Origin of the sequence: Microbacterium wangyouchuni, from assembly GCF_051546305.1 — a bacterium.
Taxonomy (GTDB): Bacteria; Actinomycetota; Actinomycetes; order Actinomycetales; family Microbacteriaceae; genus Microbacterium.
This window is the reverse complement of record NZ_JBPTMA010000002.1, coordinates 285,592-698,446: the sequence shown is the minus strand read 5'-3', so window position 1 is coordinate 698,446 and position 412,855 is coordinate 285,592. Positions and strand designations below refer to the sequence as shown.

General features: G+C 64.6%; 392 protein-coding genes, 4 tRNA genes and 2 riboswitches (1 of these 398 cut by a window edge). Of the genes, 159 read left to right on the top strand and 237 right to left on the bottom strand.

Features of this window, described 5'->3' with window-relative positions; all coding sequences use genetic code 11:
- Positions 1-227 precede the first annotated feature (227 nt).
- Positions 228-497 carry a 30S ribosomal protein S15 gene (gene rpsO / locus ACSS7Z_RS06625; RefSeq protein WP_438253684.1) on the bottom strand — a complete coding sequence of 90 codons (270 nt, stop codon included), beginning with the start codon at positions 495-497 and terminating at the stop codon, positions 228-230.
- Between the two features lie 210 nt (positions 498-707).
- On the opposite strand from rpsO, the gene ACSS7Z_RS06620 reads away from it, so the two are divergent.
- Positions 708-1,934, top strand: a complete 1,227-nt coding sequence (locus ACSS7Z_RS06620; RefSeq protein ID WP_438253716.1) for an MFS transporter — start codon at positions 708-710, stop codon at positions 1,932-1,934.
- 26 nt (positions 1,935-1,960) lie between these two features.
- Here ACSS7Z_RS06620 and ACSS7Z_RS06615 read toward each other — a convergent pair whose 3' ends face one another.
- From ACSS7Z_RS06615 to ACSS7Z_RS06605, 3 genes are all read right to left on the bottom strand, one after another.
- Positions 1,961-2,515, bottom strand: coding sequence for a YceI family protein (locus ACSS7Z_RS06615; RefSeq protein WP_438253683.1), 555 nt, complete (start codon positions 2,513-2,515; stop codon positions 1,961-1,963).
- Positions 2,516-2,655: 140 nt separating this feature from the next.
- Positions 2,656-3,024 (bottom strand): FKBP-type peptidyl-prolyl cis-trans isomerase, encoded by a 369-nt coding sequence (locus ACSS7Z_RS06610; protein ID WP_438253682.1) that lies wholly within the window; start codon positions 3,022-3,024, stop codon positions 2,656-2,658.
- A 230-nt stretch (positions 3,025-3,254) separates the two neighbouring features.
- Positions 3,255-4,466 (bottom strand): PrsW family intramembrane metalloprotease, encoded by a 1,212-nt coding sequence (locus ACSS7Z_RS06605; RefSeq protein ID WP_438253681.1) that lies wholly within the window; start codon positions 4,464-4,466, stop codon positions 3,255-3,257.
- 61 nt (positions 4,467-4,527) lie between these two features.
- Here ACSS7Z_RS06605 and ACSS7Z_RS06600 point away from each other — a divergent pair, with 61 nt between their 5' ends.
- Positions 4,528-5,397, top strand: coding sequence for a fumarylacetoacetate hydrolase family protein (locus ACSS7Z_RS06600; protein WP_438253680.1), 870 nt, complete (start codon positions 4,528-4,530; stop codon positions 5,395-5,397).
- A 42-nt stretch (positions 5,398-5,439) separates the two neighbouring features.
- Here the strand turns inward: ACSS7Z_RS06600 and ACSS7Z_RS06595 are convergent, their stop codons facing one another.
- The 3 genes from ACSS7Z_RS06595 to ACSS7Z_RS06585 form a co-directional block, all read right to left on the bottom strand.
- Positions 5,440-6,900, bottom strand: a complete 1,461-nt coding sequence (locus ACSS7Z_RS06595; RefSeq protein ID WP_438253679.1) for an aspartate ammonia-lyase — start codon at positions 6,898-6,900, stop codon at positions 5,440-5,442.
- Between the two features lie 81 nt (positions 6,901-6,981).
- Positions 6,982-7,317, bottom strand: a complete 336-nt coding sequence (locus tag ACSS7Z_RS06590; RefSeq protein WP_438253678.1) for a peptidase — start codon at positions 7,315-7,317, stop codon at positions 6,982-6,984.
- Positions 7,314-8,657: an inorganic phosphate transporter gene (locus ACSS7Z_RS06585; protein ID WP_438253677.1), complete on the bottom strand. Its 1,344-nt coding sequence runs from the start codon at positions 8,655-8,657 to the stop codon at positions 7,314-7,316. The genes ACSS7Z_RS06590 and ACSS7Z_RS06585 overlap by 4 nt, the downstream gene beginning before the upstream one ends.
- 152 nt (positions 8,658-8,809) lie before the next feature.
- On the opposite strand from ACSS7Z_RS06585, the gene ACSS7Z_RS06580 reads away from it, so the two are divergent.
- Together ACSS7Z_RS06580 and ACSS7Z_RS06575 are read left to right on the top strand one after the other, a co-directional pair.
- Positions 8,810-10,906, top strand: a complete 2,097-nt coding sequence (locus tag ACSS7Z_RS06580) for a S9 family peptidase (RefSeq protein WP_438253676.1) — start codon at positions 8,810-8,812, stop codon at positions 10,904-10,906.
- A 242-nt stretch (positions 10,907-11,148) separates the two neighbouring features.
- Positions 11,149-12,117: a putative endonuclease domain-containing protein gene (locus ACSS7Z_RS06575; protein ID WP_438253675.1), complete on the top strand. Its 969-nt coding sequence runs from the start codon at positions 11,149-11,151 to the stop codon at positions 12,115-12,117.
- A gap of 121 nt (positions 12,118-12,238) precedes the next feature.
- On the opposite strand, the gene ACSS7Z_RS06570 is transcribed toward ACSS7Z_RS06575, so the two are convergent.
- The 7 genes from ACSS7Z_RS06570 to ACSS7Z_RS06540 all read right to left on the bottom strand — a co-directional run bounded on the left by ACSS7Z_RS06570 (position 12,239) and on the right by ACSS7Z_RS06540 (position 18,976).
- Entirely contained in the window at positions 12,239-13,267 is a 1,029-nt protein-coding gene (locus tag ACSS7Z_RS06570; protein WP_438253674.1) for a 6-phosphofructokinase, read from the bottom strand.
- 208 nt (positions 13,268-13,475) lie between these two features.
- The gene (locus ACSS7Z_RS06565; RefSeq protein ID WP_438253673.1) at positions 13,476-15,617 is read right to left on the bottom strand and encodes a DEAD/DEAH box helicase; all 2,142 of its coding nucleotides are present in this window, start codon (positions 15,615-15,617) and stop codon (positions 13,476-13,478) included.
- A 184-nt stretch (positions 15,618-15,801) separates the two neighbouring features.
- Positions 15,802-16,758: a bifunctional riboflavin kinase/FAD synthetase gene (locus tag ACSS7Z_RS06560; RefSeq protein ID WP_438253672.1), complete on the bottom strand. Its 957-nt coding sequence runs from the start codon at positions 16,756-16,758 to the stop codon at positions 15,802-15,804.
- Positions 16,755-17,147, bottom strand: coding sequence for a hypothetical protein (locus tag ACSS7Z_RS06555; protein ID WP_438253715.1), 393 nt, complete (start codon positions 17,145-17,147; stop codon positions 16,755-16,757). Before ACSS7Z_RS06555 ends, ACSS7Z_RS06560 begins: the two co-directional genes overlap by 4 nt.
- Before the next feature lie 73 nt (positions 17,148-17,220).
- Positions 17,221-17,589 carry a hypothetical protein gene (locus ACSS7Z_RS06550; RefSeq protein ID WP_438253671.1) on the bottom strand — a complete coding sequence of 123 codons (369 nt, stop codon included), beginning with the start codon at positions 17,587-17,589 and terminating at the stop codon, positions 17,221-17,223.
- The gene (truB, locus tag ACSS7Z_RS06545) at positions 17,586-18,479 is read right to left on the bottom strand and encodes a tRNA pseudouridine(55) synthase TruB (RefSeq protein WP_438253670.1); all 894 of its coding nucleotides are present in this window, start codon (positions 18,477-18,479) and stop codon (positions 17,586-17,588) included. The genes ACSS7Z_RS06550 and truB overlap by 4 nt, the downstream gene beginning before the upstream one ends.
- A gap of 44 nt (positions 18,480-18,523) precedes the next feature.
- Positions 18,524-18,976 carry a hypothetical protein gene (locus tag ACSS7Z_RS06540; RefSeq protein ID WP_438253669.1) on the bottom strand — a complete coding sequence of 151 codons (453 nt, stop codon included), beginning with the start codon at positions 18,974-18,976 and terminating at the stop codon, positions 18,524-18,526.
- Here ACSS7Z_RS06540 and ACSS7Z_RS06535 point away from each other — a divergent pair.
- Positions 18,957-19,190 carry a hypothetical protein gene (locus ACSS7Z_RS06535; protein ID WP_438253668.1) on the top strand — a complete coding sequence of 78 codons (234 nt, stop codon included), beginning with the start codon at positions 18,957-18,959 and terminating at the stop codon, positions 19,188-19,190. The genes ACSS7Z_RS06540 and ACSS7Z_RS06535 overlap by 20 nt on opposite strands.
- Before the next feature lie 57 nt (positions 19,191-19,247).
- Positions 19,248-20,147, top strand: a complete 900-nt coding sequence (locus tag ACSS7Z_RS06530) for an HhH-GPD family protein (RefSeq protein WP_438253667.1) — start codon at positions 19,248-19,250, stop codon at positions 20,145-20,147.
- A gap of 7 nt (positions 20,148-20,154) precedes the next feature.
- Here ACSS7Z_RS06530 and ACSS7Z_RS06525 read toward each other — a convergent pair whose 3' ends face one another.
- The 11 genes from ACSS7Z_RS06525 to ACSS7Z_RS06475 all read right to left on the bottom strand — a co-directional run bounded on the left by ACSS7Z_RS06525 (position 20,155) and on the right by ACSS7Z_RS06475 (position 35,198).
- Positions 20,155-22,365: a helix-turn-helix transcriptional regulator gene (locus ACSS7Z_RS06525; RefSeq protein WP_438253666.1), complete on the bottom strand. Its 2,211-nt coding sequence runs from the start codon at positions 22,363-22,365 to the stop codon at positions 20,155-20,157.
- 84 nt (positions 22,366-22,449) lie between these two features.
- Positions 22,450-22,878: a 30S ribosome-binding factor RbfA gene (rbfA, locus tag ACSS7Z_RS06520; protein ID WP_438253665.1), complete on the bottom strand. Its 429-nt coding sequence runs from the start codon at positions 22,876-22,878 to the stop codon at positions 22,450-22,452.
- Positions 22,879-22,938: 60 nt separating this feature from the next.
- Positions 22,939-25,698 carry a translation initiation factor IF-2 gene (gene infB, locus ACSS7Z_RS06515; RefSeq protein ID WP_438253664.1) on the bottom strand — a complete coding sequence of 920 codons (2,760 nt, stop codon included), beginning with the start codon at positions 25,696-25,698 and terminating at the stop codon, positions 22,939-22,941.
- A 59-nt stretch (positions 25,699-25,757) separates the two neighbouring features.
- Positions 25,758-26,030, bottom strand: coding sequence for a YlxR family protein (locus ACSS7Z_RS06510; protein WP_438253663.1), 273 nt, complete (start codon positions 26,028-26,030; stop codon positions 25,758-25,760).
- Positions 26,031-26,068: 38 nt separating this feature from the next.
- A complete protein-coding gene (gene nusA, locus ACSS7Z_RS06505) occupies positions 26,069-27,055 on the bottom strand; it encodes a transcription termination factor NusA (RefSeq protein WP_438253662.1) in 987 nt (328 codons plus the stop codon).
- Between the two features lie 84 nt (positions 27,056-27,139).
- Positions 27,140-28,177 carry an LOG family protein gene (locus tag ACSS7Z_RS06500; protein ID WP_438253661.1) on the bottom strand — a complete coding sequence of 346 codons (1,038 nt, stop codon included), beginning with the start codon at positions 28,175-28,177 and terminating at the stop codon, positions 27,140-27,142.
- Between the two features lie 2 nt (positions 28,178-28,179).
- Positions 28,180-29,934, bottom strand: coding sequence for a proline--tRNA ligase (locus tag ACSS7Z_RS06495; RefSeq protein ID WP_438253660.1), 1,755 nt, complete (start codon positions 29,932-29,934; stop codon positions 28,180-28,182).
- A 28-nt stretch (positions 29,935-29,962) separates the two neighbouring features.
- Entirely contained in the window at positions 29,963-30,733 is a 771-nt protein-coding gene (locus ACSS7Z_RS06490) for an isocitrate lyase/PEP mutase family protein (protein ID WP_438253659.1), read from the bottom strand.
- Positions 30,734-30,775: 42 nt separating this feature from the next.
- Positions 30,776-33,439, bottom strand: a complete 2,664-nt coding sequence (locus tag ACSS7Z_RS06485; protein WP_438253658.1) for a multicopper oxidase domain-containing protein — start codon at positions 33,437-33,439, stop codon at positions 30,776-30,778.
- Positions 33,436-34,539, bottom strand: coding sequence for a DUF8744 domain-containing protein (locus tag ACSS7Z_RS06480; RefSeq protein ID WP_438253657.1), 1,104 nt, complete (start codon positions 34,537-34,539; stop codon positions 33,436-33,438). The genes ACSS7Z_RS06485 and ACSS7Z_RS06480 overlap by 4 nt, the downstream gene beginning before the upstream one ends.
- Positions 34,536-35,198 (bottom strand): helix-turn-helix transcriptional regulator, encoded by a 663-nt coding sequence (locus ACSS7Z_RS06475; protein ID WP_438253714.1) that lies wholly within the window; start codon positions 35,196-35,198, stop codon positions 34,536-34,538. Before ACSS7Z_RS06475 ends, ACSS7Z_RS06480 begins: the two co-directional genes overlap by 4 nt.
- A gap of 64 nt (positions 35,199-35,262) precedes the next feature.
- Here ACSS7Z_RS06475 and ACSS7Z_RS06470 point away from each other — a divergent pair, with 64 nt between their 5' ends.
- The gene (locus ACSS7Z_RS06470; protein WP_438253656.1) at positions 35,263-35,577 is read left to right on the top strand and encodes a DUF2249 domain-containing protein; all 315 of its coding nucleotides are present in this window, start codon (positions 35,263-35,265) and stop codon (positions 35,575-35,577) included.
- 20 nt (positions 35,578-35,597) lie between these two features.
- Here the strand turns inward: ACSS7Z_RS06470 and ACSS7Z_RS06465 are convergent, their stop codons facing one another.
- Positions 35,598-35,975 (bottom strand): cupredoxin domain-containing protein, encoded by a 378-nt coding sequence (locus tag ACSS7Z_RS06465; protein ID WP_438253655.1) that lies wholly within the window; start codon positions 35,973-35,975, stop codon positions 35,598-35,600.
- A gap of 74 nt (positions 35,976-36,049) precedes the next feature.
- Here ACSS7Z_RS06465 and ACSS7Z_RS06460 point away from each other — a divergent pair, with 74 nt between their 5' ends.
- Entirely contained in the window at positions 36,050-37,477 is a 1,428-nt protein-coding gene (locus ACSS7Z_RS06460; protein ID WP_438253654.1) for an RNB domain-containing ribonuclease, read from the top strand.
- A gap of 5 nt (positions 37,478-37,482) precedes the next feature.
- On the opposite strand, the gene ACSS7Z_RS06455 is transcribed toward ACSS7Z_RS06460, so the two are convergent.
- From ACSS7Z_RS06455 to folE, 4 genes are read right to left on the bottom strand one after another with little or no spacing between them, the layout of a single operon-like run.
- Positions 37,483-38,235 carry a dihydrofolate reductase family protein gene (locus tag ACSS7Z_RS06455; RefSeq protein WP_438253653.1) on the bottom strand — a complete coding sequence of 251 codons (753 nt, stop codon included), beginning with the start codon at positions 38,233-38,235 and terminating at the stop codon, positions 37,483-37,485.
- Positions 38,232-39,143 carry a dihydropteroate synthase gene (gene folP, locus ACSS7Z_RS06450; protein ID WP_438253652.1) on the bottom strand — a complete coding sequence of 304 codons (912 nt, stop codon included), beginning with the start codon at positions 39,141-39,143 and terminating at the stop codon, positions 38,232-38,234. Before folP ends, ACSS7Z_RS06455 begins: the two co-directional genes overlap by 4 nt.
- Positions 39,130-40,359 carry an NAD(P)/FAD-dependent oxidoreductase gene (locus ACSS7Z_RS06445; RefSeq protein ID WP_438253651.1) on the bottom strand — a complete coding sequence of 410 codons (1,230 nt, stop codon included), beginning with the start codon at positions 40,357-40,359 and terminating at the stop codon, positions 39,130-39,132. Before ACSS7Z_RS06445 ends, folP begins: the two co-directional genes overlap by 14 nt.
- A gap of 29 nt (positions 40,360-40,388) precedes the next feature.
- A complete protein-coding gene (gene folE, locus ACSS7Z_RS06440) occupies positions 40,389-40,952 on the bottom strand; it encodes a GTP cyclohydrolase I (protein WP_438253650.1) in 564 nt (187 codons plus the stop codon).
- A 151-nt stretch (positions 40,953-41,103) separates the two neighbouring features.
- Between folE and ACSS7Z_RS06435 the strand changes: the two genes are divergently transcribed.
- A complete protein-coding gene (locus ACSS7Z_RS06435) occupies positions 41,104-41,769 on the top strand; it encodes a helix-turn-helix transcriptional regulator (RefSeq protein WP_438253649.1) in 666 nt (221 codons plus the stop codon).
- 24 nt (positions 41,770-41,793) lie between these two features.
- On the opposite strand, the gene ACSS7Z_RS06430 is transcribed toward ACSS7Z_RS06435, so the two are convergent.
- Together ACSS7Z_RS06430 and ispG are read right to left on the bottom strand one after the other, a co-directional pair.
- Positions 41,794-42,666 carry an alanyl-tRNA editing protein gene (locus ACSS7Z_RS06430; RefSeq protein ID WP_438253648.1) on the bottom strand — a complete coding sequence of 291 codons (873 nt, stop codon included), beginning with the start codon at positions 42,664-42,666 and terminating at the stop codon, positions 41,794-41,796.
- Positions 42,667-42,685: 19 nt separating this feature from the next.
- Positions 42,686-43,816, bottom strand: coding sequence for a flavodoxin-dependent (E)-4-hydroxy-3-methylbut-2-enyl-diphosphate synthase (gene ispG / locus ACSS7Z_RS06425; RefSeq protein ID WP_438253713.1), 1,131 nt, complete (start codon positions 43,814-43,816; stop codon positions 42,686-42,688).
- Between the two features lie 214 nt (positions 43,817-44,030).
- On the opposite strand from ispG, the gene ACSS7Z_RS06420 reads away from it, so the two are divergent.
- The gene (locus ACSS7Z_RS06420) at positions 44,031-45,920 is read left to right on the top strand and encodes an anthranilate synthase family protein (RefSeq protein ID WP_438253647.1); all 1,890 of its coding nucleotides are present in this window, start codon (positions 44,031-44,033) and stop codon (positions 45,918-45,920) included.
- 25 nt (positions 45,921-45,945) lie between these two features.
- Here the strand turns inward: ACSS7Z_RS06420 and ACSS7Z_RS06415 are convergent, their stop codons facing one another.
- A complete protein-coding gene (locus ACSS7Z_RS06415; RefSeq protein ID WP_438253646.1) occupies positions 45,946-47,514 on the bottom strand; it encodes an HNH endonuclease signature motif containing protein in 1,569 nt (522 codons plus the stop codon).
- Positions 47,515-47,656: 142 nt separating this feature from the next.
- A complete protein-coding gene (locus tag ACSS7Z_RS06410) occupies positions 47,657-48,967 on the bottom strand; it encodes a M50 family metallopeptidase (RefSeq protein ID WP_438253645.1) in 1,311 nt (436 codons plus the stop codon).
- 52 nt (positions 48,968-49,019) lie between these two features.
- On the opposite strand from ACSS7Z_RS06410, the gene ACSS7Z_RS06405 reads away from it, so the two are divergent.
- The 3 genes from ACSS7Z_RS06405 to ACSS7Z_RS06395 all read left to right on the top strand — a co-directional run bounded on the left by ACSS7Z_RS06405 (position 49,020) and on the right by ACSS7Z_RS06395 (position 52,070).
- Positions 49,020-49,640: a hypothetical protein gene (locus tag ACSS7Z_RS06405; protein WP_438253644.1), complete on the top strand. Its 621-nt coding sequence runs from the start codon at positions 49,020-49,022 to the stop codon at positions 49,638-49,640.
- Between the two features lie 74 nt (positions 49,641-49,714).
- Positions 49,715-50,356, top strand: a complete 642-nt coding sequence (locus tag ACSS7Z_RS06400) for a YcnI family copper-binding membrane protein (RefSeq protein ID WP_438253643.1) — start codon at positions 49,715-49,717, stop codon at positions 50,354-50,356.
- Between the two features lie 97 nt (positions 50,357-50,453).
- Entirely contained in the window at positions 50,454-52,070 is a 1,617-nt protein-coding gene (locus ACSS7Z_RS06395) for a Mur ligase family protein (protein ID WP_438253642.1), read from the top strand.
- Between the two features lie 2 nt (positions 52,071-52,072).
- Here the strand turns inward: ACSS7Z_RS06395 and dxr are convergent, their stop codons facing one another.
- On the bottom strand, positions 52,073-53,155 hold the full coding sequence (gene dxr / locus ACSS7Z_RS06390) for a 1-deoxy-D-xylulose-5-phosphate reductoisomerase (protein ID WP_438253641.1): 1,083 nt from the start codon (positions 53,153-53,155) through the stop codon (positions 52,073-52,075).
- Between the two features lie 48 nt (positions 53,156-53,203).
- Positions 53,204-54,157, bottom strand: a complete 954-nt coding sequence (locus ACSS7Z_RS06385) for an FKBP-type peptidyl-prolyl cis-trans isomerase (RefSeq protein ID WP_438253640.1) — start codon at positions 54,155-54,157, stop codon at positions 53,204-53,206.
- Positions 54,158-54,304: 147 nt separating this feature from the next.
- On the opposite strand from ACSS7Z_RS06385, the gene ACSS7Z_RS06380 reads away from it, so the two are divergent.
- On the top strand, positions 54,305-55,096 hold the full coding sequence (locus tag ACSS7Z_RS06380; protein WP_438253639.1) for a lysophospholipid acyltransferase family protein: 792 nt from the start codon (positions 54,305-54,307) through the stop codon (positions 55,094-55,096).
- On the opposite strand, the gene ACSS7Z_RS06375 is transcribed toward ACSS7Z_RS06380, so the two are convergent.
- Entirely contained in the window at positions 55,065-55,571 is a 507-nt protein-coding gene (locus tag ACSS7Z_RS06375) for an OsmC family protein (protein ID WP_438253638.1), read from the bottom strand. The two genes, ACSS7Z_RS06380 and ACSS7Z_RS06375, sit on opposite strands and share 32 nt — an antisense overlap.
- Before the next feature lie 61 nt (positions 55,572-55,632).
- Here ACSS7Z_RS06375 and ACSS7Z_RS06370 point away from each other — a divergent pair, with 61 nt between their 5' ends.
- Both ACSS7Z_RS06370 and ald read left to right on the top strand, forming a co-directional pair.
- The gene (locus ACSS7Z_RS06370; protein ID WP_438253637.1) at positions 55,633-56,628 is read left to right on the top strand and encodes an asparaginase; all 996 of its coding nucleotides are present in this window, start codon (positions 55,633-55,635) and stop codon (positions 56,626-56,628) included.
- A 54-nt stretch (positions 56,629-56,682) separates the two neighbouring features.
- Positions 56,683-57,795, top strand: coding sequence for an alanine dehydrogenase (gene ald, locus ACSS7Z_RS06365; protein ID WP_438253636.1), 1,113 nt, complete (start codon positions 56,683-56,685; stop codon positions 57,793-57,795).
- 3 nt (positions 57,796-57,798) lie between these two features.
- Here ald and ACSS7Z_RS06360 read toward each other — a convergent pair whose 3' ends face one another.
- The 16 genes from ACSS7Z_RS06360 to prmC form a co-directional block, all read right to left on the bottom strand.
- Entirely contained in the window at positions 57,799-60,603 is a 2,805-nt protein-coding gene (locus tag ACSS7Z_RS06360; protein WP_438253635.1) for an FtsK/SpoIIIE domain-containing protein, read from the bottom strand.
- A gap of 69 nt (positions 60,604-60,672) precedes the next feature.
- The gene (locus tag ACSS7Z_RS06355; protein ID WP_438253634.1) at positions 60,673-61,518 is read right to left on the bottom strand and encodes a PP2C family protein-serine/threonine phosphatase; all 846 of its coding nucleotides are present in this window, start codon (positions 61,516-61,518) and stop codon (positions 60,673-60,675) included.
- A gap of 195 nt (positions 61,519-61,713) precedes the next feature.
- Positions 61,714-62,529 carry a DUF5684 domain-containing protein gene (locus ACSS7Z_RS06350; RefSeq protein ID WP_438253633.1) on the bottom strand — a complete coding sequence of 272 codons (816 nt, stop codon included), beginning with the start codon at positions 62,527-62,529 and terminating at the stop codon, positions 61,714-61,716.
- Positions 62,530-62,624: 95 nt separating this feature from the next.
- Entirely contained in the window at positions 62,625-63,371 is a 747-nt protein-coding gene (locus tag ACSS7Z_RS06345; RefSeq protein ID WP_438253632.1) for a YaaA family protein, read from the bottom strand.
- Between the two features lie 93 nt (positions 63,372-63,464).
- Positions 63,465-63,740 (bottom strand): F0F1 ATP synthase subunit epsilon, encoded by a 276-nt coding sequence (locus tag ACSS7Z_RS06340; protein ID WP_438253631.1) that lies wholly within the window; start codon positions 63,738-63,740, stop codon positions 63,465-63,467.
- Positions 63,741-63,742: 2 nt separating this feature from the next.
- Complete coding sequence (gene atpD, locus ACSS7Z_RS06335) at positions 63,743-65,197, bottom strand: F0F1 ATP synthase subunit beta (protein ID WP_438253630.1); 1,455 nt, start codon at positions 65,195-65,197, stop codon at positions 63,743-63,745.
- A 21-nt stretch (positions 65,198-65,218) separates the two neighbouring features.
- Positions 65,219-66,121 carry a F0F1 ATP synthase subunit gamma gene (locus ACSS7Z_RS06330; protein WP_438253629.1) on the bottom strand — a complete coding sequence of 301 codons (903 nt, stop codon included), beginning with the start codon at positions 66,119-66,121 and terminating at the stop codon, positions 65,219-65,221.
- A 20-nt stretch (positions 66,122-66,141) separates the two neighbouring features.
- Positions 66,142-67,782 (bottom strand): F0F1 ATP synthase subunit alpha, encoded by a 1,641-nt coding sequence (gene atpA / locus ACSS7Z_RS06325; protein WP_438253628.1) that lies wholly within the window; start codon positions 67,780-67,782, stop codon positions 66,142-66,144.
- Between the two features lie 52 nt (positions 67,783-67,834).
- Complete coding sequence (locus tag ACSS7Z_RS06320; protein WP_438253627.1) at positions 67,835-68,623, bottom strand: F0F1 ATP synthase subunit delta; 789 nt, start codon at positions 68,621-68,623, stop codon at positions 67,835-67,837.
- Positions 68,623-69,174 (bottom strand): F0F1 ATP synthase subunit B, encoded by a 552-nt coding sequence (locus ACSS7Z_RS06315; RefSeq protein WP_438253626.1) that lies wholly within the window; start codon positions 69,172-69,174, stop codon positions 68,623-68,625. The genes ACSS7Z_RS06320 and ACSS7Z_RS06315 overlap by 1 nt, the downstream gene beginning before the upstream one ends.
- 35 nt (positions 69,175-69,209) lie before the next feature.
- Entirely contained in the window at positions 69,210-69,449 is a 240-nt protein-coding gene (atpE, locus tag ACSS7Z_RS06310; RefSeq protein ID WP_438253625.1) for an ATP synthase F0 subunit C, read from the bottom strand.
- Between the two features lie 43 nt (positions 69,450-69,492).
- Positions 69,493-70,338: a F0F1 ATP synthase subunit A gene (gene atpB / locus ACSS7Z_RS06305; RefSeq protein WP_438253624.1), complete on the bottom strand. Its 846-nt coding sequence runs from the start codon at positions 70,336-70,338 to the stop codon at positions 69,493-69,495.
- 114 nt (positions 70,339-70,452) lie between these two features.
- Positions 70,453-70,911, bottom strand: coding sequence for a Cg1360 family ATP-synthase-associated protein (locus ACSS7Z_RS06300; RefSeq protein WP_438253623.1), 459 nt, complete (start codon positions 70,909-70,911; stop codon positions 70,453-70,455).
- Positions 70,911-72,062: an MraY family glycosyltransferase gene (locus tag ACSS7Z_RS06295; RefSeq protein ID WP_438253622.1), complete on the bottom strand. Its 1,152-nt coding sequence runs from the start codon at positions 72,060-72,062 to the stop codon at positions 70,911-70,913. Before ACSS7Z_RS06295 ends, ACSS7Z_RS06300 begins: the two co-directional genes overlap by 1 nt.
- Complete coding sequence (locus ACSS7Z_RS06290; RefSeq protein WP_438253621.1) at positions 72,059-72,760, bottom strand: L-threonylcarbamoyladenylate synthase; 702 nt, start codon at positions 72,758-72,760, stop codon at positions 72,059-72,061. The genes ACSS7Z_RS06295 and ACSS7Z_RS06290 overlap by 4 nt, the downstream gene beginning before the upstream one ends.
- A 46-nt stretch (positions 72,761-72,806) precedes the next feature.
- The gene (gene prmC / locus ACSS7Z_RS06285; protein WP_438253620.1) at positions 72,807-73,667 is read right to left on the bottom strand and encodes a peptide chain release factor N(5)-glutamine methyltransferase; all 861 of its coding nucleotides are present in this window, start codon (positions 73,665-73,667) and stop codon (positions 72,807-72,809) included.
- Positions 73,668-73,774: 107 nt separating this feature from the next.
- Here prmC and cysK point away from each other — a divergent pair, with 107 nt between their 5' ends.
- Both cysK and epsC read left to right on the top strand, forming a co-directional pair.
- Positions 73,775-74,713, top strand: a complete 939-nt coding sequence (cysK, locus tag ACSS7Z_RS06280) for a cysteine synthase A (RefSeq protein ID WP_438253619.1) — start codon at positions 73,775-73,777, stop codon at positions 74,711-74,713.
- Positions 74,714-74,729: 16 nt separating this feature from the next.
- The gene (gene epsC / locus ACSS7Z_RS06275) at positions 74,730-75,284 is read left to right on the top strand and encodes a serine O-acetyltransferase EpsC (protein WP_438253712.1); all 555 of its coding nucleotides are present in this window, start codon (positions 74,730-74,732) and stop codon (positions 75,282-75,284) included.
- Positions 75,285-75,288: 4 nt separating this feature from the next.
- Here the strand turns inward: epsC and ACSS7Z_RS06270 are convergent, their stop codons facing one another.
- The 6 genes from ACSS7Z_RS06270 to lysA form a co-directional block, all read right to left on the bottom strand.
- On the bottom strand, positions 75,289-75,690 hold the full coding sequence (locus ACSS7Z_RS06270) for a hypothetical protein (protein ID WP_438253618.1): 402 nt from the start codon (positions 75,688-75,690) through the stop codon (positions 75,289-75,291).
- 33 nt (positions 75,691-75,723) lie between these two features.
- The gene (gene prfA, locus ACSS7Z_RS06265; RefSeq protein WP_438253617.1) at positions 75,724-76,803 is read right to left on the bottom strand and encodes a peptide chain release factor 1; all 1,080 of its coding nucleotides are present in this window, start codon (positions 76,801-76,803) and stop codon (positions 75,724-75,726) included.
- A 24-nt stretch (positions 76,804-76,827) separates the two neighbouring features.
- Entirely contained in the window at positions 76,828-79,014 is a 2,187-nt protein-coding gene (gene rho / locus ACSS7Z_RS06260; RefSeq protein WP_438253616.1) for a transcription termination factor Rho, read from the bottom strand.
- A gap of 166 nt (positions 79,015-79,180) precedes the next feature.
- Positions 79,181-80,131 carry a homoserine kinase gene (thrB, locus tag ACSS7Z_RS06255; RefSeq protein WP_438253615.1) on the bottom strand — a complete coding sequence of 317 codons (951 nt, stop codon included), beginning with the start codon at positions 80,129-80,131 and terminating at the stop codon, positions 79,181-79,183.
- On the bottom strand, positions 80,131-81,477 hold the full coding sequence (locus ACSS7Z_RS06250; protein ID WP_438253614.1) for a homoserine dehydrogenase: 1,347 nt from the start codon (positions 81,475-81,477) through the stop codon (positions 80,131-80,133). Before ACSS7Z_RS06250 ends, thrB begins: the two co-directional genes overlap by 1 nt.
- A complete protein-coding gene (lysA, locus tag ACSS7Z_RS06245) occupies positions 81,474-82,880 on the bottom strand; it encodes a diaminopimelate decarboxylase (protein ID WP_438253613.1) in 1,407 nt (468 codons plus the stop codon). The genes ACSS7Z_RS06250 and lysA overlap by 4 nt, the downstream gene beginning before the upstream one ends.
- Positions 82,881-83,017: 137 nt before the next feature.
- Between lysA and ACSS7Z_RS06240 the strand changes: the two genes are divergently transcribed.
- Positions 83,018-84,073, top strand: coding sequence for a YhjD/YihY/BrkB family envelope integrity protein (locus ACSS7Z_RS06240; RefSeq protein WP_438253612.1), 1,056 nt, complete (start codon positions 83,018-83,020; stop codon positions 84,071-84,073).
- Here ACSS7Z_RS06240 and ACSS7Z_RS06235 read toward each other — a convergent pair.
- Both ACSS7Z_RS06235 and argS read right to left on the bottom strand, forming a co-directional pair.
- Complete coding sequence (locus ACSS7Z_RS06235) at positions 84,070-84,825, bottom strand: DUF2993 domain-containing protein (RefSeq protein ID WP_438253611.1); 756 nt, start codon at positions 84,823-84,825, stop codon at positions 84,070-84,072. The two genes, ACSS7Z_RS06240 and ACSS7Z_RS06235, sit on opposite strands and share 4 nt — an antisense overlap.
- Complete coding sequence (gene argS, locus ACSS7Z_RS06230) at positions 84,825-86,489, bottom strand: arginine--tRNA ligase (RefSeq protein ID WP_438253610.1); 1,665 nt, start codon at positions 86,487-86,489, stop codon at positions 84,825-84,827. The genes ACSS7Z_RS06235 and argS overlap by 1 nt, the downstream gene beginning before the upstream one ends.
- Positions 86,490-86,571: 82 nt before the next feature.
- Between argS and ACSS7Z_RS06225 the strand changes: the two genes are divergently transcribed.
- From ACSS7Z_RS06225 to ACSS7Z_RS06195, 7 genes are all read left to right on the top strand, one after another.
- The gene (locus ACSS7Z_RS06225; RefSeq protein WP_438253609.1) at positions 86,572-87,372 is read left to right on the top strand and encodes an SGNH/GDSL hydrolase family protein; all 801 of its coding nucleotides are present in this window, start codon (positions 86,572-86,574) and stop codon (positions 87,370-87,372) included.
- Between the two features lie 16 nt (positions 87,373-87,388).
- Positions 87,389-87,461, top strand: a tRNA-Arg gene (locus tag ACSS7Z_RS06220).
- Between the two features lie 464 nt (positions 87,462-87,925).
- On the top strand, positions 87,926-88,777 hold the full coding sequence (locus tag ACSS7Z_RS06215) for a transporter substrate-binding domain-containing protein (RefSeq protein WP_438253608.1): 852 nt from the start codon (positions 87,926-87,928) through the stop codon (positions 88,775-88,777).
- Positions 88,778-88,846: 69 nt separating this feature from the next.
- Positions 88,847-89,512: an amino acid ABC transporter permease gene (locus ACSS7Z_RS06210; protein WP_438253607.1), complete on the top strand. Its 666-nt coding sequence runs from the start codon at positions 88,847-88,849 to the stop codon at positions 89,510-89,512.
- A gap of 2 nt (positions 89,513-89,514) precedes the next feature.
- Positions 89,515-90,240 carry an amino acid ABC transporter ATP-binding protein gene (locus ACSS7Z_RS06205; RefSeq protein ID WP_438253606.1) on the top strand — a complete coding sequence of 242 codons (726 nt, stop codon included), beginning with the start codon at positions 89,515-89,517 and terminating at the stop codon, positions 90,238-90,240.
- A gap of 91 nt (positions 90,241-90,331) precedes the next feature.
- A complete protein-coding gene (gene thrC, locus ACSS7Z_RS06200; protein WP_438253605.1) occupies positions 90,332-91,756 on the top strand; it encodes a threonine synthase in 1,425 nt (474 codons plus the stop codon).
- A gap of 10 nt (positions 91,757-91,766) precedes the next feature.
- Positions 91,767-92,393, top strand: coding sequence for a GyrI-like domain-containing protein (locus ACSS7Z_RS06195; RefSeq protein ID WP_438253604.1), 627 nt, complete (start codon positions 91,767-91,769; stop codon positions 92,391-92,393).
- On the opposite strand, the gene ACSS7Z_RS06190 is transcribed toward ACSS7Z_RS06195, so the two are convergent.
- Together ACSS7Z_RS06190 and ACSS7Z_RS06185 are read right to left on the bottom strand one after the other, a co-directional pair.
- Positions 92,383-94,248 (bottom strand): glycerophosphodiester phosphodiesterase, encoded by a 1,866-nt coding sequence (locus ACSS7Z_RS06190; RefSeq protein WP_438253603.1) that lies wholly within the window; start codon positions 94,246-94,248, stop codon positions 92,383-92,385. The two genes, ACSS7Z_RS06195 and ACSS7Z_RS06190, sit on opposite strands and share 11 nt — an antisense overlap.
- A complete protein-coding gene (locus tag ACSS7Z_RS06185) occupies positions 94,245-95,117 on the bottom strand; it encodes an oxygenase MpaB family protein (RefSeq protein WP_438253602.1) in 873 nt (290 codons plus the stop codon). The genes ACSS7Z_RS06190 and ACSS7Z_RS06185 overlap by 4 nt, the downstream gene beginning before the upstream one ends.
- 43 nt (positions 95,118-95,160) lie before the next feature.
- Here ACSS7Z_RS06185 and ACSS7Z_RS06180 point away from each other — a divergent pair, with 43 nt between their 5' ends.
- Positions 95,161-95,787 carry a TetR/AcrR family transcriptional regulator gene (locus ACSS7Z_RS06180; RefSeq protein WP_438253601.1) on the top strand — a complete coding sequence of 209 codons (627 nt, stop codon included), beginning with the start codon at positions 95,161-95,163 and terminating at the stop codon, positions 95,785-95,787.
- A 64-nt stretch (positions 95,788-95,851) separates the two neighbouring features.
- Here the strand turns inward: ACSS7Z_RS06180 and ACSS7Z_RS06175 are convergent, their stop codons facing one another.
- The 3 genes from ACSS7Z_RS06175 to ACSS7Z_RS06165 are packed head-to-tail and all read right to left on the bottom strand — an operon-like array spanning position 95,852 to position 98,251.
- Positions 95,852-96,679, bottom strand: a complete 828-nt coding sequence (locus ACSS7Z_RS06175; RefSeq protein WP_438253600.1) for a CPBP family intramembrane glutamic endopeptidase — start codon at positions 96,677-96,679, stop codon at positions 95,852-95,854.
- The gene (trmB, locus tag ACSS7Z_RS06170) at positions 96,676-97,401 is read right to left on the bottom strand and encodes a tRNA (guanosine(46)-N7)-methyltransferase TrmB (protein WP_438253599.1); all 726 of its coding nucleotides are present in this window, start codon (positions 97,399-97,401) and stop codon (positions 96,676-96,678) included. Before trmB ends, ACSS7Z_RS06175 begins: the two co-directional genes overlap by 4 nt.
- 16 nt (positions 97,402-97,417) lie before the next feature.
- Positions 97,418-98,251, bottom strand: a complete 834-nt coding sequence (locus ACSS7Z_RS06165; protein WP_438253598.1) for a DUF3097 domain-containing protein — start codon at positions 98,249-98,251, stop codon at positions 97,418-97,420.
- Positions 98,252-98,373: 122 nt separating this feature from the next.
- Here ACSS7Z_RS06165 and ACSS7Z_RS06160 point away from each other — a divergent pair, with 122 nt between their 5' ends.
- The 4 genes from ACSS7Z_RS06160 to ACSS7Z_RS06145 are packed head-to-tail and all read left to right on the top strand — an operon-like array spanning position 98,374 to position 102,552.
- Positions 98,374-100,431: a TPM domain-containing protein gene (locus tag ACSS7Z_RS06160; RefSeq protein WP_438253597.1), complete on the top strand. Its 2,058-nt coding sequence runs from the start codon at positions 98,374-98,376 to the stop codon at positions 100,429-100,431.
- A 58-nt stretch (positions 100,432-100,489) separates the two neighbouring features.
- Complete coding sequence (locus tag ACSS7Z_RS06155) at positions 100,490-101,224, top strand: PspA/IM30 family protein (RefSeq protein ID WP_438253596.1); 735 nt, start codon at positions 100,490-100,492, stop codon at positions 101,222-101,224.
- Positions 101,225-101,284: 60 nt separating this feature from the next.
- On the top strand, positions 101,285-102,082 hold the full coding sequence (locus ACSS7Z_RS06150; RefSeq protein WP_438253595.1) for an arginase family protein: 798 nt from the start codon (positions 101,285-101,287) through the stop codon (positions 102,080-102,082).
- Positions 102,079-102,552, top strand: coding sequence for a Fe-S oxidoreductase (locus tag ACSS7Z_RS06145; protein WP_438253594.1), 474 nt, complete (start codon positions 102,079-102,081; stop codon positions 102,550-102,552). Before ACSS7Z_RS06150 ends, ACSS7Z_RS06145 begins: the two co-directional genes overlap by 4 nt.
- Here ACSS7Z_RS06145 and ACSS7Z_RS06140 read toward each other — a convergent pair.
- From ACSS7Z_RS06140 to ACSS7Z_RS06130, 3 genes are read right to left on the bottom strand one after another with little or no spacing between them, the layout of a single operon-like run.
- Positions 102,510-102,980: an SIP domain-containing protein gene (locus ACSS7Z_RS06140; protein WP_438253593.1), complete on the bottom strand. Its 471-nt coding sequence runs from the start codon at positions 102,978-102,980 to the stop codon at positions 102,510-102,512. The two genes, ACSS7Z_RS06145 and ACSS7Z_RS06140, sit on opposite strands and share 43 nt — an antisense overlap.
- A gap of 34 nt (positions 102,981-103,014) precedes the next feature.
- Positions 103,015-103,737 (bottom strand): tyrosine-protein phosphatase, encoded by a 723-nt coding sequence (locus ACSS7Z_RS06135; protein WP_438253592.1) that lies wholly within the window; start codon positions 103,735-103,737, stop codon positions 103,015-103,017.
- Positions 103,734-104,210, bottom strand: a complete 477-nt coding sequence (locus ACSS7Z_RS06130; protein ID WP_438253591.1) for a carboxymuconolactone decarboxylase family protein — start codon at positions 104,208-104,210, stop codon at positions 103,734-103,736. Before ACSS7Z_RS06130 ends, ACSS7Z_RS06135 begins: the two co-directional genes overlap by 4 nt.
- A 159-nt stretch (positions 104,211-104,369) precedes the next feature.
- On the opposite strand from ACSS7Z_RS06130, the gene ACSS7Z_RS06125 reads away from it, so the two are divergent.
- Genes ACSS7Z_RS06125 through ACSS7Z_RS06100 form a run of 6 tightly spaced genes read left to right on the top strand, consistent with a single transcriptional unit; the run spans position 104,370 to position 110,283 of the window.
- On the top strand, positions 104,370-105,293 hold the full coding sequence (locus ACSS7Z_RS06125) for an alpha/beta fold hydrolase (protein ID WP_438253590.1): 924 nt from the start codon (positions 104,370-104,372) through the stop codon (positions 105,291-105,293).
- Between the two features lie 54 nt (positions 105,294-105,347).
- Positions 105,348-106,865: an ABC transporter substrate-binding protein gene (locus ACSS7Z_RS06120; RefSeq protein WP_438253589.1), complete on the top strand. Its 1,518-nt coding sequence runs from the start codon at positions 105,348-105,350 to the stop codon at positions 106,863-106,865.
- 4 nt (positions 106,866-106,869) lie between these two features.
- Positions 106,870-107,820, top strand: a complete 951-nt coding sequence (locus tag ACSS7Z_RS06115) for an ABC transporter permease (RefSeq protein WP_438253588.1) — start codon at positions 106,870-106,872, stop codon at positions 107,818-107,820.
- Complete coding sequence (locus ACSS7Z_RS06110) at positions 107,817-108,686, top strand: ABC transporter permease (RefSeq protein ID WP_438253587.1); 870 nt, start codon at positions 107,817-107,819, stop codon at positions 108,684-108,686. Before ACSS7Z_RS06115 ends, ACSS7Z_RS06110 begins: the two co-directional genes overlap by 4 nt.
- Positions 108,683-109,474, top strand: a complete 792-nt coding sequence (locus ACSS7Z_RS06105; protein WP_438253586.1) for an ABC transporter ATP-binding protein — start codon at positions 108,683-108,685, stop codon at positions 109,472-109,474. Before ACSS7Z_RS06110 ends, ACSS7Z_RS06105 begins: the two co-directional genes overlap by 4 nt.
- Before the next feature lie 53 nt (positions 109,475-109,527).
- Entirely contained in the window at positions 109,528-110,283 is a 756-nt protein-coding gene (locus tag ACSS7Z_RS06100) for an ABC transporter ATP-binding protein (protein WP_438253711.1), read from the top strand.
- Here ACSS7Z_RS06100 and ACSS7Z_RS06095 read toward each other — a convergent pair.
- Genes ACSS7Z_RS06095 through ACSS7Z_RS06085 form a run of 3 tightly spaced genes read right to left on the bottom strand, consistent with a single transcriptional unit; the run spans position 110,243 to position 112,346 of the window.
- Positions 110,243-110,854 (bottom strand): GNAT family N-acetyltransferase, encoded by a 612-nt coding sequence (locus ACSS7Z_RS06095; protein WP_438253585.1) that lies wholly within the window; start codon positions 110,852-110,854, stop codon positions 110,243-110,245. The two genes, ACSS7Z_RS06100 and ACSS7Z_RS06095, sit on opposite strands and share 41 nt — an antisense overlap.
- Before the next feature lie 4 nt (positions 110,855-110,858).
- Positions 110,859-111,551, bottom strand: a complete 693-nt coding sequence (locus ACSS7Z_RS06090; RefSeq protein ID WP_438253584.1) for a uracil-DNA glycosylase — start codon at positions 111,549-111,551, stop codon at positions 110,859-110,861.
- 6 nt (positions 111,552-111,557) lie between these two features.
- Positions 111,558-112,346: an SDR family oxidoreductase gene (locus ACSS7Z_RS06085; protein ID WP_438253583.1), complete on the bottom strand. Its 789-nt coding sequence runs from the start codon at positions 112,344-112,346 to the stop codon at positions 111,558-111,560.
- A gap of 137 nt (positions 112,347-112,483) precedes the next feature.
- Between ACSS7Z_RS06085 and ACSS7Z_RS06080 the strand changes: the two genes are divergently transcribed.
- Entirely contained in the window at positions 112,484-113,806 is a 1,323-nt protein-coding gene (locus ACSS7Z_RS06080) for a bifunctional o-acetylhomoserine/o-acetylserine sulfhydrylase (protein WP_438253582.1), read from the top strand.
- Between the two features lie 160 nt (positions 113,807-113,966).
- Positions 113,967-115,175, top strand: coding sequence for a homoserine O-acetyltransferase MetX (metX, locus tag ACSS7Z_RS06075; RefSeq protein ID WP_438253581.1), 1,209 nt, complete (start codon positions 113,967-113,969; stop codon positions 115,173-115,175).
- Between the two features lies 1 nt (position 115,176).
- Here the strand turns inward: metX and ACSS7Z_RS06070 are convergent, their stop codons facing one another.
- Genes ACSS7Z_RS06070 through ACSS7Z_RS06050 form a run of 5 tightly spaced genes read right to left on the bottom strand, consistent with a single transcriptional unit; the run spans position 115,177 to position 118,856 of the window.
- On the bottom strand, positions 115,177-115,800 hold the full coding sequence (locus ACSS7Z_RS06070) for an NUDIX hydrolase (protein WP_438253580.1): 624 nt from the start codon (positions 115,798-115,800) through the stop codon (positions 115,177-115,179).
- Between the two features lie 37 nt (positions 115,801-115,837).
- Complete coding sequence (locus tag ACSS7Z_RS06065) at positions 115,838-116,452, bottom strand: class I SAM-dependent methyltransferase (protein ID WP_438253579.1); 615 nt, start codon at positions 116,450-116,452, stop codon at positions 115,838-115,840.
- A 5-nt stretch (positions 116,453-116,457) separates the two neighbouring features.
- Positions 116,458-116,790 (bottom strand): thiamine-binding protein, encoded by a 333-nt coding sequence (locus tag ACSS7Z_RS06060; protein WP_438253710.1) that lies wholly within the window; start codon positions 116,788-116,790, stop codon positions 116,458-116,460.
- Positions 116,791-116,805: 15 nt separating this feature from the next.
- Positions 116,806-118,029 carry a hypothetical protein gene (locus tag ACSS7Z_RS06055; RefSeq protein ID WP_438253578.1) on the bottom strand — a complete coding sequence of 408 codons (1,224 nt, stop codon included), beginning with the start codon at positions 118,027-118,029 and terminating at the stop codon, positions 116,806-116,808.
- Complete coding sequence (locus ACSS7Z_RS06050) at positions 118,026-118,856, bottom strand: ADP-dependent NAD(P)H-hydrate dehydratase (RefSeq protein ID WP_438253577.1); 831 nt, start codon at positions 118,854-118,856, stop codon at positions 118,026-118,028. Before ACSS7Z_RS06050 ends, ACSS7Z_RS06055 begins: the two co-directional genes overlap by 4 nt.
- A gap of 51 nt (positions 118,857-118,907) precedes the next feature.
- Here ACSS7Z_RS06050 and ACSS7Z_RS06045 point away from each other — a divergent pair, with 51 nt between their 5' ends.
- Positions 118,908-119,975 (top strand): NADH:flavin oxidoreductase/NADH oxidase, encoded by a 1,068-nt coding sequence (locus ACSS7Z_RS06045; RefSeq protein ID WP_438253576.1) that lies wholly within the window; start codon positions 118,908-118,910, stop codon positions 119,973-119,975.
- Between the two features lie 36 nt (positions 119,976-120,011).
- Here the strand turns inward: ACSS7Z_RS06045 and ACSS7Z_RS06040 are convergent, their stop codons facing one another.
- The 3 genes from ACSS7Z_RS06040 to guaB1 all read right to left on the bottom strand — a co-directional run bounded on the left by ACSS7Z_RS06040 (position 120,012) and on the right by guaB1 (position 123,938).
- On the bottom strand, positions 120,012-121,073 hold the full coding sequence (locus ACSS7Z_RS06040; protein WP_438253575.1) for a hemolysin family protein: 1,062 nt from the start codon (positions 121,071-121,073) through the stop codon (positions 120,012-120,014).
- Positions 121,070-122,389, bottom strand: coding sequence for a hemolysin family protein (locus ACSS7Z_RS06035; protein ID WP_438253574.1), 1,320 nt, complete (start codon positions 122,387-122,389; stop codon positions 121,070-121,072). The genes ACSS7Z_RS06040 and ACSS7Z_RS06035 overlap by 4 nt, the downstream gene beginning before the upstream one ends.
- Before the next feature lie 94 nt (positions 122,390-122,483).
- Positions 122,484-123,938, bottom strand: a complete 1,455-nt coding sequence (gene guaB1, locus ACSS7Z_RS06030) for a GMP reductase (RefSeq protein WP_438253573.1) — start codon at positions 123,936-123,938, stop codon at positions 122,484-122,486.
- 155 nt (positions 123,939-124,093) lie between these two features.
- Here guaB1 and ACSS7Z_RS06025 point away from each other — a divergent pair, with 155 nt between their 5' ends.
- The gene (locus ACSS7Z_RS06025; protein WP_438253572.1) at positions 124,094-127,786 is read left to right on the top strand and encodes a multifunctional oxoglutarate decarboxylase/oxoglutarate dehydrogenase thiamine pyrophosphate-binding subunit/dihydrolipoyllysine-residue succinyltransferase subunit; all 3,693 of its coding nucleotides are present in this window, start codon (positions 124,094-124,096) and stop codon (positions 127,784-127,786) included.
- Between the two features lie 76 nt (positions 127,787-127,862).
- On the opposite strand, the gene ACSS7Z_RS06020 is transcribed toward ACSS7Z_RS06025, so the two are convergent.
- From ACSS7Z_RS06020 to ACSS7Z_RS06010, 3 genes are read right to left on the bottom strand one after another with little or no spacing between them, the layout of a single operon-like run.
- Positions 127,863-129,155 (bottom strand): GNAT family N-acetyltransferase, encoded by a 1,293-nt coding sequence (locus ACSS7Z_RS06020; RefSeq protein ID WP_438253571.1) that lies wholly within the window; start codon positions 129,153-129,155, stop codon positions 127,863-127,865.
- A gap of 36 nt (positions 129,156-129,191) precedes the next feature.
- The gene (locus tag ACSS7Z_RS06015; RefSeq protein ID WP_438253570.1) at positions 129,192-129,437 is read right to left on the bottom strand and encodes a zf-HC2 domain-containing protein; all 246 of its coding nucleotides are present in this window, start codon (positions 129,435-129,437) and stop codon (positions 129,192-129,194) included.
- Positions 129,434-130,096, bottom strand: a complete 663-nt coding sequence (locus ACSS7Z_RS06010; RefSeq protein WP_438253569.1) for a sigma-70 family RNA polymerase sigma factor — start codon at positions 130,094-130,096, stop codon at positions 129,434-129,436. The genes ACSS7Z_RS06015 and ACSS7Z_RS06010 overlap by 4 nt, the downstream gene beginning before the upstream one ends.
- A 48-nt stretch (positions 130,097-130,144) precedes the next feature.
- Between ACSS7Z_RS06010 and aroA the strand changes: the two genes are divergently transcribed.
- Genes aroA through bcp form a run of 3 tightly spaced genes read left to right on the top strand, consistent with a single transcriptional unit; the run spans position 130,145 to position 133,036 of the window.
- Positions 130,145-131,470: a 3-phosphoshikimate 1-carboxyvinyltransferase gene (gene aroA, locus ACSS7Z_RS06005; RefSeq protein WP_438253568.1), complete on the top strand. Its 1,326-nt coding sequence runs from the start codon at positions 130,145-130,147 to the stop codon at positions 131,468-131,470.
- On the top strand, positions 131,467-132,549 hold the full coding sequence (gene rsgA, locus ACSS7Z_RS06000) for a ribosome small subunit-dependent GTPase A (RefSeq protein WP_438253567.1): 1,083 nt from the start codon (positions 131,467-131,469) through the stop codon (positions 132,547-132,549). The genes aroA and rsgA overlap by 4 nt, the downstream gene beginning before the upstream one ends.
- Before the next feature lie 10 nt (positions 132,550-132,559).
- Entirely contained in the window at positions 132,560-133,036 is a 477-nt protein-coding gene (gene bcp, locus ACSS7Z_RS05995; protein ID WP_438253566.1) for a thioredoxin-dependent thiol peroxidase, read from the top strand.
- A 6-nt stretch (positions 133,037-133,042) separates the two neighbouring features.
- Here bcp and ACSS7Z_RS05990 read toward each other — a convergent pair whose 3' ends face one another.
- Positions 133,043-133,450: a hypothetical protein gene (locus ACSS7Z_RS05990; RefSeq protein WP_438253565.1), complete on the bottom strand. Its 408-nt coding sequence runs from the start codon at positions 133,448-133,450 to the stop codon at positions 133,043-133,045.
- A gap of 208 nt (positions 133,451-133,658) precedes the next feature.
- Between ACSS7Z_RS05990 and ACSS7Z_RS05985 the strand changes: the two genes are divergently transcribed.
- Positions 133,659-133,907, top strand: coding sequence for a WhiB family transcriptional regulator (locus tag ACSS7Z_RS05985; protein ID WP_438253564.1), 249 nt, complete (start codon positions 133,659-133,661; stop codon positions 133,905-133,907).
- Positions 133,908-133,955: 48 nt separating this feature from the next.
- On the opposite strand, the gene ACSS7Z_RS05980 is transcribed toward ACSS7Z_RS05985, so the two are convergent.
- Both ACSS7Z_RS05980 and ACSS7Z_RS05975 read right to left on the bottom strand, forming a co-directional pair.
- Positions 133,956-135,440 carry a sensor histidine kinase gene (locus ACSS7Z_RS05980; protein ID WP_438253563.1) on the bottom strand — a complete coding sequence of 495 codons (1,485 nt, stop codon included), beginning with the start codon at positions 135,438-135,440 and terminating at the stop codon, positions 133,956-133,958.
- A 37-nt stretch (positions 135,441-135,477) separates the two neighbouring features.
- Positions 135,478-135,864, bottom strand: coding sequence for an Rv3235 family protein (locus tag ACSS7Z_RS05975; protein ID WP_438253562.1), 387 nt, complete (start codon positions 135,862-135,864; stop codon positions 135,478-135,480).
- Positions 135,865-135,985: 121 nt separating this feature from the next.
- On the opposite strand from ACSS7Z_RS05975, the gene ACSS7Z_RS05970 reads away from it, so the two are divergent.
- On the top strand, positions 135,986-136,576 hold the full coding sequence (locus tag ACSS7Z_RS05970; RefSeq protein ID WP_438253561.1) for a hypothetical protein: 591 nt from the start codon (positions 135,986-135,988) through the stop codon (positions 136,574-136,576).
- 1 nt (position 136,577) lies between these two features.
- On the opposite strand, the gene ACSS7Z_RS05965 is transcribed toward ACSS7Z_RS05970, so the two are convergent.
- Positions 136,578-136,847 carry a helix-turn-helix domain-containing protein gene (locus tag ACSS7Z_RS05965; RefSeq protein ID WP_438253560.1) on the bottom strand — a complete coding sequence of 90 codons (270 nt, stop codon included), beginning with the start codon at positions 136,845-136,847 and terminating at the stop codon, positions 136,578-136,580.
- Between the two features lie 98 nt (positions 136,848-136,945).
- Between ACSS7Z_RS05965 and ACSS7Z_RS05960 the strand changes: the two genes are divergently transcribed.
- On the top strand, positions 136,946-137,566 hold the full coding sequence (locus tag ACSS7Z_RS05960; RefSeq protein ID WP_438253559.1) for an SAF domain-containing protein: 621 nt from the start codon (positions 136,946-136,948) through the stop codon (positions 137,564-137,566).
- Positions 137,563-138,852: a CpaE/TadZ family protein gene (locus ACSS7Z_RS05955; RefSeq protein ID WP_438253558.1), complete on the top strand. Its 1,290-nt coding sequence runs from the start codon at positions 137,563-137,565 to the stop codon at positions 138,850-138,852. The genes ACSS7Z_RS05960 and ACSS7Z_RS05955 overlap by 4 nt, the downstream gene beginning before the upstream one ends.
- Here the strand turns inward: ACSS7Z_RS05955 and ACSS7Z_RS05950 are convergent.
- Both ACSS7Z_RS05950 and secA read right to left on the bottom strand, forming a co-directional pair.
- Positions 138,743-139,969: a pyridoxal phosphate-dependent aminotransferase gene (locus ACSS7Z_RS05950; RefSeq protein ID WP_438253557.1), complete on the bottom strand. Its 1,227-nt coding sequence runs from the start codon at positions 139,967-139,969 to the stop codon at positions 138,743-138,745. The genes ACSS7Z_RS05955 and ACSS7Z_RS05950 overlap by 110 nt on opposite strands.
- A 52-nt stretch (positions 139,970-140,021) precedes the next feature.
- Entirely contained in the window at positions 140,022-142,820 is a 2,799-nt protein-coding gene (secA, locus tag ACSS7Z_RS05945; RefSeq protein ID WP_438253556.1) for a preprotein translocase subunit SecA, read from the bottom strand.
- 167 nt (positions 142,821-142,987) lie between these two features.
- Here secA and ACSS7Z_RS05940 point away from each other — a divergent pair, with 167 nt between their 5' ends.
- From ACSS7Z_RS05940 to ACSS7Z_RS05925, 4 genes are read left to right on the top strand one after another with little or no spacing between them, the layout of a single operon-like run.
- Entirely contained in the window at positions 142,988-143,602 is a 615-nt protein-coding gene (locus ACSS7Z_RS05940) for a PadR family transcriptional regulator (protein WP_438253555.1), read from the top strand.
- Positions 143,599-144,321, top strand: a complete 723-nt coding sequence (locus ACSS7Z_RS05935; RefSeq protein WP_438253554.1) for an ABC transporter ATP-binding protein — start codon at positions 143,599-143,601, stop codon at positions 144,319-144,321. Before ACSS7Z_RS05940 ends, ACSS7Z_RS05935 begins: the two co-directional genes overlap by 4 nt.
- Positions 144,318-147,113 carry an ABC transporter permease gene (locus tag ACSS7Z_RS05930; RefSeq protein WP_438253553.1) on the top strand — a complete coding sequence of 932 codons (2,796 nt, stop codon included), beginning with the start codon at positions 144,318-144,320 and terminating at the stop codon, positions 147,111-147,113. Before ACSS7Z_RS05935 ends, ACSS7Z_RS05930 begins: the two co-directional genes overlap by 4 nt.
- Before the next feature lie 40 nt (positions 147,114-147,153).
- Complete coding sequence (locus tag ACSS7Z_RS05925) at positions 147,154-148,470, top strand: hypothetical protein (RefSeq protein ID WP_438253552.1); 1,317 nt, start codon at positions 147,154-147,156, stop codon at positions 148,468-148,470.
- 49 nt (positions 148,471-148,519) lie between these two features.
- Here the strand turns inward: ACSS7Z_RS05925 and hpf are convergent, their stop codons facing one another.
- The 5 genes from hpf to mtrA all read right to left on the bottom strand — a co-directional run bounded on the left by hpf (position 148,520) and on the right by mtrA (position 154,119).
- Positions 148,520-149,176 carry a ribosome hibernation-promoting factor, HPF/YfiA family gene (gene hpf / locus ACSS7Z_RS05920; RefSeq protein ID WP_438253551.1) on the bottom strand — a complete coding sequence of 219 codons (657 nt, stop codon included), beginning with the start codon at positions 149,174-149,176 and terminating at the stop codon, positions 148,520-148,522.
- A 79-nt stretch (positions 149,177-149,255) separates the two neighbouring features.
- Positions 149,256-149,933 carry a ComF family protein gene (locus ACSS7Z_RS05915; protein WP_438253550.1) on the bottom strand — a complete coding sequence of 226 codons (678 nt, stop codon included), beginning with the start codon at positions 149,931-149,933 and terminating at the stop codon, positions 149,256-149,258.
- 89 nt (positions 149,934-150,022) lie between these two features.
- Entirely contained in the window at positions 150,023-151,735 is a 1,713-nt protein-coding gene (locus ACSS7Z_RS05910) for an LpqB family beta-propeller domain-containing protein (RefSeq protein WP_438253549.1), read from the bottom strand.
- Positions 151,732-153,429, bottom strand: coding sequence for an MtrAB system histidine kinase MtrB (mtrB, locus tag ACSS7Z_RS05905; protein ID WP_438253548.1), 1,698 nt, complete (start codon positions 153,427-153,429; stop codon positions 151,732-151,734). The genes ACSS7Z_RS05910 and mtrB overlap by 4 nt, the downstream gene beginning before the upstream one ends.
- 9 nt (positions 153,430-153,438) lie before the next feature.
- Positions 153,439-154,119: an MtrAB system response regulator MtrA gene (mtrA, locus tag ACSS7Z_RS05900; protein WP_438253547.1), complete on the bottom strand. Its 681-nt coding sequence runs from the start codon at positions 154,117-154,119 to the stop codon at positions 153,439-153,441.
- Between the two features lie 170 nt (positions 154,120-154,289).
- Here mtrA and ACSS7Z_RS05895 point away from each other — a divergent pair, with 170 nt between their 5' ends.
- The 8 genes from ACSS7Z_RS05895 (at position 154,290) to aqpZ (ending at position 162,556) form a co-directional block, all read left to right on the top strand.
- Positions 154,290-155,546 (top strand): DUF7847 domain-containing protein, encoded by a 1,257-nt coding sequence (locus ACSS7Z_RS05895; RefSeq protein ID WP_438253546.1) that lies wholly within the window; start codon positions 154,290-154,292, stop codon positions 155,544-155,546.
- Positions 155,543-156,184: a DUF4129 domain-containing protein gene (locus tag ACSS7Z_RS05890; protein WP_438253545.1), complete on the top strand. Its 642-nt coding sequence runs from the start codon at positions 155,543-155,545 to the stop codon at positions 156,182-156,184. The genes ACSS7Z_RS05895 and ACSS7Z_RS05890 overlap by 4 nt, the downstream gene beginning before the upstream one ends.
- Positions 156,181-157,350 carry a DUF4350 domain-containing protein gene (locus ACSS7Z_RS05885; RefSeq protein WP_438253544.1) on the top strand — a complete coding sequence of 390 codons (1,170 nt, stop codon included), beginning with the start codon at positions 156,181-156,183 and terminating at the stop codon, positions 157,348-157,350. Before ACSS7Z_RS05890 ends, ACSS7Z_RS05885 begins: the two co-directional genes overlap by 4 nt.
- Before the next feature lie 50 nt (positions 157,351-157,400).
- Positions 157,401-158,324, top strand: coding sequence for an AAA family ATPase (locus ACSS7Z_RS05880; protein WP_438253709.1), 924 nt, complete (start codon positions 157,401-157,403; stop codon positions 158,322-158,324).
- Between the two features lies 1 nt (position 158,325).
- Positions 158,326-159,633 carry a DUF58 domain-containing protein gene (locus ACSS7Z_RS05875; protein ID WP_438253543.1) on the top strand — a complete coding sequence of 436 codons (1,308 nt, stop codon included), beginning with the start codon at positions 158,326-158,328 and terminating at the stop codon, positions 159,631-159,633.
- A 75-nt stretch (positions 159,634-159,708) separates the two neighbouring features.
- Positions 159,709-160,146 carry a Fur family transcriptional regulator gene (locus ACSS7Z_RS05870; RefSeq protein WP_438253542.1) on the top strand — a complete coding sequence of 146 codons (438 nt, stop codon included), beginning with the start codon at positions 159,709-159,711 and terminating at the stop codon, positions 160,144-160,146.
- A complete protein-coding gene (locus ACSS7Z_RS05865) occupies positions 160,147-161,646 on the top strand; it encodes a catalase (protein WP_438253541.1) in 1,500 nt (499 codons plus the stop codon).
- A 145-nt stretch (positions 161,647-161,791) separates the two neighbouring features.
- Entirely contained in the window at positions 161,792-162,556 is a 765-nt protein-coding gene (gene aqpZ, locus ACSS7Z_RS05860) for an aquaporin Z (protein WP_438253540.1), read from the top strand.
- A gap of 35 nt (positions 162,557-162,591) precedes the next feature.
- Here the strand turns inward: aqpZ and ACSS7Z_RS05855 are convergent, their stop codons facing one another.
- Positions 162,592-163,584 (bottom strand): stage II sporulation protein M, encoded by a 993-nt coding sequence (locus tag ACSS7Z_RS05855; protein WP_438253708.1) that lies wholly within the window; start codon positions 163,582-163,584, stop codon positions 162,592-162,594.
- 16 nt (positions 163,585-163,600) lie between these two features.
- Between ACSS7Z_RS05855 and ACSS7Z_RS05850 the strand changes: the two genes are divergently transcribed.
- Positions 163,601-164,410, top strand: coding sequence for an RDD family protein (locus ACSS7Z_RS05850; RefSeq protein ID WP_438253539.1), 810 nt, complete (start codon positions 163,601-163,603; stop codon positions 164,408-164,410).
- 12 nt (positions 164,411-164,422) lie between these two features.
- Here the strand turns inward: ACSS7Z_RS05850 and ACSS7Z_RS05845 are convergent, their stop codons facing one another.
- The 4 genes from ACSS7Z_RS05845 to ACSS7Z_RS05830 all read right to left on the bottom strand — a co-directional run bounded on the left by ACSS7Z_RS05845 (position 164,423) and on the right by ACSS7Z_RS05830 (position 167,603).
- Positions 164,423-165,637, bottom strand: a complete 1,215-nt coding sequence (locus tag ACSS7Z_RS05845; RefSeq protein WP_438253538.1) for an ABC transporter permease — start codon at positions 165,635-165,637, stop codon at positions 164,423-164,425.
- A complete protein-coding gene (locus ACSS7Z_RS05840) occupies positions 165,634-166,377 on the bottom strand; it encodes an ABC transporter ATP-binding protein (RefSeq protein ID WP_438253537.1) in 744 nt (247 codons plus the stop codon). Before ACSS7Z_RS05840 ends, ACSS7Z_RS05845 begins: the two co-directional genes overlap by 4 nt.
- A complete protein-coding gene (locus ACSS7Z_RS05835) occupies positions 166,374-167,297 on the bottom strand; it encodes a permuted SH3 domain-containing protein (protein WP_438253536.1) in 924 nt (307 codons plus the stop codon). The genes ACSS7Z_RS05840 and ACSS7Z_RS05835 overlap by 4 nt, the downstream gene beginning before the upstream one ends.
- 99 nt (positions 167,298-167,396) lie before the next feature.
- Entirely contained in the window at positions 167,397-167,603 is a 207-nt protein-coding gene (locus ACSS7Z_RS05830) for a DUF3499 family protein (RefSeq protein ID WP_438253535.1), read from the bottom strand.
- Between the two features lie 67 nt (positions 167,604-167,670).
- Here ACSS7Z_RS05830 and ACSS7Z_RS05825 point away from each other — a divergent pair, with 67 nt between their 5' ends.
- A complete protein-coding gene (locus tag ACSS7Z_RS05825) occupies positions 167,671-168,099 on the top strand; it encodes a hypothetical protein (RefSeq protein WP_438253534.1) in 429 nt (142 codons plus the stop codon).
- Here ACSS7Z_RS05825 and ACSS7Z_RS05820 read toward each other — a convergent pair.
- The 5 genes from ACSS7Z_RS05820 to manA form a co-directional block, all read right to left on the bottom strand.
- On the bottom strand, positions 168,090-169,466 hold the full coding sequence (locus ACSS7Z_RS05820; RefSeq protein WP_438253533.1) for a DUF5719 family protein: 1,377 nt from the start codon (positions 169,464-169,466) through the stop codon (positions 168,090-168,092). The genes ACSS7Z_RS05825 and ACSS7Z_RS05820 overlap by 10 nt on opposite strands.
- The gene (locus ACSS7Z_RS05815; RefSeq protein WP_438253532.1) at positions 169,463-172,342 is read right to left on the bottom strand and encodes a glycosyltransferase; all 2,880 of its coding nucleotides are present in this window, start codon (positions 172,340-172,342) and stop codon (positions 169,463-169,465) included. Before ACSS7Z_RS05815 ends, ACSS7Z_RS05820 begins: the two co-directional genes overlap by 4 nt.
- A gap of 74 nt (positions 172,343-172,416) precedes the next feature.
- Positions 172,417-172,734 (bottom strand): WhiB family transcriptional regulator, encoded by a 318-nt coding sequence (locus ACSS7Z_RS05810; protein ID WP_438253531.1) that lies wholly within the window; start codon positions 172,732-172,734, stop codon positions 172,417-172,419.
- A 166-nt stretch (positions 172,735-172,900) separates the two neighbouring features.
- Positions 172,901-174,262, bottom strand: a complete 1,362-nt coding sequence (locus ACSS7Z_RS05805) for an HNH endonuclease signature motif containing protein (RefSeq protein WP_438253530.1) — start codon at positions 174,260-174,262, stop codon at positions 172,901-172,903.
- A gap of 49 nt (positions 174,263-174,311) precedes the next feature.
- Entirely contained in the window at positions 174,312-175,436 is a 1,125-nt protein-coding gene (gene manA, locus ACSS7Z_RS05800) for a mannose-6-phosphate isomerase, class I (protein WP_438253707.1), read from the bottom strand.
- A 66-nt stretch (positions 175,437-175,502) separates the two neighbouring features.
- Between manA and ACSS7Z_RS05795 the strand changes: the two genes are divergently transcribed.
- A complete protein-coding gene (locus ACSS7Z_RS05795; protein WP_438253529.1) occupies positions 175,503-176,924 on the top strand; it encodes an O-antigen ligase family protein in 1,422 nt (473 codons plus the stop codon).
- On the top strand, positions 176,921-178,222 hold the full coding sequence (locus ACSS7Z_RS05790) for an O-antigen ligase family protein (protein ID WP_438253528.1): 1,302 nt from the start codon (positions 176,921-176,923) through the stop codon (positions 178,220-178,222). Before ACSS7Z_RS05795 ends, ACSS7Z_RS05790 begins: the two co-directional genes overlap by 4 nt.
- Before the next feature lie 9 nt (positions 178,223-178,231).
- Here the strand turns inward: ACSS7Z_RS05790 and galE are convergent, their stop codons facing one another.
- Positions 178,232-179,227, bottom strand: a complete 996-nt coding sequence (galE, locus tag ACSS7Z_RS05785; protein ID WP_438253527.1) for a UDP-glucose 4-epimerase GalE — start codon at positions 179,225-179,227, stop codon at positions 178,232-178,234.
- A gap of 147 nt (positions 179,228-179,374) precedes the next feature.
- On the opposite strand from galE, the gene ACSS7Z_RS05780 reads away from it, so the two are divergent.
- The 4 genes from ACSS7Z_RS05780 (at position 179,375) to ACSS7Z_RS05765 (ending at position 184,066) form a co-directional block, all read left to right on the top strand.
- Positions 179,375-181,285, top strand: coding sequence for a glycosyltransferase (locus ACSS7Z_RS05780; RefSeq protein WP_438253526.1), 1,911 nt, complete (start codon positions 179,375-179,377; stop codon positions 181,283-181,285).
- A complete protein-coding gene (locus tag ACSS7Z_RS05775; protein WP_438253525.1) occupies positions 181,282-182,244 on the top strand; it encodes a glycosyltransferase in 963 nt (320 codons plus the stop codon). Before ACSS7Z_RS05780 ends, ACSS7Z_RS05775 begins: the two co-directional genes overlap by 4 nt.
- On the top strand, positions 182,244-182,885 hold the full coding sequence (locus tag ACSS7Z_RS05770; RefSeq protein WP_438253524.1) for a hypothetical protein: 642 nt from the start codon (positions 182,244-182,246) through the stop codon (positions 182,883-182,885). Before ACSS7Z_RS05775 ends, ACSS7Z_RS05770 begins: the two co-directional genes overlap by 1 nt.
- A gap of 230 nt (positions 182,886-183,115) precedes the next feature.
- Entirely contained in the window at positions 183,116-184,066 is a 951-nt protein-coding gene (locus ACSS7Z_RS05765) for an endonuclease domain-containing protein (RefSeq protein ID WP_438253523.1), read from the top strand.
- Between the two features lie 78 nt (positions 184,067-184,144).
- Here ACSS7Z_RS05765 and ACSS7Z_RS05760 read toward each other — a convergent pair whose 3' ends face one another.
- The 3 genes from ACSS7Z_RS05760 to glf are packed head-to-tail and all read right to left on the bottom strand — an operon-like array spanning position 184,145 to position 186,847.
- Complete coding sequence (locus ACSS7Z_RS05760) at positions 184,145-184,882, bottom strand: ABC transporter ATP-binding protein (RefSeq protein ID WP_438253522.1); 738 nt, start codon at positions 184,880-184,882, stop codon at positions 184,145-184,147.
- Entirely contained in the window at positions 184,882-185,700 is an 819-nt protein-coding gene (locus tag ACSS7Z_RS05755; RefSeq protein WP_438253521.1) for an ABC transporter permease, read from the bottom strand. Before ACSS7Z_RS05755 ends, ACSS7Z_RS05760 begins: the two co-directional genes overlap by 1 nt.
- A 10-nt stretch (positions 185,701-185,710) precedes the next feature.
- Positions 185,711-186,847 (bottom strand): UDP-galactopyranose mutase, encoded by a 1,137-nt coding sequence (glf, locus tag ACSS7Z_RS05750; protein WP_438253520.1) that lies wholly within the window; start codon positions 186,845-186,847, stop codon positions 185,711-185,713.
- 100 nt (positions 186,848-186,947) lie between these two features.
- On the opposite strand from glf, the gene ACSS7Z_RS05745 reads away from it, so the two are divergent.
- The 4 genes from ACSS7Z_RS05745 (at position 186,948) to ACSS7Z_RS05730 (ending at position 191,402) form a co-directional block, all read left to right on the top strand.
- Positions 186,948-188,192 carry a cell wall-binding repeat-containing protein gene (locus tag ACSS7Z_RS05745; RefSeq protein ID WP_438253519.1) on the top strand — a complete coding sequence of 415 codons (1,245 nt, stop codon included), beginning with the start codon at positions 186,948-186,950 and terminating at the stop codon, positions 188,190-188,192.
- Between the two features lie 66 nt (positions 188,193-188,258).
- Complete coding sequence (locus ACSS7Z_RS05740; RefSeq protein WP_438253518.1) at positions 188,259-189,143, top strand: glycosyltransferase family 2 protein; 885 nt, start codon at positions 188,259-188,261, stop codon at positions 189,141-189,143.
- A gap of 49 nt (positions 189,144-189,192) precedes the next feature.
- Entirely contained in the window at positions 189,193-190,329 is a 1,137-nt protein-coding gene (locus ACSS7Z_RS05735) for an NAD-dependent epimerase/dehydratase family protein (RefSeq protein WP_438253517.1), read from the top strand.
- Positions 190,326-191,402 (top strand): acyltransferase family protein, encoded by a 1,077-nt coding sequence (locus ACSS7Z_RS05730; protein ID WP_438253516.1) that lies wholly within the window; start codon positions 190,326-190,328, stop codon positions 191,400-191,402. The genes ACSS7Z_RS05735 and ACSS7Z_RS05730 overlap by 4 nt, the downstream gene beginning before the upstream one ends.
- On the opposite strand, the gene ACSS7Z_RS05725 is transcribed toward ACSS7Z_RS05730, so the two are convergent.
- Genes ACSS7Z_RS05725 through ACSS7Z_RS05715 form a run of 3 tightly spaced genes read right to left on the bottom strand, consistent with a single transcriptional unit; the run spans position 191,399 to position 194,372 of the window.
- Positions 191,399-192,148 carry a glycosyltransferase gene (locus ACSS7Z_RS05725; RefSeq protein WP_438253515.1) on the bottom strand — a complete coding sequence of 250 codons (750 nt, stop codon included), beginning with the start codon at positions 192,146-192,148 and terminating at the stop codon, positions 191,399-191,401. The genes ACSS7Z_RS05730 and ACSS7Z_RS05725 overlap by 4 nt on opposite strands.
- Entirely contained in the window at positions 192,145-193,398 is a 1,254-nt protein-coding gene (locus tag ACSS7Z_RS05720) for a lipopolysaccharide biosynthesis protein (protein WP_438253514.1), read from the bottom strand. The genes ACSS7Z_RS05725 and ACSS7Z_RS05720 overlap by 4 nt, the downstream gene beginning before the upstream one ends.
- Positions 193,395-194,372, bottom strand: coding sequence for a glycosyltransferase (locus tag ACSS7Z_RS05715; RefSeq protein WP_438253513.1), 978 nt, complete (start codon positions 194,370-194,372; stop codon positions 193,395-193,397). Before ACSS7Z_RS05715 ends, ACSS7Z_RS05720 begins: the two co-directional genes overlap by 4 nt.
- Before the next feature lie 57 nt (positions 194,373-194,429).
- Here ACSS7Z_RS05715 and ACSS7Z_RS05710 point away from each other — a divergent pair, with 57 nt between their 5' ends.
- Positions 194,430-195,443 (top strand): glycosyltransferase, encoded by a 1,014-nt coding sequence (locus tag ACSS7Z_RS05710; RefSeq protein WP_438253512.1) that lies wholly within the window; start codon positions 194,430-194,432, stop codon positions 195,441-195,443.
- Here the strand turns inward: ACSS7Z_RS05710 and ACSS7Z_RS05705 are convergent.
- The 3 genes from ACSS7Z_RS05705 to ACSS7Z_RS05695 are packed head-to-tail and all read right to left on the bottom strand — an operon-like array spanning position 195,428 to position 198,505.
- Positions 195,428-195,814 carry a DUF2304 domain-containing protein gene (locus tag ACSS7Z_RS05705; RefSeq protein WP_438253511.1) on the bottom strand — a complete coding sequence of 129 codons (387 nt, stop codon included), beginning with the start codon at positions 195,812-195,814 and terminating at the stop codon, positions 195,428-195,430. The two genes, ACSS7Z_RS05710 and ACSS7Z_RS05705, sit on opposite strands and share 16 nt — an antisense overlap.
- Positions 195,811-196,551, bottom strand: coding sequence for a glycosyltransferase family 2 protein (locus tag ACSS7Z_RS05700; protein ID WP_438253510.1), 741 nt, complete (start codon positions 196,549-196,551; stop codon positions 195,811-195,813). The genes ACSS7Z_RS05705 and ACSS7Z_RS05700 overlap by 4 nt, the downstream gene beginning before the upstream one ends.
- A 19-nt stretch (positions 196,552-196,570) precedes the next feature.
- Positions 196,571-198,505 (bottom strand): DUF6541 family protein, encoded by a 1,935-nt coding sequence (locus tag ACSS7Z_RS05695; protein ID WP_438253706.1) that lies wholly within the window; start codon positions 198,503-198,505, stop codon positions 196,571-196,573.
- Between the two features lie 103 nt (positions 198,506-198,608).
- Between ACSS7Z_RS05695 and rfbA the strand changes: the two genes are divergently transcribed.
- The 3 genes from rfbA to ACSS7Z_RS05680 are packed head-to-tail and all read left to right on the top strand — an operon-like array spanning position 198,609 to position 201,885.
- Positions 198,609-199,481, top strand: coding sequence for a glucose-1-phosphate thymidylyltransferase RfbA (gene rfbA, locus ACSS7Z_RS05690; RefSeq protein ID WP_438253509.1), 873 nt, complete (start codon positions 198,609-198,611; stop codon positions 199,479-199,481).
- Entirely contained in the window at positions 199,478-200,476 is a 999-nt protein-coding gene (rfbB, locus tag ACSS7Z_RS05685; RefSeq protein WP_438253508.1) for a dTDP-glucose 4,6-dehydratase, read from the top strand. The genes rfbA and rfbB overlap by 4 nt, the downstream gene beginning before the upstream one ends.
- Positions 200,473-201,885: a sugar nucleotide-binding protein gene (locus ACSS7Z_RS05680; RefSeq protein WP_438253507.1), complete on the top strand. Its 1,413-nt coding sequence runs from the start codon at positions 200,473-200,475 to the stop codon at positions 201,883-201,885. Before rfbB ends, ACSS7Z_RS05680 begins: the two co-directional genes overlap by 4 nt.
- Before the next feature lie 27 nt (positions 201,886-201,912).
- Here the strand turns inward: ACSS7Z_RS05680 and ACSS7Z_RS05675 are convergent, their stop codons facing one another.
- The 4 genes from ACSS7Z_RS05675 to ACSS7Z_RS05660 form a co-directional block, all read right to left on the bottom strand.
- Complete coding sequence (locus tag ACSS7Z_RS05675; RefSeq protein WP_438253506.1) at positions 201,913-203,271, bottom strand: HNH endonuclease signature motif containing protein; 1,359 nt, start codon at positions 203,269-203,271, stop codon at positions 201,913-201,915.
- Positions 203,272-203,495: 224 nt separating this feature from the next.
- Positions 203,496-204,791, bottom strand: coding sequence for a nucleotide sugar dehydrogenase (locus ACSS7Z_RS05670; RefSeq protein ID WP_438253505.1), 1,296 nt, complete (start codon positions 204,789-204,791; stop codon positions 203,496-203,498).
- Between the two features lie 70 nt (positions 204,792-204,861).
- The gene (locus ACSS7Z_RS05665) at positions 204,862-206,442 is read right to left on the bottom strand and encodes a cell wall-binding repeat-containing protein (RefSeq protein WP_438253504.1); all 1,581 of its coding nucleotides are present in this window, start codon (positions 206,440-206,442) and stop codon (positions 204,862-204,864) included.
- Between the two features lie 99 nt (positions 206,443-206,541).
- Entirely contained in the window at positions 206,542-207,612 is a 1,071-nt protein-coding gene (locus ACSS7Z_RS05660) for a glycosyltransferase (RefSeq protein WP_438253503.1), read from the bottom strand.
- Between the two features lie 52 nt (positions 207,613-207,664).
- Here ACSS7Z_RS05660 and wecB point away from each other — a divergent pair, with 52 nt between their 5' ends.
- Positions 207,665-208,732, top strand: coding sequence for a non-hydrolyzing UDP-N-acetylglucosamine 2-epimerase (gene wecB / locus ACSS7Z_RS05655; protein WP_438253502.1), 1,068 nt, complete (start codon positions 207,665-207,667; stop codon positions 208,730-208,732).
- Between the two features lie 4 nt (positions 208,733-208,736).
- On the opposite strand, the gene ACSS7Z_RS05650 is transcribed toward wecB, so the two are convergent.
- From ACSS7Z_RS05650 to ACSS7Z_RS05600, 11 genes are all read right to left on the bottom strand, one after another.
- Positions 208,737-209,864, bottom strand: a complete 1,128-nt coding sequence (locus ACSS7Z_RS05650; protein ID WP_438253501.1) for a glycosyltransferase family protein — start codon at positions 209,862-209,864, stop codon at positions 208,737-208,739.
- Positions 209,861-211,012: a glycosyltransferase gene (locus ACSS7Z_RS05645; protein WP_438253500.1), complete on the bottom strand. Its 1,152-nt coding sequence runs from the start codon at positions 211,010-211,012 to the stop codon at positions 209,861-209,863. The genes ACSS7Z_RS05650 and ACSS7Z_RS05645 overlap by 4 nt, the downstream gene beginning before the upstream one ends.
- A 48-nt stretch (positions 211,013-211,060) precedes the next feature.
- A complete protein-coding gene (locus tag ACSS7Z_RS05640) occupies positions 211,061-212,137 on the bottom strand; it encodes a glycosyltransferase (RefSeq protein ID WP_438253499.1) in 1,077 nt (358 codons plus the stop codon).
- Between the two features lie 84 nt (positions 212,138-212,221).
- Complete coding sequence (locus tag ACSS7Z_RS05635; RefSeq protein ID WP_438253498.1) at positions 212,222-213,403, bottom strand: glycosyltransferase family protein; 1,182 nt, start codon at positions 213,401-213,403, stop codon at positions 212,222-212,224.
- Positions 213,404-213,412: 9 nt separating this feature from the next.
- Complete coding sequence (locus ACSS7Z_RS05630) at positions 213,413-215,200, bottom strand: ABC transporter ATP-binding protein (RefSeq protein ID WP_438253497.1); 1,788 nt, start codon at positions 215,198-215,200, stop codon at positions 213,413-213,415.
- Positions 215,201-215,344: 144 nt separating this feature from the next.
- Entirely contained in the window at positions 215,345-216,532 is a 1,188-nt protein-coding gene (locus ACSS7Z_RS05625) for a glycosyltransferase (protein ID WP_438253496.1), read from the bottom strand.
- Positions 216,529-217,986: a glycosyltransferase gene (locus ACSS7Z_RS05620; protein ID WP_438253495.1), complete on the bottom strand. Its 1,458-nt coding sequence runs from the start codon at positions 217,984-217,986 to the stop codon at positions 216,529-216,531. The genes ACSS7Z_RS05625 and ACSS7Z_RS05620 overlap by 4 nt, the downstream gene beginning before the upstream one ends.
- On the bottom strand, positions 217,970-218,956 hold the full coding sequence (locus tag ACSS7Z_RS05615) for a Gfo/Idh/MocA family oxidoreductase (protein ID WP_438253705.1): 987 nt from the start codon (positions 218,954-218,956) through the stop codon (positions 217,970-217,972). Before ACSS7Z_RS05615 ends, ACSS7Z_RS05620 begins: the two co-directional genes overlap by 17 nt.
- On the bottom strand, positions 218,953-220,050 hold the full coding sequence (locus tag ACSS7Z_RS05610; protein WP_438253494.1) for a DegT/DnrJ/EryC1/StrS family aminotransferase: 1,098 nt from the start codon (positions 220,048-220,050) through the stop codon (positions 218,953-218,955). Before ACSS7Z_RS05610 ends, ACSS7Z_RS05615 begins: the two co-directional genes overlap by 4 nt.
- Positions 220,047-220,658 carry an acyltransferase gene (locus ACSS7Z_RS05605; protein ID WP_438253493.1) on the bottom strand — a complete coding sequence of 204 codons (612 nt, stop codon included), beginning with the start codon at positions 220,656-220,658 and terminating at the stop codon, positions 220,047-220,049. The genes ACSS7Z_RS05610 and ACSS7Z_RS05605 overlap by 4 nt, the downstream gene beginning before the upstream one ends.
- Positions 220,659-220,738: 80 nt before the next feature.
- Positions 220,739-221,923: a glycosyltransferase family 4 protein gene (locus ACSS7Z_RS05600; protein ID WP_438253492.1), complete on the bottom strand. Its 1,185-nt coding sequence runs from the start codon at positions 221,921-221,923 to the stop codon at positions 220,739-220,741.
- A gap of 67 nt (positions 221,924-221,990) precedes the next feature.
- Here ACSS7Z_RS05600 and ACSS7Z_RS05595 point away from each other — a divergent pair, with 67 nt between their 5' ends.
- Both ACSS7Z_RS05595 and ACSS7Z_RS05590 read left to right on the top strand, forming a co-directional pair.
- Positions 221,991-222,689, top strand: a complete 699-nt coding sequence (locus tag ACSS7Z_RS05595; protein ID WP_438253491.1) for a glycosyltransferase family 2 protein — start codon at positions 221,991-221,993, stop codon at positions 222,687-222,689.
- Between the two features lie 2 nt (positions 222,690-222,691).
- A complete protein-coding gene (locus ACSS7Z_RS05590; protein WP_438253490.1) occupies positions 222,692-223,045 on the top strand; it encodes a DUF2304 domain-containing protein in 354 nt (117 codons plus the stop codon).
- Here the strand turns inward: ACSS7Z_RS05590 and ACSS7Z_RS05585 are convergent.
- The 5 genes from ACSS7Z_RS05585 to ACSS7Z_RS05565 all read right to left on the bottom strand — a co-directional run bounded on the left by ACSS7Z_RS05585 (position 223,039) and on the right by ACSS7Z_RS05565 (position 230,382).
- The gene (locus ACSS7Z_RS05585; RefSeq protein ID WP_438253489.1) at positions 223,039-224,970 is read right to left on the bottom strand and encodes a DUF6541 family protein; all 1,932 of its coding nucleotides are present in this window, start codon (positions 224,968-224,970) and stop codon (positions 223,039-223,041) included. The two genes, ACSS7Z_RS05590 and ACSS7Z_RS05585, sit on opposite strands and share 7 nt — an antisense overlap.
- Positions 224,967-225,704, bottom strand: coding sequence for an ABC transporter ATP-binding protein (locus tag ACSS7Z_RS05580; protein WP_438253488.1), 738 nt, complete (start codon positions 225,702-225,704; stop codon positions 224,967-224,969). The genes ACSS7Z_RS05585 and ACSS7Z_RS05580 overlap by 4 nt, the downstream gene beginning before the upstream one ends.
- A complete protein-coding gene (locus ACSS7Z_RS05575) occupies positions 225,701-226,639 on the bottom strand; it encodes an ABC transporter permease (protein WP_438253487.1) in 939 nt (312 codons plus the stop codon). Before ACSS7Z_RS05575 ends, ACSS7Z_RS05580 begins: the two co-directional genes overlap by 4 nt.
- A gap of 96 nt (positions 226,640-226,735) precedes the next feature.
- Positions 226,736-229,222: an FG-GAP repeat domain-containing protein gene (locus ACSS7Z_RS05570; protein ID WP_438253486.1), complete on the bottom strand. Its 2,487-nt coding sequence runs from the start codon at positions 229,220-229,222 to the stop codon at positions 226,736-226,738.
- 86 nt (positions 229,223-229,308) lie between these two features.
- Positions 229,309-230,382, bottom strand: coding sequence for a glycosyltransferase (locus tag ACSS7Z_RS05565; RefSeq protein ID WP_438253485.1), 1,074 nt, complete (start codon positions 230,380-230,382; stop codon positions 229,309-229,311).
- A gap of 102 nt (positions 230,383-230,484) precedes the next feature.
- On the opposite strand from ACSS7Z_RS05565, the gene ACSS7Z_RS05560 reads away from it, so the two are divergent.
- The gene (locus ACSS7Z_RS05560) at positions 230,485-232,209 is read left to right on the top strand and encodes a DUF4012 domain-containing protein (RefSeq protein WP_438253484.1); all 1,725 of its coding nucleotides are present in this window, start codon (positions 230,485-230,487) and stop codon (positions 232,207-232,209) included.
- A 149-nt stretch (positions 232,210-232,358) separates the two neighbouring features.
- A complete protein-coding gene (locus ACSS7Z_RS05555) occupies positions 232,359-232,973 on the top strand; it encodes a hypothetical protein (RefSeq protein ID WP_438253483.1) in 615 nt (204 codons plus the stop codon).
- 153 nt (positions 232,974-233,126) lie between these two features.
- Here the strand turns inward: ACSS7Z_RS05555 and ACSS7Z_RS05550 are convergent, their stop codons facing one another.
- From ACSS7Z_RS05550 to ACSS7Z_RS05520, 7 genes are all read right to left on the bottom strand, one after another.
- Positions 233,127-234,578, bottom strand: a complete 1,452-nt coding sequence (locus tag ACSS7Z_RS05550; protein ID WP_438253482.1) for an LCP family protein — start codon at positions 234,576-234,578, stop codon at positions 233,127-233,129.
- Entirely contained in the window at positions 234,575-235,042 is a 468-nt protein-coding gene (gene purE / locus ACSS7Z_RS05545) for a 5-(carboxyamino)imidazole ribonucleotide mutase (RefSeq protein ID WP_438253704.1), read from the bottom strand. The genes ACSS7Z_RS05550 and purE overlap by 4 nt, the downstream gene beginning before the upstream one ends.
- A 216-nt stretch (positions 235,043-235,258) precedes the next feature.
- Positions 235,259-236,377 (bottom strand): 5-(carboxyamino)imidazole ribonucleotide synthase, encoded by a 1,119-nt coding sequence (locus ACSS7Z_RS05540; RefSeq protein WP_438253481.1) that lies wholly within the window; start codon positions 236,375-236,377, stop codon positions 235,259-235,261.
- A gap of 72 nt (positions 236,378-236,449) precedes the next feature.
- Positions 236,450-237,004 (bottom strand): PH domain-containing protein, encoded by a 555-nt coding sequence (locus ACSS7Z_RS05535; protein ID WP_438253480.1) that lies wholly within the window; start codon positions 237,002-237,004, stop codon positions 236,450-236,452.
- Positions 237,005-237,081: 77 nt separating this feature from the next.
- The gene (locus ACSS7Z_RS05530; RefSeq protein WP_438253479.1) at positions 237,082-237,846 is read right to left on the bottom strand and encodes a biotin--[acetyl-CoA-carboxylase] ligase; all 765 of its coding nucleotides are present in this window, start codon (positions 237,844-237,846) and stop codon (positions 237,082-237,084) included.
- Between the two features lie 17 nt (positions 237,847-237,863).
- Entirely contained in the window at positions 237,864-239,144 is a 1,281-nt protein-coding gene (locus tag ACSS7Z_RS05525; protein WP_438253478.1) for a CDP-glycerol glycerophosphotransferase family protein, read from the bottom strand.
- A gap of 59 nt (positions 239,145-239,203) precedes the next feature.
- Positions 239,204-240,493, bottom strand: a complete 1,290-nt coding sequence (locus tag ACSS7Z_RS05520) for a CDP-glycerol glycerophosphotransferase family protein (protein WP_438253477.1) — start codon at positions 240,491-240,493, stop codon at positions 239,204-239,206.
- 49 nt (positions 240,494-240,542) lie between these two features.
- Between ACSS7Z_RS05520 and ACSS7Z_RS05515 the strand changes: the two genes are divergently transcribed.
- Positions 240,543-241,616, top strand: a complete 1,074-nt coding sequence (locus tag ACSS7Z_RS05515) for a glycosyltransferase family 2 protein (RefSeq protein WP_511261848.1) — start codon at positions 240,543-240,545, stop codon at positions 241,614-241,616.
- A 37-nt stretch (positions 241,617-241,653) separates the two neighbouring features.
- Here ACSS7Z_RS05515 and ACSS7Z_RS05510 read toward each other — a convergent pair whose 3' ends face one another.
- From ACSS7Z_RS05510 to ACSS7Z_RS05500, 3 genes are all read right to left on the bottom strand, one after another.
- A complete protein-coding gene (locus ACSS7Z_RS05510; RefSeq protein ID WP_438253476.1) occupies positions 241,654-243,090 on the bottom strand; it encodes a CDP-glycerol glycerophosphotransferase family protein in 1,437 nt (478 codons plus the stop codon).
- Positions 243,087-244,340 (bottom strand): CDP-glycerol glycerophosphotransferase family protein, encoded by a 1,254-nt coding sequence (locus tag ACSS7Z_RS05505; protein ID WP_438253475.1) that lies wholly within the window; start codon positions 244,338-244,340, stop codon positions 243,087-243,089. Before ACSS7Z_RS05505 ends, ACSS7Z_RS05510 begins: the two co-directional genes overlap by 4 nt.
- Before the next feature lie 70 nt (positions 244,341-244,410).
- On the bottom strand, positions 244,411-245,868 hold the full coding sequence (locus tag ACSS7Z_RS05500) for a S1C family serine protease (protein WP_438253474.1): 1,458 nt from the start codon (positions 245,866-245,868) through the stop codon (positions 244,411-244,413).
- A 98-nt stretch (positions 245,869-245,966) separates the two neighbouring features.
- On the opposite strand from ACSS7Z_RS05500, the gene ACSS7Z_RS05495 reads away from it, so the two are divergent.
- Positions 245,967-247,169, top strand: coding sequence for an aminotransferase class I/II-fold pyridoxal phosphate-dependent enzyme (locus ACSS7Z_RS05495; RefSeq protein WP_438253473.1), 1,203 nt, complete (start codon positions 245,967-245,969; stop codon positions 247,167-247,169).
- 31 nt (positions 247,170-247,200) lie between these two features.
- Here the strand turns inward: ACSS7Z_RS05495 and ACSS7Z_RS05490 are convergent, their stop codons facing one another.
- Positions 247,201-248,004, bottom strand: a complete 804-nt coding sequence (locus ACSS7Z_RS05490) for a carbon-nitrogen hydrolase family protein (protein ID WP_438253472.1) — start codon at positions 248,002-248,004, stop codon at positions 247,201-247,203.
- A gap of 68 nt (positions 248,005-248,072) precedes the next feature.
- Between ACSS7Z_RS05490 and ACSS7Z_RS05485 the strand changes: the two genes are divergently transcribed.
- Together ACSS7Z_RS05485 and ACSS7Z_RS05480 are read left to right on the top strand one after the other, a co-directional pair.
- Positions 248,073-248,146: transfer RNA gene (locus tag ACSS7Z_RS05485), tRNA-Met, on the top strand.
- Between the two features lie 155 nt (positions 248,147-248,301).
- Positions 248,302-248,378 (top strand) — tRNA-Met (locus tag ACSS7Z_RS05480).
- A 163-nt stretch (positions 248,379-248,541) separates the two neighbouring features.
- On the opposite strand, the gene ACSS7Z_RS05475 is transcribed toward ACSS7Z_RS05480, so the two are convergent.
- Entirely contained in the window at positions 248,542-251,493 is a 2,952-nt protein-coding gene (locus tag ACSS7Z_RS05475) for a UPF0182 family membrane protein (RefSeq protein ID WP_438253471.1), read from the bottom strand.
- A gap of 57 nt (positions 251,494-251,550) precedes the next feature.
- Positions 251,551-252,636 (bottom strand): YlbL family protein, encoded by a 1,086-nt coding sequence (locus ACSS7Z_RS05470; RefSeq protein WP_438253470.1) that lies wholly within the window; start codon positions 252,634-252,636, stop codon positions 251,551-251,553.
- Positions 252,637-252,753: 117 nt separating this feature from the next.
- On the opposite strand from ACSS7Z_RS05470, the gene ACSS7Z_RS05465 reads away from it, so the two are divergent.
- Positions 252,754-254,121, top strand: a complete 1,368-nt coding sequence (locus tag ACSS7Z_RS05465) for a zinc-dependent metalloprotease (RefSeq protein ID WP_438253469.1) — start codon at positions 252,754-252,756, stop codon at positions 254,119-254,121.
- A gap of 823 nt (positions 254,122-254,944) precedes the next feature.
- On the opposite strand, the gene ACSS7Z_RS05460 is transcribed toward ACSS7Z_RS05465, so the two are convergent.
- Both ACSS7Z_RS05460 and nudC read right to left on the bottom strand, forming a co-directional pair.
- Complete coding sequence (locus tag ACSS7Z_RS05460; RefSeq protein WP_438253468.1) at positions 254,945-256,666, bottom strand: ATP-dependent helicase; 1,722 nt, start codon at positions 256,664-256,666, stop codon at positions 254,945-254,947.
- Positions 256,663-257,538: an NAD(+) diphosphatase gene (nudC, locus tag ACSS7Z_RS05455; protein ID WP_438253467.1), complete on the bottom strand. Its 876-nt coding sequence runs from the start codon at positions 257,536-257,538 to the stop codon at positions 256,663-256,665. The genes ACSS7Z_RS05460 and nudC overlap by 4 nt, the downstream gene beginning before the upstream one ends.
- Positions 257,539-257,602: 64 nt before the next feature.
- Between nudC and ACSS7Z_RS05450 the strand changes: the two genes are divergently transcribed.
- Positions 257,603-258,877, top strand: coding sequence for a phosphotransferase (locus ACSS7Z_RS05450; RefSeq protein ID WP_438253466.1), 1,275 nt, complete (start codon positions 257,603-257,605; stop codon positions 258,875-258,877).
- Here the strand turns inward: ACSS7Z_RS05450 and ACSS7Z_RS05445 are convergent.
- Both ACSS7Z_RS05445 and ACSS7Z_RS05440 read right to left on the bottom strand, forming a co-directional pair.
- The gene (locus ACSS7Z_RS05445) at positions 258,823-262,290 is read right to left on the bottom strand and encodes an ATP-dependent helicase (RefSeq protein WP_438253465.1); all 3,468 of its coding nucleotides are present in this window, start codon (positions 262,288-262,290) and stop codon (positions 258,823-258,825) included. The two genes, ACSS7Z_RS05450 and ACSS7Z_RS05445, sit on opposite strands and share 55 nt — an antisense overlap.
- Entirely contained in the window at positions 262,287-265,550 is a 3,264-nt protein-coding gene (locus ACSS7Z_RS05440; protein WP_438253464.1) for an ATP-dependent helicase, read from the bottom strand. The genes ACSS7Z_RS05445 and ACSS7Z_RS05440 overlap by 4 nt, the downstream gene beginning before the upstream one ends.
- An 83-nt stretch (positions 265,551-265,633) precedes the next feature.
- Here ACSS7Z_RS05440 and ACSS7Z_RS05435 point away from each other — a divergent pair, with 83 nt between their 5' ends.
- Together ACSS7Z_RS05435 and ACSS7Z_RS05430 are read left to right on the top strand one after the other, a co-directional pair.
- A complete protein-coding gene (locus ACSS7Z_RS05435; RefSeq protein WP_438253463.1) occupies positions 265,634-265,858 on the top strand; it encodes a DUF3107 domain-containing protein in 225 nt (74 codons plus the stop codon).
- A gap of 4 nt (positions 265,859-265,862) precedes the next feature.
- Positions 265,863-266,150 (top strand): hypothetical protein, encoded by a 288-nt coding sequence (locus tag ACSS7Z_RS05430; RefSeq protein ID WP_438253462.1) that lies wholly within the window; start codon positions 265,863-265,865, stop codon positions 266,148-266,150.
- Between the two features lie 43 nt (positions 266,151-266,193).
- On the opposite strand, the gene ACSS7Z_RS05425 is transcribed toward ACSS7Z_RS05430, so the two are convergent.
- A complete protein-coding gene (locus ACSS7Z_RS05425) occupies positions 266,194-266,904 on the bottom strand; it encodes a ferritin-like fold-containing protein (RefSeq protein ID WP_438253461.1) in 711 nt (236 codons plus the stop codon).
- Between the two features lie 172 nt (positions 266,905-267,076).
- Here ACSS7Z_RS05425 and ACSS7Z_RS05420 point away from each other — a divergent pair, with 172 nt between their 5' ends.
- Positions 267,077-268,582: a DEAD/DEAH box helicase gene (locus tag ACSS7Z_RS05420; protein WP_438253460.1), complete on the top strand. Its 1,506-nt coding sequence runs from the start codon at positions 267,077-267,079 to the stop codon at positions 268,580-268,582.
- Between the two features lie 116 nt (positions 268,583-268,698).
- On the opposite strand, the gene ACSS7Z_RS05415 is transcribed toward ACSS7Z_RS05420, so the two are convergent.
- A complete protein-coding gene (locus tag ACSS7Z_RS05415; RefSeq protein WP_438253459.1) occupies positions 268,699-269,568 on the bottom strand; it encodes a PHP domain-containing protein in 870 nt (289 codons plus the stop codon).
- 74 nt (positions 269,569-269,642) lie between these two features.
- On the opposite strand from ACSS7Z_RS05415, the gene ACSS7Z_RS05410 reads away from it, so the two are divergent.
- On the top strand, positions 269,643-270,659 hold the full coding sequence (locus tag ACSS7Z_RS05410; RefSeq protein ID WP_438253458.1) for an endonuclease/exonuclease/phosphatase family protein: 1,017 nt from the start codon (positions 269,643-269,645) through the stop codon (positions 270,657-270,659).
- Positions 270,660-270,771: 112 nt separating this feature from the next.
- On the opposite strand, the gene ACSS7Z_RS05405 is transcribed toward ACSS7Z_RS05410, so the two are convergent.
- Positions 270,772-271,161 (bottom strand): DUF3054 domain-containing protein, encoded by a 390-nt coding sequence (locus ACSS7Z_RS05405; protein ID WP_438253457.1) that lies wholly within the window; start codon positions 271,159-271,161, stop codon positions 270,772-270,774.
- Between the two features lie 36 nt (positions 271,162-271,197).
- On the opposite strand from ACSS7Z_RS05405, the gene ACSS7Z_RS05400 reads away from it, so the two are divergent.
- Together ACSS7Z_RS05400 and ACSS7Z_RS05395 are read left to right on the top strand one after the other, a co-directional pair.
- Positions 271,198-272,595, top strand: a complete 1,398-nt coding sequence (locus ACSS7Z_RS05400; RefSeq protein WP_438253456.1) for an aminopeptidase P family protein — start codon at positions 271,198-271,200, stop codon at positions 272,593-272,595.
- Positions 272,595-273,227 (top strand): YdcF family protein, encoded by a 633-nt coding sequence (locus ACSS7Z_RS05395; protein WP_438253455.1) that lies wholly within the window; start codon positions 272,595-272,597, stop codon positions 273,225-273,227. Before ACSS7Z_RS05400 ends, ACSS7Z_RS05395 begins: the two co-directional genes overlap by 1 nt.
- Here ACSS7Z_RS05395 and ACSS7Z_RS05390 read toward each other — a convergent pair.
- Both ACSS7Z_RS05390 and ACSS7Z_RS05385 read right to left on the bottom strand, forming a co-directional pair.
- Positions 273,130-273,825, bottom strand: coding sequence for an alpha/beta hydrolase family protein (locus tag ACSS7Z_RS05390; RefSeq protein WP_438253454.1), 696 nt, complete (start codon positions 273,823-273,825; stop codon positions 273,130-273,132). The genes ACSS7Z_RS05395 and ACSS7Z_RS05390 overlap by 98 nt on opposite strands.
- A gap of 8 nt (positions 273,826-273,833) precedes the next feature.
- Entirely contained in the window at positions 273,834-274,589 is a 756-nt protein-coding gene (locus ACSS7Z_RS05385; RefSeq protein ID WP_438253453.1) for a YflT domain-containing protein, read from the bottom strand.
- 68 nt (positions 274,590-274,657) lie between these two features.
- Here ACSS7Z_RS05385 and ACSS7Z_RS05380 point away from each other — a divergent pair, with 68 nt between their 5' ends.
- Genes ACSS7Z_RS05380 through ACSS7Z_RS05365 form a run of 4 tightly spaced genes read left to right on the top strand, consistent with a single transcriptional unit; the run spans position 274,658 to position 278,144 of the window.
- Positions 274,658-275,923 (top strand): magnesium transporter MgtE N-terminal domain-containing protein, encoded by a 1,266-nt coding sequence (locus ACSS7Z_RS05380; protein ID WP_438253452.1) that lies wholly within the window; start codon positions 274,658-274,660, stop codon positions 275,921-275,923.
- A complete protein-coding gene (locus tag ACSS7Z_RS05375) occupies positions 275,923-276,465 on the top strand; it encodes a DUF1003 domain-containing protein (RefSeq protein WP_438253702.1) in 543 nt (180 codons plus the stop codon). The genes ACSS7Z_RS05380 and ACSS7Z_RS05375 overlap by 1 nt, the downstream gene beginning before the upstream one ends.
- Positions 276,462-277,628, top strand: coding sequence for an Mrp/NBP35 family ATP-binding protein (locus ACSS7Z_RS05370; RefSeq protein WP_438253451.1), 1,167 nt, complete (start codon positions 276,462-276,464; stop codon positions 277,626-277,628). The genes ACSS7Z_RS05375 and ACSS7Z_RS05370 overlap by 4 nt, the downstream gene beginning before the upstream one ends.
- Before the next feature lie 12 nt (positions 277,629-277,640).
- On the top strand, positions 277,641-278,144 hold the full coding sequence (locus ACSS7Z_RS05365) for a YcxB family protein (RefSeq protein ID WP_438253450.1): 504 nt from the start codon (positions 277,641-277,643) through the stop codon (positions 278,142-278,144).
- Here the strand turns inward: ACSS7Z_RS05365 and ACSS7Z_RS05360 are convergent, their stop codons facing one another.
- Positions 278,145-278,537, bottom strand: coding sequence for a twin-arginine translocase TatA/TatE family subunit (locus ACSS7Z_RS05360; protein WP_438253449.1), 393 nt, complete (start codon positions 278,535-278,537; stop codon positions 278,145-278,147). It lies immediately after the preceding gene.
- A 94-nt stretch (positions 278,538-278,631) separates the two neighbouring features.
- Here ACSS7Z_RS05360 and ACSS7Z_RS05355 point away from each other — a divergent pair, with 94 nt between their 5' ends.
- On the top strand, positions 278,632-279,267 hold the full coding sequence (locus ACSS7Z_RS05355) for an O-methyltransferase (protein ID WP_438253448.1): 636 nt from the start codon (positions 278,632-278,634) through the stop codon (positions 279,265-279,267).
- A gap of 59 nt (positions 279,268-279,326) precedes the next feature.
- Here ACSS7Z_RS05355 and ACSS7Z_RS05350 read toward each other — a convergent pair whose 3' ends face one another.
- From ACSS7Z_RS05350 to dapE, 3 genes are all read right to left on the bottom strand, one after another.
- Positions 279,327-279,494, bottom strand: coding sequence for a DUF3117 domain-containing protein (locus ACSS7Z_RS05350; RefSeq protein ID WP_084595462.1), 168 nt, complete (start codon positions 279,492-279,494; stop codon positions 279,327-279,329).
- Positions 279,495-279,587: 93 nt separating this feature from the next.
- Positions 279,588-280,805, bottom strand: a complete 1,218-nt coding sequence (locus ACSS7Z_RS05345; RefSeq protein ID WP_438253447.1) for a putative hexosyltransferase — start codon at positions 280,803-280,805, stop codon at positions 279,588-279,590.
- Positions 280,787-281,860, bottom strand: a complete 1,074-nt coding sequence (gene dapE, locus ACSS7Z_RS05340; protein ID WP_438253446.1) for a succinyl-diaminopimelate desuccinylase — start codon at positions 281,858-281,860, stop codon at positions 280,787-280,789. Before dapE ends, ACSS7Z_RS05345 begins: the two co-directional genes overlap by 19 nt.
- Before the next feature lie 56 nt (positions 281,861-281,916).
- On the opposite strand from dapE, the gene dapD reads away from it, so the two are divergent.
- Positions 281,917-282,858, top strand: a complete 942-nt coding sequence (gene dapD, locus ACSS7Z_RS05335; protein WP_438253445.1) for a 2,3,4,5-tetrahydropyridine-2,6-dicarboxylate N-succinyltransferase — start codon at positions 281,917-281,919, stop codon at positions 282,856-282,858.
- A 230-nt stretch (positions 282,859-283,088) separates the two neighbouring features.
- A complete protein-coding gene (locus ACSS7Z_RS05330) occupies positions 283,089-284,546 on the top strand; it encodes a DEAD/DEAH box helicase (RefSeq protein WP_438253444.1) in 1,458 nt (485 codons plus the stop codon).
- Between the two features lie 61 nt (positions 284,547-284,607).
- Here ACSS7Z_RS05330 and ACSS7Z_RS05325 read toward each other — a convergent pair whose 3' ends face one another.
- The 6 genes from ACSS7Z_RS05325 to ACSS7Z_RS05300 all read right to left on the bottom strand — a co-directional run bounded on the left by ACSS7Z_RS05325 (position 284,608) and on the right by ACSS7Z_RS05300 (position 289,028).
- Positions 284,608-285,903, bottom strand: a complete 1,296-nt coding sequence (locus ACSS7Z_RS05325) for a citrate synthase (protein WP_438253443.1) — start codon at positions 285,901-285,903, stop codon at positions 284,608-284,610.
- 168 nt (positions 285,904-286,071) lie between these two features.
- A complete protein-coding gene (dapC, locus tag ACSS7Z_RS05320; RefSeq protein ID WP_438253442.1) occupies positions 286,072-287,184 on the bottom strand; it encodes a succinyldiaminopimelate transaminase in 1,113 nt (370 codons plus the stop codon).
- A 5-nt stretch (positions 287,185-287,189) separates the two neighbouring features.
- The gene (gene fdxA / locus ACSS7Z_RS05315) at positions 287,190-287,510 is read right to left on the bottom strand and encodes a ferredoxin (protein WP_438253441.1); all 321 of its coding nucleotides are present in this window, start codon (positions 287,508-287,510) and stop codon (positions 287,190-287,192) included.
- 9 nt (positions 287,511-287,519) lie between these two features.
- Positions 287,520-287,918, bottom strand: a complete 399-nt coding sequence (locus ACSS7Z_RS05310; protein WP_438253440.1) for a histidinol dehydrogenase — start codon at positions 287,916-287,918, stop codon at positions 287,520-287,522.
- A gap of 37 nt (positions 287,919-287,955) precedes the next feature.
- Entirely contained in the window at positions 287,956-288,270 is a 315-nt protein-coding gene (locus ACSS7Z_RS05305) for an AzlD domain-containing protein (protein ID WP_438253439.1), read from the bottom strand.
- The gene (locus ACSS7Z_RS05300) at positions 288,267-289,028 is read right to left on the bottom strand and encodes an AzlC family ABC transporter permease (protein WP_438253438.1); all 762 of its coding nucleotides are present in this window, start codon (positions 289,026-289,028) and stop codon (positions 288,267-288,269) included. Before ACSS7Z_RS05300 ends, ACSS7Z_RS05305 begins: the two co-directional genes overlap by 4 nt.
- Before the next feature lie 64 nt (positions 289,029-289,092).
- On the opposite strand from ACSS7Z_RS05300, the gene ACSS7Z_RS05295 reads away from it, so the two are divergent.
- The gene (locus ACSS7Z_RS05295) at positions 289,093-289,641 is read left to right on the top strand and encodes a helix-turn-helix domain-containing protein (RefSeq protein ID WP_438253437.1); all 549 of its coding nucleotides are present in this window, start codon (positions 289,093-289,095) and stop codon (positions 289,639-289,641) included.
- 81 nt (positions 289,642-289,722) lie between these two features.
- Here the strand turns inward: ACSS7Z_RS05295 and typA are convergent, their stop codons facing one another.
- Positions 289,723-291,633, bottom strand: a complete 1,911-nt coding sequence (gene typA, locus ACSS7Z_RS05290) for a translational GTPase TypA (RefSeq protein ID WP_438253436.1) — start codon at positions 291,631-291,633, stop codon at positions 289,723-289,725.
- A 112-nt stretch (positions 291,634-291,745) separates the two neighbouring features.
- On the opposite strand from typA, the gene ACSS7Z_RS05285 reads away from it, so the two are divergent.
- The gene (locus tag ACSS7Z_RS05285; protein ID WP_438253435.1) at positions 291,746-292,540 is read left to right on the top strand and encodes a CPBP family intramembrane glutamic endopeptidase; all 795 of its coding nucleotides are present in this window, start codon (positions 291,746-291,748) and stop codon (positions 292,538-292,540) included.
- A 22-nt stretch (positions 292,541-292,562) separates the two neighbouring features.
- Here the strand turns inward: ACSS7Z_RS05285 and ACSS7Z_RS05280 are convergent, their stop codons facing one another.
- The 8 genes from ACSS7Z_RS05280 to gcvT all read right to left on the bottom strand — a co-directional run bounded on the left by ACSS7Z_RS05280 (position 292,563) and on the right by gcvT (position 302,880).
- Positions 292,563-293,120: a PH domain-containing protein gene (locus ACSS7Z_RS05280; protein ID WP_438253434.1), complete on the bottom strand. Its 558-nt coding sequence runs from the start codon at positions 293,118-293,120 to the stop codon at positions 292,563-292,565.
- Complete coding sequence (locus ACSS7Z_RS05275; RefSeq protein ID WP_438253433.1) at positions 293,117-294,763, bottom strand: dipeptide ABC transporter ATP-binding protein; 1,647 nt, start codon at positions 294,761-294,763, stop codon at positions 293,117-293,119. The genes ACSS7Z_RS05280 and ACSS7Z_RS05275 overlap by 4 nt, the downstream gene beginning before the upstream one ends.
- Positions 294,760-295,704 (bottom strand): ABC transporter permease, encoded by a 945-nt coding sequence (locus ACSS7Z_RS05270; protein WP_438253432.1) that lies wholly within the window; start codon positions 295,702-295,704, stop codon positions 294,760-294,762. The genes ACSS7Z_RS05275 and ACSS7Z_RS05270 overlap by 4 nt, the downstream gene beginning before the upstream one ends.
- Complete coding sequence (locus ACSS7Z_RS05265; RefSeq protein ID WP_438253431.1) at positions 295,691-296,623, bottom strand: ABC transporter permease; 933 nt, start codon at positions 296,621-296,623, stop codon at positions 295,691-295,693. The genes ACSS7Z_RS05270 and ACSS7Z_RS05265 overlap by 14 nt, the downstream gene beginning before the upstream one ends.
- A 76-nt stretch (positions 296,624-296,699) precedes the next feature.
- A complete protein-coding gene (locus tag ACSS7Z_RS05260; RefSeq protein ID WP_438253430.1) occupies positions 296,700-298,334 on the bottom strand; it encodes a peptide ABC transporter substrate-binding protein in 1,635 nt (544 codons plus the stop codon).
- Positions 298,335-298,518: 184 nt separating this feature from the next.
- Complete coding sequence (gcvP, locus tag ACSS7Z_RS05255; protein WP_438253701.1) at positions 298,519-301,338, bottom strand: aminomethyl-transferring glycine dehydrogenase; 2,820 nt, start codon at positions 301,336-301,338, stop codon at positions 298,519-298,521.
- A 61-nt stretch (positions 301,339-301,399) separates the two neighbouring features.
- Entirely contained in the window at positions 301,400-301,777 is a 378-nt protein-coding gene (gene gcvH, locus ACSS7Z_RS05250; protein WP_438253429.1) for a glycine cleavage system protein GcvH, read from the bottom strand.
- Positions 301,774-302,880 (bottom strand): glycine cleavage system aminomethyltransferase GcvT, encoded by a 1,107-nt coding sequence (gene gcvT / locus ACSS7Z_RS05245; RefSeq protein WP_438253428.1) that lies wholly within the window; start codon positions 302,878-302,880, stop codon positions 301,774-301,776. Before gcvT ends, gcvH begins: the two co-directional genes overlap by 4 nt.
- A gap of 54 nt (positions 302,881-302,934) precedes the next feature.
- Positions 302,935-303,042: riboswitch (glycine riboswitch) on the bottom strand.
- Positions 303,043-303,138: riboswitch (glycine riboswitch) on the bottom strand. It lies immediately after the preceding riboswitch.
- Between the two features lie 94 nt (positions 303,139-303,232).
- Between gcvT and ACSS7Z_RS05240 the strand changes: the two genes are divergently transcribed.
- From ACSS7Z_RS05240 to ACSS7Z_RS05210, 7 genes are all read left to right on the top strand, one after another.
- The gene (locus ACSS7Z_RS05240) at positions 303,233-303,898 is read left to right on the top strand and encodes an NUDIX hydrolase (RefSeq protein ID WP_438253427.1); all 666 of its coding nucleotides are present in this window, start codon (positions 303,233-303,235) and stop codon (positions 303,896-303,898) included.
- 107 nt (positions 303,899-304,005) lie between these two features.
- Complete coding sequence (gene nadA, locus ACSS7Z_RS05235; protein ID WP_438253426.1) at positions 304,006-305,313, top strand: quinolinate synthase NadA; 1,308 nt, start codon at positions 304,006-304,008, stop codon at positions 305,311-305,313.
- The gene (gene nadB / locus ACSS7Z_RS05230; RefSeq protein WP_438253425.1) at positions 305,310-306,860 is read left to right on the top strand and encodes an L-aspartate oxidase; all 1,551 of its coding nucleotides are present in this window, start codon (positions 305,310-305,312) and stop codon (positions 306,858-306,860) included. The genes nadA and nadB overlap by 4 nt, the downstream gene beginning before the upstream one ends.
- A complete protein-coding gene (nadC, locus tag ACSS7Z_RS05225; protein WP_438253424.1) occupies positions 306,860-307,711 on the top strand; it encodes a carboxylating nicotinate-nucleotide diphosphorylase in 852 nt (283 codons plus the stop codon). Before nadB ends, nadC begins: the two co-directional genes overlap by 1 nt.
- 16 nt (positions 307,712-307,727) lie before the next feature.
- A complete protein-coding gene (locus ACSS7Z_RS05220) occupies positions 307,728-308,870 on the top strand; it encodes a cysteine desulfurase family protein (RefSeq protein ID WP_438253423.1) in 1,143 nt (380 codons plus the stop codon).
- A 114-nt stretch (positions 308,871-308,984) separates the two neighbouring features.
- Complete coding sequence (locus ACSS7Z_RS05215) at positions 308,985-309,935, top strand: glycosyltransferase family 2 protein (protein ID WP_438253422.1); 951 nt, start codon at positions 308,985-308,987, stop codon at positions 309,933-309,935.
- On the top strand, positions 309,932-310,741 hold the full coding sequence (locus ACSS7Z_RS05210) for an SDR family NAD(P)-dependent oxidoreductase (RefSeq protein WP_438253421.1): 810 nt from the start codon (positions 309,932-309,934) through the stop codon (positions 310,739-310,741). Before ACSS7Z_RS05215 ends, ACSS7Z_RS05210 begins: the two co-directional genes overlap by 4 nt.
- 11 nt (positions 310,742-310,752) lie before the next feature.
- On the opposite strand, the gene ACSS7Z_RS05205 is transcribed toward ACSS7Z_RS05210, so the two are convergent.
- The 6 genes from ACSS7Z_RS05205 to ACSS7Z_RS05180 form a co-directional block, all read right to left on the bottom strand.
- Positions 310,753-312,189: a sulfatase family protein gene (locus tag ACSS7Z_RS05205; protein WP_438253420.1), complete on the bottom strand. Its 1,437-nt coding sequence runs from the start codon at positions 312,187-312,189 to the stop codon at positions 310,753-310,755.
- A gap of 83 nt (positions 312,190-312,272) precedes the next feature.
- Positions 312,273-313,298, bottom strand: a complete 1,026-nt coding sequence (locus ACSS7Z_RS05200) for an aliphatic sulfonate ABC transporter substrate-binding protein (protein WP_438253419.1) — start codon at positions 313,296-313,298, stop codon at positions 312,273-312,275.
- 24 nt (positions 313,299-313,322) lie between these two features.
- Entirely contained in the window at positions 313,323-314,129 is an 807-nt protein-coding gene (locus ACSS7Z_RS05195) for an ABC transporter ATP-binding protein (protein WP_438253418.1), read from the bottom strand.
- Positions 314,126-314,968, bottom strand: a complete 843-nt coding sequence (locus tag ACSS7Z_RS05190; protein ID WP_438253417.1) for an ABC transporter permease — start codon at positions 314,966-314,968, stop codon at positions 314,126-314,128. The genes ACSS7Z_RS05195 and ACSS7Z_RS05190 overlap by 4 nt, the downstream gene beginning before the upstream one ends.
- A 47-nt stretch (positions 314,969-315,015) precedes the next feature.
- Entirely contained in the window at positions 315,016-316,230 is a 1,215-nt protein-coding gene (locus ACSS7Z_RS05185) for an ROK family transcriptional regulator (protein WP_438253416.1), read from the bottom strand.
- A 112-nt stretch (positions 316,231-316,342) separates the two neighbouring features.
- Positions 316,343-318,391 (bottom strand): ABC transporter ATP-binding protein, encoded by a 2,049-nt coding sequence (locus tag ACSS7Z_RS05180; protein ID WP_438253415.1) that lies wholly within the window; start codon positions 318,389-318,391, stop codon positions 316,343-316,345.
- Between the two features lie 215 nt (positions 318,392-318,606).
- On the opposite strand from ACSS7Z_RS05180, the gene ACSS7Z_RS05175 reads away from it, so the two are divergent.
- Positions 318,607-320,016 (top strand): DHA2 family efflux MFS transporter permease subunit, encoded by a 1,410-nt coding sequence (locus ACSS7Z_RS05175; RefSeq protein ID WP_438253700.1) that lies wholly within the window; start codon positions 318,607-318,609, stop codon positions 320,014-320,016.
- Positions 320,017-320,049: 33 nt separating this feature from the next.
- Here ACSS7Z_RS05175 and ACSS7Z_RS05170 read toward each other — a convergent pair whose 3' ends face one another.
- The gene (locus ACSS7Z_RS05170) at positions 320,050-320,181 is read right to left on the bottom strand and encodes a hypothetical protein (RefSeq protein WP_438253414.1); all 132 of its coding nucleotides are present in this window, start codon (positions 320,179-320,181) and stop codon (positions 320,050-320,052) included.
- Between the two features lie 71 nt (positions 320,182-320,252).
- Between ACSS7Z_RS05170 and ACSS7Z_RS05165 the strand changes: the two genes are divergently transcribed.
- The 3 genes from ACSS7Z_RS05165 (at position 320,253) to ACSS7Z_RS05155 (ending at position 321,806) form a co-directional block, all read left to right on the top strand.
- A complete protein-coding gene (locus ACSS7Z_RS05165) occupies positions 320,253-320,777 on the top strand; it encodes a DUF6328 family protein (protein WP_438253413.1) in 525 nt (174 codons plus the stop codon).
- Positions 320,778-320,803: 26 nt separating this feature from the next.
- Entirely contained in the window at positions 320,804-321,376 is a 573-nt protein-coding gene (locus tag ACSS7Z_RS05160) for a 1-acyl-sn-glycerol-3-phosphate acyltransferase (RefSeq protein WP_438253412.1), read from the top strand.
- Positions 321,377-321,506: 130 nt separating this feature from the next.
- Entirely contained in the window at positions 321,507-321,806 is a 300-nt protein-coding gene (locus ACSS7Z_RS05155; protein WP_438253411.1) for a Fe-S cluster assembly protein HesB, read from the top strand.
- Between the two features lie 64 nt (positions 321,807-321,870).
- Here ACSS7Z_RS05155 and ACSS7Z_RS05150 read toward each other — a convergent pair whose 3' ends face one another.
- Positions 321,871-323,217, bottom strand: a complete 1,347-nt coding sequence (locus ACSS7Z_RS05150; protein ID WP_438253410.1) for a mannitol dehydrogenase family protein — start codon at positions 323,215-323,217, stop codon at positions 321,871-321,873.
- Between the two features lie 29 nt (positions 323,218-323,246).
- A complete protein-coding gene (locus ACSS7Z_RS05145; protein WP_438253409.1) occupies positions 323,247-324,254 on the bottom strand; it encodes a LacI family DNA-binding transcriptional regulator in 1,008 nt (335 codons plus the stop codon).
- Positions 324,255-324,439: 185 nt separating this feature from the next.
- On the opposite strand from ACSS7Z_RS05145, the gene uxaC reads away from it, so the two are divergent.
- Genes uxaC through ACSS7Z_RS05130 form a run of 3 tightly spaced genes read left to right on the top strand, consistent with a single transcriptional unit; the run spans position 324,440 to position 329,206 of the window.
- A complete protein-coding gene (gene uxaC, locus ACSS7Z_RS05140) occupies positions 324,440-325,978 on the top strand; it encodes a glucuronate isomerase (protein ID WP_438253408.1) in 1,539 nt (512 codons plus the stop codon).
- The gene (manD, locus tag ACSS7Z_RS05135) at positions 325,975-327,210 is read left to right on the top strand and encodes a D-mannonate dehydratase ManD (protein WP_438253407.1); all 1,236 of its coding nucleotides are present in this window, start codon (positions 325,975-325,977) and stop codon (positions 327,208-327,210) included. Before uxaC ends, manD begins: the two co-directional genes overlap by 4 nt.
- A 37-nt stretch (positions 327,211-327,247) precedes the next feature.
- Positions 327,248-329,206 (top strand): alpha-glucuronidase, encoded by a 1,959-nt coding sequence (locus tag ACSS7Z_RS05130; protein WP_438253406.1) that lies wholly within the window; start codon positions 327,248-327,250, stop codon positions 329,204-329,206.
- Positions 329,207-329,237: 31 nt separating this feature from the next.
- Here ACSS7Z_RS05130 and ACSS7Z_RS05125 read toward each other — a convergent pair whose 3' ends face one another.
- The 5 genes from ACSS7Z_RS05125 to ACSS7Z_RS05105 form a co-directional block, all read right to left on the bottom strand.
- Positions 329,238-331,256, bottom strand: a complete 2,019-nt coding sequence (locus ACSS7Z_RS05125; protein ID WP_438253405.1) for a beta-galactosidase — start codon at positions 331,254-331,256, stop codon at positions 329,238-329,240.
- The gene (locus tag ACSS7Z_RS05120) at positions 331,253-332,008 is read right to left on the bottom strand and encodes a DUF624 domain-containing protein (protein WP_438253404.1); all 756 of its coding nucleotides are present in this window, start codon (positions 332,006-332,008) and stop codon (positions 331,253-331,255) included. The genes ACSS7Z_RS05125 and ACSS7Z_RS05120 overlap by 4 nt, the downstream gene beginning before the upstream one ends.
- A gap of 75 nt (positions 332,009-332,083) precedes the next feature.
- Positions 332,084-333,745 (bottom strand): ABC transporter substrate-binding protein, encoded by a 1,662-nt coding sequence (locus ACSS7Z_RS05115; RefSeq protein WP_438253403.1) that lies wholly within the window; start codon positions 333,743-333,745, stop codon positions 332,084-332,086.
- 43 nt (positions 333,746-333,788) lie between these two features.
- Positions 333,789-334,721 carry a carbohydrate ABC transporter permease gene (locus tag ACSS7Z_RS05110; protein WP_438253402.1) on the bottom strand — a complete coding sequence of 311 codons (933 nt, stop codon included), beginning with the start codon at positions 334,719-334,721 and terminating at the stop codon, positions 333,789-333,791.
- Complete coding sequence (locus ACSS7Z_RS05105; RefSeq protein ID WP_438253401.1) at positions 334,715-335,707, bottom strand: ABC transporter permease; 993 nt, start codon at positions 335,705-335,707, stop codon at positions 334,715-334,717. The genes ACSS7Z_RS05110 and ACSS7Z_RS05105 overlap by 7 nt, the downstream gene beginning before the upstream one ends.
- Positions 335,708-336,007: 300 nt before the next feature.
- On the opposite strand from ACSS7Z_RS05105, the gene ACSS7Z_RS05100 reads away from it, so the two are divergent.
- Positions 336,008-337,051 carry a LacI family DNA-binding transcriptional regulator gene (locus ACSS7Z_RS05100; RefSeq protein ID WP_438253400.1) on the top strand — a complete coding sequence of 348 codons (1,044 nt, stop codon included), beginning with the start codon at positions 336,008-336,010 and terminating at the stop codon, positions 337,049-337,051.
- The gene (locus tag ACSS7Z_RS05095; protein ID WP_438253399.1) at positions 337,051-338,076 is read left to right on the top strand and encodes an acetylxylan esterase; all 1,026 of its coding nucleotides are present in this window, start codon (positions 337,051-337,053) and stop codon (positions 338,074-338,076) included. Before ACSS7Z_RS05100 ends, ACSS7Z_RS05095 begins: the two co-directional genes overlap by 1 nt.
- On the opposite strand, the gene ACSS7Z_RS05090 is transcribed toward ACSS7Z_RS05095, so the two are convergent.
- On the bottom strand, positions 338,063-339,730 hold the full coding sequence (locus ACSS7Z_RS05090; RefSeq protein WP_438253398.1) for an ABC-F family ATP-binding cassette domain-containing protein: 1,668 nt from the start codon (positions 339,728-339,730) through the stop codon (positions 338,063-338,065). The genes ACSS7Z_RS05095 and ACSS7Z_RS05090 overlap by 14 nt on opposite strands.
- Before the next feature lie 48 nt (positions 339,731-339,778).
- On the opposite strand from ACSS7Z_RS05090, the gene ACSS7Z_RS05085 reads away from it, so the two are divergent.
- Positions 339,779-340,213: a DUF6630 family protein gene (locus tag ACSS7Z_RS05085; protein WP_438253397.1), complete on the top strand. Its 435-nt coding sequence runs from the start codon at positions 339,779-339,781 to the stop codon at positions 340,211-340,213.
- A gap of 25 nt (positions 340,214-340,238) precedes the next feature.
- On the top strand, positions 340,239-340,682 hold the full coding sequence (gene arfB / locus ACSS7Z_RS05080) for an alternative ribosome rescue aminoacyl-tRNA hydrolase ArfB (RefSeq protein ID WP_438253396.1): 444 nt from the start codon (positions 340,239-340,241) through the stop codon (positions 340,680-340,682).
- A gap of 11 nt (positions 340,683-340,693) precedes the next feature.
- Here arfB and ACSS7Z_RS05075 read toward each other — a convergent pair whose 3' ends face one another.
- Together ACSS7Z_RS05075 and ACSS7Z_RS05070 are read right to left on the bottom strand one after the other, a co-directional pair.
- On the bottom strand, positions 340,694-341,245 hold the full coding sequence (locus ACSS7Z_RS05075; RefSeq protein WP_438253395.1) for a HEAT repeat domain-containing protein: 552 nt from the start codon (positions 341,243-341,245) through the stop codon (positions 340,694-340,696).
- Positions 341,246-341,291: 46 nt separating this feature from the next.
- A complete protein-coding gene (locus ACSS7Z_RS05070; protein ID WP_438253394.1) occupies positions 341,292-341,867 on the bottom strand; it encodes an alpha/beta fold hydrolase in 576 nt (191 codons plus the stop codon).
- 158 nt (positions 341,868-342,025) lie between these two features.
- Here ACSS7Z_RS05070 and ACSS7Z_RS05065 point away from each other — a divergent pair, with 158 nt between their 5' ends.
- A complete protein-coding gene (locus tag ACSS7Z_RS05065) occupies positions 342,026-343,216 on the top strand; it encodes a N(5)-(carboxyethyl)ornithine synthase (protein WP_438253393.1) in 1,191 nt (396 codons plus the stop codon).
- Positions 343,217-343,336: 120 nt separating this feature from the next.
- Complete coding sequence (locus tag ACSS7Z_RS05060) at positions 343,337-344,149, top strand: arginase family protein (RefSeq protein ID WP_438253392.1); 813 nt, start codon at positions 343,337-343,339, stop codon at positions 344,147-344,149.
- A gap of 42 nt (positions 344,150-344,191) precedes the next feature.
- Here the strand turns inward: ACSS7Z_RS05060 and ACSS7Z_RS05055 are convergent, their stop codons facing one another.
- The 4 genes from ACSS7Z_RS05055 to ACSS7Z_RS05040 form a co-directional block, all read right to left on the bottom strand.
- Positions 344,192-345,160 carry a zinc-binding dehydrogenase gene (locus ACSS7Z_RS05055; protein ID WP_438253391.1) on the bottom strand — a complete coding sequence of 323 codons (969 nt, stop codon included), beginning with the start codon at positions 345,158-345,160 and terminating at the stop codon, positions 344,192-344,194.
- Positions 345,161-345,375: 215 nt separating this feature from the next.
- The gene (locus ACSS7Z_RS05050; RefSeq protein ID WP_438253390.1) at positions 345,376-345,678 is read right to left on the bottom strand and encodes a transcriptional regulator; all 303 of its coding nucleotides are present in this window, start codon (positions 345,676-345,678) and stop codon (positions 345,376-345,378) included.
- Entirely contained in the window at positions 345,668-346,126 is a 459-nt protein-coding gene (locus ACSS7Z_RS05045; RefSeq protein WP_438253389.1) for a hypothetical protein, read from the bottom strand. The genes ACSS7Z_RS05050 and ACSS7Z_RS05045 overlap by 11 nt, the downstream gene beginning before the upstream one ends.
- A 170-nt stretch (positions 346,127-346,296) precedes the next feature.
- Positions 346,297-346,728, bottom strand: coding sequence for a MepB family protein (locus tag ACSS7Z_RS05040; RefSeq protein WP_438253388.1), 432 nt, complete (start codon positions 346,726-346,728; stop codon positions 346,297-346,299).
- 246 nt (positions 346,729-346,974) lie between these two features.
- On the opposite strand from ACSS7Z_RS05040, the gene ACSS7Z_RS05035 reads away from it, so the two are divergent.
- Entirely contained in the window at positions 346,975-348,045 is a 1,071-nt protein-coding gene (locus ACSS7Z_RS05035; protein WP_438253387.1) for an alpha/beta fold hydrolase, read from the top strand.
- A 135-nt stretch (positions 348,046-348,180) separates the two neighbouring features.
- Positions 348,181-348,408, top strand: coding sequence for a tautomerase family protein (locus tag ACSS7Z_RS05030; RefSeq protein ID WP_438253386.1), 228 nt, complete (start codon positions 348,181-348,183; stop codon positions 348,406-348,408).
- 175 nt (positions 348,409-348,583) lie between these two features.
- On the opposite strand, the gene ACSS7Z_RS05025 is transcribed toward ACSS7Z_RS05030, so the two are convergent.
- From ACSS7Z_RS05025 to ACSS7Z_RS05005, 5 genes are all read right to left on the bottom strand, one after another.
- On the bottom strand, positions 348,584-349,072 hold the full coding sequence (locus ACSS7Z_RS05025) for an RES family NAD+ phosphorylase (protein ID WP_438253699.1): 489 nt from the start codon (positions 349,070-349,072) through the stop codon (positions 348,584-348,586).
- 20 nt (positions 349,073-349,092) lie between these two features.
- Positions 349,093-349,413: a HigA family addiction module antitoxin gene (locus ACSS7Z_RS05020; RefSeq protein WP_438253385.1), complete on the bottom strand. Its 321-nt coding sequence runs from the start codon at positions 349,411-349,413 to the stop codon at positions 349,093-349,095.
- Complete coding sequence (locus ACSS7Z_RS05015; RefSeq protein WP_438253384.1) at positions 349,388-349,669, bottom strand: type II toxin-antitoxin system RelE/ParE family toxin; 282 nt, start codon at positions 349,667-349,669, stop codon at positions 349,388-349,390. The genes ACSS7Z_RS05020 and ACSS7Z_RS05015 overlap by 26 nt, the downstream gene beginning before the upstream one ends.
- A gap of 79 nt (positions 349,670-349,748) precedes the next feature.
- A complete protein-coding gene (locus ACSS7Z_RS05010) occupies positions 349,749-350,195 on the bottom strand; it encodes an NUDIX hydrolase (protein ID WP_438253383.1) in 447 nt (148 codons plus the stop codon).
- A gap of 11 nt (positions 350,196-350,206) precedes the next feature.
- On the bottom strand, positions 350,207-350,728 hold the full coding sequence (locus tag ACSS7Z_RS05005; protein ID WP_438253382.1) for a P-loop NTPase family protein: 522 nt from the start codon (positions 350,726-350,728) through the stop codon (positions 350,207-350,209).
- A 317-nt stretch (positions 350,729-351,045) separates the two neighbouring features.
- Between ACSS7Z_RS05005 and ACSS7Z_RS05000 the strand changes: the two genes are divergently transcribed.
- The gene (locus ACSS7Z_RS05000) at positions 351,046-351,651 is read left to right on the top strand and encodes a TetR/AcrR family transcriptional regulator (RefSeq protein WP_438253381.1); all 606 of its coding nucleotides are present in this window, start codon (positions 351,046-351,048) and stop codon (positions 351,649-351,651) included.
- Positions 351,648-352,250 (top strand): GNAT family N-acetyltransferase, encoded by a 603-nt coding sequence (locus ACSS7Z_RS04995; RefSeq protein ID WP_438253380.1) that lies wholly within the window; start codon positions 351,648-351,650, stop codon positions 352,248-352,250. The genes ACSS7Z_RS05000 and ACSS7Z_RS04995 overlap by 4 nt, the downstream gene beginning before the upstream one ends.
- A gap of 202 nt (positions 352,251-352,452) precedes the next feature.
- On the opposite strand, the gene ACSS7Z_RS04990 is transcribed toward ACSS7Z_RS04995, so the two are convergent.
- Positions 352,453-352,821: a DUF4440 domain-containing protein gene (locus tag ACSS7Z_RS04990; protein ID WP_438253379.1), complete on the bottom strand. Its 369-nt coding sequence runs from the start codon at positions 352,819-352,821 to the stop codon at positions 352,453-352,455.
- Positions 352,822-353,013: 192 nt separating this feature from the next.
- Between ACSS7Z_RS04990 and ACSS7Z_RS04985 the strand changes: the two genes are divergently transcribed.
- A complete protein-coding gene (locus ACSS7Z_RS04985) occupies positions 353,014-353,487 on the top strand; it encodes a hypothetical protein (protein ID WP_438253378.1) in 474 nt (157 codons plus the stop codon).
- A 2-nt stretch (positions 353,488-353,489) separates the two neighbouring features.
- Positions 353,490-353,702 (top strand): helix-turn-helix transcriptional regulator, encoded by a 213-nt coding sequence (locus tag ACSS7Z_RS04980; protein WP_438253377.1) that lies wholly within the window; start codon positions 353,490-353,492, stop codon positions 353,700-353,702.
- A gap of 188 nt (positions 353,703-353,890) precedes the next feature.
- Here the strand turns inward: ACSS7Z_RS04980 and ACSS7Z_RS04975 are convergent, their stop codons facing one another.
- Positions 353,891-354,379, bottom strand: coding sequence for an HPP family protein (locus tag ACSS7Z_RS04975; protein WP_438253698.1), 489 nt, complete (start codon positions 354,377-354,379; stop codon positions 353,891-353,893).
- 113 nt (positions 354,380-354,492) lie between these two features.
- Here ACSS7Z_RS04975 and ACSS7Z_RS04970 point away from each other — a divergent pair, with 113 nt between their 5' ends.
- From ACSS7Z_RS04970 to ACSS7Z_RS04960, 3 genes are all read left to right on the top strand, one after another.
- A complete protein-coding gene (locus ACSS7Z_RS04970; RefSeq protein ID WP_438253376.1) occupies positions 354,493-355,044 on the top strand; it encodes a TetR/AcrR family transcriptional regulator in 552 nt (183 codons plus the stop codon).
- 181 nt (positions 355,045-355,225) lie between these two features.
- Positions 355,226-355,834 carry a TetR/AcrR family transcriptional regulator gene (locus ACSS7Z_RS04965; RefSeq protein WP_438253375.1) on the top strand — a complete coding sequence of 203 codons (609 nt, stop codon included), beginning with the start codon at positions 355,226-355,228 and terminating at the stop codon, positions 355,832-355,834.
- 71 nt (positions 355,835-355,905) lie between these two features.
- Positions 355,906-357,078, top strand: a complete 1,173-nt coding sequence (locus ACSS7Z_RS04960; RefSeq protein WP_438253374.1) for an alpha/beta fold hydrolase — start codon at positions 355,906-355,908, stop codon at positions 357,076-357,078.
- Between the two features lie 169 nt (positions 357,079-357,247).
- Here ACSS7Z_RS04960 and ychF read toward each other — a convergent pair whose 3' ends face one another.
- Entirely contained in the window at positions 357,248-358,321 is a 1,074-nt protein-coding gene (gene ychF, locus ACSS7Z_RS04955; RefSeq protein WP_438253373.1) for a redox-regulated ATPase YchF, read from the bottom strand.
- A 343-nt stretch (positions 358,322-358,664) separates the two neighbouring features.
- Here ychF and ACSS7Z_RS04950 point away from each other — a divergent pair, with 343 nt between their 5' ends.
- Genes ACSS7Z_RS04950 through ACSS7Z_RS04940 form a run of 3 tightly spaced genes read left to right on the top strand, consistent with a single transcriptional unit; the run spans position 358,665 to position 361,024 of the window.
- The gene (locus ACSS7Z_RS04950) at positions 358,665-359,258 is read left to right on the top strand and encodes a 3'-5' exonuclease (protein WP_438253372.1); all 594 of its coding nucleotides are present in this window, start codon (positions 358,665-358,667) and stop codon (positions 359,256-359,258) included.
- A gap of 34 nt (positions 359,259-359,292) precedes the next feature.
- The gene (locus ACSS7Z_RS04945; protein ID WP_438253371.1) at positions 359,293-359,700 is read left to right on the top strand and encodes an ankyrin repeat domain-containing protein; all 408 of its coding nucleotides are present in this window, start codon (positions 359,293-359,295) and stop codon (positions 359,698-359,700) included.
- Between the two features lie 46 nt (positions 359,701-359,746).
- Positions 359,747-361,024 (top strand): DNA recombination protein RmuC, encoded by a 1,278-nt coding sequence (locus tag ACSS7Z_RS04940; RefSeq protein ID WP_438253370.1) that lies wholly within the window; start codon positions 359,747-359,749, stop codon positions 361,022-361,024.
- Here ACSS7Z_RS04940 and ACSS7Z_RS04935 read toward each other — a convergent pair.
- Together ACSS7Z_RS04935 and glpX are read right to left on the bottom strand one after the other, a co-directional pair.
- On the bottom strand, positions 361,021-361,314 hold the full coding sequence (locus tag ACSS7Z_RS04935) for a hypothetical protein (protein ID WP_438253369.1): 294 nt from the start codon (positions 361,312-361,314) through the stop codon (positions 361,021-361,023). The genes ACSS7Z_RS04940 and ACSS7Z_RS04935 overlap by 4 nt on opposite strands.
- Positions 361,315-361,445: 131 nt before the next feature.
- Positions 361,446-362,432, bottom strand: a complete 987-nt coding sequence (gene glpX / locus ACSS7Z_RS04930; RefSeq protein ID WP_438253368.1) for a class II fructose-bisphosphatase — start codon at positions 362,430-362,432, stop codon at positions 361,446-361,448.
- 185 nt (positions 362,433-362,617) lie between these two features.
- Here glpX and fbaA point away from each other — a divergent pair, with 185 nt between their 5' ends.
- Entirely contained in the window at positions 362,618-363,646 is a 1,029-nt protein-coding gene (gene fbaA, locus ACSS7Z_RS04925; RefSeq protein ID WP_438253367.1) for a class II fructose-bisphosphate aldolase, read from the top strand.
- A gap of 78 nt (positions 363,647-363,724) precedes the next feature.
- Here the strand turns inward: fbaA and ACSS7Z_RS04920 are convergent, their stop codons facing one another.
- The 4 genes from ACSS7Z_RS04920 to ACSS7Z_RS04905 all read right to left on the bottom strand — a co-directional run bounded on the left by ACSS7Z_RS04920 (position 363,725) and on the right by ACSS7Z_RS04905 (position 367,588).
- Positions 363,725-364,984, bottom strand: coding sequence for a hypothetical protein (locus ACSS7Z_RS04920; protein ID WP_438253366.1), 1,260 nt, complete (start codon positions 364,982-364,984; stop codon positions 363,725-363,727).
- A gap of 50 nt (positions 364,985-365,034) precedes the next feature.
- Positions 365,035-365,565, bottom strand: coding sequence for a DUF6264 family protein (locus ACSS7Z_RS04915; RefSeq protein WP_438253365.1), 531 nt, complete (start codon positions 365,563-365,565; stop codon positions 365,035-365,037).
- Positions 365,566-365,793: 228 nt separating this feature from the next.
- Positions 365,794-366,651 (bottom strand): IclR family transcriptional regulator, encoded by an 858-nt coding sequence (locus ACSS7Z_RS04910; protein WP_438253364.1) that lies wholly within the window; start codon positions 366,649-366,651, stop codon positions 365,794-365,796.
- Complete coding sequence (locus tag ACSS7Z_RS04905; RefSeq protein ID WP_438253697.1) at positions 366,593-367,588, bottom strand: 4-hydroxy-3-methylbut-2-enyl diphosphate reductase; 996 nt, start codon at positions 367,586-367,588, stop codon at positions 366,593-366,595. The genes ACSS7Z_RS04910 and ACSS7Z_RS04905 overlap by 59 nt, the downstream gene beginning before the upstream one ends.
- Before the next feature lie 149 nt (positions 367,589-367,737).
- Between ACSS7Z_RS04905 and xseA the strand changes: the two genes are divergently transcribed.
- The 5 genes from xseA to ACSS7Z_RS04880 are packed head-to-tail and all read left to right on the top strand — an operon-like array spanning position 367,738 to position 371,992.
- On the top strand, positions 367,738-369,024 hold the full coding sequence (gene xseA / locus ACSS7Z_RS04900; protein ID WP_438253363.1) for an exodeoxyribonuclease VII large subunit: 1,287 nt from the start codon (positions 367,738-367,740) through the stop codon (positions 369,022-369,024).
- Between the two features lies 1 nt (position 369,025).
- Positions 369,026-369,265 (top strand): exodeoxyribonuclease VII small subunit, encoded by a 240-nt coding sequence (locus tag ACSS7Z_RS04895; protein WP_438253362.1) that lies wholly within the window; start codon positions 369,026-369,028, stop codon positions 369,263-369,265.
- Positions 369,262-369,903 carry a DUF4245 family protein gene (locus ACSS7Z_RS04890; RefSeq protein ID WP_438253361.1) on the top strand — a complete coding sequence of 214 codons (642 nt, stop codon included), beginning with the start codon at positions 369,262-369,264 and terminating at the stop codon, positions 369,901-369,903. The genes ACSS7Z_RS04895 and ACSS7Z_RS04890 overlap by 4 nt, the downstream gene beginning before the upstream one ends.
- On the top strand, positions 369,900-370,574 hold the full coding sequence (locus ACSS7Z_RS04885; RefSeq protein WP_438253360.1) for a carbonic anhydrase: 675 nt from the start codon (positions 369,900-369,902) through the stop codon (positions 370,572-370,574). Before ACSS7Z_RS04890 ends, ACSS7Z_RS04885 begins: the two co-directional genes overlap by 4 nt.
- Positions 370,571-371,992 carry a class II fumarate hydratase gene (locus ACSS7Z_RS04880; RefSeq protein WP_438253359.1) on the top strand — a complete coding sequence of 474 codons (1,422 nt, stop codon included), beginning with the start codon at positions 370,571-370,573 and terminating at the stop codon, positions 371,990-371,992. Before ACSS7Z_RS04885 ends, ACSS7Z_RS04880 begins: the two co-directional genes overlap by 4 nt.
- Positions 371,993-372,105: 113 nt before the next feature.
- Here the strand turns inward: ACSS7Z_RS04880 and ACSS7Z_RS04875 are convergent, their stop codons facing one another.
- Complete coding sequence (locus tag ACSS7Z_RS04875) at positions 372,106-372,531, bottom strand: ASCH domain-containing protein (protein WP_438253358.1); 426 nt, start codon at positions 372,529-372,531, stop codon at positions 372,106-372,108.
- Between the two features lie 234 nt (positions 372,532-372,765).
- Here ACSS7Z_RS04875 and ACSS7Z_RS04870 point away from each other — a divergent pair, with 234 nt between their 5' ends.
- Complete coding sequence (locus ACSS7Z_RS04870) at positions 372,766-373,599, top strand: DUF559 domain-containing protein (protein ID WP_438253357.1); 834 nt, start codon at positions 372,766-372,768, stop codon at positions 373,597-373,599.
- A 98-nt stretch (positions 373,600-373,697) separates the two neighbouring features.
- On the opposite strand, the gene phoH2 is transcribed toward ACSS7Z_RS04870, so the two are convergent.
- The 3 genes from phoH2 to ACSS7Z_RS04855 all read right to left on the bottom strand — a co-directional run bounded on the left by phoH2 (position 373,698) and on the right by ACSS7Z_RS04855 (position 377,181).
- Positions 373,698-375,053: an RNA 5'-3' helicase PhoH2 gene (gene phoH2, locus ACSS7Z_RS04865; protein ID WP_438253356.1), complete on the bottom strand. Its 1,356-nt coding sequence runs from the start codon at positions 375,051-375,053 to the stop codon at positions 373,698-373,700.
- A gap of 190 nt (positions 375,054-375,243) precedes the next feature.
- The gene (locus ACSS7Z_RS04860; RefSeq protein ID WP_438253355.1) at positions 375,244-376,362 is read right to left on the bottom strand and encodes an aminotransferase class V-fold PLP-dependent enzyme; all 1,119 of its coding nucleotides are present in this window, start codon (positions 376,360-376,362) and stop codon (positions 375,244-375,246) included.
- 36 nt (positions 376,363-376,398) lie between these two features.
- A complete protein-coding gene (locus ACSS7Z_RS04855) occupies positions 376,399-377,181 on the bottom strand; it encodes an isoprenyl transferase (RefSeq protein ID WP_438253354.1) in 783 nt (260 codons plus the stop codon).
- 120 nt (positions 377,182-377,301) lie between these two features.
- Between ACSS7Z_RS04855 and trhA the strand changes: the two genes are divergently transcribed.
- From trhA to ACSS7Z_RS04840, 3 genes are all read left to right on the top strand, one after another.
- Complete coding sequence (gene trhA / locus ACSS7Z_RS04850; protein WP_438253696.1) at positions 377,302-378,006, top strand: PAQR family membrane homeostasis protein TrhA; 705 nt, start codon at positions 377,302-377,304, stop codon at positions 378,004-378,006.
- A gap of 142 nt (positions 378,007-378,148) precedes the next feature.
- Entirely contained in the window at positions 378,149-378,622 is a 474-nt protein-coding gene (locus ACSS7Z_RS04845) for an S-ribosylhomocysteine lyase (RefSeq protein ID WP_438253353.1), read from the top strand.
- On the top strand, positions 378,622-379,389 hold the full coding sequence (locus ACSS7Z_RS04840; protein ID WP_438253352.1) for an SDR family NAD(P)-dependent oxidoreductase: 768 nt from the start codon (positions 378,622-378,624) through the stop codon (positions 379,387-379,389). The genes ACSS7Z_RS04845 and ACSS7Z_RS04840 overlap by 1 nt, the downstream gene beginning before the upstream one ends.
- Positions 379,390-379,396: 7 nt before the next feature.
- Here ACSS7Z_RS04840 and ACSS7Z_RS04835 read toward each other — a convergent pair whose 3' ends face one another.
- A complete protein-coding gene (locus ACSS7Z_RS04835) occupies positions 379,397-379,684 on the bottom strand; it encodes a hypothetical protein (RefSeq protein ID WP_438253351.1) in 288 nt (95 codons plus the stop codon).
- Between the two features lie 68 nt (positions 379,685-379,752).
- Between ACSS7Z_RS04835 and ACSS7Z_RS04830 the strand changes: the two genes are divergently transcribed.
- Complete coding sequence (locus ACSS7Z_RS04830) at positions 379,753-380,139, top strand: DUF4307 domain-containing protein (RefSeq protein ID WP_438253350.1); 387 nt, start codon at positions 379,753-379,755, stop codon at positions 380,137-380,139.
- A 93-nt stretch (positions 380,140-380,232) separates the two neighbouring features.
- Positions 380,233-380,721, top strand: coding sequence for a transcription elongation factor GreA (gene greA, locus ACSS7Z_RS04825; RefSeq protein WP_438253349.1), 489 nt, complete (start codon positions 380,233-380,235; stop codon positions 380,719-380,721).
- Here the strand turns inward: greA and ilvA are convergent.
- Both ilvA and ACSS7Z_RS04815 read right to left on the bottom strand, forming a co-directional pair.
- Complete coding sequence (gene ilvA, locus ACSS7Z_RS04820; RefSeq protein WP_438253348.1) at positions 380,718-381,947, bottom strand: threonine ammonia-lyase; 1,230 nt, start codon at positions 381,945-381,947, stop codon at positions 380,718-380,720. The genes greA and ilvA overlap by 4 nt on opposite strands.
- Entirely contained in the window at positions 381,944-383,137 is a 1,194-nt protein-coding gene (locus ACSS7Z_RS04815; RefSeq protein ID WP_438253347.1) for an AI-2E family transporter, read from the bottom strand. Before ACSS7Z_RS04815 ends, ilvA begins: the two co-directional genes overlap by 4 nt.
- A 69-nt stretch (positions 383,138-383,206) precedes the next feature.
- Between ACSS7Z_RS04815 and ACSS7Z_RS04810 the strand changes: the two genes are divergently transcribed.
- Both ACSS7Z_RS04810 and ACSS7Z_RS04805 read left to right on the top strand, forming a co-directional pair.
- Positions 383,207-384,466: a winged helix-turn-helix domain-containing protein gene (locus ACSS7Z_RS04810; RefSeq protein ID WP_438253346.1), complete on the top strand. Its 1,260-nt coding sequence runs from the start codon at positions 383,207-383,209 to the stop codon at positions 384,464-384,466.
- Complete coding sequence (locus ACSS7Z_RS04805; RefSeq protein WP_438253345.1) at positions 384,463-385,347, top strand: hypothetical protein; 885 nt, start codon at positions 384,463-384,465, stop codon at positions 385,345-385,347. The genes ACSS7Z_RS04810 and ACSS7Z_RS04805 overlap by 4 nt, the downstream gene beginning before the upstream one ends.
- 12 nt (positions 385,348-385,359) lie before the next feature.
- Here the strand turns inward: ACSS7Z_RS04805 and ACSS7Z_RS04800 are convergent, their stop codons facing one another.
- From ACSS7Z_RS04800 to ACSS7Z_RS04790, 3 genes are all read right to left on the bottom strand, one after another.
- Positions 385,360-385,926: a LemA family protein gene (locus ACSS7Z_RS04800; protein ID WP_438253344.1), complete on the bottom strand. Its 567-nt coding sequence runs from the start codon at positions 385,924-385,926 to the stop codon at positions 385,360-385,362.
- 72 nt (positions 385,927-385,998) lie between these two features.
- Positions 385,999-387,312, bottom strand: coding sequence for a D-arabinono-1,4-lactone oxidase (locus ACSS7Z_RS04795; RefSeq protein WP_438253343.1), 1,314 nt, complete (start codon positions 387,310-387,312; stop codon positions 385,999-386,001).
- Positions 387,309-388,514 carry an alanine racemase gene (locus ACSS7Z_RS04790; RefSeq protein ID WP_438253695.1) on the bottom strand — a complete coding sequence of 402 codons (1,206 nt, stop codon included), beginning with the start codon at positions 388,512-388,514 and terminating at the stop codon, positions 387,309-387,311. The genes ACSS7Z_RS04795 and ACSS7Z_RS04790 overlap by 4 nt, the downstream gene beginning before the upstream one ends.
- Before the next feature lie 78 nt (positions 388,515-388,592).
- On the opposite strand from ACSS7Z_RS04790, the gene ACSS7Z_RS04785 reads away from it, so the two are divergent.
- Positions 388,593-388,665, top strand: a tRNA-Leu gene (locus ACSS7Z_RS04785).
- A 77-nt stretch (positions 388,666-388,742) separates the two neighbouring features.
- Here ACSS7Z_RS04785 and ACSS7Z_RS04780 read toward each other — a convergent pair.
- From ACSS7Z_RS04780 to ACSS7Z_RS04755, 6 genes are all read right to left on the bottom strand, one after another.
- Positions 388,743-390,263: an NAD(P)/FAD-dependent oxidoreductase gene (locus ACSS7Z_RS04780; RefSeq protein ID WP_438253694.1), complete on the bottom strand. Its 1,521-nt coding sequence runs from the start codon at positions 390,261-390,263 to the stop codon at positions 388,743-388,745.
- A gap of 35 nt (positions 390,264-390,298) precedes the next feature.
- The gene (locus ACSS7Z_RS04775) at positions 390,299-391,627 is read right to left on the bottom strand and encodes a S8 family serine peptidase (protein WP_438253342.1); all 1,329 of its coding nucleotides are present in this window, start codon (positions 391,625-391,627) and stop codon (positions 390,299-390,301) included.
- Between the two features lie 11 nt (positions 391,628-391,638).
- Positions 391,639-392,157 (bottom strand): DUF501 domain-containing protein, encoded by a 519-nt coding sequence (locus ACSS7Z_RS04770; RefSeq protein ID WP_438253341.1) that lies wholly within the window; start codon positions 392,155-392,157, stop codon positions 391,639-391,641.
- Positions 392,158-392,193: 36 nt separating this feature from the next.
- Entirely contained in the window at positions 392,194-392,688 is a 495-nt protein-coding gene (locus tag ACSS7Z_RS04765; RefSeq protein ID WP_438253340.1) for an FtsB family cell division protein, read from the bottom strand.
- A 46-nt stretch (positions 392,689-392,734) separates the two neighbouring features.
- Entirely contained in the window at positions 392,735-394,015 is a 1,281-nt protein-coding gene (eno, locus tag ACSS7Z_RS04760; protein WP_438253339.1) for a phosphopyruvate hydratase, read from the bottom strand.
- A gap of 80 nt (positions 394,016-394,095) precedes the next feature.
- The gene (locus tag ACSS7Z_RS04755) at positions 394,096-395,037 is read right to left on the bottom strand and encodes a sugar-binding transcriptional regulator (protein ID WP_438253338.1); all 942 of its coding nucleotides are present in this window, start codon (positions 395,035-395,037) and stop codon (positions 394,096-394,098) included.
- Between the two features lie 89 nt (positions 395,038-395,126).
- On the opposite strand from ACSS7Z_RS04755, the gene ACSS7Z_RS04750 reads away from it, so the two are divergent.
- The 8 genes from ACSS7Z_RS04750 (at position 395,127) to ACSS7Z_RS04715 (ending at position 402,357) form a co-directional block, all read left to right on the top strand.
- Positions 395,127-395,819, top strand: coding sequence for an HAD family hydrolase (locus tag ACSS7Z_RS04750; protein WP_438253337.1), 693 nt, complete (start codon positions 395,127-395,129; stop codon positions 395,817-395,819).
- 73 nt (positions 395,820-395,892) lie between these two features.
- A complete protein-coding gene (locus ACSS7Z_RS04745) occupies positions 395,893-396,027 on the top strand; it encodes an MgtC/SapB family protein (protein WP_438253336.1) in 135 nt (44 codons plus the stop codon).
- A 238-nt stretch (positions 396,028-396,265) separates the two neighbouring features.
- Positions 396,266-397,216 carry a nucleoside hydrolase gene (locus ACSS7Z_RS04740; protein WP_438253335.1) on the top strand — a complete coding sequence of 317 codons (951 nt, stop codon included), beginning with the start codon at positions 396,266-396,268 and terminating at the stop codon, positions 397,214-397,216.
- A 27-nt stretch (positions 397,217-397,243) separates the two neighbouring features.
- Positions 397,244-398,557 carry an ABC transporter substrate-binding protein gene (locus ACSS7Z_RS04735; protein WP_438253334.1) on the top strand — a complete coding sequence of 438 codons (1,314 nt, stop codon included), beginning with the start codon at positions 397,244-397,246 and terminating at the stop codon, positions 398,555-398,557.
- A complete protein-coding gene (locus ACSS7Z_RS04730) occupies positions 398,557-399,504 on the top strand; it encodes a carbohydrate ABC transporter permease (RefSeq protein WP_438253333.1) in 948 nt (315 codons plus the stop codon). The genes ACSS7Z_RS04735 and ACSS7Z_RS04730 overlap by 1 nt, the downstream gene beginning before the upstream one ends.
- Entirely contained in the window at positions 399,497-400,357 is an 861-nt protein-coding gene (locus tag ACSS7Z_RS04725) for a carbohydrate ABC transporter permease (protein WP_438253332.1), read from the top strand. The genes ACSS7Z_RS04730 and ACSS7Z_RS04725 overlap by 8 nt, the downstream gene beginning before the upstream one ends.
- The gene (locus tag ACSS7Z_RS04720; RefSeq protein WP_438253331.1) at positions 400,354-401,298 is read left to right on the top strand and encodes a ribokinase; all 945 of its coding nucleotides are present in this window, start codon (positions 400,354-400,356) and stop codon (positions 401,296-401,298) included. Before ACSS7Z_RS04725 ends, ACSS7Z_RS04720 begins: the two co-directional genes overlap by 4 nt.
- Positions 401,299-401,322: 24 nt before the next feature.
- Positions 401,323-402,357, top strand: a complete 1,035-nt coding sequence (locus tag ACSS7Z_RS04715; RefSeq protein ID WP_438253330.1) for a LacI family DNA-binding transcriptional regulator — start codon at positions 401,323-401,325, stop codon at positions 402,355-402,357.
- Positions 402,358-402,407: 50 nt separating this feature from the next.
- Here the strand turns inward: ACSS7Z_RS04715 and ACSS7Z_RS04710 are convergent, their stop codons facing one another.
- The 7 genes from ACSS7Z_RS04710 to ACSS7Z_RS04680 all read right to left on the bottom strand — a co-directional run bounded on the left by ACSS7Z_RS04710 (position 402,408) and on the right by ACSS7Z_RS04680 (position 407,918).
- Positions 402,408-403,154 (bottom strand): glycerophosphodiester phosphodiesterase, encoded by a 747-nt coding sequence (locus ACSS7Z_RS04710; protein WP_438253329.1) that lies wholly within the window; start codon positions 403,152-403,154, stop codon positions 402,408-402,410.
- Positions 403,151-403,474: a hypothetical protein gene (locus tag ACSS7Z_RS04705; protein WP_438253328.1), complete on the bottom strand. Its 324-nt coding sequence runs from the start codon at positions 403,472-403,474 to the stop codon at positions 403,151-403,153. The genes ACSS7Z_RS04710 and ACSS7Z_RS04705 overlap by 4 nt, the downstream gene beginning before the upstream one ends.
- Before the next feature lie 218 nt (positions 403,475-403,692).
- Complete coding sequence (locus tag ACSS7Z_RS04700; protein WP_438253327.1) at positions 403,693-404,721, bottom strand: NAD(P)-dependent alcohol dehydrogenase; 1,029 nt, start codon at positions 404,719-404,721, stop codon at positions 403,693-403,695.
- Between the two features lie 157 nt (positions 404,722-404,878).
- Positions 404,879-405,547 carry an O-methyltransferase gene (locus ACSS7Z_RS04695; protein ID WP_438253326.1) on the bottom strand — a complete coding sequence of 223 codons (669 nt, stop codon included), beginning with the start codon at positions 405,545-405,547 and terminating at the stop codon, positions 404,879-404,881.
- 47 nt (positions 405,548-405,594) lie between these two features.
- A complete protein-coding gene (locus tag ACSS7Z_RS04690) occupies positions 405,595-406,536 on the bottom strand; it encodes a CPBP family intramembrane glutamic endopeptidase (protein ID WP_438253325.1) in 942 nt (313 codons plus the stop codon).
- A gap of 15 nt (positions 406,537-406,551) precedes the next feature.
- Positions 406,552-407,571: a DUF1648 domain-containing protein gene (locus ACSS7Z_RS04685; protein WP_438253324.1), complete on the bottom strand. Its 1,020-nt coding sequence runs from the start codon at positions 407,569-407,571 to the stop codon at positions 406,552-406,554.
- A complete protein-coding gene (locus ACSS7Z_RS04680) occupies positions 407,568-407,918 on the bottom strand; it encodes a GntR family transcriptional regulator (protein ID WP_438253323.1) in 351 nt (116 codons plus the stop codon). The genes ACSS7Z_RS04685 and ACSS7Z_RS04680 overlap by 4 nt, the downstream gene beginning before the upstream one ends.
- 107 nt (positions 407,919-408,025) lie before the next feature.
- On the opposite strand from ACSS7Z_RS04680, the gene ACSS7Z_RS04675 reads away from it, so the two are divergent.
- Together ACSS7Z_RS04675 and ACSS7Z_RS04670 are read left to right on the top strand one after the other, a co-directional pair.
- The gene (locus ACSS7Z_RS04675) at positions 408,026-408,499 is read left to right on the top strand and encodes a DUF4442 domain-containing protein (protein ID WP_438253322.1); all 474 of its coding nucleotides are present in this window, start codon (positions 408,026-408,028) and stop codon (positions 408,497-408,499) included.
- Positions 408,500-408,536: 37 nt separating this feature from the next.
- Entirely contained in the window at positions 408,537-409,763 is a 1,227-nt protein-coding gene (locus tag ACSS7Z_RS04670; protein ID WP_438253321.1) for an APC family permease, read from the top strand.
- Here ACSS7Z_RS04670 and ACSS7Z_RS04665 read toward each other — a convergent pair.
- From ACSS7Z_RS04665 to nhaA, 4 genes are all read right to left on the bottom strand, one after another.
- The gene (locus ACSS7Z_RS04665) at positions 409,717-410,541 is read right to left on the bottom strand and encodes an SGNH/GDSL hydrolase family protein (protein ID WP_438253320.1); all 825 of its coding nucleotides are present in this window, start codon (positions 410,539-410,541) and stop codon (positions 409,717-409,719) included. The genes ACSS7Z_RS04670 and ACSS7Z_RS04665 overlap by 47 nt on opposite strands.
- A gap of 76 nt (positions 410,542-410,617) precedes the next feature.
- Positions 410,618-411,877 carry a histidine--tRNA ligase gene (gene hisS, locus ACSS7Z_RS04660; RefSeq protein WP_438253693.1) on the bottom strand — a complete coding sequence of 420 codons (1,260 nt, stop codon included), beginning with the start codon at positions 411,875-411,877 and terminating at the stop codon, positions 410,618-410,620.
- 155 nt (positions 411,878-412,032) lie between these two features.
- On the bottom strand, positions 412,033-412,683 hold the full coding sequence (locus tag ACSS7Z_RS04655; RefSeq protein WP_438253319.1) for a MazG nucleotide pyrophosphohydrolase domain-containing protein: 651 nt from the start codon (positions 412,681-412,683) through the stop codon (positions 412,033-412,035).
- Positions 412,684-412,703: 20 nt separating this feature from the next.
- Positions 412,704-412,855, bottom strand: partial view of a Na+/H+ antiporter NhaA gene (nhaA, locus tag ACSS7Z_RS04650; RefSeq protein ID WP_438253318.1) — the final stretch only. Its footprint extends 1,015 nt past the window's final position; the window shows 152 of its 1,167 coding nt (coding positions 1,016-1,167); the start codon falls outside the window, past its right edge; its stop codon occupies positions 412,704-412,706.

Here is a 412,855-nt window from a genome sequence, read left to right as displayed (position 1 = left end):
GATCGGCTCATTCGGCGGCATCACCCGATCACGCCATACCGAAGTGTCACCACCAAATCAGCAAGAAGCGTTACCGATGTCCTGAGACACAACCGTCACCAATGTCCTGAGACTTCACAACCCAAGTTTCATGCGGCAAGACGTTTCTCGTGGCCCGAGGATGAACGACGAAGGCCGCCCCACACCTGGGGCGGCCTTCGGAAGAAGTGCGATTGAACGCTGGTGCGTTATCGGCGCAGTCCAAGCTTCTCGATCAGCGCACGGTAACGTGCGATGTCGGTGTCCTGGAGATAGCCGAGCAGACGACGGCGCTGACCCACCATAAGGAACAGGCCACGACGCGAGTGGTGGTCGTGCTTGTGGTCCTTGAGGTGTTCGGTGAGGTCCTTGATGCGCTGCGTCAGCATTGCAACCTGCACCTCGGGGGATCCGGTGTCACCGGGGTGCGTCGCGTACTCTTCCATGATCGCCTTCTTAGCGTCAGATTCGAGTGCCATAGATGGGATCCCCTTTCAGTTCACTGCGCGGCGCCCGACGCCTGATGCGTGGGCTCTCTTTATCCGCGGCCGATCAAACGGCAACCTGTACAGCTTACCAGCCCGAAGAACACTCCCCCGACACCGGCGATCATTCCCGGATAGCCTCATCTGGTGCACAACGCCTTGATCGATCTGCGACCGTTTCGCGCAAGCGGCGCCTTTACCAGGATGTGGGCCGGGTCCACCCTTGCCGGGCTCGGCGGCCAGCTCACCCTCGTCACGATCATGCTGCACGTATTCGAGCTCACCGGAAGCACTTTCGCCGTCTCCATGGTCGCGGTGACCGGCCTTGTGCCGATGATCTTTGCGGGGCTGTACGGCGGAATGCTCGCCGACGCATTCGATCGCCGCCGCGTCGCACTGGTCGCAGCCACCATCACGTTCGCCTCCACGGTCCTGCTCGCAGCGTTGACCTGGACGGAACTGGAGACCATCTGGTGGCTGTACGCGCTCAGCGCCATCAATGCGGCAGCAAACTCCGTCGGTATGGCCACTCGGATGGCAATCATCCCGCGCCTGATCCCCCGCGAACTGCTGGCTTCAGCATCCGCACTGAACGGCATCACCATCGGTGTCATGGTGATGGCTGGTCCCGCGCTCGCTGGGGTTCTTGTCGCTACAACCGGCTACGGGTGGACGTACACAATCGACGTGGTTCTCATGCTCGCCATGTTCATGGGCCTGTGGACTCTGCCAGCATTGCGGCCGGAGGGAACGATCGTTCGACCGGGCATTGCCTCTCTCGTCGACGGATGGCGATTCCTCCAGCGCGCCAAGAACATCCGGATGCAGTACATCCTCGACATCGTTGCGATGACGTTCGGCCAGCCCCTCGCACTGTTCCCCGCCCTCGGAACCTTTCTCCTGGGAGGCGGCCCCGTGACAACCGGCACGTTAACCGCTGCTGTTGCGGCCGGAACGTTCCTGTCGAGTCTGTTCTCCGGCCGCATCGTGCGGTACCGCTGGCACGGCCGCGGCATCCAGCGCGCGATTCAGGCCTACGGAGCTTCCATCCTCGCCTTCGGCGCGGTCCTGCTCATCGGAGTGTGGATGCCCGCGGCCAGTGCGACCACGGTCAACGTCGGGCTGCTCATCGCCGCGTGCATCGCGCTGGCAGCATCCGGCGCCTGCGATAACGTCAGTTCGATCTATCGCAGCACGATGATGCAATCGTCGGTTCCGGACAGCATCCGGGGCCGTCTTCAGGGCATCTTCATCATCGTCGTGGCTGGTGGTCCGCGCGTCGGTGCCCTGTACGCCGGCACGCTCGCAACGCTCACGAGCCTGTGGTTTCCGCCGCTGCTGGGCGGATTCATCGTGATCGTACTGGTGGCGATGCTCGTTCGCCTGGCGCCACGATTCCGCGACTACGACGCAGAGAACCCCGAGCCGTAAATCAGGCCCGGGGTTCTGAATCGTGATCAGTCCTGCTGCAGTGCGCCCTGAAGGTCGAGAGTGATGGTGACGTCCTTGCCGACGAGCACGCCACCCGTTTCAAGAGCGGCGTTCCAGGTCAGGCCGAACTCTTCGCGGTTGATCGTGGTCGTGGCGGATGCGCCGGCCTTGTAGTTGCCGTACGGGTCCTGACCGAAGCCGCCGAAGTCAAACGCGAAGCTGACCGGCCTGGTGACGTTGCGGATCGTCAGGTCACCGTCGATGAAGAAGTCGCCGTTATCGGCCCGGGCACCGGTGGAAACGAACTCCATCGTCGGGTAGGCATCGGTGTCGAAGAAGTCGGCTGAGCGGAGGTGACCATCACGCCCCTCGTCGTTGGTGTCAATCGAGGTGACATCCACGCTCGCGGTGACCTGAGCCTCAAGCGGGTTCTCCGGCGCAACCAGCGTTGCACTCTTCATGCCGAAGCTGCCGCGCACCTTCGAGATCATCATGTGCCGAACGCTGAAGGTGACCTCACTGTGCGAGGGGTCAAGGATCCAGGTGCCTGCGCGGTAGCCGGGGATGTCGATGCTGCTCATGTGGTTCTCCTCAAGAATCGGGTCCGTCTCGTGACGTTCACAAAGCGACAACTCCTATGCAGTCGCATATATTCCGAATCTCTCAAAAAAGTAATGCCCCCGTCCGGCGAACCAGACGGGGGCATATCTCAGCGGGTGCGTCAGCCGACGGCAACCAGGTCGATGATGAAGATCAGTGTCTTGCCGGCGAGGAAGTGACCGGATCCGGCCGGGCCGTAGGCCAGGTGCGACGGAATGACCAGCTCGCGCCGTCCGCCGACCTTCATACCCGGGATGCCGTCCTGCCAGCCCTGGATAAGACCGCGCAGAGGGAACTGGATCGTTTCGCCACGACCCCAGGACGAGTCGAATTCTTCACCGGAGTCGAACTCGACTCCGGCGTAATGGACGGTCACGGTATCGCCGGGCTTCGCCTCGGCACCATCCCCCTCGATCAGGTCACGGATTGCGAGCTCTGCCGGGGCGGGGCCGCTCGGTGCGTCAAACTCGGGCTTTGTGCGATCAGTCATGGTTCCATCCAACCGGAGCGCCCTTGCTCGGTCAACGCGAAGACACCAGCTGAGAGCGAACATCTGGCGACGCCACAGTGTCGAATCGGCACCCCAGAGTCTCTTGACTTTCTTCAGGGCTCGGCGCATGCTGGTTTCAGATCACCTCAGCGCCCGGGAGACTCGCAGGCATCGCCGCAGCACCGGGCGTTGAGTGTTGCTCGGGGTCAGATTCTCACCCCGTCGATCTCTCAGTACTCCAGTAACGCGGCACGCGTCGCACGCATGCGCATCAGTAGCGCACGCTCATCGTCCGCGGCCAAGGCATCTCGCCCGGTCAGCGCACGCTGACGAACAGCCGCCAGCGCCGTGGAGTCTTTGATGAACCGCTTCATCAACGGACGTCGATCACCATTCAGCGAAGCCGCCCAGTGGAGTCCGACCTTGCGTCCGGCAGGTGTTGCCAGCATCGTCACCTCTTCGGGGGTGAACCAGCCCGCTGCGGCGTATTCGCCGAGTCGTTCCCGTGTCAGACGAGCCTCTTCCTTGCGCAGCGCGACGACAACCAGGATGAAGCCGATGAAAAGCGGCACCTGCAGCAGGATGTACAGCAGGAAGAAGTCTGCGTACATCGCCGAACCGTTCCAGAACGCGTGCAGAACCATGGCCCCGACGATCCCCAGAAGCCCCGCGCTCAGCACCGCCCCCGTCGACGCGTGCCGGCGCGCAGCAAGCCCCATCGCGAAACCGGTCAGAGCGGTGAACATCGCATGCGCGAACGGCGACATCAGCCCCCGCATCACGAACGACACTGTGAGATCCGCTCCACCGCCCTCGATCAGACTGATCGCGAAGTACTGAATGTTCTCGGTGAAGGCGAATCCACCGCCGACCAGCGCCCCGTACACGACACCGTCCACCGGACCGTCGAAAGCCCGCCTGCCGATCACGAACACGAGGAAGACGCCGAGGCCCTTGGCGAGCTCCTCAACAATCGGCGCCTGCACCACCGCAGAGAATCCTGCGGAGTTCAGCCCGAGCAACAGGGTGATACCGATATCGACGAGCAGTGTGATGCCGACGGCCGCGATCGCACCCCAGGCGATGGAAAAGGCGATGAGCGACTTCGGCTCCGGTTCCCACCGATCGATGATGCGAACGCCGAGAAATACGATGGTGAGCGGAATGACAGCGAGGATGAGGCCGACTCCGGATGCCGCCGCCCCCAGCGCCCACACGAAGTAGCCGACCAGCACCACCAGCACGAAGCCGAGCACGCCGAACAACCAGATCGAAACGCTGCGCCCGTGCTTGGTCGGCACAGGCAGCTCTGGCAGCGCCGGTGCTGCCGGTGCCACCGGGGCCGGCGGCGCGTATGCTGTGGGCTGCGCAAGTGCGGAGGCATACGGCGATTGCTGAGCCGGCGGTGTGTACTGCGGCTGTGCCGGTCCTCCGAATGTCATAGCAAAAGCCTAAGGGAACTGTTCAGCCCTGCCCGCATCGCTGACCGGTAGCGTAGTGACCATGCGCTTCGCCCATCTGCGTCGTTCCGACAGCACCGACGTCCAACTCGCAGTCGTTGAGGACTCCGAGGCCATTCTGGTCGCCGATCTTCTCTCCTCCGCCCCTCGCACACTGCAGGAGCTCATCGAGGGCGGAGATGACCTGCTGAGCGAACTTCGCGTAGCGCTCGGCCGCGGTAGCGCCCCCCGTCATCCACTCGCCGAGCATTCTTTCGCATCCGCGGTGCTGAATCCGCCCGTGGTGATTGCAATCGGACTGAACTATGCCGCGCACTCCAGCGAACTCGGCTTGAAGACAGACACCGCGCCGACGGTGTTCACGCTGTGGCCGAACTCGCTCACCGGGCACGACGCCATCACCCAGTGGCCACGCAGCCTCAGCGAATCCATCGACTACGAGGCCGAACTCGGCGTGCTGATCGGTCGGCCTGCCAAGAACGTCGACCAGGCAGCCGCGCTCGACCATGTCTGGGGATACACAGTCGTAAACGACATCACCGCCCGTGACATCCAATTTGCCGAGGCCCAGTGGTCGCGATGCAAGTCGTTCGACGGCTTCACCCCGACCGGCCCGTACGCCGTGACCGCGGATGAGGTCCCTGACCCGCAGAATCTGCACATCTGGACAGTTGTGGACGGACACACCGTGCAGGACGCGTCGACCGGGCAGATGGTGCGCTCCGTCGCTGCGCTCATCGCGCACCTGTCACAGTCGATCACGCTGCTGCCGGGGGCACTCATCTCAACCGGCAGCCCCGGGGGCGCCGGATACTCGCGCAATCCGCAGATCTTCCTGCGTGATCGTTCCACTGTCACCGTCGGCATCGACGGCATCGGCGAGCTGACGACGCACTGCCGCATCACCGACTGAGCGGTCCGGTTCCGGACGGAATCGCCCGGAACCGAGCCGGCTTCAGATCTGGATCATGTCCTCGGGCAGGACGATCGGGATCGCCGAGGTCACAGCCTCAAGACCAGAAAGACGTGCCGGCGACAGCTGCTTGGTAACCTCTTCGCGCGACATCAGCTCAGCCTCGACCACGAGGTCGGCAACGTTGCGGTTCGTCAGCAGGGCGGTCTTGGCCAAAGCGGCCGCTGCCGCGTAACCGATGAACGGGGTCAGCGCGGTGATGACTCCGACCGATGCTCCGACCATGGCTCCCAGACGGTCTTCGTTCGCCGTGATTCCATCGACGCAATTGACGCGGAGCGTCCACATGGCTTGGCGCATCCAGGTGATCGATTGGAAGATCGAGTGCGCGATGACGGGCTCGAAGGCATTGAGCTGCAGCTGACCGGCCTCCACCGCCATCGTGACGGTCATATCGGCACCGACCACGGCGAAAGCAACCTGGTTGACCGCTTCCGGGATCACCGGGTTCACCTTCGCTGGCATGATGCTGGATCCGGCCTGCTTGGCGGGGAGATTGATCTCTCCCAGGCCGGCCTGCGGGCCGGAAGACAGAAGTCGCAGGTCGTTGCAGATTTTGGAGAGCTTGATCGCATTGCGCTTGAGCGACGATGAGAACGACATGAATGCGCCTGTGTCGCTCGTGGACTCCACGAGATCCGTGGCAGTGGACAGGTCCAATCCGGAGATCGCACGGAGGTGCTTGAGCACGGCCGGCGCGTAGCCCGCATGCGTGGTGATCCCGGTACCGATCGCCGTCGCACCCATGTTGATCTCGAACATGAGCTTTGCGTTCTCGGCGAGGCGTTCCTGGTCCTCCCCCAGTGTGGTGGCGAAGCCGTGGAACTCCTGACCCAGCGTCATCGGCACAGCATCTTGCATCTGCGTGCGACCGACCTTGAGCACATTGTGGAACTCGCCCGCTTTGCCGAGGAAAGAACGCCGAAGAAGGTCGAGCTCTTCCAGGAGCGAGCGAAGGTTCAGCGATAGGCCGATCTTGATCGCCGTCGGATAGACATCGTTCGTGGACTGGCTGCGGTTGGTGTGATCGATCGGTCCAAGGAACGCGTAGTCGCCCTTCTCACGCCCCGCCATCTCGAGCGCGATGTTGGTGATGACCTCATTGGCGTTCATGTTCGTCGAGGTGCCGGCCCCGCCCTGAATCACACCGACCGTGAACTGATCGTGGAACTCTCCGTCGATCACCCGTTGCGCTGCGGCGTCGATGAGACCGGCCCGCTCGGCGTCGAGAACACCGATCTCCTTATTCGCTCTGGCACTGGCCTGCTTGACCATCGCGAGGCCTCGCACCAGATCCGGATACACCGAGATCGGTCGCTTGGCGATCGGAAAGTTCGCGTCAGCCCGGGCGGTATGGATGCCCCAGTAAACCTCGGCGGGAATCTCCATGCTTCCGAGAGAGTCAGTCTCGGTGCGGGTTGCGGTCGGCGCGGCAGAAGCCATGTCACATCCTTGTGGGTCGTGGCGGATAGATCGGGATGTTCCCAGTCTATGCATCCCGGAGCGATCCGACCCAGGTGCGACTCAGTGTCCGATGACGATGATGAGGATGCCAGCGATCACAGCGGCCGCGCAGATGGCGAAGCACGCGTAAGCCCCGTACAGGGAAAGCCGTTTCTGCGCTTCGGTCAACGGATTCTTCTTCGCCGCTTTCGCAGCCTGCTTGGCAGCCCGCCTGGCTTCTTTCTCAGAGATCACGGTGATGGCATCGGTGAACTCGGCAGGTGTCACCACCGGGGCACGTCCTGATCGAACCAGCAGCCGGAGCCCGAAGGCGTAAGAGGTGACGACGGCCGCCGCACCGACCAGAGCAGCCGCGAAGACCTGCAGGAATGCGAGCCAGTTGATCATGACGGTCATTCGGCTGCCTCGGCCTTCGTGCTCGTTTCAGGCGTTGTCGCCGGCTTCGCAGCTTTGGACTTCTTCTTGCGCTTGGCCTTGGCCTCAGCCCGGGCCTTGTCCTTAGCCTCAGCTCGAGCCTTCGCCTCAGCCTTGGCCTGCGCCACCCGCTGCTGTCGACGCGTGGGGGGCGGCGAATCCGGAAGCTCGATCGCGTGACCGGACTCGGCCACATCGCTCATGGCGTTCTCAGACGTCACTGCGTTGCGACGCGAGCGCAGGTAGAGCCCGATGATGATCACCAGCGCGAGCACGGCGTCAATGGCCACGCCCCAGTTGCCGAGCCAAACGACCAGCAGCGCGGCAAGTCCGCCAACCGCCGCTGCGGCGGGAAGCGTCAGTAGCCAACCGATCGCAATGCGTCCCGCGGTCCGCCAGCGAACCGTCGAGCCACGCCTGCCCAGGCCAGAGCCGATAACAGAGCCCGAAGCGACCTGAGTGGTGGAAAGCGCGAAGCCCAGAGCGCTGGAGGCGAGAATCGTCGCTGCGGTCGAGCTCTCTGCCGCGAAACCCTGAGCAGGCTTCACATCGGTGAGCCCCTTGCCAAGCGTGCGAATGATGCGCCAACCGCCCAGGTAGGTACCGAGGGCGATCGTGACAGCACAGGCGATAATCACCCAGAGGTACGGATCGGCGTGGTCGGAACTCTGCCAGCCGACGGTGATGAGTGCGAGGGTGATAACACCCATCGTCTTCTGCGCATCGTTGGTGCCGTGCGCAAGCGCGACCAGGGATGATGTGAAGATCTGTCCCCAGCGGAATCCGTCGCGACCGTCAGGCTTGCCGTCGTAGCGGCGTGTGATCGAATAGGCGAGTTTCGTCGCGAGAAGCGCGATGATTCCCGCAGTCAGCGGTGCGATCAGTGCCGGAAGCACGATCTTCGACAGCACCATCCCGAAATCGATCCCGCCGAAGCCGACGCCCACAAGGGTGGCACCGATCAGACCGCCGAACAGGGCGTGCGAGGAGCTGGAGGGCAGGCCCAGCAACCAGGTGAGCATGTTCCACGTGATCGCACCGATCAGGCCGGCGAAGATCACCGAGAGGAACAGCTCGGCACCAGAATCCAGGATGGCGCTCTCGTTAATGATGCCGTGCGAGACGGTCTTTGAGACCTCTGTGGAGAGGAAAGCGCCGATCAGGTTGAGGACCGCTGCCAGGAGCACTGCGGTCTTGGGCTTGAGAGCACCGGTCGCGATGGGGGTCGCCATCGCATTCGCGGTGTCATGAAAGCCGTTAGTGAAGTCGAAGAAGAGCGCCAGTACGATGACCAGCACGACAATGAGGACTGCGGTTTCCACCGTTTACTTTCGGGTTTGACGAGGAAGGGAACTGCCGACGAGATCGACGTGGTGAACGAAGAGTTCACCGTGGGTTTGTGTTCCGTTAACCGGCCCCGCTAAATCCTCGCACCCTCGTTGGTATCGGTCAACTCGACACCGACTAGCGTGGGATGGTGACCAACGCTCCAATCGCCGCCCGCCGCGCCCATATCCGCACCCATCACGGGGATCAGTTCGAGGATCCGTACGAGTGGCTGCGGGAGAAGGACTCCCCCGAAGTCATCGCGCATATCGAGGCCGAGAACGCCCACACGGACGAACAGACCGCGCATCTCGCTCCCCTGCGCGAGACGCTGTTCCAAGAGATCAAGGCCCGGGTCTTGGAGACAGACCTGTCTGTTCCAACCCGCCGCGGCGACTGGTGGTATTACGGTCGCACGGAAGAGGGTTCGCAGTACGGCATCCAGTGCCGCGCTGCGGCGACCGCCGACGATTGGACTCCCCCGAACCTCGCCCCTGGCCTGGCGGTCCCGGGCGAGCAGATCCTGTTGGACAGCAATGTCGAGGCATCCGGTCACGACTTCTTCTCGCTGGGATCGTTCGCGGTTTCGGATGACGCCACAAAATTGCTCTGGTCGACCGACTTCACCGGTGATGAGCGCTACACGGTGCACGTGCGCGATCTCAGCACCGGCACGGTGCTTTCCGATGAGATCCCGAACACCGGTGGCGCGTTCTTCACCCCGGATGGCACCGGAATTCTGTACACCACGCTGGATGATTCCTGGCGTCCGGACACGCTGTGGCTGCACCGGCTCGGAACGGCGACCGATTCGGATGTGCAGCTGTTCCATGAGCCCGACGAGCGGTTCTGGTTGGGCGCGGGAATCACTCGCAGCCGCCGGTACCTGGTGATCGGCGTCGGCTCCAGCATCACCAGCGAGGAGTATCTGGTCGATCTCGAGGGTGAGATCACCGCCCAGCCGCGGCTCGTCTGGGCACGCAACGAGGGCGTCGAGTATTCGATCGATCACGCGATCATCGACGGTGAAGACCGGCTGTTCATCCTCCACAATCAGGATGCCCTCGATTTCGAGCTCGTCTCGGTGGCGGCATCCGATCCGCAAGGAGAGCGACGCGTCGTCATCGCGCATCAGCCGGGCCGGCGCTTGCTGGGGATGGATGCTTTCCGTGACTTCGCGACCGTCGAATACCGCCGTGATGGCCTCGAGCAGGTCGGTCTGCTCGACTATGCCACGGATGCTGTCGAGGAGCTGGCTTTCGAAGAACCGCTGTACTCGGCCGGCGTCGGCGGCAACCCGGAGTGGCACGCACCATTCCTGCGCCTGGGATACACCTCGTTCGTCACGCCGGGCACGGTGTACGACCTGGATCTGACAACGCGCGACCTGCTGCTGCGCAAGCGTCAGCCCGTTCTGGGGGGCTATGACCCTGCGCACTACGACCAGGCTCGCGCGTGGGCTACGGCTTCGGACGGCACCCGAGTGCCGATCTCGATGGTGTGGAAGCGCTCATTCGGAGAGCCGGGCGACGAGCCTCGGGCCGTGCACCTGTACGGATACGGCTCATACGAGCATTCCATCGACCCCGGTTTCTCGGTGGCACGTCTTTCTGAACTCGACCGCGGGATCATCTTCGCTGTTGCGCATGTGCGCGGTGGCGGCGAGATGGGGCGCGGCTGGTACGAAGACGGCAAGATGCTGAACAAGCGCAACACCTTCACCGACTTCGTGGCATGCGCCGAGCATCTGATCGAGGCCGGAGTGACCACCGCAAACAAGATGGTGGCTGAGGGCGGGAGCGCCGGTGGCCTCCTGATGGGCGCAGTGGCGAATCTTGCACCGTCGAGCTTCGCCGGGATTCTGGCATCCGTTCCCTTCGTCGACCCGCTGACATCGATCCTCGATCCGGAGCTGCCACTCACCGTGATCGAGTGGGACGAATGGGGCAATCCGCTCCACAACGCCGACGTCTACGAGTACATGAAGTCGTACTCACCGTACGAGAACGTCCGCGACGGTGCCCCCTACCCGCGCATCCTCGCGATGACCTCGTTGAACGACACCCGCGTGCTGTACGTGGAGCCGGCCAAATGGGTGCAGCGGCTGCGGGAGGCCGGGGCATCCGACGTGCTGATGAAGTGCGAGATGGTCGCGGGCCACGGCGGAGTCAGCGGTCGCTACAACTCGTGGAAGGAACGCGCCTTCGAACTTGCTTGGCTGCTCGACACCCTCGGCGTCAGCTGAGTCGCCGCGGCGCGGCGCATGTTACACAAGTTGTCGGTGCGCGCTACGGAAGCCCGCACCTTCTGAGACGTGCGTCTTGGCCGCGTCACAGAAGGTGCGGGCACGTGCCGCAACACTCACCTCTTCTGTGACATCCACCCGCGGGAACGACATCTTCTGCACCGTCACTCAATCGCTCGAACAGTCCACAGAACGTGGAATTCTTGTGATGGAGCGTGCAGTGATTGCGGTGTGCTGATGCGATGAACAGGCGTGCTCCGCTCCCAGACCGACTTCAGAATCGGGCGTTCTCCACCGCGGATGCTCGATCCGAGGGAGTGTCCGCCTCACGACTGCGTGCGCAGGATCTCAGCACGCCTACTCGCGGTGTCCGCACGGCCCTGATCATAAAGCCGCCGGTTGCGGATGCCGAGACCACCGCGCAGCGATTGCAACGGCTCGACACGGAGATGCTCGAACGTGCAGGAAAGTTCGCTCTCGCGCTGACTCCCGATCAGTTCTTCAGCCATGAGACCGGGCTCGGTCTTATCAGCGTGCCGCTCCCCTATACAAGAGCCGAGGAACGCTCGCTCCATGTGTCAGCGCGGCGACCGGCCGGGCAACCGCGGCGACATGGCGTGATCGGGCACCGACTGCAACAGCGCGCGCCGAATCGGTGGATGGTCGATGACGTGCCCATCGAGCATCCGGCCCGGATGTGGCGCCAAGCGGCAATGAACTGGTCCGTCGACGACGTCATCGTCGCCGCAGACAACTTAATTCTGCCGCGCCGACGTCTTCTGAGCATCCACGATCTGCGCCAGGAGATCGCTGAAGCCGGCGATCTGCCTGGCGGCAGGCTTGCGCGGGCGCTCGATGCCGCCCGTGCAGGCGCAGAAACCGCGGAGGAGACCCGCCTACGGCTTCTTCTCATGCGGGCTGGATTGCCCGAACCGGAGTTGAATCTGGACATTTTCGACGCCGGGAGGTTCGTCGCTCGCCTGGATCTCGCATTTCCTCGCTACCGCGTGGCAGTGGAGCATGATGGCCGCGTTCATGCAGAGAACAACGCGCAATTCGCGAAGGATGCAGACCGCTGGGACGCGATCCGTGCATCAGGATGGGATCATGTACGCGTGCTGAGTCACCATATGCGCCCGGATCCTCAGATCGCGATAGACAAGGCCGCACGCGCCCTGTTCAACGCCGGCTGGCGCCCCGGCCGGGCATAGCCCCGTCACAGAAGTTGCGTGTGCAACGCCTCAACACCCGCAGCTTGTATCACGCACACAGCTGCCGCGTCACAGAAGATGTGCGTGGATGAGCGCTGCTCCCGCAGCAACTGTGACACGATCAACCGAACAGGGCGGCCGCTTCGTCGTAGCGGTACTGAGGCACGGTGTTCAGCTCGCCCAGCGCCTCTTCGAACGGCACCCGCACGATGTCGGTGCCCTTCATGGCGACCATCTGTCCCCAGGCACCGTCGACGATCGCATCCGCCGCATGCAAGCCCAGACGTGTCGCCAGGACGCGGTCGAAACCGGATGGCGACCCGCCGCGCTGGATGTGACCGAGGATCGTCGCGCGGGTTTCGATGCCGGTGATGCGCTCGATCTCGGGGGCAAGCTGGTCTCCGATGCCGCCCAGGCGCGGACGGTTGAAGGCGTCCATTCCCTTGTCGCTGAAAGCCTCGTCCATTCCTTTGAGCGTGAAGCCCTCCGAAACGACAACGAGCGGAGCCCGTCCACGATCATGAGCGCTGCTCACGAGTGCCGCGATCTCGTCGATCGACATCGGCACCTCAGGAATGCAGATGACGTGCGCACCGGCCGCCATTCCGGCGTGCAGCGCGATCCAACCGACGTGGCGACCCATGACCTCTGCGACCATGCAGCGCTGGTGCGAATCCCCGGTCGTGCGCAGGCGATCCATCGCATCGGTGGCGATGTTCACCGCGGTGTCGAAGCCGAAGGAGTAGTCCGTGGCGCGCAGGTCGTTGTCGATGGTCTTGGGAACGCCCAGGACGTTGATACCGTCCTTCGACAGGCGATCGGCTGCGGCCAGGGTTCCCTCGCCGCCGATCGCGATGATGCCGTCGATCTTGTGGCCGTACAGCGTCTTGGCGATGTTCTCTGCCCCGCCGCGGTCACCCTCGTAAGGGTTGGTGCGGCTGGTGCCCAGAATCGTCCCACCAACTTTGGACAAACCTTTTACCTCATGCCGGGTGAGCGGCATGAAATCGCCTTCGACGACGCCGCGCCATCCATCCCGGATACCGACGAACTCGAGGTCGTAACTGGTGGTGCCCTTCAGCACGACGCCGCGGATGACCGCGTTGAGTCCGGGGCAGTCGCCGCCGCTGGTGAGAATACCGATCTTCATGCTGATGCCTTCAGAGGTTTCGGGAGTGGGACGGGCACCATTGCCTACTCTCGACCCTAGTGGGCATCACGGTCCGGCACCATTCCGAGCGTGATGAGAATCGCAGATCTTGAGCGACGATATCCGCTGATTTTCAGTTCTTCCACATCATGTGCAGAAAAATCGCAGAAACCGTTGCAAGAAACATGATTCTTGCGCACCGTCGAGGCTATGCCGCGAGGGCCTCCCTGAGCAGGTGCATGAGCGCTGCCAGCTGTACCGGCTCGCTTGCCGCCACATCGATTGCTTCGCCGTCCAGCGCTCGTGCTGCGAGCCCCTGCTTCTGATCGATCAGCTCGGCGATCTTCGTGTCGATCGTGTGCGCGGCGATGATGCGCCATGCGGTGACCGGCTCGTCCTGGCCGATGCGGTGCACCCGGTCGATTGCCTGTGTCTGCTCGGCCGAGGTCCAACTCAGCTCCGCGAGCACCACGTTCGATGCGGCCTGCAGATTCAGCCCGACGCCAGCCGCGGTGAGCGAACACACCGCAATGCCAACGCTCTCATCGCCGTTGAAGTCGTCGATCGCCTGCTGACGCGTCGACGTCGTCTGATCTCCACGGATCGAGACATAGCGGATGCCGGATGCGGCAAAGTGCGCCTCAGCCCGGTCCATAACATCGATGTGCTTGGCGAAGAACACGACTTTGCCCACCGAACGCTGCAGCTGCGCAGCGTAGTCGGCAGCGAGCATCGCCTTGGCCTGGCCGATCTTGCGAACCATCGTGAAGACGTTGTCTCCACCGGTACCGGCAGCCTGGGAATCCTCGAGCTCGCCCTGTGCGACCAGACGGACGATGTCCTCGTCGATCTCTCCCGGCGACAGGCTCTGGGAACGATCTCCACGCGCCTCGATGATGCGCCGGTACTTGGCAGCCAGTCGCTCCCCCAGCTCACGCTCGGCCTGGCGAATGCTGCGACCGAACTCGTCGTCGAGCTGCACAGGCAGATCGGCGATGAGCTTGTCTGGCAGGTCGGCTGCGACATCCTTCTTCTTCCGCCGCACGATGCCCATCGAAATGACGGCATCCCGGGCTTCAGGATAGAACGCTTTGTCCGCCGGGGTGTGCCCCGTGTCATCCAGCTTGCTCATCAGCTCGGGTCCGGGCTTGTCTCCCGTGGTCCAACCGAGGAAGCGCCAGATAGCGTCGAAGTCTTCGACATCGTTGATCAGCGGCGTACCCGTGAGTGCCATCATCAGCGGGTCGCGCGTGCGCTCGCGCACACGCGTCGCCAGCGACAATACGTTTTGAGAACGCTGCGACGAGAGGTTCTTGATGAAGTGCGCCTCATCGACAACCATGCCCTGAAGCCCGATCGAGCCCAGCCACGCCAAATGTCGATCGAGGATCTCGTAGTTCACGATGAACACATCGGCGAAGGCATCGATGTCAGTGCCGTCGCCCTGGATCACTGTCGCCCGGCGTTGCGGTGTCCACCGCTCCACCTCGCGCGCCCAGTTCATCTTCACAACGTTCGGGACGACCACCAGCAGCGGGTAGGCGTTTGCGATGGATGCCGCGAGCACAGACTGCGCGGTCTTTCCAAGCCCCGGCTCATCGGCGAGCAGGAAGCTGCGGTGGCCGGCGCGGACGGATTCCAGGAATCGCGACTGGTGCACCATCACCTCGAGCCCCTTGGGCGAGATGTGGTCGTACTCCGGTACGGGCGGAAGCTCCATCGTCGCTGCCGATCCACCGGCACCCGTTTCGAATGCCTTGTAGAGCGGTCCCATGAGCTCCCAGCCATCCAGCCGGCGGCGGACGGTCGTGGTGCTGCGGGGGGTCAGATCCGGCGCGAGGAACGGGTTGGCGAGTTGCCGGGACTCGACAGCCTCCGGGATCACCTGCCGCTCGGCCAGAGCTGCCGGAACAACCGGAGCCTGCACGGGGGCGGCATCGGTGATGATCAACTCTTCCGGAGCAAGTTCGGCACCGGATTCCAGCAACCAGTCACGGCGCATCCGCTTGGCGACGGGGCTGGTGGCCTGGTCAGCTTCCAGCAGTTGGATCAACGAGGTGTCCCGAGCGGCGGTCTTCGCCAGAATCGTCGCCACGCCATCAAGTCGCTTGAGCAGCTCTGCACGTGCCGAGTCGCTGAATGCGGCATCGGTCTTCACGCGCGCACGTTCCTCGCGCACCAGGAATGCGATGACCTGGAACTTCACCCGATTGGTGGGTCCGAGCTTGCCTCGCTGAGCCTTGGCTTCGATCTCGCGCACCTTGCGCGCGAGAATCGGGATCAGCGGAGCCTCGTCGAGTTTGCGAGACGTCTTCTTGCGCCGTGTTGCGGCGGTTGCCGTAGTCGGCATGCTCCTCCTGAGCGTGAAAAACCGAATCATCGTTCGAGACGATCCGTGCCTAGTCCGCGTGTGGCGTGAGCCAGGACCGTGCGGATGCTGTCTGGTCCGTATCGGGGCGCTGTGAGCGCTCGACCGAAGAGGACCTGGCTTTAGTTTACGCCATAACTGCAAAAAAGCGCAGAGCCGCGCATCCTCAGGCGCGTACTTCCCCCGTCAGCAGCGCGCGCGCAGCGACAACGTCGGCAGCCATCTGCTCCATAAGCGCCTCAACACCGTCGAATGCGACCATCCCCCGCAGACGCTCGATGAACTCGACTGTCACATCGTGGCCGTACAGATCGAGCGAGTCCTCGTCGAGCACGTGCGCCTCGACCTGGCGGACCAGCACATCGTCGAATGTGGGGTTCGTACCGACCGAAACCGCCGCGGGGTGGCGAAGTCCGGTGTCGTGATCGACGAGCCAGCCAGCGTAGATACCGTCCGCCGGAACGAGGGCTCCCACGATCTCAGAGAGGTTCGCGGTCGGAAAACCGAGCTCTCGTCCGCGCTTGAGCCCGTGCACCACGACGCCGCGAACATCGACCGGACGCTCGAGCACATCGGATGCGGCTCTGACCTCTCCGTGAACGAGCAGCTCTCTGATCCAGCTGGAGGACACTCGACGCTCGGATTCGTCGAGGAAGACGTCTTCGACGACATCGACGGTGAAGTCGAACTTCGGCCCGAGCTCGCGCAGCAGGTCCGGCGTGCCGGCGCCGCGGTGTCCGAAGCGGAAGTCGCTGCCCACCAGCACGGTGGACACGCGCAGAGCGCCGACCAGGATCTCCTCGACGAAGTCTTCGGCCGAACGCGAGGCGAGCGCCTGATCGAAGGTCAGCATGAGTGTGGCATCCAGACCGAGTTCGCCCAGCAGCTCGAGCTTGCGTTGAGTTGTGACGACGTTCTCGGGGCACAGTTCGGGGCGCAGCAGCTCGAGCGGGTTGCGGTCGAAGGTAACAGCGACCGAACGGGCATCCGATTCCGCTGCATCCGCCTTGAGCCGCTCAATGACCGCACGGTGACCGGCGTGGACCCCGTCGAATTTGCCGATAGCTACGGCTGAACGTCCGAAATCGCTGGGAACCTCATGCGGGTCGCGGAAGATGATCATGCGGACACCGTCGCCGGCTTGTGGGTGCGCAGCCACCAGATGCCGAACAGCGGAAGAACAAGCGGGATGAACAGGTATCCGCGCCCGAACACCGACCACACCGAATCGTGCTGGAACAACTCGGGCAGTGCGATGCTGAGGCTGCCCACGACGAGGACGCCGACGAGCTCGAAGACGATAGCAATCCACGCGACTGCATACCATCCGCGCCGGCCCGCAAGAATGAGCGCAAGTGTCGCCAGTATGTACACGACAGCCGCAAGCGCCGAGAGCGAGTACGCCAACGGTGCCTCTGCGAAGCTGCGCACGATCTGGACAAAACTGCGACCGGTGGCGGCAAGCGCCATCACGGCGTAGACGATGACGAGGACTCGACCGATGCCGGTCATCTGTGTGCGAGTTTCGGTGATGCTCATAGCATCGTCCATCTTATCCGCGCGAATCCGTGCCCAGCGCCGCCGCCTACCCGATCTGAATCGTCCAGATCACTTCCATCCGCCAGAGCATGATGGCAACAGCGAATGCTGCGACCCCCAGGATGACCGTGCTCCACCGACTCCGGTCCAGCAGCGCCCACAGCACTCCCCCGATCGGCACCAGTGCCGCGGACACGAGATACACCCAGAACTCGAGCAGATCGCCGGTGGGCGGGTTGCCTGCCAACGGCGCGACTATCCCGACCACAATCTGGGCGATCAGCAGCACCTCGATCAAAGCGAGCGCCCCGACCGTGTAATCGCTCGGTCGGCGCCCTGCCATCCCCGCCACGACACAGAACAGTCCGGCGGCGACGGCGACGATGATCTGAACGATCGTGAACCACAGGATCATCGGATCTCCTCCGGCATGTTCATTGCGCTTTTCAGGTCTTTCCCCCGCTTTTCGACGATGCCGACCAGGTGACCGTCAGGATCGATCGCCGCAGCAAAGGTTCCCGCCAGTCGGGATGCCTCATCCGCCAGACGCTTGCCGTGCTTGAGATCTCGCGCCTGCTCAGCCGAGACATCCAGCGGCTGCAGAATCTGTGCGGCCGCAGCCGCCGGCGTCAGCGGCTCAGCATCTGCAAGGTCATCCAGCAGCGCAGCATCCGTCACGTCGAACGGTCCGATTCGGGTGCGGCGCAGTGCGGTGAGGTGTCCGCCCACTCCGAGCGTCTCCCCCAGATCCCGCGCGAGCGCGCGAATGTAGGTGCCCGATGTGCAGTCCACCACCACATCGAGGTCGATGACACCGTCGCCGGCACGCTGCGCGAGGATCTCGAAGCGCGATACGGTCACCGCCCGCGCTTTGAGCTGGACGTCTTCACCGGCCCGAACCCGATCGTAGGCGCGTCGGCCATCGACTTTGATGGCCGAGACGGTGCTGGGTACCTGCGAGATATCGCCGGAGAGCGCTGCGATGCCGGCGGTGAGCTGCACCTCGGTGATGGCAGCAACGGACGCCGGATCAGCAGTGGCGGTGACCTCGCCCTCTGCATCATCGGTTGTCGTGCTCTGCCCGAGCCGGATCGTCGCGAAATAGGTCTTGTCCGCCCCCACGATGTAGGTGAGCAGACGGGTTGCGCCCTCGATACCGATCACGAGCAACCCCGTGGCCATCGGGTCCAGGGTTCCGGCGTGCCCGACCTTGCGGGTTCCGAAAGCACGACGCGTGCGAGCGACGACGTCATGACTGGTGAGCCCACCGGGCTTATCAACGAGAAGAATGCCCGACGAGACCATCCCTCAAGCCTATCGATGGTTGGTGCACGCGCGCGGACGCTCCCTCAGCCGCACACCTCGTACGGCGGTGTTTCCAGCGTGGTCACCGTAACCGCATTCGCCTGGTCGGTCGCGGTGTAGTACTCGAAGAAGATCGTCGCACCTGCGGTCGGCACGCCCAGCCAGGTCCCCTCACCGATCTGCGCTTGCCCGGCGACGGCATCCGGATGCTGGGACAGCACCTCATCCTTGCTCGAGCCGATCCCCAGCCCCTCTCCGGTGCGCGGCCCCAAACCCGGGGTGATCGGGTCGGCCGCGGATGTCGACACGAGCACGATGGGTTCCTGCTCCGTCTCCGTCCCCCGAACGAAGTCCACGCTGTACGAGCTGTCGGAGGCGTTCCACCACGCAGCCCAGGAGCAGTGGTCATCATTGGTCCAGGTCGCCGGCAGCTCGCTCAGTGTGGCGGCGAAGTCCGCGCCCGTCTCGATGGGGCCGATGCCCAGCTCGCTGATCAACCAGGTGGACGGGTCCTCTGGATCGATCGCCGGTGTCTCCGGCGCCGGCGAAGGATCGGGTGAGGACGAGGTCGGAGGAGCTGACGAGGGTGGAGGTAACGGCGCCGGAGGCGACGAAGCCGGTGCTTCCGGAGGCGCCGAGGCGCATCCGCTGAGAATGAGCGCCGATAGCATGCCGATCGCCATCAGTGCAGTCGATCTGCGCGGCATGTGAACCTCCCGGAAGCCGACGGTTGCGTCCGCGTCGGAACGCTCCGCCTAGGCTAACGAGGTGGCTGCAATCTCGACACCCCCCTTGACCGTGGCGCCGGTACTTGCACACTGGTACCGCGACAATGCTCGAGATCTGCCCTGGCGCCGCCCTCAGTTTCATGAGCAGTTCGGTGCCTGGGGCACGCTGGTCAGCGAGTTCATGCTGCAGCAGACACCGGTTTCTCGGGTGATTCCGCACCTCGAGGCGTGGTTGGAACGCTGGCCGACGCCTGCTCGGATGGCCCAGGCCACACCGGCAGAGGTCGTCCAGCAGTGGTCGAATCTCGGTTATCCTCGACGCGCGCTTTGGCTGCATCGTGCGGCGATCGAGATCACCGAACGCCATGACGGTGTGGTTCCGCGCGATGTGGATGCTCTTCTCGCTCTGTCCGGAATCGGCGACTACACCGCTCGCGCAGTCGCGGTCTTCGCCTATGGCGATCATCATCCGGTTGTCGACACGAATACCCGGCGCGTCATGGCGCGCGCGCTCGAGGGCAAGTCGCAGCCCGGCGCTGCCGCGCGCCGCGACCTCACCGCGATGTCAGAGTTGTTGCCGACAGATCGAGAACATTCGGCGATCTTCAACGCCGCAATGATGGAACTCGGCGCCACCGTGTGCACTTCTCGGACACCGAAATGCGCACAGTGCCCGATTTTGGCCCAGTGCGCTTGGGCGGCGTCCGGGTATCCCGACACCGGTGACGATCGGCCGCGCCAGGCCCGATACGAGGGCTCGGACCGTCAGGCCCGCGGCGCTGTGCTCAAGTCGCTGCGAGCAGCACACGACAATACCCTGCTCCTGGATTCGGTGATCCACGACTGGGGCGAGCCCGCACAGCGCGACCGGGCGATCGACTCCCTGATCGCGGACGGCCTGGTCGAGGCCGTGGACGGGATGCTGCGGCTCCCGCGCTGAACCCCGATCAGAAGTGCCGCGCCGTCCGGTGCGCGAGCAGAGTCAGCTCGACGCGCTTGCGCACGCCGAGCTTGCTGAATACGCGTCCGGCGTGCACCTCGACCGTACGCACCGAAACGTCGAGTTCATCGGCAATCTCTCTGTTGGTCGCTCCCTGAACCACACGCATCGCCACCTCGAGCTCTCGTTCTGTCAGCAGCGGCTCCCATGCCGTCCGGCTCGCATCGAGCGGATCGATGTGGTCGATGATCGCCAGTGGCGCTGTCTCGATATGCCCTGCGACCTCACCGGAGGTATGCGCGCGGCGCAGCCGCTCCCGGGTAGCCGCAAGCCAGGCATCGGCGCCGGCATCATCGAACAGCTGACAGGCTGTGCGGAGAAACCGAGTGCCCGCGCGCGTATCGCCGCGCGTGATGTTTACCGAACCCAGCATCGCTTCGACGCGCGCACGCGCGAACGGCGACTGCAGCTCCCGCGCCGCTGCGGCAATCTCTGCGCATTCACGTCGCCATCCCGATTCCGGCAGCAAGCGGATGCGACGGCGCAACCCACGAGCGGCGGCCAAGTCTGGGGGCTCTACATGCGATCGCTCCGTCACGGGGCCGACCTCATCAAGACCAGGAAGTGCCAATGGATGCTCCGGCGCGCCACGATCGTGCCAGAGGGTGGCCTGCATCGCTGCGACGGCAGTTTCGCCAGCCAGATACGCCTCCAGACCGGCACTGATCAGCCCGTCGATGCGATTTCCGACCGGAAGGATCTGCACGAGCGACAGTGTCAGCGGTTCCGGGGTTCCGAGCACCGCGATATCGAGCCGCTGCGCCAATGCGGGGCCGAGCCCGGCGAAGGCGATTCCCACCGGTGCCTGCACCGCTGCCGCGGCGAACCGCTCCAGCGCGGTGGTGATGTCGCCGCGCCAGAAGAGCAGCAGCACTTCTGTGACGGCCAGGTAGGCATCCACGACCGGACTGTGCTCGAGCCCAGCCAGCAGCGGATCCACCTCATCATCAAGACGCGTTCTCGCTCTCGCGATGAACTGCAATCCGCGATCGATGTCGCCGTCCAATGCCGCACGCAGCGCTTCGACCATGCAACGGGAGAATGCGCCCGCCGGAGCTGAATGCTTGGATTCAGCCTCGCCGCTGAGCATCCAGCACAGCGAAACAGCGCAGTCACGAATCTCCCCGCCCGCGTCGGCTCGGGCATCGGCGTCTCGTAGCTCTGCGAGCCATCCGCGCATCGCTGAGATCTCACGGCGCTCCGCGCAGAAAATGGCTGCCACTCCCGCCGCACGCGCCCATTGCCGCCACTGCTGCGCATCATCGGTGCGCGGCCGGTACTCGGCAGGGTCGAGCACGGGCATCACGCCGTGGGCGCCCAACTCAGCGATCAGCAGCGGCGCCAGCGCTCCGGTTGGGTAGTCAGCAGCTCCTGTGGGGAAAACGCTTCCGAGCCAATCGGCCGCCTCGTGCATGCATCCGGCGCCCAAAGCCGCGCTTCCCGCGACCAGCCGCGCGGCGTCAGCCTGTGCTCCCACGGCATGATCCGCAGCTTCCGCCGCCAGCCGAAACCCACGCTCGACCTGCCCGGAATCGGCTTCCCGTCGCGCAGCACTCAGCAGGATCTCGACGACGGCAGGTGTGCGCTCGATCGCACCACGTGCGATGTGCCAATTGGCCTGCAGCTCCTCGCCGAGCTGTTGATGAACCCGGCCGAGCAGTTCATGCGCGTGAGCACGATCCGCTTGAGAGGCGGTGGCCTCTATCCAGAGCGCAAAGCGATCGTCGGCGAATGTGAATCGACCGGAGGTTATGGTCAGATGCTGCGCCAGCACACCGGTGAGCACCTCGTCGGCATTGCTGTCACCAGCAGCGAGTACGAGGTCGAGTCGATCATCGGTGCACAGTGCCGCGAGCAGCAGCAAACGGAAGTTCGTGGCAGCCAGATCCAGCGAAGCGAACAGCTCCTCCACGAGGGGCACGAGCGGGAGCGGCTGCGGAAGCATCCGTTGACCGGTGCGCTGTTCCGGCGTCAGCTGCTGCGCGACCGCGATCACGGTAGCCGGATCGCCGTTCAGCTGGTTGAGCAGGTGCGCTGTGACGTGCGGTGCTACCGCGAGTCCATGCGAGAGCAACTGTGCAGAAACGCCATTGACCAGCGCACGGAGGTCGTTGCTCGCCGCGGGCGCGCTGATCGCCATCACCGCGAGTTCGGGCATCGGCTCTCCCCACTGAACACCGATCTTCTGTTTGACGCTGGAGCGCCAGTAACCGGGATCAGGGTAGCAGAGAGCCGAAAATGACTACCTGTTGTCGTCTTCGTCGTTCATATACGGGTCAGCTTCACCGGCGTGCTTTGCGCCGGCGGCGAGCTTGGCCACCTCGGCATCGCGTTCCCGCGCCTCGCGCAGCAGAGCGGAGATGTTGTCGGCGTTCTCCGGCAGAGCATCCGCGATGAACTCCAGCGTCGGCACCAGACGAGTGTTGAGATGCTTGCCAACTTCGCTGCGCAGCATGCCTGTGGCAGAAGCCAAGGCTGCACCACTGGAAACGCGCTCTTCCTCTGTTCCGAGCACCGTGTAGAAGACCGATGCGTGTTGCAGGTCACCCGAGACGCGAACATCCGTGATCGTGACGAAACCCAACCGCGGATCACGCAGCCCCTTGTCAAGGCGTTCCGCGAGGATGACGCGGATGCGGTCCGCGAGACGCGCCTGTCGTTCTCCAGCCATTTCCTTCTCCTTGGTGAGCAATGAGGGGCGCCCGCAGGCGCCCCTCATCAATCGATCAGATCAGCCGCGAGGCTTCTCGACCAGTTCTGTGGTCTCGATCTCGTCGCCGATCTGGATGTCGTTGAACTTACCCAGACCGATACCGGCTTCGTAGTCGGTACGAACCTCGGTGACGTCGTCCTTGAAGCGGCGCAGCGACTCGATGGCCAAGCCATCGGCGAGTACGACACCGTCACGGATGACACGAGCCTTGGCGTTACGCGTGATCGTACCGGAGCGGACGATGACACCGGCGATGTTGCCGACCTTCGAGGAGCGGAACACCTCGCGGATCTCGGCGACACCCGACTTGACCTCTTCGAACTCCGGCTTGAGCATGCCCTTGAGGGAGCTCTCGATCTCGTCGATCGCGGAGTAGATGACCGAGTAGAACCGGACATCCACACCTTCACGCGCCGCAGCTTCACGAGCCTTGGGGTCAGGGCGAACGTTGAATCCAACGATGATCGCGTTATCGATCGTCGCCAGGTTCACGTCGGACTCGGTCACTGCACCAACACCACGGTGGATGATGCGCAGCTGGACCGTGTCGTCGACCTCGATCTTGAGCAGCGACTCCTCCAGCGCTTCAACAGCACCAGAAACGTCACCCTTGATGATGAGGTTGAGCGTTTCGACCTTGCCCTCTTCGAGCGCACGGGTGAAGTCCTCAAGCGAGATGCGCTTGCGCGCCTTCGCCAGCAGAGCGTTGCGCTCAACGGCTTCACGCTTCTCAGCGATCTGACGTGCCATGCGGTCTTCCTCAGTGACGATGAAGACGTCGCCGGCACGAGGCACGGAGTTCAGACCCTGCACCTGCACCGGGCGCGACGGTGCAGCCTCTTCGACTGCATCGCCGTTCTCGTCGAGCATGGCGCGGACGCGGCCATAAGCGGTTCCCGCCACGATCGAGTCACCGATGCGCAGGGTTCCCGACTGGATGAGCACTGTTGCGATCGATCCACGGCCCTTGTCGAGCTTCGCCTCAATGGCGACACCACGAGCAGACTTGTTCGGGTTCGCCGTCAGGTCAAGACCTGCGTCAGCGACGAGCAGCACAGCGTCCAGGAGCTCCTGGATACCGGTGCCCTGGCGTGCCGAGACGTCGACGAACATGACGTCTCCACCGAACTCCTCTGCGACCAGACCGTACTCGGTGAGCTGCTGACGCACCTTGGCAGGGTTCGCTGCCGGCTTGTCAACCTTGTTCACCGCGACAACGATCGGGACGCCGGCGGCCTGGGCGTGGTTCAACGCCTCAACCGTCTGCGGCATGATGCCGTCGTCTGCTGCAACCACCAGGATTGCGAGGTCGGTGACCTGCGCACCACGAGCACGCATGGCGGTGAACGCCTCGTGACCCGGGGTGTCAATGAAGGTGATCGCGCGCTCGATGTTCTCGTGCTCGGTCCAGACCTGGTACGCACCGATGTGCTGGGTGATGCCACCGGCCTCACCCTCGATGACGTTCGTCTTGCGAATCGCGTCAAGAAGGCGGGTCTTACCGTGGTCGACGTGACCCATGACCGTGACCACTGGCGGGCGGATCTCGAGGTCGTCCTCGCTCTCCTCCTCCAGCTCCTTGTCCAGGTCGAGACCGAAGCCCTCCAGGAGCTCCTTGTCTTCGTCCTCGGGCGAGACCATCTGGATCTTGTAGCCCAGCTCGACACCGAGAACCTCGAACGTCGCCTCATCCAGCGACTCGGTGGCCGTAGCCATCTCGCCGAGGTTGAAGAGGATCGTCACCAGGGTTCCTGGCTGAACCGTGTAGCCGGTCAGCGTCTCGATCTTGTCAGCGAAGTCTGCGATCGAAGCGCCGCGGCGCATGCGGATGATCTCACCGTTGCCGCGGGTGACGTTGACGCCACCGACGATCGGTGCAGACCGCATTTCAAACTCTTGCCGCTTCGCCCTACGCGACTTGCGCTGCTTGGACTTGCCGCCACCCTTACCGAAGGCACCTGCGGTTCCGCCGCCAGGTCCACGGCCACGGCCACCGCCGCCACCGGGGCGACCTGCGAAGCCGCCGCCTGGACGTGCGCCGGGCCCAGCTGCGGGACCTGCACCACCGGGACGACCGGGACCGCCAGGACGCTGCTGGAACGGTGCACCACCGGGACGACCGCCCTGACCGCCACGAGGGGCGCCGGGACGGGGAGAGCCGGGACGAGGTGCTCCCGGGCGCGGAGCGCCAGGACGCGGAGCCTGCGGGCGAGGAATGTTGCCCGGAGTCGGGCGCTGTCCCATGCCCTGCGCTGAGGCGAAGGGGTTGTTTCCGGGGCGTGGGCCGGCCGGACGCTGTCCCATACCCTGCGACGAGGAGAACGGGTTGTTGCCCGGTCGCGGTGCGCCGGGCTTGGGTGCTGCGTCGCCGTCAGCAGGGTTGTCTGCTGCAGGCGCGGGAGCCGCGGCAGGCTTTTCTGCTTCCGGTGCCGCGGGTGCGGGTGCGGGTGCCGCGGGTGCGGGCTCCGCAGGAGCAGGCTCAGGTGCGGGCTTCGGCTTCGGGCCGGGCTTGGGCCCAGGGGTCGGAGCCTTCGGGCCGGGCTTGGCCGCACCGGACTTGGCGTCAGTCGCCTTTGCCGCAGCGGGCTTTTCTTCAGCCTTGGGCTTCGCTGCCGCGTCTGCCTCAATGGCAGCACGGAGCTTACGAGCCACGGGCGGCTCGATGGTGGAAGAAGGACTCTTGACGAATTCGCCGATTTCCTTCAATTTCGCGAGTGCGAACTTACTGTCGACGCCGAGTTCAGCGGCAATCTCGTGTACGCGTGGTTTGGCAGCCACAATTCTCCTGTCTGGGTTGGTCTACCCAGGCAGGGCAGACCACTAGTTGCGGACGGGTCTCATTTTGAGCCGTTCACTTTTTTTCCATAGCCATTTAGCCGTTTCTCGATGGTCTGCGTATCCAAAGAACTGGACACACGGAGTGCTCGCGCAAATGCGCGACGCCGCAATGCGGCTTCTGCACAATCTTGCGTCGGATGCAGCCACGCGCCTCTCCCGGGCATCACAGCGTCGTCATCAATAATGAGGATTTCGTTGTGAACCACCACTCTCAACAGAGCGGCTCGGGAAGCACGCACGCGACAGCCAACGCATGTTCGTACGGGTTCCATCTTACACCTCTGGGCGGCGAGCGATTTCGACTCGCCCGCTACTCGTCGAGGATGCTGTCAGGTTGGATGTCGATCTTCGCGCCGGTGAGCTTGGCGGCCAGACGAGCGTTTTGACCTTCCTTGCCGATCGCCAACGACAGCTGGTAGTCGGGAACCAGTGCGCGAACGGCCTTCGTGTTGGCATCCAACACGAAGGAGCTTGTCACCTTGGCCGGCGAAAGCGCATGGGCGACGAACGTGGCAAGGTCGACGTCGTGATCAACGATGTCGATCTTCTCCCCCGCGAGTTCTTCGGTGACGGCACGCACACGGCGTCCCATCTCTCCGATGCAGGCGCCCTTGGCGTTGATCGCCGGGTCATTCGCCTTCACCGCGATCTTGGTGCGGTGCCCTGCTTCACGTGCGAGCGACACGATCTCGACGAGACCGGCAGCGATCTCCGGAACCTCCAGCGCGAACAGCTTGCGCACCAGGCCCGGGTGAGTGCGGGACACCGTGATCTGCGGGCCCTTGAGCCCCTTAGCGACAGCGGTGACGTAGACGCGCAGGCGAGACCCATGCGTGTACTCCTCGCCCGGCACCTGCTCCTCGGGCGGAAGAATCGCCTCGACCGAACCCAGATCGACGTGGATCATGCGCGGGTTGGGCCCCTGCTGGACGACACCAGCGACGATGTCGCCTTCCTTGTCCTTGAAATCGCCGAGCACGACGTCGTCGGCGATGTCGCGCAGCCGCTGGCTGATGACCTGCTTCGCGGCGAATGCTCCGATGCGCCCGAAGTCGCTCGGAGTCGCATCCTCCTCGCCGATGATGGCGCCTTCTTCGTCGGTGACCGGCTGAAGCACGGCGACGTGGCCGGTCTTGCGGTCGAGTTCGACGCGAACGCCTGCGGGAACGGCGCCGTCTTCAGAGACATGCTTTCCGTATGCCGTCAGGACGGCCTGCTCGATGATCGCGACGAGTTCGTCGAAGGGGATAGCCTTCTCCTTCTCGATTCCGCGCAGCAGCCCCAGTTCGATCTCCATAACGGCCTCCCTATTCAGCTCTCGCCGCAGCATCCTGCACGCGCGGCACCGTACTACGATACCCGCTCTGGCGCGAGGTGTCAGTCAGCCGTCGGTGTGCGCGGTGCCGAGTGCGTTGATCGCGGCGATGAGCCGGTAGAGCCCGCCGACCTCGCGCTGGCGCAGACGCAGCGCCAATCGCGGCAGGTCGATGCGATCGTTGTCTTCGACTTCTGCCGGTACTGCGGCGGTCACGGTGATGCCGCCATCGACGATGAGATGCCCGAACTCGGCGTTGAGCGCTTCGACTTCGGCATCGGTCGGCGTGTTCTTCAACCGCAGCAGCAGCACGTCATCGACCCAGCGCAGCGAGTCATAGTTGCGCCAGAACCCCGTGATTTCAGCGACAGCAGCTTCAGCAGAATCTGTGACGAGCACGCGGTCGAAGTCGTCTGCTGAGATGACACCAGCAGGGATGAGCGACTCGTTCACGAATCGGTCGAGTCCCTTCCAGAAGGAACCGCCAGCCTGATCCAGAAGAACGATCGGCATTGGCTCTGCTTTGCCGGTCTGCTGCAGCGTGAGCAACTCGAACATCTCGTCCATCGTGCCGAAACCGCCAGGAAGACAGATGAAGCCGGTGGATTCCTTGACGAGCATGAGCTTGCGTGTGAAGAAATACTTCATCTCTACCGAATGCGTGTCTTTGGCGACAACCGCGTTCGGCTTCTCTTCGAACGGCAGCTGGATAGACACTCCGAGCGCCATCTTCTCGCCGGCGCCCTCTGCGGCAGCCTGCATGATGCCAGGCCCTGCCCCGGTGACGACCATCCAGCCTCGTTCGGCGAGCACGGCGGTGACGTCACGAGCCTGTTTGTAGAGCGGGTCGTCCTGCTGCGTGCGCGCCGAACCGAACACAGTCACCTTCGGCACGTCCGCGTAGGGCTGGAACAGGCGGAACGCATCGTGCATCTCGACGATCGCCGCGGAGGCGATCTTCAGATCGAGACGATCGGTGCCTTCTTGCCCGAGCCGGATGCCGGTCGTGACGATCCGGCGGATCAACGCACGGTTGCGCGTGATGCCGGATTCGGTCAGGAGCGCATCGACCGCCACGGTGAGGTCGGACTGCTCAGGGGTCATGATCAGCCCTTCAGCTTCGCGATCGCCTCGTCGACCGAGAGCGCCTCGCGCTCCCCCGTGCTGCGGTTCCACAGCTCGACCTGGCCCTCTGCGGCACCGCGCCCCACGACGAGGACGCGGGGAATTCCCACCAGTTCCGCGTCGCCGAACTTCACACCCGGTGAGACCTTGGGTCGGTCATCGTAGAGCACGTCCAGACGCGCCTGTTCCAGCTGCTTGGCGATGTCTTCGGCGACGTCGTAGGCGATCTGGTCGCGACCGGCGGCGACGAGGTGCACGTCGAAGGGCGAAACGGATGTCGGCCAGATCAGGCCCTTATCGTCGTTGTTCAGCTCAGCGATGATCGCGAGGATGCGGGTCACCCCGATGCCGTAAGAGCCCATGGTGACGGTGACGAGCTTGCCGTTTTCGTTGAGCACCTTGAGCCCGAGAGCTTCGGCGTACTTGCGGCCGAGCTGGAAGACATGGCCGATTTCCATTCCGCGCGCGAGCGAAACGGGTCCCGAGCCGTCGGGTGCCGGGTCGCCATCGCGGACGTTCGCGATCTCAACGATGCCGTCGGCTTCGAAGTCACGACCAGCGATGACCGAGTAGGCATGCTTCTGATCGATGTTCGCCCCGGTGATCCAGCGGGTTCCTTCAGAGACCCGAGGGTCGACGAGGTAGCGAATCCCGGTGGCCGACTCTTCGCCGAGCACCGCTCCTGTGGGCGACCAGGGCCCGATGTACCCCTTGACCAGCAGCGGGTTGTTCTCGAAGTCTTCATCTGTTGCTGTCGACACCTCAGCTGGCGCGAAGGCTACCTCGGCACGCTTCTGGTCGACCTCGCGGTCACCGGGAATGCCGACGATGACGAGCTCACGCGTGCCGTCGAGGTGCGTCAAAGCGAGTACGACGTTCTTGAGTGTGTCTGCTGCGGTGTACTCGCCATCAAGGACGGCGTTGGAGTGCTCGACCAACGTCTCGATCGTCGGGGTATTCGGCGAGTCGAAGATCGTAGCGGCTTCGGCGTCGTCGAACGGCACAGCATCCGGCACCGCGGTTGTGAACGCTTCAACGTTCGCTGCATACCCGCCCGCGCTGCGGACGAAGGTGTCTTCACCGACAGGTGTGGGGTGCAGGAACTCCTCGCTACGAGACCCACCCATCGCGCCGGCATCCGCCTGCACGATCACGTACTCCAGGCCGAGACGCTGAAAAATGCGCTCATAAGCGTCGCGCTGCGCCATATAGGAAACTTCCAGGCCCTCATCGGAAGCATCGAAGGAGTAGGCGTCCTTCATCGTGAACTCGCGTCCGCGCAGCAGCCCGGCGCGCGGCCGTGCCTCATCGCGGTACTTGTCCTGAATCTGGAAGAGTGTCAGCGGCAGATCCTTGTACGAGGAGTACAGATCCTTGACGAGGAGAGTGAAAGCCTCTTCATGCGTCGGTGCGAGCAGGTAGTCGCCACCCTTGCGGTCCTGAAGACGGAACAGGAGATCACCGTACTCATCCCAGCGACCGGTCGCCTCATATGCTTCACGCGGCATCAGCGCCGGGAAGTGGACTTCCTGGGCGCCCGCGTTCGCCATCTCCTCGCGGACGACCGTCTCGATCTTCGCCTTTACCCGAAGGCCGAGCGGAAGCCAGGCGAAGATACCGGCAGCCTGCCGCCGGATGTAGCCGGCACGGAGCAGCAGCCTGTGACTGGTGACCTCCGCTTCGGCGGGGTCTTCACGGAGCGTACGGAGGAAGAATTTCGAGAGACGAGTGACCACGCGTCAAGTCTAGTGACCCGGGGCGGTGTCAGTTGAGTGCGCGCGTGTTCTCCGGGATCACGCCGTCGAGATACAGGCTGGATGCCACGTCCTGAAGTGCGGTGAGCGCGACGCGCTGAGTCGTCGGACCGTAGGAGATCCGTGCGACGCCGAGCGCCTCGTACTCTGCGGCAGTGAGGGCGCCAGGCAGGCCGATGACGCTGACTTTTCGCTGGCCGATTCCCTCCACGAGCTGGCGGGTGACATCGGCATTGAGAATGCCGGGGACGAAGACGCTTGCAGCTCCTGCATCCAGGAACGCGCGTCCGCGTTCGATCGCGTCAGCGATGCTCTCCTCGACCGGACGGCCACCCGCGCGGACGAACGCATCGGTACGTGCGTTGAGAACGAACGGCACTCCCTCGGCTTCACCAGCCTTGACGATCGCCTCGACAACCGCGACGGATTCTGCCAGCGGCTTGAGGCGATCTTCGACGTTCGCGCCGACGATTCCGGCGGCGATCGCCAACCTGGTGGTCTCCCCCGCATCGTCGTAGCCGTCGTCGAGATCTGCGCTGACCGGAAGCTCGGTGGATGCTGCGATCCGCCCGACCATGTCGATCATCAGCTCGCGGGGAATCTGCCCATCCGGGTAGCCGAAGGTTGCGGCGATCGAGTGACCGGCGGTGGCGAGCGCTGTCGTCTCGGGCAGAGCCGTGATGGCTTTGGCAGAGATCACATCCCACACATTCACCACACGGAGGATCTCCGGTGCGTCATACAGAGCGAGGAGGGTCTGGGCTTTGGCTGCGGCGGTCATATCTCCACGCTAGCGTCCCCGCGCTCCGGGTGGGCCGATCTTTCACCGTGTGACTTCGAAGACGCCATGAGCGCCACGCTCGGCATCGATCATGATGTGCGAGACGAAGGGGTAGTGCCCGGCCTCGGGAAAGGCGAGCTCAACGAATCCGCCCTGAGCGGGCAGCAGCGACAGCGCCTGGGATCCGGTGTCAACCGCATGATCGATGAGATAGCGCCCCTCTGACCAGACGGTATCGAACTGACCGCCGACGACGTGGAAGCTCGACGCACGGTTGGGCCCGGCATCCAGAACCCATATCCGCACACGCTCGCCGACCTTCGCCGGCAGCGGCGCGTGGTCGTACTGATTCGCATAACCATTGAAGACGACCAGATCGGGCTTCTCCTCCGCCAGAGCCTCGACGTCGACTTCTCCGCCAGCGTGGTCGCCGAGGTAGAACTCGTTCTGGATCAGCACGTAGCTGCGACCGACAGATGCCAGATCTGCGGGCTCGATCACGACGGCGCCGAACATTCCGTTGGCGATGTGCGCCGTCATCGGCATTGTGGAGCAGTGATACATCCAGATCCCTGAGCGGGTCGCGGTGAAGGTGTAGGTGAGCCTCTCCCCTGGCGCGATCGTGCGCATCGGTTCATCGGGAGCGAGCGCGCCGGCATGGAAATCGATCGAATGCCCCATCGACCCATCGTTCACGAGAGTCACCTCGAACGTGTCGCCCACTCTGCCGTGCAGCGTGGGGCCAGGTGCGGTCCCGTTGTACGTCCACAGCGTCTGCGTGATTCCTGGCGCGACTTCCATGACGGTGTCTTGCACCGTCAGCGTGACCTGGTGCGTGGTCGGGCCGTCGGCTGCGGGTAATGCCGGCAGGAGCGCGTCATACGGCCGGAAGCCTTCTGCCGGTGTGGCATCCATGCCCATACGGCCGGCGTCATCCATCGCCGCGTGATCATGCGCGTTGTCGCCTGCGGGGTCCGATTCGCCTGCGGAGTCCGATTCGCCCGCACCGACAGCGATGATCGAGAGCGTCATGCCCATCTGCCGGTGCCCGATGATCGAGCACCACCCATCGATGTCCTCGGTGATCACACCGACATCGATCTGCTCCGATTCACCGGGTGCGAGACGCGTGCCGCCGGTACCGTTCTCGAGGAGAAGATCATGCACCTGCGCCTCATCGGTGTTGGTCATCTCGATCACCAGTCGCGTACCCACCGCCACCTCGATGACATCCGGCGTGAAGCGCATATCCGCGGCCTCCACCTGCACCACCTGAACCGGCGCATCCGCATCATCGGAAGCCTGAGCGCCCCAGCCGATCGCCAACGGATCGATCACCGCACACACCGCGACGGTGAGCACGACAGCGATCAGCCCGGCGATGGCCTGCCCAGCCCGGTGTCCTGGCTGCTGGGCACCTTCCGGAACGATCGGACCCCGGCGGGCCTTGCCCAATCGCTGATGCGCGGCTTTGGCGCGCCGCTGAGCACGCATCGCGATCAGCATGATCACGAGGAACGATGCCATCGCCACGAGGTACAGGATGGATGCTGCCACCCGCATCAGAGAAGATACCGGCAGCGCGCACACCACCAGCGCAGCATTCGCCGTCGCCACCCGCAGCGCTCCGAACCGGTCGAACGCCGCTGTCCCCACCCGCACCGGGGTCGGGCCGCCCCCGAGGACCACGGGGATCAGATAGCTGAGGGCGCCCGGGAGCACCTGTGCCGCAAACCCGGCAACGAGGAAGGGCACGGTCTGGGAAACGATCGGTGACAGTCCAGCGATGCCACTGCCGCTGCTGCTGACCGCAGCCGTGCCGATGATGAGGACCGCAATACATCCTGCCCACCAGAGCAGGGCCATTCCCACCGACAGTGCGGCGAAGGTTCGCGGCGGCGCCTGCCGTGCTGCGCGCCAGAGCGACACCCCGATGACGACGAGACCGGCGAAGTATGCCAGCAGTCCGAGTGCGAGCATCGGCAACCAGGCGAGCGCCGCTCCAGCCGCGGCGACAAGCACCCCCAGCGCAAGCAGCGGGAGCGCACGGGCCGCGCCGATCGCGGCGTGTTCATCAGCGCGGGTGCGAAGAATCGTCGGCCACAGTGTGACAACGGTGCCTGCGACGACGAGCCCGATCCAGCCGAGCACGTTCAGCAGTGCATGGGCCAGGACGAGGTTCGGGGTGGCCCCTCCCCGAGCGAGCCATCCGCCCAGTGCTGCCCCGGCCACGAGCAGGGCCGCAGCCACGATGTAGAACCGGATGGTGCGCCCGAAGCGTCCCGGCATGCTCCGCTTGGCTCGACGGTACAGACTCACGCCATGCCAGGAGACTGCGGTGATCAGCAGGGCCGCACCGAGCAACGAAAGCGGCCACACTCCCAGCGGAACGCCTAGGAGGATCAGCGCCGCACCGGCATTTGAAAGCGCCAACCGCACGGTCTGTGTGCGGCGCTCGGCGATCGTCGCGGCACTGCGAAGCAGCGCAAAGGAGAAGTACTGGCTCCACACCAGGATCGCGTGCGTGACGGCGCCCAACAGCAGCAGGTGAATCATGAGCCAGTTCGGGATGGGAAGCGAACGGTGCATGAGCACTGCTGCCACCGTGAGCAGCAGCCAGATCACCGTCGGCAGATCGCGGGCCGCCCAGAAGCCGCGGGCCGGGGCCTTTGCCATGTCATCCGACGACGCCGTCGCGATCTTCATCGGACTTCTGCTTTCCGAGCGGTGCCTATGATCGCGCTCACCAACGCGGTGAGCACGAACAGCACGAGTGCGAGCACGCCCAACGCGCCGCCCAGCTGCCAGCCGAGCGGAATGCCCAGTCCGTCTCCGATCCAGATCCGCACGACCAGCGCGGCATGAAGCAGCACCGCTGGCACCCAGAACGCCGACCGATACGGCAGTGAGATTCCGAGGACAGCGGGAAGGATCGTCGTGGCGTGCGCCATGATCATCGAGAAGGTATAGCCGAGGAACACCGCGTGTATGACGGCGTCGTATCGCGGCTGAGAATCGGGCTGTCCGAGCAGCAGCACAGCGCCGGCGAGTGCCAGCCACAGGTACCCGCCCAGGATGCAGGCGGCCATGTACCGTGTCACCCCGGTAGAGCGGATCGTTCGCCTCGCGACATCATGAATCACCAGCCATCCGGTCAACGACAGCAGAGCAAGGCCGAGCAGAATCGCTCCGGCATCCGGCAGCACCACACTCACCGTCAGCGCGGCCGTGACCACCCAACCGTGCACGAGCAGGCGCACTCCGGCATGCGGCCCCATCGTGATGCGCGCGAGCTCGACGCGCTCCGCGGCAATGGTGAGCACGATGAACCCGATCATCCAGACCAGCACACGTGACATGTCTTCCTGGACGAGCCACAGCAGCGTTCCCACCAGCGCGAGAGCTGCGCCCAGCAGTTGCGTCAGCAGCGCGGCATCATATTGGCGGCGCCACAGCGGGATGTAGAGCAGGACGAATGCTGCTGCTCCGGCGACAAGCACTGCCTTGGCTGCCATCAGGGGCACGATCGGCATGAGAAGTGCAATACCGCCGAGCCCGAGCAGCGCCGGGGCGATGAACCCGTACCACCGGCGGAGGGCAGTGGCACGCTCCAGCGCGATCAGCGTTCCGACGAACCCGATCGTCAGCAGCATCCCGTGCACCTGAGGCAGTCGCGATCCACTGATCGGCGCAGGCAGGCCGATCAGCTGCAGCCCGGCATTCAGGCCCGCAAGCAGCGCGACACCGGCGGGCAGCATCCAGATCAGGCGCCACGATGGTGCACGGCGACGGATGCCGGCGCTCATGCCCGAGCACGCAGTCGCAGAACGCAGGCTCCGTCGTCCGCGAACGGGGTCAGACTGCTTTCCAGGTCAGCGCCGTTCGCCCGAGCGATGCCTTCGACCATTCCCTCATGCACCGCGCAGACGACCGCGGTGTTGCCTGCAGCTGCTGCAAGCAGCGGACAGGTGTGCAGACGCACGATTGCACCGTCATCTTCCGGCCCGAAGCCCTGTTCGCGCATGACATCGACGACGAGTGCGCGGGCTGCGGCATCATGCGAGTCGCGGCCCGCAGCGGACGTCGAGCGATCTGCGACGAGCTGTGACCCCCAGGTGATGCCGGCCTTCCTCGCAGCTGCGGAGGGCGTCGACGAGGCCTGCCCGAGCGCACCGGCCAGTGTTGCGGCGAGCCCCGCATAAGCACTCAGACCGGTGGGTTCGACCGCTCGCCAACGCCAGGCCGGACGTCCACGCCCCGCGGCCCTGTCCTGTTCGCGCCGGATGTATCCATCGGCCCGCAGCCGCTCGAGGTGACCGCGCACGGTGTTCTCATGGAGGCCGGTCGCTTCCACGAGCTCTGCGGTCAGCGCATCAGGCAGACGCTCGATCGCTCGCAGGAGTCGCTCGCGCGTCGGCGAGTGCCGTCGACCGGCTGCCGTGCGCCGGCGATCTTCAGCGGCCATGTTTTCCACGGGATTAAGTATAGTTAAATACGGGCATCCGCACGGCATACCAAGGGGAGAGATCATGGGACACATCGAGATTCAGCGTTCGCGCGCAGAAGCCGTCGATCAGAATCCGACCGCGGGATGCACCTGCGGCGAGGTCGATGAAGAACTCCCCGAACTGGATGTGCAGACGATTCCGCATGCTGTCCGCCACGCGGCGATCTTCGGGGCCATCGAATCGCTACGGCCCGGTGCGGGCATGATCGTGTCCGCCACGCATGACCCCGTGCCGCTGCTCGACCAGCTGACCGCTCGCCACGGCGATGCCTACAACACGCGATACCTGGATCGCGGGCCGAAGCGCTGGCGCATTCTGATCCGTAACGCCGGCTGAGGCCCCGCTTCAATAGCCGATCAGTCGGATGCCGGATCCACAGCGATCACTGTGAGCGTCATGCCCATGGCTCGGTGGTTGGATATCGAGCACCATCCATCGATGTCTTCTGTGATGACGCCGACGTCGATCGTCTCAGATTCGCCGGGAGCGAGGTGAGTTCCGGCGACGCCATTGGCGAGGACAAGGTCGTGCATCTGCAGTTCGTCGGTATTCGTCAGCTCGATCACCAGCCGAGTACCCACCGGCACCTCGATGACATCCGAGGTGAAGCGCATGTTGGCTGCGTCGATCTCGACGACCTGAACCGGCGCATCCGCGTCAGCAGCTGACCCCGCGCCCGCACAACCCGTAAGGGTCAGCATGATCGCGAGCAGGGCAACAACAACGATCCTCATCAACGTCCTGCTTTCCTCTGACCTAGTTTGATGCACTCTCCAGTATCCGCGATTGACGCGCATAAGCTGAAGTCATGCCTCAGCGCCGATCGCACATAGCCCCTTCCGCCGTCCAGAGTGAGCTCGCCGCCGCGCTTGCTGCTCTGAGGGAAGAGCTGGATGCGCCCACCGAATTCTCACCCGAAACGCTGACCGAGGCATCCCTAGCCGCGCCTGCGGAGCCGGGTCTCGACCTGCGAGACGTTGAGTTCGCCACGCTCGACCCCGCCGGGGCGATGGATCTCGACCAAGCGTTCCATCTGGCTCGCGCGGGTTCCGGATTCGTGGTTCGGTACGCGATCGCAGATGTGCCGGCTTTTGTGAAGCCCGGCGGAGCGGTTGACGCCGCAGCGCGCGAACGCGGACAGACACTCTACGCGGCAGACGGGCGCATTCCGTTGCATCCGGCGGTGCTCAGCGAGGATCATGCGTCGCTGCTGCCCGATGTCGACCGCCCGGCGCTGGTGTGGACATTCGACCTCGCATCCGACGGAGCAGTCTCGACGTTCCGCCTGGAGCGCGCGCTGATTCGATCACGGGCAAAGCTCGACTACGTCACGACCCAGCAGGCGCTCGATCGCGGCGACGACTCCCCGGCGTCTCTGCTGCAGGAGATCGGTGAGCTTCGCATCGCGATCGAGCAGGCGCGCGGCGGTGCGAGCCTGAACATGCCCGATGAAGAGGTCATCCAGAACGACGATGGAACCTACTCGATCGAGCGTGCGCACGCGCTTCCGATCGAAGAGTGGAATGCGCAGCTCTCGCTGATGACCGGCATGGCGGCCGCCGAGCTGATGGTCACAGCCCAGGTGGGAGTGCTGCGAACGATGCCCGCGCCGGACGAGAAGTCGTTCGACGCGTTCCGACACCAGACGGAGGCGCTTGGGCGTCCGTGGACAACGGGTGAGTACGGCGAGTATCTGCGAAGCCTCGACCGGGAGGATCCGCTGACGCTTCCGGTTCTCGAGGCCGCGGCCTCGCTGTTCCGCGGTGCTGGTTACGTGAGCTTCGACGGATCTGTTCCGGACGACATCGAGCAGGCAGCCATCGCGGCGCCGTACGCGCACGCCACAGCTCCCCTGCGCCGCCTCGTCGACCGCTGGTCGCTCGCGATCTGCCTCGCCATCGCACAGGGGGAAGAACCGCCAGCCTGGGCGCGTGAGTCGTTGCACGAGTTGCCCGAGCTCATGCAGACCTCATCGCAGCGAGCATCGCGACTGAACGCCGAGACCATCAATCGGGTGGAGGCGGCTCTGCTGACTCCCCTGGTCGGCTCCACGATCGAGGCGACTGTGATTGAACTGCGCAACAGCGGCGAGCGCGCCGCGATCCAGATCGCCGCGCCCGCAGTGACCGCAACCGCACCGGTACCCGTCGGCACGAAACCCGGAGAGGTCATCTCGGTGACACTCGTGCGCACCGACATCGCTACGGGCGAGATGGAGTTCGCGCTGAAAGAGTGACGGTCTCAGATGTCTGTGGCGGTGTGCATGCACCGCAGGAACAGCTCATCCTCGCATTTGAGGACAGCAGCGATGCGCATCCCGGTTGGTAGTGCCTGCGCAGAGTTCGCGATCCTGCGTGCGTCGCCGGCTTCCAGGGTGGCGGCGACAGTCAGGCAGATCTCATCCACGGCACCGGCGACGATGAACGACCCAAACAAGCTCGGCCCTCCCTCGGAATGGATGTGAACCAGGCCACGCGCTGCGAGATCTTCGCGGACCAGCCACGGGTCGAGGTGTTCTGTGCCCGCGGGCACGATGTCGGCCACGGCGCTGAGCGCCTCGCGGCGTTCGGCGGGCGCCGTGCTCACGGTATAGATGATCGGACGCACCGGTGCCTCGGTGAAGACGTCGGACTTCGGGTCCAGATCGAGGCTGCCGGAGACCAGTGCGAGGACAGGTTGCTCTTCCATGCCGTGATCACGACGCCAGGCGACCGCGTCGTTGGCGAGCCGCATCGCGCCGTAACCCTCTGTACGCACGGTACCGCCGCCGACGAGAATGACGTCCGCCTGTCTGCGCAGCAGTTCGAACAGCCGCCCATCACCGTCTCCACCGAGACCGCCCGATCGACCGTCGCGTGTGGCCGCCCCATCGATGCTCGAGACGAAGTTCATCCGCAACCAGGGTCCCTCCGGGAACTCGTACGTCGCCAGAAGGCTGTCGTCATCGATCTGTGCCAGGGGCTCTGGCCAGAGACGAATGATGTCAGCGTTCATACGTTTCCCGTCGGGTGCATGTTGTGTGCGAGACGCGCGGGTTGCCGCATCCCGAGGATGCTCTCCACCATACGCACTGCGTCAACCGTGGCTTCGACGTCATGCATCCTGACAATTCGTGCGCCTCTCTCAATGCACGCCACCATGGCTGCAAGGGATCCGGCGAGGCGATGGCCCTGTTCGCGGTCGATCGATTCGCCGATGAAATCCTTGTTCGACACCGCCGCGAGCACGGGCAGGTTCAGGGCGGTGAGCTCATCGAAGCGCCGAGTCAGCTCGAGGGAGTGCAGTGTGTTCTTATCGAGGTCATGGCCCGGATCGATGATGATCCGGCTGCGCGGTACCCCGGCGGCTTCTGCGCGGGCGACACGCTGCTGGAGGAAAGCCCGCACCGCGCCCACGACGTCATCGAACTGCGCGGCAGGCTTCTCGACTCGCGGCGGGCCGACGCTGTGGGTGATGACGATCTGTGCATCAGTGGAGGAGATCACCTCAGCCATCTCGGGGTCCCCGAGTCCGCTGGTGTCATTGATGACGGCGGCTCCCGCTGTGATTGCGGCGCGCGCGACGACGGCACGGTTGGTGTCGACCGAGACGACCACATCGCTCACCCGAGTGATCGCCTCGACCACCGGAACGATGCGGTCGATCTCCTCGGAAATCGACACCGGCGCACCTCGCCCGAACGGCACACCTCCGATATCGACCCAGTCCGCTCCCAGGCGGGCTGCGGTCAATGCCGCATCTACGGCGCGGTCGAGCGCGAATGTGGCTCCGTGGTCGTAGAACGAATCGGGCGTGCGGTTGACAACCGCCATCACTGCGATCTGACGATTGAAATCGAAGCGCCGCCGACCGATTATCCGCTCTGCTGCGGTCGTCTCTTCGCGAAACTCAGAGCCGAGCATAGGGGATCTCCGGATCGATCAGTCTTTCCGGGTCGACCGGAGAATGCGAGACGATGAGCGGTTTGATCTCTTCGAGCACATCCCAGACGTTCACGGCCATCGCCGCGAGGATGCAGCAGTCACTGTCCAACCAGAAGGCGACGAACTCACGATCAGCGAGGCTCCCTCGAACCACCACGTGATGGTCGGCCCCGGGTGCGACGAAGCCGATGTATTCACAACCGAGGTCATACTGATCACTGTAGAAATAGGGCAGCTCCGAGTAAGTGGCGTCGTTGCCGAGAAGAGCTGAGACGGCAGCCGCGGGCTGGTTCAAGGCGCTGGCCCAATGCTCGACCCGCACTCGATGACTGAGAATCGGATGCTGCTGATTCGCGATGTCGCCGACGGCGAAGACATCCGGATCATTGCTTCGAAGTGAGGCGTCCACCAGCACGCCGTTATCGACATCTAACCCAGCGGCGAGGGCGAGACCAACTTCGGGCACAACACCGATACCGACCACGATCGCATCTGCAGACACGATCTCGCCTCCTGCCAGGCGCACCCCGGTGGCACGTCCGTCCGCTGTCGTGATCGCTTCGACTTTGACGTCGACGCGCACATCTACCTGGTGAGCGGTGTGCAGATCAGTGAACACCTGTGCGACCTGCGCACCGAGAACCTTGAGGAGAGGAAGTTTCCCGCCTTCGAGGATCGTCACCGTCGTCGAAGCCGCACGTGCAGCTGCTGCGACCTCGAGGCCGATCCACCCGCCACCGATGATGACGAGTTTCTTACCGGCACCGAATGTCTTTCGAATCGCGTCAGATTCCTCGAGCGTTCGCAGATAGTGGATGCCGTCAGCATCCGCCCCTTCTATGGAGAGATGCCGCGCGGTGGATCCGGTTGCAAGGACGAGCTTGTCGTACGGGAGCGAGGAGTCATCATCGAGCCTGACGACATGTCCAACGGTATCGATCGAGGTGGCTGTGGTCCCTTCCCGCACAACCACGTCATTGTCGCGGTACCAGTCAGCAGAGTGCACAAGGGCGTCGTCGAACGAGGACTTGCCTGCCAGATAGTCCTTCGACAACGAAGGACGCTCGTACGGCAGGTGTCGCTCTGCGGCGATCAGAGTTATTGCCCCCTGGTATCCGTCATCACGCAACGCTTGGGCCGTCTTGCCTGCGGCGAGGCCACCCCCGATGACGATGACGCGGTGAATGGTGTTCATCAGATCTCCCTTCGCAAATACCCACTGCGCTATGCGCGGCTGCGGTCGGCGAGTGACAGGAACTCCTGCCTCGAGACCGGGTTCTCTCGCAACTGCCCGAGCATCGTCGATGTGAGAGTGCTGGACCCGGTCGCATGCGCCCCGCGAAGCGTCATGCACGAATGCTCGGCCTCGATGATGACGCCGACGCCCTGCGGGGCCAGGTGATCTTGCAGCCACTGTGCGACCTGTGTGGTCAGGCGTTCCTGGGTCTGCGGACGGCAGGCAAAGTGCTCCACGACGCGTGCCAGCTTCGACAGACCGACGATGCGCTCGCCGGGGAGGTAGCCGACGCTCGCGCGTCCGATGAACGGCAGCATGTGGTGCTCGCAGATCGAGCGCAGCGGGATGTCACGCACGATCACCATCTCGTCGTAGCCCTCATCATTCGGAAAGGTCGTCAGATCGAACTCCCGTGGTGCGAGCATCTCGGCCCACGCTCGCGCCATCCGCTGTGGTGTCGCTGCGAGGTGCGGCGAGTCCAATGACACACCCAGTGCGCGCAAAAAGTCACCAGCGGCTAGTTCCGCACGGGCAAGATCTGGCTTATCCATCGCGCCACTGACATGCAGAGGCGTGATTTGACGGCTGAGAACTGATTCGGACATCTTTGCCCACCGATCTACAAATAATTTGAATTAGTTTTAGAGTGGCACTCTGATCGGGTTTCGTCAAGGTAGCCTGGTTTTAGAAAGGATCTCTACGATGAACCCGACCGATCACCAGGGCAATCTGGACGAACTCGCCCTGCTCGCGGACGAGATCCGACGACGGCTGTACGAGTTCATCGCTGCACGCGGTGACAGCGTCACACGCGAAGAGGTCGCGACCGCCATCGGTATCAGCCGCAGTCTGGCCGCTTACCACCTCGACCGGCTTGCCCATGCCGGCCTGTTGGAAGTCACCTTCGCGCGCTCGAACGGCAAAACCGGCCCGGGCTCCGGTCGTCCCGCCAAACGCTATTCGCGCAGCCAGCTGGAGCTCACGATCAACGTTCCTCCTCGCAACTACAGCCTGCTGGCAAAGCTCTTGGCCACGGCCGCCGATGCTGCGCCCTCGGGCGAGTTCCGCGCGGCTCTTTCTTCAGCTTCCGCCCAGGAGGGCGCCGCGCTGGGCGCGCAGACCGGAGACATCTCGACCGCCCTCACCACCGCTGGGTTCGAGCCGATCCTCACGGAAAATCAGGATCTCATCCTGCGCAACTGCCCCTTCCACAGCGTGGCGCAGGAACACAGCGATCTTGCCTGCAACCTCAACCACGCGTTCATCCGAGGCGCTCTCGAGGGCGTTCTCGCTGATCCTGACCGCGCCGAACTCTCCCCCGGCTGCGGCCGTTGCTGCGTCGTCATCCACGCGGATGCGCCGGTGTGAGCGCGCTGTCCTGGATGCCCTCCGTCAACCGCCGACCGCAGGCACGACCGTGGTCGTCATGATGAGCAGCTGAGGATCAGCAAGATCCAGCGTGACAACAATGGCGGAGCACTCCTGCAGTGATCGCACGTGCGTACCGCCGCAGAGGATCACGGCATCTCCCTCGGGAAGAGCGCATCGCCAGCGACGCCGATCGATGATCGCCGCGCCGTCCGATTGGATCTCGCTCATCGCTCCAGAGTCCACCCATGCCGCCAGTTGCGCGTTGATGTGCCCCTCGCGCGACGTCAGCGTCGCCGAGAAGGTCTCGGAGTCGAAGCCTGCTTTGCGCAGACTCTTACCGAGCCGGTATTCATCGATGCTGCCGTCTTCATGAATGCGGCTCGATTGATTCGCGCGACCCTCGAAATCCGGATTTCCCAGAGCATCAGAACCCGGATCCTTGCGCCACAGATCAGCAACGGCGAGGTCCAGCGCCATCGAGGCCAAGTGGCATGCTGTGTGCCCGCGACTCAGAGCGGCGCGGCGGGCACGATCCACCTCCAGCACCACTCCCGCTCCCGGCGACAACCAGGCCGGGGCATCCGGTAATTCGATGCGATGTCCGACCAGCCACGTCCACCCCTCGGCACCGCGCTTGACGGGAATATCCTCGCCGACGGCAAGAGTCCCGTCGTCGCTCGCAGCCGCCATCATCGATCCGATGACGGGCACCGACTCCTCACCGACTCGAATCACTCCGATATCGCCCGGCTGATCGGGCCAGGTGTGATCGACGGGATGAAAGGGCGTCTCGTCCACGACAATCACCGCTCCGTGCGGCGAAGGCGCGATTCGCACCACCGTTCCGACCCCACTGGTGGCGCCTATCGGAAAGGTGACGATCGTGGAAGACATGAATGTGGCCGATCGTTGACTACGCGGTGATCACCTGAGCGGTACCGGGCTTGGCGTCCGGTCCCATTTCATCGGCGATGCGTTTGGCCTCTTCGATCAGCGTCTTGACGATGTCCGCCTCCGGGACGGTCTTGATGACCTCACCCTTGACGAAGATCTGGCCCTTGCCGTTGCCCGAAGCCACGCCCAGGTCTGCGTCACGCGCTTCACCCGGCCCGTTCACAACACAGCCCATCACCGCGACGCGCAGCGGCACGGTCATGTCTTTGAGCCCCTCGGTCACGCTGTCAGCGAGAGTGTAAACATCGACCTGCGCCCGTCCGCACGACGGGCAGGAGACGATCTCCAGTTTGCGCTCACGCAAATTGAGCGACTGCAGAATCTGGTGTCCGACCTTCACTTCTTCCGCTGGCGGCGCAGACAGCGAGACACGGATCGTGTCGCCGATACCCTCTGACAGCAGAATGCCAAACGCCGTCGCCGACTTGATCGTGCCTTGGAAAGCAGGTCCGGCCTCGGTCACCCCCAGGTGGAGCGGCCAGTCGCCTTGCTCGGAGAGCTGGCGGTAGGCCTTCACCATCACGATGGGATCGTTGTGCTTCACCGAGATCTTGAAGTCATGGAAGTCATGCTCTTCGAAAAGCGAGGCTTCCCAAACCGCGCTCTCCACGAGCGCTTCAGCCGTCGCGCGTCCGTGCTTCTGCAGAATCCGCTTGTCCAGCGAGCCAGCATTCACACCGATGCGAAGTGACACACCAGCGGCCTTGGCGGCAGCCGCGATCTGACCGACGTTGCCGTCGAACTCCCGAATATTGCCGGGGTTCACTCGCACCGCACCGCAGCCGGCATCGATCGCCGAGTAGATGTAGCGCGGCTGGAAGTGAATATCGGCAATCACCGGAATCTGACTCTTCATCGCGATGATCTTCAGTGCGTCCGCGTCATCCTGGTGCGGCACAGCCACGCGTACGATCTCGCAGCCAGAGGCGGTCAGCTCCGCGATCTGCTGAAGGGTTCCGTTGATGTCAGTCGTCTTCGTCGTCGTCATCGACTGGACGCTGATCGGCGCATCACCGCCGACCAGAACCTTGCCGACCCGAATCTGACGGGTCTTACGACGAGGGCTCAACAGTTCGGGGAGACGCGGCATCCCAAGATTCACGGCAGGCACACCTCCAGATTACGCGCACCTGATCAACACTGGCTGGAAGCGACGCGCGCTGCGCTGTGGTAGTTTCAGCCCATGCGTACAACCACCTGGTGGCCCGCCTTCTAGGCGGTGTGTTCGCGTTCCCTCGAATCCAGACCGCCTCCGGGGCGGTCTTTTTAGTGGCCCGAGCCGGAGCCCTGCACAGGAGACCTCGATGACTGACCCCGCAGCCCTGCTCTCTGCCCTGGCGCGAGACGCCGAGGCATCCTTCGTGCTCATCGCCCGCGACGGAGTACAGAGCGTCGAACTGCTCACCGGCGAGATCGACGATGTCGACCTCCTCGCCGACATCCCCCTTCTCATCGACGGCACACCGCGTGAAGTGTTCGCGATGGTCCCCTACCGCCAAGTGCGTGAACGCGGATTCGAAGCAGAGGATGACGGCACACCACTGCGCTGCCTGCTCGTCGATGAGCACCGGCACCTTCCGCTCGGCGATGTGCTCTCCGCACTTCCCGACGCACCGGTCCCCCTGCGCAACTCCGGGTTCGACATCGCCGACGAAGACTACGCCGAGGTCGTCGAGCGCGTCATCGCCGATGAGATCGGACGCGGAGAAGGCGCAAACTTCGTCATCCGCCGCGACTACACCGCAACGGTCGACGCCGATGAGCGCATCGCCGCCCTCACGTGGTTCCGCGCTCTGCTCGAGCATGAGCGCGGCGCCTACTGGACATTCGCCGTCATCACTCCCGGCCACATCGCGGTCGGAGCGAGCCCAGAAGCTCACGTCGTCGCGCGCGACGGCATCGTCACGATGAATCCGATCTCCGGCACGTTCCGTCACCCCGCTGGCGGTGCTACGAAAGAGACGCTCATTGACTTCCTCTCCTCCACGAAGGAGACCGAGGAGCTGTTCATGGTGGTCGATGAAGAGTTGAAGATGATGAGCGCGGTCTGCTCGGACGGCGGGCGGATCACGGGGCCGCACCTCAAGCAGATGTCGCGTCTGACGCACACCGAATACATGCTGCGGGGGCGCAGCCGCCTCGACCCGCGCGACATCCTCCGCGAGACGATGTTTGCTCCGACCGTTACCGGCTCCCCCATGCAGAACGCGTGCGCTGTGATCCGCCGACATGAGACGAAGCCGCGCGGCTACTACTCCGGCGTCGCTGCCCTCTTCACTCCCAACGACGACGGCGGCCATGACGTCGACGCGCCGATCCTCATCCGCACCGTATACCTGGAGAATGGGCAGCTGCGCGTGCCGGTCGGTGCAACGCTCGTGCGCCACTCTGATCCCTATGGCGAGGTCAGCGAGACCCACGGCAAGGCGGCAGGCGTGCTCGGGGCGATCGGAGCGATACCCCGTGACACGGTCGCGGCAGCGAAGGCTGATCCGGACGAGCCGTCGCCCGAAGCTTCTCTCGCCGACGACCCTGAGGTCGCCGAGCTGCTCGCTTCCCGTAATTCACGCCTTGCGGAGTTCTGGCTGAACCCGCAGGAAGACGGATCAACAGGGCCGTTCGCCGGCCGCAGCGCCCTCGTCGTCGATGCGGAAGACCGCTTCACGACGATGCTCGCCCACCAGCTGCACCACCTCGGGCTGGATGCGAGGATCGTCGCGTGGGACCAGGTCACTGATGCCGACATCGATGGTGCCGATCTCCTCGTCGCAGGCCCCGGCCCCGGTGACCCACGAGACGCGTCAACGCCGCGGATCGCCCGCATGCGCGAGGCCGTGGCACAGCGGCTCGAGCACCACAAGCCGCTGCTTGCCGTTTGCCTGAGCCATCAGATCCTCGCCGACAGCCTCGGCATCGACCTGACCCCGCTGGACGCACCGCACCAGGGCCTGCAGAAGGTCGTACCGGTGTTCGGCGAAGATGCGTCGATCGGGTTTTACAACACCTTCACTGCTCGGGTATCCCCCGGTACGACCACGGCAGGTTCGGCCGAGGTGTCGGCGGATCCGAGTAGCGGCGACGTCTACGCGCTGCGGGGCGAAGGCTTCGCCAGCGTGCAGGGACACCTGGAGTCGATCCTCTCGCGTGACGGCATCCGCACGCTGGAGCGACTCATCACCGCGGCATTCGCCTGAAATCTCCGCGGCACGGCAAGGACGGTCACCAGCTACTCCACGCGACATCGCGTTGTCGTTCGCGTTCGTTGTCAAGAGTTTCGTCGACGGCTTCGTAGTTCAGGTGTGGAGATCGCCATTTGCCGAACGGATCCCACCAGTGCGGTCCGCGAATCTCGGGACGACCGGCGCGCATGCGAACCTCCCAGATGTTCTCATCGAGGGTGCGATGGTGATGCCAACACAGGGGTACCCCGTTGTCGGTGTGCGTCGGCCCGCCTTGGGCATGGTCGATCACATGATGAATTTCACACCATTCCGCGCGGATCGCGCACCCGGGGATCAAACATTTGCGGTCGCGGAGCACGATCGCGCGCCTCTGCCGAACGTTGAAGATCCGGGCGGACGTGCCAATCCCGACGATTGCCCCGTTCTCATCGAACAGCACCCGCTGCACCCCGCCCGCGCACGCGGCATGGTCAGCGGCGCCGAGGGGAACGGTGTAGCCGGCGCCTTCGATCGTGGCGCGCCCGGTGCGGTTCATGAAGTCTTCCGCTCGGACGGACACGACCAGCGTCGGCGCCGCGCCACCGGAAGCCGGCATGCCACCTGAGGCCGCAGTGACCATCAGGATCGTCGCGAATGCGTCATGGTGTCGCTGTGCATGGGTACGAAGATCGGCGGATTCCACCGGTGGACACGTCGCCCGATGCGTAGGTAGCCCGTCAGCCCGCATATCGGCACCATCGTTAGCGGCCGGCGCAGTGTCCGCGCCGGCATCCGGCCCATTATCCGAGGGGCGGAAGTGCACACGACCCCCGGCGTTTGGTTCGCCGTCGATCTTGGGGTTCATCTGGGCATCGAGAAGCTTCTGCAACTGTGCGGCGACCTCTGGCAGCAGCTCCCCCCGCACCGGGACAGATCCACCGCGCAGCTTGCCGATCGTGAAGTGCCGGCGTCGCTTACCCGCCCGATCGTCGTCTGGCTCAGGCCCGTCTGGATCGAGACGGGCAATGATGTGCGCGGTCAGTCCGGCGAGCTCCTCCGTCGTTGGCGCCGGAGCACGCTCCCCCGCAGCATCCGCCGCATCGCCTGCGGCTTCCACGTCGATTCCGCGTGCGCATCGTGCGAGTAAGGCGTCTGCGGCCAGCCGGTCTGCGGTCTCGATCCGCGCTGCATTCTGCAGCGGAACCACACATGCCAGGTACCCGATCAGTGACAGCTCACCGTCGGCCAGTGCTGCCGATAGCTCGGGGAACGCGCCGGGCAGCAACTCCCCCGAAGTGATGCTCAGATCCCGGTGCATCGCGGTTGCCGCCGTCACATAGCGGCGCGCGGCATATCCGTCTACGCGCAACGCCCTCCGCAGCAGCTCGACCGCGTCTCGGCATCCGGCTCGCGTCGACAGCCTCGTCACTCGCTCGCCCTGATCCCGCTGCACCACCCGATCGGTGGCCGAGACGATCGCACCGTCGATCCGGCGTTGAATCCGCCCCAGCGTCTGCAGCGCCGTCACCAGCTCGCCATCAGTGACCAGCCGCACATCCTCGCCCGCAGCGAGAGCATCGGCAAGGTGCCGATCGATCTGCTGGAGCTGTTCTGCAAGGAATGTCATACCCCCATTCAACAGGGGGCCACCGACATTGATGCGACATAAAACCACCTGATCAGGAGCTATTCACGAACTGTGGATAACTCCCCCAAATCAGGAACCTGTGGAGAAAGAGTGCGCCGGCGGTTGCATCGAACCACGGGAATTATTGGAACAGGTTGATCGGATTCACGACGTCGGCGATCATCAGCAGCGCCCCCATGCCGATCAGCACCACCGCGACGACCACAGTCAGCGGCACGAGCTGTGTCGCATCGACCGGCGCCGGTGGTGGACGACGCCACAGCTTCGCCCACGCACGACGGATGCCATCCCACAGAGCGACCGCGATATGTCCGCCATCCAGCGGCAGCAGCGGGATGAGGTTGAAGACAAACAGGGCGATGTTCAATGAGCCGAGCAGACTCAGCAGAACCACGAAGCGGTCCAGCACCGGTGCATCTGTCGCCGCGACCTCGCCGGCAAGACGACCAACGCCAACCACGCTGAGTGGTCCGTTGGGATCACGCTCGGTGCCCGTGACCAGCGACACACCGACATCCCACAGCTTCACCGGCAGTGCGACCACCAGGTTCGCCACGCGCGCCACATTCTCGCCAGCCATTACCGCGCCCGCGCCGATCGGCTGCGGCACCAACCCCATCTGGGCGCCCATGCCGACGTAACCGACCCGCGCCACAATCGGCTGCCCGTCGGCGTCGAGTCGCGGCTGACCCGAAGCGTTCGTCAGCGTGCGCTCAGCGGCGATCGGAGTCAGCGCCAAGGACACATCCGCCCCATCCCGCGAGACGACGAGATCCAGCGTCTCACCCGGAGCCGCCTGCACGATCTGGGTCGCCTCGTCGAACGTGGAGACGGGGGTTCCGTCCAACGACACCAGTACGTCTCCGGGCAGGATGCCAGCATCCGCTGCCGGCGATGCCGGGTCGCCGGGCTGGCATTCCGTCTGAGATGTCCCCGCCGGAAGCACGCATTCCGTAACCGAGGCAATGGTCGTGGTGCCCTGTTGCAGGCCGATTCCGGATGCCAGCACGGTGAAGATCACGACGGCGAGGATCAGGTTCATCAGCGGTCCGCCGAGCATGATGATGATTCGCTTGCACATCGACAGCCGGTAGAAGACGCGCTCCTCCGCGCCTTCGGCGATCGTCTCGTCGTTCGCTGCGCGCGCGTCCTGCACGAGTGCACGGAAGAGGCCGCGCGCCGGCTTTCCCTCGGATGCCGGATACATGCCCGACATCGAGATGAATCCGCCCACCGGCAGAGCTTTGAACCCGTACTCGGTCTCGCCGATCCGCTTCGACCAGAGCCTGGGACCGAAGCCGATCATGTACTGTCCCACGCGCACGCCGAACAGCTTCGCGGGGACGAGGTGACCGACCTCGTGCAGCCCGATCGATAGGCCGAGTCCGACCAGCATGAATAGAATGCCGGCGACATAGAGCAGGATTTCCACATGCCAACGGTACTGTGCGCGAACTAGGAATCCGCCGCATAGGCTAAGAGATGTGACCCCTCGGCAGCTGCGTCTCCTCCGCGGAGCTGCCGCATCGTCGATGTCGACCATCATCGCCGCGGTCTCGCACACGATCGGCGGAGGATCACCCCCTCAGCCGTTGCTCGTCCTCGCCCTCAGCATCCTGCTAACACCTCTCGCGGCGTTCCTCGTGGGGCGAACCCTCAACGTGACGAAGCTGAGCGCGACAGTGGCACTCGCGCAGGCGGCATTCCACGTGCTGTTCGTCGCGCTCGGCGCGGCGCTTCGACCGGGAACGAACACAGCCCAGAACAGCCAGCACGCTCACCATGGCCATCACCTGGTGCTGGGATCGATCACTTCATCCATCGCCCCCGATGATTCGATGCTCGGCGCTCACGTCCTCGCGGCCGCCCTTACCGTCGTCCTGCTGTGGCGGGGCGAGCGAATCCTCAGCTTCATCGCACGCTGGGTGCGCGCCGCGCTTGTCCGATGGTTACCTCGGCTGCACGGCGAGTGGCCAGCCCCGTGCGCGCACGCTGCCGCGGCGCCGCGTCCCAACCACCAACTCTGGGCCAGCGACCTCTCGTTGCGAGGACCACCTGTCTGTCTCCGCGGCCCTTCGCCCGCAGATGTGATCATCGCCGTCTGACGGCACCCTCGCGGCATCGCGCTCATCGGCGCGCCCGCATGCAGAGACGACTCTGCAGATCCATTGGAGAAACCATGCTTGAAACCACTCGACCCCGCACCACCCGCCGCGCCGCCATCGTGACGGCCCTCGCCGCCGGGATCGTTCTACTCGCCCCCACCGCAGCCCACGCACACGTCGGAGTAATGCCCGATGCAATCGACGAGGGTGGCTCAGCGGTACTGACGTTCTCTTTCACGCACGGCTGTGAGAATTCGCCTACGACCGCCCTGCGGATCACGATGCCGGAGGGACTCGCATCCGTTGCTCCCACAGTCGACCCGAGCTGGGACATCGCGGTGGAGCGCGCCGACGACGGCCTGGTCTCTGCCGTCACATACACGGCGCTCTCGCCGATTCCCGGCGAGATGCGCGGAGCAGCCAGCATGGCTGTGCAGCTGATGCAGGAAGCGCCGGAGTCGCTCGCGTTTCCCGTAGAACAGCAGTGTGAGAGCGGAGTCAACGAATGGGTTGAGATCGCGGACGCGGGCATCGACCCGCACGACCTCGATTCACCAGCACCCGTGGTCACTGTCGTATCCGGCGAAGCGGCGGCAGAAGCACCGGCTGAAGCAACGGCCGAGTCACCGCTGCCTATCGCGTTCGGTGTCGGGGGCCTGGTGGCTGCTCTCGCAGCACTGACGGTCGCTGTGCTCGCGTACCGGCGTTCATCCTGACGCCTCTTCTGCGCGTCTGACAGCGCCCCGAAGGGACGTGCCGACGCTTGTGCGTCGCCACGTCCCTGACAGTTGCGCGTGAGATCATAGAAGGGCTATGTCGACCACTCAGCCCAGTCTTCCGCCCGTGCTCCGACCTGCCGCTCCGCCAAAGCGGGCGCTGACGGATCTCGCCGCCCGCTTCGCCACCGCCACCCGCGGTGAACTTGCCGGTGTCACCCTTTCCGGAATCACCCTCGCCACCGCCGATCTCCGCGCCGGCGAGGCTTTCGTCGCAATCCGTGGCGTCAACAAGCACGGTGCGGAGTTCGCCGTAGCAGCAGCCCAGAAGGGCGCCGTCGCCGTCATCACTGACGCGGCCGGTGCTGAGATCGCGGCCGCTTCCGGGCTCCCCATCATCATCGTCGATGACCCGCGCGGCGTCCTGGGCGCCCTCAGCGCCTGGGTGTACGGCACCGGCGCCGATGACACGCTTCCACTGCTGTTCGCCGCCACCGGAACCAACGGCAAGACCAGCGTCTCCCATCTGCTGGAGGGCATCCTCCGCCAGATCGAGGTTGTCACCGGGCTCTCCTCCACCGCAGAGCGCCACATCGCCGGCGACGTCATCGTCTCCCGACTCACAACGCCCGAGGCATCCGAGATGCACGCTCTGCTCGCGCTGATGCGTGAGCGCGACGTCGAGGCCGTCGCGGTAGAAGTCAGCGCCCAGGCGCTGTCACGTCACCGCGTCGACGGCATCGTTTTCGATGTCGCCGGCTTCACAAACCTCAGCCATGATCACCTCGACGATTATGCCGACATGCAGGAGTATTTCGCGGCGAAGCTCGCCCTGTTCCGCCCCGATCGTGCCCGGCGTGCCGTGATCTGCCTGGATTCGCCGTCCGGCGCCGATGTCGTCGCGGCCTCAGAGATACCCGTCGTCACTGTCGGCACCCCCGCAATCGCGGCCGATGCCGAGGCCGCGGCGGCCGCCGACTGGGTTGTCACGATCGACGAGGAACGCCAGCGCGGCACCCGTTTCACGATGACGGGTCCCCAGGGTCGATCCCTCACCACGGTTGTTCCCGTCATCGGCCCGCACATGGCATCCAACGCGGCCCTCGCGATCGCGATGCTGCTGGAAGGCGGGTACGCCTGGGAACGCATCAAGTCGGCGCTTGAGCGCGACGGCCAGATCAACGCCTATCTTCCCGGCCGCACCGAGCTGGTCTCCGGCGACAGCGGCCCCGCGGTATTCGTCGATTTCGGACACACCCCTGACGCCTTTGTGAAGACCCTCGCCGCCGTTCGCCGCGTCACGCCCGGTCGTACCCTGATGCTCTTCGGCGCAGACGGCGACCGCGACGCGACGAAACGGCTCGATATGGGACGAACAGCTGTCGAGGGCAGCGACATCCTCGTCATCACCGACCACCATCCGCGGTTCGAAGATCCGCAGTCGATTCGTGCGACGCTCATCGAGGGCGCACGTAACGCGCAGCCGGATGCCGAGATCCACGAGTATTCCCCGCCAGAAACGGCGATCGTTGCCGCGGTCGCCCTGGTCGGTGACGGTGACGCGATCCTGTGGGCAGGGCCTGGGCATCAGGATTACCGTGACGTCCGCGGTGTGCGCACGCCGTATTCGGCACGCGAACTCGCCCGCCGCGCGCTGCGTGATGCCGGCTGGTCCGTGCCGGAGCCGCACTGGCCGGTGCCGTACGCGGACTGACCTCAGCGCGTGCCGATGAACTGATCTGCCGTTGCGCGAGCCCACGCTTCCGCCTCAGCAAGAGACTCCACGGTCAACTGATCAGGTGAATCGTGCGCATCCACGACGCGGGTGATCGTGTCGACGATGCCGAGGAACGACAGCCGTCCTTCGTGGAAGGCGTCCACGGCCTGCTCGTTGGCAGCATTAAAGACCGCGGGGAAGGTCCGACCCGCACGGCCGACCTGTTTCGCGAGTGCAACAGCGGGGAACGCCTCATCATCGAGCGGCTCGAAGTCCCAGCTGCTCGCCTGCGTCCAATCCAGTGGACGCCCCACCCCACCGATTCGATGTGGCCAGTCCAGCGCGAGCGAGATCGGCAGACGCATGTCGGGCGGCGATGCCTGGGCGATTGTTGACCCGTCGATGAACTCGACCATCGAGTGCACGATCGACTGCGGGTGCACGACAACCTGAATGTCGTCGTAGTCGACGTCGAAGAGCAGGCGCGCCTCGATCACCTCGAGGCCCTTATTGACCAGTGTCGCCGAGTTCGTTGTCACGACGCGGCCCATATTCCAGGTGGGGTGCGCGAGTGCTTCCGCCGGAGTGACATCGTTCATCTGCCGGCGGGTGCGTCCGCGGAATGGCCCCCCGGATGCTGTGACCACGAGCCTGCGGATCTCGGCGTGCGTGCCGGAGCGCAGCGCCTGAGCGAGGGCCGAGTGTTCGGAATCGACCGGAACAATCTGCCCCTCTTTGGCCGCCGCGGTGACCAGCTCGCCGCCGACGATCAGCGACTCCTTGTTCGCGAGCGCGAGCGTGCGGCCAGCCTGGAGCGCCGCCAGCGTCGAGCCGAGCCCGATCGATCCGGTGATCGCGTTCAGCACCACATCTGCGTCGACATCGCGGACGAGCTGTTCGGCCTGCTCCGCACCGAGCGCGGTGTCATCGACGTGGAACTGCTCGGCCTGCTGAGCGAGAAGCTCGGCGTTGCTGCCGGCAGCAAGTCCCACCAGCTCGAACCGCCGCGGATTGGCCCGGATGACGTCAAGGGCCTGTGTGCCGATGGAACCAGTAGAGCCCAGAACGATGATGCGACGCATATCGTCAGCCTATGCCCCGGCGTCGAATCCGGAGCACTCACGGGTACGTTATGCAGCCGCCGGGTGCATCGTGGCGAGGATATCGATCACGAAGACGAGGGTCTGTCCGGCGAGCTCGTGCTCGGTCTCGCCTTCCTCGCCGTACGCCAGCGCCGGAGGAATGACGACGAGCACCTGGGAGCCGACCTTCTGACCCTCGAGTGCCTCGACGAAGCCCTCGACGTAGGTGTTTCCCTGAATCTGGATCGGTGCGCCGTTCTCCCACGACGAATCGAACGTCTCTGCGGTGTTCCAGCTCACGCCGTGGTACTGCAGGAGCGATGTGTCCCCGGCCGTAACCGCAGCACCGTCGCCCTCCTTGAGCACCGCGATCTGCAGCTCGGTGGGTGCCTCGCCCTCAGGGATCTCGACGGAGGGGACACCGTCCTCATCGAGCGTGACGGCGGGCAGGCCTTCGGTAGGCTCCTGCTCCTCACCCCAGGCCGCCGTGGGCACCACGTCGAGCACATCGAGAATGTAGTACTGGGCAGCGGCTTCTTCGGTCGTCGGGAAGACGATCGACAGGCGCGATCCCGCACTCGCGCAGCCGATGAGCTGGCCGAGCGGCGCATCCGCTGTCAATGCCGCGGGAAGCAGTTCACCGTCGGTGTAGCCGGCATCGCCGATACGATCACCGCTGTCACCGTCGAAGGCGCTGAGCGCGTAGCTGACGTAGTCACCCTCGGAAATCTTTGCGCCATCGCCGTCCGAAAGCACAGTGCGCTGTGCTTCTTCAACCTTCTGGCCGAGCTCGAACTTCGCTTCCGAGGCCGTGCCGAAGTCACCCTCAACGGTGACATCATCCGATGCGGCGCCGGACTCGACCGTGGCCGAGCACAGGTCGGTCGCCGTCGTCTCGGAGTCCTTGTCCTGTCCGGTGGCACCCTCGGTACCCGCACAACCGGCGAGAAGCAGGGTGGCTGCAATGGTGGTGGACACGGCGATGAGTGAGCGGTTGCGCACAGTAAGACCTCAAAATCTTCTGGAGGGACATCTCATACTGTCGTATTCGCCTTTGCCCTCGCTGAGAAGCTGCTCCGTCGATCTCCTCTGACACGCGCGGACGGCTGCATTCCCGCGGTGGCATGCGCCCGGGAGTAGCCTGATCTGATGACCTCTGAGCAGTCGCCCTCCCCCGAGTCGGCCGTCGAACCGACCGGGACGCGAGCCGCAGAGGAGTCGGAGACGCCACGCCACGCAGGCGGAATCTATGCTTTCGGCCGTGCGCTCGCGCGAATCATCTACCGCCCGCACGTCTTCGGACGCGAGAAGGTTCCGGCCACCGGCCCCGTGATCTTCGCCAGTAACCACCTCTCGTTCATCGACTCGATCGCGATCCCCGTGGCAGCGCCTCGTCCCGTGCATTTCCTGGCCAAGTCCACGTATTTCGAAGGGACCGGCGTGAAGGGGACGATGATGCGCCGTTTCTTCCAGTCGATCGGCGCGATCCCGGTCCGTCGCGGCGCCGGTCAAGCCGCATTGAACGCCCTGGACCAGCAGCGGCAGCTGCTTGACGAGGGTCTCGCCGTCGCGCTGTATCCGGAGGGGACCCGCTCCCGGGACGGGCGCCTGTACAAGGGCCGCACCGGCGTGGCGTTTCTCGCACTGCAGACTGGCGCGCCGGTTGTCCCCGTCGGGCTCGTCGACACCGACACCGTCATGCCGCAGGACGCGAAGATGCCCTCGCTGAAAAAGCGCGTCACCGTTCGCTTCGGCGATCCGATCGATGTCTCGGTGCATGGCCCAGCCTCCAGCGGCAGGGCCCGGCGACTGGCCACGGATCAGATCATGTCCGCGATTCACGCCCTCAGCGGTCAGGAACTCGCCGGTGTCTACAACGAACCGCCGGCCCAGAGCACGATCGAAAAGATCAAGCAGGCTCTCCCGCACGAACGGCGCTAGCCGAACCAGCCGTAACTGTCGCTTCATGGCGAACCGGGAAATTCACCGAGTTCGCGATGAAGCACATCCGATGAGCGTCCGCGTGCGCGCGCTCGGCGGCGCCGATCATCGAGGCATCGGCCACGATGACCTGCGGCCGCAAAAGCACCTCGGTGAACGCGCCCCCGCTCCTGCCATCCTCGGTCATCACCCCCGTAGCGCTGTCGCGGTACGAAACCACCACGACGCCGGCTGACACGCAGGCGTGCAGATACGACAGCAGATGGCATTCCGACAGCGCCGCAAGCAGCAGGTCCTCCGGATTCCACCGCTCGGGGTCGCCGCGAAAAGGTTTGTCGGCGGAGGCCAGCAGCAGAGGCTTCCCATCGACACGAATGCTGACATCACGCGAGTAGTCCCGATAGCCACTCGTGCCGGTGCCGAGATTTCCATCCCACGTGGCGGTGAGGGCGTAGTGGTGTTCCCCGATCTTCATCGCGCCAGTCTGACACGGTGCGCCACCGGGATGGGAAAACCGGACGCACTAGGCTTGTGGGGTGCTGGAGACTCTTACTGTGGCGGATGCTGTTGAACTTGCCGTTGTCGAAAGAAGCGGATTCGTCGAATCACGCCATGCGGGAGCGGCAATCGTGCTCTCGCCTGACGGCGATGTGGTGCGAACGCTCGGCAATCCGGACGCGCTGATCCTCCCCCGCTCGAGTTTGAAGCCGCTCCAGGCAGTTGCCTGCGTCACCGCGGGTGCAGATCTCACCGGTGTCGAACTGGCCATGTCGACGGCCAGTCACACCGGTACGGACCGTCACGCCGACGTCGTGCGGGAAATTCTCACCGCCGGCGGCCTCACAGAGGATGACCTCGCGTGCCCGCCGGCTTGGCCGAGCGACACGCGCAGCCGCGATGAGCTTGTTCGCGAGCACGGGCAGCCCGCCCGCATCCGCATGAACTGCTCGGGAAAGCACGCTGCCATGCTGCGTGCGTGTGTCGCCACTGGCTGGCCGACTGCGGGTTATCTGGATGCCGCGCACCCGCTGCAGCTGCATATCCGTGAGGTCGTCGAGCGCCTCACCGGCGAGAAGATCGCCCACACGTCGGTCGACGGATGCGGGGCCCCCGTACACGCAATCACTCTTGCGGGTCTGGCTCGCGGCATCCACCGTATCGGCACCGCGTCCGAGCGTTCGCCCTTTGCGCTGCACCGCGTCGCCGGCACCCTGGTTCGCGCCGTCAAGGAGAACCCCTGGACGATCCAGGGCCCAGGGACGGCAGACACCATCGCGATTGAGACGCTCGGCGTCTTCACTAAGGGCGGCGCCGAGGGGATCATGGTGATGGTCGCCCCCAATGGCGCGACTGTCGCTCTGAAAATGCTCGACGGCTCTTCTCGCGCATCGACGATCGTCGCGGCAACGTTGCTGGCTCGGGCAGGCGCACTCAGCGATGCCGATGTCGCCACGTTGATCGCTGCGCTCCCCCTCGCCGTGCATGGCGGGGGCAGCGACGTCGGGACGATCCGTCCTGGCGCCGATATCTGAGGCCCCGACCCGGGGCTCTGAATCCCTCACCCTCGAGGGCGAACAGGAGCAATGATGAGAATCGGCGTCCCCACCGAGGTCAAGAACAACGAGTACCGTGTCGCGCTGACCCCTGCCGGTGTGCATGATCTGGTGCGCTCGGGCCACGAGGTCTTCGTACAGGTCGGCGCCGGTGTCGGATCTTCCATGCCCGATGCCGAGTACGCCGAGGCGGGCGCGACACTCCTGGGCGACGCATCCGACGTCTGGGCGAACGCCGAGCTCGTCCTGAAGGTCAAAGAGCCCATCGAATCCGAGTACGTTCATCTTCGCGAAGACCTGACGCTTTTCGCGTACCTGCATCTTGCCGCCGATCGCGCTCTGACACAGCGTCTCGTGGCCGAACGGGTCACCGCCATCGCGTACGAGACGGTGCAGCTGCCCGGCGGCGGATTGCCGCTTCTCGCTCCGATGAGCGAGGTTGCCGGGCGGCTGGCCCCGCTGGTCGGTGCCAACACGCTGATGCGCTCGAACGGCGGCCTCGGGTTGCTGATGTCCGGAGTTCCCGGAACACGCCCAGCGACCGTGACCATCATCGGCGGCGGTGTCGCCGGTGCGAACGCCGCTGTGATCGCCAGCGGGATGGGCGCCGACGTCACGATCTTCGACACCAACATCGCGCGACTGCGGATGCTGGATGACCACTTCGCCGGACGTGTGAAGACGGCCGCCTCCAACCCGCTGGATCTGCGCAGTGCCGTACTCGCCTCCGACCTGGTGATCGGCTCGGTGCTGATTCCCGGCGCCCGCGCACCCAAGCTCGTCACGAATGAGATGGTGTCGCAGATGCGCCCCGGCAGCGTCCTGGTGGACATCGCTGTCGATCAGGGTGGTTGCTTCGAGGACACCCGTCCCACCACGCACGACGATCCGACCTTCGCCGTGCACGACACCGTCTTTTATTGCGTAGCCAACATGCCCGGCGCCGTTCCCAATACGTCGACCTCAGCGCTCACCAATGCGACTCTCCCCTATATTCGCCAGATCGCGAGCCGGGGCTGGCGAGAGGCCCTTCGATCGGATGCCGCGCTGGCTGCCGGGCTCAACACCACCGGCGGAGCTGTAGTCAACGAGAGCGTCGCTGTTTCGCACGGCTGGGACTCCCAGCCGCTCGCGTCGGCGCTGTGACGCTCAGACGGCGCTGAGCCCGGGAACGACCACCCGACGTGGTGAGGAGCCGTCGTGCAGCGCCCAGGCACGAGCCATATGGGTTTCGGCGTACGGCGGCAGCTCACGGCATCCGGCGAGAGAGCGTAATTCACTCGCGCACTCGGCGAGGATCAGCATCTCCCCCTCGCTGCGGACACGCTGCCACTGGGCGAACTGACGCTGCCAGCTTTCCGCGTCTCCAACCAGCACCGTCGGGGTTGACGGAGACGACATCATTAGTGTGGATGAGTGATCCGTTGCCTGCTCCGCGAGACGGTCAACGACCGGACGCACATCGCAGTCCGGAAAGGCGCTGCGCAGCGCCTCGGTCACACGGCGCACCGCGGGCGCGACGACCCCGACGATTCCTGCCGCCGGCGACCACAGCGAATCAGTGCCCGCCTCGGGGGCTGGTGCGTGACCGTGAGCGGGCTCCGGCTGCACCCAAGCGATCTGCACCTCCCGCTCGTCGATGCGGCCGCGCCCGGCCGGACGGTCACGGTGGTAGCCGTCGTTGTCGCCGCCGGCGGCGAGGTGCTCCATCTTGGTACTCATCCGCAGCAGCAGGCGCTGCGGTAGCGCATCGACGACGCGAGAGATCTGACCGGATCCGCGCCCCGTCGCGATCACAACGGTGCAACCGCGCGCGGCAGATGAGCGCACCAGCTTCTCGAAGCGTTCGATAAACACCTGCGCATACTCAACCGGAAATGATGCGGTCAACTGGTCCAGGTCATCGCACAGGACGAGTCTCGGAGGCGCAGCATCCCCCTCGCTCAGCGCCGTCAGGGCATCCCAGGCCCGTTCGGAGTCTGCGGGAATCAGCATGGCATGTGGGCTCTGGGCTGACAGAAGCCGGAGGATGCTCGACCGGCCGGAGCCGCTTCCTCCGATAACGGCGAGCCCTCGATCGGTTCCGGGCCGCAGCAGCATCGGCGACTGCCGTTGCCGTTCTGGTTCGTCGATGAGCCCCACCAGCAGCGCGTCCGGTGCATCGTGGGAAGGAGTCAGCTCATCCAACGCGAGCATCTTCGGCAGCGGCGGCAGCCAAGGACTCGCCGGCTCGGCAGCCCCCGCCCACCGCGAGGCAGCGGCGCGCAGATCGTCCGCCCCGGTCAGCGCGATGCGCACGGCGAAAGCATCCGAATCTTGCGGACGCCGAATGAAAGCCAGGCCTCGGGATGCTGCGCCACCGGGGAGGTCGGCAGCGTCGTCGGAGCCGATCACCAGCCGGCTGTCCGCGGCTTCCGTCACTCTCAGGCTCACGCGCAGCGGACAGTTCGCCGCCAGCGCGTCTTTGATCACACCGGCCGCGCGCTGCGTGCCAAGGATCAGATGCATCCCCAAAGCCCGTCCGCGCGCCGCGATGTCGGTGAAGACGGCACCGAGATCCGGGTGCTCCTGCAGCAGCGCCGCGAACTCGTCGACCACGATCACCAGGCGAGCCAGTCTGCCACCGGCTTCGGTGACGTTTCGAGCGCCGAGCTCTGCGAGGATGGCCTCGCGGCGCCGGAGTTCCGCGGTCAGGCTCTCCACACCGCGTCTGGCGCCCTCCTCATCAAGATCGGTCATCACCGCGGCCACATGCGGCAGCGCTCGCAGCGGATCAAATGCCGTACCGCCCTTGAAATCCGCCAGAACGAATGCCAGCGTGTCCGGATCGTGCGCGGCAGCCATCGCCGCGATCCAGGTGACCAGCAGTTCGCTCTTTCCCGAGCCGGTCATACCTGTGACGATCGCATGCGGGCCGTCCTCAACGAGATCGAGGAACACGTCAGCGTTCTCGGTGCGGCCGACCGCGGCACGGAGCCCCGGCGCATCGTCGTGCGGCGGCGGTCGCAGTTGTGCCAAGGCCACACTGTCGGGCAGCTGGGCAACATCGCCCTCGCGATCCAGACTCGCGACCGCGAGAGCCTGGGCTTGCGCCATCGAAAGGCATTCCACCACGATCTCTTCGATACCCGCGGTGGTACGCAGCCGCCCACGTTGGGGGCGTGTGCAGTCGATCACCGTCGTGATGCCCTCTGGCACGTCTGCGTCAGAATCGCATACCCACACGTGCGCAGCTGCATCTGGGGAGTCTCCGTCGCCGAGCATCACAGCGATCCGCCAGGCACCACGGCGGGGTGGACCGGCGTGCGGAAACCGCCCGAGTCCCAGCGGCCTGAGTCCGTCGCCGAGCAGCGCGAGCTGTGACGGGGAAAAGCGCAAGCACAGCTGCACCAGAAGAGCCCGCGCCGCGGCGGAGGCGAGAGGCAGCGGTCCGTGAAAGCAGACACCGCGCCGCATCGGGACGACCACCGGAACATCCTCGAGGTTCGCCGCCCGCTCGCGAAAGGCTCGCGCACGCTCGCTGTCGTCGCCGGTGACTCGCAATGCACTGGGGCGCGTGCCGGAGCCGACGACGAGCGCGGTGGTGTCGTCGATCGGTTGCAGATCACGCAGGGGCGGGTCCAGAATGCTCGCAGCCGCATCAGGGTGATTTCGCCGAAGTTCGCGCCGCTCCCGCAACTGCCGACGCCCCAGGTCCTGCTCGACGCGCCGCCAGGCAGCAACTGCGTCTTCGTCCGCGATGCGGCGATCACGACGCTTCGTGCGCAACCCGTCCAGCAGCGATGCCCCAATCATCAGCGGCCCCAGGGCTGCGAAGCACAGCGAGAAGATCGAACCGGTGATCAACCACAGCACGACGCCAGCGGCGATCGGCACGACAGCCGCCAACACCGGAATGGGCTGTTTGCGAGGCTCTGCGGCCGCGGGCGGCAGCATGATGGGTTCGAGGTCCATGCACCCATTGCACGACACCCGAACCGCGCAGAAGCCGTTATCCACAGCCTTCTGAGGTTATTTTCTCAACTACTCCGGTGTGGAGGAAGACTCATCGATCGTGCTGATCTTCGCTGTTTCGGCATCATCCGCAGAAACAGCGCCGCCCGTACGCTCGACCTTGACGATGATCAGCGTGACGTTGTCTCGCCCGCCATTTTCCAAAGCCGCTGCGAGCATCGCGTCGACAGCCTTTGCCGGATCCGATTCCTCGCGCAGGAAATGCTGAATGCCGTAATCGGTGAGCTCTTTCGTCAGTCCGTCCGAGCAGATCACAAAACGATCGCCGTCGAGCACCTCGATGCCCAGGTAATCCGGGGGTGTAAGTTCACTGGCACCGACTGCGCGTGTGATCACGTTGCTGTACGGGTGCCCGTCAGCCTCTTCTGGGCTGAGGCGCCCGGAACTGATCAGCTCCTGAACCACAGAATGATCTGTCGTCACCTGCACAAGTCGCTCATCACGCAGCAGGTAGACCCGCGAGTCGCCGATGTTCAGCGACACCCATCGAGGTTCATCCATTGCCGCATCGAAGAACACTCCGGTCAGAGTGGTGCCCGTGCCCTCGTCAGTGGTGTCCGGATGCGAGGCGATGTCCGCGACGGCGAGCTCAAGCGCCTTCTCGATTGTTGCGGTGGCGACTGTGCCGCCATCGACAATCTCTTGCAGCCGCGCGATCGTGCTCTGGCTGGCGATCTCGCCGCCGGCATGACCGCCCATACCATCAGCGACGACGAACAGCGGGAACTCGGCGAGGTACGCGTCCTGATTATTGTCACGCCGGTGGCCGGTGTCTGTGATTGCAGCCCAGTGCAGAATCACATCGTCATCATCGGTAACGCCAACGCGATACGTCTGCGTGGTCGTCTCAGACAAAGAAAGCCTCCGGGGTGAACGCGGCGAGTCGGGTGGCCGCAGGATACTCACACATCGTACTGGAACTGCGAAGCGTACGTTGTTCGGGACTGCGACGTGACCATGGGTTAACGCTATCGGAGTATCCGCCACGCAAGACGCAGGACTCTCGAACAAAGTCGAGAGTCCTGCGTCTCACGCTCTGAAGCGGTTAGCTCATCGAGCCGGCGGCTGCGTCGGATCCGCCGGCGGTGCCGGAGGCATCGGGGGTGCCGGCGGCGTCGTCGGAGGCTGCGGCGGGTCAGCCGGCGGCGGCGTCACGGGAGGAATGCCGGGAGCAGCAGCGGGAGGAGCCGAGGGCGGCGGCTGATATCCCGGCGCTGCAGGTGGCTGATATCCAGGAGCGGCGGGCTGCTGGTAGCCAGGAGCGGCCGGCGGCTGGTAGCCAGGAGCGGCCGGCGGCTGGTAGCCAGGAGCAGCACCGTATCCAGGAGCAGCACCGTAAGCGGGCGGAACCTGACCTGACGACTGCGCGGGGACGGCAACCCACTGGGTGCGGTCGCCAAAGAAAGCGTTAGCAGCCCAGGGAGCGGGAGGGATCTGCGTGTTCCAACGCGACTTGTCGAAGGCGTTGATTCCGAGCCAGACGATCGACAAGAAGATGTAGAGAACGACCCAGGCGCCCTCCTTCTGCAGCTTCTGGCCAACGCGGTAAGCCGCCAGAACCATCAGAACGGCCGCAGCGAGAATAATGATCTGTCCGATAACCGGAATCCAGCCCAGCACCGCAGATGCACCGATGCCGTACAGGATCAGCCAGGGGCTCATGTCGCCGAGCTTGAGGAAGATCATGCTGTTGTAGACCGGAACCCAGGCGCGCCACTTACCTTCGACGCCAGCCTTCTCGAAGATCTTCATCAGGAACAGCGACGACAACACGTAGCCAGCGACTGCGAACAGCAGACTGAGCAACACCGTGACGACGAGGATGCCCGCGGCCGCCCCTGTGGTGTCGTAGTAGTAAGAGTCCATTAGTCCCTCCAAGGAATGAGCAACGCATTCCACGTCGCGTCAATCACGATAGCGTGCCCGCGGGGCCGCTGCACGCATCATCGGCGTATGTCGGATCAGGAGTCGACGACAAGATCGAGCGCGATGCCATCGTCGCTCGGCCGGAAACGGAAGCCCCGCTCATCCCCCCAGGCGATGAGCGACTGCACGGAGCGTACCGACGGACGGGACTCAGCCAGCGCTCGAACGAGTTCGCCCTTGGCGTTCTTATTGAAGTGGTTGAGAGCGCGGCCGTGTTCGGTGACGACACGGACATAGGCGGATGCCGCACGCTGCGGCAGCGGACCGAGCGCGACGTAGGCCTCGCTGCGCAGGTCGAGGATGAACGCTGACTCCGCCATGGCCAGCGCGGCGGTGGTCGCGTCAGCCCAGAGCCTGCGCAGTGGTGGAACACCCGGCAGGGATGCACCTGCTGCCAGTCGATAGCTGGGAATAGCATCGAGCGCTGCGACCGGTCCGAACGGTGCGGAGTGAATCAGCACATGACGTCCGAGCCATGCGCGGGCATCAGCGTCCAGGCCGGCAGCGTCCACCGCGTCGTACAGCACACCGGTGTAGCGATCGATGGCGGGCAGAGTGGGTGCCGAGCGGAGGGCCGCGTTGTGCCCGATATCGCCGAGCTGGCGCTCGCTGAGCTTGAGCACCCGGCGGGCCTCGAGCGGTTCCGCAGCCAGCGTGACGAGTGCTTCTACACAGGCTTCACGCTGGTCCGTGAGCGCCGAGAGAGCGAGGGAGGGCAGCGATAGCGGTGATCCGTCGCCCCCGGCACGCTTCGTTTCGGAGGGGGGAAGCAGAATTTTCATGATGTCCAGACGCGAAAGCGCCCGCCCTCCGACAGTGTCAGGGACCGGGAACCGGTATGAGTCGAAGAGCGGACGCGTCCGTGATCAGTCAGTTCAGGCGATGAGGGCGGCGTTACCGGCGACGATCGTCACCTGGTTGCGATCCATCGACAGGAAACCATCCTGAGCGTTGGCGAGCACCTTCGTGCCGTTCAGCTCGGTGATGCGAACCTGGCCCTCGGCCAGGATGGCCAGAATCGGTTCGTGTCCTGGCATGATGCCGATCTCACCCTCAACGGTCTTGGCGACGACGAGCGTAGCCTCTCCCGTCCAGACCTCCGCGTCAGCGGAGACGAGGCTGACCTTCAGCGAGCTAGCGCCGAGTGCCATGATCAGCCGTTCTCCTTCTGGATCTGAGCCCACTTCTCTTCGACGTCGCCGATACCACCGACGTTGAAGAATGCCTGCTCAGCGACGTGGTCGAAGTCACCCTTTGCGATGGCATCGAAGGACTCGATGGTCTCCTTGAGCGGAACCGTCGACCCCTCGACACCGGTGAACTTCTTCGCCATGTAGGTGTTCTGCGAGAGGAACTGCTGGATGCGACGTGCACGCGACACGACGATCTTGTCCTCTTCGGAGAGCTCGTCGACACCGAGGATCGCAATGATCTCCTGCAGTTCCTTGTTCTTCTGAAGGATCTGCTTGACCGTGGTCGCAACGCGGTAGTGGTCCTCGCCCAAGTAGCGGGGATCCATGATGCGCGACGTCGAGGTCAGCGGGTCGATGGCCGGGTACAGACCCTTCGACGCGATCTCACGGCTCAGCTCAGTCGTCGCGTCGAGGTGCGCGAAGGTGGTCGCCGGAGCCGGGTCGGTGTAGTCATCGGCCGGAACGTAGATCGCCTGCAGCGAGGTGATCGAGTGACCGCGCGTCGAGGTGATGCGCTCCTGGAGCAGACCCATCTCGTCGGCGAGGTTCGGCTGGTAGCCCACGGCCGAAGGCATGCGGCCCAGCAGCGTGGAGACCTCGGAGCCGGCCTGCGTGAAGCGGAAGATGTTGTCGATGAACAACAGCACGTCCTGCTTCTGCACGTCGCGGAAGTACTCCGCCATCGTCAGAGCCGACAGCGCGACGCGCAGACGGGTTCCCGGCGGCTCGTCCATCTGACCGAAGACAAGGGCGGTCTTGTCGAAGACGCCGGCCTCTTCCATCTCGTGGATGAGGTCGTTGCCCTCACGGGTGCGCTCACCGACACCGGCGAACACCGACACACCACCGTGATCCTGCGCAACACGCTGGATCATCTCCTGGATGAGGACGGTCTTGCCGACACCAGCACCACCGAACAGGCCGATCTTTCCACCCAGCACATACGGGGTGAGAAGGTCGATGGACTTGATGCCGGTCTCGAACATCTGCGTCTTCGACTCGAGCTGGTCGAAGTTCGGCGCCTGGCGGTGAATCGGCCAGCGCTCGGTGATCTCGATCTGCTCGCCGGGCTCTGCGTTGAGAACCTCGCCGATCACGTTGAAGACCTTGCCCTTGGTGACGTCGCCGACGGGAACCGAGATGGCCTCGCCGGTGTCACGCACTTCCTGGCCACGGACGATGCCGTCAGTGGGCTTGAGGGCGATGGCACGGATCAGGTCGTCACCGAGGTGCTGTGCAACCTCGAGCGTGATCTCAGTCGACTGTTCGCCGATCGTGATCGTGGTCTTCAGTGCGTTGTAGATGTTCGGAATCGAGTCGTGCGGGAACTCGATGTCGACAACCGGACCGTTGACGCGTGCGACGCGCCCGGCGACCGCGGTCGCCGGCTGGTCAGCCGTAGCGGTGGGGGTCATTTTCGTCTCTCTCCTGATGGTCTATTTGCTCGATGCGAGGGCGTCGGCGCCGCCGACGATCTCCGCGATCTGCTGCGTGATCTCCGCCTGACGCGCGTTGTTGCGCAGACGGGTGTAGTCGGTGATGAGCTTGTCGGCGTTGTCGCTGGCCGACTTCATTGCCTTCTGCGTCGCGGCCTGCTTGGCGGCCGACGACTGCAGCAGGGCGTTGAAGACCCGACTCTGGACGTACACCGGCAAAATCGCGTCGAGCACAGTCTCTGCATCCGGCTCGAAATCGTAGAGCGGGTACAGCGCGGCGCTGGGCTCGGGAGTTTCAGCGTTCTCCACGATCTCCAGCGGGAGCAGACGGACCGTTTCCGGGCTCTGCGTCATCATGCTGACGAAGCGGTTGAAGACGAGGTGCAACTCGTCGACCCCACCGTCAGCACCGCCGCGCTGGAATGCCTCGAGCAGCGACGCCGAGATCTCCTCAGCAGTCTTGAACTGCGGAGTATCCGTGTCACCGGTCCACTCTGCAGCGGACTTGATGCCGCGGAACTGGAAGTACCCGACGGCCTTACGCCCGACGAGGTAGTAAACCGGTTCACTGCCCTGCGAGCGGATGAGCTCGCCCAGCTCCATCGCCTCACGCAGAATCTGGGAGTTGAAGGCACCGGCAAGGCCGCGGTCTGATGAGAAGACCACGACGGCTGACCGACGAATCGTCTCCGGCTCGCGTGTGAGTGGGTGATCGACGTCGGAGTACGTCGCGACAGCAGACACAGCCTGTGTGACCGCCCGCGCGAAGGGCGACGACGCGCGAACGCGCGCCATCGCCTTCTGAATGCGCGAAGCCGCGATGAGTTCCATCGCCTTCGTAATCTTCTTGGTCGTCTGAGCAGAAGAGATCTTCTGCTTGTAGACCCTGAGTTGAGCGCCCATGTTTTCAGTACCTCACGCGATTACGCGCGACGGCCCTTGACGATTTTCTCCTGGTTGATGTCATCCACATCAGCAGCGGAGTGCTCTTCATGGCCGACGGCGTCGATAGCCTGACCGTTGCCGCCACGGAACTCCAGGATGAACGAATCAACCTGCTTGTTCAGTTCGGCAGCCGTGTCGTCATCGAGAACGTTCGTCTCACGAAGAGTGTCGAGCACCTTCGTGTTGCGACGCAGGTGATCCAACAGTTCACGCTCGAAGCGCAGAACGTCTTCGACCGCGATCGTGTCGAGCTTGCCATTGGTGCCCGCCCAGATCGAGACGACCTGGTCTTCCACCGGGTACGGCGAGTACTGCGGCTGCTTGAGCAGCTCAGTCAGGCGCGCACCGCGGTCGAGCTGACGACGAGAAGTCGCGTCCAGGTCGCTTGCGAACATCGCGAAAGCCTCGAGCGAGCGGTACTGCGCCAGCTCCAGCTTCAACGTTCCAGACACCTTCTTGATGGACTTGACCTGAGCGTCACCACCGACTCGCGAGACCGAGATTCCCACGTCGACCGCCGGACGCTGGTTAGCGTTGAAGAGGTCTGACTGCAGGAAGATCTGGCCGTCAGTGATGGAGATCACGTTGGTCGGAATGTATGCGGAGACGTCGTTGGCCTTGGTCTCGATGATGGGAAGCCCCGTCATGGAACCCGCACCGAGCTCATCGGAGAGCTTCGCGCAACGCTCGAGCAGACGCGAGTGCAGGTAGAAGACGTCACCCGGGTAAGCCTCGCGGCCCGGCGGACGACGCAGCAGCAGGGAAACGGCACGGTAGGCCTCAGCCTGCTTCGACAGGTCATCGAAGATGATGAGGACGTGCTTGCCGCCATACATCCAGTGCTGTCCGATTGCAGATCCCGTGTAGGGCGCAATGTACTTGAAGCCTGCCGGGTCCGACGCGGGAGCTGCGACGATCGTCGTGTACTCCATAGCGCCAGCATCTTCGAGCGCACCCTTGACGGAGGCGATCGTCGAGCCCTTCTGGCCGATGGCGACGTAGATGCAGCGAACCTGCTTGTTGGTGTCGCCAGACGCCCAGTTGTCCTTCTGGTTGATGATCGTGTCGATCGCCAGGGCCGTCTTACCGGTCTGACGGTCACCGATGATGAGCTGGCGCTGTCCGCGGCCGACCGGGATCATGGCGTCGATTGCCTTGATACCTGTCTGCATCGGCTCGTGCACGCTCTTTCGCTGCATGACGCCAGGCGCCTGCAGCTCCAGCTCGCGGCGTCCCTCAGATGCGATCTCTCCGAGACCGTCGATGGGGTTGCCCAGCGGGTCGACGACGCGGCCGAGGTAGCCATCACCGACGGCGACCGAGAGGACTTCGCCGGTGCGGCGAACTTCCTGGCCAGCTTCGATACCGGAGAAGTCGCCCATGACGACCGTTCCGATCTGGTGCTCGTCGAGGTTCAGTGCGAGGCCCTGCGTGCCGTTGGCGAACGTGAGGAGCTCGTTCGCCATGACGCCGGGCAGGCCCTCGATGTGGGCGATGCCGTCAGCGGCGTCCACGACGGTGCCGACTTCGGTTGCTGCCGGGCCGGTGGGCTCGTACGCAGCGGCGAAGTCCTTCAGCGCGTCACGGATGACGTCGGGGCTGATCGATAGTTCTGCCATTGTCTTCCCTTTGTATTGAGAGAGTCTGCGCGGTTCCCCGCGCGAAGTCGTATTAGCCCGCGAGCTTCTGTCGAAGTTCGGCGAGCCGCGCGGAGATGCTGCCGTCGATGACGTCGTCGGCGACCTGCACACGCAGTCCGCCCACAACTGTGGGGTCGATGATCTGGTTGATCGAGATCTGTCCGTCGTAGCGCTGCGACAGCGCCTCGCCGAGACGCGTCCGCTGCGCAGCGGTCATCGCTGTTGCCGTGTGCACCGTGGCGACGATGCGTCCGCCCTGCGCCGAAACGATCTTCATCGCCCGGTTCAGAAGCTGACGCACCCTTCGGCCGCGAGGCTGGAGAACCAGCGACGAGGCGATCAGCGTGGTCGCCGTAGAGGCCTTGCCCGCAATGAGCTTGTCGACCAGAACGCGCTTGGCGCCGTTGTCGCCCATCCGTCCGCCGAGCGCAAGCTCGAGTTCCGGATTGGCGGCGATGACACGAAGGAAGGAGAACAGCTCCCCCTCCACGTCTGCCTGAGGCTCAGCGATGACCGCAGCACGAATCGCGAGTTCCTCGATGCCGGCGATTAGCCCACCCGCATCAGACCAGCGCTGTCCCACGGCAACGGCAAGCACCTGACGGGTCGCCTCTGACGCGGTGCTGAAGACAGATGCCACCATCTGCTCCCGCAAACCTGCTGGAGCAGCCGGATCGGCAAGCGCGCCGCTCAGCTGCCCCGACTCCCCCACCAGACGCGCCACGGTGAACAACTCACCGGCCGTGTCGAGGGTGATGCCCTTCGCCTGAGCGAGGGCCGCAGTCGAAGCTTCGAGTGCCTGAGTGGTCGCGCTGCCCATTACTTGGCCGCCTTGTCTGCTGCCTCGAGGTCTGCGAGGAAACGGTCGACAACAGCGGATGCCCGAGCATCGTCGGAGAGAGTCTCCCCGACCACGCCACCGGCAAGGTCGATCGCGAGGGTTCCGACCTCAGAGCGCAGCTGGACGAGTGTGGTCTCACGCTCGGCCTGGATCTGTGCGTGGGCGAGAGCCGACACACGTGCTGCCTCAGTAGTCGCGGTCTCTTTGGCCTCGGCGACGATCTTCTTGCCGTCCTCACGGGCGGCCTCACGGATCTCGCCGGCTTCGGTACGCGCCTCAGCAAGCTGACGCGTGTACTCCTCGAGAGCCGCCTCCGCCTCCTTCTGAGCTTCGTCTGCCTTCGCGATGTTGCCTTCGATGGCCGCGGAGCGCGCGTCGAGCACCGTCGCCAGTCGGGGAAGAGCCACCCGCCAGACCACGACGAAGATGATGATGAAACACACAAGCGACCAGATGATGTCGTAACTCGCTGGGAGCAGCGGGTTACCGACTTCGCCATCGGCCGCGAGAGTGACAAGAGCGTTCAGCATCCTGTCTCCTTATTCTCGAGTCGCGGGCGGCGGGGTCAGATCGCGGCGAAGATGAACGGCGTGGCGATGCCGATGAGCGCGAGGATCTCGATGAATGCGACACCGATGAACATCGTGGTCTGCAGTCGTCCAGCAAGCTCAGGCTGACGCGCGGTGGCTTCGATGGTCTTGCCGATCATGATGCCGAGGCCGATAGCCGGGCCGATCGCTGCCAGACCGTAACCGACGGTTGCGATGTTACCCGTGATCTGCGCGAGAACTGTCGTAGCGTCCACTGGTTATTTCCTTTCGTAGGGCGAGCATCCGATTGGATGCTCGTCAGTGCTCTTCTGCGACTGCGAGCTGGATGTAGACCGCAGTCAGGATTGTGAAGACGTATGCCTGGAGAACGTAGACGAAGGTTTCGAACAGAGTGAATGCGAAACTCAGTCCGAAGGTTCCGATGGCGAACGGCGTGAGCCAGTTCATGCTCAGCAGGAAGAAGTGCGTGGCCGAGAAGAACAGCACGAGCATCATGTGCCCGACGATCATGTTCAACAGCAGTCGCAGGAACAGCGAGACCGGTCGCGCGATGAAGGTGGAGATCAATTCCACGAGGGCGATGATCGGCACAAGGTAGACGGGAACGCCACTCGGTACAAGCGAGTTCTTCAAGAAACGCAGTCCACCGTGCTTGCGGATTCCTGCGTAGATGAACACCACGTAGGCGACCAGCGCCAGCATCAGCGGAACTCCGGCGACGGCGGTTCCGGCGATGTTGATGCCGGGGATGATGCCGGTGAGGTTCATGAACAGGATGCCGAAGAACATCGTCGTGAGAATCGGCAGGAAGCGCTTGCCGTCCTTCTCGCCGAGGACCTGGTAGGCGACCTGCTCGCGGACGAATCCGAAGAAGAGCTCGATCACACTCTGGAAACGACCAGGAACAACCTTCAGACGTCGTGTTCCGATGAGGAGCACGAGCACCAGCACCACAGTTGCGATGACCTGCGCGAGGTTGATCCGGGTGAACTCGAACGCCGTTCCCTCAAAGAAGAGGGCGGGAGGGAAAAAATCACCAATCGACGGCGGGTGGAACTGGTTATCGTCGGCGGCCAGCAAGACCGCACTCGCGTAAGTCAACGGATCGACTCCTGCTTCTCGCGTGGGATGGACCCAACGCATCGGGAGGTGAGAAAAAGGTCCCTGCAGGGCCTGGGTTTCACCGCCAGACAACTTCCACAAGGTGACTCAAACACTCTATCAAAAACTCCGAGTGCTTCAGTACGCCGGGCCGCATCATGCTTCCGGATCCACTTCCGGCAGCACCACATCGGATGCCGCGGGGATGCGAATCTTGCGCATCACCACCAGGTCAACAGCCAGTGAGGCAACCGCTGTGGCGACCAGCGATATGTAGAAGACCAGCGGCACGACCCACGCCAGCTGCGACAGCACGAGCAGGAGTACGACCACGAGCACGAACTTGAGCAGCCACGCACCCATGACGATTCCGAAGAAAGCCTGCAGGAACGCCGGCTTTCCATACCAGCGGTTCGCGAACAGAATGCTCGCTGCCGTCAGCGCAGGGAAGATCACACCCACGAGCGCACCGACCACGCCGCTCCACAGCCCCGGTCCCCCAGCCACCAGGAAGCCGACAACAGCGGCAATCAGCAGCGCGGCCCCGCCGATGCTCATCCCCCAGATGAGGGCGGCGCGAAGGACGGGTGTACTTGAGACGGTGACGTTGTTCATCAGATGTTCTCCGGTTGAGCTTTTCGCGTTTCGGGATGCGAGGGAAGCAGGGTGACAATCAGGCAGGCTGCGATGCCGATCACGCCGAACGCCACGCCGAGCAGATATTGACCGGGCCAGTCCTCCCGCGTTCCGACGTACATCAAGAGCACGGCGAGCGAGATGACCGCCGTCCAGGCATAAAAGATGAGCACGGCATCGCGGTCGCGGTGCCCGAGATCGAGCATCCGGTGGTGCAGGTGCTTGCGGTCCGGCGAGAACGGGGATTTGCCCGCGCGCATCCGTCGGAACACGGCCAGTCCGAAATCGAGCAGTGGCAGCATGACGACCACCAGCGGGAGCAGAATCGGGATGAATGCACCGAGCAGCTGCGAGCGGCCGAACTCTTCCGGGTCCATCGCCGCCGAAGACATCTGCCCGGTCAGCGAGATAGCAGCTGTCGACATCAACAGGCCCATCACGAGTGCGCCGGAGTCGCCCATGAACAGCTTCGCCGGGCTCCAGTTCAACGGCAGGAAGCCGAGGCACGCGCCGATGGCGACCGCTGCGAGAAAGGATGCCAGGTTGAAGTAGCTGCTGGCACCGGTGTCGCGCGTGAGGATGTACGAGTATGCGAAGAAGACACTGTTCGCGATGAGACAGACGCCCGCGACCAGTCCGTCCAGGCCGTCGATGAAGTTGACGGCGTTCATGACGATCACAATGGCGAACATCGTCACGGCGATGCTCAACCAGCTCGAGAAGATGATCATGTCGCCCAGCGGCAGCGCCAGGATCTGCAGCCCACCCACCACGGTGATGATCCCCGCCGCCAGGAACTGCGCGCCGAGTTTGATCATCCAGTCCAGGTCCCACAGGTCATCGATCACGCCGATGACGGCGATCAGCAGTGTTGCCCCCAGCACTGCCCACATCGTCTGCGGCGGCACCCACATGATGCTGAAGAACGGGTTGGCCGAGGAGACGCCGATCGCAGCAGCGATTCCGAGGAACATCGCCACGCCGCCCAACCGCGGCGTCGGCGTGGTGTGCACGTCCCGTTCCCGGATGCCCGGGTAGAGCTTGAAGCGCAGGCTGAGCTGCCAGACGACCCACGACATCACGAGCGTGATGGTCGCGGTCAGGATGATGGTGAAGAGGTACTGCTTCACGCCGCGCCGTCCGGCGAGGGTTCCGGTTCCAGCAGCTCGCCCAGCACTGCTTCCAGACGCTGCCGCGAGATCGCCCCCTCGCGCAGGACACGCACGCGCGGCTCGGAATCGTCATCGGCGCCACGGCGTACAAGAGAGGTCGCATCGATGATCGTCGAGGCGACGCCGCTCTGGCTGAAGCCGCCATCGAGGTATACCGCGACGCTGTCCGTCAGCATCCGCTCGGCGTCGACCGCTGACACAGCGGCATCCTTACCGGTCAGATTCGCACTCGACACTGCCAGCGGGCCGGTCTCTGCCAACAGCTCCAGGGCCAGATGCAGATCCGGCATCCGTACGGCGACCGTGCCGAGTGTGTCGCCAAGGTCCCAGGACAGTGATGGCTGGGCGGGCAGGATGATGGTCAGTCCGCCCGGCCAGAATTCGTCGACGAGTCGCTGCACGGGCTCGGGAATCTCCTCCACCAGCGCGGCGAGAGCCGATTGACTGGCGACAAGAACCGGCGGCGGCTGATTGCGTCCACGCCCCTTCGCATCGAGCAGTCGTTGCACGGCCGCGGGCGTGAAAGCATCGGCCGCGAGGCCGTAGACGGTGTCGGTGGGCAGGACGATGAGCTCGCCGCGCGCGATCGCCTGACGAGCATGGCGCATTCCGGCAAGTAGCTGCGCCTCATCGTGGCAATCGAAGACAGAGGACATGACCCCAACAGTCTACGTGCACCGGCCGGACGGGCCGTTCTCGGTGTCAGGGGCGAAGCGCCGTCGTGGCACGATCACGCTGGGTGAGATCACGGTGCGTCGTCGGTGCCCGCCAGGAGTCGGCGGCAAGCAGATCGCGAATCTGCTCCCCCTGTAGTTCGCCGTGTTCGATCACCAGGAGCCCACCGGGTCGAAGCAGGCGCAGCGCCCGCGTGCTGAGCACACGCACGATGTCCAATCCGTCGGGCCCGCCATAAAGCGCCAGCGCGGGGTCGAACAATCGCACCTCAGGATCACGAGGAATCGCATCATCCGGAACGTATGGCGGGTTGGAGATCACCACCGCAGCCGTCCCATCGAGTTCGGGCAGCGTATCGGCCAGATCGCCATGGACGAGCGTGAGGTTATCCGCTCCAGCGGTATTTCGAGCGGCCCAGGCATGTGCATCCGGGGAGAGCTCCACAGCGAAGATCCTGGAATGAGCGACCTCGGTGGCCATGGCCAGAGCAATCGCGCCGCTTCCTGTGCACAGGTCGACGCCGATGGGCTCGGGATCCGGAGCATTCAGCAGAGCGTCGATCGCGAACTGGGCGACTGTTTCTGTCTCCGGCCGCGGCACGAACACTCCGGGTCCGACGGCCAATTCGAGGTGGCGAAATGGTGCGATCCCGGTGAGGTGCTGCAGCGGCTCTCGTCCAGCGCGCCGCGAGATCAGGGGTTCGAGGTCCGAAATATTGCGCTCGCTCATGGTGTCGCCGCGAATGATCGCCGCCTGCACTTCGCCGCGGCGGAGTCCGAGCACGTGCGCTGCGAGCAGCTCCGCATCCACGAGCGGGTCAGGGACGCCTGCGCGTGCGAGTTCCTCGGCGGCGGAGCGTACAACGGCGGCGACGGATGGTTCGGGCATCCTTCCAGCGTACGGCTCACCCGTGCGGCTGCGTCACATTGCCCCCACAGCTGCATCGACTCGCATAGGCTTTGTCACGCACCGTTTCTCGGACGAAGGGCCACATCATGAGCGGCATCCATTCAGACATCACGACGGCCTTCGGCAACACGCCACTGGTCCGCCTGAACCACCTGACCGAGGGCCTCGGCGCCACAGTCCTCGTCAAACTCGAGTCCTACAATCCGGCCGGGAGTGTCAAAGACCGCATCGGCATCGCGATGGTCAACGCCGCCGAGGCATCGGGCGAGCTCAAGCCCGGTGGCACCATCGTCGAATCCACCAGCGGCAACACCGGCATCGCACTGGCCATGGTGGGAGCGGCCCGCGGCTATCGTGTCATCCTCACTATGCCGGCATCCATGTCGAAAGAGCGTCGTGTGCTGCTGAAGGCCTTCGGCGCGGAGATCGTGCTCACCGACCCGACGACGGGAATGAGTGGAGCGATCGAGGAGACCAAGCGCATCGTCGCCGAGACTCCCGGGGCTGTGTGGATCCGCCAGTTCGAGAACGCGGCGAACCCGCAGATCCACCGCGAAACCACCGCGCAGGAGATTCTTCGCGACACGGACGGCAACGTCGACATCCTGGTCGCTGGAATCGGCACCGGCGGCACTGTCACCGGAACCGGCCAGGCGCTCAAGAAGGCCAATCCCAACGTCATCGTGGTCGCCGTCGAACCCAAGGACTCCCCCGTTCTCACCGAGGGACACCCGGGGCCGCACAAGATTCAGGGAATCGGCCCGAACTTCGTCCCTGATGTCCTCGATCGCGATGTTCTCGATGAGGTCATCGCCGTCGAGTTCGACGAATCGCTGCGACTGGCCCGAGAACTGGCGTCCAAGGAGGGTCTGCTAGTCGGAATGTCCTCCGGTGCCGCACTGTCGGCCGCGCTGCAGGTTGCCGCGCGACCGGAGAACGCTGGCAAGACCATCGTTGCGATCATGCCCGACACCGGCGAGCGTTACATCTCCACGGCACTGTTCGAGGACCTGCGCGAGAGTTGAGCACGTGATCGGTCGAATGCGCGAGGACGTCGCCGCTGCGCGCCTTCGCGACCCTGCTGCACGATCCGGCGTAGAGATCGGCCTGCTCTATCCCGGTCTCCACGCCGTTTGGGCGCATCGGGTCTCGCACCGCCTGTGGCGTCGGCGGCTGCGCTTCCTGGCGCGTGCAAACTCGCAGTTCGCGCGCTGGATGACCGGGATTGAGATTCATCCCGGCGCGAAGATTGGGCGACGCTTCTTCATCGACCACGGCTCAGGAGTCGTGATCGGCGAGACTGCCGAGATCGGCGATGACGTGATGCTGTATCACGGGGTGACGCTGGGCGGCCGTACGCAGGATGACACCGGCAAACGGCATCCGACGCTCGCGAACGGTGTGGTCGTGGGCGCCGGCGCGAAGATCCTCGGCCCGATCACTGTCGGACGCAACACCGTGGTCGGTGCGAATGCCGTAGTGACCAAGGATGCCCCACAGGACAGCATCCTCGTCGGTGTCCCGGCGCGTGCTCGCAGACGCGGTGGTCGCGACGATTTCAGCTCTCTGCGGATCGCCGCCGACTACTCGATTTGAGCGGTCAGCGCCCGGGGCGCTGGACTACTTTGCGCTTGAGGAAAATCAGCGGCAGCAATACCGATCCCAACGCGGTGACCACCCAGACGATGACGGCACCCAGAATCCACGACACGATTCCGTTGATGCGCAGGCCGCCGATCGGCAGCAGAACAACCACAATCAGTGCGACGAGCGTCGAGATGATGCCGATCCCGCCCAGCAGCACGGGAGCGTAGCGGTCGGCGAGTTTACTGATCCACGGACTCAGCACGCTCTGCAGGATCGTGAAGATCACGATGCACACAACGAATCCCCACCACTTATTCCACTCGATCTCAAAGCCCTCGAGCGCGAAATCGGCGACGATGAGCCCGATGCCCGCAGAGATGAGGAACATCAGTGTGCGCAGCAGAAATGTGATCACGACCTGATCATAGTGCTGCCGGCGCGGTACGAGTCAGGATTCGGAGCCGATGGCCGCGAGGCGCGCTTCCTCGTCAGCGTGAATCGCGCTCTCGATGATCGGGTCAAGAGCCCCGTCCATCACCTGATCAAGGTTGTATGCCTTGAAGCCCGTCCGGTGATCGGCGATCCGGTTCTCCGGGAAGTTGTAGGTGCGGATGCGCTCCGAGCGATCCATCCCGCGGATCTGCGACTTGCGTGCATCAGATGCCGCGGCATCCAATTCTTCTTGCCGCTTGGCGAGAATACGAGCACGCAGTACGCGCATACCGGCCTCGCGGTTCTGCAGCTGAGATTTCTCGTTCTGCATCGAGACGACGATGCCGGTCGGCAGATGGGTGATTCGCACTGCGGAGTCGGTCGTGTTCACCGACTGACCGCCCGGGCCCGAGGACCGGTACACGTCGATCTTGAGGTCGTTCTGGCTGATCGCGACCTCTTCCGGCTCATCAACCTCAGGAAAGACCAGCACGCCGGTCGTCGAGGTGTGAATGCGCCCCTGTGATTCGGTGGCGGGCACTCGCTGCACACGATGCACCCCACCCTCGTACTTCAGATGAGCCCAGACGCCCTGGGAAGGATCCGTAGACGATCCCTTGATCGCGATCTGCACATCCTTGTAGCCGCCGAGGTCGGACTCGTTGTGCTCGAGCAGCTCGGTCTTCCACCCCTTGTGGGCGGCGTACTGGATGTACATGCGCAAGAGGTCGCCGGCGAAGAGGGCGCTTTCGGCGCCGCCCTCACCACCCTTGATCTCCAGGATCACGTCGCGTGCGTCGTCCGGATCGCGTGGGATCAGCAGACGGCGAAGCTTCTCCTGCGATTGCGCCAGCCCTTCTTCCAGAACCGGCACTTCCTCGGCGAATGCCTCGTCCTCCTTGGCGAACTCGCGCGCAGCCTCGAGATCAGCGGATGCCGCGACCCACGCGTCGTGCGCTGCGACGATCTTGCTCAGCTCGGCGTATCTCCGGTTGACCCGTTTCGCGCGGGCGGCGTCGGCGTGCACCGCCGGGTCGGAGAGTTCCTCCTGCACCCGGCGGTGCTCCTCGATCAGTGCTTGAACCGAATCGAACACGCCTCTGCTCCGCTCAGTTCGCGATCAGCGGATGTTGTTCTCATGGCTGTGGCTGGAGCCACCGGCCACCGGAGCAGGCATCGACTTCTGCATCTGCACGAGGAACTCGACGTTCGACTGCGTCTCCTTGAGCTTGCCGAGCACGACTTCCAATGCCTGCTGCTGATCAAGGCCCGCAAGCGCGCGACGCAGCTTCCAGGTGATCTTGACCTCGTCGGCCGAGAGCAGCATCTCTTCGCGACGCGTAGACGATGCATTGATGTCGACGGCCGGGAAAATGCGCTTGTCTGCCAGCTGGCGCGACAGGCGCAGTTCGCTGTTGCCGGTGCCCTTGAACTCTTCGAAGATGACCTCGTCCATCTTGGAGCCGGTCTCGACGAGCGCAGTGGCAAGGATCGTAAGCGATCCGCCGTTCTCGATGTTGCGAGCAGCACCGAAGAAGCGCTTCGGCGGGTAGAGCGCTGCGGCGTCGACGCCACCGGAGAGCACGCGGCCCGAGGTGGGAGTTGCGATGTTGTACGCGCGACCCAGGCGGGTGATCGAGTCAAGCAGAACGACGACGTCGCGACCCAGCTCGACGAGACGCTTGGCGCGCTCGATGGCGAGTTCAGCAACCGTTACGTGGTCCTCTGCGGGGCGGTCGAAGGTCGAGGCGATGACCTCGCCCTTCACAGTGCGCTCCATATCGGTGACCTCTTCAGGACGCTCGTCCACGAGGACGACCATGAGGTGGACCTCAGGGTTGTTCTGCGAGATGGCATTGGCGATCTGCTGCAGGACGATCGTCTTACCGGCCTTGGGAGGCGCGACGATCAGGCCGCGCTGACCCTTGCCGATCGGAGCGACCAGGTCGATGATGCGCTGGGTCAGCTTCTCAGGAGCCGTCTCCAGACGCAGGCGCTCCTGGGGGTAGAGGGGGGTGAGCTTGCCGAACTCCACGCGGGTGGCCGCGTCGTCGACGGACAGGCCATTGATCGAGTCGACCTTCACCAGTGCGTTGTACTTCTGACGCCCCTGCTGCTCGTTCTCACGAGGCTGCTTGATCGCACCGACGATCGCGTCGCCCTTGCGCAGGTTGTACTTCTTCACCTGGCCGAGTGAAACGTAGACGTCGCTGGCGCCGGCGAGATAGCCGGTGGTGCGGACGAAAGCGTAGTTGTCGAGAACGTCGAGGATACCGGCGATCGGGATCAGTACGTCGTCCTCGCCGACCTCGGTCTCGAACTCGTCGGAGGTCCCGTTGGTGCGGCGCTTGTTGCGCTGACGCCCCCGGCTGTTGCTGTTGGCGTTGTCGTCGTCGGAGCTCTGCTGCTGGTTGTCGCTGCCGCCGTTCTGGCTGCGACCACGGTTGCGGTTGCGGTTGCGACCACGGCCACGGCCGGAGCCCTCTTCGCCGTCATTCGAATCGGAGTTGTTGTCTGCGGAGTCCGACTTGTCGGAATTCTCAGCCGAGTCGGACTGCACCGACTTCTCGCCGGAGCCAGCCTTCTCGGATGACACGTTGTCAGCGGACTTCGCGTCTGCACCGGACTTGTCTGCGCCGGACTTGTCTGCGTCAGCCTTGCCCGCGTCAGCCTTGTCCGCGTCAGCCTTGTCAGCGTCAGCCTTGTCAGCGTTCGACTTGTCAGCGCTCGCGCCCTTGGTAGTCCTGCGACCACGGCCGCTCTTGGCAGCCGGGGCTGATTCGGTGCTCGCATCGGCACCGGTATCGTTCGACTCACTCGCTGTCGCGTCGCCCGCGTCAGCCTTGTCGTTCGTGCTGGACTCGGCAGTTGCGTCGCTGGCAGCATCTGCCTTCTTGCGACGGCCGCGGGCCGGAGCCTTCGGTGCCTCAGCTGGTGCGTCGACCGATTCAGCTGCTGCGGGTGCAACTGCTGCGTCGTCCGACGCAGCGGCGGCTGCAGCAGGTGCCTCTTCAGTCTTCTTGGCACGGCTGCGACGCGGGGTCTTCGCCTTCGGCGCAGCCTCGGCCGCAGCAGCTTCAGCAGCCGGAGCAGCTTCAGCCGGCGCAGCCGTTGCCGGAGCAGATTCAGCCGGCGCGGATGCCGCCTCAGCGGAGGCCGCTTCGGCTTCCTGCTTGGTCTTCGCTGCCGCCGTGGCGGTCGTCGCCCGGCGCGGCGCGCGCTTGCGCGGCGGAGCTGTTGTCTCGGCGGTTACGGTCTCGGCGACGGGTGTTGCCTGGTCGTTCTGGGTCTCGGAGAAATTCTCCACGAGTACTCCCTCATATGTCGTGGGAAATGAGCATGTCTCGCGCACAACGGGTGCTGCGCGCGATCGCACGGGTAGACGCTCGGCGCCCACCAGCCAGAACAGTGAAGCAGTTCTGGGGGTTGCGTGCGGATCTCGCAGAATTGCGATGGGGGCCAGATTCACGAAATTACGTGGAGCCCTCCGCTCGTTCCCTTACTGTACCACCACGCACGTCGACGGCCAGCATGAGAGCATCCCACGGGGTGTCGGCGATGGATTCGGCCAGCTCCACTGCGAACTGGCGATTGCCTGGCCCATCGGCGAGAACGAGAACGCTGGGTCCTGCCCCGGAGACGACGGCGGCGAATCCAGCCGCACGCAGCGCCATGACGAGCTTGTGCGTCTCCGGCATCGCCTCTGCCCGGTAGTCCTGGTGCAGTCGATCCGCCGTCGCGTCCAGGAGCAGCTCCGGGCTCTGCGTGAGAGCTGCGATCAACAGCGCGGAGCGAGAAACATTGAACACGGCATCCTCACGCGACACATGCGGAGGCTGCAGCGAACGAGCAAGGCTCGTCGACATGGTCCGCTCCGGCACCAGGACGAGTGGCGCAACGCCACGGTGCACCAGCAACTTCTTGTGCTGCGGGCCGCGCTCTCCTGTCCAGGCGATCGTCAGACCTCCGAACAGAGCCGGTGCGACGTTATCGGGGTGCCCTTCCAGCTCGGTCGCCAAGCGGAGCAGGTCGGCGTCGGTGAAGTCGACCTCGCCAGCAAGAAGCCCCTTAGCTGCCAGCACGCCGGCCGTGACCGCTGCGCCGGATGACCCGAGTCCGCGCCCGTGCGGCACACCGTTGTGTGCGACGATGCGCACGCCGGGCATATCGCGTCCAGCATCCCGGTAGACATGCGCCATCGAGCGAACGATGAGGTTCGATTCGTCTCGCGGAATCTCGGATGCCCCGGAGCCGGTGACTTCGATCTCGATCCGGTCGTCCGACAGCGCGGACACCGTGAGTTCGTCGTAAACGCTGAGTGCGAGTCCGAGCGTGTCGAAGCCCGGTCCGAGATTTGCGCTCGTGGCCGGCACCTGCACCTGGACGGTGCGCCCCTCGACAAGCTCGGGGTCCGAAACCGCCATCACTCGCCTTCCACGCGCAGTACGGACACGACTCGGTCGACGACCGAACTGGACGCCAGCGCCGCAACAGCGTCACTCAGAGCCTGCTCGGGCGCGCGGTGCGTACCGATGATCAGGCGGGCGGTGGGGTCAGATTCCGACTCGATCGTCTGCACGAGTGTGGCGACCGAGACACCGCCCTCGCTGAGGATGCCGGCAATCGTGGCGAGCACGCCCTGCTGGTCGGACACTTCGAGGGTGATCTGGTACCGGGTGATGACATGACCGATCGGCACCGTCGGCAGGTTCGCCCGCGTGGACTCCCCCACGCCGACACCTCCGGCGATATGACGGCGCGCAGCGGAGACGACGTCACCGAGCACAGCGGACGCGGTCTGCACGCCGCCGGCACCGGCGCCGTAGAACATCAGCGAGCCGGCCGCTTCTGCTTCCACGAACACGGCGTTGTTCGCCCCGTGCACCGTGGCGAGTGGATGCGTGCGCGAGACCAGTGCCGGGTACACACGGACCGAGATCGATTCGGTGGCATCAGTGGTGATGCGTTCGCACACCGCGAGCAGCTTGATGACGAATCCGGCAGCACGTGCCTCTTCGATCATCGAGGGCGTGACCTGGGTGATGCCCTCACGGTGCACCGCTTCCAGAGGAACCGTGGTGTGGAACGCGAGGGATGCCAGAATCGCCGCCTTCTGCGCGGCGTCGAAGCCCTCGACATCTGCGGTCGGATCTGACTCCGCGTAGCCGAGCCGCTGTGCGTCAGCGAGCACCTCATCGAAGTCGGCTCCCTCGGAGTCCATCCGGTCGAGGATGTAGTTCGTGGTGCCGTTGACGATTCCCATCAAACGCACAACCCGGTCTCCGGCCAGCGAATCGCGCAGCGGACGGATGATCGGGATCGCACCGGCGGCGGCGGCCTCGTAGTGCACCGAAGCGCCCACCTGGTCGGCCGCTTCGAACAACTCAGTGCCGTGCGTTGCCAGCAGAGCCTTGTTGGCCGTGACAACATCGGCACCGGAGTTCAGCGCGGTCAGAATGTTGGTGCGGGCGGGCTCGATACCACCCATCAGCTCGATCACAATGTCGCTTCCGACGATCAGGCTCTCGGCATCCGTGGTGAACAGCTCCTTCGGGAGGTCCACATCACGCGGAGCATCGACATCGCGTACCGCGATACCGGCGAGCTCCAGAGATGCACCGGCACGGTCCGCCAGTTCGGCTCCGTGACGCAGCAGCAGGTCGGCGACCTGGGAGCCGACGGCACCGGCGCCGAGCAACGCCACCCGAAGCTTTCGATACTCCGCTGTGTTGTTCCCCTGAGCCGCATCGCTGTGTGCAAGGTCGGTCATCGTGCTCCTTCATTCGTGCTGATCCCGGCGTCCCGCGCGAGAAGATCTTCCAGGCTCTCGCCGCGCACGATGACGCGGGAAGTGCCGTCTGCGACCGCGACGACCGCGGGACGAGGGACGTGATTGTAGTTATTGGACAGCGAAGCGCAGTAGGCGCCGGTCGCCGGAACGGCCAGTAGGTCTCCTGGGGCGATGTCGCCGGGGAGATACTCGTGGTCGACGACGATGTCACCGGATTCGCAGTGCTTGCCGACGACACGGGCCAACACGGCATCCGCCGCGCTGAGACGCGAAGCGACGCGAGCCGAATATTGCGCGCCATACAGAGCCGGTCGCGCGTTGTCGCTCATTCCGCCGTCGACGCTGACATACAGCCGGCTCCCGCGCTCCAGTCGCACGTTCTTGGTCGTGCCCACTTCGTAAAGGGTGACGCCGGCAGTGCCGATGATCGCTCGCCCTGGTTCAAAAGCGAGCTGCGGCATCGGAATGCCGCGTGCCGCACATCCCTCGGCGACCGTTTCGACGATCTCTGCGGCGAGCTGCTCAATCGGTGTTGGATCATCGGCACCCGTATAGGCGATTCCAAAACCACCGCCGAGGTTCAGCAGCGGGGCATCGCCGCTGGCGAGGAGCTTCGCGTGCAGTTCCAGCACGCGCGATGCTGATTCCCTGAATCCGGCGACGCCGAATATCTGCGAGCCGATGTGGCAGTGCAGTCCCAGAAATTCCAGGCTCGGCAGAGCGCGGATGCGTGCGACTGCGGTTTCGGCGTCCGTCAACGGCATGCCGAATTTCTGGTCCTCGTGGGCGGTCGCGAGGAAGTCATGCGTCTCAGCGTGCACGCCGCTGTTCACTCGCACCAGCACGCGCTGCACAGCGCCGCGCTGCGCGGCGGCCGCCGCGACCCGCTCGATCTCGATCGCACTGTCGATGATGATCGACCCGACGCCGACCTCTACGGCCCGTTCGATCTCGGCGAGCGACTTGTTGTTGCCGTGGAACCCGATACGTGCAGGCTCCACGCCGGCTGCGAGGGCGATCTCCAACTCCCCGCGCGTGCAGACGTCGACGTTGAGGCCCTCCTCGGTCACCCAGCGTGCGACCGCTGTGGACAGGAAAGCTTTGCCGGCGTAATAGACGCGCGCACTCGTCCCGTGTGCGGCGGCAGATTCGGAGAATGACGTGAAGAATGCGCGTGCGCGGCTGCGGACTTCCAACTCGTCGAGTACGAGCAGAGGGGTGCCGTACGTCCGCGCCAATTCTGTCGTTGTCATCCCCGCGATCGTCAGTGCACCGCTGTCGTCGCGGGCTGCTGATTTGGGCCAAACCAGTGGCGCCAAAGAGTTGGCGTCCTCTGGCTCTACAAGCCATTCCGGGGCGAGCGATTCTGCGTGAGACAGCACAGAGCACCAATCGTGGAGGGAATCCTCGGGCCAGATCACGCCAATCGAGGTTGCCCCGATTCTAGAGCAACGGCGCGCGCCGACATGCATCCGCAAGTCCCTCCTCGACACACACGATCATTCATTACGGTGAAGGCATGCCCAACACGCACACAACGGAATCCGAGCACAGCGACAAGGCTGGCGGCGTGGCAGCGTTCGTGAGGTCCGCCATCGCCTGGGCGCTGGCCCGCAAGCTCGTGCGGGCGGCGTTGCTGTACTCCGACAGGCGCGGCCCCGCTCTTGCCGACAGTGTCACGTACCGGGCGCTGTTCAGCGTCTTCGCGGGACTGCTGCTGGGTTTCTCCATCGCGTCATTGTGGCTGGAGGGCAACACTGCCGCGTGGAAGGCGATCACCGACGCCATCAGTTCGGCCATCCCCGGACTCATCGGCGAAGGCGGCGTCGTTGAGGATCCCGCAACGATCGAGGCTCCCACCGGTCTCTCGATCGCCGGCATCATCTCGCTGATCGCACTGATCGGTGCAGCGCTCGGTGCGATCGGCTCCCTGCGCATCGCCGTTCGCACGATTGCGGGCTCCGTGATGGATGACATGTTCTGGGTGTGGGTCATCGTGCGCAACCTCGCATTGGCTGTCGGTATCGCGGTTTCGTTCGTCGCGGCGGCCGCCGTCACCTTCCTCGCACGCATCGGAATCGGATTCGTGACGGATCTGCTCGGCGTGCCATCGGATGCCACCGGGGCGGTGTGGGGCATCCGCATCGTCTCCCTCCTAGTCGTGTTCGCACTGGATGCGCTGCTCATCTACGGCGTCTTCCGTTTACTGTCCGGTCAGCGCGCGTCGACGCGTGCGGTCTGGTCCGGTGCGATGCTGGGCGGCTTGGGACTGCTAGTGCTGCAGGAGCTCTCCAGCCTGTTCGTGGGAGGTGCAACGTCGAATCCGCTGCTGGCCTCTTTCGCCTCACTGTTGGCGCTGCTGATCTGGCTCAACCTCAGCACCCAGGTGATTCTGGTCGCGTGCGCCTACATCGTCACCGGCGCCGAAGAAGAACACGACCGCGTGTCAGCGCGGGCGGCAGCGCGCACCTTCGCACAGCGACGCGTACAGCTCGCTCAACACGATGTGATTATGACGACCAGAGCGTTGCGCGCTGCGGAAGAGGCTGCAGCTGAGGAGCAGCGGGGTTCTTAGCTGCACACCCCGTTGTGCTGCAGTGCCGCGTCGGTGATGATCGCACCATCCACGTCGACGTCGATGACAGCTGTGGAGTGTTGGATCGTGAGACCGGTGACGGTGATGCCAGCAGGAAGCTGATCCGCGATACAGATCCGGTGCGGCTGTGTCAGCCCCGCCGCCGCGTCTCCGAATCGCTCGGCGATCTCGGCGGCGTTCAGCGTGACCCCGGCGACTCGCAGCTCGACGGGTGTGAGCAGAAGTTCTCCGGCATCCGCCCCCGGCTCAACGGTCAGGGCAACCGGAACCGGCACACCGATCACCGTGAAACTGCTCGTTGCTGTGACATTCGGCGCAGCGAATGCGATCTCATCGATCGGCAGGTCGGATGCTGCCGCCAAAGCGACGAACTCGTCCTGGTCGATGCGCACGGTGCCAGCGGCCCCGTCGAGGACTCCGCCGTGAAGCGGAACTCCGACGGCCGTGACAGCAGCGGCTCCCGTGACACCGCCGATGGTCACAGCGTCCGTTTGCAGGTGCAGCTCATCGAGCCGCCCGCCGATCAGCTGCGGCAGCAGTATGCCGGAGGCATCCACGTCGAGCTCCTGATCGGCGGGCAGCTCGAGCTGCTCGATCACGATGCCGCGCACAATGCCGGGCAGGATGCTGCGCGCGACGAACTCCGCGACGACGATGAGCACCGCGAGTATTGCGACGACGATGAGCAGCACCCAGGGCCATCGCCCGCGCCGCACAACGTCGTCAGACATCACATGCGTTCCGGAGCGGAAACGCCGAGCAGACCGAGGCCATTGCGCAGAACCTGACCGGTGGCGTCGTTCAACCACAGACGGGTGCGGTGCACGCTCTCGATCGGGCTGTCACCGAGAGGCGTAACGCGGCAGTTGTCGTACCAGCGGTGGTAAAGACCCGCGAGCTCTTCGAGATAGCGCGCAACCCGGTGCGGTTCGCGCACCTCAGCGGAGAACGCGACGATGCGCGGGAACTCCTGAAGGGCGCCGAGCAGAGCGGACTCCGTCTCGTGCGTCAGCGTCTGCGGAGCGAACTCCGAGCGGTCAACGCCCGAGTCTGCGGCGTTGCGGCCCACATTGTGAGTGCGCGCGTGCGCGTACTGCACGTAGAACACCGGGTTGTCGTTGGTGCGCTTCTGCAGCAGCTCCGGGTCAAGGTCCAGCGGCGAGTCTGCGGGTGAGCGCTCCAGCGAATAGCGCAGCGCATCGGTGCCGAGCCAGTCCAGCAGATCGTCCATCTCGATGATGTTCCCGGCACGCTTGGACAGGCGGGCGCCATTGATCGACACCATCTGCCCGATCAGCACCTCGACGTTCTTCTCCGGGTCCTGACCGGCGGCGCCTGCGATGGCCTTCAGCCGATGAACGTACCCGTGGTGATCGGCGCCGAGCAGATAGATCTTGTTCTCGAATCCGCGGTCACCCTTGTTCAGGTAGTAGGCGGCGTCGGCGGCGAAGTAGGTGTACTCGCCGTTGGAGCGGCGGATGACCCGATCCTTGTCGTCGCCGAAATCGGTGGTGCGCACCCAGACGGCGCCGTCCTCGTCGAAGACGTGCCCCTGCTCACGGAGGCGATCCACTGCCTGATCGATGAGGCTGGACCCGGACGCGTCCTTCTCGTGCAGCGAGCGTTCCGAGAACCACACATCGAAAGGCACATTGAAGCGGTCGAGCGAGCTCTTGATCTCGGCGAGCTGATACTCGTAGGCGAGATCTTCGGCCACCTTCAGCTGTTCTGTCTCAGGCAGCTCAAGCAGATCAGGGCGCGCCTCCAGCACCCGCGCCGACAGCGACGCGATGTACTCCCCCGGGTAGCCGCCCTCGGGGGTCGGCTGCCCGTTGGCTGCAGCCACGACGGATGCCGCGAACCGCTGCATCTGCGCACCGGCATCGTTGATGTAGTACTCGCGGACGGCATTGGCGCCACTGGCCAGCAGCAACCGCACGATCGAGTCGCCCAGAGCCGCCCAGCGCGTGTGCGCGATGTGCAGTGGGCCGGTCGGGTTCGCAGAGACGAACTCGACGTTCACGCTCACACCCTGCTGCGAGGTGTTGGTGCCGTAGTCGCTTCCGGCCTCGACGATGGTCTTCGCAAGCACGCCAGCCGCGGCCGCATCGAGGCGGAAGTTGATGAAGCCGGGGCCGGCGACCTCGGCGCTGGCAACGCCATCGACGCGGGCGACCTCATCGGCGATCTGCTGTGCGAGCTCACGCGGGTTCGTACCGAGTTTCTTCGCCAGACGCATCGCCAGGTTTGAGGCCCAGTCGCCGTGATCGCGGTTGCGCGGACGCTCCAGGACGATGTCGGAGACGTCGAGGTCGAGCGTCTCGTCGGGGCGCAGGGCTGCCGCGATCGGTGTGACGACAGCGAGAATGGCTTCGGCAAGAGTGTCAGGGTTCATAGCCTGTCAAGTCTACGGCGCACGCAGACGCATTTTTCCGCGCTGAATTGGCGATCAGCATCCGATCGCCTACCCTCATGCCATGGCCTGGGCACAGACGCGCCGAAGCGCACGAGCAACGACGCTGATCGCCGTGCTCGTCGTGGCACTGTGCGCGGTGGCCTTGGGCGTCTGGCGCCCCTGGATCCCTGCCCCCACCGCGACGCCGGTGCTCGCCGCCGACAGGCCGGCTGCAATCGTTCCGGAGCCTTTGGCTCTGCCAGAGCATCCGCATGTTCTCGTCTTCGGCGACTCGTGGACATACGGCTCGGCCGCCAGCGCTCCGAGCCTCGGTTACGCGTATGTACTGGCCGATCTCATCGGCGGCACCACCACCGTCGACGGTGTGCGCGGCAGCGGCTATCTCAAACCTGGGGTCGACGGGCCGGCATTCGGAGAGCGCATCGCGGGGCTGGATCCTGCGCTCGATCCCGACCTGGTGATCATTCAGGGTTCCATAAACGACCGTACGCAGGGCGCTGCCGGTTACCGCGATGCCGTGAACGCAGCGTGGGACGCGCTGGCTGCGAAGTATCCGGATGCCGCGATCGTCGTGCTGGGGCCCGCACCGCACATCCTTCCTGCTGAAGACGGCACCGTGCGAATCGACCAGGATCTGGCCGCCCTCGCGAGCGCACGCGGCTGGTGGTATGTCTCCCCCATCCACGCGGAATGGATCACATTCTTCAATTACCGCGATGTCATCGATATCGACCTCGGCAACCGGCATCCGTCGACCGCAGGGCACCGCTATCTTGCGGAAAAGGTCGCCGCCGCGCTGACAGATCTGGCCGCCGCGCCCACAACCGAGGCCGGCATTGCGGAGTCCGCACCCAGTCGGTGATATTCTCGATCGGTACGCCTCCGTAGCTCAGTGGATAGAGCGCCGGTTTCCGGTACCGTAGGTCGCAGGTTCAACTCCTGTCGGGGGCACACATTCTGCAGAAGGGCCGTCCATCGGACGGCCCTTCTTTGCTGTCCGCAGCACTTGGTACCAGAACGTGATGTTAGCCGTTAGGTGACGACGACTCCGTCCGTGCTGGGGCGTCCCCACGCGACCGATACGGACGATTTGTGCCCGACCGCATCCGCTCGATGAACCCGGGTGCGAGATCGAGGACGCGACCACCTTCTTTATCACCTGCAGCCAGGTCTTTTCCTCGCGCCCGTGCGCGCGCGAGCGGCGGTATCGATCCTCGGAAATCCTCCCGTGGACACGTTCCGCGCGATGGGCGCGGCCCAGGTCCGACCGGGCTGCGAGCGCCGAAGCGCAGCACGGCGGGATTCACAACGGAATCGGCCCATATCCACCCGGACGTGTTGACACGCCTCTTGACCGCTCCATAGCGTGGATCGGGATCCCCTACTCGGGGGCTCAAGCTTCGGAAGGGCAAACAATGCAGTTTACAAAGCGTTCATTCACCGCCGGAATCGGCACGTTGGCAGCCATCACGCTCTCGGTAGGAATGGTCGGCTGCGCAGGTGGTGACGCCCCCGAAAGCGACGGCGAAGGCGCAGGCGGCAGCGACCTCAAGGACACCTATACGGTCGCCACGGACAGCTCCTTCGTTCCGTTCGAGTTCGACCAGGATGGTGAGCACGTCGGGTTCGACATGGACATCGTCAACGCGATCGCCGATGAGGTCGGCTTCGACGTGAACCTCGAAGTCACGAACTTCGACGGCATCATCCCCGGCCTACAGACCGGCGCATTCGACATCGCCATCGCCGGTATTACGATCACCGAAGAACGCAAGGGCGCTGTGGACTTCACCAGCCCGTACTACAAGTCCGGTACCCGTATCGGCGTCCCCGTCGACAACACCGACATCACCAGCATGGAAGACCTCGAGGGCAAGACCGTCGCGTCTCGACTGGGTTCAGCACCGCTGGATTACCTGGCTGAGAACGTGCCCGACGCGAAGGCTCTTCCGTTCGAGCAGCTCGACCAGATGTACCTCGCAGTCGAGGGCGGCACCGCAGATGCCCTGCTGTATGACGCTCCCAACGTCGAGTACTACATCAAGACCACCGGCGAAGGAAAGCTGAAGGCCGTCGGTGACCTGTACGAAGCTCAGGAGTACGGCATCGCCGTGTCGAAGGAGAACGAGGCACTCGTCGAGGCCATGAACCAGGCGCTCGCCAACATCATCGACGACGGACGCTACGCCGAGATCTACCAGGAGTGGTTCGGCGAGGAGCCCACCTGGCTCGAGGATCTTGCCGCCATGGGCGTGGACGCCAAGTAGTATCCACGCACTATTCGTTGAGGCGGGTGCAATCATGCACCCGCCTCTTCCATGAGAGGCACACTCGACATGCACGCACTCGCAAACTTCAACTGGGCCGGAGTGATCGAATTCCTCCCGGCGCTCGGGGTCGGTCTTTATTACACGTTGCTGGTCTCGGTGATCGGCATCGGCATCGGCTTCGTCATCGGCGCATTCGTCGGCCTGGGACGCATCAGCCAGATTAAACCGCTCTACTGGCTGGCCACCGTCTACGTCGAGCTGATCCGCGGCACCCCTGTGCTGGTCCAGGCCATCTGGATCTACTTCGCGCTCCCGCTCATCATCAATTACACCTTCCCCTCCCTCGTCGCGGGCATCATCGTGATCGCTTTGAACTCCGGTGCGTATATCGCCGAGATCGTTCGAGGTGCTGTCCAGTCAGTCGACAAGGGACAGATGGAGGCTGGCCGCTCGCTCGGCATGGGCAAGCACGTGACCATGCTCCACGTGATCTGGCCACAGGCCTTCCGCCGAATGATCCCGCCGCTGGGTAACCAGTTCATCATCAGCATCAAAGACACGTCATTGCTCTCAGTGATACTCGTACCCGAACTCATCTTCCAGGGCCGTATGATCGCGGCCAGCCACTTCAACGCGGTCGAGATCTACACCACGGTCGCCGCTTTCTATCTCGTCATCACACTCACGCTGTCGAAGGTGCTCAGCATTGTTGAAAAACGATTGGACCGCTGATCATGATCATTGAAATCAAAGATCTCCATAAGTCATTCGGTGACAACGAAGTGCTCTCTGGCATCAATTGCACAGTCGATGAGTCCGAGGTCGTCTGCGTCATCGGCCCGTCCGGTTCCGGCAAGAGCACGCTGCTTCGCTGCCTCAATCGTCTGGAGGAGATCACCAGCGGCACCGTCATCGTTGATGGCAATGACGTCACAGACAAGAAGATCAATATCGACGGCGTTCGCACCGAGATCGGCATGGTCTTCCAACAGTTCAACCTGTTCCCGCACAAGTCCGTGATCGAGAACATCATGCTCGCGCCCATGAAAGTTCGCGGTCTCGACAAGCAGGCGGCGCTCGAGCGCGGTCGTGCGCTGCTGACGAAGGTCGGACTCTCGGAGAAGGAGAACGCCTACCCTGCACAGCTATCCGGCGGACAGCAGCAGCGTGTCGCCATCGCTCGCGCGCTTGCGATGGAACCGAAGATCCTGCTGTTCGACGAGCCGACCTCGGCGCTCGATCCGGAACTCGTCGGAGATGTGCTCGCTGTGATGAAGACCCTGGCGGATGAGGGCATGACAATGGTCGTTGTCACGCACGAGATGGGCTTCGCTCGAGAGGTGGGCGATCGCGTCGTCTTCATGGACGGCGGAGTGGTCGTGGAGGAGGGAATCCCCAGCGCCATCTTCGACTCTCCCCGCGAGGCGCGCACGAAGGAGTTCCTCGACAAGGTGCTGTGAGTCATTCGGCTGCTGCCTGATCGTAACGACCTCTGCTCCACGCTCTACGATGGAAGCGACTCCGTCCCCCAGCACAATCGAGGTTTGAGACTTGCAGTTCATCTCCACACGCGGCGGCTCACTCGGACAGTTCTGCGATGTCCTGCTCGAGGGTCTCGCCCCCAACGGCGGCCTCGCCGTCCCCGAGCGCCTTCCGCAGCTCACCGGTGACGACCTCGAACGGCTGCGCCTGCTGACCTATCCGCAGCTGGCCACCGAGGTTATCGGGTTGTTCGCCACCGACATCCCCCGAGAAGACCTCGCCCGGCTATGCGATGCGGCCTACGGCGGCGGTAAGTTCGCCGTTGACGAGATCGTCCCGTTGACCGAGATCGGCGAGGGCATGACTCTGGTCGGACTGTCCGAGGGCCCGACTCTCGCGTTCAAGGACATGGCGATGCAGTTCCTCGGCGAGGCGCTCGAGTACGTGCTCGAGAAGAACGACCGCGTGCTGAACATCCTCGGGGCGACCTCGGGCGATACCGGATCCGCAGCGGAGCATGCTCTGCGCGGACGCGAGCGCGTGTCGATCTTCATGCTTTCCCCGCAGGGCCGGATGAGCGCATTCCAGCGTGCGCAGATGTACTCGCTGCAGGACGAGAACGTGCACAACATTGCTGTGGAAGGCGTCTTCGACGACTGTCAGAACTTGGTCAAGCGCCTCTCGACAGACCTTGATTTCAAGCGCGCCCACAGTCTCGGCGCGGTGAACTCGATCAACTTCGGTCGTATCTCGGCGCAGATCGCCTACTACGTGTGGGCGTGGCTGCGTGTCACTGACGGTCTCTCGGAGAGCGAGCGAGCAGATTTCGCTGTCTCCTTCGCAGTTCCATCCGGCAACTTCGGCAATATCCTCTCCGGTCACTATGCGAAGAGCATGGGGATCCCGATCCGCAAGCTCGTACTCGCGTCGAACGAGAACAACGTGCTCGATGAGTTCTTCCGCACCGGGCACTACCGACCGCGCAGCGCCGAGAACACACTGGCGACGTCGAGCCCGTCGATGGACGTCTCGCGCGCTTCGAACCTTGAGCGTTTCGTCTTCGATCTGCTGGGTCGCGACCCGGAGCGCACCGCGGCGGCCTGGCACGAACTCGAAGAACGCGACGAGATCGACCTGTCCGGCGAACTCAGCCGGTTCGCGGACGAGTTTGGTCTGGTCAGCGGCACCAGTACGCATGCCGATCGTCTCTCGACGATCCGTGACTTCTCGGCGAACAGCAGTGTCATCCTCGACCCGCACACCGCCGATGGTGCAAAGGTCGCGCGTGACCACGTCGAGGATGGCGTCCCCATGCTCGTCCTCGAAACGGCGAAGCCGGCGAAGTTCGCCGATCTCATCGCTGAGGCTCTGGGCACCACGGACGAGCCGGATGCCGATACTCAGGCGCTGCTGGATGCACCGCAGCGTGTGATCGAGATGCCCGATGACGAGCAGCAGCTCCGGGCCTTCATCTCCGAGCACGCGCTGAGCTAAACTGCCGCGCATGAACGCCAAGGTCGACTTCAAGAAGCAGATCGGGGCGTATTCGGCACGCAGGGGCCGCTTCGACATCGTCGAGGTGCCGTCCCTGCGTTACCTGATGATCGACGGTCACGGCGACCCGAACACCTCCCCTGAGTTCGCCAGCGCCGTCGAGGCGCTGTTTCCGATCGCGTATACGCTGAAGTTCACCAGCAAGAACACCCTCGGCCGCGACTACACGGTCATGCCGTTGGAGGGGCTGTGGTCGGCGGACGATCATGCCGCGTTCACGTCCTCACGCGATAAGTCGCAATGGGATTGGACGATGATGATCATGCAGCCCGATTGGATCGACCACGAACACTTCGCGGATGCTGTCGCCAGAGTCACAGCGAAAAACCCCGGCAGGCGGTTCGATGAGGTGCGATTCGGCTCGTTCAGCGAGGGTCTGTGCGTTCAGACGCTGCACGTGGGTGCCTTCGACGATGAGGCACCGGTACTCGCTGAGATGCACGATTCGTTCATCCCGCTGAACAGGCTGAGCCTGACCGGCAAGCACCACGAGATCTACTTCAGCGACCCGCGCAGAGGCGATCCTGCCAAACGCCGTACGTTGCTGCGTCAGCCGGTCCGACGACTCAGAAGATAACGATGTAACGCATGATCGCATCGAAGAACACGTCTGCGAGCCCTGTCGACTGTTGCATCTGCGTGCGAGCATCGAGCGCTTCGGCGGCCACATCGGTGATGACCCCATCGATGTCATCGCGCATCAGATCGCGGATGCGCTGCTCATCGTTCACTGTCCATGCCATCGCGCCAAGACCCGCCGCATGCGCGGCATCACGCATCTCATCGGTGAACGACCACTCCTCCATTACGAGGAAATCCGCTGAGGTCTGCGGCACTCCCATGCCAGCCAGCGCCATCGTGAGCCCTACGGTGAGGTTCGGCCGCACCCGCTTGAGTTCTTCGACCGTCGGGCCGTCGAGCGAGTGGTAGATGTTGTCCTCGAGCACCCCCAGTGACTCAAGCTCTTGCACCAGCCGCGGCACCAGATCCGGTGTCTCGGCGCCGTGGAGTTTAATCTCGATCAGCAAAGGCTGTTCGATGTCTTTGGCCACGAGCACGTACTCCTCGAGGGACGGAATGCGGTCGCTGTTGCCCTGTGTGTCGTGAACAGTGAGCGCGCTCAACTCATCCAGGGTGAGCTCGCTGACCGCACTGTCGTGATCTGCGAGCCGGCTGAGGTTCGCATCATGCATGACCACGAACTGCCTATCCGCGGTCTCCATGACGTCCATCTCCACGAAGTCAGCGCCTACCTCACGCGCGGCTTCCAGCGACGACAGCGTGTTCTCCACTGCCTCGGCGGTGTAACCGCGGTGTGCGATCACAAGGGTATCCGGCGCCCGCGACAGTGCATTCATAAGCGGCAGGTTCACAACGCTCAATCCGGCGATCAACGCTGCCGCGCACAGAACCGCGATCAGTGCTCTTCGCGGCTGAGGTTGCTCCTTCTCGGAATCAGCGACGGCTGCGGCCTCGGCATCTGACACTCGAGAGGCATCCGGCACGACGATGCGGGTTAGCGTCACCACGATGGACACAATCATGACGCCGCCCATACCGATGATGGTCAATGCGCATGCCTGTGTGAGGGCGAGCATCACCGCGGCGACGGCAGGAGATGCGGACGGCGCAAACATATCTGTAAGCGCGACAGGCGCAAGCCCGACGGCGACGAGCACCGCACCTGCCAGCGCGCCGGCGATGAGTACCGTGGCAACAAGCAGTGTGAGTGTGATGCCGTGGCCGCGCATGAGTCGCCAGCTGCGGCGCTGGGCGCGCCCGCCCGTGGCGTCGGTCATTGCGAACAGCGGAACGGCCAGGGCGAACCGCACATTCAGCGTGAGGAGCACGAGGAGAAAAACGAGGTAACCGATCATGCCCGCGGTCGTCTTTACGAGCTCACCGGAGATGAAGGACGGAATCGTGATCGCCTGCGAGAGCACGGAGAGGAAGCCGATCCCGCCCAGCGGAAGCAGCAGAAACAGGTAGGGCAACAGCGCAAGTGAGCTAGGCCGCAGGAGCTTCCGTGCGAGCGAAGCCACGTGCGTCAGCGCATCGCGACTGAGGAGGCGCTCTCCCGCCTGTACGCGTTGCACCGCGACGACGAGTACGAGGAACTGCAGTGACAGCACCAGGAAGCCGACAATGACCACGATGAGAATGAGGCCGGCCGACAACGGGGCCTCGATAAGTCGCGGGAGGGCAGCAATCTCGACGCCGCTGAGCCCCGCCGCGCGCAACGCCTCAGCGAACAGCCAATGCAGCACCGGTGCGGCGATCACCGCAACGATCAGCTGGCCGACCAGATACACCGAGGCCAGACGCCAGCCGCCGCGGCGCACAACCTGCCATGCAGCACCGAGAAGGTTCCGATAGGCGCCCTGCGAAACAGTCCTCTCGCTCGCCTCCGCTTGCACCGTGTGGTCGGTCATTGCGCTGCGACGCGAGTGCGCACTTTGCGGTACGGGTGATACTGCACGCGAGAGGATGCTTCGTCGACAAGCTGCTTATACGTTTTTGATTTCCGTGCCCCGGCCATGAGGTGCTTGGTGGTGCGCGCTGCTTTGCGCAGATTCATCGGGCGCCCCTCGATTCCGTACAGCAGCCGTGCCCAATCGGGAAGCAGATGCAACACGCCGTCCTGCACGATCACCCCGGTCCACACCTTCAGCGGATTGCCGCGGAGCGCTGGTTTGCGGAGGTTTCGAGTCACTTCCGCAGCCTCGATCCCGAGGGCGAGCCAGTGCGTCTGGCCGTCGATGTACTCCTGCAGTTCTTGTGCGTTCGAGGGCAGCAGCGCTTCGTCTTCGATACCGATCAGGCGCGCGGCCACGTGTTGCTCGACGATGAATTGGTCAGCTTCGGCAGGGGTGATCTCGACGCCGAACTCCTGCGATGCGCGCAACAGCGCGTATACGAAGGTGTTGTGCGTCCAGGCCAACCACTCCGGCTTGTCGGCGCGCAAGACTTCACCCGTGGCGGCGTCCGTCCACGTGGCATGCACGTGCATTCTTCGCACCGAGGCCGACGCGGCATCCGCGTGTGCGCGGTCGCCGAAGATTACAGTTTCGAAGTATCGGCCAGTGCGTTCATCACGGCCCGCCGAATCACTGTGCGACTCGGTCGCGTTGTAGAAGACGCGCATCATGTGCGGGTTGAGCGCCTGCAGCAGCAACGCTGCCATGCCGCCCAGTTTCGATACCGGGTCGGCGAACACTCGCCAGGAGATGCTGTCGGGAGCGAAATATCCGTCATGCGCGGTTCCGACATCTGCGACGGCCGCGGGATCCTGAACACTCATGGAGCTCCTACTCTTGCACTCAGTCCAAAGTTAGACTTGGTTCATGATGGCACAGGAACCGGGACGCCGTGAACGCAAGAAGCGCGAGACAGAAAACGCGATCGAAGAAGCTGCCATCTCCCTCGCGCTTGAGCGCGGTCACGCTGCAATCACCGTGCCCGATATCTGCGAACGAGCCGACGTCTCACGCAGCACATTTTTCAACTACGCGGCATCTCGCGAGGCGGCCATCTTCGGCCGTCCCCTCAATCTACTTCCGCACGATCAGGCTCTCGATCTGCTGATGGCGGACACCAGTGCGAGGAACACGACCGCCTTGTTCATGGTTGTCCTCGCTTCCCTTCCGCACGCGCAGGTGAACCCTGTTGTGGCGGCAGGGCGTGCGCGACTGCTCGCCGAGCAGCCGGACACGCAAGCCACGCTGTTCGCACAGTTCGGCCCGATCAGCACCCAGTTGACCGCCGTTGCAGAGCACTGGTTGCTCTCCTTGCCCTCGCGGCGGGTCATCCCAGACGACACAGCGGCGCGTGAGGCGACACTGACCGTCTCTATGGTCATGGGCGCTTTCATGGCCATCGTCAGCGAAGCCTCCGGACCCACCGATGTGACGCTCTCGATCCCCGCCTTCGAGAAGGCGATCGCCGATATCAGTCGTCTGACCGCGCGCTGAGGCGGGCACGTTCGACAGCACAAGAACCAGCACTGCCGCGAGCATTGCGGCGTGCACACCAGGCTCAGACCAGGAAGATCGGCAGCATCCCCGGATTGTGCGCGTGCACCAGCACCGCGAACACCACAGCGTCGAACAGCAGGTGCACGGTCACGACGTATGCAAGCGAATGCGTCCGCAGGAAGATGTATCCCTGCAGCAGAGCGAAGGGGATCGTCAGCAGCGGCCCCCACTCGCGGTAGCCGAGTTCCCACAGGAACGAGACGAACACAATCGTCTGCAGCACATTCGCCAGCGCGTTGGGAAAGTGCCGACGCAGCAGCGCGAACACCGTGCAGATGAAGAACAGCTCATCCCAGATGCCGACCGCCCCCACCCCGACGAACAGGCGCGCGATCAGCTCAGGCGAGTCGACGACCGGCCAGTTCTGGTAGACGCCGCTGGTGATGAAGTAGAACGGCAGGATCAGCCAACCGAGCACCAGCACGGCGATCAGCCACCCCCATTGCAGCCTTCCCCAGCGTTTGCCGGTGCGCCAGGGGAAACTGATGGCTCGGTCGCGGTACACGAACCGCGAGACCAGGTACGGCACGACTACCGCACCGCCGAGGGCGAGCGTGAAGCGCAGCATGGCCAGGTTGTCGAGTTCGGCCGCCAGCGGGATGACACTGACGATGAGCAGGCCCAGGGCGATCAGCGACAGATCGCGCGTCAGCGATGGGCCGGATGCTGTGCTCATTCGCCGTTCGCTCAGCCAACTCACGCCGATGCCCAGGGCGAGCAGGATCCACCCCAGCAGGCTCCACTCCGCGACGAAGAACGCCGGAGCTGCCAGGCACACCAGAGCCGCGGCTGTGATGCTCGGCGCCGAGACACGCACAGAGCCGTTCACGGACGAGGCCGTCTGCGGTAGACCAGGTCGCGGATGTCTCGTCCCTTGCCTAGTCCTTTGCGCTCGAAGGCGGTCATGACGCGTCCTTCGAAGCGCGCAGCCCACTCCCCCTCGAAGGCCCGCTCGAACAGTGGGTCGGCGTCCAGAACCACACGCATCTGCAGCGCGTACTCTTCCCAGTCCGTCGCCAGCCGCAGCAGCGCGCCGTCGGCAAGGGCACGAGCCGCGCCCTCTCCGAACCCGGGCCGAACCAGGCGCCTTTTGGTGTGACGCTTTTTGTGCCACGGGTCGGGGAAGAAGATCCACACCTCCGCAGCAGCGCCCACCGGTAAGAACGATGCGAGCACCTCGGGAGCGTTGGCCTCGATCAGGCGCAGATTGCGTACATCGGCCTTGTCCGCATCGAGCATCGTGCGGGCAAGACCGGCCCGGAAGACCTCAACGGCGAGAAAGTCATCACCGGGCCGAGACGACGCGGCCGAGATGATCGCATGTCCCTGGCCCGAGCCGATCTCGACGATCAGCGGTGCCTGCCGGCCGTACACGGCGGTGGGGTCCATCCGTGCTTCCGGATGCACACTCGTTGATGCATCACCGCGCGGAACCTCGATCAGATACTGCGGTGCAAGCTCATCGAACGCGCGGTCTTGAGCCTCAGACATCCGTCCGCTCCGCCGTACGAAAGAGACCGGTTCATCACGGAAAGTGCGCGGTTCAGACATACCTCCAGCTTAACTGTCAGGGCACCGTCACGAAGTCGATCAGTTCCTCGACCCGACCGAGCAGCGCGGGTTCGAGATCGCGATAGGAGGTCACTTTGCTCAGGATGTGCTGCCAGGCGCGTCCGGTGTCGCCCTGCTCCTGGTACGGCCAGCCGAATGCTCGGCAGATCCCGGTCTTCCAGTCGGTGCCGCGTGGAATCTCCGGCCAACGCGCGATGCCCAGCGTCTTCGGCGTCACACACTGCCAGACATCGATGAAAGGATGCCCGACGATGCGCACATGCGCACCGTGCGGGCCGCGCCGGACAGCATCCGCAAGGCGCGACTCCTTCGATCCGGGCACGAGATGATCTAGCAGAACCCCGTAGCGACGGGTCGCACTGGGCGGCTCGCTCGCGAGCAGCTCGTCGAGAAGATCAGCACCCTGCAGAAACTCGACAGCCACGCCCTCCGCACGCAGATCCGCGCCCCATACCTTCTCAACCAACTCGGCGTCGTGCTTGCCCTCGACGAGGATGCGGCTGGGCAGCGCAACACGCGCGCGCTGGTCGTCGGCAACGAACGATCCGGATGCTGTGCGCTTGATCGCCTGTTTCACGGGTGCGGGAGGGGTGAGCCGAACCGGCTCGCCGTCGATGAGGAATCCTCCGCCGAGGGGAAAGAGCCGCTTGCGCCCGCGGTAATCCTCCAGCTCAACGTGTCCGCTCTGCACCCGCGTCACCGCGCCGCAGTATCCGTCGATGGCGACCTCGACGACCAGGTCGCGTTCGGCTGCGACGTCCGGAACCTTCTTGGCGCCGCGCTCTCGCCATCCCGCCGCCAGCACATCAGAGCCGTACATGTCTTCCATGCCCTCCAGCGTATGTGTCTGCGCTGATGGCGAACGGCGATCCGCCGGTTGATGCTGTCGCGTGTCTGACTGTTTGCATAGACTCGTGGCATGACGCACGGCTGCCACTCGGAGGGAACACGATGAAGACGAGGTGGCGGACTACGGCCGTAATCACGTCCGCGATGCTCTTGGGTGCATTGACCGCCCCCGCAGCCCATGCCACCGATCCGCTGCCACTCGATCCCGGGTACGTGACCGACAGCGCTGGTGTGCTCAGCGCGGGCGAGAAGCAGGCGACCGAGGAGCGTTTGCAGGAGCTCACGGAGAACTCCACCGCCGACCTTTTCGTGGTCCTCGTGGACGAGTTCACCTCTCCGTCCGACCACGTCGTATGGGCTGACAACGTGGCTGACCGCAACAATCTGGGCCCCGAGCAGTACCTGCTCGCCGTCGCAGTCGAGGGCCGCGCCTTTTACATCTCGGCCGCACAGGGTGGGCCGCTCAGTGAGGGCAAGCTCAGCAACATCGAAGACGCGATCCAACCACTGCTCGCGGCAAAGGATTGGGACGGCGCGATTATCCTCGCCGCCGATGAGATTCAGGGCGACGGTGGCGCAGGCATGCTGCGAGGCGTGCTGATCTTCGCCGGGATCGTCGCTCTCGCGCTCGTGGCCTGGCTCGTTATCGCGCTCATTCGGCGTGCCAGGAAGAATGCGGAGATCCGGCGGCGTGGGGCCATGCCCGAAAAGCCGGACCCGAACGATCCCTTCTCCACCATGACCGACGAGCAGGTCGAGACTGAAGCCGGATCCGCGCTCGTGCAGGCAGACGACGCGATCACCTCCAGCCGAGAAGAACTGGGCTTCGCTGTCGCCCAGTACGGCGAGGGAGCAACGGCAGCATTCAGCGGGGCGATCGAATCCGCCCAGCAGAAGATGTCTCAGGCGTTCGATCTCAAACAGAAGCTCGATGACGAGATCGAAGACACCATCCACGAGCGTCGCGCCTGGCATATTCGCATCATCCAGCTGTGCGATGAGATCGATGACGTCCTCGATGACAACACCGAAGCTTTCGACGCGCTGCGCAAGCTCGAGCAGAATGCGCCGCAAGAACTCGAGCGAGTTCGCGCCGAACGAGCACAGGTTGAACCGCTCGTGACTGGCGCCTCCGCTGCGCTGGCTGCGCTTGCCGCTGCCTACGCCCCCGAAGCGCTCGGCGCGATCTCAGATAATCCGGCCGAGGCGCGAGAGCGCGCAGATCTGGCAGACCACTCGATCGAAGCCGCAACATCAGCTCTTGCTGCGGGCAGCAACGGCGAGGCCGCTTTTGCCATTCGCACGGCAGAGCAGGCGGCGGCCCAGGCCGCGCAGTTGGCGAACGCTATAGCTGCACTCGGTACAGAGCTCGCCGAAAGCGAGCGGCAGTCCACAGCGCTGATCATCGAGCTGAAGAGCGACCTCGCTGCCGCTCAACAGCTGCCCGACGCTTCGGGCGCGATCTCTGCGGCCATGACTGCGACGACTACCCAGTTGCAACAGGCTGAGGCAGATCTTGCCGGTCCCGCACGCAACCCCCAGCGTGTTCTTGACGCTCTGACCGCAGCGAACGCGCAGATCGATGCCGCTATCGCCCAGGGCCGTGAAAACGTTGAACGCACTCGCCGTGCTCAGTTGATGCTTCAGCAGACGCTGACCCAGGCCGATTCCCAGGTGCGCGGCACCCGGGACTTCATCCAGACGCGTCGCGGCACCGTGGGATCCACCGCCCGAACTCGCCTCTCCCAGGCTGAGGCTTCCCTCACGCATGCCCACACGCTCGAACACAGCGACCCGCAGGCGGCGCTGAGCGAGGCACAGCGTGCGCTCTCCCTCGCTCGGCAGGCGCAGTCCACGGCTCAGTCCGATATCAACAGTTACAGCCATAGTCAGTACGACAGCGGCTTCGGCGGTGGATTCTTCGGCGGATCATCCCACTCTTCCAGTTCAGGAATCGGCGGCGATATCCTCGGCGGCATCATCGGTGGCCTGCTCTCCGGCGGCGGCGGTGGCGGCCGATCCTCGTCTGGTCGCAGCAGTTGGCGCTCCAGCAGCAGCAGTGGATTCCGCAGCTCGGGCTTCGGCGGTGGCAGTCGGAGCGGCGGCGGCAGTCGCGGCGGCGGCGGCCGCAGCGGGCGCTCCGGCGGGGGCCGCTTCTAATAACGTGCTTCGTCCTTGACTTGACCTGACTTCGACATTCCAACCGAAAGGAAACACCATGACCAAGCAGTCCATCTTCGGCCGCATCTCGACCCTCATGAAGGCCAACATCAACTCGCTCATCGATTCCGCGGAAGACCCGCAGAAGATGATCGACCAGCTCGTCCGCGACTACACGAACAACGTCGCCGACGCTGAGGCCGCCATCGCCGAGACCATCGGCAATCTGCGTCTGCTCGAGCGCGACCACGAGGAAGATGTGCAGTCCGCGAGGAACTGGGGAAACAAGGCGCTCGCCGCGAGCCGTAAGGCAGATGAGCTGCGCGGTGCCGGCGAATCGGCGGATGCTGACAAGTTCGACAGCCTGGCGAAGATCGCGCTGCAGCGCCAGATCAGCGCCGAGCGTGAGGCCACCGGTGCCGAGCCGACGATTGCCGCGCAGACCGAGGTCGTCGACAAGCTCAAGAGCGGCCTGAACGGGATGAAGGACAAGCTCGGCGAGCTGAAGAACAAGCGCAGCGAACTGCTGGCTCGGGCCAAGGTCGCCGAAGCACAGACCAAGGTGCAGGATGCCGTCTCGTCCATCAACGTGCTTGACCCCACCAGCGAACTGGGTCGTTTCGAAGACAAGGTTCGTCGCCAGGAGGCCCTCGCCCAGGGCAAGATCGAGCTGGCGGCGTCCAGCCTCGACGCCCAGTTCGAGAGCCTGGAAGACCTCGGTGAGCTCACCGAGGTCGAGGCGCGTCTGGCCGAGCTCAAGGCCGGCACTTCGCAGTCGCAGCTCGAGTCCTGAGACTCCGGGTGCCTGGGATGTCGGCGTCCCGGGCACCCGTCTTATTCTTTGGAGATTGACGTGGCCCGTTTTCTTGTAGTACCGCAGTGGCAGGGATCGCCGTCTGCGCGGGCAATGCTCCTCATCGACGGGGCATCAGCCATCGCCGGTGACCTGCCCCGCACGGCCACGACGGTTCTCGATGTGCCGGTCGAGGCTGGTGACTCACTGGGAACCGGAGTGCATCGGTTGAGCTCTCTGCTGCGCGTTCGTGCGCTCATCGCCGATGCGATGACGCCGGAAACGATCGTCATCGGCGGAGACTGCAGCGTCACTGCCGCCGCGCTGAGCGCGATCGATCACGATGACGTCGCCGTCGTCTGGTGCGACGCACATCCTGACCTGCATGCCCCGGACACATCACCCTCGGGTGCGTACTCGGGCATGGCACTGCGCAGCATCATCGGTGAGGGCGAGGGGCAGCTCGCGCTCTCCCCCGCAATCGCGAAAGATCGCGTCGTCGTCGTCGGCGCCCGCGCGCTCGACGACGCAGAAGAGACACAGCTTGCCGGACTCACCCAGGTGAGCGTCCGAGAACTCGAAAATGCGGATGCCCTGGCCGACGCCGTGGCAGCCACCGGAGCCAAGCGGGTCTGGGTGCACATCGATGTCGATGTACTCGACCCTGCCGAAATCACCGGTGTGTCGACGGCAACACCGTTCGGCGCCGGCACCGCGGCGCTCACCGATGCGCTGCGCGCCCTACGCGGACGCTTTGATTTGGCCGGGGCGACAATCGCAGGGTTTGCGCCGCGATCGCCCGTAGATGCCGTCGACGATCTCGGCACTATTCTGCGGCTCATCGGTGCGATCGCGTGAGCGCTGATTGGCGCCCCGCGGCTGAAGCTGCGCTTGCGCGCGGACGACGCTTTGATCGCCGCATCCCGTCCTTCCTGCTGCGTTCGCCGATCAGCCGGATCGGCTACGCCTGGGGCACGGCCGTTGGCTGGACCTGGGGAACGCTGTGGAGCACGGGACCCGTCGAGCGTCGAGCGGGCCTGTGGGTCTTCCGCGGCATGCCGCAGTGGACGTTCAACCGTGGCGGCGTATGCGTCGGTGGTTGTTTCCTGACCGGAGATGCCAATCCCAGCGACGCTGTGCTGCGCCATGAAGCCGTCCACAAGGCGCAATGGCTTCGCTATGGCTTCTTGATGCCGTTGCTGTACCTGCTAGCCGGCCGTGACCCGTTGCGCAACCGCTTCGAGATCGAGGCAGGACTGGAAGACGGCAACTACGTGCGCGGTGCTCAGCGGTCGGCGGGCAGCAGCCCGAAGCGCTCCGGAGCCTGAATCTGCGCGGCCGAAACAGCAAGAGTGCCGGTGAGGTGGTCCACGATGTCAGCGGTGCCGAGGTACCCGCCGAGCAACGTCACCTGAGTGGGACGCTCGTCGTCGCAGAGCATCTCGTCTGCCCATGCCGTAGCAGCACGCGCAACCGCTGCGCCGGGTGCGCACGTGCGACCGGTCCCCGGGGCACCTGTTCGCGACGAGCGGGCCAGCCAAGTCACCGTCATGCGGGCCGGAGCCTCGATGAATCCAATATCGTCGGCGTGCGGAACTTCGATGAAGACGCGTCCGGAGGCGCACAGCGGCAGAGTGCTGAGGAAGACCTCGAGGTCCAGCAGCGAGTTTTCGTCTGCGGTCACCAGGTGGTGCGAGCTCAGCCGTGCGGCCCGGCGCTGGGCGCGCCCGCTGCGAACGATGGAGGATGCCGTCATGATTCCTCCATCATACACCCAATGAAGGGTTGCCTTACCTTGGTAGCGCGACTTCTTCGACGAGCGTCTTCTGCAACGCGATGAGATCGGTGTGCGCCATCCCATTCGCCAGCAGATACTCGGCCGCCGATCCCCACCGCGCATCCACCTCATCCAAGAGCGCCCGCATCTCCTCAGCCGGGGACAGCGTCGCCAGTGCGAGCGCGTGCTGTGCCTCCGGATGCTGCGTCTGCAGGAACGTGACGATTCGACGGTTGCGCTCCTCAGGCAGTTGCGACGCTGTGAGCGCATAGTCCGCGATAACGGCTTCGCGGTCCGCCCCGACCGCCGCAAGAGCGAGTGCGACGGTGACACCGGTGCGATCCTTGCCGACCGTGCAGTGCACCAGGGTCGATTCATTCTGCGCAATTACCCGGATCGCATCCACGATGCGTGCAGCGCTCTCCTCGACAAGTTGGCGGTACATCTGCCCCAGACTGAGGTCCTCCTCGAAGAATGACGTCACCGACCCGAGAAAGAGCGGCAGGTGGGTTGTGGTCATCGACAGTGGTGGCGACGGCGCAGTGGCGACCTCTTGGCCATCACGGAGGTCGACGATGTGCGTGACCCGGCGCTCCAACTCCGCGATACCGACCGCCGTTGCTTGGACGAGGTTGCCCGACCTCAGCAGCGTGCCCGTACGGATGCGTCCGCTCTCAGCGGGCATCCCGCCGACATCGCGAACGTTGAAGACGCCGTCGACTTCGAGGATCGTCACGCCGATGCCTGCTTCCCCCGTGCCGGCACCGGGTAGCGGCCGGCGATCACCACCCGGTTGAATGCGTTAATGGAAACGCAGGCCCAGCTCAGAGCCGCGTACTCCTTTTCGGTGAAGACACTGCCGACGCGGTTGTAGACATCGTCGGGGATGCCCCCGTCATGAATGTGGGTGAACGCTTCCGCCAGCTCGAGCGCTGCACGCTCACGATCGGAGAACACGCCGCTCTCGCGCCACGCCGGCAGCTGCGCGAGGGTGTCCGGGTCGATTCCCGCCTCGGCAGCGCGGTCGACATGCACTCGCGTGCAGTACGCGCACCCGTTGCGCTGCGAACTGTGGATCATCACGAGCTCTTTCAGCCGGTCATCGATTCCGTTCGCCTCGCAGATCTCACCGACTGTCTGCGAAAATGCGTCCAGTGCCCGATAAGCGGCCGGCTCGGTTTTTGACAGGTGCACGCGCGTCTCACTCATGTCTCCATGATAGGACGGGATACCAGCATCCCGTTCTGCGTTGAAATGCATAATGTCAAGCTAACTTCTTTTGAAGAATGCATATCGCTCGGTAAACCTGCGTTGTTACTGAGCATTCTGCTCCGGCATTTCTTACTGCACGGGTTTGGGGGTCAGAATATGGGCGTGGCGACAGAAACCAACGAGTTCAGCTATCTTCCGCACCAGGCCGAAGCTCTCGGTGTGACGGCTCCGTCAGTGACGCGGCTCACCCTCGCTCTGGCCGACGGTCGCGTGATCAGCGCCCTGAAGTTCGGCGAAGGTTCTCCCGTCATCACGCTCTTGCATGGCGCAGGTCTCAACGCTCATACCTGGGACACGACCACACTGCACATCCAGCATCCGGTGCTTGCCATTGATCTAACCGGGCACGGCGATTCCAGCTGGCGGACCGATGCAGATTACTCGGCCCGAACGCTGGCCGCTGATATCACCGCCGCCCTGGATACATGGACCACCCAGCCCCAGGTCCTCGTGGGCCAGTCGCTGGGCGGTCTGACCGCGGCGGCTGTTGCCGCTGCCCGACCGGATCTCGTCCGCGAGCTGATGATCGTCGACATCACCCCCGGAATCGATACCTCGGCCGGCCCCACCGTACTGCGCAAGTTCTACGAGGGCCCCACCGACTTCGCCAGCCGCGACGAACTTGTTGACCGCGCCATGTCCCTGGGGTTCGGCGGAACACGCGCCGAAACCGAACGCGGTGTCTTTCTGAACACCCGGGTCCGTCCGGACGGCCGGATCGAGTGGAAGCATCACTTCGCTCATCTAGCCGCACAGGCGATCGCCGCTTCTGCGGATGACACGGTATCCCCCGCCGTACTCACGCCGACCGGGTGGGAGGACCTCGCCGCCGTGCAAGCCCCCATCACTCTCGTGCGCGCGATCGCCGGTTTCGTCACCGCGCCGGATGGTGAGGAGTTCGCACGCCGGGTGCCGGCAGCGCGGGTCATTGCCATGGACGCCACCCACAACGTGCAAGAAACCGCCCCGGCAGAACTCGCCGATGCCATTCGCGAACTGGCTGACCGCACCACGCTCTAGGCTCTACCCGAATCGGCACACAGCACCTGCCGCACCGAGAGGATCTCGCCCTTCATGTTCCGACGCACCAAACGCGCAGCCGTCATTTCGGTCATCGCTGCCACCGCCGTCATCCTGAGTGCCTGCGCCGGGTCTGGACCCGATCCGGTCGAGACCGCCACCGGCGTCCCGGATGCCAGCGCAACGCTCACCGTCGGGCTCGTCCTGGAGCCGACGAACCTCGATATCCGCCACACCAGCGGAGCGGCGATCGAACAGGTCCTCATCGACAACGTCTATGAAGGCTTGCTCACGCGCACGCAGGACAACACGATCGAACCGCGCCTGGCCTCCGACTACGAGGTCTCCCCCGACGGACTCACCTACACCTTCACGCTCAATGAGGGGCTCACCTTCCACAGCGGAACCGCGCTCACATCGGCAGATGTCGTGGCCTCCTTCGAGGCCGTTCGTGCCGACGAAACGATGCAGGGCTTCGCTGATTTCGCTGGTGTTGCCTCGGTCACGGCACCTGATGCGAGCACGGTCGTCATCACGCTGACGCAACCGAACCAGAACTTCCTGTTCGCACTCACCGGTCCCGCGGGGCTCGTATTCCAGTCCGGGGACACCACCGATATGCAGACTGCGGAGAACGGCACCGGCCCCTTCACACTGCAGAAGTGGAGTAAGGGCAGTTCGATCACCTTCGCCCGATACGACGAGTACTGGGGCGAGCCGGCAGGCGTCGCCGAGGTCGTCTTCGAGTACATCCCGGACTTCACGGCAGGCGTCAATGCCGCGCTCGACGGCAGCTTGGATGTTCTCACCGCCGTCGATCCCAACCTCGCACCCGAACTCGAATCCTCCGGTGAGTTCCTGCTGACGCGGGGACGCACCACCGACAAGGCCACCCTCGCCTTCAACAACGCCAAGGCTCCCTTGGATGACATCCGTGTTCGCGAAGCACTGCGCCTTGCCGTCGATCACGAGGGCCTTATCGAGGCGGTCGGCGCCGGCACCACCCAGTACGGGCCGATTCCCGAACTCGATCCCGGTTACGAAGACCTGTCCGACGTCGCACCCTACGACCCGGAGCGCGCAAAAGAGCTGCTCGCCGAGGCCGGACATGAAACGCTCGATCTGACGTTGACCATTCCGTCCTTCTACGGCACCACTGTCCCGCAGGTGCTCGTGTCTGACTTCTCCAAGGTCGGAGTCACGCTCGAAGTCGACCCGGTCGAATTCCCCACCTGGCTCGAGGATGTCTACACCAACCACGACTACGACCTCAGTTTCGTGCTGCACGTCGAGCCCCGCGACTTCGGCAACTTCGCTGACCCGACGTACTACTTCGGTTACGACAACCCCGAGGTTCAGCGGCTCTACGCCGAGGCCCTTGCCGAGATCGATGAGGATGCCTCGGCCGAGTTGCTGGCCGAAGCCGCACGCCTCGTCTCAGAGGACCACGCTGCAGACTGGCTGTACACCGGCGAGACCATCACTGCCGTCCGCCCGACCGTATCCGGATTCCCGCAAGACTCCATCAACTCGCGAATCAACCTCGCGGGTGTCACCGTCGTCACCGAATAGCCCGGTGCTGCGCTACACGCTCACACGAGGGGTCCTGCTCATCGCCGGACTCCTCGTGTCGAGCGTGCTCATCTTCCTGACTCTGCGGGTGTTCCCCGGCGACGTCGCACAGTTGATCGCGGGCACGCAGGCATCGCCTGCCACTGTGGAGGCGCTGCGGGAGTCGCTGGGGCTCAACCACCCCCTGCCAGTGCAGTACGGCGATTGGATCGGCGGAGTACTCACCGGTGATCTGGGCACGTCTCAGCTCAGTGGGGCCTCCGTCGGCGAGGAACTCGTCGAGAAGGCGCAGGTGACCGTCCCGCTGGGCATCATGTCGCTGGTGATCGCATTACTCATCGCGATTCCGTTCGGCGTCCTCTCGGCAGTACTGCGCGGACGAGCGGGAGGCACGGCCATCAGCGTGGCCGCGCAATCCCTCGCAGCAGTCCCGGTCATCTGGGCGGGGATGATGCTCATCGTGGTCTTCGCCGTCTGGCTCGGAGTGCTGCCGGCGCAGGGCTTCCCCCGCAGCGGATGGTCCGAGCCATGGCAGGCGATCCGGGCGCTGCTGCTGCCTGCGCTCACGATCGGCATAGTCGAGGGGGCGATGCTGCTGCGCTTCGTGCGCAGCGCCAGTCTGCAGGCGCGCGGTCAGGACTTCGTCCGTACAGCCGCGGCCAAAGGACTCACGCGCAATCAGGCGCTGATCCGGCACGGCATCCCTGCTGTGGGCCTGTCGATTGTGACCGTCCTGGGACTGCAGGTTGCCGGGATCATCGTCGGCTCGGTTGTGATCGAACAGCTTTTCACCCTGCCGGGAATCGGCCGGATGCTGGTAGCCGACGTCGGAACACGTGATCTGGTCAAAGTGCAAAGTGAGCTGCTGGTACTCACCGGGTTTGTTCTCATCATCGGCTTCATCGTCGATCTCATCCATCATTTCGTCGACCCCAGACAGCGGGAGGCCGCATGATGCCGCGCTGGCTGCGCTCGCTGTGGAGCAGCGCAACGGGACGTTTCGGGCTCATCACCGCAGGGGCGATCGCCCTGATCGCGCTGGTATCGATATTTTGGACGCCGTTCAATCCCCTCGACACGAACGTCCGCAACCGGTGGGCTGCCCCCAGTTGGCCGCACCTGCTGGGCACCGATAACACGGGCCGCGACATCCTCAGCCTCATCATGGTTGGTGCCCGCACAACCGTTTTCGTGAGCATCGGCGCCGGAGTCATCGCGACCCTCATCGGCATCCTGCTGGCGACTCTGGGAGCTCTGACCTTCCGCTGGATGAGAGAGACCGTCGCCGTTCTCGTCGACATCCTTATCGCCTTTCCCGTACTGATCATCGCCATGATGATCTCCTCGGTGTGGGGCGGATCACTGTGGGTGGTGATCTGGGCGGTGGGCATCGGCTTCGGCGTCAACATCGCACGCGTCACTCGTCCAGAGCTGCGACGGGTCCAGAAGAGCGATTTCGTGCTGGCCGGAAGAGCATCGGGGCTGTCGGCCGGTCAGAATCTGCTCCGTCACCTGCTGCCCAACGTTGCACCGGTGTTCATCGTCCAGCTGTCCTGGTCTATGGCGGTCGCCGTGCTCGCTGAGGCGGGGCTGTCCTACCTCGGTTTCGGTGCGTCCGTCGTTGAACCGTCCTGGGGCATTCTGCTGGCGGATCTGCAGCGGTACATCATCGTCCACCCGCTCTCGGTGGTCTGGCCGGGCCTGGCCATCACGATCACGGTGCTGGCATTGAATCTTCTGGGCGATGCGCTGCGCGAGGCGACCGATCCGACGCTGCGGCACCGGTCGGCCGAACTACATACTCCGGCGGTGGTCGCATGAGTCTCATCGTCGAGGATCTCGTCGTCGTCATCGACGGCAGACGCGTCATCGACGGCATCTCATTCGAGGTGCCCGATGGCGCGCGGCTCGGTCTGATCGGTGAGTCCGGCTCCGGAAAGTCCGTCACCGCTCTCGCGATTATGGGCCTGCTCCCCGATGGTGCAACAGCCAGCGGCAGCATCCGCTGGAATGGCACGGAGCTCATCGGGATGCCCGACAAGCACCTCGCCCGCCTGCGCGGCGACGATATCGGCATCGTGTTCCAGGAGCCCCAGACGGCGCTGAACCCGATCCGCACCGTCGGCAGGCAGATCGCCGAATCGGTCCGAATCCACACCCGGGTCAGCAGGCGCGAAGCGCGTGAGCGGGCTGTCGAAGAGGCGACGCGGGTGCGTCTGCCCGACCCCCGATCCACGATAGACAAATACCCGCACCAGCTCTCCGGAGGCCAACGGCAACGCGTCGCGATCGCCATGGCGCTCGCATGCAGACCGCAGCTGCTCATCGCCGATGAGCCGACCACCGCTCTGGATGTCACTATTCAGGCCGAGATCCTGCAATTGCTGCTCTCGCTGGTCGAGGAGCAGGGCATGTCGCTGATGTTCATCACTCACGACCTCGCCGTGCTCGCGCAGGTCGCCACCCACGGGGTGGTCCTGGAGGACGGGAAGGTGATCGAGCACGCACCGGTTTCCACGCTGCTGACCGCCCCCACCTCTCCGATTACGCAGGGGCTGCTGCGCGATGCCACCGCAACGCTGTGGCGCCCGAACGGTGGTGAAGCGTGAGCCTGATCGAAACTCGAGGCCTCAGTCGCGACTTCCCCGTGCCCAAGAAGGCGATGTTCGAACGCGCGCAGACGCAGACAGCGTTGCATCCCACAGATCTAAACATCGAGGCGGGTGAATCCATCGGCCTCATCGGCGAGTCCGGTTCTGGAAAGTCGACGCTGGTGCGGCTTCTGCTGGGACTCGATCGCCCGACGAGCGGCTCGGTCACCATCGACGGCAAGAGCGTGGATGCCAGCGGCTCCGCCCGTTCGTTGCACTGGCTGCGTCGTCAGAGCGGACTCGTCTTCCAAGACCCCTACGCATCGTTGGATCCCCGGATGAACGCCGGGCAGATCATCGCTGAGCCGCTGTGGGCACTGGGCATTGCCGGCGATCGACGCTCCCGCGTTCGTGAAGTTCTCACGCAGGTCGGACTCGAGCCCGAGATGGCTGACCGCTACCCGCACGAGTTCTCCGGTGGTCAGCGGCAGCGGGTCGCCATCGCACGAGCCATCGTCCACCGTCCCCGCATCCTCGTCGGCGATGAGCCGATGTCTGCCCTGGACGTCACCGTGCGCGCCCAGGTGCTGGAACTGTTCGAGCAGCTCCTGCGCACCGAGGAGTTGACCCTCATCGTCGTCTCGCACGATATCGGTATGGTGCAGAACCTCTGCGACACGGTCGCCGTGATGAAGGACGGGCACATCGTGGAGCGCGGCACGACAACCGACGTCCTGCTGAATCCGCAGCAGGCCTATACCCAGAGACTGCTCGCGGCGATCCCGGTCATTCCCGCAGCCGCCCGCGGTGACTCTGCTTCGGCGTGAGCGACTTCTGTAGGTAGACCGTCCCCAACGAGCGACCGAATTTGAACCCGAGGCCGCTCATGCGGCCCGACTCGATAAAACCGAGCTTCCTGTGCAATCGGATCGATGCATCCGCTCCGCTGTCGCTGATCACCGCCACGATCTCGCGCAGTCGGATCTGCTCGCACGCGTCGATCAGCTGTTCCAGCAGCGCCGTGCCCAACCCTTTTCCCCCCGCGGCCGGCCCCAGATAAATGGAACTCTCCACCGTGTACCGATACGCGGATTTCGCCGCCCACGGCTGCACAAGCGCGTAGCCGATCACCTGATTCGTCGCCGTGACCGCAACGATGAACGGCAGTTTGAGCCGCTGGAGCATCGAGAACTTCTCACGCCAGAACCGGTGTGTGGTGGGCTTCTCATCGAAGGTCACCACGGAGTTTTCGACGTAGTGGTTGTAGATGGCCCGAATGTCCGGCAGATCGCTGATCCTGACGGCGCGGATCGTGTACGCGAACGTCTCCGCCTCGGGTGGCATCGCCTGCAGATGCCGCGGTAAACGTCGACGCCGGTCACCGGGTTCGAACTGCATTCCGTCAGAATAGTGCTGGTTGCAGGTCACCGGAATCATCGGCACTCGCGACATTCCAATCGACCGGAGCCGCCCCCTGTTGCTGCAGAAGATCGTTGGCGCGGGAGAACGGTCTCGAGCCGAAGAATCCTCTTCGCGCTGACAGCGGTGAAGGATGCGCGGACTCGATGATCGGCGTCTCACCCAGCATCGGCTCGAGCCGCGCAGCATCCTTGCCCCACAGGATCGCAACCAGCGGCCGGCCGCGGGCCACCAGTGCCCGAATTGCCAGCTCGGTGATCTCCTCCCAGCCCCAACCGCGATGAGAGCCCGGCTCTCCCGGGCGAACCGTGAGCACACGGTTCAGCAGCAGCACACCCTGGTCGCTCCAGGCACTCAGGTCACCATGCACCGCCGGCTGGATGCCGAGATCATCGTGCAGCTCACGATAGATGTTCACCAGGCTCCGCGGCAGCGGACGCACATGGCGATCGGCGGCGAAGGAGAGCCCGATGGGATGCCCTGGGGTCGGGTATGGATCCTGCCCGACGATGAGCACGCGCACATCGTCCAGCGGCCGCTGGAACGCTCGCAGAATGTGCTCGGGCGCAGGAAGGTAGGGCTCGGACTGCAGTCGTTGCTCCATCGCGGCGATCGCATCCGCCGCCGGGGCGAGAGCCGCGGCCCAGCCGGGATCGATCAGCGAGCGGTGCAACACCCGCGGTCAGTCCTCGGATTCGGTGCGCACGCGCAATGTTCCACGGGCGAGCAGGTGCTGTGCGGACTGCGCGACCGGACGCATCGTGATCAGATCGAGGTTCACGTGGCCCGGAGCGTCGAGGGCGTAGCCGATGACGTCGGCGACGTCGTGGGCAGTGAGCGGAGCATCCACACCGGAGTACACCGACTCCGCGCCGAGTCGATCTCCGCGCAGGCGGTTGAGGGTGAACTCTTCGGTGTGCACCATGCCCGGGGCAACCTCGACGACGCGCAACGGCTCGCCGTTGAGTTCCTGACGCAGCACCTTGACGATCATCGACTGCGCGGCTTTCGCTGCGTTGTAGCCGGATCCGCCGGGGTACGCCGTCTGTGCTGCTGTGGAGGTGACGAAGATCAGGTCGCCATGACCGTCGGATACCGCAGCACGCCGCAACAGCGGCAGCATCCCGGCCACCAGCCGCTGGGTCGCGAGCACGTTGACGTCGAACATCCACTGCCAGTCATCGCTGTTGCCGTCTTCGACGCGATCGGTTCCGCGGGCGCCGCCAGCAACCTGTACGAGCGCGTGCACGGGCCCGGAAGCATCCAACTCGGCGATGAGGTCGGCCACCGCATCCGCGTCGGTCAGATCGCACGCGATCGCCGAAGCCCCGGTCTCCTCGACCAGCTGCTGCAAGCGATCCTGGCGTCTGGCGACGCCAATGACGTCCCAACCACGGGAGCGGAGCTCTCGCACGGTCGCCTCGCCGATCCCTGAACTTGCACCTGTCACGACTGCACGCCTGATCACCATGCATCAACCGTACGGCTTTTCCGCCGCGGCGCATGTTACGTAACATTTCCGGCGCGTTGTTGCGCAGCACGGCGTTACGTACTCTTCATGAAGCGGCATCCGCCGTCCTGACCTCTATCCGATCCAGGGAGAACCTCATGTCCGCAGCTGAAACCTGGCGTTTCGAGACCAAGCAGATCCACTCGGGCGCCGCACCCGACCCGGTCACGAAGGCACGTGCCACACCGATCTACCAGACCACGTCGTACGTCTTCGACAATGCGGACCACGCTGCGAATCTGTTCGCGCTCGCTGAGTTCGGCAACATCTACACGCGCATTCAGAACCCCACCCAGGACGTGCTCGAGCAGCGCCTCGCCGCCCTCGAAGGCGGCACCGGTGCTCTCGTCCTCTCCAGCGGCCAGGCGGCATCGACGTTCGCTGTGCTGAACATCGCGCAGGCCGGCGATCACATCGTCTCTTCCAGCTCGATCTACGGCGGCACGTACAACCTTTTCAAGTACACCCTCGCCAAGCTCGGCATCGACGTCACGTTCGTCGAGAACCAGGACGACGCCGAAGAGTGGCGACAGGCCATCCGCCCGAACACCAAGCTGCTGTTCGCGGAGACCATCGGAAACCCGCGCATCAATGTGCTCGACATCCGCACCATCGCAGATATCGCTCACGCGGACGGTGTCCCGCTGATCGTCGACAACACGATCGCGACGCCGTACCTGCTGCGTCCGTTCGAGCATGGCGCTGACATCGTCGTCCACTCGGTGACGAAGTTCCTCGGCGGCCATGGCACCACCATCGGCGGCGCCATCATCGATGGCGGCACCTTCGAATGGTCTAAGAACGTTGAGAAGTTCCCGGGCTTGAGCGAGCCAGACCCCTCGTACCACGGCGCCAGCTACACCACCGCCGTCGGTGACTCGCTCGCGTACATCATCAAGGCTCGCGTGCAGCTGCTTCGTGACCTCGGATCGGCCATCTCCCCGCAGAGCGCGTGGAACCTCATCCAGGGCATCGAGACTCTCTCACTGCGCATCGAGCGCCACGTGCAGAACGCGCAGGAGATCGCCGAGTGGCTCGACAGCCGCGAGGACATCGCCTCGGTGAACTACTCGGGCCTGCCCGCGTCGCCGTGGTACGCCAAGGCCAACGAGTACCTCCCCAAGGGCGTCGGCGCTGTGCTGTCGTTCGAGCTCAAGGGCGGCGTCGAGGCAGGTCGTGAGTTCGTCAACAGCCTGTCGCTGTTCAGCCACCTCGCTAACATCGGCGACGTGCGCTCACTCGTCATCCACCCGGCATCCACCACGCACTCGCAGCTCTCGCCTGAGCAGCAGCTCACTGCCGGCGTCACGCCGGGCCTGGTGCGCCTGTCGGTAGGACTCGAGAACATCGACGACCTCAAGGCTGACCTCGACCAGGCACTCGCTGCCGCGCGCCGTGTGTCGGAGGCTGCTCGCGCCTAAGGCATCCACAGCCCGCGCTGAGCGGTATTGGAAGAAGAACCCGGGTCGGTGCAACCGCTGACCCGGGTTCTTCCTCTTCACCGAGCAGATGGCACACGCCGGGGCGGACCAGACGCGTAACGTGCGCCCGGATGCCCCCTGAGCAGGCGACAATGGAGGCATGGACTGGCAGAGCACCTCCGAAGACACCGTGCCCTCGGCACGGGTGACGGCGGCGGATGCTCGTCTGCTGCGAGCGCGACCCCCTGTCACCGGAGCTTGGCGCGACGGCGACCCGGTCGGAGACCGCAAGTTCGTGGCATTCGGACCATTCCGCACCGAGAGCGGGCAGGAGTTGCCCAGCATCCGCGTGGCCTATGAGTCGTGGGGCGAGCTGAACGACACTCGCACCAACGCCATTCTTGTGCTGCATGCGCTCACCGGTGACAGCCACCTGCGCGGTGAAGCCGGCGCCGGGCATCCGACGGCCGGCTGGTGGGAAGACATCGTCGGACCCGGTGCGCCGCTAGACACCGATCGCTGGTGCGTCATCGCGCCGAACATGCTCGGCGGATGCCAGGGTTCCACCGGCCCCGCAAGCGTCGCCCCGAACGGTTATGAGTGGGCCTCGCGCTTTCCCTACCTCACGATCCGTGATCAGGTCGAAGCTCAAGTGCTGCTGGCGGATCAGCTGGGAATCGACAGCTGGGCGGCCGTGATCGGCGGTTCGATGGGCGGCATGCACGCACTGGAATGGGCTGTCACACATCCCGAGCGCGTTGAGCGTCTCGCGGTGCTGTCCTCTCCCCCGACGACCACGGCCGACCAGATCGCTCTGAACTCTGTGCAGATCGAGGCGATCCGCATCGATCCTCGATTCCAGGGCGGCGAGTACTACGATCTCAGCGACGGGGACGGCCCGCACCGCGGTCTTGCGTTGGCCCGCCGGATGGCGCTACTGAACTATCGCAGCCCGATCGAGTTGAACCAGCGCTTCCAACGCTCGTGGCAGTCCGGGGTGTCGCCGCTGGGCAGCGGCGGCCGCTTCGCCGTGGAGAGCTATATCGACTTCCACGGAAACAAGTTCACTCGCCGTTTCGATGCCAACAGCTATATCACCGTGGTCGAGGCGATGAACTCGCATGATGTCGGACGCGGCCGTGGCGGTGTTGAGGAGGCCCTGCACACGGTCACCGCGACCACACTTGTCCTCGGCATCGACACGGACAGGCTGTTCCCGGTCGACGGGCAGCATCGCATCGCGCGCAGCATCCCGAACACCCTCGACGGCAACGAAGCGGTCGTGCTGGCCAGCGACTTCGGGCACGACGGTTTCCTCATCGAGACCGATGAGGTCGGCGCCCACCTGCGCCGGTTGCTCGCGGCGTGAGTCAGTCGCGCAGGTAGTTCCACGGCAGAGCTGCGGTCTCCAGCCGATGGCGGCCGGTGCCGCCCTCGGGGTGTGCTGCATCGCCGCCCCAGACGAAGACGCCGCCGTCGATGATGTGCGTGGCGTAGAGCGAAGGTGCGGATGCTTGCGCCAACGCCGCCGCAACGCTCGCGCTCGACGCCAACTCATGCAGTGTCACCCACGTCGGCGGGAACAGGCGCAGCCGGCCCTCGGCGTGCAGCCGCAGCGCTTCAGGGGGTGTCAGCCAGCGCGATTCCTTTACTTCTTCGGGCGCAAGGACGAGCTCTCCCGCGGGCGCGGGCGCGAGGAAGAACCAGGTGCGTATGCGTTTTGGTGCTTCGGCCGGTGGTATCCAGCACGACAGCGTGACCAGGCGGGCTGGCCGAAGCCCCACTTCTTCTGCACACTCGCGAATCGCTGCGACCGCGGCGATCTGCTGCTCCTCACCAGCGTCAGCGCGGTCGAGCTCTTCGACCACCCCGCCGGGGAAGACCCAGCCGCCGGCGAACGAGCCGTGGTCGGGTCGGCGAATCAGCAGAGTCTCCAGCCCGCCGGGTGAATCGCGCAGCAGTATCGCTGTCCCACCGACCGGCATCGTATCCATGGGATCACCCTACGCGTCACGGCGTTCGCCCCGAGGATTACGGTCGCCTCACCGTTTCCAGCCGGGCCAGTATCGCGCCGTGCGGGCGGCTACCCTGATCCGTGCGAGCGTGGGTAGCGAGGATCTCGAACCCGGCGCGCGCGAGTTCCTTCTTCAGGGCATCGACCGGCCAGAAGTAGGCGGTCACTACTGCATGGTCGAAGGGCTCGATCCGAGGGCCCTCGAAGAAGCCGAGCAGCAGCGTGCCGCCTGGGTGGAGGCAGCGCGCGAACTCTCCGATGATCGAGGGAACGCGCTCGGGCTCGGTATGGATGAGGGAGTACCAGCTCAGGATTCCGCCCAGAGAGCCATCCTCCACAGGCAGCGACTCCAGGTCACCGACGCGGAAGAGCAGGTCCGGGAACCGGGCTGCCGCGCGCCCGACGAATTCGGGCACGAGGTCAAGCCCTTCGGCCTCGACACCGTGGTCGCGGAGAAATGCCGTCCAGTGGCCGGGCCCGCTCCCCGCGTCGAGAGCACGGCCTCTGATCGTTGCAGCCCACTCGGAAATGACCCGGCGGTCCTCGGCGGCCATCGCCTCGACGGAGCCGAGGTACTCGGTGTACTCATCCGCTCGGGCCCCATAGCTACTCCGGACCTTCTCGACAGCCATCAACCCTACGGCGTGCTGTCGCGCGCGGAGGAGATTTCATCGACCGCCTTCTCGAGCCGCTCGATCTTGCCGTCGATCTCGCCCTCATATCCTGCACGGATGTCGGCTTTCAGAACCAACGATATGCGTGAGCCGAACGGCTCCACCGCTTCGGTCGCCCGCTTGACGACGTCCATCACCGTGTCCCAGTCGGGGCCTTCAATCTCGGTGAACATGCTGGTGGTTCGGTGCGCGAGCCCCGATTCACGAACAACCTTCACGGCTGCTGCGACCGCGTCATGGACGGAACCGTCTTCGCGGCCGGTACCAGAAGGAGCAACGGAGAATGCAACAAGCATCATGTACCTCTCAGATCAGGATCGGTGGGAAATAGGGCGAACAGGAACGCGCACGAGTGCCCGAACCGCAAGCACCAGCAGGACGACCACCAACACGTTGCGAACGGTCAGCAGCAACACCGGTAGCAGCTGGGTGCGCAACAATCCGTCGTAGGTCAGCGGATAGACCAGGCAGGTCAGCGTAGCCAGGCCGAGTACGATGCCGGCCGGCACGCCCGAGCGGGTGCGATCGAAGATGATCCACATGATCACCGGAACAATCAGCCATGTCTGGAACTGGGGCGAACCGACTTTGTTCGTCACGATCAGCACAAGTACCGCGGCCAGAGCGAGCGGCGGGAACAGCCGAGGAAACGACGCCCCGCGCATCGCTTTGACTGCCCCGATCCCGATGACGACGGCCAGCGCCAGCACCATCAGCGGGGTCAGCATCCAGGCGATGAACTCGACGCCCGGTGCGCCGATCTGGAACGTCAGAATGTCGAAGCTGTAATCAACGGATGCTGCGCCGAAATGCGCCATCCACATGAACGGTGTCGCGGCGACCGCTTCGATCTGCAGGCCGCGTCCGGTCTGCTCGGTCAGAAAACCGAACAGATGCTGGTCAGCACCGAGGAGGAACAGCACGACGATGATCGCCGCCGTGGTCGCTGCTGCGGTGAGGAGGATACGCATCCGATTCTTCGATGCCGCGACCGCCGCGAACACAAGAGCCCCCGGCCAAATCTTGATCCAGGCGGCGAACGTGAGCACGATCGCCGCCGCGCCGGGGCGGCGCACGAGCCACAGCCCGCCCACGACAGCCAGCGGCACCGTCACCGCATCGATGCGGTACATGGCGATCGGGCCGAACAGCGCCAGCGCTCCCGTCCAAAACCATCCCGCTGAGCGCCGCCGTGCGGAACCGGTGCGCCCGACGAGCAGGCCGAAGGCGACCGCATCCAGAGCTGTCACCAACACCGCCCAGCCGATCAGATACGCATCCACCGCCCCGACCACCCCGGTCAGCGGCCACGCGAGCACCTGTGTAAGCAGCATAGGCAGCAGCGCCGGTTGCGGGTATACCCACGACTCGGTGATCCCGACCACGGGCCCACCGCTGAGTGCCGCCTGGGACCACGGCTGATACACGATGACGACGTCGCCCATCGGCTGGCTCGGAAACACCCACCCCTGCCAGGCGACGAGAACATGCACGGCGAGGAACGTGCCCCACAGCAACAGTGTCCGCAACCTCACGAGAGCAGGTCCCCGATGGCAACGGGAAGAGCCTCTGCCACATCGAGCGCGACGATCGGGTGCCCGGTCTGACCATCAAGCGCCCCGGATGCTATCCGTGCCGCATATCCGTGCAACCATGCTCCGGCAGCGGCGAGCTCAGCGATCGGAGCCGCCGGCTTGCTGGCCAGGAGCGCGCCGAGCGCGCCGGCAAGCACGTCACCGGCGCCGGCCGTGGCCAACCAGCCCGGTGCGGACGCCACCGAGATGACAGCGTCGCCGGCTGCCGCCACGAGCGTTGTGGATCCCTTCACCAGCACGGTGCATCCCAGTGCTTCGGCGACTGCGGCCGCATCCGCCGCACGATCCCCGGATTCAGTCAGTTGGAGCTGCTCGCACAACCGAGCGAATTCCCCCACGTGCGGAGTCACGAGTACGGGCGCAGCAGCTCCACGAACCAGATCCAGCGCGCCTGCATCAACGACGACGGGTGCCTGACCCGCCAGAATCACGTGCAGCGCCTCGGTCTCCGCAGGAATACGCGTCGCCGCGTCTGTGCCGGACCCGATCACCCAGGCATCCACTCGGGTGCGTCCGATGTCCGGTGCCGCCACTGTCTCCGGTCGGCGGGCGATGACAGCGTCCGCTGCGCGCCCCGTCCCGACGAATCGAACGAATCCCGCACCTGCACGCCACGCTGCCTCAACACCCAGCACGGCAGCGCCCGGATAGGCGTCCGTCCCCGTCCGAACAGCGACAACGCCCCGAGAGTACTTGTCGTCGCCAGCGCCGGGCACCCGCAGCAGGTGCGCGGTGTCAGCCCGGGACCACTCGCGCATATCGACCATGGCTTCCACGCTAGCGCGCCTGCCCGGTCGAGACGGCACTACGGTCGAAGGGTGAGTCTTCTCTTTTCCCCTCTCAGCATCCGTTCTGTCACCTTCCCGAACCGCCTCTGGGTCTCCCCGATGTGCATGTACAGCGCAATCGACGGCGTGGTGCAGGAATGGCATCACACCCACCTCACCCAGTTCGCCAGCGGTGGCGCCGGGCTCATCGTCGCCGAGGCATCCGCTGTCGTTCCCGAGGGCCGCATCTCCCCGCGCGATGCCGGGCTGTGGAACGATGCGCAGCGTGATGCGTGGGCGCCGATCGTTGCGGCGATTCATGCGCGTGGTGGACTCGCCGGAATCCAACTCGCCCACGCCGGCCGCAAAGCCTCCACGTGGTGGCCGTGGGCCGAGGCGCAGGGATCAGTCGCGCATGCTGACGGCGGCTGGCAGACGGTTGCGCCGTCGGTCGTCGCCTTCGCCGGCTTCGATGAGCCGGCCGCGATGGATGCCGCGGGCATCGAGAGCCTTGTTGACAGCTTCCGCGCCGCTGCCCGACGCGCACTGGATGCCGGGTTCGACGTACTGGAGGTTCACGGCGCGCACGGGTATCTGCTGCACCAGTTCCTCTCCCCGCTGTCGAATCTGCGCACCGACGAATACGGCGGTTCGCTCGAAAACCGGGCACGGCTGCTCCTGCGCGTGGTTGTTGCTGTGCGCGAAGAGGCAGGCAACGATGTACCGCTCTTCGTCCGCATCTCAGCCACCGACCACGCCGATGGCGGCTTCCTCCCCGCGGAGGCGACCGCGGTGAGCACGTGGCTGCTCGAGCACGGAGCCGATCTCATCGACGTCTCCAGCGGCGGACTCGTGGCGCACCAGCAGATCGATGTGCATCCTGGCTATCAGGTGCCGCTTGCCGCGACGCTTCGCCAGAGCGGTGCGGTCCGGACGAGCGCTGTCGGACTCATCACCACAGGGCAGCAGGCCGAGCAGGTGCTTGCCGATGGCGCGGCTGATGCCGTCTTCGCCGGTCGGGAATGGCTACGGGATCCGCACTTCGGCCTGCGGGCCGCACACGAACTCGCAGCACCAGTCACGTGGCCGTCCCAGTACCTCCGCGCACGCTGGCGCTGACCTCCGAGGGTACGCGCCCCGAGGGGCACGGGCGCATCAGCGCCCGTGCACCCGTCGAGTCGCATCCTGGACCTCGCCGATGAGCTCTTCGAGGATGTCCTCCAAGAACAGCACCGCAGTCGTCTCGCCCTGGGCGTTGCGCACCTTCGCGAGGTGCCGGCCGGCACGGCGCATGAGTGCAAGCACGTCTTCCAGGTCGGTGTCTTCCTGCACCGGCACCATGTGATGGATGCGCTTGGTCGGGATCGGTGCCACCGTCATCGTGGCGGCGTCCGCTCCTTCCGAGGCACGCAGGATGTCCTTGAGGTGCACATAACCGACCGGCACCTGCTGCTCATCCACGATCACGTAGCGGGAGAATCCGTATCGAGCGACGGCGCGCTCAATGTCATCCGGTGTCGTGGTCTGCGGCAGCGTGACCAGATCGCCGAGCGAGACGGCGACATCACGCGCCTTCTTATCGGTGAACTCCACGGCCTTGGCGACAGCACCAGAGGTATCTGAAAGCAGTCCCTCCCGACGCGACTGGGTGACGATCGTGGCCACCTCGTCGATCGTGAAGGTCGACGCCGCTTCGTTCTTCGGCTCGACCTTGAACAGCCGCAACACGCCATTGGCGGTCGTGTTCAGAACCCAGATCACCGGCATGAACACCTTCGACACCCATACCAGCGGTGGGGCGAGGATGAGCACCGCACGATCAGGTACCGAGAACGCCAGGTTCTTCGGCACCATTTCGCCGAACACCACGTGCAGGTACGAGACCAGCAGCAGTGCGATCGCGAAGCCGACGATGTCTACAACCGCATCCGGCCACCCGAGAGCGTGCATCGGCACACCGAGCAGATGGTGGATCGCGGGCTCTGAGACGTTCAGGATCAGCAGGGAGCAGATCGTGATGCCGAGTTGGGACGTGGCGAGCATGAGCGTTGCATGCTCCATGGCGAACAGCGCAGTCTTAGCCGCCCGCGATCCCTGCTCAGCGCGGGGCTCGATCTGCGAGCGGCGTGCCGAGATCACGGCGAACTCTGCGCCGACGAAGAAGGCGTTCGCGATGAGAAGTACGACGAGCCAGACGATTCCTGCCCAATCGTTCATCGGGTCACCCCCTCGGCCGTGGCGTCAACCGGCACGGGCGTGTACCGGATGCGATCGACGCGGCGACCGTCCATCCGGATCACCTGCAGCACACCAGAGTCCAACGAGACCTCATCTCCGATCACGGGAACGCGCTCGAGAACACTCATCATGTAGCCGCCGACGGTGTCGTAGACATCTCCCTCGGGAACCTGGACTCCTGTGCTGCTGCGCAGCTCATCAGGACGCAGCTCCCCCGGAAACGCGATCGAGTCGCTGCTGCGAACGACGCCGGCACGGGTGCGGTCGTGTTCGTCTGAAACCTCTCCCACGATCTCCTCGATCAGATCCTCCAGAGTGACGATTCCGGCGGTTCCGCCGTACTCGTCAACGACGATGGCCATCTGGTAGCCCTTGGCGCGCAATTCGGATACCAGCACATCGAGGTGCAGCGTCTCCGGTACGCGTAACGGATCCGTGGACAGCGCGCCCACCGGAACGTCCACGCGACGCTCCCGCGGCACCGAAACCGCCGCTTTCAGATGCACGACGCCGGTGATGTCGTCGAGGTCGTCCGAATACACCGGGAACCGGCTCAGGCCGGTGCGTCGGGCCAATTGAATGACGTCTTCGGCCGAATCCCCGGAGAAGATCGCGTGCATGCTGGGACGCGGGGTCATGACGTCGCCCGCGGAGAGCCGGGCGAAGGTCAGACTGCGATCGAGCAGGCTGGCGGTGTCCGCCTCCAGCACACCGGCAAGCGCCGAACGGCGCACCAGTGAGGAGAGCTCTTCAGCGCTTCGTGCGCCGGACAGCTCTTCTTTCGGCTCAATGCCCATGCTGCGCAGCACCCCGTTGGCGCTGTTGTTGAGCATCACGATCGCCGGTTTGAACACCGCGGTGAAACCGGTCTGGAATGGGATGACCAGCTTGGCTGTCTGACGAGGCAGCGCGAGGGCGAAGTTCTTCGGAACGAGCTCGCCGAGAATCATCGACAGCACAGTGGCGACCACTATCGCAACGACGGTGGCGACAGGACGGACAGCACCTTCGGCGATGCCCCAGGTGATCAGCACCGGACCGAGCAGGTTGGAAAGCGCTGGCTCCATCGTGTAACCGGTCAGCAGAGTCGTCAGCGTGATGCCCAGCTGCGCCGACGAAAGATGAGTCGACGTGTGTTTGAGAGCGGAGATCGTCAGCGCCAGCCGGCTTTCGCCGCGGGCCTGACGAGCTTCTAGCTCTGCACGATCAAGGTTGACGAGGGCGAACTCACTCGCAACGAATAAACCTGTTCCTACTGTGAGTAGGAGCCCCACGCCCAGCATGACGTAGTCCATCAGCTGCTCCCCTCCTCAGAGGAAGGCAACGGGCAGTGGGGCAGAATACTACAACTGGGAGGGTCGTCCATGATGCTTAGATTCTACCGAACTTCTACCAGCTGACCGGCAGCGCCTTGCCTTCCTCGTAGCCCGCAGCCGATTGCCTGCCGACCAGCGCGCGTTCATGAAACTCCGGCACAGACGCCGCTCCCGCGTAGGTGAACGACGAACGCACCCCGGAGGTGATCATGTCGAGCAGATCCTCCACACCCGGGCGCAGCGGGTCGAGGTAGATCTTCGAGGAGGAGATTCCCTCTGCGAACAACTCCTTGCGTGCGCGCTCGTAGGCGTCGAGCCGACCGAACCGCGCTTGCACCGCTTTCGTGGATGCCATCCCCCACGACTCCTTGTAGATGCGCCCCTCGGCGTCAGCAAGCAGCTCACCGGGAGCCTCGATCGTTCCGGCGAACCAGGAGCCGATCATCACGGATGCGGCTCCCGCCGCCAGTGCCAGCGCGACGTCGCGCGGATAGCGCACTCCCCCGTCTGCCCAGACGTGTGCTCCGTGGGAGCGCGCAGCCTCTGCGGTTTCGAGCACGGCCGAGAATTGTGGTCGTCCCACCGCCGTCATCATCCGCGTGGTGCACATCGCGCCGGGACCGACGCCGACTTTCAGAATGGATGCCCCGGCATCGACGAGATCGTGCACCCCGTCGGCGGTGACGATGTTGCCGGCCACGATCGGGATACCGAGATTCAGCGCGGCGACGGTGCGAAGCGCACGCAACATCCCGTCCTGGTGCCCGTGCGCAGTGTCGAGGACGAGCACGTCGACGCCCGCTTCTGCCAGCGCTGTCGCCTTTGCGGCGACGTCGCCGTTGATCCCGACGGCGGCACCGACAGCGAGTCGACCGTCCGCGTCGACGGCTGGCGCATACAGCGTTGATCTCAGGGCGCTGCGCGCGCTGAGCGTTCCGACCAAGCGGCCATGATCGACGACCGCGACCACCTCCGCGCCCGTTTCGGTGATGACGTCGAATGCTGAACGCGCATCCGTGATGTCCTCAGCATCCAGAGCAGGCGTGCCGGTGTGCACAAGGTCGCCCAACTGCGCATCGGGCAGGGCGGTTGCCAGCCGGGTGGCTGGCAGGATGCCGCGGATCGCGGATGTTTCCACGGTCGCGCCCCTTTCGGCGACGACGATGCCGTGCCCGACAGCAGGCGGTACCAGGCGCAGCGCATCAGCGGCCGTGGCTGAAGGCGGGAGCACGAGCGGGCTGTCCCATGCCACCGGCTGCGCCTTGACGTTGCGGATCGCAGCGTCCAGATCCTGCAACGGCATGTCCTGCGGAAGGATGCCCAGACCACCGCGCCGCGCAAGCACCGCAGCCAGCCGGGGACCGGTCACGGAGTTCATGTTCGAGGCGACCAGCGGCAACGTCGCCGGCGTGCCGTCGTGCGGTGAGAGATCCACGGAAAGCCGGCTGGTGATGTCCGAGTGCCGCGGCACCAGAAAGACATCTGAGTATGTGAGATCGACCTGAGGCTGCTCGCTGACGAACTTCATACCCCCACGGTATCTTTCCGAGCAGCGAAACGGGCGAGTCTACGCGCGTATTCACATGCCAGAACACGTTAGGCTAGTACACGCGATGCATCGTTCCGGACGTTTCGGACTCGAGCATGAGACACAGCTTCAGCGATGAAAGAGGGCGATAACGCGTGGCGAACCAGGTGGCCGGCGTCGGGGGTTCAGACGACGGAGATTTCGGAGCCAATTCGTGGCTCGTCGACGAACTCTACGAACAGTTCAAGGTTGATCGCAACTCCGTCGACAAGGAGTGGTGGCCGATCCTGGAGAACTACAAGCCCGCCAGCGCGGCGGCAGCGCCCGCGTCGACGACGCCATCGAGCACGTCCGCAGCCGCAGCCGAGCACCCCGTGACTGCACCGATCCCCGTGATCGGTCTGCAGCCGGTGGCGCGCACCACGGCGAAGCCCGCAGCGCCGGCACCGATCCCTGCCCAGGCCCCCAAGCCAACGGCCAAGGCCGCTGCCGAGGAATCGGCCGACGAGGACAAGGCCACTCCGCTTCGCGGCATGTCCAAGACCCTCGCGGCGAACATGGACCAGTCGCTCACCGTTCCGACAGCGACCAGTGTGCGCACGATCCCGGCGAAGCTGCTGATCGACAACCGCATCGTCATCAACAACCACATGTCGCGCTCGCGCGGCGGCAAGGTCAGCTTCACCCACCTCATCGGCTGGGCGCTGATCCAGACGTTGAAGGAGTTCCCGAGCCAGAACGTCTTCTACGCCGAGATCGACGGCAAGCCCTCTGTGGTCGCTCCCGCACATGTCAACCTCGGCATCGCGATCGACATTCCCAAGCCTGACGGCACCCGTGCACTGATGGTGCCGAGCATCAAGCGCTCAGACACGCTGACGTTCACCGAATACCTCGCGGCCTACGAAGACCTCGTCACCCGCGCTCGAAACAACAAGCTGACCGCCGGCGACTTCGCCGGCACCACGGTCTCGCTCACGAACCCGGGCGGCATCGGCACCGTGCACTCCGTGCCGCGTCTGATGAAGGGCCAGGGCTGCATCATCGGCGCCGGCGCTTTGGACTACCCGGCAGAGTTCCAGGGCGCGAGCGCCAAGACACTGTCCGAGCTCGGCATCGGCAAGACCATCACGCTCACCAGCACCTACGACCACCGTGTCATCCAGGGTGCCGGGTCTGGCGAGTTCCTGAAGAAGGCGCACGAGCTGCTGATCGGTCAGCGCGGCTTCTACGACGACATCTTCGCTGCGCTGCGCATTCCGTACGCGCCCATCCGCTGGAACCCCGATATCGCCGTTGACCTCGCTGAGCGCGTCGACAAGCAGTCGCGGGTGCAGGAGCTCATCAATTCGTACCGCGTCCGCGGTCACCTGATGGCCGACATCGACCCACTCGAGTACGTGCAGCGTTCGCACCCCGACCTCGAGATCGAAAGCCACGGCCTGACGTTCTGGGATCTGGACCGCGAGTTTGTCACCGGCGGTTTCGGCGGTAAGCGCGTCATGAAGCTGCGCGACATCCTGGGCGTTCTTCGCGACTCGTACTGCCGCACGCTCGGCATCGAGTACATGCACATTCAGGATCCGGAGCAGCGCCGCTGGTTCCAGGAGAAGCTCGAGGTCAAGTACCAGAAGCCCGGCCACGCCGAGCAGCTGCGGGTCTTGCGCAAGCTCAACGAGGCGGAAGCGTTCGAGACCTTCCTGCAGACGAAGTTCGTCGGCCAGAAGCGCTTCTCTCTCGAGGGCGGCGAATCGCTGATCCCCCTGCTGGATGAGATCCTCCAGGGCGCAGCCGCGGCTTCCCTCGACGGTGCGGCGATCGGTATGGCACACCGCGGCCGACTGAACGTGCTCACCAACATCGCCGGCAAGACCTACGGTCACGTGTTCCGCGAGTTCGAAGGCATCCAGACTCCGGGCAACCAGCGCGGCTCTGGCGATGTGAAGTACCACCTCGGCACCGAGGGCACATTTGTCTCGGACGACAACTCCGAGCTGCCCATCTACCTCGCAGCGAACCCCTCGCACCTCGAGACCGTCGACGGCGTGCTCGAGGGCATCGTCCGCGCGAAGCAGGACCGCAAGCCCATCGGCACGTTCTCCTGGCTGCCGATCCTGGTGCACGGTGATGCCGCGTTCTCCGGGCAGGGCGTCGTCGTCGAGACGATGCAGATGTCGCAGCTGCGCGGTTACCGCACCGGGGGCACGATCCACGTGGTCGTCAACAACCAGGTCGGTTTCACCACGACGCCGACGGATGCCCGCACCTCGGTCTACGCGACCGACGTCGCCAAGACCATCCAGGCGCCGATCTTCCATGTCAACGGCGATGACCCCGAGTCGGTCATCCGCGTTGCTCAGCTCGCGTTCGAGTACCGTGAGCGCTTCCACAGCGACGTCGTCATCGATCTCGTCTGCTACCGCCGCCGCGGTCACAACGAGGGCGATGACCCGTCGATGACGCAGCCCCTGATGACCGACCTCATCCAGGCGAAGCGTTCGGTTCGCAAGCTCTACACCGAGGCGCTCGTCGGTCGCGGTGACATCACCCAAGAAGAGTACGAGCAGGCGAAGGACGACTTCCAAGGCCGTCTGGAGGTCGCGTTCGCTGAGACGCACGCTGCGGAGACCGGCGCAACGCCGATCGCTCCGGAACTCACGTCCTCGAACGAGGTCGTCGGCGAGCCCGAGGTCACCGGCATCTCGCCAGAGATCGTCTCGCTGATCGCGGAAGCATTCGCGAACAAGCCCGAGGGCTTCACCGTTCACCCGAAGATCCAGCAGCTGCTCGACAAGCGCGTCGAGATGACGCGCAGCGGCAACATCGACTGGGGCTTCGGCGAACTGCTCGCATTCGGGTCGCTGCTGGCTGAGGGCACCCCGGTGCGCCTGGCCGGCCAGGACTCGCGCCGTGGCACGTTCGTGCAGCGCCACGCAGTCATGCACGACCGCGCCAACGGGCAAGAATGGTTGCCGCTGTCGAACATCTCGGAGAGCCAGGGGCGATTCTTCGTCTATGACTCGCTGCTGAGCGAGTACGCGGCGCTGGGCTACGAGTACGGGTACTCGGTTGAGGCTCCAGAAGCTCTCGTGCTCTGGGAAGCGCAGTTCGGTGACTTCGCGAACACCGCCCAGGCCGTCATCGACGAGTACATCTCCTCAGCCGAGCAGAAGTGGGGCCAGCAGTCCGGCGTCACGCTCCTGCTGCCGCACGGGTACGAGGGCCAGGGCCCGGATCACTCCTCGGCACGCATCGAGCGTTTCCTGCAGCTGTGCGCTCAGGAGAACATGATCGTTGCCCGTCCATCGACGCCGGCTTCGTACTTCCACCTGCTGCGCCGTCAGGCGTACGCTCGTCCGCGCAAGCCGCTCATCGTCTTCACGCCGAAGGCCATGCTGCGCCTGCGCGGTGCGACCAGCAGCGTCGAGGACTTCACCCAGGGTCGTTTCCAGCCCGTGATAGACGACAATCGCGGTGTAGACCCGGCGGCCGTCAAGCGTGTGCTCGTGCACTCCGGCAAGGTGCACTGGGATCTGCGCAGCGAGCTGGAGAAGAACCCGAACCCGGAGATCGCGCTGGTGCGGCTGGAGCAGCTGTACCCGACGCCGATCGATGCACTGAAGGCAATCACCGACTCGTACCCGAACGCTGAGCTCGTCTGGGTTCAGGAGGAGCCGGAGAACCAGGGCGCATGGCCGTTCCTCGCTCTCGCCTTCGCCGATGTTCCCGGTGACCGGCAGTTCCGGACCGTTGCACGCACGGCATCCGCTTCTCCGGCGAGTGGCTCCTCCAAGGTGCACGCCGTCGAGCAGGCAGATCTGCTCAAGCGTGCCCTCACGATGGACTGATCATGGCCTGATCGCACGAACCCCGTAGCGCCGCAGATCCTGCAGCGCTACGGGGTTCGTGCTCAGTATCAGGTACTCAGTACCAGATACTCAGTACCGGCGCTTCAGCGGCTCGGAAAGCGTCGTCGATGGATGCAGCAACCTCAGCCGTGACATCCATCCGGCCAGCAGCCCGCAACTGCGCGGCGCTGACGCCACCGACGTACAGCGCGGAGAGCGTCGAGACATCAAGCGTGACATCCGCTTCTCCGCCCTCAACTGGGGTAAGCAGCGCGTGGCCGTCTTCGATGGCCAACCGCCAGCATCCCGAAGCGAAGCCGAGCGTATCTTCCACGCGCAGCACGATATCCAGCGGCGCGCGGTAGGTGCGAGCGGTGAGCGCGGCCGGAACATCCAGAATGCGCAACCAGCCGTGATCGTGCACCGCAATGTCGACACCACGCTGATCGGCAACCAGCCACGGCAGCGGATCATCGGTGGGCCGGAGGTCGACAGAGATCTTGTTCACGAGATCGTGCTGCAGAGCGAAGCCCCAGAGGGCGCGAAGCGCATCGGGTGTAACCGTGGAGATCTGGTAGATCGACATCTCAGAGCGGAACTGCCCGGGGATCTCTTCAACCTTGTACGCCATCACACCGCGCACAGCACCGGTCTCATCGAGATAGCGCACTCCACGCACGGCCGCCGGGGCGGGGTGACCGGCTGCAAGGCCTGCAACGCGGTCCCAACGGCGATCCCACCCGGCGACCTGCCCGGCTCGCTGGGTGCGCTCCACATCGTGCAGCGCGGCAAAGCTCTTCTTCAACGTCTCTTTATCGACGTACTCCAGGGCGCCGGACGGCGTCCCCCCGGCCCACCCGGCTCGTCTGGTGTCGACGGTGACCCGCGCAACCGGAACCGCGGATGCGAAACCGTAGCGGCCGTAGATCGTCGCTTCCGAGACCGTGAGGCCGGCGATGGCGACGCCGGCGGATGCCGCTGCGCGAAGCTCGCCCTCCAGCAGGGCCCTGGCGATGCCGCGGCGCCGGTGCGTACCAGCCACGGTCACCGAACTGATCGCCCACATCTCGATCTCGCCGCCGGGAACCGTCAGCGGTGTGGTCCAGGAGTTGATTGTCGCAACCGGCCACGCACCCACCGGTGCATCCGCCTCGAACACGCCGATGTTGCGACGGTCAGCGATCGCGGCGCCATCGGCCTCGACGACATCTGCTGCCGGATCCTTGTCGAGGAACCCCCGAGCGTCGGCGCGCACGAAGGCTTCGCTATCGGCAGCCGATGCGGTGTCGATAATTCGATAGGTCAATCGTTGAACGGCAAGCCGATCAAAAGAAGAGGGGTCGACGGGGACATTTCGTGCGTCGGTCATCCTTCCACCCTAAAGGCAGACCACCGACAGCGTCGGTCAGTGCGCGGCGGCCTGGGCAGCGCGTAGCTTGGCCAGCACCTGGTCACGCAGCTCTTCCGGAGCCGTCTCCTTGCACGCGCGAGCCACGACCTCGGTCAGAGTGCTGGCGACAAGCGCCTCACCCTGGCAGGACGCACAGTTCTCGATGTGCTCGCGGATCTCGGCGTGCTCGGTCTTGCACACTTCGTTGCGGAGGTACTCCTCCAAGTCCTGACGGGCTTTGGTGCAGCCGCAATCGCTCATTTCTTGCTCCTTGTAGCGGCCGCGGCGATTCCTCGCTCCGCGGCATAATCCGACAGCAACTCGCGCAACATCCGTCTGCCACGGTGCAGACGACTCATCACGGTGCCGATGGGGGTTTTCATGATGTCGGCGATCTCCTGGTAGGCGAATCCCTCGACATCTGCCAAGTAGACCGCCAACCGGAAGTCTTCCGGTACTTCCTGCAGGGCATCCTTCACGACAGACGCGGGCATCCGATCGATGGCTTCTGCCTCAGCAGAGCGGCTGTGCGTCGCCGTCGTCGACTCTGCTCCGCCCATCTGCCAGTCTTCCAACTCGTCGATCGTGCCCTGATAGGGCTCGCGCTGACGCTTGCGGTAGATGTTGATGTACGTGTTCGTGAGGATGCGGTACAACCACGCCTTGAGGTTCGTTCCCTGTGTGAACGACGCCCAGGACGCGAAGGCCTTGACGAACGTCTCCTGCACAAGGTCTGCCGCATCGGCGGGATTGCGCGTCATACGCATCGCCGCCGCATACAGCTGATCCATGAAGGGAATCGCCTGTTCCTCGAACTCACGCCGAGCGTCGCCGAGTGTGTCTGCGGGTGCCGTGTCATCCATCACGGGCCAGTCTAGGCCGACGAGCACCTCCAGCCCACTCTCCAGCGTTGCGACCATAGTCACTCCTTCTCGGCGGTTTGCGTACCATTCACTAAGGTGGAACCGATGACTGACACACGGTATTCCCCTTCCCCCGCCAGGGGCGCCTACACCGCGCCCGATGCATCTGGCGCTGTGAACTCGACGCTGACCATTCCCGGGTCGAAGTCACTGACCAACCGCGAGCTGATCATTGCCGCTCTCGCCGATGGCCCCGGCCGCCTGGTCGGCCCGCTGCATTCCGATGACTCGCGCCGGATGGTCGATGCGCTGCGAGCACTCGGAGTAGGTATCGAAGAGGTCGAAGGGGCCGGTGAATTCGGTCCTGACCTGGAGATCACTCCCGCGCCGCTCACCGGCGGAGCCGAGATCGACTGCGGGCAGGCCGGCACCGTCATGCGTTTCATCGCACCGCTTGCGGGCCTTGCCACTGAGGATGTCCGCATCACCGCGCATGAAACCGCGCTTCACCGTCCGATGGGTGCCATGATCACCGCGCTGCGCGATTTGGGCGTCGACATTGATGACGAGGGCACGTGGTCCCTGCCGTTCACCGTTCGCGGCCATGGCCGCATTCGCGGCGGTCGCCTGGAAGTGGATGCCTCGGCATCCAGCCAGTTCGTCTCAGGGCTCCTGCTGGCCGCCCCCCGCTTCGACGTCGGATTGCACCTCGTCCACACCGGTGAGCACCTGCCGAGCCTGCCGCACATCGACATGACGATCGAGTCGCTCAGCCGCCGCGGCATCCGCATCGAAAGACCGGCGACCGGCGAGTGGCTGGTGGAGGCGGGCATCCCGCGCGCCAAGGAGATCGCGATCGAGCCTGATCTGTCCAACGCCGCACCATTCCTAGCTGCGGCGATGGTCACCGGTGGCGAGGTGACGATCACGGGATGGCCGCTGCATTCCACCCAGCCGGGCGCGCTGCTGCCGGAGATCCTGCAGGCCATGGGCGCCCACGTCGGCCGTCACGGCGGCGCGATGACCGTACGCGCCGGTGACAGCATCCGTGGCCTCGATCTGGACCTCTCCGCTGCCAGTGAACTGTCACCCACGATCGTCGGGCTCGCGGCCTTCGCCGATGCGCCCACGACCATCCGCGGTATCGGGCATACGCGGATGCATGAAACCGATCGCATTGCCGCGCTGCTCAAGAACCTCACGGCCCTCGGCGGAGAGGTCGAGGAACTTCCCGATGGGCTGCGCATCATCCCGCGTCCGCTGACCGGCGGCCACTGGGGCGCGCACCACGATCACCGTATGGCGACAACCGGAGCGCTGGTCGGACTGCGCGTGCCCGGCGTCATCATCGATGACATCGGCACCACGGCCAAGACTCTGCCGGAGTTCACCCAGCTGTGGGAGCGGATGCTGGGAGGCACCGCCGCGTGAGTTGGCTCGGCCCAGACGATGACCTCGAAGACGACTTCGAGGACTTCGACGAGACCAGCATCCGTCAGCGCCCTAATCCGAAAGCCAATCGTCCACGCACCAAGCGCCGGCCAGCGCACGAGGATGCGCAGGTCGGCAGGGTGCTCGGAGTCGATCGCGGCCGCTACAGCGTCATGCTGGATGAGGACACCACCGACGAACGGGTGATCACCAGTACGCGGGCACGCGAGCTCCGCCGCACTCCCATCGTCACCGGAGACCGGGCCCGTGTCGTGGGCGATACCTCCGGGACCGAAGGCACGCTCGCACGCATTGTCAGCATCGTCGATCGCACATCGTTGCTTCGTCGCAGCGCCGATGACAGCGATCTCGTCGAGCGCGTCATCGTGGCCAACGCCGATCAGATGCTGATCGTGGTCGCAGCCGCCGATCCCGAACCACGCGCACGCCTGGTCGATCGTTACCTGGTCGCCGCTTTGGATGCCGGCATCCGCCCGCTGCTGGTCGTGACGAAGACCGATCTCGCCGATCCGAGCGCATTCCTGTCGTATTTCGACGGACTCGACCTGCAGGTGTTCACCAGCGCGAACGACCAGATGCCGCTCGAGGAGATCGGTGCGGCACTGATCGGCCACTCCACTGTTTTCGTCGGCCACTCCGGCGTCGGCAAGTCAACCCTGGTGAACGCTCTCGTCCCTACGGCAGACCGGGCTACCGGGCACGTCAATCAGGTCACCGGGCGCGGGCGTCACACCTCCTCGTCGACCGTCTCGCTGCGATACGAGGGCGCGGCCGGCTCCGGATGGGTGATTGATACTCCCGGGGTTCGTTCTTTCGGTCTCGGTCACATCGACCCGGCGAATGTGCTTGCCTCGTTCACGGAGCTCGCGTACGTCGCCCAGCGCTGTCCCCGCGGATGCACCCACCTGCCGGATGCTCCGGACTGTGCGCTCATCGAAGCAGCGGAGCAGGGTGAGCTGAACCCGGCCGAACTCGGGCGGCTGGACTCCCTGCAGCGCCTGCTGCAGACCTTCGCCGACAAGGCCGAAGCGAACCCGGGTTCGTCCTCGGGTCGATAGGCTGGTGCACGTGACGAATCTGCGCCTCGAACCCGGTACCGCTGCTCCCGACTTCTCGCTTCAGGATCAGGACGGGTCCACTGTGACCCTCGCTGACCTTCAGGGCCAGAAGACGATTCTGTACTTCTACCCGGCGGCGATGACACCGGGATGCACGACGCAGGCGTGCGACTTCCGCGACAGCATCGCGTCGCTGCAGGGTGCCGGCTACCGCGTGATCGGCATTTCTCGGGATGAGCCGAGCAAGCTCGCTGCATTCCGTGAGCGCGATGCTCTCCCCTTCACGCTGCTCAGCGACCCCGATCACGCCGTGCACTCCGCCTACGGCGTGTGGGGCGAGAAGATGAACTACGGCAAGGTCGTCGAGGGCGTCATCCGTTCGACCTTCGTTCTGGATGAGAACGGCACGATCACCCACGCACAGTACAACGTCAAGGCGACCGGGCACGTTGCACGGCTGCGCAAGACGCTCGGCCTGGACGCCTGACCCGCCTCAGTCGGCGACCGGGTCCTCGGTGGAGTCGGGCGGGCGGACGGCCTCTTTCCGCGTGCTCGCGAGCAGGAGGACGAAGCACAGGACGCTCGGGATACCCACGCCCAGGACGAACGTCCAGGCGATCGGCGGCACAGTGAGAGTCGCGAGCACCAGCGCGATGGCGAGCAGCTGCAGCACCACTCCCCCGGACCGCGCCCACATGTGGCCGACCCGCGTCCCCCAGGCGAAGGCGAAGAGCGCCGCAGCACCGATCAGGGTCAGCACGATCAGTGCGATGGCTGTGATCAGCGACGCCGCTTCGCCCGCCCCCAACTGGAAAAGTTCGATGATCGCAAACACCGTTACGGCGGCGCCTTCGAGGGCCAAAACCGCAGCTGCTGCCATCGCAAGGCGGGGTGCACGCACAATGTCTCCTGAGAAATCAGATTTGTAGGCAGAAAATCCTTGATTTCGCGCCCGAGCTGTAACACAATGTTAACAGTCATGTGCTCCCACAGCGGCGTGGGGCGAGCAGATGCTCGCACTACAACTGAGCGACGACACCCGATATCGTCGCCCGAACTGAGCGTTCGTACCGCGATCACTCACTGAGAATCCACACCAAGGAGCCCTAATGGACTGGCGCGACAAATCCGCCTGCCTGACCGTCGATCCCGAGCTGTTCTTCCCCGTGGGGAACACCGGGCCTGCGGTCGACCAGATCGAGAAGGCCAAGGCGGTCTGCGCCACCTGCACCGTCACCGAGGTCTGCCTGCAGTACGCGCTGGAGACGAGTCAGGACTCCGGTGTGTGGGGTGGCCTTTCCGAGGACGAGCGCCGTGCGCTCAAGCGCCGCGCCGCTCGTGCGCGTCGCGCCTCCTGACCGCGTTCACACCTTTACGAAAAAGGCCCTCCTTCCGGAGGGCCTTTCTCATTTCTTCAACCAGCGCATCGGGATGTCGATGGACACCTCGGTGCCCTCCCCGTCGCTTCCGCGCCACTGGATGGAGCCACTGAGCTCGCCCTGGATCAGAGTGTGAATGATCTGAGTCCCCAGGCCCTGTCCCACGCGTCCCTCCGGCATACCGTGCCCGGTGTCACGCACGGAGACGTGCAGGTTGTCGTCAGTTCGGACAGCGTCGATCGTGACGGTGCCTTCCTTGCCGGCGAGACCATGCTCGACGGCGTTGGTGACGACCTCGGTCAGCGCCAGGGCCAGCGGTGTCGCATATTCGCTCGGCAAAACGCCGAACTTTCCGGTTGACTGCGTGCGCGCGCGGGTGTTGGGGGCAGCCGCCACCTCGGCGACAAGATTGAGCACACGATGGAAGACCTCGTCGAAGTCGACGGTCTGAGTGAGCCCCTGCGCCAAGGTGTCGTGCACGACGGCGATGGCGTCCACCCGACGCATGGCCTGACTGAGGGCGTCCCGTGCTTCATCGGAATGCGTACGACGCGCCTGAATGCGCAGCAGCGATGCCACCGTCTGCAGATTGTTCTTCACACGATGGTGGATCTCACGGATCGTGGCATCCTTCGTGATCAGCTCCTGCTCCTGGTGACGCAACTCGCTCACGTCACGGCACAGGATGATCGCACCGATGCGGTTGCCATGATCCTTCAGCGGGATGGCCCGCAGTGACACGGTGACACCCCGCGCTTCGATGTCGGTCCGCCAGGGAGCACGCCCCGTGACGACGACCGGAAGCGATTCATCGACCTGGCGGGTGGCCGGAAGAATCCGCGTTGTGACCTCGGCCAGCGACTCTCCCTCCAACTCGTCCTCGAACCCCATCCGGTTGAAAGCCGACAGCGCGTTCGGGCTGGCGAAGGTGCTGATGCCGTCCACATCAATGCGGATGAGGCCGTCAGAGGCACGGGGAGCGCCACGACGCGGCGACGTCGGTGCTGCGAGGTCGGGGAATTCCCCGGTGCTGATCATCTGGAACAGATCGTTCGCGCACTCGTCGAAGGTGATCTGCTGCCGGGACGGTACCCGCGCTTCACCGAGATTGGTGTGCCTGGTCAGGATGCCGATCACCGGTGTCCCTTCCCCGGCTCTGCCGCGCTCGCGCACGATCGGGACGGCTCGCACCCGGGTGGGAATCTCTTCGAACCAGTCCGGCGACGACGAATCGATGATCTCACTGGAGTCGAACGCGGACTGCACCTGCGTGCGCCACTGCGGACGAACCTGATCGCCGACGATATCGCGGTAGAACAGGGTCGCGGCGCCGCTGGGGCGCGTGTGCGCTACCGCGACGAAGGAGCCTTCCTTGGTGGCGACCCAGATGACGATATCTGCCGAGGCGAGGTCGGCGAGCAGCTGGCCGTCACCGGAGAGACGATGGAGCCATTCGACGTCGTTATCGGTCAGGCAGCCCTGGGCATGGACGAGATCACTGAGGGTTGACACCTCATCAGCCTAGCGGCGCATCCGGTATGGAATTTGCTCACAGCACGGCGAATGAGGTCGCGCGCCACCGGCGATCCAATCCCTCCAGCCGGATAGCCACCGCCCGTGTTCGGCCGCGCCCCGCGACGATCACCACTGCCTCGACCACCCCGTCTGCGGGGAACGTTTCACGGATGGAGAGGATCTCGAAGACAGGTCGCGACGGCGCCGTGCCACGAGCATTCCGTGCGCGAGCGGAGAGGTTCGCTCGCGTGCCGAGTTTTCGATACGCTTCTTCGCTGAACCAGCGGGCCAGCTGGTCGAGTTCTCGCACACCGGCGAAAACCTCGAGGACTCCCTGTGTCAGACTCCGCACCAACGCGGTGGGGTTCGGGAGGTCGTCGGCAGTGGTCGGTTGCGGTGCGAAATACTCATGAAGCGTCATCGTTGTCACTCTCGGTATCGAATGCGAGCCAGTACACCATGCGCGCGGCCCTGCTCGCACGGCTCTGACCAAAAATGTGGATAACCCGTACACGAGCAGAATCTCCCCTACGCTCGATCGCGTGCACTGGGATCGCCTGTTCGAAGACCTCGAAGGCCAGCTGGCCGCTGAGTGGGAGGCGGAGCGCGCCGTATTGGATGCTGAGTCCGAGCGGCTGCGGATCGCCAAGCTCAGCCTGCGCGTGCGCCTGCGTGTTCTGCAGGTGCAGGAAGCACCGGTGACGTTGCGGCTTGTGGACGGAAGTCGTCACTCTGCCTTGATCCGGGCGATCGGCGCGGATTGGGCTGCTGCACAGTCAGCCGGATCACCAACGGCGATCATCGTGCCGCTCGCCGCCCTGACGAGTGTTGAGACGCACCACGGTGCCCTCCTGGACACACTCGATGACACCCCGCTGCCGGCCGATGGACTGCGCGATCGGATGACGCTGGGATTTCTCTTTCGCGATCTGGCTCGTCGGCGCCTGCCGCTGCACCTCGCGCTTCGCGATGGCGAGGTGCTGCACGGAACGATCGATCGGGCCGGAAGCGATCACCTCGACATCGCCGTGCATGATCGGGGCGAGTCTCGCCGTGCCGATGCCGTGCGATCGTTCCGCATGGTGCCGGTGGATGCCCTGGTATGGGCACGCACCGATGGTGCGGCCCTCTAGCTCAGGAACGCGGCCGGCCCCATACCTCGGGGAAGCTCGCTTCGTCTGCCTGACGCCAGAGCGCCATGCGTCGAGCTGCTTCGGTCTGCTCTTCCAGGTACTCCGCGATGCTCTGCTCTTCAACCCGCCACCGAGCGGGAGAACCCAGCTGTGCGCCGCGCAGGCTCCCGGCCAGGATGAGCTCGATGACCTCATCTATTTCGACGCTCAGCAGTTCTGCCACCTGCGCAGGGGCGAGGTAGCGAGAAGCAGATGTGGGCGAATCAGCCATAGTTCCATTGTGTCGTGCCCAGCGCCTCTGGCCAGACCGCTTTCAAGCCCTGTGGATAACTTTTCGCCTGTACTTTCAGATTCTGTGACGATGTGGACATGACGACCCAACCGCGCGCGCGACGCGCCTTCTGGGGCGACGTCCGATTTCTGATCGGCATCGCTCTGGTCATCCTCTCGATCGTCGGTGTCTGGCTGATCGTGTCTTCGGCACGGCAGACAACACCGATATTGCAGGCGAACCGTACGATCACCCAGGGTGAGGCGCTGGTCTCGGATGATTTCCGTGTGGTTGAGGTGAGTCTTGGCAGCGTGGAAGGCGGATACCTCTCGCCGCAGGAGCTGACCGGCGGCCTCATCGCCGCACGCACGCTCTCCGACGGTGAACTTCTGCCCGCGGCGGCGGCAGCCGAAGCCAAAAGCGGTCGCACGACCAACATCGTGATCGAAAGCAGTGTCGGCCTGCCTGAGGCAGTCGGCCCTGGCACGGCGGTCGAGCTCTGGTACTCACCGCTCATCGTGGACGGTGATGAGTTCGATGCCCCGCGTATTCTCTCCGCTGATGTCGTGGTCGCCTCCATCCCCGAGGGCGGCGGGATGCTCACCCAGCGAAGCGCGGCCGTTGAACTCGTGATCAACCGCGCAGATGTCGCAGACGTGCTGGCAGCCATCACCGGCGGAGCCGCCCTCTCAGTGGTGCCCGTCGGATCCGGCTCATGACCGCGGTCGTCGTCGCGTTGGATGAACCACGCGCCACATCCCTCAGCGCTGGACTGGAACGCGAGGGCATCCACATCATCGCCGTCGTGCCGGCAGATGAGGTCCCCCGCGCGCTGCTTTCTGAGGCCGACGCGATCATTCTGCCGGCGACTCGCGCGGCCGTGACCACCGAGTTGGTCGCGTTCTGCGACCAACTCGGCGTCCGCATCTGCACCCTCGGCGGCGGAGAATCACGAGTACTGAGCCGCTATGGGCTTCCCGAGTCGCTGCCGGATGATGCCGAGGCCTGGCAGATAGCGGATGCTCTCGCGCAGGAGATCCCAGAGATCGCACAGCCGCCAGCATCCTCAGCACGACGGGTGATCGCCGTTTGGGGTCCGCACGGCGCCCCAGGACGCTCAACGATCGCTATCCAGCTCGCTGTCGAGCTGTCTCGCTCTGGACGGGGCTGCGCTCTTGTCGACGCCGACACCGTCGCGCCGTCTCTCGCACTGCTGCTGGGTCTGGGCGATGAAGCTCCGGGCATCGCTGCCGCCTGCCGGCGCGCAGAGCTCGGCGGTTTGGATGCTGCGGAGCTCAGTCGCCTCGCGGCCCGTGTGGAAACCAGCGCCGGCAGCATCGAGGTGCTTGCCGGACTCAACCGTCCGTCACGCTGGCCGGAGCTCTCCGCAACACGACTGCGCACCGCTATCCGACTCTGCCGCGACTGGGTCGACGACACGATCGTGGATATCTCAGCATCCTTCGACGCCGACGAGGAGATTTCAGACGACCTGTCCGGCCCCAAGCGGCATGCAGCCACTACGACGGTGCTGTGCGAAGCAGACCGGGTGATCGCGGTCACAGCCGGCGACCCGCTGTCAATCTCTCGGTTCCTGCGCGACTACGCCGAAGTGCGCGGACTCATCGGAGCAACCACGCAGATCTCGGTCGTCGTCAATCAGGTGCGCCCTGGCCCGATCGGCATCGACGCCCGTGGTCAGATCCGTCGCGCACTCGAGCGCTTCTCGGCCATCACAGATGTGACGTTCCTGCCGTTCGACCAGCGCGCCGCCGACGCTGCTCTCCTGCACGCACGGCCGATGGCCGATGTCACGCCCCGCTCAGCCCTCGTTTCGGCGATCCGCCGACTCGCCGAGAGCCTGGATCCGCCAGCACCGCGTCTGCGCGCTCAGGTCACTGCTGGTAACTTGCGAGGAAGTTCCCGAGTCGCTCGATGGCTTCGCCCAAAACCCGCGGCTCAGGGAGCGTCACCACGCGGAAATGATCCGGAGTGGGCCAGTTGAAGCCGGTGCCCTGCACGACCAGTATGCGCTCGGAGATCAGCAGGTCGTAGATGAACTTCTCATCGTCGTGGATCGCGTGCACGTTCGGGTCCAGGCGGGGGAAGGCATACAGCGCCCCCTGCGGCTTCACGCAGCTGACGCCGGGGATCGATTCCAGCCCCTGCCACGCAATGTCGCGCTGCTCATGCAGTCGCCCTGTCGGCGCGATGAGAGCGTCGATCGATTGCACGCCACCCAGCGCCGCTTGCACGGCGTGCTGGGCCGGGACGTTCGGGCACAGGCGCGTCGAGGCGAGCAGGGTGATGCCCTCCAGGAACCCCGTGGCATGCCGCTGCGGCCCGGTGATGACCAGCCATCCGGAGCGGAACCCCGCCACCCGGTAGGTCTTGGAGAGCCCGTTGAACGTCAGGCACAGCAGATCGGGGGCCAGCGTGGCCGTGGGAATGTGTACGGCGTCATCGAAGAGGATGCGGTCGTAGATCTCGTCGGAGAGTATCAGCAGCTCGTTCTCACGAGCGATCTGCACGAGTCCCTCCAGAACCTCGCGCGAGTACACCGCACCGGTCGGGTTGTTCGGGTTGATGATGACGATCGCCTTGGTCTGCGGTGTCACCCTCGAGCGGATGTCCTCAAGGTCGGGCGCCCACCCGTTCTGCTCATCGCAGATGTAGTGCACCGGGGTTCCGCCGGCAAGACTCGTCATCGCGGTCCACAGCGGGTAATCCGGTGCGGGGATCAGCACCTCGTCGCCCTCATTGAGCAGCGACTGCATCGTCATGGTGATCAATTCGGAGACGCCATTGCCGAGGTAGACGTCATCCGGGCCGAAGCTCGGGAAGTCCTCGATCTGCTCGTAGCGGCTCACCACGGCGCGGCGGGCCGAGATGATGCCGCGACTGTCGCTGTACCCGTGGGCCGTGGGAAGCGCTGCCAGCATGTCGTGCACGATCTGGTGCGGCGCCTCGAATCCGAAGATCGCGGGGTTTCCGGTGTGCAGTTTGAGGACGTTGTGCCCCTCCGCCTCCATTCGCGCCGCCTCGACGAGCGCTTTACCGCGAATCTCGTACAGGACGTTCTTGAGTTTCGACGATTGATCGAACTGGCGCTTAGGGGTCATTGAAAAAGCCTACCGGCTTTCTGCCGGCAGGCTTTTTCAGATCAGCTGACGCTTACTTCTTCTTCTTTTTGCTCTCGGCGCGGCGCTGCTCACGGTTCTGCGCCTGCGGCGTCTCGCCATCAGTGCGCTGGCCGAATGCTCCGCGCGCAGCAGGTTCGGCTGCATCACTGCCTGCAGCTGCGGCCGCCTGGCGCAGTCGATCGGTTGCCGACTGCTGCACCTGGCCGCGTTCGTTACGCACTTCTACTTCGCCCGCGTCATTGGGTGCCGAGTACTCGAGGCGTTGCTCGCCACCGTCGACGGCAAGACCCTTCGCCTCCACCTCGGTGGTCTCGGAGTCTCCGACGCGGCGCACCTCGACCTCGAGGTTGTAGAGGTAGCCGACAGATTCTTCCTTGATCTGGCCCATCATCGACTGGAACATCGCGAAGCCTTCGCGCTGGTACTCGATCAGCGGATCACGCTGGGCCATTGCACGAAGCCCGATGCCGTCCTTGAGGTAGTCCATCTCATAGAGATGATCACGCCAGCGACGGTCGAGAACCTGCAGCACGACGCGGCGCTCGAGCTCCCGCGTCGCGGCCTCGCCCAGCATCTCTTCGCGCTTCTCGTAGGCGATCTTCGCATCGGAGAGAAGCTCACGGGTCAGGCCGTCCGCGGCGATGCCGCCCTTGCGTCCTGCACCCTCAGCCACGACCTCGTCGATGGTCACGCCGACCGGGTACAGAGTCTTGAGCTCAGTCCACAGCGCGTCGAAGTCCCAACTCTCGTTGTGGCCCTGTCCGGTGTGATCAGCAACGACTCCGGTGATGGCGTCTTCGATGAAGTGCTGAACACGGTCGGCGATCTCGTCGCCCTGCAGGATCTGACGACGGTCGGCGTAGATCGCCTCGCGCTGGCGGTTGAGAACGTCATCGTACTTCAGCACGTTCTTGCGCATTTCAGCGTTGCGGGACTCCACCTGCGACTGCGCGCTGCGAATGGCGCGCGAGACCAGGCCCGATTCGATCGGCACGTCATCCGGGAAGTTCGTGCGCGCGAGAATCGCCTCGGCGGCACCGGACTGGAACAGCCGCATCAGGTCGTCGGTGAGACTCAGATAGAAGCGGCTTTCGCCGGGGTCGCCCTGACGGCCGGAGCGACCGCGCAACTGGTTGTCGATGCGTCGAGACTCGTGGCGTTCGGTACCGAGCACATAGAGCCCGCCGGCCGCAGTGACCTTGGCGCTCTCTTCTGCGACGACCGCCTTCATCGACTCGTACGCCTCATCCCAGGCGGCCTCGTACTCTTCGGGCGTCTCTGCGGGGTCGAGGCCCCGCGACTTCAGCTCTTGCACAGCGAGGAACTCGGCGTTTCCACCGAGCATGATGTCGGTGCCTCGACCAGCCATGTTGGTGGCGACGGTGACGCCGCCCAGGCGACCGGCACGAGCGACGATCTCGGCCTCACGTGCGTGGTTCTTCGCGTTGAGGACCTCGTGCTTGATGCCCTTCTTCGCCAGCAGCCGCGAAAGGTACTCGCTCTTCTCAACGCTCACCGTGCCGACCAACACCGGCTGGCCGGCGGCGTGGCGCTCCACGATGTCTTCCACGACCTGGGCAAACTTCACGGTCTCGTTCTTGTAGACGAGGTCGGCCTGGTCCTTGCGGATCATCGGCTTGTTCGTCGGGATCTGCACGACACCGAGGTCGTACGTCGACATGAACTCCGCGGCTTCTGTCTCGGCCGTACCTGTCATGCCGGCGAGCTTGTCGTACAGACGGAAGTAGTTCTGCAACGTCACGGTGGCGAGTGTCTGGTTCTCAGCCTTGACCGGCACGTTCTCCTTGGCCTCAATGGCCTGGTGGATGCCCTCGTTGTAGCGGCGTCCGACCAGAATGCGGCCGGTGTGCTCATCAACGATCATGACCTCGTCGTTCATGACGACGTAATCGGTGTTCTTCTTGAACAGCGCGAGCGCTTTGATCGAGTTGTTCAGGAACGAGATCAGCGGCGTGTTGGCCGACTCATAGAGATTGTCGATGCCGAGATAGTCTTCGACCTTCTCGATGCCGGGTTCGAGTACGCCGACTGTGCGCTTCTTCTCGTCGACCTCGTAATCTTCACCGGCCTCGAGGGTACGAGCGATCTTGGCGAATTCGGTGAACCAGCGGTTCGCTTCGCCGGAGGACGGCCCCGAGATGATGAGCGGGGTGCGGGCCTCGTCGATCAGGATCGAGTCGACCTCATCGACAACGGCGAAGAAGTGATCGCGCTGCACAAGGTCTTCCTTGCGCCAGGCCATGTTGTCGCGCAGGTAGTCGAATCCGAACTCGTTGTTCGTTCCGTAGGTGATGTCCGCGGCGTATTGCTCACGTCGAACCGCCGGGGTCTGGCCCGACACGATGATGCCCGTCGTCATGCCGAGGGCACGGAAGATACGGCCCATGAGCTCTGCCTGGTACGAGGCCAGGAAGTCGTTGACCGTAATGACGTGCACGCCTTTGCCCGCGATCGCGTTGAGGTACGCGGGGAACGTGGCGACGAGCGTCTTTCCTTCACCGGTCTTCATCTCGGCGATGTTGCCGCGGTGAAGGGCTGCGCCACCCATCAGCTGAACGTCGTAGGCGCGCATTCCGAGGGTGCGCTTGGCCGCTTCACGAACGGCGGCGAATGCCTCGGGCATCAGCTGATCGAGCGTCTCGCCCTTCTCGAAGCGTTCACGCAGCTCGACGGTCTCGTTCGCGAGTTCGTCGTCAGTGAGCTTCTGGAAGTCCTCCTCGAGCGCGTTGACGGCCTTGACTACCTGGTTCAGGCGTCGGATGACTCGACCTTCGCCTGCGCGCAGCAGCTTCTCAAGAGGATTCGCCACTTATGTCATCTCCCTGTTGTGGGTCAGATCCCAGCCACCCAGATCGGGCTTCAGTGCCGGGCATACCTCGCTATGTTACCGGCCGCGGCCCGTGCCAACGTGTGGATATCGCTCTCAGAGAAGTTGCTCAGTATGTATATACTCAGAAACGACTTCAGGAGGTCGCCATGTCTGTGCGTCAGAGCTTGCTCGCCATTCTCGATCAGGGCCCGTGCTACGGCTATCAACTACGCCATGAGTTCGATCGACGCACTGGGTCGACGTGGCCGCTGAACGTCGGGCAGATCTACAACACCCTCGAACGCCTCGAGCGCGACGGTCTCGTCGAGCGCGGCGAGGCGGATGATCAGGGGCACGTGTACTGGGAGATCACGGATGCCGGATCGGCTGAGGTCGCCGAGTGGCTCTCCTCCCCTGTCATGCGCACCCAGGCGACGCGCGATGAGCTGGCGATCAAACTGGCGGTAGCGGCGACTCTGCCCGGCGTGGATGTCAGCGCGGTCATTCAGGCGCAGCGTCGTGCTTCGCTGTCACATCTGCAGAGCCTCCAGAGGGCGAAATATGCGGGAGGCGACCCGGAAGGCCCAGCAGAGCTCGCCTGGTCGCTCGTGGTGGATTCGATGATCTTCTCGGCGGAAGCCGAGGTGCGCTGGCTCGATCACACTGAGCAGCGTCTTGCCCTGCATCCGCACCATGCCATGGGTCTGGAGCTGGCGACCGAACGCCCCAAGCGCGGACGCCCCGCGGCCCAGAAGGCCACGGCACAGGAATCCACACGATGACCGAGACAGTTCTGCAGCTGGTCGGCGTAACGCAGCAGTACGGGCATGGCGCTATGGCGGTTTCCGCGCTATCCGGCGTCGACCTCGAAGTCCGACAGGGCGAGCTCGTGGCAATCATGGGCGCATCCGGATCCGGAAAGTCGACTCTGCTGTCCATCGCGGGAGGGCTGGCGACCCCGACCACCGGCGAGGTGATCATCGAGGGGTCCCACCTCAGCGAGCAGTCCCGCGCGCAGCTGGCGAAGCTGCGTCGCCGGTCACTGGGATTCGTCTTCCAAGATTTCAACCTCATCCCCACGCTCACCGCGATGGAGAACGTCACTCTTCCACTCGAACTGGATGGGTTCCGTGGCAGGGTCGCGCGTCGCGCGGGCAAGGATGCCCTCGCATCGGTGGGCCTCGGCGACAAACACGATTCCTATCCAGACGATCTGTCTGGCGGTCAGCAGCAGCGAGTCGCAATCGCGCGCGCCGTCGTGGGCGGTCGGCGCCTCATCCTCGCCGACGAGCCCACCGGAGCATTGGACTCGGTCACCGGCGAAATGGTGCTGAAGATGCTGCGAGCGCGAGTGGATGCGGGTGCAGCAGGCATCCTGGTCACCCATGAGGCCCGCCACGCTGCGTTCGCCGACCGCGTGGTGTTCCTTCGTGACGGACGCATCATCGACGAGACGCGGCACTCGGATGCCGACGTGTTGCTCGCGGGTGCGTCGCGGTGAGCGCAGCCGCCCGGTGGCGGGTCGCCTCCCGGCTGGCACATCGCCAGGTGCGGCGCACGATCTCATCGAGTGTGCTCATTGCGACTCTCATCGCGCTTCCGATCGCTGGAATGGCGGCGTTTTCCATCGTCATGTGGAGCACGACTTCCACTCCCGAGGAGGCGGTGAAGGCCGAACTCGGTGAGATGCAGGCCTGGGTGCAGCCGGTCGGTGTGCCAGGTACCGGGTTCTGGCAGGCTCCGGCAGAGCCCGGGTGGAACGGATATCCATTCGAGAACAATCAGATGACCATGCCCGAGGGAGATCCGCTGTCGGATCCGCTCACCGCACTCCCGGCTGGAACCGAGTCGATCGCCGTGACCGAGGGCCAGGTCCGCGTGAGCACGGCTGCTGGCGTGGCGACGCTGCCCGCCTGGAGCGGCTCAGTCTGGGACGACCGCTTCCACGGCCGCTTCGATCTCATCGCTGGACGCGCGCCTGCAGCCTCCGACGAAGCCCTCGTGACCCCTGCCGGGCTGGAACGATTCGGAGTCGCGATCGGCGGTGACATCACGATGGCCGACTCCCCCGAGTCGTTCACCGTGGTCGGGACGATCGCGGCCGCCGGTGTCCCCGCTGACCAGACCGCGCTGTTCCTGCCGGACGACGTTGCCCTGACCGGCACGACAAAGTGGTTCCTGCCCGAGGAAGCCATGAGCTGGGAGGACGTGGAAATCCTCAACGAGCAGGGCATCGTGGCCTACTCGCGAGAGGTCGTGCTCGATCCACCTGAGGCGACGAAGTCTGATGAATGGTCCTCGTCCAGCGGCTCCGATGTCGCGGCGCAGGGCCTGTTTATGATGCTGGGCGCGGCCGGACTGTTCGCCGCGTATGTGGTGATCATGCTGGCCGGCGCCGCGTTCTCCGTCGCAGCAAGGCGCCAGCAGCGGTCACTCGCTGTCGCCGCAAGCGTCGGCGCGACCGGCGCCGACCTCAGACGGACGATCGTTCTGCAGGGAACCGTTCTCGGTCTCGCCGGCGGCCTGATCGGGCTCGCAGTCGGCACTGGCCTTGCCGGACTCATCATGTGGATCACTGATGACGGCTCGGGGACTCGTTACTGGGGCTTCCACATGCCCTGGGCTGTCCTTGCCAGCATCCTGATCTTCTCCCTTCTGGTGGGAACAGCCTCGGCTGCAATCCCGGCACGAACAGTCGCACGCTCTGACACTTTGAGCGCCCTGCGCGGCGCGCGACGGCCGCAGAGCCCGCGCGCGTCACGGCCGATCTGGGGCTCGATCATCCTTCTCATCGGTGTGGGCATCACCATCGTGAGTGCTGTGATGATGGCCTCGATCAATGCGATCTCGCCGGCAGATCTGCCACTGGATTCGCCGGTGCGCGCCATCCCGCCCTTCGGCATCGTCATCGGGCCGATCCTCGTGCAGATCGGGATCCTGCTCTCCGGTCGGTGGTTGCTCTGGCTTGCTTCGCGCGTCCTGTCATTCGTCAGCCTCGCCGCACGCCTGGCATCACGGGATGCCGCGGCAAATGCCGCGCGCACGGTGCCGGCCTTCGCGGCGATCGGAGCGACGGTTTTCATCGCGGTTTTCGCGCTCTCGCAGTCGTCGATGCAGACCGGCAGCAGCGCACGGAACTGGTATTACCAGGGCCCGGTCGGCTCTCTGTCCGTGGAGTTCTACCCGTCCGGCAACGGAATCGTGATGCCAGTGACCGCCGCACAAGCCGATGAGTCCGCTGCAGCAGCGGTGGAGCTCGTCACGGACGCGGGCGCGACACGCGTCGGGATCATCCGCGCCCAATCGGAGCCCGGTTACTACCCGTCGCCGGAAGACATCCCAGCCGAGGATCAGTGGATCATGGCACTGTTGCCCGAGGAGCACCTCCTCGATCCGACGACACAGGATTCGCACCACTTCAACGGCCGGTGGCCGACGAATCCAGTTTCTGTGATCGAGCCCAACGAGCTGTCAACCGTGCTCGGCATCGATCTCTCATCCGCACAGCTCAGCGAGTTCCATGCGGGAGGAGCCCTCGTCACGGACCCCCGTTGGGTGACCGACGGCACCATCGACGTCGCGGCATGGACTGCACGCGAGTCCCACGAGGGACGCCTTCCGGACAACATCTGGATCCGGCAACCGGAACAGCCAGACGTTGCGGAGCCCCAATGGGAACAGCGCATCGACGCGATCACGGTCGAGGCCACACATGCACCCGTTGCTGTCGCAGTCACACCCGAGACCGCCGAACGCCTCGGAATGAATGTGCAGCCGGTCAAGGTGATCGCCGTGCCGGCCGAGCCACTCGAGAACGAGGACATGGATCGCGTCTACTCCCAGGCCGACCTGCTGAGCAGCCCCGAGGTCAGCCTGGCGCCGTACTACGAACGCGGTCCGTCCGAGGACATGTTTTGGATGGTCCCCGTCCTCCTCGGCGTCACGGTGCTCGTACTCGGCGCATCCGCGGTTGCGCTCGGTCTCGCGCGGTTCGAGCGCAGGCCCGACGATGCCACACTCTCAGCGGTGGGCGGCACTCGAGGGCTGCGACGGCGCATCGGATTCTGGCAGGGACTCATCATCGCCGGTTTTGGCACGATCGCCGGCGCAGCGGCGGGTGTTCTCCCGCCAATCGGCTTCGCGATCCAGTCCCGCGGGGACCTGATCGTGTCGGATATGCCGTGGCTCGTGCTTGCGCTGCTCGCAGTCGCACTGCCGCTGCTCATCGCCGTGGCATCCTGGTTGATCCCGCCCCGCGCTCCAGACCTCACCCGCCGCACAGTCATCGCGTGATGCTCAGCGAGATGCCCAACAGAATAAGTAGGATCACTGTATGGCCGGTTTCTGGGGTAAACGCAAGCGCGAACAAGAAGAACGAGCAGCACAGGACGCAAGTCTCGCGCGCAACGCGGAGAAGGCACTGGTTGCGGCTGACGAGCGCGTCCGCACCGCCGGCGACGAACTCGCCTTCGCCGAGGCAGAGCTCGGCGCCTCGCTCACGAAGGATCTGAAGACAGCGCTGGATGCTGTGCGCACGCACCTTCGCGAGGCTTTCCACCTGCACCAGCTCAACCACGACGAGATCCCCGATACCGATGAGGAGCTGCGCACTCGCAACGCCCGCATTGTGCAGCTGTGCGAGTGGGCCGAAGATCTGCTCGATGAGAAGACGGCAGCCCTCGCGGACGCGGTCTCAACCGTGCGCAACGCGCCGAAGGTGCGCGAAAAGGTGCGCGCTGACGCGGAAAAGCTGACCGCACGCCTGCCCCAGGCCCGCAGCATCATCGATCGTCTCGCCAGTCGTTACGCCGAAACTGCCGTGCAGCAGGTCCGCAGCAGTGCCGACGAAGCCGAGCAGCTGATCGCGTTCGCCGCCCACGGCGCCGATGTCGCTGAGCGCCGCCGCGCGGCCCAGCAGAACGAAGAGGCCAACCTCGCCCTCGAAACGGCAACCGAGGCGATCCGCCGAACCGGAGCGCTCCTCGACGCCGTCGAAGACTTCGAGATCGAGGCGCTGCGCGCAGAATCGACGCTCGCCGAGGTGGTCGCCGACTCCCGCGGCGACATCATCGCCGCACGAAATGCCCCGAAGGTTCCGGCGGTTTCGGCTGCCATCGCAGATTTGGAAGCAGCGCTCCAGGCCCTGAGCCCCGCCGGTTCCCGCAATGATCCTTTCGCCGAACTGTCCCAGCTGCGCACGGCGAACGCTGCCCTCGACGAGGCAATCGCGAAGGCGAACTACCGCGTACAGAACCCGCTGCCCAGCATCGCCCATGTGCAGCACTCCCTCGACGACGCCGACCGTCAACTCGCCGTAGCCCGCAGCCTGATCTCCGGACACCGCGGATGGATCGGCGCCGATGCTCGCACGCGCCTCGCCGAAGCGGAGCGTCTGCGCATCGACATCGGCGAACTCGTGCAGGCCGAGGAGACTCGCGAACAGGCTCTCACCGCCTCCCGCCGCGTCGCCCAGCTGGCCTCCGAGGCTCTTCAGCTCGCCCAGCGCGACATCGACTCGTCCCGTCCGCAGCAGCAGGGCTGGGGCGGCGACAACTGGGGCGGTGGCCGGCGTGGTGGTGGCGGTGACATCATGGGCGGCATCATGGGCGGCCTGGTCATCGGCAGCATCTTGGACGGCATCTTCGACTGATGCGCAAAAAGGCGGGCCCTTCGAGGAATCGAAGGGCCCGCCTTTTTTCTTAGGAAGCCAGTGCCTCCTCAGGCGGAGCCTGTGCGGTCAGTGAGATCACACCGTAGTCCCAGCCCTTGCGCCGGTAAACGACACTCGGGTGGTCGGTGCGGACATCGACGAACAGGAAGAAGTCATGTCCGACCAGTTCCATCCGGTCGACAGCTTCTTCAACGGTCATCCATTCAGCATCGAAATTCTTGGTTCGGATGACGACGGGCGAGTATTCCTCTTCCTCGTCGTTCTGGATCGGCACCGCACCGGTCGCCACTGCGCGCAGGACATCGACAGACGCGGGCTGGACATCGATCCCCTCCAGGGCCCCGCTGCCCTTCTCGTAGTGCGCACCGCGCGGATGCTGGCGTCCATCGACCCGCTTCTCCTTCGCACGCCGCAACTGCGTGGACATCTTGTCGACGGCGAGATCGAGTGCGACGAATTTGTCGCCGTCGACAGCCTCCGCACGGACGACCGGGCCCTTGCCGATCAGGGTGAGTTCGACAGTCTCATCCGGCACACGCCCACCTCGATATGCGCGATGCGTGACTTTCACATCCAGCCGCTGGGCTTTGCCCGCCAACTGCTGGACACGAGCGATCTTCTCCTCGACGACGGTTCGGAAGCGATCGGTGATACCCACTCCGACGCCAACGATGCTTGTTTCCATTGCTGTCTCCTTGTCCCGGTCCTCCCGGCCAAGGGCGGACCGTTGTCGCCTTGTGACCCCCACCGTAGTACCCACCACCTCAGTTGTCACCAGTCATTTGACTCACGTTCACATTCGATTGCCGGTGCCGGGGAGTCGCAGCGAGCGTGACCGCTCCGCACACCCGTAATCCCGCGTCGTTGAGCGCCCTGGCCGCTTCATCAAGCGTTGCCCCGGTCGTGACGACATCATCGAAAAGCAGCACATCACGCACACCCCGGGCGTGTCGCGCACGCATACTTCCTGCCACGTTGGCACTGCGTTCCGCGATACCCAGGCCACGCTGATCAGCGGTTCGACGGGTCTGTGTGAGGGCGCGTTGCATCGGCAGCCCGGCTCGTCGCAAGAGCAGCTCCGGTACCCGATATCCGCGGCGCCGAAACGCTGTGCGCCCCGTTGGCATCGGGACGAGCACGGCAGCGGGCAGATCGGCTTCTGCCACCGTTGCTGCCACAGCCCTGCCCAGCGGGCGCGCCAGCAGCGTCTCACCATCTTCCTTCAAACGCCGGATGCACCGTGCCGGCACCCCGTGAAATGGCAACGCTGCGATCACCGGTAGCCCTAACGGAGTCTGCAACCGCACCGGGTCAGCATCCAGCTCTTCCCGACATTGCTCGCACAGCAGCGTTCCGGAAATGTCACAGCCGGCGCAGCATCCGGATAACAGGAATGCTGCCAGCTCATCCGCGAGCGCGACCCACCAGGTTCGGTTGTCCATTCCCCGATTGTGCCGATGCGCGCAGCATCCGCCCGCGCACGATCCCGGACTCTGTCGACAACCCGAGCTGACCAGGAAACCGTGCAGAACTACTGGCCGGCGCGGGTGCCGAGCACCAGCACGTCCGACAGCCCGATCTGCCACGTCGCGCCGCGCTGCGCGAAAAGCACGCCGCTGTCGTTGAGAATACGCACGGCCGCCACCGTCTTTCCGCCGGAGATCGCCTTCGCTCCTTCCGGCGCGGCAGCAAACATTCCAGGGCCACCGACATCCTGCGTGAGCACGACACGGTTCTCCCCTGCCTCGACCAGCACGCTCAGCTGTTCTTCACCCACCCACGACAGCCCGAGCGCCGCAGAATCCAGCTGAGCCACCATGTGCAGGGGTCCGAGTGCCACCGGCACATTGTTCTGGTCACGCTGGATCGCCGCAAGCGCGACCCAGTGCTGCTGCCCCACCATCACGACAGCCGCGATCCGTGCGCCAGCTGGGCCTACCCTGATCTGCGAAACCGACGAGACATCAGGAAAGGCGTCGATGTCGTCGCTGGATGTGACATCGGCTTGCCAAGCGATCAAATCCTGCGGCGCGTTCGAGGGCACCGACCAGGTGTAGCCGTAGGGGTCCATCGAGGGCTTCACGAGCTGCGGCCGGGAATCGAGTTCGTCGATGCGTCCCTCGGAGACCGTGAAGATCACGCCCGTGTCCAACTGCACCGCCGCGCGCGTGCCATCGGCTGCGACATCGGCAGCAGTCACCGACGCACCGAGTTCGACGATCTGCGCGCTGATGTCGTCGTACGGGGTGATCTCATCACCGACATAGACGCCGAAGGCAGCCTCGGTGAGCACCACAGTGCCCGGCTCGGGCCGGACGTTGCTGATGCTGGCTGTGCCCGCGTTCAGGTCGCGCCCGTTGACCGTGAGCCGAACTTCGCTGACGCCTGCGGAGCGCAGCGTCGATTCCAACTGGGTGCGCATGCGCGAAAGTTCCGTGGCCCCGAGCTCGAGCGCATTCGCGGTCAATTCGACCGTCGCCACCTTGTCTGAGCTCACCGGCACCGCATCACGCGCCAGCGCAACATCGTTGGGGAAGGCCGTGCGAACGGCCGTAGCCAGCCATTCGCTCGGTGCATCCTCCAGCAGCGCCAGCGTCAGAGTCGTGACGATCTGCGGACGACGCGGATACCAACGCACATCCGGAATCAGATGAGACCAGCCCTGATCGAAGTACTGCAGCGAGTGACGGCGGAATACCTGGGTGAAGGCCTGTGCATCCAGCACGATGCCATTCGCCGCACGCGTGATCCGCCACTCGCCTTCCTCGTTCTGCGCGACCTCGTACGACGTGACGGCCTCATCACCGGAGAGTTCCGTGTACGCACCGATCTCATTGACGCGCGCGACCTGCTTCAGCGCGACATGCACGTCTCCGGAATCGGCGGTCTCCATCTCACCGTTCAGATCGGCCGTGAACTCGCGGCTCCCCGCTCCGGAGTCGATCGTGACTTCGACGTTCGGCTTCCAGGTTGCGGCCAGTTCAGGACTCAAGAACTGACGTGCCGTTGCCCAACTGTCCGTCGGCGTGATCGCGGCATCCAGGAAACCCTCGACGATCTCCTCCGGGCTCGCGCCGTCCAGCGGGCCAGCAGCGATCTCGCTGACGTCCGGTGGGAGGTCGGTGTCACCCAGAGGCAGTCCCGGTGCGACATCTCCGCTGCGCGGGAGACCAGCGCAGGCGGTGAGGGTGAGCGCGACGACTGCGATCACGCTGACCAGAAAACGGCGCCTCTTCGAGATCATGGCTTCTCCTCACCGGTCTGCACGGAATCAGTGAAGTACAGCTCGCGCAGCTCTGTGAGCTGGATCGGCTGGGTCGCCCGACTGACGTCGGGAAGCAGCTCCTGCGGTTCGATCGCCACAGGCGACTCTCCGCCGATCGCGCCCGGTACGCGCGGCAACGTCAGCACGAAGTTCGTTCCCACCGCCAGCTCCGACCACACCGCGAGCGTCCCGCCGTGCAGGCGGGCGTCCCCCAGCGCGATGGACAGGCCCAAGCCGGTGCCGCCGATTGTCCGCTGACGCGAAGGATCAGCACGCCAGAACCGGTCGAAGACGCGCTCGGCGTCTGCCGGGCTCATCCCCAGTCCGAAATCGCGCACTCCGACAGCCACAGCGTGCTGGTTGCTGTCAACAGTGACCACCACCGGCCGGCCTTCGCCGTGCTCGATGGCGTTTCCGATCAGGTTGCGCAGCACACGCCGTACCCGACGGGGATCCATTTCGGTCGGCGAGTATCCCCCCGGGGCGATCATCCGGATCTCTGTACCGCGTTCCTCTGCCAGCGGACGCATCTGATCGATGATGTCCTCCGCGAGTTCTGCGAGACTCGTCGGCTCAAGCTCCAGCTGCACGGAACCTGCGTCGTAACGGCTGATCTCCAACAGGTCCGATAGCAGCGTCTCAAAGCGCTGCACCTGCGTGTGCAGCAGTTCTGCCGTGCGATTCGTGGTGGGGTCAAACTGATCGCGCTGGTCGTTGAGCATGTCTGCGGCCAGGCGAATCGTCGTCAGGGGCGTGCGCAGCTCGTGCGAGACATCCGAAACGAAACGCTGCTGCACGAGGGACAGCTCTCCCAACTCTTTGATCTGCGACTCAATGCTGTCGGCCATCGCGTTGAAGGAGCGCGCGAGGGTCGCCAATTCGTCTTCGCCGTAGACAGGCAGGCGCACCTCAAGATCGCCGGCGGCGAGCCGAGCACTGGTTTCGGATGCCTCGATGATGGGCCGAGAGACCAACCGCAGCACCGTCCAGGAGATACCGGCGACGATTGCGATGAGGATGAGCCCGGCGGCCCACAGTGTGCTCTGCACGAACCGCAGCGTCTGCTCGGAGTCTGCAAGATCGTAGGCGATATACACCTCGAATGCACCGAAGTCCGGCAGCAGAAGCTGCTGACCGACGACGATCGCCGGGGCTTTGGTGCCGTCCGGCATCGGCAGCTCGACGGACTGCCAGGACTGCCGTTCGGGAAATGCGACCACCCATTCGCGCAGCGCCGGGGTGATCAGATCGCCACTCAAACCGATGGTGAATCCGCGCACGCCGCTTCCGACGGGAACTTCACCAACCGTGAACACGGCGATGTGCGAAGAGGATGCCGCACGCGGAATGGTCTCCTGCACATCGCCCCACACCCCACGCAGCGCTGAGCTGTCGTCGGTCACCTCAGCCGAGTCCAGAATCGTCTGCGCGGCCGCAACGGCGCTCCTGGCATCGCTGAGCACTTCGGCGCGTCGCGATTCGAACAGGTTGTTCTGAATGACCAGCGCCATCGTCAGGCTGGTGACGAAGATCGCGAATGACGTCAACAGCAGAGTGACCGAGATCGTACGGAACCGCAGTGAACGTCGCCAGAGGTTGCCGATCGTCTCCGGCCATCCCCGCCAGTCGCGCGCGATCGCGACCGTTGTCGTCGTCGCGCTTGTCGCGGCCAACGCGATCTCCTAGCCGACGCTCCCGGCCCGATAGCCGACGCCACGAACCGTCATCACGATCTTCGGCGCGTCGGGATCAAGCTCGACCTTCGCCCGCAGACGCTGCACATGAACATTCACCAGACGCGTATCTGCTTTGTAGTGATAGCCCCAGACCTGCTCCAGCAGCATCTCGCGTGAGAACACCTGCTGCGGTTTGGATGCCAGCGCAACGAGCAGCTGGAATTCCAGCGGCGTCAGCGGAATCGCAGTCGTGTCCCGACGCACTTCATGCGCATCGACGTCGACGACCAGATCTCCGATCCGCAAAATCTCGTTGCTCGTTGTCGGCAGCGGTCGCAACCGGGTGCGGATGCGTGCGACGAGCTCCTTCGGATTGAAGGGCTTGACCATGTAGTCATCGGCGCCCACTTCCAGCCCTCGGACCACATCGGCAGTGTCACTGCGCGCGGTGAGCATGATGATCGGGACGCCGGATTCGGCGCGGATCCGCGTGCAGATCTCGATCCCATCCATCCCCGGCAACATCAGATCCAGCAGCACCAGGTCCGGGCGCTGGGTGCGCCACTGTTCCACTGCCAACGCACCGTCAGCGCAGAACACAGGCTCGAAGCCCTCGGTTCGCAACACGATCCCGATCATCTCGGCGAGCGCGGTGTCATCATCGACCACGAGGATCCGTGAGGTCATCTGATCCCAGCCTCATCTTTCTAGCCATGTGCGCCACCACACGGGTGAAGTCGGACGCAACTTTTTCCAGCGTACTTCATGACAACGTTTGGATCACGGTAGCGCCTCCGGCGCTTCTTCAGTGCGGCCGTGGGTGTGACACGATGGATCTGCACGTCGGAGGGAGCGCCATGAGCGCACAGAGTTGGACGCCAGCCCCGAAACCGGGGCTTATTCCGTTGCATCCGCTGAGTTTCGGTGCCCTACTGGGCAAGCCTTTCGCAGCGCTGCGCCACAACCCCAAGGTGTTGTTCGGGTTCGCTATCGTCATCCAACTCATTGTTGCGGCCATCACCGCCGGTGTCATCGGCACGGTTATGTTCGCCACCTTCATGCGGTTGGAGTCCATCTCCCCCAGCAGCCCGGATTTCTACCCGGTCATGTGGGGAACGATCGCCATCAATGGTGCCGTCGCGCTCGTCATGGGCCTGGTGAGCCTCGCATTCACCGCGGTCATGCAGGGCATTGTCGCCGCGAACGTCGGATACGCGGCACTCGGAGAGAAGGCCTCGCTCGGACGGCTCTGGCGACTGATGCGACCGGCATTCTGGCCGCTGATCGCCTGGAGCCTGCTTCAATCTCTCGCAACGCTGCTCGTCGTCGCCATCATCGGTGGAATCATCGCCCTCGGATTCCTTGCCGGGGCAGGCGGTTCCGCGTCAGCTGTCGGCCTCACCGTCGTCGTCGGCATCCTGGTCGTGCTGGCGATGATCCCGTTGGGCGTCTGGCTGGCCACCAAGCTGCTGTTGGTGCCATCGGTGCTGGTGCTGGAGCGAGTCGGCATCCGCCATGCGCTCGTGCGTTCCTGGCGCCTCACGCGGGGCCGCTTCTGGAACACTTTCGCGGTGATGCTGCTAATCGGCTTGATCATGAACACCGCAGTGGGACTGGTGAGCGTTCCGCTCTCGTTGCTCGGATCGATGATCGGCGGAGTGATTGCTCCGGGCGGCCCCAACGAAGCATCCGAGATCGGTGCTTTCGCTCTCACGGCCATCGCTCCGCAGCTGCTGACATACGTGCTGCAGGCCGTCGCGATCGTCGTGCAGTGCGCTGCCGCGGCATTCATCTACCTCGACTGCCGGATGCGGTACGAGGGGCTCGACCACAGCCTGATCGGTTACCTGGATCGCCGGGACCGCGGCGTCGACGCGCAAGAACTCGGTGATCCGTTCGCCGTCGATCCTGAGCGTGCCATCGGCCGGACACCACCGCCGCAGCAGCAGTTCGTGCCCCCGTACCAGCAGCCGTACCAGCAGCCCTACCAGCCCGCCGGATACGCGCCACCGGTTCCCCCGCCTGCGCCGGCGCCGCCTACCTCCCCGCCGCCTACTTCCCGGCCGCCAGCAGCGCCCGGGCAGTGGGCTCCTCCGGGGTCAGGCAGTGCATGATCCGGTTCGACGCCGATCCTTTCGCCCCCGACGGTGAAGAAGCCCGACGCTGGGCCGAGCAGGAACTTCAGAACCCGCGCTACGCCGACGCCAAACCGACCTGGTTCGACTACCTCGCAGAGGATGTCGCAGAATTTATCGCCACCCTGTTCTCGACGCAGACTGGCGAACAGACCGGCAATGTCGCACTGATCATCGTGACGGTGGTAATCGTGGCGGCACTCATCACGGTGCTGCTGCTGTGGGGCAAGCCGCGCCGGTCACGTCGCGTCCAGCGCACGGGCTCGGAGCTGCTCGGCGAAACCGATGATCGTTCGGCCGCTCAGCTGAGAGCCGAAGCCGAGCGCAGTGCGAAGAGCGGCGATTGGGATGCGGCGACAGTGCTGCGCTTTCGCGCGCTGGCTCGCGCGCTCCTCGAACGCGACATCATCAGTCCTGCCCCGGGCGCGACGGCACAGGGCATCGCGCGGGAAGCTTCCCGCGCCTTCGACGCGCATCACGATGCCCTGGCATCCGCCGCTGAAGCCTTCGACGACGTGCGCTACCTGCGACACCCGGCGTCCGCAGACAGCTACCGCGCTCTTGCTGCCACCGACGACCTGCTCACGAACCAGCACCCTGCGGCGGTGCCGGTATGACCAGTTCTGGAACAGCGGTCAGCGAGAAGGGTCGTGTGCGCTCGGCTCTCGGCTGGGTAGCGATCGCCCTCGTCGTGGTCGTGTTCGCGCTCTTCATCGGCAGCGTCAGTTTCAACACGCCGGATTCGCGCGGACTTCTCGATCCCGAGAGTGCGAAGCCCTCCGGGGCACTCGCCCTCGCCGAGCTGCTGCGCGATCAGGGTGTCGAGATCACCGTCACCCGCTCACGCACCGAAGCACGAGCCGCTATCAGCGACGACACCACTGTCGTCATGGCCGATCCGCTCAATCTGTCTGATGAGGCCGTGATCGAACTCCTGGAACCGGCACACCACACGGTATTCCTCTCCAGCGCTGCTCGAATGCTGCGGTTGCTGGATCTGGGGACGAACGCCGAGTCCTCGGCAGGCGAACTCACCGCTGAGTGTGCGCTGCCCGAGCTCGCCCATGTCGGTGCCATCCGACCGGAACGCTTCTTCGCCCCCGCTGCGGACGTGACCGGATGCTATCAAGATGCCGACGGCAACGCCGGGCTGCTCGTCGATGACCGCGGTGACACTCGCACCGTGTTCCTTGAAGGCAGCGACCTGTTCAGCAACGAGTACCTCGCCGAAGACGGCAACGCGGCGCTGGGTCTGGCGTTGCTCGCGCAGACCGGAAACGTCGTGTGGTACGTGCCGTCGTTGGCCGACACCGACCGAGAGGCACAGAGCGTCGATACGCTCGCTTCGCTCACCCCGGAGTGGGTGACGCCTGCGATCGTGCTGCTGCTCCTGGCCGGCATCGTTGCAACCGTTGCCTACGGCCAGCGCTTCGGTCCGCTTGTCGCGGAGACGCTTCCGGTCACCGTTCGCGCCTCGGAGACCATGCATGGCCGCGCCCATCTCACGGCCAAGGCGTCGGATGCTGCGCACGCCGCCGCCGCGCTGCGCGAGGGGACTCTGCGTCGCCTGGCCAAACGGCTCGGGCTGACCGCTCGTTCCACCGCCGCAGAAATCGCAGATGCGGCATCCGATCGACTACGCATCCCGCGCGGTTCGCTGCACCGCCTGCTCACCGACCCGCTGCCCGAGAACGACCAAGATCTCATTGAAACTGCCCGTCAGCTCGCCGAACTGGAAACGGCGATCGACAATGCTGTGCACGTGGAAAGGAAAACACCGTGACCGATACCGCCCCTGAGGCCGCATTCGACGAGGCACAGCTGCGAGATGCCATGCACCGCGTGCGCACGGAGATCGACAAGGCCGTGATCGGTCAGGCTGGCACCGTCACCGGGTTGCTGGTCTGCCTGCTCTCGCGCGGACACGTCCTCCTCGAGGGCGTTCCCGGCGTCGCCAAGACCCTGGTGGTGCGCGCGTTCGCCCGTGCCCTCGGAATCGACACCAAACGCGTGCAGTTCACCCCGGATCTCATGCCGGGAGATGTGACCGGGTCGCTCGTCTATGACGCGCGCACGGGTGAGTTCGAGTTCCGTCAGGGACCGGTATTCACCAACATCCTGCTGGCGGATGAGATCAACCGCACGCCGCCGAAGACGCAGGCGGCGTTGCTGGAGGCGATGGAAGAACGCCAGATCTCAGCAGACGGCACCAGCCGCGATCTGCCTGATCCGTTCCTGGTCGCTGCGACACAGAACCCGATCGAGCACGAAGGGACCTACTCACTGCCTGAGGCCCAGCTCGACCGCTTCCTGATGAAGCTCGTCGTCACGATGCCTGAGCGCGACGCCGAAGTCACCGTGTTGCGTCTGCACGCGAACGGCTTCTCCCCGCGTGCGCTCACCGGTGTCGAACCGGTAGTCAGCGCAGCGGAGATCCGCGCTGCTCAGGATGCCGCGGCACGCGTCGACGTAACCGATGAAGTTCTCGGTTATGTGGTCGATCTCGCCCGTGCCACCCGGGAATCTCCGTCTGTACTGCTCGGGGCGAGTCCACGAGCATCCACAGGACTGCTCGCCGCGGCCAAGGCTTGGGCCTGGCTGAACGCCTCCACCGCGGTCACACCCGATCACGTGCAGACCATGCTGGTGCCGTGCTGGCGTCACCGCCTGCAGCTGCGCCCGGACGCCGAGATGGAAGGCGTATCGGCGGATGCTGTGTTGGCCTCGGTCATTCAGCAGACGCGGGTGCCGATCTAAAGTGTTCGTCTCTCCTCGACTCGCTCTGGTCACCGGTCTCGGTGTCTTGCCCCTCGTCGCGCTGACCGCGGCGGGGTTGCCGGTGTGGGCTGTGCTTGCCGGTTGGCTCGTGCTGTGCTCCGTGCTGCTGGCAGTCGATGTGACGGCGGCAGCGAGTGCACGCACGATCACGGTGACCCGGCGCGTACCCGCGCGCGGCAGGATGGGCGAACCCGTCGAGACGAGCATTGCCCTGCACAACCATGGCTCCCGAACACTGCATGCCGTGGTCCGCGATGGCTGGCAGCCGACGGCCGGCGCGAGCGCCGAGCGCCTGCGCGTGCTGGTTCCGGCCGGGGAGCGTCGCCGCGTAAGCGTGCCGCTGCTCCCCCGCCGCCGTGGCGAGTTGGCGAGCGAGTTCGTCTTCGTCCGATCGCGCGGTCCGCTCGGGCTCGGTGGCAAGCAGGCCCGCCACGAGGTTCGCGGTGCGCTGCGAGTTCTCCCGGCGTTCGTTTCCCGCAAGCACCTGCCTTCCCGACTTGCCCGACTTCGCGAACTCGATGGCAACACGAGCATCCAGGTGCGCGGTCAAGGAACCGAATTCGACTCGCTGCGCGACTACGTGCGCGGCGATGATGTCCGCTCAATCGACTGGCGTGCCACGGCGCGTGCTGGCACCACGATGCTGCGCACCTGGCGGCCCGAGCGCGACCGGCACGTGGTCATCCTCATCGACACCGGCCGTACGTCCGCGGCCCGCGTCGGCGACGGTACCCGGTTGGAGGCCGCCCTGGAGTCGGCACTGCTGCTCGGAGCACTGGCGACCCGCGCCGGCGATCATGTGCATCTGCTGCTGTACGACCGCGCGGTGCGTGCACGCGTGACCGGAATCGACGGGACCGCACTGCTGCCGGCGATGACGGATGCGATGGCTACGGTGCATGCGCGGCTGGTCGACACGGACTGGTCTGGTGCGTTCGCCGCCATCCGCACGCTGACGACGCGCCCCTCGTTGGTCGTCGTTCTCACCGCTCAGGATGCCGCGGAGTCGGCACGCGGCTTCCTCGGCGCATTTCCCACGCCGTCGCGTGCGACGACAGTGCTGGTCGGCTCGGTGACCGATGAGTCTGTTGAGAAGCTGGCGCAGCAGCGCGGCTCGCGTGAGGAGATCTATCTCGCCGCTGCGGCTGAGCGGACCCTCCGCGACGCGGAGAACGTAACCGATGCCATTCGCCGCGCGGGTGGTGAGGCCATCGCCGCCGATCCCGAGGCGCTGCCACCGCGAATCGCCGACCGCTACCTGGAACTCAAGGCCGCGGGACGCCTGTGACTGTCGGCCACCGATCGCAGTAGAAATGAACCATTCTTTATTGTGAATGATTCATCTTTATGGGAGAATGGGGCCATGAACACCATCGGCACGATCGAAGCTCCTGAGCGGTTGCGTGCCGCCGGGCTTCGCGTGACGATGCAGCGGGTCGCGGTGATCAACACCCTCACCGCACGCCCGCACGCGTCTGCGGAGACAGTGCACTCCTCGCTGCGTTCGATTCTCAGCGGAGTCGCACTCCCCACCGTGCACAGCATCCTGGGCGATCTCACCGGCGTCGGGATCGTCCGACGAGTCAGCCTGCCGGATGCGCCGAGCGCGCTGTACGAGGTGCAGCACGCCGACGACAACCACCATCATCTGCAGTGCGTGGAGTGCGGTCGCGTCGAAGACGTCGCCTGCGCCGTCGGCGAAGCACCGTGCCTGCATCCATCCCATGACCACGGGATGCGCATCCTCGAAGCCTCTGTGACCTACCGAGCCATCTGCTCTGATTGCGAAAGGAAGAAGTGAATGACTGACAAGACTTTCACCACCACCCAGACCGGCACGCCCGTCGCCAGCGACGCGCACTCGCTGACGAACGGTGCTGACGGCACAACCGCGCTGCACGACCGATACCTGGTCGAGAAGCTCGCATCGTTCAACCGTGAGCGCGTGCCGGAGCGCAACCCGCACGCCAAGGGGGGCGGCGCATTCGGCGAGTTCGTCGTCACCGAGGACGTCTCGCAGTACACCCGCGCAGCCGTCTTCCAGAAGGGCGCGAAGAGCGAGACACTACTGCGCTTCTCGTCCGTGGCCGGCGAGCAGGGCTCCCCGGACACCTGGCGCGACGTCCGCGGTTTCTCGCTGCGCTTCTACACGACCGAGGGCAACCTCGACATCGTCGGAAACAACACCCCGGTGTTCTTCATCCGCGACGGCATCAAGTTCCCGGACTTCATCCACTCGCAGAAGCGGCTGGGCGGCTCGGGGTTGCGCAACGCCGACATGCAATGGGACTTCTGGACGCTCTCTCCCGAGTCCGCGCACCAGGTGACCTACCTCATGGGCGACCGCGGACTGTCGCGCTCCTGGCGCCACGTCAACGGCTATGGCTCGCACACCTATCAGTGGGTCAACGCTGAGGGCGAGCGCTTCTGGATCCAGTACCACTTCATGTCCAAGCAGGGCGTAGAGCCGATGTTCGCCGATGAGGCCGAGCGCCTCGCCGGAGAGGATGCGGATTACTACCGCCGCGACCTCTACGAGGCGATCGAGAAGGGCGACTTCCCGGCGTGGGACGTCTACGTCCAGGTCATGCCATACGAAGAGGGCAAGACCTACCGATTCAACCCCTTCGATATCACCAAGACCTGGTCGAAGAAGGACTACCCGCGCATCAAGGTCGGCACCTTCACGCTGAACCGCAACCCGCAGAACTTCTTCGCCGAGATCGAGCAGGCTGCCTTCTCGCCCGGCAACCAGGTTCCCGGCACCGGCATCTCCCCCGACAAGATGCTCATGGCGCGCGTGTTCTCCTACCCGGACGCCCAGCGCTACCGCATCGGCACCAACTACAACCAGCTACCGGTCAACCAGCCGCACGCTGCCCACGTCAGCAACTACATGCACGAGGGCAACATGCAGTACCACTTCAACACCGCCGAGCACCGCGTCTACACGCCGAACTCGTACGGTGTTGCGGGTGGACCGCAGGCAGACCCGCAGCGCGGTGTCGAGGCGAGCTGGGAAGAGGACGGCACACTCCTGCGCAGCGCTGCAACCCTGCGCTCCGAGGACGACGACTTCGGACAGGCCCGCACGCTGGTCAACGAGGTCTTCACCGCTGAGGAACGCCAGCGCTTCATCGAGACGCTCGCGGGTCAGTACGCGGGGCTGACCGTCCCCGCTATCCAGGAGCGCTTCTTCTGGTACTGGGGCCAGGTCGACCAGAAGGTCGCGGACGACATCCGTGCCGTGGTCGCGGCGAACGGCGGATCCGAGCCGGAGCCCGTCGGCGTCGGCGAGTAATAGCCGCAGATTCACTCGGTAGCCGAAGGGCCGGATGCGCATGCATCCGGCCCTTCGGCGCGCCTACAGTGCAAGATATGCGAGTGGGTGGATGATGTGCCCTGAAATGGGTCGTGTCCGACTCGAACTGACGAGAGGGAATCTCATGAGTGAATCGCTCGCCGAAGCAACACCCGCAGCGCCGTCAACCGGAGCACGGCTCACGGCTGAAGCACTCGGCACCTTCCTGCTGGTGTTCGGCGGTGTCGGCACGGCGTTATTCGCATCCAACCACTTCACCGACCCCGGATCAGGCTCTGCGGTTTACGTCGCCGTTGCCCTCGCGTTCGGGCTCACGGTCGTCGTGGGCGTCTACGCCTTCGGCCCGATCTCCGGCGGCCACTTCAACCCGGCCGTCAGCCTCGGACTCGCAGCAGCCGGGCGCCTGCCCTGGCGAGACGTGCCTGCTTACATCATCGCGCAGGTCATCGGCGGCATCATCGCCAGCACCGCGCTGGTACTGATCGGCATCTTCGGGCCTGAAGGCTGGCTCACGGGCGCGCAGGATGCTGGATTCGCCAGCAACGGCTGGGGCGAGCACTCCCCCGGTGGATTCGGTATGTGGTCAGCGATCGTGATCGAGGTCATCCTCACCGCGATCTTCCTCTTCGTGATCCTCGGCACGACGCACAAACTCCGCCCGACGCCTTTCGCCGGCCTCGCCATCGGCCTCACGCTGACGCTCATCCACCTCATCAGCATCCCGGTCGACAACACCTCGGTGAACCCGGCACGTTCCATCGCCGCAGCCATCTACGGCGGAGCCGGTCCCCTTGCTCAGCTGTGGGTATTCCTTGTCTTCCCTGTGGTCGGCGCTCTGATCGCCGGCTTCGCCTACAAGACGCTGCTGGACGGCACGAAGCACCTCTGAGAACGAAGCACCTCTGAGAATCATGCACCTCTTGATTACCCGGCGACGAGCTGCGGCGTTCCTGCCTCGTACTCGAGCAGGTCGCCACGCTCGCCCCGCTGGTAAGCGCGGCGTCCGACGAGAAGCATGTAGGCGAGGAAGACCCCCAGCGCGGCAGCTCCGATACCGATCTTGATCGGCCACGGTAGCGACCAGCCGGTCACGAAGCCTTCGACGAGCCCGGACAGGAACAGCGCGAACACCAGCCCGATGGCCACTGTCGCCAGTGCCCGCCCCTCCTGCGCGAGAGCCGCTGCCCGCGTGCGGTGCCCCGGTGCAGCCCAGGCCCAGAAGATGTGGAGCCCTGCGGCAGCTGCGACGAAGATGCTCGTCATCTCGAGCATCCCGTGCGGAAGGATGTACAGCACCATCACATCCGCGCGATCGTGCGCAGCCATGATTCCCCCGGAGACACCGATGCTGAACGCATTCTGCGCGATCATGTAGATCGGCCAGATGCCGGTGACGCCGAACAGCACGCACTGCACGGCGATCCACGCGTTATTGGTCCACACCATCCCCGCAAACACGGCCGCGGGGTTATCGGTGTAGTAGCCGGTGAAGCTCTCTTCGGCGTACTGCTCGAGGAAGTCCGCCGGCCCGAGGCTGGCTACCAGAGCCGGGTCGCTTGAGATCCATGCAGCGACACCGACCGAGATGGCGATGAATGCCAGTGCGATGACCAGCGTGGTCCAGCGGAGGCGATACAGTGCGGCCGGAAGCTGATCGGTGAAGAACCGCCCGATCTGACTGAGGATGCTGTCGGATGCACCGGTCAGACGCAACCGCGCCTTGGCCAGAATCAACGAGAGGTAGGCACCCTGCGGGGACTCGCCGACCGAAGTCTTCAGCTCGGCAAGATCTGCCGATGCCGCCCGGTACCGGACGATGAGCTCATCCACTCCGCCACCGTCGAGCCGCTGACGGCTGAGTTCGTCCAGGCGTTCCCACTCGGCACGTCGTGCATCGGTCAGGGCATCAGCATCCACCTGATTTACTGTACTCATGTCTACGCCGATCGACACCACGGACGAAGTCCTCTCCGGCGAAGCCGTTGCCATCGATGTTCAACCGCTCGGGTTCTTCATGCGCGCACTCGGCGCGCTCATCGACATGGCCGTCAGCTGGGTGCTGTTCCTGCTGTTCCTGTGGTTGCGCGTATGGCTTCTCGCCACCGGTATCGTGACGCCGGCGATCGACGGCATCGTGAACATCGTCGCGATCGTGGTCTGCTTCGTCGTGGTGCCGATCGTGGTCGAGCTCGCACTTCGCGGCCGGAGCCTCGGGAAACTGGCCGTCGGCGGACGCATCGTTCGCATGGACGGCGGGGCCACCGGATTCCGCCACGCTTTCATCCGAGCGCTGATCGGCGTTCTGGAGACCTATATGACCTTCGGCGCGATCGCCCTGCTGGCCGGGGCGTTCACGGCCCGCTCGCAGCGCCTGGGAGACCTCGTGGCCGGCACCTACAGCCAGCGCGTGCGCACCCCGAAGCTCATCCCCCTCGTCCCGGTCATGCCCGAGTCGCTCATCGGCTGGGGGCAGATCGCCGACGTCGCACGGATGCCCGATCGCCTCGCCCGTCGCATCTCGCAGTTCTTGCAGCATGCCGAGCGCATGTCGCCCTCAGCGCGCGCGAAGATCGCTGCGGAACTCGTCACCGAGACGGCCGAGTACGTCTCCCCGCAGCCGGCTGCCCACCCGGAGCAGCTGCTCATAGCGATCACCGTGCTGCGCCGCGAACGCGAGCGGCGGGCACTGGCCATCGCCGACGCGCGCGCGGAGAAGCTCTCCGGGCGCCGCGTCGGCGTCTGACGCCACTACCGGTCAGAACCGGATCGCGTCGATCACCTTCACGCGCAGCGCAACCATCGCGGGGATGAACCCGGCAACCGCGCCGACGATGACCGATGCCACAAGCCCGGTGACCGCGGCGCGCATCGGGAACGGTGGCACATCCTGCATCCCCTGGAACATCGCCGGAACCACCCAGTCTGAGCGCAGCACCGCGACGACGATCGCGATGCCGATGATGCCCGCGACTGTCGTGGCAACCAGGCTTTCCAGGAGCACGGAGACGAAGACGCGACCCGATGTCGCCCCGAACGCGCGCCTGACGCCGATCTCTCGCACTCGCTGGCGCATGGCGACCAGCTGAATGTTGATGAGACTCAGCGCACCGAGTCCGAGAATGAGCACGGCGATCCCGCCGGTGATCATCTCGAAGGTCCGCATGGAATCTTCCATGCCGGGTTGGGAAGCCCAGTCGCTGCGGTTCACCATGACTGACTGCCCTTCGGGGAGGCCAGCACGCAGATCCATCGCAAGCACGGGTCCGATTTCGGATGCTTGCTGCTCCGTGACCCACACCTCGTGACGGGGCATCACTTCCGGCGGGAGCTGATCGACACGGGCGGTGTACGCGTCGTAGAGCACGTCGATGCGCACCTCTTCATCCCAGATGCCCTGTTTCGGAGTGACCCCGACCACCTGATAGGTGCCGCCAGCATCACCGAGGATCGTGAGAGTCGGATGCTGGTTCATCGGCGTGCGACCGATCAGATCCCAGAGCGGCTCGGTGATGACCACCGGGGGCGCAAGCGCCGCTTCATCCCCTGGCCGGAACGCGCGACCCTCCAGCAGCTGCTCACGGTGCATCTCGGCATAGAGCGGGTCCAGCAGCCTGCCGCTGACCTCCCGCACTCCGTCCGGGAACTGCGCACGGAACATTAAGCCGTCAGCAACGCGCGCCGTGTGTGTGAATTCGAATCGTTCGCTGACTCGAGAAAAGCGGTCGTCGAAGTCCGCGAAATCTACCGGAGCGCCGTTATCGCTCATCACGGAAACGGCGATCGTCGCCGCGCGGCCCCCGTAGCGATCGGACTGTTCGACCTGGAACTGCCGCTGATACTCCGAGAAGGCGACCACGGCTGTCAACGCGGCAACGGATACGGCGATGCCGATGAGGCTGAGCAGCACCCGTAGCTTGTGCACGCGGATCTCGGCCCAGGCGTCGGAGAACGCACCGATAAACCCGCTCATGCCGTTGCCTCCGAGGGGACGCCGGCAGCCAGCGTGGATGCTTCGAATGCCCGGCTGAGATCCACCGGGGCGAGCCTGCCCGCCTCCAGCCGGTAGTGCCGTCGTGCGCGCGCAGCGACGTGCAGGTCATGGGTGATGGTCACCAGCGCGGCTCCGGTCTGTGTGGCGACCTCATCCAGAAGCTCCATCACGGATGCCCCGGTGTCGATATCCAGTGCGCCGGTGGGTTCATCCGCGAGGATCAGCATGGGGTTTCGCACCAGCGCCCTGGCGATTGCCACGCGCTGCTGCTCGCCGCCGGACAGACGATCGGCGATCTGATCGATTCGGTGCCCGAGCCCCACCCGCTCGAGCATGTCGGCGGCGAGCTCCCGGCGCTTCCAGAACAGCCGTCCGCTGGCATGACTCAACGGCATCATGACGTTATCGATCGCTGTTCGACCGGCGAGCAAGTTGAACTGCTGAAAGACGAATCCGACGTTCGCGCCGCGCAGGCGATCGAGTCTGCCGCTGCTCATCTTGCGGACCGGGGTGCCCTCGAACGACACCGAACCCTCGGTGGGGGCATCCAGCATCCCGAGAATGTTCAGCAATGTCGATTTGCCGGAGCCGGAGCGTCCGACGATCGAAACGTGGTCGCCGGCATCCACATCGAGACTGATCCCGCGGAGAATCTCCAGCCGCGAGTCATCGGCGAGCAGAACGCTCTTGGAGATGCTGTCCAGTGAGACCAGGCTCACCAGCTCATCCCACTTTCGCACTGTTCGACACCGGGTTCGATCTCATAGCAGTATTCCTCGACCGGGGCGACGAATCCGGGCACGAACTGGCGCACCATCTCGCCCTCTTCGAGCCCTTCGACGACCTCGACGGTCGTGCCATCGCTCACGCCGAGTGTCACGGTGCGCTCCTGCGGATCTTCGCCGTCACCGGCATCGACCCAAACCACACCGGAGCCGGATCCGCCTTGCACCGCGGTCACCGGGATGACGAGCGCATCCTCCACCTGCCCCAGGGCAAGATCCATCTGCGCGGGAAGACCGGCGAAAACGGTCTGCTCAGCGGGAATCGAGCACTGCACGCTCGCTCCGCCTTCTGCTGTCACCTGCACCTGCACACCCGTGCAGGCAAAAGGCGCAGGTCCGCCCGTGATCGAGACGGTCGCCTCAGCCGGAGCGTTCACCAGTCGATACAACTGCACCGGTTCGACGGCGGCTACCAGGTGGTAGCGAGCCGGCGACAGGGTCACGACGTCACCGCCAACGGATACCTGCTGCCCCTTGATGACAGCGATCTCCGACAGATCGCCCGCCTCGGGAGCGACGATGTCGATGTTGCGCACGGGGTCGTCCTGCTTCACGGTGAAAAGCACCCGTCCGGCAGCGACGGCGCCACCTCCGACGTGGACGGCGGTGACCGTGCCGTTCACCTCGCTGCGTACCGGATAGGCGTTGTCACGTGCGACGTTGCCGCTCAGCGACAGCTCGTTGATCACGGAGCCCCGCTCAACGGGCATGACCGGATCGGTGATCTCGGCCCCTGGCCCCATGGCCGCGGCCTGAGCCTCAGGGAAGAATGCGAGTTTGACCAGCCCTGCCGCGCACGCGCCCAGGATGATCACGAGCAGGATGGGGAGAATCCATCGACGCCAAACGACCACGGAAGCCTCTCTGGAGGCTCCACGGTGGTGCGTCCGGAATCATCATAGTCATAAATGCTTTCCAGGTATGCACTTCATTTGCGTGCATGTAACGCGGTTTCAGGCGCGCAACGCCTCATGGCGGATGACGAGCCAGCCGGCCGGGACCGAGAGCCGGTCGGCATGCTGCGCGCAGAGATCATGAGCGTGCGGATGGTCCGTGCCACCCAGGGGTCCGAGGGCCGCCATCTGATCACCGTAGTCAAACGTCAGCGTCGCGACCGCTTCGCGTGCGCAGGTGACCTTGGAGCAGATTCGTACGTCCATCTCTGTCAGAGTAGAGCGCCGGCGAGCACACGAGCGGATGCCGCGCGGAACGCCATAGACTTTCATCATGGCCCGTCGTTCAGATCCAGGTGCCGCAGCTCCTCGCCGCGGCGCGCGGCACGGCCGCCACGGACGCCTCGGACGCAGCGAGGTGCTGCGTCCGCCCCTGGCTCCGCTGAACGGCAGGATCGACCGCTTCGACAGCACCATCGGCGCGGCTGTGGACTTCTTGCGCGGCACCTGGCCGGAGCTGCAGGAGGTGCGCTTCGAGATCGGCGGGCTCCCCCGCAACATCGATGATGACGGCATCCCGCGCTGGCACCTCGACCGCGATGAGCGCAGAATCGTGCTGTATCGCATCCCGATCGAACGACTGCTTCCCCCCGGTCACGATGATGACCTGCATCGCCGCATCGCGATCGAGAGCGCTGTTTTCCGGGCGGCCGCCGAATACGTCGGCAAGGAGCCGTGGGATTTCGGGCCCGATCAGGGATAGACCGTGATGGCCGCGCGCTCCGATGCTGCTGGCCATAGCGGCCAGCCGGCCAACTGATTCACATCGGCAAGTGCGACGGCTGCATGCAGCCCGCCGCCGTTCACGGCCAGAGCGTATGTGGTGCTCGCGGTGACATCAATCAGGGTCGAGCCGCCCGCCGCAACGGTGATCTCCGAGCCGGCCTGTCCGTTTGTGGGCGCAAGCGTCGCGGTGACGTCCTCGTCGCCTCGGTTCACCAGATGCAGTCGCGGCGCCGGCCCTGCAGGCACGGCGACAAAAACTTCTCCGGTGATCTCGGGAGCTTGTGTCATCCAGGCAAAATCCGAGCCGGCCGCTACGCCAGTGCTCTGCCAGACGGCTCCCACGAGCGAAGAGTCCGCCTCGACGCTCACGCTGTACATGCCCACATCCAAGCCGTCCAGATTGACCTCGGCGGGGATGGCAGCCTCCAGCGGCACCGTCTTCGTCTGCACGACCTTGGCCCCGGAGCGCACGGTGATCGTCGCCGTGGTGGGCTGATCCGCTGCGAGAAGTCGCAGCACCGTGACCGCTGAATCTGCGTTGTCGGCGACAACCTGCACGCCGGAGAATGTCAGATCGGTGCCGGGAACTCCCGCGGTGTCCTGCAGGTCGATGCCTGAGGGGTCGAGGGTGCGGATCAGCGAGGACTGCAGCACTGCTCGCAACGGAGCCCCGGTCGCCGTCACCCGCACGACGGGCTGCTGGAGCCCGGCGGCGATGGATGCCAGGGGCACAGCCAGCTGCGTTCCGGCAGGCACCAGCGTGGTGGTCGTCGTCTGTTCCGATCCGAAGACCGTGAGGGCCGCCGTCGCGGTGACATCGCCCGGGTTCGACAGGATGATCAGGTCGCTGGTACCCGTCTCGACAGTTCCGCCCAACAGCCACGACTCGGTCTGCGGCTCACGGCATGCGCTCGCCGCGAGGCCGGAAAGATCACCGGCTGCGAGCCAGACCGATTCGGCAGCCGCGACCAGCGAGGTTCCCCCCTGCTCGGCACTGCCGATGAAACGCTGAGGAGCCGCGAACTCCCCGGTCAGATCCGGTACGGCGAGTTCGGATTCGTCACGCGGTCCGTTGCTGTCGACGGTGAGTGCTAGATCGCCCGCTGACGACATCTGCTGCGCATTGTTCGCATCTCGGCCGATCGCACGAAATGATCCGGAACACACCACGGTGGTGTCGCCCGCAGCAGGCCGCACCTGCATCTGTGCTGCCTGATTGGTCACGCTCGGCCATTCGACGGCGACAGCGGCTGTGACTCCCGCTACGCACGCGACAGCGATAACGGCGCCTGCCACGAGCCTGGCGCTGGTAGCGGCGACACGGATTGGTGGCTTGTGAGTCATCGCTTCTCCTCGGCTGGCTCAAGATCGGCTGGCTCGAGATCGTCATCCGCCCGCTTCGGAAGAATCAGAGGTTCATCGGGTGAACGCCCCACGATCCGTGATTGCGCTCGCGCAGCTCGGCGCGAGGCTCGGGTCGGGATCGACAGCAGTACGGCGCCCAGGAATACGACCAGCTGCAGAATTGTCACGGCCTGCATGGTGCGAGCCTCGGATGCGGTGAGGCCCGGACGCTCAGCGGTGACACTGTCCAAGCGCCACAGCACGCCCTTGTCTGTTTCGCCGACCTTCACGAACCCGGCGCGCTGATCAAGAGCGGTGACAGCGGAGATTCGGAACGCACGTGCGGTGGCGGATTCTTCGCCGGCGACCTGATCGAGAAGGACGAAGTGGATGCCATGGGCTGCGAGCTCGCCGGGAGCATCGAAGGTGCGCTCCGAGAGCAGATCGACCGTGAGGATGCTGATGTCGGTGCCATGCGGTTCGGTGGCGGTGCTCAGCATGGTGGTCTGCGCGCCCAGCGTGTTGCTCGCACCCCAGATCACCTCTGACGCCAGCCCGCCGTCGTTCTGCGGCGTGATGACGAGTGTGGCGATCGCACGGTCGCCGCGCGCCTCGGCGGCGACGTAGGCCGGGAGGGTGCTCTCCGGTCCGTTGGTGAGAACTGAGCGTTCGGTGTGCAGCGCTGTCAGCGCCGGCACGGCGCAGAGCGCCAGTGCGAGCCCCGCAATCGTCACCGTGACCACCCGCACACGGGGAAGCGTGATGGCGGTGTCAAGCGTGACGAGCGCACCGCCGACGAGCCCGGCCCAGGCCAGGCTCAAGCCTGTTCCCGGCCAGATCGCTACCGCGGTGCCCTGTGCAAAGGAGACGGTCACACCCACGGCGAGGAATGAGGTCGCGAGACCGATGACGGTGACAGCGAGCAGAGTGATACCAGCACCCCAGCGCGGCGCGATCGCTGAGGCGAGTGCCAGCAGCGCGATCGGCACAAGCAGCAGCGGTGCCCACATCGCAATGGTGGGATCGATGATGCTCATCCACCCGGCAAGATCGGCGGTCGGGAAACCTGTGGCCAGCAGCATCCGTCCGGCGCTGTCCGCGCTCGCTTGACCGCCTGCCCAGATGAGGCCGGGGTCGGCGAAGATCGCCCAGAGATTTCCGTACCGCACCTGCCAGACGACGATCGGCAGGAACAGCACCACGGTGGGAGCCAGCATCCACAGCAGGCGCACGGCTCCATGGAACCATCCATGCGCAAGCACGACGACCAGCGCGATCAGCCAGAGCAGCCCGGCCGCTGGTGCGAACGCTGGTGCACAGGCGAGAGCTGCAGCGAGGATGATCGACGCTGCGCCCGCCGCACCCCAGGAGCGGTGTGCGACGACGGCCGCATGGAACAGCCACGGCAGGATCAAGTGCAAGAGGACTGCGGCCGGGCGCCCGGTCACGAGAGCGGTGAGGAAGGTCGGCGCGAGCGCCCAGGCGACACCGCCGAAGATGCGCATTCCCGCGCGGTCAGTGATTCGTGTTGCGGCGAACCATCCGCCGAGTACCGCCAGCGGCAGTGCCAGCAGCCACAGCACCACGAGCGCGAAAGACGGTGCTCCGGCCCACAGCGATCCGATGATCGCGATGACTCCGGCGAAAGGATCCGCAGGGCCGATGACGTCGACTCCGAGTCCGCGCGATCCCCACGCAGCATCGCGCCAGAGTGCTGTGACGGTGTCACGCAGCGGAAGCAGTCCGCCGCCGCCGATGGCGGGCCAAGCAAGCAGGGTTGTGAACGAGGCCACGCTCACCACGAGAGCGCCCAGCACGGCCCAGGCGCCGCCACCGGAGAAGAAATTTAGTTCGCTGACCGCTCCCCCTTCGCTCCCGTGACCGTCGTCGAGATTCCGATGCAGCTGTGCGCGGGTGACACGCAGTGGGGCGATGCTCGACCAGGAGGCGGTTCGGAACGAGCGGATGCGCTGGCGAGACCGCGCCACGGCGCCGAAGCGGACCATCGCGGTGAGCGCTGCGGCCCATTCCGGCAGGACAGCCGCCGGACGCTTGCCGATGAGATGTACGACGGTTCGCCACAGCGCCAGGGGCAGCAATGAGAGCCAGTGCAGCGGCACGCTGATGGCGGGAGCGTAGGCGAGCCTGCGGTGCAGCTGTGCGAGGCGCGTGACGAACGCGCGTTGCGCTGCGTTCTGCGGGAGCGCTGCCGGGCCGTCAGGATGCACGGAGATCCGTGCATTCGGGGCGAGGACGACGCGCCCACCACCCAGCCGCGCACGGATACCGAGGTCCAGACCTTCGTCGGCCCCGGCGAGAGCGGGATCAGGACGAAGCGGGTCGCGCACTTCGCTGCGAATCAGGATGCCGCGGATGTCAGAGCCGAGCGCGTCGTCACGTCCGTCGTGCTGGCCCTGGTCGAGTTCACCGGCGGCGAGTTCGACTGATCGGCCAAGCGAGGTCATGGTGACGCCGAGGGAGACGATCTCGCGATCGTTGTCGACATCGACGAGCTTGGGAGCGGCGATGGCCGCCGATGGTGAGCGCTCGAGCGCTCCGCTGAGCTGCGCCAGCGCCTGCGGGTGCGGTGCCGTGTCGTGTGCGAGCAACCAGATAGCGGAGCCCTGCGCCACCCGGGGTCGAGCCAAATCGATGGCCTCAGCGAACGAGGTGCTGCTGCGTGCTTCGATGATGCCTTCGATGACACGAGCGATCGCTTCGCTGTCTCGGGCGGACGAGGCGTCTCCGCACACGACGAGCGTCACGGCGTCCGCCGCGCGAGTCTGGAGACTCAGGGCGTCAAGAGTACGCAGGAGCTGTGCGCGGGAGGAAGATCCGGGCCGCGCGACGATGATGGCATGAACTCGGGTTGGCATGGCTTGGCCAGCCTAAGCGCTGCATTCTCAGGCGACTGCCACCGCGGTCGGCGCGCCTGCGAAGCTATGACAGCTCAGCCGGCGCTGCGCTTGAGCTTGCGGCGTTCGCGCTCGCTGAGCCCACCCCAGATACCGAAGCGCTCGTCGTTGTTCAGCGCGTACTGCAGGCATTCGCCACTCACATCGCACGAGGAGCAGATGCGCTTCGCGTCGCGAGTCGAACCGCCCTTTTCCGGGAAGAACGCCTCTGGATCGGTCTGCGAGCAGAGCGCGTCGGTCTGCCAGGAGAGCGCTGTGTCATCGTCGGCGTCAACACGCCTGACCCCGGGAACCCCGAGATTGACCGGATCTACAAACCAGTTCTCGGGAACGTCGGAACGGTAACCCGTCATATCGTTCTCCTTGCCCTTACGGATGCCCCCCACCGGGCCGTGCACAACTAATTACACCCGTGTCATTCGCTCCGGTCAAGTCGCAGATAGTAAACCCTCAATCGACCATTGAAGGTTCACGGCGTGTCTACGGCGTGTCGCGGTGCACCGCAGAGTATCTGGGATCTCAGGCGAAGTGGACGCGCGGTTGCGGGTGGTCGATGAACACCCTGCCGCGCGGACTCGTCCATTCGATTCGCCCACCGGACAGCTGTCGCGCCGCCCACCGGTACTCGGGGTCGATATCCGGATGTTTCAAAGAATGATGCCGGCGGCACAGATGACTGAGATTCTCGCAGGCTGTCGCCCCACCCCGGCTGTGCTCATCGTTGTGGTCGAGGTCGCATCGCAGCACCGAGGACGCACAGCCGGGAAAACGGCAGCGTCCATCGCGCGCACGCAGATATCGGCGCATCTCGGCTGTTGGTCGGTACCGATCGGTCGCTGTGACCATTCCGGAGTACTCGTCGAGATAAAGACGATCCCATCCGGGTGCGAACCCGGCAATCTCACGGGCGATTCGGGCGTCGACAGGTCCGCATCCGAGCAATTCGGCTGGAGCATCCGACGCTCCGGCGAGAACCGCCGCAGAAAGCGTCACCTGGACATGCCCGCGAATCGCCGCCGCGCCATCTGCGGATACTGTTTCTGCGGCGGCTGCCAGCAGGAGGTCCATCACGACATCCGCCCGCGCTTGATCCATCGTGCGCGGATCGTCATTCGGTGCGGACGCGCCGTAGTCGCCATCGACGTCCTGCACATCCTGCTCGGAGATCAACGCATCGTCTTCACCCGTTGCCGGCTCTGTCTCGCCGTCACCGAGCACAGGGCGCACCTCGGACGAGTGCGGATCCCGTGCGAGCCGAGCGAGTCTGGAGGCCCGATCCAGCGCCGCATGAGCGAGCACCGAAGAGGTCAGGATGTGGACCTCAGCCGAACCGTCGTCGAAGTCGTCGATCCAGATTTTCCGGTCTTCGTGCGCCTTCTTCCGGCGGTCGGCAGCACTCACCCCACCATGCTTGGCCGCCAGCATCCGCGCCACCGATCTGACCCGATTCGGGCTCTCCCCTGAGGCGTAGTCGACCGCGGCGAGCTCATAGGCGAAACGATCTGCCTGATCGGAGATCTGCGCACCCGCATCAGTGATGATGCGCGCATGTGTCGGGCTGATCTGCGCATTCTGCAGGGCCTGGAAGGTGACAGGAAAACTCGTCACCAGCGTGTACGCGTTCCACATCGACGATTCCATCGTGCGCGAGGAGATACGACCGGCGGAGCTGAACTCCGCAATCACCGAGCGGACGGGAATGTCTTTGACGTCACTGGGCCCAGTCCGCTGCTCACGCTCGCCTAGCGCGTCAGAGAAGGCCTCGCTGAGCAGCTCGGCCTCCCGCGCATGCAGCCGCGCCTTGTCAGCCTGCAACTCTTGCCACTCGGACATGCGCGACGACGACGCCTGTGGCGGTGTCGGAGCTGTCAACGTTGGCATGCATCCAGTATAGAACAAATGTTCTAATCTGGTCAAGAGTCGGAGCGACTCAGGGCATGGTGATTCCCGGCATGGCGATGAAGGCCTCGCCCGTGCCGGTGAGGGTGAGCGACTTCTCGTCGGCTGTGGCGAACACGGCCGCGCCGACGGGAATGGTCATCTCCTGATCGATACCGGAAACCGAGACATCTCCCCCGGTCGAGAGCACCATCGCCGGTCCGGCAACGTCTACGGCGACCGGTTCGCCGGACAGGGTCACACGCCGCAGGGCGAAGTCCGAGACATCGACCGGATAGGCAGTCACCGCATCGCCCGCCATCGGCGTCATCACCGGGACCTTCGCCGGCGACGTGTCGAGGACTGACAGCAGTTCGGGCACATCGATGTGTTTGGGCGTCAGGCCCCCGCGCAGCACGTTGTCGCTGGCCGCCATGATCTCCACGCCGAGCCCGGAGACGTACGCGTGCAGAAGACCGGCACGCAGGAAGATGCCCTCGCCTCGTCGGAGCACGATGAAGTTCATCAGAAGTGCGACAACAACCCCAGGGTCCCCCGGGTTCCGCTCCGCGATGGTGCGGGCGTTGGCCAATTCGGCGTCGAATTCTTCGGAGGATGCTTCGGCGAGCGCGGCGATGATGTCGTCGACCTCAGACTGCGCTGTACCGGAAAGCAGCCAGCCGATGGCATCCCCGAGCACATCTCCGTCTGCGCTGAGCCTCTCCCGAAGAGCAACAGCTCCGACCGACGAGCCCAGCGAGTCCAGCAGACGCACGGTGTCCGCCACGGGGCGCAGCCCTCCGAGCGCCTCGAACCGCTCGCTGAGCGCGACGATGAGCTCGGGCTTGTGGTTGTCATCTCGGTAGTTTCGTGACGGGTCATCTGCCGCAAGACCTGCTTCGCGCGCCCATCCCGCACGCGCCTGCGCGATCGTCGGGTGCGCCTGAATCGACAGCGGATCGGCCGCAGCGAGCAGCTTCAGCAGATACGGCAGCGTCCCACCGGTAACAGCATCCAGAGTCGTACCGTCAGAGACGTCAGCGGGGTCACCGGGGTGATCTCCGAACCATACCTCGGCCTCCGGCGCTCCGGTGGGCTCGCGGCCTTCCAGCGTCGCGAGAAGGGACGTCGATCCCCAGGCATAGTCACGGGGCTCATTGGACAGGCTCAGCAGCATGGCTCCAGCGTAGCGATCCCGTCGTGGCACAGCGATCTGCGGGCCGGTCGCGGTAGCCTGAATCCGATGGCGCAGTACACGAAGCATCCCGTGACAGCCCCGCCCACCGCGCCGGAGCGCGAGTCGACGGGGCAGCTACTGCTGCGCGCCTACGCAATCCTCGCGTTCATCGTCGCTTTTGCGCACACCGCTCTGTACAACCTGGTCGGCATGAACGGCGCGGGCATCGTCATGATCGTGCTGACGCTGGCCGCCGTCGCTATCGGCGTGCCGATGATCACCCGGGCGAAGCCGCACGCCTTCGCCTGGCGCCGGCTTCCCTGGTCGGCTCTCGGCTACGTCGTGTTCGCACTGCTGTCGTTGGCCTGGTCGCAGTGGCGCGGGCCGACGATCATCACCTGGCTCCTGCTCGCCGCGATCACTGTGAACGCTCTGCTCATCGCCCATGCCTTCAGCTGGCATGAGATCGTGCGCACGCTGGCATCCGCCTTCAAGTGGATCCTCGGGCTTTCTGTCGTTCTCGAACTCTGGGTGTCACTGGTGCTGCAGCGCCCCCTGCTGCCCAACTTCCTCACACTTCCTGATGGCGACATCGACCCGCACTGGTACTGGGTGCGCGACAACTTCCTCGATGGCGGTCGCATCCAGGGCCTCGTCGGCAACTCGAACGTGCTGGCCATTATCTGCCTGTTCGCGATCGTCACCTTCGGCGTTCGGTTCGCGCTGCGTGAGCGCTGGAGCACGACACTCGCTCTCTGGATGCTGCTCGCGGCATACCTGCTGCTGCGCGCAGGATCGGCCACGACCTATGTGTGCGCGATCGCCGCGGCCGTCGTGGTCGCGATCGTTCTTCTCATCCGCCGCACGCGCACTCCCGGTGGCCGCACCCGCATCTACGTGATCTGCACGGCAAGTGCCGCCGTCGTGATCGCAGCGCTGATCGTATTCCGCAAGCCGCTCCTTGAGGCGCTGGGCCGCAGCGCCGACCTCACCGGCCGCACCGATCTCATCTGGACCACGGTGCTCGAACGGGCCGCCACCCACCCCGTTTTCGGCAACGGATTCTCCAGCCCGTGGATACCGGCTGACCCGGCATTCGACGGCTGGATTGTGGACCACAACATCACCGTCTTTCATGCGCACAACATGTGGCTCGACGTGTTGATGCAGCTCGGTGCTGTGGGCGTCCTGCTGATGGCGGCCGCCTATCTCGGGCTGCTCTGGCGCGCATGGTTCTTCGCCATCGACCGGCCGCGATGGGATCTGCGCGCCGATCGCCCCTACTCGCCGCTCACGCTCCTGCCCCTGCTGTTCACCGTCATCCTGCTCGTTCAGGGGCTGGCGGAGTCGACGCCGATCATGCTCTGGGGTTGGCTGATGCTGATGCTGTTCTCCTTCAAGGTCAAGTCGGTCCCCCTGGTTGGTGTGGGCCTCAGCGAACAAGCCCGCGTCACCGAACGCGGCCAGACCGCACGGCGCATTCCGTGACCACCTCCGAGGCTCGATTGAGCCGACTGCTCGGCTCTGTCGAGATGGCTCGTGCCTATACGATCGCCGCTCTGAGCGCGACGTTCGGATCGTTCCTGATCGAGCGAATGACCTCGATGACGACCCTCGCGACGATAACGCTGCTGCTGGGCGTTCTGGGCGCGGCGATCCTGTTCGTCCGGCGAGAAGAGCTCTCACTGCTTCGGCTGGCGCCGTCATCGCTGCTGGCATTTCTCGCCCTCGGCCTGATCAGCGTCTTTTGGAGCACCGACCGTTCAGACACGCTGGTGGGCTGGCTGTGGCTGTTCGGTTACGCAGTCATGGCCATCACGATCGGTCATATCCGCGACACCCTGCAAACCATGCGAGCTCTCGGCGATACGCTGCGCGTGCTGCTCGTGTTGTCGCTCGGACTTGAAATCCTCTCCGGCATCCTCATCGATCTTCCGATCGCCTTCCTCGACATCGACGGAAACCTGGCGATGGGCGGTCCGATTCAGGGAATCTTCGGCACCCGCAACATGCTCGGTTTCGTGGCGGTGATCGCGCTGATCACCTTCTTCATCGAATGGCGCACGCAATCAGTCGCCGCCCCGATCGCCATTCCTTCAATCGCCCTGGGCGCTTTTCTGGCTCTGGTCTCAGCATCGCCGACTGTGCTCGTGCTCGCCGTCGCCGTCGCCGTCGCGACCTCAGCGCTCACGATCGTGCGGCACACTCCGCCTGGCCGCCGCAATATCGTGCAGTGGATGCTGGGGGCGCTGGTAGCTACGGCACTAATCGTGGCGTTCGCATTCCGGCATCCGATCATCGCTTGGATGGGGGCAGGGTCTGATTTCTCGACCCGCGCCGACCTCTGGAATCAGATTCTCGACTTCGTTGCGATCAGACCGTTCCAGGGCTGGGGCTGGTTCGGCTCGTGGCAACGCGGCGAGTACCCGTTCACGTACATCAACTATCTGCTGGATGATCGCCACCAGAGCGCGCTCAACGCGTTCTTCGACATCCTGCTGCAGTTGGGCGTGGCCGGTCTCCTCCTGTTTTTGATTCTCGGATGTGTGGCGCTGATCCGCTCGTGGCTGGTAGCGAGTGCGCGCCGATCAGTGCTTTACGCGTGGACCCCGCTGGTGCTGGTGACGCTCGCGGTGGACTCGATGTTCGAAAGCTTCACGATCGTTGGCGCCGGCTGGTTCATGCTCGTGCTGTGCGCGTTGCGCGCCGGGCAATCACGGTCCTGGCGCGAGAACATCGACGCGGCGAACACCGGCGTCATCCCGACGTTGCGACCGAGCGAATAGGCCTGCTGCTCAGCTCGCGTCGAGCGTCTTGAGCTTCTCGGCCCAGGCCAGAGCGTCGCGCACACCGTCGTCGACGGAACGCTGCGCCTTCCAATCCAGGGCGGCGGCGGCGCGATCGACGATCGCGAAGGCGCCAGCTTGATCGCCAGGGCGGCGCTCGACCTCGACGACAGGAAGAGGGTGCTGGGTGACGCGTTCGAACGCGGTCACCAGTTCACGCACGGTCACGCCATCACCGGTGCCGATGTTGAGCACCTGATAGGGATCGGATCCTGTCGCCACCTCATCGAAGCGTTGCACCGCTGCGACGTGCGCCAGAGCGAGATCCCAGACGTGGATGTAGTCGCGCAGGCCGGAGCCATCGCGGGTCGCCCAGTCGGTGCCGGTGATGGTGAACGGCTCCCCCGCGGCGCGAGCCTGCATGATCTTGCCGAGCGCGTGCGATGGGGTGGGATTCTGCAGACCGGTGCGCAGGCGCGGGTCCGCGCCGATCGGGTTGAAGTACCGCAACGCGATCGCGCGCAGGTCGCCGGCAAGCGCAGCATCCGAAAGCACACTCTCGACCATGGCCTTGGTCATGGCATAGGGACTGGACGGCGCCAACGGCGCATTCTCGTCGACGCCTTCGCCACCCTCACCGAAGTAGACAGCAGCCGATGAGCTGAACACGATGCGGCTGATGCCCGCCTCTCGCAGATTGCGCAGCAGGATGATGGTCTTGCCGACATTCGTGTCGTAGTACCCGAGCGGGTCGGCAACCGATTCGGGCACAACGATGCGCGCCGCGCAGTGCACGACAACGTCGATGTCGGGGTGATCGGCGCAGATGCGGGTGAGAAGCTCAGCATCCGCGATGTCGCCGACGTAAAGGTTACGGTCCTCGCCGAAGTCACGGCGACCGGTGGACAGGTCATCGAGAATGACCGTCTCCACGCCTGCTTCCAAGCACGCCGTAGCGATCGTCGAACCGATGTATCCGGCACCGCCGGTGATCAGAGCCTTCATCGCGCCTATCGTAGTCTGCCGACCGGTCCCGACGTCCAGGGCGCGCTCTCCAGGGATCCTCAAGCGCAGAAGGTAGGCTACTCGGTGCCCGCTGAATCCAGCTTGCGCCCATGAGGGCGGGGCGAAGCAATCTCGGAGATCTCTCACGTGACCCACGTCTTGCAGAACGTTGTATTCCCGCTCGATCGCGACCCGGATCTTCTGCCGCTGTACGCCGATCCTGAGACGTGGTCGGTCATCGGCGAGGAGCCAGTCCGCGTCTCCAACCGCGCTCACCTCGGCAACATTCTGGGCCGAAACAGCGCGCGAATCGTATCGGGGCGCCGGGTATCCCTCGGCACCTACTTCAACGCTTTCCCCGCTTCTTACTGGCAGCACTGGACGAGCATTCGCCAGGTGCGACTCACCGTGCGAACCGCGGGACCTGCGACCGTCCTCGTCTACCGATCGAACGGATCGGGTGTGCGCCAGCGCGTCGACACCCGTGAGGTTGTCGGCAACGCCAGCACGCACTTCGATCTTGATTTGAACCAGTACAGCGATGGCGGCTGGCTCTGGTTCGACGTCGTCGCCGATGAGAAGAGCGCCGTGCTCGAGGGCGCCGAGTGGACGACAGAGCAGGAGCCGGCCCGAGCTGGCAAGGCGTCGTTGGGGATCACCACCTACAACAAGCCCGACTACTGCGTCGAAACGCTGGAGGCGCTTGCTGCTGCCCCCGATGCACTCGAGCTCGTCGATCGGATCTTCCTCATCGATCAAGGTACTCAGCTGGTCTCTGAGCAGAACGGCTATGCCGAAGTCGCCGAGGCGCTCGGTGAGACGCTTGAGATCATCCGTCAGCCCAATCTCGGTGGATCCGGCGGCTTCGCCCGTGCCATGCATGAGACGCTGCAGCGCCCGGAGAGCGACTTCGTCCAGCTGCTCGATGACGATGTACGTCTGGAGCCCGAATCGCTGCGTCGATCGATCGTGTTCGGCCAGTATGCGACTAATCCAGTACTCGTCGGCGGACACATGTTCGACCTGCTCGATCGCCCGAAGCTGCACGGCTGGGCCGAGGTCGTCGACGATGCACCATTCATGTGGCGCAACCTCTATCAGGAGAAGCTGCCGCACGATTTCGGTGTCGCGAACCTGCGCCAGTCGCCGCTGCTTCATATGCGCATGGACGCCGACTACAACGGCTGGTGGATGTGTCTGATCCCCCTCGACGCGATCCGCAAAGTCGGGTTGTCGCTTCCGGCTTTCATCAAGTGGGATGACGCGGAGTTCTGCCTGCGTGCCGGAGCCGCAGGCTTCCCAACCGTCTCGATGCCGGGTGTCGCGCTCTGGCACGTGTCGTGGGTGAACAAAGACGACTCCATCGACTGGCAGGCATATTTCCATGCCCGCAACCGAATCGTCGCGGGCCTCCTGCACTCACAGTCTTCGCACGGCGGACGTCTCATCACGCACAGCCGTCGAGTCGACCTGAAGCATCTGATGATGATGCAGTACTACCCGGTGGCGCTGCGCGCGCAGGCTCTGCGCGACGTGCTTTCGGGCCCCGATCACATGCGTGCGAACCTGGCCACGGCGATGCCCGCGGCACGCGCTCTTGCGGCCGATTATGCCGAGACGACAGTTCATCGCGACCCTTCGACCGTGTTGCATTCGCGGCACGGCCGCCAGGTCTACAAGATGCAGACGAAGAACAATTTCGACAACCCCACCGGTATGAAACTGCGGATCTTCACGCTGAGAACACTGGTGTCCCACTGGCTGCACAATCCGAATCCTGTCAATATCGTCCAACCTGAGGTCGAGTTCGGCAAGGAGGACGCGCACTGGTGGCGCTTGCCTGCCTTCGACAGCGCCCTCGTGAGCACTGCCGACGGCTCAGGAAAGAACATCTACACGCGCGACCGGAAGAAGTACCGCCGGATGCTGCGTGAAACAATCCGCCTGCACGCTGAGCTGAAGCGTCGCTGGCCCGAGCTGCAGAAGCAGTACCAGCGGGCGCTTCCTGAGCTCGTGTCCCCCCAGTCCTGGCAGCAGATCTTCGAGGAGAAGGCATGACCGCGGCGCCTGCTGCATTCGCCCCAGCGGCGGCGACGATCGTCATCGTGACGTACAACCGTTCGCATCTGCTCAAGGGACTGCTCGAGAGCATCACCGTGATGGATCCGAAGCCCGGCCACGTCGTGATCATCGACAATGCCTCTGCGGATGACACGACCGAGGTAGTCGAATCGTTCCGCGACTCGATCGGCACCGAGATCGTCTATCGCAAGCTCGAGACGAACACCGGCGGGTCCGGTGGCTTCAGTGAGGGCATGCGCACCGCGTACGAGCTCGGCAGCGAGTGGATCTGGATGATGGATGATGATGTCGAAGTCATCCCGGACGGTCTGGCGAGGATGGGATCGTGGGCTCCGCGGTTCAAGAGCATCCAGGGCCGTCGGTACGACTACGACGGCAGCGAGTTCTACTGGCAGTACCGGATCGCTGAGCGGATGGGAATTCCGATCCCGTTCGCACCGGCCGGGTTCGATGCATCCGGTTTCAAGGAGATGAACAGCGGATGCTTCGAGGGCATGTTCATCCACCGCTCGATCGTCGAACAGATCGGGTTGCCGGATCCGCGCTTCTTCATCTATTGGGATGACCAGATGTACGGGTGGTTGGCCTCGCGTCTGACGACCGCTGTGATCGTCAACGAGTTCGTGCTGCGCCGCACCCGCGAGATCAAGCAGTGGGACATGGGCGTGCGACACATGAATGCTTCCAGCAACGCTTATCGGTACTACATCATGCGCAACCGCGCCTTCATCAAGCACTACTACCGTGTGCACGAGAACTACAACCCGGTGTTGTTCGGCCTCGGGACGACGGCGACGTTCTTCAAGGAGATCATTCGCCTGTTCTTCGTGGAGCGCACCGTGCGCGGGACGAGCAACCTGTTCCGCGGCATCCGCGATGGTGGCAAGATCGGTCGCGACCGCACTTGGCAGCCTATGCCCGCATTGGAGAAGTGATGAGCAACGAGCACCAGCCCGAGGCCGTGTGGGTGTTCCCCGAGGAGAAGAAGAGCAATAAGGGTGCTGTCTGGCTCATCGTCATCCTCTCGATCCTCGCGGTGACGATCGTCGGCCTGCTGCTGTTCTTCCTGTTGCCACCTGCAGGCGATACGGAGCCGACTCCCAGCCCGAGCGCTTCCGGCAGCGCTTCAGCGACGCCCACGCCGACGCGCACTCCGACGCCGACCGCGACGCCGACGCTCTCGCCGAGCGCGACGCCCACACCGGTGCCGTCGCCGTCCACTGTCCCAACGGATGCCCCGAATCCCACCGAGCCACCGGCGCCGAACCAGGATCATGACGCCTTCGCGGCAGCAGTCGCTCCCCGGCTGAACGACGCGTCCACTGGGCTCGGTGTCATCGCCGAAGGCGACCCGGATGCGGCTGGGATCGTCGGCAACCTGCAGCAGGATGCCGGTCGCCTCTCCGACACTGCGGCTCCCAGCGACATCGAGGGCGCCTGGGCGGATGCGGTGACGCAGTACAGCGCACGGCTCGCCGAGTTGCGTGCAGCATACGATAACGGCACTGATCCGCAGCAGGCTGTGGATGCCGCCTCAGCAGCCCTGCAGAACGTTCGTGCCGTAGCCGGCATCTAATGCTTGCGAGTGGGCGCCCGTGGCTCAGTTTCACGCCGAAATAGCGCCACAACTACCCACTCGCCGGCAGGTCGCGACTTCTTCTGCACACGTGGCCCCTCCCCTTGTTTGCGAGTGGGCGCTCGTGGCTTGAGTTCCGCGTCGTTTCGCGCCACAAGCGCCCATCCGACTCGTCTGGGCCTGTGGAAAACGTACACGCGCGGATGCCGGATCCCGCAGACTCGGTCACCATGACGACCAGAGATCCTCTTCCTGCTCACGCCGTCGGCACCGCGTTCCTCAGCGGTCGACAGGGCGCCGCCGGCATTGCGGCCCGCGGGCGGCTTCGCGGACGAGACGTAGACAAGCCGTTCCGAGGCATCCGTTCCCAGGGCATCGACCTATCGACCATCCGCGGACGGTGCGTTGCGCTTACTCCCCTCCTCGGCTCCGAGCAAGCGATCAGCCACAGCACGGCGCTTGTGCTTTGCGATGCTCCGCTCCCGTCCGCACTCGAACGGGACGACGCCGACCTGCATGTCAGCAGCACAGGGTCACGACGAAAGCGGCGCAAGGGAATAGCGTCGCATCGGCTTGACGGCGCATTCCCCACGACAGTCACCCACGACGGCATCCCGATCGTGACACCGGCGACGGCCTGGTGTCAGCTCGCCGAGTACGGATCGCAGAGAGCGCATCGACTCGACATCGAACATATTGTGGCCGTTGGTGACTTTCTGCTGTCCGGCATGGTTGTTCCGGGTGGATCACGTATTCCCCCGCTGTGCACGGAGGCGGAGCTACGCAGCGCGATCCGCGCTCATGCCGGGCGGCGCGGCGCGCTGATGCTGTCCGAGGCGAAGGGGTTGATCCGCGCCGGCGTCGACTCACCGCAGGAGACGCGGTTGCGTCTGCTGCTGGTGTGCGCTGGCCTGCCCGAACCCGTCATCCATCACCCTGTGATGACTCGGCTCGGCACGTTACATCCTGATCTGGCGTACCCGGGAATCCGCCTGGCGATTGAGTATGAGGGTGACCACCACCGCACTGATGACGCGCAGTGGCGTAGCGACTTCGAGCGGGTCCGCGCTTTGCAACAAGCAGGTTGGACGGTCATCCGCATCAACAAGGACGACCTCAATGACCCGATCCGCTCGCACGCGCTCCTCGCCCAAATTCGCGCGCTGCTCGCGAGTGGGTAGTTGTGGCTCGAAAATCACGCGAAACCCAGCCACAACTGGACACTCGCAAGGGGGCGGGGAAGGAAGGGCGAGGAGGAATCAGCGAGCGGCGGAATCGGCGTTGTAGCGGTCGAGGACCTCATTGATGGGGGCATCCAGGACCAGGCCGCCCTTGTCGAGGTAGAGTCCCCGCGTGCAGAAGCGACGCAGGTCGTGCTCCTTATGGCTGACGAAGAACAGCGTCCGCCCTTCGGCGAGCAGCTCGTCGATGCGCTGATAGCACTTGTCGCGGAATCCCTTGTCGCCGACGGCGAGCACCTCATCCACGAGCAGGATCGGCTCGTCGAGTTGGGAGATCACGGAGAAAGCCAGGCGCACCTTCATGCCATTGGAGAGGTGCTTGTACGGCATCTCCTGGAACTGCTCCAGCTCCGCGAAGGCGATGATGCTGTCGTACCGCCGAGTGACCTCCTCGCGCGGCATGCCGTGCAGACCCGCCATGAGGCGCACGTTCTCGCGCACCGTGAGATCGCCGACGAAACCACCGGTGAGTTCGATCAGCGGAGCGACACCGCCGTTAACGGAGACGGAGCCCTCGTCGGGCAGCAGAACACCGGCGACGAGTTTGAGCAGCGTCGACTTGCCCTGACCGTTGCGGCCGACCACGCCGATCGACTCCCCCGCCTGCACTGTGAAGGAAACGTCGCGCAGCGCCCAGAACTGCCCGGGACGGCTGCGCCGGGATGCACCGGCGAAGAGGTCTTTGAAGTTGCGCCGCCCCCGTCGGTTGCGGCGGAAGTGCACGCCCAGCCCCTTGACCTCGATCGCAGCAGTCATCACAGCTCCTTCAGCACGGGGCGCTCAAGTGTGCGGAACACCCATGACCCCAGCGCGAAGATGGCGAGGCTCATCACGGCCCCGATGAGCACCGTGGTCAGCTGCCATTCGCCGGGGAAGAACGCCATCCGATACAGCGTGAAGATGCCGGCCAATGGGTTGAACGAGGCGATCGTGTCGAACGGAGCGGGCAGGTTCGAGACACTGTAGATGATGGGGGTCGCGTAGAACAGCGCACGCAGGATCAGCCCCGTCGTGCGCTCCAGATCGGAGTACAGCGCACACAACGGTGCCACTAGTAAGCCGAGCCCCATGAGCAGGATGACCTGCAGCACAATGGCAACAGGGAACCACAGGATGCCCCAGCCGATCTGGACCACCTTGTCGGGGTTCGTCTCGACCAGCATGTTGATGATCACGAAGACGGCGAGCACGGGGAGAGCGAACAGGAACTCCAGGCCCTTGCTCAGCACGATCCGATTTATCCAGATCGACCGTGGGATATTCGTTGAGCGGACCAGGCGCGCGTCCTTCTTGAAGGCCCTCGTGAAGTCCGAGACCGAGGTGTTGAACCACACCCAGGGCAGCAGCGCGGTGATCAGGAAGATGATGTACGGATCCTGGCCGACGTCGCGCTGGAATACCTGCGTGAAGACGAACCAATAGATCAGGCTCATCACCAGGGGGTCGAGCACCGACCACAGGTAGCCGAGGAAACTCGTCGCGTAACGAACTTTCAGATCGCGACCAGAAAGCAGCCACAACGAATGCAGGTATCGCCGGGGCGTACCCGGCGCCCCGACAGCGGCGTGACTCACGGTTCTGAGTTTAGGCGAGGGTGTTGTTCCACATGGTCAGCGCCGAGCCGATTGCCATGTGCATGTCGAGATACTGGTAGGTGCCCAGACGTCCGCCGAAGTGAACGTCCTGCTCGCCCTTCTGCAGTTCGCGGTAGGCCAGCAGCCCCTCACGATCCGCCGGAGTGTTCACCGGGTAGTACGGTTCGTCCGTCTTCTCCGCGAAACGGGAGAACTCCCGCATGATGACGGTCTTGTCCGTGGGGTAGACGTCCTTGCGCTCCGGGTGGAAGTGCTTAAACTCGTGGATGCGAGTGAACGGGACATCCATGTCCGGATAGTTCATCACCGGAGTGCCCTGGAAATCACCAATATTGAGCACTTCCTGCTCGAAGTCCAGCGTGCGCCAACTCAGCTCACCCTCGGCATAGTCGAAGTACCGATCCACCGGACCGGTGTACACGATCGGAACCTGCCCGACGAGCGCCTTACGATTCAGCGGCTGCGACTCATCGAAGAAATCAACGTTCAGCTTCACCTCAATATTCGGGTGATCCGCCATCCGCTCCAACCAGGCCGTGTACCCGTCCGTGGGCAAACCCTCCCACGTGTCACTGAAGTACCGGTTGTCGTAGTTGTAGCGGACAGGGAGGCGACTGACGATGTCCCCGGAGAGCTTATGCGGGTCGGTCTGCCACTGCTTAGCCGTGTAATCACGGAAGAACGCCTCGAACAACGGACGCCCCACCAGCGCAATCCCCTTCTCCTCGAAGTTCGCCGCCGACTTCACGTCGTACTCCCCCGCCTGCTCACGGATCAGCGCACGCGCCTCATCCGGAGAATACGCAGCCTGGAAGAACTGGTTAATCGTGCCCAGGTTCACCGGCATCGGATACACGACACTCTTATGGTTCGTGTACACCCGGTGCTCATAGTTCGTGAACGTCGTGAACCGGTTCACGTACTCCCACACCGTCTGATTCGACGTGTGGAACAGGTGCGCACCATAACGATGCACCTCGATCCCCGTCTCCGGCTCCGCCTCGCTATAGGCATTACCGCCGATGTGAGAGCGACGCTCGATCACAGTCACCTTACGGCCAGCATCCGCGGCACGCTCTGCGATGGTGAGGCCGAAGAAACCAGAGCCCACAACAAGAAGATCCATGGGGTACATCGTATCGGCGCAAATCTGTGAGCTTCACTATGCTGACCTCAGACAGCGCAATCTGAAGCGCTTACCCTGCGACCCAAAGGTACAAAAAACGATGTTCCTCCGCGCCCTGACGCTCTTTGCGAGCGCTGTTCTTGTCGGCAGCCTGATGGCTCCGACCGCAGCCTTCGCTGCTGAGCAACCGCCATCGGAAGATGCTCCCGTGACGATGAGCACAACAGGGTTCAACCCCGGTGTCACACGCTTGGCCGGCGCCAACCGATACGAGACTGCACTGGCTATCTCGAAGCGCTACTCCGCTGGCGTTCCTGCTGTGTTCGTCGCCACTGGAAGCAACTTCCCCGACGCGCTCTCTGCCGCGGCCGCGGCTTCGCTCGTTGGCGGGCCCCTCTTGCTGACGCCGGCCAATGCGTTGCCGAAGAACGTTCGTGCTGAGATCCAGCGGCTCAAACCCCAGCAGATCTACGTCATCGGGGGCACGGGAGCGGTCAATGCTCAGGTCTTCAATGCGCTGAAGCCTCTCGCGCCGAAGATAACGCGTCTCGGAGGAACTGACCGGTACGAGACTGCGCGCACCATCATCAAGAGTGTGTTCAGCACCAGCAGCACAGCACTGCTGGCAACGGGGCGGACCTTCCCCGATGCGCTCGCTGCCACCGGGGCTGCCGGTCTGCTGGACGCACCTGTCGTCCTCGTCGACGGTGCAAGCTCCAAGATTCCGGATGCCACCGTGAAACTGCTGCGTTCATTGAATGTGCGCTCGGTCACCATTGCTGGTGGTCCCGGTGCCGTGTCAACGGGGATTGGCGCGCATGCCAGGGCCCTGGGATTCACCGTTCAGCGCCTGGGCGGTGCCTCACGTTTCGAAACAGCAGCGGCGATCAACGACGCTCACTTTCCGGCGGGCAGCAGCAACACGATGTTCCTGGCGACAGGCGCCAACTTCCCGGACGCCCTTGCTGGCGCAGCCCTCGCCGGCAGCCTCGGCGCGCCGGTGTATGTCACGCAGGCGAACTGTGCTCCCCCGGCCATCCGCGCTTCTGTCTCGCGTCTCGGCGCATCCAGCACTGTCGTACTCGGCGGCACCAGCGTTGTGAGTGATGCGTCCGCGAAGAATGCTAATTGTGCACCGCCCCGCCCCGTTGCACCGCCCCGCCCAGACCGCACGAAGCCGATCGACACCTGGAACTGCCCAGACTGGGCACGGATCAAGGGAAACGCAAGTTCGATGATCTACCACGTCCCCGGCGGCGCGTTCTACGAGAAGACGAACCCGGAGGAGTGTTTCGCGACCGAAGCGGCCGCCCAGCGGGCAGGCTACCGAAAGTCGAAGCGCTGAGGCCGATATCGCAAACGCACGGCGAGCACGAAGAATCTCAGGCAGAGAATCTAGACTGGCACTGCCATGACTCTGCAGATCTTCGTGCCCTTCTGGGGCGACCCTGACCTCCTGTTCGAGACGATCGATTCGGTGCTCGCCCAGCGCAATCCCGACTGGGAGATGACGATCATCGACGACTGCTATCCGGATGAGTCGATTCCGGAGCGGATGGCCGCGTACACCGACGAGCGCATCACCTATGTGCGCAACCCGAAGAACCTCGGCATCACCGAGAACTACCGCGAGGCGATTCGCCGGGCAACCAGCCAGTACATCACGATTCTCGGATGCGACGATCTGCTGCACCCGCATTACGTGGACGTCGTCACCGATGCCATCAAGCGGCATCCGATGGCCGACGTCATCCAGCCCGGTGTGAAGGTCATCAATGAGCACGGCACGACCATTCGCCCTCTCGCGGATCGCATCAAGCAGAGTCTGCTCACCCCGCGCGGAGGCGAAACGATCCTCACCGGAGAGCAGATGGCCACCAGCCTGCTGCGCGGCGACTGGCTGTACTGGCCGTCGCTGACATTTCGTACCGAGACGCTGCAGCGCATCGACTTCCGCGAAGGCCTCCCGATCATCCAGGATCTCGCGCTTCTGGTCGACATCGCACTCGACGGCGGCTCGCTCGTCTACACGCCGCCGGTCGCGTTCTCCTATCGCCGCCACGGATCAAGCGCCTCGCAGAAGACGCTGCTCGATGGCCGGCGGTTCCAGGACGAGCGCGCCTATTACGCCACCGCACGCGCTCTTGCAAAAGCCCAGGGCTGGCGGCGCACCGCCCGCGTCTCCCGTATCCGTCTCATGGGGCGTCTGCACGCGGTCACGGAGCTTCCTGGCGTTCTTCGGCACGGCAACCGCGCTGGACTAAAGTCGACTCTGGCTCATATCTTCGCGCTGTGACATGACCGCGGCGCCACGACGAGATCGCATCACTGGAGAGGTTCACCCCATGGCCGAACACCTGCTCATTACGGGCGGAGCCGGATTCATCGGCTCGCACCTGGCTCGCCGCTTCCAGCAGGACGGGCACACGGTGACCGTTTTGGACTCGCTGTCGCCGCAGGTGCATGGGACGGACCCTGCGACCACCTCTCCCCTGCTGCGCTCGCTCGATGGCGTCGCCCGTGTGATCGAGGGCACAGTCACATCGACCGATGACCTGCGCGGTGCGCTGAAGGATGCCACGATCGTCATCCATCTCGCAGCAGAGACTGGCACCGGTCAGTCGATGTATGAGATCGACCGCTACGTGAACGCGAACGTCGGTGGCACCGCGAAGCTGCTCGACATTCTCGCTAACGAGGAGCACACGGTGCGCCGAGTCGTGATCGCCTCGTCGCGCTCGATCTACGGCGAGGGCGCATATCGCACCGAAGACGGCCGGGTCATCTACCCCGGACACCGCGCCGATGCAGACATGGCGGCGGGCGACTTCGACGTGCACCACCCGGGCGAAGGCGCGCTCGAGCTCATCCCCACCGACGAGTCTGCGGCGTTGCATCCGTCATCCGTCTACGGCATCACTAAGCAGATGCAGGAGTCGATGGTCATGACCGTCGCCCCCACCATCGGCATCGAGGGAACCTCGGTTCGCTACCAGAACGTGTACGGCCCCGGCCAGTCGCTGAAGAACCCGTACACCGGCATCCTCTCGATCTTCTCCACCCTCATCCGCCAGGGCAAAGAGATCAACATCTTCGAGGATGGCGAGGAGAGCCGCGACTTCGTCTACATCGACGACATCGTCGAAGCCACCTATCTCGCAGCCACGCACCCGGCTGCGGCCGGTGAAGTCTTCAACGTCGGCTCCGGCGTCGGTACGACCGTGAACGAGGTTGTCGAGGCGCTGTTCGAAGGTCTCGGCCGCGAGGTCCCGACGCACATCTCCGGAAACTACCGCCTCGGTGACATCCGCCACAATATCGCCGACACCACCCGGATGACAGAACTGCTCGGCTTCACGCCGGCGGTGACGTTCCGCGACGGGGTAAAGAAGTTCGCCGAATGGGTTCTGACCGAACCTGTCGAAGAGGACTCCTATCAGCGCTCGCTCGATGAGATGGCCCAGCGGAATCTTCTGAAGTGAGTCGTCCGCTGCACGAGCCGCGAGAATTCCCCTACCGCGCCAACAGTCTGAACCTGTTCCGACTGATCCTGGCGTTCCTCGTGCTCGTCGCGCACGCTTTCTTCACCGCGGGCTACGACTGGTCGCCCGGATTCAACGGCGAGAATCTCGGTGGGTGGGCGGTCATCGGTTTCTTCGTCATCAGCGGTTTCCTGATCACACGATCGCGCCTGCGTACGGATGCCGGCACCTACCTCGTGCACCGCATAGCACGCATCATGCCGGCGTTCTTGGTCTGTCTGCTCGTCACCGCTTTCGTCTTCGCGCCGATCGCGATGCTCGCCACACACGGCACACTGTCCGGGTATCTGACCACCGGGCCCACTCCGCTGGAGTACATCTGGGGCAACCTGTTCCTGCACATCGATCACTACGGCATCGGTCAGTCGTTGAGCGCGGTCCCCTACGCCAACACGTGGAACGGCTCGCTGTGGACGCTGTACTTCGAGTTCATCTGCTATCTGATCGTCTGGGTACTGGGCGCTCTGGCCATCTTCCGCCGCTCGGTGCTGCTGGTCGCGGCGCTGTGGGCGGGGTCGGTCCTCGTGCGCATCGTCACCGCGATGGGAATCACCGGCGGCCTGAACGGTGACTTCGAGCTGCTCGCACGCCTGCTGCCGTACTTCCTCGGCGGATCCCTCATCTACCTCATCGTGCAGCGGTGGGGTTTCGTGCCGCTGATCGGCCTCGTGTCGATCCCGATCGCTGCGGTGCTCATGGTGTTCGTGCCCGTCGCCGGCGGACCGCTGGCCGCGCCGTTCCTCGGCTACGCGCTGCTGTATCTGTCGACGATCGTGCGCCAGCCGCAGTGGATAGCCAAAAACGACGTGTCCTACGGCTTTTACATCTACGCCTGGCCGATGCAGCAGCTGGTCTTGATCTTCGGCGGTGCACAGTTCGGCATCGTCGTGTACATCCTCATCACGACGGTCGTGACTGCTCTTCTCGCGACGGCGAGCTGGTTGTTCGTGGAACGACCTGTGATGCGCCTCGCACGCGGCCGCGCAGCGTCTCCGGCTCCTGCTCCGGCCTAGGCGCGGGCTCTCGCGCGCCGGCGCGCTTCACGCCACAGTCGCACCAGCAACAGCCGCGATTGCAGAGCCTGACGGACTCCGCGCGGGCGCTCGCTCGAAGCATTCGAATCGTGGATGCGGCGGCGCACGGTGGGCGCGGCGACATGGACCAGTTCCCCACAGGCGTTGGCGAGCGTGGCGAGCCACAGGTCGTGCGATTCGTCCAGATAGTCAGGGAACGGCAGGGCCGTAGCCAGGAAGTCGCGGCGGATCGCCATCGCGCACCCGAAGTAGGGAGCATCGCCCATCAGAATCTGCCGCTGGTTGTAAGCCGTGCGCGCGCCGTCCTCGGCGCGCAGCAGCCAGTCCCGCCCGGTGAGCGGCGAGCGCAACGGCGAATCGTCGCCAAGTAGGACGAGATTGGATGCTGCGACGGCATGGTCGAGCGTCGCATCCACCAACAATGCGCGACGGCCTGGCACCCAGATATCGTCCTGGTCGCTGAGCATCAGCACATCGCCGGTGGCCAGACCGAGCGCTTCTTCGAAGGTGCGCACGTACCCGCGGTTGTTTCCCCGCGGATGCACGCGCACGCGCGGGTCATCGACCGTTGACAGCAGCGCGACGGTGCTATCTGAGGATGCGTCATCGACGATGACGACTTCGTCCTGCGGTTCCAGCTCCGCGAGGATCGAGTCGAGCTGTTCCTGCAGGTAGGCGGCACCGTTGTAAGTCGCCATACACACGCTGACACGGACATCGCTCATGCGTTCTCCTCTGCGGCGTCAATGGGACGCACGGGGTGCTCGCGCAACGCCGTGCGCAGCACCCACAGCAGGTATCCGCCAACGCACAACTCAGAAATCGCAACGGCCCAGGCGACGGCGGGCACCGAGCCGAGGATCGCGAACAGGATGATCAGCGGGGCTCCGACGACCGCGCCGATCATGGTCGAAACGGCGAGAGCGCGCACCCGGCCGAGGCTCACCAGACTGGCGTAGCCGACCACGGCGGCAGTGGCGATGCCGACGAAAGCAACGCCCAGCGGCAGCGAGACCGACAGCGGCACAGAAATGGTGCCGACCGAGAGCAGCGTCGACGCCCAGGGGCTGAGGAACGCGATCAGCGTGCCGCCGATGATCCCAATACCCATGGCCGCGACGGTCGCGATGCGCATCCGCCGGGGACGCCCGCCATCGTTCGCCGGCACCCAGCTCTGGAAGAACTGTTGGATGGGCAGCAGCGCGATCGATGCATACCGGAACAGCTGGTTGGCCAGCGCAAACATCGGCTGCAACGGCCGCAGGAATATCCACACAGCGAGCATCGGCAGCGTGATGTAGAGACTGGTCACCAGTGTTGCCGAGACGGCATGCCGCTGCGTCGCCAGCAGGGTCTTCAACGGCGTGCGGTCTTCGAAGTCGGCATCCTGCGGCGAGCGATGCACGACGAGCGCGGAGATGCTCACCGCGGCCAGGTAGCCGAGCCCCTGGAAGACCAGGTATACCCAAAGCTCGTGAGTGAACCAGACCCCGACGAGCCCGAGCACACCTCCGATGACGATGGGCACGGTGTCGAAGAGTAGGAGCCGCTTCGGGCGCCCCTCGCCGGTGAAGTACCAGTTCGCACCGAGGTACGGCAGCAGGTAGACGGCAGCGCCGAGGATCGAGATGCCGATATCCCCGTGGGTGAGCGCGATCAGCAGCAGCGCGATCAGGGGGAATACGCATGTGTACAGGACGGCGCGAGCCTGCAGCGAGCGGCGGAAAAAGGCAGGGCGTCGTTCCTCGGCGATGCTGGCGACGCTCGCCGCGCCCACCGCTCCCCACCCGAAGGCGACGAGAATGCCGCCGAACTGGGCGACGGTCTGGATGAGCACCAGCGTGCCCCACGTGGCCTCTCCGACGGTGTCGGTCAGCAACGGGATCGCGACGATGCCGAGCAGCGTCACGATGATCACCGAGACGGTAAAGCCGCTCAGTCGCCCCGCTACGCCGCGGATGCCGGCCGAGCTCACGCCTGCTCCCCCTCGAGCACAGGAACCTCAAACACCGGAGCGTTCCAGGTGATGGTCGCAGCGATCGGTGCGAGGCCTGCGGGCATCCGACCCATCCGACCGCGGACGGCCGCAGAGATCGCCGCGCGGTACACCCGCCACAGCGCACGTCGCGGGCGAGCTACCCACAGTGCATTGACGAAATGGATGCCGTCGAGGAGGCTGTCGCGCAGAATCTGCTTCGGGGCAGCGAACAGGTACTCGCGGTTCAGGACGATACGGTTGCGCACCCGGTAGAAGTAGCGGAACGGCGTGCTGAGTGTGGTCTCCGGCGGGATGCCCGGCAGGCGCACCGGGCGCCCGAACAGCTCACGCCGGTACTGAGTGCCCAGGGCATGCCCCAGACGGATGCCGCTGGCGGCGAGCACCGTGAAACCCGCACGGCGCAGCCGCAGCTCATACTCGGTGTCGACCAGATCGATGAAGAAGTCGGCCCGCAGGTCGCCGACGGCGTCGATGACGGATGCCGGAATCAGCATGCCCGACTGGATGACGTTCGCCGCGGGTGCGTACACCGGCGCGCTCTCGCCGCGCGCCTGGCGAACGGCTGCGAAGAATTCGGGGACGACGACGCCCACGCGCACGCCGTCAGCGCTCGCGGTCGCCGCAGCGGCCACCAGCGTGGTGATGAAGCCGGCCGTTGCGACCGAATCCTGATCAAACGTGACGACTTGGCGGGCACCGTGATCACGGGCGGCGCGGATACCGTCGTTCAGTGCCTGCGCGATACCGACGTTCTCCGACTCACGCACGACGATGACGCCGCGATCTGCCAGACGCACGAGGAGATCGTCCGCGTCTGGTCCCGTGCCATCGTCGACGACGACGACACCGTCGACCTGATCGATGACAGAGGCCACCGCACGCTCTGCCGATGCACCTGGCCGATACGTGGAGAAGACCGCCCATACCGGCGCGTGGAGATTCGGTTTCATCGCCCACCTAGACTAGCCTCATTCGCTGATGCGAACCTCAGAACAGGAAGGCGCTCGATGAGTCCCGAACGCCGCCTCGGCGCAATCGTGCTGGCTGCCTACTCCCCCGATCCGGAGCTGTTCAGCGTCCAGCTGCGCTCCCTACAAGCGCAGACCGTGCGCGATTGGGAGTGCATCATCTCCGTCGATGGTGAACGGGCGCCGGTGGCAGCACTTGTCGCCGAGCTCACCAACGCTGATGAGCGTTTCCGCGTCATCGGCGATGACTCTCGGCGCGGCTTCTATCTGAACTTCGAGCATGGCCTGCGGGCGGTCGCTGAGGATGCCGCGTGGATAGCGCTCTGCGACCAGGACGATCGTTGGGACCAGGACAAGCTCGAGAGGCTCCTCCCTCACCTCGATGATGTCTCGCTGATCTCGGGACAGGCACGGCTCGTGCAGCACCCGTCCGGCACCGTCACCGGTGTCACCGACCGCCAAGACCATGGCGCTGTGCTCACCATGCTGTCCAACCAATTCACCGGTTCGCTGTGCCTCTTCGATCGCGAGATTCTCGATGATGCGCTGCCATTCCCCCGGGTGTCGACGCGTGTCGCGACCCACGACCATTGGCTGGCCGTCGTGGCGGGCGCGCACCGCGGAACGCGCATCGTCGACGACGTCGTACAGGATTATGTGCAGCACGATGCGAATGTCTTCGGTGACCCGAGCCGCCTGGAGAAGACCGGCATCGCCGCATCGGTGCGCAACGTCCTGGGCCTCGCCGAACGCTACGAAGGATCGCGATCGCCCCGGGCACTGGCGCGAATGACGTTCTGGACGTATGTCGGCTGGCGCCAGATCATGTTCGACACTCTCCAGGCGCGACGCAGTTCGATCGCCCCCGGCATGGATGCTCTGTTCGGTGCCGGACGACGCTGGGGCGCGCTGAACAGGCTGCTGCAGTCAGCTCAGCGAGACGGCGACGTGCCGCGGAGATTCGTGCTCGAGTATCGGGCGAGCTGGCTCGCCGGTGCGCTCAGCGGTGGACGTCGGGCCGCGGCTCGTATGGCCGCTCAGTCCTCTGACTGACCGCCGCCTGCCTGGTTCTCCCACTGCTGCATCCGACGGGAAAGATCCTCGATCTCGGCACGCTGCAGCGCGGACTCCTCTGCCAGCCGTCGGATCTCGTCCTCAGCGCTGCTGAGTTCCCACGACAGGTGAAATGTCACGCCGAGCAGCAGCAGCAGCGCAGCGGCGAACAGCAGGTTCGAGGGCAGCTGCACGCCGAGTAGTTGGGTGAGCCCCTCCCACATGCCCGGAAAGAGGCCAATCACCAGCACGACCAACGCGATCAGCAGCCACAGCACCGCGTACTTTTCGCGCAGGCGGCGGGTCAGCAGCATCCACAGCACGACGGCGATGATGACGGCGGCGAGGACGATTCCCGCGATGACGATCATGCTGCGCTCACTTTCGGCTCAGAGCGCCGAGCGGGATTTCGCATCACGGCAAGCAGCAGCGCGAAAGCCGAGCGGAACAGATAGACGGCGGCGCCGACCGGGTGCTGGCTGGGGTTGCCATGTGCACGCGGCCGCATCGCAACGGGGACCTGCGCAACGCTGAGGCCCGAATGCACAGCCGCGACAAGCGAGTCGATCGTGTCGCCGAGGTACTCGGCGGGGTAATAGCTGACGTACTGTTCGATCGCCCGACGGTTGGCTGCGCGGAAACCGCTGGTCACGTCTGTGAGTCGTGTCTTGGCGATTCGCGAGACGACACGGGCGAGAACCAGCATCGCCCAGCGGCGCGGGCCCCGCACGGTGTACTCGCCGACTTGAGCGAAGCGCGCACCGATCGAGATGTCTGCCTCGGCAAGACCGGCGAGAACGCGCTCGATATCGGCTGGGTCGTGCTGCCCGTCAGCATCCACCTGAATCGCGCGGGTGTATCCATGCCGTGCCGCATAGGTGAATCCTGTGCGCATGGCACCGCCGACACCGAGGTTGAACGGCAAAGACAGTACGACAGCACCGGCCTCACGGGCGACGCGAGCGGTTTCATCGGTGGAGCCGTCATCGATGACGACGACATCGAAGTCTGCTGAGGCCGCACGGATCTCTTTGACGGTGATACCGACGTTGCGGCTCTCGTTCCATGCGGGTACGAGCACGAGGACGCGATCTTGCCCTTGCGTCATTCCTCGGTCCCCTATCAGCTCAGCCGCGCCCACAGGCGATCACCTTATACAGTCTCGCATCGCCCTCGCTGTCGACCAGCTGCACGGCGGGTGAGTCTTGGAGCTCTTGCACACCGGGAAGCGGGTTCTCATCGTCTTCGTGAACCTCATCGGCACCGAAGTCCAGGACATAATCGACGCCGAGAGCATCGATAGCCGCGCACACCTCGGGCATGTCGACGGCGTCGGCCAGGTGCTCGTTGACGAGCTCCAGATCGGGTGAGATGTCCATCAGCGCGTGCGGCATCAGCACCTGGCGATCCGCGAGGGCATAGGCGAGGCTCGCACCGGTATAGGCACTTCCGGCGATGACGGCATCCTGCGGCACGATCTCATCCACCCGCTCCAACAGCGCTGTCTCATCAGCGGTGAGCAGGTAGGAGTCCTCATCGGCGCCGTAGACGTTGTTCGCCCAATCCTCGGCCTGAGGCGTGACCTGGATATGGAAGACGAGGAAGGCGATGACGGATGCTGCGATCGCGAGGGTCAGTCGCTTGGCTGCGGGTACCCGGCGCCGGCGTACGACGGCGGTGACGGCATCCGCTGTGCGCGCGATTCCGAGTGCTGCCAGCGGCACCAGCGCAACGGCCAGCAGCGCAGCGAGACGCGGCCAGTTGTTGTACCAGCTGCCGGTGAGGGCATCGCGCAGGTTTCCCCAGGTCAGAGCCTCGGCGGCGACGAACAGCACCGCGCCGATGAACCACATGCCCGCTGCGATCATCACTTCGCCGCTGCGCTCACGCACCACCCAGTAGAGGCCGACCAGAATCGAGATGCCGACGAGCCAGGCGCCAGCCGGGTAGAACAGCGTCACTGTCAGCACCTGCCAGATGGCTTCGCCCATCCCCGACTCGGTCGGCCATTGGCGTGTTGCGAGCGGTGGACGCAAGGCACGCAGCAGCAGCACGCCGGCCGCCACGTACACGAGCGCCGCAACGATGACCGCTATGCGCCTCGAGCGCGACGTCGATGCGCGCCAGTGCCGCACGCCGAACACGACGAACATCGGCGCACTCAGAGCGAGCCAACCGACGAATCCTCCGGGGTGAGCAAGGGTGAGCCCCGGCAGGGCACCGATCAGCACCAGAGCCCACCAGCCGGCAGGCAGACGCTTAGCGTGGTGTCCGATTCCCAGCAGCGATGCGGTTGCGGCAAGCGTCACCGGAAGAAGCGCGAGTGCGAGCTGGTACGGATACAGCACACCGAAGTCCATCGGAAGCAGCGGGAAGGCGGGAACGGCGGCAGCGACGATCCCCGCGCCCACCATCACCGAGGGGGCCGAGCCGAGCAGCACGCGTGCCAGCAATAGTGCGCCGACCGGCCAGACGACGACAGCAACCGAGAACGACATGGCGTTGATCACCAGCGGTATGCTCGCACCGCTCAGCTGCATCACGATCGCCGCCAGCGCGTGCCAGGCAGCCGGATAGAACGGGATTCCGCCACTCGGGCTCGTCATCTGGCCCAACTGCAGAGACGAGGCGATGCCGGTCTCGGTGATGTAGCGGATGGCATTCAGATGGAAGATGTTGTCAAAAGTCTGCGAGATCGCATCAGGTGCGCCGAGCACCCGGAAGATCAGCAGGGCGATGGCAAGGCCGGTCACAGCAAGCACGCCGAGCGTCCACCAGCGATACCGCCTCGGGAACCGCACGACCTCGCGTGAACCCGTCACTCGGCGGACGATGACGATCACCACACCGATCAGAACGGCAACGCCCAATGCGGGCACAACTGACCAGCGCATGCCGATCCAGCCGGCGACCGTGCTGCCGACGCCGGCGACGGTGGTGGTAAATGCCGGGGCCGCGGCAGCGGCCCAGAGGCCCCGCAACCCGATCAGTCGGGCGAGCGTCCAACCCAGGACCGCAAACAGCGCGAGCGCCACAAGCACCGGCCACAGTAATTCGAGCATCTCCACGAAGCGTTTACCTTCCTGCCGTGGCCACTGAACAGAATAGTCCGTGTGCTTGCGCCAGCCTGCGCATCGACTGCGAGCAATATGACACCATGGACACGTGAAAGGCATCATTCTTGCGGGCGGTTCTGGTACCCGGTTGCACCCGATTACGTTGGGTGTCTCGAAGCAGTTGATCCCGGTATACGACAAGCCGATGGTCTATTACCCGTTGTCGACGTTAATGCTTGCGGGCATTCGGGACATTCTGGTGATCACGACGCCGCATGATGCGGAGCATTTCGAGCGTTTGTTGGGTGATGGGTCGCAGTTCGGCATCAATCTGACGTTCGCGCAGCAGCCGTCTCCCGATGGGTTGGCTCAGGCGTTCACGATCGGTGCGGACTTCATCGGCGATGACAGTGTCGCGCTGGTTCTGGGTGACAACCTGCTGTACGGGCCGGGGCTGGGTTCGAAGCTGCAGAGGTTTGAGAACATCGACGGTGGTGCGGTGTTCGCGTACTGGGTCGCGGAGCCCGAAGCGTATGGCGTGGTCGAGTTCGACAGCGCAGGCAAAGCAATCTCTCTCGAGGAGAAGCCTGCTGTGCCCAAGAGCAATTTCGCCGTGCCTGGCCTGTATTTCTATGACAACGATGTTGTGGAGATCGCCCGGAACCTCGCGCCGAGTGCGCGGGGTGAGTATGAGATCACGGACGTGAACCGGGCGTATTTGGAGCGCGACAAGTTGCAGGTCGAGGTTCTTCCGCGCGGCACTGCCTGGTTGGATACCGGGACGTTTGATCAGATGACGGATGCTGCGGACTATGTGCGCACGATGGAGCGCCGCACGGCGTTGAAGATCGGTGTGCCCGAAGAAGTCGCGTGGCGTCAGGGATATCTCACCGATGACGAGTTGCGGGTGCGGGCGGAGAAGCTCATGAAGAGTGGGTACGGCACGTACCTGTTGGATCTGCTCAAGAGAGGACACGTATGAGCCGTCTGCTTGTGACCGGTGGGGCCGGTTTCATCGGGTCGAACTTCGTTCACCATGTCATCGAGAACACCGATGACCATGTCACTGTGCTGGACGCTTTGACGTATGCGGGCAACCGTGAGTCGCTGGCGGGACTGCCTGCGGATCGGGTCACGTTCGTGCATGGCAGCATCACGGATGCACCGTTGGTGGATGAGCTGTTCGCGACCACGGATGCGGTGGTGCACTACGCCGCCGAGTCCCACAACGACAACTCCTTGGATGATCCGCGCCCGTTTTTGGACACGAACATCATCGGCACGTACACGCTGCTGGAAGCCGCCCGGAAGTATGACACCCGGTTTCATCACATCTCCACGGACGAGGTATATGGCGATCTGGAGCTGGATGCCCCGGAGCGGTTCACCGAGACCACGCCGTACAACCCCTCGTCGCCGTACTCGTCGACCAAGGCCGGCAGTGACCTGCTGGTGCGGGCGTGGGTGCGTTCGTTCGGGGTGCGCGCGACGCTGTCGAACTGCTCGAACAACTACGGTCCGTACCAGCATGTGGAGAAGTTCATCCCGCGTCAGATCACGAACGTGATCCGCGGCATCCGTCCCAAGCTTTACGGGGCCGGGGAGAACGTGCGCGACTGGATCCACGCCGATGATCACTCCTCTGCCGTGCTCACGATCCTGAACAAGGGCGTGAACGGGGAGACGTATCTCATCGGTGCGGACGGGGAGCGCAACAACAAGGACGTCGTCGAACTGATCCTGACCATCATGGGTCAGCCCGCCGATGCGTACGAGCATGTCACCGATCGGGCAGGTCATGACCTGCGTTACGCGATCGATTCGACCAGACTGCGCACCGAGCTCGGGTGGATGCCCGCGTTCGCCGACTTCGAAGCCGGCCTTGCCGCAACGATCGACTGGTACCGGAACAACGAGTCCTGGTGGGCGCCATCCAAAGACGCCACCGAAGCCTTCTACGCAGGAAAAGGCCAGTGAGCGAGATTTTTGGCAAGCAGCTGCAGCAGATCGAGACCACGATTCCGGGTCTGGTGCTGTTCGACCTGCCCGTGCATGGTGATTCGCGAGGCTGGTTCAAGGAGAACTGGCAGCGCGAGAAGATGACCGCGCTGGGGCTGGAGGACTTCGGTCCCGTCCAGAACAACATCTCCTTCAACGACGCGATCGGCACGACCCGTGGCATCCATGCCGAGCCGTGGGACAAATGGGTGTCCGTTGCTACCGGCCGGATCTTCGGCGCGTGGGTGGACCTTCGTGAAGGGCCCACGTTCGGCGCAGTGTTCACTGCCGAGATCGACCCGTCACGAGCGATCTTCGTCCCGCGCGGCGTAGGCAACTCGTATCAGACGCTCGAAGAGAACACGGCGTACGCGTATCTGGTGAACGACCACTGGTCGCCCGATGCCGAATACGCGTTCCTGAACCTCGCCGATGAGACTGCGGCGATCGAGTGGCCGATTCCACTCAGCGAGGTGGAGATCTCCGAGAAGGACAAGGCACACCCGCGTCTGGCTGAGGTATCTCCGGTCTCTCCGCGAAAGACACTCGTCGTCGGCGCCGGCGGACAGCTCGGCCTCGCGCTGCGCGCACGTCTCGGCAATGCCGCACACATCGAGTACGTCACCCGTGCTGAGCTCGATGTCACCTCTCCCGATCTCGTCTCCGCACGCCGCTGGCGCGACTACGGCACGATCATCAACGCTGCCGCATACACGGCCGTTGATGCAGCCGAGACAGCAGAAGGCCGTGCGGCCGCGTGGCAGGCGAACGCAGCATCCGTCGCCGCACTCGCCCGCATCGCCGATGCGAACGGCATCACGCTCGTGCACGTCTCCAGCGACTACGTGTTCGATGGCAGCTTCGACGGCGCCTATACCGAGGATGCGGCGTTCGCGCCGCTGGGCGTATACGGACAGACCAAGGCGGCCGGCGACATTGCGGCTGTCACCGCGGCCCGCCACTACATCGTGCGCACCTCGTGGGTGATCGGCGAGGGCAACAACTTCGTGCGCACCATGGCATCGCTCGCCGAACGCGGCGTCGATCCGAAGGTCGTCAGCGACCAGATCGGCCGGCTCTCATTCACCACCGACATCGCCGCTGCCATCCAGCATCTGCTGGATTCGGGCGCCGCGTACGGCACGTACAACGTCACCAGCAGCGGTGAGCCCCGTTCCTGGGCCGACATCGCGCGCGACGTCTACCGTGTCACCGGCCACGACCCGGAGCGTGTCAGCGACGTCACCACCGCGGATTATTTTGCGAATGCAACCACGCCGGTCTCGCCACGCCCGCTGAACAGCGTCCTCGATCTGACGAAGATCACCGCGACCGGGTTCCTTCCACGTGACGGCGCAGCAGCACTGGCGGAGTACCTCGGCCGCTAGGCCGTGTGATAGGTCCACGCACCGTCGTTAGAACGGTGCGTTTCCTTCGCCGTCGTGCCACGGATTCTCGGGTGTAACCGGGCCCTGCACTCGCAGTGCGACGTCTTCGAAGGTCACATGCCCGGTCACGCCCGGCGCGCGATCAACGTAGACGTGGCCGATCGGGCTGGTCCACTCCAAAACACCACCTGGGAGCTGTTTAACCTTCCACGGGGTGTGGTGCTTCGTGACATGGTGCCGGCGACACTTGCCCGAGAGGTTGTCGATGTCGGTTGCTCCGCCCAGGGCATGATCAACGGTGTGGTCGTCGTCGGTTTTGCGGGCGGTGATCCGGCATCCGGGAAATCGACATCGTCGATCCCGGGCCCGGAGGTGTCTTCGCATTTCTTCGCTCGGGCGATATCGGTCAACGGCGAGAACAGCCCCGCTGATCGGATCTGTCATCACCCGATCCCATCCGGGTGCGTTTCCGGCGAGAATACGTGCCGTGTCGGGATCGATCGGACCAACACCCTCCAGATGTGCCGGCGGTGCCGTGTCGTTTAGATCGGTGAGCGTGAGCAGAGGAATCGTCACCTCGACAAAGGCTTGAATGGCACCCAAGAGGCTGTCCCCGGCGTCGTGTCCGGTGGGAGTGCCAGTCAGCAGCAGGTCAGCGGCGATATCGGCACGAATCTCTCGGAGCGTCCGGGTGTCCGGTGTGAAGTCTGGATCGCCCGCGTGTTCTTTCGCCGCGCGGTCGTTCTCTTTCTTCTTTGCGAACGCCATCTGCGTGAGACGCTCGAAGATCCCACGGATCACAGCAGTGGAACCAGAGATTCCGAGGTCGCTCTGCCCGTCCTCTAACGTGCGTGTCCAGACGCCGCGCTTCTTACGAGCCTCGGCATGACGATCAGCGAACGATGTTTCACGGAACCGCTCCGAGAGCTGCTTCGCATACGGACGTAGCCGGTTCGGAGATTCCTCGAGCGCTCGAGCAAGTACCGCCTTCTCGTAAGCTGCGCGCTGTGACGCATCTTCAATCGGAGCCCCCGCCTCAGTGATCACTCGGACATGAGCGGCGGAGATTTCTCCCCTACTGAACGCCGCGGCCGTAAGCGGGAAATTATCACGAAGCAGGGCGGCATCGCCCATCTGCGCCTCAATGGTGCGGTCGGAGACCCGTATTGCCGCGCCGATCTCGGCTGCGACGGCACGATGAGCGAGTTCTCGGGACTTCAGATCAGTGATGTCTTCGTCATGATCAGCAATGGTGTCGGCCGTGGCCAGCAACGAGGAACGCAGCGCGTTCATCTGCTGGATCGTGCGCTCAACGGTGATCAGAGTCGACACGACGTCGCCGAGGAGCACCTGCTGCTCCGGGGCCGTCATCGTCGATTCGGTCATAACTTCATTGAACACCGGGCCACGGACATTGCACTTTCGACGATGTGCGAGAAGGCGACTGACTCCATACCAAAGGCTAAACGACTAGCCCGGCATCCTCACCAAAATCAGCACGGGCAGGCGGAACCGCATCTGGCAAGCACCTGAGGTTCTCGCCGCACTCGATGCGTTCGGCGCGAGGGCGCGACGCCGGCGCGGCTGAGACGCTACCGGACGCCGTCTACTCAGGCAGCGGTGCCGACGACGATGCGCGGCGTGCCTGCCCACAGATCGGCATCCGTCGCCGCGCGACCATCGACAAGCAGCTTCACACCGGGCAGGGCCGCTGGCGCAAGCTGCTTGTACTCAGCGTGATCCGTCTGCAGGACCGCGAGATCCACCTCGCCGCCCATCGCATACGGCTCAAGGCCAAGGGCACGCAGCTCTTCGTCGGTGTACAGCGGGTCATGGACAACGACATCCGCACCACGATCCTTCAACGCGGCGACCGTCGGGAAGACGCCGGAGAACGCCGTCTCCTTCACTCCCCCGCGGTATGCAGCGCCCAGCACGACAGCGCGCTGTCCGGTGAGGTCCCCGAGGATCCCCGCAGCCTGGGCAACCAGACGTTCGGGCATCGACGCGTTCAGCTGGCGGGCAACACGGACGATGTCAGCATCCGGGTCTGTCGACAGGTACAGGCGCGGATACACCGGGATGCAGTGACCACCAACGGCGATCCCTGGGCGGTGGATGTGGCTGTAGGGCTGCGAGTTGCACGCCTCGATCACCTTGTAGACGTCGATACCGTTGGCCGCGGCGAACAGGCCGAACTGGTTCGCCAGCCCGATGTTGACGTCGCGGTATGTCGTCTCGGCGAGCTTCGCCATCTCGGATGCTTCCGTGGTGCCGAGGTCCCACACGCCGTTGGGCCGGGGAAGGTCGGGCCGCTCGTCGAACTGCAGCACGGCCTCATAGAACTCGCGAGCCAGACGATTGCCCTCATCCGACAGCGCACCGATGAGCTTGGGGTACTTGCGCAGGTCGGCGAAGACACGGCCGGTGAGCACACGCTCCGGCGAGTACGCGAGATGGAAGTCCACGCCCTCGGTGAGCCCGGATCCGGATTCGATCATCGGCTTCCAGCGGTTGCGCGTGGTGCCGACCGGCAGGGTCGTCTCATAGGAGACGAGGGTGCCAGGAGTGAGGTGCTCGGCGAGGGATCGCGTCGCAGCATCCATGTACTTGAAATCGGGCTCCCACGTCTCGTCGTCGACGAAGACGGGGGCAACAAGCACGACAGCATCCGCACCCGGAATCGCTTCGGCGTAGTCGGTGGTGGCGCGCAGACGGCCAGCAGGGATCAGCTCGGCGAGCTTCGCCTGGAGGTGGGCCTCGCCAGGGAACGGCTCGAGACCTGCGTTGATCGTGTCAACGGCCTTCTGATTGACGTCGACGCCGATCACATCATGCCCCGAAGAGGCGAACTGGACGGCGAGGGGAAGCCCGATCTTTCCAAGGGCGACGACAGCAATGCGCATGGGTTCTATTCTAGGCGCGCGATCAGCGATGGGCTGGGCGGGCACCCAGCCGCGCTCGTCACGAAACCGATCAATAGTGCGGCGCAGCCGGGAGTCCGAAGTACTGTTCCAGGGTGTGGAAGCCACCCGCCTTGTAGTCGGTTGCCAAGGCAGTGCCGACATAGCGCAGATGCCACGGTTCACTCATGTATCCGGCGATGTGCTGGTAGCCAGGCTCGTAGCGGACGATGAACCCGAAACGATGCGCGTTGTCGTTGACCCAGCGACTCTGCGGCGTGCCGCCGAACCCATAGATACTCCCACATCCGTTACCGCAGGCGACGACGTCGATGGCCATCCCCGTCTGGTGCTCGCTGAATCCTGGCCGAGCAGTGTCGATCTCAGCCTGAGTTATGCCCTTGCGACGGACAGCACTGTCGAACAGCTGCTGCTGGTACGAGTACGAACGATGTGCACTGGCATTCCCCATCGCGCCCGCCCCCTCTGCGCTCGCGTGCGCAAAGAGCTGTTCGAGAGCTCCGGCCGCTTCCCGACGCATCCATCCTCCGCCGACGTTACGCACGTTGACAGGACGCATATCGGCCGGTTCATGGGACGACGGAAGCGGACGCTTCTTGTTCACGACCAGCCAGGGGCTGTGGGGATCCGTCGTGCTCAAGCAGCCGTGCTGGTTGCCGATGAGACCGCGGAGTGCACCGACGCCGCCAATCAGGGTTAGCGTCTTGACCGATGGCTGGCTGGTAATTCTGGCTGTCGTTGTTGATACGCAGTACGGGATCGTGAGCACGACGGGTGCTCCGCGCCGCGCCGCCAGCGGGATCGCCGAGATCGCGTCAGGAAAATCAGTGCCGGTGGCGAGAAGCACTTCGTCGATCACACCGAACTCGCCCGCAACCACGGCGCTGGTCTCGTAGCGGTCCGCTCCGCCCAGTCTCGACGGCTTCGCCCCGGTGACGGCAGCTGCTTCCTGTGCCAATGCGCTCGAGAGCGCACCCTGCCCACCGATGACTACGAGCCGTGATGCTCCGAGCTTCCCCAGCGTCTGCTTTGTCGCGGCGTCCAGGCGCGGCAGTGCCGAGTCGATGAGCAACAGCGGTGCGCTCTTCGCCGCGGCGAGAGCGCCGCCCGAAACGGCATCGGCGAACGTGCGTCCGGCCGTGACATAGACAGTGCCCGTGCCGTTCGGGAACCCCTGTTCCACCACCAGTCGCGACGTGTCATAGCGATCGGCTCCGCCGGTTCGTGTCACAGTCGCCGCATAGCTCTTCAGCTGATCGCCGACGCTTCTCGAGATCACACCTGTGCCGCCGACGATGACGATCTCCTTTGGCGACAGCCGACGGAGCTCATCGATCGTCGCGCGCGGCAGCCCGTTGTTGTGCGCAAGCAGCACCGGGGCGTTGCGTACAGTCGCCACGGGACCGGCGCTCAGGCTGTCGGCGAACGATGCCCCTGTGGTGACAAATACCACCTCCACCGCCTTCGGATCGCCGAAGGCCGCCTGTGAGACCGCGGCAGCGGTCTCGTAACGGTCTGAACCGGCGATCCTTGATGCCGCGGTGCCCGCATACGCCGGTGTCGACACCACCGCCGCCGCGCTCGAGATGATCAACGCGCTCAGCACAAACGCCAGGACACGCGCTTTCGACATTTCAGCCTCTCCACGGCGCGGCCTTCTGGTCGCCACAGCCATCCGACACGCTAACAGCATCGGCATCGTCACAGCGGTCCCCACCAGGCTCAGCCCTGCTCAGCGTCGGCTGGTCAGCCAGGTTGCCGCGGCGAAGCGCAACGGCGCCTCGCGCGCGCCGAACCGAGACACTCGAACAGGGATGAGTGCCGCCGGGGTCATGAACCTCCGCCTCGCGCGGGACGCGCCATCGAGGTCGTCGTCCGCCACAGCGGGATCGAGGATGCCTCGCACAAGTTCCCGGTCGGCGCGCGAGAGAACGTCCAGCGCCGACGAAGCGAACCGCACCAGCTCTCCCCCTGCATCCGCGAGTGCGACCCGATCCCCCGCATTCCAGCTCGCGGCGCGGTAGTGAACAGCCCCAAAAACCGGAAGACGCCAGAGCTTCACGGCGATCGCCTCCCGGCTGTGCTCCGGCAACGCCATCACCCAGTCATCAGAGATAAGCCGTCGCACAGCCTCGAGATCCTCCGCGACCGGCCGCCGGGTGAACGTGACGCGTTCGGCATCATCGTGCACGAAGTACTCGGCTCCGTCGCGAACCCTCGCAATGGATGCACCGGAGAACCAGAGCCGAGTAGAGAAGTCGAGATCTTCGCCACTGGCGAGACCGGGCGTCATCCGTAATCCCCCGAAGCGCTCCCGGGCGACGAGGCCGAGGGGCGCAGTGCGGTACGCGAGTCGATCGCGTATCGGATCCAGAGCACCCGTGCGCCAGGGACGAGTCGGCGGGGTCGGCATCCGCGCACCTCCGGCGTACCGCACAACCGGGATCACCACTTCCGCCGAGTATTCATGAGCTACGCGAAGCCACGTGTCCACGGCACCGGGCGCAAGCTCGTCATCCGAGCCCATGATGGACACGAACGGCGCTTCGGCGAGCTCGAGACCTCGGTTGAACGGCCCCGATGGACTTCGGATCCCGTCATCGAGCGGCACGAGGACCACCCGCGGATCCGCGGCAAAGTCCCCCAGCCGCTCCGCAATGCTCCGCACGGGAGTGTTGTGGCAGACCACGATCACCCGTGCGATTGCGGACGAGCTGAGTACCGATCCCACTGCGCGAGCAATCTCGCGGTTCGGGTCGTGGACCGCGATGACAAGGTCGACCTCGGGTGAAGACAGATGCACCCCTCGACGCTACCAGCGTAGGTCCAGGGCTCCTCCTCTAGAATCAGTGCACGTGAAGGTCATCAGCGTCGTGGGCGCGCGCCCCCAGTTCGTCAAACTTGCTCCGATCGCAAAGGCTGCCGCCGCCGCCGGCGTTGATCATGTGATCGTCCACACCGGTCAGCACTACGATCCGATGCTCTCGGACGTGTTCTTCGAAGACCTCGGCATCCCCGCACCGAATGTGCACCTGGGCGTCGGATCCGGCAGCCACGGCGTGCAGACCGGTGCCATGCTGGGCGCCCTCGACGCCGTCTTCGAGGAGTATTCCCCTGACTGGGTACTCGTCTACGGGGACACGAACTCCACCCTTGCCGCCGCCGTGAGCGCCGCCAAGCTGCACTACCCTCTCGCGCATCTCGAGGCTGGTTTGCGCTCGTTCAACCGCCGCATGCCCGAGGAGCACAACAGGGTGCTCACAGATCATTCGGCCGACCTGTGTCTGGCACCGACCGAGGTCGCGATGGGCCACCTTTCCAACGAGGGGCTCGCTGGGCGCTCAATACTCGTCGGCGACGTCATGACCGACGTGCTGTTCCAGGTGCGCGATACGGTCGCCGAGACCCCCTCTGTGCTCGTGGAGGAACTGGGGCTGGCTCCGGGTGAGTTCTACATCGCAACGATCCACCGCGCGGAGAACACAGACGATCCAGCCCGCCTCACCGAGATCGCGCAGGCCCTCGGCTCTCTGAAGCATCCAGTGATCCTGCTGGCGCACCCGCGCGTGGTCGCGAAGGCTGCCGCGCACGGCATCGAGCTGACCCAGGGGTCGCTAATCGCGCACGCCCCACTCGCTTATCCCGAGCTGATCTCGGCGGTGCTCGCGAGCCGGGGCGTCGTCACCGACTCGGGCGGGTTGCAGAAAGAGGCGTTCCTACTCCGTGTTCCGTGCACGACCGTTCGCCCCGAAACCGAATGGGTGGAGACCATCGACCTCGGCTGGAACGTGCTCGCGAACACGGCTGAGGAGATCGCGACCGCCGTCACTCGTCCAGCGCCGCAGCCGACCAGCGCGGCGCCCTATGGCGATGGTCACGCAGCCGAGCGCGTCATCGCCGAGTTGCAGAACGCCGTCCGCTGAGCGATCAGCGCACCGCGATCCCATCAATCGCGGTGCGCCAGCCGATCACCTGTCCTTCTGCGGACAGCTCACGGGCGGCCGCACCCGAAGCCGATTTGTACTGCGCCACGTGGGCTGCGTCCAGTCTCTCGATTTCCCGCGTGAGCGCCTCCGTTGTGAAGTCAGAAGCAACGGCACCCAACCCGCGTTCATGCACCACGCGCGCCATCTCTGGTGACGGTCCGATGATCAGTCCGAGCCGCGCCTGGACGTAGTCGAAGAACTTGTTCGGCAGCGCCCACCGGTTATTGAAGTTCACGGGCGGCAGCACATGCACACCCACGTCATAGCCGCTGAGCGTCTCGTTGAGGTCGTCGTAGGGAACGGGCTCATGCACGGTGATCCGCGAGTTCTGGCGCGCCCTGAGCGCATCCAGGTATGCGGGATCGTTCGGGGTCAGATACAGGTCGAGTGTGCAGCCACCCGATGCGGCATCCACGGCGTCGACGATCATCATGATGTTGCGATCGTGAAGCGCGGCACCGCTGTGGACCAGCCGGATCGGCTCGTGTACGGGCTGCGGACTCCGTTCGACGAACGGCGCCGCGTTTGTCACGACAGCAGCCTCGAACCCGAACCTGCGCCGGTACTCCCGCGCGATGCCATGCCCGACTGTCGTGGTGCTCTTCGCGCGGCTCACAAAACTCCGACACATCCAGCGCATGAACGGAGCAACGAACACCCGCCAGCGCAGCAGATCCTCCTTCTGTCGCGGCGAGTACTCGTGTAGGTCGGCATGTACGCCGCCGGATGGTATCGCCAGCGCGAGGCCGACTGCATCGACGTCATCCGCCAGCACCGCATCGAACTCCTGCCCAGCCAACAGATTCTTAGCTGCGACGATGGCTGGGTTCTGCCAGTACGCACGCCGATAGCGACGCAAGGCGACGAGCAGGCGATCGTAACGCCAGATGGCCAGCTCGTCCGGGATCGCAAGATGCTCGACCACGCCCAGTGGCGCCGGTCCGTACCCGCAGGTGGTCACCGCATAATCGTCGGAGAAGAGCCGCACCTGCTTGAGCACCCGCGCGTCCGACGCGATCGGTGAGAACGACAGGATCAGAAGCCGTCGTCGGTTATCCGCATTCGTCATCGGTCTGCCTCCCCCGCCATCAACCGGTCCACGCACTCCGCCCAGATATCGACCTGCGTTTCCGCAGACAGCGCCCTGGCACCCGCATCCGAGCGTTGCTTCCACTCCACAACGGTCTCCACGTCAATGTCGATGAGAACGTCGCGCAGCGCAGGGGCGCTGAAGTCTTCAGCGACTGCGCCGATACCGTTCGCGTTGACGACAGCGGCCATCTCGGCCGAAGGTCCGACGATTACGCCGAGGCGAGCCTGCACATAGTCGAAAATTTTGTTCGGCAGCGCCCACTGATTGTTGAAGTTGACCGGAGGAAGCAGGTGGACGCCGACATCGTAGCCATTCAGCGTCTGCACGAGCTCCTGATACCGCACAGGTTCGCGCACCTCCACCCAAGCCGACTGCGCAGCGCGCCGACGCAGCTCCTCGAGATGTCCGGGATCATTCGGCGTGAGGTAGAGATCCAAGGTGGCGGCGCCGCCGGCGGCATCGACGCCATCAACCAGCGCCATCAGATTGCGATTCTTGAGGCAAGCACCGCTGTGCACGAGCTTGATCGGCGTGTCGACCTGTTGCGGAACGAGTGCAGCGTAGGGCGCGGCGTTAGTCACGATCACAGGTTCGAAGCCAAACTCCCGAGCGTACTCACGAGCGAGCCCTGTGCTGACAGTCGACCAGGACGACGCCTTGGCGACATAGCGTCGGCACAGCCAGTCATAATACGGCTTGATCCGCTTCAGCCAGACCGGTATCTCCTCATGCAAACGAGGTGAGTACTCGTGGAGATCGGCGTGCACGCCCAAACGCGGACGAACCCTCAGGGCGACCGGAACGGCCTCGACGTCGTTGGCGATGACCACATCGACGTCCAATCCCGCAAGTGCAGAACGCGCCCACCGCACGGCGGACAGTCGCCAATACGCTCGCGAGTACCAGCGAAGGGTGATCAGCCTGCCGTTGAGATCGTTTATCCGCTCCTCATCCGGGATTCGTATATGGCGGGCCACCCCATCGGGAGTCGCGCCGTACCCGCAGGTGATCACCTCATAGCGGTCCGCGAACTCGGCGACTTGCTTGAGTACCCGTGCATCGCCCGCGATCGGTGAGAACGAGAGGATCAGCAAGCGCTGGCGGGCAGGCGTATTTTCAGTCACGGGTGAGTCCGTTTCGGTGAGTGGGCGTCCGGATTTCGCAAGACGTACTCACGGCCAACTCCGGTAGCGCAGGAAGCGGCGGAAAGAGCCCTCACGATCCACAACGGCGAATGGGTTGCGCGGGATCAACCGGGCAATGCGACCGGCGGAGGTGTGCGCCGTCGCCGCTGCGAGGGCCGCTGCGGAATTGAGCGGCGTTGTCGCCAGCACGTCGAGGACATCTCGGTCCGCACGAGAGAATGGACGCGACGAACGCGGCGCGATTCTCAGTGCGGTGCGTACGACCTCCGCATATGCATGGAGGTCGTCCGTCGTGAGTGTGTTGCTGGATGCCCGTCGCAGCACGGGACCGAGCACATGGATACGCAGCACTTTGATCATCAGACTCCTGCGTACCGACGCGGAAGCCGTGGTGAGCCATTCCCTGGTCAAGAGCAACCGCAACGCCGTAAGCTCCACGCGGGCGCCACGCGGCGCCGCGGTGACGCGTGTCTCGGCATCCGCTCCAATCACGTATGCCGGGTCGGAAGGATGGAAATCAATGCGCGCACCCGAGTACCAAAGCTTCGCGGAGAACTCGATATCCTCGCCCGCCGGCACATCCGCAGTGAGTTCGAGATCAAGTTCGTCGAGGATGCCGCGCCGCAGGTACGCAAGCGGCGCTGTGCGGTATGCGAGTCGATCTCGAACCCCATCGAGCGAGCGGACGTGTCCTCGTCGGGTGAGCGGATTTCGGAGTATCTCGCCTGACTGGTGCTGGAGCGGGAGCACGAGCGCATCAGGAGCATCAGCGCCAAGGTGGGCGACCGCGGTCGCGACCGCTCCCGGCTGGACGAAGTCGTCGGATCCCATGATCGTGACATAGTCCGCTGTCGCTGCGCGAAGACCGCGCGTGAACGGTCCGGTTGGCGACCGTACACCGTCGGAGAATTCGATCCATTCGACCGGAGACGCCGCGAACATGGCTCGTGCGTCGGCGAATGCCGAAATGGACAGGCCATGGCAGACGACGATGACGCGAACACCGTCGACGCCGTCGTGCAGTACGGATTGCACGGCACGAATAAGCGGTCTGGACGGATCGTGTACGGCGATCACGACGTCCACCGTTGGCACGCTGGGCATGAAGTGAATTCTCCCAGGCCCATGCCTCGCGTCCAAACCGCCGCTGGGAGAACTGTCGCGCGCGGTTGTTCTGCCGGATGCCACTCAGCCGACCCCGAGGAAGCCGCTGAGCGCCGCTGCTGAGCGTCGGCCGTCATGCACGGCGCGCACGTATGCGGGCCCGAGTTCGGCACTGCGTCGTGCATTGTCAGGATCAGCGATGAGGTCGCGCACCACCTGCTCGATGTCGGCGCCCGTCGACTGCACGATCGGAAGCTCCAGCCCGGTGCGCGCAAGCACCGAACGGCGAACGGCGCGATCGACATGACCCACGACAACACGGCCGGCCGCCATCGCCTCGCAGGCGGCGACGCCGTAGTCACCGATTCGGAACTGATCGAGCACGATGTCAGCACGCCGGTAGATGCCCGGCATCTCCGCGGCCGGGATACCAGTGACTCGGAGGTACTCGATGACACCCTCCGCCTCCAGTCGGCTCAGCGCTGGATCGACGAGGTCAGAACCTTTGATGCGCCCACTGCTCGGCGCGTGCGCTACCACAGGGAGCCCCTGCTGAAGCGGGGCCGCGCCCCCGGACCACGCATCCGGGGTGACGACCACGGGCAGCCAGTGCGCGGTCGGCAAGTCTTCGAGCAGACCGAGTGTCGAGACGAAGACGGGCAGATCAAGGCGCTCGAGCAGCGCGATATTCTCGGTTGCTTGCTTCTCGAAGATCGGCACCTGGTCCCACTCCGAGTCGGCGAACGGCGAATCGGAGTGCGCCGCTGCATGGCGGCTCGGCAGTCGGACCTCGCTGCCGTGCGCGATCATCGCGACCTTGATGCCACGATCGATGAGCTCGCGCACCTGTGATTCGACGGTCTGATCGTAGACCCGGCCGAACAGATTGCGTCCGGCCTCGACGAGAACATGGCTGAAACCACTCGACACCGCGTCATGTTGACGGCGCTGCCAGCTCCGCGAGAGCACGTAGGCGGGTGCGGGAACTGTCTGGTCGACCGGGAATCCGAACTCGGTCCCTATTCGGTAGGCCATGCTCACTGCCCCGACGCCCGACAGACGTTCAGCTGCGCGCGCCCACTGCCATCCCTGCCCCGCGAAGTTGACCGGACCGATGAACAGTCGTACGGACGTGTTTGGCGGGTGCGCGATCGGAGTCTCACCGGGGTCGTATCGCAGCTTTCTCGGCAGGACTCGGACAAGCAGACCCTCCGGCACGAACCGGGTTGCTCGCCCGGCAACCGCCGCGAGTCCGGAGGGCAACATACCCGCGCCCTACTTGACCAGGCCGGCCAACGCCGCCTGTGTCGCGAAATCGGGGACCTCGGCGACAACCTGGTCGAACGTGCCGCGCGCGACGATCGTGCCCTCGCGCATGAAGATGACCTGATCACTGTCGCGAATAGTCGAGAGCCGGTGAGCAACAGAGACGATCGTCACCTGTCCGCGCAGGTTGCGGATAGCGAAGGCGACGTCGGACTCGGTCTTGGTGTCGAGGGCGCTGGTGGCCTCGTCCATCACGAGAACGAGCGGATCACCGTACAAAGCGCGTGCGATGCCGAGCCGTTGCCGTTGTCCGCCTGAGAGCGCCATGCCGCGGTCTCCGATGCGCGAATCGATGCCGCCAGGGCGCTGTGAGATCGTGTCCCACAGCTGCGCCCGCTCGAGGGCTTCGCGCACCTTTTCACGGTCGACATCGTCGGCCCAGGTAAGCGCCACGTTCTGTGCCACAGTGCCGTCGAACAAGGACACATCCTGTGGGACGTAGCCGACCCGCGAGCGCCAGTCCATGAGGACCTCCTCGAGGTCTACGCCGTCTAGACGAATGCTGCCCTCGGAGGGAACCAGCAGCCCGAGGATGAGATCGACCAGCGTAGTCTTCCCGGCGCCTGACGAACCCGCGATCCCGAGCGTCGTTCCCATGGGAAGTACGAGATCGATCTTCTCGAGCGCCGGGTTCTCACGCTGCGGGTAGGTAAAGCGCACGTCTTGGAGCACGAGTTCACGCGGCTCCCCTTCGATGGGGCGCCTGCCGACGGTGTCTGCGTAGTGGACGTACTCAACGGATTTCTCGATGTCGCGAATCACATCGTTCACGATCGGAACGTTGGCGTGCGTCTGGGTCATCACGGATTGGAAGCCAGTGAGCGACGGCACGAGCCGGTAGCCGGCGACTCCGAAGAGCGCCACAGACGAGAATGCGGCTGCCATGTTGCCACCGCTGGTGAGGTACGCGGCACCGCCGACCAGCAGGAAGCCTCCGACGAGCGCGGCGTCGAATACGAACTTGGGCAGCTGCCCGAGAAAGCTGAGGTTGGAGCGAGCGCGTGTCGTGTGGATGCGGTTGTCATGCACGGCCGTCGCCACGGTCGGTGCGCTGTTTCGAAGGGTGATCTCCTTGAGCGCGTTGACCATGTCAGTCATGAGCCCCGCAACCTTGAACGAGTAGGTGCGGTTGACCCGCCCCGCCTCGATTGATTTGCGTGCAACGAGGAAATACAGGATGCACGCGATGAGACCGAGATAAACGAGCGTGATTGCGGCGGTCACTGGTTGCGCGATGACGAGCACGGCCACCACAGCGATAAGCGTCGTGATCATGGTGGGAAGTGAGAGCACTGGCAACATGAATCCGCCAACGACGCTCGCAATGCCGACATCGGCGAGCCTGATCAGCTGCGACGTATTACGGCGCAGCCGCTCGGTCCAGGGCGCCTTGATGTAAGCGGCGAACAACCGATCGCCGATCTCGAGCTCGTACGACGCGAACCGCCGAGTGGCCACCCACTGAAGCCAAACAGCGATGACGGATTTGAGGATGATGAGCCCGCACACCACGAGCAGCACCCAGATGAAGGCGCTGGGGTCGATGGTGCCGATCACCGGAAGCTGGATCGGCTGGTTACTCACCATTCCGGAGAGCGAGACCGCGAGGAGCATGAGAGCAGCGATGTCAAGCCCCGCGAGTGCGCTGGAGAACACCATATAGATCCACAGGAACGCACGTGCCTTAGCGGGCAGCAGCGGAAGGATCCGCCGGAATGTCTGCAGGTTTGCCTTCACTGTCGCTTCTTTCTCATGGATGATCGCAATGCACAGCGGCATCTACTGCCCTGGCGTAGACGGCACGGCACCGGGTCAGCGTGCGATCAAAATCCAATCCTCGCATAGCCCCGCCCGGGACTGGCTGAAGATGCTTGCCGGCGGTCATCCGAGCAGGAATCCGCGAAGAGTCTCGGCAGACACACGACCGTCGTGCACCTTTCGGGCGAAGTCAGCGCCAGCGGCAGCGATCGACCGGTAGTACTCACGGCGTTCGAGCATGTCGAGCACCACGGACTCCAAAGTCTTCGGCGTTGCCTGAACGACGGGCAACTCGACCCCGTGACGATCCACGACATGCTCGCGCACCTGGTCGTGCACGTGGCCGATGACCACTCGGCCCGATGCCATCGCCTCGACGGCAGCCACCGAATAGGTTCCGATGCGGAACTGCTCCAGAACGATATCGGCGTCTCCAATCAGAGCCGGCATATCGCTGGAGGCTACCCCCGTGAACTCTCGATATTCGATAAGACCGCGGTCAGCGAGCGAGCGCATCAGGGGTCGGATCAGGTCAGTCCCCTTGACAACAGCCCTGCTCGGAGCGTGCACCACTACTGGTACCCCGCGTTCGAGTGGCACGGTGTCGCTGCGCCAACGCTCCGTGTCGACTGCCAGAGGCAGCACCGTTGCCGTTGGCCAGTCGCCGAGCAGGTCCGGCGTGGATACGAATACCGGGACGCCCAGACGTCTCAGCACCTCATGCTTCTGCTCGGCGCGCTCCTGCAGCTTCGGCGTCGAAGCCCAGACCCCGTCGTGGAAGGGCGACCACTCATCGATAGCCGCATGCCGGTCGGGCAGGCGGATGTCACTTCCGTGGGCCACCACCGCGACGCTGACCCCGGCATCGTGCAGCGCTGATACTTCGCGCTCGACGTCACCGTCGAACCTCGATGTGAACAACGGCCATACCGACTCCATCATCACGTGCGTGAACGATCGCGAAACGGCGCGGAAGTGCGCGCGCTGCCAGGCTTCCGACCGAACGAATACTGTCGTCGGCACTTCGTAGTCAACGTCGAATCCGAAGCCGGTCTCCGCACGATGCTGCATGTCGACGGCACCAACGCCGGGTAGCCGCTCCGCGGCTCGAGCCCACGCGTACCCTTGGCCAGCCGAGTTCACTGGAGCCACGTACAAGCGCACCGGTGTCTCCGGGGCAACCGGAGGCTTTGGTCGATCGCCAGGAGCGAAGCCATACTTCCGCGGATTCACACGCAGCTGGATGCCTTCGGGCAGAGCGCCAAGAGCACGCCAAGCCGCCCGGCGAAGCGCACTCGGCTCCGCACTCACGATGTCCTCCCGTTTCGCGTGTCCGCTGACAAGACCCGCCGGTGAAGTGCGACAAGCCGAGCGGATTCTTGCTGCCAAGTGAGGTCGCGAGCAGCATCAAGCGCTGCCGCGCGATGCCGGTCGGCCGAGGTCGCCACGTCCAGGAGCGCGGCAGCGAGCGCTTCCGGGGATGCATCCGGAGCGATGACGCCACCGAGGTCGTATTCGTTCACCAGCGCCGCGGCATCGCGGGTGTTTGAGACGAGTATCGGTATCCCTGCATGAATCGACTCGAACAGTTTGTTCGGCAGCGAATACTCGTACGACAACACGGTCGGCTGAGTCAGTGCTATCGATACATCGGCGTCGGCGAGAGCCTGAGAAACCTCGGATTGCGCAACGGCTCCGACGAAGTGGACTCGCCCGTGCCCTCCCGCCCGATCCACGAGGCTGCGCAGTCCTGCTACGTAAACCTCGGAGCCTTCACCGAGCAGCACAAAGTGGACGTCGTCGGGTAGACACGGGATGGCCTCGATCACACGCTCGATACCACGGTTGAACGTAATACCACCGCAGTACACGATGACGCGAACGTCGTGCGCCAGTCCTGCAAGCTCATGCAGGCGCCCACCTGACCGTTCGATTCTCCGGTCACCAAGGGGAGGAATGTTGCGCACGAGAATCGGGCGCTCACGCAGCGAATAACGTTGCTGCAGCCATTCGGCGATGCTCGGTGACACGGTGATCACCCCGGCCGCTCGACGCGCACCGCGCCGTTCCATCGGGCCTTCGAGCCGTTTCGCCAACGGTCGATCGGCGCTCACGTTACGATGCGTCCACAACTCGTGCGAGTCATAGACGAACGGAATCCGGAGCGAGCGTGCCGCGCGGGTGGCGATGGGGAGTGTGTTCGCGTCGTGTACATGCACGAGGTCAGGTTTCCAGGCACGCACAGCGCGGCCCGCGCTGTGCCAGAAGGAGAACTGGCGCACGGTGCGATCGGCGCGGAGCCACTGCTTGACGGCCCATCCCTTGATGCCCCTCGGCGTCGCCGGCAACGCAGCAGCGGCACCTTCGGGAGCCGAAACGGGCGATACCGGAACGGGCGATACCGATGCGAAAGCACCAGATGGCTCCGATGCGTCGCCGATCGGGGCCGACCGGCGGAGTACTCGCCGCGCGACTCGGCCAGCATCGACCAGCATGTGGCCTATCGATCGAATCGGTACACGTTCGATCTCGAAGCCGTCTTCGTGGCCCGTCACACCGGTCGGGTACCGGCTCACCCGAGCACCACCGAATGCGAACACGCGCACCCGCGCCCCGGCGTCCGCGGACGCCTTCGCAATCCTCATGACGCGGGCATCGCGGTGGACGTCGTTGTAGACGACGAAGGCAACCCGGGGCGCTAAGCCGTCGCGAGGCTCGTAGCGCGCCGCAGTCATCGTCGGCTCGGAGTCAGAGCGCAACCGCATCTCCGGTACGCGCGGATTCGAGTGCGCCTTCGACGACAGCGAGCGTACGCTGGCCCTGCGCCATCGTGACGATATCGGTGTCTTTGCCGAGCACCGCATCACGAAACGCCTCGTGTTCGACCCGCAGCGGCTCGCGCTTGGCGAACGCGTAGCGGGTGACGTCCCCTTCAGAGACACCACGGAAGCTGGAAACGGACTCCCACTCCAGTGGGATCGTTCCGTTGGCGTAGAAGGTGAGATCCCCGGTGGAGGTGTCGGCGACGAACGCGCCCTTCTCCCCCGTGACGACGGTGAGTCGTTCCTTCATGGGGCTGAGCCAGTTGACGATGTTGTTTACGATGACACCGGATGCCGTGCGCCCGGTGATCGTGATCATGTCTTCGTGCTCGCGCCCGCTCTTGAACGCGGTCTGCGCGAAGATGCGCTCGTAGTCGCTCTGCACGACCCAGGCTGTGAGATCGACATCGTGCGACGCCAGGTCTTTGGCGACTCCGACGTCGGCAATGCGCGACGGGAACGGCCCCTGCCGACGCGTCGCTACCTGGTAAACCGCTCCGAGCTCCCCCGCCTCGATCCGGCGGCGCAGCTCCTGCAGTGCAGGGTTGAAGCGCTCGATGTGCCCGACGGCACCGACGAGGCCTGCCGCGGCGAAGGCGTCGACCATGCGCTGGCCGGCCTCGAGCGTATGGGCGATCGGCTTCTCCACGAGCGTGTGCACACCGGCAGCAGCGAGTTTCAACGCTGCATCCTCGTGGAAACGCGTCGGAACAGCCACCACGGCGATGTCAATACCGGCAGCGATCAGCGCTTCGATATCGGGCAGCACCTCCAGGTCACCGGCGACCCCGTGCGGGTCGCCGCCCGGGTCGGCGATCGCGACGAGGTCGATGCCATCGACCTCGCGCAGCACCCGAGCGTGGTGACGTCCCATCATCCCGACGCCAAGGAGACCTGCGCGCAGACCCATCAGGCGCCCGCCTTCGCCACGGTGTTGACGGCAGCGACAATGCGCTCCAGATCGGACTGACTGAGCGACGGATGCACCGGCAACGACGCGACCTGACGAGCGGCCCGCTCCGTCTCGGGCAGCTCCAGGCCCGGCGCATACGGTGCCAGTGACGGTAGGCGGTGGTTGGGAATCGGGTAGTAGACACCGGCGCCGACGTTGTGCTCGCTCTTGAGCGCAGCGACGAAACCGTCGCGGTCTTCGGGGACACGGATCGTGTACTGGTGATAAACGTGCACGGCGCCGTCAACAACCCGCGGCACGACAACGCCCTGCAGGTTCGCGTCGAGGAACGCCGCGTTCTGCTGGCGGGTCTTCGTCCACGCATTGACCTTGGTCAGTTGCACACGCCCGATTGCCGCGTGAATGTCCGTCATCCGCGCGTTGAACCCGATGATCTCGTTCTCGTACTGACGCTCCATGCCCTGGTTTCGCAGTAGACGGGCACGACGGGCGATCTCTTCATTAGCGGCGGTGATCATGCCGCCCTCACCGCTGGTCATGTTCTTCGTCGGGTACAGACTGAACATTGCGAACTTCCCGAATGAGCCCACTGGACGCCCGTCCAACGATGCGCCATGAGCTTGAGCTGCATCCTCATACAGATCAACGCCACGAGCAGCCGCGAGGACTTCCAGCTCACGCATCCGCGCCGGGTGACCATACAAATGCACCGGCATGATCCCCCGAGTCTTCGGCGTAATGGCCGCAGCCACAGCTTCAGGGTCGAGGGAGAACGTCTCCGGTTCAATGTCGACGAACACGGGGGTGGCGCCGGTCAGCGCTACCGAGTTCCCCGTCGCCGCGAACGTGAACGAGGGAACAATGACCTCATCGCCGGCGCCGACTCCAGCGGCCAGCAGACCGAGGTGCAGCCCGGCTGTGCCGGAGTTCACGGCGACCGATACCCGCCCGGGTACGAAGTGTTCCGAGAACTCCTGCTCGAAGGCCGCGACCTCGGGGCCCTGCGCGACCATGCCGCTACGCATGACGCGGTCGACAGCCGCACGCTCCTCGTCGCCGATGATCGGCTTCGCCGGGGGAATGAACTCGCTCACAGGATCTCCTTGATCAAAATTCCGTCAGTCTCGATGTAGCGTGCGCCGCTGGTCGGGCACACCCACACCCCGTCTGCGTCACCGGCGGTCAATGGCACACCGGCTTCACTCACCCAACCGATGCGCCGCGCCGGAACACCGGCGACAAGAGCGAACGCTGGGACATCTTTCACCACGACCGCGCCCGCGGCGACTGTGGCCCACTCGCCGATCGTAACCGGGGCGACGCATGTCGCACGCGCACCGATCGCGGCGCCGCGGTTGATCGTCACGCCGACCGGCTCCCAGTCGTGCGCGCTCTTCTGCGAACCGTCAGCGTTGATGGCCCGCGGGTAGGTGTCGTTGGTCAGCACCACGGCCGGCCCGATGAAAACACCGTCGCCCAGCTTCGCCGGTTCGTACACGAGCGCGTAGTTCTGAACCTTGCAGTTATCGCCCATGACCACACCGGTGCCGACGTACGCGCCGCGACCGATAATGCAATTCTTGCCCAGCTGTGCCTGCTCGCGAACCTGCGCAAGGTGCCAGATCGAGGACCCATCGCCAATCGATGCGTCAGGCGAGACGTCAGCGGATTCGACGATCCGCACGCGGGAAGAGTTGGTCACAGGGCGCTCCTTGTGCCGACACCGCACATCGCGGATGTTCGACGGTCACCCAGTCTATCGCTGGGTCTCTGAATCACCGCTCAGTCGGTGCGGGCTGTCGCGATCAGGGCGCTTCGCACACCGTCAGCGGCTCTCTCGCCCGCTGCTGCCAGCGAATAGTGCTGCGTGATCCATTCAGAACGCGCGTGGCGACGCTGATCGGTTCGGCCATTCTGCGTTTCCTGGTGCAGACGCGTCATCGCTGCAGCCACCTCTTGCGCTTCAAACCCAACGGCTTCGCCCAGGTCGCCGTCTCGCACGACCTGTCCGCCTGTCTCCGCCCCGGCGAAGAGCACGGGAGTTCCGCACGCTCCGGCGGCATACGTCTTGGTTGGCCGGGCGAAGTCGTAACCAATACCGGGAACGATGCTCACCAGCGCCCCGACCGCACCGCGAATCCAGCTCGCGGACTCGGCTGGGCTGACAACGCCACCGAAGTGCACGCGCCCCGGAGCAATCTGCGCTGCCAACTCCCGCAGCTGTGCTTCAGCCGCCCCCTGGCCGAAGAAGCGGATGTCGACATCGAATTCGAGGTTCGCGAGCGCGCGAATGAAGATGTCAGGCTGCTGCCATTCCGACATCGTGCCCGTGTACACGAAGTACGGCCGCTCGGTTCGCTGCGGTTCGACAGCGGCGTTGAAGACCCGGGTGTCGATCCCATTGCCGACCTCAAGGATCCGAGACGGATCTGCGCCCAGCGCTGTCAGTCGCTCGGTCACCTCGGCGGACACCGACAGGATGCTCCGCGCGCCGCGCAGGACCCGCGTCTCCAGCCATCGCATCACGGCGATCACCGGCTTCGCGGCGCCCATCGCGATCACCCCATCAGTCCAGACATCTCCCGGGTAGTACACCAGCGGCTTGCGCTTGAACCAGCTCGCCACGAGACAGATCAGGCCTGTCGTGGGCGGCGCTTCGGCGACGATGACGTCAGCGCGGGTGGCCAGCACGCGGAAGAAGGCAGGAATGTCGAACGACATGTACTGCACGTAGCCGCGGATCGCCCCCGTGCGATCACGCAGCACCGGAGCTCTGCGCACTGTCACCGGCGAGTCGTGGAGCATGCCTGAGTCAGCGATCCCGGTCGGCGGCCGGCTGGTTAACACGGTCACATCGTGATCCGAACACAGTGAGTCGGCGAGTGCGTGCATCCGGAAGCTCGCCGCCGTCACTTCCGCCAGGTAGAGCCGGGTCGTGATCGCCACTGTCGGGCGTCGTTCGCGCATGAGTCTCCAGATCTGATCGGTCGGGCTTCCGAGCAAGCATGAGGCCGACACCTGACACAATGGTTTCATGTCTTTGCGCTACCCGGCATCCTCCGCCCCGGATCCGAATGCTTGGGTCGTCATCCCGTTGTACAACGAGGCTTCTGTCGTCGGCGGTGTCATCGAGAATCTGCTCGAGCACTTCGCTCATGTCGTCTGCATCGATGACGGATCGACTGACGGCTCGGCCGAGGTCGCTCGGCGTGCCGGAGCGGCAGTCGTTCAGCATCCGGTCAATCTCGGGCAGGGGGCCTCGCTGCAGACCGGAATCACCTACGCGCTCTCGCATCCGTCTTGCGAATACATCGTGACTTTCGACGCAGACGGCCAGCACCGCATCGAGGATGCCCTCGCGATGGTCGCGCTCGCCCGTGATGAGGACCTCGCCATCATCTTCGGGTCACGCTTCCTCGACGACCGCACCGATCCAGGACTCGTCAAGCGAATCGTGCTGAAGACCGCAGTCTGGGTGTCGAATATGACGACCAGCCTGAAGCTCACCGATGCACACAACGGACTGCGGGTCATGCGAAGCGATGCAGCGGGGCTCATCGAGTTGAAGCAGGATCGAATGGCACACGCGACTGAGATCGTGCTGGAGTTGGGGCGCACGAAGCTCCCCTGGCGCGAATATCCGGTCGAACTGCTCTACACCGACTATTCCAAAGCCAAGGGGCAGAGCGTGCTCAATGCCGTCAACATCCTCGTCGACCTGGTGGTGAAGTGATCATGTGGATCCAGATTCTGCTCATCGCGGCGATTATCGTGCTCGCCGTGTTCATGATGCGTCGCACCGGCGCAGACAGCCATCTTGCAATCCGGCGACTGTTGATGGGATTCTTCGTCCTCGGCGCAGTGCTGTCAGTACTGTTCCCGCAGTGGATCACCTGGCTCGCACAGCTGATCGGCGTCGGACGAGGCACGGACCTCGTGCTCTACAGTCTTGTCATCGTCTTTCTCGCGTTCGTCTACACGCAGTTCCGCCGCAATGCCGTGCTGCAGCGCCAGCTCACTCTGCTGGCGCGCAAGATCGCGCTGCTCGAGGCCGAAGCCGACGAGCGCAACAGCATGAAAGGTCAGTGACTGCATGCGGTGATGCGCCATAGCGACGCATCACCGACCTCGGTGATGAGTTCGAAGCCTTCCTGGCCTGCAAAACCAGTCATGCCCGGCACCTCGTAGCGACCCGCATAGGTCTCGCCGAGGCCGAAATCAAGAACGTACTCCGGGTTCGAGTACGCCGCCAGTGCCTCGCAGATCGCGGGGTCTGCGGCAACGTCACGCAGGCCTGTGGCGATTTGCTGCCACTGAGCCGTCATCGGCGGTGACCACGTACGCGGGAAGACGTCGACCCCGCTGAGGAAGTATCCGAAGGCAAGTCCCGTACTCGGGTTCCCGATCACCGTGGCATCATCATCGACGAACCGGTCAAGTGACTCCAGCAGCTTGCGTTCGTCGAAGCTGAGATAGCTCGTTGCGGATTCTCGGTAGAGCGACTCTTCCTCGAACTTGTTCATGATCACATCGGGCATCCCGACGGGACGCACCGCAACGACGACGACAGTGGCCAGGGAGAGGATCGCCAAGCTCGCAGCAATGATTGCCGTAGCCGAAGATTTCTTGTTGCGCACACGTCCGATGACTGCGCGCACGATCGCGTCGAAGCCGACGGCTGCCAGCGGTATCACCGCGATGGGCGCGAGCGCCGCGATGCGGTACGGGTCGGCATACCAGGGCCCCAGAAGCCCATCCCGCACAATGGCGATTCCGAAAGTTGCTGCGAGCACGTAGAGCGCGGATAGTGCCAGCCATGCAGCAACCAGCCATCGCTGGCGTGCGCGGAGCGCCACTACCACCAGCCCGATGAGCATCAACACGCTGATCCCCCAGGCGGCAGGGATGCGCAACTGACTGTTGAAGACGATGTCGAACCAGACCTCGAATTTGCCCCGGAAAGGTGGCCAGTGCGATCCTCCTGTGCTCCGTGAGAAGGCGACCCAGACAGCGGCAAGTACCAGCCATCCTGCGATCACGGCGATCCAGCGCACAAGCATGGACCGGTTCGTTTGCGCCAACATCCACCAGCTGAACCAGATCATGCTGATCAGCCCGAAAACGAGCACTGACGAGGTCTGCGCGAACACCAGCGCGCACAGTGCGATCGCGATGAAGATGCCTGCCTGCGCGATCGAGCCAGCGGGTCTGGCTGCGCGCGACCACGATGGCAACGACACGACGACAGCGACGGATGCTGGAATGAGCGCCACTGAAAGAGCGTTGGGGTAGAGCACGCCCCATTGGACGAGCAGCAGCGGGAACAGCTGCATCGCGCTGGAGAGAACCGCAGCATACGCAGCGACAGTCGTAGATCCGCTGATAGTGCGGGCGAGCCACGCCATGCCCAGAGGCCACACCACAGCCGCGATCACAATAGTCACAGCGTTGACGACCACCGGGATGCCGGCGCCGGTGACGAGCGCCACCTGTGAGGCCAGCGCATGCCATGCGGCCGGATAGAAGCCCGAGGCGCCGATGAAGGCATTCAGATCAAACGCCGACGCGGAACCGGTTTCTTGGACGTACCGCAGCGCGTTCAAGTGGAACACGGCGTCGTTGGTCTGTGAGATCGCGGCCGGGTCAGAGATGTAGAACGCGATGCGGCTGAAGCTGATCAGCATGCCGATCGCCAGCCCTGTCGGAAGCATCCAGGCATGCGGTGTCGATGCCTGCGTCTGCTGACCGCGAAGCGGAAGCAGCCTTCCTACGAACCAGGCGATGGCTGTGATGAGCACGATGACGATCGCAAAACTCCACGCCGACCAGGCGATGCCCAAGAGGCTGAGCGCGATCGCAGCAAGAGAGGCGACTGCGGTCGTCATCACCGGGGCGAACGCCACCAGCGCGAGGCCCCGCATTCCCGCCGCCGCCAATGACAGCATGCCAGGCAGAAAAACGACGAGGACCGCCGCCAGAATTACGGGGGCGGCGCCGAGCCACTCGAGGATCATTTGTCCACCAGTTTGATGGCGCCTTCAATCTCGCCGTCGTAGATGACCTCGCCCTTATTGATCACCACGCCTCGACCGCACAGGTCGCGCACCATCTCCATGTCGTGACTGACGACCACCAGAGTCTTGCCTCGATCGATGAGCTCTTCGAACTTCAGGCGGCATTTCTCGCGGAAGGGTGCATCGCCAACGGAGAGGATCTCATCCACGAGCAGCACATCGAGCTCGACATGGATCGCGACCGAGAAGGCCAGGCGCATGAACATACCCGAGGAGTAGTGCTTGACCTCCTGATCGATGAACTGCTCGATCTCGCTGAACGCGACGATCTCGTCATAGCGCGCCTCGATCTCATGCTTCTGCATGCCGAGGATCGCAGCGTTCAAGAACACGTTCTCGCGTCCGGAGAGCTCAGGGTGAAACCCTGCACCGACTTCGATCAGACCGGCGACGCGACCACGGGTGAGTACCTGACCGTCATCCGGCTCCATGACGCCGGAGACCAGTTTGAGGAGCGTCGATTTCCCCGAGCCGTTCAGACCCAGGATGGCCACAGACTCCCCCTGGCCGATCACCAGGTCGACGCCCTTGAGAGCTTCGAACTGGCTGGTGAGCTGGCGTCGCTTGATCCACGAGACCACCGTGTCCTTCAGCGAGAAGGCGTGGTTCAGTGTGAAGCGCTTCTTGACACCATCGATGATGATGCTGGGCTTGGTCGTCATCTGCTCGCTCATAGGTCCTGTGCAAATCTTCCTTCGAGGCGACGGAACACCAGCTGGCCGAGCAGAAGTGTTCCCAGCGCGATGAGGAACGTCCACAGTGTGTTCCAGGCCAGGCCGGGAGGCAGATCCATCATCTGGAACCCGGAGTAATCCGCTGCGGCGACGATGCCCTCGGTGGCAGGACGCCAGAAGGCGTAGTGGAACAGCTCCACACTCTGCGTGATCGGGTTCAGCATGTAGATATCCACCAGCCACGACGGCCAGTGCAGCTTGCCGACGACAGCATCCTGCACCATCGTCCAGGAGTACAGCACGGGCGACGTCCAGGTGGCGAGCAGCAGCATCAGCTCGACGATGTTTTCCGCATCGCGGTAGCGGACGTTGATCGCGCCGAACAGCAGCCCGAGTCCCAGCGAGAACAGCATCACGATGATCATGGCCGCGAGCATCGCCAGGATCGCCAGCACCGAGAAGTGCATGACCCAACCCATGAGCAGGCACACGATCAGAAGGAGACCGACCTGCGGCAGGAAGTGCACGAACGAGACGATGACCGCGGAGACAGCGAACAGCTGGCGGGGCAGGAAGACCTTGCGCACCAGCGGCGCATTGCCGACGATCGACGTCGTCGCGTTCTTGAACCCCTCCGAGAACAGGTTGATCACGACGATGCCGGAGAACAGGTAGACCGCGTAGTTCGGGATATCCCGGTCCAGCTGCATGAAGATGCCGAGGACGACCCAGAACACCAGGAACTGGGCGGCCGGTCGCACGTACGACCAGGTCCACCCCAGCACGGAGTTTCGGTAGCGTGTCGTCACACCCGTGCGCACGAGCAGGCTCAGCAAATAGCGCCAGCGCACGATATCGATCAGCCCGCGGCTCTTGCCGGGGGTTTCGAACTCGGAACGCGGGACGTCGGCGAAAAGATCTCGGGTATCAGTCACTGGCCCTGCTCACTCGGGGATGACAGCCGTCATCACAAACTCGATTAGCTTACGCCACGATGCCGTGACGACGCCGACAGCGAACTGTCAACGCAATCACCCCATCGAACGGATGCCGTTCCACCCATTGCCGATCTGGGCGCTGGACAACCAGCCGCCGGAACCGTTTCCTCGGTAGAGATAGAGCAGACCGTCCTTCGTGCGCGCCAGCACATCAACCTTGCCGTCTCCATCGAAGTCACCAGGGCTGAAGATGCCAGTCATGTTGCTCCAGCCATGACCGATCTGCCGGGCAGCGCCCCACCCGCCAGCGCCGTTGGTGGGATAGATCCACAGCGTGCCGTCTGTTGCACGCGCGATGACATCGCCATTGCCGTCGCCGTTGAAGTCCCCGGCGTAGAAGCCCGCATTGATCTTCGACCAATCGTGGCCGATTTTGGTCGAACCACCGATCCAGCCACCACTTCCATTGCCCCGGTACAGCAGTAGATCGCCGTTCTTCGCCTTCGCGAGGACGTCGGGATGGTGATCCCCGTCATAATCGATCCCGGCGGCGATGATCGTCATGGATGACCACCCCTGGCCGATCACGATCGACTGTTGGAAGGTGCCTCCCCATTTTCCGCGTAGCAGTCGGAAGTTCCCGCTTCCGTCGACGCGGGCAAGATCGACGATGCCATCGCCGTTGAAGTCTCCGACCGGGAACATCCGGTCTTCTGCCTTCCACCCACCAGTTCCAAGTACTTTCTTGGCGCCCCAGCCGCCTCGACCGGTGCCGGGGTACAGAAGAAGCTGGCTCGCTCCTGACACGGCGATGACGTCGTTGCCTCCCGCGCCGTCGAGGTTGCCGACTCCGCTGGGAAGAACGCGCTCGGATTTCACCGCGCTGCCGCCTGGTGCGATGGCGAGCGAGCCCCACCCGTTTCCGACCTTGGAGGATGCGCCCAGCTTGCCACCGCCAGCGCCCCGGTAGAGCAGGCTGTCGCCGTTGGCTGCGATGCCGATCAGATCGCCCTTGCCATCGCCAGTGAAATCGCCGATGTTGATGATGTCGCCGAAGGATCCCCAGCCGTGGCCGATCTGGAAGCTGCCGCTCCATCCACCCGAGCCGTTGCCCAGGTACAGCCATAGCCGGCCGTTCTTGTCGCGTGCGACGAGATCAACTTTGCCGTCACCCGACAGATCAGCGCCGCCGCTGATCATGTTCATCGCGCCCCAGCCGCGGCCGACCTTGATCGGAGCGTGGAATGATCCGAAGCCGTTCCCGCGCCAGAGCAAGAGATCGTGCGCAGAGTTCGTGGTGAAGAAGTCGGGAACGCCATCGCCGTCGAAATCGCCGGCGCCGGTCGTGAGACGCGCACCGTTTCCGACGCCGGAGAGAGAAACCGGCTTGCCGTAAGTGGTCGATCCGTTTCCGTAGAGCACGGAGAACTGTCCGGACTTGGTCACAGCAAGCAGGTCGCGATGACCATCGCCATCGAGGTCAGCGATGCCGATGAGCTTCTTGATGCCGTTCAGACCGGTCGCGATCTGCGTCTTCGCACCCCATTTACCCTTTGCGTAGGGGTATGCCCATGCCGTGCCGTTTGACCCGAGCGCGATCGCCAACGGGTTCGTATCCATCGACGTGACCTTGGTCGCCGGATTCGGCTTCGGGGTTTCCGGCTTCGGAGTCGGTTTCGGCTTGGGCTTCGTGATGGTCTGCGTCGAGCCGAACCAGTCGGTGAAAAAGTTGTAGAAGTTGCGGTTGCCGTAGCTCGAGCACGAGTCACCGGTGCCGCGTCCGGCCTTCAAAGCCGCGGCGTTGGGCTGGTAGGGCGTGTAGTAGTACAGCGCAGCGGTCGCCTTATTGGCGATATAGACCGGCGACGTTCCGCAGGCGCGATTCGGGTGGTACTGGATGTTCCAGGTCTTGCCCGGCGCATACCACTGGAACCACTTGCCCTCCATGTAGATCTGCATCTGGCGGGCCGCGCCGTAGATCTGGTGGAAGAAGCCGACAAAGTTCGGATCGCAAGGCGCGGTGTCCGGGCATCCCTGTCCGAGCGCCATGTCATAGCGCCACTGGCTGGGCCAGGTGTGGGTGATCAGCCCCTGCTCCTTCTGGAGCATCACGATCAGCACATGCGGATTGATGTTGCAGCTCTGCGAGACGCGGTAGATGATGCGGGCCGCACTCTCGTTGTTCTGCCCCTTGTAGCCCTTGCAGTACGCGTCAGCAGGACGCGTCACCGAGTTGATCTTGAAGTCCTTCAGGCAGGTGTACCCGGAGCGGCAGTTCGCCACTTTGCCTTTGAAGAAGCTCTGGATCTGCGCCTCGGTCATCGTGTTCTTGTTCGTGAACACGGCATCGCTGATGAGGTTGCCCGGCGTGAACCCATCGAGGGTCGTTTTGACGACGCGGAGCTGGGTCGCGTCGACCGACGTGCGGGAGAGACTGGTCGGCGTGCTCTGTGAAGCGGATGCTGTCGCAACCGACACCGGCGCCACAGTGCCGACCACGACGGCGGTGACAGCGACGAGGACGGTGAGGAAGCGGGTGATCCGGAGCACGTTTCGAGAGCGAAGGGCGCGTCGAGACATGTGACCAGTGTGACGGAAGTTGTGAGATTATCCGCGTCCGACACGACGAAAGCGCGCAGACCCCGGCATGTCGCCCAAATTCGACGTCACAGGTCAGCGTGCAGCGACCATACGCGCTCGGCCGAGCTCGCCCAGGAGAAGGCCCGAGCCCTATCCCCCGCCAGCACCCCGAGGCGCTTCGCGCCGGCGCCGACAGCATCCATCACGGCCTCGGTCACATCCGTCGCCGCGACCAACGCGCCACCCTCAGAAATCGCGTCGCGGTGCACCTCAGTGTCGACCGCGACGATCGGCACGCTCATCGCCATCGCTTCCATCGCACGCCAGGGCCATGCCGAAAGCGTGCTCGCGGCAACGAATGCGGATGCGCCGCCGAGCACGACCGCACGGTCTTGCCGCGAAAGCACACCGCGCACGTGCGCACGCTGCTCCGGAAGACCGGCCGCTGAAGCATGCTCGACCAGACGCGGTTCCGACCCCTCCGGCGCGTCAAGAACCACGGCATGCAGATCAGCGGCGGCAGCGGCACGGAACCCGTGCTCGAGTTCCTCGGCTGTGCCGGTGAGGACGACATATTTCTCGGGCAGCAACAGTTCTTTGCGTCGCGCGGCAACGTCGCGCACGGCAGCAAAATTTTCCGGCGGCGCGCCCGCGATCACTCGAACGCGGTCCCCGAGCTTCGCCAGAGCACCGATCCGGTCGACCATCGCATGTGAGGGCACAACAACCACATCGGCGTGCCTGACTGCTCGACGAAGCATCCCGCGTTGCCACGCCACGGCCGTCTTGGACATGGTCTGCGGAGCTTCCCAGGCGTTCAGATCCCAGACAGTCACCGCGGTCTGATCGTGGTTGTGCAGGCGGTCATGCTTGATCAGCGGTGCCATCAGCGTCGGGGCGTGAATGAGACCGCCGCCGACGCCCGGAGCGATTCCCAGTTGCCAGGATCCGGCAAGCTCACGACGAGCCAGCGGCAGTGCCCGTACCCCGGCGAGTCCTGCGATCTCGATTGTTCCGCCAGCGGGGACGATCGCTTCCACAGCGCATCCGGCGGGAGCTGTGGCGATGAGCCCCACGGCGAGATCGCGGGCGGCTCCGGCCTGATCAGAATCGACGACCTGCGCAATCTGGTCGAGAACGAGGCGCAACTGGGCTCCCATATCCAAAGAGTAACGGTGGCGCATGAGAAAACCCGCCACCGACGCCGGTCGTGCTTGAATGCTCAGGTGAGCGACGGACGGCTACCAGTACGACGACGTTGGGTGGGATGGACCATCGGCGTCATTGCGGCGCTCAGTGTGTTCGCCGTCGGATGGGTCGTGATCCGCGGCGCGAGCGCGGTCAGCGAATTGCAGGGCGTCGAGACTTCGGCCTCTCAGATGCGCACCGCGATCGCCGAGGGCGACCTCACCAAAGCCGAGCGCATCGCCCCACGCGTTGCAGAACACGCCGCGAACGCGCACAGCCTCACCTCTGACTTCATCTGGCGCGGATTCGAGTTCATTCCCTGGCTGGGTGCCAACTTCACAGCTGTGCGTGAAGTCGCGCACATCGCGGACGATGTGGCGGCCGACGCGGTGGCGCCGGTTCTCGAGGTCGCAGCCGACATGGATCTGGCCAGCTTCGGGTTCACCGGATCAACGCTCGATCTGGCGCCGTTCGCTGAGGTTCAGAAGCCTCTTGCCGCAGCCAGCGCGACGCTCAGCGAAGCTGACCTGCGTGCACAGCACATCGATGCCGATGCCACGCTCGAGCCGCTCGCCGACGCGGTCCACAAGATGCGCGATGTCGTCGCTGAGGCCGCCACTGTCGTCGGTGCGCTGCACGGTGCCTCTGTTCTTCTGCCACCGATGCTCGGCGTCGACGGTCCTCGCACGTACGTCGTCGCAATGCAGAACAACGCCGAGCTTCGCTCGAGTGGCGGTATCGTCGGCTCACTCGCCCTGCTGCGGGCAGACAACGGCAGCATCAGCATCGTGCGCCAGGCATCCACGAGAGATTTCCCTCCGCTGGATGAGCCGCTGCCGCTGAGCGATTCCGCCGTTGCGCTGTTCGAAGACCGGCCGGGCCGGTACATGCAGAACATCACCAGCATCCCGGATTTCACCGAGGCCGGCGCGACCCTCGCCCTTCGCTGGGAGCAGCGATTCGGTGATGTCGTCGACGGAGTGATCGCCATCGACGCGATCGTGGCCAAGCATCTGGTCGCAGCCACCGGCGATCTCACCTTCGGCCCGTTCACGGCGACGTCAGAGACGATCGTGCCGATTCTGTTGTCGGAGATCTACGCGACCTTCCCCGATCCGGTCGAACAGGATGCGGTTTTCGCCGGGGCTGCCAACGCCCTGTTCTCCGCCGCATTGACCAGCGGAGAGCCGCAGCAGCTCATCAACGCGCTGGCAGCTTCCGCTGATGCCGATCGGATCCGCATCTGGAGCGCGCATCCCGACGAGGAAAAGCGCCTCGCCGCATCCACGCTCGGCGGTGCACTGCCCGTCGACGGGGAACGCGGGCCCTATGTGGGAGTGCTCTTCAATGACGCCACCGGCGGCAAGATGGACTTCTACACCCGCGCTGAGATCAGCACCGCGGTCGGCGTCTGCCGCGGCGAACCGATCACCCAGGTCACGGTCACCTGGCGTAACACCGCCCCGGTGGATGCCGCCGAATCGCTGCCAGAGTATGTGACAGCAGGCGGCCACTACGGCGTGGATCCCGGCGACGTACGCACACTCATCGCCGTCTATGGCCCGGAAGGCGCGAACGTGCGAGCAGTCGATCGCGATGGCGATGAAGACAGTGTGCAGACGACCATGCTCGATACACGCAGCGTCGTTCAGCACGATGTTCTGCTGGCCCCGGGCGAATCGACCACGATCACGGTTTCCTTCGACGGCCCGGGTGCCGGTGACCGCCTCACACGCGTGCAGCACACGCCGCTGATCGAGGATCCGAACATTGGCCGAACCGAATTGGTCTGCGGTTAGTGACAAATCGACTCTGAATGAGCTAGTGTCAGCATCACTGGGGAATATTGGGCTCTACCATCTTGCCGTGGGGGCAAGAAGGGCCCACGCAGTCGAACGCAGGGGTGTGTTCGGGTGTGATTCCGCGTGTATCTCTCTGGGGGAGAATCATGCTGAAAAAACTGGCTGTCATCAGCCTGACCGCTGGCGCGCTGGTGCTTTGTGCACCCGCTGTCGCCTCTGCTGCGCCGACCGAGGTCGCGCCGTTCGCATCCGGATCGTACGTCGATCCTCCAGGCGTCGCCGTTGACTCTCCGGTCATCGACGTGTGCGAGGTTTCGACGGTCGTGTTCGGTTCGGGGTATTTCGCTGACGGCGAGCAGGTCGCGATCGGGGTGTCCGGCTTTAACGCTGCTGCGGCTTCCTACTCGGGCAACGTCGCGAACGCGGACGGTGGAATGGTGCTTTCATTCCGGCCACCGGCAGATGGTCACGGCTCGTATGCACTGGCCTTCGATGGAACGCGCTCGTATACGGCGTTGATCACAGTTTCGCAGGGGCATGACGCCGCTGTGAGCTGCGATCACGACCCTCAGGTCGCAGCATCCGGCACGGAACTGCCGCTGACTGGGGGCGGCACGGAACTGCCGCTAACTGGGGGCGGCATGGAGCTCGCTCTCACCGGCGGCGGAGCATCGCCGTGGATTCTCGCCGGAGGCGCTGCCGCGCTTGCTGCGGGAACTGCGCTCACTGTGGCGGGCATCGCACGCCGCAAGCGCGCCTAGGTCAACCGCTCTCCGCGGTGGTCGCTCGCCGGGCGGCGGCGGTCCCTCCCCCTCCGACTGTCGTCGTCCGGTGCAGTCCGGTACGCACCGGAAGGCCCGCTGTTGGACACCACAGACGTGGGGTGTCCAGCAGCGGGCCATTGGTGTGCCGGCTTACGGCTCCGGTGTCGGAGTCGGTGTCGGCGGATGCAGCGTCTGCTGGACGAGGTCGCGAATGTAGGGATAGTCGGGGTTGAACTCGTCGACGCCGTGCTTCGGCACGAGTTCGATCGACGTGACTTCCTGATCCTTCGCTTTCACCATCAGGTCGAAGAACTCCGAGAGCTTGTCCCTCGGCAGATCGGTGTCGACAAGAACGGTTCCGGCGGCTGCGATCTCGTTGAATCGCGTGAGGATATTCTGCGGCGTGAACTGATTGAGCATCGCCACCTGCAGCTCCCGCTGACGCTCCATCCGATCCCAGTCGTCGGTCGTGTAGCGCGAACGCGCGTACCACTGGGCGGTATCACCGTTCATGAGCTGCTGGCCGGGCTCGATCCAGCCAATCGCCCATTCGTTGACGTCGTTGCCGGTCCAGCCCTCGGGCGGTCCGCCCTTGGGAAGACGCTTGGTGACATTGATCTCTACACCGCCGAGCGCGTCGATCATGTTCGCGAACCCGTTCATGTCGATGAAGATGTAGTACGGAATCTCGATTCCGAGGATTCCCTCGGCGGCGTCCTTGGTCGCCTCGATCCCCGGTGCCGATCCGTGGGCGGCAGCGTCAGGGTAGAGCCCCGTTCCCTCGTCATCGCGACAGACCTCGGCCGCATAGCGGACGTGGTTCATCCACCCGTTCCAGCCGCAGGTCGAAGATTCTTGGCCATGGAAACCGTCCGGATACAGCGCATGCATCGGGCTGCCCTCGCTGAACGGCGCATGCGGGAGTTCGCGCGGGATGCCGACGATCGTGACCGCTCCGGTTGTGGCGTTCACGGAAACCACGGAGAGGCTGTCGAAGCGCATAGAGTCGCGACCATCACCGCTGTCGGCGCCCAGCAGCAGAATGTTGTAATACCCGTTACTGGGCTCAACGCTCGGCCCGCTCTGCGCGAAGATGTCGTTGATCGCGCCACGGCTGGAACCGGCGAGAGTGGCCGCATATCCGGCACCACCGCCGAGCAGTCCCACCATGATGAACGCGGTGATCGGAATCATAAAGCGAGAGATCGGCGGTACTTTCACCAGCCGCACCAGCCGCACCGTATCGATGGTGAGCACAACCCACAGCAGCGCATAAGCGATCAGAAGTACCTGCAGCGCGGTCAGGACGAACCAGTTCGTGGCGACGGTGATCAGCGCTGAGCGCCAGAAGATCGCCGCTACCACGGCAAGCACGATGAGAAACCAGCTCCACAGCGTGGCGGCCAGTCCGATGCGCCCGAGTTTGCGGTTGCCGCCGGCGAGAATCTGCGCGGATCCCGGTACCAACACGTTCACCGCGATCAGCCACCAGCCCCGTCGCCCCATGAAGGCGGCATCGGACGCATCCGGATTGCGGAGCGGGCGCGTCTCGATCAGCGGATGCCCGGAACGACCCATCGCGCGTGGCGCGGCGAGTGTCACAGGGAGTCCTTCAGCCGTTCGTTCTTCTCGGCCACCTGAGCTTCGAGCGTGCGGGCATAGTCTTCGACGCGATCGGCGATCCGAGCATCCGATGCCCCGAGAATGCGCGCGGCGAGAATGCCCGCATTGCGCGCGCCGCCGATAGACACCGTGGCGACTGGGATGCCCGCGGGCATCTGCACGATCGACAGCAGCGAGTCCATCCCGTCGAGGTAGGCCAGCGGAACCGGAACACCCACGACGGGAAGGGGCGTCATCGACGCCAGCATGCCGGGGAGATGGGCGGCGCCGCCAGCGCCGGCGATGATCACCCGGATGCCGCGACCACGCGCCTCGCGCGCATACTGCATGAGTTTGTCGGGTGTGCGGTGTGCGGACACGACCTCAACCTCGTGGGCGATGCCGAACTCGGTCAGCGCCTGTGAAGCGTCGCTCATTATCCGCCAGTCGGAGTCAGACCCCATCACGACGCCGACAACGGGTACAGCGGAGGAGTGCAGTGGCTCAGTCACTCCCCCAGGCTACGGTCTGGTTCCCCAGGATCCCCTGAACAACGCGCCCTCTACCCGTTGCGAGTGGGTAGTTGTGGCTCCTCGTGACGCGAAAATCGAGCCACAATTGCCCACTCGCAAGCTGGTGAGTGGGGGTGGGGGTGGGGGTGTGGGTGTGGGTGGGTGGGGTTAGGCGAAGTGGGTGGCGGCGGCACGAGCCGTGTAGACGGCGTCGTCGAGGTCGTCGCCGGTCGTGTTCACGTGTCCGACCTTGCGACCGGGACGGGCGGCCTTGCCGTAGATGTGGATCTTCGCGTCCGGATGCTCCGTCATGGCCGCATCAAAGCAGTCCTCGAAGGCGCCTTGAGCTGGTCCACCGAGAATGTTCACCATCACAGACCAGTCAGCGCGTGGCGTCGGGTCTCCGAGCGGCAGATCGGCTACGGCGCGCAGATGCTGCTCGAATTGCCCGGTCACGGCGCCGTCTTGGCTCCAGTGCCCGCTGTTGTGCGGCCGCATCGCCAGCTCGTTGACGAGAATGCGCTCGTCGTCGGTCTCGAAAAGTTCAACGGCGAGCATACCGGTGACGCCCAGGCCCTCTGCGATCTGCCGTCCGATGCTCTCTGCCATCTGAGACAGCCGCTCGCCAGCGCCCGGTGCGGGAGCAAACACCTCGGCGCAGACGCCGTCTCGCTGCACGGTTTCCACCACGGGATATGCGACCATCTGTCCGCTCGGACGCCGAGCGATCTGCTGCGCGAGTTCGCGACTGAACGACACCAGCTCTTCCACGAGCAGGGCATCTCCGCTGTCGAGGAACCAGTCGGCGGCCTCGTCCGCGTTACGCACCACGCGCACGCCCTTGCCGTCGTAACCACCACGCGGAGTCTTCACCACGGCTTTGCCGCCGTGATCATCGATGAACGCCTGCAACGCTGCGCTGTCAGACACCGCGGCCCAATCCGGCTGCGGCACCCCCAGTTCGGCCAGCTTCTCACGCATGACGAGCTTGTCCTGGGCGAACTGCAACGCATCGGGCCCCGGGTGCACGGCAACGCCATCGTCGACGAGTGCCCGCAGCACGGTTTGCGGTACGTGCTCGTGGTCGAAGGTGACGACATCGACCGTGCTGGCGAAAGCACGCACCGTCTCAAGATCGCGGTAGTCCCCCACCGCGGAGGCGGCAAGCTGCGCGGACATGCCCTCGGCTTCGGCGAGAACGCGAATGTCGAGGCCGAGTTCGACCGCGGGAGCGATCATCATTCGAGCCAGCTGTCCGCCGCCGATCACGCCAACACGCAGGGTCATTGAGTCTCCGTTCGTCAGTTCCCATTGTTCCGCATGCAGACCAGGCTGCGCACCAGATGATGCGGACAGGTGCTACCGCGCGGAGTCCGGATCGGACATCGCCTGAGCATCGCGATGCGCCAGGATCTGGTTGACCTCGATCTGGTCAGCGAGTGCCTCGTGCACGAGGGTGACATTGGGAATGTTTGCCAGGCGCAGCGGTGTGTCGACGCCGTTTGACAGTGTGATGGTGCCCGCGCCCCACATGCGCTGCAGGATGCCACGACGCACCCCGATCGTGTACCCGCGCACGTGCGACATCTCTCGACGCTGACGCGCACCGATACCGTGGCTGACGATCACCCGCCGGGTAGTGACGGTGTACTGACGCGAGGCCCAGATCACGTAGGGAATCAGAACGCCCACGATGATCAGCGCTCCCGCAACGGCGAACAGCATCCAGTTCTCGAATCCGTCCGGCAAATTCTCAAAGAAGTAGGCGGTTGCGCCGAACACGGCGATCAGCAGAATCGCCGACCAGAACAGTCGCCGGGCGTGACCGCGGAAGCGGACGATGAGCAGCTCTTCAGCCGGCGCGCCGGGCGGTGGCATCAGGGGCCTACCGCCGAGAGTCACTGGTTGAGTCATGCATCCATTGTGCCCGTGACCGCCGACATCGTGTGTCGGCAGTCGGCGTGTCCGATCGCGTGTCCGATTCGATGCATTCAGCTCAAGCGCGCGTGCACCACGTCGCCCGCGGCAATCAGGTGCTCGACACCGTCGGCCACGATCACGAGGCGACCATCAGACGCCAGACGCGTTGCCTTCCCCTGCAGCACATCGCCGCCCGGCAGCAGGACATCCACTGCCCGACCGATCGTGAGACAGCGCTCAGTCGCAGCTTTATGCAGACCGCTCAGCTCGGCGTCATCGGCCGCGACGAGCGCGCGCAGCAACTCCCCCAGATGACGCACGAAATCAGCCGCCAGCAGATCCTCATCAACGCTCGCCCCCAGCACGGCGAACGACGTCGCTGTCGGCACCGGCAGTTGTTCAGCGGTCATCCTGGTGTTGATGCCCGCACCGACGATGACCGCGGTCCCGGTTGACTCGGCCAGAATGCCGCAGATCTTCTGCCCCTCCACGAGCACGTCGTTGGGCCACTTCACGCCGACCGTGTGTGTCGCCAGCTGCGCGGTCACCGCATCCGCCATCGCGACGCCCGCAGCCAGCGGAATCCAGCCGAGCGTCTCGGCCGATACCGGCAGATCCCGCAGCAGCACCGAGATCGCCAACGCCGCATTCGGCGGAGCAATCCAGGTGCGATCGAGTCGCCCGCGGCCCGCCGTCTGGTTCATGGTCAGCAGCACGGAAAGGTGCGGCCAGCCCGACGCTTCCGACGCGTGCTCGCGCATGTCGTGGTTCGTCGATGCCGATTGCTCGAGCATCTCGAACCGTCCGGAAGCAGCTTCGGTACGCGGATAGTCCATGGCAGCAACTCTAGAGCTCAGCCGTTGAGCTCCTCTTCTTTGGCTTCTTCGTCATCGTCGTCCTCGTCAGCGGCGGCCGCGCCGATCTCTGCGCGGAGATATTCGTCCAACTCCGCCATCAGCCGCTCAACCGCGGCATGGAACTTCGCCGTCGCGACCCCCTGCGTGGTGTCGCCGAAATAGTGCTGCACCCAGGTGCGCAGACGGTTCATCGCCACCTCATCGGAGCCGACTCGCTGAACCTCTGCGACGATGTCGGCCGCGGCATCCGCCGTCAGCCATTCGCACTGAGCGAGATACCCACTCGTGTCGACCGTTGCGCGCTCGTCAACAGGGCGGGTGACCAGCAGCGGTTTTCCGGTCGCTAGGCGATCGTAGATCATGGCCGAGATGTCGAGGATCGCGACGTCGGCAGCGGCGAGCTGCCAGCCGAGATCCGGCCCGTCGTCGTACAGATGATGGGCAGACGGATCCTTCCCATTCGCCGCGGCAATGGCCGCGATAATCCGCTCGTTCGCGGCTTTATAGGCAGCATCGTTCACGCCGGTACGCGGATGCGGGCGGTAGATCAGACGGTGCTCCCCCGTGCGCAGCAGCTCAGCGACCAAGCGTTCTCCGTGGGTGATCACCGAGCCGTAGCTCATCGATGCGCGATCCCCTTCCCAGGTGGGCGCATACAACACGACCTGGCGGTCATCGCTCGGATACGGAGTCTGAGCGAGGTAGTAGTCGGCCTGCGGGCGCCCGATCCTGATGGTCCTGTTGTCGACGTCGTAGCCCCACAGCGTGCGCGAGAGACGATCATGCGCTGCCTGGCCCGCGATCAGCGCGTAATCGTACGCCTTGAACTGGTTGCTGACCATGTAGACCTTGTCGGACTCGCCATGGTTGATGAACACGTGCCAGCGCCGACCGTAGCGGAACATCTGGAAGTTGCGAGTGTTCTGGTTCACGTAAAACACCAACCTGATGTCCTGCGTGGCGATGTAACGCTCGAGGTCACGGATCTTCGGCACGAAGGCGACCGGCAGCTTCCCATCGTCGATGAGTGCCTGCGCGCCCAGCGGCGAGCGCGCCAAGACGACGACCGGCCAGCGACGAGCGATATCCGCCAGCGGCTGATACCACTGCCGGATCTGGTACATGTTCACATCGGTATCGGCGAAATAGACCGCGATCTGAAACGTGGCGGGGTTATGGTGTTCCAGCATCCGGCGCACCCGTCGTGCCGCCGATCGGGTGTTCAGTGCGCGTTTCAGCAGGCGAAATGCTTTACGCCCGTCATAGACAAAGCCCATCCGACGACGATAGGAGCGCATCCTTAGCCGAAGCTGAGACAGGAGGAATGCAGCGCGCTTCACGCGCCGATTTCTTCTTCTTTCTCTTCCTCGTCGTCATCGTCCTCGTCGACCGTGACCACACCGATCTCGGCCTGGTGCCACTGATCCCACTTCTGCATGAGCTGCTCAATGGCGCCGTGGAACTTTTCGGTCGCGACTCCTGCGGACGTATCTCCGAAGTAGTGCTGAACCCACATCCGCAGCTTCAGGATCGCTTCTTCATCGGCTCGCACGCGTTCGACTTCCGCGACGATGTCGGCTGCGGCATCCACCGTCAGCCATTCGCAATCGGAAAGGTAACCGGCCGTATCGATCGATGCACGCACATCCAGCGGGCGGGTGATCATGAGTGGTTTCCCGGCTGCGAGCCGGTCGTAGACCATCGCCGAGATATCGACGATCGCTACGTCTGCGGCAGCGAGCTGCCAGCCGAGCTCGGGACCGTCGTCGTGCACGTGATGCGCCCGCGGATCACGGGCATTAGCGGCCGCAATCGCTGCGATGATGCGGCGGTGCGCCGCACCATAGGCGGCGTCGACCACTCCGCTGCGCGGGTGCGGGCGGTAGATCACGCGATGCGATCCGGTTGACAACAGAGCGTTCACGAGTGTTTCGCCGTGACTGGCGATGGAACCGTAGTACGCGCTCGGGCGGTCGCCCTCCCACGTGGGCGCATACAGCACCGCGGTGCGCTCATCCGGCGTGTAGGGAAGCACTCCTGAGTAGTGATCTGCCTGGGGACGGCCGATCTCGATCGTGCGACGGTCGATGTCGAAGTCCCAGAGAGTGCGCGACAGTCGATCACGAGCAGCTTGACCGGCAACCAACGCATAGTCGTACGCCTTGTACTGGTTCGTGGTCATGTACATCTTGTCGGACTCGCCGTGGTTGATGAACACATGCCAGCGCCGGCCGTAGCGGAACATCTGGAAGTTGCGCATGTTCTGATTCACATACAGCACGATGCGAATGTCCTGTTTGCGGATGAACCGCTCCAGGTCACGCACGGTCGGCACGAATGCCACCGGCGGCGCGTCCTCTTCGAGCAGCTTCTCGGCGCCTGTGGCGTTGCGGGCCAAGACGACGACGGGCCATTTCTGCGCGAGCTGAGCCAGCGGGCGGTACCACTGACGCATCTGGTACATGTTCACCGCGCCATCGGCGAAGTAGACCGCGATTTTGAAATGACCTGCCGGATGCCGCGGGCGCGACGCGAGGGTACGACGAACGCGCTGCACGGCGGACCGCGACGCTAGCGCCTTTCGCAGCAGGCGAAAGGACTTCTGAAGATCTCTTACAGCACCCACATGTCCAGCCTACGCAGGCATGGTGGGGTCTCCGTGACATGATCGGGGGGTGGTAGAGAACGATTCGGCAACACCTGTGACCGGTGTGTCGTTTGTCATGCCGGTCCTGAACGAGCGCAGTTACCTCGAACATGCCGTCAGATCTGTGCTGAGCCAGGATCTGGAGGGCCCGACCGAACTCGTTTTGGCGCTCGGTCCGTCAACCGATGGCACAACAGCGCTCGCGCAGCGACTGGCCGAGTCAGACGATCGCATCCGTTTGGTCGATAACGCCGCGGCGCACATTCCCGTTGGGCTCAACGCAGCGATCAGGGCGAGCAGATATTCGACGATCGTGCGGGTGGATGCCCATTCCGAGCTGTCCCCCGGGTACGCCCGCGAGGCGCTCGCGACGCTGGAGCGCACGGGAGCAGCGAATGTCGGCGGTGTCATGCGTGCGGACGGGCGCACCCCGTTCCAGAAATCGGTGGCGCGCGCCTACAACTCCGCCGTCGGCCTGGGCGGTGGCGCCTATCACGGCACCGCACACGAGGGCGAAGCGGAATCCGCTTATCTTGGCGTCATGCGTCGCTCGGTACTCGACGAGGTGGGACTCTTTGACGAGTCGATCCGCCGCGGTGAGGACTGGGAGCTGAACCTGCGCATTCGCCAGGCCGGCCATAAAGTGTGGCTCGACCCGAAGCTCTCGGTAACCTACTGGCCGCGCGAAAGCTGGTGGCGCCTGGCTCGCCAGTTCCGGGCGACCGGTGCGTGGCGTGGTGAGCTCGTGCGTCGCTTCGGCCGCAGCAACGGACTGCGGTTCTTCGCGCCTCCGGCGCTGGTACTGAACGTTGCACTGGCGTTGGTCGTCGCAGTGCTGCAGCTCACCGGCGTTGTGTCCGGCATCCTGTCGTTGCTGGCATCCATCGTCTATCTTCCGCTGGCTCTGTACGTGCTGCTGGTACTCGCCATGGCGCTGCGCCCTGGCGGCGAGCGCAGTCTGCGCGAGCGCATCTGGACTCTCGCTGTGCTTCCGACGATGCACCTCTCCTGGGGCATCGGTTTTCTCACCGGTGTGCTGCGCGGCGCGCGTGACACGGTGGATGCATCGCGCCTCGGCACGCAGAACACCCCTCTGCCCTAGCGCCGCCCAGTGACCGGCCCAGCCGCGCGACGCGCGGTCAGGCCGTGATGTAGCCGAGGTCGAGCATGCGGGAGACGACACGCTCGGCGGCACGACCATCGTCGCGGGTGTTGAACTGCTTCTGCCAGGCGCGATAGCGCTCGGCGAAACGTCCCGGCACCGTGTCGTCCTTGAGCGCATCGACGAGTTCGTCCTGCGTCGTCACCAGCGGACCCGGCGCCCGCTCGGCGAGTTCGAAGTAGAAGCCACGCAGTTCACCGCGGTAGTGCTCCAGGTCAGGGACCATGAAGTACATCGGCTTACCGGTAACGCTGTAGTCGAACATCACCGATGAGTAGTCGGTGATGAGCGCGTCTGCCGCAAGGAGTAGTTGTGCCGTCTCCGGGTACCCGGTCACATCGATCACGCGCGCGCCGGCCTGATCGCGCCCCGGGCGCAGTGTCCGCGAATGCCCGCGCACCAGCACAACAGAATCCGTCTGCTCGGCCAGACGCTGCAGATCAATGAAGTCCACGATCTCAGAACGATCGTCGCGCCATGTCGGCGCGTACAGCAGCACGTGCTCGTCCGCGCCGATGCCGAGCGCCGCCCGCATGTCTGCGCCATCGGAGGTCACGAGCATGTCGTTTCGCGGGTACCCGTCAGTCCAGACCGGCTTGCCGAAAAACGCATATGCCTTCTTGAGAATGCGCTCGGAATAGGTGTTCTGCGCGAGCAGCACATCCCATCGACGAGACTCCTTGACAATTGCGGCCATCCGGCGCGGTGCGAACCCGGGGCGATGAAGCGCCAGCCGTTTGAGGGGCGTACCGTGCCAGGTCTGCAGGACCCGCTGGCCCTCTTTACGCGCGAACCGTCGCCGCAGCCAGTCGTTGACCACGAGTAGACGCGCAGCCCCGCGGGCCCGCCACCATTCGGGGCTACCTTCGACCACCGCGACCGCGCCTTCAGGTACAGCGACCGAGAGGTCTACGACGCTCCAGTACCGAGTCACACCCGGTGCTCGCCTCGCGATCTCACGATCAATTCCGCGCGGATTGCAGCCGACGCTCTGACCGTAGAAGCTCTCGAAGAAAATCGCGTTCTCATCGCCACCGGGCTGAGCGACGTATCGCTCTTCCAGCTCGCGTTGACCCTCGGGCGTCTGGTGGAACGGGTCGAGCGGGGCGGCGATATCGACATGCGCGCCGTACTGCGCGACCCGCAGCCTCGTCAGCACCTGCGGACTGATCGCGAGCTCATCAAGATCGGCGCCGTCGACGTGCAACACATAGTCTCCGGTGGGAAGCGGCAGCTCTGCCCCGCCCCAACGCGACGCCCGTAACGGGAACGTCGCCTTCCAGGTCTTGCCACCACCGGTGACCTTTGCCGTGACGCACGCACGAGCCCCCTCGAGGGTCGCCGTGGCCGGCTTCGGCCCCGTGCCGGCGATGACCAGACTCTCGGTCTGTTCATCGATGCGGGCGGTGGTCATCGTGCTCCTTTCGGCGCGGGGATCCCCCGCGCGCGGATTACTTCGTACACGCGACGGGTGTTTTCTCCATCGCGATACGCATGTACCTGTGCGCTGAGCGTACTGGATTGTTCGGACCGCTCCGTGAACACGCCTGGATCGCTCAGCAGCGCTTCCAAACGATCGCGCAGTTCGGTCCAGGTCGTCGCAGCGTCGGCCCCGGCCACATCCTCGTAGCGGCCGTAGAACCCGCGGGTGCGAGCATACTGGGCGGCATCGGGAGCCAGGTAGAGCACCGGCATCGCGAGCAGGCCGACGTCGTACGCCAAGGACGAGTAGTCGGTGATGAGCACGTCGATAGCCGGGAGCGCCGGGGTGACATCCGCGAGCACGTCGGAGCCGAGCATCCGCACCCGGCCGCTGGGAAGCGGCGGTTGATACGCGCCCGCGCCGAGTGGATGCGATCGCACGAAGAGCACGGTGTTCTGGCTCTCCAACACGGCGATGAGGCGCACCCATTCGTCAGCGGATGGCACTGCCGGATCTGCTGCACCGTCTCGCCAGGTCGGCGCATACAGCGCCGTCCGCGCTCCCTTCGGGAGTGCGCCGGCCGCTTCTGTCAGCAGGGCAGACGCCGTCGACCGCCGCTCGTGCGCATCGCCGGCCGAGAGCACATCGGCGCGCGGCTCGCCGGTGACGACGACACGGTCGTCTCCCAGCGCGAACGCCGATTCCAGTCGTCCGCGCGAGCGATCGGATGCCGCGGGCAGAACACGAATGCGCTGAGCGGCGCCCCGGTACAGCACACCGATGAGTCGACGCAGCAGCGCCGCCCCCGGAACATTCGGGACCTGGGTCGTCGCAGGTGAATCGAGTCCGATGCGCTTGAGCGGAATCCCGTGCCACAGCTGCACGACGAACCCGCCCGCCACGGCGTATCTGTTCACATCGCCGAGACCGTGCGTGACCACGAGGACTCCTGCCCGTGCGGTCTCCCACCAGCCACGCAGCGACGACTTCACAACCGTGCGGATCCCCAGGCGAGCGGCATCCGCACGCTCACGATCGCTCGAAGTCAGCCACACGGCACGATGACCCTCCGCGCTCGCGGTCCGCCACAGAGCCAGGGCACCGTCGCCGATGCCGGCACCGCAGCCGAACACCCAACGGTCTCCACGTGGCACCAGAAGCGTGCCTATGCGCCCGACGGCATACAACGGAATGCGTAAGAGCTTCGCGACATTGCCGGAGCCGAAAGAGAAGGACGCCACCCCGCGAGCCTATCGCGGGATGGCGTCCTTCTCTGAGAATTTGGCGGCTGTTCTGAGCCTCTGAGCACGCTCAGAGCACGAGCTCTCCGAGCGTCACATCCGCCTCGAACGACTTGCCGTTACGGACGTAGCTGACGGTCGCCTCACTGCCAGCCGCCGCACCACGCACCTGCGCGGTCAGATCAGTGGCACCGCTGACCGGGAAGCCGTTGAACTTCGTGACGATGTCGCCCTTCTTCAGGCCGGCCGCCGCAGCCCCGCCGTCGGGCGAGACGTCAACGATATAGGCACCCGCAACGTCCGCGTCCTCGACAGAGGACGCATCCTGCACGGTCGCACCCAGCAGACCGTGCGTGGCCGCGCCGTTCTCGATGATCTCGTCGGCCACGCGCTGTGCAATGTTCGACGGTATGGCGAAGCCGACACCGATCGATCCGGCTTCGCCGCCAGACCCGCCGGCTGTGGCGATCGCGACGTTGATGCCGATGAGCTTGCCCTCGCTGTCGACCAGGGCACCACCGGAGTTTCCGGGGTTGATCGCGGCATCGGTCTGGATCACCGAGATCGAGATGTTCTGCGTCGCTCCGCGCTGCGTCGTACCGGGCAGATCGAATTGGAACGGGCTGTCCTGGCCGGACTCTTCTTCCGGGGCATCCTGATCCGCCGATTCAGGCAGTGCCGACGACGCGATCTGGATGCTGCGGTTCAACGCGCTGACGATACCGGTGGTGACCGAGTTCGACAGCCCGAGCGGTGCCCCCACCGCAACGGCAGTGGAGCCGACGTTGATTTCGGACGAATCAGTGAAAGCGATCGGAGACAGGTCTTCAGCATCCTCGAGCTTGATCACCGCGAGATCGTAGATCGGGTCGGTACCGACGATCGACGCGTCGTACAGGTGTCCGTCTGAGGTCGTGACGCGGATTGCGGCATCTCCGGACGCACCGCCCAAGGTCACAACGTGGGTGTTGGTCAGCACGTAACCGTCCTCGCTGAGGATGACGCCCGATCCGCTGCCGGACTCGCTCTGACCGGCCGCTTCGATCGTGACGACCGATGGCAGCACCTTCGTGGCAATCGCTGTGGTCTCGTTGACCGATCCGGGGTTGTTCACGGTGATGCTCTCCGGGCCGCTCGCCGCAGTCCCGGCCGGTTGCGCCCACAGCGTGTTGCCGAGGTAACTCGTGCCCAGCCCCGCTGCGCCACCGACGAGCGAGGCCGCCACGATGAGGGCTGCGACCTTGCCAGCGCCGAACGACTTCTTCTGCGGCGCAGCATTGTTCTCGATCGGCGCGATCGGGACGGTGCTTTCGTGGCCGGTGCCATACGGGTAGGCCGCAGTCGGAATGCCGAAGGCTGCGCCCTGCGGATTCGACGACGGCATCGACGACATCGTCGGCTGCGCGTACGGCGCGATCGGCGACGTGAAAGCGGTGGGGATCTCGTGTCCGGAGCCCGTGTTGCCCGGTACCTGCGGCGCAGGCTGCTCGGGCGACGTGGACTCGTTGGGAATGTTGTCTTCGTTCATAGTCTGCTCCTTCAACAACGCCTTCTCAGAGTGCCGCGTGTACCTGTGCGTTCGTTATGGTCGCGATGAGTGTCCGCTATGGCCTTAGCCTGGGTTACATGAGTGCTATTGCTGGCGCCTGGCGGCGCACTGCGGCTGGAGCCGGTCTGCTTTCCCCCGATGGCGTCGTTGCGCCCACCATCTTCGCAGAGATGTCTGCGGCAGCGGTGAGAACCGGTTCGATCAACCTCGGTCAGGGCTTTCCGGATGAGGACGGTCCTGCCGAAGTTCTGGAAGCCGCACGCGCCGCCATTTCTGCCGGCGTCAATCAGTACCCGCCCGGCCGCGGCTTTCCCGACCTCCTGGCAGCGATCAGCGAGCACCAGCATCGGTTCTACGGGCTCGAGATCGACCCGGCAACCGAGGTGATCGTGACCGCGGGGGCGACAGAAGCACTGACGGCAACACTGCTGGCGCTGATTGATTCGCCGGACGACGAGGTCGTCGTCTTCGAACCGTATTACGACTCCTATGCCGCGGCTGTGGCCCTCGCCGGGGCCCGGCTGCGCACCGTTCCGCTGCGCCGAGGCGACTTTCAGCCGGATCTCGAGGTGCTGGCGGCATCCGTCACCGACCGCACCCGCATCATTCTCGTCAACGACCCGCACAATCCGACCGGTACGGTGTTCACTCCCGAGGTGAAGGCCGAGGTGATCCGCCTCGCGCATCAGCATGACGCGATCATCGTGACCGATGAGGTGTACGAGCATCTGGTTTTCGGCGCTCCGCATGTACCGCTGGTGACGCTTCCCGGCGCTGCCGAGCGGACGCTCACGATCTCTTCTGCCGGCAAGACCTTCTCGGCGACGGGGTGGAAGATCGGCTGGGTGCACGGGCCGGCCGACCTGATCACCGCAGTGCTGACGGTCAAGCAGTATCTGACATACGCGAACGGATCCGCATTCCAGCCGGCGATCGCGGTGGGTCTGCGGTTGCCTGATTCTTTCTTCTCGGATGCCGTCGCCGCTCTCGCCCGCAAACACGAGATCCTCGGCGCAGGGCTGCGCAGCGCCGGCTTCGAGGTGTTCGCCCCTCAGGGCGGCTATTTCACCGTCGCGGATGCCACCGCCCTCGGCGGTGCAGACACTGCGGCATTCTGCCGGGCTATGCCGGAGAAGTCCGGAGTCGTCGCTATTCCGATGAGCGCGTTCGTCAGCACCGAGCACCAGGGCGACTATGCCGGCCTCGTCCGTTTCGCGGCCTGCAAACGGGTCGAGGTGCTCGAAGAAGCGGCAGCCCGACTGGCGGCCGCGGAGTTCTGAGCTCCTCAGTCTCACTCAGCGGGGTGCGACCTCAGCGGGGTGCGACGGTGTAACGACGCAGCCTCAAGGCTGGGTTGATCTCGCGCACCCGGACGATGGTCTGCTGCTCGAGGTGGGCGGTCGCGATGCCCTCCGCACTACCGACCCCGGCGATCACAACGCCCAGCGGGTCGATGATCTGCGAGTGCCCGACGCCGATCGGGGCCGGGTGATCCGCGGCGACGACATACACGGTGTTCTCGATTGCGCGCGCTGCGAGCAGCGTGGTCCAGTGGTGCTCTTTCAGCGGTCCTCGCACCCATTCGGCGGGCACCACGATGACGTCCGCCCCGGCATCCACCAGCGTGCGCGCGACCTCAGGGAATCGCAGGTCGTAGCAGGTCATCATCGCTATGCGGAGGCCGTCGATATCGAGCGTCTGCGGCTCGGTGATCTCACCAGCTTCGATCCAGTCCGACTCGGTCTGTCCGAAGGCGTCGTAGAGGTGCTGCTTGCGGTACACGGCTCTGAGACCTGTCGCGTCGACCGCGACAAGTGCATTGCGTACGCGCTCCCCCGCTGATTCCACGAGTCCCGCGATGATCGTGATGCCGTGCACGGATGCTGTCGCCTGCAGATGCCGGACGAACTCACCATCGAGAGCTTCCGCGTTCGCGGAGAACGAGTCATCCATCGGGTCGTTGAAATAGCTGGCGTACTCCGGAAAGACCACCAGGCGCGCGCCTCGGCTCGCGGCATCCGCCGTCAGCGCCGCAATGCGCTCACGATTGTCTGCGCGCGAGGCAGTGGGACTGAACTGACACACGGAAACGGCGACTGCGGAAATCTCAGACATGCCCCCATCTTCGCGTACCCGGCGGCGGCGAGCGAGGCAGAAAACGCGTGCTAAGCTATAAGACGTGCCGCGGGGTGGAGCAGTTCGGTAGCTCGCCGGGCTCATAACCCGGAGGTCGTAGGTTCAAATCCTGCCCCCGCAACGAGAACGCGACACACAAAAGGCTCCTGATCAGGGATTTATCCCAGATCAGGAGCCTTTTGCTTTGCCTCGAACATGCTCCCGGCTCCGCCGACACCCCCGCTGTCGAGCCCGATTGGTCTTCACCCTGAACGTCACGTAAACTGTTCAACGTGCCGCGGGGTGGAGCAGTTCGGTAGCTCGCCGGGCTCATAACCCGGAGGTCGTAGGTTCAAATCCTGCCCCCGCAACCAACGCGACACGAAGGCCCCTGATCGGGAGTAATCCAGATCAGGGGCCTTCTGCTTTCCACGGGGGAAGTGACCGCGCCGGCATACAGCCGGCAGGGGAAGAAGAAAGTCCCGACGGAAACCGAAGTTTCAGTCGGGACTTTCTTCTGTTTGCAGCCCGCGGGGGCTACTCGGCTGCTTCGAGCTCCAGCAGCGTGGTGATCGCGGCGGTGAGGCGCTTGTCTGCCTCGGCGAACTCGGTGAGGTCGCCGGACTTCAAAGCTGCGTCACGGTCTGCGAGAGCCTGCTTCGCATCCGCGAGCGCCTCTTCACGAGCGTCGCCACTAACGGGCTCCTCGCCACCCTCAGCGGGCGGCTCCTCGCCACCCTCTGCAGGAGGCGTCGTGCCTTCATCTGGCGGCGTAGTGCCGCCATCCGGGTCAGCCGGCTCCACTTCTTCATCGCCAGCGCTCGCACCGGAGTCGCCGCCGAAGATCTCATCGAGAGCCGCAGTGAGCGTGTCTTCGAACGCGATGCTGTCGCCGAACGTGACCAGCACCTTCTGCAGCAGCGGCAACTGCGTGCCAGCCGCCTCAGACGACTGCACGTACACCGGCTGCACGTAGAGCAGACCACCACCGACAGGAAGGGTCAGCAGGTTTCCGTACTTCACCTGCGACTCACCCTGCTGCAGCAGGTTCAGCTCTCGCACGACATCCGGATCGGAGTTGAACGTGTTCTGCACCTGACCGGGGCCCGGCACCGTCGTATCGGCATCGATCTCCAGCATCCGGAGCTGGCCGTAACCTTCTGCCTTCTCCCCCGCAGTCGCTCCGGCATCCGAATCGACCGCCAGGTAGCCCATCAGCACGTTACGACTGGTCGTCCCCTGAGCGGATGCCGGGATGAACGTCGAGAACATCGAGAAGCGCGGCGAATCCTGGCCGGGCATCTGCATCGACAGGTAGTACGGCGGCTGCAGCTGGTTGGCGTTACGCGGGTCATTGGGCGTCTGCCAACGGTTGTCCTGCTGGGCGAAGGAGCCCGCAGTATCGACGTGGTAGACCTCGAGGATCTCGCGCTGCACCTTGAACAGGTCGGTCGGGTACCGCACGTGGCTCATCAAATCAGCTGACATCTCGCTGATGGGCTGCACCGTCGAGGGGTACACCTTCTGCCAGGCCTTGAGAATCGGGTCTTCGTCATCCCAGGCGTACAGCGTCACCGAGCCGTCGTAGGCGTCGACCGTGGCCTTGACCGAGTTACGGATGTAGTTGATGTCGTCGAGCGCGAACGTCTGCGCCTGCGAGTTCGAATCGGCGATCGCATCCGACAGGCTGACGCTCGTCGAGTACGGGTACGTCGAGCTGGTCGTGTAGCCATCAACGATCCAGACGATCCGGCCATCGACGACGCTCGGGTACGGATCGCTGTCGAGCTCCAGGTACGGAGCAGCGCTCTGCACACGGTCGACCGGGTTGCGGTCGTAGAGGATCTGCGAATCGCTGTTGACCAGGTCGGAGAACAGGATCTCCGCCTCCTGGAACTTCAGCGCGAACAGTAGCTTGTTGAACGTGCTGCCCACTTCTGGACCGCCGTCACCCTCAAAGGTCGTCTTGGTCTCATTGGCGCCGTCTTCACCGCGCGGATAATCGATCTCGACGTGATCGGTGCCTTCCGGCGCTCCGACGATCGAGTACAGCGGCGAGTCCTCACCGAAGTACACGCGGGGCTCGAACTCTTCGCCCTTGCTCAGGAATCCAGAGGTCGGGATGCCGCGCTCAAGGAACACCGGCTCACCCTCGCTGGTGCGCTGGTTACCCGCGGCGACCACCAGGCCGTAGCCGTGGGTGTAGACCGCGGTGCGGTTGTTCCAGTTGTTGCTGTCGCCCAGACGGTCGACATCGAGCTCGCGCACGGCGACCACGGTGTCCTGTGTCTCACCGTCGATCTCGTAACGGTCGACGTCGAGGGTGTCCTTGAACTGGTAGTAGCCACGGAACTGCTCGAGCTGCTGCACCGTCGGGCTGATGATGCTCGGGTCGAGGATGCGGATGGATGCCGTGGTCTCAGCGTCCTCACGAAGCTGGCCGGCTTCGGCATCGATAGCAGCCTTGAACGGCGTGACCTCGAGGTCGGCGATGTCGTAGGCCGCTTTCGTGCCGTCGATGTTTCGCTGGTAGAACTCGGCCTGGAAGCTGTTCTGGTTCGGGCGCACCTGGAAGGTGTCGACAACCCACGGGTAGCCCATGCCCACGACGAGCGATGCGACGATCAGCAGGCCGGTGGCCACCAGCGGGAAGCGCCAGCGACCGATGATCGCGGTGACGAAGAAGAGGATTGCGACGAGGATCGCGAGAATCGCGAGAATCGCCATACCCGGGATCGTGGCGTTGACCGCCGTGTAGGCAGCTCCGGTGATGCGGTCCTCTTCAGCGACCAGGGTCTTGTACCGGTCGAGCCACAGGCTGGCTGCCTGAACGAGCAGATAGAGCCCGGCGAGGATCGCCAACTGGATGCGAGCGGGCTTGGAAATACGCAGCTCGCCCTGACCGATGCGCAGCGAACCGTAGAGGTACGACACCAGCGCGGTGATGATCAGGCTCAGCAGCACAACAGCCGAGACGAAGGCCAGCAGGATCGAGTAGAACGGCATCGCGAAGAGGTAGAAGCCGGTGTCCATGCCGAACTGCGGATCAGTGACACCAGTGCTGCCGCCGTTGATCCACAGCCATACCGTCTGCCAGTTACTCGATGCGGCAAAGCCGGCGAAGAGACCGAAGAAGATCGGCATGCCCCACATGGCCAGTCGGCGCAGCGGCTCGATGACCTCCTGGTACCGGTCCAGCTGCGAGCTCAACCGCACATATACCGGACGCAGACGATAGGCCAGCTGAATCACGACGAACAGCGGTACAGCCATCCCGAGGAAGCCCACCACGAACATCACCGCCGTGGCCAGCCACTGCGTCGTCAGCACGTTGGCGAACTGCAGCTGGTTGAACCAGAGGAAGTCCGTGTAGAGCGAGGCGAAGACGAAGAACGCAGCGATGATCGCCGCGATGATCACCAACGAAATGGTGAGTATTCGTCGAGAGGTACTGGGCGTGGCCGGATTCGGCGCCGAGGTCGTGGTCACCTATCCATCCTAAGTGCCCTCACGTATGTGTCGGCTGTGCTTACGGTGTCAGAGCGGTCACGATGCAGTGCACGTCGGCAGCGTTTCGACATCGCCGCCGGCGGCGATCACCTCGACCGCGCTCACAGACTCCTCCAGCGTCGATGTGCGAATCACCTGCAACCCGTCCGGAACATGACCGACGACCTCAGCGCAGTTCGATTCCGGCGCCAAGAAATAGTCCGCACCGGCATCACGGGCACCGTACAGCTTCTGGCGAATTCCCCCGATCGGTCCGACCTGACCCGCGGCGTCGATCGTGCCGGTACCGGCGATGTCTTGGCCGCCGGTCATCTCACCGGAGGTGAGCTCGTCAATGATCCCGAGCGCGAACATCATTCCGGCGCTGGAACCGCCCACGTTGTCGAGCTGAATCGTCACGTCGAACGGGAAATCGTATGTGGTCATCAGCTGGATGCCGACAAGCCAGGTGTCGACCCCGTTCGAGGTGCCCAGCTCGGGTGTGATCTCAACCTGCTTCTGCGCTCCATCGCGCAGTACGGTCAGTTGCACCGGGTTGCCCTTCGCCTCCTGGATGCCAGCGCGCAGCTCTTCGGCATCCTGGATCTGAGCACCGTCCAGCGCCGTGATCACGTCGTCTTCGAGTAGTAAGCCCTCAGATGGTGATTCTTCGATCACTGAGTAGATCTGCACGGCAGCACCGGTGTCGTAGCCCAGATGATGCAGCGCTGCCGCAGTCGCCTCGTGCTGCGAATCGACCATCATCAGCGCATTGTTCTCATTGCGCTGCTCGCTGGTGAGACCCTCCGGGAAGATCGCGTCGATGGGCACGACCGCGCGCGAGGAGTCCATCCAGGCCAGAGCGAGTTCGAACCAGGACGGTGTGCGCTCCCTGTTGCCGACCACCTCGATTGTCGTGAGGTTCAGACTGCCACTGGTCTCGAATGTCTCCGCGCCGTCGATCGCGATGAGCGGCACCTGCTCGCCGTCACTGCTGGTCGCGGTTCCCAGCGTGTCGTAGACGGGGCCCGGCCGCTGGATCACATAAGGCGTCGGCAGGAACGTCAGCACGACAAGCGCGATGAGCGCGACGATGAGCGCCCAGACGCCGAGTCCGACCCGGGGTGTGCGGGATTGAGACAAGTGGTTCCTCCGTCGTTCGCGACCGGCGTACAGCGATCTTCCTGTGATGGGGCCGCTAAGGGACGCCTGCAACTAGCGTAGATGGCACGGCTAGCGACGTGCTGAGAGGCGACCGACATGGCAGACAACGAACCGAACCCCGAGGACTTCCAGGAGTTCCTCCGAAAGATGATGTCCGGCGAGGGTGGCGGAGACTTCGATCTCAGCGCGTTGCAGAACGCGTTGGGCGGCCCCGACGGTATCAACCTCGATCCTTCGATGATGGCTGCTCTCATGCAGCAGTTGCAGGGCGCGTTCAACGGTGACCCGTGGGAGAACACTCTGCGACAGGCACTGCACATCGCCAACCAGGAAGGGCAGGGGATCACCGACGGATCTCGCTCGTCCGTTGTCGACGCATTCGCGCTCGCGAATCTGTGGCTCGGTGAGGCGACGACCATTTCGGAACTGTCCGAGGCTCCGCAGGCGATGACGCGCGGCGAGTGGGTCGAGAAGACGCTTCCGGTCTGGAAAGAGATTGCCGGTCCCGTCTCGACCAGCATCGCAGATGCACTCACCGGAGCACTGGACACCCAGGTCCCCGAAGACATGCGCGATGCGATCCAGGGTGCGGGAAAGCTCATGCGCGGTCTCGGCGCATCCGTGTTCGCCGCCCAATTCGGGCAGGTGCTCGGCAACCTGTCGCTCGAGGTCGTCTCCGGTGGTGATGTGGGCATCCCGGTTCTTCCGGCTGGAACTGCTGCCGTGATTCCGCAGAACATCGCCGATTTCGGCACCGGACTCGAGATTCCGGAAGACCAGATCTCGCTGTACCTCGCAACACGAGAGCTCGCCTACGCGCGGCTGTACCGGCACGCGAAATGGTTGCACCTGCATGTGATGTCGCAGATTACCGACTTCGCCCGCGGTGTGACCGTCGATGTCGAAGCACTCGAGGACGTCGCCAGCAGGCTGGATCCCTCCAACCCTGAAGAGCTGCGCGCAGCGATCGAGGGCGGCGAACTGCTGCCAGCTCAGACCGAGGCGCAGCGCGAGTCGCTGACCCGGTTGGAGAACATCATCGCGCTGATCGATGGCTGGGTGGATGTCGTCACGAATGAGGCGACCTCACGTCTCCCGGACGGTGCGCGTCTGGCTGAGGCCGCTCGACGTCGACGGGCGGTCGGTGGGCCGGCCGAGGATGCTCTGGGAGCGCTGGTCGGGCTGAAACTGCGTCCGCGTCGCATGCGCGAGGCGGCCGACATGTGGCGCAAGGTGACGGATGCCGTCGGCATGGCCGCACGCGACTCTCTCTGGGACTACCCGGATCTGCAGCCGACAGCAGCGGACATCGACGACCCCACCGCGCTGATCGAACGCCTCCAGGCGCGTGCCCGGGGCGAAGAGCCGGCAGCCGACGAGTTCGATGAGGCTCTGGCCCGTCTGCTCGACGGCGAGGATTTCACCGACGGCAGCGGCAACCAGGGTGGCGAGACTCCGGTCTGACCGGCCGGATCGCCGCAGCATCCACTCGATCTGCACAATCAGGCGATGCGCAGAGTTGTCCACTGATCACGCTTTGTCGTCCCGCGGCGGCCTCGGAGTGAGCAGAATCGGGTCATGCCCCCGATCACGCCGCCGACGCTGACACGCCTCGATCCGGCGTACCCGCTGCTGTGGCGCGATGCCGATACCGTGCAATTCGGTCTCGAAGGCCGCGTGCTGATTGCGCTGTCCGAGCCCTGGATCGAACCGCTGCTGCAGGCGATGCGCACAGGCTTCCGCCGACGCACATTCGATGTGATCGCCCATGCGAACGGCGCGCCGAGAGAGGCCGCGCGCGAACTACTGCGCCAGCTGCGTCCTGTGCTGTGCACCGACAGCCCCAGCCCGCCACCGGTATGGATCGAAAACCTCAACGTCGCGGATTCACGCGTGCCGGTGCGACTGGAGAGCGCGCTGGCAGAGGAGGGGTTCGTCACTGCTGAACGGGCAGCGGTCGGTGCGGTGGGGATCGTTCTGGTGCATGGCGCAGCATCCGCACACCAGTTGGTCCCCTATCTGCGCGATGATCTGCCGCACGTGCCGGTGGCGTTCGAACCGGGCGGCACCACGATCGGGCCGCTGATCGTTCCCGGTCGCACGGCTTGCTTGGCTTGCCGCGACGCGCACGAACGAGACCGCGACCCCGCTTGGCCGGCGATGCATGCGCAACTGGTCGCCGCGACATCCGTTCCCATCACCGGCGCACGCGCTGCCGAAGCTGCCGTGCTCGTGGCCCGAATCCTCACCGAGTCGGGGAATGCGAAACGCACGAAGAGCGTGCGGATCAGCCCCGACGGACGCCGCGTGTGGCACGCGGTGACATTTCACGCAGAATGCCGGTGCCGCGAGCAGTCGTTCCAATCTCCTGAACGAACCGCGATTGCTGCCGCTCCCGGTGACCGGCCGCACGCGACCACGAGAGATCAAGCGTTCGCGCAGCGCGCGTGATGCCCACGTAGGCCAGCCGCCGTTCCTCGTCAATGGACTCGAAACTGGTGGCGTAGCCGATCGGCAGCGCACCTTCCGCCCACCCCACCACATGCACGTGCGGCCATTCCAAGCCTTTTGCCGCATGGAGCGTCGACAGCGTGACCGTCTCCATCGCCGGCTCATGCTGATCTTTAGCCCGCGCCATCAGCGTGTCGCTGAACGAGCGCAGCGTGGTCTCGGCCGGGGCTTCCTCGGCCAGGCGAAGAATCGCCCGCCGGGCTTCCCAGCCATCGCGTTGGGCACCTCCGGCTGCCGGCGGTTCGTCGCTGAGTCCCATCTCGCGCATCACCCGACGCACGTTAGGCAGGAACCCGCGCTCGGTCGGAGCAACGGATGCTCCGCGCAGCGCCAGCACCGCCTGACGAACCTCCGGCAGATCGAAGAAGCGCTTCCCGCCCAGCACTGTGGACGCGATTCCTGCTTGTGCCAGCGCCTGCTGGATGACAGCAGACTGCGAATGCGCCCGGTACAGCACCGCGATCTCCGAGGCTGCCGCACCCAACTTCAAGCGCGCGGCAACCGCCTTCGCGACCCCGGCGGCTTCGTCGGTTTCGCTGTCGTATGCGGTGATCGTGGGCGGGTCCGCGGTCAGCGACTCCCGTGCCGCCACGAGCTCGAGCGCACCGGGGCGGCCCTTCATCAGCGCGTTGGCGGCGGCAAGGATCGGCGGCTGGGAACGGTAGTTCGTCTCCAGGCGCACCACCGTGGCATCCGGGTAGGTGCGACCGAAATCGAGCAGGTACTTCTGATCGGCGCCGGCAAAGGAGTAGATGGTCTGGCTGGCGTCGCCAACCACGCACAGGTCGCGGCGCTCCCCCAGCCAGAGCTCCAGCAGACGATTCTGCAGCGGCGAAACGTCCTGGAACTCATCGACGGTGAAGTGCCGGTACTGCTCATGCACAGACGCCGCGACGCGCGGCTCGGCCTCGAGCATCCCAGCACACGCCAGCAGCACGTCCTCGAAGTCGAGCTGGCGACGATCGTCCTTCAGCATCTCAAAGGCCTGCTGCAGCTCGGCGAGCTGCTCGGTGTTCACCCGACCCACCGATCGTCCCAGGGCCGCGTGCTGCTCGATGGAGAGCATCGAGACCTTGCGCCACTCGATCTCGCTGGCCACGTCCCGCAGGGTCGCGGTATCCAGTCGGATCCGCAACTGCTCCCCCGCTTGTGCCAGCACGCGAACCTTGTTATCGATGATGCTCGGCGCGGGAGAACCCGCGAGCGTAGGCCAGAAAAAATTGAGTTGTGAAAGGGCAGCCGCGTGGAACGTGCGCGCGACGACGCCCTGCACGCCGAGGGCCCGCAGGCGTCCCCGCAGCTCCCCGGCGGCCTTCGAGGTGAAGGTGAGCGCGAGCACGCGGTTGGGCGAGTACGCTCCGGTGTCCACCCCGTGTGCAATCCGATGCGTGATGACCCGGGTCTTACCGGTGCCAGCGCCGGCGAGGACCGCCACGGGCCCACGCAGCACAGATGCTGCCTCGCGCTGATGTTCGTCGAGGCCGTCCAGCGCGCTCACTTCGACTCGTACCAGTCCACGATCAACGCTCGCGCGATGGATGCCGGGCCGGGCAGCCCCACCGGACCATCGCCGGCCAGCGCACTGGCGATCTCTTCGCGGGTGAACCAGCGAACGTCGATGATCTCCTCGCCGTCTGCTCGCGCGTCCCGCTCCTCAGATGCTGTCGCCCGAAATCCGATCATCAGCGAACGCGGATACGGCCACGGCTGCGAGGAGATATACCGCACGCTGTGCAACAGCACCCCGGCTTCCTCTTCGATCTCCCGATGAACGGTCGATTCCAGTGACTCGCCTGCTTCGACGAATCCGGCGAAGCAGGAGTACATCCGCCCGTGCCAGTTCGCGTTGGCGCCCAGCAACAGCCGCTCGCCGTCTTCGCTCTCCACCGCGACGATCACTGCTGGGTCGGTACGAGGAAAAAGGTCGAGCGCGCACTGCGCGCATCGACGTGACCAACCGCCTTGGCGCAGCTCGCTCTCGGAGCCGCACATGGTGCAGAACCGAGCGTCACGTAGCCAGGACGCGAGCGTTACAGCTGCAACCAGCATCTCCGTGTTCTCGGCGTCGAGCAGTCCCCCGATATCGCGCAGGCCCATCCAGGTCTCTGCGGGAGCCGCGTCGATGGAGTCGGTCAGCGAAGCGGCGGCCGCGACCAGCACGATCGTTCCGTCTTCGCGTCTTCCCAACAGGCCCCACTCGGCCTCACCGACCTCGGAGGGTGCGACGGTGAGCAGTGCGTCATCCTCGACCCGCGCGCGTCCTTCTCGGACGACAACGACCTGCGCGTCATCAGATGTGCGAAGCGAGTCGAGGATGCCCGGCTCGTCGCGAATGTGTCCTGCACGATCGAACACGGTACGAACTGTCATCGACTCCCTCTCTCGCAGGCGTGGCGTAGGCGAATCCGCCCCCTGGCCGACCTACCCTGGGGGCATGGCACGGTCTCCCTTCACTCTAGCCGCGGCGGTCACCGCTGCACTGTCCGGTGCGGAGGTCGTCGGTGTGCGCTCTTTGACCGCAGGCGGCGATGGACGTTTCGATTCGGCAGTGGCAACACTCTCCGATGGCAGCGAAGTCGCCATCCGTGTCGGCGACGATGACGAGACTGCGCGTGAGCTCGCCGCCGAGTCGATCGCGCTGCGCGCATTGACCGCGGGAGCGCGCTCGATGCTGCCGTTCCGCGTGCCGGAGTTCCTCGGCGAGACGCAGCTCGCCGAGGGCCGCGCGCTCGTCACCAGCCTGCTGCCCGGCTTCCAGATCGAGGCGGCCCATGTGCCAGCAGGTCGCGGCGCCGCGCAATCGATCGGCGCCTCGATCGCCGCTGTGCATGCCCTGCCAGCTTCCGTGGTGCGCAGCGCCGGGCTTTCCACCCGCAGCGCCGAGGAAGCACGCGCAGACATCCGCCAGCTGGTGGATCGCGCGTCCGCGACCGGACGCGTGCCCGCACGCCTCACCGTGCGCTGGCGTGAAGCGGTCGGCGACGATGACCTGTGGCGATTCGAATCGGCAGTGACGCTCGGCGGTACGCACGCCACATCATTCCTCTTCGAGGATGACCCAGAGCAGGGCCCTGAAGTCGTCGGCATCCTGGATTGGCATGGCCTGTCGGTGGGAGATCCTGCGGTGGATCTGACCTGGCTCTCTTCGGCCCCCGAGGCTGCGGACGATGTGCATGCGGCCTATACCGCGGCGTCCGATCGCGCACCGGATGCGGCGTTGGCTGTGCGCGCCCGGCTGCTGGCCGAGCTGGAGTTCGCGCGCTGGCTCGTGCATGGGGATAATCTGCGCCGCCAGGACATCATGGATGATGCGGCGGACCTGCTCGAAGCACTGTCGGAGGGGCTGCGCGAGCGTGATCTCTCTGTCATCGCATCGCGCAGCGAGGGTGTGGACTCTGCGTTGGATGCGCTCGATCACGTGCCGGCGACGGCTGCTTCGGGATTCAACACCTCGATGCAGACGGACGCATACAGCCCGGAAGATCTGATGCTGGGTGAGGATGCCGCTGAGATCGTCGAGCACGACGCCACCGAGGACCTGTCCAACGTCGTCGAGTCGGGCCTCGTGCCGCGCGCACCCGGCGAAAAGCCTGGCTTGTCTGCAGATGGCGACGCCCGAGGTTCCGAAAGCGGAGCCGATCCGGCTGGCGAGGCTCAGCGCGCGGCCCGCGCTGCCCTCCAACGCTGGACGAGTTCTTCCTCGGAGTAGACACGATCGCCGCGGATCACCAGATCGTCGGCCACGTAGTACAGCGCGACGTCGATCTCCTCCAGCGGTACACCGAAGCGCCGGTGGTAGGCGAGCCGGTACAGCGCCAGCTGCAGCATCCGCTCATCCTTCTCGGTTTTCGTGCGCGGGGCCTTGCCAGTTTTCCAATCGACAATCTCGATACGCCCGCCCCGGTCTTCGCGACGGTAGACCGCGTCGAGTTTGCAAATGACGATATGACCGTCGCTTCGCCCCGGTGACTCTCGCTCTGCGCCAGCGGCAGAATCAGGGTCGCCCCCTGCCCCGAGCGCGAAGTTGATCTCGATCTCGACGGCGATGGGTCGCAACGGTGCCCATTCGCTGCTCGCGAAGATCTCTCGCAGCCGCTCGAGATCGACTTCATCTGCAGCCGAAACGCTCCAGGGATCGGGCTGCTCGTCATCGGAATCCCACAGCGCGCTGTCGGGGCTGGGGCCTGTTCCCACAAGACCGGATCGGTGTTCGACCCAGGCGTGAAACAGCGTCCCCAATCGCGTCTGCCGGTACGGCCGCTCGGGCATGGGCCTGGCCAGAGCGAGCACAGTGCCGTCGAAGTCGGTGACATAGTCCTTGAACTTCGACGCCGGAACGCGGGTGGGCGGAGCCATTCGGAGGCCACGCTGACGCTCCGCCCGCTCCGCGAGCAGCCGTTCCAATTGCACGGTCGGCGCTGGCTCATCAACCACAGCGCGCACCAGCGCAGCCGCTTCTTCGACTGCAGTGCGGCGCCCGCCGAGCGGGTCCATCGGCCACACGCTGGTTTTGCCCTCTCCGGCGTAGGGATTGTCTGCGTCATCGACCACCGTGATCGGGTCTAGCCCGAGCGCCTCGATCGCTTCGCAGAGATACGCCCCGGCCGCACGTGGACTCTTCTGCCCCGCCCAGTGCGATCCGGTCAGCAACAGATCGGTCCGTGCCCGCGTGACGGCGACGTAGGCGAGCCGGCGTTCCTCCTGCTGCTGATAGTCGCGGTAGGAATCCTTGAAGACGGTGAGCGCGCCCGGAGCGGTCTTGCTCTTACTCGTCAGTGACGCCACTCCCGCCTTCAACCGCTTCGCCGGATCCGGCTCGTCATCGATGGGCGGGTTCCAGCTGAACGTCGGCAGCGCCGCACTGTCACCGCGCAGCGCGAACGGCAGCACGCCGAAACCGAACCATCCCGAGGTGTCCGTGGGTCGGGAGGGAAGCTCGCCCTCGACCATGCGCACAACCGCGACCGCATCCCATTCCAAGCCCTTGGAGCCGTGCACAGTCAGCAGCTGCACCACTCCCGGCTCCGGCGGCTCAGGCCGCGGCATCAGCTCATCGGTGCTCTCGGCTTTCTCCAGCCAGGCCAACAGGCTCGAGATCGTGCCTCTGTCGTCGGCGGAGAGGAAGGCACGCACTTCATCGACGAATGCTCGAAGCTGGGTCGCCGCAACCCGCGCGGGCCCCCTGGTCTCGTTAGCGGCCAGTTCGATATCCAGACGCAGCTCCGTCTCGATGAGTCGGATGAGCTCGGGAATGGGCTGTGCCGAAGCCCGACGCAGCCGCTCCAGCATCTCGCCGGCCGCGCGGATGCGCCCGCGCCCCTCCGGCGTGATGTTTTCGAGAAGCCGATAGTCGTCACGGAGTCCGCGCACCACGTCGACCGCATCGACGATCGAGACGGCCTCATCTGCTCCGCGTGACGCGCGAATGCGGGCGCGCAGCTCGTCCGGAAGCGGCAGCAGTGAGCTGTCCCGTCGCGAGAGCTCGGATGCCAGGTCGTAGAGCGCACGCATATCGGCAACGCCCACCCCGAAGCGGGGCCCGACCAGCAGGCGGATGAGCGCTGAGCCCGCGTTCGGGTCGTGCATCACGCGCAACGCCGCGACGACATCAACAACTTCGGGAGTTGCCAGCAATCCGCCGAGTCCGAGGATGCGGTGCGGAATGCCCCGGGCGGCGAGCGCCTCGGCGAATGTCTGCATGTGCCGTTTTGATCGGAACAGGATCGCACCCGTGTGCGGATTCGCCAGGTCAGCATGTGCCGCGCGGCGTTCGGCGAACCACTCGGCCACTTCGGCTGCTTCATCGTGCACCGTGAGCGGATAGCGCACGTCCACAGCGCCGACTCCGGCTCCCGGACGAGGCTCCAGCGGGGGCACGTCGAGTTCGGGGCGGCGCAGCGGCTGCAGAACACGGTTGGCGATAGCGAGGATCGAGCTGTCGTTGCGCCAGCTGGTCATGAGGCTGTAGCTCTGGGTCGGAGCATCCCGAGCGAAGGTGCGCGAGAACGCGTACAGGTTGTCGGCGCTGGCACCGCGCCAGCCGTAGATCGACTGATGGGGGTCCCCCACTGCCATGACCGCACTATCGCGGAACAGTTCGGCGAGAAAGTGTGTCTGGATCACCGAAGTGTCCTGATACTCGTCCAACAGCACCACGCGGTGCTGCTCACGCAGGTCGTCGCGAACATCGGGCGATGACTCGACGATGTCGTAGGCACCACTGACCTGGTCGGCGAAATCGAGCACGCCTCGGCGGTGCTTTTCAGCGATGTAGTCGCGCACCAGAGCGGCCAGCGTCGGCAGGGCGAGCAGGTTGTCCGCTGCTTTAGCGATGTCGCCGTTGCTGCGGTACGGCTCGAACGCCCGTGCCTGCTCGAGGGTGATCCGCTCAGCGCGCGCGAGGTCGGCACGATGATCGAGAGTGTCGCCGGCGAGTCGCTGGACGGCGTCGACGACTGTTCCGAGGGCGTAGTCGATGCCCTCCAGTTCGGGAAGCTCCGCTCGCAGCACCACCTCGCGGGCCAGCATCCAGGACCCAGCCTGGCTGAGCATGGCAACGTCCGAATCTCGCCCGATTCGGGCGGCGTGCTCGCGCACGATCGAATCGGCGAACGCGTTGTATGTAGACACCCGGGGCCGGATCATCAGGTCTTCCGCCGTGCGCAGGGACGTCGGGTCCCAGCCGGTGTCGAATCGGGCGGCGAGTTCATCGAGCACGTGTGTGCGCAGGAGCACGCGCTGCGCGCCCGTTGCGGCGTCGTTCACTCGTCGCAGCGCATCCGAGGCGACGATCTGCGGAATATGCGGCAGAAGACCGCGCTGACCGAACTCGTCGATCACCGCCAGCCGCGCGGCAATGCGTTCGGCGAGCTCTCCAGCAGCTTTGCGTGTGAAGGTCAGCCCGAGGATCTCATCGCGTCGCACATGTCCGTTGGCAACCAGCCAGACAACGCGGCCCGACATCGTCTCGGTCTTGCCACTACCGGCACCGGCGACGACCAGCGCTGGCGTCGGCGGTGCCTCGATGACCCGCTGCTGCGCCGCCGTGGGCGGCGGCTGGCCGAGAGCGGCGGCGACATCGAGCGCGGAAAGCCCCGACCCCTGGCTGCCCCACCCGGTCATGAGCTGACCGCCGGGACCGTGTGCACACGGCAGGGGTGAACCCGCCACTGCATATCGGCGCAGTGCGCTTCGACATGCGCGGTGAAGCTGTCACCTGACATCCCCCTGGCGGCGGCGGCGAGTCTGCTCAAGAACTTCGTCCGCGGTTCACCGGTCAGAGTGTGCTGATGGGCGATCCGGTAATCGCTGCCCGACAGCGTGTTGGCCACCAGCAGCAGACGCGCACCGGTGAGCGCCCCGGCGCTGGCACCCTCGACCAGCCCCTGCTCGACAGCGATCTGATACGCCGCGAGCTGTGCATGCTCATCGACTTTCACGCCGGAGGTCGGCTCGTTCTTCCCGGTCTTCAGATCCACGACGACGATGCGCTCTCCGTTTTCTCCCGCTCCCATATCGGTCCAGCCACGGCCGCGGGCCGCTGCATGCTCTCCCCCACCGGTCGGGTACGCCTCGACGCGGTCGATGAAACCATGCACGATCGCCCGATGTGGACCGGATATCTCGTCGCCGACACGCACCGCTGGCACCGCATCAACGCTCGTGCCTTCAAGGTCAGCTTGCTCGGCGACGTCCACCGAGAATCGGAACTCGACCTCGCTGGCGAGCACCCGACCGCGTTCGGATGCGACTTCGCCGAGGTAGGCGTGCAACCGCTCGATGTACAGGTCGGCACGGCGACGCTCCTTGCGTCCGATCCATTCGGTATCGAACTCGAGTTCCGGCCAGCGTTCCGCGAGAACAGCCTGCAACTTCTCCAGGTCGCCATCCGGGACCGTCTCCATCGCCTCGTGGATGATCGTGCCCATCCCGGCAGCCGGCGGCAGCACAGTATCGCCGCCCAGCGCCGAGATCGCCCAGTTCAGCTCGCACTCTTCAAACGACTCCATCTTCGATGGCGAGACACGGGCGGCCTCCGCAGACAGGTCGTGCAGCGGCGCGGTCGTCGACATCGGAGTGATTCCGTACCAGTCCTGCGGATCTGCACCGGGGATGCCTTCACGGGCGAGCACCGCCAGCTGCCCGGCCGCAGCCGCGCGTGCGTCAGCGTCCGGCGAGCTGGTCAGAGTCCGGCGATGTTTGGCGACCAGGCCGCGGAGGGTGAGCGGATGCTCGGCGGCGGGATGGGCAGAGACCGGCGGAGGTTCGGGCAGGAACGAGAAAAAGGGGCTCGGGCTCGTGCTGTCGTCGTCGACCGCGGTCACCACGATCCGCGAGCGGGCACGAGACAGGGCGCGCACGAACAGCCGCAGTTCGTCGTGGAGTGCCGCACGGCGTCGATCGATGCTGTCCGGCGTGGTCGCCGGAGCGCCCGCACGTGTGGCGAGCACAGCATCCGCCAGCCGCCAGGTCTCCAGCAGCCCACCGCGCAGACGCACATTCGGCCACACACCATCCTGCACGCCGGCGACCACCACGGCATCGAACTGGGTCCCCAATGCCGTCGCCGGCGTCAGCAGGGTAACCAGTCCCGGTCGATCCGGGGTGGAGAGAGTGTCTTCAGGAACCTCGCTGTCGAGAATCTCACGCACGAACGTCTCGGCCGGCTCATTGGGAGTCCGCTCGACGAACCGTTTGGCCGCATCGAAAAGCGCCACCAACGCGTCCAGCGCGCGAGAGATCTCACCGCCGCCGGGCTGTCCCGCAGCCTCGCGCCAGTACTTCTGCAGCTTCGAGCCGTTCTGCGCCCTCGCATCGTCCCAGATTCGCCAGAGCAGTTCATGGATCGTTTCGCCGGCGGCGATGGCATCCGCCGTCTGAGACAGAGTCTTGGCGAAACGGGCTGCCGCTCGAGCTTCCGGAGCATCCACAAAGGTGAAATGCGTGGGAAATGCCATCGCCTGGCGCAGCAGCTCCGACGCCGGAGTCGAGCCGCCATCGGCGAGTTCCAGGTGTCTCAGCCGCGCGCGCAAGCGCCGCAGGCCAACGGCATCCATCCCGCCGAATGGCGAGCACAAGGCGTCGACCAGCGCCTCCGGCGCGCGGTCGTCAGGATGCTGCACGGCAAGCCGGACGATGCCGACGATGTCGCGGACGACGCCCTCGCTGCCGAGTGGACGCTGCACACCGGCGGCGCGAGTGGGCACCTCGCGAGCGGCAAGCTCTGTCTCCAACGCCGTCACCTGTCGCGTGTCATGTGCAATGACGGCCATGTCGCTCCAGGCGATGCCGTCGCTCAGGTGCCAATCCCGCAAAATGCCGGCGATGCGGTCGACCTCTTCATAGGGTGAAGGCGCGAGAAATGCCTGTACACGGGAGTCGGCGACCTCGGGGGTGGGTCCGGGTGCGCGGCGGTGCTCGACACGACCAGCAACACCGATGGACTGCGTCACCCGGCGGGTCAGATCGGTCAGAGCCGGTATCTGCCGGTGCGGCGTGTCCAGGACGAAGACCTGGGCAAGGACTCCCGAGAGCTCATGGAACAGCTGCGGGCTGGCCCCGCGGAACGACCCGGAGGAGATGTCAGGGTCGCCGAAGGCGAGAACGGAGATGCCGCGCGCGCGCAGTGCCCTCACCAGGGTGATGCCACCGCGGGTGATCTCCTGCGCGTCATCCATCAGCACCACGCGAAGCGGTGCAAGCGGGCCGAGGTCTGCGGCATCCGCCGTCTCGAGGATCGCGGCAGCCTCGCTGATGAGGTCGGCGCTGTCACGGTAGGCGGTGCGCATCGACGCAAGCACCGCGCGGTACTCCTCGATGAAGGATCCGGCAGCCTGCCAGACCGGTCGCCCCGATGCCTGCAGCTCGTCCGACAGCACACCGAGTTCCCGGCACTCGGCGAGCAGCGCGCGCAGTTCGGAGCGGAATCCGGTTGAGGCGCGAACACTCGGTCCGAGCGCTTCCGGCCAGCGCGACGGCGCCCCCGACGCTTCATCCTCATCGTCGCCCGCCAAAAGGTCGGCGATGATGCGGTCCTGGTCGGCTCCCGTCAGCAGCGCCGGGGGCTCCTCCCCGGCACGCACCATGGCCCCGCGCACGATTTGAAAGGCGAAAGACCCCACCGAACGCGCCAGCGGGCCCGGAGTCGCCTGACCGATGCGCACACCGATGCGGTCGCGCAACAGTGTGGCGGCCTGCCGGTTCGGGGTGAGAACGAGCACCTCTTCCGGCGCCAGCACACCGACGCTGTCATCTTCGGTGAGCAGGTGCGCGACACGGTCGATCAACGTGTGCGTCTTTCCTGTTCCGGGTGCACCGATGATGACGCCGGAGGTGTCGACCGGGGCCGCGACCACGGCGCGCTGTGCAGCATCTGAGGTCATGACTTCCACGCTATCGGGAGGCCCGGACATCAGCCGAGCCGGGGTAGAGTTGGGCGCAGTCCCCGAACCTTCAAGGAGCACGCGTGGAAATCCGCATCGGCATCATCAACACCGGCCGCGAGCTGAACTTCGAGACCCCCGCCAACGTGGATGAGGTCCGCACTCAGGTGTCCGCGGCGCTCGAGCAGAACACCGCTCATGTGAGTTTCGTCGACGTCAAGGGCAACTCCTACATCGTCCCGACCGCAAACCTCGCCTACATCGAGTTGGGCACCGAGGAGTCACGTCGCGTCGGCTTCGTCGCCTGACCTCGTGTACATCCTTCTCGCACTCATCGCGGCGTGCGCGCTCGGAATCGCCGTGCACTATCTGCTGCCCCGCCGCACTCTTCGCGGCGTCGCGCTGGTCCCCGCTGTCTCGACCGCGGCCGCTGCCATCATCTACACGGTGATGCAGTGGTCCGGCGTCGGCGCTGAGAGCATCTGGCTGTGGCTTACGAGCATCCTCGGCGCGGTCGTAATCTCCGCCGTTGCGGGATACGTTCTCACCACGGCGCGCGTCCGGTCGGATGCCGAGACCAAGGCTGCGCTCGGGATCTGATTGCGCGGAATCTGATCGCGCTGGGCATTGTGTCCAGCGGATGCTACGCGGCCAGGCCCATCGCATCCATGCGTCGCGCGTGCGCGCCCATGAGTTCGGTGTAAACCGGTTCCACCCGGTCTTCGTTCACGGCGAGCCGCTCCGGGCGAAGCGCCTGTCGCGCCACCAGAAGTGTGTCCCCGACAAGTCGGCGCGCCCACATCGACAGCAGCGAACGCCACTCGTTGTCGATGTCGATCGTCTGCTTGAGGATGGCTACGATCTCGCCGGTGTCGTCGTCCTCGCTGAGGATATCGGCGACGCGCTGCCCGGTGTCGCCGTAGCTCGAGGCCAATGCCAGATAGAAATCGTCCAGCATCCCGGCGGTGATGTAGACGGCGAGAAGGGTTTCCTTCGGACGTACTCCGATGGTCTTGCGACGGAAGGCATCCAGGTACTCCTGGAACGGAAGCATGATCTCGGTCGGGTCCTCGCCCTGCTGCCGGATGACCTCGACGATGCCGCGATGCTTGCTGAGGGCTGCGCCGGCGGCACGTGCCAGTGCGCCTTTCTCCTCCAGCTCCGGTGTCGCGCGGATCAATCGGGTGAGCGTCTCGAAGTATCCGAGCTGCAGGTAGGCGGCCTGACCGAGGAACCGGTTCAGCTCAGGCGCGAGCTCGGCGAAATCGACTCGGGTCGCGCCGCTGAGATCTCCGCGACTGCGGATGGTCAGATTGCGTCGAGGCTTATCCGTCTGCCAGAACCATTTCACCACGCGTTCAGACTACCCGCGCATCGATGATCCGCTGTGTTCTGCGCCCCTCAGGTAGTCTGAAGTTGCCCTGCCATTGGAGCCGGGCGCCGCGCCTGTGGCACAAGAGACGGCGTGGATCCGTAACGAGGCGTCTGTTTCACATCTGAACAGCGCCGGACAGGCAATAGAACACGTGACAACATTCGCTGATCTGGGTGTCGATCAGGACATCGTCGACTCGTTGGCCGCAAAGGGCATCGTCGACGCATTCCCCATCCAGGAACAGACCATCCCCCTCGGCCTTCCCGGCCAGGACATCATCGGCCAGGCCAAGACTGGCACCGGCAAGACCTTCGGTTTCGGCATCCCCGTCGTACAGCGTCTCGGGTTGAACCCCGAGCCGGGCGTCAAGGCGCTCATCGTTGTACCGACCCGTGAGCTCGCCGTGCAGGTCTACGAAGACATCGACCTGCTCACCACCGGTCGCTCGACCAGCGTGGTCGCCATCTACGGCGGCAAGGCATACGAGGGTCAGATCGACCAGCTGAAGGCCGGTGCGCAGATCGTTGTAGGCACGCCGGGCCGACTCATCGACCTGGCAGGTCAGCGTCTGCTGGACCTGTCGAACGCGACCGAGGTCGTCCTCGATGAGGCCGACAAGATGCTCGACCTCGGCTTCCTCGCCGACATCGAGAAGATTTTCCAGAAGATTCCCGCCATCCGGCACACGCAGCTGTTCTCCGCGACGATGCCCGGGCCGATCGTCGCCCTGGCGCGCCGATTCATGTCGAACCCCATTCACATCCGCGCCAGTGACCCCGACGAAGGCTTGACGCAGGCGAACATCAACCACCTGGTGTACCGCGCGCACTCGCTCGACAAGGACGAGGTTATCGCCCGCATCCTGCAGGCCGAGGGTCGCGGTAAGACCGTCATCTTCACCCGCACCAAGCGTGCGGCTCAGCGACTGGTCGACGAGCTCGGCGATCGCGGGTTCAACGTCGGCGGCGTGCACGGAGACATGGGGCAGGAACAGCGCGAGCGCTCGATGGCCGCGTTCAAGGCCGGCAAGCGTGACGTCCTGGTCGCCACCGACGTCGCTGCCCGAGGCATCGACGTCGACGACGTCACCCACGTCATCAACCACACCATCCCGGACGAGGACAAGACGTACCTGCACCGTGTCGGCCGTACGGGCCGGGCCGGTAAGAAGGGCATCGCCGTCACGTTCGTGGACTGGGAAGACCTGCACAAGTGGGCCCTCATCAACCGCGCCCTCGAGTTCGGCCAGCCCGAGCCCGTCGAGACGTACTCGTCGAGCCCGCACCTCTACGAGGACCTGAACATCCCCGCCGGCACGAAGGGCCGGTTGACCACCGCTCCGAAGACCCAGTCGGTCAAGACGCAGAGCAAGCGTCCGGAGAAGGCCGCCGATGTTGCTGCCGAGCAGGGAACCGACGAGCCCGGCACGCGCCGTCGCCGGCGCCGCCGCGGTGCGGGTGACAAGGTCGGCTCGACCTTCGTCGAGGACGCTCCGAAGACCCCGACAGCGGAGGGCGCACCTGTGGCCGACCGTGACGCCGAAGGTGCCGGAACCCATGACGGTGACAAGAGCCACGAGCACCAGGACGGCAAGCCTGCCCCGCAGCGCCGCCGCCGCCGTCGCCGCTCCGGCGGTGCCGCGCCAGCTGGCGCCTGAGCCCAGCGGCGCACTTCGCCGACACCATCATTCAGCAGGCGCTGCACCATTCGGTGCGGCGCCTGCTGTTTCGTGGTGCGCACAGCGGCGGATCGCGCAGCGGCGGATCGCGCGGTTCAGGCGAAGCGGGGCGGCGTGCCGGTGGCCCGCTCGATGATGCGAGCAACCATCTCATCGCTTGTCGTGTTCTCACCCGGCAGGTTGGGTTTTCCCGTGCCGTGGTAGTCGCTGGAGCCTGTGACGATCAGATCGTGCTCGGCGGCCAGCCGCTGCAAAGTGCGCTTGCCCTGAGCGGTGTTCTCACGGTGGTCGATCTCGACTCCGCCCAGTCCCGCCGCGATCAGCTTCTCGAAGTACGACAGCGGCATCATCCGGTCGCGTCCGGCCGTGACCGGATGCGCGATGACGGCGACTCCCCCAGCCTCGGTGATCAGACCGACGGCAGTCAACGGATCAGGGGCGTAGTGCGGCTCGTAATACCCCTCACGTGGATGCAGGATGCCCTCGAACGCGGCTGAGCGATCAGCGACGATGCCACGCGCCACCAGTGCATCAGCGATGTGCGGGCGGCCCAGTGTGGCATCCTTCGTCGTCTGGGCGACGACATCGGCCCAGGTGAGGTCGTAGTCGCGCGCGATATTGCGAACGATCCGCTCGGCGCGGCCCAGCCGGTCGTCTCGGATGCGGTCGGTCTCAGCACGCAGCGCTGGAGCATCCGGGTCGAATAGATATCCCAGCACGTGGACGCTGCGCCATTCGTACTTCGCCGACAGCTCCATCCCCGGCAGAAAAGTCATGCCGACAGCAGCCGCGGCCGTCGCAGCCTCATCCCACCCCGTCGTGCGGTCATGGTCGGTCAGAGCCATCGTGCGAACGCCGTGGGCGTGAGCTTGCCGCACCACCTGACCGGGGTTCTCCGTTCCGTCTGAGTGGTTGGAATGCAGGTGCAGATCGTTCGGTCCGCTAAAGCGATGCACGTTGCTCATACCTCGACAGTACTGCGGCGCGCGCGGCCCGCGGCGGCAGGCGATTCACAGTGTGCGCCTTTAGGCTTGGGGTGATGTTTCGGCTGCTGGGGATCCTGATTACGGTGCTGTTCGCCATTGCGACAGCGATCGTGGTGTGGCCGCAGTTCTTCCACCTTGAGCAGGTCTACCCATTCGCACAGCTGGTCGCCGTCCGCGGCGCAGTCGTTGTCGCATTCCTGGTGATTGCGGTCGTCTCACTGCTGCTGCTGTTTGCGCGGCCGCTGCGCGGGTTCGCGGCATCCATTCTGATCATCGCGCTGCTGGGAGCCGGGGCGACCGCCGGAATCGGTGCGGTCCGCGGCTTCGGCACCGGCGAACTGCCCGAGAAGACTGCAGACAGCGTACGCGTGCTGACCTGGAACACCGCCGGCGAAGCGGTCTCGGCTGAGAAGATCGCCGAGACGATCCTGTCGCAGCAGGTCGACGTGGTCACGCTGCCCGAAACGGCGGAGTCTGTCGGCGAGCGGATCGCAATCATGCTGCGTGAGCAGGGACGGCCGATGTGGGTGCATCACGTGCAGTTCGGTAATGTTCCCAACGGCCCCCAGGCGTGGGAGACCACGATCCTCATCTCCCCCGAGTTGGGCGATTACTCGGTGATCGCATCGTCCCAGGACGGTACGAACAACACCAGCTCCGTTCCCAGCGTTGTCATCATGCCGGTGGATGGTTCCGGACCCACGATCGTCGCGGTGCATGCCGTGGCTCCACGCGTGGAGGCTATGGAGCGTTGGCAATCCGATCTGCAGTGGATCGCCGACCAGTGTCCCGAAGGGGACTTCATCCTCGCGGGCGACTTCAACGCGACGCTGGACCATATGGCAGCCCTCGGAGTCGATGGGGGCGACATCGGATACTGCCGCGACGCCGCGGTACGAACCGGAACGGGGTTCACGGCGACCTGGCCGGCATCGTTCCCTGAGCTGGTGGGTGCTCCGATCGATCACGTCATGACCAGTCGGAACTGGAATCCGACCGGTTCGCTTGTGCTGGATGCCGCCGGCAGCGACCACCGTGCACTCCTTGTGCAACTGGAGCCGGTCGGCTGAGCCGCGCGGCCCGACCATTCCCCGTGCACAACTCCTGAAAAAGAGCGGCGGGGCCGGGGCATCCGGCGTATTCACGCGGGCACGATGCCCCCGCACGGGCAAATCTCAGGAGTTATGCGCGGGAGCGGCGGCGCGCCCGGCGCACCAGAGCGTAGATCGCGCGCCAGCCGAGCAGGAACAGGGCCAGCGTGAGTGTTGCGACGATCGTGAACGGCAGTGCCGTGCCCTGCCCGCTCGCCACCCTCAGCAGCAGTCCGCCCACCACCGTGACCGCCCAGACCAGCAGTCCGACCATCAGCCGCTCGGGATGCCAGCGCAGCAGCAGCACGACGGCGTGAGCGATGAGAACAGCGGCGAGGAACGGCCACATCGTGTTCAGGGTTCCCGGGATGTCGCCGACGATTCCGGAGTCATGCGAGAGCCGCCCGATCACGCAGAACACTGCTACCAGGACCACGTCGATGAGGATCACGATCGGCGGAGCCACTCTGAAGCTGTTCACGTCCCCCAGCCTATGCGGGAGTGAGAGACTGGAGGTATGAGTACTGGAGAGAGCGACACCATCGCTGAGGCCCCCGTCACCAACCGCAAGCAGCCCTTCCCCCGCGGTTTCCTCGACACGATCTCGACCGGCTGGGCAGATCGCCCCGAGACGATGCCCGTTGCCCGCGAGCAGGCGGCATTCGCACAGGCCCGGCGCGACACGGTCTCCGCTGCGTTCACCGGCAAGCGTTTGGTGATTGAAGCGGGCTCGCTGAAGCAACGTTCCAACGACACCGACTACCCCTTCCGCGCGCACTCGATCTTCGCCCATCTGACCGGGTGGGCAGCAGACACCGAGCCGGACTCCGTGCTCGTGTTCGAGCCGTCCAATGCCGGGCACGATGTCACCCTGTACTTCCGTGAGCGTGCTGACCGCACGACGACCGAGTTCTTCGCGGATGCCACGGTCGGTGAGTTCTGGATCGGCCCACGCCCGTCGCTTGCCGCGGTCGCCGCAGACCTCGGCATCGCCACGGCGCACCTGGCCGAGTTCGCGTCCGTCTCCGACGACGTCACGATCGAGGATGCCGATCTTGCACGGTTCGCATCGGAGCTGCGTTTGGTCAAGGACGCATACGAGATCGAAGAAATGCGTCGTGCCGTCGAGATCACCGGCCGCGGTTTCGATGACATCATCCATGCACTGCCCGATGCCGCCAAGCATGCTCGCGGCGAACGCGTCGTGGAGGGTGTCTTCCACCGCCGCGCCCGCGAAGACGGCAATGGCGAGGGCTACGACACGATTTCGGCATCGGGTCCGCACGCTTGCTACCTGCACTGGACACGCAATGACGGCAGGGTCGTTCCCGGAGATCTGATCCTCGTGGATGCCGGCGTCGAGCGCGACAGCCTGTACACAGCCGACATCACGCGCACACTCCCGGTGAACGGTAAGTTCTCCGACGTGCAGCGCCGCGTGTACGAGACCGTGCTCGAGGCCGCGGATGCCGCATTCGCTGTGGCTCGTCCGGGCGTGAAGTTCCGCGAGGTTCACGAGGCTGCGATGGGTGTCATCGCCGAGCGCGTCGCCGAGTGGGGTCTGCTGCCGGTCACTGCCGAAGAAGCGCTCGATGCGGATGCCGGCGGCCACCACCGCCGCTACATGGTGCACGGCACCAGCCACCACCTCGGAATCGACGTGCACGACTGCGCTCAGGCGCGTCGGGAGATGTACTACGACGGTGTTCTCGAGGCAGGCATGGTCTTCACGATCGAGCCCGGCCTGTACTTCCAGATCGACGATCTGACTGTGCCGGAAGAGCTGCGTGGAATCGGCGTGCGCATCGAGGACGACATCCTGCTCACCGAAGACGGCCCCGTGAATCTGTCGGCCGACATCCCGCGCAGCGCCGCGGATGTCGAGGCGTGGATCGAACGCATTCAGCAGGGTTGATGTTCTCCCGGCGGATGCTGTTCCGCGCGGGCGCCATCGCTTATGTGGCGCTGGCGGCGTGGGCGGATGTCGTGCACTGGCGATCGAGCCACGGGATGCTGGGTACGCAGGCGCGTACGGGAGCATCTGAGGCTGTCGTCGTGCTCGGCTTCCGCAACCACGCCCCCAGAGCCAACTTCGTCAACCGGTACCGGGTGCGCGCCGGCATCCGTTCGCTTTCGCTGAGAGGAGAGAGCGTGCTGGTGCTGTGCGGCGGAGCCGTGGCCGGCACCGTCCCCGAGGCCGAGCTGATGCAGCGTTACGCCCGTGATGAGCTCGGTTACACGGGCCAGATCCTGTTGGACACCACGAGCGCATCGACCCTGCAGAACATTGAGAACGCGATCGGGCTGATCGAGCAGGCCGACGCCATCAAGATCGTCTCCAACTCACCCCACGCCGAGGTCGCTCGGGAACACCTGTGGCAGTTGCGACCGGATCTGGGTGAGCGACTTGTCCGTGGCGAGGAGCATCGTTTCGGCGAAATCCTGCCGATCAAGATCGTGGCGGCGCTACGGGCGGTCTGGTATCGCTGCCAGCAGCGACTGACTCGAGGAAGTCTCCCGCGAGCTGTGCCAATGACGCACCGATGACCTCCGGCGGACGGCGAGCGCCCCTGACTTCGAACGAGTGACCGCCGCCCTCGATCCACTCCACGCGTGCGTCGTGACATGTGGACAGCACCTGTTCGAACTGCGACAGCGGCTGGATGAATGCGTCGTTCGTGCCTTCGATGAACAGCTGCGGCACGGTGATCGCCGGCAGGTGCTCGGCACGCGGCTTCTCCGGTTTGCCCGGGGCGTGCAGCGGATATCCGAGGTAGATCAGGGCGTCGACGTGCAAGCCTTCGGCGACGGCCATCGACGCCATCCGCCCGCCGTAGGACTTTCCCGCGGCCCACAGTGGCGCAGCAGGGTCCTGCGTGCGCGCGAATCGTGCTGCCGCATGCCACGTAGCGATCGCATGCGCGGCGGGACCCGGCATCCGTCGCCCCTGCTCGCGATACGGAAAGGTGAAACGTAACGTCGAGAAGCCAAGCGTATTGAGTGCGTCAGTGAATCCGACGAGGAACGGATGCTCCATTCCCGCTCCCGCACCATGGGCGACGATCACGGTACCGCGATCGGATCCCTCAGCCCACTCAGCGGATACCGACACCGGCCCGCTGGGCAGCTCAACCGGGAAGTCCATATCCGGGCTCAGACGCGGTCGGGGTTCTCGCCGTCGGTCTCCGGCGACTGTTCATCTTCCGCAGTGGCCGGTGCATCCGAAGTCGGAATCTCCGCAGCTCGCTCACCGTAACGCGGTACCGGATCGGCAGGCCGGGGCGGAATCACATGCTCGCCCGGAGCTGGTTCCTTCGCGGATGCAGCCTCTGTGGCTGCTGTGGCTGCTGTGGCTGCTGCCGTTGCTGCGGCTGCTGCCGGGTCCACGCGCTCCCCGTAGCGCGGCGGCTCGTTGAGGTCGACCGGCGGGCGCACGACCGTCGTATGCGGCTTTCCGACGACCTCGCGTGCCTTCGCCAGCGACGCCGGGAGCACGGTGACCTCATAGTGGTCTGCGGCCAGCTGGGTCACGCTGGCGAAATCACGTCGACGACGCACGATCGCGTAGGTGACAAGGCTCAGGAGCATCCCGATCGCGACGCCGATGAACAGGAAGCCGACGAACAGCTGAATCGGCGCATCGGGGTTGCCGATCACGAGGATCGCCGAGAGCAGCAGGCCGATGAGCACACCGTTGACCGCACCGGAGCGGGCTGCGGACGCATAGCCGAGCTTGCCGGTGACCCGCTCCACGGTACGCACACCCTGCCCCACGATTGCAATATCGCGGGCGGGGATCTCGGCGGAGATCAGCTGAGAAACCGTCTTCTGCGCGGCCTCATAATCGCGGACCGACGCGACGGTGTCACCGACGGCTGCGGCGTTGGGCGGACGGTTCAGCATGCTCATGCCCCCCATTGTTCCATGCATCCCCGCACCCCGACCGAGAACAACGGGTCGCGGACTACGCTGGAAGCGTGAGCACACAACGGGTTTTCGTCGCGCGACTGGCCGGTTGCGCCGTCTTCGATCCCGTCGGCGACCGGCTCGGCAAGGTCCGAGACGTCGTCATCGTGTACCGAAGTACCGCCTCGCCGCGCGTGATCGGCCTCGTGATCGAGATTCCCGGACGCCGGCACGTGTTCATGTCGATCGGTCGCGTCACCTCGATCCAGACCGGTCAGGTGCTCACAACCGGGCTCATCAACGTGCGCAGATTTCAGCCCCGCTCCGGCGAAGTGCGGGTTCTCGCAGAGATGCTCGGTCGTCGGGTCGAACTCGTCGACGGCAACGGGCGCGCGGTCATTGAAGATGTTGCGATCGAACCGAACCGACTCGGCGAATGGAATGTCAGCCAGCTGTTCCTCCGCAAGCCCAAGACGAGCGCGTCCCCCTTCGCCAAAGGACCAACCACGTTCGCGGCCTGGCACGAAGTGGCTGAGAAGCGGGCACCGGGTGAAGCCCAGTCGGCTGAGCAGCTCGTTGCTTCATACTCAGAACTGCACGCCGCCGACCTTGCGACAACGCTGCTCGATCTGCCCCAGCGGCGCATGATCGAAGTGGCCGAAGAACTCTCCGACGACCGCCTGGCCGACGCTCTCGAAGAGATGCCGGAAGACGAGCAGGTGCACATTCTCGATGGGCTCGGCGATGAGCGGGCCGCTGACATCCTCGACCACATGGAACCGGACGACGCGGCTGATCTGCTGGCGCAGCTTCCGAAGACACGCCTCGAGCAGCTTCTCGGTCTGATGGAACCCGAAGAGGCCGAGGATGTGCGCACGCTGCTGCGCTACGAACCGGACACCGCGGGTGGTCTCATGACCACCGAGCCGATCATCCTTTCCGCTGATGCCACTGTCGCCGAAGCGCTCGCGCTGATTCGTCGCCATGAACTGCATCCGGCTCTCGCCGCCGCGGTCTTCGTCACGCTGCCGCCGTTTGAGACACCGACCGGCCGCCTGCTGGGCGTCGTTCATTTTCAGCGGATGCTGCGCTATCCGCCGCATGAGCGGCTCGGCGCGATCGTGGACGAGACGATGGAGCCGATCTCGGTGACAGCATCCGCCGCGGAGACAGCGCGACTCCTGGCGAGCTACGACCTCGTCTCCCTGCCCGTGGTGGATGCCGCAAACAGGCTCGTCGGCGTGGTGAGCATCGATGACGTGCTCGATTACCTGCTGCCTGATGACTGGCGCACCCAGGACGTCGACGATGCGACGAACGCGGGAGGTGCACGATGATGGCCAAGGCCGAGCGTGCAGGTCTCGACGCGCCCCTGGGGCGCGGAACGTCGCGCCAGCGCCCAGCCAGCTCGCGCGACCGCTTCGGCCGGTTCACCGAGTGGGTCGCCCGTGCCATGGGCACGCCCGCATTCCTGCTGATCCTCACCCTTTTCTGCGTGGCGTGGATCAGTTGGAACACCCTGATGCCGATCTCGGTGCGTTTCGACGACGCGGCCCTCGGCTTCACCGCTCTCACCCTGATGCTGTCGTTGCAGGCTTCGTACGCCGCTCCCCTCATCCTGCTCGCGCAGAACAGGCAGGATGACCGTGACCGCGTGCAGATCGAGCAGGACCGTCAGCGTGCTGAGCGAAACCTCGCCGACACCGAATACCTGGCCCGCGAGATCGTCGCCCTGCGCATGGCGCTGGAAGAGCGAAACGCGCAGGCCGTGACACGTGATGTTCTGCGCGCCGAGCTGAAGTCGCTGCTTACCGACATGGACGATGACCGTGCCGATGAGGCCGGCTCCGCCCCGAGCACGCCCCGGACGCAGCGATGAGCCTTTCTGAGCGTGTTCGCGCCGCCGTAGGAGCAGTCTCCGACCCAGAGCTTCGTCAACCGATCGGCGACCTCGACATGGTGCGCGAGATTTCCGTCGACGGCAGTCGGGCCGACGTCGCCATCGCGCTGACAATCGTCGGATGCCCCGCCGCTGATCGCATCGAGAGCGATGTGCGCCGTGCGGCGGCATCGGTGTCGGGAATCACCGACGTCACGATCCACATCGGCGTCATGACGCCGGCTGAGCGCAAGGCGCTGACCGAGAAGCTCCGCGACGGGCGTCCGGCCCGGCAGATGCCCTTCGGGCCGGATTCGCTGACACGGGTGATCCTGGTATCCAGCGGCAAGGGCGGCGTGGGCAAGTCGACGCTGACCGCGAATCTGGCTGTCGCGCTGGCAGAACAGGGGCTGGCCGTCGGCCTGGTGGATGCCGATGTGCACGGTTTCTCGATTCCGGGGCTGCTGGGCATTCCGGTTGGGACGCAGCCGACCCGCATCGACGATCTCATGCTGCCTCCTGTCGCCCACGGGGTGAAGACCATCTCGATCGGAATGTTCCTCCGAGACGGTGAGGCCGCTGTCGCCTGGCGCGGACCGATGCTGCACCGCACTGTGCAGCAGTTCCTCACCGACGTGTTCTTCGGCGACCTCGACGTGCTGCTCATCGACATGCCCCCAGGCACCGGCGACATCGCGATCTCGATCGGCCAAATCCTTCCGCACGCGGAGGTGCTCGTCGTCACAACGCCGCAGACGGCGGCATCCGATGTCGCCATCCGCAGCGGACTCGTCGCCCGCCAAACCGGACAGCACGTCATCGGCGTGATCGAGAACATGTCTGCGCTCACGATGCAAGACGGCACGGTCTTTGACCTGTTCGGCACCGGCGGCGGGCAGGAAGTGGCCGATGCGCTCTCGCAGGGCGAGCAACCCGTGCCGTTGCTGGCGACGATTCCCCTCAGTCCCGCGCTGCGCATGGGCGGAGATGCGGGCACGCCCGTGGTCATCGGTGATCCCGAGGATGCTTCGGCCCAGGCGATCCGCGCCGTGGCGGTCGATCTCGCCCGTCAGGGCCGCAGGCTCGCAGGACGTTCGCTGCCGATGTCGGTGACGTCTCGACCCGCCCCAGACGCGCAGCACGGCACCACGCCTCAGAAATGAAAGACTGTCCGAGTGACATCTGACGCCGCTCCCCGAACTGTCCTTGTCGATCAGGAACTCCTGCGCAACCTGACTCGGGACGCCACGCTCTACACGCTCACCCGTCCGCTGGCAGTCATCGCCTACGCCTCGCTGATCGCCGCACTCATTGTGAACGTCATCGTGCTGGTGCTGATCGGCGACGCCGAGCACGAACGCTCTGCAACGCTGTCCTGGACTCCGTTCGCGATCGCCGCGCTGATTGCGGCGTCGATCATCTTCACACGGTCGTCCGTTCAGCGTGCCATCGGATCGGCGATGCCGGCCGGCACGAAGATCGGCATCCAACTCGACGACAAGATGATCAGAATGATGTCGAAGCGCGGCGTCTCAGAGATGAGCTACGAGACGTTTCGTTCGGTCCGCGTCGGCAAGCACGCCGTCATCCTGCAGCTTCGCGGACAGTCAGTGGTCACCGCTATCCCCCGCGCTCTCCTGGACGACGCCGATATCGCGCAGCTCAAGTCGCAGATCTGACTAGGTCGCCTCGACATCGTATGGCGGCGGTGCATCACGCGTGAAGATCGGACGCAACACCGGTTTGCGCGGATACTCATTCGTCGGCGCCGGTGCAACGGCTGTTGTGGCAGCGGCAGGGGCGGCAGTCACGGACGGCTCTTCGAGCAGCGCGTCGCGAATGATGCGGCGTGGGTCGTACTGACGCGGATCGAGCTTGCGCCAATCCACATCGTCGATCTCCGGCCCGATCTCGTCGCGCATTCTGCTCTTGGTGTCGCGCAGATACTCGCCGGCCCTGCGAACGAAGCGCGCGAACGTCTCCGCAGCCTTCGGCAGCCGCTCCGGACCGATGATGATCGCAGCGAGTACACCGATAAGCAGAAGCTTCTCAAAGGTGAGCCCGAAGTCCATGTACCCAGGCTACCCGCCGCGCCTGACCCCTTCAGCCATGGCATACGAATAGTCTGGAATCAGCCGCTTGTGCAAGCGGCTTGAGGAGAAGGTCATGAGCGAGAACGACGCCAACGCACGCTATGTCCGCGAGGCCATCATCGAACCCGCCGCCATCGCGCGCGCACGCGCTCACGCGGTCGAATTAGGAGCAGCCCCGGTCAGTGCGGCCGTCGGCGCGCAGCTTGCCGTTCTGGCAGCTGCCACCAACGCGCGCTCGATCGTCGAGATCGGCACCGGAGCCGGTGTCTCTGGGCTCTGGCTGCTGCGCGGAGCCCCGCAGGCGGTCCTCACCTCTATCGACAATGAGCCCGAGCACCTGGCCGCGGCCCGCCGCAGCTTCAGCGAAGCGAAGATCGTGCCGACCAAGGCACGCTTCATCACCGGCCGTGCCTCCGATGTCCTGCCCCGGATGAACGAGGACGCCTACGACATCGTGCTCGTCGACGCTGACCCCGAGAATGTCATCGAGTACGTCGAGCACGGTCTGCGCCTGGTGCGCACCGGCGGTATCGTCCTCGTCCCCCGCGTGCTCGCCGGCGGAAAAGCCGCAGACCCCGTGCAACGGGATGCCGTCACCAGCGCTTACCGCTCGCTCGTGCAGGAGACGCAGGAGTCCCCTGCGGTTCTCGCCGCGATCTCAACGGTCGGCGAGGGACTGCTGCAGCTCATCAGCCGCAGCACGGACTAATCCAGGAACACGAAAGGGGCGGTGGATCTGAAGATCCACCGCCCCTGATTCGTTGAAGGTCAGCTCACGACGCCAGCGAGGACGTCGTGCAGCTCCTTCGCTTCAGCATCGTTCACGGAGACGACCAGACGGCCGCCACCTTCGAGGGGAACGCGCACGATGATGAGTCGTCCCTCCTTCACGGCCTCCATGGGTCCGTCTCCGGTTCTCGGCTTCATCGCTGCCATCGTGACTCCTTTTCCATCATTGGTATGCATCAAGTTTATCGGTAAGCTTCCGCCACTGCTCACGGGCACGAAGAATCGGTAATGAACGCTCGGTTACGGCACCTGCCAGAAGGTGTTTCCGAGTGCGTACATGGGATAGATCCACAGCCACTGGCCCACCACGCACAGCACCAGCACCCCGATCCGGTACCCGCGCGACCGCGGCACGGCGACGGCTCCCCACAGCGGCGTCAGCGGCATCAGCAGACGGAACGTGCTCGATTGCGGGAAGAACACCGCCAGCAGGTACAGCAGGTAACTCGCACTCCACAGCCGCAGATCCGGTCCCAGGCGACGCACCTGCGGTGCGAAGATCAGCGCGCCAGCCACCACGATCAGCAACACCACCAGCGCGATCGGTCCCCACCACTGCGGCATCCCCCACTGGCCGAACCAGAACTGCGCGCCCTGCACCCATCCCTCGAAGGGGATGAAGCCGTCGGATCCGGCGCCCCAGTTCCGTCGCCACGACAGTTCCGTCGCCAGGTATGCGCCCGCGTCCCCCGTCGCCAGCGCCGCGAAACCCTGCCAGGCGAAACCGGTCGCTGTGGCCAGCGCTCCCAGGGCGATGATGTGCACGACGTGCGCGGTCGGCAGCGGGTCCGTACGTCGGCGCACCCACCGCAGGATGCCGTAGAGCCCCAGGTAGAGCGCGAAGGCAAGGATGCCTGGACGGGTGAACGCCATCACGGCGATCACCGGATACACCCACGCGAATCGACGCCGCGCCACGAGGTCGAGCGCAATGAGCAGCAGGAGGACGAACAGCGATTCTGCGTAGCCGACGTGGAAGAGCGCCGCCAGCGGACCCCAGGCGAAGAAGGCGACCGCCCAGAGCGCTGCGGTGGAGCCGATCCGCTCCCGTAGCAGGCGGTGCAGCATCACCGAGGCGAAGAACCCCGCGACCAGGGAGATGAGGAATGCCCCGGCACCCCAGGAACCGAACGGGAAGCCCACTGCCTGCGCCAGATATGCGTACACCGGCATGAAAGCCCACGCGTTCTCGGCGACCTGCCCGGATTCGGTGAGCGGCAGAACCGACGGGTACCCCGCCCATGCCACCAGCCAGTACCACTGCGCGTCCCAGCCCAGGACGAAGCGACCCAGATCGGCGTCGGCGCCGAAGCGAGACATCGGCCCGGACAGGTGCGCCGCCCAGGACAGCAGCCCGGTGGTGATGAGCCGACCGAGCACATAGATCGCGCCGATCCGCGCGATGACCGGCATCCGCGCCCACTGGCGCGCGAGCGTGGTCAGCGGGCCGTGAGCCACGTGCGCAGCCCCTGCTCCACCGCATCGATCTGCGCGAGCGGAACACGTTCCTCGTCATGGTGGGCGAGGTGAGGGTCGCCCGGGCCGTAGTTGACCGCGGGGATGCCGAGAGCGCTGAAGCGCGCCACATCGGTCCACCCGTATTTCGGACGCGGCTGCGCACCGACAGCGTTGACGAACTCCTGTGCGATCGGGGCGTCGAGTCCGGGACGAGCACCCTCTGCGGCGTCGGTGATCTCGAGGTCGAAGCCCTCGAAGACGCCGCGGACGTGAGTCTCAGCATCCGCCGCCGTCTTGCTGGGCGCGAACCGATAGTTCACCTCGACCTCGCACAGGTCGGGGATGACGTTGCCGGCGATGCCGCCGTCGATGCGCACGGCGCTCAAGCTCTCGCGATAGGCCAGGCCTTCTACCTGCACCTCTTTCGCGCGGTACTCGGCCAGACGCGCAAGGATCGGGGCGGCCGCGTGGATGGCGTTCTCACCGATCCACGCTCGGGCGCTGTGCGCCCGCACGCCGCGGGTGCGCACGATCGCGCGGAGCGTGCCGTTGCATCCGCCCTCGACCTCGCCGTTGGATGGCTCGCCCAGAATGGCGAAATCGGCTGCGAACAGGTCGGGTCGCTCGGCGGACAGCAGGTTCAATCCATTCAGGGATGCCGCGACCTCCTCGTTGTCGTACCACATCCAGGTGATGTCGACCACGGGATCGGTCAGCTCAGCGGCGAGCTTGAGCTGCACGGCAACGCCGCCCTTCATGTCGACGGTGCCACGACCCCACAGGTACGGGTGTCCGTCGTACTCGACGGTGCGAGTGGGCACATTGCCGTTGATGGGAACGGTGTCGATGTGACCGGCGATCACCACGCGCTGCGCGCGCGAGAGGTTTGTCCGCGCAACGACGGTGTTCCCGTGCCGGATCACTTCGAGGTGCTCATAGGCTCGGACGGATTCCTCGATCAGATCGGCCAGATCTTTCTCCTCACCAGAGACACTGGCAATGTCGCAGATCGTGCGGGTGAGATCGACGGATGACGCAGTCAGATCGAGAGGCATATGCTCAGCCTAAGACCTCGCACAGACGCGCTCGGCGATACCGGTAGCGTTAATGGATGAGCACGCGGCGCACAGTATGGGGCACAGGCCTTTCGACGATCGCTGAAGACGGCACGGTGCTGGATGCCTGGTATCAGCAGCTCGGCACCGGTGATCTCCCCCGCACCGGCCTCGCAGACCTCGCCTCCCACACCGGCGGAGATGAGCGTCGCAACGTCGTTATCGACAGCGTCACGCTGCAGATCGACCTCGACGAAGCCCCGGCGTCCACCGCCGATGCCTACCTGCGTCTGCACGCCCTGTCGCACCTGCTGGTGCGCCCCAACGATCTGAACCTCGACGGCATCTTCACTCAGCTGCCGAATGTCGCCTGGACCAACGCCGGCCCCATGCTCCCGGCCGATGCCACGCGGTTGCAGCCGCAGCTGCGCCGCCACGGCATCCAGGTGCAGGGACTCGACAAGTTCCCGCGTCTGACCGATTACCTCCAGCCCGAGGGCGTGCGCATCGCGGATGCCGCCCGCGTTCGTCTGGGCGCGTACCTCTGGCCCGGAACCACCGTGATGCACGAAGGCTTCGTGAACTTCAACGCCGGCACGCTGGGTGCCTCGATGGTCGAGGGGCGAATCTCGCAGGGCGTCGTCGTCGGCGCGGGCAGCGACATCGGCGGCGGCGCATCCATCATGGGCACTCTCTCCGGCGGCGGCAGCGTGCGCGTCTCCATCGGAGAGCGCACCCTCCTCGGCGCGAATGCGGGGCTGGGCATCGCGCTGGGTGATGACTGCATTCTCGAGGCTGGCGTCTACATCACGGCAGGCTCCAAGGTGATCCTGGCGGACGGCCCCGACACTGCAGACGGCGGCAAGCCCGTCGTGAAAGCGGCAGAGCTCTCCGGCCAGAACGGTCTGCTGTTCTGGCGCAATTCACTCACCGGCGCCATCGAGGTCAAGCGACGCGCGGGTTCCGGTGTGACGCTGAACGAGACGCTGCACGCCTGAGGACACGCACGGTGCGCATGCAGGTTGCGACATACCTGTCCTGCTACTGTTGAACAGTTGTCCAATTAACGGGCAGCTACGTCGTCGTCACGGGGTCTTCCCAGACCGAAGCGAGCTGAACAGCTCCTCCACCAGTTGGCGTTTCGAACGGCGAACCTCTGCGCACTTCCTGTGCGCGGTCGCCCATCACACGAACTCGACACGCTGACGCGTGTTCACGGAGTATTTCTATGCCTACCTTTCTCGAACTCGGCGTGCCCGCACGCCTGGCTGATGTCCTTGCTGCCGATGGCAAGACCGAGGCGTTCGCCATCCAGCGCGACACGCTCCCCGATTCCCTCGCCGGCCGTGACCTCCTCGGTCGCGGTCGCACCGGCAGCGGCAAGACGATCGCCTTTTCCATTCCCCTCGTTGCGCGCCTTTCCGCATCGAACAAGAAGACCCGCGCGCAGCATCCGCGTGGCCTGATCCTTGCTCCGACGCGTGAGCTTGCCACGCAGATCGCCGCAGTCGTCACCCCGCTTGCCGCAGCAGCAGGGCTCCGCGTCACCACGATCTTCGGCGGCGTCAGCCAGCGCCCGCAGGAGCAGGCGCTGCGCGGTGGAGTCGACATCATCGTGGCCTGCCCCGGGCGCCTCGAAGACCTCATGAAGCAGAAGCTCGTCGCCCTCGACGCCGTCGAGGTCGCAGTCCTTGACGAGGCCGACCACATGGCCGACCTGGGGTTCCTGCCCGGCGTGACCCGCATCCTCACCGCAACGCCCGCCGGCGGTCAGCGTCTGCTCTTCAGCGCGACGCTGGATCGTGGCATCGACTCCCTGGCACGCCGGTTCCTCTCGAACCCGATCAGCCACGAGGTCGACGAATCCAGCGTCCCGGTCGGCGAGATGACCCACCGCGTGCTGGTGACCACCTCCACCGAGCACAAGACCTCTCTCGTGCGCGACCTTGCCTCCGGCACCGGCCGCCGCATCCTGTTCACCCGCACCAAGCACCAGGCGAAGAAGCTGGCCAAGCAGCTGACTGCCGCCGGCGTGCCTGCCGTCGACCTGCACGGAAACCTGTCGCAGAACGCGCGTGAACGCAACCTCAGCGCCTTCTCTGCAGACCCCGCAGACGGTGGCGTGCGCGTTCTTGTCGCGACCGACGTCGCGGCCCGTGGCGTGCACGTCGACAACGTCGACCTCGTCGTCCACGTCGACCCGCCGATGGAGCACAAGGCATACCTGCACCGCTCTGGTCGCACGGCCCGCGCCGGCGCCGCCGGCACCGTCGTCACCGTCGTGCTTCCTGAGCAGCGCCGCGATGTGAAGGACCTGCTGCGCAAGGCCCAGATCACCGCCGAACTCGAGCAGGTGAACTCCGACATCGTCGACGAGCTTGTCGGCGAACGCGCCCCGCACGTGAAGCCCGCGCCGGTGCAACAGCAGCAGCAGCGTCAGCAGCCGAAGAAGCCGCGCCAGCCGCAGCAGGGTGGCGCTCCCGCAGCAGGCTCCCCAGCCAACCGCCGCCGTCGCCCGCAGGGCGGCGCCCAGGGGCAGAACAGCCAGGGACAGCCCGCAACAGCCCAGGGACAGCGCTCCGGTGGCGGCCAGCGCTCCGGCCAGCAGCGCCCCGCTGCGGTCGGCCAGCACGCCGACTCACGGCGTCCGCGCCGCGCTCAGGGCGGCGGTTCCCAGGGACGCTGATCCCCATGCGAAAGCCCCGGCCACTTCCTTCGGGAAGGGGCCGGGGCTTTTCAGCATCCGATCAGCGCGTCGGGAACTGACGCTCAGTCGCTCCGGTGTACAGCTGCTGCGGACGACCGATCTTGGTCTGCGGGTCCAGCTGCAGCTCACGCCACTGCGCCAGCCAGCCGGGAAGGCGGCCGATCGCGAACAGCACGGTGAACATACGTGTCGGGAAGCCCATCGCCTTGTAGATCACGCCGGTGTAGAAGTCGACGTTGGGGTACAGGCGACGCTCCTGGAAGTACTCGTCCGCCAGTGCGATCTCTTCGAGTTCCTTGGCCAGGTCGAGCAGCGGGTCGGTGACGCCGAGCTCGCGCAGCACCTCATCGGCGGCTTCCTTGACGAGCTTGGCGCGGGGGTCGTAGTTCTTGTACACCCGGTGGCCGAAGCCCATGAGCTTGACGCCCTCTTCTTTGTTCTTCACTCGCTCGACGAAGCGCTTCACTCCCTGGCCGGAATCGCGAATCTCTCCGAGCATCGTGAGGACAGCCTCGTTGGCGCCACCGTGCAGCGGCCCAGAAAGCGCCTGGATGCCGGCAGAGATCGAAGCGAACTGATTCGCTCCGGTGGAGCCCACCAGGCGCACCGTCGAGGTCGACGCGTTCTGCTCGTGGTCTTCGTGCAGGATGAGCAGCAGCTCAAGGGCCTTCGACATCACTGGATTGATCTCGTAGGGCTCGGAGTTGACGCCGAAGTTGAGCTTGAGGAAGTTGTCGACGAAGCTCAGCGAGTTGTCCGGGTACAGGAACGCCTGCCCGATGCTCTTCTTGTGCGCGTAGGCCGCGATGACGGGCAGCTTGGCGAGCATGCGCACCATGTTGAGCTCGACATGCTCGGGGTTGTTCGGGTCGGTCTGTCCCTCGTAGTAGGTCGAAAGCGCGGCCACGGCCGAAGACAGCACCGACATCGGGTGCGCGGTGTGCGGCAGTGCCGAGAAGAAGTGCTTGAGATCTTCATGCAGCAGCGTGTGCCGACGAATGCGGTCATCGAAGCTCGCCAGCTCGTCAGGCGTGGGCAGCTCGCCGTAGATGAGCAGCCAAGCCACCTCGAGATAGGTGCAGTTCTGCGCGATCTGGTCGATGGGATAGCCCCGGTAGCGGAGGATGCCCTGGTCACCGTCGATGAAGGTGATCGCCGACTTCGTGGATGCGGTGTTGACGAACCCGTAGTCCAGCCCCGTGTAGCCGGTCTGCCGGGTCAGCGTCGAAAAGTCGATGCTGTCGGCACCCGCAGTACCACGCAGTACGGGGAATTCTGCGGTGGTTCCACCAATGGTGAGGGTGGCCTTCGCCTGCTGATCTCCCGCTGCACTCACGCGGACCTCCTTGTACGTATTTACGCGACCTGTTGGTCTGTTTCGTCGAGGGCGATGCACGGCGCTTGACGCCTGGTCGGGTCTCGACCGAATCGCCTCTACAGCCTAGCCGCCTGATTGGCCTACTGTGACATCCGCCAAGAGACCTCAAGAATATGACATGGGAACCTACAGCGGATCCCCGCGCAAGCGGCGTGCGGCCTCAGCCACTCGCTCTGACGGAGCGGTCAGCGAGAGTCGGATGTGCTGCGCAGCATCCGGCCCGTAGAAGGGCCCTGGACCGGCCAGGATGCCGAGATCGGCCAGTCTCCCCATGGATGCCCAGGCGTCTTCGCCGGCCGTCGCCCAGAGATAGAGACCGGCTTCTGAGCCGTCGATGCGGAATCCGGCAGCTTCGAGCGCCGGGAGCAGGAGTTCGCGCCTGGTCCGGTACAACTCCTTCTGCTCGGCGACGTGCGCTTCATCACCGAGGGCGGTGATCATCGCCTGCTGGACGGGCGCCGGCATCATGAGTCCGAGGTGTTTGCGCGCAGTGAGTAGGTCGGCGATGATCCGGGAGCAGCCGGCTACGAATGCCGCACGATAACCGGCGAGGTTGGACTGCTTGCTCAACGAGTACACGCTGAGCAGACCCGCACGCGTGCCGCCTGTCACCCGGGGATCAAGAACGGAGGGAATGGGTTCATGGGCCCAGGGCCCGTCCCAGCCGAGTTCGGCGTAGCACTCGTCGCTGGCGAGGATCGCCCCGAGTTCGCGAGCGCGTCGCACGGCGGTGGCGAGTTCATCCACCGTCCAGGTGCGCCCGTCCGGATTGCCCGGGCTGTTGATCCAGATGAGCTTGGCACCGTCCGGCCACAGCGCCGGATCATCCTCGGCGATCGGTGTCGCACCGACGACGCGTGCGCCGACCTCGTAGGTCGGATAGGCAACGCGCGGGTACACGACGGTGTCGCCCTCGCCGAGCCCGAGCAGGGTCGGCAGCAGCGCCACGAGCTCTTTGGAGCCGATCGTCGGCAAGACGTTCTCGACGCTCAGATCCGGAACACCGCGTCGACGCGAATACCACTCGACGATCGCCTCGCGCAGCGCGGGCGTGCCGATATTCTGCGGATAGGCATGCGCATCGGTGGCATCGGCGAGCGCCTGCCGGATGATACCCGGGGTGGGATCAACGGGCGAACCGATGGAGAGGTCTACCAGACCGTGCGGATGCCGCGCCGCACGCTCCTGGTACGGAACGACTGCATCCCACGGATAATCGGCGAGGTCGCGGACGCTCACCGGATCTACTCGCCCTGAGGAGGAAGCGCTGCGATCACGGGGTGGTCGAAGGCGTAGACCCCGACCTTGGCAGCGCCGCCGGGCGAGCCGATCTCTTCGAAGAACTCGACGTTGGCTTTGTAGTAGTCCTGCCACTCATCGGGCAGGTCATCCTCGTAGTAAATCGCCTCGACGGGGCACACCGGCTCGCAGGCGCCGCAGTCGACACATTCATCGGGATGGATGTACAGCGAACGCTCGCCCTCGTAGATGCAGTCAACGGGGCACTCGTCGATGCAGGCGCGATCCTTGACATCGACGCACGGAAGAGCGATCACATACGTCACCCCTCCAGTCTACGACCCGTTCTCACCACCGGGCACCTGCGTACGCACAGGTGCGCTCTTCACCCGCGGCCAGGCGACCACCAGCAGCGCGATAGCGGCCACCAAAAGTGTCCAGATCTGACCGGCCGGGGTGTTCGGCACGACGACGGATCCGCCGGGCCCGACACCGGAGATGATCATCAGCATGCCCAGCATTCCGATGGCTGCGGCCAGTGCCGCCGCGCGATCCAAGGTCAGAGCGCGCGTCGCGATCAGTAGTGCTCCGCAGCCAATGGCCCCGACGATCATTCCGATGGGAATGACGCCCCACATCGTGAGGCTGTGCGCGATGGTTCCCGCCGTGCCGTAAACAGCACCAGCGAGGGCAGCAGCGATCCAGGAGATAGCGCGAGAGATCCAGTGGGGCACCCTGAGATCCTACGCGGGCCTGCTGTGGCCCTTCTGCTCATACTGCCCAGCCGACCAGGCGCAGCAGTGCTGCCGATGCGGCAGCGGCCACGACGACGACCAGGAACGACTGCCGCAGGTACAGTAGCCCGGCAGCGACCAGCACGGCCGGGATCCGGGCATCCACAACCACGGCCTGGCCCGCTCCGAGCGTCTGAACAGCTACCAGAGCGGCCAGCAGAGACACCGTCAGCAGGTCCGAGATGCGCGCCGGGCGCGGGGCTTCCAGCAGATGCGGCGGAATCAGGTAACCGAATGCCTTGAACGCCGCGCAGATGCACGCCGCGAGCAGCACGGCACTCCACACGCTCATGGTGTCTCGCCGATCGCGGTATCCGTTGCGCCGGTCTGCTTCAGGGGTGCGCGTGAGCCGTCGAACCAGTTGAACCACCCGACCGCAATGGCAACCACAGCGGCAACGAGCACGGGAAGTCCGGGCATGATCACCGGGGTGAGCACGGCTGCGATAACCGCCGCGGCTACGCCGACGACAATGGCCTGTCGCTGTTTCAGCCTCGGCCAGAGCAGGGCGAGGAAGGCGGCGGCCGCCGCGGCATCCAGGCCCCAGGCTTTCGGGTCGCCCAGAACATCGCCGATGAGGGCGCCGATGAGTGTGGTGAGGTTCCAGCCGACGAAGACGCCGATGCCGGTGACCCAGAACCCGAGTCGACGCAGTGGAGCAGAATCCTGAGAGATGGCGACGGCCGTGGATTCGTCGATCGTGATGTGGGCGGCCGCCGAACGCCGCCAGAAGCCGGACCCGATCGTGGTCGACATCCGCATGCCGTATGCCATGTTGCGCACCCCGAGCAGCGCCGCCGAGGCGATCGCTGAGGGAAGGGCCGCGACACCACCAGCGCTGAGTACCCCGATGAAGGCGAACTGCGACCCGCCGGTGAACATCAGCAGGCTCAGCACGCAGGTCTGCCAGACGTCAAGACCGGATGCCACGGCCAGCGCGCCGAACGATATCCCGTAGGCGCTGGTGGCGACCGCGACCCCGACGCCTTCGCGCCAGACCTCGCGGCGTCCACCGGCCCGCACCTCGGCCGTTCGATTCACTGAACGCATGCGTATCATTCTGAACACCGCACATCGGATAGTCAAGTGAACGAACGTTTGACATGATGAACGCATGGAGGATCTCGGAACTCGCATCGCCCGCACGTTGCGCCGCGAGCGCGAAGCCATCGGAATGTCGGTGTCTGAACTGGCCAGGCAGGCCGGCGTATCGAAAGCAACCGTGTCGCAGCTGGAGAACGGCTCGGGCAACCCCAGTGTCGAGACGCTGTGGGCTCTGGGCGTGGCACTGGGTGTTCCCTTCGCCGTGCTCGTCGATCAGCAGGCCAACGCCCCGACCCTCATTCGCGCTGATGATCTCGCCAGCGTCCCGTCGGCGGCGGCCTCGTACAGCGCGAGCTTGCTCTCCGCGAGCCCGCCCGGTGCACGCCGGGACATCTACCTCATCCGTGCCGAGCCCGGCGAACCACGCCGGTCCGATCCGCACCATTCCGGCACCACCGAGCACGTGATCCTGACCTCAGGGCAGGCGCAGATCGGCCCCGCCGACGCGCCAGTGCTGCTCAATCCCGGCGACTACCTCACCTATGCCGGAGACATCCCGCACGTTTTTGATGCTCTCGTCCCCGGCACCAGCGCAGTGCTCATCTCGGAACTGCGCTGAGCACTGTTGGACTGACGGGTACAAGAAGAGCCTCGCCCGACCGGTTCAACCGGCGGACGAGGCTCTTTCCTATCAAGCGGTTCAGGCGTTGGCGTCCTGGCGCTTCAGGCGCGAGGTCTCACGTCCGCGGGTGGTTGCATCCAGAACCACCTTGCGGATGCGGATAGCATCCGGGGTCACCTCGACGCATTCGTCGTCGCGGGCGAACTCGAGGCTCTCCTCCAGTGTCAGCTGGCGCGGCGGCGTCATCGACTCGAAGGTGTCCGAGCTCGCAGCACGCATGTTGGTGAGCTTCTTCTCCTTGGTGATGTTCACGTCCATGTCGTCGGCGCGCGAGTTCTCGCCGATGACCATGCCTTCGTACACTTCCTGCGTGGGCTGAACGAAGAACGACATCCGCTCCTGGAGAGCGATCATCGCGAACGGGGTGACGACGCCGGAGCGGTCAGCGACGATCGAGCCGTTCTGACGCGTGGAGATGTGTCCCGCCCATGCGTCGTAGCCGTGCGAGATCGCGTTGGCGATGCCGGTGCCGCGAGTCGTGGTCATGAACTCCGTGCGGAAGCCGATCAGGCCGCGCGAAGGAACGATGAATTCCATGCGCACCCAGCCGGTGCCGTGGTTGACCATGTTGTCCATGCGGCCCTTGCGACCCGCGAGCAGCTGAGTGATCGCGCCGAGGTACTCCTCAGGGGCGTCGATGGTGAGGTGCTCGAAAGGTTCGTGAACCTTGCCGTCGACCTGCTTGGTGACCACCTGCGGCTTGCCGACGGTGAGCTCGAAGCCTTCGCGACGCATGTTCTCGACGAGGATGGAGAGCGCCAGCTCACCACGGCCCTGAACTTCCCAAGCATCCGGGCGTCCGACGTCGACGACCTTGAGCGAGACGTTTCCGATGAGCTCGCGGTCGAGGCGGTCCTTCACCATGCGTGCGGTGAGCTTGTGACCCTTGACCTTGCCCATCAGCGGTGACGTGTTGGTGCCGATCGTCATCGAGATGGCGGGGTCGTCGACGTGAATCTGCGGCAGCGGACGAACATCGTCCGGGTCGGCGATGGTCTCACCGATCGTGATGTCCTCGAAGCCGGCGATCGCGACGATGTCCCCCGGTGCGGCGGACTCGGCGGGGTAGCGCTCCAGTGCACGCGTCTTCAGCAGCTCGGTGATGCGGGCGTTCTGGTGGGTGCCGTCTGCGCGGACCCAGGCGACCGTCTGGCCCTTCTTCAGCGTTCCGTTGAAGACACGCAGCAGCGCCAGGCGGCCAAGGAACGGGCTGGAGTCAAGGTTCGTGACCCATGCCTGCAGCGGAGCCTCGTCATCGTATGCCGGAGCCGGGATGTGCTCGAGGATCGCACCGAACAGCGGCTCAAGGTTCTCGTTGTCCGGCAGCGTGCCGTTCTCGGGACGGTTCAGCGATGCCGCGCCGGCGCGGCCGGAGGCGTACACGACGGGAACGTCAAGCAGCGCATCCACATCAAGATCGGGCACATCGTCGACCAGGTCGGACGCGAGGCCCAGCAGCAGGTCCTGCGCTTCTTCCTCGACCTCGGGGATACGGGCGTCGGGGCGGTCAGTCTTGTTGACCAGCAGGATGACGGGAAGCTTTGCCTCCAGCGCCTTGCGCAGCACGAAACGAGTCTGCGGGAGCGGGCCCTCCGAAGAGTCGACGAGCAGCACGACGCCATCGACCATCGACAGACCGCGCTCGACCTCGCCACCGAAGTCGGCGTGGCCGGGGGTGTCGATCACGTTGATCGTGATCGGAACGTCGCTGTGGACGCCGGTGTAGGTGATCGCGGTGTTCTTCGCGAGGATCGTGATGCCCTTTTCGCGCTCGAGATCACCCGAGTCCATCGCGCGTTCATCGACGTGCGCGTGCTCGCCGAACGAGCCCGTCTGACGGAGCATCGCGTCGACGAGGGTGGTCTTGCCGTGGTCGACGTGCGCGACGATTGCGACATTGCGGAGATCAGAGCGAAGGGCGTGCGCCATGCAAGTTTTCCTAAAAGAGTGTGGGGTGCGCCGGGATGCCGACGTTTCAGGATATCCCACGAAGGCTGTCCAGTGTCTGAACGGCCTTCTACGCCTGTCGTAACATCGGGCTGTGTCCTCATCTGCAACCGCCGCCGCCACGTCTCCGCTCTCCCGCACGCGGCTGTGGTGGGAGATAGCGATCGTGCTGGCGCTCGGACTCGGGCAATCGGCCATCTACTCGATCGTGCAGCTCGCCTATCGGGTGACGGATGCGACGCCGCTGGCCGACCAGGTCGCAACGCTGAATCCCTCGCGCAGCGACCGGGAGGTGTTCGACCTCATCTATCAGGTGCTCGCGATCGGCTTCGCGATCGTTCCCGTGCTCCTGGTGTGCTACCTGCTCTGGCAGTCACCGCGGCCGCATCTCGGTCGGCTCGGGCTGGACGGCACCCGCATCGCCCGCGACAGCCGAAACGGCATCCTGCTCGTGCTGGCGATCGGCATTCCGGGTCTCGCGCTTTACATCGTCGGCCGGATGCTGGGACTGTTCGTCGCGGTGAATCCAGGCGGACTCGACACACACTGGTGGACGGTGCCGATTCTGCTGCTGTCGGCCGCACGCGCGTCGATCATGGAGGAATTCGTCGTGCTCGGCTACCTGTTCGCGCGTCTGAAGCAGATCGGGTGGGGTATCTGGCCGATCATCATCGCCACGAGTGTGCTGCGAGCCAGCTACCACCTGTATCAGGGACCCGGCGCGTTCATCGGCAACCTGGCGATGGGGCTGCTGTTCGGCTGGCTCTTCTCACGCTCCGGTCGGCTGCTGCCGTTCCTGGTCGCCCATTTCCTGATCGATGCGGCGGCGTTCATCGGGTATCCGTGGGCCGCGTCGACCTTCCCCGCGATGTTCGGCCTCCCCGGCTGAGCCTTCCCGCTGCCGAATCCCGCTACCGGGTGACGGCAACGGCGATTACCGCCCAGATCACGAGCACGATGAGCGCGGCGAGGGCCGGCATATCCCAGCTGCGGCTGATGCCGCTGCTGGGCACTCCCCCAGCCACGGCATCCGCTCGCAGACGACGCAGCATCGCGATGCCGTCATCTTCCGGGCCGGCATCCTCCCGGGTCCGCTCCGGGCCCAGCCTGCGCGGACGAGAGCGGGTCGGACCGCCGAAGCACCGCAGCACAGACTCGTCTGCGAACGTCACCTCAAGCTGCCACCGCATGTCGATGCGCTTCACCATCGACCAGGGCGCGCTCGTGCGGCGCAGGAAGTTCTGCACGCGCATCCCGAAGCTGTCCGCACTGATGCCGGAGGCGATGCCGACCACATACACGCCCCAGAGCACGAGCAACGGCCAGGGCGCCAGCAGCACCGCGTTCTCCAGGCCCGAACGGATGGCGGCATCGGCGAGCAGCACCAGAGTGATCACTGCGCAGATCGCCAACAGGATGACGGCCCCCGTGGCCGGGAACACACGTTTGCGGTGAATTGCCGTCCTCACCCGATGCCACCCAGCGGCAAGGATGCCCCGGGAATCGCTTCCAGCAGACGACGGGTGTATTCCTCACGCGGATTGCTGAAGATCTCATCCACCGTTCCCTGCTCCACGATCTGTCCCTGCTCCATGACGCACACGAAATCTGCAGCAACGCGCACGACCGCCAGATCATGCGTGATGAACAGATAGGTCAGGCCGAGATCGCGCTGAAGGTCCGAGAGCAGGTGCAGAATCTGGTCCTGCACCAGCACGTCCAGCGCTGACACCGCCTCATCGAGCACCATGATGTCCGGCTTCAACGCGAGCGCACGAGCGATCGCCACCCGCTGTCGCTGGCCTCCGGAAAGCTCACTCGGATAGCGCCAAGCGAGCTCCCGTGGCAGCGCCACCTGCTCCAGCAGATCGAGGGACCGCTGGTGCTGCTCTTCCTTGGTGCCGATCCCGTGCACGTGCAGGGGTTCGGAGATGACGTGGCCGATGCTCCGCAGCGGGTCAAGGGAACCATAGGGGTCCTGGAACACCGGCTGCATGCGGCGTCGCAGATGGAAGATGTCTGAGCGAGACATCGTGCTGGTGGCGAGTCCGTCGATGAGGATCTCCCCATCCGTGGGCTTTTCCAACTGCAACAGCATCTTCGCGACGGTCGACTTTCCCGATCCGGATTCGCCCACCAGCGCGAGCGTCTTGCCACGAGGAATGGAGAAGGACACGTCATCGACCGCACGGAAGCGCTCGTGCCGGAGTCCCCCGGTGCGGATCGAGTAGTCCTTGACAAGACTCTGGACCTCGACCACAGCTGGCGCCGTTTCCCCCGGCGTCGACTCTTTATGCGCTGTGATCCCGATGCGCTTGGATGCAAGGCTGGGGGCTGCGGCGACCAGTCTCTGCGTATACGGATGCTGCGGGTTGGTGAGGATCTCCACGCTGACGCCCGCCTCGACGATCTCCCCCTGGTTCATGACGAGGATGCGGTCCGCCCGCTCGGCGGCGAGCCCGAGGTCGTGGGTGATCAGCAGCACCGAGGTGCCGCGCTCGCTGGTCAGCGAGGCGAGGTGATCGAGGATCACCCTCTGCACGGTGACATCGAGTGCGCTGGTGGGTTCATCCGCGATCAGCAGCTTTGGATCGGCCGCCAGCCCGATGCCGATCAGCGCGCGCTGACGCATACCGCCGGAGAACTGATGCGGGAACTGATGCATGCGGCGGGCCGCGTCCGCAAGACCGGCCTGGACGAGCACTTCAACCGCACGATCGTGGATTTGTCTACGTCCCTGCGCCAGGCCGTTCGCGCGGACGGCCTCTTTGACCTGGAACCCAATCGACCAGACCGGGTTGAGGTTCGACATCGGGTCCTGCGGCACGTAGCCGATCTCGCGTCCGCGAATCTTCTCCATCTGCCGACGGTGGACGCGGGTGAGGTCGGTGTTCTCGAGCATGATGCTTCCGCCGGTCACTTCGCCGGTTCCGGGGAGCAGATCAATGATCGCGGCCGCCGTGGTGGATTTTCCGGACCCGGATTCACCGACGATCGCGAGCGTCTCACCCTCGAGGATGTCGAAGCTCACGCCGTGCAGCACTTCGTTGGACTGTTTGCCACTGCGGAACGCAACCGTGAGGTCGCGGATGCTCAGAAGTGGTGCGCTCATCGCCGAGCCCTCGCCTTCGGATCAACGGCGTCGCGAAGCAGCTCGCCGAGAGTGATGAATGCCAGCACCGTCAGAGTCAACGCGAGAGACGGCCAGAACAGCGCCATCGGCGCAGTTCGGATGCTGGTCTGCGCCTGGCTGATGTCGTTGCCCCACGACATGGTGCTGCCGCCGAGGCCGACCCCCAGGAACGACAGAACGGACTCCGCGACGATCGCGGCGCCCAGACTGAGAGTGGCGACAACGATGACCGGCGCCATCGCATTCGGGAGCACATGCGAGAGCAGCGTGCGGAAGCGAGAGAGTCCCACAGCCTCTGCTCCCATGACGAAGTCCGCCTGCTTCACGCGGAGCACTTCCGCTCGCATGATCCGGGCCGTCGACGCCCAGGCGAACCCGCCGATGGCGAAGGCAAGCACGAGCTCGTTGCGCACCGGCATCACCGACATCACGACGATGGCGGCGATGATGTACGGAATCGTGAAGAAGATGTCGCCGACACGAGAGAGCAGCGAGTCGAGCCAGCCGCCGTAGAATCCCGCATACGCACCCATCACCATGCCGATGACTGTGCTGATGAGGGTTGCGAGCACGCCGACGATGAGCGACGTGCGTGTCCCCCAGATGATGCGCGAGTAGACATCGCAGCCTTGACGTGTGAAGCCCAGTGGATGCCCGGCCTCCGGCCCTCCGTTGCTGCTGCCGAGCGAACAGCCGTTGTTGGGCGCCACATTGGTGAACAGCGACGGCCAGACGGAGACGACAAGCACCAGCAGGACGAACGCGGCAGAGATCCAGAAAACCGGCCGACGCCGCAGATCGCGCCAGGCATCGAGCCAGAGGTTGCTGCGTTTGGCATCGATGCGAACAACATCCACCGGGATAGAGGTTGTATCGACGGGAGCGACGTAGTGCTCCTGGTAAGCATCAGGTCGAGACATAGCGAATCCTCGGGTCGAGCAGGCCGTAGAGCAAATCCACGACGATGTTGATGAACACGTAGACGACGACGAACACGGTAACGAACGAGACGACCGTCGGGTTCTCTCCGCGGATGATGGCCTGATACAGGGTGTTGCCGACGCCGGGCACATTGAAGATGCCCTCGGTGACCGTCGCTCCCACCATGAGGATGCCGAAGACAGTGCCCAGGTCGGTGACCATCGGGATCAGCGAGTTGCGGAGCACATGCACCGGAATGACGCGATTTCTGGAGAGACCCTTGCTGTACGCAGTACGTACCCAGTCCTGGTTGAGTGTCTCGATCGTCGAGGCGCGCGTGAGCCGCATGCTCGTGGCGTACACGCTCACCCCGAGCACGATCGCCGGTAGCCACAGATCACCCCAGTCGTTGCGTCCGCCGACCGTAGGTCTGAACCAGCCGAGTTGCACGGCGAGGAAATACTGCGCCAGGAACGCGAGGACGAAGATCGGCACAGCGACGAAGACGAGTGCGAGCACGAGCATCGAGTTGTCGAAGATACCGCCCTTGCCGAGCGCCGAGAACAGTCCGATGACAATCGCCAGGACGAACGCGATGCCCACGGCCATCACGGCGAGCCGCAATGTCACGGGGAACGTGCGAGCCAGAATGTCGCTGACCGGCTGACCGGAGAAACTCACTCCGAAATCGAGTCGGAAGATGCCGGCGATGTAGTAGAAGTACTGCACGACGAACGGCTCATCGAGGTGATAATGCTCGCGCAGGCGCTCGAGAACAGCCGGGTTGGGCTGTCGGTCGCCGAACAGCGCCGCGATGGGATCACCGGGCATCGCGAAAACCATGAAATAGATCAGCAGGGTGGCGCCGAAGAACACCGGAATCGCCTGCAGGATCCGTCTGAGGATGTAAAAGGCCACCCTCGACCTCCCTTCGGGTACGGGCGCAAAGCGACGAGGCGATGGTGGTACACCACCGCCCCGTCGCCTGTCAGTGTCAGCCGACCTTAGTGATCTGTTCGTACAGTGGCACCGAGTTCCAGCCGAACTGGACGTTCTCCACGGTTTCGCTGTAGCCGCCGACCACGTTCGAGTACCACAGCGGCAGCGCCGGGAGGTCTCTCAGCAGCACTTCCTGCGCCTGCTGGAACAGCGAGTTGGCCTCCTCAGCATCTGTTGCCGAGATGCCCTCTGCGAGCAGCGAATCGAACTCCTCGCTGGAATAGTCGCCGTCGTTGGAGCCAGCGTTGGTCGCGTAGAGCGGCCCGAGGAAGTTGTACAGACCGGGGTAGTCGGCCTGCCAACCGGTGCGGAACGCGGTCTGGATCGTACGGTCCGTGATCAGCGCACGCGCTTCAGCAAAGGTCGGGTACGGAGCACCCGATGCTTCGATGCCGAGAGTGTTCTTGATCGAGTTTACGGTCGCGTCGACCCAGGCCTGGTGGCCACCGTCAGCGTTGTACGCGATCTGGAACTCTCCGCTCCAGGGGCTGATGGCGTCAGCCTGGGCCCAGAGCTCCACTGCCTTCTCCGGGTTGAACTCCAGTACCTCAGCACCTGCGAGCGAATCGGACCAGCCGTCGATGACCGGCGATGTGAAGTCGCTGGCCGGCGTGCGGGTGCCCTGGAAGATGACGTCGGTGATCTCCTCACGGTTGATCGACATGGACAGCGCCTGACGACGCAGGTTTCCTTCTTCGCCACCGAAATGCTCGAGTCGATCAGGGATCGTGAACGACTGGAAGATCGCTGCCGGCTGGTTCACGGCACGGTCGCCCAGGTCGGATTCGAAGGTCTCGAACGCCGAGTCGGGGATCGCGTCGAGCACGTCGAGCTCACCGGCCAGCAGGTCGTTGTACGCGGCGTCCTGCGAGGCGTAGAACGTGATGCTCAGGCCGCCGTTGGCCGGGGTGCGCGGACCGTCGTAGTCGGGGTTCGTGACCAGGTCGATGCCGACGTCATGCTGCCAGGCACCTTCACCGTCAAGCATGTAGGGGCCGTTGCCGATCGGGTTCTCACCGAACGTCTCGATGTCTTCGAACGCCACGTCGGGTAACGGATAGTAGGCCGAGTAGCCCAGGCGCTGGGCGAAGTCAGAAGCCGGCTTGTTCAACGCGATCGTGAACGTGTAGTCGTCGACCTGCTCCAAGCCGGTCAGTTCAGAGTCGGCGTCGTAGCTGAAGCCCTCGATATCTTCGAAGAAGTAGCTGGACAGCTGCTCGTTCGAGGCGAGTGCACCGTAGTTCCAGGCTTGGATGAAGTTATCGGCGGTGACCTCTTCACCGTCTGTGAAGGTGAGGCCCTCACGGATCTTCACCGTGAGGTGCTGCGGGTCTTCGACCGTGATCTCCTCGGCCACGTCGTTGAAGACCGCACCGTCAGCTGCGTAGCCGATGAGTCCGGCGAACATCGCGTCGAGGATCTTGCCGCCACCCACCTCATTCGTGTTGGTCGGGATCAGTGGGTTCTGCGGCTCGGAACCGTTGACAGTGATGATGGCGCTTGCGTCGCCGCCGTTGTCACCCGAGTCGTCCGTGTCGGAATCCCCACCACTGCTTGCACAGCCGGCGAGCGCCATGGCGCTCGCCGCAAGCAGTCCCACACCCGCCAGAGTGATCTTGTTTCGCTTCATTGCGTGCCCTCCTGTGGACCGTTACAGGCGCGTTCTGCGTCGAATGCACCGAGATGTCTCGAGGCTAACCCCACGGTCGACTGAACGATAGGTCTGTTAATCAACCGTTACTGAGTTGGTGCCCTTCGACTGCCCCGTGCACGAGTGGTGACCTTCGCTCGGAGGTCACCACTCGCGATGAGATCTAGGCGAACGCCTCGATCGGCGGGCAGGAGCACACCAGGTTGCGATCGCCATACGCCTGGTCGATACGGCGCACCGGCGGCCAGTACTTGGCGGCCACAAGCGCTGGCACCGGGTAGGCGGCATCCTCACGTGTGTACGCGTGGTCCCACTCCCCCGCGATCAGCGAGACAGCGGTGTGCGGCGCGTTCACCAGCGGGTTGTCTTCTGCGGGCCAGCGACCGGATGCCACGGCATCCGCCTCGCGCTTGATCATGATCATCGCCTCGATGAACCGATCGATCTCGCCGATATCCTCCGACTCGGTCGGTTCCACCATCAGTGTGCCCGGCACGGGGAACGACATGGTCGGTGCATGGAAGCCGTAGTCGATGAGTCGTTTAGCGACGTCGTCGACGGTGATGCCGGTGGCTTCCTTCAGCGGACGCAGATCCAAGATGCACTCGTGGGCAACCCGACCGCTCTCTCCCGTGTACAGCACCGGGAAGTGCTCGCCAAGGCGTGCGGCGATGTAGTTCGCCGACAGCACTGCGGCCGCTGTCGCATCGCGCAAGCCCGAAGCACCCATCATCCGGACGTACGACCACGAGATCGGCAGGATCCCCGCCGAACCGTAAGGCGCACCCGAAACCACTCCACCGCCGAACTCGTATCCGCCCGCATGCGTGGTGCGCTGTGCGAGCGGGTGCGACGGCAGATACGGCGCGAGATGGGCTTTGGCCGCGACTGGTCCGATACCCGGACCGCCACCGCCGTGCGGAATCGCGAACGTCTTGTGCAAATTCAGATGCGAGACATCCCCGCCGAGGTCGCCGAAGCGCGCGTAACCGAGCAGTGCGTTGAGGTTCGCTCCGTCGACGTACACCTGACCGCCGGCGTCATGCACGGCGGAGGTGATCTCGACGACGTCCTGCTCGTACACACCGTGCGTGGACGGGTAGGTGATCATCAGGGCTGCGATCGACTCGGCATTGACCGCGATCTTCGCGCGCAGATCATCGAGATCGACGTTGCCCATCTCATCGCACGCGACGACGACGACCTTCATTCCCGCGAGCACTGCGGAGGCGGCGTTGGTGCCGTGCGCGGAGGACGGGATCAGACAGACGGTGCGATGCTCGTCGCCGTTCGCGAGGTGGTAGCTGCGGATCGCGAGGAGACCGGCGAGCTCACCCTGCGAGCCGGCGTTCGGCTGCAGCGAGACCGCATCGTACCCGGTGACCTCGGCCAGCCAGGCTTCCAGCTGGTCGATCATCTCGAGATATCCCGCAACATCGGATGCCGGTGCGAACGGGTGGATGCCGGCGAACTCTGGCCAGGTGATCGCGGCCATCTCTGTGGCAGCGTTGAGCTTCATCGTGCACGAGCCCAGCGGGATCATGCCACGATCGAGCGCGTAGTCACGGTCGGCGAGGCTCTTCAGATACCGCATCATGGCGGTCTCGGAGCGGTGCACGTGGAAGACGGGGTGCGTGAGGTACTCGTCGGTGCGTTGCAGGGACTCCGGAAGTGCCCCGCGCGATCCGGTTCCGAAGAACCCGAAGGTGCGCTCCTGGGTGCCGCCGAAGAGAGTGGCGACACGGTGCAGTTCCGCGACGGTGGTCGTCTCGTCGACCGAGATTCCGATGGTGGTGTCATCCACGAGGTGCAGCAGGATGCCCTGCTCCTCGTGGGCACGGGCAACGATCGTCGCAGCTTCTGCGGTGCGTACGGTCAGCGTGTCGAAGAAGGCGTCGTGCACGACCTCTGCGCCGGCGTCCGTCACCCAGTCGCGCAGCATGGATGCCTTCGCGGCGACCTCGCCTGCAATCGCTCGCAGCCCGTCCGGCCCGTGATAAACCGCGTACATCGCCGCCATGACTGCCAGCAGCACCTGCGCGGTGCAGATGTTGCTCGTCGCCTTCTCGCGGCGAATATGCTGCTCGCGCGTCTGCAGCGAGAGACGGTACGCGGGCTTGCCATCGGCATCCACCGAGACACCAACGAGGCGACCGGGAAGCTGGCGCTCGAGGCCTGAGCGCACAGCCATGTAGCCGGCGTGTGGTCCGCCGAAGCCCATCGGCACACCGAATCGCTGCGTGGTGCCCACCGCGACGTCCGCGCCGAGCGAGCCCGGCGAGGAGATCAGCGTGAGCGCCAGCAGGTCGGCTGCCACGACCGCGAGGCCGCCTGCGACGTGAGCGGCGTCGATGACGGCGCTCGGGTCCCAGACCCGGCCGGATGCTGCGGGGTACTGCACGAACACGCCGAACAGTTCATCCGGCAGAGATTCTCCGCCAGCCAGGTCGCGTTCGACCAGCTCGATGCCCAGCGCTGAAGCGCGGGTCTCGAGCAGCGCCTTCGTCTGCGGGAACGCATCCGCGTCGACCACGAACACGCTGGACTTCGCCTTCGAGGCGCGCCGTGCCAGCAGCATCCCCTCGGCGACGGCCGTGGATTCATCGAGCATCGACGCGTTGGCGGTCGACAGCCCGGTGAGGTCGGCGACCATCGTCTGGAAGTTGATGAGCGCCTCCAGCCGGCCCTGTGAGATCTCCGGCTGGTACGGCGTGTACGCCGTATACCAGGACGGATTCTCGAGGACACCCCGCTGAATCACACTCGGGGTAAGCGTGCCGTAGTAGCCGAGGCCGATCATCGACCGGCTCACCCTGTTGCGAGATGCGAAGCCGCGCAGTTCGGCGAGTGCTTCCGCTTCCGTGGCAGCCGGCGGAATCGCTGATGTCCCGGACGCGTCCGAGAAGATCGATGCGGGAACGGCGCTGCGCATCAGAGCATCGATGGGGGCATCAGCATCGGCAACACCGAGAGCTTCCAGCATGATTCGCTGGGTCTCTGCTGTCGTCCCGATATGACGATCGGAGAATCGGGTCTTCAAGGAATCAACCCTCCGTCAGTGCGACGTAGGCATCGCGGTCCAGCAGTGCGTCTGCGGCGCCATCAGCAACGGACATCTTGATGAGCCAGCCGCCCTCGAAAGGGGCGCTGTTGACCAGGGAGGGGTCATCGACGACCGCCTCGTTAACCTCGGTGACCGTGCCGGCGAGAGGCGCGTAGATTTCTCCCACCGACTTGGTCGATTCGACCTCGCCGACGACCGTACCCGCTTCGAGTTCGGTGCCGACGTCGGGCAGCTCGACGAACACCACGTCGCCCAGCTTCTCCGCGGCGTAGTCGGTGATGCCAATGGTCACCGTCGTGCCGTCAACAGCGAGCCATTCGTGCTCTTCGGTGTACTTGAGTGCGGTGAGATCGGTCATTTCTTCCTCCGGTAGAAAGGCAGGGCGGTAACGGTTGCGGGAATCTTCTTTCCTCGGATGTCGAGGAAAACGGCGGTGCCCTCTTCAGCTGATGAGGGATCGATGAATGCCATGGCGATCGGATGCCCGAGCGTCGGGCTGAGCGCGCCGCTGGTGATTTCGCCGAGCGCAGTGCCGTCTTCGGTGACGACGGCGTAGCCTGCACGACCGGCACGCTTGCCTTCGGCGGCGAGTCCGACGAGCACGCGCGCATCGTCGTCAGCGGTGACAGCGTCCTTGCCGACGAATGCTTCCTTCTCGGATGCCACAACGCGTCCGAGCCCCGCTGAAGCAGGCTTCGTCATAAGCGACAGCTCATGCCCGTACAGCGGCATGCCCGCCTCGAGACGCAGAGTGTCGCGGGCTGCGAGGCCAGCGGGAACGATGCCGTGGGCCTCGCCCCCTGCCAGCACCGCGTCCCAGAGCGCGACGGCGTCTTTGCTGCGGACGAGCAGTTCGAAGCCGTCTTCACCGGTGTATCCGGTGCGGGCAACGATGAGGGGTTCGCCGTTGTAGCGAGCTGACGCCCAGGCGTAGTACTTCTGCTCGTCCCACGGGATGCTGAGCTCGGTGATTCCCGAGACCTCGGCGACGATCCTCTCGGAGGCAGGGCCCTGAATGGCGAGCAGTGCGTAGGAGTCGGACACATCCTCGACGGCGACGTCGAAGGCCCCAGTGCGGGCGGGCAGCGCCTCGGCGACGGCATCCCGGTTTCCGGCATTGGAGATGATCAGGAAGCGACTCTCGGCCAGGCGATAAACGATGACGTCATCGATGATGCCGCCGTTTTCGGCGAGCAGCAGCGAGTACTTCGCCTTACCGATCGTCATCGTCGATAGCCGCCCGGCGAGTGCGTAGTCGAGGTAGGCCGCGGCATCCGGTCCCCCGACGGTGAACTCAGCCATGTGCGAGATGTCGAACAGACCGGCCGCCTGACGCACAGCATGATGCTCGGCGAGGTCGGAGGTATAGCGCACCGGCATCTGCCAGCCGCCGAAGTCGGTGAAGGATGCGCCGAGCGACTCATGTCGCTCGCGAAGCGGGGTGAATCGGGCCTGGGTCATGGAGTTCTCCCGTATAGATCGGAAGGATGCCGTACGGAATGCACGGTATCCGAGAACTCCCCCTCTGTCATGTGCCTGAGAGTTTCACCCTTCGACAGGCTCAGGGAGCAAATCGGGGGCTTTCACCGTCGGCGGATGCGGAGCATCACTTTTCAGAGTGGCCGGAAGCGGGCGGTACGCGGTACCTGAGAGATTGGCGGGGAGGCTTGCTCCTTCGGTGCCCGGCTGCACTCACCGGGGCTCTCCCGCACGCTTCGTGGGGCCGTCTTCAGTTATGCCCCCACTCTACCGTCCCTCGGCCGAAGCGATCGCACGCATGACTGCCGCGTGCCCGCACTCATAGACTCAGGACGTGACCTCACCCACCGGCAGCTCCGACGCGATCCGCGTCGCCGTCTCGACCGTGATCTTCTCGCTCCGCGGCGGAACCGACGGAGACCGACTGATGCTGCCACTGGTCCGGCGCACGCGCGAACCGTACCGGGACTCCTGGGCGCTGCCCGGAGGATGGCTGGACCCCGCCGAAGATCTGGATGCCGCAGCATCTCGAACCCTCGCCGAGACAACCGCCCTCAAGCCGAGCTACCTCGAACAGCTATACACGTTCGGTGACGTCGACCGTTCCCCCACACGGACGATCTCGATCGTGTACTGGGCACTGCTTCGTTCTGACCTCGTCGACGCGCAGCGCGCGGGAGCGGATGCCCCGGAGAACGTGGAGTGGTTCGATGTGGACGCCATGCCGCAACTCGCGTTCGACCACAACCGCATTGCCGAGTACGCGCTGTGGCGACTGCGGAACAAGGTCGGATACAGCTGGATCGGCGCCGGAGTGCTGCCTGATGAGTTCACCCTCACGGAGCTGCGCGAGGTGTATGAGACGGTACTCGGGCGCAGGCTAGACCCGTCGAACTTCCGTCGCCTGCTGGAGGGGTCAGCCGAATTGATCCCAACCGAATCGTTCCGCACCGGCAAGCACCGCCCCGCTCGGCTTTTCCGACTCGCCACGGCGGACTGAACCCGTCAGTTCCCGTTGCCTCGCACTCCGGCGATTGCACTTAAGGTCGATTCGACATAATGTGAACCCACACACTAAGTGTCGAAGTGACCAGAAGGCGGCGCCCGATGCCCACGCTCAACCTCCGAACGATCAATCCCTCTGTCGATCACGCGATCCAGGCGATCGTCACGGGCGCATCCACGGATGAAACCTGCAACACGGATCTGGCCGCCGCCCCCTGGACGTTCGACAGCGTCCCCGGCTATGGTCCCGGTTCCTCAATGGGTGATGTCATCCCGACCGGCACTCCCCGCCAGGGCGAGCTGCCCGTCGAGTATCGCGAAGCCGACGAAGAAGCTCTTCACGAGCGCATCCGCGCTGCCAAGCAGACTCTCGGCGACCGCGTCGTCGTGCTGGGCCACTTCTACCAGCGCGAAGAGGTCGTGCGCCACGCCGACTATGTCGGCGACTCCTTCCAACTCGCAAACGCTGCGCTGGAGCATCCGAATGCTGAGGCAATCGTCTTCTGCGGCGTGCACTTCATGGCCGAGACGGCCGACCTGCTCTCCACCCCCGACCAGGCCGTGATCCTGCCGAACCTCGCCGCCGGATGCTCCATGGCCGACATGGCCGACATCGATCAGGTAGAGGACTGCTGGGAGCAGTTGGCCGATGTCTTCGGCGATCTGGATGCCGTCGACGCGGACGGTCGCGTACCGGTGATCCCCGTGACCTATATGAACTCCTCGGCTGCGATCAAGGGATTCGTCGGACGCCACGGCGGAATCGTGTGCACATCCTCCAACGCGGAGACCGTCTTGGAGTGGGCGTTCGAACGCGGGCAGCGTGTGCTGTTCTTCCCCGACCAGCATCTCGGACGCAACACCGCGAAGGCCATGGGGGTATCGCTTAACCAGATGCCGATGTGGAATCCGCGTCGTCCCCTCGGCGGTTCCAGCGCCGGCGAGCTCGTCGAGTCGAAGGTCATTCTGTGGCACGGCTTCTGCTCTGTGCACCGCCGATTCACGGTCGCGCAGATCGATCAGGCCCGTGCCGAGCATCCTGATGTGCGCGTGATCGTGCATCCGGAGTGCCCGATGGAGGTTGTGGACGCCGCCGATGAGGCCGGGTCCACCGACTACATTCGCCGCGCGATCGCCGGTGCGACAGAGCCGACGACCTTCGCGATCGGCACCGAGATCAACCTCGTCCGTCGCCTGGCAGCGCAGCATCCGCAGCATGAGATCTTCTGCCTGGATCCGGTGGTCTGCCCGTGCTCGACGATGTATCGCATCCATCCCGGATATCTGGCCTGGGTGCTGGAAGAGCTCGTCGCCGGGCGCGCGCCGAACCGCATTCAGGTAGCCGCTGATGTCGCAGATCCGGCACGCACGGCTCTCGAGCGGATGCTGGCCGCAAAGCCCCGCGGATGAACCTCGTTGTCGCAGGATCCGGCATCGCGGGATTGACCGCTGCGCTGCATGCGCAACAGTCCGGGCACTCCGTCACGCTCGTGACGAAGGATGCACTCGGTGGCGGATGCACCCCGCTTGCGCAGGGAGGTGTCGCCGGCATCTACGGCCCCGGTGACTCGCCTCGGCAGCATGCCGCGGACACCCTCGACGCCGGTGCAGGACTATCGGATGCGATGGCCGTCGCTGTGCTCGTGGGCGAGGGATCGGCTCGCATCGCCGAATTGATCGCGCGCGGTGTCGCATTCGACCGGGACGTCAATGGCACGCTGCTACTCGGGCGCGAAGCAGCCCATTCTCACGCCCGCATCGTGCACGCCGGCGGCGATGCGACCGGCGCCGAGATCTCCCGTGCACTGATCGCGCAGGTACACGATCGCGGCATCGACATCGTCGAGCATGCGTTCCTGCTCGATCTCCTCGTCGAGCAGGGTGCTGTGCGCGGCATCCGGATGCTGCACCACGGCGTGACGCTCGACATCACAGCGGATGCGGTGATTCTGGCAACCGGCGGCGGAGGACAGCTGTATCAGCACACGACCAATCCGCTCGGTGCGACCGGCGATGGGATCGCCGCCGCCATCCGTGCCGGCGCCGCTGTGGCGGACCTGGAGTTCGTACAGTTCCACCCCACGGTGCTGGCCGCGGGCGGATCGTTTCTCATCTCCGAAGCCGTGCGCGGCGAAGGCGCGACGCTGATCGACGACCAGGGTCGGCGGTTCGTGTTCGACAGCCACCCTGACGGTGAGATGGCGCCACGCGATGTGGTGGCCGGGGCCATCGCGAGGCAGGCGGGGTTGCAGCGCTCTCCCGTCCGGCTGGATGCCACCATGATCGGTGCGGCGCGGCTCGCCCAGCGCTTTCCGACGATCGACCGGTCAACGCGCGAGCGCGGGTTCGACTGGGCCCGGGAGCCGATCCCGGTGACGCCGGCCGCGCACTATCTGATGGGCGGCATCCGCACGGATCTCGACGGACGCACCAGCATCCCCGGTCTCTTCGCCGTAGGAGAGACGGCCTGCACCCGAGTCCACGGCGCCAATCGCCTCGCTTCCAACTCGCTCTTGGAGGCCGCAGTCTTCGCCGCTCGCGCCGCCGCGGCCGCCGCCGTGCCCGCCGCGCGTTCCGCACGCGTCGCGCCCGCACCCGCCGCGCGTTCCGCACGTTCCGCGCGTTCCATCCCGCTCCGGTCGCAGTTCACGTCGCTAAAACCCGCGAATAGCGACACGAACTGCGACCGGAGCGGAGGGTTTGCGCACTCGCGAGGCCTTCTGCAGGAACTCATGTGGGATCGGGTCGGGCTCGTTCGCACCCCGGACGGCCTCGCCGAAGCGCTGACCAGCATCCGATCCTGGGCCGCAACAGCACCGGCGCCGGCATCCGTTGCCGACTACGAAACCGCTAACCTTCTCACCGTGGCCGAAGCCGCCGCATCCGCTGCTCTCGCTCGCACCGAATCGGTCGGCGCACACCAGCTCTCCCGCGAACCCGCTCTGATCGGAGCCTGATGCTCACTGCCGCCACTCTCACCCGCATCGTCGGCGCAGCCCTCGAAGAGGACGCCCCCTGGGGTGACATCACCAGCACGGCGCTGCTGCCCGCCGATGCCACGGCAGCTGCCGACCTCGTTGCCCGCGAACCCGGCACCTTCAGCGGCGGCGACGTGTTCGCGGCTGCATTCGCCCTCACCGATCCGACACTCGAGGTCGACGTGCACGTCGGCGACGGTGACGTCTTCGCACCGGGCGATGTGCTCGCGTCCGTTTCAGGTTCGGCCCGCAGCATCCTGACCGCCGAACGCGTCGCGCTGAACTTCACCCAGCGGATGAGCGGCATCGCAACGCTGACTGCGCAGTACGTCCAGGCCGTCGCCGGAACTGGCGTCCGCATCGCCGATACCCGCAAGACGACGCCGGGCTTGCGCGCCTTCGAGCGGCAGGCGGTGGTCTCCGGCGGCGGCAGCAATCATCGCTATTCACTTTCGGATGCTGTGATGGCCAAGGACAACCACCTCGCCGTTCTGCAGCGCTCCGGCGTAGACCTGGCCACCGCACTGCGCGAAGCACTGTCGCGGTTGCCGCACACCACACACGTCGTGGTCGAAGTGGATCGCCTCGATCAGGTCGGTGCGGTCCTCGACGGCGGGGCACACACCGTGTTGCTTGACAACTTCTCCCTCGACGATCTGCGCGCCGGGGTCGAACTGATCGGCGAGCGGGCGACGGTCGAAGCATCCGGTGGTGTGAACCTCGACACCGTGCGGGCCATCGCTGAAACCGGTGTCGATGTCATCTCCGTCGGCGCGCTCACCCACTCCGCCCGCGCATTGGATCTCGGTCTGGATGTGCGCATCGCCTGATCGGCGGTTTCGTCTGATGCTCTATCTCGATCATGCTGCGACATCTCCGGTGCGCCCGGAGGTGCTCGAGGCTATGCGTCCCTATCTCACCGGTGTGTTCGGCAACCCGTCCAGTCATCACACCGCCGGCGAAGCTGCGGCGAGCGCGCTGGAGGATGCCAGAGCACGGGTCGCACGGATTCTGGGTATGCGCGCGGGCGATGTGATCTTCACCTCCGGCGGTACCGAAGCGAACAATCTCGCGGTGAAGGGCATCGTCCTTTCCGCCCTGGCTCGCGGACGCCGCCACATTGTGACGACGGCAATCGAGCACGAGTCGATTCTGGAGTCCGTCGAGTATCTGCGGCGTTTTCATGCCGTCGAGGTGACCTGCGTTCCTGTGATGGATACGGGCCGGCTCACCCCGGACGCGCTGGCCGAAGCGCTGCGCGACGACACGGCTCTCGTCTCGCTGGGTCACGCGAACAACGAGATCGGGACGGTGCAGCCTGTTGCCGCTCTTGCCGCTGTGGCCACGGCCGCCGGAGTGCCGCTGCACGTGGATGCCGTGCAGTCGGCCGGATGGCTGCCGCTCGGCGATCTGGGTGCTGCTGCGATGTCCATCGCCGGGCACAAAATCGGCGCCCCCAAAGGCATCGGCGCGCTCGGTGTGCGTGCACGCATCCCGCTGGAGCCGTTGCTGCACGGCGGCGGACAGGAGCGCGGGCATCGCTCGGGAACCCAGAACGTCGCCGGCGCCGTGGGCCTGGCCGTCGCACTGGAGTTGGCCGAGGCAGAGCGCTTGACAGCATCCACACGCATCGGCGAGCAGACCGCCCGCTTCATCGCTGCCGTCCTCGCGGAGGTTCCGCAGGCTGCACTCACCGGCGACCCAGTGCACCGACTGCCGGGGTCCGCGAGCTTCACTTTCGCCGGGACCAGCGGCGAGGCGGTACTGCTGGAGCTTGAGCGCCGCGGCGTGATCTCCTCCAGCGGCTCGGCCTGTGCGGCAGACAGCGACGAGCCGTCGCACGTGCTGCTGGCCTGCGGCGTGCCGGCCGCGGTGGCGCAGACATCCGTGCGCTTCACCTTCGGGCGTGCACCGCTGGCAGATGCGGCCCCGGCTCAGCTCGCACACCTGGTTGCCGCGGCTGTCGCCACCGTCGCCACCGGTTCATAACTCCTGAAAACTGGCCCGCATGCCGGACCGGAGCCGCGTCTTTCCGGCCCCGCCGAACAGCTGTCGCGAATTCTTCAGGAGTTGTGCACAGAGGAGGGACCATAAACTCGGAACGTGACGAACACCTCCGCCCCGATCGTGACGTTGATCGTCCCCGGCCGAAACATCGACGCCTACGCTCCGGCGGCGATCGCCTCATTGCAGGCGCAGACCGAGCCGCGCTGGCGCGCCATCCTCATCGACGATGGTTCAACAGACACCACCGGCGCGATCATCGAGCACGCCGCCACCGAGGACGACCGGCTCACGGTCGTCCGACACGAGACGTCCCGGGGCTTGGGCGCCGCCCGCAACGCCGGCCTCGACCTGGTCGACACACCGTTGCTGGGCTTCCTCGACGCAGATGACGAACTCACCCCCACAGCGCTTGCCCGTCTCACCGGTACTCTGGCCGAAACAGGCAGCGACTTCGTGGCCGGCGCCTACGTGCGCTCACGGCCACAGGGGCGTGCCTACGTTCCGGGACGCGTGCAGCCTTGGACTGCGGCCGCTACCGACCCGGCTCGTCTGCGCACAACGATCCTCGAGCATCCGCGCGCTTCGGCGAACATCGTCGCCTGGTCAAAGATCAGCCGTGCGGACTTCTGGTCACAGATGCGCTTTCCCGAAGGTGTCGCCTACGAGGATCAGATCGTGGCGCAGCAGATGTATACCCGCGCCGCGACGTTCGATGTCATCCCGGATGTCGTGGTGCATTGGCGGCTGCGTGCCGATGGCACATCCATCACCCAGGGCAAGTCACAGCTGCCGGTGCTGCGGGATTATCTGGCGGCGCTGCGCGGCGGCATCCGTGTGCTGCATGAGGCCGGGGCAACGGCGGCTGTCAGCGCCAGACTCGAGCTCATCCTCGCCATGGATCTGCCGCCGCTTCAGGCGATCGCCAGCACGCACCCGGACCCCGCTTACGCGGCTGAGGTGACCGCGTTCCTGCACGAGCTGCACGATTTGCCGGAGTTCGCCGACGCTCACCCCGATCCGAACATCACGGCCGCGCTCGCCTGGTGACACACCCCGCACTGCCCTCTGATTGGAACCCTGTGGACGACTACCTCGCTGAACTCTTCTCCCTTCGAAACCGCACCGCTGTCATCACCGGAGGCAGCTCCGGAATCGGTCGCGGCATCGCACTCGCGCTCGGCCGCGCCGGGGCATCTGTCGTCATCGTCGCGCGGGGTAGCGAGCGCATCGCCGAGACAGTACGCGAACTGTCGGATGCCGGGTGTCGGGCTGCGGGCGTCGTCGGAGATCTGAGTACGCGTGACGGCATCCTCTCGGCTGCTGAGGCTGCCGCCGAACCATTCGGCGAGCCGGACATCCTCGTGAACTCGGCCGGAATCAACATCCGCCCGCCCTTCGCGCAGATCACCCAGGCCGACTGGGATGCCACGATGACGGTGAATGCTCTCGCGCCGTTCCTGCTCGGCCAGCGCTACGCAGCGGGCATGGCCGAGCGCGGGTTCGGCCGTCTCATCCACATCAGCTCGCAGCAAGCGCATCGAGCGTTCGTCGGCAGCGGTGTCTACGGCGTCTCCAAGGGCGCCGTGGAGTCCCTCATGCGCTCGGAGGCCGAAGCATGGGGCGACCGCGGCATCACCAGCAATACGCTGGTTCCGGGCTTCGTGCTCACCCCGCTGAACGCTCGCCTGCAGGAGGACCCTCAGCAGGTTGAGCAGCTGGCCGCTCGTACACTGATCGGCCGCAACTCGGTGCCGGGCGACTTCGCCGGCGCCGCGGTGTTCCTCGCCAGCGCCGCGGCGGCATATGTCACCGGCCACTCGCTGTTCGTCGACGGCGGCCTGTCAGCGCACTGAGCGCACGCCGCTTAGCCTGCGATACCTGCTGGCACCGGCTGGGAGTGGTGCGGGGTATCGCCGAGCTGTGCCTGCAGCCGCCACAGCTGCACTTTCAGCTGCTCGCGCAGCTCGGCGTAAGCAGGGTCGAGGTAGACGTTGTTGAGCTCTTCCGGGTCGGCCTCGAGATCGTACATCTCCCACTCCGGTGGGTACGAGTGCGGTGATGCCCCGGGAAGGCCGAGACCGTCGTTGTAGAAGTAGATGAGCTTGTGGCGTTCGGTGCGGATGCCGTAGTGCGCGAGCGCGTGGTGGTCGACGTCGTCGTTCTCGAAGTACCGGTAGTACATCGCCTCGCGCGTCGGGCGTTCGGGGTCGTCGGTCAACTGCGGGACGATGCTGACCCCCTGCATCCGGTCAAGCGCGTCGACGCCGGCGAAATCGAGGATCGTCTGGGCGAAGTCGACGTTCGTGACGATCTGCTCCACCGGTTGCTCCCGCACCGGGATGCGCGCGGGGTAGCTCATCACGAGCGGCATCCGCAACGATTCGTCGTACATGAACCGCTTGTCGAACCAGCCGTGATCGCCGAGGAAGAAGCCCTGATCTGAGGTGTACATCAGCAGCGTGTCGTCGAACTGCTCCCTGTCGCGCAGCCAGTCGATGACGCGCCCGACGTTGTCGTCGACGGATGCCACGCACGCGAGGTAGTCCTCCATGTAGCGCTGGTACTTCCACACGGCCGCCTGCTCGTATGTCAGCCCCTCGGGCGGGGCGACCTTGAGGTCGGTCAGTGTCAGGTGGTCGGCGATGCGCATAGCTGCGCGGTGCGCGGCAGATGACCGCGTCGCGTAGTCGTCGTCGAACGTTGCCGGCAATGGGATCGGGTCGCTGTACATGCCCTTGTGCTTCTCATCCGGCTCCCACGGGCGGTGCGGGGCTTTGTGGTGCAACAGCAGACACCAGGGCTCGTCCCCCTCCTGCTTATCGAGCCAGGCGAGGGCGACGTCGGTGAGCACATCGGTGGCGTAGCCGGGTTCGATGCGGATGCCGTCCTCGGTGAGGATCTGCGGGTCGAAGTACTCCCCCTGGTTTCGCAGCACGGCCCAGTAGTCAAAGCCCTGCGGGTCGTGCCCCTCCCCCTCACCCATGTGCCATTTTCCGACGACGGCGGTGCGGTAGCCTGCCTCGCGCAGCTGTGAGATGAACGTCGGCTGGCTGGCGTCGATCGGTGTGTGCAGAGTCGTCACGCCGTTGATGTGGCTGTACGTGCCAGTGAGGATCGATGCGCGGCTGGGGGTGCACAGCGCGTTCGTGCAGAAACAGTTGTCCAGTCGCACCCCGGCCTGGGCGATCTCGTCGATGCGCGGTGTGGAGTTCACTGCCGATCCGTACGCGCTGATGGCGTGCGAGGCGTGGTCGTCCGTGAGGATCAGGACGATGTTGGGGCGCTTGGATGCGGTGTTCATACAGCTCAATCGTTCGGCAATGCAGGGGGGTGCCCTGCCAGCGCGTGATCGCCACGGCCGGCAGGGCAAGGATGAAGAAAGTTCTACTTGCCTGCGGCGACGAACGCGTCGCCCAGGTAGTAGGTCGAGGCGTCAGTGGCGTCTTCGAGCTTATCCGCCGAGACGAAGTACTCATTCAAGCTCGTGAGCCAGGTAGCCACTGTGCCGTCCGCGGTGAGGTCGTCAAGCTCGGACGAGGTCAGGTACTTGGCGTTGGCGGCATCCGAAGCGAATGCATCCGCATCGCCCTTGAGCATCGCGGCGGTGATCTCGATCGTCTCGTCGAGGTTCGCGACGCGGAAGTCCATGGCATCGCGCAACACGGCCAGCACGGCCTCGGTCGCCTCCGGGTGTGCCTCGGTGAACTTCGGGTTTGCGACGATGGCACTGGGGAATGCGACCTGGTCGGCGAAGTCTTCGTTCTCGGCGAGGATCTCCAGGTCCGGCACCTGCTCCTGGATCGTGTCGATCAGCGGGAACCAGATCCCGGCGGCGTCGACCTGACCGGACGCGAACGCCGATACGACGGTGGCCGGATCCATGGCGACCTTCTCGACATCATCGATGGTCATTCCGGCATTTTTGAGCGCCATCGTCAGGATCATGTCACCCGACGTTCCTTCCGGAACGGCGACTTTCTTGCCCTTGAGGTCCTCGACCGAGGTGATTCCGGGCTGAGCGATCACACGATCGGCGTTTCCGAGGCTGTTGATCATCGCGACCTGCGCTTCACCGGATGCTGGCAGCCACATGGCACCGGGTCCGATGTATCCGAAGTCGAGGTTGTCCGTGCCCAGCGCCTGGATCTGGAGCGGGCCATTGGTGAACACGGGCGTCTCGACCTCGAGCCCGTGTTCCTCCCACAGGCCCTGCTCGTCGGCGATCGCGAGCAGGCTCGCACCGTTGAAGTCAGCGATGTAGCCGACGCGGACTTTCGGGAACTCCACCGCTTCGGGGGCGGATTCGCCCTCGGCGGCGGGGCTGCTGCTCGCGCAGCCGGTAAAGGTGAGAGTCGCGGCAGCAATCAAGGCAGCGGCAGCAATGCCGCGCCGGCGCAGAATGCGTGTCATGGGTTTTCCTCTGGGTTGGGGCCGTCAGGCGACGGCGGCTGTGGCCCGGTGGCCGGGGTTCTGGTGGTAGACGGCGCTCCAGACGCGATTGCGCAGTTCGGTGAATTCCGCGCTCAATCGCATCTCTTCGGTACGCGGATAGGGCAGATCGACATCGATGACCTCGTAGATGCGGCCAGGTCGTGCTGCCATCACGACCACACGGTTGGCGAGGAACACGGCCTCGTCGACGTCGTGCGTGATGAACATGACGGTGCGCTTCTCCTGGCTCCACGTCTGCAGCAGCTGCTCTTGCAGCTTCACTCTGGTGAGCGCATCGAGCGCGCCGAAGGGCTCATCCATGAGCAGGATGCTGGGATCCACCGCGTAGGCACGCGCGATGGCACAACGCTGCTTCATGCCTCCGGAGAGCATTTTCGGCAGCGCATCGGCGAAGTCGGTCAGCCCGACCATCTCGATGAAGTGATCGGCCTTGGCACGGCGGTCGACCGCCTTCATCCCGGCGGTCTTGAGTCCGAACTCGACGTTCTTGCGCACCGTCAACCAGGGAAATAGCGCGTACTGCTGGAAGATCACACCGCGTTCGGGTCCGGGACCCGCCACGGCTTCACCATCGACGAGCGCCTCGCCGCTGGTGGGCATGTCGAGCCCGGCGAGGATGTTCATCAGCGTGGATTTACCGCAGCCGCTGGGGCCGACGACGGTGACGAACTCATTGTCGGCGACGTCGAGCGACACGTTGTCGAGCGCGACGAAGGTGTCGCCCTTGAGGTCGAAGGTCTTGGTGACACCGCGAACGCTGATGCGGGCGGTTTGCGTGTTCGAGTTCATCGGCGTTCCTGCCATCCTGTGAGTCGGCGTTCAGCGAGCAGCAGCAGTCGGTCCATCACTAGACCGAGCACGCCGATCACGATGAGGCCGACGAATATCGTCTCGATCTCGTAGTACAGCTGCGCGTACTGCATCCGATATCCCAAGCCCTGCTGCGCGGCGATGAGCTCGGCGGCGACCAGGGTCGCCCAGGAGGCACCGAGGCCGACACGCATGCCGACGAGGATGAAGGGTACGGATGCCGGCACCACGACGCGCACGAAGATCGTGCCGTCCTTGGCTCCCAGCACGCGGGCGGCGTTGATGAGTGTCTTGTCGACGTCGACGACGCCCTGGAAGGTCGAGATCACGCAGGAGAAGAAGGCCGCCAGGAAGATAACGAGAATCTTCGGCTCTTCACCGATTCCCAGCAGCACGATCGCGAGGGGAATGATCGCCAGCGGCGGGATCGTGCGGAAGAACTGGATCCACGGCTCGATCACGGCGCGCGCCGATACGTACCAGCCCATCAGGAATCCGACCGGAATCGCCACGGCAGTACCCAGCGCGAAGCCGATGAGCACGCGGGTGAGGCTCGCACCGATATCGGCGATCAGCGTTCCATCGGCGGTGAGCTCCCAGGCCCGGACCGCAACTGCCGGCGGCGTCGGCAGGTTGAAGCCGACGAGCGACAGTACCCACCACAGACCGACTCCCAGCACGACGCTGGCCGTGCTGAGTACCAGGGTGAAGCGGCGTTTCCTCGTGCGGCGCCGGCGCTGGGGTCCGTCGCCCGTGGATCCTGTTGCCAGGGTCGAGGTCGCTGTCTCCGGCGGCGCAGTGGTGCTTACGGCGCTCACCGGCTCGGTCCTGATCGTCGTACGGTGTTCATCAGTCGTCCTTCGGGTCATGTCGATTGCGGCTGCGTCGAGCCGGAGGGGTAGCCGCTGAGCACGGGAGTGCGCCGGAGCAGCGCGACGATTCCGCCGATCGCGCCACCTTCGTCGCCGAGCGCAGTTCGGCGCACGCGCGGGCCGCGTCCGCCTACCGGCAGCAGTTCGTAGGAGACGGTTTCTGCGACCTGCTGGATGAGGGCATCCGAGATCATCGCTACTTCTCCACCGACGACGATCTCCGCCGGGTTGAGTGCGACGGCCAGCCCGCCGAGCACCTGTCCGACAGCGACGCCGGTCTCGCGGATGACTCCGAGCACGATCGGGTCACCATGCTCAGCTGCGACCTGCATGTCGGCGAGCGTCGTTACCGCGGCGCCCGCGGTCCGGCAGCGTTCGAGGATGGCGTCGATGGATGCGACGGTCTCCAGGCATCCGCGCTTACCGCAGCGGCACAGCGTGCTGACGCCGTTGACGGTCATGTGCCCAAACTCGCCGGAGATCCCCGTCGATCCGGAGACCAGTCGGCCGTCGATGATGAGGCCACCACCGATGCCGAAAGACAACCGCAGGTAGAGCAGATGGCCGACAGCGCCGGCAGTGTGCCAGGTTGCTTCGGCGAGCGCGGCAAGGCGCGTGTTGTTGTCGAGCAGCACATCGGCGGCGAACCGCTCGGAGAAGGACCGGCGCACGAGGTCGGCACCGACGTGGCGAGCACGGTCGAGGGGTTCGTCTTCGTCGTGCGGCACCCGCGAGGAGAATGGTCCCGGCAGACCGACGGCGATGCCGAGCACACCGTCCAGGTGGATATCGGCTTCCGCGCTCATTGATTCGATCAGCGCAAAAGCCGCTTCGATGCGCGTTTCCCAGCGCGAGGAGCTGTCGTATTCGGCGGAGTCGGAGGCGATAAGTTCACGTGCGGCATTGGCGACGGCGACGCGAACCAGGCTGTGCCGAAAGTCGACGCCGATGTACTGACCTGCGGACGGATCCAGACGCAGCTTATTTGCCGGGCGTCCGCGACCGACCGCGGCTTCCCGAGGCGGAAGGCTCGAGATGACACGGCGCCGCAGCAGGCTCGATGTGATCTCGGACAGTGTGGTCCGTGACAGCCCGATGTACGCTGCCAGCTCCGTTCGTGTCAGCGAGCCGTGCTCGCGCAACGCCTGCAGAACCCGATCCTCGTGGGTTCTGCGGACGAGTGCTTGCACTCCGATCGGCGTTGACATGGGGACAACAGTAGAAGCCGCGATTTTTTCCATCAACCCTCCGACATAATTCAATCTGAAAAATGTAAGGGGTCCTCCCAGATCATCCTCCGGGAGCGATGATGGAGGCTGTTCAGGCCTCCGCGGGATACACGCGTGTGTCGTTGCTCGGCCCGTCCAGAAGCGGCACGGGAGCGGTGAGCGCGGCAACAGCATCTGCTCCGGCTGAGTCCTCCGGCGCACGGTCAGCGCGTCGATCAAGGAAAGCCGCGGCTACTCCCCCGGCGACGGTTCCCTCGACGATGGCCTCGGTTTCCAGGACGCGGGTTGCCGCAACCTGCTCGGCTGCGAGTTCGGAGTAGAGCCCGCCGCGCGCCAGCAGTTCGCTGTGCGTGCCCGACTCCACGATCCGCCCAGCTTCGAGCACATGGATGACATCGGCACCCATCACTGTCGACAGTCGATGTGCGATCGAGATGGTTGTGCGGCCCTTCGCCGCCTCATCGAGAGCTGTCTGCACGACACGTTCCGACACGGTGTCCAGCGCCGAGGTCGCTTCGTCCAGCAGGAGAACCGGCGGGTCCTTCAGCAGCACGCGCGCGATCGCGATGCGCTGCTTCTCGCCGCCGGAAAGGCGATAGCCGCGTTCGCCGACGACCGTATCGTAGCCGTGCTCGAACCCGGCGATGATGTGGTGAATGTTCGCACTGGTGCAGGCCGCGATGAGCTCTTCCTCTGACGCCCCTGGCTTCGCGTAGAGCAGGTTCTCCCGGATCGTGGCATGGAACAGATAGGTCTCCTGCGAGACGATGCCGACGTCATCGATGATCGAGCCCTGCGTCAGGGTTCGCACATCCGCTCCGGCGAACAGCACCGAACCGCCATGAGCTTCGTACAGTCGCGGCGCGAGATACAGCACGGTGGTCTTGCCCGCGCCCGACGGCCCGACAAAGGCCACATGCTGTCCGGGCTCCGCGACGAAGGAGACGCTTTGCAGGGTCGGTCGGGCATCGGCTGCAGCATCCGGGTAGCGAAAGACGACGTCCTGGAACTCGACCTGTCCACGCGGACCGGGCGCCACATCGACCGATACGGCATCCGGCGCATCTTCGATCTCAGGAACCAGGTCGAGGTACTCGAAAATGCGGGCGAAGAGCGCCGAGGACGTCTGCAGATCCAGCGAGACACGCATGAGCCCCATCAGCGGTTGCAGGAGCCGTGCCTGGACGGTCGTGAACGCGACGACGGTTCCGGCCGTGATCGCTCCCTCGCCGCCGGCGATCAGATACCCGGACACGAGGTAGATCACCGCGGGAACGGATGCCATCAGCACCTGCACGACCGCGAAGAAACCCTGACCGCTCATTGCTCTGCGCACCTGCAGCTTCACCTGGTTGCGGTTCTCGTCCTGGTAACGCTGCGATTCTGCGCGCTGACGGTTGAACGACTTCGACAGCAGCATGCCTGAGACGCTCAGGGTCTCCTGGGTGATGGAGGTCAGCTCACTCAGCGATTCCTGGGTCTCGCCCGCGATGCGTGCGCGCACCTGCCCCACCCGGCGCTGCACGATGATCAGGAATGGCATCAGCACAACCGCGATGAGGGTCAGGCGCCAATCGATCAAGATCATGGCGACGAGTGAGGCGATGACGGTGACGATATTGCCGAGGATGCTGGTGACCGTATTGGTCAGCACACCGGACACTCCCCCGACATCGTTCTGCAGGCGGGATTGGATGACGCCGGTCTTCGTTCGCGTGAAGAACCCCAGCTCCATCGCCTGCAGATGCTCGAACAGGCGCACGCGCAGATCGCCGGTGACGTTGTTTCCGACCGTCGAGGTGAGCCAGGTCTGCGCGATGCCGAGGAGGGCGGAGAGGAGGAAGAGGCCGACCATGAAGACCACGAGTCGGATGAGCAGCCCGATCTCGGGGCCGCCTCCGTCGACGGGGAACAGCGCATCATCGAAGATGCGCTGCACGATCAGTGGCGGGATGACGGCGATGGCGGCACCGACGACGACGAGGAAGCCGGTGGCGATGATCCGTCCGCGGTACGGGCGGAACAATCCAACGACACGCTTACCCAGACCGGTGATCCGCGGCGCCTCGGCATTCAAACGCTTCTGCGCCGCCTCGTCAACACCACGAAATCCGCCGCCGCGACCGCCGCCCATGCTCATTCGGTCAGCCTATCCGCAACAAAATCTGCGGAGGCGGGAACAAGGATGACAGCCGCAGGGTTATCCTGGAGCGTTGCCCTAGAACGAATGCCTCATCTGTCGGCTCCGTCTCAGGCCTACCGCCACACCCAAACCACTGAGGAGACGCCTTGGCCACCGCATCGACCGGTTCCCTTCCCACCGTGAAGCCGCAGCCGCTGATCGCACCATCCGATATGCGGGTGATCTGGCTGCTGCTGGTCGCCGCCTTCGTCGCGATTCTCAACGAGACGACCATGGGCATCGCGATCCCGCATCTCAACACCGATCTCGGCATCCCGCCCGAACTCGGTCAGTGGCTGACGAGTGCGTTCATGCTGACGATGGCGATCATCATCCCGACCACCGGCTTCCTGCTGCAGCGTTTCACGACCCGGCAGGTCTTCATCGCGGCGATGACGTCGTTCTCGCTTGGAACGCTGGTCTGCCTCGTCGCTCCCGGGTTCGAGATCCTGCTCCTGGGCCGGGTGATTCAGGCCGGCGGCACCGGAATCATGATGCCGCTGCTGATGACCACGATGATGAACGTCGTGCCGCCGCAGTCGCGTGGCCGAATGATGGGCCGCGTCGGCCTCGTGATCTCGCTTGCCCCCGCGATCGGGCCGACGCTCGCCGGCGCCGTACTTGAGACGCTGAGCTGGCGCGCTCTGTTCGCCATCGTTCTGCCGATCGCGATCGTCGCGCTGCTGATGGGCGCGAAGTGGATGACGAATCTCGGCGAGACGACGGATGCTCCGATCGATGTGCTCTCCATCGTCCTGTCCGTATTCGGCTTCGGCGGCGTCGTCTACGGCCTCAGCCAGTTCGGCGGCGAGGGTGAATCGGGCGGAGCGACCATCGGCGTGCTCTCGCTCACCATCGGCGCTGTTGGGCTGGCACTGTTCGTCTGGCGTCAGCTTCTGTTGCAGCGCAAGGATGACGCGCTGCTCGATCTGCGCGTGTTCCGCTCCGGCAACTACACGATCGCGGTGATCGTCATGGCGATCCTGGCTCTGTCGATGTTCGGCACGCTGACGCTGCTGCCGCAGTACCTCCAGAACGTCGCCGGTCTCGATGCACTCCAGTCTGGCCTGATCCTGCTGCCCGGATCCGTGCTGATGGGCCTGTTGGGCCCGATCATGGGACGCGTCTACGACGCGCGCGGCACGCGCACCCTCCTGGTTCCCGGCACCATCATGGTCTCGGCCGCGCTGTTCTTCTACTCGACCGTCGGCGAGCACACCGTATGGTGGCTGCTGGTGATCGCGCAGACGATCATGTCGGTCGGGCTCGCCATGTCCTTCACGCCGTTGTTCTCGGCGTCACTCGGGTCGCTCCAGCGTCACCTGTACTCGCATGGGTCCGCCGCGCTGAACACCATTCAGCAGGTCGGCGGTGCCGCCGGGGTTGCTGTCCTCACGGTGACGTACTCCTCGATGCTGCACGCGGGTGAGAGCGAAGGCCTGTCGACGGCGGTCGCTGGCGCTCCCGGCGCGCGGCTGGCGTTCTTGATCGCCGCGATCATCTCACTGGGTGCGGTCGCGTTGAGCGCATTCGTGAAGAAGCCGGCAGATGACATCGGCGAGGGCGTGCACGGCGGTCACTGAGACTGCTGCGGGATCGTCGCCGAGGCGCGGTGCCTATTCGGCGGGCGTTGAGCAGGAGCCGCCGCAGCAGGATCCCGCTTCGGCATCGCCCAGCAGGTTGAGTCCTGCAGGAGCAGTAAGAGGCTGAACGTTCGCAGTGGCGTCTGAGGACGGCAAGGTGGTCATGGCTCCATGCTACGCCGGTATTCGGGTGCAAGGGTCTGGACAAGATCGCGCGCGCCATTGAGACTCGAGCCATGAATCGAGATGTCGAAGCCGACCACCTTCGCGGTGACGGGCGCGATGAGTCCGCCAACGAACGGGCCGATCGCAACTGGGAAGAACTGATGCAGGAGCTGCGTGTGATGCAGACCGGCACGCAAGTGCTGTCCGGCTTCCTGCTCGCGGTGGCCTTCCAGCCGCGTTTCGCCGACCTCGATGCTGTGCAGCGAACGCTTTATCTCGTTCTTGTGGGCCTGGCGGCACTGGCGACCATCCTGTCGTTGACGCCGGTGGGGATGCACCGATCACTGTTCGGCATGCGGCGCAAGCCGGACCTGGTGCGCTTCGGAGCACGAATCGTGAAGGCCAACCTCGTCGTGGTCGGAGCCCTGAGTGTCGGGGTGACCACGCTGATCGTCGACTTCACGCTGCAGCGAGATTTCGCCGTGGTCGTGCTCATCGTCGGCGCGATTATCGTGTTGGGGCTGTGGCTCGTGCTGCCGCTGGTAGTCGCCCGACGTCGACGCTCTGGGGCGTCCACGGGCCCTCGAGCAGGCTGAGCGCGCGCATCGCATACTGTTGAGGAATGCCTCGTCTTCTCGCCCGCATCTTCTGGGCGTTCAGCCGCTGGAAGCTGGTCGGCTCCGCGGCCCCCGGTCGCCCCACAGTGCTCATCGGGGCACCGCACACATCGAACTGGGACTTTGTTCTGATGCTCGCGATCGCCTGGCGCCTGGGAATCGACGTGCGCTGGCTCGGCAAGAAGAGTCTGTTCGCCGGCTGGCGCGAACCGATCATGCGCCGTCTCGGCGGCATTCCTGTCGATCGTTCCGATCCGGGTCAGGTCGTTTCAGACGTCGTCACCCGCATCCGCGGTGGTGAGGTGTTCGGACTGGTCGTCACCCCTGACGGCACACGAGGCTCCAACACGTACTGGAAATCCGGTTTCTACCGCATCGCTCGTGAAGCACAGATGCCGGTGACACTCGGCTTTGTCGATCGGACCACGATGACCACGGGGCTGGGACCGACCTTCGAGCTGACCGGTGATGTGGCATCCGATATGGATCGCATCCGTCAGTTCTATGCGGACAAGGCGGGTCTGCGCCCTGAGCTGCGTACCGAGCCGCGCCTGCGTGACGAAGGCGCGGAGACCTGAGTTCGCGACGGCGCAGGTGAGAGGTTCCTCCGAACAGCTGAGGTGGGCTTGAAGACGAAGCCCGATTGAGGAATCGTGGCCCGGACATGTTCTGTCTGGAACATGTCCTCAACCCGGAAGGAAAAGCCTCGTGCTCACCCTGACCGAAAATGCAGATGCTGTTGTAACCACCATCGTCGGCCGAGAGGATGCCAGCGCTGACGCGGGGCTGCGCATTCAGACCGCCGATGGACAGGGCCCGAGCGGCGAAGCACGCTTCGCCGTTCACGTCGTGCCCTCCCCTGAACCCGCTGATGTCGTCGTTGAAGGCGCAGGCAGCCGGGTCTTCCTGGAACCAAATGCCGCCGAGACGCTTTCCGACAAGGTGCTCGATGCCGATGTCGATGATCAGGGCGCCGTCAGCTTCACGATCTTGCCGCAGCCGGTTTGATCTGAGAACAGCGTGGGGTGGGGTGCTGCGGCATCCCACCCCACCTCTGTCTAGAACGGGTCGTTCAACGCATGAGCGCAACCAGCATCTCGCGGGCAGCCTCTGCTGACGACGCGTTCTCCACGATGAGTCGCAGCTCGTCCGATCGGGGATCGACCAGCGGGCGACTCGCGTTCACCTCCGCAATGACGAACGCTGCCCACTCCTGATAGGCCCGCGCGATCCCTGGAGCGCTTCTGCCTGCTGCGCGGAGTTCCGCGCGTACGGTTCCCCACCGCACCGGAAGCTTCTGGGTCGCATCGGCGGCGATACGTCGCGTCGTGTCGATGATGACCGGGTTGGCGAAGCGATCAATGATCTCGTCTGAATAGGCGAGCAGATCCATGCCCGCGGGCGCTGACAGACTCGCCTTCGCATCCTCCTGCACTGCTCGAGCCGCTGCCACGACCTCGCGATCGCCCATCGCTGCGGCAACGGTGTCGTGCCCCCGCCGGGCCCCCGCATAGGCGATGACCGAATGGGCACCGTTCAAAAGCCTCAGCTTTGCGCGTTCGTAGGCGTCCACATCCGACGTGATGATCGCACCGCTGCTCTCCCAGTCCGGCCGGGGGCCAGCGAAATCGTCTTCGATGACCCACTGCATGAACGGCTCCCCGATGACCGCGCCGTCATCGCGCAATCCCAGCAGATCTTCCGCGACAGATCCCCACTCCGGCGTCGTCGCCGGCACGATCCGATCGACCATGCTCCCCGGAAAGGTGATCGAATCGGATACCCACCGCCGCAGGTCGGTTCCCTCCGCATCCGGAAATGCCGTTTCGATAGCCTCCGAGACAAGCCGGCGCACAATCGCACCGTTGCCCGCCAGGTTGTCGCAGCTGAGCACGGTGAGAGGCGTGCGTCCTGCGCGCCACCGCGCGACGAGCCCGCGCACGAGCAGACCGATCGTGGTGGACGCCGGCGCGGCACGGTGCTGGTCGTGTGCCAGGGCGTCAAGATCCGCGGCAACGGCGTCGAGGTCAAGAGAGCCGTCTGCCCGCCGGGAATACCCCTTCTCCGTCACGGTGAGGGTGATGATGTGGGTCGTCGGCGCGGCCATCACCGCAAGGATCCGCTCGGTCTCCTCCCCTGTCCACGCCACATCCACGACAGAGCCCACAAGTTGTGAGCTGATTCCCGAGGCACCCGCGGTGACCACCGAATACAACCCGTCCTGGGCCACAAGCTGGTCTCGAACGGTCGGCGAGCGGTGCGTTACGCCGAGGATCCCCCACCGCAGATCACCAGCACGCATCGCCTGCTGGGTATATACAGCCTGGTGCGCACGATGAAAGGCGCCGATGCCCAAATGCACAATGCCGATCTGCGTCGGAGCGACGGGCGTTTCCATTCCGGCCGGCAAGCTGTTCATCACGGCAGCACGGCTGAGCCGCGCCAGCGTCATCGTGCTGCGCTCGGCGGCACCGATGTACTATCCCTCACCCGCAGTGTGACCGCGAGTTCCACCGCAGCCGGATCGCTCGCCGGCGTTCGCAATCGGCGTCGCTCCAGATCCAGCACCAGTTCGTCGACGGCTCGCGCACCGATATCGACGAGCCCCGCACGAACGCTGGTCAGCGTCGGTGACGTGAGCTGGGCAACATAGGTGTCATCGAATCCGATCACGCTAATGTCCTCCGGGATTCGCTTTCCTCGCGTTCGCAGACGGTCCATGAGTCCCACCGCCATCAGGTCGTTGTAAGCAATCGCGGCTGTCGCCCCGGCAGCTACGACGAGATCAGCCGCAGCGCGGCCGCCTTCGACGTGCGGGAGGAAGGATCCCACCGACACGAGGTCGGTGTCGGCGAAGTTCTCCCCGGCCTGATGCAACGCCGCACGACGCTGCTCATCTGACCAGGAGCGTTCCGGTCCGCCGACGTACGCGATGCGGCGATGGCCCAGTGCCCGCAGATGTTCAACCGCGAGCATCATCCCGGCTGCGTTATCGGCGGTCACTGACATCTGGCCTTCGACGACGCGATTGACCAGCACGACAGGACGCGAGCCGAGAATCTCCAGATCTGACTCCACAGCGCGCGGTGAGCACAGCACGATCCCGTCCGTCTGATTCTTGAGCTCTCGCACCAGCTCGATCTCCAGATGCGCGTCCTCACCGGAGTCGACGACGAACGACGCTCTGCCCGTGGCACGAGCGCGGTTCTGCACACCCTTCACGATCGAAGCGAAGTACGGGTTCTCCAGATCGGGAACGACCAGGCCGATCACACCGGTGCGGCCTGCGCGCAGGCCCGACGCTGCGCGGTTCGGATGGTAGCCGAGTCGGTTCGCGGCGGCGACGACTCGCTCACGAGTAGCTACGGCGACGCGCTCGGGCTCCGCGAGGGCCCGAGACACCGTTGAGATCGATAGGCCGCATTCTTCTGCGACGTCCTTCGCGGTGACCGCCAATGCCGCCTCCTCATCGTGGACTGTGGTGCGTCCAGGGTATCCATGCCAGTGCAACCAGCATGCTGATTGCCAAAAATTATCAACCTCTACGAACGATTGTAGTCAACTATCACCTAGAAACTGCAACCTTGACGGTGCGGGCTGATGCCATAGACTGCAAACGTTCGCATTCGTCGAGGAGAGCTATGACGCGCCCTGTACCACCGCCACGAGCCTGGAACTTGCACCCAGACCGGGCACTTCCTGCTGAGCCGAGCGTGCGATCCGCAGCGCGTGAGATTCTGGCGCAGACCTCCGCTCTTCCCATCCTTTCGATGCATGGCCATGTCGAATCGGCCCTGCTCGCGGCCGATGCTCCGTTCGAGAACCCGGCAGCGCTGTTCGTCACGCCCGATCACTATCTGCTGCGCATGCTCGTCGCGCAGAGCACGTCTCCCGACGGCTCCCCGGGCGTGCGCGGAGTGCAGAGTCTCGGCGTCCCCCCGGCGAACCGCGCACCCTCTGGGGTCGAAGCCGCGGAACAGAGCCCTCGGGAGATCTGGCGGCGGTTCTGCGCGGGGTGGCACCTGTTCCGCGGCACCCCAACGAGATACTGGCTCGAACACGTGCTCATCGAAGTCTTCGAGGTCGCGGAACGCCCCTCGGCAGCATCCGCCGACCGAATCTATGACCATCTCATGGAGCGTCTCCGAGCTCCCGAGTTCCGGCCCCGCGCGCTCTTCGAACTGTTCGGCATCGAGACGCTTGCCACCACCGACCCTGCGGAATCCTCGCTCAGCCATCATGCGCAACTGGCAGCACAGGGGTGGGCTGATCGCGTCATACCGACATTCCGTCCCGACTCGCTGCTGCACGTGTCGTCTTCCGATTGGGCCGAGCGGATCCTGTCGCTGGGGGCGAGCGCGCACATCGACGTGCACGACTACCGAACGTACCTCGAAGCGCTGCGAGCACAGCGGCAGTCGTTCATCGCGGCGGGCGCCCGAGCGACAGATCACGGGCACATGAGCGCCGACACCACACCGCTTGATCCCGCCGAAGCATCCCGCATCTTCACTGCTGCTCTGCGCGGACAGACGACGCCGGCGCAAAGCCGCGCTTTCGCTGCGCACATGTTGTTCGAGATGGCCGCGATGTCCGTCGATGATGGACTCACGATGCAGGTGCATCCCGGCGTTCAGCGCGACCACTCGTCATCAGCGATGTCGCGCTACGGTCACGACATCGGTTACGACATTCCGGTTCCGACGGATTATGTGCACGGACTTCGCCCGGTGCTGGATGCTTTCGGCCATCATCCGAACTTCCGCATGATCGCGTTCACGGTCGACGAGACCACGTTCTCTCGGGAGCTTGCTCCCCTGGCCGGCGTCTACCCGGCACTCCGGCTCGGGGCACCGTGGTGGTTCCTGGATTCACCCGATGGCATGCGCCGGTTCCGGGAAGCGATCACCGATACGGCGGGCTTCTACAACACCAGTGGCTTCGTCGATGACACCCGCGCGTTCTGCTCGATCCCCGCCCGTCACGATCTCGCTCGTCGAATCGATGCCGGATACCTGGGAAGACTCGTCTGCGAGCACCGGCTCGACATCGATGAGGCGATCGAGACCGCAGCAGATCTCGCCTACCATCTACCGAAAAAGGCGTATCCACGCCCGTCGTCTGCCCCGAAGCACTCCAGCCCCACAGCTTCGGACCACCTTGAGAGGACTCCCGCATGACCGGCACCCGCATCCGTTCCGCCGAGGTGCTCGTCACCAGCCCGAGTCGTAATTTCGTGACATTGCGCATCACAACCGAGGATGGCGTCACAGGACTCGGCGATGCCACGTTGAACGGCCGGGAGCTCTCGGTGGTCTCGTATCTGCGCGACCATGTCGTCCCCCTGCTGATCGGACGAGACGCTCATACGATCGAAGACACCTGGCAGTTTCTCTATCGAAGCGCGTACTGGCGTCGCGGCCCTGTGACGATGGCCGCGATCGCTGCCGTCGATGTCGCCCTGTGGGACATCAAGGCGAAGATCGCGGGGATGCCGCTGTACCAGCTCCTGGGAGGCGCCTCGCGCTCCGGGATCATGGCGTACGGTCATGCTTCCGGCCGCGACATCCCGGAACTCTTCGATTCGATCCGCCATCACCTCGACATGGGGTTCCGCTCGATTCGCGTGCAGACCTCCGTTCCCGGTGTGAATGCGGTGTACGGCGTCGCCGCTCAGCCGGCCGCGGGAGGTCGATACGACTACGAACCCGCACAGCGAATCCCGCTGCCCGCGGAGGAGGACTGGGACACGCGGGCCTACCTTCGCCATCTGCCCGGAGTGTTCGAGGCCGTGCGCAACGAGTTCGGCGCCGAGCTTCCGCTGCTGCACGACGGTCACCACCGCATGACCCCGATCCAGGCGGCGAAGCTTGGCAAGGAACTTGAGCCCTACGACCTGTTCTGGCTCGAGGACTGCACCCCCGCCGAGAATCAGGAGGCGCTGCGCCTGGTCCGTCAGCACACCACGACGCCCTTGGCCATCGGCGAGGTCTTCAACACGGTGTGGGACTACCAGACCCTGATCCGTGAGCAGCTCATCGACTACGTGCGCTCCGCGGTGACGCACACCGGCGGCATCACCGGGGTTCGCCGTATCCTCGACTTCGCAGCGCAGTATCAGATCAAATCCGGCATCCATGGCCCCACCGATATCTCCCCGGTCGGCATGGCCGCGGCCCTGCACCTGGATCTCGCGATCCACAACTTCGGCATTCAGGAGTACATGCAGCACTCGGATGCGACCAACGAGGTATTCCGGTCGTCCTTCACCTTCACCGACGGCTATCTGCATCCGGGCAACGAGCCGGGACTCGGCGTCGACTATGCCGATGATGCAGCTGCGGCGTTCGCCTATCAATCGGCGTACCTGCCATTCAACCGGCTTCAGGACGGCACCGTCCACGACTGGTGACCGTGATACCTCCCCTTCCTCACATCGGAGAAACCTCGTGACTTCCCTCCCCCTCGCCCACCCCGCCTGGCTCGCTCCCGGTGCGTTCGCCGCGATACACGGTCGACGCGTACGAATAGACGCCACCGGAGGTCCGGTTGAATCGTTGCGTGCCGACGCCATCGATGCGGGTGGTGTCATCGTCAGCGATGACGCGCAGGCCGATCTCGTCTTCACGCTCGACGAGTCTGTCGACACCGGGTTCCGTCTGGACCGCGCAGAAACGACGACGGTGTCAGCTGCCTCGACGACTTCTCTGCTGCATGGCTGGTTCCATCTCGTTCGGCTCGGGGACCGGGCGTTCAGCCCCGACCTGCCCGCCGGCCATCATCGGCCCGCGCACGCGCTGCGGATGCTGGATCACTGGGACAACGTCATCGTTCACCCTGTGATGGGACAGGTGGAGCGCGGCTACGCCGGTGGCTCGATCTTCTACGACGCCGGAGCTGTGCGCGAAGACCTGCGACGGGTACGCACCTACGCGCGCCTGCTTGCCGCCATCGGCATCGACCGCGTCTCCATCAACAACGTCAACGTCGGCGCCACAGAATCAGAGCTGCTCACCGATCGCCTGGGCGATGTCGAACGCATCGCTGAAGAGTTTCGTGTCTGGGGCGTGCGCGTGCACCTGGCCGTCTCCTTCGCCTCGCCGATGCGGCTGGGCGGGCTGCGCACTGCTGACCCGCTGGATACGAGCGTGCGCCAGTGGTGGGCGGATGCCGCGGCCCGGGTCTGGGACCGCGTTCCGGATTTCGGTGGTTTCCTCGTGAAAGCGGATTCCGAAGGTCAACCCGGCCCGTTCGCCTACGGAAGAAATCACGCGGACGGCGCGAACATGCTCGCGGCAGCCGTGGCACCGCATGGCGGCGTTGTGCACTGGCGAGCCTTCGTCTATAACCACCGCCAGGACTGGCGGGACCGCCGCACTGATCGCGCGCGTGCCGCGTACGACCATTTCACACCTCTGGACGGCTCCTTCGCCGACAACGTCATCGTGCAGGTGAAGCACGGCCCGATGGACTTCCAGACGCGCGAGCCCATCTCACCGGTGCTGGCCGCCATGCCCAGCACCCGCCTCGCCGTAGAGCTGCAGGTGACGCAGGAGTACACCGGTCACCAGAAGCATGTTTGCTATCTCGGTCCGTGGTGGAGCGAGATCCTGAACTCGGCATTGGATGACAGCGGAGCGACGGTTTCTCAGATCGTGGCCGGTGGCGGCGGCATCGCGGCCGTGTCGAATGTGGGTGACGACGCTTTCTGGAGCGGTCATCCGCTCGCGCAGGCCAACCTCTACGCATTCGGCCGACTGGCTTGGGACCCGACGCTTGAGCCGGCGACCGTGCTGGACGAGTGGATCTCGCTGACCTTCGCATCTCCCGATGGCCAGGTGGATGCGGCTGTCCGCGAGACGCTGCACGCGATCATGGATCGTTCATGGGAGACGTATGAGCTGTACACCGCCCCGCTCGGGGTGGGTTTCATGGTCACGCCGGGCTCGCATTACGGCCCTTCCGTCGACGGTTACGAATACTCACCGTGGGGCACCTATCATTTCGCCGATCGTGATGGGGTCGGCGTTGATCGATCCCTCTCCAGCGGCACCGGCTTTGCCGGGCAATATCTCACTCCGCTGCGTCAACAGTATGAAAGCGCCGCAACCTGCCCCGACGAGCTGCTGCTGTTCTTCCATCACGTGCCGTATTCGCACGTACTGCACTCCGGGAGCACGGTGATCCAGCACATCTACGACACGCACTTCGCCGGAGCGGATCGCGTCGATGAGATGGTCGAGCGTTGGGCGACGCTCGACGGACACGTCGAGCGCGCACTGTTCGATCGTGTCGCCGAGCGGCTGGACGAACAGCGACGTTCGGCGCGCGAATGGCGCGATCAGGTGAACACCTATTTCCTGCGTAAGTCAGGTATTCCGGATGCCGCGGGGCGCACGATCCACTGAGGATCGGTGCCCCCGCGGCCTCGGCAGAAGCTCAGCGGTCACTGCGGATGATGAGCACGTCAGTCGGCTTGAGTCGCAACGGCTCGCCAGCAGAGATGTTTCTTCCGGTGAGCACGTCAGTTCCGCCGATGTGCGCGGCCACCTCGACATCGGTGGTGGCGTGGTTCAGGAGGAACGTCGTTCGTTCAGCACCGTTGTCGCGAACGCTCACCTCGAGATCCGCGATGCCGGCGTAGGGCCCGACCAGTCCGTGGCGAGCGAGGATCGTATCGATGATCCATGCCAATCCGGCATCGTCAAGTCCGGTTCCGACGTACCAGGCCTGACCGCTGCCTGGCACGTCGTGGCGGGTCACCGCAGGTGTTCCGGCATAGAAGTCGGCTCCGTACGCTCCCACGACCTCTGCCCCGAGAGGGGTCAGAAGCTCGAACACGAGTTCCGCGGCCGAGACGACCTCGCCAGCCCCCAGCGTCACGGGATTCGCCTCCCCCGGTGCGGCTGAGTCGGTTTCGTCCACCCGCACGCCGAACAGCGCACCGAGCGGGCCCGGCGCATCCGCGAGGAACGCGTTGTCGTCGACGTCGACGCGGCCCGACCAGTACGACGCGACGACGGAACCGCCCCGTCCTGCCACCGCTTCCAGCCGTTCGACGATGTCGCCAGTGAGCATATGCAGCATCGGCGCGATCACGACGTCGTACCGGCTCAGATCCGCCTGTGCGGAGATCACATCGACATCGACATGCGCATTCCACAGCGCGCGGTAGTAACCGAGAACGGTAGGGATGTACTTCGCGTGCCGGTTGAAACCATCTGTCATCTCGGCAGCCCACCACGAGTTCCAGTCGACGAGCAGTGCGATCTTCGCCGGTGTCTTCGCACCTGTGATCGTGTCGCCCACGTGCTCGAACTCGGACCCCAGAACGGCCGCTTCGGTGAACGCGCGTGTGTCGGTTCTGCCGGAGTGATCCAGCACGGCGCCGTGATACTTCTCGCAGGCGCCCTTCGACTGGCGCATCTGGAAGTAGAGCACCGCATCGGCACCGTGCGCCACCGCCTGCCATGACCACAGCCGCAGTACACCAGGACGCTTGACCGGGTTCACATCACGGCTGGCGGTGATGGTGGGAGTCTGCTCCATCACCCAGAACGGTTTGCCGCCCTTGATGCCGCGCATCAGATCGTGGGCGAACGCCATTCGCACATGCTCGCGCGAACCGGGCGGATAGTTGTCCCACGACACGAAGTCAAGATCGTCCGCCCAGGAGTGGTAGTCGAGAGGCCGGTAGGCGCCCATGAAGTTTGTCGTCACCGGTACGTCAGGGTCATGCTCTCGAATGCGCGCCTTCTCCTCGCGGAAGTTCTGCCGCATCGAATCCGATATGAAGCGGCGGTAATCCAGCGTGATGCCTTGGAACGCGGTGTGGTCCGGACCACGCCAATGCTCACTGATCTTGCTCGGTGGCACGATCTGATCCCAGTCGGTGAACAGATGCGACCAGAACGTCGCGTTCCAGGCGTCGTTGAGTCGGTCCAGCGTCTCGTACCGTTCTCGCAGCCACAGACGGAAAGCGACCGCGCAGTTGTCACACCAGCATCCGCCGTCATAGCCCCCGTACTCATTGCCGACATGCCAGGCCACCAGTGCCGGCGTTCCGGCGTATCGCTCGGCGATCCTGCCGGCCAGCTCCGCGGAGAGGCGCCGGTAGACCGGCGAGTTCGGACAGGCGTTATGACGCTGCCCATAGAGGTGGCGCCGCCCTTCGAAGTCGGTGCGGTTGACCTCGGGATACTGCGTCGCAAGCCACGGCGGAAGCGCAGCCGTCGCGGTTGCGAGCACGATATTGCGGCCTCCGGCGACGGCACGCGCAACAATCTCATCGAGACGCGAGAAGTCGTAGGTGCTCTCGTCCGGCTGCAGGTATGACCAGGCGAACACGCCGATGGTCACCGTGTCGATCCCCGCGAGGTCAAATGCTGCGTAGTCGTCTTCCCAGACCGGACGCGGCCACTGCTCAGGGTTGTAGTCGCCACCATAGAGAATCTTCATTCGCGCTGCGCTTCCAATCGGCTTTCTTCAGGGTTGGGAACAATGAACTGGTCGGCGACTCCTCGGAGCACCGGGCGCTCGTTGCGCAGCAGCAAGGCCGCCCACACCACCGACAGCAGAGTGACGACAAGCTCTGAGGAGAAGATGACGGCGGCGGCAGCGAGCACAAGCAGGGAGAGCACTCCGAGAGAGGAGAGCGGGCGACGGGCCAGGAAGACGACACCGAGCCGGAGCGCGTCCACGAAACGGAACGCGAAGAATGTGCTGATCGCCATCGCATGTACCGCGATCACGGTGAGCGTGGCGAAGATGACGATGAGGACGAGCGCGTAGCCGGTGGAGATACCCGCTGCCTCGCTGTTGGCGAGCGCCATGGCGATCAACGCACCCAGCAGCAGCAGCGGAAGCCACAACCGGAGCACGTCGACGAGGTTGCTGCCGAAACCACGCCAGTACGCCCGCCATGGCGTCGCATCATCATCATGGACGCGGCGAGATAGGGCCGAGGTGCCGGCGGCAAAGGCCGGAGCAAGCGGAATCATGGCCGCCGCATACAACGGAATATTGCTGGCTGAGCGATCCAGAAGCATGACCGCGACGAGCGTGGGCAGTTGGGTGAGGGCCATGAGGAGCCCGATCATCATGTACCAGTAGATGACAGTGGAGGCTCGTCCGAGCGGGCCTTGGCCGAACTCGCGAGCACCGGCTATCGGCTGACGCGGCGGGGCCGGTTCGAACAGAAGCTCAGGCATGTCCGTCTCTCTCATGTCCTCGGAAGGGAGATGCGGCTACCGACCGCATCTCCCTCCCGTATGTGTTGCAGTGAATCAGTTGGCAGACTTCGCCCGCTCGAGTGCGCCGTTCATCGTGTCGATGAGCTGCTTTCCGCCCTGTGCATCGATCTCGGCGACGAAGGCATCCCAGTCGTCGAAGGAGCGCTGCCCGGTGACGAAGGCAGCGGTTGCCGCCATCACGGCATCCTTCAGCTGCGTGTCCAGCAGGGAGTTCTGCTCGAGTTCAATCTCGTCGAGCGGAGCAGCGGGAGCTACCGGGACGATCTCCTTCACAGCGAGCACCTGGTCGGTCCATTCCCGCGTCTCATCTGACATGACAGACTGCAGCAGGTCCTTGGAGGAGCCGTTCGCCAGCAGGAAGACACCGTTGGAGTAGCCGAAGTCTGCGTTGAGCTTCTTGGGTGCGTCCGGGTTGAGAGCGTTCCATCCGATCTCGGGCAACAGCTCGCGCTTGCCGTCAGCATCCTTTGTGAAGGTCTCGCCCTCCACACCCCACTGGGCGAACTCGATGCCCTCGTCGGAGTAGTACAGCCAGTCCACGAACTGCAGCATGGCGAGGAAATTGGCATTGTCCTTCGCGTCGTCCGAGATCATGACGCCGGAGGAAAGCCGGCTGCCTGTGAGGTAACCGCCGGCGGGCCCGCCCGGAAGAACAACCATCTTCAGCGACGCCTCGGTGTTGCCAGCATCCGCGAACTTGCTTCGGTAGCTGTTGATCTCCTGCGTGTTGCCGGAGATAGCAGCGGTCTGACCGGAGACGAACTTCTGAATGGCCTGGTCATCGCTCTGCGTGATTTCGGGGTCGAGCAGACCGGCATCGACAAGACCGGCCGCGTACTCGAGCAGCTCCTTGTAGCCGTCAGTCGTCCCGGTGAACTGGAACTCGCCGGAAGCCTCGTCGAAGCGGTTGTTGCTGTATCCCCAGCCGGCGATCGTGTCGTAGTTGGGGGCGATGTACTGCAGCATCGCACCCAGTGGCTGCGAATCCGTCCATCGGTCTGACATCGCGAAAGAGAGGTCGGGGTTCGCCGCGGTCACCTCGGCCAACTGCTCGGCGAATTCCTCCCAGGTTTCGGGATCTTCGGTGATGCCCGCCTTCTCGAAGAGGTCTTCGCGGATGACCACCGAGTACTGCACGTCGGGGATCTCTCGAACTCCGGGGAGCAGGTAGTACTTGCCATCCGCCTGGCGGTGAGCATCAAGTTCGTCCTGCAGACCCCAGTCCTTCGCCTTCTGTTCGAAGTTGGGCATGTACTGCACGTAGTCCGAGACCGGGAGCACCGCGCCACCCGAGACGAACTGCGTTTCCTGACCGGGATACGTGACCGGAATCAGAGCGGATGCATCGCCTGCTCCCACGAGCAGCGACTTCTTGTTGTCCCAGTCGGCGAGCGGAATATCAGTGCGGTCGAAGGTGACGTTGTTGTCTTCTTCGAGGTGTTTGAAGACCGACCAGTCCTCCTGCACGGAGTAGTTGGGGTGGTCGCGATACATCAGCGAGAACTCGACGGGCTCGGTCGCCTTGAACGTGGTTCCGGCAGCGAAGTCCTCCATCGCTCCGACGGACTGGTCCGCACCGATCTCGCCCGCTGCGCCTTGCTCGCCACCTCCATCCGCGGGTGACGAACATGCTGCGAGTGAGATCGTGAGGGCGGCAACGATGCCGACCGCAACGCGTTTCTGTGACGTTCTCATGGTTCTCCTTAGTGACGGTCTTTCGGGTGGTTTCGTCTCGCGTTCAGCCCTTGACGGAGCCGAGCATCACGCCCGAGACGAAGTACTTCTGGATGAAGGGATAGAGACAGACGATGGGCAAAATGGTGAGCAGCATGGTGACTGATTGGATATTGGCGCCGATTTGGACGGCATCCCCCGCTCCACCGGTGATCGCCTCGGTGCCGGTGGCCGACGCGATCAGATTCCGGAGATACATGGTCACCGGGAACAGGTTCTTGTCGTCGAGGTAGAGGAATGCGCCGAACCAGGCGTTCCACATGCTCACGGCGTAGAACAGGGTCATCGTCGCCAACACCGCTTTGGACAGCGGCAGCACGACTCGTCCGAGCGTTCCATACGTGGACAGGCCGTCGATGGCCGCTGCTTCTTCCAGTTCCGTTGGGAAGTTCTCGAAGAAGGACTTCATGACGAGCAGGTTGAACACCGAGATCGCACCAGGCAGCACAATCGCCCAAATGGTGTTGCGCATGCCAAGCACGTTGCCGATCAGGATGTAGTTCGGGATCATGCCGCCGGAGAAGAACATCGTGAAAACGGCAACCCCGATGAAGAAGGAGCGCCCCTTCAGATACGGCCGACTGATCGCGTACGCGTACGTTGTCGTCAGCACCATGGCGATCAACGTGCCCAGCACGGTGTACACGATGGTGTTGCGGTAGTTGATCCAGAACATCGGATCGCTCAGCACGACGATGAACGTCTCGGTGTTGAACCCGCGCGGAATGAGGTTCACCTCGCCCGCGGCGATGTATCCCTCCGAAGAGAACGCTTTCGCGAACAGGTTCAGGAACGGATACAGGATCACGCCGGTGATGATCAGGAGAACGATCACGTTGATGACGCGGAACACCCGATACCCGGTCGACTCCCTGATTGCGCCATTCTCGCGCCGCACCGATGCGATGTCGGGGGTGGCGATGGCTTCGGTCACCACAGAGATGCTCCAACCGTGCGGCGCGAAATATAGTTCGCGGAGAGGATAAGGACAAGACCGATCAGCGCCTCGAACAGTCCCACGGCCGTGCCGTAGGAGAACTGCGCTGACTGGATGCCGACGCGATACAGGTAGGTCGAAATGACGTCGGCGGTCGCGTAGATCAGCGGGTTCTGCAGGAGCAGAACCTTTTCAAAACCGACGGCCATGAAAGTGCCGATGTTCAGGATCAGCAGCACCATCATGGTCGGGCGGATGCCGGGAAGAGTGATGTGCCAGGTCTGCTGCCAACGGTTGGCTCCGTCGATGCGAGCAGCTTCGTAGAGTTGATCATCAAGCGTCGACAGCGCCGCGAGGTAGAGGATCGTCCCCCATCCGACCGTCTGCCAGACCTCGGAGGTGATGTAGATGGAGCGGAACCACTCCGGACGCTGCATATAGGAGATCGCATCGCCGCCGAGAGCCTCCACAATCTGGTTGACCGTGCCGTTGAGAGACGTGATCTGAAGCACCAGGCCGGCGACGATCACGATCGACATGAAGTGCGGCAGGTACGAGATCGTCTGCACGATCTTCTTGAATCGGCGCGAGCGCAACTCGTTCAGCATCAACGCCAGCACGATCGGCAGCGGAAAGCAGATCAACAGCGTGAGAGCGCCCAGGATCACCGTGTTCCAGAAAACCTGCCAGAACTGAGCGTTGTTGATGAACATCTCGAAGTAGTAGAAGCCGACCCATTCATCGCCGAGCATCGATCCACCGGGGCGGAAGCGGCGGAACGCGATGATGTTTCCCACCATCGGCGCATACCGAAAGATCAGCAGAAACAGCAACGGCAGGAGCAGGAGCGAGTAGAGCTGCCAGTCTTTTCTCAGCGCTCGTTTCCACGAACGGCCAGGGCGAAGCTTCTTGTCCGCTTTGCGTCGCTGCGCCGGTGTTGGCGCGACCACGGTCGCTTTCGTGCTCAGTTCGTCAATCACCGCCATTGAATGACTCCTTTGTCTTCGCATTCTGGGCTCGGCACACGTGCCGGCGGACGCTCGTGAGTCGAGCGAGAGAAACTATCGTGGACTTCGTCGATAGCGCTTTTCAGAACGTAGACCGCGGGCGCACTGCAAGTCAAGCTAACTTTCAGAAGTAGTCAGAATTTGGCCCGTTTTATCAATGGAAAACGTTCGCAAGGTTTGCAACGTTTACGTGAATCGGTGAGTTTTACTCCCGCTGGCGCCTTGCTGATATATTTCGTCCAGAGCCCCGAATCCGCAGGTAGCAGAAACTGGTCACCGATGACTTCTCCCGTTCCCCGGCGTAACACCGGTCAGTCGACGATCGCTTCGGTCGCCGCCGAGGCCGAAGTGTCTGTGCCCACGGTCTCCAAGGTGCTCAACGGCCGACCCGGCGTATCCGACGCGACGCGGGCGCGCGTAGAAGCAGTGATGCGCGAACGCGACTTCCGCCGCAGCGCCCGCGGACCGGCACCAGCGCGTGTCCCCCTCGTGGACCTCGCCTTCCACGAGTTGTCCTCCACCTGGTCGATCGAGATCATCCGCGGGGTCGAAGCCGCGGCGGCGGACGCCGGGGCAAGTGTCGTGGTCTCAGAGTTCAGCGGCAAGCGACGGCCCCAGCAGAGCTGGATGGACGCAGTGCTCGCCCGCCGCCCCGTCGGCGTGATCCTGGTGCTGTCGGCGTTAGAGGAACAACAGCAGCACCAGCTCGAGAGCAGATCGATTCCGTTCGTCGTCCTCGACACGGCCGGTGAGCTTCCGCCCGGTGTCGCGACCGTCGGCTCCAACAACTGGAACGGCGGCCTGGTGGCCACGCGACACCTCGTTGAGCTCGGTCATCGGCGGATCGCGGTCATCTCCGGACCCGAGGATCTGCTGTGCTCACGTGCGCGCATCGATGGCTTCCGAAGCGCCCTGGGCGCTGCGGGGCTCGCCGTGCACGAGGATCTCATCGTCCACGGAACATTTGAGATCGAAGCGGGCTATGAGCATGCTCGCCGGATGCTCGTTCGCCAGGACCGCCCGACCGCGATCTTCGCCGGCTCAGATCTGCAGGCGATCGGAGTGTTGCGCGCCGCGGCTGAGCTCGGTCTCGCTGTGCCCCGCGATCTTTCCGTGGTCGGCTACGACAACCTTCCTGTGACGCAGTGGTTCAGCCCGGCCCTGACCACCGTGAACCAGCCGCTCAAAGCCATGGCCTCAGCAGCGACCACGATGTTGATGCAGCTCGCACGCGGTGAGAAGCCAGCGTTGTCTCGCATCGATCTGGCAACTGATCTCGTGGTGAGAGAAAGCACCGCACCGCCTCTGTCAGGGAGTATTTGATGGCATATTTCGATATGGCGCTGCCCGCACTGCAGGAGTATCTGCCCGAACTGGATGAGCCGGCCGACTTGGATGCATCCTGGACGGCGACGCTCGCAGATGCTCGCCGGCATCCGACGATCGTGAGCATCGAGCAAATCGATACCGGACTCGCGATGATCGACACCTGGGATGTGACGTTCGCCGGCTACGCCGGCGACCCCATTCGTGCCTGGTACTCGCGCCCCGCCGGCGTCACGGGCACTCTGCCGGCGGTCGTCGAATACCTCGGCTACGGGCGTGGTCGAGGACTCGCGCACGAGCGCATCACCTGGGCAGCTGCCGGATACGCCCATCTGCTGATGGATTCACGGGGGCAGGGCGGTCAGTACGGCTCGGGCGGCGCTACCGCAGACCCGCACGGGGCGGCACCGGCAGCACCAGGGTTCTTGACGCGGGGCATCCTCGATACCGAAACGCACTACTACCGACGTCTCATCACCGATGCGGTGCGAGCGGTTGACGCGGTGCGCGCGCTGCCGGGCATCGACGGTTCGCGGGTGACGCTGGTGGGTAACAGTCAAGGCGGTGGACTGGCTCTCGCGGCCGCCGGGCTTTCAGATTCGCTCGCCGGATTGATCGCGAGCGTGCCGTTCCTGTGTCATCCCGCTCGCGCACTGGAGATCACGGAGCAGCACCCGTGGGGCGAGGTACTGCAGTTCCTGTCGGTGCAGCGCGGAGCCGAGGCCGAAGTGATGCGCACCCTGTCCTACGTGGATGCGGCGTCCCTGGGTCGGCGCTCTGACGCCCCCGCGCTGTTCGCGGTTGGGCTCCGCGACTCGATCTGCCCTCCGTCGACCGTGTTCGCGGCGTTCAATCACTACGGATCTCTCAGCGGGAATGAACCCGAGAAACAGATCGAGGTCTACCCGCACAATCATCATGAAGGCGGTGACGCACATTTCGTGCGGCGATCGCTCGCAGCGGTTGCGCAGTGGGCACCGAGTCCGTTGAGCGCGGCCGCAGCCTTGGCTACAGCTCGCTGACGCTTCCCGCCTCAACGTGCCAGCGTCGGTTCGTCGTCACGGTGTCGAGCATCCGTCGATCGTGCGTCACCAGCAGCAGCGTTCCGGCATAGGACTCCAGCGCCTGCTCGAGCTGCTCGATCGCGGGCAGGTCGAGGTGGTTCGTCGGTTCGTCGAGCACGAGCAGGTTCACGCCTCTTGCCTGCAGGAGCGCCAGGGCCGCACGGGTGCGCTCCCCCGGTGAGAGTTCGTCGACCGGGCGATCGACATGGTCGGCTCGCAGGGCGAACTTCGCCAGCAGCGTGCGCACCTCACCGGACGCCATCTCCGGCACGAGTTCCTCGAAAGCCACAGCAAGCGGCTGGTGCCCTGTCAGCAGCGAACGGGCCTGATCGATCTCACCGATTCGGATGCTGGCGCCGAGGCTCGCCGTGCCGTCATCCGGTTGCTGTCGTCCGAGCAGCGCCCGCAGCAGCGTGGATTTCCCTGCGCCGTTGGGGCCGGTAATGCCGATCCGATCGCCCGCGTTCACCTGCAGCGAGACCGGGCCGAGCGTGAACGCACCCTGTGAGTAACGGGCGCCGCTGAGCGTCGACACCACGGAACTCGAACGCGGCGCCGCTCCGATGGTGAATTCGAGCTGCCACTCTTTACGCGGCTCTTCGACCTCGTCGAGCCGAGCGATGCGGCTCTCCATCTGCCTGACTTTCTGCGCCTGCTTCTCACTGGATTCTGTCGATGCCCGGCGTCTGATCTTGTCGTTGTCCGGAGCCTTTCGCATCGCATTTCGCACGCCCTGGCTCGACCATTCCCGTTGCGTGCGCGCACGTGAGACGAGATCGGCCTTCTTGTCTGCAAACTCGTCGTACTTCTCACGCTGATGACGACGCAGCGTTGCCCGCTCTTCCAGATACGAATCGTATCCACCGCCGTAGATGCGATTACTTCCCTGTGCGAGATCGAGTTCCAACACCCGCGTCACACAGCGCGCCAGGAACTCGCGGTCGTGGCTGACGAGAACGACGCCGCCGCGCAGGCCGCGCACGAACGCCTCCAAACGTTCCAGCCCATCCAGGTCGAGGTCGTTGGTGGGCTCGTCCAGGAGGACGATATCGAAGCGCGAAAGAAGCAGCGCGGCCAGTCCGACACGGGCGGCCTGACCCCCGGAGAGCGAAGTCATCGCAGCCTCTGTGAGCTGCGTGTCGCCCGATTCGAGCCCCAGATCGGCGAGCACTGCCGGGATGCGCTCTTCCAGATCTGCGGCGCCGCTGGCAAGCCAGCGCTCCAGTGCCGTCGAATAAACATCGGCTGGGTCTGCCCCACCGGCATCCGCTCCTGTTGTATCGCCGAGAGCAGCGGCGGCGGCATCCATGTCTCTGGTCGCCTGTGCGCATCCGGTGCGCCGACCGATGTATTCGGCGACCGTCTCCCCCACGATGCGCTCGTGCTCCTGTGGCAACCACCCGACGAAGGCATCCGCTGGCGACAGCGCGATCGTACCTTCCTGGGGCTCATCGATGCCCGCGAGCAGACGAAGCAGCGTGGATTTTCCCGCACCGTTGGCGCCGACCACACCGATCACGTCGCCGGCGGCAACTGTCAGATCCAGCCCATCGAACAGTGTGCGGTGGCCGTATCCGCCGGCAAGGTCTTGAGCGACGAGCGTTGCAGTCATTGCTCAATCCTTGCATCGCTTCGGCGCTCGGATGCTAACGTCCTGTCTGTGTCTGATCTCAATGACTGGATCCGTCTCTGCAACCTCGTGGACGACGACCCTGAACTTCTTCCCACTGTGCGATCTGCCGCCGCGAGCGGTGACGATGAAGCGTGGGCAGCGCTGCTGGACGGCCTCGATGACGCGGGGGCTCTCGCGTATCTGGATCGGGGTGACACCGCTGTCGAACTCGCCGATGCGCTGGCACAGCTTCCCCGCGTCTTCGCCTCCGGTGCTGAGGTCGATGAAGTCGGTGATGTGGACGGGCCTCTGCCTGTTGCGATCGCTCGAGCAGACAGCATCCTGGCTCCTTTCGGGCTTCGTGCGGTGTATCTCGAAGAAGACGCCGAGTCTTTTCCTCTGGTTGTCGTGCCGGCGTCGAATGCGGCTGAGATTCTCGAGATCGCAGAGCGGCTGGGCTTCACCGCACGCGTGTTCTCCTGATCGGATGCTGTAGCAGACTGATCAGATGGATGATCTGCACGTGCCACCAGGGCCGGGTGCTCCGCACGGGCTGCGCATACCCGCAGCTGACCTGGTCGAGCAGTTCTCTCATGCTTCGGGCCCGGGCGGCCAGGGGGTCAACACCACCGACTCTCGGGTTCAACTCAGCTTCGATATCGCAACGACGATGGCGTTGAGCGATGTTCAACGCCGACGTGTGCTGATGAGACTTGCCGAGCGGCTTTCCGGCTCGGTGCTCACCATCACTGCGGCGGAGCACCGGTCGCAACGCCGCAATCGCGTTGCGGCGAGAGAGCGGCTGAGCGCTCTGCTGCGTGATGCGATCGTGCCGGAGGCCGTACGCCGTGCGACCAAACCGACCAGAGGCTCGCAACGTCGCCGGTTGGACGGTAAACGCCAGCGGTCTGAGACGAAGGCGGCACGCCGACGACCGGGATTCCCGGACTGATGGCGCGAACGTCAGTTCTGAGCGAAGCGTCCGCGCAGTGCGTCGATGCCCTGTTGCGCGCCACGCCGAACGTCGACTTCCGGATCCTTCAGCAGCGGTCGCATCCGGTCGATGTCGTCGAGTGATCCGACCGCGCCGAGGGCTCGGACCGCCGCGACGCGGACGCGTGGCACGGTGTCGGTGAGTAGACGTGCGAGAGCCGATGCCGCTGCCAGTTCACGCGCGGCAGCGACGCGCGCAGCCATCTCGCGTACGCGCCAGGCCGGGTTGCTCAGGGCATCAAACACGGCCGGTGCTGCCGAGTCTTCCCAGACGTAGAGCAGAGCGCGAAGGCCCCACAGCTCCGGCCAGTAGAGAACGGGGGCGCCATCGAGGATGCCCTTTGCATGCTCTCCTCCGACGAAGAGCAGGAAGTCTTCGCCCTCGTTGTTGCCGGCGAGCAGAGAAAGCGAGCGTTCGATCACACCGGCCTCGGTGTATCGCTCGACCGCAGCCGCCAGTCGTCGTTCAAGGGGCAGATCGACAGGAATGGAGGCGGAGTCATCCGCAGAGTTTCGAGGCACAGATCAACCCTAGGCTCTCAGCAGCATTCCTGCGAGACGCGGAGAGTCAATCCCAGTCGAGATACTCCTCGATGATGACGGCGGTCTCGATCGGGTGCGTCGCCGGGAACAGATGATCGGCACCGCTAACGGTTTTGATGCTGGCGCGCTCTGGCGCGGTGGCCTGCAGCTTCTCAGCATCCGCAAACAGGTTTTTCTTGTCCTCGGATGCCTGAACGATCAGAACCGGGATTGCCGGGGCAAGCGGAATCTGCTCGTCTTCGACTCCGAGCAGCAAGAGACCGTTCACACGGTCACCGTGTGTCGCAGCGAAAACTCGGGCCACGGTACCGCCGGCCCCGTACCCGCCGATCCAGGTGTCTGCGAGTTCGAGGTGGTCGATCACCGCAAGGGTGGCTGCCACACGGTCGCTCATGGGCACGTCGACGCCGTTCGACTGACCACGAGATTCGATTCGGACGACGTGGAAGCCTGCTTCCTCTGCCAGGTAATGCGAAACGACTCCCAGCCCGTCTGCGTCCAGATCTCGGTCTGAGATCAGCACCAGCGACACCGGGCCTTCGCCTTCGTCGATATACGGCACGACATGGCGTTCCGTTTCAAAGATGCGCTTGTGCGTCACTGTCGTCTGTCCTCCTGTGTCGTCGATTCATTCCACCACCGCTGCGAGCGAAAGGGAACGCCACCACGTTACCGGTTGGGGATCGGCGTGGAACCGTGCGCGAGACACGTACAGTCAAAGAAGGAGCTGATTTTGGTTCCCCAATGATGGGAGTCCGGATGTCCGGCACTACTCAACCTTCCTCTCACGCCCCCACCGACTTGCTCACCCTCGGGTTGCTCGCGGGCTCGTCGATGGAGAACGAACGGCGACTTCCCGTACATCCCCACCACTTGGACCGGATCGATCCAGACGTGCGCGCGCGGATGATTGTCGAGCGTGGCTACGGCTCTGACTTCCAGCTGGAACCTGGTTACGTCGAGTCACGCGTCGGCCGGATCGCGGAACGATCCGAAGTGCTCGAATCTGCTGATGTCCTCCTTCTACCCAAGCCACAAGCTGCGGATGTGGCGATGATCCCGGAGGGCCGTGTGCTGTGGGGATGGCCGCACTGCGTGCAGGATGCGGAGATGACGCAGACGGCGATCGATCGCCGGCTCACACTAATCGCCTTCGAGGCGATGAACCATTGGGCTCCAGGCGGAGATCTCAGCCTGCACGTGTTCCACAAGAACAATGAGTTGGCCGGCTACAGCTCGGTACTGCACGCTTTGAGCTTGATCGGCTCGACGGGTGATTATGGGCCTCGTCTCAGCGCGGTTGTCATCGGCTTCGGCGCCACGGCACGAGGTGCCGTGACGGCGCTGAACGCGCAGGGGATCCACGACATCCAGATTCTCACCCAGCGTGGTGTCGCAGCCGTCGCTTCACCAATTCACAGCGCGCACATCGCCCAGCTCAACACCGACGGCGGCGCGACCCATCTCAGTGAGGTCCTCACACAGAGCGGCAACGTCCTGCTCCCAGAGTTTCTGGCATCGCACGACATCGTCGTCAACTGCACTTTCCAGGACGTCGCTGCGCCGTTGACCTATCTGAGGACAGCGGACCTGGAGCATTTCGCTGCGGGAAGCCTAATCATCGACGTTTCGTGCGACCTGGGCATGGGTTTCGAGTGGGCACGGCCCACCACATTCGAGGAGCCGATGTTCACCGTCGGTCACGGTGTGAACTACTACGCCGTCGACCACAGCCCGTCGTACCTGTGGAACTCATCCACCTGGGAGGTCAGCGAGGCCATCCTGCCGTTCATGCGAACGGTCATGGAAGGGCCGTCCGCATGGGCGACGAATGTCACCCTCTCCCGCGCGATCGAGATCCAGGACGGCGTCATCAAGAATCCGAGCATCCTGAGTTTTCAGAATCGCAGTTCGGACTATCCGCACGCGCTAGCCGTCTCGGCGCCCTAGTTCTGATCCGCCTTGCTCCGCGTTCGTGCTGGCTCTAGCACCGGCAACGCGACGATCGTGCAAACATTGGGTGCGGACAACGTGGGTAATCCGCAACGGCAGCTCTCAGAAGGGATGAATATGGCACAGGATTTCGGGATCATCATCTCCCAGGGCCGCGTTGCGGACCGCACGGATGGTGCGCTGCGAGGAGCGCTCGCGGCCGGGGATGCGTTGAGCGCCTACCTCGATCGCACTCCGGTCATCGTCGGGACGCCTTCTCCAGCAACGGGAGACGACTGGAGTGTCGCGCTTCCCGCTGCACGGCAGACGTTGGAGGGCCTGCGGGATGCCGTCAGCGCTGTCCTGGATGCCGGTCAGGTGCCGCTCCTTCTGACCAACACGTGCGCTGCGAGCTTGGGAACACTGCCGACAGTCGCGGCCCGTCATCCCGGAGCGGTCGTGCTGTGGATCGATGCCCATGGAGACTTCAACACCCCGGAGAGCACCGGCTCCGGATACCTCGGTGGAATGGCACTCGCGGCCGCATGCGGGCTGTGGGACAGCGGCCACGGCGCAGGTCTGAATCCGGAGCAGGTCATCGTCGTGGGTGGACGCGACATCGACCAGATCGAGGGTGATCTCCTGGCAGAAGCCGGCGTTCGCGTGCTGCCTCCGAGTGAAAGCACTCCGGCACGCGTGGCGGAACTGGTAGCCGGCCGTGACGTGTGGATCCATGTCGACTGGGATGTGCTCGAGCCGGGTTATATCCCCGCGGCATACCGCGTGCCGGATGGGTTGCTGCCGCATCAGATCGCTGACATCTTCGCGGCGCTCCCGGCGGATCGCGTCAAGGGCGTGGAACTCGCAGAGTTCGAGTACGGTGCTCCCGAAGTCCCGTCACCGGTCAGCATCGAACTCATTCTCGAGACATTCCAGGCCCTGCGGCGCTGAGACGAGGTGGCCGCTGCCTCAGATGCGTCGGTTGCGTCGGCGCTAGATGACAGCCACGATCTTGCCGCGCGTATGGCGCGCACGCATTCCGGTTAGCGCTGCATCAATTCCATCGAGACCGATGACCTGTGCGATCGGCACCACAAGACGGCCGGCGGCCACTTGGTCAAGCAGGTCGGTCAGCATGATGCTGAGGTCGCGGCGGTGGCGATCTTCGCCGTGGCTGTAAGCGGCACCAAGAGAAATTTCGTGAACCGATGGCGAGATGCCGAAAGACGGAATCGCGTGCAGATCCGGCAGACCTGCGATGCAGGCGATGCCACCGGCATACCTCAGCATGGCGAGGTGGCGCGTGGCGCTTGCTGAGCTGACGGCGTCCACGATTGCATCGAGACCGCGGCCATCATTGGCAGCACGAATCTGTTCGGCTGCATCTGCGGCGCGGGAATCGATGATGGCGGCGGCTCCGAGGAGCATGACATCCTCATGCCCGTGCGAGGCAAGTGCAATAACGTGCGCACCGGCCTGCGCGGCAAGCTGCACGGCGAATCCGCCAACTCCCCCGGTGGCTCCAGTAATGAGGACGCTCTGCCCCGAACGGACAGTGAGCCTGCGGTGTACGGCTTGATACGCAGTCATGCCGGCGCACGGAACGGCTGCTGCCTGGGTAAAAGAGACGCCGTCCGGGATCCGTGCCAGAACTTCCGCGCGGAATATGGCGAACTGTGCCGCCGCACCGGGAGCGCGGAGGTCGCCGTGAGCGGCGACTCGATCACCAACGCGCCACTCGGTGACGCCATCACCGATCGCGTCGACGACACCTGCTGCGTCCAAGATCGGCACGTGCGGCCAGGACCACTCCGCGTTTCCCGACGCGACAAGGTCTGCATCCACAGGATTCAGGCCGACCGCCTCAACCTTGATCCGCACGTGACCAGGACCCGTTTGCAGGATAGCTGAATCGACCAACGCAAGCGGCACTCCGGCCCGCTTCTGCGCAAGAGAAAGCATCGTGATGCCATCTTATACAGCCGGATGACGCTAGCCCTCAGGCTGGCTGCGTGATGCAGAGCTGCTCGCGGCCCCGCCGGCAGGCGGATCCGCATCGTTCAGTTCCTCACTAGTGCTCGCGCGCGCCAGCGACCAGCGCGGTGCTCGAGCTCGATCGGGTGCTCGGAGCACTCACTCACCAGCTCGGTCGTCAGCAGGCAGCCAAGAGACACGCCTCAGTCGCCCGCCATCGCCCGCAGCGCCGCGAGGTGCGCGTCGAAAGCCCGGCGACCCTGTGCGGTGAGTTTGACTGTGGTCGTCTGCCGCGCGTCCGCTCGCTGAGGCGAGGCCTGCTTACTCGTGACGAGATAGCCGATTTCGACGAGGTTTCTCACGGTCTTCGACAGGTTTGCCTCGCTGAGCTCTAGCGTCGCGGCAATCGCGGCGAAATCCGCATTGGCGAGCGGGCGCAGCATTGCACACAGACGCAGCCGGGTTGGCGCGTGGATCGCCTCGTCAAAGCGGGGTTCAGCCCGCATGGCGCACCTCGGCAGCATACGCGCGGTCATACGCCACGACGATGAGCGCGGTGGCGACGCCCGCGGCCACCGCGACGGCAACCACCCATCCGGTCAGACCGAACAGCGCGAATCCCAGGCTGAGTACAACCGAGAAGAAGATAATCAAGAAGAGCGGAACCAACAACCACCACCCGCGAGGACCAGCCGGTCGGGTAATGCCGAAGCCACTGCGCTTACGAAAGAGCAGCTCAACGCCGACGAACACCCCCACGCTGAGCGCAAAGGGCAACCACGCCCATGCCAGCCCGGCCGCGGGTGCCCCGATGATCAGCGCCACTCCCAACCCCTGCGCAGGTGCAGCCCACCAGGTTTCGGCCGTGATCCGTTCGCCGATTCGGCCACGGTCAGTGCTGAGATCCTCGAGCACGGATGCAGCGTCACGCTGATTCTCGAAATGACTTTCCATGCGGTTGAGTCAATCACTCAACCATTAGTTAAGCAACTTCGCACCCATGCCAGGAGATCGACCGATGCATGGCGGAAACTGATGGCGGTGCCGACTGGATGTTCGGCCGGCAGGAACTGCACGCCACTGTGGGCATCCGGGCGGCCGCTGAGCGGCGGACAGCGATCGGCTCAGTATGTGAGGAAAGAGGACGACTGAGCACGTTGCGCAGCCGTCGCTCCGGAGTTCAGATCCACACACCAACTCGGATACACCCGGAAGCCACGTTTGCCTGGCCACACTCCCGACGTGATGCCCAGCCGGGCGAGATCCGCAGCGGTGAACCGAAAGACGCCGCGTCTGCCCAGTTGCTCCACGAAGACCAGCAGCCCCGCGGCAGGATCATCTTCACTGAACGGGGTCGTCACTCCATCAGCGCCTCGCCTCCAGAAGGCGACGAATGCACCCGGTTTGGTTGGAGTGTTCCGCGCAGTTCGAATATGCCATGAGTCGCGGTCGATCTGCACGATTCCCGACTCGTAGTCGCTGTTCTGCTCCTCCGGCGCAATCGCGAGAGCGAACCCCATCTCAGCAGCGTATGCCTCGAAGGCAGGAAAGTTCACGCGACAACACTATCGCTTGAGATTGCGCCGTTCTTCCGCCAGGATCCCACCGAACCCTCCGCACAAGATGCCACCCTATGCCGGCCGGGTACTGCGCGACGCAAGCAAGCACCCAGAGCAGAGACGATCAAACATTGAAGCGAAATTCCACCGAGTTCCGGCACGGAGCACCCCCTGGGTCCGTGCCCTAAGACCCCGTGTCGGAACAGCCCCGCGGAGCGAAAGGGCGCGGCCTATACTCAAGCCATGAGGAACGAGATATCGTTCACGACCTCCGCAGACGGCACGAATATTGCGTGGTCCCGTCACGGCGAAGGGCCACCGCTTGTGCGAACGGGTACCTGGCTCACGCACCTCGAATATGACTGGTCTAGCCCGGTGTGGAGTCACTGGCTGGAGACGCTTGGCCAGCACTTCAGTTACATCCGCTACGACGCCCGCGGCAACGGGCTGTCAGACCGTAATCCGAGCGATTACAGTCTGCCTGCAATGCTGGCAGACCTTGAAGCAGTCGTGGATGCCGCGCGGCTTCCGAGCTTTGCCCTGTTAGGTATGTCGCAGGGCGGCGCCGTGGCCGCGGAGTACGCGCAGCGCCACCCGGAACGGGTCAGTCATCTCATCCTGCTGGGCGCATACGGCCGAGGCATAATGGCGCGGAACCCTGGCGCGGCGGTTCGTGAGGAGATGAAGCTCGAGCGCCAGATGATCAAGGTGGGCTGGGGGCGCGCTGACCCAATTTATCGCCGCGTCTTCACCTCTTCATTCATTCCCGGCGCGAGCGAGACGCAGATGCGTTGGTTCGATGACCTTCAACGTTTGTCGATGACGCCGGAGGCTGCCCTAGCCAGCAGCATCGCCAGAGCGAGTGTTGACGTGAGTGCCTCCGCATCCGCTGTTACCGCCCGCACTCTCGTGTTGCACGCGGATGGAGACCGCGTTGTCCCGTTTGAGGAAGGACGGCGGTTAGCGGGCCTCATCCCCAGCGCCAGGCTCGTCTGTTTGCACGGGAAGAACCACATTCTATTGGCCGATGAGCCCGCCTGGGGTGAGTTCGTCGAAGAAGTGACTGCTTTCGTCGGCGCAGCGGCAGTTAACCCTCCGACCGCTGGCCTGACGAGCCGTGAACTTGAGGTAGTGCGCCTTGTTGCCCAGGGATTGAGCAACCACGAGTGCAGCAGCCGACTGTCGATGAGCACGCGAACCGTCGAACGCCACCTCTCCAACGTCTATGCGAAGCTCTCGCTCTCGGGTAAGTCAGCGAGAGCTGCAGTCGCTGCACGGCTGACCGAACTGGAACGCGACGCGCTAGACGCGTGAGCAGTGGGTGGTTCCCGACATCCGCGCCCAGAATACGCGCGAAATGTGGCGGATATCACCGATGCGACCACCCCGGCATCGGCCTAGCGTGAAATCAGTTACACAAACCGCAAATCCACACTCTAGGAGGACGACATGCCATTCATCAACGTCAAGATCATCGAAGGCGTATTCACGTCAGAACAGAAGCACGAGATCATCAAGAATCTCACCGACACCATGGTGCAGATCGAGGGCGAGAATATGCGCTCCGTGACCTCGTGCGTGATCGAGGAGGTCGGCAGCGGTGACTGGGGAATCGCCGGGAAGCCTCTGACCACTGAGGACGTGATGACCCTCGCCCGCGGCGCGGCCGTCGGTTGAACGCCAGTTGATCGCAAAGGAGCGCCGTCCGCCTGCGAACGGCGCTCTGACGTCGCTGCTCGCCCGCGCTTGGTTCGTCGTGCGAACGGGCAGCTATCAGACCGCGTCCGAGGCTAGTTCGAGAACCGGAACTCCACCACGTCGCCGCAGATACCTACCTCAAGACTGATGCGCATCAGTCTTCGTTGACAGGGTCCTGCTCGCCTACGAGACGAGCTATCGGTGCACCCGCCACGTTCCAATGGAACAGGACGAGGTGCCAGAGACCTGGTCTCTTGCGAGATGGATCGATCAGTCCGTGCGCACCAGCTGCGACCAACCTGTCCCTCACACCCCAGGACGTGGGCTCACCGCCCGACGCGGAAACCTCTTGCCACGGTGCGATCGCATCAGCCATCGCGATGCCCAGTTCGTCGAGAACCGCAGGTTCCCGCAGATCAACGATTGCGGATGCGTCGACATCAACCGAAGCGATCTCGAGCGAAGCGGATCGCGAATCCTTGTGAGCTACCATCGCGGCTTCGACCCCGTCGATGGACGAACTCAGGTACAGGATCGGCTGGTCGGGCCGCGAATATCGGCCCGCGGCACGCGATCCTACGATTGCGAACTTGCGAAACTGGGGATCGATCGCGCGGTAGAAGGTCCCTCGAACGGTGGACATCGTCACAAGGGGCTCCACGCTCACGCGACCTTCAGGGGTGTGATCGCCGCGACCTTCTCCCGCAGTGCACGACGCTCGAGCCGCAGCTCGTAGTTGGACTGCAGATTCATCCAGAACTCCTCAGAAGTCCCGAAGTACCGCGCCAAACGGATCGCCGTACCTGCCGTGATCCCACGCTTTCCGTGCACGATCTCGTTGATCCGCCGCGGCGGCACACCGATGGACACGGCGAGCTTATTCTGCGTGATCCCAAAACCCTCGATGAAGTCCTCCATCAGGATCTCCCCCGGATGGATCGGCTCGATCAAGTCAGCCTCAGTGATAATCGACGAGTTCGACATCTTCCGCACCTCCCTCTCTCCAGACGAAGCAGATACGCCACTGCACGTTGACCCGGATGCTGTGCTGACCACGACGGTCACCCGACAGCCGTTCCAACCGACTCCCCGGAGGAATCCGCAGATCCTCCACCTCCTTGGTCGCATGGATCAGCTCGAGCTTCCACAGAATCGCCCTCTGCACCACTCGGTCGACGCGCTTGACGTACTGCTCATGCCAGATGCGCTCGGTGTCCTTGCTCCCGAACGATCTGATCACGCGACCAGCGTATAACGCAGAGCGTCAATAACGCTATGCGTTAAACCTAAATTCAACCACGTCACCGCAGATAACAACCTTAGAAGTCACCATCGGCTTCGACGCTTCCGAGGCGTGCGCCAAAGCCTGCGCAGAGAACGTGAGCATCCGTCAGCGCCATCCACCAGCACGTCCAGCTAACGGGTTCGCCTCCGTCAGACGAATCCTGTTCGCCGCACGTCCAGCGGTCCGCAACGTCCGGATCCACCAGCTCGAGCTGGAAGAAGTGCCGTTCGTGAACCTCGGGCTTTGCGGGCCACATGTCGTACGATTCGACGCCGAGAGAACGAACGATCCTGGCGGTGAGGCCGGTCTCTTCCGCCACCTCGCGCACGACGGCATCCGCGGGCGACTCGCCCTCGGCGATCGATCCAGCGGGCACCTGCACACCTGTGATCTCCATCGGGAAATCGTCATGCGTAAATACGAGCAGCTTTCCTCGGTGGACGACGTACGCGACTGCCTTCTTGACCGAACGTCTGCTCACGCTCTCGATCGTCATTCCGCTTCGCCCCACCCGACCTCAGTGAGCACTTGAGCAAGCGCATCGTTCGCGCTGGCTTCAGCGTCAAACACGATCTCACCCAGTTCGGGAATCCTGTCGGACTCGCGATACCAAGATGAGACCTGTTCTTCCGACACTTCAGCTGCGAGCGTTTTCGTGCGGTGCCTCCGCAGAGTTTCGTCCAACCCGAGCTCGTAAACGAACGTGCGCGTAACACCGCGATGATCCTTCTGGAGTTGGGTGAGCATGTCGCCGTATATCTCCGAGTGAAGGATCCCCTCTACGACGACATCTAGGCCGTTGTCGAGAGCGAAGCGAGCCGACAGGTCAATGTAAGCCACGCTGAGGGCTTGGGGACGATCCCGAACGTGAAGGATCTCCCGGCGCAATGTGTCGTGCCCCAGCAACGCGACTCCGCGCGGCCGCGCTGCCCTGATCGATTGGGCAAGGAGCGACTTTCCGCTTCCCGAGTTTCCCCGAATGATTATCAGTCGTGAGCTCTGCGAGCCGGTCATCGATCTTTCGTAGCGCACCACGTTGTCACGATACGGCACCGCCGCCGCTCAGCGCCCCAAGCTAACCGACGATCGCATGATCTCTCGACGGCGGCAAGATGGGCCTCCAGCGGACGCTTCACCCTCTAAGGTTTAGTTCGAGAAACGCCATTCCACCGAGTTCCGGTACGTACCAACCTCTGGGTGTCGAACCGGTGCCGCGCATCAATCCACTGCCCACCAGGCACCTCGGATACCAGCCCCAGTCGAGCACCGGGCCTGTTGCGCCGCGTGCGATCGAAGCATAAAATGAACAAGGGTTCATTGAAAGGGTTATGGTGCCACGGACGACGGAGCAGAACGAAGCGTTGCGCTCAGCCACGCGCTCCGCTGTGGAGACGGCTGCCGTCCGGGTGTTCGCGCACCGTGGTTTCGCGGCCACGAACATGCGTCAGATCGCCGTCGAGGCGGGGATCAGCACCGGGTCGATCTACCGGCACTACGCGAGCAAGGAAGAGCTGTTCGATGAACTGATCGATCAGGCCTCGCGCGGGCTCGCGGCTGTCGCCGCGCAGCTCTCGACGGAAGGGGATCCGATCTCCATGATCCGATCCTTCACGGAGGTATACGTGGCGGACCTCTCAGCGAACAACGGCGCGGCCGAGTTCTACATGATGATAAATCAGGGCGTCACGACGGACACCCCGGAGGGAACCTCATCTCGGCTGGCCGCATCACAGAGAACGATCTGGCGGGCCTTCGCCTCGCTCATCGCGCGCGGCCAAGCTAAGGGTCAGATCGCCGAGGGAGACTCCGCCCGACTGACCGCTCACTACTTCGCCATGCTAACCGGCATCACAACGTTGCACGTTGCTCTGGGGGAGGAATCCGCGGAGCCCGATGTCGACCTGATCCTACGAGTATTCACAAGAGGACCCCGATGAAGATCGAAGTCACACGTGCAGACGAACTCGGGGAGGAGAACCGACACCAGATCGCGGAAGTTCTCACGCAAGGGTTCGCCGAGGATTTCGCCTACTTCTCCAAGAACGCGGATGTACTCGCCGACGCGTTCGCCCCGATGCTCATCCTCGAGCGCTTCCACATCGCACTCGTCGACGGCGAGCCCGCCGCGGTCGCGGTCGTCACCGAAGGCGAGCAGGAGTGCTTCAAGCCGGATCGGCACGAGCTCCAGCGCGTGCTCGGTCCAATACACGGGATGATCAGCTATCGGATCATCCGAAGCCAATTCATGGGGGCCGACGACGGTGCCCGCGATGGTCTGACGGAGATTGCATTCGTCACGACAGCGCCGCAGCATCAGGGCAAAGGCGTAGCCACTGCGCTGATGCGTAGACTCCTGGAGCTACCCTCCGACGAGTTCGTGCTGCGTGATATCAAGGACACCAACACCCCCGCCCTTGGACTGTACGCCAAACTCGGATTCACCGAGACGCAGCGACGACGCATCAAGTTCGCTAAGCGAGCTGGGTTCTCCGCGTATGTCTCGATGGGCCTCAACCGCGCGAAGGCTGATGTTTGAAGGGCGCACGAACTCGACAGGCCCGGAAGCGCGCTTCGGGGCTCTCCTCAAGTCCGGGCTCGAGAGCGAAAAACGGAATTCCACCGCATTCCGTCGGTCAAGGAATTTGCCGCTGCGAGACTGAGGTCAGGATTGCGGTCACCTACTGAAGCTCGCCGAGCACGGACACTCGCTCAGCGGGACGCAGCATCCATTGTGAAGGTCAGGAACTCACGGGCGTGTCCTGACTGAACGTGTTTCGCCAGCGGTCGTCACCCTGGACCCACAGGGAGCTCACGAACATTGCCTCTGACCCCGAGCTTCCGGGCCGCCTGTAGTCAGCGCGGTAAGAGAGCATCACCGAAACCGGGGAAGCAACGATGAGTCGCGCTTGAGAGATAGCGTACGACGCAATCACCGGCCCGTTAGAAAGCTGCTCAACGTGATCTTCTCTTGCAGCGAACCCAGTCGGGTACACCCCGACGAAATCACCTGACAGCAACTCACGATCGGCAACGACATCGCCGCTGACCTGAGCGGCCCAAACCTTGGATTCAAGGTCAACGAAGAACTGCGTGTCGTGCTGGTGCATCCCACCATCGTCACACAGTTGATCGGCGTCGAACCGCTACGGCCCGGTCCTGATCTTCGGCGAGTGCTGACAACCCAAAATTCCTGGAATTATGCGCCCGCACGACGAACTCGAAATCGCCAAATTGCGTAAAGCGAGCTGTACATATCTAGCTTGCTTCACATTTCCAACGAGCTTCACAACGGAGAGACTATGAGCACCGAACCACGAACCGACACCCCAACGAGCTGGGGCCGCATCAAGTTCGCCGGAGGGCGCGTCCCCGCCATGGCGGTTGCGATCCCGGCCGGGCTGATCCTGGCCACGGGAGTTGGTGCGCTCCCACTTTTGACTGAAGTCTCCCAGGGAGACAAAGCCTTGGTCATCGCCGGCGTGTTCGCCCTCATCATGCCCTGGGGGCTCATCGGCCTCATCTGGGTCCTAGTCGTGGATCACTCAAGCCTGCGGGGAGCACTCGACAGGCCAGATGAATCGATCGAGTCAAAGTGGCTGGAAGCCGCTATGGCTGGTGCGCTCAGCGACACGATCATGCTGACAGGATTCGCGCTTGCGACGCTCGTCACCACGGGCTTCGAACTCGATGTCACCTGCGCGCTCATCGGCGTCGTCTGGGTTGCCTTCTTCAGCACAGTTGTGCGGTACCTCATGGCGAAGAAGCGGGGCTGACTGTGAAGAACTCGCTTCACGAACGCCGGCAGGACCGCGGATGGTCGCAACAGCGCCTCGCCGAAGAGCTCGGCGTCTCCCGTCAAACAGTCATCTCCATCGAACGCGGACGGTTTGACCCATCTTTGCCGCTAGCTTTCCGCCTGGCTGAGGTTTTCAAATGCAGGATCGAGGAACTCTTCGATCCCCGGTCCGAAGACACGGAGCCGAGCTGAGGCCCGATATGTAAAGGCAGACGAGAGGTCAAACCGGAATGCGACTAAACGTTAAACCTAAATTCCACCGAGTTCCGGTAGATACCAACCTCTCAATGACCAGCCAGCAGTGGCCCAGACAGGGCACAGGGGGCGAACCAGTACAAAGCCACTCGGCACACTCCCCCGCGGGATGTACGCGCTTCGGATCACCACCAGTACGCAGGGTATTGCGTACGACCCAACCTGGAGCGGACCAAACCGAACAACACGAGCACGACGGCAGCAAGCCCAGCGCAAGCAACGAAGGAGACCGGCGCATCCACCGTCATTGTTCCGATAACCGCAGTAGCTGCAGCTGGCGAGTGCGACGTGCGCGTCAGCAACATCGCGCCTAACGCAAGTCCGCCCGCAATCGCTGCCAGCAAAAGTGAATCACCCAGCAACCCGACAGCAACGCCGACAACCGCCGAGATCACCTGTCCACCAATGACGTGGCGAGGTTGAGAAAGTGGCAACGACGGCGCGCCAGCTACCAATGCCATGCTCGCTGCCATCGGTGGAATGAGCAGCACATGTCCGGACAAAGTTCCCAGCCCCACAAGCGAAGCGAGAGCTGCTATGGAGGTGAGTGTCGACACCAACACGACTGGGACCGTCGGGCGGACCGGGGCCTTACTAGTCCGAACCCACTTCATATCCAAGGTCACAGCGGCACTCCTTCAGGCTGGCGAGAACGGTCGTTCTCATAGGCTTGCTACCATAGAGAATGAACGTTCTCCATGCAAATACGAAGGACCGGTGATCAAGCATGACCCCGCAGGCCGACGTCGCGCAGCTTTTGGACGCAGCAGAGGAGCTCTTCTACGAGCGTGGGTATCAGTCCGTCGGCATGGACGCCCTCCGCACCGCTTCCGGCATGCCTCTCAAACGCATCTACTCACTCTTCAAGGGCAAGGACGCGATCGCCGTCGCCATGCTCGATCGGCGCGACGAACGATGGCACGCTTCACTCGCAGAGCGAGTCGATCGCCAGACGGAACCGGGGAGTCGGGTGCTGACAATCTTCGATTGGCTCGCGGATTGGCTCTCGGATGAAGGCCATCGTGGGTGTGCGTGGATCAACGCCTTCGGCGAACTTGGTGGAGTATCCCCGGATGTCGCAGATGCCGTACGCCGGCACAAGACCCGGCTGAAGGCTTACATGGACGACGTCGTACACGATGCCGGGGCATCACAGGCCGTAGCTGACGCGATCTTCCTTCTGGGCGAAGGCTGCATGGTAACGGCGGGGATCTCGGGAAACACTGACGCTACGGCACAAGCCAAAGAAGCAGCTTCCCGACTACTGGGGTCCGACTGAGGCATCAGCAGGCTTAGCCCTTAGAGTGATGAACCGGTCCGGGTTCTCTGCCGCCTGAATCCGCCAGAGGTTAGACCGAAAATCTGAACTCCACCACGTCGCCGCAGATAACAACCTTTGGCATCAGGCATGAGACACTGACGCGATTCTCGAATTAGCACACTGTGCTAGTTTAGAGGCCATGAGTTATTCAGGACACGTCGAACGCCGGGATCTCATCCTGTCTGCCGCGGCAGAGTTGCTCGCCACATCAGGAATGGGTCGACTGTCAGTGCGTACTGTGGCGGAGGCAGCAGGGATCGGGATGGGCACGCTCCGGCACTACTTCCCCAATCAAAAATCGTTGCACGAAGCCCTGATCCTCAAGCTCGTCGACGACCAGACCCAGGATTACAAGATTCGCGACAGCACGTTGCCCGCGCAAGAGCGCTTGGAACGATGCCTGTTGCAGTTCGTGCCGACGTCCGACGAAGCAACACATCTTGTCGACGTGTGGTTCGGTATGTATCGAGTCGGCTTGGACCCGTCCGGGCCACCATTCGCACGAGCGTTTCTGGAAGTCTCCACCACTCGATCCCGCGAACGCATTCGGACATGGCTGGAGATCATCGCGCACGAGGGACACCTTGATCCCTCATTCGTGCGCACCCACGTGCTGGAGTTGAGTGCTCTGATCGCTGGAGTGTGCCTTGAACTTGCCACTCCGGGCACGGAAATGACCATTGACGACGCACGCAGCCTCGTGCGCCGCGCAGCGCGGGCAATACCGAAAGAAGACAGCACAAGATGAGCGGGCAACACTCCCCGACGATGAAAGCCGAGATACCACCGAACAGTTGGGAGCGCCGGCGTGCAGCACTCATGAAGAGTACCGGAGCGCGCATGCTGCCCCGGCAGCTCCCGGAAGGCCGGACGCTGCCTCTCGCGTATGTGCACAGCGGGCCACGCACGACCGCGCCGGTACTCGTGATCCCTGGCGGGCCTGGCCTAGGTTCGATGCTGCCGTATCAGCGGTTCCGCACAACGGCAGCGAAGCAGGGGCTCGAGGTGGTCATGGTCGAGCATCGTGGCGTCGGCCTATCGCGCAAGGCAGACGACAACACCGACCTTAGCCCCGCCGACATCACAGTAACTGACGTACTGGATGACCTGGCCGCTGTGCTCGACGCCGAAGGCATCGAACAGGTGATCGTTTATGGGTCGTCGTACGGCAGCTATCTCGCGACGGCGTTCGGTGCACTCTATCCCGGTCGGGTGAGCGGGATGATTCTCGACTCGCCGGTGCTCGACGCCCAAAGCAAGCACGACACCGCACAAGCACTCAACACTCTGTACTGGCACGGCACCAAGAAGACTTCGAAGCAGGCCGCTCGGCTACGCGCTCTTACTCAACGCGGAACGGTCTCAGTTGAAGATGCCGGATTCCCGATCCAGCTTTTGCATGAATCTGGCGGCCCCGATCTTGTCACGTCGATGCTCGACCTTCTGGATCGCGGGAAGGGCGTGCGCGTCTGGTCGTGGCTGAACCGCCTCGGTACCTCCGACGTCATGCGCACCCGCCCCTTCCTCATGGAATTCGACTTGGTCGCTCACTGCGCATTCACCGATCTCGGTTATGGCCTCCCCCATGATTCTGAAACGGGTCCGCTGCGCAACGACGCCTCCTTTGCTGATCTCGCGGAGCGATTTCCGCCATTCAGGGGTGAGCCAGTCGATGTGCGAGGGTCGTTGCCAAGCTTCGACTGGCCTCTGCTCGCGCTCTCGGGTGACCGTGACGTGCGCACGCCGCGGTCTGTTGCTGAACAGGTCATCGCAAGCGCACCGAACGCGGTACTCGTACCGATCGAACACCACGGACATAGCACTCTAGACACTGCACCGCACCTCGCCATCAAGGCGATAGATCACCTTGTAGCAGCGAACGGCACGACACCAAGTGGCCTCCACGATCTCAGTGGCTCACGGTCGGCCATCGCTCGATTGATCTCGTTCCGACTCGGCGTCGCCAAGCTTCTCCCCGCGCCAGCAAGATAATCAGTTTTCAGCGGGCAACCCCAACGAATGTCGCCATGTGCACAGACGTACCACTGAACCTTCAGAGGGCCTTCTGCGTCTAGAACCCAGACGCCACTACACGACTGCTACAAGTTCGGCGAATCTGTACTCAAATTTGTGGCCGAAGATTCATCGCCTGATCAGCAGATTAGACGTTAAACCTGAATTCAACCACGTCGCCATCCTTCATGACGTAGTCCTTGCCCTCGAGGCGAGCCTTGCCCTTGGAGCGGGCTTCGGCGACGGAGCCGGTCTCGACGAGATCCTCGAAGGAGATGACCTCGGCCTTGATAAAGCCCTTTTCGAAGTCGGTGTGGATGACACCGGCCGCCTGCGGAGCCTTCGATCCCTTGGGGATCGTCCAAGCGCGCGCTTCCTTGGGCCCGGCAGTCAGGTAGGTCTGCAGACCGAGGGTGTCGAACCCGATGCGGGCGAGCTGGTCGAGACCAGACTCATCCTGACCGGTCGATGCAAGCAACTCCGCGGCATCTTCCGGATCGAGGTCGATCAGCTCCGATTCGATCTTCGCGTCGAGGAAAATCGCCTTGGCGGGCGCAACAAGAGCAGCGAGCTCCTCCTTGCGCGCAGCATCCGTCAACACAGCCTCGTCAACGTTGAAGACGAAGATGACCGGCTTCGCAGTAAGCAGGCCCAGTTCCTTGACGGGCTCGAGGTCGATGCCGCTCGTCGAGAGGAGAGTGCCGCGCTCAAGAGCATCCTTCACGGCATTCGCGGTCTCGAGCACGACGGGCTCTACCTTCTTGCCGCGCACCTCTTTCTCGAGGCGGACGATCGCCTTCTCGACAGTCTGAAGGTCCGCGAGCATGAGCTCAGCGTTGATGGTCTCCATGTCGGATGCCGGATTCACCGTGCCCTCGACGTGCACGACATCACCATCAGCGAAGCCACGCACGACCTGGGCGATGGCATCCGCCTCACGAATGTTCGCAAGGAACTGGTTGCCCAGCCCCTCCCCTTCGCTCGCGCCGCGCACGATGCCGGCAATATCGACGAACGACACCGCGGCCGGAAGGATACGCTCGCTGCCGAAGATCTCAGCCAGCTTATTCAGTCGCGAATCGGGCAGGTTCACCACTCCGATATTCGGCTCGATCGTCGCAAACGGGTAGTTCGCCGCGAGCACGTCGTTCTTGGTGAGTGCGTTGAAGAGAGTCGACTTGCCGACGTTGGGCAAGCCCACGATTCCGATAGTTAGAGCCACGGGATACGAGTCTACCGGGCGCGGATGCCAGCACCTGAGTCCTCGGCGTTGTGCGGGGCTCCGCGACGCAGCGTTGGGCGGAGAACGCAGCGTTGGGCGGAGAAACTGAAGCGGATCCTCCGCCCGAGCGTGCGTTCTCCGCCCAAGCGTGCGCCCCAGCTCCCCCGTCGCCCCCATGCGTGCGCCGCAACTCCCCCGTCGCCCCCAAGCGTGCGCCGCAGCTCCCCCGTCGCCCCCAAGCGTGCGCCCCAGCTCCCCCGTCGCCCCCAAGCGTGCGCCGCAACTCCCGCGCTTCGCGGCGAGTCTGACCCCACAGCGGCACCCCGGGAGAGAAGGTGAACAGGTGCCCTTGGATTTCACCGCAATCGACTTCGAGACGGCGAATTCCTCTCCCGCCTCAGCCTGCTCCGTCGGACTCGTCCGCGTTCGAGACGGCGAGGTCGTTGCCACCGCAGACTGGCTGATTCGTCCACCGGCAGGCCACGATGAGTTCCAGGAGTGGAACATCAAGATCCACGGCATCCATCCGCACGATGTTGCGGAAGCCGCCACCTGGCCTGAGCAGTTCGACCGCCTCTGCAATTTCGCCGGAGCCGACGTGCTCGTCGCGCACAACGCCGGATTCGACCTCAAAGTACTGCGCACGGCATCCGATGTGACGGACTTGGACTGCCCGCCGTATCGTTCGCTGTGCAGCCTCCAGGTCGCCCGCAAGACCTACGATCTCGAGTCCTATCGCCTGCCGAAGGCTGCGGCCGCGGCCGGTTTCGCCGAGTTCTCGCACCACGATGCGCTGGCGGATGCCCGAGCATGCGCGCAGATAATCATCGACGCGGGACGTCGCGCCGGGGCTGCGGATGTCGACGAACTGGCCACCGCTCTCGGCATCCGCGTGGCCGACGCGCCTGTCGTCGCCCCGCGTGAACGCGCTGCCTGAGCACAACCGTCCGTTCACACGCGACAATGTATTCATGACGAATCCCGCAGGCGCATCTCCCCTCAGCCTCGAAGTCATCGAGGGCACTTTCGATCTCGCGCGTCAGGGCCGCACCGGGCCGCTGGGCGAGATGATCGACGCCGGTGTGCCGATCGATACCCGCAATCCCCGGCAGGACACCCTTCTGATCGTGGCCACGTATGCAGAGCAAGCACATACTGTCGCCGACCTGGTGCGGCGCGGAGCCGATCTGAATGCTGTGAACGCGAACGGTCAGACAGCTATCTCCTGCGCGGTCTTCCGCAAGAACGAGACTCTGTTGCGCCTGCTGTTAGATGCTGGCGCAGATCCGGATGCCGGCGGCCTCTCCGCCGCCGCTATCGCTGAGCAGTTCCAACTCGCAGAAATGCGCTCGATCTTGGACGAGTACGCGGGGCGTTGACGACCGGGATCCCCGCAATGTCCGAGGCCCTCGACATGATGGCCTTATGGATGCTCCACTGATCGTCGTTCTTCTCCTGGCAGCCGTTGCTCTTGGGGCCGTGGCAGGCTGGTTTGCTCGAGCCGCCCGCAGTGCGCGCGAACTCTCCAGCAGTACCGCCGAACTCGCGCGCACCGAGGCCGAACTCCTTGCCGTGCGTGATGATCGAGACCGTCAGTACGACCTGTATCGGGATGCGGTTGAGCACGCCCGCACCGAGCAACGGGCTGAGGCCGAGCGCGTGCAGCAACAGAATGCAGTGCTTACAGCGCTGGCGCCGGTCCGCGAATCGCTGCAGCAGATGCAGACTAAGGTGACCACGCTCGAGCAGGAGCGCCACGCCCAGTTCGGCTCGCTCGCCGAGCAGTTGCGACGAGCTCAGGAATCCGACGAAGCACTCCGGGCGACGACCGAGTCACTTGCTGGGGCACTGCGCTCCACCGCGACCCGCGGTGTCTGGGGAGAAACGCAGCTACGCCGTGTGGTCGAAGCTGCCGGGCTCACCCGGCACGTCGATTTCGACCTGCAGTCGACGATCTCGTCCGACCGCGGGCAGGGTCGGCCCGACATGGTGATCCGACTGCCCGGAGGCACATCCATCGCCGTCGATGCGAAAGTTCCCCTTGATGCTTATCTCGAAGCGAGTGCCCTGACCGGGAGCAGCGCCGATGAGGCGCAGCGCCAGCGGTACATGCAAAAGCACGTCAGGGCAGTGCGCGCACACATCGATGCTCTCTCGAAGAAGGCGTACTGGTCGGGGCTTGATGCAAGCCCGGAGTTCGTCATCTGCTTCCTGCCCAATGAATCGCTCCTGGCCGCGGCCATCGACGAGGATCCGACGCTTCTGGACTACTCATTCGGCAAGGGAGTAGCGCTGGCGTCACCCGTCAACCTCTGGGCCGTCCTGAAAACAGTTTCTTTCACCTGGACCCAGCAGGAGGTATCGGCGGAGGCTCGCACACTGCTGAACCTCGGCACGCAGCTGTTCGATCGCCTCGGCACCCTCGCCGGGCATGCCGATGACCTCCGTCGGGCACTGGAGCGTACGGTCGACAGTTACAACAAGTTCGCGGGTTCCCTCGAGAGCCGGGTGCTGGTCACCGCGCGCCAGTTCCCCGGTATCGACGCGTCAACGCTCGACGCCACACCGCAGTCGATCACGACCCCGGCGCGCCGGTTCACCGCCCCCGAACTCGTCGAAGCAGCGCAAAATGCGGAGATTGCAGAGACTGCGACAATCGGAGCCGACCTCGGCGCCGTGCGCGAGCGAGCCGACAGAGACTAAGCGCTGTACGGAACCCAGCTGAGCAGCGCGATGACCAGCCCGGAACTCACCACGAAGGCACCGATCATCCACCACGAGCTGAGCTCGTGCCCTTCAGCGCGACGAACGCGGAAGAGCACGTCGGCGCGGCGTGCAGGATCAGCGTGAGCAGGTGTCACGGGAAGAGCCGCGACGGCTGCAGCGCGTGCGGCCTCATCCTGCGGTGAAATGCGCAGAATACGGCCGGTGTTGGTGGTGACCATGTTCGCTGGCACGGACCTGCTCTCGCTCCGCGACTGCTGCGTGGTCATTTGTCACCCTCCCGGACACCGCCATTCTGATGCCCTATCGAGGCGACGAATCCAGGCACCATTGTGCCAGCAAAGCCTGGGAAAGCCGGTAAGACCGCGCGTTCACCAGCACCAGGTCGGTAACGATCGGCCTACAGCCACTTGGAGACGAGGTGCTCCGACGCGATTCGACGCAGTGTTCCAGACGCGCCGCGCAGCACAACAGACTCCGTGTAGACGTAGTTGCCTTCGCGACGAACCCCGGCAACAAGCTGCCCGTCGGTCACACCGGTGGCGACGAAGATCGTGTTGTCGCCCTTCACCAGGCCATCTGCCTCGTACACGTGGTCCATCTGCAGACCCGCATCGATGCCCCGCTGACGCTCGTCATCATCCCGCGGCCAGAGACGCCCCTGGATGTGGCCGCCCAGCGCTTTGATCGCGCAGGCAGTGACGATGCCTTCCGGGCTGCCACCGACGCCCACGCACATGTCCGTACGCGCCCCATGACGTGCTGCATTGATGCCACCGGCGACATCGCCATCGCTCATGAGTCGCGTGCCCGCACCAGCCTCGCGAATTTCCTCGATGAGCCGCTCATGGCGCGGACGATTCAACACCGACACGACGATCTCGTCGACGGGCTTGCCGAGCGCCTTGGCCAGCAGCCGGATGTTCTCGCCGACAGGCAGGCGGATGTCAACGACGCCAACACCTGCTGGGCCGGTGACGAGCTTGTCCATGTAGAACACGCTGGATGCGTCGAGCATGGTCCCACGGTCGGAGACCGCGATCACCGACAGCGCATTCTGGCGCCCCGCCGCGGTGAGCGAAGTGCCATCGATCGGGTCGACGGCGATGTCACATTCCGGCCCACGACCGGAGCCGACAACCTCGCCATTGAACAGCATGGGAGCGTTATCCTTCTCACCCTCGCCGATCACGACCCGGCCCTGAAAGTTCACGGTGCCGAGGAACGCGCGCATCGCGTCGACAGCTGCACCGTCGGCGGCTTCCTTGTCTCCCCGCCCAATGAAGGGCACGGCACGGATCGATGCCGCCTCAGTCGCCCGCACAAGCTCCAGTGCAAGATTTCGGTCGGGACGCAGCGGGCTCATATCGGCCGTCAGACTCACCATGGGGCAAGCCTAACGATCGTGCCATCTGAAACAGGGGTCTTTCGCCCCGATCTCGATGAAGGAACAGCGATTCTTAACACCTGCGAAGAGTGCCCCCGTTCAACAGGCCGGGGAGCACCCGGCATCCGATGCTCCCCACCGATAGAGTTGAAGCTGTCCCGGCTTCATCTATCGCAGGAGTTTTCATGCCCGTCGCCACTCCGGATCAGTACGCAGAAATGCTCGACCGCGCGAAGGCCGGTGGCTTCGCGTATCCCGCATTCAACGTCTCCAGCTCGCAGACCATCAACTCCGTCCTCCAGGGCCTGACCGAGGCCGGCTCCGACGGCATCATTCAGGTGACCACGGGCGGCGCCGACTACTTCGCCGGCCACACCGTCAAGGCACGCGCCACCGGCGCGCTTGCTTTCGCTCGCTACGCCACCGAGGTCGCCAAGAACTACCCGGTGACCGTGGCCCTGCACACCGACCACTGCCCGAAGGATGCCCTCGCGGGCTTCGTCGAGCCGCTGATCGCCGCCAGCGAAGAAGAGGTCAAGGCTGGCCGTAATCCGATCTTCCAGTCGCACATGTGGGACGGCTCGGCCGTGCCGCTGGCGGAGAACATCGAGATCGCCAAAGAACTGCTCCCCCGCATGAAGAACATCAACGCGATCCTTGAGGTCGAGATCGGTGTTGTCGGCGGCGAGGAAGACGGTGTCCAGCACGAGGGCTCCAACGACGCCCTCTACACGACGTTCGCCGATGTCGACCAGGCCGTGCAGGCACTGGGCCTCGGCGAACAGGGCCGCTACATCGCAGCGCTCACCTTCGGCAACGTGCACGGTGTGTACAAGCCCGGTGGAGTGAAGCTGCGTCCGGAACTCCTCGGCGAGATCCAGGCTGAGGTCGCAGCCAAGTACAACACGGGTGCGAAGCCGCTTGACCTGGTCTTCCACGGCGGCTCGGGCTCGAGCGACGAGGAGATCGCCCTTGCGGTCGCCAACGGCGTCATCAAGATGAACATCGACACCGACACCCAGTACGCATACACGCGTGCGATTGCGGACTACATGTTCAAGAACTACGACAGCGTCCTCAAGGTCGACGGCGAGGTCGGAAACAAGAAGGTCTACGACCCCCGCGCGTGGGGCAAGGTCGCAGAGGCGGCTATGGCCGCCCGCGTCGTCGAGTCGACCCGTCAGCTCGGCTCGCACGGCCAGTCCCAGAGCTGACACGACATTCGCTGACCGCAGCGAAACACAAGAATGCCCCGGCCGTCAGGCCGGGGCATTCTTCGTACGTGGGGTGTGTCAGCGCCCGCGACGGGCGCGCACCACCCCGATTGCCAGGTCGGCGATGGCATCGACGATCAGCAGAATGCCCACGAAACGGCTGAAGCCGCGGCGTCGGGATGCTGCGACGCCGAGCGCCAGTTCGCCGATGCTGAGCGCTGCGGCCAGGAGACGGTTGCGGCGCAACGCTCCGGCGACGCGAGCCAACGGCCGGTCGCGACGGGTGAGCGGGGTAAACCCGCTCATACCGTCAACCAGAATCTCGCCGAGCGTTGACCCCCAGCCGTCCGGCCCGAAACGCAGCACCTCAAGGTCCGTGTCGGAGGACCCGGCTTCGTCGAATACTGCGGCGATGAGATCAGCGGGCACACCGAATGCGGCAAGGAAGGCTTCCTGCCGCGCACGCGTCCCGACCACCCCATCCAGAGCCTCGGGCTGCAGCGCACGATGCGCACCAGCGACGTCCAGCCGCGAGTGCGCAGCGATCTGGACAAGTTCGTCACGACTGCCATCGCCATCGCTGAGCAGCCGACGGCAGATCTCCGCCGTCTCCGGCACCGTGAGCGCTTCCAGATCCATCACCGGCACGGTGTGCCGTTCGGCATCGGGCCAGAACTGATGCACGCCGCCGTTCGTCGTCACCTCGAACCAGTCACCGCCGTCATCCACACGGTTCAACTCGATCACCGGCAGTTCTGCCTTCGCCGCGACGCCCGCGTTGGTCGGATCCTCGGATTCGAAGCGCAGCAACGACCACGAGCCGGACTCGATGTATTCGACATCCAGCCCATTCACTTGCGCGATCAATCGCGCGGCAGACGGTCCGCGGTGCGAGAACACCGAGATGCGAACAGGCGCCGCATCGAATTCTGCTGAGATATCGGATGCTTCGTCGAACGACTCTGTCACGAGAGCATCCGCTTCGCTGTCGTCACACCCACCGTCATCGCAGCCGCCGTCGTCGCAGCATCCATCGTCAGAGTCCTGCAGCCACAACGTCAGACCGGCATCCGCGAATGCCGTGCGCAACTCCCCCGCCGTCAGAGTCGTCGCGATGACGTCTTGATCAGTCAGCGTGAGCACAAAACCGGCGTCGGTGATCGGAATCGCGACGACTGCCTCCTGCTGAGACTCACCCCACGCGGCGTCTGCGTCGATCAATCCGGCCGGCACACGCAGGTGCACGAGCAGCTCTCGAGCTGCTGGGCGGGGATCTGCCCCGTCAGCAGCGTCGACGGATGCGTAGGAGAGTTGAACACCAAAACTGTTTTCGAGCATCATTCGACATTACCGGCTCACGCCATGCGAGCCGGGGTGTTGAAAGCCGTCTACCGTCCGGCCATCCCATCGACATAGGACATGAACGCCGGATCCCCCATCATCGGCACCGCGATGCAGAGCGAAACGATGATCATCGTCACGGCCGCGCCCACCAGCGGCACCCACCAGGTCAACTTCCCGGTGCGCAGACGTTTGAACGACAGCCAGGCGGTCAGCATCCATCCGACCACGAGAACGAAGGCGGCGATGGTCCCCCAGACCTTGGCCTGTGCGAAGTTGGTGAAATCCCCCTCGATGCCGATGATCTCCATACTGTCGTTCATCATCGAACTCAGATCCAAATACGCCACCGTATTGATGATGACGCTGACCAGCCCGTAGGCCACCAGGGCAATGGTGAGGATGCGATCCCACCGGCGGGGCGCGGTAACAGTCGGCGCCGGCGTCGAGGTCTCCTGGGATGCGGCCGATTCTGCGGTCGGAACTTCATCAACAGCATCCATCGGCGGCAACCCCGCCAACCGGCGTTGCTCCTCCGGAGTCGCATACTCGCCATACTGCGGCCGCTCATCGATCATGCCGCCATGCTAATGCGCGCGGCTTTGATCTGCGTCCAGCCAGCCCCGCCAAAAGCGGCGGCCCCAGAGAAGTGGGGACTCCTCGGGGGCCGCTGGCTTGAGCGCTGGGGACGCTCATGCCGAGACGAAGCAGCGCTGGGGGCGCTATCTCCATCTGAAGACACCGTCAGACGGGTGCCTTCACGAACAGACTAGACAACTGTCCAGGAAAGCGCGAGGGGTTGTTATTCAGATAGTGAAGTCGCTACTCGTATCCAGCGCGTCTGCGCCCAGTTGCAGAGACAGTTGCCGCGCCGTGCGCTGCAGTTTACTGATGAGGGCAGCATCCACGACCGCGCTGTCGGCGGGCAAAGAAATAGCGAGCGATGCCGTCAAATTCGGTGCGATGACGGGAACGGCGATGCAGGTACTGCCGATCGAGTACTCCTCCTCGTCCACAACCCACCCTGGTGAGTGCTCCAGCTGCGTCAGAAGCGTACGGCGATCGCTGATCGTCTTGGGCGTCAGCTCCTCCAGCTGGTGCCGAGAGAGGTAGTCCAGGCGGTCTTTCTCTTCGAGATCTGCCAGGATCTGCTTTCCCAGTGCTGTCGCGTGCGCACTGCGGTGCAGACCGACCCACAATTCCACCCGGGGGTTGCTCGTAGCATCCACGATGTCCACCAGATGCACCTCGCCGTCGTCGAAACGCGACAGATATGCCGTTGCTCCGACCTCGTCGGTCACTGCGCGAAGCGCTGCCCGCACGCGAGCGAGGAACACCCCTCGCCCGTCGATCTCATCGCGAAACGCCGGGAAGTGCCGGCCCAGCACCAACCCGTCCGGCTCGGCCGCCAGGTAACCCTCATGGATGAGCGTACGCACCAGGTTGTATGTGGTGCCGATCGTGAGGCCGGTTGCGGCAGCCAACATCTTCGCCGGCAACGGCCGCGGTGCGTTCGCGACAATGTCAACAAGCCGCAGCGCACGCTGCACGGAGCCGATCAATGTCGGTTCGGACTCCTGCGTGTTCACAGCGTCGCTCAGATCATCACGGGGACTCAGTGGCGCGACCACCGAGAGCACGAGCGTCGCGCTTACCGGAGGCATCCTGGCGTAGTTCCTTGGGCAGCGAGAACATCAGATCCTCCTCAGCGGTGCGAACTTCTTCCACGTCGCCGTATCCCGCGCTCTGCAACGCTTCGAGGACTTCCTCCACGAGGATCTCCGGCACGGAGGCCCCGCTCGTCACTCCCACGGTGGCGACGCCGTCGAGCCATTCCTGCTTAACCTCTTCGGCGTAATCCACACGGTACGCCGCCTTGGCCCCATATTCCAGAGCCACTTCGACCAGGCGCACACTGTTCGATGAGTTCGAGGAACCGACCACGATGACGAGGTCCGCGTCCTTCGCAACCTTCTTGATCGCAACCTGCCGATTCTGGGTGGCGTAGCAGATGTCATCAGACGGCGGATTCTGCAGCTCGGGAAAACGCGTGCGCAGTCGATTCACGGTCTCCATCGTCTCGTCGACGGAGAGCGTCGTCTGCGACAGCCATACGACCTTCGATGGGTCCTTCACCACGACGGTGTCAGCCTCGTCCGGGGAGTTCACAATGGTCACTCGCTCGGGCGCGTGACCGGCGGTGCCCTCGACCTCTTCATGGCCCTCGTGGCCGATCAGGAGGATCTCGAAATCATCGCGAGCGAATCGGACGGCCTCGCGATGCACCTTCGTCACCAGCGGGCAGGTCGCATCGATGGCATGCAATCCACGATCGGATGCTGCGCTGACCACTGCGGGCGAGACGCCGTGCGCGCTGAACACGATGTGCGCACCTTCTGGCACCTCATCGACCTCTTCGACGAAGATCGCGCCCTTCTCTTCGAGCTCGGTGACGACGTGGATGTTGTGCACGATCTGCTTGCGCACATAGACCGGAGCCCCGTAACGATCGAGAGCCTTCTCGACGGCCACCACGGCCCGGTCGACACCGGCGCAATACCCGCGCGGTGCCGCCAGCAGCACCTTCTTGGGTCCGTCCACCGGGATATCCTGAAGCCGCTTCGCCCGGGAACGAGGGATGCGAGGAATGGGAAGATGTACGGTGGCCTGGGTCACACCTTGATTCTACCGTCGTACCGCGGTGCTGGGCCTGTGCGAGCGCTCAGGCGCATAAGGAGGGAGCAGACCCGATGACGGTCTTCGAAGCATCATCCATGAAAGGCGAGATTCCGCCGGCGGATGCTGTCGCGCCCCGTGACTCGACCGCGGATGCACCGACCTCTGTCGCACGTTTGAACTCAACGATCCGCGACTTCATCGCGCGCTGGAACGTCGTCTGGGTCGAAGGCGAGATCACCTCGTGGAACGTTCGCGGTGGAAACGTGTTCGGTCGCCTCAAAGACACCCAGTCCGATGCGCAGATATCGATCCGCATCTGGTCGAGCGTGCGCGGGCGCATCCCCGCCGACCTCGCCGTGGGCGACCATGTGATCGCAGCTGTCAAAGCCGACTACTTCGTCAAAGCAGGCGATTTCAGCTTTACCGTCTCATCGATGAAGCATGTCGGATTGGGCGATCAGCTCGAGCGTCTCGAGAAGTTGCGTGCCCAGCTGCGCCAAGAGGGACTGTTCGACTCGGCCAGGAAGCAGCCTCTTCCCTTCCTTCCTCACGTCATCGGCCTCATCACGGGTGAGAGATCGGATGCCGAGAAGGACGTGCACCGCAACGCCGAGCTGCGCTGGCCGCACGTGCGCTTCCGCACCCAGCACGTCGCTGTTCAGGGCGAACGGTGCGTGCCCGAGGTCCTCGCCGCGCTCGCGACGTTGGATGCCGACCCCGATGTCGATGTCATCATCATCGCCCGCGGCGGCGGAGACCCGCAGACCCTGCTCGGGTTCAGCGATGAACGACTCGTGCGGGCGGTGGCAGCAGCATCCACTCCGGTCGTCTCCGCCATCGGACATGAGAACGACCATCCGCTCCTGGACGACGTCGCTGACCTCCGCGCCTCGACGCCGACCGATGCCGCCAAACGTGTGGTTCCCGACGTGGGCGAGCAGCGCGCGATCATCGCGCAGCTGCGATCGCGTGCCACCTCACGACTGACGCAACGGGTCTCGCACGACATCACGCAGCTCGAGCAGCTGCGCACCCGTCCGGTGTTGCGCTCGCCTGATCCGATCATCGCCGATCGCGCGCAGGAGTTGTGGCTGCTGCTCTCGCGAGGGCGCGACACGATCACCCGTCAGCTCGACCTCGCCGGGCGCAGGACCGGTGAGCTGCGCGCGTCATTGCGCGCGCTCTCGCCAGCGGCAACTCTCGCTCGGGGATACGCCATCGCCCATCTCGATGGCGGCGTGATCGTGCGCGACGCAGCGGATGCTCCCGCCGGCAGCGCACTGACCATCACCGTGGATCGCGGCTCGCTGGCAGCTCGCTCCGAGGGAGAAATCGCCGAGGGCAACACCCCGTCGTAGGATGGAAGGCGTGACTTCGCCGAATGACGCCCCCGTCGAGACTCTGTCATTTGAGGCCGCTCGTGACGAGCTCGTCCGTGTCGTCGCCGAGCTCGAGCAGGGCTCCCCTACCCTTGAGCACTCGCTCGCGCTCTGGGAACGCGGCGAAGCTCTTGCCGCCCGTTGCGAAGAATGGCTGCTGGGCGCCAAGCGCCGCCTCGAGCAGGCACGTACGGCTGCCGCTGATGAGGATGACGCATGAACAAGCCCGCACCCGTCGTCGCTGAGCTCGGACGCCCCGAGACACCGGCGGAGACCGCAGCACGCAAGGCGGAGTTCAGCAAGAAATATCGTGCCAGCCAAACGTTCCGCAATCTGATCGCCGCGCTGATCGCGACAGTGGCAGTGGTCGCTGTCATCGTCTTCGCGGTGCCGCGAGGCGTACCGGCATCCGAGAAGAAGATCGATGTGGCAGGCATCGCCGCCGACGTCGAATCCACCATGCAACGTCCGGCGCTCGTGCCCGAGACGGATGGCTTCTGGCGCGCGAACGCCGCACAGCTCGAGGGCGGCGCAACGGTCACCTGGAAGGTCACCATGGCACCGGCCTCAGAAGACGAGCGCGGGTTCATCAACGTCGTGCAGGCTTTCGAGGCCGACTCATCCTGGGCACCACAGCAGCTGGATGGCACTGCGCCGACCGACACCACCCGGATCGGTGGCTTGGAATGGGATGTGTACGAGCTCGGCGGCGCCACCGAGAGCAATGTCTCCTACGCGATCGGCACGCAGGCCGGTGAAGACTACGTGCTGCTCTACGGCGCACGCTCCCCTGAGTCGACGGCTGAGCTCGCCAACTCGTTGATTCCGCAGATCGAAGCGATTGCTGAGGCCTCATGACAGTACTCACCCCGACAGCCGCTTGGCAGGAGATGCTGGACGGAAATCGTCGATTCGTCGCGGGTGAGCCGCGGCATCCGAATCAGGATGTCGAGCGCCGGCATGATCTGGCCCATCAGCAGCATCCGACAGCGACGCTGTTCGGTTGCTCCGACTCGCGACTGGCCGCCGAGATCATCTTCGACAAGGGCCTGGGCGACCTGTTCGTCGTCCGCAACGCCGGGCAGGTCATCGGCGAATCGATCGTCGGTAGCCTCGAGTACGCCGTCGAGATCCTGCAGGTGCCGTTGATCGTCGTGCTTGCCCACGATGAGTGCGGTGCGGTCAGTGCTGCCATCGAGGGGACGGCGATCGACGCAGCACCCCTCCCGCCGCACATCTGGAAGCTGATCGCGCCGATCATTCCCGCCGCCCGCAAGGTGCTCGCAGCCAACGGTGGCACGTCCCCCGCTGACATCGACGCCGAACTGGTCGGCCGCGAGCACCTGCGCAACACCGTCGCGAACCTGCTGCAGTCGTCTGAGCTGATCAGCGACGCCGTCGCCGAGGGCCGCCTCGGCATCGTGGGCGCGAACTACCGTCTTGCTGAGGGCACGGCCGTGCCCGTGATCACAGTGGGAATCGACACGGGGATCGAAGGCGTCCCCGCAACCGAGGAGGCATCGAAGTGACCGATACACACCAGCGCAGCGGCGAGGAATCGCAGAGCTACCGCATCGAACACGACACCATGGGCGAGGTTCGCGTGCCCGTGAACGCGCTCTACAGTGCTCAGACGCAGCGCGCGGTAGAGAACTTCCCGATCTCGGGCACGGGCCTGGAGCCGACCCAGATTGCCGCTTTGGCTCGCATCAAGAAGGCCGCAGCCCTGGCGAACAAGGAACTCGGCACCCTGGACGGCGCCATCGCCGACGCGATCGCCGCCGCTGCCGACCAGGTGGCGGCCGGTAAGCACGACGGTGAGTTCCCCGTCGACACCTACCAGACCGGTTCTGGCACCTCATCGAACATGAACATGAACGAGGTGCTGGCAAACCTCGCCTCCAGTATCCTGGGTTCGGCTGTGCACCCGAACGACCATGTGAATGCCTCGCAGTCGTCGAACGACGTGTTCCCGACCTCGGTGCACATCGCGGTCACGCAGGTCCTCATCGACACGCTCATCCCGTCGCTCGACCACCTCGCCGTCGCCCTCGAGGCGAAGGCTGAGCTGTGGAAGGATGCCGTCAAGGCCGGGCGCACGCACCTCATGGATGCAACCCCCGTCACCCTCGGTCAGGAGTTCGGCGGCTACGCCCGCCAGATCCGCCTGGGCATCGAGCGCGTGCAGTCCGCCCTCCCCCGCGTCGCCGAGGTTCCCCTCGGTGGCACGGCTGTCGGCACGGGCATCAACACGCCGCTCGGCTTCCCGCAGAAGGTCATCGCGCTCCTCGCCGAAGAGACCGAACTGCCGATCACCGAGGCCAAGGACCACTTCGAGGCTCAGGCCAACCGTGATGGTCTGGTCGAGGCATCCGGTGCGCTTCGCACCATCGCCGTCTCGCTGACGAAGATCAACAACGACCTGCGCTGGATGGGCTCTGGGCCCAACACCGGTCTTGGCGAGTTGCACATTCCTGACCTGCAGCCTGGATCGTCGATCATGCCCGGAAAGGTCAACCCGGTCGTCCCGGAGGCCGTGCTCATGGTGTGCGCTCGGGTCATCGGCAACGATGCGACCGTCGCCTGGGCCGGGGCATCCGGTTCCTTCGAGCTGAACGTCGCCATTCCCGTGATGGGCACCGCTCTGCTGGAGTCGATCCGTCTGCTTTCGAACGCTGTCCGCGTTCTGGCTGACAAGACCATCGACGGCCTGGTTGCCAACACCGAGCGCGCTGCCGCATTCGCCGGCATGAGCCCGTCGATCGTGACGCCGCTGAACAAGATCATCGGTTATGAGGCTGCCGCGAAGATCGCCAAGCACGCCGTTGCCGAAGGCATCACTGTGCGCGAGGCCGTCATCGCTCTCGGGTACGTCGAGCGCGGTGAGATCACCGAGGCTCAGTTGGACGAGAAGCTCGATCTGCTGAGCATGACCCACGCCGGCTGACGTTCGTTCGCCTGTTACACCTGTCGGAGCCTGTTGCATCCGTCGGAGGTTTTTTGTGAATTCCTCCGACACCCGCAACAGGCTCCGACATGTGTGACGCCATGGCATCCGTCTCAAGGACTCAGCGGCTCGGTTCGGAAGCGCACGAGCACAGTCTGAGTGTCGTCATCGACCGTGAAGGATGCCTCGCCCATTCCTTCGCGGAACTCCGGGCTGTGCCAGAACTTTTCGTGTCCAGCGCGCCAGTCAGCTACGGTCGTGAATCCCTCGCCCTCTGCGACGGCATGGTCGAGGTCGACATCTGCCAGGCGCACGACTCGGACCTCTATGACCTCTTCGATGCACACCGGCTCGCCCTCCGAGTCGATCACGACTGCGCGGTCGCCGACGGCAGGCAGGGGTTCGCGCTCGAGCTCGTACTCCGTGACCAGTGAGGTAGTTGACGTCTTCTCGCCCGTGAGGATCGCCCCGACGAGTAGGTCACGAAGCGGCCCAGGGAACGCATACTCGGACACGGGCAGGTCAGTTGCGTCTGGCATCCGCTCAGCCTATCGACCGGTCCCGGCCGCGGACTTATGTTTCGGATGTCGGAGGATGTTGCATCCGTCGGAGGTACTTGATCAATTCCTCCGACATCCGTAACAGGCTCCGACGGGTGTCGCAGCCCGACGAGAGTTCCCCCGGGGCGACCACTTGTTCTGCACGATCGGCCCCCTAGCCGAACACCTGTGGAATCCCGTTCGAGGGGGTGGTGATGCGGCACTGTATGGATCATGCTCAGTCCTGCACAGACCATCCGTCGCCTCGGCGGCATTGCCCGCGGCTCCCATCTGCAACGCCTCGGGTTCACCCGCACTCAGCTGGCACGCCTGGTGCAAGAGGAAAAGATTCAACGCGTGCGCGCCGGTGTCTTCGCGACGCACGACCTCGATAGCGGCATCCGCACCGCAGCCGCTCACGGCGGGGCTGTCACCTGTGCCTCGGCGCTGCGCGCGCACGAGATCTGGGTACTCCCTGACGACGATGGGCCTCATGTCTGGATGGGACCGAAAGGCCGCGTGCACAGCCACGACGCGTGCTCATGCACCAGCCATTTCTACACCGGCATCCCGCCGCTGGGGTATGCGTCCGTGGAGATTGCTCTGGTTCATCTGCGTCGCTGCGCCGGAGACGAGGCCTTCTTCGCGGCGTACGAGTCCGCCTGGCACAAGCGGCTCCTGTCGAAGTCTGCTCGTTCCCGCGTGCGGCAGGCGCTGCCAGCATCCGCTCGCTGGCTGGTCGAGATCGCCCGACCGGATGCCGACAGCGGACTGGAATCTCTCCTGCGACTGAGAACGCACATCCTCGGCATCCACCTCGACTGCCAGGTCGTGATCACCGGCGTCGGGAAGGTCGACTTCGTCCTCGGCGGACGCCTGATCGTCGAAGCCGACGGCAAGGAGAATCACGACAGTGAGACGAAGCGCCATAATGACCGGGCACGGGATGCCGCGGCATCCGCTCTCGGATATGAAACATTGCGCTTCGACTACGCGCAGATTGTTCACGACTGGCCGACCGTGCAAGCGGCCATCCTCGGCGCTCTGCGACGGCTCCGCGCTCGGTGACACAGCCGTCGGAGGGTGTTACGTCTGTCGGTGCGATTCCCCCTAAAGCTCCGACATTCGTAACACCCTCCGACAGGTGCAACACCCAAAAGGGAAGCTCAGTTGAGCTCCCCGCCCTCCAGCAGTTCCGTAACCAGCGCGGCGATCGCCGAGCGTTCCGAGCGCATCAGCGTCACGTGCGCGAACAGTTCGTGTCCCTTCAGCGTCTCGATCACCGATGCGATCCCGTCGTGCCGGCCGACCCGCAGGTTGTCCCGCTGACCGACGTCGTGGGTAAGTACGACACGGGAGTTCTGCCCCATCCGGCTGAGCACGGTCAACAGCACGTTGCGCTCGAGCGACTGCGCCTCGTCGACGATCACGAAGGCATCGTGCAAGGAACGTCCGCGGATATGCGTGAGCGGCAGAACTTCCAGCAACCCGCGCTCGACCACCTCTTCCATGACGTTGCCCGAGACCACCGAGCCGAGCGTGTCGAAGACCGCCTGACCCCAGGGGCCCATCTTCTCGCCCTGGTCGCCGGGAAGGTATCCGAGCTCTTGCCCGCCGACAGCGAACAGCGGCCGGAAGACGATGATCTTCTTCTGCTGCTGCCGCTCAAGCACGGCTTCCAGTCCCGCGCACAGCGCGAGCGCCGACTTCCCTGTCCCGGCACGCCCGCCCAGCGACACGATCCCGATGTCCGGGTCAGTCAGCAGATCGATCGCGATGCGCTGCTCCGCGGAACGCCCATGCATCCCGAACAGGTCGCGGTCACCGCGCACGAGTGTGAACTCGCCGTCGCCGGCCATCCGTCCCAATGCTGAGCCGCGCTCGGAGTGAATGATCAGCCCGGTGTTGACCGGAATTCCGCGGGCATCCTCACTGATTCCGACCTCGCTCTCGTACAGGTCGCTGATCTCATCGCCGGAGAGATTGAGTGTGGCGATGCCCGTCCACCCCGAGTCGACGGCCTGCTCGGCCAGGTATTCCTCAGCTGACAGCCCGAGGGACGCCGCCTTCACCCGCATGGGCAGGTCCTTGGAGACGATCGTGACGTCCTGGCCGTTCTGCGAGAGGTGCATCGCAACCGACAGGATGCGGCTGTCGTTGTCACCGAGTCGGATGCCACTGGGCAGCACCTGCCCGTCGGTGTTGTTCAGCTCGACTCTGAGCGTGCCGCCCTCGCCGACCGGTACCGGAAAATCGAGCCGACCGTGCTCGACTCGCAGATCGTCGAGGTGACGCAGCGCCTGCCGCGCGAAGTAGCCGATCTCGGGGTCATGGCGTTTGGCCTCCAGCTCGGTGATCACCACGACCGGAAGAACGATCGAGTGCTCGGCGAAGCGGAAGAACGCCTGCGGATCCGACAGCAGAACCGAGGTGTCCAGCACATAGGTGCGGAGGTCCTGGTCAGGCGAAGCCGCCCGACGCGAGACCTGACGGGTGGACTGCTGCGATGTACGTGTGGTCACGACCCACTCCCGACCCGGGATGATTCCCGGCTATGCCACGAGTCGACCTGGGGCCACGAGTCGCGGTCCTGACGGCCGACCCGATCGGACACCATGTCCGATGCCTTGACGGTACGACGAGGACCGCATGTGTCCGGCGGGACACGCCCACACGCAGGATTAACCCTGCATGAACCCCCGCTAAACGCCGCTACGCGCCTGGGATGATCGCCGAGCCGATGGCGTCGTCGAGCATCTGCAGTGAGTTGTTACTCGTGCCAGCGTGTGCCGACACCCGCACGGTGGCTCCGCGAGTGGTGGCGACGACCCCGGCATTGGTGAGAGCTGCGGCGAGCGCTGCCGGTGCCTCCGGCGCGAACGCGACGATCCCCGCACGACGCGCAGGATCACGCGGTGTGACCACCGGAATGCCATGCCGCTCGGCGATCTCGAAGATCCGGTCGACGCGTTCGCGAATCGCAGTCTCGATGTTGACGACGCCGGCATCGTGCACGTCGCGAAGGCCGATCGCCAGACGCGCGACGGAAAGCTGGTCGGGTCTGTTGATCTGGTACGCGGCCGCGGATGCTGCCGGCTGCGGCAGCGCGTCGACAGGAAGCCCGCCCTCCACGCCGCCGACCCCTGACAGCACCGGAGCGATACGTTCCCTCGCCTGCGCCGAGAACGAGGCGAAGCCGGTGCCTCGTGCGGCACGCAGCCACTTGTCGCCGTGTCCGACGACGACATCGGCGACCGAGAAGTCGTCGTCGACGATGCCGAACGACTGCACGGCATTCACGATGAGCAACCGGTGGGGTCCGATCACGTCGCGCAGGGCTGCGAGGTCGGCACGGTAGCCGGTGCGGAAGTCGACGTGACTGACGGCGAGTGCGGTCACATCATCGTCCAGGGCCTCGGCGACGACATCCGGGGTGACGAAGGTCTTATCGGGGGTGATCCAGCGTGCAGCGAGTGCGCCAGAGGATGCTTGGGCTGCCCGCTCGAGCGTTACGGCGATGCTCGGGGACTCCGCCGAGGAGGCGATCACCTCGCCGGAGAATCCGTACAGTGCGTGCATCAGGCCGTGGGTTGCCGAGGGCTGCAGGGTGACACGCTCCTGCTCAACGCCGAGCAGTTCCGCTGCGCTTGCGCGCGCCTGATCGGCACGTTCAGCGATCAGCTTCCGGGAGGAGGGTCTACCGCTGCCGAGCAGATCGGCGTCTGCAAAGACCTCCGCGCGGACGGTCGGCGACAGCGGGCCGAAAGCCGCCCAGTCAAGATATCCGGGGTCGCCCTCGAAGGTGGCGAGGTAATCATCGAAAGCACTCACCCTATGAGTGTCCCATGCAAATGCATGGGGCGCAGATCAACGTCCGAAGCGACGATCCCGATCGACATAGTCGCGAATCGCGCGCAAGAAGTCGACCTCGCGCAGATCCGGGCCGAGTGCTTCCACAAAGTAGAACTCGCTGTGCGCACTCTGCCACAGCAGAAAGTCGCTTAAACGCTGCTCGCCACTGGTGCGAATCACCAGATCCGGGTCGGGCTGGCCACCGGTGTACAGGTGCTCGCCGATCATCTCCGGGGTGAGATGTGCGGCCAGGTCTTCTATGGTTCCACCGGATTCGCCGTGCTCGGTGATGATGGAGCGCATCGCATCCACGATCTCATTGCGTCCGCCGTACCCGACGGCAAGGTTCACATGCAGACCGTCATGATCTTTGGTGCGCTCTTCAGCATCGTGCAGCACGCGTGCGAGCTCATTCGGGATGATGTCGCTGCGCCCGACATGCTTGACCCGCCAGCCGCCCTCCTGTGACAGGGCCTCGGCGAGTTCGGCGATGATCTCGATGAGATCCTCGATCTCTTTCGAGTCGCGCTTGATGAGGTTGTCGCTGGAGAGTAGATACAGCGACACAACGCGGACGCCGATCTCATCGCACCAGCCGAGGAACTCGCGCATCTTCGCAGCTCCGGCACGATGACCGTCGGCCGGCGAATCAAAACCCAGCTGCCGAGCCCAGCGCCGGTTGCCGTCGATCATCATTGCGACGTGATGCGGAACGGATGCTGGATCAAGGTGTCGCCGCAGCCGGTTGCCGTACAGCCGGTACAGCAGCCCTCGACCCTCGCTCGTGCGTGCATTCACGTGCCTACGTTATCGCGCCTTGTGCGCTTCAGCTGTGCACCGGGCGGATATGTACACGTAACCGTATGGTGCGCGATCTAGAGTGAACACGTGAGCGCACCCGACACGAACTCTGTACCTGTGCCCCAGCTTCCGCTGCTGGAGGTCGCGGCCGCAGATGCCGCCGTCGAGGTCAAACCGAGTTGGCGGGGCTGGCTGCACGCCGGCACGTTCCCGGTGGCGATCGTAGCCGGGATCGTGTTGATCGTGCTGGCGGAGGGAGCCCCCGCTAAGTGGGCCGCGGCCGTGTTCATGGCCAGTTCGCTGCTGCTGTTCGGGAACTCCGCGCTGTATCACCGCTTCGACTGGGGTCCGAAGACCAAGCTGATCCTCAAGCGCATCGACCACGCGAACATTCTGCTGCTGATCGCGGGCACCTACACACCCCTGGCTGTGAACGCGCTCGTCCCCGAAAAGGGCTCGCTGCTGCTCATCCTGGTCTGGAGCGGAGCGCTGCTGGGCATTCTGTTCCGGGTGTTCTGGATCAACGCACCCCGATGGCTGTACGTCGCGCTGTACCTCGTCTTGGGCTGGGCGGCCGTGATGTACATGGTGGATCTCCTGCAGGCGAATGTGGCCATGATGTTGCTCGTCTGCGTCGGTGGTCTGCTCTACACCGGCGGCGCCGTTGTCTACGCACTGAAGAAGCCGAACCCCTGGCCGGGACACTTCGGGTTCCACGAGATCTTTCACCTCTGCACGGTGCTGGCGTTCCTGTGCCACTGGACCGCCTGCCTCCTCATCTCGATCGCACCGTACTCACCCTCGCTCGGCCTCCCCGGTTGAGATCGATGGCCCGTTGAGATCGATGGCCCGGTTGTCCACCGGCGAAGCAACGGTGCGTAACAGGATGTGATCTGCGGCCATATCCGCGGCTAGGTTCTTTGTGCACCCGGAAGGTGTGCTGAGAACACGCAAGGAGAACACCATGGCTGACGTCGCAAGCTTCGCCCTCGACCACACCGCTGTGCACGCGCCCTATATCCGGCGCATCGCGGTGGAGACAGGTCCGCGAGGCGATGCAATCTCGAATTTCGATGTGCGTTTCGTCCAGCCCAATGCCGGTGAGATCCCGACGGCGGGGCTGCACACGATCGAGCATGTGCTCGCCAGCGTGCTGCGCGATCATCTGGACGGCGTGATCGACATCTCCCCCTTCGGCTGCCGTACCGGCTTTCACCTGATCACCTGGGGGGAGCCCGCAGTAACTGACGTTGCCCGGGCAGTCCGCACCGGACTCACCGCCATCGCTGATGAGATCACCTGGGACGATGTGCCCGGCGTCGACGCGGTCAGCTGCGGAAACTACCGCGATCACAGCCTGCACAGCGCGCGGGAGTGGTCCAAGCACATCCTTGCTCAGGGCATCAGCCTCGACGCGTTCGCGCGCGTTGGAGTGTGATGTTCGACGAACTACGCAACCGTGTCGTCTTCGTCAGCGGCGCAGGCAGCGGTATCGGAGCTGGAATCGTCGACGCCTTCCTCGCTGAGGGTGCGACCGTCATCGGTGCCGACCTGACGCTGCCCGCCGGGGTGCACCAAATCGCTGAGCGAGAGTGGGCGGTCAATCTCGACGTCAGTGACGAGCACGCTGTCGAGGAGGTGCTGGATGCCATCACCGACCGCATCGGCACGATCGACGTCGCCGTCACCGCCGCCGGAACCTCGACGTTGGGCTTTGCCACCGAGACCACGGGCTCAGATTGGGACCGCAACCTTGATGTCAACGCGAAGGGCTCGTTCCTAGTCGCTCGAGGCGTATCACGTCGGCTTCTGGAGCAGGAGCGCACCGGCCGCATCGTCTTCATCGCCTCGCAGGCCGGAAAGAACGGCTACCGGGGAATGACCGCCTACGTGGCCTCGAAGCATGCCGTACTGGGCGTGACCAAAACGATGGCTGTGGAACTGGCGCCGCACGGCATCACCGTCAATGCGATCTGCCCCGGCATCATCGAGACACCGATGAAGCACCGCGAACGCGTCGAGGGAGGAGCCATCCGTGGGATGAGCGCGGAAGAGGTCGCCGCCGAGGATCGCTCTCAGGTGCCATTGGGACGTACCGGCACCGTGCACGATGTCGCGGGTGTCGCACTATTCCTGGCCAGCGACCTGGCAAGTTACATGACCGGCCAGGGACTCAATGTCACCGGCGGCATGACAATGCACTGACGCCGGTTCAGCGACCGGGATCGCTCGTCGGCTGCTCGCCATCGGACGCCGCATCATCGGCACCCGCGGCGGCGGATGCCTCGCCTGCTGCCTGCTCGGCATCCAACTCTTCACGCACCTCTTCGCGGTAGCGCACGCGGCGCACGCGGCGATTCATGTCCCAGATGAGCAGCACGACGGCGATCAGCACGATGACGATCACCGCGAATCCGAGGGGGCCGGGGGTGACCGAGTTGGGATCGACGGTCATCGACGGCGTCGGCATCGGGGTTTCTGCTCCGAACAGCACCATCATGTGTCCACCTCTCGTTCGCAGGTCGCGTACCCTGGAACTACCAGCCTAACGACCGAAAGACCTTCCCTGTGACGACCGCGCTCGAGCTTGACGAACGGTACGGCCGCACGCGCTCTCCGCGTGCGCTGTGGATCATCGGTGCCGTGGTCGCTGTGATCGTCATCATCATCGCCAGCTGGATGACCATCGACCAGTCGATGGACTCTGTCGTGGCTGACGACTTGGGCTTCGAAGTCGTCGATGAGCACAGCGTCCTGCTGCACTTTCAGGTGACCGAGCCGCAGGGCAGAGACGTCGTCTGCGCTGTCGAGGCACTGGATGAAGAGTTCGGTGTTGTCGGCTGGAAAGTGCTGGAAATTCCTGCCGATGGCAGCCACAGTCAGCGTCTGAGCACAGTCATTCCCACTGTTTCGGAAGCGACAACAGGTTTGGTTAACACCTGCTGGGTCGCATAGAATCCCCTGAGACGACCGACGCCCTGGCCAACTGCCGGGGCGTCTTGGCTTATCCCCACCGCCCTGAAGGGCGTTCGCACAAAGGAGCACGCTGTGTCCACAGACGCTCAGGTACCTTTCCTCACGCAGGAAGCCTACGATCGACTCGTCGCCGAGCTCGAGCATCTCTCAACGTTCGGCCGTGACGAGATCGCGAAACGCATTGAAGCGGCTCGCGAAGAAGGCGACCTCAAAGAGAACGGCGGCTATCACGCTGCCAAGGATGAGCAGGGCAAGCAGGAGGCCCGCATCCGCACTCTCGAGGCACTACTGAAGACCGCCAAGGTCGGCGAAGTTCCGGAGAGCCGCGGCATCGTGGAACCCGGAACCGTCGTCACTGCTGTCGTCGCAGGGGGCGAAGAGGTCTTCCTTCTCGGCAGCCGCGAGATCGCCGGTGGCACCGAGCTGGACGTATACAGCGAGGCCAGCCCGCTGGGCCAGGCGATCCTCGGCCTCAAGGTCGGCGCGAAGACCAGCTATGAGGCTCCCAGCGGCAAGAACATCTCGGTCCAGGTGACCAAGGTTGAGACTTTCGCCGGTTAGTCCGGAATGACCTCCGGGTCATAACCCGCGTGGCGGAGCGTATCGAGCGTGAGTTCGGTGTGCTCCGCCCCGCGCGTCTCAATGCTCAGCTGCAGGCTCACCTGGCTGATCTGCAGACCCTGCCCGTGTCTGGTGTGCATGACCTCCATGACGTTGGCACCTGCCTGCGAGACGAGCTCAGAGACGCGTGCCAGTTGTCCGGGACGATCAGGCAGCGGGATGCGGATGGTCAGGTAACGTCCGGATGCCGCGAGCCCGTGCGATACTACGCGCTGAAGCAGCAGCGGGTCGATGTTTCCGCCGGAGAGCACCACAAGAGTTTTTCCCGTTCCGGAGACCTTCCCGGCGAGGATCGCGGCCACTCCGACCGCTCCGGCGGGTTCTGCCACGACCTTCGCCTGCTCGAGCAGGATGAGGATCGCGCGGGCGATGTCGTCGTCGGTCACTGTGACGACTTCGTCGACGAGGTCCTTGATGACCGCGAAGGGCACATCTCCTGGCTTTGCGACCAGGATGCCATCGGCAATGGTCGGCTGCGTCTGGATCTCGACGGGATGCCCCGCTGCCAGCGACGGCGGCATCGCCGCTGCGTTCTCCGCCTGCACGCCGATGATGCGAACAGTGCGGCCGATTCGTGCCGCTGCGGCCTTGGCTGCGGCGGCAACTCCGGCGATGAGTCCGCCTCCGCCGATTCCGACGAGGATCGTGTCGATATCCGGGGCATCCTCGATCAGTTCGAGACCGAGCGTGCCCTGACCGATCATGATGTCGCGGTGGTCGAAAGGATGAATCATGACGGCGCCGGTGCGCTCGGCGAATTCTGCCGCCAGGCGCAGCGATGTGGCGACCGTCTCCCCCTCGAGCACTACCTCAGCGCCGTATCCGCGGGTAGCGAGGAGCTTCGGTACCGGCACGCCCAGCGGCATGAAGATCGTTGCAGAGATCCCCAGCGCCTGCGCTGCGAGTGCGACGCCCTGCGCGTGGTTTCCCGCGGATGCGGCCACGACACCGCGTGAGCGCTCTTCTGCGGTCAGCTGAGAGAGTCGGTATGCAGCACCACGGATCTTGAACGACCCCGTGCGCTGCAGGTTCTCCATCTTCAGCACGACCGGATCGCCGAGAATGTCCGACAACGCCCTGGAGGGCAGCGTCGGCGTGTGCGAGATTACTCGCTCCAGCCCCCGTGCGGCTTCCTCGAACTCGGCCAGACTGGGGACTGCACTCATGTATTCCTCCGTCGCCGCTCCCGCGGCACTGTACTCCAGATCAGATCGCCCGCAGGCTGTCGTCCAGTCTTCCACGATCCCGTGCTGAGGGTTACCGCGACCACGTTCACGAAGGCTGCCAGCGGCACGGCGAACAGCGCACCGGGGATGCCGGCGATCATCGATCCTCCGGCGACGACGAGCACGACGGCCAACGGATGCACCTTGACGGCGGACCCCATCAGGATCGGCTGCAGAATGTGGCCCTCCACCTGTTGCACGCCGATTACGACGACAAGCATCCAGAAGGCGTTCCACGGGTCGTTGTACACCAGCGCGAGGAAGACGGCCACAGCGCCCGTAGCCACGGCACCGACGATCGGGATGAACGCACCGAGGAACACGAGCACGGCCACAGGAATCGCTAGGGGCACGCCGAGCAGGAAGGCGCCGAGGCCGATGCCGATCGAGTCGATCGTCGCCACCAGCAGTTGAGTCTTGGCGTAGTTGACGACCGTGCGCCAGCCATTGCGCGCGGCCGCATCGACTGCAGGACGCGCGTCCCGCGGGAACAGCTTCGTCGTCCATTTCCAGATCCCGCCGCCGTCGGCGAGCAAGCAGATGAGGACGAAGGCGGTGAGCAGAGTGCCGACGAGCACGTGCCCGGCGGTGGAACCGATGGCGAGCGCACCGGACCAGAGCAGCTGCGCTTGCTCCTGAATCAGCGTCCATGCCTGACCCAGGTACTCGGCGATATCGGATTCGGTCAGATGCAGCGGACCGTTGATGAGGTATTGGCGGAACTCCTCGATGGCCTCAGCGGTACGCGCCTGAACCTCAGGCCACTCGCGCCCCACCTGCCACCCGACCAGCCACATGAGCCCCACCACGATCGCGAGCGTGCCGAGCAGCGCGATGACGATCGCGAGCCAGCGCGGGAAGTGCCTGCGCAGCATCAGGTCGAACGCGGGCCACAGCAGCGCTGTGATGAGGATGCCCACCAGCAACGGGATCACGAGGAGTTTGAGCTGGATGATGACCCAGATGAAAACACCGGCGGCGGCGGCGATCAGCAACAGACGCCACGCGTATCCGGCGGCGACCCGTAGCGACAGCGGCACCGGCTGGTCTGCTTCCGTGCTGATCGTGCGCTCCGTGGGCATACGGCTCCACAGCAGATCGCGCTTGCGTGGGCGGTGCTCATCCGTCATGTCGTCATTCTAGTTGTGCACCTGTGCGGTTTCTGCGTGCATGTCCGAGCCGGACGATACGCTGACCAGATGGTCGAGACCCTCACTGCGACACAGGCTCGTCGGATTGCGCTTGCCGCCCAGGGCTTCACTCGGCGGCGTCCATCCGCCGAAGTCTCTGCCCGTCATCTGCACACCGCGATGAAACGCCTCGGAGTGCTGCAGATCGATTCGGTGAACGTCTTTGCGCGCAGCCACTACCTGCCGCTGTTCTCGCGGCTAGGCGCTTATGACCCGGCGTTGCTCGATCGGGTCTTCCTGTCGCGCACCACGCACTACGTGGAATATCTCGCGCATGAGGCGACGTTTGTGCCTGTCGAGGACTGGCCGCTCTGGCAGTTCCGAATGGATGACTTTCGTCGGCGGTGGGAGACCGACCCCGATTCCTGGCTGAATCAGAACGCCCGCACGATCGCCTGGGTGAAAGACGAGCTGCGTACGCGCGGCCCCCTGCGCCCGGCCGAGCTTCGAGCGGATGCGCCGCGAGAGCGCGGCGCCTGGTGGGATTGGGACGAGGTCAAGAACGCTCTGGAACATCTGTGGCGCATCGGCGATGTCGCCGTCAGCGGACGACAGGGTTTCGAGCGTCGGTATGCGCTGGCGGAGCAGGAGATCCCGGCTGAGGTGCGTGAGCGCACCGTTTCCCGCGATGAGGCGATTCGCGAGTTGGTGCGCCGCGCTGCCCGCTCTTCCGGCGTCGCCACCGAAGCCGACTTCGGCGACTATTACCGCATCCGTGACCGCCCGGCCGTGCGCCGGGCGATCGACGAACTCGTCAGCAGCGCCGAGCTCATTCCCGTGCAGGTACGCGGTTGGGAGCGCGGCGGCTCCCCTGTGCCGACCTGGATGCATCAAGACGCTGTGCTTCCCCGTCGCGTGGATGCCGCGGCAATTCTCTCGCCGTTCGACCCGGTGGTCTGGTTCCGCGAGCGCGCGCTGCGCGCATTCGACCTGGACTATCGGATCGAGATCTATGTGCCTGCGCACAAGCGGCGCTTCGGCTACTACTCACTGCCGGTCCTGGTCGGTGACCGCATCGTCGCGCGGGTCGATCTCAAAGCCGATCGGGCGACATCCACCCTGCAGGTGCAGTCCGCCTGGTGGGAGCCGCAGGCGCGGCCCGACGACGCCGACCCCATCGCTCGGGAACTGGCGTTGGCGGCGCGGTGGCAGGGCCTCGACAACGTGTCTGTATCGGGTTGGGGCAACGCCGCCGAGACTCTGGCCGGGGCGCTCCACGTCGAGCGTGGCCATGTCCAGCGCCACGTGCATGCGCGGGAATCCGCATGAGGTCTCGCACGGTCTGGATTGTCGTAATAGCGGCCGCTGTCCTCGTGGCGGCTGGTCTGAGCTGGTTCTTCCTCGCTCGTGGTTCGAGTGCCGAAGATCACGCCGAAGCGTACTTCCAAGCCCTCGCAGACGGCGATCTTCCGGCCGTACGAACGGCCGGTGTCATCGTCGATGAGCAGGCGGCAGCAGCCTTCCTCGCGGCCGCCGAGCACCTGAGTGACGTATCGGTGTCACCGCTGTCCGAAGAGACCTCCTCCGCAACCGTGGCGGTCTCCTACCGCCTGGCAGCCCAGGAGTACGACACCGAGCTGACACTGCTTCGCGATGGCGAGCGCTGGGTTCCGGAGCCCGCCTCGGCGCTGGGCGCTGTCACCACCAACGCGCCGCTCGCGATCGGCGATGCCGTGCTCCAGCACGGCATCGAGATCACGCTGCTGCCGGCGGCGTACACCGCGGTCGCGGCGCCAAGCGCCTTCCTCGCGGGCGGAACGACGTTCGCTGTCCTTCCCGGAAGCTCCGAAGACATCGAGATCGACGCAACGCTTCGCCCCGAAGCATCCGTTCTCGCCCAGGAAGAGCTCGACGACTATGCGGCGTCCTGCACCGTCAGCAGCACGGTGCTGCCGGCGTCCTGCGGCATTGTCATCCCCTGGGCTGCTGATTTCACGTCAGTCAGCGAGTTCAGCTACCGCGTCGAGAAGTCGCCGCAGATCACGATCTCGCGCACCGATTTTCGTGCCGAAGGCGGCGAGCTGATCGCCACGGTCACCGGCACGGCACCAGACGGCTCGAACGCGACGCGTACCTACCGGACAACCACCTGGTCATTGCGAGGGGACGTGTCGTTCACCGCGGATGACATTGTGCTCTCGGTATGGTGAGCCCTTTGCGTGTCAGAACTGCACGCGGGGAGGCTCCGCGATCGCGGCGCTATCGGCAACTTCGAAGAATTCGCGCTCGGTGAAGCCGAGACCACGAGCGAACAGGTTGTTCGGGAAGACTTTGATCTTGGTGTTCAGCTCGCGCACACCGCCGTTGTAAAAGCGGCGGGCGGCCTGAACCTTGTCCTCGGTGTCCACGAGCGCGTGCTGCACCTGGAGGAAGTTCTGACTCGCCTGCAGCTGCGGATACGCCTCGGCGACGGCGAACAGGCTCTTCAGCGCCTGCTGCAGGTGACCTTCGGCGATGCCTGCTTCACCGGGCCCCGTAGCGGAAAGTGTTTCCGCACGAGCGCGCGTGACGTTCTCGAAGACGGCCTTCTCATGTGAGGCATAGCCCTTGACCGTCTCGATGAGATTCGGGATCAGATCTGCGCGGCGTTTCAGCTGCACGGTGATGCCGCTCCACGCTTCGTCGACGCGCACATTCAGCTGAACGAGAGAGTTGTACGTCGCCCAGAGGTAGATGCCGACCAGCACCACTACCGCAACGACGATCAGAACCGGAATGAGCCATTCCATGGCGCTTTACCCCCTAGAGCCGAATTTCTTTTCATACTATCTACGCTGTCTGCGTGAGAACTGGATGCTCCGTCAGGCACCGAGCACGCGATCCAGATAGCTGTTCGCGAACCGGCGCTCCGGGTCCCAGCGGTCGCGAAGGGCGACGAAATCGTCAAAACGCGGATACTTCTCGCGCAGTTGTTCGGCGTCGAGCGTGTGCAGCTTGCCCCAGTGCGGACGACCGCCGTATTCCAGACAGATCTTCTCAATCGCGGAGAAATACTCAGTCGGGTCCGTCCGCCAGTAGCGATGGACTGCGAGATAAGCACTGGCCCGGTCGTAGGCCGTGGACAGCCAGCGGTCATCAGCCGCGGCGAATCGCACTTCGATCGGGAACTCGATCTTCCATCCGCGCTGAGCGATCAACTGCTGAACCGCGCGAAAGGCCGGAACGATGTTCTCCGCTGGCAGCGCGTACTCCATCTCGCGAAAACGTACGGTGCGGCGCTGCGTCAGCACCGTATGCGAGCGATCGATGTAGTCGCGATCGCCGGTGAGTTTTACCGCCAGCCTGCTGATCGGCGGCGTTATCGCCGGGATCAGGCCTCCGGCGGCGCACGTCACGCGATACACGCCGTTAGACAGCAGCGTCTCATCGACCCAGCGTCCGATCCGGGGCAGCGGATGCCGTCGTGCTGACTCCGGCAGTCTCGTCTGTCGTTTAGTCAGGGCGACATCGGTATGCGGGAACCAGTAGAACTCGAAATGATCGGATGCTGTCACCCACTCATCCAGCGACGCGAGAACATCCTCGAGCGGTAGCGGCTCATCGATTGCATGCATGAGGAATGCCGGCACGCACTGCAGCGTCACATCGACGAGAATTCCCAGAGCGCTGAGGCCGAGAGCAACCGCCGGCAGCATCTCAGCGTGCTCGGACTCGCTGACGCGCAGGAACTCGCCCTCCGCCGTGATCAGCGTCGCCGCGACGACCTGACCTGCCAGACCACGAAACCCTGCTCCGGTGCCGTGCGTGCCGGTGGATATCGCTCCTGCAATGGATTGACGATCGATATCGCCCAGGTTCTCCATCGCGAGCCCGTGCGCCGCGAGCAACCGGGGAATGCGGTGAAGTCGGGTGCCGGCCAGCAGCGTCACGCGCGAGCGCGTCGCATCGACGGAAACCAGCCCCTGCAGATCATCAAGCTCGAGCAGCACGCCTGGCGCAACGGCGATACCGGTGAAACTGTGGCCGGCACCAACAGCCTTGATCGGCAGATTCTGGGCGATGGCGGCCTGGACGGCGCGCTGCACTCCCTCGGGCGTGCGCGGTCGTTCGACCCGCGCCGGACGAATCTGCGCGCAACGCCCCCAGTTCTGCCAGACGCCACCAGGACGAGTCACAAAAAGGCCTTCCCCTCGCCGCGATAGGTGGGAAGCTCCTCGATCACGTCGCTGCCCGAGACGACGTGATACGCGTTCACGCGCTCAGCAGGTTCCCCGCTCTTGGCGTGCCGGAACCAGACGCGATCACCGATCCGCAGGGTTCGCGCATTGTCGCCCTGCAGTGGAGTCTGCACTTCCCCTGCCGCTTCTCTGGACAGCATCCGCAAGCCCTCCGGCCACACCGCTCGGGGTTGCCGTGATGCGACCGCCGGGCCCGAGGCGATCCAGCCGCCCCCGAGTACCGTGGCGATATCGGGGGTGGGACGGCGCACGACATCGAAGGCGAAGGCGCTGGCCGGTGCCGGGCGGAACGAACGGTAGCCGTCGAACAGGTGCCCGCCCAGCAGACCGCTGCCGGCTGAGGCCTCGGTGACGGACTCATCACTTCCAGTGAATTCCAGCGAGCCGGTTCCTCCGCCGTTGAGGAACTCCAGCGGTGCGAGATCGGTGAGGGCATCCGCAATCTCTGCACGACGGATGCGCAGCTCACGGCTCGAGCGCGACTGCATCATGCGGATGATCTGGGCGTCAGAGCCATTGTCTCCCTGACCAGCGATCTGCGCCTCGTACATCTGCAGGCCAACGAGCCGGAATCCGGGACGGCCGAGGATCGTGCGGGCAAAAGCGGTGACCTCGGCTGCGGTGAACAGAGGGGAACGACGGACACCGATGTGCCCGAGTGCGGCGGAACGCCACGATGCGTCGGCATCGATGGCCACCCGGATCGTCTCGCGCTGAGATGGCGCTGCAATGCTGTCGATGAGGTCGAGGTGCGCTACGTCATCAACCATGAGCGCGATGCGCGATGCTGCCTGTTCGTCGTGCACCAGCCGCGACAGCCCTGCACGATCGACCGTCGGATAGCCGAGCACGATGTCATCGTAGGTTTCGGAGAGCCAGAGCGCCTCGGCGAGCGAGAACGACAGGATGCCCCGGTATCCGGGCAGCCTCAGCACTGCGTCGAGCACGCCGCGCACCCGCACGGATTTCGATGCGACACGAATCGGGATGCCCCCGGAGCGCACCAGCAGGTCCATCGCATTGTGGCGCAGAGCATCGAGGTCGATGACGGCGACAGGCGCAGCGAGGTGGGCGGTGGCATCCGAGAGCCTCGGCCACCAGCGGGCAGGATGCTCCCAAGCACGGTGGTCTGCGGACATCGGTGTCGCGGTGAGGTCGAGCACTCCCCCACCCTACGACGTCTGCGCAGCTCACGCGCAGATAAGCTGGTCAGACGCGCCCCCATATCCCAATGGCAGAGGAAGGCGACTTAAAATCGCTACAGTCTGGGTTCGAGTCCCAGTGGGGGCACCGGTGGCCGCACAGCTCGAGAACGCAGAAACCGCCCTTCCGATTGCTCGGGAAGGACGGTTTCTGCGTTTTCGATGCTACTTCGCGGGCTGTTCCGTCTTCGCAGGAGCCTTCTTGGCCGCGGGCTTCTTCGCAGGAGCCTTCTTCACGGCCGGCTTCGCAGCGGCAGCTGCGGCGGTTTCGGTCGGCTTCGCCGGCTGAGCGGGCTTTGCTGCGTCAGCAAACTTCGCTGCGTCTGCGGGCTTCGCGGTGGCCGCAGGCGCGGCATCCGCTGCCGGACGCGGACGCGATGCGAACTCTTCGAAGAACGCACGTGGCTGCTGAACCTTCTCGAGGTTCACGATGTCGCGGTCGAGCCACAGGTTGTTCCACCAGCCCCACAGCACGCGCCACTTGCGCTCCCACGACGGCATTGCGAGACCGTGGTAGCCACGGTGCGCAACCCACGCGAGGAAGCCCTTGAGAGCGAACTTGCCGGACTGGAAGACACCGGTGCCGAGGCCGAGGCCAGCAACAGCGCCGAGGTTCTTGTGCACGTAGTTCACCGGCTCCTCGCCGCGAAGCACGGCGATGAGGTTCTTGGCGAGACGCTTGGCCTGGCGCACCGCGTGCTGTGCGTTGGGAACGCAGAAGCCGCCGACGCCTCCACCGGTCAGGTCGGGAACAGCCGACACGTCACCAGCGGTCCATGCGCCTTCGACGACCGCGCCATCAGCGTCAACGACGCGCAGCGTCGCCTCAGCCCGGATGCGTCCGCGTTCTTCGGTCGGCAGATCGCCGGCACGCACCACCTGCGGGTTGGCCATAACTCCGGCCGTCCACACGATGATGTCGCTGGGGATGACCTCGCCGGTGGAGAGTTCGACGTTGCCGCCGACCGCACCGGTCACCTGCGTGTCGAGGTGGACGTTCGCGCCGCGCTTAGCGAGGTCCTTGAGGACCCACTCGCTGGTCGGGAGCGAAACCTCGGGCATGATGCGCCCCATCGCCTCGACGAGGTGGAAGTGCGTCTCGTCGAAGGTGAGCTGCGGGTAGCGCTTGAGCAGGGCGGATGCGAACGAGCGCAGCTCCGCGAAGGTCTCAATGCCCGCGAAGCCACCGCCGACGACGACGACCGTCAGCAGTCGCTCACGCTCGGGGCCGGCCGGCATCGAAGCAGCCTTGTCGAAGTTCGACAGCAGCTTGTCGCGAACCCAGACTGCCTCTTCGATCGACTTCATGCCGATCGCGTTGTCAGCGATGCCGGGGATCGGGAAGGTGCGAGAGACAGAGCCCGCGGTGACGACGATCTGGTCGTACGCGAACTCGTATGCGTCGCCCTCTGCCGGGGTGATCGTGGCAACCTTGTTCGCGTGGTCGATCTTGGTGACCTTCGCGGCGATCACATTCGTGCGCTTGAGGTGACGGCGTGTGGCGACCACCGCATGGCGCGGTTCGATCGATCCTGCAGCCACCTCCGGCAGGAACGGCAGGTATGTCATATACGGAAGCGGGTCGACAACCGTCACTTCGGCTTCACGCTTGCGGAGCTGCTTTTCGAGCTTCCATGCAGTATAGAAACCCGCGTAGCCGCCACCGACGATCAGAATCTTGGGCACAGTGCTGTTCTCGGGCACAGTTGGGAAACTCCTAATCAGGGTGCTGGCGTGCGAGATTTGCGCGCCGATCGGATGAGCCGGGCAGCTGCGGTGACGCCTAGCCCGACAAGAATACCAGGGACTGTGAGTGCGATCAGCGGAAGGGTACCGTAGCGCAGCGATTCAGCGCTGGGAAGCAGCGGCGAACCCGGAGTCGTCGGCGCCTCGGCGGCAGGCAGCGGCTCAACCTCGATGGGCGTGACTTCCGGCTGTGGCAAAGGATCCGCCTCCGCGCGACGGTACAGCCGAATCCACTCGGCAAGATCCCCCATCGGGTTTTCATCGACCAGCGGAACCGATTCCGACACGGCGGCTGCTGCGTCCAGGAGTCCGTATCCGTAGAGCGGGTCAGGAAGTTCTTCGATCTCATCGACCTTGATCGCCGTCTTGATGATGCGGTTGATCACGTTCGCGGCATCCAATTCGGGGTGCGCAGCACGAACGAGTGCGGCAGCCCCTGCCACGATCGGAGCTGCCCCACTCGTGCCGCGCCACGGTGTCAGCGTGCCGTCCGCGAGGATGCCGATCAGCCCCTCGCTCGGCGCTGAGATGCCGATCGTGATGCCCTGGGTTGATGCCTCAACACTCGCGGTACCGGTCTGATCGACGCCGCCGACGGTGAGCACGCCCGGGATCGTCGCGGGCGCACCGACGACTCCGGTGCCGCTGGCACGGTTGCCGGCGGCAACGACCACGACGACGTCGTGCTCGTAGGCATAGAGGAAAGCCTCATCCCAGCTTTCGTCCCAGTCAAGCGTGTTCGTGGTGAGCGACATGTTGATGATGTCTGCGCCGTGATCAACAGCCCAGCGGATGCCGGTGGCAATCTGCTCGCTGAACGGCACGGCCGCCGCGGCGCCGAAACCGACCGAGATCGACAGCAGATTCGCCTCCGGGGCAACGCCGATCATGCCTGTGCCGTCAGCTTTTCCGCGGCCGGCCGCGACAGATGCGACCAGTGTGCCGTGATTGCTGTCGATCGCTCCGACGGGGGTGCGGCCGTCTGGTGTGCCGCTTCCGGAAACGTCGATGCCATCGATGACCGCGTCACCGAAGACGCCGGGCACCTTGCCGATCCCGGTATCGATGATGGCGATCGTGACGCCTTTACCGCGTGTGGTGTGCCACGCTTCGCGAATTCCAGCGCCGTCGAGCCAGTACTCGGTCGCACGCACCGGATCGGTGGGATCATCCGGGATCGGCGGCGGCGTCGAGGTGGGACTCGGACTTGGGCTCGGCGCGGGTGTCGAAGTCGGCGTAGCCGCAGCCCCGATGAGCAGAACAGATGCCGCCACCGCTGCGAAGGCAACGGTGTTTCGCAGCATCGTCGGCAGCTTCATCCGCCTGCGACTCCCGGTTCCTCGCACTGGCAGCGCTCAGGCGACCAGCTCGAGCGCGCGAGCGCCGCGTCACCGATCGGGTTCACGCCGGAACCGGCGGCGAGAGCGTGACCGGCCAGCGCATGCAGGCACTTCACCCGCGTGGGCATCCCGCCGGCCGAGATGCCATCGATCTCGGGCACCGCGCCGAACTGGGCGCGATCTGCCTGATAAGCCTCGTGAGCGGCCTGGTATGCGGCGGCGACATCCTCGTCGTCGAGAAGCGCAGCGAGCTCGGGCATCACGAGGGTGGCTTCAAGCGTCGACATCGCGGCGGTGGCCGCGGGATGCGTCAGGTAGTAGAACGTCGGAAACGGCGAACCGTCCGGCAAACGCGGGCTGGTGGCGACCACGGTGGGGTTGCCGCAGATGCAACGCGCGGCGATGCCGATGACACCGCGAGCCGGCCGACCGAGCTGGGTCGAGACCACGTGGATTTCGGCAGGGGTGGGCGGGGTGAAAGGCGGTGTCGTCACCATCCCAGCCTACGGGAGCAGATGCTGTGCAAACCCCTATTGAGCTGCACTCGCCGTGGCGGCGAGGCCTGCTCCGGCGATCGTGCGCAGGAGCTGCGGCATCCAGTCGGTTGGTGTCTCTTCGAGCTCATCGCTGACCGGAGTCTGCTCGGCGGGAAGCGACGCAGGATCCAGGTCGTTATCGACGAGATAGACGACCTCGCCCGGTCTGACGTAGTAGAGCCGCTCGCGCGCCTGGGTTGTGATGTACGCCGGGTCGTCCCAGCGTTCGCGCTCTTGTTCGAGCGCTTTGATCTCATCGTCGCTGACCTGAACGGCTACTTCGAGCGCCGCGATCTTCTGCCGCTGGTCGATGTAGGTGCCCAGGGTCGGCACGAGCACCCACGCCCCCAGGACCACGAGCGAGAGCATGATCACCATGAACCCGGACAGTCGGATGCCAGATGCCCACTCCCGCACATCGACCTGGGCCGATGTCGTCCGCGCCCGCGCCGTCCGGGGACGAGAAGGGGGAGCCTGACGCTGTGCCATGGCTCCCCCTCTCGTCTTACTGCTTCAGCTGTTGTGCTCTCAGCGTTCAGCCCTGGAAACGGGGGAACGCCGAGCGGCCAGCGAATACCGCGGCCTCAGCGAGGTCTTCCTCGATGCGCAGAAGCTGATTGTACTTCGCCACGCGCTCGCTGCGCGCCGGCGCACCGGTCTTGATCTGACCGGCGTTGGTAGCGACGGCGAGGTCTGCGATCGTGGTGTCTTCGGTCTCACCAGAGCGGTGCGAGAGCATCGCGGTGTATCCGGAGCGCTGTGCGAGGCTGACCGCGTCGAACGTCTCGGTCAGGGTGCCGATCTGGTTGACCTTGACCAGCAGCGAGTTGGCGACGCCGCGCTTGATGCCATCAGCCAGACGTGCCGGGTTCGTGACGAACAGGTCGTCTCCGACCAGCTGAACCTTCGAGCCGAGCGCGTCGGTGAGAAGCTTCCAGTTGTCCCAGTCGTCCTCAGCGAGGGCATCCTCGATCGTGACGATCGGGAAGTCATTGACCAGACCCACGTAGTACTCGATGAGCTCAGGGCCCGACCAGTCCTTGTTGTCGAGGCGGTAGACACCATCGTTGAAGAACTCGGTGGCGGCGACGTCGAGGCCGAGGGCGATGTCCTTGCCCGGGGTGAATCCGGCCTTCTCGATCGCCTTGATGAGGAACTCCAGGCCCTCGCGGTTGCTGGGCAGGTCGGGGGCGAAGCCGCCCTCGTCGCCGAGGCCCGTGGCGTAGCCGGCAGCCTTGAGCTCGCTGCGCAGGACGTGGTAGGTCTCAACGCCCCAACGCAGCGACTCGGAGTAGGTCTCTGCACCGATGGGTGCGAGGAAGAACTCCTGCATGTCGATGCCGTTGTCGGCGTGCTCGCCACCGTTGATGACGTTGAACAGCGGCACGGGCAGAACGTGCGCGTTCGGGCCACCGAGGTAGCGGTAGAGCGGCAGGTCGGCACTGTCTGCGGCAGCCTTGGCAACCGCGAGGCTGACGCCGAGGATCGCGTTGGCGCCGGTGCGCTTCTTGTTCTCGGTACCGTCGGTCTCGTTCAGGATCTCGTCGACGATGCGCTGCTCGCTCGCCTCGATGCCCTCAACGGCCGGGCCGAGCTCGTCGATGATGGCGTCGACGGCCTTGAGGACGCCCTTGCCGCCATAACGGCTCTTGTCGCCATCCCGAAGCTCGTACGCCTCGAATGCGCCGGTGGATGCGCCAGAGGGGACGGCCGCGCGCTGGACGATGCCATCGTCGAGGAGCACCTCCACCTCGACGGTCGGGTTGCCGCGGGAATCCAGAATCTCGCGTGCGCCTACAGCCTCGATGAGTGCCACGTATGTGCTCCTTGCTCAGAGAAAAGGTTGTTGTGGAGCGTCGTCGATCCGTGGCCAGTCTAGTGCGAGGCATCCGACATTCACATGTCGTCCTGCTCTTCCAGCGCAAGCTGCGCAGAGCGCACATCCGTGATGATGACATCCGCCAGCCCGGAGCGCAGCACCGCGCTGACCGCACGCTCCTTGCCCTCCCCACCGCCGATCGCGACACGCAGGTCGACCCTGTTCAGCTGTTCTTCGCTGATTCCGACGAATCGATCCTCGAGTCCGGACACCGTTCGCCCGTGTGCGTCAAGCAGCGACGTGCCATATTCGGCGATGACACCCTGCTCGGCGTATGCGTCGAGTTCGCCTGTCTCGGTGAGGTGCTGTGCGAGCAGCGAAGCACTCGGCCAGCCGCCGATCGTGAGGAATGCTTTCGTGACGTGATCGAAACGGCTGATGGTGTGCTGGATCGCGGGATGCTTGAGGATTACCCGCGCCTCCGGCTCGATCAGGATCGGCGCGTACAGCGGATAGGTGGCACCGCCCGCTGCGCGCCCCATGTTGGAGATGACCTCTACGCCGTCCTCGAGCCGCGGCCAGCCGACGCCGGTGAGTTGGACCACGTCCGCGCTCGGCAGTGTGGTGATGCCCCGCGAAGCCAGTACCAGCGTGCGGCCGGGAGTGAAACCGACGACGTCGTCCTCTTCGATCGTCTCGACGATCACCCGAGCTGTGACGGCGGCGATCGCCTCTCGCACGGTCAGTTCGTTCGTCGAGTACGTCGCGACAACGAGCGCTGATCGCAGTCCGAAGCGCTGAGCCAGCCGCGCCGACAGTTCGACATCGATCGGCTCGGCGACCGTTGCGCGCACCTCGATGAGCCCGAGTTCGCGCGCCCTGCGCACCATCCGGGCGGTTGCGAATCGTGATCGACCGATCTCATCGGCGATGTCGTTCACCGTCCGCCCGTGCGCAAGGTTCTGAAGCGCGACATAGACGTGGAGTACTTGCTGATCCAAGGGAAGCACTTTGCTCATAAGAGCACTATAGAGCTACTTATGAGCGAATCTCATAGCCTGACGCTATTCCCGGCAGCTGGGTCGGAAGTCACAGGAACGGATGCCGGATGAATCACCCCACAACACTCGTTGCTGCGCTGCGACAGGGCGAGAGCATCCCCATCGCCGGCGCCCTCTTCGATATGGACGGCACTCTCGTCGATTCGATTCCCGCCGTCGAGGATGCCTGGAGCATCTGGACCACCGAATACGGAATCCCGACGCCCGGTTCGACGATGCATGGGAAAACCGCCAGAGCCGTCGTCCTCGCGTCCGGCTTGCCCGTCGACGCCCACGAACATGCGGAGCGCCGACTGGCGGAGATCGAAGCACGACCGGGACAGCAGCTCCGATCACTCCCCGGCGCGCGCTTTCTCGTGGATTCGCTCCCGCACGGGCGGTGGGGTATCGTGACCTCCGCCACGCGCTCGGTCGCGAGCGCTCGTCTCGCAGCGACGGACCTGCCGATGCCCGAATTTCGCATCACCGGCGACGATGTCACTCACGGCAAACCGGCCGCCGAACCCTTCCTCGGCGGCATCCGCCGCCTGGCCGACCGCGGGTTTGAGGGCACGGTAGTGGCGTTCGAGGACACCGTCGCCGGGGCTACGTCCGCATCCGAGGCTGGCTGCATCGTCATCGGAGTGCTCGGCACAGAACCCCGCACGCAGCTGGAGCGATGTGCGCACATCGTTCTCGATTCCCTTGAAGCGGTGCGCGTCACTGACAGCGACGGCACCCTGCACGTGCGTCTCGTCTGAGAGAAGCAACCATGCTGACGAGCTGTACTCCGAGACTGCCCTGACTAAGATCGCACTGCTCCGTATCGCGTTCATGCTCTCGTTCATCATCGGCGTCGAGCACCAACGCAAGCTCAAGAGCGCAGGGCTGCGTACGCACGCGCTCTTCGGGCACGGCTCCGCGGCGCCCGCGCTGGTGTCGGCATTTGGCTTCCGTCAGCGCCGATGAGAGCCTCGACCCTTCTTCACTTACTTCCCCGTCGTGGCCGGCCAGATCGCCGAGATCGACGACGTGGAGACGGTCTGCCCCGGGATGATCCGGACGCCTGATCAGTGGCTCCTGTTGTCTGACGCGCCGCCGCCCGGTCAGAGATCATTGGTTGACATCGAGGCCGATTCGGATTCCTTGCGTTCCAGTTCAACACGTGTCACACTTTGGTCAACACGAATTGAACGAAGGAGTTCGCATGCGAGTTATTCTCGACACCGACATGGCGATGGGCGTTCCCGGATCGGAGATCGACGACGGATTCGCGCTCGCGCTGATCGCGTCGGATGAGACGTTCTCCCTGGAACTCGTCACGACCGTTAACGGCAACATCGACGTCGAATCAGGCACCTATCTCACCGGCGAACTGCTTCAACGACTGGGCATCGAGAACGTGCCGTACGTCCGCGGAGCCGGCGCACCACTTGCCGAACCCGACCGGTTGAAGTCGGCCTCAGACGAGACACGGAGTGCGTTCGGACATCACCAGCCCGCTCCTGGCTTCGCGGCCGCTGAGATTGCACGACGCGTGGTGGAAGCGCCTGGGGAGATCACGATCATCGCTATCGGACCGTTGACGAACGTCGCCGCGGCGATCAACCTCGATCCCCGCGTGGCGACGTATGTCAAGGAGATCGTGATCATGGGTGGGGTGTTCCTGCAGAACACGAACCGCCTCTCGATGCCTGGCGAGTTCAACTTCTGGGTCGACGCCCTCGCCGCACGCGCAGTGATGCGCTCTGGAGCACCGATCCGGCTCATCGGGCTCGACGTTACGGAGCAGGTGCGTCTGACGCGTGAGCACGCAGCCCAAATGGCATCCAGCGGGCGAAGCTTCGGCGCATTCGCCGGCGAGTCCACTGTGGCGTGGATCGACGCCAATGCGAAGCGCCATCCTCGCGACTTCGACGCGCTGGGCTCATGCGCGATGCACGATCCACTCGCCGTCGCTGCCATCAGCCACCCCGAGTTCCTCACTTGGCGAGATGCGCGCGTCGACATCGTCGCGGATGACAACGCCGGCCGCGGCATCTCCGTGGCAGATTTTCTGCTCTCAGAGGACTCCCCCGAGCCGAACGTGAGCATCGCGGTCGACGTGGACGTCGACAGCTTCATGACCTACTTCATCGAGCAGATCAAGTCCCTCTGAAACGCACCACCAACGAAAGGCAGGAAAATGCAAAGACGCAGTATCGCCACCATCGCCGCACTCGGCACAGCCTCGCTCATCCTCGCGGGCTGCACTGGCGCCTCATCGGGTGCCTCATCTGATGAGGCGTGGACGCTCCCGGAAGAGGACCCGACTGCCACCATTCAGGTGCTCGGGCATCAGAACGAGGAAACCGGCATCCTCGACGTGATCGCGGCCTTCGAAGAAGCACATCCCACCATCACCGTCGAATACGAAGGGGTCCCATTCGATCAGCTCAACTCGATCCTCGACGCTCGTATCGGGAACAAAGACGGCAATCCGGACGTCTACTGGGCCGATCAGCCGCGCATCGCCACCCTGGCGTCCCGCGGCTTCACCGAATCACTCACCGAACAATTCCGCGACGAGATCGGTGCCCTGGATGATGCACCTGTCGAATCGAGCTCGTTCGACGGTGATCTCTGGGCCCTTCCCATCGCGAACTCGACCCAGCTCCTCTACTACAACAAGGCATTGCTCGACCAGGCCGGCCTGGAGTACCCGAGCGCGGCGCCAGAAGACCGGCTGACCTGGGAGGAGCTCACCGGGCTCGCGACCACCGCTGTCGATGCGGGTTCGAAGTACGGAATCCTCTTCGGTCAGCCCGACCGCTACTACCAGCTCCAGCCGCTCGCCGTCTCGTTGGGTGGTTCCTCAGGCGCGACCGGAGAGGACAACCTCACCCCCGACATCACCTCTGATGCCTGGGTCGACGCACTCGCCTGGTATGGCGACATCCACGCGCAGAACCTATCGCCACAGGGGGTCAATGGCGAGCAGTCGTCGGACGAGTTCCTCGCCGGGAACGTCGCCTACTTCGTTCAGGGTCCTTGGCTCGTTCCTAACCTCGCCGACGACGACCTCGAATGGGGCGTGGCTCCGCACCCCTACTTCGAGGGTGGCGACGCAGTGACCCCGACAGGGTCGTGGTCTCTGGCCATGAGTCCGTTCTCCGACGAAAAGGAGGCAGCGGCGATCTTCATGAAGTGGATGTCGATCGACGACGGTGGGGGCTACGCACTGAACTTCCCTGCACCCGAACTCCCTGCCAGCCCTGAGGGCAAGGACGCCTACTACGAGCGGGAGATCTTCTCTTCTCCCTCCGGCCAGGATGCCGTGGCGATCATCGACTACGAGACACAGAACACTGCAGTGCCCCGTCTGTCGACGATTGGCTACGTCGAATTCGAGGAGATCCTCGGCCGCGCGTACTCCGACGCGAAGAACGGCACCGATCCGGCTAAGGCGCTGGCCACGGCGACCCAGGAGCTCGAGACGGCGTGGGCGAAGTACAAGTGATGACTGACGTCCTCACTTCCGCCGAGGGGACGGACACGCGTCCGCTCCCTCGGCGGCGCCGGTCGACACATAGCAAGGAGATGCTGTGGGCTCTGGCGTTCATCGCGCCAGCGCTGCTCGCCATCATCACGATGCGGATCGTCCCGGCTATCGGAGCGTTCTGGTCGTCGTTACACAAGGCCTTCCCCGGAGGCCTAAAGGAGCCAGTATTCACTGGGCTGGAGAACTACATTGATCTGTTTTCCAGCGCCGCCTTCGGCGACACGGTCCTGCGCACATTGGTCTTCAACCTCATCATCAACCCGGCGCAGGTGGCCATCGCGCTCATGATCGCCGTGTTGCTGACACGCCGGATCCGCATGAAACTCCTCTGGCGCACGCTGATCTTCATCCCGGCAACAATCCCGATCGTGGGCTCTTCGATCGTTTGGGGCATCGGGATGCGACCGGATGGCCCGCTGAACGCCATCCTCGAAGCCGTCGGCATCGGCCGACAGCCCTTCCTCACCTCACCGGATCAGGCACTCGCATCGATCATGATTGTCGCGACCTGGGTCGGTGTCGGGTATTGGATGCTGTTCCTCATCTCCGGAATCGAAGCGATCCCAGACGAGTACTACGAGGCTGCCAAGCTCGATCGCGCCGGCCCCATCCGAACGTTTTTCTCGATCACGCTCCCGCAGCTCAAGCGTCCGCTCCTGTTCGTACTCGTCGCCGACACCGTGGCCAACTTTGTGCTGTTCGTGCCCGTGCAGATGCTGACCGGCGGCGGACCCGAGAACTCCACGACGATGCTGATGTTCGATGCTTATCGCACGAGCTACACCTACAGCGACAAGAGCCTAGGGTCCGCTGAGGTCGTCATCCTCACTGTCATCATGCTGGCGTTCGTCGCATTGCAGTTTCTGCTGCTCAGAGAAGACCGCGAAGGAGCAGCCAATGCCTGATCCAATGCTGACGAGACGACGCTCTCGCTGGAGTCGTCCGTCCATGCCGCTCACCGTCGTGACAGTCCTGGTGAGCGCGATATTCGTGATCCCGGTGCTGTGGCTCCTCGCAGGATCGCTGCGCCCAGGGCACGAGATCTTCGAATCCCTCTCCCCGTTGAGCTGGGACATCCTCATTCCCTCCGAAGTGACGCTGGAAAACTACCAGGCGATGCTCTTCGGACCGTTCGGTCGCGCACTCGTGAACTCACTCATCGTGTGCGTGATCTCCGTCGCCGTCGGAACTGTGATGTGTGCGCTGGCGGCGTATGCCGTCGCGGTGCTGAAGTTCCCCGGACGAGGGATCATCTTCACGGTCATCGTCGTCGGGTTCATGATCCCGTTCGAAGCCGTCGCGATCCCGCTGTCCCAGCAGTTCTCGAGCTGGGGCCTCGCCAACACCATCACCGGTCTCGTCCTGCCCGGAATCGGCAACGGGTTGGCAATCTTCAACCTCCGCCAGCACTTCCTCTCGGTCCCCGCTTCCTATCGGGAGGCTGCCAAAATCGACGGCGCATCAGAACCGAGGATCTTCACCGCGATCTATTGGCGGCTCGGCGGTGGCGCACTAGTCAACTCCGCTCTCCTGATCTTCCTCGGGCAGTGGGGAGCCTTCCTCTGGCCGCTCCTGGTCGTATCCGAGCGAGACCTTCAGGTGGCACCCGTCGCGCTGGCGCAGACCTTCGGAGAGCATAGCTCCAGCTTCGGTCAGCACTTCGCGGGTGCTGTGATTCTGTCGATCATCCCCGCTCTGCTGATGTTCATCCTGCAGAAGTCCTTCGGCGGACTATCCATCGCGAGCGGAGAGAAATGAATCACGTGAACGATCAGGTGCCCGTCCTCGTGGTGGGCAGCGCAAACCGCGACTACCTCGTCCGTGTCTCGGAACTGCCCTCCCCTGGGGAAACCGTTCTTGCACAGCAGATGAGCAATACCTGCGGCGGAAAGGGCGCGAACCAGGCTGTCGCCGCATCACGGCTGGGCGCAAACGTCAGTTTCGTCGGATGCGTGGGCGACGACCCGGACGGCGCACTCTTGCTACGTGAACTACTGGCCGAGGGCGTCGACGTGTCCGATATGACGATGCTGCACGACGCGGAGACCGGCCGCGCCTTCGTCTGGGTAGATGATCACGGCGAGAACTCGATCGCCGTCGTCCCCGGCGCGAACTATCACCTCACTCCGGCGAAAGTGGAGCGCGTTGTCCAGCGTGCACGCGCCGGGTCGATTCTGGTGATCCAGGCGGAGATCCCCGCCATAGCGATTTCGGCAGCTGTGCGTGCATCAGACACCACCCGGGTCGTCCTCAACCTCGCGCCGGTCATTGCACTCCCGGACGATGTGCTGGAGCGCGCCGATCCTTTCGTGCTGAATGAGGCGGAGGCGTCCGCGTTGACCGGTATCGAGGTACGATCACCCGACGACGCGCTACGCGCGGCCAGGGCGATCCGCCCCGTTCCGCGCAGCACCGTTATCACGATCGGCGCAGGAGGTGCTGTATGGGTGAAGGAGTCTCGCTCCGGGATCGTCCCGGTAACCGAGCAGGTTTCGGTCGTGGACACCACCGGAGCTGGCGATGCGTTTGTCGGGGCGCTCGCAGCTTCTCTCGCCCGCGGCGCCCGGCTGAGCTCCGCCGTGGAACATGGCGTCCGCTCCGGGAGCTACGCGGTACGTCGCCCTGGCGCGCAGGCGTCGTATGCGAGAGAGTCCGATCTTGCCGCATCGGCGACCGATGGAGACGGCGGACGCATCTGAATACCGGCCACGGAGGTATCTGAGATGGCGGTTACACGTGCACAAGTCGCTCTTGCAGCCGGGGTCTCCCCCGCTGTGGTCTCATATGTGATCAACGGCGGCCCTCGCCCGGTGTCAGCTCACGCCCGAGAACGTGTCGAAAAGGCGATCGCGGAGTTGGATTATCGCCCCAACGCGGTTGCTTCCGCGCTGCGCAGAGGCAGCACGCGCATGATCGGCCTGCTCACCGAGAGCCCGATCAACCCATTCTTCGCAGAACTCGCCGAGGCCATCGCAAAAGAGGCGACCCAGAACGGTCTTGCTCTGACACTAGGGATCGTCGACATCGTGGGCGAGAAACACGTCCCTTTCTTGAAATCTGTGGTCGACCATCGGATCGACGGAGTGATCGCCGCGACCGATCAGTATTCGCAGCTCGCGAGCAAAGTACTGGGGACGGTGCCTGTGGTGTCGATCCAGAGCACCAACAGTCACGTGCACGGAACCTCCGGTGAGGTCAGCTTCGACAATGAGCATGCTGCCCGGATCACTGTCGAGCATCTCATGGAGCACGGCTACACCGAGATCGCCTGCATCGCTGGCCCTTGGCATTCAACAAGCGCGGATGGCAGGATCATCGGATGGCGTGAGACGCTCATGTCTGCCGGACTGAGAGCCGGCGAGGATCTGGTCGAGCACGCGGAGTTCTCTGCGAGCGGAGGCCGCTCTGCCACTCATACGCTGCTTGGTCCCATGCCACGACACCATTCGCGAAGCACCCGCCCGCGTGCGATCTTCATCTCCTCTGATGTCCAGGCGATCGGCGTGCTCCAGGCATGCGCCGAGCTCGGCCTCCGCGTGCCGGACGACGTCGCACTCGCCTCCATCGACGGGACCGACCTCGCTCTGAGGTTAAGTCCGCCGCTGACCAGCGTCCGACAACCGGTAGATCAGATGGCGACGAAGGCCATCGGGGCACTGCTGGCCAGCGCCGAAGGATTACCAATCCCCACCCAGATCGTGCGCGGCACTCTCATAGTGGGGCGCAGTTGCGGCTGCACACCCGCTGTCCAGGACTGACTCCAGAATGACGAGAGGGCCGGCCCTGCAGCCCGCCCTCTCGCAATGGATCAGCGCGCGACGCCGTTCTCAGCGAGCACCTGGTCCCGCCATGCGAGAGCCTGCGCCGGATCATCCGAAGTGGTGCCATCGGCACCGAGACGGATGACCTCGCGCATCTGCTCGATCGTCCGCATGGGCCACACGTGCACCTCGATGTCGCGGGCCTGCAGCTCCGCGACGAGCTCCGGCGTCAGACCCTCGAATCCGCACGCGAGTCGTGTCGCCTTAGTGTGATTCAACAGGGCCCGGAGGCCGCCGTCGAACTCCTCCGCCTTGGCGAGCTCCGTGAGGATGATCTGCCGCCCGATGTGCGGCATCAGCTCGGCAGCGTGCCCCACCACGTCCGCGGAGAAGCTCGCGAGCGCTGTGCGCGCAGCATCCGCGGGACGTTCCTCGAAGAACTTCGCGAGATACGGGACGGCGGCTGAATCCTTGATCTCGAGTTGGATGAACGTGCGCGTCGCGTCGTACATCTCCGTGAGCGTAACCACTCCCCTGCCGGAGTCGAGCGTCACCGCTTGTAGCTGCGCGAGCGTGAGCTGGGATGCTGGCCCGAGGCCCCGCGCCGAATCGTCGCCGGCTGTGCGGTCCAGCGTCGCATCATGCAGCAAGAACAGCTGCTCATCCCTGCTGAGACGCACGTCCAGCTCGATCTCGTCGACGCCAATCTCCTCGGCGAGCGCGTACGAGGCCAGGCTGTTCTCCGGCAGGTGCACCATCGCGCCGCGATGCCCGACAATCAAAAGGGTCATCATGCACCAACCTTCGCGCCGTACCTGGCGCGGATCTTCTCGATCGCCGGCTCGAGGTTGGCCTGCACGGTGGCCGGAGCCTTCCCTGAATCGACGTTGCACGAATACACCGCCTGGATCGACCCCTTCGCCTCCGGCACCACCTTGGGCACGAACCTGCGGACGACATCAGGGCCGGATGCGACATCGAGCTGATCGATCGCGACCTGGTAGTTCGGGTTCTCCGCCTCGGATGGAAGCCCTGCATCGCGACCGGATGGACGATCGCCACGAAGCCAACCCGCTTCCAAGGCGAGACCATCAGCAGAGCTGCAAGCGCCCATTTGGCATCCGTGGTCCGCGCGGGCGATTCGAGTCCGAACATGTTGAACGCGACTCTTGCGAGAGAGTACATCTGGTCGAAGATGAGCAGCCAGACCGCCACGGACGCGAAGAGCGCGAACAGTGCGTGCCTCGGCGTTGACGCTTCTTGAAGGCCGGTGAAGCGCGGCGAGCGGACACGCGCTTCGGCGCTTCCAGGGCACGTTCGTGGTGGTGGCCATCAGTGTGTCGGGATGCCGTTCGGGTATACGACGGCCTTCATGGAGTCCGGCACATCCGCTGCCAGAGTCAGGGCGGATTCGGCATCCGCAAGCTCGAAGCGGTGAGTGACGAGCGGCTCGACGTCGACGCGTCCGCTGGAGACCAGCGCGATGGCCGTCGGCCAGGTATGCGCGTAACGGTTCACGAGCGAGACCGAGATCTCCTTGACGTTCAGACGCGAAAGCGGCAGCGTCACGTCCTCTTTCGGCAGTCCGACCATCGCGGCACGCCCGCCGTTGCGCAGGCGCCAAAGCCCCTGGGCGAGGGCGCCCGGTGCGCCCGAGCATTCCAGCAGCACGTCCGCGTCCTCATGTCCGGGCCCCTCCGGGATCTCGCCGACCTTCTCGGTGCGGAAGCCAAGTTTCGCAGCGAGCGCGAGACGGAAGTCCGAGATGTCCGAGATGACGACATCGGCGGCGCCCTCGGCTCGAGCGACCTGAGCGGCGAGGATCCCGACCGGTCCTGCACCAGTCACCCGCACCCGGTCGCCGGGCAGAAGACCGGCGCGACGACAGGCCCACAAGCCGACCGAGAGCGGTTCGCACAGCGCTGCCGCCTCGAAAGACATCGAATCCGGAATCACGAACAGGTTGCGCGAGTCGATCGCGAGGCTCTGCACGAGCGCGCCATCGTATGGCGGCGTCGCGAGGAAGACGAAGTCCGGACACAGGTGGTAGCGGCCGACGAGGCACTCCTCGCAGTTGCGACATGGCGTGCCCGGTTCAATGGCGACCCGATCGCCGACGGCGACATTCGTGACTTCGCTGCCGGTGGCGACGACCGTTCCGGCTGCTTCATGGCCCAGAATGATCGGGCCTTCCACCTTCCAGTCACCGATGTACCCGACTCGGTAATACGCCGTGTCGGATCCGCAGATGCCCACCGCCTCGATGCGAACGATCGCTTCACCGGCTGAGGGTTCCGGAACCGGAACCTCCTGAACTCGGATCGTTCCCAGAGCGGGCATGACTGCTGCGAGATTCGCCATCGTTGGTTTCCTTCCGTGCGGCGCCAAGGCGCCTGACCATGATCAGAAGTCACGCTAATGGGATGCCGCACATCGAAATCATCCGCGCTCATAGGAGCGCCGCTGTCACACTAAAGAGCGAATGCTCGTACGCCGACACGGGGCGATGTACCGCGCCTCACACGATGACGGCGACCGCGATGCCGTCCCATCCCTTGATTCCGACGGTCTGCAAGGCTGTTGCGTCGAAGCGGGGGTCCTCCCCCAGCATCCGCAGCCCGTCACGGGTTCCGATCACGCGCGGATCAGTGGTTTCGTCGTTGACGATTTCGCCATCGCGACCGATGTTGTCGAGGATGACCACCGTGCCGGGATGACCGAGCCGTGCTGCCCAGTCGAGGTAGAGCGTGTTCGATTCCTTGTCCGCATCGATGAAGACGAGGTCGAACGGCTCGGAACCTTCCAGCGTCGGCAGCACGTCGGCTGCGCGAGCAATGCGGATGGCGACGCGACCGCCGACGCCAGCTGCGTCGATGCTCGCTCTGGCGATGGCGGCGTTGGCCGGTTCCGCCTCGATCGTTGTGACGTTGCCGCCTTCGCCGACGGCTCGGGCGAGCCAGATGGTCGAGTATCCACCCAGCGTCCCGATCTCCAGCACACGCCGCGCACCACTGATGCGGGCGATAAGGTTCAGCAGTTTGCCGCTGACCGGGGCGACTTCGATGTCGGGCAGCCCCGCCGCCCGCTGCGCGGCGAGCGCCGCCTCCAACGCGGGGTCATGCCCGACCAACGCGTCGGACAGGTACTCATCAGTGCGGCGCCAGTTCGCAGCCGTTGGTTCAGCCATGGCTCCACCCAACCCCGCGCGCTCGACGCCGTCAAGGGCTGAGGGATTCAGCCACGTGGTTGGGACAGCATCCGTCCGATCGATCCGTCCAATTCGGGCTGGCGACGGAACTGCCCTGCCAGCACGAGGATGACGATCACGATCGCGCAGGCGATCCATCCGGCAACCCCGAGCGGTCCGGCCAATGCCATGTCGAAGGTGGTTCCCGCGGCGAACAGCAGAGCGATGAGGCCACCGGCGGCATTCATCGCACCGTGCGCGAACACTGCCGGCCACAGCGACGCCGAGCGCAACCGCAGCCAACCGAGCAAGATGCCCCAGGCGACGCATCCCGCTGTCATCAGCAGCACACCGGTGATGTCGATGCGTCCGAAGTTATAGCCGAGCAGGATCATCGGCGAGTGCCAGACGCCCCAGATCGCACCGCTGATCAGCAGCGCGGGCCAGGTGCCGAGTGGACGGAGCGCCGGCAGCAGGAATCCGCGCCAGCCGATCTCCTCGCCGAATGCGAGGAAGGCGTTGATCGTCGCTGCCGCGAACGGAATGGCCACCAGTTGAGAAAGGATGACGATGATCGCCGGAGGCACCGGAATCCCCGCGGGCGTCGACGCTTCCAACTGCTGGGCAAAGCCCGAGAACGCAACGAGATCCAGTTGCACCCAGCCACACAGCGCTGCGATGGCGACGGATGCTGCAATCACCACAGTCGGTCCGAACAGGCCGAGCACCATCATCCAGACCACACGCTTAGCCGGCCGCAGCGGCCACATGCCCAGGAACCGCAGCCGCTCCCCCTTCGGCACCGGCCGGAAAACGAGCATGACGATCAATACGGCGAGCGCCGGCGTGAACATCGTCACGGGGATGAGTATGCCGGCAAGCGGGTTGGCCAGTCCGCCTTCCAGCCACAGCGGCAGGGCGAGGAGCCAGGCGAGGCCGAGAGCGAGGATGACGAAAGAGATCGTGGCGATCGGGCGGATGCGGGTCATGTCAGATTCCTGTCGTCAGGCGCTGTGCGCGCGGAGAGTTTCCAACACGGCGGCAGCATCGGATGCCCCGTCGACGGTGACGACGAACACGCGTCCGTTGGCCTCCGTCACTTGCAGGGAGTCGCCTGTGCGCAGCACGACGCCACGCCGCCCGTCGAGCCCGATGCGCCATCCCCAGCCGCCGAACTCGGCGAACGGGTTGACTTGCACCCACTCGATCTTCTCGATGCGTTCGAGGGGGATTCGCGTGTTCGGCCAACCGAGCAGCGAGCGAACGCGGAGACCCTCAGCGTTCACCCGCACACGGAAGACGACCATGCTTCCGATCGTCACCGCCAACAAGAAGGTCACGAACCCGAGAATCCACCAGCTGTCATCGCCACGCGCGATCCAGAACACCGTCATCAATGCCAGCAGCGCCAATGCCGAAACGAGAACGACCACGCCGCTTCGGGCCATGGTCGCGGTGCCGAACCAGACCGCGCGCTCGGTGGTCGCAAGTGGGATGCTTCCGGCGGGCGCTGCTTGAGCGGCCTCGTACACCGGGCTCTTCGGCTGCAAGAACCAGCCCAGCGCTGTGAAGCCGACGAGCAGCCCGAAGCCGACGAATGTCCAGATCCCGATATCTGGAGTGTCTGCGGCATCCGCCAGACCGCGCTGCAGCGCTGCGCCCACTACCGCGAGGAACGCGATCATTGTGCCGAGTCCGAGATTGACTGCGCCCATGAAGCGCGCGGTCGTCGACCACTGCGCGACCGGCTGCTTGGTGCTGCTCTGCGGCAGACGTTGCGCGAATGCCACAATCACAGCATCGAAGATGACCACACCACCGCCAATGCCGAGAATCATCGCGATGTAACCCCATTGTGAGGCGACGCCGTCGACGCCGTCCGAGCCCCAGTGGATCGCCATGGGGTCCGGCAGTTCCGGCATCCACGCGATGATCACCGCGGCGGCCAGCGCAAGGAGCCCCAGCGGCACGATGACACCCACCCACAGAAAAGCAGTGCGGGCGCGACGGATTTCGTCAGTCATACGGGAGTCTCCTTGATGAGAGCGGCAAGAGTAGTCGGCGATATCCCCAAAGCTGCAGCGTGGGACACGAGTGCGGTGATGTCGTGTGACAGTTCGGCGAGCGGACCGGCCGACGCCGCGACGACGGCGCCTCTCCCCCGGCGAAGATCAACCAGCCCCTCATCGCGCAGCTGTTGGTAGGCACGCAACACGGTGTGCAGGTTGATCTCGAGCGCCTCGGCGAGCTCGCGGGCGGATGGGAGCCGGTGACCGGGAGCAAGGCGCCCCGCCACGATATCCATGCGCACCGAGGCGGCAACCTGCTCGAACAACGGTTGGGAGCTATCGACGTCGATCTTGATCAACATCGTTCCCCCTTCCGTCTGAACTTATAGTAATTCTAGTTCAACTAGAACAACTGTCACAACTCTCCACCTACTTTGTCGCGACGTGCACTCTCGGCCACACTGGCGGAATGAAGATCACTCCCCGACGTCTCGCGATCGGCATGAGCCTGTGGGCTCCGAACTTCTTCAGCGGCATCCGCATCCGCCGCTTCAGCGAAGACTGGACGCACGCGACCGTTGAGCTGCACATCAACGTGATCACCCGCAACTACGTGAAGACTGCGTTCGGTGGGTCGATGTCGGCGATGACCGACCCTTACTTCTTCATGCTCGTCATGCACCAGCTCGGTCGTGACTACGTCGTGTGGGACACCCGCGGCGAGATCGAGTTCCTCAAGCCGGGGCGCGGAGTGCTGACCGCGCACTTCCACGTGCCGAAAGAGAAGGCGGATGAACTCCGCGAGCGCGCGGCTGGCGGCACCAAAGTGCTGGAGTGGTTCGAAACCGAGATCACCGACCGCGACGGCGATGTCGTCGCGCGGGTGCGCCGCGAGGTCTATATCCGAGAGAAAAAGCGCGTCACCGCGGCTCGCCAAGACTGAGCACCATCCGTTAACTCGTGCGTGCCACGATTACCGAATGGAACTCGCCCGTCGCCTGACGCTAACGGATGCTGTCGCCATCGGCCTCGGCTCGATGATCGGTGCCGGCGTCTTCTCGGTGTGGGGTCCGGCGATCGAGGTCGCGGGCTCCGGGCTGCTGATCGCACTCGCCATCGCCGCGGTCGTCGCATTCTGCAACGCGGCGTCGTCCGCTCAGCTCGCCGCAGTGCACCCGGTTGCCGGCGGCACCTACGCGTACGCACGCGCGGAGATCGGGCCCTGGTGGGGCTTCATCGCGGGCTGGTGCTTCGTGATCGGGAAGGTCGCGAGTTGCGCTGCGATGGCGATGACGTTCGCCGCGTACGCCGCTCCGGCAGGCTGGGAACTCCCGGTCGCGATCGTCGCCGTCGCGGCTCTCGCCGCCGTGAACTGCTTTGGCGTCACCCGTACGGCGCTTCTCACCCGCATCCTGGTCGTCGTCTCATTGCTGGGTCTCGCCATCGTGGCGGCAGCGGGCTTCACCGCTTCGACCTCGGCCGAACCGGCACCGCTGCCCGATGTCACTATCTACGGCGTATTGCAGGGAGCGGGCCTGCTGTTCTTCGCCTTCGCCGGATACGCGCGCATCGCCACCATGGGCGAAGAGGTGACCGATCCCGCACGAAACATTCCGCGAGCGATCGCGATCGCTCTCACCGGGGCTTTGATCGTCTACGTGCTCATCGCGGTCGTCGTGACGCTGACGCTCGGAGCGGATGCTGCGACGAGCACCGCACCCCTGGCAGCTGTCGTCGATGCGGCCGGATGGTCGGATCTGGCACCTGCCGTGCGGGTGGCTGCGGCCGCGGCATCCCTCGGCGCACTGTTGGCGTTGCTCACCGGAATCGGCAGAACGTCACTGGCGATGGCCCGGGAGTCAGATCTGCCCCGCTTCCTCGCCGTCGTACACCCGCGCTGGCAGGTGCCCCAACGTGCGGAGATCGCCATCGCACTGGTCGTCATCGGGATCGTGCTCGTCGCGGATCTGCGAAATGCGATCGGATTCTCGTCGTTCGGGGTGCTGCTTTACTACCTGATCGCGAACGCCTCGGCGTTCCGACAGTCCAGCGCGGCCCGGCGCTACCCGCGGTTCATCCCGGTGATCGGTGCGCTCGGCTGTCTGGTACTGGTCAACACACTGCCGTTGGTGGCATCGCTGATCGGCACGGGTGTGGTGATCATAGGTGTCGTATACCGGATGCTGCGGCTGCGGTTCGCTCGCTGAGCGGGTGAGACTCCAGCGCCATGACGACCGCGGGCAGCAACGCCTCGGCGGTGCGTCGGTAGCCAGCGGCGCTGGGGTGAAAGCGGTCAAGGCTGAACATCTCCTCCGATTGCTCGCGGAACGCCGGCCCGACCGTCTCTCGGAGATCGACCGGCACCGCACCGGTGCGCCATGCGACCCTCGTCTGTTCCAGCGCGAGGCGTCGTGACATCCGCGATAGCAGCGCGCGCAGCGGCTGCGGCACCGGCTGGAGTGTGCCGAGGTCGGGGCAGGTGCCGATCACGACGGCGGTACCGGCATCCTGAAGTCGAGTGATCGCCTGCTCGAGTTGCTCAGCGGCGACGGCGGGCGGAACCACGTGCGTGACGTCGTTGCCACCGACGACGATCACCGCGACATCGGCGCGATAGTCGCCGGGAAGAGCATCGATCTGGCTGGCGAGCGCCGATGACTCCGACCCAACGACCGCGGCGGTGCGCAGGCGCACCGGCCGTTGCATCCGCTTGGCTGTGGCTTTCGCGATGCGCCCGCCGAGCGTCTCTTTCCGATGTTCAGCACCGAGGCCTGCGGCCAGGGAGTCACCGAGCAGCAGCATCTCCACCGGCTGTCCGCTCAACGAACGCGTCCATACTCGATCGGCGTTCAGCGCGTCCTCGCCGAGCGGTTTGCCGATGCGCTCGCGCGCAATCGCTGCTTGATGGGTGAGCAGTGCGCGTCCGCCGAACGCGAGTGCTGCGAAGGCCGCTCCCACGACGAGGGCAACACGGACCCGAGTCATGGCCCCATTCGAGCGTTCCACCGTGAACACGGCCTGAACGTCGGTACACCTGTCGGTGGATTTTCGCGGACAGTACTCAGCTCAGCGGCTTGATCTCCAAAGATCCCACCGCCGCGCCGGCGGCGACAGTGGCGAAGGAGGTGTAGCCATCGGCTGCCGAACGCTCCAGAAGCGCCTTGAAGTTCTTCGCACGACGCTCCAAGCGCACCCGGGCGCCGTCCTGCACGAGCGCGGCCTTGTGCGCGATGAGCTCAGCGACCGCAACGTCCGCGTCGTGCACAAGAACGATGGCCTGCGCCGCATCGTCGTCTTCTTCGGAGACCAGGTCGACGAGTCGCTCGAACCCGAGGGAGAACCCGACTGCCGGAACCTGCTGGCCGAGGAAACGACCGATCATGCCGTCGTATCGTCCGCCACCGCCGAGCGAATAGTCGACGGACGGATGCGCGAGTTCGAAGATTGTGCCGGTGTAGTAGCCCATACCGCGCACGAGGAAGGGATCGAACGCCAGCGGGATATCGCCTTCGAGCGCCCGGCCCACCGCGACCGCTTCGCCGATGCCGACCAGGTGCGCGACGATCTCGTCTGGTGCGCCCTCCGGCAGTGCCTGACGGATCTGCCGTTCGCCGAATGGATTGAGCTCGTCGGTCTGCGGGCGGTTCAGGAATGCCTCGAAAGCGTCGACAGCGGATGCCGCTGCACCGCGTTCTCGCAGCTCCTTTGCAACCCCCACCGGACCGATCTTGTCGAGCTTGTCGATCGTGATCAGCACGCCCGGGCGCTCTTCAGCGGTGAATCCGAAGGCATCGAGCATCCAATCGAGCACGCGGCGGTCGTTGATCCGCACCGTCGCACCCTCGAGCCCGAGCGCGTCGACGGCGTCAAGCGAGGCGACCATCAACTCGGCTTCGGCGCGCGAGGAGTCATCTCCCATGATGTCGATGTCGCACTGCATGAACTGGCGATAGCGCCCCTTCTGCGGGCGCTCGGCTCGCCAGACCGGACCGATCTGGATCGCACGAAACACGCCGTGCAGCTGTCCGCGGTTGCTCGCGTAGAACCGTGCGAGCGGCACGGTGAGGTCGTAACGCAGCCCGAGGTCGGAAAGCGCGGCGGCATCGTCTGCGCCAGCACGGATCGCCTCAGCATCCATCCCGCGACGAAGAACGTTGTACGCGAGCTTCTCGTTGTCACCGCCGAGGCCTGCGTGCAGACGCGAGTATTCCTCCAGCGCCGGCGTCTCGATCTCGTCGAAGCCATGAGCGCGATAGCGCCCCCGGATGACGGAGAGCACACGCTCACGGCGAGCCTTGTCGGCGGGGAGGATGTCGCGCATGCCGCGCGGCGGGTTCACAGTAGCCACGTCTCTATCTTTCCAGGTCTTGAGGTGAGCCGAGTTCTGTGCCGAATACCGGACGGCGACGGTGGCTTGCGGCGTGTTGCAGTACGGCACGCCGCAACGCTGCCGGAACGTCTGGGACTTCGGACGCTTCAGTCCGCCTCGGCGGCGCGGACCTCGTCCTCCAGCAGCCGCAGGCGCTCGCGAAGAGCGCGCTCGGCGTCCCAGCCGTTGTCGCGCGCCTGGTTGACCAGGACCAGCAGCGCGTCACCGAGTTCAGCTTCGGATGCCGGGGGCGCCGCCTTCGACGCGCCGGCAGGCCCAGGGGCCGGAAGCACAGCAGCCGCGCGGCCAGCGATCTTCTGGGCGAGCGCGAGCGCGGGCATCCCCCTCGGCACGCCGTCCAGCACGCTGAGTCGTGAGCGCTTCTCGGCGGCTTTGGCGGCGTTCCAGTGCACCAAGACTTCTTCCGGGGTGTTCGCGACAGCGTCAGCGAACACATGCGGATGCCGGCGCACCATCTTCTCGGTGAGAGTATCTGCGACGTCGTCGATGTCGAAGGGATCGTCCGGGTCTTGAGCGGCGATCGCCGCGTGGAACAGCACCTGCCAGAGCAGGTCGCCGAGCTCTTCACGCAGGTCCGCACGAGTGCCGTTCTCCACCGCATCGATCACCTCGTGCGATTCTTCGATCAGATACGGCACCAGGTCACGATGCGTAATCTGCTGCGACCACGCGCAGCGCTCCCGCACAGCGCGCATTGTCTCGGCAGCTTCACGCAGCGAGTCCGAGGACTGGGTCATCGTGTACCTCCGAAGGTGGTTCAGGAGCTCGCGGCTGTCACCCGTCGGTGCCACGCCGCTCGCGCGGACACGATGAAGCCCGACAGGACGAGAGCGATCAGCGATCCGACCAGCACACCGAGAATGGCCTGGTCACGCGTAGCCGCGTCCTCGGCGAAGGCAAGGTTGGCCA

Bases quoted from the DNA above. Each gene is read 5' to 3' on its own strand.
- rpsO (WP_438253684.1), bottom strand. From the start codon at position 497: ATGGCACTCGAATCTGACGCTAAGAAGGCGATCATGGAAGAGTACGCG.
- ACSS7Z_RS06620 (WP_438253716.1), top strand. From the start codon at position 708: ATGTGGGCCGGGTCCACCCTTGCCGGGCTCGGCGGCCAGCTCACCCTC.
- ACSS7Z_RS06615 (WP_438253683.1), bottom strand. From the start codon at position 2,515: ATGAGCAGCATCGACATCCCCGGCTACCGCGCAGGCACCTGGATCCTT.
- ACSS7Z_RS06610 (WP_438253682.1), bottom strand. From the start codon at position 3,024: ATGACTGATCGCACAAAGCCCGAGTTTGACGCACCGAGCGGCCCCGCC.
- ACSS7Z_RS06605 (WP_438253681.1), bottom strand. From the start codon at position 4,466: ATGACATTCGGAGGACCGGCACAGCCGCAGTACACACCGCCGGCTCAG.
- ACSS7Z_RS06600 (WP_438253680.1), top strand. From the start codon at position 4,528: ATGCGCTTCGCCCATCTGCGTCGTTCCGACAGCACCGACGTCCAACTC.
- ACSS7Z_RS06595 (WP_438253679.1), bottom strand. From the start codon at position 6,900: ATGGCTTCTGCCGCGCCGACCGCAACCCGCACCGAGACTGACTCTCTC.
- ACSS7Z_RS06590 (WP_438253678.1), bottom strand. From the start codon at position 7,317: ATGACCGTCATGATCAACTGGCTCGCATTCCTGCAGGTCTTCGCGGCT.
- ACSS7Z_RS06580 (WP_438253676.1), top strand. From the start codon at position 8,810: ATGGTGACCAACGCTCCAATCGCCGCCCGCCGCGCCCATATCCGCACC.
- ACSS7Z_RS06575 (WP_438253675.1), top strand. From the start codon at position 11,149: ATGAACAGGCGTGCTCCGCTCCCAGACCGACTTCAGAATCGGGCGTTC.
- ACSS7Z_RS06570 (WP_438253674.1), bottom strand. From the start codon at position 13,267: ATGAAGATCGGTATTCTCACCAGCGGCGGCGACTGCCCCGGACTCAAC.
- ACSS7Z_RS06565 (WP_438253673.1), bottom strand. From the start codon at position 15,617: ATGCCGACTACGGCAACCGCCGCAACACGGCGCAAGAAGACGTCTCGC.
- ACSS7Z_RS06560 (WP_438253672.1), bottom strand. From the start codon at position 16,758: ATGATCATCTTCCGCGACCCGCATGAGGTTCCCAGCGATTTCGGACGT.
- ACSS7Z_RS06555 (WP_438253715.1), bottom strand. From the start codon at position 17,147: ATGACCGGCATCGGTCGAGTCCTCGTCATCGTCTACGCCGTGATGGCG.
- ACSS7Z_RS06550 (WP_438253671.1), bottom strand. From the start codon at position 17,589: ATGATCCTGTGGTTCACGATCGTTCAGATCATCGTCGCCGTCGCCGCC.
- truB (WP_438253670.1), bottom strand. From the start codon at position 18,479: ATGGTCTCGTCGGGCATTCTTCTCGTTGATAAGCCCGGTGGGCTCACC.
- ACSS7Z_RS06535 (WP_438253668.1), top strand. From the start codon at position 18,957: ATGCCCAGCTCGCTGATCAACCAGGTGGACGGGTCCTCTGGATCGATC.
- ACSS7Z_RS06525 (WP_438253666.1), bottom strand. From the start codon at position 22,365: ATGCCCGAACTCGCGGTGATGGCGATCAGCGCGCCCGCGGCGAGCAAC.
- rbfA (WP_438253665.1), bottom strand. From the start codon at position 22,878: ATGGCTGGAGAACGACAGGCGCGTCTCGCGGACCGCATCCGCGTCATC.
- ACSS7Z_RS06510 (WP_438253663.1), bottom strand. From the start codon at position 26,030: ATGGAACCCGTACGAACATGCGTTGGCTGTCGCGTGCGTGCTTCCCGA.
- nusA (WP_438253662.1), bottom strand. From the start codon at position 27,055: ATGGAGATCGAACTGGGGCTGCTGCGCGGAATCGAGAAGGAGAAGGCT.
- ACSS7Z_RS06500 (WP_438253661.1), bottom strand. From the start codon at position 28,177: ATGACCCCTGAGCAGTCCGACCTCACCGTGGCGGTCGATGCGCTCCTG.
- ACSS7Z_RS06490 (WP_438253659.1), bottom strand. From the start codon at position 30,733: ATGACCGCCGCAGCCAAAGCCCAGACCCTCCTCGCTCTGTATGACGCA.
- ACSS7Z_RS06485 (WP_438253658.1), bottom strand. From the start codon at position 33,439: ATGAAGATCGCGACGGCGTCGTCGGATGACATGGCAAAGGCCCCGGCC.
- ACSS7Z_RS06480 (WP_438253657.1), bottom strand. From the start codon at position 34,539: ATGAGCGCCGGCATCCGTCGCCGTGCACCATCGTGGCGCCTGATCTGG.
- ACSS7Z_RS06475 (WP_438253714.1), bottom strand. From the start codon at position 35,198: ATGGCCGCTGAAGATCGCCGGCGCACGGCAGCCGGTCGACGGCACTCG.
- ACSS7Z_RS06470 (WP_438253656.1), top strand. From the start codon at position 35,263: ATGGGACACATCGAGATTCAGCGTTCGCGCGCAGAAGCCGTCGATCAG.
- ACSS7Z_RS06465 (WP_438253655.1), bottom strand. From the start codon at position 35,975: ATGAGGATCGTTGTTGTTGCCCTGCTCGCGATCATGCTGACCCTTACG.
- ACSS7Z_RS06460 (WP_438253654.1), top strand. From the start codon at position 36,050: ATGCCTCAGCGCCGATCGCACATAGCCCCTTCCGCCGTCCAGAGTGAG.
- ACSS7Z_RS06455 (WP_438253653.1), bottom strand. From the start codon at position 38,235: ATGAACGCTGACATCATTCGTCTCTGGCCAGAGCCCCTGGCACAGATC.
- folP (WP_438253652.1), bottom strand. From the start codon at position 39,143: ATGCTCGGCTCTGAGTTTCGCGAAGAGACGACCGCAGCAGAGCGGATA.
- ACSS7Z_RS06445 (WP_438253651.1), bottom strand. From the start codon at position 40,359: ATGAACACCATTCACCGCGTCATCGTCATCGGGGGTGGCCTCGCCGCA.
- folE (WP_438253650.1), bottom strand. From the start codon at position 40,952: ATGGATAAGCCAGATCTTGCCCGTGCGGAACTAGCCGCTGGTGACTTT.
- ACSS7Z_RS06435 (WP_438253649.1), top strand. From the start codon at position 41,104: ATGAACCCGACCGATCACCAGGGCAATCTGGACGAACTCGCCCTGCTC.
- ACSS7Z_RS06430 (WP_438253648.1), bottom strand. From the start codon at position 42,666: ATGTCTTCCACGATCGTCACCTTTCCGATAGGCGCCACCAGTGGGGTC.
- ispG (WP_438253713.1), bottom strand. From the start codon at position 43,816: ATGCCGCGTCTCCCCGAACTGTTGAGCCCTCGTCGTAAGACCCGTCAG.
- ACSS7Z_RS06420 (WP_438253647.1), top strand. From the start codon at position 44,031: ATGACTGACCCCGCAGCCCTGCTCTCTGCCCTGGCGCGAGACGCCGAG.
- ACSS7Z_RS06415 (WP_438253646.1), bottom strand. From the start codon at position 47,514: ATGACATTCCTTGCAGAACAGCTCCAGCAGATCGATCGGCACCTTGCC.
- ACSS7Z_RS06400 (WP_438253643.1), top strand. From the start codon at position 49,715: ATGCTTGAAACCACTCGACCCCGCACCACCCGCCGCGCCGCCATCGTG.
- ACSS7Z_RS06395 (WP_438253642.1), top strand. From the start codon at position 50,454: ATGTCGACCACTCAGCCCAGTCTTCCGCCCGTGCTCCGACCTGCCGCT.
- dxr (WP_438253641.1), bottom strand. From the start codon at position 53,155: ATGCGTCGCATCATCGTTCTGGGCTCTACTGGTTCCATCGGCACACAG.
- ACSS7Z_RS06380 (WP_438253639.1), top strand. From the start codon at position 54,305: ATGACCTCTGAGCAGTCGCCCTCCCCCGAGTCGGCCGTCGAACCGACC.
- ACSS7Z_RS06375 (WP_438253638.1), bottom strand. From the start codon at position 55,571: ATGAAGATCGGGGAACACCACTACGCCCTCACCGCCACGTGGGATGGA.
- ald (WP_438253636.1), top strand. From the start codon at position 56,683: ATGAGAATCGGCGTCCCCACCGAGGTCAAGAACAACGAGTACCGTGTC.
- ACSS7Z_RS06360 (WP_438253635.1), bottom strand. From the start codon at position 60,603: ATGGACCTCGAACCCATCATGCTGCCGCCCGCGGCCGCAGAGCCTCGC.
- ACSS7Z_RS06350 (WP_438253633.1), bottom strand. From the start codon at position 62,529: ATGGACTCTTACTACTACGACACCACAGGGGCGGCCGCGGGCATCCTC.
- ACSS7Z_RS06345 (WP_438253632.1), bottom strand. From the start codon at position 63,371: ATGAAAATTCTGCTTCCCCCCTCCGAAACGAAGCGTGCCGGGGGCGAC.
- ACSS7Z_RS06340 (WP_438253631.1), bottom strand. From the start codon at position 63,740: ATGGCACTCGGCGCTAGCTCGCTGAAGGTCAGCCTCGTCTCCGCTGAC.
- atpD (WP_438253630.1), bottom strand. From the start codon at position 65,197: ATGACCCCCACCGCTACGGCTGACCAGCCGGCGACCGCGGTCGCCGGG.
- ACSS7Z_RS06330 (WP_438253629.1), bottom strand. From the start codon at position 66,121: ATGGGCGCTCAACTCAGGGTCTACAAGCAGAAGATCTCTTCTGCTCAG.
- atpA (WP_438253628.1), bottom strand. From the start codon at position 67,782: ATGGCAGAACTATCGATCAGCCCCGACGTCATCCGTGACGCGCTGAAG.
- ACSS7Z_RS06320 (WP_438253627.1), bottom strand. From the start codon at position 68,623: ATGGGCAGCGCGACCACTCAGGCACTCGAAGCTTCGACTGCGGCCCTC.
- ACSS7Z_RS06315 (WP_438253626.1), bottom strand. From the start codon at position 69,174: ATGCTGAACGCTCTTGTCACTCTCGCGGCCGATGGCGAAGTCGGTAAC.
- atpB (WP_438253624.1), bottom strand. From the start codon at position 70,338: ATGCGTTGGGTCCATCCCACGCGAGAAGCAGGAGTCGATCCGTTGACT.
- ACSS7Z_RS06300 (WP_438253623.1), bottom strand. From the start codon at position 70,911: ATGAACAACGTCACCGTCTCAAGTACACCCGTCCTTCGCGCCGCCCTC.
- ACSS7Z_RS06290 (WP_438253621.1), bottom strand. From the start codon at position 72,760: ATGTCCTCTGTCTTCGATTGCCACGATGAGGCGCAGCTACTTGCCGGA.
- prmC (WP_438253620.1), bottom strand. From the start codon at position 73,667: ATGCCCGAACCATCCGTCGCCGCCGTTGTACGCTCCGCCGCCGAGGAA.
- cysK (WP_438253619.1), top strand. From the start codon at position 73,775: ATGAGCGGCATCCATTCAGACATCACGACGGCCTTCGGCAACACGCCA.
- epsC (WP_438253712.1), top strand. From the start codon at position 74,730: ATGCGCGAGGACGTCGCCGCTGCGCGCCTTCGCGACCCTGCTGCACGA.
- thrB (WP_438253615.1), bottom strand. From the start codon at position 80,131: ATGGCGGTTTCGGACCCCGAGCTTGTCGAGGGGCGCACCGTCCAGGTG.
- ACSS7Z_RS06250 (WP_438253614.1), bottom strand. From the start codon at position 81,477: ATGACCGACCTTGCACACAGCGATGCGGCTCAGGGGAACAACACAGCG.
- ACSS7Z_RS06240 (WP_438253612.1), top strand. From the start codon at position 83,018: ATGCCCAACACGCACACAACGGAATCCGAGCACAGCGACAAGGCTGGC.
- ACSS7Z_RS06235 (WP_438253611.1), bottom strand. From the start codon at position 84,825: ATGTCTGACGACGTTGTGCGGCGCGGGCGATGGCCCTGGGTGCTGCTC.
- argS (WP_438253610.1), bottom strand. From the start codon at position 86,489: ATGAACCCTGACACTCTTGCCGAAGCCATTCTCGCTGTCGTCACACCG.
- ACSS7Z_RS06225 (WP_438253609.1), top strand. From the start codon at position 86,572: ATGGCCTGGGCACAGACGCGCCGAAGCGCACGAGCAACGACGCTGATC.
- ACSS7Z_RS06215 (WP_438253608.1), top strand. From the start codon at position 87,926: ATGCAGTTTACAAAGCGTTCATTCACCGCCGGAATCGGCACGTTGGCA.
- ACSS7Z_RS06210 (WP_438253607.1), top strand. From the start codon at position 88,847: ATGCACGCACTCGCAAACTTCAACTGGGCCGGAGTGATCGAATTCCTC.
- ACSS7Z_RS06205 (WP_438253606.1), top strand. From the start codon at position 89,515: ATGATCATTGAAATCAAAGATCTCCATAAGTCATTCGGTGACAACGAA.
- ACSS7Z_RS06195 (WP_438253604.1), top strand. From the start codon at position 91,767: ATGAACGCCAAGGTCGACTTCAAGAAGCAGATCGGGGCGTATTCGGCA.
- ACSS7Z_RS06190 (WP_438253603.1), bottom strand. From the start codon at position 94,248: ATGACCGACCACACGGTGCAAGCGGAGGCGAGCGAGAGGACTGTTTCG.
- ACSS7Z_RS06185 (WP_438253602.1), bottom strand. From the start codon at position 95,117: ATGAGTGTTCAGGATCCCGCGGCCGTCGCAGATGTCGGAACCGCGCAT.
- ACSS7Z_RS06180 (WP_438253601.1), top strand. From the start codon at position 95,161: ATGATGGCACAGGAACCGGGACGCCGTGAACGCAAGAAGCGCGAGACA.
- trmB (WP_438253599.1), bottom strand. From the start codon at position 97,401: ATGTCTGAACCGCGCACTTTCCGTGATGAACCGGTCTCTTTCGTACGG.
- ACSS7Z_RS06165 (WP_438253598.1), bottom strand. From the start codon at position 98,251: ATGGAAGACATGTACGGCTCTGATGTGCTGGCGGCGGGATGGCGAGAG.
- ACSS7Z_RS06160 (WP_438253597.1), top strand. From the start codon at position 98,374: ATGAAGACGAGGTGGCGGACTACGGCCGTAATCACGTCCGCGATGCTC.
- ACSS7Z_RS06155 (WP_438253596.1), top strand. From the start codon at position 100,490: ATGACCAAGCAGTCCATCTTCGGCCGCATCTCGACCCTCATGAAGGCC.
- ACSS7Z_RS06140 (WP_438253593.1), bottom strand. From the start codon at position 102,980: ATGACGGCATCCTCCATCGTTCGCAGCGGGCGCGCCCAGCGCCGGGCC.
- ACSS7Z_RS06130 (WP_438253591.1), bottom strand. From the start codon at position 104,210: ATGAGTGAGACGCGCGTGCACCTGTCAAAAACCGAGCCGGCCGCTTAT.
- ACSS7Z_RS06125 (WP_438253590.1), top strand. From the start codon at position 104,370: ATGGGCGTGGCGACAGAAACCAACGAGTTCAGCTATCTTCCGCACCAG.
- ACSS7Z_RS06120 (WP_438253589.1), top strand. From the start codon at position 105,348: ATGTTCCGACGCACCAAACGCGCAGCCGTCATTTCGGTCATCGCTGCC.
- ACSS7Z_RS06110 (WP_438253587.1), top strand. From the start codon at position 107,817: ATGATGCCGCGCTGGCTGCGCTCGCTGTGGAGCAGCGCAACGGGACGT.
- ACSS7Z_RS06105 (WP_438253586.1), top strand. From the start codon at position 108,683: ATGAGTCTCATCGTCGAGGATCTCGTCGTCGTCATCGACGGCAGACGC.
- ACSS7Z_RS06100 (WP_438253711.1), top strand. From the start codon at position 109,528: ATGTTCGAACGCGCGCAGACGCAGACAGCGTTGCATCCCACAGATCTA.
- ACSS7Z_RS06095 (WP_438253585.1), bottom strand. From the start codon at position 110,854: ATGCAGTTCGAACCCGGTGACCGGCGTCGACGTTTACCGCGGCATCTG.
- ACSS7Z_RS06085 (WP_438253583.1), bottom strand. From the start codon at position 112,346: ATGGTGATCAGGCGTGCAGTCGTGACAGGTGCAAGTTCAGGGATCGGC.
- ACSS7Z_RS06080 (WP_438253582.1), top strand. From the start codon at position 112,484: ATGTCCGCAGCTGAAACCTGGCGTTTCGAGACCAAGCAGATCCACTCG.
- metX (WP_438253581.1), top strand. From the start codon at position 113,967: ATGGACTGGCAGAGCACCTCCGAAGACACCGTGCCCTCGGCACGGGTG.
- ACSS7Z_RS06070 (WP_438253580.1), bottom strand. From the start codon at position 115,800: ATGGATACGATGCCGGTCGGTGGGACAGCGATACTGCTGCGCGATTCA.
- ACSS7Z_RS06065 (WP_438253579.1), bottom strand. From the start codon at position 116,452: ATGGCTGTCGAGAAGGTCCGGAGTAGCTATGGGGCCCGAGCGGATGAG.
- ACSS7Z_RS06060 (WP_438253710.1), bottom strand. From the start codon at position 116,790: ATGCTTGTTGCATTCTCCGTTGCTCCTTCTGGTACCGGCCGCGAAGAC.
- ACSS7Z_RS06050 (WP_438253577.1), bottom strand. From the start codon at position 118,856: ATGGTCGATATGCGCGAGTGGTCCCGGGCTGACACCGCGCACCTGCTG.
- ACSS7Z_RS06040 (WP_438253575.1), bottom strand. From the start codon at position 121,073: ATGAACGATTGGGCAGGAATCGTCTGGCTCGTCGTACTTCTCATCGCG.
- ACSS7Z_RS06035 (WP_438253574.1), bottom strand. From the start codon at position 122,389: ATGGACTACGTCATGCTGGGCGTGGGGCTCCTACTCACAGTAGGAACA.
- guaB1 (WP_438253573.1), bottom strand. From the start codon at position 123,938: ATGAAGTTCGTCAGCGAGCAGCCTCAGGTCGATCTCACATACTCAGAT.
- ACSS7Z_RS06020 (WP_438253571.1), bottom strand. From the start codon at position 129,155: ATGACCGACGCACGAAATGTCCCCGTCGACCCCTCTTCTTTTGATCGG.
- ACSS7Z_RS06015 (WP_438253570.1), bottom strand. From the start codon at position 129,437: ATGAGCGATTGCGGCTGCACCAAAGCCCGTCAGGACTTGGAGGAGTAC.
- ACSS7Z_RS06010 (WP_438253569.1), bottom strand. From the start codon at position 130,096: ATGGTCGCAACGCTGGAGAGTGGGCTGGAGGTGCTCGTCGGCCTAGAC.
- aroA (WP_438253568.1), top strand. From the start codon at position 130,145: ATGACTGACACACGGTATTCCCCTTCCCCCGCCAGGGGCGCCTACACC.
- ACSS7Z_RS05985 (WP_438253564.1), top strand. From the start codon at position 133,659: ATGGACTGGCGCGACAAATCCGCCTGCCTGACCGTCGATCCCGAGCTG.
- ACSS7Z_RS05975 (WP_438253562.1), bottom strand. From the start codon at position 135,864: ATGACGCTTCATGAGTATTTCGCACCGCAACCGACCACTGCCGACGAC.
- ACSS7Z_RS05965 (WP_438253560.1), bottom strand. From the start codon at position 136,847: ATGGCTGATTCGCCCACATCTGCTTCTCGCTACCTCGCCCCTGCGCAG.
- ACSS7Z_RS05960 (WP_438253559.1), top strand. From the start codon at position 136,946: ATGACGACCCAACCGCGCGCGCGACGCGCCTTCTGGGGCGACGTCCGA.
- ACSS7Z_RS05955 (WP_438253558.1), top strand. From the start codon at position 137,563: ATGACCGCGGTCGTCGTCGCGTTGGATGAACCACGCGCCACATCCCTC.
- ACSS7Z_RS05950 (WP_438253557.1), bottom strand. From the start codon at position 139,969: ATGACCCCTAAGCGCCAGTTCGATCAATCGTCGAAACTCAAGAACGTC.
- ACSS7Z_RS05940 (WP_438253555.1), top strand. From the start codon at position 142,988: ATGTCTGTGCGTCAGAGCTTGCTCGCCATTCTCGATCAGGGCCCGTGC.
- ACSS7Z_RS05935 (WP_438253554.1), top strand. From the start codon at position 143,599: ATGACCGAGACAGTTCTGCAGCTGGTCGGCGTAACGCAGCAGTACGGG.
- ACSS7Z_RS05925 (WP_438253552.1), top strand. From the start codon at position 147,154: ATGGCCGGTTTCTGGGGTAAACGCAAGCGCGAACAAGAAGAACGAGCA.
- hpf (WP_438253551.1), bottom strand. From the start codon at position 149,176: ATGGAAACAAGCATCGTTGGCGTCGGAGTGGGTATCACCGATCGCTTC.
- ACSS7Z_RS05915 (WP_438253550.1), bottom strand. From the start codon at position 149,933: ATGGACAACCGAACCTGGTGGGTCGCGCTCGCGGATGAGCTGGCAGCA.
- ACSS7Z_RS05910 (WP_438253549.1), bottom strand. From the start codon at position 151,735: ATGATCTCGAAGAGGCGCCGTTTTCTGGTCAGCGTGATCGCAGTCGTC.
- mtrA (WP_438253547.1), bottom strand. From the start codon at position 154,119: ATGACCTCACGGATCCTCGTGGTCGATGATGACACCGCGCTCGCCGAG.
- ACSS7Z_RS05895 (WP_438253546.1), top strand. From the start codon at position 154,290: ATGAGCGCACAGAGTTGGACGCCAGCCCCGAAACCGGGGCTTATTCCG.
- ACSS7Z_RS05890 (WP_438253545.1), top strand. From the start codon at position 155,543: ATGATCCGGTTCGACGCCGATCCTTTCGCCCCCGACGGTGAAGAAGCC.
- ACSS7Z_RS05885 (WP_438253544.1), top strand. From the start codon at position 156,181: ATGACCAGTTCTGGAACAGCGGTCAGCGAGAAGGGTCGTGTGCGCTCG.
- ACSS7Z_RS05880 (WP_438253709.1), top strand. From the start codon at position 157,401: ATGCACCGCGTGCGCACGGAGATCGACAAGGCCGTGATCGGTCAGGCT.
- ACSS7Z_RS05870 (WP_438253542.1), top strand. From the start codon at position 159,709: ATGAACACCATCGGCACGATCGAAGCTCCTGAGCGGTTGCGTGCCGCC.
- ACSS7Z_RS05865 (WP_438253541.1), top strand. From the start codon at position 160,147: ATGACTGACAAGACTTTCACCACCACCCAGACCGGCACGCCCGTCGCC.
- aqpZ (WP_438253540.1), top strand. From the start codon at position 161,792: ATGAGTGAATCGCTCGCCGAAGCAACACCCGCAGCGCCGTCAACCGGA.
- ACSS7Z_RS05850 (WP_438253539.1), top strand. From the start codon at position 163,601: ATGTCTACGCCGATCGACACCACGGACGAAGTCCTCTCCGGCGAAGCC.
- ACSS7Z_RS05845 (WP_438253538.1), bottom strand. From the start codon at position 165,637: ATGAGCGGGTTTATCGGTGCGTTCTCCGACGCCTGGGCCGAGATCCGC.
- ACSS7Z_RS05830 (WP_438253535.1), bottom strand. From the start codon at position 167,603: ATGGACGTACGAATCTGCTCCAAGGTCACCTGCGCACGCGAAGCGGTC.
- ACSS7Z_RS05825 (WP_438253534.1), top strand. From the start codon at position 167,671: ATGGCCCGTCGTTCAGATCCAGGTGCCGCAGCTCCTCGCCGCGGCGCG.
- ACSS7Z_RS05820 (WP_438253533.1), bottom strand. From the start codon at position 169,466: ATGACTCACAAGCCACCAATCCGTGTCGCCGCTACCAGCGCCAGGCTC.
- ACSS7Z_RS05815 (WP_438253532.1), bottom strand. From the start codon at position 172,342: ATGCCAACCCGAGTTCATGCCATCATCGTCGCGCGGCCCGGATCTTCC.
- ACSS7Z_RS05810 (WP_438253531.1), bottom strand. From the start codon at position 172,734: ATGACGGGTTACCGTTCCGACGTTCCCGAGAACTGGTTTGTAGATCCG.
- ACSS7Z_RS05805 (WP_438253530.1), bottom strand. From the start codon at position 174,262: ATGCCAACGTTGACAGCTCCGACACCGCCACAGGCGTCGTCGTCGCGC.
- manA (WP_438253707.1), bottom strand. From the start codon at position 175,436: ATGCTGCTGAGCCTGTCCAATGAGCCCCGTGACTATGCCTGGGGATCG.
- ACSS7Z_RS05795 (WP_438253529.1), top strand. From the start codon at position 175,503: ATGGCGCAGTACACGAAGCATCCCGTGACAGCCCCGCCCACCGCGCCG.
- galE (WP_438253527.1), bottom strand. From the start codon at position 179,227: ATGAAGGCTCTGATCACCGGCGGTGCCGGATACATCGGTTCGACGATC.
- ACSS7Z_RS05775 (WP_438253525.1), top strand. From the start codon at position 181,282: ATGACCGCGGCGCCTGCTGCATTCGCCCCAGCGGCGGCGACGATCGTC.
- ACSS7Z_RS05770 (WP_438253524.1), top strand. From the start codon at position 182,244: ATGAGCAACGAGCACCAGCCCGAGGCCGTGTGGGTGTTCCCCGAGGAG.
- ACSS7Z_RS05765 (WP_438253523.1), top strand. From the start codon at position 183,116: ATGACGACCAGAGATCCTCTTCCTGCTCACGCCGTCGGCACCGCGTTC.
- ACSS7Z_RS05760 (WP_438253522.1), bottom strand. From the start codon at position 184,882: ATGACTGCTGCGATCGAGGTCAAGGGGCTGGGCGTGCACTTCCGCCGC.
- glf (WP_438253520.1), bottom strand. From the start codon at position 186,847: ATGGATCTTCTTGTTGTGGGCTCTGGTTTCTTCGGCCTCACCATCGCA.
- ACSS7Z_RS05745 (WP_438253519.1), top strand. From the start codon at position 186,948: ATGTTCCTCCGCGCCCTGACGCTCTTTGCGAGCGCTGTTCTTGTCGGC.
- ACSS7Z_RS05740 (WP_438253518.1), top strand. From the start codon at position 188,259: ATGACTCTGCAGATCTTCGTGCCCTTCTGGGGCGACCCTGACCTCCTG.
- ACSS7Z_RS05735 (WP_438253517.1), top strand. From the start codon at position 189,193: ATGGCCGAACACCTGCTCATTACGGGCGGAGCCGGATTCATCGGCTCG.
- ACSS7Z_RS05725 (WP_438253515.1), bottom strand. From the start codon at position 192,148: ATGAGCGATGTCCGTGTCAGCGTGTGTATGGCGACTTACAACGGTGCC.
- ACSS7Z_RS05715 (WP_438253513.1), bottom strand. From the start codon at position 194,372: ATGAAACCGAATCTCCACGCGCCGGTATGGGCGGTCTTCTCCACGTAT.
- ACSS7Z_RS05710 (WP_438253512.1), top strand. From the start codon at position 194,430: ATGAGTCCCGAACGCCGCCTCGGCGCAATCGTGCTGGCTGCCTACTCC.
- ACSS7Z_RS05705 (WP_438253511.1), bottom strand. From the start codon at position 195,814: ATGATCGTCATCGCGGGAATCGTCCTCGCCGCCGTCATCATCGCCGTC.
- ACSS7Z_RS05700 (WP_438253510.1), bottom strand. From the start codon at position 196,551: ATGACGCAAGGGCAAGATCGCGTCCTCGTGCTCGTACCCGCATGGAAC.
- ACSS7Z_RS05695 (WP_438253706.1), bottom strand. From the start codon at position 198,505: ATGCTCGAATTACTGTGGCCGGTGCTTGTGGCGCTCGCGCTGTTTGCG.
- rfbB (WP_438253508.1), top strand. From the start codon at position 199,478: ATGAGCCGTCTGCTTGTGACCGGTGGGGCCGGTTTCATCGGGTCGAAC.
- ACSS7Z_RS05675 (WP_438253506.1), bottom strand. From the start codon at position 203,271: ATGACCGAATCGACGATGACGGCCCCGGAGCAGCAGGTGCTCCTCGGC.
- ACSS7Z_RS05670 (WP_438253505.1), bottom strand. From the start codon at position 204,791: ATGCGCATTGCTGTCGTCGCCCTTGGAAAGATCGGGCTTCCCCTCGCC.
- ACSS7Z_RS05665 (WP_438253504.1), bottom strand. From the start codon at position 206,442: ATGTCGAAAGCGCGTGTCCTGGCGTTTGTGCTGAGCGCGTTGATCATC.
- ACSS7Z_RS05650 (WP_438253501.1), bottom strand. From the start codon at position 209,864: ATGACGAATGCGGATAACCGACGACGGCTTCTGATCCTGTCGTTCTCA.
- ACSS7Z_RS05640 (WP_438253499.1), bottom strand. From the start codon at position 212,137: ATGCCCAGCGTGCCAACGGTGGACGTCGTGATCGCCGTACACGATCCG.
- ACSS7Z_RS05635 (WP_438253498.1), bottom strand. From the start codon at position 213,403: ATGTTGCCCTCCGGACTCGCGGCGGTTGCCGGGCGAGCAACCCGGTTC.
- ACSS7Z_RS05620 (WP_438253495.1), bottom strand. From the start codon at position 217,986: ATGCGGTTGCGCTCTGACTCCGAGCCGACGATGACTGCGGCGCGCTAC.
- ACSS7Z_RS05600 (WP_438253492.1), bottom strand. From the start codon at position 221,923: ATGCGCGAACGACGCCCGACAGTGGCGATCACGACCCGGCTCTACCTG.
- ACSS7Z_RS05595 (WP_438253491.1), top strand. From the start codon at position 221,991: ATGTCTTTGCGCTACCCGGCATCCTCCGCCCCGGATCCGAATGCTTGG.
- ACSS7Z_RS05590 (WP_438253490.1), top strand. From the start codon at position 222,692: ATGTGGATCCAGATTCTGCTCATCGCGGCGATTATCGTGCTCGCCGTG.
- ACSS7Z_RS05585 (WP_438253489.1), bottom strand. From the start codon at position 224,970: ATGATCCTCGAGTGGCTCGGCGCCGCCCCCGTAATTCTGGCGGCGGTC.
- ACSS7Z_RS05580 (WP_438253488.1), bottom strand. From the start codon at position 225,704: ATGAGCGAGCAGATGACGACCAAGCCCAGCATCATCATCGATGGTGTC.
- ACSS7Z_RS05570 (WP_438253486.1), bottom strand. From the start codon at position 229,222: ATGTCTCGACGCGCCCTTCGCTCTCGAAACGTGCTCCGGATCACCCGC.
- ACSS7Z_RS05565 (WP_438253485.1), bottom strand. From the start codon at position 230,382: ATGGGAGCCCAGTTGCGCCTCGTTCTCGACCAGATTGCGCAGGTCGTC.
- ACSS7Z_RS05555 (WP_438253483.1), top strand. From the start codon at position 232,359: ATGCTGAAAAAACTGGCTGTCATCAGCCTGACCGCTGGCGCGCTGGTG.
- purE (WP_438253704.1), bottom strand. From the start codon at position 235,042: ATGGGGTCTGACTCCGACTGGCGGATAATGAGCGACGCTTCACAGGCG.
- ACSS7Z_RS05540 (WP_438253481.1), bottom strand. From the start codon at position 236,377: ATGACCCTGCGTGTTGGCGTGATCGGCGGCGGACAGCTGGCTCGAATG.
- ACSS7Z_RS05535 (WP_438253480.1), bottom strand. From the start codon at position 237,004: ATGACTCAACCAGTGACTCTCGGCGGTAGGCCCCTGATGCCACCGCCC.
- ACSS7Z_RS05530 (WP_438253479.1), bottom strand. From the start codon at position 237,846: ATGGACTATCCGCGTACCGAAGCTGCTTCCGGACGGTTCGAGATGCTC.
- ACSS7Z_RS05525 (WP_438253478.1), bottom strand. From the start codon at position 239,144: ATGGGCTTTGTCTATGACGGGCGTAAAGCATTTCGCCTGCTGAAACGC.
- ACSS7Z_RS05510 (WP_438253476.1), bottom strand. From the start codon at position 243,090: ATGACCACCGCCCGCATCGATGAACAGACCGAGAGTCTGGTCATCGCC.
- ACSS7Z_RS05500 (WP_438253474.1), bottom strand. From the start codon at position 245,868: ATGAACGAAGACAACATTCCCAACGAGTCCACGTCGCCCGAGCAGCCT.
- ACSS7Z_RS05495 (WP_438253473.1), top strand. From the start codon at position 245,967: ATGAGTGCTATTGCTGGCGCCTGGCGGCGCACTGCGGCTGGAGCCGGT.
- ACSS7Z_RS05490 (WP_438253472.1), bottom strand. From the start codon at position 248,004: ATGTCTGAGATTTCCGCAGTCGCCGTTTCCGTGTGTCAGTTCAGTCCC.
- ACSS7Z_RS05465 (WP_438253469.1), top strand. From the start codon at position 252,754: ATGGCAGACAACGAACCGAACCCCGAGGACTTCCAGGAGTTCCTCCGA.
- nudC (WP_438253467.1), bottom strand. From the start codon at position 257,538: ATGACAGTTCGTACCGTGTTCGATCGTGCAGGACACATTCGCGACGAG.
- ACSS7Z_RS05450 (WP_438253466.1), top strand. From the start codon at position 257,603: ATGGCACGGTCTCCCTTCACTCTAGCCGCGGCGGTCACCGCTGCACTG.
- ACSS7Z_RS05445 (WP_438253465.1), bottom strand. From the start codon at position 262,290: ATGACCGGGTGGGGCAGCCAGGGGTCGGGGCTTTCCGCGCTCGATGTC.
- ACSS7Z_RS05440 (WP_438253464.1), bottom strand. From the start codon at position 265,550: ATGACCTCAGATGCTGCACAGCGCGCCGTGGTCGCGGCCCCGGTCGAC.
- ACSS7Z_RS05415 (WP_438253459.1), bottom strand. From the start codon at position 269,568: ATGAGCAACGTGCATCGCTTTAGCGGACCGAACGATCTGCACCTGCAT.
- ACSS7Z_RS05410 (WP_438253458.1), top strand. From the start codon at position 269,643: ATGTTTCGGCTGCTGGGGATCCTGATTACGGTGCTGTTCGCCATTGCG.
- ACSS7Z_RS05400 (WP_438253456.1), top strand. From the start codon at position 271,198: ATGAGTACTGGAGAGAGCGACACCATCGCTGAGGCCCCCGTCACCAAC.
- ACSS7Z_RS05395 (WP_438253455.1), top strand. From the start codon at position 272,595: ATGTTCTCCCGGCGGATGCTGTTCCGCGCGGGCGCCATCGCTTATGTG.
- ACSS7Z_RS05390 (WP_438253454.1), bottom strand. From the start codon at position 273,825: ATGGACTTCCCGGTTGAGCTGCCCAGCGGGCCGGTGTCGGTATCCGCT.
- ACSS7Z_RS05385 (WP_438253453.1), bottom strand. From the start codon at position 274,589: ATGAGCATGCTGAACCGTCCGCCCAACGCCGCAGCCGTCGGTGACACC.
- ACSS7Z_RS05375 (WP_438253702.1), top strand. From the start codon at position 275,923: ATGGCCAAGGCCGAGCGTGCAGGTCTCGACGCGCCCCTGGGGCGCGGA.
- ACSS7Z_RS05370 (WP_438253451.1), top strand. From the start codon at position 276,462: ATGAGCCTTTCTGAGCGTGTTCGCGCCGCCGTAGGAGCAGTCTCCGAC.
- ACSS7Z_RS05360 (WP_438253449.1), bottom strand. From the start codon at position 278,537: ATGGACTTCGGGCTCACCTTTGAGAAGCTTCTGCTTATCGGTGTACTC.
- ACSS7Z_RS05355 (WP_438253448.1), top strand. From the start codon at position 278,632: ATGAGCGAGAACGACGCCAACGCACGCTATGTCCGCGAGGCCATCATC.
- ACSS7Z_RS05350 (WP_084595462.1), bottom strand. From the start codon at position 279,494: ATGGCAGCGATGAAGCCGAGAACCGGAGACGGACCCATGGAGGCCGTG.
- dapE (WP_438253446.1), bottom strand. From the start codon at position 281,860: ATGCCTCTCGATCTGACTGCGTCATCCGTCGATCTCACCCGCACGATC.
- dapD (WP_438253445.1), top strand. From the start codon at position 281,917: ATGAGCACGCGGCGCACAGTATGGGGCACAGGCCTTTCGACGATCGCT.
- ACSS7Z_RS05330 (WP_438253444.1), top strand. From the start codon at position 283,089: ATGCCTACCTTTCTCGAACTCGGCGTGCCCGCACGCCTGGCTGATGTC.
- ACSS7Z_RS05305 (WP_438253439.1), bottom strand. From the start codon at position 288,270: ATGAGCGTGTGGAGTGCCGTGCTGCTCGCGGCGTGCATCTGCGCGGCG.
- ACSS7Z_RS05300 (WP_438253438.1), bottom strand. From the start codon at position 289,028: ATGCGTTCAGTGAATCGAACGGCCGAGGTGCGGGCCGGTGGACGCCGC.
- ACSS7Z_RS05295 (WP_438253437.1), top strand. From the start codon at position 289,093: ATGGAGGATCTCGGAACTCGCATCGCCCGCACGTTGCGCCGCGAGCGC.
- typA (WP_438253436.1), bottom strand. From the start codon at position 291,633: ATGGCGCACGCCCTTCGCTCTGATCTCCGCAATGTCGCAATCGTCGCG.
- ACSS7Z_RS05275 (WP_438253433.1), bottom strand. From the start codon at position 294,763: ATGAGCGCACCACTTCTGAGCATCCGCGACCTCACGGTTGCGTTCCGC.
- ACSS7Z_RS05270 (WP_438253432.1), bottom strand. From the start codon at position 295,704: ATGTCTCGACCTGATGCTTACCAGGAGCACTACGTCGCTCCCGTCGAT.
- ACSS7Z_RS05260 (WP_438253430.1), bottom strand. From the start codon at position 298,334: ATGAAGCGAAACAAGATCACTCTGGCGGGTGTGGGACTGCTTGCGGCG.
- gcvP (WP_438253701.1), bottom strand. From the start codon at position 301,338: ATGCTGGAAGCTCTCGGTGTTGCCGATGCTGATGCCCCCATCGATGCT.
- gcvH (WP_438253429.1), bottom strand. From the start codon at position 301,777: ATGACCGATCTCACCGCACTCAAGTACACCGAAGAGCACGAATGGCTC.
- gcvT (WP_438253428.1), bottom strand. From the start codon at position 302,880: ATGACCCAGGCCCGATTCACCCCGCTTCGCGAGCGACATGAGTCGCTC.
- nadA (WP_438253426.1), top strand. From the start codon at position 304,006: ATGCCCACGCTCAACCTCCGAACGATCAATCCCTCTGTCGATCACGCG.
- nadB (WP_438253425.1), top strand. From the start codon at position 305,310: ATGAACCTCGTTGTCGCAGGATCCGGCATCGCGGGATTGACCGCTGCG.
- nadC (WP_438253424.1), top strand. From the start codon at position 306,860: ATGCTCACTGCCGCCACTCTCACCCGCATCGTCGGCGCAGCCCTCGAA.
- ACSS7Z_RS05220 (WP_438253423.1), top strand. From the start codon at position 307,728: ATGCTCTATCTCGATCATGCTGCGACATCTCCGGTGCGCCCGGAGGTG.
- ACSS7Z_RS05205 (WP_438253420.1), bottom strand. From the start codon at position 312,189: ATGAACACCGCATCCAAGCGCCCCAACATCGTCCTGATCCTCACGGAC.
- ACSS7Z_RS05200 (WP_438253419.1), bottom strand. From the start codon at position 313,298: ATGACACGCATTCTGCGCCGGCGCGGCATTGCTGCCGCTGCCTTGATT.
- ACSS7Z_RS05195 (WP_438253418.1), bottom strand. From the start codon at position 314,129: ATGAACTCGAACACGCAAACCGCCCGCATCAGCGTTCGCGGTGTCACC.
- ACSS7Z_RS05185 (WP_438253416.1), bottom strand. From the start codon at position 316,230: ATGTCAACGCCGATCGGAGTGCAAGCACTCGTCCGCAGAACCCACGAG.
- ACSS7Z_RS05180 (WP_438253415.1), bottom strand. From the start codon at position 318,391: ATGAGCATGGGCGGCGGTCGCGGCGGCGGATTTCGTGGTGTTGACGAG.
- ACSS7Z_RS05175 (WP_438253700.1), top strand. From the start codon at position 318,607: ATGCGGGTGATCTGGCTGCTGCTGGTCGCCGCCTTCGTCGCGATTCTC.
- ACSS7Z_RS05170 (WP_438253414.1), bottom strand. From the start codon at position 320,181: ATGACCACCTTGCCGTCCTCAGACGCCACTGCGAACGTTCAGCCTCTT.
- ACSS7Z_RS05165 (WP_438253413.1), top strand. From the start codon at position 320,253: ATGAATCGAGATGTCGAAGCCGACCACCTTCGCGGTGACGGGCGCGAT.
- ACSS7Z_RS05160 (WP_438253412.1), top strand. From the start codon at position 320,804: ATGCCTCGTCTTCTCGCCCGCATCTTCTGGGCGTTCAGCCGCTGGAAG.
- ACSS7Z_RS05150 (WP_438253410.1), bottom strand. From the start codon at position 323,217: ATGAACAGCTTGCCGGCCGGAATGGAAACGCCCGTCGCTCCGACGCAG.
- uxaC (WP_438253408.1), top strand. From the start codon at position 324,440: ATGACGCGCCCTGTACCACCGCCACGAGCCTGGAACTTGCACCCAGAC.
- manD (WP_438253407.1), top strand. From the start codon at position 325,975: ATGACCGGCACCCGCATCCGTTCCGCCGAGGTGCTCGTCACCAGCCCG.
- ACSS7Z_RS05125 (WP_438253405.1), bottom strand. From the start codon at position 331,256: ATGAAGATTCTCTATGGTGGCGACTACAACCCTGAGCAGTGGCCGCGT.
- ACSS7Z_RS05120 (WP_438253404.1), bottom strand. From the start codon at position 332,008: ATGCCTGAGCTTCTGTTCGAACCGGCCCCGCCGCGTCAGCCGATAGCC.
- ACSS7Z_RS05115 (WP_438253403.1), bottom strand. From the start codon at position 333,745: ATGAGAACGTCACAGAAACGCGTTGCGGTCGGCATCGTTGCCGCCCTC.
- ACSS7Z_RS05105 (WP_438253401.1), bottom strand. From the start codon at position 335,707: ATGGCGGTGATTGACGAACTGAGCACGAAAGCGACCGTGGTCGCGCCA.
- ACSS7Z_RS05100 (WP_438253400.1), top strand. From the start codon at position 336,008: ATGACTTCTCCCGTTCCCCGGCGTAACACCGGTCAGTCGACGATCGCT.
- ACSS7Z_RS05095 (WP_438253399.1), top strand. From the start codon at position 337,051: ATGGCATATTTCGATATGGCGCTGCCCGCACTGCAGGAGTATCTGCCC.
- ACSS7Z_RS05090 (WP_438253398.1), bottom strand. From the start codon at position 339,730: ATGACTGCAACGCTCGTCGCTCAAGACCTTGCCGGCGGATACGGCCAC.
- arfB (WP_438253396.1), top strand. From the start codon at position 340,239: ATGGATGATCTGCACGTGCCACCAGGGCCGGGTGCTCCGCACGGGCTG.
- ACSS7Z_RS05065 (WP_438253393.1), top strand. From the start codon at position 342,026: ATGTCCGGCACTACTCAACCTTCCTCTCACGCCCCCACCGACTTGCTC.
- ACSS7Z_RS05060 (WP_438253392.1), top strand. From the start codon at position 343,337: ATGGCACAGGATTTCGGGATCATCATCTCCCAGGGCCGCGTTGCGGAC.
- ACSS7Z_RS05055 (WP_438253391.1), bottom strand. From the start codon at position 345,160: ATGCTTTCTCTTGCGCAGAAGCGGGCCGGAGTGCCGCTTGCGTTGGTC.
- ACSS7Z_RS05050 (WP_438253390.1), bottom strand. From the start codon at position 345,678: ATGCGGGCTGAACCCCGCTTTGACGAGGCGATCCACGCGCCAACCCGG.
- ACSS7Z_RS05045 (WP_438253389.1), bottom strand. From the start codon at position 346,126: ATGGAAAGTCATTTCGAGAATCAGCGTGACGCTGCATCCGTGCTCGAG.
- ACSS7Z_RS05035 (WP_438253387.1), top strand. From the start codon at position 346,975: ATGAGGAACGAGATATCGTTCACGACCTCCGCAGACGGCACGAATATT.
- ACSS7Z_RS05030 (WP_438253386.1), top strand. From the start codon at position 348,181: ATGCCATTCATCAACGTCAAGATCATCGAAGGCGTATTCACGTCAGAA.
- ACSS7Z_RS05025 (WP_438253699.1), bottom strand. From the start codon at position 349,072: ATGTCCACCGTTCGAGGGACCTTCTACCGCGCGATCGATCCCCAGTTT.
- ACSS7Z_RS05020 (WP_438253385.1), bottom strand. From the start codon at position 349,413: ATGTCGAACTCGTCGATTATCACTGAGGCTGACTTGATCGAGCCGATC.
- ACSS7Z_RS05005 (WP_438253382.1), bottom strand. From the start codon at position 350,728: ATGACCGGCTCGCAGAGCTCACGACTGATAATCATTCGGGGAAACTCG.
- ACSS7Z_RS04995 (WP_438253380.1), top strand. From the start codon at position 351,648: ATGAAGATCGAAGTCACACGTGCAGACGAACTCGGGGAGGAGAACCGA.
- ACSS7Z_RS04990 (WP_438253379.1), bottom strand. From the start codon at position 352,821: ATGCACCAGCACGACACGCAGTTCTTCGTTGACCTTGAATCCAAGGTT.
- ACSS7Z_RS04985 (WP_438253378.1), top strand. From the start codon at position 353,014: ATGAGCACCGAACCACGAACCGACACCCCAACGAGCTGGGGCCGCATC.
- ACSS7Z_RS04975 (WP_438253698.1), bottom strand. From the start codon at position 354,379: ATGAAGTGGGTTCGGACTAGTAAGGCCCCGGTCCGCCCGACGGTCCCA.
- ACSS7Z_RS04970 (WP_438253376.1), top strand. From the start codon at position 354,493: ATGACCCCGCAGGCCGACGTCGCGCAGCTTTTGGACGCAGCAGAGGAG.
- ACSS7Z_RS04965 (WP_438253375.1), top strand. From the start codon at position 355,226: ATGAGTTATTCAGGACACGTCGAACGCCGGGATCTCATCCTGTCTGCC.
- ACSS7Z_RS04960 (WP_438253374.1), top strand. From the start codon at position 355,906: ATGAAGAGTACCGGAGCGCGCATGCTGCCCCGGCAGCTCCCGGAAGGC.
- ACSS7Z_RS04945 (WP_438253371.1), top strand. From the start codon at position 359,293: ATGACGAATCCCGCAGGCGCATCTCCCCTCAGCCTCGAAGTCATCGAG.
- ACSS7Z_RS04940 (WP_438253370.1), top strand. From the start codon at position 359,747: ATGGATGCTCCACTGATCGTCGTTCTTCTCCTGGCAGCCGTTGCTCTT.
- ACSS7Z_RS04935 (WP_438253369.1), bottom strand. From the start codon at position 361,314: ATGACCACGCAGCAGTCGCGGAGCGAGAGCAGGTCCGTGCCAGCGAAC.
- glpX (WP_438253368.1), bottom strand. From the start codon at position 362,432: ATGGTGAGTCTGACGGCCGATATGAGCCCGCTGCGTCCCGACCGAAAT.
- fbaA (WP_438253367.1), top strand. From the start codon at position 362,618: ATGCCCGTCGCCACTCCGGATCAGTACGCAGAAATGCTCGACCGCGCG.
- ACSS7Z_RS04920 (WP_438253366.1), bottom strand. From the start codon at position 364,984: ATGCTCGAAAACAGTTTTGGTGTTCAACTCTCCTACGCATCCGTCGAC.
- ACSS7Z_RS04915 (WP_438253365.1), bottom strand. From the start codon at position 365,565: ATGATCGATGAGCGGCCGCAGTATGGCGAGTATGCGACTCCGGAGGAG.
- ACSS7Z_RS04910 (WP_438253364.1), bottom strand. From the start codon at position 366,651: ATGCCTCCGGTAAGCGCGACGCTCGTGCTCTCGGTGGTCGCGCCACTG.
- xseA (WP_438253363.1), top strand. From the start codon at position 367,738: ATGACGGTCTTCGAAGCATCATCCATGAAAGGCGAGATTCCGCCGGCG.
- ACSS7Z_RS04895 (WP_438253362.1), top strand. From the start codon at position 369,026: ATGGAAGGCGTGACTTCGCCGAATGACGCCCCCGTCGAGACTCTGTCA.
- ACSS7Z_RS04890 (WP_438253361.1), top strand. From the start codon at position 369,262: ATGAACAAGCCCGCACCCGTCGTCGCTGAGCTCGGACGCCCCGAGACA.
- ACSS7Z_RS04885 (WP_438253360.1), top strand. From the start codon at position 369,900: ATGACAGTACTCACCCCGACAGCCGCTTGGCAGGAGATGCTGGACGGA.
- ACSS7Z_RS04875 (WP_438253358.1), bottom strand. From the start codon at position 372,531: ATGCCAGACGCAACTGACCTGCCCGTGTCCGAGTATGCGTTCCCTGGG.
- ACSS7Z_RS04870 (WP_438253357.1), top strand. From the start codon at position 372,766: ATGCTCAGTCCTGCACAGACCATCCGTCGCCTCGGCGGCATTGCCCGC.
- ACSS7Z_RS04845 (WP_438253353.1), top strand. From the start codon at position 378,149: ATGGCTGACGTCGCAAGCTTCGCCCTCGACCACACCGCTGTGCACGCG.
- ACSS7Z_RS04840 (WP_438253352.1), top strand. From the start codon at position 378,622: ATGTTCGACGAACTACGCAACCGTGTCGTCTTCGTCAGCGGCGCAGGC.
- ACSS7Z_RS04835 (WP_438253351.1), bottom strand. From the start codon at position 379,684: ATGATGGTGCTGTTCGGAGCAGAAACCCCGATGCCGACGCCGTCGATG.
- ilvA (WP_438253348.1), bottom strand. From the start codon at position 381,947: ATGAGTGCAGTCCCCAGTCTGGCCGAGTTCGAGGAAGCCGCACGGGGG.
- ACSS7Z_RS04815 (WP_438253347.1), bottom strand. From the start codon at position 383,137: ATGACGGATGAGCACCGCCCACGCAAGCGCGATCTGCTGTGGAGCCGT.
- ACSS7Z_RS04810 (WP_438253346.1), top strand. From the start codon at position 383,207: ATGGTCGAGACCCTCACTGCGACACAGGCTCGTCGGATTGCGCTTGCC.
- ACSS7Z_RS04805 (WP_438253345.1), top strand. From the start codon at position 384,463: ATGAGGTCTCGCACGGTCTGGATTGTCGTAATAGCGGCCGCTGTCCTC.
- ACSS7Z_RS04800 (WP_438253344.1), bottom strand. From the start codon at position 385,926: ATGGAATGGCTCATTCCGGTTCTGATCGTCGTTGCGGTAGTGGTGCTG.
- ACSS7Z_RS04790 (WP_438253695.1), bottom strand. From the start codon at position 388,514: ATGTCCGCAGACCACCGTGCTTGGGAGCATCCTGCCCGCTGGTGGCCG.
- ACSS7Z_RS04775 (WP_438253342.1), bottom strand. From the start codon at position 391,627: ATGCTGCGAAACACCGTTGCCTTCGCAGCGGTGGCGGCATCTGTTCTG.
- ACSS7Z_RS04765 (WP_438253340.1), bottom strand. From the start codon at position 392,688: ATGGCACAGCGTCAGGCTCCCCCTTCTCGTCCCCGGACGGCGCGGGCG.
- ACSS7Z_RS04755 (WP_438253338.1), bottom strand. From the start codon at position 395,037: ATGAGCAAAGTGCTTCCCTTGGATCAGCAAGTACTCCACGTCTATGTC.
- ACSS7Z_RS04750 (WP_438253337.1), top strand. From the start codon at position 395,127: ATGAATCACCCCACAACACTCGTTGCTGCGCTGCGACAGGGCGAGAGC.
- ACSS7Z_RS04745 (WP_438253336.1), top strand. From the start codon at position 395,893: ATGCTCTCGTTCATCATCGGCGTCGAGCACCAACGCAAGCTCAAGAGC.
- ACSS7Z_RS04740 (WP_438253335.1), top strand. From the start codon at position 396,266: ATGCGAGTTATTCTCGACACCGACATGGCGATGGGCGTTCCCGGATCG.
- ACSS7Z_RS04735 (WP_438253334.1), top strand. From the start codon at position 397,244: ATGCAAAGACGCAGTATCGCCACCATCGCCGCACTCGGCACAGCCTCG.
- ACSS7Z_RS04730 (WP_438253333.1), top strand. From the start codon at position 398,557: ATGACTGACGTCCTCACTTCCGCCGAGGGGACGGACACGCGTCCGCTC.
- ACSS7Z_RS04725 (WP_438253332.1), top strand. From the start codon at position 399,497: ATGCCTGATCCAATGCTGACGAGACGACGCTCTCGCTGGAGTCGTCCG.
- ACSS7Z_RS04720 (WP_438253331.1), top strand. From the start codon at position 400,354: ATGAATCACGTGAACGATCAGGTGCCCGTCCTCGTGGTGGGCAGCGCA.
- ACSS7Z_RS04715 (WP_438253330.1), top strand. From the start codon at position 401,323: ATGGCGGTTACACGTGCACAAGTCGCTCTTGCAGCCGGGGTCTCCCCC.
- ACSS7Z_RS04710 (WP_438253329.1), bottom strand. From the start codon at position 403,154: ATGATGACCCTTTTGATTGTCGGGCATCGCGGCGCGATGGTGCACCTG.
- ACSS7Z_RS04705 (WP_438253328.1), bottom strand. From the start codon at position 403,474: ATGGGCGCTTGCAGCTCTGCTGATGGTCTCGCCTTGGAAGCGGGTTGG.
- ACSS7Z_RS04700 (WP_438253327.1), bottom strand. From the start codon at position 404,721: ATGGCGAATCTCGCAGCAGTCATGCCCGCTCTGGGAACGATCCGAGTT.
- ACSS7Z_RS04695 (WP_438253326.1), bottom strand. From the start codon at position 405,547: ATGGCTGAACCAACGGCTGCGAACTGGCGCCGCACTGATGAGTACCTG.
- ACSS7Z_RS04690 (WP_438253325.1), bottom strand. From the start codon at position 406,536: ATGACCCGCATCCGCCCGATCGCCACGATCTCTTTCGTCATCCTCGCT.
- ACSS7Z_RS04685 (WP_438253324.1), bottom strand. From the start codon at position 407,571: ATGACTGACGAAATCCGTCGCGCCCGCACTGCTTTTCTGTGGGTGGGT.
- ACSS7Z_RS04680 (WP_438253323.1), bottom strand. From the start codon at position 407,918: ATGTTGATCAAGATCGACGTCGATAGCTCCCAACCGTTGTTCGAGCAG.
- ACSS7Z_RS04675 (WP_438253322.1), top strand. From the start codon at position 408,026: ATGAAGATCACTCCCCGACGTCTCGCGATCGGCATGAGCCTGTGGGCT.
- ACSS7Z_RS04670 (WP_438253321.1), top strand. From the start codon at position 408,537: ATGGAACTCGCCCGTCGCCTGACGCTAACGGATGCTGTCGCCATCGGC.
- ACSS7Z_RS04665 (WP_438253320.1), bottom strand. From the start codon at position 410,541: ATGACTCGGGTCCGTGTTGCCCTCGTCGTGGGAGCGGCCTTCGCAGCA.
- hisS (WP_438253693.1), bottom strand. From the start codon at position 411,877: ATGCGCGACATCCTCCCCGCCGACAAGGCTCGCCGTGAGCGTGTGCTC.
- ACSS7Z_RS04655 (WP_438253319.1), bottom strand. From the start codon at position 412,683: ATGACCCAGTCCTCGGACTCGCTGCGTGAAGCTGCCGAGACAATGCGC.